Below are 460369 nucleotides of genomic sequence, written 5' to 3' on the forward strand. Positions count from 1 at the left end.
CTCGGTGATTTGAGCCACCGCGTCCCGCTTGAAATCGTCACTGAAATTGCTCGTGCCCATCATGGCCTCCTTGCCTCAAAATTAGGGAAGAAGGCGTCTACAAATCTAGGGGCTATTCAGTTTGCGACTGCGCGAGCCTCATCCACATCATATGAGTCACTGTACTGGTTGTTGTAATTCCGGCTGATTTTAATGTCATCCGACAAAAGAACACCATCGCCAAACACTTCAGCGACAGCTTGTTTATCGGCGGATTCAAGCGAAAAGGTTGCGGTGATTGGCGTAGTATCGTCAAGGCAGCGACCTGCGGCCTTAGCCTCACGGCGGTGCCGCTTTTCTAGCCACGCGGGATAGTGCGTGGAGGAGGAGAACTTGACCCCACCCTGTGCCGGCTTGAGCCGTCGCAACGCCTCAAGGAAAGCGCTCTTGCCGCTCTCATTCTTGCCCACAAGGCAGGTGATGTCGGGCTGGATCTCAACCGGTGTTGAGTCCAACACATGTTTGAAATGTTTAATCTGAACCGTCTTGAGCTTCATGTGCCTGCCCTTAGAATCAAATGTGCGATTTATAGAATATATATTGTGGTTGCATGCCGTAGTGTTCAAGATCAGTGGCGGAATATTGCACTGCGAATACACATCAATCGATCTCGTGACCTACAGCCTGATTTTGTATCTTTTTCTAAATCAGCAACGTCCGCTCATTTGTACTAGGGGAGAGCGTGTTTACCCGCAGAAAACTTCCACCTCCCACCCAATTTCTCGTTTGGCGTCTCGAATCCAATATCTCAATTGTCCGCATTGCCGAACTCAAGGGCTGGCTTCAGGCGTCATCTCACCCTATGGCAGCTTTTGCGAAGCAGAGACACTTTTACGCTTGCGCGACAACAGTCCGCTGTCCGCCCAATCTGGAAATTCGTTCCATCTCAAAAGAATGTCCGCTTTGAAGCTTAGCCTCCAACGCGGCGAACGACCGCAATGGCAGCGCAAAGAAGCCGCCAGAAGATGTCTCCGGGAATGGCGCTGCAGGCGCAGTTCACCTCACGTCGTTCTGTTCACAACCCCAGCATCTTCCGGACCTGCCCCAAATCCGTCTCCCCGCCGGCGAAATCGTCGAAGGCCTTGTCGGTCACCTCGATGATGTGGCTCTCGATGAAGGGGGCGCCTTCCGCGGCGCCCTGTTCCGGCGATTTCAGGCAGCATTCCCACTCGAGAACGGCCCAGCTGTCGTAGTCGTACTGGGCGAGCTTGGAAAAGATGCCGGAGAAATCGACCTGGCCGTCGCCCAGGGACCGGAAGCGGCCGGCGCGGCCTAACCAGCCCTGATAGCCGGAGTAGACGCCCTGGCGGCCGTCCGGGTTGAACTCCGCGTCCTTCACGTGAAAGGCGCAGATGCGCTCGTGGTAGATGTCGATGAAGGCGAGATAATCGAGCTGCTGCAGCAGGAAATGCGACGGGTCGTAGTTGATCCGGCAGCGCGGGTGGCTGCCGAGCGCCTCAAGGAACATTTCGAAAGTGGCGCCGTCGAAAACGTCCTCGCCCGGATGGATCTCGTAGCCGACATCGACGCCGTTCTCGTCATAGACGTCCAGAATCGGTTTCCAGCGGCGGGCGAGCTCGGTGAAGGCCTCCTCGATCAGGCCGGCCGGGCGCTGCGGCCAGGGGTAGAGATAGGGGAAGGCCAGCGAGCCGGTGAAACTGACGGAGGCCTTGAGGCCGAACCGCCGGCTGGCGCGCGCCGCCTTCTTCATCTGGTCGACCGCCCACTCCTGGCGTGCCTTCGGGTTGTTGTGAACCGAGGCCGGCGCGAACCCGTCGAAGGCGAGGTCATAGGCCGGGTGGACGGCGACAAGCTGGCCCTGCAGATGGGTGGAAAGCTCGGTGATCTCGACGCCGGCGTCGGCACAGACGCCCTTGATCTCGTCGCAATAGGTCTGGCTCTCCGCCGCCGCGTCCAGGTCGAACAGGCGGGCGTCGAAGGTCGGAATCTGGATGCCCTTGTACCCGAGGTCCGCTGCCCATTCGGCGATGGAGGGCAGCGTGTTGAAGGGCGCATCGTCGCCGCCGAATTGCGCCAGGAAGAGCGCGGGTCCCTTGATCAGTCCGGCCATGATGGTTTCTCCAAATCGGTATTCTTCCTGAATTTGGTCACTTGCGTGCCGGGCCTTCGCGCTCGGCGGAAGCCGCCCAGAGATTGACGTTCGCCTCGCGCGTCGTGGCCTCGATTTCCGCGAGCTCCGCGTCGCTGAAGTCGAGGTTCTCGATTGTCTTGACGCAATCGCGAACCTGTTCGGCCCGGCTGGCGCCGATCAGCGCGGTCGTGACCCGGCCTTTCCGCAACACCCAGGCGATCGCCATCTGGGCAAGGCTCTGGCCGCGCCGTTCGGCGATCGCGTTGAGGGCGCGGATCGTTTCCAGGTTGTCGTCGCTGAGGAACTGCTCCTGGAGCGACTTGCCCTGGGTCGCGCGGCTGCCTTCCGGAACGCCTTTCAAGTACTTGCTCGTCAGCATGCCCTGGGCAAGTGGCGAGAAGGCGATGGAGCCGATGCCGAGGTCTTCCAGCGTGTCCAGCAGGCCGTCTTCCTCCACCCAGCGGTTGATCATCGAATAGCTCGGCTGGTGGATCAGGCAGGGCGTGCCCAGGTCCTTCAGGATCGCCGCGGCTTCGCGCGTGCGTCTGGAATTGTAGGAGGAAATGCCGACGTAAAGCGCCCGGCCCGAGCGCACGATCTGGTCGAGCGCCATCATGGTTTCTTCCAGCGGCGTGTCCGGGTCGTAGCGGTGGGAATAGAAGATGTCGACATAGTCGAGCCCCATCCGCTTGAGGGATTGATCGCAGGAGGCAATCAGGTACTTGCGGCTGCCCCACTCACCGTAGGGACCTGGCCACATGAGATACCCCGCCTTGGAGGAAATGATCATCTCGTCCCGGTAAGGCGCGAAATCGGTGCGCAGCAGCTCGCCGAAAGCCTCTTCCGCCGCGCCCGGTTTCGGTCCGTAATTGTTGGCAAGGTCGAAATGGGTGATGCCGAGATCGAACGCGGTCCGGGCAATCTCCTGCTTGCGCTCATGCGGCGTGTCGTCGCCGAAATTGTGCCAGAGGCCGAGCGAAATCGCCGGCAGTCTCAGGCCGGACCTCCCGCAGCGCCGGTAGTCCATCGTGTCGTAGCGCGTGTCCGCTGCCGTCCAGGTCATGTTCTGTCCCGTCAAATCAAAAGGGTTTGCGCTGCCTGCGGACCGAGCGCCTCGGGCCGGTCGCAGCCGGTCTTGATGTCGATGAACTCTCCGCGCTCGCCGGAAGCGAGGATCGCCGTCATCACGTCGACCACATGGAGCGCGAACTCGAGCGAGCAGCGATGCGGCCGGTTTTCCAGGATGCCGAGCGCCATGTCCGCGAGCCCCGCCGTCCGGTAATTGGCACGGCCCCGGTCGTTGGTTTTTGAAAAGGGATGGTTCCATGCCTCGGCGATGGTTACGAAGCTGCCCTTTTCCGTCATGCGCAACTCGCCGCCGAAGAAGTTCGGGTCCGGAACATGCAGGGTTCCGTCGCGCCCGTAAAGCTCCATGTTGGCGTGTCCGTGCTGCCAGACGTCCCAGCTTGCGCAATAGGTGATCTGCGCGCCGGAATGAAATTCCAGGACCGCGTGGATCGTCGTCGGCGTTTCCACCGTGATTTTCTCGCCATGGCGCGGCTCGGAGGTGATGGTGCGTTCCGCAGAACCGGACGAACTCATGGCGGTGACCCGTTTCACGGGGCCCAGAAGCTGAACCAGGTTGGAGACGTAATAGGGCCCGAGATCGAGGATCGGACCGCCACCGGGCTTGAAGAAGAAGTCCGGGTTCGGGTGCCACATCTCCATGCCGGGGCTCTGCACGAAACAGGTGCCGGAGGTGACCTTGCCGATGGCGCCCGTGTCGATCAGGTGGCGCGCCAGCTGATGCGCGCCGCCGAGAAACGTGTCCGGCGCCGAGCCGACGCGCAGGCCCTTTTCCGCCGCAAGAGCCGCAAGATCCTGGCCTTCCCCGACCGAGAGAACGAAGGGCTTTTCGGAATAGACATGCTTGCCCGCCTCAAGCGCCTTTTGCGACACCTCGAAATGGGCCGCCGGCACGGTCAGGTTGACGACGATGTCGATGTCGTCGGCGGAAAGCAGTTCGTCGACGGTTTCGGCCCTGAGGCCGAATTCCTCCGCCCGCGCCTGTGCGGCGGCCGCGTTGAGGTCGGCGCAGGCGCGGACCTCTATGCCCCGAAAGAGCGGCGCGAGTTTCATGTAGGCGCCCGAGATATTGCCGCATCCGAGGATGCCGATGCCGAGTTTGGTGCTCATGGTCAGTCCTTAAAACGTGCGGAAGGCGTCGATGGAGCGCGTCGCGAAACGGGTAAAGTCGGAGGGCTTGTCGTGCTCCATGACGAAGAGGTCGACGCCCGCGCCCCGAAGCGCGGCCATGATCGCCTTCCAGTCCATGGTGCCGTGGCCGACATCCGCCCAGCCGTCCTCGTCCGCGCAGTCGCCTTGCCGGGCGATATCCTTGACATGGGCGGTGGTGATGCGGCTCGCGTATCTGTCGATCCACGCCAGCGGGTCCTGCCCGCCGCGCACGATCCAGGCGATGTCCGCCTCCCACTCGATGGAGGGAGCCGTTTCCAGCAGGATATCCATCGGCAGGCGGCCGTCTGCGCAGGGCCTGAATTCGAAATCGTGATTGTGCCAGCCGAACCTGAGGCCCGCGCCGCGGATCTTTTCGCCGATGGCCTCAAGCCTTCCGGCAACAGATTGCCAGTGGCCGGCGTCCGGCGCGCGTTGGTCCGGCGGCAGGGCGGGCACGAACAGCCGCTTCATGCCAAGCGTTCTGGCGGTGAAGATCACCTTGTCGAGGTCCTCCTCGAACTGTTCCATCGGAAAGAAATGGCCGGACGGCATGGCAAGATCATAGGCGTCGAGCAGGGTCCTGAAGGTTTCCGGGTCGCCGTAGGTGCCGCCGAAGCCCTCCACCCTGGTGTAGCCGAGCCCGGCAAGCGTCTTGAGAACATGGTCCCACGGGGTGAAGTCGCGGGCGGAGTAAAGCTGAAACGAAACGTCCATGGATATATCCTTGAGCTCTTGAAAGGACCGGATCAGAGCCGGTCTTCGGTTGTCTTGTCGAAAAGATTGGCGCGGGCCGGATCGAAGCCGACCTGAATGTCGTCGCCCGGGAAAACGCTCGCCTGCCCGTCGAGGCGGACCCACAGGAGATGGCCGTCCACCTTGACCCGGGCGAGCGTGTCGGAGCCGAGCGGTTCGACAAGCTCGACACGGCCCTGAAGACGGACAGGCGCCGTGTCCGCGGGGTCGCCCGCGACCATGTGCTCCGGCCGGATGCCGAACCAGGCGGGAGCGGGCTGGAAAGTGCTGTCGAGAAACGCGTAGTCCTCCAGCGGGAAGGCATGCCCTCCGGAGACGAAGCGCAGGCCGTCGCCGCTGATAATCTCGCCTTCAAAGAAATTCATGGTCGGCGAGCCGATGAACTCCGCGACATATTTGCTGGCCGGGCGGTTGTAGATCTCCTTCGGCGAGGCAAGCTGAAGAATGCGGCCGCCGCGCATGATGGCGATCCGGTCGGCCAGCGTCATGGCCTCGATCTGGTCGTGGGTCACATAGATCATCGTGTTGCTGAGCTTCTGGTGGAGCTGCTTGATTTCGACCCTCAGGTCCGCGCGCAGTTTGGCATCGAGATTTGACAAGGGTTCGTCAAACAGAAAGACATCCGCGTCGCGCACCAGGGCACGGCCGATGGCGGCGCGTTGGCGCTGGCCGCCGGAAAGGGCGGCCGGCTTGCGTTTCAGAAGCGGTTCGATCTGCAGGATCTTCGCCGCCCGGGCGACGCGCTCCTCGATCTCCGGCTTCGGTACGCGGGCGTTCTTCAGGCCGAAGCTCAGGTTGCCGGCGACCGTCATTTGCGGGTAGAGCGCATAGCTTTGAAACACCATGCCGATGCCTCGCTTCGACGGCTCCTCCCAGGTGACATTGCGTCCGCCGATGAAGATCTGGCCGCCGCTGACGTCGAGCAGCCCCGCGATGCAGTTGAGAAGCGTGGACTTGCCGCAGCCGGACGAGCCAAGCAGCACGAGGAACTCGCCCCGGCCGACATCGAGATTGAGGTCCTTCAAAACGTCCAGCGCGCCGAAGCTCAGGGACAGGTTCTTGATGGAGATGCTTGCTTCCATGGGGTCCGCTTCAGCCTTTCACGGCGCCGGCGGCGATGCCGCGCACGAAGAGTTTTCCGGAGATGAAATAGACGGTGAGGGGAACCAGGCCGGTCAGGATCGTGGCCGCCATGTTGACGTTGTATTCCTTCACCCCTTGCGTGGAGTTGACGATGTTGTTGAGCTGCACCGTCATCGGATAGAGGTCCGGCTTGGTGTAGACGACGCCGAACAGGAAGTCGTTCCAGATGCCGGTCACCTGCAGGATCATCGCGACGACGAAGATCGGCAGGCTCATCGGCACCATGATGCGGAAGTAGATCCTCCAGAAGCCGGCTCCGTCGACCCTGGCCGCCTTGAACAGTTCCTGCGGCACGGAGGCGAAATAGTTGCGGAAAAGCAGGGTCAGGATCGGCATGCCGAAAATCGTGTGCACGATCACGAGACCGGTCAGGCTGCCGTAGAGCCCGATCTCGCGCAGCATGATGACCAGCGGATAGAGCATCACCTGATAGGGGATGAAGGCGCCGACGATCAGGATGGTGAAGAAGGTATCCGCGCCCTTGAAGCGCCAGTTGGCGAGCGCGTAGCCGTTCACCGAGGCGATGACGATCGACAGTATGACCGACGGGATCAGGATGCGCACGGAATTGAAGAAGCCGCGCGAGAGCCCGTCGCAATTGAGCCCGGTGCAGGCCTCCGCCCAGGCCTTGACCCAGGGCTGGAAGGTGACCTCGAGAGGCGGTGAAAAGATGTTGCCGATGCGGATTTCCGGCATGCCCTTCAGCGAGGTGACGATCATCACGTAAAGCGGCAGCAGGTAGTAGAGGCAGACGACAATCAGCGTGCCGTAGACGATGATGTTTCGCCGGGAAAGGACCTTGCGCGGCTTGCGTCCGGCCGGACCGTTTTCCACGCGAGCAGCTTCTGACGGAACTTCCGCAAGCCGGAGGGAGACATCGCCGCCGGCCGCTCCGGCCTCAGCGCGGTATTTCAGGGAGTTCTTCAGAAGGTGCGGTGTCTTGGTCATCGCCGCTTGCCCCCGAATTCGAGATAGGCCCAGGGCACGACGATGATGACCACCGTCAGCAGCATCATTGTGGAGGCGGCGAAACCCTGTCCGAGGTTCTGCGACAGGAACATGGCGTCGTAGACGTATTTCGCAGGCACCTCGGAGGAAATGCCCGGTCCGCCGCCGGTCTGGGCGACGATCAGGTCGTAGACCTTGATGATGCCCGACGCGATCAGCACGATGGCGGTGATGAAAATGCCGCGCATCATCGGAATGACGATGAAAAGATAGGTCTTCCACATCGGAATGCCGTCGATCTTCGCCGCCTTCCAGATGTCCTCGTCGATACCGCGCAGGCCCGCCAGCATCAGGCACATGATCAGCCCGGTTTCGTGCCAGAGCCCGGCGATCAGCACACCGTAGATGACGATGTCCGGATTGTAGAGCGGATCGAAGGTGAAGCTTTCCCAGCCCAGGCCGCGCACCACGTGCTGGACCCCGAAATCCGGATTGAGGATCCATTGCCACGCGAGCCCGGTGACGATGAAGCTCAAGGCGAAGGGATAAAGCAGGATGGTCCGGAACGTGTCCTCGAAGCGGATCTTCTGGTCGAGAAGGGCCGCCAGCAGAAAACCGATCACCAGCGCGAAGACGAGGGAAAAGGCGCCGTAGATGGCCAGGTTTTCAATGGAGATCAGCCACTTGTTGCTGCTCCACAGGCGCTCGTATTGCGCCAGTCCGACGAATTTTTCCTTCGGCAGCAGCTTGGAACTGGTGAAGGAATAAAGAACCGTCCAGGCGGTTCCTCCGACGAACACCGCGAGCGCGGTGACGATCATCGGGACCGCTGCAACCTTGGCGCTGAGGTTCCGGTGCCAACCCAAAGGGCGCTTGGCTGCGTCCATGCCGTAAAAGTCCTCGAAGATTGACCTGACTGAAAGTCCGCTCCGGCCTTCCCTGCGCGCATTGCTGCGCGCAGGGCTGGAGGCCGCCGCCCCTGGAATGGCCCCCGTTCGATGCTGCGGGACGGCGGAAGAGAGCCGGAGTTAGTCGGCGCTGGCGACGATCGAGGCGAACTGCTTCTGAACGTCTTCCGCCGACATCGACGGATCGTTGAAGAACTCGACGAAGAGATCGTTCACCTGGGTCAGGCTGTCGGCGGACATGAGCTGGTCCGGAGCCTGAATGATCGCGCCTTCCGACAGGATATCGAGGCCCTTGCGCATGCAGTCGTTGGCGGCCTCAAGGTTCACGTCGCCGCGCACGGGAAGCGATCCCTTCTTTAGGTTGAAGGCGACCTGGGTGTCCGGAGACAGCATCACCTTGGCGAGCTCGCCTTGCGCCGCCGTGATCTCGGGATCGTCCACTTTCGGGAAATAGAAGGCGTCCCCGCCGGTCTGGATCACCTTGTTGACGCCAAGGCCCGGCAGGCAGGAATAGTCCTTGCCTGCAACCTTGTTGGCGACCGCGAACTCACCCTGTGCCCAGTCGCCCATGATCTGGCCGGCAGCCTTGCCGGTGATCACCATGGTGGTGGCGTCGTTCCAGTTCTGGACGTTGGAGTCCTTGGCCATGTCGCGGGCCGTTGCCGCGGCCTGAAAGACCTTGGCCATGTCCGCGCCGCCCGCGAGCTCCGCGTCCTTGTCGCCGAAGATCTTCGTGTAGGCGTCAGGACCGGCCAGCGCTACGAGCAGGACCTGGAAGGCCAGCGTCGTCTGCCAGGGCTGCTGGCCCATGGCAAGCGGGATGACGCCCGCTTCTTCAAGCTTCGGTGCGGCGGCGACGAAGTCGTCCCAGGTGGCGGGCACATCAAGACCGTTGTCCTCGAAGACCGCGTTGTTCAGCCACAGCCACTGCTGGGAATGAATGTTGACCGGAACGCAATAGATCCTGCCGTCGAGGGTGCAGCTTTCCAGGAGGCTTGCCGGACGGACGATCTCCTGCCAGGCCTCTTCCTTGGCGATGTCGGTCAGGTCGCGCATCAGTCCGGCCTCGACCAGTTCTTCCGCCTGGCGGCCGTGGTTGAACTGCGTCGCGCCCATGGGGTCGCCACCGGTTATGCGGCTGATCATGATCGGGCGGGCCGTGCCGCCGGAGCCGGCGATGGCGCCGTCCACCCATTTGTTCCCGGTGGCGTCGAAGGCTTTCGCAAACTCGGCGACCGCGGCCGCTTCGCCGCCCGAGGTCCACCAATGGGTGACTTCAAGATCGGTCGCCTGCGCGGCGCCGGCGGCGCAAACCGCGGTGGTTGCTGCAAAAAATGCGCGTAATGATTTCATCTGTTCCTCCCGGCGGACCGAATCCAGGTCCGGCTGTCGTCGCCATGCGGTTCACACCGCATTTTTTTAATCGATTCAAATTCAGATTATTGTGTTATGTAATCGATTACATTTATCATTCGCCCGAAACGGGCTTGTGTCAAGCCGGAAAGTCGGCCCGCTATGTGGCCATGGAAAAAAGCAAGGCGGCAGAGGCGGTTGTGGCTTTAAAAAATGCAAGGATCGTGGACGTCGCCAGGGCTGCCGGAGTTTCCACGGCAACGGTCAGCCGCGCGCTGTCGAGCCCGGACCTCCTGACCGAAGAAACCCGAAAAGCCGTCTTCGCCGCCATCAAGGCCACCGGTTACCGGGTGAACAAGACCGCCAGAAAACTGAGAACGCGCCAGGCCGGCGCCGTGCTCGTGCTTGTGCCAAATCTCGGCAACCCGTTCTTTTCGCAAATCCTGGCCGGCATCAGCGAGACGCTTGGCGAGCGTGACACGTCGGTTCTGATCGCCGACACCGAGGATCGGGCGACGTCCGGACAACACCTGGTCGATTACTTTTTGGACGCGCAGATCGACGGCATGATCTGTCTCGACGGGGCGCTGTCGCAGCGCGAACTCGCGCAGTTCGAGGAGAACGGCGTCTCCGGGAAGATCGTGTTCGCCTGCGAATGGGTGCAGGGCTCAGATTTTCCGTCCGTGAGAAGCGACAACATCCAGGGCGCCCGCCTGGCCGTCGGTCACCTGTACGATCTCGGCCACAGGAAAATCGCCCATGTCACAGGCCCGCAGGACAACGTCCTGACCCATGCGAGACGCGAGGGCATGTTGGCGGAACGTGCGAGGCTGGGACTTCCCGCACGCGAGGAGTGGATCATCCGCGGCGACTTCTCCCTTGAGTCCGGCAAGGCGGCCGCGCACAAGATCGTCCACATGACGGACCGGCCGACCGCTGTCTTCTGCGCGTCCGACCAGGTCGCTTTCGGCCTGATCTCGACCCTGTCGGCCCACGGGCTCCGTGTGCCCGGTGACATCTCCGTCATCGGCTTCGACGACATCGAATTGTCCGAATACTACGTGCCGGCGCTGACCACGATCCGGCAGGACAGACGCGCGCTGGGGACAAAGGCGGCGCAATTGTTTCATCAGCGGGTTGGCACGGGTGCCGTCGCGGGGTTGGGTACGGACGAAGAGGCGCCGGCACCGGTCATCATCGGGGTCGATCTGGTTGTCCGGCAAAGTGCCGCACCCGTGCGGGTCGAACTTTAGTTTAATGCTGCGTTGCAATATGGGCTTGGCCGGTCCGGAGCAGCGCCGGATGCGACCGTGAGCAAGGCATCCAGATGCCCCGATTTCCTGAAGAAAACCTTATCTTCAGCAACGGAATTTCAGTTTGAAAGGCACAGCGAATATCTCGGCATCCCGGCCGGAAGCGCGTTGGCCGACCAATGATCCAGGTCATACACCTGTAACTATTTCTCTCCTACGCTCCGAATCATGGCAGGCATTCGGTTGAATGTTTCAAGGACTGTTGTCATTGGTAGAAATCCGGGCCTAAGATAACGAGCGCTCGTGGTGCAACAGGTGCCTTGTCGTGAGCCAGGGTGCACTGCGGCGATATTGAACGAGCTTTTGCCAAGGGGGCAACGATGCTGGTCTCCCATACCCGAATTGTCGATATTGTTGGCGATATCATTCGAATTCAGGTGTCTTCCTCGAAATCGGACTCCGAAGGACGGCCCTGCCTTGGCGACCTTGCCGTGGTCGATTCGGGAGACGGAACCACGTCGCTCGCACAGGTCATCAATATCGACCACGATATGGTGTCCTTGCAGGTGAACTCCGGCACCAAGGGACTTGCGAACAATTCCTCCGTCCGCTTCCTCGGCGAGGCGGCCAAGGTCACCTATTCGGACAATATTCTCGGCCGCGTTTTCGACGGCGCCGGCAATCCGATCGATCAGGGACCGGATCTGGCCAGCGACCCGACCGTGCCCATCGGCGGTCCTTCGGCCAATCCGATGAAGCGGGTGCTGGCCTCGCGTATGATCCGCACGGACGTGCCGATGATCGACATCTTCAACTGCCTTGTCGAAAGCCAGAAAATCCCGATCTTCTCCGTGTCGGGCGAGCCCTACAACCCATTCTTGGCGCGTATCGGCATCCAGGCCGATGCCGACATCGTCGTCTTCGGCGGGCTCGGCCTGATCTTCGACGACTACGCGTTCTTCCGCAAACAGTTCGAGGACGCCGGCGTGTTTCCGCGCACGGTGATGTTCATCAACCAGGCGTCCGACCCGGTAGTGGAGCGGCTGCAGGTGCCGGACATGGTACTGGCGGTGGCCGAAAAATTCGCGGTCGAGGAAGGCAAGCGGGTGCTGGTGCTCCTCACCGACATGACCGCTTTCGCCGATGCGCTGAAGGAAGTTTCAATCGCCATGGAACGGGTGCCGGCCAACCGTGGCTATCCGGGCGATCTTTATTCCCAGCTGGCGCGTCGTTACGAAAAGGCGTGCGACTTCAAGGGCTCCGGTTCGGTCACCATCCTGACCGTCACCACCATGCCCGGCAACGATGTCACCCATCCGGTTCCGGACAACACCGGTTACATCACCGAAGGCCAGTTCTATCTGCACAGCGGTGTAATCGATCCCTTCGGATCGCTCTCCCGCCTGAAGCAGCATGTCATCGGCAAGGTGACCCGCGAGGACCACAACCAGATCATGAACACCATGGTCCGGTTCTATTCGGGCGCGCGGGACGCCGAACAGAAACAGTCGATGGCTTTCGAATTGTCCGACTATGACCGGCAGCTCCTGAAATTCGGCGGGCTGTTCCGTGAGCGCTTCATGGATATCGATGTCTCCATTCCGCTGGAGGAGGCGCTCGATCTGTGCTGGCAGACGCTTGCGGAATGTTTCGAGCCGGAGCAGCTTCTGATGAAACAGGGGCTGATCGACAAATACTTTCCGAAAAAGACAAAGCCCGGCAGCGGCTCCGATGAGGAGGCCGCGTAATGGCAAAGCTGGCGCTCAACAAGTCGTCACTGGCCAAGCAGAGCGCTCAACTTAGCGAATACAAGCGGTTTTTGCCGTCCTTGGAACTCAAGCGGCTCCAGATCATGGCGGAGCGCGCCAAGGCCAGGGAGGAGGCGGCCCGGCTGGATGGCGAGTTTCAGCGGTGTTTCGACGACCTTGTGGCGGCCCTGCCCATGCTGTCGAACACCCAGGTGCCGCTGGAGGGTCTTGTGGTGCTGAAAGAGGCCGTCAGGGGCACGCAAAACCTGTCCGGCACCGAACTGCCCGTTCTGGAAAGCGTGGAAATCGAAACCAAACGCTATTCCCTGCTGGCCCGGCCGCACTGGGTCGATCCTTATGTGAAGGGCATGCAGGAGTTGCTGCGGCTCAGCCTTGAACGGGATGTCGCACGGGAACGGATCGTGCGTCTCCAGGAGGCGGAAGCGGTGATTTCCCGGCGGGTGAACCTGTTCGAGAAGGTTCTCATTCCGCAGGCGGCGCGCAACATCAAGAAAATCCGCATGGCGCTGGCGGATGCGGAGCGCGACGCCGTCGTGCGGGCGAAGATCTCCAAACGCAAGACCGCCGCGCGCGCGGCGGAGGAAAGGATGGCCGAGCTGTGACCATCGTTCCGCTCGTGAAGGTGAATGTCGTCGGTATCCTCGACGACAAGGAAAAGGTTCTGGAAACCGCTCAGGCTTTCGGAATGCTGCATCTGATCCCTCTCACCTCCGCTCAGAAAGATCTGGAAGCGGTCCCCCAGGGCCTCGGACGGGACGCGGCCTCCGCATTGCGCTGGCTTATGGACTGTCCGGCGCAGCGCCGTCCGGTAACCGACCATGACCGGTTCGATCTGGACGCGGTCGTCGCCCAGACGCTCGAGAACCGCAAGGCCCTGAAGAGTTGCGAGGATCTGATCGCCTGGCTGGGCCAGCGGATCAGGGATGTCGAGCCCTGGGGGGAATTCAGCTTCTCCGACCTTGCCGAAATCGGCGACAATCGGCTGTGGTTCTATGTGGTGCCGACCGCCAAGCTGAAACACGTCGATCCGGCGGACAAGATCCTGGAAATCGTGCACAAGGACAGATACCGGTCCTATATCGTTTTGCTGGCCCCGGAAGAGCCTCCCGTTAGCGCCATGCCGGTTCCACGTGTGCATGTCGGCGCAGAATCCCTGTCCACCCTGAAACGCCGTCACGACGACGCTCTGATCGAACTCGAGGAGCTGGAACTGGAGCGCCAGATGCTGACCAAGTGGCGCTACGTTCTGGCGCAGAACCTTGCGGCGGCGCGGGACCGCTCGGCCCGCCAGCGGGCGGGTCTGGAAACCGCGGACGTGGAACGGCTGTTCGTGATGCAGGCCTGGGCGCGCCGCGACCAGACGGAGGAGATCCAGGACTTCGCCGCCGAGCACGATATCGCGGTGCTCTTCGAAGAGGTTTCGCAGGAAGATGCCCCGCCGACATTGCTGGAGAACGCAGCCGCGGTAGAGGCCGGCGAGGATCTGGTCGAATTCTACCAGACGCCGGGGTACCGTGACTGGGATCCGTCGGCGATTGTCTATGTCTCCTTCGTGATCTTCTTCGGCATGATCATGACGGACGGAGGCTACGGCCTTCTCCTGCTTCTGCTGCTCTATCTGTTCCGCAAACGCTTCGCGGGGTCCGATCTCGGCAGGCGGATGTACCGCATGTCGGTCTGGCTGATGATCTCGACAACGGCCTTCGGGGTCGCAACGGGCAGTTATTTCGGCGTTGCGCCGCCGCCGGACAGTTTCCTGGGCCATCTCAAGTTCATGGACCTCAAGGACGTCGACGCGATGATGAAGATCACGCTGGCGATCGGCGTGCTGCATATCGTGCTTGCCAACCTGGTGCGCGCCTATCACGCGGAGACGCCGAGCGGCCGGTACCAGCCGGTGGGCTGGTGCCTGGTGGCCCTAGGCGGACTGGCGACCTTTCTTGGGGCGGGGACGTTCCTGGCGGAGGCGGGACCCGCCGCGGTGGTGCTGGGCCTGTTGACGGTCGGTTTCTACGGCAGCGACCGCAAGGTCGACTCGGTCAGGTCCGGAGGCCTTCGGGTGTTCGACGGGCTGGCGGCGCTGGCCCGTATCGTGAACATTTTCTCCGACGTCCTGAGCTACATGCGGCTGTTCGCGCTCGGACTGGCGGCGGCGTCGCTTGCCGAGACGATCAACAACCTGTCGGGGCAGTTGAACGCAGCCGTGCCGGGGATCGGAATTCTGATCGCGATCGCCGTTCTGACCCTCGGTCACGGCATCAACATCGGCCTGGGTCTGATCGCGGGCTGTGTCCACGGTCTGCGCCTGAATGTCATTGAATTTTTCAATTGGGGTCTGAAAGACGAGGGCAAGCCCTTCCGTCCGTTCAAGAAAGAGGAGACACGCCTGTGAACGAATTCGTTGTGGCTCTCGGTTGGTTTGGGCTTTTCGCTCCGGTCGCCCTCGGTGCGATCGGCAGTGCCTGGGGATGCGCGCTGGGCGGCAGCGCCGCGATTGGCGCCATGCTGGACAGCGAGGGAGGGTACGGCCGGTTCATCGGTGTTTCCCTCATGCCTTCCTCGCAGGTGATTTACGGCATCGTGATCATGTTCTCGCTGCAGCAGACCACGGTCGACGCGGCCAACGGCGCGGCGCTCTTCGGCATCGGTGTGCTCTCCGGCTTCACGATGCTGTTCACCGGCATCCGCCAGGGCGAGGTTCTGGCGTCCGCCATTCACGCGTCCAAGGCGAAACCGGAGATTTTCGGCATATCGCTGGCTCCTGCCGCGGTGCTGGAAGGCTTTTCCGTCTTCGCGCTGGTCTTCGCGCTGGTTCTGGCCGGTTCGATCCCGAGTTAGGAGGCCCGCATGTCCAAGCAAAAGGCAACGCAAGATCTGGAAAACGCCGCCGGGGTGGGCGTTCAGGCTCTGATCGACCGTTTGAAGGCGGAAGGAGTCGATGCCGGGAAATCCGAAGGCGACGAACTCCTCGCCAAGGCAAAGGAGAAGGCCGACGAGATCGTCTCCGAGGCCCAGAAAAAGGCCGACAGCCTGCTGGCGGCGGCCCGCGCGGAAGCGGCCAAGGAAAAGTCTGCGACGGAAGACGGGCTGAAGGTCGCGGCCCGGGATCTTGTCCTGAGCCTGCGCAACGAACTCGGCGACCGTATCCAGCAGGAGGCAGCCCGTCTGGTCGGAACCACACTCGCGGATCAGGAGTTTCTCCAGAAGCTGATACTGACCATGGCGGGCAACGCCAGGGAAAACGCATCGGTCGGCGATACGGAGCCGATGGAGATCGTGCTTCCGGAAAAAATCGTGACCTTCGAAGAGTTGCGGCAGTCGCCGGAAGCGGTGGAACCCGGCACGCTGACCCATTTCGTCATCGCGCTGTCCGGAGAGGCCCTGCGCAACGGCGTGACCTTTTCCACGGCCCCGGGCCAGAACGGCATCAAGGTAAAGCTCACCGACCGGGACGTCTCGATCGACCTCACCGAGGACTCCATCGCCGGGCTCCTGAAAATGCACCTGCAGCCGCGGTTGCGGGCGGTGATGGAAGGGGTACTCAGGTAAACGATGTCCCGGCCGCACCAATATATTTCGCTGGTCACCAGCCTGCCGCATCTCGGAAAACTGTTTTCCGTCAAGGATGTGCCGATATCGGGTTTCCGGCTCAGGCAGAGGATTGCCGGTATGCTGGAGCCCGAGCATGCGCGATTGTTGCGCGAGGTGGTGGAGGTGACCGCCTGGGCCGGTGTGGCCAAATACGACGAGGACATCGAGATCATCCGGCGTGCCAATCAGGTGATCGGCGAACTCAAGGACTATCCGGACCTCCAGCATCTGGTCGGCGCGCGGATGGAAACGAGGACCCTGATCGCCGCCCTGCGCCGCCGTCGCGACGGACAGGAGACGGCCGGGGACATAAGCACCTGGGGCTTCGGCCGGTGGTGCGGCCAGATCAAGGCCAACTGGAGCGATCCCGCCTTCGGTCTTGGCCATTACATGCCCTGGATCGGCGAGGCGCACCGGCTGATGCAGGCGGGCGACCATATCGGCGTAGAGCGCCTGTTCCTGACGCAGGTCTTCCGCCAGCTTGATCATTATCTCACGCTGCATGAGTTCGACTTCGAAGCCGTCGGCATCTATGTGCTGCGCTGGGTGATCGTCGAAAGGTGGTCCCGCTACAACGAAGACGATGCGAGGGACCGGCTCAAGTCGCTTCTGGACGCCGCGCTTCAAGGGCCTGAAGGCCCTCATGAACACGTCGCCAAGGGTCTTTTTTCAGCAGACAGTTTAGCCTCGTAAGGGAGCCTCATCATGACCAGCCATGTCCAGCTTCCGGAGCCGACCGCGGAAATCGTCGCCGTCCAGGACGACCTTGTGACGCTGACACCGCTCGGGGACGCTCCCCTGATCAAGAACGAAGTGGTCTACATCATCCCGCACGGGCCGGAACGCGAAGGTAAGCCGAGAGAATATCTCAAGGCCGAGGTTCTCCGGGTCCGCGGCAAGACTGCCGAAGCGCAGGTCTTCGAGAGCACGTCGGGTGTTCGCGTCGGGGACAAGGTGATCCAGAGCGGCGACATGCTCTCCGTCGCCCTCGGTCCGGGGCTTCTCAGCACCGTGTTCGACGGCCTGCAGAACCCGCTCGCGGACATTGCGGCGGAGCACGGCTTTTTCCTGCCGCGCGGCGTCCTGACCAATGTGCTGGACGAGAAACGCAAATGGGCGTTCGAGCCGAAGGTGAAATCCGGCGATCCCGTCAAGGCGGGTGAAACGCTCGGCACGGTTCCCGAAGGCCGTTTCGAACACAGGATCATGACGCCCTTCGGGCTGACCGGAAACTGGTCCGTCGAACGGGTGCGCGAGGGCTCCTTCACCATCAACGACGTGGTGGTGACACTCAAGAACGACCGGGGCGAGACCCGTGACCTCACCATGGTTCAGCACTGGCCCGTGCGCCGCGCCATTCCCGAACGCCTGTTCGCGTCCGGTCAGAGCGAGCGTCTTTACCCGAGCGAGCCTCTGGTTACCACCCTGCGCCTGATCGACACGTTCTTCCCGATCGCGCGTGGCGGCATGGGCTGTATCCCCGGGCCCTTCGGCGCCGGCAAGACAGTGCTTCAGTCCCTGATCTCCAGGTTCTCCGCGGTCAACATCGTGATCGTGGTCGCCTGCGGCGAGCGGGCCGGGGAGGTCGTTGAAACCATCACCGAATTTCCCCACCAGCCGGACCCGTCCGGCGATGGCACGCTGATGGACCGCACCGTCATCATCTGCAACACGTCCTCCATGCCGGTCGCGGCGCGCGAGGCTTCGATCTACACCGGCATCACGCTCGGCGAGTATTACCGCCAGATGGGCTATGACGTGCTCCTGATCGCCGACAGTACCTCGCGCTGGGCGCAGGCCATGCGCGAGACTTCCGGACGTCTGGAGGAAATTCCGGGGGAAGAGGCGTTTCCGGCCTATCTCGACAGCGCGATCAAGGGCGTCTACGAGCGTGCCGGTGTGGTGCGTACGGCATCCGGTGAAACCGGCAGCCTGACCATGATCGGTACGGTGTCACCGGCGGGCGGCAATTTCGAGGAACCGGTCACCCAGTCGACGCTCGGAACCGTGAAGACCTTTCTGGGACTGTCTTCGGAACGCGCCTACAAGCGCTTCTACCCGGCCGTCGACCCGCTCCTGTCCTGGTCGCGCTATCACAAGCAGCTCGGCGAATGGTATCAGGAGAACATCGGCCCGGACTGGGTCCCGCGCGTCGAGGAGATGATCGAGCTCCTCAAGAAGGGCGACGAAATCACCCGCATGATGCAGGTTACCGGCGAAGAGGGCGTGTCGACCGAAGACTTCGTTCTCCAGCAAAAGGCGCTGTTCCTGGATATGGTCTATCTGCAGCAGGACGCCTTCGACGACGTGGATGTCTCCGCGCCGCTCGCCCGTCAGCAGCAGACCTTCGACCTCGCCTACAGGATCGCCAAGACGGATTTCAATTTCGAGGACAAGGACGCGGTGCGCAAGTTCTTCACCGAGCAGACGTCCCTGTTCAAGAACCTGAACTATTCGGCGGACGGCAGCAACGAACGCAAGAGCCTTCTGGACAAGATCACCCAAAACATCGGCAACGCACCCAGGCGTGTGACCGGCAAAGGCAACTAGATCGTCGCGGTTCAAGTGGGACCGGGAAACCAGCCAGCCTGCTCACTGGGAGGGGCTCATCCCGTTGGCAGTTGAAACAGGCCAAGACGGCTCTACAGCGCCCCGGTCGTTGAAGAGCCGAAGAAGGTGTCATGGGCGAAGAACTTGTAAAAGTGATTCCGTTCGCGAAGGGCATGCAGGCGGATACGTTTGCGGCCTTGAAGAAAGACATCACGCGAACCGTGGTCTCGCCCGGTGAGGACATCCTGCGTCCCGGAGACACGGTGGGTGGTGTGTTCCTGGTCAAGTCAGGGGCCATTCGCGTCTATTACATCGACGCGGAAGGCCGCGAAGGAACGCTTTACTGGATCGGGCCCGGCGAGAGCTGCATTCTGGCGCTCAACAGCCTGTTTTCAGACATGCCCTATCCGGCCTTTGCGGCCGCGGACACCGAAGGTGTGGAATTCCTGACCCTGTCCGGAAAGACCTTCAGGCAGCTGTTTGCTCGGGATCCGGCGGTTCAGGCATTTCTGTTCGAGCAACTGTCCGGACGTGTCTATGCTCTGCTCAGCACGCTGGAACAAACGATGCGCCTTCCTCAGGAGGAACGCCTGGTTTTGCTGTTGCTGGCACGGGCTGACGAAAGCGGCGTGATTTGTCTGTCGCAGGAGCGGCTCGCGCGTGACCTGGGTACGCACCGCGAGGTCGTTTCGCGTCTTTTGCGCAATCTGGCCGGCCAGAACCTGATTTCACTCGCGCACAAGCGGATCACCATCATGGATCGAAGCCGTCTTGAGGCCATGCTACCCGCTGACGGTCCGGACGGTTGACGGTCCTGGACCGTCGGGCATGCACGGAAAGTGACGGGCAGGGGGAACGCCGGGGGGCCGTCCGAATTCATCCCCGGCGCACACGCTGTTTAACGGGCGAGGGCCTGCGTGACGTCTTCGGTGGTCAACACACCGTTGGCGATCATGCTGTAATTCACCAAAGCCGCGTTATAGGCATCGGAGCCGGGGCCCCCGACAGCGTCCTTGACGACAAAGACCTTGAAACCGTTTTCCATCAGGGCGCGCATATGCGAATCCACACAAAGGTTGGCAACCAGCCCGCCGAGGATGACCGTGTCTATCCCCCGGGAGCGCAGCTGATAGATCAGGTCGTTGCTTTCCGGGCCGTACATCTTGTGGGGCGCGACCACGATGGTTTCGCCGTCATGGATGTAGGGTTTGTACGGCGCGTAGAAATCGGCCCCGGATCCTTCGAACCCCTCCGGGTTTGCCAGGGAGTCGCGATAGAGCGCCCTCATGTCCAGCAGTTGCCGCTGGAGTGCTCCCGCTCCAGACCAGTCGATGTCGACCCTGGTGTAGACCAGAGGGTCGACGGCGAGCGCGACGCCCTCTGACTTCGCCGTCTTCATCAGGGTTTCGATATTCGCGACCGTACCGAGTTCGGCAAGGTTTTCCGCGACAAGTCCGTAAAGCTTGCCGTCGGGAGCGAGGAAGTCATTCTGAGGATCTGTGATCACGATTGCGGTGTGCTTCTTGTCGAAACTGGGCAGGGGATTTTCCGCAGCCGGCGCCACGGCGCTGGCGAGCATCAGGGGAAGCCCGGCCGCGATTGTCAGCAATAGAGTCTTCATGTCCACAACCTTCTGTTGGTCTATCCAATTCGCCAGGCGACACAGATGTCGCTTCCGGCGGCTCCGGTTGTAGGAAGCTGACGCACATGGCTCTGGAACAATTGTTCCACTCTTAAACTCGATTTTTCGAGGAAGGGGGTGAACCGAAGCCCAGGGTCCGTACCCTGACGTCTTTTGCAACGATAATGCCGGCATTTCGGCCTTGATCAAAAAATAACCTTGACCAGAGACACGGCAACTTTCTAGATTTTCTTGACCAAATGGTCAGCGGACAACGCGCAGAAGGCAGAATGCCCGGTGCTCTGGCCGCGGCCGACTTGCCGGTGGTGGAAGGAATGGTCGGGAACCGCTATGGCCCCGCTCCGGCAAGGGTTTAAAATTCCAGAGAAGGGCCCGGCCGCATGGACCGAAGCCCGCAACCGCTAGGGGAATGGCAATGAAGGCATTGAAAAGTCTGGCACTCGTGTCGGCAATGGGCGCGGGTCTGCTCTCGGGAGCGGCACAGGCCGCCGACGAGCTGACGCTGCAGCTGAAGTGGGTCACGCAAGGCCAGTTCGCAGGCTATTACGTGGCCAAGGACAAGGGCTTCTACGAAGAAGAAGGCCTGGATGTGACGATCAAGCCGGGCGGCCCGGACATCGCTCCGCCGCAGGTCATCGCCGGCGGCGGCGCCGACGTGATCATCGACTGGATGCCGTCCGCGCTGGCGTCGCGCGAAAAGGGCGTGCCGCTCGTCAACATTGCGCAGCCGTTCAAGAAGTCCGGCATGATGCTGACCTGCCGCAAGGAAACCGGCATCACCGGTCCCGACGATTTCAAGGGCAAGACCCTCGGCGTCTGGTTCTTCGGCAACGAGTATCCGTTCCTGTCGTGGATGAGCCAGCTGGGCATTCCGACCGAGGGCGGCGACGACGGCGTGACTGTTCTGAAGCAGGGCTTCAACGTCGATCCGCTGCTGCAGAAGCAGGCCGACTGCATCTCCACCATGACCTATAACGAGTACTGGCAGGTGATCGACGCGGGCATTCCCGCCGAAGATCTTGTCGTCTTCAAGTACGAGGACCAGGGCGTTGCCACGCTGGAAGACGGTCTTTACGTTCTGGAATCCAGCCTCGAAGACGAGGCCATGGTCGACAAGCTGGCCCGTTTCGTGAAAGCGTCCATGAAGGGCTGGGCCTACGCTGCCGAGCACCCGGAAGAGGCAGCCGAAATCGTTCTGGAAAACGACGCCACCGGCGCGCAGACCGAAAAGCACCAGATCCGCATGGTCGGGGAAATCAACAAGCTGGTCGACGGCTCCGACGGCAAGCTGGACATGGACGCCTACGAGCGCACCGTGAAGTCGCTTCTGGCCGGCGGGTCCGATCCGGTGATCACCAAGGAACCGGAAGGCGCGACCAGCACGGTCGTCACCGACAAGATGTAAGACCTGCCCAGGTCCTGCTTGATTGCGAAAGGCCGTCCGGAAGGGCGGCCTTTTTGCGTTTTACTCCGCAAACCGCGCGGCCTAAAACAAACCGGAGTTTTTAAGCAAAGCGTTGCACATGAAAAAAGCGGTTGTTCTCGGAGCTTACGGTTTCATCGGCGGGGCCTGTGTCAGGGCTCTGCAGGAAGAAGGGTTCGCGGTCCTGGGCATTGGCCGATCGGTAACGGCGGCGCAGCGGGCGTTTCCGGATCTGGTCTGGATCATCCGCGACATCGCCTCGGTCTCCGCCGAGGAATGGAAAGAGCTTCTCGCCGATGCCGATGTGGTCGTGAATGCCTCGGGCGCTCTGCAGGATGGGTCGCGGGACAATCTGACCGCCATTCACGAAACAGCCGTTTCCCGCGTCGTGGAGGCTCTGACCGGATCGAAAACGAGGTTCATTCAGATCTCCGCCGCCGGGGTCAGCGAAGACGCGCCGACCGGGTTTTTCCGCACCAAGGCACGAGGCGACAGGACGGTCGTGGCGTCGGCCATCGACTGGATCGTTCTGCGTCCCGTTCTCGTCCTGGGGCGCGAAGCCTATGGCGGTACCGCATTGTTACGAGCCAGCGCTGCCCTGCCTTTGATCGGCGGAAAGGCGTTTCCGCAGGCGAAAGTCCAGACCGTGCATGTCACGGATCTCGCCAGGGCGGTCGCACAGGCCGCGACCGGAAGCCTCGGCAGCCGTTTCGTGGCCGATCTTGCCGAAGACCAAAGCCGGACGTTCTGGGAACTGACGGTCGGGATCCGGTCCTGGCTCGGGTATGCGCCCTGGCGCGCGGCGATCGCCGTGCCGGCCTGGACGGTCAGGCTGATCGGAAAAGGCGCGGATGCGCTCGGCTGGCTCGGCTGGCGCTCGCCGCTGAGGACAAACGCCCTGAAATCGCTGGAAAGCGGTATTACGGGCGACCCGCAAGAGTGGCGGCGGCGCGGAGGGACCAGCCTGAAATCTCTTGAGGAGACCCTGCGTGCGATGCCAGCGACCGCCCAGGAGCGCGCCTTTTCGAGAGTTTATCTGATCCTGCCGCTCGCCATCGGCTGCCTGTCCCTGTTCTGGCTTTTGTCCGGTCTGATGGGACTTTGGTCGTTCCGGGCGGCCCAATCCGTCCTGACGGAGACAGACGTGGCGCACGGCATCGCCGGTGCCGCCGTCATCGGCGGATCGGTCATCGACATTCTGCTCGGGCTTGGCGTTTTGTGGCGGCGCTGGACCCGTCCGGCCTGCCTGGGCATGGCGGCCGTCTCTCTGGGCTATCTCTTCTTCGGAACGCTGCTGACGCCGGAGCTTTGGGCCGACCCGCTGGGACCGTTCGTGAAGATCTTTCCGGCCCTGGTGCTTGCGCTTGCGGTCGCCTTCCTTCTGGACGAACGCTGATGACCTACGATCTGCTGAAGTTCGCTCATGTCATCGGTGCCTGCGTGCTCCTGGGAACGGGCGCGGGCATCGCCTTCTTCATGCTGGTTTCGCATCTGTCGAAAAATCCGGTCCTGATTGCCCATGTCGCCGGCATCGTCGTTCTGGCGGACACGGTCTTCACCGCCACCGCGGCGCTCCTCCAGCCCGTCACGGGTTATTTCCTCGCGCTGGAGGTCGGCTGGCCGCTCCTGAAAGGCTGGGTGTTCGTCTCGCTCTGTCTTTATGTGTTTGTTGGCGCCCTCTGGCTGCCGGTGGTCTGGATCCAGATCCGCATGCGCCGTCTCGCGGCGGAGGCGGCCGAAGCCGGGACGGCGCTTCCGGTGGCCTATTTCAGGCTGTTCCACATCTGGTTCGCCTGCGGCGTGCCGGCCTTCGCGGCGGTGCTGGCCATCGTCTGGCTGATGCTGACCAAGCCTGACTTTTCAGGCTGAGGGACCTATCCCCGGTCGTCGGGTTCCTTGCGCATGAGCAGCCAGATCATCGCGCCGATAAACGCGAAGGTCATGAGGTTCAGGATCGTATCGAGCGGGTCACCGATCAGCATGGGCTGGCTCCTTTGCGCCGTCAAGCATCAGCGCCCGGACCAGGCAGGTCAGGAGCAACACCGTTATGAAAACGAAAGGCAGCGCGCCGAGAGCGATCAGCTGCTTCATCGCCTGTACGGAGCCGGATAGGATCATGGCGGCGCCCAGAATGCCGAGAAGACCGCCCCAGACGAGCTTGACCTTCACGCTCGGATCCGGATTGCCACCGGTCGAAAACATGCCGAGGACAAAGGCCGCGCTGACGACGCTCGTGACAATGAACAGGAAGGCGGCCGCGATCGTCGCGAGCGTGGTCAGCCCGGATAACGGCAGCCGGTCGAGAAGCGCGAAGGTCATGCGCTCGACGTTGGTCTGCGTCATCGCAAGCAACTGCCCCTGGCCGTCGATGGCTTCGTAGAGCCCGACCCCGCCGAAGGCGCCGAACCAGACCGTCGAAAAAACGGTCGGCGCGACCAGAACGCCCAATACGAATTCCCGGATCGTGCGCCCCCTGGAGATCCGGGCGACAAAGACACCGACAAAAGGTCCCCATGCGATCCACCAGACCATGTAAGTGAGCGTCCAGTCGCGGAACCACTTGCTGGTTTCGCTCCCGTAGAAGGTGAAGGTCTGTAGTCCGCGCGGGATCACCTCCGCGATATACTTGCCAATTCCTCCGACGATCGAATTGAGCAGATATTCCGACGGGCCGAGAATGACGGTGTAGGCGACCAGCGCAATGGCAATCGCCATCGCGATGTTGGAAAGCTTCGCCATGCCGCTGCCGAGATCCACCAGGAGAGGCGGAATATAGGCGGCGACGATCAGGAAGAAAACGACACCGACCAGCAACGGGGTCGCACTCGTCCCTCCGGTCAGAACGGTGATCCCGTCGGCAACCTGGAAAACGCCCATGGCGATGGAGCCCGCGACGCCGATGGCGATGGCGACGATGGCCATGAAGTCGGAGATCCAGCCGACGGCATTTGCCCAGGCTTCGTCCGGAAACAGGTTCTTTACCGGCGCGCTGACCAGCATCGGTGTGCCGCGGCGAAAACTGAAATAGGCGATTGTCAGAGCGGTGGTGCCGTAGATCGCCCAGGCATGGATGCCCCAATTGAAGTTTGCGGCAAGAAGGGCCTGTTCCGCTGCGATCGGAACCGGAAGGGCCTCCTGGGCGAAATGGTAGTGTGTGAGCGGTTCGGCAACGGCCCAGAACAGCAGGCCGACCCCCATGCCGGCGGCGAAAAGCATGGCGATCCAGGTCGGTGTGGAATAGTCCGGCCGGTCCGTATCCGCGCCCAGGCGGATGTCGCCGAACCTGGTGAAGGTCAGTCCGAGACAGAAGAGCAGCATGATCGTGACGGAGAGCATCACGAACCAGCCGCGGCTTGTGAAATATTGATCGACGATACGTTGCGCGACGGTCAGCAGGCTTGCCGGGTCGGCCACGCCCCATATGCCGATTACGGCGCATAGTCCGACTGAAGCCGCCAGCAGCACTCTGCTATTATGCATGCACCCCCCGGGAGATATGACGTCGACACGTTAGCGGAGCCACAGGGGAAACGCAAAAAGTGAGCTTCGCAGCCTTTTCAGCGAATCGTGATTTTTGTGGGGCTGAACCCCGTGGGACGCCCGTCAGTGCGGCCGGTGCGAAAGGCGGAAGGAGGATTGCTTTTCAGCACTTTTGAAGCGCCGGATCTGCGGAAGCATGAGAACATAGAGGCTCATTCCTGCCAGTGTCACCGGCCAGAAAACGGAGGTTGCGAAGGCGCCGGCCAGTCGAACCGGGCTGCTCATGTTGTTTTCAAGCAGTTCCATCGACGACAGGATCAGAAAAACAGATGCGACGCCGGTGTAAAGAAGGAATGCAGGAACCAATAGAAACAAAATCATGACAATTTACCTTCCACGTCCGTTTCCGCGCCCCCGCGAACAGGCAGTGAATGTCCAGCCTTTATCAGCATAACACGTAAAAGGGTGTAATTATGACAAGGCTATCGAAAATTGTAATATTCGTCTCAACTATTCATGATTGAGGGGCGGTCGATGGCGAATTTCCGGCGAAACTCTAGAGCCCTTCCCGGTCATATTGAATCATTTGACTGAGACAAAATTGGTCTCTGGCGAGGCGGATTGCGCGCAGCGGTGTTGTCCACCTCAAGCGCTGTCCAACGAAGCCAGAGACCAATTTTGTCCAGCCCTAAGAAATTGTTTTTTTCACTCGATTTTTTCTGAACCGGGTGGCTTTTGACGGCCCATCGGCAGCGTTGCGCCGCTTGCGCGATGCACCGCATCGCACTTCGCGACACGCCTTGCCGAGCGAGCCCACAAAAGCCATCAAATGGTTCAAGATGATCGGGAAGGGCTCTAGAAAGGACCGCGCAAGGCAGGGGGGCTGGCTGTTCAAGCAGGCTCAGGCCGTTCGGAAGACCGGACCGTGCCATTGGAAGCCTCTAAACCCGGTCAGCGAGGTTCCGGGGAATTGTAGTTGGCACTACTCCGGATACCAGAGTTTCACCTTTTCCGCCCCTCGTTCGATGATGACGTGGCCATTCGCGAAGACCCGGTAGGCATGGCTCCAGTCGCCGTCCGGCCATCTGACCCGGACATTGGCGCGCTCGGCGACACCGAGGCCGAAATGAATGAAGCCCATCTGGCCCGATGCGTGACCGGCGCCGACCTGAACGTCCTTGACGACGGTGCGGTTTCCGGTCTTGACACTGATCTTGGCGCCGACCGCCTTGATGTTGCCCTGGCGCGGCTGACGAATTTCCACCGCAAGCCAGTTGCCGAGCGGCTTGGGAGCATCGGCGGAACCCCGGCCGAGATTCCGGAACAGGCTGACAGGCGCGGACCGGTTGACCACGATCAGATCCAGAAGCCCGTCCGCATTGAAATCCGCCATCCCGGCGCCGCGGCCCCGACGGTCCAGGGCGATGCCCGCTCCCTCTCCGGCTTCCACGAATTTTCCGGTCCATTGGCCGAGCAGGAGATTGTCCGGATCGTAGGCGGCGAAATCCGGCATGGCTTCGACATTGCCCTTGGCGATGAACAGATCCCACAAGCCGTCGTTGTTGACGTCCTGGAACTCCGAATGCCAGCCGGTCGAGGGTTTCAGGTCGTCCCCCCTGTAGGGCCTGTGGGCGGTCACGCCGAGATCGAAGGCGATATCCCGGTAAATGGGAACTGTCTCGTCCGCCTCGTCGTCCAGTTTCTGCAGCTTGGTGTCACCCATGCTGGTAAGGGCGAATTCGGGAAAGCCGTCGACATCGAGATCTATGGAGGCGATCCCCATGCCCCAGATCTTCAAATGCTGCCAGCCGTCGCTCTTGCGGTAGGGACGGGGCGGACGGCCCGGCGGCACCGCCCAGAGCTGTTCCTGGCCGCCCCGGTAGTAATGGCGGTCGTTGGAAATGCGCAGGGACGCTTCACCGGACCTGTTCCAGTCGGTGAACAGCATCGACAAGGCGCAGTAGCCGGGAGAAAGCCGTTGAGCTTCGGGATAGGAAACCGCGCCCGTGCCGGTTGTCACCGGCCGGACCAGGGCATTGTCGTGGCAAGTGCCCCAGGGCGATCCCGGTGCCGAGCGGTCGACGTAGTTGCCGAAGGCAAGGGTAGGGTAGGCCAGGCCTGCCTCGAAGGTCGCAGAGAACGCCGTCGTCCACGCGCGCCCGCCGTCGAAGCCGAGCGTCCGGTTGGCGACCTCGAACCGGCAGTCGCCCCTGCCGCGCAGCAGCAGGTTCTCGCCAAGTCTGAGCAGAACCAGATCGAGTATGTCGTCATTGTCGAAATCCAGAGGATAAGCGCCAAGCACGTTCCTGGACTGCTTGTCGCTCAAACCGCTGCCGCTTCGATCGAATTTCAGCGGACCTGATGTCGTGCTCGCATTCACGTAAAGCTGTGCCGGGCTCTTGCCCCCGGCCAGGAACACATCCGGAAACCGGTCGCCGTTGCAGTCGAAGACCGCGACGCCGCCACCGACAAAGAACTCCCAGGCGCCGTCGTAGCTGTGCTGGATGCCCGCGGTTGCCGCTTCCTCCTGAAATCTCGGAATGGGGGCGAGCGATGCCGGTGCGCCGTTTTCCGCCGCCGGAACCGGAGTGGACAGCAGCGCAGCGGTCAACGCGGCAGCCAGCGGCAGGCCTTGCCGTTTCATGGCGCGATCTCCAGGCTGCGCAAAAAGGCGACGACCGATTGCCGGTCTTTTTCCAGAAGCGCCGCGTAGGCTTCGCGGCTCTGGGCGGCCTCTCCCCCGTGGGCGAGAATTGCCTCGCTGAGCGTTGTCAGGTCGCCCCGATGGCCATACGGCGCGGTACTGGCAATGCCCCAGAGTTCCGCGGTGATGAAGACGTCGCGGGCCACGAACCTCTGGGCGAGCAATTCGTTGCCGAAGGTGTCGTTGACGGGGTCGGCGATCGTATGGCGCTTCAGGTCGCCGTAAAGCGGAACCAGCACCCGGCCCTGAGCGTCTCGCTGCAGAGCCCGGACCCAGTCAAGCGTGCCCAGATCGAGCGCCAGCGGGGCCGCGACGTCGCTCTGGCGCAGGGTGCCGGCGGTGTCGAACGGACCCGGATCGTGAAAAACGAGATTGTCCAGAGGCAGGGCGGGAACATGGCAGGCCGCGCAGCCGATTTCGCCGAACAGGGCTTCGCCCTCACGGGCGGCGTCCTGCCAGATCCCGGGCAGATCCGGTTTGCGGCCGGGGGCCGGCAGCGTCGCCTGCCAGGCGACCAGCGCGGAAATCTGGCCGGGAGACATTTCGTCCGGGTATCCGTCGCCGTCGTAATCGTCCGAGCCGGTCCAGACGGCCCCGAAACGCTCGCCCGCCTGAATGCCGTGGTGATCGTTCATGGCATTGACGGTGAACTGGCGAAGCGATGCAAAGACTCCCTTCTGGCTGAAGGGGCGCAACGTCAGGTCGTGGTCGATCCCATCCAGTGCCCCGACATCCAGTGTTCCGTCCGGATAGGCGGTCAGAAAACCGAAGGAAACGCCCTTGGTGTTCAAGGCGGCCTTTTCCGGCTGCCCGCTTGCCCGCGCCATCTCGAGCAGGTCTTTGCGCTGCTTTCGGAGGTCCGAGGTCATTTCCCGCGCGAGCAGTTCGATCAGTCCGGCGCCCTGAAGGGCGTTGGTGTTGCGTTCGTTGGAAAACTGCGGGTCGATCGTGTCGAAATCGGCGCTTTCGAACTGTTCGGAAACGAACACATTCGCCGTGAACGATCCGGCGCCGCCGTCGACCGGCTCGTTGTGGCAGGAGGCGCAGGCATTGGCATCCGGTCCCGCGAGCCGCTGAAACGACTGCGGGAGGGGACGGCGCACCTTGGTCGGCACAATGGCGCCGGTGGCATCCGGCCGTCCGGCGCCGTCCAGTGTGGTGAATTTGGCGCTGAACAGGTGCTCGCCGAGGGCGCGAAGCACCGGTATCGGATCGTCCTTCGAAGCGGCCAGGGCATCGATGTCGATGTCGTCCCTGAGGGCTTTCTCGCTCCAGGGCGGCAGCTCGGGGCTGGCGGCGGCTGAGAACGTGGCGGTGCACAGGAGGCTGCCCAGGATCAGGAGACGGACCGGGACCTTTGACCGCTGCGTCATGCGGGTGCCTCCTTGCGGTCCGGCCGGGCGGCCGCGTTTCCGTAAAACGTGCTGTCGAGGCGCTCCATGGATTGCGCAATCAGGCCGCCGCGAATGTAGTCCTCGTTCCAGGGCATGACATCGAGAGCGAAATTTTTACGCAGGTCCGCGACCAAAGCCTCTTCCAGCCCCTCCCACATGGCTTTTTCCATGAAAGAGAACGCACGCACCGCCGCGCCGGTCAGAACCAGGCGGCTGGGGTCGATGATGGCGACAACCCGGGCAATGCCGTACCCCAGAACCCGTCCGGCCTCGGAAAAGGTCCTGCGGGCGTCGGCATCGCCGCACGAGGCCAGTTCGATCAGACGTGCGAGCCCTTTCTCGCCGGCTTCGATGGTCATCGGATCGGTGTCGTCGGGCAGACCCGCCGCGGCCCTGACAAGCGCGTAATCGGAAAGATAGGCTTCGATGCAGCCCCTCTTTCCGCATCTGCAAAGCGCGCCGCCGGGAATGTGGTTGGCATGACCGAATTCCGCCGCCGTGCCGCTGGCGCCGGAAAACAGGTGGTTGTCCAGGTAAAGACCCATGCCGACACCGTAATCGAGCATGACCACGGCAAAGGTGCCGCTATAGCGCTTGGGATCGCTCCAATGCAGCGCCTCGGTAATCATGTTGGTGTCGTTTGAGATATAGCAGTCGGCGCCGAACGCTGCCTGCAAGGGGGCGACGATCGGGATTCTTCGTCCGGAAAAGGCGGGACTCCAGGCCACAAGGCCGGTCTCCGTTTCGACGACGCCCTGCGCCGCCACGCCGATTTCCCGGACCCGTGACGGACTCGTGCCGGCCTCTTGCAGAAACGACGCGATCGCTTCGACCAGGGTTTCCGGAAAGGTCCGGGCATCCGCCGTCGCGCTGTCGAAATGGATCCGGCGGTCGCGGATGACTTCACCGGCGTAATTGACCAGAGCCAGATCGATATTGTTGACCGACAGGCGGATACAGACGGTGTAAACCGCCTCCGGATTGAGCTTGAGAAGCGTGCGCGGCCGCCCGCGCGCCTGCTGCGTTTTGGGCTCCTCGCTTTCCAGGCTGAGGATCAGGTCCTGGTCCAGAAGGTCGGAGGTGATTGCCGTGACGGTTGCAGGACTGAGCCGCGTTTTATGACCGAGATCGATCCGTGCCGTCGGTCCGTTCCGGCGCAGCGCCTGCAGAACAATACTTCGGTTTTGACGCCGGATCTGATCCCGGTCCGCCTTGCGTGTCATGCGCGCCAAGCTCTTCCCTCGGTGTTTCCTCTGTCCCGGGTTTTTCCCGGTTTTCTGCTCTCTTTCGGGACGTTCAAATCCCGCGGAGCAGAGTTTTGTAAAACCATGTTGACAGGAGCGGCGCTTTACTGCAACTTTTTTTCGGGAGCCAAAAAAAATATCAATATGGCTGTCCTATTTCAGGCGTCTCGAAGGCGCTTGCGGAATAGACGCATATTTTCGGTGCAACTCGTTCGATTTGGGTTGTGCCAACTGGAGGAAACATCGCAATGCGTAAAATCACCACTTTGTTGGCGGGTGCTGTCATGACCGCCGCAGCGTTCACCGCCGCCCACGCCCAGGATTTGACCGTCGGCGTCAGCTGGTCCAACTTCCAGGAAGAGCGCTGGAAGACGGACGAGGCGGCCATGAAGGCGGCGCTGGAAGCAAATGGCGCGTCCTACATCTCGACCGATGCGCAATCGTCGGCGGCCAAGCAGCTTTCCGACGTTGAGAGCCTCATGGCGCAGGGCGTCGACGCGCTCATCGTCCTGGCCCAGGATTCCGAAGCGATCATCCCGGCCGTTCAGGCCGCGGCTGACGAAGGCGTGCCGGTCATCGCTTACGACCGCCTGATCGAAGACCCCCGTGCCTTCTACCTGACCTTCGACAACGTCGAGGTCGGCCGCATGCAGGCGCGCGAGGTCCTCAAGGCGCAGCCGAAAGGCAACTACGTCATGATCAAGGGGTCTTCCGCCGATCCGAACGCCGACTTCCTGCGTGGCGGTCAGCAGGAAGTCCTGCAGTCCGCGATTGACGCCGGCGACATCACGATTGTCGGCGAGGCCTACACCGATGGCTGGCTCCCGGCCAACGCGCAGCGCAACATGGAACAGATCCTGACCGCCAACGACAACAAGGTCGACGCGGTTGTGGCTTCCAACGACGGGACCGCCGGCGGCGCCGTCGCGGCGCTCACCGCTCAGGGCATGGAAGGCATTCCGGTCTCCGGGCAGGATGGCGACCACGCCGCGCTGAACCGCGTGGCGCTCGGCACCCAGACCGTCAGCGTCTGGAAGGACGCGCGCGAGCTCGGTAAATCCGCGGGCGAGATCGCCGTTGCCCTCGCCAAGGGCACCGCGATGGGCGATGTCGAGAATGCCATCACGTTCAAGACACCTGGCGGAAACGACATGAACGCCGTCCTGCTGGCGCCGCTGCCGGTCACCAAGGACAATCTGGCCGTTGTTGTCGACTCGGGTTGGATTCCGAAGGACGTGCTCTGCCAGGGCGTCTCCGGAGGTCCCGCTCCCTGCAATTGATCCGGTCCGTTTGACCTGACAGCGCGCCTTCGCCCTCTGGGCGAAGGCGTCCGGCTGGCCGTGTGCGCGAAAGACGAGAATGACTGACGAAACAAATAACACAGGTCCGACGATCGTTAAGCCGAAGGGCTTGTTCGCCGCACTTGAGATCGACACCCGGCTCATGGGCATGATCGGCGCATTCATCGTGATCGCGCTTGTGTTCCAGATCTGGACGGGCATCAACGCGCAGGGGTTGACCGGCGATATCGCCTGGAACCCGTTCTCCTGGCTCATTGACGGCCGGTTCCTGACACCGCGCAACATTTTCAATCTGACCATCCAGACGGTCAGCGTCGCGATCATGGCGACCGGCATGGTCTTCGTGATTGTCACCCGGCACATCGATTTGTCGGTCGGCTCGCTCCTGGCGACCTGTTCGGCGATGATGGCGGTGGTTCAGACGGTGGTTGCGCCGAATTGGCTTGGCCTCGGGCTCGAGAACCCGATGATCGCGCCCCTGGCCATTGTCGTCGGTCTGATCACCGGCGCGGCAATCGGCGCCTTCCACGGCTACCTGATCGGCTATCTGACGATCCCGGCCTTTATCGTGACCCTGGGCGGTCTTTTCGTCTGGCGCAACGTTGCCTGGCACCTGACCGGCGGCCAGACGATCGGCCCGCTCGACGCCAATTTCCAGCTGTTTGGCGGCATCAACGGAACCCTGGGGGTCACCTGGAGCTGGATCTTCGGTCTCCTGGCCGTCGCCGTCGCCGTTTACGGCCTGTTCTCGGCCCGCCGGCAACGGCTCAGTCACGAATTTTCCGTCAAGCCCGTGTGGGCGGAGGCGACCATTGCCGCTGTCATTTCCGTTGTGATCCTCGGGTTCGTGGCGGTTCTCAATTCCTACGAAGTGCCGACGCGCCGCCTTGCGCGCCTGTTCGAGGACCGGGGCGAGATCATGCCCGAGGGCTTCACGACCGGCTACGGATTGCCGATCAGTGTGCTCCTGTTGATCGTCGTCGTTGTCGGCATGACGGTCCTGGCGACCCGGACACGGTTGGGCCGCTACATCTACGCCACCGGCGGCAACCCGGAAGCGGCTCAGCTCGCCGGCATCCGCACCCGTCTCCTGACAGTGAAGATCTTTCTGATTGTCGGTCTGCTGTGCGCCATCTCGGCGGTCGTGGCCAGCGCGCGCCAGACGTTTCACTCCAACGATATCGGCACGCTGGACGAACTGCGCGTGATCGCCGCCGCGGTGATTGGCGGGACTGCACTCGCCGGAGGCGTCGGCACGATCTACGGTGCCGTGCTCGGAGCGCTGATCATGCAGTCCTTGCAGTCCGGTATGGCGATGGTGGGAGTGGATGCACCCTATCAGAATATCGTCGTCGGGGTCGTTCTGGTCCTCGCGGTCTGGATCGATATCGTCTACCGCAAGCGCACGGGGAGCTAAGTCCATGTCCGACAAGATCGAGCGCACCGGAAAACCGCTCATTGAAATGTGCAACATGCAAAAGGCCTTCGGCGGCATTCGCGCCGTCGACGGGGTCTCCATAGATCTTTACCCGGGTGAGGTGGTCGGTGTTCTCGGCCACAACGGCGCGGGAAAATCGGTGCTGATGAAAATGCTCTCCGGCGCGATTCAGCGCGACGCGGGGGAGATCTACGTCAACGGTGAGCTTGCGGAGATCAACAATCCGCGCGACGCGCGCTCCTATCAGATCGAGACAATCTACCAGTATCTGGCGCTCGCGGACAATCTCGACGCGTCCTCCAACCTGTTTCTGGGGCGCGAGCTGACCACGCCGCTGGGGTTCGTCAACGATGCGTTGATGGAGGCCGAGACCCGCAAGATCATGGGCCGCCTGACACCGAACTTCCGCCGCTTTCATACGCCCGTCGCCGGATTGTCCGGGGGGCAGCGCCAGTCCGTTGCGATCAGCCGCGCGGTCTATTTCAACGCGAAGATCCTGATCATGGACGAACCGACGGCGGCGCTTGGCGTGCAGGAAACCAAAATGGTTGTCGATCTGGTCGACGAGCTGAAGAAGCAGGGTATCGGCATTCTGCTGATCGACCACGATATCCACCAGGTGAAGACCCTGTGCGACCGCGCCAATGTCATGAAAAACGGCAAGCTTGTCGGTACGGTGGTCGTCGATGAGGTCACCGAGGACGATATGCTCGGCATGATCATTGCCGGAAAATGTCCCCCCGGAGGAATCCCGGGGCCGGGCGCGATCAATTCGGACAACGCAGCCGCCTGATTTTCGGACGGTCCGGGTCGCGGATGCAGCCCGGGCCGGACCGCACGACCCCGCGCCGGCAATGATGCCGGCGCGCTCTTTCAGACCTGAAATGAGGAACGCCCCTCATGTTTATCGGCCTCGATATCGGAACCAGTTCCGTCAAAGCCATACTGCTCGGCGCGGACCAGTTGCTGATCGCCTCCGCAACGGCGGATCTGACCGTGGAACGCCCGCACCCGGGCTGGTCTGAGCAGGATCCGGAAAGCTGGTGGACGGCTTGCGAAACGGTTCTGGACACCTTGAAGCGCAAGGCGCCGGCGGAGCTGGCAGCGGTCAGGGGCATCGGCCTCTCCGGCCACATGCACGGCGCGACCCTGCTGGATGGAAACGGCCGGCCGCTGCGTCCCTGCATCCTGTGGAACGACGGCCGCTCGGGCAAACAATGTGCGGACCTGCAGGCCACCGAACCGCAATTCCTGACCAGGGGCGGCAATCTGGTGATGCCCGGCTTCACCGCGCCGAAGCTGCAATGGGTGCGCGAAAACGAGCCGGATATTTTCAGCAAGACCGAAATGGTGCTCCTGCCCAAGGATTATGTGCGCTTCAAGCTCACCGGAGACTATGTCGGCGACATGTCCGACAGCGCGGGCACGCTCTGGATGGATGTCGCGAAAAGGGATTGGTGCGACGATCTTCTTGCTGCCACCGGCCTGACGCGAAAGCAGATGCCGCGCCTGGTCGAGGGATCGGAGAGTTCGGGCACCGTCAGATCCGATCTGTGCGGCCGCTGGGGCTTCGATGCGCCTCCGGTCGTCGCCGGCGGCGGCGGCGACAACGCGGCGGCGGCCTGCGGCGTCGGTGCGGTCACGCCCGGCTCGGCCTTCGTCTCGCTGGGAACCTCCGGCGTGCTCTTCGTCACCAACGACAGGTTCTCACCCAACGTGGAGGGCGCCGTCCACGCCTTTTGCCACGCCTTGCCGGACACCTGGCACCAGATGGGCGTTATCCTGTCGGCGACCGACAGCCTGAACTGGCTGGCGAGGATCCTGAAGAAAACGCCGGGTGACCTGACCGCGGAGCTCGGCAGGGTGTCCGGCCCGTCCGGCGTGTCGTTCCTGCCCTATCTGGGGGGCGAGCGCACGCCGCACAACGATGTCGAGATCCGGGCCGGCTTTGCGGGAATCTCCCATGAAACCGACGACAGGGAGCTGACCCACGCGGTTCTCGACGGGGTCGCCTTCGCCCTCAAGGACTGTCTGGAGGCTTTGAGCGTCGCCGGTACCAAGATCGACAGGCTGCTGGCCGTCGGCGGCGGGTCCCGGTCGCACACCTGGCTGGAAATCATAGCGAGCCTGCTGGGCGTTCCGGTCGATGTGCCGGTCGACGGCGATTTCGGCGGCTCGCTCGGCGCGGCGCGGCTCGGTCAGGCCGCGGCGACCGGAACGACGGAAGGCATATTCGCCAGACCGGCCCTCAAGGCGACCATCGATCCCCTCCCGGCTCTCTCGGAACCCTATGCCGAGGCCTATGGCCGTTGGCGCAAACTTTACCCGGCACTGAAACAGGCTGGCTTTTAAGGAGCAATCATCATGAGCACTGGATTTTTCGGCGATCTTCAGCCGATCCGTTTCGCCGGTCCCGACAGCACCGATCCGCTGACTTACCGGCACTACAACAAGGACGAGATCGTGCTCGGCAAGCGGATGGAGGACCATTTGCGTCTTGCCGTCTGCTACTGGCACAGCTTCTGTTGGCCGGGCCTTGATCCCTTTGGCGGCGAAACCTTCATGCGCCCCTGGATGGCCGCCGGAGGCGATCCGATGGAACAGGCGAAGGTCAAGGCCGATGTCGCCTTCGAGATGTTCCAGATCCTTGGGATGCCGTTTTTTACCTTCCACGATCGCGACATCGCCCCGGAAGGCGCAACGCTTGCCGAAAGCAACGCCAATGTGAATGCCATTGCCGACATCTTCGAAAGGAAAATGGCAGACACCGGCATAGGCCTTCTCTGGGGCACGGCCAACATGTTCTCCAACCGCCGCTACATGGGCGGAGCGGCAACCAATCCAGACCCGGACGTCTTCGCCTATGCGGCGGCCCAGGTGAAGAACGCCATGGACGTCACCTCCCGGCTGAACGGCCAGAACTATGTTCTGTGGGGAGGCCGCGAAGGTTACGAGACCCTGCTCAACACGAACATCAAGCAGGAACTGGACCAGCTCGGCCGCTTCCTAAACATGGTGGTGGAGTACAAGCACAAGATCGGCTTCAAGGGCACGATCCTGATCGAACCGAAGCCGCAGGAGCCGTCGAAGCATCAGTATGACTATGATGTCGGCACGGTCTTCGGCTTCCTGAAGGATTACGGCCTGGAAAACGAGGTCAAGATGAACATCGAACAGGGTCACGCGATCCTGGCCGGCCATTCCTTCGAGCACGAACTGCACATGGCGCGCGCGCACGGCATTCTCGGCTCCGTCGACATGAACCGCAACGACTATCAGTGCGGCTGGGACACGGATCATTTCGGCATGAATGTGCCGGAACTGGCGCTGGCCTACTACGAGATCCTGATGGGCGGCGGCTTTACCACCGGCGGAACCAATTTCGACGCCAAGCTGCGCCGCCAGTCCATCGAGCCGGTCGACCTGATCCAGGGCCACGTCGGCTCCGCAGACGCCATCGCACGGGGCCTCAAGGCCGCCGCGGCGATGATCGAGGACGGCCGCCTCAAGGGCTTCGTGGAAGACCGCTATGCCGGCTGGAAGAAACCGGAAAACGCGGAGATCCTCAAGGGCGGCTCCTCGCTCGAGGCGCTGGCCGACCGCGTGCATGCCGCCGACCTGGAACCGCAGCCGAAGTCCGGCAAGCAGGAATACCTGGAAAGCCTGGTGAATCTTTTTGTCTGACTTTTCAGGGCGTCTTTAACGCCTGCACCAAGGTCGTGAAGACCACGATCTTCGCCACATGCACCCGTCTCCCCCCTTGCGGGGGAGATGTCAGCCTTCGCAGACAGAGGGGGGCACCCTCCCGATTTCTTTCAGCTTTTCGGGATGCCGCGCCCCCGAAACACCCCCCTCTGTCCGTTTCACGGACATCTCCCCCGCAAGGGGGGAGAGGGGCGGAAGCGGAAATGCCCTAACGACCAATCGTCCACAAACCGACCGTTCAAACCGCCTGTTGAAGTTTAAACCTCACAGCCCGGCGAAATACCGCGCTCCATCCGGATCGCTCAGATCGTGCAGCCTGTTGGCCGCGTGCCTTGCGAAACGGTGGGTGACGGATTTCCGGGTCGCGGCGGCAAGCTTGTGTTCCGGAGCCTCGCGCAGGATTTCCGCGCCGAAGCCGTCGGAGACGATCAGGCCGGCATCTTCCGGGAAGATGTCGAGTGGCACGTCCGGATGGGTGGCGAAATAGAGCCGGTCGCAATGCCAGCGGTAGTCCGGCCATTTGCTGTCGGCCCGCAAGTCGGCGACCGAGGATTTGACCTCGACGATCCAGAGCTGGTGTTTCGGGCCGAGTGCCAGAAGGTCCGCCCGGCGCGCGGAGGCGAGCGTCACTTCCGGGAGGCAGGCGAAATCGAGTTGGCGCAGCAGCCGGGCCGTTCCGCGCCAGACCTTGAGCGCGGTCTCCGACTGGCGGCCGTCCTTCAACGGATCGTCAAGCTGAATGCGGCCTGAGCCTGGTTCCGGATCGTTGTGCATCTGGAATTTGTTCCATATTTGTTCTAGAAAGGCAAGATGGATCGCGACATGGCTTGCGCGGCATGCGGAACTGGCGTGTTATAGACGCGCATGTCCGGGTCAGGTCCGATAGACATTGTCCGGACGGGGCAGATCAAGGTTACGGGTGAGGAAATGGTTTCGAAAGCGACTTGGGTGGTTCTCTTCAGCGCCGTACTGGCGGCCGGCGGTCCCGCATTGGCCGGCAAGGGCGATCTCAAATTCGACGTTCCCAAATCCGCGCCGCTTCTCCAGGGCCGCGCCCTCGACCTGAGGTTCGCAGACTTCGCCCAAGGCATCTGGGTCCGGGACCCGGAGGATTGTCCCGGTCCCTCCATCGACCGGAGCAAACCCGGCTCGGCGCTCGCCATATACCGGGGCCTTTGGGAAGCCCCGGATCGGATCTGTCAGGTTTACGGCGCCGAACTTGGGCGCCGCGAAACGCAGCGCGCGGCGATCAGCTGCACCCTGACCGACGGCGGCGAGGCGATCGAACTTGTCACGGTCCGGCCCAGGGGCACGCAGGGCCTGCTCGTCCAGGAAGGCGAGCGCGCCCCGGTGCAGTACCGCTTCTGCGCGCGGATCGTACCGATCCTGCAATCGGCCAGCAGTGTCGACTGACCGGTGCCGACTGACCGGGCCTTTGAGGCCGCGGTTCTAGATTTCGGGACCCGCCCACACGTTTGACTGGGCGGTCTTTTTCGGGGTCCTGGCTTCGGCGATATGCGCGGTAACCGGGTCCAGGGTGCAAAGCGCCTCATACTGGCTGAGAAAGACCTTGCCGGTCAGGTGAGACAGAAAATCCGCTTTCCGCAATCTGTCCATCACCGGACCCTTGACCTCCGACAAATGGAAGCTGACCTTGGAATCCGCCAGCCGGTGGTTGATTTCTTCCAGGCTTTCCAGAGCGCTCGCGTCGATCTCGTTGACGGCGGGACACATCAGGACGACATGTTCAATGTCCGGTTTTTCGGCAACGAGCGCGTAGACCCTGTCTTCCAGGAACCGGGAGTTGGCGAAGAACAGGCTCTCGTCGACCCTGAGCGACAGGACCTTGTCTCCGGTCACGACCATGTGCCGGTCGATGTTCCGGAAATGCTCGGTGCCGGGGACGATACCGACGATCGCCATATGCGGCCGGCTGCTGCGATAAAGGTAAAGCGCGATGGACAGCGCGACGCCGGTGACGACACCGGGTTCGACACCGAAGAACAGCGTCAGCAGGATCGTCGCGGCCATGGCCGCGAAATCGCTTTTCGAATAGGTGAAAGTCCGTTTGATGGCGCCGAGATCGACCAGCGAAAGCACGGCCACGATGATGGTGGCGGCAAGGGTGGCCTGCGGCAGATTGGTGAGAAGCGGCGTCAGGAACAGGGTGGCGAGAGCGATCCCGATGGCGGTGAAGCCTCCGGCGGCGGGGGTGGCCGCACCGGCGTCGAAATTCACGACGGAGCGCGAAAACCCGCCGGTGACCGCGTAACCGCCGGAGACGGCGGAGGCCAGATTGGCGGTTCCCAGGCCGATGAGCTCCTGGTCCGGATCGATCCGCTGCCGTTTCTTGGCCGCGAGCGTCTGGGCGACGGATACGGATTCGACGAAGCCGATGACGGAAATCAGAAAGGCCGGTCCAGCGAGCGCCAGCCACAGGTCGGGGTCGAATGTCGGCAATTGCGGTGCGGGCAAGCCGGACGGAATGTCGCCGACGGTGCGTACGCCGCGCCCGGCAAGGTCGAAGGCGGCGGACAGAAGCGTCGTCACCGCGACCGCCGCGACGGGACCGGCCTTGGCCAGAAGGTCGGCCAGAAACGGTTTCAAGCCCAGCCCGAGCAGAAGCTTTTTAAGGCCTTTGCGCACCCAGAACAAAAAGGCGGTTGCCGACACACCGATCGCAAAGGTGATCCAGTTCATTTCTCCCAGCCGGCTGCCGATCGACAAGAGGATGTCGTAGAGCGTGTGGCCGCTCGCCTTGACGCCGAGAATATGCTTGAGCTGACTGGCGGCGATCAGCAGTCCGGAAGCGGTGATGAAGCCGGAGATCACCGGGTGGCTCAGGAGGTTGGCCAGGAACCCCAGCCGGAACAGGCCCATGGCGACCAGCATGAGGCCGGAGAGCAGCGCGATCACTATAGCCGCTTCAAGATAGGCCGGCGTCCCCTGCCGTGTGAATTCGCCGACCGCCGAAGCGGTCATCAGCGAGACAACGGCGACGGGACCGACCGCCAAAGCACGGCTGGTGCCGAAAAACGTATAGGCGACCAGCGGCAGAATGGAGGCGTAAAGCCCGACTTCGGGCGGCAGGCCCGCAAGGAGTGCGTAGGCGAGGGACTGCGGGATCAGCATGATCGTCACGATCACCGCGGCGACCACGTCGCTGGTGGCTGTTTCCTTGTTGTAATCCTTGCCCCAGTCGAGGATCGGCAGATAGCGCTGCAGCAGCTTCATTCGTTGGCCTTTGACATGCAGAAGAGAACCGAGCCGGTTGCCCGGCTCGAGTCGGTTTGAGGAGTCCTATCCGAGATGTGAGCCCGCCGTGACCTTCTCGGGTTTCGCGAGCCATTCCTTGCCGCGCAGCATGGCCTTCCAGTAGACCGGCGGCAGTATCTTTTCCTTGAGCAGCCATGCCGTTCGCGACGGCTTGGTCCCGTCCACCAGCCAGCCCGGAAAGCTTGGCAGGAGCGTGCCGCCGTAACCGAATTCGGCCAGCACGATCTTGCCCCGTTCCACGGTGAGCGGGCAGGATCCATAACCGTCGTATTGCGCTGTCGCGCTGCGGCCCTGCATGTCGGCGACGACGTTTTCCGCGACCACGGGTGCCTGCTTTCGGGCCGCCGCCGCCGTCTTGGCGTTGGGTGCGTTCATCACGTCGCCGAGCGACCAGATGTTTTCATAGGTCTTGTGGCGCAATGTGGCCTGATCGACGTCGACCCACCCGGCGGCGTCGGCGAGGGGGGACACGCGGATGAAATCGGGCGCCGTCTGAGGCGGTGTGACATGGATCATGTCAAACTCGACCTCGACCCGGCGCGGCTCCTGATCCGGTTCCTTGATCTCGAAAACCGCCTTCTTGGCGGGACCGTCGATGGCGACCAGATTGTGGAAGAAATTGAGCTGCGCGCCGTAGCGGTTCACGTAGTCCATCAGCGCGGGCACATAATCCTTGACGCCGAAGAGCACGCCGCCGGCGTTCATGAACTCGATGTCGATGTTTCCGATCAACCCTGTTTTGGTCCAGTGATCGGCCGACAGATACATGGCCTTTTGCGGCGCGCCGGCGCATTTGATCGGCATGGGCGGCTGCGTGAACAGGGCGCGCCCCGACTGCATGTTCTGAACCAGTTTCCAGGTATAAGGCGCCAGGTCGTAGCGATAGTTGGAGGTCACGCCGTTCTTGCCGAGCGTATCGACAAGCCCCTCGACGCCGTGCCAGTTGAGTTTCAGCCCGGGACAGACGATCAGACGGTCGTATTTGACCACCCGGCAACCGTCGAGAATGACGGCATTGTCCTTCGGCTCGAAGGCGGCGACCGCCGACTTGATCCAGTGCACGCCTTTTGGAATGAGCGAACCCATGGTTTTCGCCGTGGTGGCGGCATCGAAAACCCCTCCGCCGACCATGGTCCAGCCCGGCTGATAATAGTGCACGTCCGCGGGATCTATGATCGCGACATTGAGGTCCGGCTTGCGGCTCAAAAGGCTCGACGCCACGGAAATGCCCGCGGCGCCGGCACCGACGACAACAACCTCGAAACGGGCGTCTTCCGCCGTTTCTGTCGGTGTGCGGCCGCCGTTCGCGATCCGGCGCACGACGCCGGACATGTCGTAACCGGCCGACTTGGTCTGCGCCAGGATGTCGGCGACGGGCTGGCTGTCGGCCTGGGAGAGGGACCACAGGGTCGCCGACCGTGTCCCGGTCCGGCAATAGGCCAGAACGGGTTTCGGCAGGGCATTCAGGAGATCCTCGAAGGCGTCGGCGTCTTCGTCCCGCACCTTCCCGGCGACGATGGGAAGATACCGGCTTTCAAGGCCGAGCTTTTTGGCAGCGGTTTCGATCTCCTCGAAGGTCGGCTGGTCGGCGCCCTCGCCGTCCGGGCGGTTGCAGATCACCGAACGGAAACCCTGCTGCGCGATCTCGGCGAGGTCTTCGGGCAGGATCTGGGGGGAGACCGATATCTGCGTGTTGATGGCCTTGGTGCTCATGAATGCTTTCCTCCCTGTTGTTATTTAAAACGAAGCTGCCTGCGATCGGTCGATCGCAGACAGGATGCTTGGCTTTGTTGAAACGATCTCGCCCGTGTAACCGGCCGGAGATCTCAGAGAGTGTTGACAGGCACCTTCAGGAAGGTCTTGCCCTGTTCGTCGGCGGGCGGCAGCTGGCCGGCGCGCATGTTCACCTGAAGCGACGGAATGATCAGCTTCGGCATGTCCAGTTGCGCGTCGCGCTCGGTCCGGAACTTGACGAACTCGTCCTTGGTCTTGCCGCCGCCGACATGAATATTGTGCTCTTTCTCGGCTCCGACGGTGGTTTCCCACTCGATGTCGCGGCCGTTCGGGCCGTAGTCGTGGCACATGAACAGGCGCATGTCTTCAGGCAGGGCCAGAACCTTCTGGATGCTGTCGTAAAGCGTACCGGCATCGCCGCCGGGGAAATCCGCGCGCGCCGATCCCCCGTCCGGCATGAACAGAGTGTCGCCGACAAAGGTGGCGTCGCCCATCACGTGGGCCATGCAGGCGGGCGTGTGACCTGGCGTATACATCGCGAAAGCCGTCAGCTCACCGATCTGGTAGGAATCCCCGTCCCTGAAAAGCCGGTCGAACTGGCTGCCGTCGCGCTGGAACTCCGTGCCTTCGTTGAAGACCTTGCCGAAGGTCTCCTGAACGACGGTGATCTGGTCGCCGATCCCCAGCTTGCCGCCCAGTTTCTGCTGGATATAGGGTGCTGCGGACAGGTGGTCGGCATGAACATGGGTTTCGATCAGCCACTCCAGTTTCAGACCTTTTTCCTGAACATAGGCGATGATTTCGTCTGCATGATCGTAGGTGATGCGGCCCGCGGCGTAGTCGATGTCCATCACGCTGTCGACGACGGCGCAGGAATTCGAGGCCGGGTCCTTGACCACATAGCTGATTGTGTTTGTGGCCGGATCGAAAAAAGGCGTTACATCGGGCTTTACGGTCATGTCGACCGGGTAGTTCGAAGTGCTCATTTCAGTCTCCCGTTTTATGTTGCCGAACGGCTTACGCCTCGGCTGTTAGTTTACGATTGCTCATCGAAATCATCCAGCGCGCCGTCAGGATCCCCGCGACGATGGTGGCTGCCGTCAGCAGGGCGCCCGGCAGGCCTAGGCCGAGAACCGGAACGAGCCCGCCCGGACAGAAACCGCTCAATCCCCAACCGATCCCGAAGACGGCGGAGCCGCCGATCAGCTTGACGTCCAGATCCTGCTTTGTCGGCAGGTTGAATTGACCGCCGAGCAACGGCTGGCCCATGCGGAAGGCCAGGCGGTAGCCGATCGCCGTCACGATGAGCGCGCCGCCCATGACGAAGGCGAGACTGGGGTCCCAGGTGCCTGCAAGGTCGAAGAAATTCAGAACCTTGGCGGGATCTCCCATGCCGGAGATCAGGATACCGCAGCCGAACAGGAGGCCGATGGCGAAAGCAGAAACAAGTTTCATCCGATCATCCTCCAAAGACATGACGGGTGACGAAGACGGTGACGATTGCCGTCAGCATGAAGGTCACGGTGGCCACGATGGACCGGGCGGACAGTCGCGAGATGCCGCAAACGCCGTGCCCGCTGGTGCAGCCGGAGCCGTAGGTCGTTCCGATGCCGGTCAGAAAGCCGCCTACCGCGAGAACCGCCGGCGACGACGGGATGTCGATCCGCGGAAGCTCCCCCGTGATGCCCAGCATGATCAGCGGGCTTGCGATCAAACCGCCGAGAAACGCGGCGCGCCAGGCCCAGTCGGAACTGAGCTGCGTCGCCAGCAGTCCGCTCACGATGCCGTTGATCCCGGCAATCCTGCCATGAACCGCCATCAGGGCCACTGTGGCGAGACCTATCAGAATGCCGCCGGCAAAACTGAGAAAAGGAGTGAATTCTGTCATGCGAGACCCTTCGTTACAATATGTTCGAATATATGAATATAATAGGCGGGTATCAAGTGGTCGATTTTGACACTCTTTCTGGAAAAGCGGGCGCGGCGAGGATTTGAGACCGGAGAGCGTCGAAAGCTTCTCTCACCTGGAACGGTGGAGGCCGGGTATCACGGGTCCTGCGGGCCGGTCACGGGATCGCTGCCGTTTTTCGGCAAAGCGCCGGCCTCGCGCCCGAGCGCAAGAACGACTTCGGTCCCATCCCCGCGAACGCGCGTGACCGCGCCGGGCAGGAGCAATGCCGGGTTCTGGGCGGATGGCGGTGTCTCAAGATCGGTGCGCGGGCCTGAGAATTCGCCCATCGGCCTCAGGATATCCTCGTGCACGACACTCCCGACATAAAGCGCGTGCAAGTGTCCGTCCTTGACGATCTCGAAGCGGCTCGGCCAGAGACGAAGCACCCAGCGGCCGCCTTCAGCCTCGTTCGCATCCTTGCGGATCAGCACCATTTCGGGCTGGCGGCCGTTCTGGCTGCGGGGCAGGATCGGAAGCGAGTCCGATGGTGTCTGGCCTTCCACGAAACCGCTCGCCGTCGTGAGCGACCATTTCGGTGGCCGTTGCCATCCTGCCTCACGGGCGGTTTCGGCGAAGCTGTTCAGCGGGCCGGAATACTGAATGACCAGCGGTTCTTCCCGGTCTCCGTTGAGCTCGATCCGTCTTGCGGGGACCGCCCGCCAATCGCCGTCCAGCCAGCCGGATACCGTCAGGACCTCCGTGTTTGACCGGGGTTCGTAGGTGAGCAGTGCCCGGTCGTAGGTCCTGGACAGGTGCCAGCCGCCGAAGCCGGCAAGGGTTGCCACAACCAGCACGGCCATTGTCGCACGGCCGATCTTTTCGTTGTGGATCGGCCCGAACACGAAGGCGAAAGCGGACACCATGGCGGTGCCGAACAGAAGCCCCGCCAGCACGTCGGACATCCAGTGGGCTCCCAGATAGATCCTGGAAAAGCCGATGGTGATCACATAGCTGGCGGCGACCGTGAAGATGCCCGCCTTTGCCCAGCGGTTGAGGTCGTGAGCGATCAGGACGGCGCAGATCCCGAAAAGGACCGCGTTCAGGGTCGCGTGACCGCTCGGAAAACTGTAGGCATCGGCCCCCGCATAGAGCTCGAGCGGCCGGGCCCGATGCAGCATCAGCTTGAACAGGGGGACGAACATCGCGGTGCCGGCCATGGCGATGACAAATCCGATACCCCGCCGCCAGGCTCTTCTAAAAAAGAGATAGGCGGCAACGGCAACGGTAATCGCGGTCAGGACGATGCCGTCTCCAAGGGTGGTCGCGAAGACCATGATCTTGTCGCCGACGGGCGTGCGCAGGCTGTCGAACAGATTGAGAATGGCAAGGTCCGCGCGCACCATGGGTTCCCCGGGGGCGACCTCGCCGACCAGCCAGAAAAAGGTCGGCATCGTCACCAGCAGGAGCAGGGCCGAGACAAGCATGCCGGTGGAGCGGGGATGGGCCGGATCGAAGGTCCGGGCGATCCATTGCGATGTCTTGTCCTGACGATTTGCGAACCAGGTGACGATGGCCGCGTGGGCGTTGGGAAACAGCGGCAGGATGGTCAGGATCAGCCAGCGTCCCAGCATGACGAACAGGAAGACGACCACAAGAAGCGCGCCGAGGACAAGGGCGAGGCGCCCGCTGATTTCGCCGATGGCGCTGAGCGCGGACCCTGCCAGAACGCCCGGTGCAAGATGCGCAATCGTCCAGGCGAAGGCCGAGGTGACGTTGACAATCGAAAACCGGGTGAAATTCATGCCGGCCATGCCGGCAATTCCAGGAACGACCGATTTCACGCCGGGTACGAATCGGCCGAAAAAAATACTCTTGCCGCCGTGGCGCGCGAAGAACTTCTCGCCGCTTTCCATCATGTGGGCGTATTTGTTGAGCGGCCACATGCTCTTGATCTTGTCCTTGAAGGCGTAGCCTATCCAGTAGGAGATCGCATCGCCCGCGGTCGCTCCGAGCGTCGTCCAGACAAACACCGGAACCGGGTCCAGTTTTCCGAGGCCGATCAGCGTTCCGGCACCGACAAGGACAACGGTGGTGGGCACGAACAGGCCGATGATGAACAGCGCCTCGCCCATGGCCGCCAGGAAACAGATTAGGCCTGCCAGCGATGGATTGTCCGCTATGAAAGCCAGAACGAGATCAAGATATTCGGTCACGGACGCAAAGTCTTGTAAGAACTATCGAGGTTGCCGCTCGGGCCGGAAACTCCACTGGTCCGGCGGCTGTGTTAAGGCTTCATATAAGGGCATGCGCCATCCTCCAACAGTGAAAAACGACTCCTGCCTTTTTGAAACAGCGAATTCAGGCATGGTCATTTGAAGTCCGCTGCATCAAGATGCACTCAGGACGCCTGAACTTGGAGGCATTGATGTTCGAATCCGCGCGACTCCCTCAGAAAATCAACAAGAAAACCTTCAAGAAGATGGAGCCGGAGTTGCGGGAGGCATTGCTCGCCGCCCAGTTGCCTGTCGTAGAGAAACAGCAGTTTTCGACGCTGATCCTCGTGGACGGACTGGATGGGGCGGGCAAGGGCGAGGCTGTTGCCCGGCTCTACGGCTGGATGGACGCCCGGCATCTGGTTTGCAACGCCTATGCCGAGCCGACGAACGACGAACAGCAGCGGCCGCCGCTCTGGCGTTACTGGCGCGATCTGCCGCCGAAAGGTGAAACGGCGATTGTTTTCGGAAGCTGGTACCAGACCGTGCTCCGGAATTGGATCTACAAGAAGATCGACGAAGACGCCTTCGAAAAGGAGCTCACGCGGATCACGCGCTTTGAGGAAATGCTGGCGAACGAGGACGTGCTCATCCTCAAGTTCTGGTTCTTCCTGCCAAGGGATGTTCAGGAAGAACGCTTGAAGAAGATCCGGAAAAAACATGCCGCGCGTCACGTGCTCGCGGATTGGGCCGCGCTGAAACATCACAAGAAGGCCAGCGAAGCCGGCGAAAAGATCATCCTTGAAACCAGCAAGGGCTATGCGCCCTGGTTCGTCATCCCGTCGCAGGACCCCGAATACCGCGATGCCGCGCTCGCCCAGACCGTGGCCAGGTCGATGGCGGTCAAACTGGAAGACGGTGAGCCGCATTCGGTCGCCGCTCCTCCCGTCATTGGCGGACTGAAACGGGAGACGGCGGTCGACACCATCGATCTGACGGTGAAACTGGACAAGGCGGACTACGAGCAGAAGAGGGAAAAATTCCAGGACCGTCTTTCCGAACTTTCCGACCGCAAGACGTTGTCGAAAACCGGCGTGGTGCTAGTCTTTCAGGGCAATGACGCAGCGGGCAAGGGGGGAGCCATCCGCCGGGTGATCCGGCCGCTCGATCCGCGCATTTACAAGGTACATCCGATCTCGGCGCCGACGGACGAGGAAAAGGCGCGGCCCTATCTGTGGCGCTTCTGGAGACGGCTTCCCAAGAAGGGCCACTTCGCGATCTTCGACCGGTCCTGGTACGAGCGCGTGCTTGTCGAGCGTGTCGAAGGCTTTGCCGGTCACGACGACTGGCTGCGAGCTTATAACGAGATCAACGAGTTCGAGCACGAGTTGACGAATTTCGGCTATATCGTATGCAAATTCTGGCTGGCGATTTCCGAGGAGGAGCAGCTCAGGCGGTTCAAGGCGCGCGAGGAAACGGCCTACAAACAGCACAAGATCACCGACGAGGACTGGCGCAACCGCCTGAAGTGGGATCAGTATGCGATCGCGGCGGGCGACATGATCGACCGCACCTCGACGCACTATGCGCCCTGGACGCTGGTGTCCTCGGAGAACAAGCGCCATGCGCGGGTCAAGGTGCTCCAGACCATCTGCGAGCGGCTTGAGGAAAAGGTTTAGGGAACGCTTCCCCTACGCATTCGCTCCCAGGCCGTGTCAGAGCGCCTCGGCCAGATAGTCGATCGCGGCTTGAACGCCGCCTTTGCCGTGCCGGATACCGAGCTTGTCGAAACCGAGTTCGATGGCCGCAAGCGTGCCGAACAGCATGACCGCGTTGACGTGGCCCATGTGGGCGATACGAATGCCCTTGCCGGAAAGCTCGCCGATCGTGCCGCCGACCGTGACCCCGCAGACTTCCTTGGTAAAGGTTCTCAGGTCCCCGGCCTCTGCGTCCTCGAATCGGACCACGGAAACGGAGTTGGAGCGCGCATGCGGGTCCTCGATGTTGAAGCGCACCGAGCCGCCTTGCGACCATGTGGCAATGGCGCGCCGGGTTGCCTCGCCAAGCAGCGCGTGCCGGTGCCAGACCTTTTCAATGCCTTCCTCGAAGATGAGCTCCAGGGCCTTGTGAAACGCGAACAGCAGATGTTCCGGCGGCGTGCCGCAATATTTCTGGTAGTGCTCGGGGCCCTGGCGGAAGGTCCAGTCGGTGTAGTTGGTGCGAAGGTCGGCTTTCTCGTGGGCCTTGTCGGCCCTCGGTCCGGCTGCGACAAAGGAAAGACCGGGAGGGCACATCAGGCCCTTCTGGGATCCGGTCAGCGCGACGTCCACACCCCAGGCATCCATCTCGAACGGCATGCAGCCCAGCGAGGCGATGGTGTCGACCATGAAGAGCGCCGGGTGCCGGGCCGCATCGATGGCCTTGCGCAGGGCGGCGATGTCGTTCCAGACACCCGAGGCGGTGTCGACCTGAACGACCAGGATCGCCGCGATCTCATGCGCCGTGTCCAGCTTCAAACGCTCTTCCAGTTTCGCCGGATCGACGCCTCTTTCCCAGGAGCCGGACAGGACTTCGACATCCAGCCCGGCGACACGGGCGGCTTCGCCCCATCCGACCGCGAACCGGCCGGATTCCAGCACCAGGATCTTGTCGTCACGGCTCAAGGTGTTGCAAAGGGCCGCATCCCAGGCGCCATGACCGTTCGCCGCATAGATATAGGTCTTGCCTTCGGTTCTGAAGAGGCGCTTCAGCCCCTTCAGGCAGAACTCCGTGGTTTCCAGGAGCGGCCCTTCGTAGATGTCCACGGCGGGTTTGTGCATGGCCCTCAGAACTTCCTCGGGCACATTGGTGGGGCCCGGAATCATCAAGAATTCTTTGCCATTGCGAAGCGACATGGGTGATCCCTGCATAAGGAGTGGAAGCGAAACCGGAGGATGAAAGGTCGTCGAAAAGGACCCATGGCATATCGTCATCGGTCAATCGAAGGGCGGTCGTCCTCCGACAGGAGTCCGGCCGCGCCGAAAATTGCTCTAAAGCAGCCGCCCGTCAAGTCGGGAACGGAGGCGGAACCGCCAAGCCGCCGTCAAATGGCGCGCTTCTGCGCGGGAGCGTGGGAATTGCGTGAGGAGAGTCAGGGAGCATGCGCCATTTCAGAGTTTATGGTAAATTTTAACGAGATGGCGATAACTCGTTGTGAACCAAGAATAATTTCATGAAATCCGCGTTGTTGGCCGGGCTGATCTTCGTTAACAAAAATAAAATGTCTTGTTTCCGTAAGGTAGTTTCTTCAAATTGATGAACAGTTGGTATCCTCGGTTAGGCGTAGCATCATGATTTTGGTCGAGGAAGGACAAAGTCCGCTCATTCTCTGTCTGCCGGATAGCGGCACGGAGATGCCGGATGCGGTTGCCAAAAGACTGACGGCCACCGGCAAGCTCCAGGCCGATCTTTCCTGGAGGCTTGAGGGGATTTTTGATTTTCACAAAGAGCTTGACGCAACGGTCATCCGTTCGTCGGTATCGCGCTACGTGATCGATGTCGACAAGGACCCGGCTACGCCCGTCTCAGCCGCTTTCGATCCCACCCTGGCGCTTTGTCCGGCCACCACGCTTGACGGCAAGGGCATTTACCGGGACGGCGAGGAGCCGGGCCCAACGGAGATCGAGCAACGCGAACTCCTGTTTCATGCGCCCTTCCACGCGAAGCTGCAAAAACAGATCAACCGGTTGAGAGCGCGGCACAGGCATGTCATCGTGCTTGTGTGCCAGTCCATTCGGTCTCAAATCCGGGGTGTGACGGAAAAAGGTCTGCCGCTTGTCAATATCGGCAGCGGCGGGGGGGAATCCTGTGATCCCGACCTCCGGAACCTGATCGTCGGATCCTTCAACGCGCAGCAGGGGTTTACAGTCGGGGTCGACGGTCAGGCCAAGGGCGGTTACATCACGCGCTTTTACGGGCGGCCTGAAGATGGCGTTCATGCGATGACGGTGCTGCTCGCTCAGCGGAGTTATCTGCGCCATGAATCGCCCCCCTTCGAGCCGGACAAGTCCCGAGTGGCGCGTCTGCAAACCGTCTTGTCCGACAGTTTTTCGAGGATCGTCGACTGGGCGGGAATGACGGGAGGAGATGAGAGCTGCAATCCGCAGCGTGAGCCGGAAAATCCGAAGCGGGAAAAGAACGGCGTCGCGCCGTCGCGCAAAACGACGCCTTTAGCAAAGGCGGGCGTGGGCCGGGAAGAAGGCGCTTCGGCCAGGGCGCGCGCTTCGGAGGAAGAGATCCAGACCCTTCCGGTCGATCCTCTGACGCTGCCGGATTTGACGCGGGCCAAACCCGCTCGAGGCCGCCCCGGCGACTATCCCGTCTTGCCGCTTCAGGTCGCCGAATAAGGCCTTTCACCGGAGATCCGTCACACGACGTTTCGCTCGACAATGGGGGTATTCGCCTTCAACCGCTCTATCGACAGCGCAGACAGATCCAGCGTCTGATAGCTGCCGGTTGCGATCAATTCGGCAAGTCCTCGCCCGACCGCGGGCGATTGCTGCAATCCATGACCGGAAAACCCGAGCGCCAGATAGAAACCTTCCAGGTCCGGAACGGTTCCGACAAACGCATTGTGGTCGAAAAGATTCATGTCGTAGGTCCCGGCCCAGGCCGCTCCGGGCTTGATCGCTTCAAAGGCCGGCACTCGTTCCGCAAGCGTCGGCCAGATATGCTCGTCGAAGAGCGTATGGTCGACCGTAAAGTCGTTGCAGTCCGGATCCTGGTCCTCCGGCGGAGCCGAGCCGCACAGAAAGCCCGTGCCTTCCGGCCGGACATAAGTGCCGGTCGGATCGATCAGCATCGGAAAATTCGCCAGCTTCTCCCGGCACTCGAAAGTGAAGACGAACCGCTTCCTGGGGACGACCGGCACGTCCAGACCGGCTTGCCGGCAGATGTCGGAGCCACCGGACGCGCCCGCGCAATTGACGACGACGGGCGCCGTCAGCGTGTCGCCCGAGGAGAGACGGACCGTCCAGTCTCCGCCGGTCCGTGCAGCGATCTCCGCCCTGGCGGCGATATAGTCGACATCGAGCGAGCGGGCCTTTTTCCGGAACGCCTGCATAAGGCCGTAGCCGTCGAACCAGCCTTCTCCCGTCCGGCCGTGGCATCCGGCGTCGATGTCTGCCACGTTCAGCCAGGGATAGGCGCGTTTCAGGCCTTCGCTGTCGAAGAAGGAGATATCGGCGCCAAGGCCTTGCTGCAGCCTGTGGTTTTCTTCCAGGATCGCCGTCTTGTCCGGGGTCGCCAGGAAGAGATATCCGCCCTCGTGAAGGTCGACGGCGGGCCGTTCACCGTTGACCTCGAGCGCTGTCCCGATTTCCCGCAGGAAGGAGATGCCGTAGAGCGAGATTTCGATGTTGATACCGGTGGAGAATTGCTGGCGGATGGAAGCCGCCGAACGGGCGGACGCACAGATTTCATAGGCGGGATCCGCCTCGATCACGACAATACGTCCGGAAAAGTCGTTGCGTTGAGCCAGATGGCAGGCAACCGACGACCCCATCGCCGCGCCGCCAATGACAATCACATCCGCAGTCCGCTCCGTCATGAAGCCTCCTCAAAAGGACTGGCGGGCTCGAAAGCCCGCCAGATCGAGGGAAACAGAAGAAGTTTAGAAAAACGCCTGCAGACCGGTCTGGGCCCGGCCCAGGATCAGGGCGTGAACGTCGTGGGTGCCCTCGTAGGTGTTCACCGTTTCCAGGTTCTGGGCGTGGCGCATGACGTGATATTCTTCCTGAATGCCGTTGCCGCCATGCATGTCGCGCGCCTGCCTTGCGATATCGAGTGCCTTGCCGCAGTTGTTGCGCTTGATCAGGGAGATCATCTCAGGAGCAACTTCGCCTGCATCGAAAAGCTGGCCGACGCGCAGGGCTGCCTGCAGCCCCAGTGTGATTTCGGTCTGCATGTCCGCGAGCTTTTTCTGGTAAAGCTGGGTCTGGGCCAGCGGCCGCCCGAACTGCTCCCGGTCGAGGCCGTATTGACGGGCCCGGGTCCAGCAGTCTTCCGCCGCGCCCATGGCGCCCCAGGCAATGCCGTAGCGGGCTCGGTTGAGGCAGCCGAACGGCCCCTTCAGGCCGGACACGTTCGGCAGGAGCGCGTCCTCGCCGACTTCCACGCCATCCATGACGATCTCGCCGGTAATGGAGGCGCGCAACGACAGCTTGCCGCCGATCTTGGGTGCGGAAAGACCCTTGAGGCCTTTGTCCAGAACAAAGCCGCGGATGGCGCCGTCATGGGCTTCCGACTTCGCCCAGACGACGAAAACGTCGGCAATCGGGGAGTTGGAGATCCACATCTTCGAGCCCGTGAGCCGGTACCCGCCGTCGGTCTTTTCGGCGCGGGTGCGCATGCCGGCCGGGTCGGACCCGGCGTCGGGTTCGGTCAGGCCGAAACAGCCGACAAATTCTCCGCTGGCCAGTTTCGGCAGGTATTTCTGCCGTTGCTCTTCCGATCCGTAGGCATAGATCGGGTACATGACGAGAGAAGACTGGACGCTCATCATGGAGCGGTAACCGGAATCGACGCGCTCGACTTCCCGGGCAACGAGGCCATAGGCGACGTAGGACGCGCCCGCGCAGCCATAGGCTTCGGGCAAGGTGACGCCAAGCAGGCCGAGTTCACCCATTTCGTTGAAGATTGACCGGTCGGTCTTCTCTTCCCGGTAGGCATCGATCACGCGTGGCAGAAGCTTTTCCTGGGCATAGGCACGCGCCGTATCCTGGATCAGCTGCTCGTCTTCCTTGAGTTGCGCACGCAGGTGAAACGGGTCCTGCCAGTCGAAGGTGCCGCCACCAGCGGGTGAGGATTTGGTTTGTGCCGCTACATTCATACTGTCTCTCCCAGGCCCTGGCAGGCCATCTTTCGGTGGCCGCATGAGGCCGGGTTCATTCTGTTTCTTCAACTCTTACCGGAGATTCAGTTGATTTAAAACGAAACCTTCTCCATCATTCATGCCGAATTGGAATGAACTGGAAGCTGTCCCGATGCGTCGCGCCTTTGTCCCGCCGGCCGATACCCTGATCGCCTTCGAATGCGCTGCGCGGCATTTGAGCTTTACGCGCGCCGCCGAGGAACTCCACCTGACGCAGGGCGCGGTCTCCAAACAGGTCCGTCATCTTGAAGACCGGCTTGGGGTCGAACTGTTCCGCCGGGTGCGGCAGCGCATTGTCCTCACCGACGCCGGCCGGATCTATTTGCACGACATCCGCAGTGCGTTGGAGCAGATGACGGCGGCGACGCGCCAGGTCATGTCCTATGCGGGCAGCGCGGACGTGCTTAACCTGGCGGTGCTCCCCACCTTCGGCACCCGCTGGCTGGCGCCGCGCCTGGCCGCGTTCTCCAGGCGCTATCCCGACGCAGGCCTCAATCTGAGCGTTCGGCTCCAACCGTTCGACTTCGATGAGGAACCTTTCGACGGCGCGATCCACCATGGCGATCCTGTCTGGGCCGGCGCTATTGCCGAAAGGTTGTTTGACGAGGAGGTGATCGCGGTGTCTTCCCGCGCCTTTCGCGACAGGCACGGCATTCGGAACCCCTCCGATCTGGCGCGGGTTCCGCGCCTGCAGCTTGCGACCCGGCCGCTTGCGTGGCGGCAGTGGTTCGATCTGGCGGGCGTGGAAACGGACAGCGCCTTTCAAGGCGCCCGCTTCGAACAATTCGTCATGATTTCGGAAGCCGCCATACACCATGCCGGCGCCGCGCTTATTCCGCGCTTCTTCGTGGAAGCCGAACTCGCCTCCGGCCGCCTGGTTCGCCTCTTCGATCTGTCGCTCGATCAGGCGACCGCCTACTATTTCGTCTACCCCGAGGGGCGCACCATTCGCCCTGTTGTGGCGGCGTTCCGCAAATGGCTGATGGAAGAGGCAAGAACGGCAAGGACAAATCGCGAAGCGATGCTGCCGGGCTAGGGTCCGTACACTTGGGCGCGAACCCTAATACTTAAAGCTTGCCGGGTTCCGCTTGCGCTTTCGCAGCGGAAGTTCAAACTTGTCGTCGATCGTTCACTCTTTGCAGCTCATGCCCTTGGCGCATGAAAAATCAGGAACGGGTCGGACAATGGTAAGTTTCCAGTTGCTCAACGCGGTTCGATATATTCCGGTGCACATCGGTCTGCACAAACGGAAACACCTGTTCATCCATATTCCCAAGAACGGCGGCATGTCGATCCGCCGGGCGCCTCAGCTCGAAGGACGTCTGCTGACAGCAACCAGAAAGCGTCTGATCAGCACGCAATATGCGAAGGAAGTCTCCGCGATCATTAAAAAGGGCGGAACGCATCACGCACGCCTGATCGACATCGACAGGTCCGTAAGGCGCGCCTCCATTCCCTTCGCGGTTGTCAGAAACCCATGGTCGCGTGTTTTCTCGCGCTTTACCTTCGGCTTGCAGGGGGATCAGGGCGGCTCCGAAGTCAGGGACATATCGGCGGCGGATTTCGAACGGTTTGTCGACGAACGTCATGAGTACGGCGACAAGCCCTATTTCTGGCACAAGGCGATCAGAGGCTGGTATCCGCAGGCGGATTACGTCCTCGACGAAAAGGGCGACGTCGGTGCCGACGTGTTGCGCTTCGAAAAGCTGCAAGAAGACTTTCAGACATATTTCAAGGCCGAAGAGCCGCTCAGGCCCCGCAACCGGACCAAACGAAAAAAGGTCTGCTACAAGAATTTTTATTCTGACAAGCTTATCCAGGATGTCGCGGACTGGTACAGCCGCGATATCGAACTGTTCGGTTTCGACTTTGAAGGCGGCGCGCGGAAGAATACATTTGCCGCAAGAATGACTGGCGGCGGGAACCAATAGCACTCGCCGGGCTTTATATGCATAAGACCCCACGTCAGCGACGACGTCTCAACGGACCGGCATTTGAGCGGGCCTGAAAACCGAATGTTCCGGGCCCGTAGCCTGAAGCGGTCCCGGGAGCGAACCCCGAAACGACGGTGCCCAAAGAATGACGAAAAACGGCAGTCAGCATCTGCGCTTGATCCTGAACGGCAAGGCCGCCGGAAGGCCCGAGGTTCGCGACGCCGTGGCGGTGGTCCGAAACATGGGGCACGATGTTTCCGTCAGGGTGACCTTTGAATCCGGAGATGTCGCTCGTCTCGTCGGGGAAGCGCTGCGCGACCATGCGGAAGAGCCGATCGACACGCTGGTGAGCGGCGGCGGTGACGGAACGCTGCACGAGGTGGTGGACGCCGTGTTGCGCCAGCTGCCCGATGGCCGCAAGCCGCCCTTCGCCTTTGCCCTGCTGCCGCTCGGCACGGCCAACGATTTTGCCCAGGGGATCGGCCTGGAGCCGGCCGACATCGGGGCATGTCTGAAATTCGCCGCCCGCGCCAAAGCTAGGCCGACCGATGTCGGCGAGGTGAACGGTCATGTGTTTGTCAACATGGCGACCGGCGGTTTCGGCACGCAGGTGACCGCACAAGCCGACCCGAACCTCAAACGGATCCTTGGCGGCGCGGCCTATCTCTTCACCGGCTTGCAGCGTTTTTCGGAGCTTGCCGCCTGTGAAGGCCGCATCGAAGCCGAGGGTTTTTCCTGGGAGGGCGCCTTTCTGGCGCTGGCCATCGGCAACGGTCGGCGCGCGGGCGGCGGCATTCAGCTATGCCCGCACGCGGAACTCGACGACGGCTTCCTGGATTTGACGGTCTTGCCCTTTCCCAGGTCGGGCAAGGTGATCGATCTTCTCTCCATGCTTCTGGAAAACGGAGCGGAGGGGCTGAACAACGTCCTCATCCAGAAGAAGCTCCGCAACATTGTCATCGAAACGGCGGAGCCGGTGCAGTTCAATCTGGACGGCGAGGGGATAACCGGACAGTCCTGGGAAATCGGTCTCAGGCATCACGGGATCGAGCTGCGGCGGTGACCGCCGCCTCGTGCGCAATCAGCCCCTAACCGATCCGTTTCAGCCAGCCGTCGGGAGCGGCGGAGATCAGAAGTTTCTGGTTGATTTCCTGATCGATCGCGAACTCCGGATGGGACTTCAGGAACTCATGCACGGCGGTCTTGGCATTGTTGCCCGGCGCCCAGGGCCGGTCGGGGAACGTGTCCGCCGGCAGATCTTCGATCACCGTATCGAAAACGAGGCAATAGCTGTCTTTGGTTGCGAGGTCCGCATAGGCGTTCAACTCGGCGAGGACGTGATCATGGGTGTGATTGCTGTCCAGGCAGACGAGCACGCGCTCATAGTCCTTCGCGTAGTCGTGCACGCGCTCGATCATCGGCTGCTCGATCGAGGATCCTTCGAACATATCGATTTTGGATGACAGCGGATGCGCCTCGATTGCCGCCTTGTTGTGCGCCCGGATGTCGATGTCGATCCCGAGCACGCGCCGCTTCGCGGTTTTCGGATCGACCACGCCGCCGGTTGCCACCGCGTCGCAATAGTCGAGCATGGCAAGCAATGAGGCGCTCAGGATCAGGGAGCCGCCATGGGCAATGCCGGTTTCGATGATCAGGTCAGGCTTGGCCGCCCAGACGACCTCCTGAAAGGCAACCATGTCGGAAGGCAGCTGGATGATCGGCCGGCCACCCCAGGCGAAATTGTACATGTATTTCTCGGCGAAGGCCGATTGCATCCAGTCTGTCGAGAGGCCTTTCCAGGCGTCGAGTTTCCCGTACCCGGCGATCCGGTTCTCCCGCTCGGTCTCGAACTCTCTGATCGGGTCGTTATTGTTATCCATGTTCAGCTCCTGATTGGCTCGAGTTTTTGCGCGCGGCATGCAGCAGCGAAGGCAGGTCTTCTAGCAGGTTTCGCGGTGAGAAACCGAATTCGGACCGTATGCGCGATATGTCAATTTCCGGAAAGGCCCTGCGAACGCCGCCCGGAGCGAAGGCGCAGGAAAACCCCTCGTTGCTCAGAACGCCGGCAATCTCGTCATGGCTGGTCGGCCGGCCGCTGGCGAGGTTGTAAATCCGGCTGCGTCCCTCCCGGGCAATCCTTTCGGAAAGAACCGCAACGTCATCAACGGAAATATAGTCTTTCGAGGAGCTCGCGGCTTCCTGAATTTCGGCGCGACGTTGCGACGCGATGTCCGTGAGCAGAGACCCGAGAAACGTGTTTTGGCTCTGGCCCGGACCGTAGACATTCGACAGGCGCGCCACCCGTGCGGTGGGAGACGGCAAGGCCAGGCAGAGCGCCTCGCCGAGCATCTTGGAAAGATCGTAGGTCGTATCGGCGGAAGGGCGCACCTTCAGGAAGGCGTCTTCGCCGGTCTCTCCAACGCCTGTGGCCTGTGCATAGATCCGGGTGCTTGAGAAATAGAGAAACGAGTCGAAGACAGCCGTTTCGAGCAGCTTCGCCAGCAGGCCCGCGTGAGCATCCACCGTGGCAAGCGGCATCTTCCGGAAGTTGCCGGTCAATCCGATGCAATAGAACACATGGCCCAGGTTGCCGGAGAGCGTTGCCAGGTCCTGCCGTCCCGGTGTGGCGACCTCGTAACCGCTGGTGCGCAGATGGCGGGTGACGGCGCGGCCGATGAAACCGCTTGAGCCAAGAACCGTCGCCTTCATGGTCTGGTTCCGATCGTCCGCATCGGGTTCCCGGCGACAATCGTGTAGGCGGGTATGGTTCCCTTGACGACGGTACCGGCGCCGATGACGCAACCGGTGTTGACCACGGCACCGTCGAGAAAGACGCAATTGGCCCCGATCCAGACGTCGTTGCCGATAGTGATGCCGCCCCGGCTCGGCTGAAAGCCCTGTTCGACGATCGGCCGGGTGCGGTCCGCGAAGGCATGATTGACCGGAGCGAAGGTGCAGTTGGCGGCGATCGCGACGTTGTTGCCGATCTTAAGACCATGTCCGGTGTAGATCACGCAACCGGAATTGAGGGTAACGTTTTCACCGATCTCGACATCGCCCGAGCCGCCCGCCGGCTTGATCTTGACGAAGCTGTCGATCACGGAGCGGGCGCCGATGCGGATCACGGTGCCGCGTACGCTGTCTTCGATATCGGCCAGGTTTGAAATGCGCGCCGTTGGATCGATCTCGAGGGTCATGGACGTTCGTGCCAGCCAGTTTTTCAAACGTTGGTACCGCGGCCGGATGCCGGAGGCAGATCCCTTTTAGAAGCAAGCCTCCCGGAAAACCAGCCCGTCAGGCAGACCCTTCCAGAATCCGGGTTTCGGGAACGAATGTCACGAACTTCGTGCCCCGCGCAGCCAGGTCGTTGTTCTGCTTTCGGACCTCGTCAGCGATGTTCCAGGGCAGAATGATCAGGTAGTCCGGCCTACGGTCCTGAAGAGCCGATGGCGGCAGAATGGGAATGTGGCTGCCGGGCATGAATTTACCCTGTTTCGCCGCAGCGGCGTCACAGACGAAGGGCAGGAGGTCCGGCTTGACGCCGGCGAAGTTCAAAAGCGTGTTGCCCTTGGCGGCGGCGCCGTAGCCGGCAACCGACTTCCCGTCCCTTTTGGCTTCCAGCAGGAAAGCAAGGAAGTTGTTTTTTACCCGTTCGGCACGCGGCTGAAACGCTTCGTAGAACTCAGGCGTTTCCATGCCGCGCCGGTTTTCCTCCGCGAGCAGATCGCCGACGGAACCTGTTTCCTTGTGGTCACTCTCCTTCAGGCAGCCGAACACGCGCAGGCTGCCGCCATGCGTGGGGAGTTCCTGGACGTCGAAGACCCGGAGGCCGGCGGCCGCGAAGATGCGGGCGACCGTGCCGAGCGACAGATAGGAGTAATGCTCGTGGTAGACGGTGTCGAACTGGCAGAATTCGACAAGGCGCATCAAATGGGGAAACTCGAGCGTGACCACGCCTTCCGGCTTCAGCATGCGGGCGAGCCCGCGCGTGAAGTCGTTGATGTCCGGGACATGGGCATAGACGTTGTTGCCGATGATCAGGTCGGCGGCGCTTCCGGACGTGGCGAGCTCCTCCGCCAGGGCTTCGCCGAAAAACTTGCGCAGCACCGGTACGTCGAGCGCTTCCGCGGCCGCGGCCGTCGAGGCGGTCGGCTCGATACCGAGGCAGGGGATGCCGGCGGCAACGAAGTTCCTGAGCAGGTAACCGTCGTTGGCGGCGACTTCCACCACGAAGCTGTCCTTGTTCAGGCCAAGCCTGTCGGTCATGTCATCGCAATAGCGGGCCGCATGCGCCAGCCAGCTTTTCGAGGTCGAGGAGAAATAGGCATAATCCGCGTCGAACAGGTTCCCGGCGTCGGCGTAATCCTGCGTCTGCACCAGAAGGCAACTGTCGCAGACCATCAGCCTCAAGGGATAGGTGAGCTCCGGCGCGAAGAGGGCGTCCGCTGTCAGATAGGCGTTCGACGGCGGCGCGTAGCCCAGGTCGAGAAACTGCCGGGTGAGGGTGCTTCCGCAATGGCGGCAGGTCTGGTTCATGAAATCGGGTCCACCTTCGTGAGGGGCGGCAGGTTCTTGTCGCGTTCGGAAATGGTGCCGATGTCCAGTGGCCAGGCGATGGCGACATCAGCATCCTTGTGATGCAACCCGCCTTCGTGCTCCGGGCTGTAGCTCTCGGAATGGAAATACAACAGCTCCGCGTCCGGAGTAAGCGTCTGGAAGCCGTGGGCGAAGCCGGTGGGAATGTAGATCATCTCGCCGCCCTCGGCGGTGAGTGTCACAGACGACCATTGTCCGAAGGTCGTCGACCCCATGCGCAGGTCGACGATCACGTCGAAGACCGCGCCGTGCATGCATTTCACCAGCTTGGCGTCCGCTTTCGGAGGCTTTTGAAAATGCATGCCGCGCAGCGTTCCCTGGTCCGCGCTGTAGGACACGTTGCACTGGGACCAGATCTCGTTCAGGCCGTGCTGCCGGAACTCCTCCCGGCAGAACAGGCGCGCGAAAAACCCACGGCTGTCGCCCCGGCGCTCCAGGTCGATGCGGTAGGCGCCCGCAAGAGGAAGCGGCGTGAACCTCATCCGGCTGCCTCGAAGGCGGCGATCTGGGCGCGGGTGATTTCAAGCGGGTCGGCGCCGTCCGCGACCGAGCGGTACCAGTCGACGGTCTGCCGGATCGCGTCGTCGAACCTCCAGACGGGGGCCCAGTCCAGTTCGCAGCGTGCCTTGTCGATCGACAGCGACAGGCGCCCGGCCTCGTGGACCGCCTGCGGGTCCGAGGCGTCGATCCATTCGCCCGGCCAGTGGTTCAGGATGGTTTCGGCGAGCTTGCGGACGGAAAAGATATCGGCCGGTTCCGGACCGAAATTGTATCCGGACTGGAAACTTCCGTCTTCCGCGCCATGCAGCCGTTCGGCCAGTGTCAGGTAGCCGTTCAGGGGATCGAGCACGTGCTGCCAGGGTCGGATGGAGGCCGGATTGCGGATCTTGATCGGTTTGCCGTCCCTCAGCGCCCGGATGATATCCGGCACCAGCCGGTCTTCCGCCCAGTCGCCGCCACCAATGACATTGCCCGCGCGCGCCGTGGCTATTTTCAGGCCGTTTTCGCCGAAGGACCGCCGCCAGCTTGCGGAGACGAGTTCCGTGGCGGCCTTCGAGGCGGAGTAGGGATCGTAGCCGCCGAGGGGATCGGTTTCCCGGTAGGCATAGGCCCATTCGTTGTTCTCGTAGACCTTGTCGGTGGTCACGACGATGGCCGTGACCGGCCGCTCCAGCCGGTGAAGCGCATCGAGAAGGTGAACGGTTCCCATGACGTTGGTCGCCCAGTTTCCGACAGGATCCTTGTAGGAGCGGCGAACCAGCGCCTGGGCGGCGAGATGAAGGACGATGTCCGGCTTGAACGTGGCAACTTCCCGCAGCACTCCGGCCGCGTCGCGGATGTCATGAAAGGTTCCGGACATCCGGGTATCCAGCTTCAACTGGCCGTAAAGGCTGGCGTCGTCTTCCGGTGGCAACGCGATGCCGTGGACGTCTGCTCCACGTCCGAGCAGCAATTCACTGAGCCAGGCTCCCTTGAAGCCTGTATGACCGGTCACGAGGACCTTTTTGCCCTGCCAGAAACCCATTGAACCCTACCAGATCTTCCAGGGCGCGTTGCCGGTTTGCCAAAGCTTCTCGAGCTGGTTCTTGTCCCGGAGCGTGTCCATCGCGGCCCAGAAGCCCGCGTGGCGGTAGACGCCTAGTTGCCCGTCCCGGGCGAGACTTTCCAGCGGATCGGCTTCCCAGGGCATCTCGTCGCCGTCGATGCGCGACAGGACGGACGGCTCGCAGACGAAATAACCGCCGTTGATCCACTGGCCGTCGCCTTGCGGTTTTTCGAGGAAACTGGTCACGCGGCCTTCGGAAATGTCGAGTGCGCCGTAGCGGCCGGGCGGTTGAATGGCGGTGACGGTCGCCTCAAGCCCGCTGGCCTTGTGCTGGGCGACCAGTTTTTCGACTTGAACGTCCGCGACGCCGTCGCCGTAAGTCAGGCAGAACGTCCCGTCGATATAGTCCGCGACCCGCTTGATGCGCCCGCCGGTCATGGTCGTTTCGCCGGTGTCGACCAGCGTGACTTTCCACGGCTCCGCCTGCTGGCGGTGCACTTCCATGCGGTTTTCGTCCATGTGGAAGGTGACGTCCGACATGTGCAGGAAGTAGTTGGCGAAATATTCCTTGATCACATAACCCTTGTAGCCGCAGCAGACGACGAATTCGGTAATGCCGTTCGCCGCATAGATCTTCATGATGTGCCAGAGGATCGGCCGGCCGCCGATCTCGATCATCGGCTTGGGCTTCAGGTGGGATTCTTCGCTTATACGAGTCCCCAAACCGCCAGCAAGGATTACTGCTTTCATTTCACACCATGAACTAACCGGTCGACGCGAACCTTCCGCAGAGGCCGGGAATGATCGGGCTGCTGTGCTGCCGGAGTCGCCAGGGACCCTTTTCGTCACACCTTGTTGTTTCGGCGTCTATCTAGCAAAGGCTGCACGGGCTGCAAACAGGTTTCGGCCTATTTTCGCAGGCGGAGGCTCCGCAGCAGGTGGTCTTCAAGATCGTAGCGGGTCTTGACCCGGCTGTCGCGCCACAGGCGGCGGAACAATCTGACACGGGTGCCGAAGGAGACCTGCGGCAGCTTGTTCACCACCTTGTAGCAGCCATAGGTGTAATTGAGCCGTTGCCGGAACTTGCCCAGAAAGGTCTTGGCGCCATATTTCTCGAACGAGCCGGACCCTTCCGTGAAGATGAACTCCGCGTCCTCGACCCAGACCGCCAGATCCCGCATGACAAACTCTGCAACCACATAGGATGCGACACACCAGGCATGCGGATATTCGCTCCAGCGGCGGATCATGATCTCGGCGCCGCCTTTCGACCGGTAGAGCCCGTAGCACCAGTCCGACGGGTAGGCGAGGCTGCGCGGAACGACGCCATCCGCAAGTGACTTCCCGTAGCCGAAGATGATGGGGTCCGGGCGCATCACGCGCTCTTCGTCGCCCTTGACCCGCCTGACGGTCGGTGCCGCCAGCAGCTTTTCCGGATTGTCGTTGAGTGCCTTGACCAGGCCGGACAGGAAATTCAGGCTGGAAAAGTCGTCACAGGCGCGCAGGCAGAAATAGTCCGCGTGATCCCGGCCGTACTTCATGCAGAAAACGAAATTCTCCACCGCCGAGAGATGCTTTTCCTGGGTCAGCACCTCGAAGCGCGGGTCTTTTTCGCAATAGGCGCGCGCGATTTCGGCGGTTCCGTCGATCGACTTGTTGTCGACGATGATCGCTCTGAAGTCGGTGAAATCCTGATTGGCGATGCAATCGAGGCTTTCCCGCATCGTTCGCTCGCCGTTGTAGATCGGAAATAAAACCAAGACTTTGGGAGTGCTCACCTGATTTACCTGTTCGATTTCCGGTCTTCGCGCATTTTCAGGTCTGGAAGCCGATGAAACAAAAGCCGCCAACCGATGCCGGTCGCGTACCGCTTCAACATACCCGCCAGCCCCGTTGGACAGCTTCGCCGACATGGGCTAATGCATCGGCCCATGAACATCCCGAGGCTTGAGGTCTGTCGTCCCAGCCCTCTGGATCGCCAAAAACTCCTGTTATCAGAAAACGCGCATGGATTTTTTTCAGCTGAGGAATTTTTTCAAGTTCGCCCCCTCTATGGCAGGACTCGTACCCAAAAAATACCTTTTTATCCATATTCCCAAGAATGCCGGGATGGCGATCCGCTCGATCGAAGAGCTTCAGCCGCGCATGATCATCGTGTCCAGGCGGCGCCTCGTGAGCAGCGACTACGCCGAAAACCTGAAGGCTTCCATGGAACGGCTCGGCCACAAACCGGCCTACGCGCATGCAAGACTGATCGACGTGGACAAGAGCGCACGCAAGGGCACGATACCGTTTGCCGTGGTGCGAAACCCCTGGGCGCGGGTGGTGTCGCGGTTCAAGTTCGCGGTCCAGACAAGAAGCGCCGTGCATGGGGAACAGCTTTCTGGAAAGGCCGGTTTCGAGGCATTTCTGGACGAAAGGCACAAGTGGGGGCATCAGGATTATCTCTGGCACCGCCCCATCATGGGATGGTATCCGCAGGCCGAGTACGTGACCGACGAAACGGGTAAGGTCGCCTGCACCATTCTCCGCCAGGAATACCTCGCCGAGGAGGCCAGGACTTACTTCGATATCAGGACCGAAGTCCCGCGGAAGAACGTCTCCGCGAAAATCGGTTCCGGGTACCAGGATCTCTATGACGCGAAATCCATACAAATCGTGGGGGATTGGTATAAGAAAGACATTGAGACGTTCGGGTTCGATTTCGATAAACCTGCGCAGAAGAACACTCTGTATTCCGAACGTTGACGGTCCGCCGGGAATTCAAGCAATAACGATAAGAGACGCAGATGATATCAGGTGAGACCAAAAACCGGCTGGGCTATCTGGCGGTCAAATTCAGGCTCAGGCCCAAGCGCTACCTCTTCATTCACATTCCCAAGAATGCCGGGACGGCGATCAAGGGCGCGGAACAGCTTCGCGGCAAGATAATCACCCCGATAGAGCGAAGGCTGGTCAGCAAGGCCTATGTCGAGGACTTCAGGAAGTCGCTGGAGACCTATCGCGGACTGCCGAATTTCGAACATGCCAGGCTGATCGACGTCAACAAATACGTGCGGCTGAGCAGCACAGCCTTCGCTGTCGTGAGAAACCCCTGGTCGCGGGTCGTCTCGCGCTACCTGTTCGCCATTCAGACGCGAGGTCTCACGACCGCCGACGCGCACAAGACGGAGAATTTCGAGGAATTCCTCGAGGAGCGGTTCGTCTGGGCCGACAAGCCGTTCTTCTGGCACCGGGCGGTTCGGGGCTGGTATCCGCAGATCGATTATCTGGTGGACGAAAACCGGCAACTCGCCGTCGACGTTCTGCGCCAGGAGCACCTGAGTGAAGAGGTCAAAAGGTATTTTGACTTGTCCGAGAACCTGGTCCCGAGAAACGTGACCAAGGGGCCCAGGTTCGATTACCGTGAGATCTACGATCCGAAGACCACCCAGATCGTCGCCGACTGGTACGCCAGGGACATCGAGACCTTTGGATTTGATTTCGATACCAGTGCCACGCGAAACGCGGTTTTTTCTTGAACGACCGACCGGATGAAGATCGAGTTGCCGGACAAAGACCTTAAAGACGCGCTGTTTGACGCTTTCGGTACGCCAGCCGCCGACGGCCTGACTGTTCCAGGCGACGGCGTCGTCGCGGTCGTGCTGGCTTACAACGAAGCGCTCCGGTTTCCCTATTTTCTTGAGCACTACCGGGTGCTGGGCATCCGCCATTTCATCGTTGTCGACAACGCCTCCAACGATGGCACGGGCGCGCTTCTGGCCGGTCAACCGGATATCTCGGTCATCCGGACGGAAAAGCCTTACCGGGATTACAAGTCGGTCTGGCGGCAACTGATCTGCGACCGGTATCTGGAAGGCCGCTGGGTGATCTTTCCCGATGTGGACGAGCTTCTCGTCTATCCGGGGTGGCCGGAGCTTTCGATCGACGGGCTTGCTGAGTATCTGGACCGGGACGGCTTTCAGGCCTTGTTCACTCCCATGGTGGACATGTACCCGGAAGGCCCTCTGAAGGATCTCGCCTATGAGTCTGGCCAGAGCTTTGCGGAGGTCTGTCCGTTTTTTGACGGTGACGGCTACCGCTACAATCCTCTGAAGGGGTCGCATGGCAAACGCTACAGGACACCGCCCCGGCATGTCTTCGGCGGTACCCGAGAACGCCTGTTCCATCAGAATGCGAAACGCCCGAAAAACGCGCTCGACCGGCTGCTGCTTTCCACGATCTTCAATCTCCGCGCAAACGCCCGCCGGTCGGACTTGGGCCGCAAGCTGGATCATCTGCTGTTCAAACTGGTCAAGAGCGCGCTGCCGAGCCCGGCGGCCGTTCAGAGCAAGATCCCGCTCCTGAAATGGGACGCCGGCCTGAAGTTCTCCGGCGGCGTGCACGGCATCGACAGGGACATCGCCGTCGCCCCCGATTGGGGCGCGCTGCTGCATTTCAAATATCTCGACGATTTCAGGAGCAAGGTCGCGGAAGCCATTTCGCGCAAGCAGCATACCGACAATGCCGGGCATTACGTCGATTACGATTCGCAGATGGACAGGTTGATGCAGGAGGGGCTGCGCTATCCGGGCAGCGTCCGCTTTACCGGGCCCCGGTCGCTGATTGACTGCGGGCTGATGCGAGAAACCGAAGCGCTCAGGCGCTGGCGCGAGGCGTCTCCGGCGTCCTGACGAGACCGGATCCGAAGCGTCAGCGCTGTGACGCGCCTGTTGTGAGCAGCTTGTCGTAGGCCCTTACGACCCCGTCTTCCGAGTAATGCTCCGCAAGATACGCGCCGCCGCCGTGAACCAGCGCCTGCCTGAGGTCCTGGGACGAAAGCAGGCTCTCTATCGAAGCCGACAGCTTCTCTTCTTCTCCGCAGGGCGACAGCAGGCCGGTCTTGCCGTGGTCAACCAGCCAGCTCGGCCCTTGCGACGCCGTCGCCACGACAGGAAGACCGGCGTTCCAGCCTTCCAGGACGACATTGCCGAGCGGTTCGTCGTCCGAAGGGCAGACGAGGATGTCGGCGGCTTTCAGAAACGGCGTGGGATCGCGCTGCCAGCCGAGGAAGTGGGCGCGGGACGCGACGCCGAGGTTGTCTGCCAGGGTCTTCATATCGTCCAGCAGCTCGCCGTCGCCGATCAGCCAGGCGTGCACGGTCCCAGGCAGTTTCGCCAGGGCCTTCACGATCAGGTCGAAGCGCTTGCGGTCGACGAAACGGCCGAGCGCGATCAGAACCGTTGCATCCTCCGGCGTATCGTAATCGGCCCGGCTGACAGGAGCGAGGTCTTCCGGAAGCGGATCGACGAAATTGCTGATCATGTGGGCGCGCTCTTCCGGCCAGCCCATTTCGATGGCCTGACGGATGATCTCCGGCGTGTTGCCGATCAGGTCTTCCACGTTGCCATAGGTGTGGAACCCGTCGGGAAAGTCGCCGAGGCGCAGGAAGGTCCGCATCTCGCGCCCCGGTTTCGGCAGCCACTTGCTGGCCGGGCTCATCCAGCCCAGCGTCGATGTCGCACCGAAGGCGCGGATTTCGCGGGAGATGCCCCAGCGGATGAAATGACGCTTGAAGTGGGAGCGGCTGAATTTCAGTTCACGCACGTCGCAATGAGCGGCCAGTTCGTCGCGCCAGGACCTGTCCGGGCGGATGAAGGCGATCTGTTCGACCCCGCGCTTGGCGAGCGCCCGCGAAAGCCGCACGAAGAAGCGCTCCGCGCCGCCATCGACGCCGAGATGGATATGCGCGAGCTTCTGAAGCTGTACCGAGCGGTCAGTTGCCATCGATCACATCGTAGTAGCTGTGTGTGCGTCCGAGCAGGCCGCGCAGGTTTCCGGAGCCCTTCATCAGCCGGATCAGACCGTAATAATAGAGCTTCTCGCCACGCGCTCTGGCGAAGGGTTTCAGGAGAAAGCCGACAATCGTCGCCACCGCGCCGAAAAACATCCGCCTTGTGCATTTGGGAATGAAGTGGAGGGCGGCCCTGCCGCGCCCCTCGCGCAGTACGATGTTGTAGGCGCCCGACGTCGCAGCCATGTGCATGCGGCTCATGAGCCTGCGCGGCTCGACCCTGGACGCCGGAATATCCTCCTCGACGAAGGCTTCGTCGACCCAGATCATCTTCGCGCCGGCGGCATGGGTGCGTCGGAAGAAGTCGATGTCCTCGCTGCCGAAGGTCAGACGCTCGTCGAAACGCAGGCCGAGCCCGTCCTTGCGCAGGATCCGGGCCCCGATCAGCACATTGTTGGTCGGCGCCTCGGTGATGATCGTGCCGGTCGGCCGCGGCTTCAAAAGCTGCGATTTCCACCAGTGCGGCGCCGGTTTTTCGTAGATCCGCCGCACCGGACCGTTTGCGACCTCCGCATCGTGTTCAACACAGGCGGCAAGGAGCTTCTCGATCCAGTCCGGTTCGGCGCGCTCGTCGTCATCGATCAGGGCGACCCAGTCCGGGTCCTGTTCCAGGGCCGCTTCCAGCGCCGTATTGCGGGCGAAGGGAATACCCTTGCGCGGTTCGTGATGGAAGAAGACCGGCAGGGAAAGCTCTGCCTTCAGACGATCCGCCTCTTCCGCGGTGAAAAAGGGTTTCGGATCGTTTTCGACGACGACAACCGCCAGCTCGGTCCCTTGCGGACGGATCAGCTTGTCGAGGCTTCGCAGGCAGGCCTTCAGCATGTTCGGCCGTTGCGCCGTGCAAACGGCAATGACCAGTTTTTGGGTCATACGGAACTCTCGGTTTGGGTCTTTGCCCGATCGCAGCAGGGTTTGGCGCAAGAGCGGTGCGCTGTCAAAGGGTTTTGCCGAGTTTGGCCTTTCCCGGTGGGTGCTGCCGCGCTACGGTCTCCGTTCACCCCTTTGAAAGGACCGCGAAAATTGCGGCCGTGTTTTGGGAGGAACACATGAAGGGCATGATGATGCACCGTCCGCTCAAAATTGCGGATCTGATCGCATTTGGAGCGGAAACCTATCCTGCAAGCGAAATCGTGTCCGTGCGGACGGAAGGCGATGTCCATCGGACGACCTATCGGGATACCTACAGGAGAATCGCGCAGCTTGCGCACGGCCTCAAGGGTCTTGGCGTCGGCGAGGGTGACCGGATCGCGACGCTTGCCTGGAACGGCTACCGCCATTTCGAACTCTACTACGCCATCTCCGGCAGCGGCGCCGTCTGCCATACCATCAATCCGCGGCTGTCGGCGGAGCAGATGACCTATATCGTCAACCATGCCAGGGACCGGCTTCTGTTCGTCGACACGACCTTCGTTCCGATTGTCGAAAAACTGCGAGGCCAATGGCCGGAAGACCTCAGGATCGTCGTCATGACCGACCGGGCGCATATGCCGGATGCGGAGCTTGAGGACGTCCTGTGCTACGAGGACATCCTGGCGGGTCAGCCGGAGGACTTCGACTGGCCGGATTTTCCGGAGGATCAGGCCGCCGGGCTTTGTTACACCTCCGGCACGACCGGCAACCCCAAGGGCACGCTCTATTCGCACCGCTCCACCGTGCTGCATGCCCTCAGTTCCTGCGTTACCCTGCCGGGGAGCCTGCGCGAGGGAAACCGCATTCTCCCCGTGGTGCCCCTGTTTCACGTCAACGCCTGGGGCCTGCCTTACAGTGCGCCTTTGTCGGGCGCGAGCCTGATTTTTCCCGGTGGCGCGCTCGACGGCAAGAGCCTGTTCGACCTGATGGACCGGGAAAAGGTCTTCTCGGCCTGGGGTGTCCCCACCGTCTGGCTCGGCCTCATGAACGAGATAAGGCAGCGCGGCCGCCTGCCGCAAGGTTTCGGCGATCTCGTCGTCGGCGGGTCGGCAGCGACCCGGTCCCTGATCGAGGCCTTTGAGGAAAGGGGCGTCAACGTCTGTCATGCCTGGGGCATGACGGAGATGAGCCCGCTCGGGACCCAGTGCAATCTGCCGCAAGCCATGACGGACCTGCCCTTCAACGAGCGGGTCGACCGCAAACAGTCCCAGGGGCGCAGGGTTTTCGGGGTCGAGATGAAAATCGTCGACGACATGGGCATGCCGCAGCCCCATGACGGCAAGACGCCGGGTCATCTTTATGTGCGCGGCAACACCGTTACCACGGCCTATTACGAGGACCCCGAAGCCTCGTGCAACGTCTTCGACGCCGAGGGCTGGTTCCGCACCGGCGACGTGGCCATGATCGACCGGGACGGCTTTCTGTTCATCACCGACCGTTCCAAGGATCTGATCAAGTCCGGCGGCGAATGGATCTCCTCGCTCGATCTGGAAAACATCGTCATGTCCCATCCGGGCGTCGCCAATTGCGCCGTCATCGCCGTGCCCGATCCCAAATGGGACGAGCGGCCGCTTCTGATCGTCGAAGCACGGGAGGATGCGCAACCGCAGAAGGAAGAGCTGCTGGGGCTCTTGGCCGAACGGGTCGCCAAATGGCAATTGCCGGACGACGTCGTTTTTGTCGACGCACTGCCGCTGACGGCAACGGGCAAGGTGTCCAAATTAACGCTCAGGCAACGGTTTCCGGCGGGAAACGTATGATCCCGGAGAGGTTTTCGGACTTGCGGTACAGTCGGTTCCAGCCGAGTGTGTCAGGAACGAAGGACCTGATTCAGGAGACGCATGCGTGACCGCGGATGTCGACTATTCCTCTCTCTCGATCGAGGGGCTGAAGAAGCTTGTCGGCCTGGAAGTCGGCGTGTCGTCCTGGCATACGCTCGATCAGTCCGCGATCGATGCCTTTGCGGATGTCACGGGAGACCATCAGTTCATTCATGTCGATCCTGTGCTGGCGGGGGACACCGCGTTCGGCGGAACGATAGCGCACGGGTTCCTGACGCTTTCGATGCTCTCGGTCATGGGGCAGGAGGCGCAGCCGAGGATTGAAGGTTCAACGTTCGCCATCAATTACGGGTTCGACCGCGTCAGGTTTCTGTCGCCGGTCCGGGCGGGTGCCAGGGTTCGCGGACGGTTTGTATTGTCGGTGCTGAACCTGCCGAAGGCCACCGAGGTGGATGTCACATGGCGCGCGACGGTCGAGGTCGAAGGGGCCAGGCGTCCGGCACTCGTGGCGGACTGGCTGAACCGGTTTTATCTTGCGGAGGATCTGGGGTCTGTGGAGAATTAGGGCTTGCCCGTGGTGAGCGACTTTCCACAAATCTCTTCGACACGCGCGACCGCCGAAACCGAATTCTCCACAGACCCCAGAGGCGCGGGAAACATGCTGAAGGCAAGAACACTCCCCCATGTATTGCAGAACCTGAGGTTGCCCGCCGTGGCGGCGCCGCTCTTCATCGTGTCCTGCCCGGAACTTGTGATCGCCCAGTGCAAGGCAGGCATTATCGGCAGCTTTCCGGCGCTGAATGCCCGGGACGAGCCGGGTGAACCGGTTCTCCTGGAGGTCTGGCTGAAGACGATTACCGAAGCGCTCGACCGGCACAATCAGGAAAACCCGGACCGTCCGGCCGCCCCTTTTGCGGTCAACCAGATCGTTCATCGCTCCAACGATCGTCTGGAGCGGGATGTGGAGATCTGCGCCCGCTGGAAGGTGCCGGTCTGGATCACCTCCATGGGTGCGCGGGTCGACGTCAACGAGGCGGCCCACTCCTGCGGCGGCATTGCCCTGCACGACGTCATCAACAACACCTATGCCCGAAAGGCGGTGGAAAAGGGGGCGGACGGTCTGATTGCGGTCGCCGCCGGGGCGGGCGGCCATGGCGGACCCCAGTCGCCTTTCGCGCTGGTGAGGGAAATCCGGGAGTGGTTCGACGGGCCGCTTCTGCTGGCGGGCGCGATTTCAACCGGTGAGGCCCTGCTGGCCGCCAGGGTTCTGGGAGCCGACTTCGGGTACATCGGCTCGCCCTTTGTGGCGACGGATGAGGCCAACGCCGATCCGGTCTACAAGGACATGATGGTGGCGGGAAGCGCAGAGGATGTCATGACCTCCGCGCTTTTCACGGGACACCCGGCCAACTATCTGAAGAATTCCATTCGAAAGGCGGGTCTCGATCCGGACAATCTGCCCGGAACCTGGGGAGCGTCCGTGTTGCCGGACGAAAGCGGTCTGCCGAAGGCCTGGCGTGATATCTGGGGTGCCGGTCAGGGCATCGGAGCGGTCAGATCCGTCGGTCCGGCGGCGGAGGTTGTCGGACGGCTGGAGGCCGAATACCAGGCGGCATTGCAGCGAATACGCGACGAGATTTGCTGAAGGGCGGCGGCGGGAAACTGTCCGTGGGCGCCTATTTGGGCGGCGCCTTGGGCGTGAACTCGCAGCGGTCCGGCTTCAGGTCGACGAGCGGTGTGCCGTCCAGGCAATCGAGGCCGCGCACAATCAGGTTCGGTCCGATGGCGGAAACAAGTTTTACCCTGGAGGTTCCGATCGGATTGGGCCGTACCGGCGAGCGCAGCGCGAAGGTGCCATAAGGCTTGTCCGTATGGTTTGGATTCTGGACAACCAGATCGCGCCGCGCCTTGTCGAGCCAGTAAAGCACCTCGACAAAATCGTAGTCATCGATGCCTTTCAGGGCCGGAACCCAGGGTTCGAAAATCTCGATCCGGCAGTCCGGCCCGTCATGGCTGCCCTGACGCGGACAGTCCTTTCGCTCGGTGAAGGGGGTGTGGATCCGGCCGATGAAGAAAAGCCGGGCATCGTCCGGCTCTGCCAGCGGGATCATGACTTCGTGCGGGCGGATGTCGTTCATCGAGGTTTCCTGTGTCTGGGAAGGTCTGGGCGCTTATTGTGAAAGCCAGCGGACGGCGCCCGTGTCGTTGAGCGCGTAACCGCCGAGCGCGGCTGCCTTGTCGTGAAAGTCCTTCGACCGGGTGAAATTCAGAAGCCGTTGAACCGGTTCGGTGAAATAGGACGTCCGGTCGATCAGAAGATCGAAGTTTTCCTCTGTGAGCGGCAAGAAGGCGAGCTTGAACTGGCCGGCGAGCGCCTCCAGCCCGAGAGCGGCGTCCGCTTCTCCCGTCATGACCGCGGCGGCCGCATCGTGTTCCGTGTGAGCGTGATCCCCGGCCGGGGCCAGATCGCCTTCGCTCAAGCCCGTTTTGGCGAGAAGCCCGGAAAACAGGACCGACGTTCCGGAGCCCGGTTGGCGCAGAGCGACGCGCTTGCCCTTCAGGTCCTCGATCGAGCGGATACCGCCCACGGCGTCCTTTGAGATGAGCAGGCCTCTTTTGCGCACCGCCCAGGCAATCAGAACCGAATCGTCGAGCTTCAGGTCACGAACCGCCGACAGGTTCCAGCCTGTCTCGTCGGGCAGGTGGATTCCCGCCAGGGCGGCGTCGCGGGACAGGAATTTCTCCAGCCCGTCCCGGCTGCCGTTGCAAAGGGTTGCCAGACCGCATCCCGATGCCCGTATGGCCCAGTCCAGAAGCGGATCGTGGGAACCGGCCAGGACGCTTGGGCGTGCCTTCCGGGGCTGAGCCTGGGGGCCCTCGATCCAGGCGTGAATTTCGTCAGTCGGAAACAGAAGCTTTCCGGTGATCCGGCGGTGCGGAATTTCATCGGCGGCCGCAAGATCGTAAACCTTGCGCTCCTTGACCCGCAGCAGCTCGGCCACTTCCTTCGTGGTCAGGAAACGGGGGCGGTTGTCGTTGTCCGGCAAAGCGTTTCTCGTTGTTGTTGGCGCAGACCTTATATCAGCCGGGAAAGACTGTGGCACCATCGAAAGCGGTAAAAGCGCCGGACTTCGCAAGGCCGGAGCCGGCGATTTGGTCCGACAGCCGTAAAACGGCTGACGGGCAGCTTTGGATCCGATCTGAAACCCGTCTGATGGCACCCCATCTCGAACCTTCCGTCGACCTGGGTCAGACCCTTAAGGTGATCGCGCTTCACGATAACGCCGAGGGGAGCACCGGCGACATAGCCAGTCTTTTCCGGGCCGTATGGAAGCCTCTGGGTTTGAAAAGAAACCGGAAAGCGGTCACGGGCTCATTCCGGACCGAACGGCCAGGCCTCCGGTTTCGTGATCCGCTCGAGCCCCACAACCTCCAGCGGCCGTTCGGTGGGAAGGGCGAGCACGTTGATCGTCCCGGCCTGGCCGAAAATGTTCTCGCTCACGCCGAAAGGGTTATCAGGCGAAAAGAGCGGTGAGGGGTGCCAGAAGCAGGAGTAGTCCTGTTCAAGGACAAACCCGAGGAGCGAAGCGGAGTGGTCCCTGCTGCTGTTTTCGAAGTGAATCGCCGGACGGCACGTTGAAACGAGCGCGGCAGCCCCGCGCAACACCTCCAGTTCCATGCCTTCCACATCGATCTTCATCAGATCGCACCGATCGAGGCCCAGGCTGTCCAGAGGCCTTTTCACGACGTCATGCCCGGGAAAATCTCGCAGCCGGTCGCTCGCCCCGAGCGAGAGACCGCCGAAATTCTGGAGCCGCTCCTTCTGTGGCTCGGGCACGAAAACCGTACCGTTGCTGTCCGAAAGACATTCCTGATAGGCGGTCACGTTTTCGACGCCGTTCAGCACGAGGTTGACCGAAAGCAGCTGGAACAAGAAACTCTGTGGTTCCCAGGCGATCACCTTTCCGTCCGGTCCCGTAAACCGGGAGAAAGCCAGGGTGAACGGGCCGACATGGGCGCCGACATCCAGAACCACGTCGCCCGGCCGTATAAGCTGGCGAAACAGATCGAGCTCCGCCGGGCAATAGGCGCCATAGGTGTCGAGCGACCGGCCGACATAGACGTCGGTGGTCGGAAAGCTCATCATGCCGAAGGGGCACTGCCGGCATCTGACCGATGCGGTCTCGTAGACGATTTCACCGGCTGGAATATTTCTTTTCAGGTTCAAGTGTTCTTCCAGGGAGTGCAGGCCCTGTGGGCCGGGTCTTGAGAAGTTTCGGGTCGTCCCGACCGAATGGCAAGTGCGAAGCGCGCTTTACCATCTGACCGGGAGAACCGGGCTGACGGTGCGTGGGGCTTCATTTCGAACGACAAAAAAGCCCGCCTCGAGAGGCGGGCTGAGGAGCATTCAAAATCGTCTCTGCCGATTAACCGGCGGTCCGCTTGCGTCGTGCGCTCACCATGCCGAAAAGGCCGAGGCTTCCTGCCAGCAAGGGAAGGGCTGCCGGAAGGGGAACGGCCGAGACAGGCGTGGTGTCTGAAATCTCGACCAGTCCGGTGAGCGTTTCACCAGGGTCGCCGCTTACTTCGCCCGCAAACAGGAAGAGCGATGATCCGACAGTAATTTCGGGGCTGAAAATCGCGGTCAGGATCCCGCCGTCTCCGAACGTCAGACTTCCTGTGCTGAAGTAGAGACCATCGATGTCATTCAGCGTTGCCCAGGACTCATCGACCGTTGTCGCATCGGAAGACCCGTTGGTCGGTCCACCCGAAGGAGACGGCCCGGCGTATGAGCCCGAACGCGTCGTCCCCGCGGTAAACAGAAAACTGTTCGCGTAGTAGCGATCCGTGTCAGTCGAAAGCAATCCATCGACATCGAGAAACACGGCGTCAAGATCGAAACCGGAGTAGATACCGCTTGAACCACCGACACCGGAGTTGGAATCCTTGAGCGTCACGGAACCGATTTTGGAAAGCCCCAAACCGGTCAGATCGGCGCGATACATGCGCGTCGAAGTAGCTGTGCCAGTTGTATCGATTCCCTCATCGGTAAAAACCGGCGAGACCGTTGCTGCATGAGACGCGATAGTGGTTAGCAGCGTAGCGGCAAATGTAATTCCCGCAAGAAGGTTAGTCTTCATGTAAAAATTCCTTGTATTTTCTGTTTGTAAATTTGATTTATAGATGTCTAAGCATAAAAATTGCTTGAGTTTGTTTATTGTAACTTCAAGCGGTGGAAAATTAACACAAAGTTAATGGTCTGGCAATCTCTGAATTCCGCTAAGTGATTGTGATATAAGTCGTCCTCCCTCCCTCGTGACCCGCCGGAGCTCAACGCCATCGAGGTGCCGCCGGGCACGGCTTTCGTGGTCTCCAACGGCTTGAGAGGGCCTTGGCTCGAAGCTCCGCCCGTCCGGACGGCCATCTCGTTGAAAAGAATGCCCCGGAAGGGAAGTCACGATGACGTTCGAGGCCTCTCTCGAACCGGGTGCTGACCGAGTTTCAGGGGCGCGGGCGGTTGACTCACGATTTAGTTAACATCGAAAAGATGCTGGTTAGATCAATCACTTATGGAAGGTGCCGTGTCGTAAGATGTTGGTTAGCAATAAATTAACATGATTGACTCATTTGCTGGATAGCTGATAAGTGCGCTTCAGATACGCAATGGTTGCGACCTAAAAATTTGGATTGAGCTTAGCAATGATGAAACATGCACGTATTTCGATAGTCGCCGCCATGCTGGCGATGGTTCCTTTCGGCGCAAATGCGCTTACGGTCAGCGGTACTTCGGCGTTCGATGGCGGCTATGCCACGACGATCACCTACGATGACGGCATCGTCCGCAGCTCCGCGAACGGTCGCGACAATCCCTACAATGCTCTTGGGGCCGCCGACGGCAATTTCTTCGAAATCGGCCGCAACAGCTCCGTCGATCTCACGTTCGGCACCTTGTTCGACACAAGCGTTACGGTGTTCGAGATCACTTTCGGCAATGTCGCCAGCTATGCCGAGTCGGTCCTTCTGTCCGTCGGTTACCAAGGCACCTTCACGGATATCGGCAGCATCACCAACCTGTTCGCCCAGGGTGGCGGGACAGTCGCTCTGAGCTCGGCGCTGGGTCTCTTCGATACGGTCCGGCTGACCGACACGTCGACCCAGGGCGGCGGTTTTGACATCGACGCGGTCCTCGTCTCTCCGGTTACGCCGGTTCCGCTTCCCGCCGGCCTCGTCCTTCTCGGCGGTGGCCTCGCCGCGCTTGGCGTCTTCGGTCGTCGCAAGCGCGCAGAAGCCTGATCGTCAGACATACAAACGAATTCAGACCCGTCCGCTGTTTGATCAGCGGGCGGGTTTTTTGCTTTCAGGTTCGGATTCTGCGCCGGAAGACGGCCAAGCCGAGAGATCGCCACGGTGCTGCGTGTCCGTAAGGATGCCAGGCCTTGATCCGCTCTCATGCGGGGAATGCCGGAAAGCCTTGGGGCGAGCGGAGGCCTGGGACGAACGACTGAGGTTTTGTTGCCCGGGTGCTTGAAAGTGTGAAGAGAACCTCTTGCGCCCCGATCCCGCAAGCCGTCAGGGCAGCCAGCGCAACAGCAAACGGTTGCTGCGGTCATCGGCAAGACGTCGGCGACGCTTGACTTCCGGTCAATTCCGGAACGTGGGCTTGCGGCGCATCGTAAACATGACTGAAAAACTCCAAAATACCCGTTCGAGGTGAGACTTGACCCGATAGGAGCAGAGCCCTGCCTCAAAGCCGTCTAATTGAAGAGTTGCAGACACCGTGAAGAGCTGAACGGCCGGACCGGTGCGGGTGCAATACTCCAAATGCGATGGGTAAGATGACAGCAGGGGCGAAACAGGTGCTCGAAAGAGGCGCCGAAACAGGTTCGAATTCGCTTGGTCGAGGGTGCAACGGACCTGGAATGATATCCGCGTGTTCCGTTTTCTTGTCGGCGACATTGCTTTCCTCACCTGCCTTGCCGCAATCGGCCGCTCCCGGGACAACGATCCTGCTCGATACGATCGAGGTTCTTGACGACAGTTCCGGACAAGATGTCGAAACGGCGCGTCAGCGGCTGAACGAGATGACCGGGGCCACCGCCATCGTCGACAGGAGCCGGTACGAAGGGCAAGCGGATGTTTCGCTGAAGTCCGCGATCGGAGCGGTTCCCGGCGTCGTGGTTCAGAACTTTTTCGGCGGCAACGATCAGCCCCGCCTGCAGATCCGCGGCTCGGGGCTGCAGCAAAGTCCTGTCGAAAGAGGCGTTCTCGTGCTCAAGGACGGACTGCCTCTCAATCGCGCCGACGGCTCCTATGTGATCGGATTGATCGACCCGGCGCAGGCGAACTATATCGAAGTTTATCGGGGCCATACGGCAAACCGTCTGGGGACCAGCGTTCTCGGTGGAGCCTTGAACTTTGTCTCGCCGACCGGACAGGACGAACGCGCCGAGGCAACGGTTACCGGCGGCAGCTTCGGCGAAGCGGGCGGATTGTTCCGGTACGGCAAACAGATCGGTCGGACAGACTTTCAGGGACAGCTCAGCTACGATCGGCGGGACGGTTTCAGGGATCACAACGAGTCCGAACGCCTGGACATTAACGCCAATGCGGGCCATGCGGTGAATGACATCGTCAGCACCCGGTTCTTCGCCGGCTTTACCGATCTTCGTTTCGATATCCCGGGGCCGCTGACCGAGGATGCGTTGAACAGCGATCCAACCCAGATCTATGGCGGCCCGACCGTGACGGTCGGACCCGGCGGCCCGACTGTCAGCAATCCCGGACCGAACGTGCAGCGCGACAAACCTTACCGCGATACGCAACAGTTCAGGCTTGGCAACCGGACCACCGCCCGTCTGGGTGCTCATCTTTATGAGGCGGGACTGGGGTTTGCGTATACTGACGACGCCTTCATGGCGCCGATCGCCGCCGGCCTGAAGGAGACCGAAGGTGGCGACATAACGGGAGTATTGAAATACGCCTACGCCCCGGACGCCTCACAAGTCCTGCCGCTGTTCGAAAGCACGGCCTATGTGACCTATGGAGGTGCAGAGAGGAAGTTCTATCAGAACGTCGAGGGTGAAAAGGGCGAGCTTATCGGGGACAACGACCTGACCTCGCTGACGACGTCGCTTCACGGTGCGTTCAATCTGAAGCTCTCCGAGCGCTTCAAGGTGGTTCCCTCGGTGGCCTTCACCTACGCGAACAGAATGAGCGACGACAACTACGGATCCGGCACACGTCCCGTCACAGGGTTCAATCCGGTGACCGGCGCGCGGCAGTCTTTTCAGGCCTTGTCTCAAGACACCAGCTACTCCCGCCACTATGCGGGTATCAGTCCCGCTCTCGGGCTCTCCTATGATCTTGGCAGCGAGAAGTTTGTTTTCGCGTCGGTCAGTCGCAGCTTCGAACCGCCGACCCATGACGACCTGCTGTCGACGGCCAATGGAACTCCGTTCTACGGTCCCGGCGCGCCTTCCGGCGGGGCTCAACAATATGCTTTCTCCTCGCCGGATCTCGAAGCGCAGACCGCCACGACTATCGAAGCCGGAACGCGCGGACGTTTCGAGCGGTTGGGATGGGACGCGACGGTCTACTACACCTGGATCAACGACGAACTGCTCAGCTTGCGAGACGCCTCCGGAACCCAGCTGGCGGCCAGGAATGCGGATGAGACACGGCATTTCGGCGTTGAAATGGGGCTTTCCGCCGACCTGACCGAGGCTCTGTCCGCCCGGCTGTCCTACACCTATCAGGACTTCCGCTTCCACAATGACGCGACTCACGGAAACAATCGTCTGGCCGGAGCGCCGGATCATATCCTCAACGCCGCCCTGCGTTACACATTCATGCCGGGTCTGTTTCTCGAAACCGAGGTCAACTGGCTCCCGGGTTCGACACCCGTGGACAATGCAAACACGGCCTTTGCGGGAGCCTGGGTAACCGTGGACGCAAGAGGCGGTTACCGGATCAACGAACATTTCAGCCTGCAGGGCGAAATTACCAACATCTTCGACGAGACCTATGCATCTTCCGTTCTCGTGACCGACACCGCCAATGCCGGACAGGCGTCCTACCTGCCGAGTGACGGGCGGGCATTCCGCCTCTCGCTCACCGCACGCTTTTGAGGGATCGTGACATGAAACGTGCCGATGCGGCCACAGCCGGTCATTTGCCCGGCGCGAAACTGAAAACGGACAGGATGCCCGGGCACTGGTTGCTGGCGCGGCTTGGCAAACGCGTGCTTCGTCCCGGAGGTCTCGCGATGACAAGACAGCTCCTGACGGACCTTTCGGTCGGGCCGGACGATGTTGTGGTTGAACTGGCGCCGGGCCTCGGACTGACCGCCGGGATGATTCTTGACCGCGCGCCGCTGGCCTATGTCGGCGTCGAGCGCGACCGGGACGCGGCAGAATGGGTGAAGCGCCGGCTTCCCAGTCGCGCCAATGTGTCGGTCCGCGTGGGGTCGGCCGATACGACCGGTCTGAAAGCGGAAAGCGCAACCGCGGTTCTCGGTGAGGCCATGCTGTCGATGCATAGCCTGCAACAGAAGCGGAAGATCATGGAGGAGGCTTGCCGGATTCTCGAAACGGGAGGCCGCTATGCGATCCATGAGCTTCTGATTGTTCCGGACGACGTTCCTGACGAGGTGAAACAGGAAATAGAACAAACGCTGTCCGAGGCCATTCACGTCGCCGCCCGCCCCCTGACAGAGGCTGAGTGGCGGTCCTGCATGGAGCAGGCGGGTTTCGATGTTGTCTCGGTCAGGCAAGCCCCGATGAGCCTGCTTCAGCCCGCAAGGATTGTCGCCGACGAAGGCGTGTTCCGGGCCATGCGATTTGTCTTTAACGTCCTTCGGGACCCTGACGCCCGGCGGCGGGTTCTTTTGATGAGAAAGACGTTCACGAAGTACAGGGACTATCTGCGGGGGTGCGCGATCGTCGGTGTAAAAAACGGGTCCGGGCCGGTTTCTTCGAAACTCACCAGCTGATTGACCTTCGATCGTATGGGGATGTGAATGGCTTCAAATAACGACGCGTCCGGGCACTCGGTTCCATCGGACGACACGGGACCGCAGGGGCTCGTCTCCTACAGAAAAACGCAAGTTTACTGCGAGACCACTCTTCCGGAAGGTTTCCGAAACAGACACTCCACAAAATCAGGGGTTTGGGGGGTGATCCATGTGCTGGAAGGCAGGCTCATCTATCGCTGTTGGGACAGCGGAGCGGAAACCGTGATCGTTCCAGGCCAACCGAAGCTGGTGCTGCCGCAAGCACCGCATTCCGTTTCACCGGATGGACAGGTCAGGTTTTTTGTCGAGTTCAAGAAAAGGAGCGCGTGATCTCATGCTTTTCTCTGACCGCCGGCGGCTGACAGGGAAACAGTATTTTATTGGCTTCCACCTGGATACCAAATATACCTGAAGAAGATACTCATATTATAAGCGCCGAAACGAAAAAGATGGCCTATGAGCACTGCAGTGACGTCTGGTAGTCTGGAGCATCGGCTGTTCGCGTTGCGCGACAACGCCCGCCTTCTTCTGATCCATCCCGAGGCAAGTCCTGTCAAAAGATATGAGCTGGCCGATCCGGGCGTTTACATCTGCTGCAGTCTTGCCGGAAACGTTGGCCTGGAAATGGAGGCCCGAGGGACGCACCTGAGCGCGAAGCAGGTTCACTTGCTGCGCGGGCAAGCTGAAAACCGGAGGCGCACATTGACCTTCGGACAATCCGTGCTGGGTCTCGTGGCGCATATTTCCCATGACTGGTGCCAGGCCTGCCCACAGGGACCGACGTGTCCGATCGGGCTTTTTTTGTTGCACGGTCCGGACGCGCCCGTTGCGAGCCAGGAACCGAGCCATCAATCGCTCGAGTTCGATGCGTCTGCCGCCTGCATTTGCCAAAGCATCCTGCAGAGCTGTTCGACAAGCGCCGCCGACATCCTTCACCTGGAAATGGGTGTGCTGGAATTGCTCTCCTGGACCTACTCCCGAGGAAACCGGTTGCCGGGGACAAAAGAAAACAGAACCGGCCTTCCTCTTCGCAAGACGATCAAGATCCGCCAGGCGGCGGAACTGCTGCGGAGCAATCTGGACCGTTCGATAACGATTACCGAATTGAGCAGGAAAGTCGGATTGAGCGAAAGCGATCTCAAACGCGGTTTCCGGCTCGTCTACGATACGACACCGGCGCGCTATTCTCGGAGCGTTCGGCTGGAAGCGGCGCGGGATCTGCTCAGGCACAGCTCCATGCCGATCGCCAGCATCTCCATCGATGTCGGGTTCTCCAACCCCAGTCAGTTTTCCAGGGCGTTTCGCCTGCAGTTCGGATGCAATCCCTCCGACATCCGGGCGTAGGGCGATGGTGTGCAGGTCTCACCCGCGGTCTGGCAGCCGGAAACGGGAAAGGCGCGGCTCCACCGGACCGCGCCTTTCCCGTCCTTGTCCTTCCGGCATCGGGGTTACTGAAATGTCTTCAGATAGGCGATGATGTTGGCAACGTCTTCGTCCTTGCGCAGGCCGGCAAATGACATTTTTGTTTTGGGAACGACGCTCTTCGGCTTGGTCAGATAGGCTGCCAGCGATTCTTCGTCCCAGACCAGACCGCCTTCAGCAGTCTCGATCATGCTTTTTGAGTATTTGAAACCTTCGATCTGACCGGCCGGTGCGCCGACGATGCCGTTGAGCGACGGACCTACCTTGTTCTTCGCACCCTCGCCCACCGCATGGCAGGCCTTGCATTTCTTGAAGACCTTTTCTCCCGCGGCGGCATCGCCGTCGGCAAATGCCGGCGTGCTCAATGCCAGAGGGATGACGGCCGAAAGGCAAACAAGTAATTTTTTCATGACTGTTCCTCTTCACCAGAATTACCGCACTCCCGCGTTCGGACCGGAATGCATGCCTCGGCGCGAGTCCGGAGGAAATCGGGACCGGACGGGCCAGCCCATCCGCTGCTGGCCCGTCCGCTGGTTTCGGCCGCTTTCCGTGGCCTCGTTCAAGACCCGGCCGAAAAATTCGATCAAACCCCTTGCCTGGGGTCCGGCCCGGCAAAAATTCAGTGCTCAAGCGCCGATCCGGCAAAGGAGAGCGAGGAAAAGCCCGCGAGACCGCGTCGAGCATGGTCCAAGGGCTTTGACGCGGCTCTCCACCGGTCGATCGACCTGAAACTGGGTTTTATGGGCCCGTACCCCTAGAAAGCCGGTGATTGCCTGCCGTCTCCTTGACATCCGTCAAGCAATCGAAACCCCTGTTGCTTTTGGTTGCGAGCGGAAGACCGGCAGTTCGCGCCTGCGAACTGAACCATGATCGCCGGGGCGGGTCCATCGTGCCGAAATGAATATCTTCCATCGCCGGATTGAGCTAGGACCGACACGAAAATCTGCACGGGTGACCGGACGCGCCTATCGTGTAAAATGACAATGCACCTCTCGCTCGAACCGGGGAGAGGACTGGGGGATGAGAGGGTATGCCGAACGAGCGCCAGAAGAAGATTGCCCAGAACTCGCTGCTGCTGAAGAGCTTTCCGGAAGAGATCCGGGACATGGTGCTCAGCATGTCGAGCTGGCGGGACTACGACAGGGGAGAAACACTCTTCCTGCAGGGCGAGACAGCGCAAGCAATTCACATTGTCATGGATGGCTGGGTCAAGCTTTACAGGATTTCTCCGAATGGCGGCGAAGCCATCGTGAACGTGTTCGCCAAGGGCGAAAGCTTCGGCGAAGCGGTCGCGTTCCGGAGTCTCGCCTATCCGGTTTCCGCCGAGGCCGTGACCTCTTGCGAGGTCATGCGGATCCCGAGCAGCGCCCTTCTGGAAGCCATGCGCAAGGATCCGGAGATCGCCGTTTCCATGATCGCATCCACATTTGCGCATCTCCATTCGCTCGTTTCTCAGCTGGAACAGCTCAAGGCGCATACCGGGCCGCAGCGGGTTGCGGAATTCCTTCTGGAATTGTGTGAGCGTGAGACCGGTTCCTGTGTCGTGACACTGCCTTACGACAAGTTCCTGATAGCCGGTCGTTTGGGCATGAAGCCTGAAAGCCTGTCGCGCTCCTTCGCGCGGCTCAAGGTCGCCGGCGTGCGCATCAACCGCAATCACGCGGAAATCGAGGATGTCGAACGGCTGCGTGCCTATTCGGAGGAAGATCCCGTGGAGGCCTGGCACAAGTGACGACCGACAGACTTGCCACCGTGCTTGCGGCGATCGATGCCGCGAATGCCGCAGATCCCAATCGGGAGGACGGTCAGCCGGCAGCCCTGCTTTACGGCCAGCGAATGAGCGCCGAGCTCGATCGCTTGTTTCCGGACGCGCCGGATTCCCTCAAGGCTGCGGCCAGAGGCCAGCATATCGAACGCTGGACCAGATCGAGGCAATCTTATCCGGCCGGCAAGACCGGATACCATTCCTGGCGCCGCGACCTTGCGCAACATCACGCGTCGCGTGTCGGCACCCTGATGACGAATGCGGGTTATCCCGAGGAAGATGTTCAGGCGGCGGCCAGAATGCTGCGCAAGGAGGGTATCAAGCGTCACGCGGACGTTCAGGCCCTTGAAGACGTGATCTGCTTTGTCTTTCTGAAATGGTATTTCGCTCCCTTCGCCGTCAAACACCCGGCTGAAAAGGTGCGCGACATTGTTTCCAAGACAGCGCGAAAAATGTCGCCGGAGGCACGACAGCGGGTTTTGCGCGAGTTCGATCTCCCGCCGGAGCTCGCGGCCGCCTTTACCGGGTGAGTTCGGGAACGAGAAAAAGCCCGAGCAGCAGCAGGCAATAGAACCCGAGAACCCAGTTGAACCCGGCCAGCCAGCCGGGAGCCTGCCAAAGGCCTAGATACCGGGCAAGAACGATCCGCGCCTTGACCCAGGCAAAAAGCAGGATGACAGCACCGGAAAGGCTACCGCCGACGCCTGTCCCGGTGGTGGAGGCCACCATCACGGAGGCTGCGCTCAGGATCGAGAGCGCCACCCAGGCGCGTGTCGTGGCATCGTGGATCATCAGAGCTTACCCCAGCAGGTAAATGACCGGAAAAAGAAGCAGCCAGACAAGATCGACCATGTGCCAGAAGGCCGTTCCCGTCTCCATGTTGCGCGGATCGTCCTTCCAGGCAACCAGGCCGAGAATGACCATGCCGGCAATGACATGGGCGGCGTGAAATCCGGTCAGAAGGTAGTAGAAGGTGAAGAAGGGGTGGGTCTCGGTGGTAATGCCCTCTCCGGCCTTTTCGACATATTCGACGAGCTTGAGCGCCATGAAAACCGCACCGAGCCCTGCCGCTCCGGCCAGATGCCAGCGCGCGGCGGATCTGCGGCTCCGGAGCCGCAGGTTCAGCGCGCGCGCCGCCAGGAAGCCGCTCGTGATCAGGATGAAGGTGTTGATGCCGGCAAAGGCCGGCGAAAGGCTTGCCCGTGCGGCAGCGAACCCTGACGGGTCGGTGATCCTGACCGCAAGGAAAGCGGCGAGCCCTGCGCCGAATACCAGCAGCTCGCTGACGATCAGGACCCACATCATGAGATCGCCGGGCAAGCTGTCCAGGGGGGAGGACTGTTCGACGGCGGGTCTTTCGTCCAACCTAACCTCCAACGAGCTGACGGTAGATTTGCGGCAGGGCCTGGGTCAGACGGTCGGGATGGGGAATGACCGCAAAACCGCCCTGCCCGAACAGGCGCGGAAACCAGGACTTGGCCTGTTTGTCGATCGTCACGCCAAAGACCGACTGGCCCGCGCGCCGCGCTTCCCGGATCGCCATCCGCGTATCCTCGATCCCGTGACGTCCCTCGTAATGGTCGAGATCGTTCGGTTTGCCGTCGGTGATCACCAGGAGCAGCTTGCGCTTGCGCGATTGTTCGGCGAGCGAACCGCTGGCATGCCGGAGTGCGGCTCCCAGGCGCGTGTAAAATCCGGGTTTCAGACTGCTGATCCTGTGCTCGATCCGCTCGCTCATCGGTTCGTCGAACCGCTTGCAGCTTTGCAGATAGACCCGCTGACGCTTCAACGAGGAAAAAGCGGAAATGGCGAAGTCGTCCCCGCAGTCGGTCAATCCCCATGCAAGCGCGGTCAGCGCTTCACGTTCGATCTCGATCACCGCGCGTCCGCCGACATCGCTTTCCGTCGAACGCGAGACGTCGAGCAGGATCGATACCGCCAGATCGCGCGCCTCGGGCCGGCTCTGCAGCCAGATCCTGTCCTGTCCCGACCCGCTCGCCATGCGTTCCACCTCGGAGCGGACGACCGTTTCCAGATCGAGCCGGTCTCCCTCCAGGTGGCCGCGCGTCGTTACCCGGCCGGGCCTGAGCGCCTCGAACTGCTTGCGCACGGCGCGGATCCGGCGCGCCGCTTGCCGGTCGCGGACGCTCGTTCCCACTTGCGGGTCGGGTTCGGCGACGCTCGTCAGGACACAGACGTGATCGGGCAGATACTGTCCGCTGCGCACATCCCACTCCGGATAAAGCACCTTGCCCGAAAGCCGCTCCCTGTCGACGTCCTCGGGCGACAGGTCCAGATGCAGTTTCAGCCGCGTCGCGGGGGCCTTCGAGATCTGGCCGAGCCCGATCTCTTCCTGGTCCTCGGCCGCCTTCCTGGCATTGTCGTTGTCGTCGTCCTCGACCCGGCGATTGAGGTTGAGGAATTCCGCCCAACTGAGAATGGCCTCGAACTTGTGCAGGATCAGGCTGTCCTTGCGCTCCGCCTGGTCGGCCTTGCGCCGGCGCGCGCGGACGGTCTTGCCGCCGGCTTCTTCCGACGTGCCGGCCGTCTCGCGGGTCTCGACTTCGTCTGCGCTGGAAAAGACCACCTCGCGAAGGTCCGGCCAGAGGGGAACGGGTCGGAAGGGGCGGTAGCCACGCGGAGCGCGGATAGTCCCCAGATCGCCGGTTTCGACCTGTGAATTCATGTCCAGGACATCGCGGGGAAGGGGAGACGGGTCTCCCAGCATGTGGCGCACGAGCTTTTCGACCGCACCCTCGACCGGAGGAAGCGTCGCCGGCGGTCTTTGCGCGAGCGCCTGTTGCCGGAGTTCGGCATAAAGGCCGCGCAGGCCGGGCGCATTCTCCAGAGTGTGCCGGACCATGCGCGAGATCTGGAAAAGGGCAGCCAGGTCGGCACGAAGCGGGTCGTCCTCCCGTGTATGGCGTGGGGCGCCGGCGGCGAGGGCCGTCAGCCAGATATAGAGCGCCGCATTGGCCTCCCGCGTGGAAAACACGGCCAGAGTGGCGGGCAGGCGAAGGATCTCTCCGTCGAAGCTGGCCCGCGCCACGGTCTCGTTCTCGGTTCCGAGCCGCCTCAGGAAACCGAGGCGGTGATGCGAGACCTCCATGGAGACCGGACGGAGCTCCACGCTGTGAGCCCCTCCCAGTCCCCGGAAGAAAACAGCAAGCCGCCCGCCGACCTCATCGAGGCCGACCGCGGCTCCGTGATGCACCTCCGGCGCATCCAGGCGGCTTGCAAAAGTGTGCCACAGTTTCCCGACTGTTTCCTCGGGTTCCCATGGCTCAAAGTCGATCCTGCCCATCGGTCTGGCCTCACCCAAACACGGCCGTGACAAGATCCAGGAGCCCGCGTTTCACATCCTCGTCATCCGTCAGCGGTTCTATCATCGCGGCCAGAACCGCCCTTTCAACCGGCATGCCCTGCGCGATCAATGTGGCGGCATAGACAACGAGACGGGTGGAAACACCCTCCTCGAGGTCCTGCCCCTTCAATGCGCGCAGCTTTCCTGCAAGCCGGACGAGGGAACTGACCCGGTCGCGCTCGAGACCGCTTTCCTGTGCCACAACTTCGGTTTCGAGGTCAGGCGGTGGAAAATCGAACTCGAGCGAGATGAACCGCTGGCGGGTCGAGGGTTTGAGTGTCTTGAGGATATTCTGGTATCCGGGATTATAGGAGGCGACCAGCATGAAACCCGGAGCGGCGGCAAGTTCCTCGCCGGTCCGGTCGATCGGCAGTGTCCTGCGGTCGTCGGTCAATGGGTGCAGCACGACGGTCACGTCCTTGCGCGCCTCGACGACTTCGTCGAGATAGCAGATCGCGCCTTCCCGCGCCGCCCGCGTCAAGGGCCCATCGACCCAGATTGTTTCCCCGCCCTTCAGAAGGTACCGGCCGATCAGGTCGGCCGCGGCGAGGTCGTCATGACAGGCAACCGTATAAAGTTTTCGGCCGAGCCTTTGGGCCATATGGGCGACGAAGCGGGTCTTGCCGCACCCTGTCGGTCCCTTGAGCAGGACCGGCAGGCCGTTCCGGTGAGCGGCCTCGAAGACGTCGCACTCATCGCCCTGGTTCAGGTAGAAAGGGGCGTCAGCCGCCCCTCTCGCCAGGGATACACTACCTTCCATTTCGCTCACTCCGCTGGTGTTCCGACGGCATCGCCCGATTGAATGACTTCACGCCGGGGCACCGCGATCGCATAGATGAACAGGAAAGCTCCAAGCACGAAGGCCGCGCCCGCGCCGAAGCGCATCCAGTAGAACACGAGCAGCTGATCCTGAACGTCCATGTAGTATTCCCCCATGACCCGCTGCAGGTGCGTTTGCACGGTTCCGGCGAATGTCAGGACGAAGGTCATGAACGCCATGCCGCCCGACATCAGCCAGAAGGAGGCCATGTTGAGAACCTGGTTGTACGGATCGCGACCGCGCAGGATCGGCATGGCGTAGGTGATGATCGCCAGGTTCAGCGACACATAGGCGCCGAAGAAGGCCAGGTGACCGTGGGCCGCGGTAATCTGGGTGCCGTGGGTGTAATAGTTCACACCGTGCAGGGTGTGCAGGAACCCCCAGACGCCGGCACCGAAGAAGGCAAGCGTCGCGCAGCCGAGCGACCACAGCAGTGCCGCGTTGTTCGGATGGTTGCGCCGGCCTTTCCAGACCATGACGAAGGCAAAGGCCATCATCGCGAAGAACGGTACGACTTCCAGCGAGGAGAAGATCGATCCGATCCACTGCCAGTAACCGGGAGTCCCGATCCAGTAGTAGTGGTGTCCGGTGCCGAGGATACCCGAGAAGAGAGCCGCCGCGACGATGACATATAGCCATTTTTCGACGACCTCCCGGTCCACCCCCGTGAGCTTCAGCATCAGATACGCCAGAACGGACGCCATGATCAGTTCCCAGACACCCTCGACCCACAGGTGGACGATGTTCCACCAATACTGCTTGTCCAGGGCCAGGTTCGAGGGATTGTAGAAACTGAACAGGAACAGAAGCGCCAGCCCCCACAATCCCAGCAGCAGAATGTTGGTGATCGCGGTCTTCTTGCCTTTCAGAACCGTCATGGTGACGTTGTAAAGGAAGATGAGGGCCGCCACGACGATACCGGCCTTGACCCATTTGGGTTGTTCGATGAACTCGCGTCCCTCACGACCGAGCAGCCAATTGCCTTCGAACAGGTTGAAGACATAGGTCAGGACCACGCCAAGCGTGCCGACGACCAGAATGATGAGTTGCAGGTAGGCAAGTTTCGTGGAGTGGATTTCCCGTTCGGCTTCCTCCGGGATCAGAAAATAGGCCGATCCCATGAAACCGAGCAGCAGCCAGACGATCAGGCTGTTGGTGTGGAGCATTCGGACAATGTTGAACGGCAGGATTTCGGAGAGGAAGTTGGGCGAGACGTAGATCCACCCCGCCAGCAGTCCTCCGAGCACCTGGACGGCGAACAGCCCCAGCGCGACTGCGAAATACGCCAGGGCGACCTTCTGCGATTGATATTTCATAGCGGTATCCTTCAACGTTCAAATCAGCCGGCGTCGTTCGGCGGCCAATCCTGGGCATCGATCTTGTCGGTCCAGATCAGGAAGTTGGAGAGGTCACGGATTTCCTCATCCGTGAGATGGAATTGCGGCATCTGCCTGCGGCCTTCGATGCCTGTCGGCTGGGATTCCATCCAGCCCTTGAGGGTCTCGAAAGCCTGGTCGGGGTCATCCAGAACCCCCCAGCGGGTCATCACGTTTCCGACTTCCGGCGCGAAGTAGGCGCCTTCTCCCAGGATCGTGTGACAGTTGATACAGGCCTTTTCTTCCCAGACCCGCTTTCCGGCAGCCACGCTTTCCGTGAGCGTGGACGCATCCGTCGACGTGCTGGTGATGTAGAGATGGCTGTGGACCGACAGTCCGACAAAGATGATGATGAAGAACAGCGACCCGCCATAAAATATGTTCCGGGCCATGCTTTTGGTCATGACTTCGCGCATCGCGGGTTCCTTTCCCCCGAGTTGATCCTCCGCAGAAGGTTGACAGCGCGAAGTCGGATTTCCTTAACCAAAGTCAAGCGGGCAAAAAGGCGTGTAGATTCGCAAGAGATACGCGATAGAGACGCTCTGGATGCTTGTCTAAAGGATTGGGCCGAAAGTGCTTCGGCTTAAAATACTCGAAGCCTGCGACAATTTGGTGCAGAATTATTTTCCGGGAAACGAAATCAGGTAGAAAAATCAGGCTGCTAACGGAGCGGATTCTGCGGCTGGTGAGCGCCGATCCCTGCAACTTAGACGACTGCAAAATCTGCCAAGTTAACGAAAGTCAAGGACCGCTGTCCGAACCAGGCGCACCGTCCGGCTGCCTCACCAGTCGAACGGAGACAAATCATGATCCCGACACGAGCCATTCGCAGAAAGGCACTGCTGATGAGTGTGGCTTTCACGCTCGGCTTAACAGCATTCGGCGCTTCTGCTCAGGAAAAGCCAGAGGACCACGGGAGCGGACCCACCGCTGCCTACGAACCAAGCATGACGACCCTCGGCCAGCTGAAGGTTGAAATTCCCGGACGCAAGGAAGGCGATCCGGTGATGACGCAGGACGAGTATCAACAAGCCAACCAGATCTACTTCGAACGCTGTGCGGGCTGCCACGGGGTGCTTCGCAAGGGCGCGACCGGCAAGCCTCTGACCACCGACATCACGCGTGAAAACGGCTTCGAGTATCTGCGCGATTTCATCACCTACGGCTCTCCGGCAGGCATGCCGAACTGGGGAACCTCCGGTGAGTTGACCGAAGAACAGGTCGACATGATGGCCCGTTACATTCTGCTCGAGCCGGCATCCCCGCCGGAATTCGGCATGCCGGAGATGCGCGCAAGCTGGAAGCTTATCGTCAAGCCGGAAGACCGGCCGACGAAAAAGATGAACGACATCGACATCGACAATCTGTTCTCGGTCACCTTGCGTGACAGCGGTCAGATCGCCCTGATAGATGGTGAGACATACGAGATCCACGCGGTGATCGACACCGGATACGCGGTCCACATTTCGCGGATTTCCGCGTCCGGCCGCTATCTCTTCGTGATCGGCCGCGACGCCCTTGTGAACATGATCGATCTCTGGATGGAGACACCGGCGACGGTCGCACAGATCAAGGTCGGTTCCGAGGCCCGGTCCATTGAAACGTCCAAGATGAAGGGTTGGGAAGACAAGTATGCGATCGCCGGGTCCTACTGGCCGCCGCAATATGTGATCATGGACGGCGACACTCTCGAGCCGCTCAAGATCAAGTCCACCCGCGGCATGGTCTACGACGATCAGACCTACCACCCGGAACCTCGCGTGGCGGCTATCGTGGCGTCCCACTACAATCCGGAATTCATCGTCAATGTGAAGGAGACCGGCAAGATTCTTCTGGTCGACTACTCGGATATCAAGAACCTGAGAGTGACCGAGATCGAAGCCGAACGCTTCCTGCATGACGGAGGGTTCGACAGCACCAAACGGTACTTCCTGACTGCTGCGAATGCCCGCGGCAAGGTGGCGGTGATCGACACCAAGGAAGGCTCGCTCACGGCGATCCTGGAAACCGAAGGAGAGACACCGCATCCGGGCCGCGGCGCCAACCTGAACCACCCGACGTTCGGCCCTGTCTGGGCAACGTCCCACCTCGGTGACGAGACGATCGCGCTGATCGGAACCGATCCGGAAGGACACCCCGAGCATGCCTGGAAGATGGTTCAGCAGCTCTATGGCCTCGGCGGCGGCTCCCTCTTCGTGAAGTCGCATCCCAACTCGAACCATCTTTACGTCGACGCACCGCTCAATCCGGATGCGGAGACCTCCGGTTCGATCGCGGTCTTCAAGGTCGACGAACTGACGAAGGAAGAACCGGAGTACACGGTTCTGCCGATCGTCGAATGGGCGGATGTCGCCGACGGTCAGCCGCGTGTTGTCCAGGGCGAATTCGACCAGGCTGGTGAGGAGATCTGGTTCTCCGTCTGGAACGCCAAGGACAAGGAAAGCGCCATCGTCATTGTCGACGACAAGACGCTGGCCCTGAAACACGTGATCAAGGACGAGCGCCTGATCACGCCGACAGGCAAGTTCAACGTCTTCAACACTCGCTCCGATATCTACTGATGTCGGCTCCGGGGGGCGGGTTCCGCCCCCCGGCCTCAGGTCATAACCCAACCGGCAGGAACCCAAGATGAAACAACCCGGTAAGGTCTATCTGATCGGCGCGGGGCCCGGCGACCCCGAACTCCTGACGTTGCGTGCTCTGCGCATGCTGAAAGAAGCGGACGCGGTTGTTTATGACCGCCTGGTATCGCCTGAAGTCCTGGCGCTCGCGCCCTCCCGTGCGGAGAAGATACCGGTCGGAAAATCGCCGAACCATCATCCGGTACCTCAACAGGTCATCAACGAGATATTGTGCGATCTGGCGTTGGAAGGCCTTACGGTCGCCCGCCTCAAGGGGGGCGATCCGCTTGTCTTCGGGCGTGGATCGGAAGAAGCCCTCCACCTGAGTTCCTTCGGAATTCCCGTCGAATACGCTGCCGGCATCACCGCCGCGCAGGGTGTGGCTTCGGCAACGGGAGTTCCGTTGACACATCGCGGTCTCGCCTCAGGCGTTCGCTTCGTGACAGGTCACCGGCAGGCGAACGGCACGCTGGATCTCGATTGGAAAGGGCTGGCCTGCGAAGACACGACGCTCGTCGTCTACATGGGCGTTTCGAGCATCGGCTTGATCGCGATGCGGCTCGTCGCCGAAGGCTTAAGCAACGGCACCCCTGTTCTAGCGATCGCCAACGCCACCACCCCTGGCGAAAAACGCGTCTTGTCGAATCTGGGCCGTGTCGTGCTCGACGTTCGGGACGCGGGGCTGAAGTCACCGGTGCTGTTCGTCATCGGCAAGGTGGTCACACTGAGCGCGGAGTGGCCTTCGAACGCCGTGAACCGATTGTTGACCAAGGCTGGCGGCGAGGCAGCCGGAAGGCTTGTCCATGCTTAAGACGGTTCTGATCGTGCTGTTCTGCCTCTCCGCGATAACCAGCCTGGCGCTTGCGGCGGAAGACAGCTCGCCCGACGCGTTGATCAGTCTGGTTCATCAGGATTGCGGGTCCTGCCACGGCATGACGCTGAAAGGCGGACTCGGTCCGGATATTCGTCCCGGTGCGCTGGCTCACTACGACATCGAAACGCTTTCCACGGTTGTTCTGGACGGTATCCCGGAAACGGCCATGCCGCCCTGGCGTCCGCTCCTGAGTGAAGCAGACGCCAAAAGGATTGCCGAGTATCTTCTGAGAGGAGATATGAAATGAAATGGGTTCTCGCAGTTCTCCTGACGGCCTGCCTTTCGGCCAATGTCTCTGCGCAATCTGTCGTTTCGACGGGTGACCTCGGTCTGGTGGTCGAAAGGGCGAACGGTTCCCTGCTTCTCGTGGACCAGTCCGAGCACACCGCGATTGCCCGGATCGAAGGTCTGGGCGATCTTTCCCATGCAAGTCTCGTCTATTCGCCCGATCAGCGTTTCGCCTATGTGTTCGGACGCGACGGCGGTCTCACCAAGGTTGACATCGTCGAAAAGAGGATTGCCGGCCGCGTCGTGCAATCGGGCAATGCCATCGGCGGCGCCATCTCCGACGACGGTACCCTCGTCGCCGTCTCCAACTATGAGCCCGGAGGCGTGCGCATATTCGATGCCGGCACGCTGGAAATGGTTGCCGACATCCCGACGGGGTCCAAGACCATCGGTCTTGTCGATGCGCCCGGCCGCCGCTTCGTCTTCACGCTCTGGGATGCGGGAGAGACCTGGATCGCCGACCTTTCGGAGGGAGCGCCAAATATCACCAGGATCGCCGACATCGGCCGCAATCCCTACGATGCCCTCATCACCGGCGATGGCCGGCTGTATATCGCGGGCCTCTTCGGCGAGGACGGCCTGACAGCGCTCGATCTCTGGGAAGAGACACCGAAGCCGATCCGGGTTTTGCCGGAATACGGCCGGGGCGAAGCTGAAATGCCCGTCTACAAGATGCCGCACCTGGAAGGCTGGGCGAAAGCCGGCAACGAGTTCGTGCTGCCTGCCGTCGGCCATTACGAGGTTCTCTGGATCGACGGAAAAACCCTGGAAGAAACCGGCCGCACCGGAACATACGGCCAACCCGTCTTCGCCATGGCGCGCCCCGACGGCCGTCAGGTCTGGGTGAACTTCGCCCATCCGCTCAACGACACGATCCAGGTCATCGATACGCTGACCAAGACGGTCGTTCATGAATTCAAGCCGGGTCCGGCCGTTCTGCACATGGAGTTCACGCCGCGCGGTCACCAGGTCTGGGTATCGGTGCGCGATGCCGGCAAGGTTGCGATCTACGACACGAGAACCTTCGAGAAGCTTGGAGAGATCGAGGCGGACCACCCGTCCGGGATATTCTTCACGGCCAGGGCGCACAGGACGGGGCTTTGAGCGATGGAACGGATCGGCGACCCCATTGACCTGAGACTGCTGGACGATTGGCAGCGCAACCTGCCGATCGTGCCGCGTCCCTTTTTCTCCATTGGCCAGGACCTCGGGTGCGGTGAAAAGGAGGTTGTTAGGCGGCTAAATATCCTCATGGCTTCCGGCAAGATCACACGCGTCGGAGCGACCTGCGCGCCCAATACGGTATCGGCAAGCACCCTGGCCGCCCTGGCGGCTCCGGAGGAAAAACTTGAAGCCGTCGCGGAAGTCGTCGGTCGCCAGCCCGGCGTCAACCATTCCTATCAGCGGGAAGATCGGTGGAACCTCTGGTTCGTCGCCACCGGACCCGACAAGTCTCATGTGACCGGGGTTCTGCGCGATATCGAGCTGCAAACCGGTTTGCGTGTTCTCGACCTGCCATTGGTCAGACCGTTCAATGTCGATCTCGGCTTCAGCCTGAATGGCGGAATGAGCCGGCCACCAGTGCCCCGGCCGGTTCAGAAAGAGCGGTTGCGGGAGGGAGACAACGACCTCCTGCAGCTGCTCACCACAGGCATGCCCCTGACCGAAAGGCCGTTTTTGCGGATCGCCGAAACCTTGAACAGGCGCGAAGAGGACGTCCTGGAACGGGTCTCCATTCTGCAGGAGGCAGGTATCATCGCCCGCCTTGGCGTGATTGTCCGGCACCGGGCCCTCGGCTGGCGGGCAAATGCGATGGTGGTCTGGGATATCGAGCCCGAGCGGATCGATCTGGCAGGCCCGCAGTTGGCCGCGCAATCCGGCGTTACACTGTGTTACGAGCGCCACCCGGTTCAGGGCGTCTGGCCTTTCCGGCTCTACTGCATGATCCATGCGCAGAGCCGGAAAAACGCGCTTGAAACGCTGGCAAGGGTCTCGCGCCTGCCCGAGCTTGAAGGCGTGCCCCACCGGGTGTTGTTCTCGAGCCGCTGTTTCAAGCAGACAGGCGCGATGATCGCGCACCGGGGAGCCGCGGCATGACCGAACAGCTCTCCGACCTCGACCGGCAATTGATCAACCGCCTGCAGGATGACCTGCCGCTCGTCTCGCATCCCTTCACGGCGCTCGGCGAAAGTCTGGGTCTTTCGGAACAGGAGGTCGTCGACAGGATACGCCGGCTCCGGGACGACGGCCTGCTGACGAGGTTCGGCCCGTTTTTCGATGCCGAAGCGCTCGGCGGCGCTTTTTGCCTGTGCGCCATGACGGTTCCCGAAGACCGCTTCGAAGCCGTCTTAACCAAAGTCAATGCCCACGCCGAAGTCGCGCATAACTATCAAAGGGACCACAGCCTGAACATGTGGTTTGTGCTGGCGACCGAAAATCGCGGGGACATCATGAGAGTAGCAAAGGACATCGAACACGACACGGGTCTTGAGGTTCTCCTTTTTCCCAAGAAACGCGAGTTCTTCGTCGGTTTCCGGGTGAACGCATGAAACTGGATCCAAAAGACAGGGCGATTGTCGAAGCCACGCAGGCCGGTTTGCCGCTTGTTCCGCAACCGTTCGCGGTTGTCGCCGAGAGCCTGGGCATGCCGGAGGAAGAACTGCTGGAGCGGCTTGCCAGTCTCAAGGCGAGAGGCATCGTCCGCAGGATCGGCGCCGCCCCCAATCACTATCGCCTGGGCATGACCGCAAACGGCATGTCGGTCTGGGATGTCGACGACGCCGTGGTCGATACTCTGGGTGAACAGATCGGCGCTTTGCCGTTCGTCACCCATTGTTATCGCCGTCCGCGCGCGCTTCCGGTCTGGCCCTACAACCTCTTCGCCATGGTGCATGGCGCCGACCGCGCCGAGGTCCTGAGCAAGCGGGACAGGATCAAGGACCTTCTCTCGGACGCGTGCCGCGCGAACGACATCCTGTTCTCGACACGAATCCTCAAGAAAACAGGCATGCGGCTGCGCAAGAAGAAAGGCTGAAGGATGTTTCGTCTGTCGGAATACATGCAGCAGATCGTCGATCCGGCGCCGCTGCGCACACGAACCCGCAAGGGACCCGTGAAGCCTGTGGTCATCTGGAACCTGACCCGGCGGTGCAACCTGAAATGCCGGCATTGCTACACGGTCTCCGCAGATGTCGATTTTCCCGGCGAACTCTCCCATGAGCAGGCAATGGACACGCTGGAGGACCTCGGACGCTTCGGCATCCCCGCGCTGATCCTCTCGGGAGGCGAACCGCTGGACCGCAAGGACCTGTTCGAGATCGCGCAGCGTGCCCGGCCTCTGGTGCGCATGCTCGCGTTGTCCACCAATGGCACGAAATTGCATGGAGAGGCCGCCGACCGTGTCGCCGAGATAGGCTTCGACTATGTCGGCATATCCATTGACGGTATCGGCAAGACCAACGACTGGTTCCGCGGTGTCGAGGGCGCCTACCGGTCGGCCCTGCGCGGCGTGCGCGAATGCAAGGCGCGCGGGATCAAGGTCGGGCTGCGCTTCACACTGACGGAAGGCAATCACGAAAGCCTCCCGGATCTCTTGCGACTTTGCGACGACGAGGGCGTCGACAAGTTCTATCTTTCCCATCTCGTCTATGCCGGGCGCGGCGACAAGCACCGCGGCGAGGATGCCGAGCACAAGCGGTCGCGCTGGGCGATGGACCTTCTGCTCGACCGTGCCTGGCAGGGCGCCAGCGGCGGTCGGAAACTCGACATCGTGACCGGCAACAACGACGCCGACGCGGTCTATTTCCTGAACTGGGTCGGCGAGACCTTCGGCGGGACGACGGCCGCGCGTATCCGGGAGCACCTGGTCGCCTGGGGCGGCAACTCCTCGGGCCTCGGCGTCGCCAACATCGATACGCTGGGCAATGTCCACCCGGACACCTACTGGTCAGCCTATACAATCGGCAGCGTCAAGAGCACGCCCTTTTCAGAGCTCTGGACAGGGAGCGACGCGATGCTCGCCCGGCTCAGAACGCGGCCGAGACCGCTCAAGGGCCGTTGCGGGTCCTGCGCGTTTCAGAGTGTGTGCGGCGGCAACACCCGCATCCGCGCTCTGCAGTTGACCGGTGACCCCTGGGCCGAAGATCCCGCCTGCTACCTGAGCGACGCGGAGATCGGCCTTGACGGTGCCGCCGTTGAACGTCTGACCGTGACCCCATTCAGAGGAAAGCGCCATGATCCGGCTCATCGCTTCGCTTAGCGTCCTCCTGCTGCTGTCCGGGGCGCTGCTTGCCGACCCGGCTGAAGACTATGCGGACAATTGTGCGGAATGCCACGGCGCAGCCCGCCTCGGAGGCATCGGCCCCGCCCTGATCCCCCAGACCCTCGGCCGCATGCGCGGCCCCAACCTCGTGTCCGTCATCCGCGACGGCCGCAAGGCAACACAGATGCCTGCTTTTGGCGACCTGCTGTCCGGAGAGCAGGTTGAGGATCTTGCCGCCTTCCTCAAGGAGCCTCTGGCGGAGGTGCCGGACTGGGAGCCTGCGGATATTGAGGCAAGTCTTGTCCTCAACGAAGACTACGCTCCTCCGGTCGAACCGCGCTGGTCTTCCGACCCGATGAACATCACGCTGGTCGTCGAAACGGGCGATCATCATGTCAGCGTGCTCGACGGCGACACTTTTGAAACGCTGGACCGGTTCGAGACGCCGTTTGCCGTTCATGGCGGGCCGAAGTTCACACCGGAAGGCCGGTATGTCTTCATCATGTCGCGAGACGGCTGGGTTCAGAAATACGACCTTTACGCCCTTCAGGAAGTAGGCCGGATCCGAGCCGGTCTGAACAGCCGCAACATCGCCATAAGCCACGACGGCAAGTGGCTGGCGGTTGCCAATTACCTGCCGATGACCATGACACTTCTGTCCACGGAAGACCTGTCGGTGGCAAGGGTCATGAATGTGGCCGGAAAGGACGGCAAGGCGAGCCGCGTTTCGGCGGTCTACCAGGCGCCCAACCGCAAGAGCTTCATCCTCGCCCTCAAGGATGCGGCGGAAATCTGGGAAGTGGCCACAGACCCGAACGCGGAACCAGTCTATGAAGGCTTCGTCCACAGCCGCGAGAAAGGCATGGTCGAGGCCCTGCCGTCGTCGCAAGGCCTGTTCGCGCGCCGGCGTATCAAGATCGCCGAACCGTTGGACGACTTTTTCTTTGACGACGATTACCGGCATCTGATCGGCGCGTCGCGCGACGGTGCGCGAGGCGTTGTCGTCAATCTAAATGTCGGCCGTGAAATCGCCGAACTGCCGCTGGAAGGGATGCCGCATCTCGGGTCCGGCATCAGTTGGCGGCGCGACGGCCACAGGGTCATGGCGACCCCGCACCTGAAGGACGGCAAGCTGTCGGTCGTCGACACGGAAACCTGGGAACGGATCGCGACGATCAGGACCGACGGGCCGGGTTTTTTTCTCAGAAGCCATGAAAACACACCCTACTTCTGGGCCGACGTTTTCTTCGGTCCGAACAAGGATGTGATGCATGTGATCGACAAGGAGAGCCTTGAGATCGTCAAGACGCTCCGGCCGGTCGAAGGCGCAACCGTTGCCCATGTCGAATTCACCCGCGACGGACGCCATGCCCTCGTTTCCGTCTGGGAGGACGACGGGATGGTGATCGTCTACGACGCCGCCACGCTGGAAGAGGTCAAACGACTGCCGATGCGCAAACCTTCGGGGAAATACAATGTCTGGAACAAGATCACCTTCTCGGAAGGAACGAGCCATTGAAGCCTTCATCGTTGCTCATGGACAGCCGTCGGAGCCGGAAGCAGGTGAGGAACATCTGCGCGCACTTGCACAAAAGGTCCGGGTGTCCCTTCCGGACTGGACCGTCCGCTCGGCGACACTTGCTCTTCCCGGCGCGTTGGAACGCGCTCTTGAGAATTGCGGTCCCAAGCCGCTGGTTTTCCCGGTTTTCATGGCGGATGGCTGGTTTACGCAAAAAGCCCTGGCCGGCCGTCTGCGGGGCACGAGCGCACGACAGCTCTCCGCGCTAGGAACGCACCCGGAATTGCCGAGGCTCGCGGCGCGCCTGTTGCGCAGGGCGGCCGAACGGGCGGGCTGGGCTCATCGCGGCTTCGAGGTTCTCCTCGCCGCCCATGGATCGGCAACGGGATCGGCCGCCGCGGCCTGCACGATGCGCTTCGCCGACCAGCTGTCTTGCCGCCTGTCGGAGACACAGATCCGGGTCGGTTTCCTGGAACAGGAGCCGCGGCTTGCGGAGGCCGCTTCGCATTGTGGCCTGCGAACCCTCGCTCTGCCGCTGTTTGCCGGAGCCGGAGGTCATCCCACACGAGACGTTCCCGAAGCGCTCGACCGTGCCGGTTTCCAGGGACTTCGGCTGAAACCGCTTGGCGAAGCCTACTTCATTCCTGATCTGATTGCCCATGCGCTCAAATGTGCCGCTCAAATCGGGAACCTGGCGGCATGACACGGACTGAAAACGGCTGGCCGGTGCGCACCCTGTGTCTGGTGCTCTATCCCTTCACCGCGGCGGCCGTGGCGATCAATCTTTTCATGCTGAGCCTGATGGGCCAGGCCATCGGCCTGCCTGCACTCGCTCCCATCACGACGATCTGGATCAGCATTCCTCTCGGCGTGCCGGCAACATGGTTCGCGGCGAAATGGGTTCGCCGGTTGATGGACGAAGCCGATGGAGATGATCCTCCGGTCTCCTGAGCAAACCCTCGATCCGGGCGCCGACATCGGGAAGATCTATCGGATGCCGGATTTTCTGGCCTGAACCGGGCGCAATTCAAGCAGAGGGCATTGAATGACCGGACTGCCGCCATTTAAAAATGCGCTACGAATAGCAGGTGGCTTTGCGTTGCTCTTCGGTGCGCTGACCGTTGTTTCTGGCGGTTTCGTCCTGTTTGGCGGGCAGACTGCTATGCAACTCGCCGGAGATGCCGTCCGGTTTGTCGTCTGGTTCAATTTTCTGGCAGGTGCGGCCTATATGGCAGCAGGCATCGGGATGCTCCGGCGAAAGCGGTGGGCTTGTTGGCTCGCCCTGGCGATCCTTGCGAGTACGGTGGCCGTCATTTGCGCGTTTGCCGTTCATGTCATCCTGGGGCACGCCTACGAGACAAGAACCTGGCTCGCGTTGACGTTCAGAGCCGCTCTTTGGGCCGTCAATTCATGGATCGCCTGGAAGGCTTTGAGGAAGGCGCGCCCGGCCTGTTGACTGAGCTCGCCGGTAAATCGCGCCTGTCGTCAGAAGCTTTAGACGACCCACCCCTGAGTGCCGTCATCGCGGACCACAAAGGCCCTTGTTCCGTCGAAGGCAGCCAGCGACCGTTTGAGATCGCTCTCGCGGCAGACCAGCGCTGCTGTCGATAGACCGTCGGCGATGGCCGCCGTGCGCGCCACGACGCTTGCCCCGGCGAGCCCGTTTTTGACCGTCAGCCCGGTTCTCGGGTCGAGAATGTGCGACTGGCGTCCCTCCGGGTCGAATGTCGTGCCGCGCCGCGCCGAACTTGCGACCGCCGCATCTGCCAGCTGGATTCCAACCCTGGAGCCGTCGCGTTCAGGGGCCGGGCGCAGGGTGACGGACCAGCCGGCTTCGTGGCCGGCGTCGACTGGATCGGGACCATGTCCCTGGGCAGATATTTCGCCAAGATCCACCACGACGTTCCGGCACCCGTTGGCTGAAAGCAATGCCGCCACCCTGTCGGTAACCGCCCCCTGGGCAATTCCGTTGAGCGTCAGCGCCATGCCGGGTTTCAGAAGACTGATTTCATCCTGCAGGACGCGGACATTCCCGAAGCCTGTCCGGCTCCTGGCTTCGGCAAAGCTGCCGGCGTGTTTTTCCCCAACGGCCTTCTGCGCGTAATACTGCCACAAGGGTTGGACTGTAGGATCGAAGGCTCCGGCAGTGACCGCGTGTATTCGGCTGCAAAGGCCGAGGAGCTCCAGCATCTCAAAAGACGGCGCCTGGAGCCGTCCGGTCCGGTTCAGCCGAGACAGCTCGCTCTCGGGTCTGTAAAGACTGAAGATGTTTTCCAGGCGCCGGATTTCCGCCTCGACCATGGAGAACAAGCGGCGGGCCTCTTCCGCATCGTGGTGGATGAGGTTGACTTCCGCCCGGGCGCCAAGCGCTATTCCTGTCCAGCGGTGCAGCGATGCGGTCCCGGCCGCCGCGGCTGCCGGTAGCGCGAGGCCGGCCGCGGCGGTCGCACAGATTTTGAGGAACCGCCTGCGGTCCATCCGGTTCGAATTCGGTCTGCCCGGCGTCATTTCGGAACCTCGTTCCGGCTTTCGGCCGGCAAAGGGGAAGCCGAAGAAAGTTCGACAGACCCCAGGACGTAGCTTTCCGGGATCTCTCCCAGCCGGACGACGCTGCCACCGTTGCCTTCCGCGAACCGTGCTGCGCCGGTTTCGCTGCCGAAGGGGATGGCTTCCGGCGCGCCCATGCCGCCGTTCCTTGTGCTTCCAATGACGAACCAGGCTTGCTCGGCGTCGATCCAGTTGTCTTTTCCCGGATGCGCCCAGGTCTCCGCCCTGTCCATGTCGTTCACGTAGATGGCGGCGATGTTTTTCGGTTCTTCGGGAGACAGCCTGAAGGCGACGGCATCCCGAACCTGGGTGAACCAGATCGGGTTCGGGTTTCCCGTCAGGTGGATCTGCGCCTTGGGACCGTCATGTTCCAGAACCGTCATCTGGCAATAGTGGCCGGCGGCTTCCGGTGTCAGGGCGACCGCCGCGGGCCTGGCGATCTGCGCCTCCTCCTGGCACGCGGTCAACAGAAGGAAGGCAAAGAGAACGGATAGACCGGTTTTCATGGTGCAATTCTCCGTACGAGCAGGACCGAAGCCGCAAATGTCAGGGCGGCAAAGGCGGCAAGGGAGGCGAGCGCGAGGGCCGGGTCGAACGGAAGAGCTTCCGTGACGCCGGCCATCCCGCCGACCAGGTCGCTTGCGCCGAGCGCTGCAAGATTGAACAGGCGGAACGCGTCCGCGGGGTTGATCAGAACCGCATAGGGAAAGAACTCGGATGCGAATGCGCCGCTCGGGTTGGCGACCAGCGCGCCGAGGAGTGCAAGGTCGTAGAGCACGACCAGCACCAGCCAGGCGGCGATCGAGGCGGCCGCGGCGGTTCTGGATTGCCGGGTGAGCGAACTCAGCAGATACCCGACGGCCAGAAAGCAGATGCCGAGCAGGATCGATGTCGCGATCAGGCGGAGGAAATCCGTCAGCCCGGCGACGGACCCCGATCCGAGCAGAACCAGGAGACCCGCCGTCAACCCATAGCCGGCCACGAGTGCAAAAGACAGAACCAGCGTGTGACCGGCAGCCTTGCCGAGGAGGAATTCGAAGCGCGAGATCGGGCAGGAGAGGGTCATGAGCAAAGTGCCCCGCTCGACCTCGCCGCAAATGGCGTCGAATGCCAGAAGCAAGGCGATCAGCGGAACCAGATAGACGGAAAGACTCGCCAGCGAGGCAACCGTGATCGTCAGGCGGTCGACACCCAGCGTTCCGGCCGGCGCAGATCCGAGCAAGGCGAGCGCCAGCGAAAAGACCGCAAGAATGACCGCGGCAAGCAGGATCCACCTGTTGCGGATACCGATCCGGATTTCCTGTCCGGCTACGGTGAGTATTCGGGAGAGCATTGGTCAGGTCTCCTTTTGAGCCGCGTTGGAAAAATGCCGGTAGACGTCGTCCAGGCTCGGGGCGTGAACGTCAACGTCCTCGACCAGATCTCCCAGGGCGCCGATCGCCGAGAGCGTGCGGATCTTGTCATCGGCGCGGCAGTCGAACTCGACCGAACGGCCGTTCACGCGTCCGCCGCCCAGGCTTTCCGACACCTGGGCAAGGTCTTCCGGTCGGGTCCAGACCTTCAGGCGGATCGGCAGTCCGGCCTGGGTACGCAACCGGCTGAGATCGTCATCGGCGACGAGCCGTCCCTTGGAGAGAATAAGAACCCTGTCGGTTCTTGCCTCGAGTTCGGTCAGCGCGTGGGACGAGAGCAGCACCGTCGTACCCCGGTTGGCGATTTCACCGATCAGTTCGTAGACATTCTGTCTGGAAACGGGATCGAGGCCGGAAGTGGGCTCATCCAGAAGCACAAGACGCGGATGACCGATGAGCGCCTGTGCAAGTCCGAGACGCTGACGCATGCCCTTGGAATAAGTGCCGACCCGGCGTTTCGCGGCATCCGCAAGGCCGACCCTCTCCAGCAGATCCATCGCCCCGGAGGGCTTTTCCCCCTTCAGACGGGCGTAGAAGACCAGGACTTCCTTGCCGGTCAGTGACGCCGGAAACGCGACCGACTCGGGCAGATAGGCAGTGTTGCGGCGGGCCTCATGACTGCCTGGAGCCGCGCCAAGGACCGAGATGCCGCCGCCGTCGCTTTTCAGGAAGCCGAGAACGAGCTTGAAGAGTGTCGTCTTGCCGGCGCCGTTGTGACCGAGCAAGGCGATGCGTTCGCCGGGGCTCAGGCTGAAGGAAACCCGGTCCACGGCCTTGTAACCGGAAAAGGATTTGCAAACGTCCTGCACCTTGAGCGTTGGTTGAGTCATCCTTGGACTCCCGAATTCGGCACGGACCGTGCCGGTGGATGCATCAGCGGAGCGTTGTCGACGATCCCGCCGGGAAGAAGGGCCGGAAACTGGGACTGGGTCCAGCGCAGAAGCTGGACCGCCGGACTGCCGATCAGGAGTTTGGCCGACGGCTGGGTCCACAGGACCTGGTCGACCATGTCGTTCGGACGGTAGGCGGTATCGGCAAGGCCGTCGCCGTTCATGTCGAAGGCCGGATGGTCGCTCCAGAAATTTCCGCGTCCGTCGGTGCTCCAGTCGAGCTGGCGGCTGCCGACATACTTCACCTGCGTCCTGTTGCCGACGAAGGCGTTTTCCCTGAACGCGTTATTCGCCGACCCGGCGGTGAAGTGAATGCCGATGGGACACCCCTGGAAAAGGTTGCCGGTGACCTCGTTCTTGTTGGCGTTGTACATGAACAGGCATTTCTCGCCGCCGCCCTCAACCTGGTTGTCCCGGATTTTGGAATGATTGGCGTAGTTCAGCATCAAACCGTGGTTCCGGTCACCGATCGAAAGGTTGCCGCGGACAGTGAGCCGGTCTGAAAACATCAGCGCATAGCCAATGTCGTTGCCTTCGGAGACGTTGTTTTCGATCACGCCCCGGTTGCCATGCATGTAGTGAACCGCAAAGCGAAGCGTTTCGAACCGGTTGTTTCGAAATGTGTCCTTGTGGCTGGTATTGACGAATATCCCGTCCCGGCCGAAACGGATCGTGTTGAATTCGGCCAGAAGATCAGGTGCATTCCAGACGTAGATCCCGTTGCCGCGCTCGTTCATGCGCAGGTCCTGCCGGCCTTCGATCAGATTGTTGGCGACAACGGCGTTGCGGGCGCCATGGACATCGACACCTGTCAGGTTGTTCAGGATCCTGTTGTCCCGGACGATCGCTCGATGGGCGGTCTTGGTGAGCTTCACACCGGCGTCGAGGGTTTCCTGCGAAAGCCCCGACCCCGTCAGGGTCAGACCAATGATAGCCGCATCCGGCGCGGTGACCGTAATGACGCTGCCCGTTCCGTCGCCGACGACACGGGCAGTACCCGCGCCGGTCAGGGTAACCGCTTTGTCGAGAACGATCGGACCGTCATGATCGCCGGGCGCAAGCCGGAGAACGTCTCCGGCCTGTGCTTTTTTCAGTACGTCTTGCAAGGCACCCTGTTCGGCGGCAACGGACCAGTCCTTCGCCGCGGCGGCTCCGCAGGCCGCGATAAACGCGGCAAGAACGGTTACTTGTCCCGCAAATTTGAACAGGGCGCGTTGCATGGTCAGACGTTCCTTGGCTCGACAAACATCCGGCCGCGCATCTCCATGTGAAGAGCGTGGCAGAACCACTGGCAGTAGTACCAGTGCACGCCGGGACGCTCGGCGACGAAGGTCACCGATGCCGTGGCCTGAGGTGCGACTTCCATGGCGACACCGTAGTTCGACAGGCAGAAGCCGTGGGTCAGGTCGTCGATATCGTCGATATTCGTGACATAGACCGTGACCTCGTCTCCTTGCTTCACGGTGAATTTCTCGAGGCTGAAGGTCGGTGCAACCGAGTGCATGTAGACCCGCACCTTGTTGCCGTCGCGAATGATGTCCTCGGCACTTTCAAGGTCCACGCCGTCTGCTTCGGCCTGCTTGATCGCATCCGCGAACATCGGGTCGTCCCGGTTCCAGACGATTGCCGGGTTCACCTTGGACCTGTGTACGATGATGCTGTCATGCGGTTCGGCGAAAGTCGGTCCGTCATGAACCACTTTCATTTCGTCGCCGGAAATGTCGATGAGCTGCTCGTTTTCAGGTTTCAGCGGACCGACATTCAGGAAGCGGTCCTTTGAAAACTTGTTCATCGAGATCAGCCACTTGCCGTCCGCTTCCGCGGTCTCGCCCATGGACGTGGAATTGTGGCCGGGCTGATAATGGACGTCGACCTTTGAGATGATGGGATCGACGTCTTCCCCGGCATAGGCACGGATCGCCTTGTCCAGGTTCCATTTCACCACCTGGCTGTCCAGGAACAGGGTGGTGAAGGCGTTGCCCTTGCCGTCGAACGCCGTGTGCAGCGGACCGAGGCCGAGCTGCGGCTCGCCGACCACCGCCGAGCGTGGGTCGGCATTGTCGCTGAACAGCGCGTCCACCTTGGTCACGTCGATGATCGAGACGGTCGGCGACAGTTTGCCGTTGATGACGATGTGCTTCTTGTCCGGAGCCGCGTTACAGCCGTGGGGGCTGTTCGGGATCGGGATGTAGCGGGTGAACTGGGAATTGGCCGGCTTGCGTCCGTCGAGAACCGGCACGCCGTTGTGCTCCTCGTAGTTCCCGGCCTTCACCGCGTCCTCGATCGCCTTGATGTTGAAGACAACGCAGTGATCCAGCTCGTTTTCGGTCATTTCGGCAAGGTTCATGCCCATTTCCGAGTTGTAGCTGGTCGAAAAGGCGTATTTGCCCTGATAGTCGGCATCGCAGTTGTCGAGGTTGCCGGAAACCAGCACCTGCCACGCGACCTTCATTTCATCGCCGTCGATCGCCGTGAAGATACAGCTGTACTTGGACGGATCGTCGAGGATCTTGCCGTCGTTGACCAGCGGAGCCTCGTGCTCGCCATTGGCGAAGATATATCCGGTGCGCGGATACTTCTGAGGCCGCATGCCGTGAATGTCGTGCGCGTTGGGGATCTCGAGGATCTTGTCGCATTTCATTGTCGTGCAGTTGATGCGGGCAACGCGGGTGTTCGCCTTGTCGTTGGCGAAGATATAGCGTCCGTCATAGGTGCCGTCGGTGAACGACATGTGCGGGTGGTGCAGGTCGCCATTGTCATAGGTGACCTTGCCCTGAGCGGCGAGATAGGCCTTGGTTTCGGGGAGCAGACCCTCAGTCAGGATCTTGAGCGACTCGTTGGTCTGGCCCCAGCCGGTCGCCGAGCAACGGTTGAAGACGGGAATGCGCATCAGTTCGCGCATCGACGGGACGCCGAGAATGCGCAGCTCTCCGGTCTGGCCTGACGACCAGAAACCGTAATATTCGTCCAGTTCTCCGGGAGAGAGTTCGAATTTCTGGTGACCGTCCTGCGCGAAAACCGGGGTGGCACCGGAAACGGCGACGGCACCCATTCCTGCGACGACGGCGGTCTTGGCAGTACCGCCCAGAAGATCCCGGCGGGATACGCCTCGTTTTTCTTCAGATTCCTTCATGGCTATACTCCTTCGTTTGCCTCGTGAAGGTTATTCGGCGGGAACCGGATGGGCGTCAGCCGCCTCCGTTTCCGGTTTCGCCAGACCTGTCTGCTTCTCGAAACGGCGTCTCTTCGCCAGTTTCTTGATGCAGACGGGACATTTCTGGTCGTGCTGATAGAGCACCTGGCAATGCAGGCAGTTCAGGCACTCGTTCGGGTTGATGTGGCCCTCCGGATGGATCGCCTGGACCATGCATTCGTTGGCGCAGCGGTGGCACGGATTGCCGCATTCGCGGTAGCGCTTCAGCCAGTCGAACATCCTCAGCCTTGCCGGTATCGCCAGAGCCGCGCCAAGCGGACACAGGTACCGGCAGTAGAAGCGCTCGATGAACAGGCCGGCGGTCAGAAGCACGACAACGAAGAGAACGAACGGCCAGGCGCGCTGGAACTTCAGGATGATGGCGGTCTTGAATGGTTCGACCTCGGCGTAATGCTCGGCGACATCCAGCGAATAAAGCGACAGTCCGAACAGCACGAGAAAGATCATGTACTTGATCGGCCAAAGGCGCTCGTGCAAACCCCAGGGAACTTCGAACTGGGGGATGCGGCAGAACTTCGCCAGCCTGTTGGTCAGTTCCTGCAGGGCGCCGAAGGGGCAAAGCCAGCCACAATAGGCGCCGCGCCCCCAGAAGAGCAGGGCAGCCGCCACCGAAAACCACAGCAGAAAGACCAGCGGGTCCATCAGGAAGGCATCCCAGCTGAAATCGGTGGTCAGCGCCGAGAAGAAGGCGAGAACATTGACGACGGAGAGCTGAGCGTTTTCCATCCAGCCCAGCCAGACGAGCGTGAAGGTCAGAAAGGCGATGCGGAACCAGAAGGTGAAGCGCTCGTTGCGCGTGACCTGCATCTGGAAAAAGAACACCAGCGTCAGCACGCCGACCGCGGTTGCCAGAACCACAACATCGGTTTTCCGGTCGTCCCAGATGCGCGCCCAGAGTGCACGCGGAGCGCCGTCGTCTGCGGCCGCTGCTCCATCGGCCGGATCGCGTGGCGCGGCTCCTTCCGGTGGGGCGACCGTTTTCAGGTAGGTTTCCGGGAGTCTGTAGCCGAGGTCGAAGGTCAGAAAGACCTTGTCGATCGGCCCGACGGCCCGCTGAACGAGAAGCTGCAGCCGGAAATCCCCGGCGGGATCGAACTCGGAATCCGCCGGAATGATGAACAGGTCCATTTCGGTGAAGGCTGGCGCACCGTCGGTGGCAATCTCGCCGACGCGGGTCTGCTGACGGTCGTGGAACCGTACGGAAATGTCGTCCTGGATCAACTGGATGCGGTCGAAAATGCCTCCGCGCACGTAGCCCGATCCCTTAAAGGAATAGCGACCCCGCCCCATGACGAGAAGCGCGTGCTCTCCCTCCTTCAGTCGCTTTTGAAGGTTCGCGTATTCCGCGTCTCCCAGCAGGGACAGTCCGATGGAGGGCACATCGGCGAGTGCGAGATAAAGATCGATGAAGGTATCGGTCTCCGGACCGCTTTCCGGACGGCCAATGGCCCGTGCATCGCCTTGCTCGGCAAATGCCTGGTTGATCTGAGCGACGTCGAGCGACAGACGGCGAACCGACCCGTCGCCGGTCAGGGTCATCCAGTCCTGAACATCCTGTTTCGAAGCATCGATTTCCTTCGCGGGACCGGATGGTCCGGCCTCGACGGCAAGTCCGCCCAGACCGAGCGCGCGCGCGACCTTCAATCCGGCCCGGACGATTGAATCGTCGATGACCATGATGGTAACGGTCGCCCCGGAGATGATGTCCAGATCGTGCGCGGAGCCGCCGCTTTCGGCCTCGGCCTTGAGGTCGAGGCCGGCGTATTTCTCGGTAACGGCCTTGATCTTGCTGTCCGGGATCCCGATCAGAACGATCGGCTCGGAGTGTTTCACCAGGCGAACCCCGGTAAGTACGGCATTCGGATCGACGCCAACGAGCGTGTGGATCGGCTTGCCGGAGTATCCCGTTGTCGAAACGAAGTCCGAGGTCAGGAAAACCCAACCGATCGTCTCGCCGCCCTTCAGGGCCGGGACGACCGGAGCGTCCTCCCGGATCGCGCCATAGGTCTCTGCACCAGGCACCAGTTCGGAGACGGAAGTCGTCTCCAGGAAGCGTCCGACATCCGATGCGAAGGACTGTTCCGTGACCGTCAGAGTTGCCGCGAGGGCGAAGCAGAGGAAAACAGCGAATTTTTGCAGGCAGCGTGGCACTTAAGAGCCTCCGAACCGCTCGACGTTATATTTGTTCGACAGTTCAGTCGCACAGTCAGACCGGTTTGGAATTGACGCTGGTCAAGTAAATGTAAAAAAACATAAAGTTAAATTTCACTATATTATAATATATGAAAGTATAGTTGGAAAATGAAATCCCGAAAAAGCGGAATTATAAATATATATCGGATTTCATATCTTTCTAATACTGAATTCGACTCCTGTTGCACGCAACCCGAAACGTCGCTGCGTCCGAGCAACCTTCGGGCGCGTGCCGGTCTATTTTCTCATCCTGGGCGTTGTCAGAATCGGGAAATAGACGCCGACATAAAGACTGAAGGCGACAACCCAGAGAAAGCCCGACAACAATACGGTTTCGAAGTAGCCCAGGACGGGCAGCGCGAAGGTACGCACCAGCGCGGCTGCGATCAGAAGTCCGTAAGCAAGAACGACCGGCCCGGATACCGTCAGCGGACGGCCGGAATGACCGAGGGACGCCCGCGTCATCATGGCCAGCGTCATGCCGCCGATCCCGCCGATCGCCAGAAGATGAAGCGCGGCGGTTTCGCTGAGCATGTTCGTCAGCAGGCTCAAACCGTAGATGAGGTATCCACCTGCCGTCAGCAGATATGCGATATGCAGGATCCAGAGGATCGGGTTCTTCAGGGTCGTCCACCCTTTCCAGCCGGCAAGGCGCAGCAAGTTGACCGCACCGGTGGCAATGCAAAGTCCGGCGAGGATCTGAAATGGGACGAAAGGCAGGCTTGCGAGCGTCGTCAGCATCGCAAACAGGATGCCCGCCTTGTCCGCTATCGCATGCGATTGGGGAAGGGCCCCTCCATGTCCCTGTCTGTTCAAGGCGTTTCTTGTGAAGGCGGGCACCACCCTGCCTCCGACAATGACGATCATCGCAGCACTTGCGAAAATCGCGAGACGGACACCGGCTTCCGCATCTCCCGGAGTCCATTCGATCCAGTCCAGATGCATCATCAGATTGCCGGTAAAAAGAGCGGCCAGCAGAAACAGGAACACAAGGTTTCGCATCTGAGACTTCTGTGCGAGACGGCCGAGAATGGCTGTAGACAGAATGGGAATGAAGGCAAGATCGATCAGTGCGACCACTACCGGATCGAATACGGCAGAAAACCAGACGGCAAGGCGGCCTAGGAACCAGACCGCCCCGCTGAAGGCGATGAACTTGGCTTTCGGTTCGTCGGTCCCCGTCCAGTTCGGCACCGCCGTTACGAAAAATCCGGCCATGACGGCAGCTGTGTAGCCGAACATCATTTCATGGGCATGCCAGAGATGGGGTGCCATGCGCATGGGAACGGCGACGAATGCGCCTCCGGCGGCATGAACCCCGAGCCAGATGAACCAGGCAAGCATCGCAAAAACGGAAAAAAGTCCGGCACCCAGAAAATAAAACCGGAACCCGGCAGCAAACACGGTCGGGATACGGGGTGACTTGTTGGTTTGCCGCGAATGAAGCGCTGCCGACATGAACCTGCCTCACGAGTGGAGAGCCATAACTCAGTGCCATGTCCCGGCATCTTTTTCGCCGGGACTGCCTGCCGGCATATTCACAGACTTGAAAAGCCTGGGTCTTGACCATCGTCAAGAGGCCGAAAAATTATGAGTTTAAAAATCAGAAAATGGAGCGGGCCTGAACCTCCGCTCTATCGGCTGACACGAGTACGGTGCCCCATGACGGAAGACGGCTGGACGAATTTCATTGCGGCCTTTGCCGTTTTCTTCGCGTCTCATGTGCTTCTTGTCCGCCCGCCGGTCCGGCCCGTGCTGGTGGGCTTTCTGAAGCCCGGCGGTTTTTCCGCCGCCTATTCGCTTTTGTCCCTGGGGATTCTCTGGTGGCTCATGGAGGCTGCGCAAGCCGCGCCTTACGTGGAGCTCTGGCCCTGGGCTCCCTGGCAAAACTTCGTTCCGGTCATCACCATGCTTCCCGTTTGCCTGATCCTGGCCTTCTCCATCGGCTGCCCCAATCCGTTTTCCTTCGGGGGGTTCAAAAACGAACGTTTCGATCCGCAGCACCCGGGAATTGTCAAATGGATGCGCCATCCGATCCTGGTTGCTCTGTTGCTGTGGTCGGGGGCTCATATTGTCCCGAACGGGAATCTCGCCCATGTGATCCTGTTCGGAGCATTCGCCGTTTTCTCCCTGGCAGGCATGAAAATCATCGACAAGAGAAAACGGCGCGAGCAGGGAGAAGGCTGGCAAGCGTTGCGTCTGCAGATGCAATCCGGCGCCGTCTTGCCTGGTCACTCGAAAGCCGTCCTGAAACGCTTTGCGGCGGCTGCCGCCGTCTACATCCTCTTGTTGCTCCTTCACCCGGTGTTCGCGGGCGTGGATCCGCTCGCATCGATCTGGTGAAGCCGGCATGCGCGCTGGCGCAGGGGTCATGTCTTCGGAGAGAGCCTGGCCAGTTCCGTGAGGTGTCTGGCGCAGCGGTCGGCGCGATCGGCGAGGAATTTCAGGCTTTCGGCATGGTCGCGCATTTCCTGCGCGCTCAAAGGCTGCTCCTCCAGTCGGGCAAGGTCCGACATGAACGCAATGCCTGAATCGAGCTGCGCATAATCCGTGACGATAGTCCGGATCAGCTCCTTGCGAAGTCTGAGTTTCCGCCAGGCTTCTATCGCGACGATTGTCCGGTCCAGCTGGTCCCTGCAGGTACACGGCATGTCGAGCCGCGCCAATTCGCGATGGATCTGCTCCATCACATCGCAGCAGCTCTCATCGGAGGCGGCCCCGTTTTCAACTAGGCCGGAAGGGCGATCTTCTTCCATCCCGGATCTCCGGTTAGATAGGCGTTGCACAAGGGACCGGGCAGATCCATTTCGGTCAGGCGCGCTTCCAGGCCGCCAGCGTCGATGGCGCCATCCAGGAAGGCCCGGAATGCTTTCAGGACACCGGTCATGTCGAGCGAGTGCGGCGACAGGCGGAGCCGTTTTATACCGGCCGCCCTGAGCTGCCCGCTGGCAAGTCCCGCGAAGTGACAGGCATCTGAAAGGGTCTGGATGCCGTTTGCTGCCAGAAATCGCGCTCCGTCAAGCGTTGCGACGTCCATCCCGTCCGGGTCCTTGTCGCAGACGAATTGGCACGAGTCCTTGCGCAATCCGTGTGCCCTTGCGTGGTAGCAGCGGGACGAAAGCGCCAGCGGCAGTCTGCCGAAAGCGAAGAGTTCCACATCCACTTCCGGGACAAGCGCGGCGATCTTCTGGATCGAGGCGAGCGGGAGTTCAGCAGGCGGACACCAGCTCACCGCGCCTCGGGCGGAGAGAAATCCGAGACTGGCTTCATTGTAGATATTGAGAAACGGTCCGGCTGTGAAAGTACGGCCGCTGCAGGCGGGGACCATGGACATGTCGTTGATTTCGATCGCCATGTCATAAGCCGCCTGCTGAACGAGTATGTTCCGCTCGCGCTTGTTGACCGGTTGCGCGAGGGTCGACAGCACGACCTCCTTTCCCGCGCGTGTCAGGACATCGATCGCCTCGGGCCACACGGGATCGTTGAACGGCATGCGTTTTCCGCAGACGACTTCGCCAAGGTAAACCCGGTCGACTGGTGCGTCCTCGGCGATCCGTCTGTAGAAGTCCAGGAGCCTTTCGGCTGGCCAGTTGAACAGGCACGGGCCCAGAGCCAGTTCGATGGGAGAGGTGTCCGTCATGAGTCATCGCCACGTTTTTCTGTAGGAACCGGTCGTCTGCTGTCCACCCTCGGACAGGGCTTTCAGGGCAGCGATCGAAGCACTCGCGTCAGCTCCGCCCGACAGTCCGTCGACGGCCTTGCGGAACGCGCTCACGACGCTGGCGATATAGGCCTTGCCACGTTGCCGCCCCTCGATCTTCAAAGCCGTCACACCGGCCTTTGCAAGCTCTTCCAGCAGTTCGAAGGCGTTCAGGCTGACCGGATCTTCAAACAGGTACCCGGTATGTCCGAGTGCGGAAAAGCGTCCCTTGCAGAGAGTTGGGTACCCGGCGGGCTCACCTCGTTCGAAACAATCGATCGTAAAACCGCCAAGACGCGCTTTCATCCGTCCTGCCCGGTCTTCCGCGTAATCGACGTGATCGGGTGGCGAACAGACGCCGGTCAGGTTGGGCGACTTGCCGGTCGCGTAAGACGACAGTGAGCAGCGTCCTTCGGTCATGACGCACAGGCCGCCGAAGACAAAGACCTCCGTTTCCACATCGATTTCGCGGTTGAGAGCCGCAATTTCCGGAACGCTGAAGACTCGTGGCAGCACCACCCGCCTGACACCAAATGTTTCTGTATAAAACCCGATCGCCTCGGGGGTGTTGGCCGCGGCCTGAACGGAGAGATGCAGGCGCACGTCCGGGTGTTTGTCCGCCGCATGGTCCAGGACGGCGATGTCGGCGGCAATGATCGCATCCGCGCCGCAGGCGGCGGCATTGTCGACGGCTTGTTTCCAGAGGCCGGTGTTTCCGGCCTGCGCGAATGTATTGATAGCAACCAGAACCTTGGCGCCTCGCTCGTGTGCGTAGGCGACGCTCACGGACAGTTCCTCGGGAGAGAAATTCAGACCTGGAAAATTCCGGGCATTGGTCTCGTCGGCGAAACCGCAATAGATCGCGTCAGCGCCGGCATCGGCGGCCGCCCGCAAGGTGGCGGGCGTTCCCGCAGGACAGACCAGCTCCATCCGTCTTTCACTTGCCGCGGTCATGAGTGCCGCCCTGAAAGCTTGTCGCGCCGCTCAGCTCCCGCAGACGCAAGGCATCGAGCCTGCGCAAGCACCCGGCTGCCGATATCGTTGATCCATCCGGCCGCGGGGGCGCCGAGGCCGAGAAATTCGCCAGGCGTCAGGTCGGCCTCTTCCAGCGTGTTGCGCAAGGCAAGCACATATTCGGTCTTGCCCTCGATTCTGAGATCCCGGGAGAAGAACATGGCGTCGCCGTCATATGTTCCGTCCAGAAGACCAAGCAGCACCAGGAGCGGGGCTCTTATCACTGCCTGCGCATCGCCGATTTCGTCTTTACCGCAGAGGGTAACCCTTGAATCGATCGCATCGAGCGAGAGCAGGAAGGCGTGAGGCAGGTCTTCCGGGACGATCGCGATCGGTACATGGACGACTGTGCCCAGGCGGCGCAAGAGATCCGGCCGTCGCGCCACCAGACGGCGGGTCAGCAGCGTGAGAAACGTCTCCATCGGCAATCTCGGAAGTGGCGCGATCAGTGTGGAGACGAAAGGCGGGAGGCTGAGGACGGAAACTGGATCTTGCATGCGGGCTCTCATTTTTCGCGACAGACCCTATTCCCTCCTCCGGTGGGGGAGACTTGATTTTGATCAAGGTTGTTCCCGGACGGTTCCCCGATACCGGCAAGTCAGACAGGCGCTTTCCCGCCACCATCCCTCCCACCCGATCGGTCCCTTCATGTCCGGCCGTGATCTGCCGCCTTTTCGGAACTTGACGGAATTTTGCGCGTTTCTGGGCGATGCAGGCGATATTCTGCGCGTCGGGAATCCTGTCGACGTCAGACTTGAAGCGACTGCATTGCATCGGAAAGCGCTTCAACGCGCCGGCCCTGCGTTGCTCCTGGAGACGCCTGTCGGAGGCGGTGTGAAGCGATTTGCCGCACCCCTTCTGGTCAACCTGTTCGGGACCCGCAAAAGGGTTGCCAACGGGTTGGGACTTCATCCGGAGAACTTGCGGGAGCTGGGGGAGTTCCTTGCTTCACTCCGCGCCCCCACGCCACCGGCTTCGCTGCGAGAACTCCACAAACTCTTTCCGGTGGCCAGGGCCGGTTTGAACACACGCCCTAAACGGGTGTCCTTCGACAGGAAACTCAAGACGGTCGAGCCGGACCTGACGCAATTGCCCGTGCAGACCTGCTGGCCGGACGATGCGGGACCCCTGATTACCTGGGGTATCGTGATGACGCGACCGCCCGGGGAAGACGACCCGCGTGGCTACAATCTCGGGGTCTACAGGATGCAGGTCCTCGGGCCGGACACCGCCATCGTGCGATGGCTGCCGTTTCGCGGCGGCGCCGGGCATTACCGGCAATGGCGGGACGAGGGCAAGGTCATGCCAGTCGCCGTCGTGATCGGTTGCGACCCGGCAACGCTGCTGGCCGCGGTCCTGCCCGCGCCGGGCAATATCAGCGAACTCGCGCTTGCCGGCATCTTCAACGGTGCCTCTTCCCGGCTGTCGCCCTGCAGCACGATCGACATGCATGTTCCCGAAGGGGCCGAAATCGTTCTGGAAGGCGAAGTCCACCCCGGGGAGATGGCGATGGAAGGGCCTTTCGGCGATCACACGGGTTATTACAACGACCCGGCATCCTATCCGCTGTTTCGTCTGCGAGCCCTGCGCATGCGCGACGATGCGGTCTATCTTTCCACGTTCACCGGACGCGCCCCGGACGAACCTTCCGTCATCGGCGAGGCCATGACCGATCTCTTCCGTCCGATCCTGCGGCAGGCGCTGCCGGAGGTCGTGGATGTGTTCCTGCCACCCGCCACCTGTTCCTATCGTGTCGCCATTCTGGCCATCGACAAATCCTATCCGGGCCAGGCGAAGCGGGCGATGATGGGATTCTGGTCGCTTTTGCCTCAATTCTCCATGACCAAATTCGTCATCGCGGTCGATCCTGACGTAGACATCCGCGACTGGGACGAGGTGATGTGGGCGGTGGCCACACGGTCCGATCCGGAGCGGGACATGATCGTTCTGGAAGGGACCCCGGTCGACCAGCTCGATTTCGCCAGTCCGCGCGAAGGCCTCGGCGGCAAGCTCGGGATCGATGCGACAGTCAAGATCGGCGTGGAAACCAGCCGGCCTTTCTCAGCCAAACTTGTGATGCCTGACGATGTGGAGGCACGCGCTGAAGCGCTGCTCGAAAGGCTGATGGGGTCAAAACACGCAAGGGAATCGGGTCGGTGAAAAGGGAAAGACGCGTCGTGGTTGGAATATCGGGTGCCTCCGGTGCCGTTCTTGCCCTGGAAGCTCTCAGGATGCTGGAGGAAATGAGGATCGAGCGCTACGTGACAGTCACCCCCGGCGCTGAGTTGACGATCGGCCACGAACTGGGCGCGGCCGCGCGGGAGGAGATCCGTTCGCTGGCAACCCGGGATCTGGCGCCGTCCGACCTGCTGGCGCCGATCGCAAGCGGGTCCTTCGAAATCGACGCCATGATTGTCGTGCCGTGTTCCATGCGCAGCCTCGCCGCCATTGCCTATGGAACAGGTGAGGGGCTGCTTGCGCGCGCGGCGGACGTTACCTTGAAGGAGCGTCGTCCGCTGGTTCTTGTCACGCGCGAGGCTCCGCTGCACGAAGGCCATCTGGAAGCCATGCTGAAAGTCACCCGCATGGGAGCCAGAGTGACACCGCCGGTTCCACCGTATTATGCTGGACTTGAGGACCTGGACGACATGAACCGGCAGATTGCCGCGCGTGCGTTGGCGACAGCGGGGCTCGACTCAGGAACGCATTTGCGCCGCTGGACCGGTTCAAACGTGATCTCCCGGCGGTGAAAAGCCCTCGTTTGACCAAAGTCAAGTGCGGCAGTCACGCCGGCTGATAAATTATGACTATAAAACTCCGGTTAAGGCAGCTCACCTTTGAGACCCTTCCTGACAGGAGCCACCACCTTCATCCTCAGCCGACCGTATCCGGCCGTCTGAATTCACAGCCAGCTTCGAGCGAGCCATTCCCGCCGCCCTAGGGTACGGACTTATGAAATTCAGTTTTCAGGTCGACGGGAAATGGCTGTTTCCAAGACGCAAAATCGCAGGAAACCCGGGAGGTTTTCAAGATTTTGGAACGCAGGAGACAGCCATTTCCCGATCGATCCCAAGGACGTCAATTCGGCTTTGGAGAGCAGCGTCAAAACCCTTGATCCATGCACCCGCATGGTTCTGCAGGCTTTTTCTCGCTCTCCTGTGCCGGATTGACGCCTGAAAGCTGAATTTTACGGGTCCGTACTCTAGAGGCGACTGCTCTCACCGGTCAGGATTTGAACCGGGAAACTTGGAGCAATTGACATGACCTTCGGAACTCGATTGACCCGGCGCGGCGCGCTTTCGTTTCTGGCCGCCGGTGTTGCGGCGCCCCTGCTGCCCGCGTCCGCGCAAGCTGCCCGGTTGGAAACGCTTGCGCTGTTCGGCCCGCCCGCCGGACCTTCCGTCACACTCGCCCATGCCGTCGCAAGCGGTGGGTTCTCGGGTGTTGCCGGCGAAGCGATCTTTACGGCCTGGCGGAACCCGGACGAATTGCGGGCCGGTCTGACGTCGGGAAAAATCGGGCTGTCCGTCGTTCCGGTACAGGCGGCGGCGAACCTCTATAACCGCGGCTTCCCGATTCGCCTCGCCAACGTCATGACCAACGGGCTCCTGTACGTCATCAGCGAAGACAAGAGCGTGAGTGCGGTCGCGGATCTGAAGGGGCATAGCATTGCCGTGCCGTTCCGGGGCGACACCCCGGAGATCATTTTCGCGCAGCTTCTTGCGCACAATGGTCTGGAGCCCGGAAAAGACCTGGAAATCACTTATGCCGGAACACCCATCGAGGCGATGCAGTTGCTGCTCTCCGGCAGGGTCGAAACGGCGCTCACCGCCGAACCCTCGACCACGGCCGGAATACTGCGCGGCCGCAAGGCCGGAAAGCCGGTGTCCCGGGTCATCGATCTGCAAAAGGCCTGGGGTGAAATGACCGGTGCGGCTGCCGTCGTCCCTCAGGCGGGGCTGGCGGTAACGCAAGGTTTCATGGACGCAAGTGGAGACCTGCTCCCGGACATCCTTTCGGTGCTGCAAACCGCGACCTCTGAGGTTCTTCAGAACCCGGCTGAAGCGGCGAAGGAAGCGACCGAGGCGCTTGGGTTGCCCGCTCCTCTTCTCGCGGCATCGATTCCACACTGCAACCTCGTCGCCCGGCCTGCAAACGAGGCCCGCAACGATATCGAGCGCATGCTCAACGCCATGGCGGGAGAGGGCATGAAACGGATTGGCGGAAAATTGCCCGACGACGGTTTCTACCTCTGAGCATCCTCCGATCCTGCCTTCCGGTTCACCTATCAAGACCATTCGCGAATGCCCAAAATACTGCAACAGAGCCTCTTTGAACGACTGGCGGACAGGACCGGCAGGGTTCTGGAGTTTCTTTGGTCCGGCTGGGCGGGACTTGCCGCGCTATGCCTCCTGGCGGCCGTCTGGCAGGCGGGTCACGAGGCCTATGGCCCGTTCATCCTGACGTCTCCGGTTGAGACGCTGCGGGCGGCCGGCGCCCTGGCGGCTGATCCGGATGCCTGGACGGTCGGCCTGAAAACGCTCCAGCGCGCCGTCACGGGTTTCGCCCTGGTTGCGGTCGTGGGTGGCGCGCTGGGCATTGTTGCCGGGTACTCGCCGGCCACAATGCGGCTGGCCTCGCCTCTGGTAACCGTGATCCTGGGCGTCCCGCCGATCGCCTGGATCGTGCTGGCCATGATCTGGTTCGGCGGATCGGACGCAACCGTGCGCACCGTCATTCTGGTTGCCGCATTGCCGGTCGTGTTCCTGGGAGCGGCTCGCGGGATCGTGACACGCGACCGGGGGCTCGACCGGATGGCCCGGGCATTCGGAGCGGGCCCGGTAAGACGTTTCGTCTCTGTAGGGCTGCGACAGACGACAACCACGCTGTTCCCGGCGCTCGCTCTGGCACTCGGAACCTCCTTCAAGGTTGCTGTCATGGCCGAACTCCTGGCGAATGCCGGCGGCATCGGCGGCGCACTGGCCGACGCACGGATAAACCTCGACATCGCGAACGCGCTTGCCTGGGTGGTGATATCCGTCGGACTGCTGATCGTCGTCGAATACACGCTCATCTACCCGGTCAAGGGGGAGTTGGACCGATGGCGTCGGGCCGCACAGCCATGGGGGATAAAACGGTGATTGCCCTGAACCTCAAGGGCGTCGGGCATGCCTATCTCGGGCGGACCGTGCTTGACGGTATCGATCTCGCAATCGCGGAAGGAGAGATCGTTGCCCTGGTCGGACCGTCCGGATGCGGAAAGTCCACCTTGGCGCATATCGCGGCGGATCTGATCGAGGCGCGCGCGGGCCGGATCGACCGCGGCTACCGCCGTCACGCAATGATCTTCCAGGAGCCGTCCCTGCTGCCTTGGGCAACCGCGGAAGGCAACGTCGCGTTTTCACTCAAGCTGGCCGGAGTTCCGCGCCGCGAGAGAGCTGGCCGGATAGTCGAAACCGCGGAGCGCGTTTCGCTTCTGCCGGAGGATCTGAAGAAATTTCCCGTCGAACTCTCCGGTGGCATGAAACAAAGGGTGGCGATCGCCCGGGCCCTGGCGGTGCGTCCGGATTTCGTTTATTTCGACGAGCCGTTCACCGCGCTCGATGTCGCTCTGCGCCGCCGGATGCAGGATCTCGTCAAGGAGACCTGCGCGGGCGGACAGCTTTCCGGATTGTTCATCACCCACGATCTTCAGGAGGCCGCGCGGCTGGCGGACAGGATCGCGGTCCTCGACAGTCACGGAAAAGGCGTGCTTGGCGTCCGGATCGTTCCTTCCGCAAGGCCTGGCTGGGATGACACGGCGGTCTTCGATTGGGTTCAATCGGCGCTGAAGCACGACCCGTTGTTTCGTCATATCCACGATGTCGATGAAAGGCAGATCGCATGAGCTGCGGACCGGTTTGCGAAACGACCCCGCATCCGGCACCTGCGGGTCTCTGGAACATCCTCGGCGACGAAGGGTTCCGGCTGTTTTTCCCGCTTGGGGCTGCCTACGCGGCGCTCTGGCCGTTTCTCTGGGTGCTCGCCTTCGGCTTCGATCTTCCGCTCGCGCGCGAGGTGCCGCCGTCGCTCTGGCATGCCAATGAGATGCTTGTCGGCGCGTTCGGAGCCGCCCTGGCCGGATTTCTGACAACCGCCGCCCCGGAATGGACCGATACCGCACCGATCAAAGGCCGGAACCTGTGGCTGTTGGCCGCTCTCTGGGGCACCGGCCGTGCGGTCGGACTGTTCGGCTGGGACGGTCTCGGGGCGCTCGGCGCTCTGGCGGATCTTGCCTGGATGACAGCACTTCTCCTTTATCTGCTGCAACTTTCCTGGCAGCAGCGGACCGACAGGCTGCTTGCTTTCGCAGCCTGGCTCGCGATCCTGCTCGGTTGCGTCCTGGCGGCGCGCGCAGGATTCTGGGAAGGAAACACCGGCCTTGCCTCGCGGGCGCTAAATCTGGCCGGCCTGGCCTTTCTCGGCCTGTTGGGCCTAGCGCTGAGCCGGATCACGGTTCCCGTTACAAATCTGGTCCTTGATCCGAGTGAAAAGACCTCGCCGTTCCGGCCGCATCCCGGTCGTCTCAATCTCGCTCCGGGGCTGGTTCTAGTTGCCATGGTGGGCGAGATTGCCGGGCTCAGTCCCGCCGTGTCCGGCTTCCTGATGATCGCGGCGGGCGCCGCCTTCGTGGACCGGGTCGCCGAAGCGTTCATCGGCCGCGCGGCGTTCCGGTCGGAGATCCTGATGCTGGCCGGTTCGTCGGCTCTCGCCGGAGCCGGCCTGATGCTCGCCGGCGCGGCCAGACTCGGCGCGCCCTGGCCGGAAATCACCGGCCTTCACCTTGCGTTTCTCGGCGGACTTGGTCTTGGGGTCTACGCGGTGTTTTGCATCGCCGGAAAGCTGCACACGGGCCAGCCTCTCGGTCAGGCTTTTTCGGTGCGGATCGGCGCGCTGTGTGTGGGCCTGTCGGCATTCCTGCGCATCGCGCCGGATTTCGGGTTCGATCTCCCGGGACCTCATCTAGGCATGGCCGTTGTCTTTTGGTCTGCGGCGTTCCTGCTCTGGCTTCGAAACTTCTGGCCGATGTTAAGCCGCATCGACCGTGCCGGCGGCGACTGAGGTCTTTTGCATCCTGTCCGTGGCCGCTCGTTACCGCCCAGGCCAATGGGCTTTGAGAACAGCCGGGTCCGTGTCGATATGTCCTGCACCGATCAGCTCAAGGCAATAGGGAACGGCGGCAAAGACGGCGTTCAGGCAGACGCCGATGCTGCCGGGCGATCCCGGCAGGTTGAGGATGAAGGTCGTGCCGCGCACACCGGCGGTCTGGCGCGACAGGATCGCGGTGGCGACGTGTTCCAGGCTGGCGCGGCGCATCAGTTCGCCGAAGCCGGGGAGCTCTTTCGTCAGGACAGCCTGGGTCGCCTCGGGTGTCAGGTCGCGCGGCGCGGGGCCGGTGCCGCCGGTCGTCAGAACCATGTCGCAGGACTTTGAATCGCATAGCTCGACGAGCGTGTCGCGCGTCGTTTCGAAGCCGTCGGCGATGATGATACGGTCGATCTGCATCGGTGTCGCAACGGTCCGCCGCAGCCACTCTTCCACCGCCGGCCCGCCCCGGTCCTCGTACTCGCCCCGGGAAGCCCGGTCGGAGATCGTCAATATGGCGATACGCATTCCGGTTATCCTCCGAGGGTCGACATGGCCCGCGACAGTCCGCTTACGGTATCCTCACCGATGTGGAAGGCATGCCCCCGGGGCTTGGCGTAAACCGCTTCGCGGATCAGCTGGGCGACCCTTTCATTGCCGTCGGACTGCCGCAAAGCCTCTCGCAGCGGCCGGCCACCTTCATGGCCCAGACACGTGTAGAGTTCTCCGGTGCAGCTGAGGCGGATCCGATTGCAGTCTGAACAGAAATCGCACGACATCGGCGTGATGAAACCGAGCCTTCCGCCGGTTTCATGCAACCGGAAATACTTGGCGGGACCACCGGTCGTGTGCCGCACAGGTGTCAGGGTCCAGCGATCTTCCAGCCGCTGGCGAAGGTCTGAGAGCGGAAGGAAACTGCGGCTGCGGCAGGACGGCGTACCTCCGAGCGGCATTTCCTCGATCAGTGTCAGGTCCATGCCACGCTGGTGGGCAAAGCGGATTAGGTCGTCCAGTTCTTCCTCGAACGCCCCTTTCTGGGCGACCGCATTGAGCTTGACGCCGAGACCGGCGTTCTGCGCCGCGTCCAGGCCGGCTAGGACGCGGTCGATGTTTCCCCAGCGCGTGATTGCCCGGTATCTGTCGGCATCGAGCGTATCCAGCGAGACATTCACACGCCGCACCCCGCAGTCGGCGAGTTTCGCGGCATGGCTGGAAAGAAGCGATCCGTTCGTCGTCAGCGTCACTTCGTCCAGGTCGCCGTTATCGAGGTGCCGCGAGAGGTTCTCGAACAGGCTCATGACGTTCTTGCGAACCAGAGGCTCACCACCGGTGAGCCGGATCTTGCGGACACCGTGATCCATGAAAATGGTCGAGAGCCGGTAAAGTTCTTCCAGCGACAGGAGATCCTTGCGCGGCAGGAACGTCATGTTCTCCGACATGCAATAGCTGCAGCGCAGGTCGCACCGGTCCGTCACCGAGAGGCGGAGATAGGTCGCGGTCCGTCCGAACCGGTCTCCAAGCGTGCAATCGGGAAGTGTCGGATCATGCATTGGCGGCAATCCGCTGCGCAGGGCTGGTGACCTTGAGGCACCAGTCCAGGACCGGATCGAGCATGGGCGGCAATTCCTCGGAGAGATCTCCGGTGAAGAGGCGCCAGGCGTCCAGATATGGCGGGCGCACGGCCGTAAGGACCGGGATGGACAGCTCGACCGCCCGTCCGATGAGCTGACGGAACCCTTCTCCTTCCTGCTCGCCTTTGCCGAACCGGTTGAGGAAAAGAAGGTCTGGGCCGTCTTCCAGCTCCGACAGGAGGCACGCCGTGATTTCGGCGAGACCGCGAGGATCCAGCCGACACCCCTGCGAACCGCTGCCCAGAGGCTGTGAGATTTCGATCGTCTCTCCGGTCGAAATCAGCTCCAGCCCCATGTCCGCACAGCAGGTATCGCCATGGGCGGCACGGCGCTGCAGAACGCCCGCGACGCGCACGCCCTGTTGTTTCAGCCGGGCGGCGGCTGTCTCCAGCAGACAGTCGACCGCTTCGCCCTGGTCCGCCCTGATGGCGCCGCAAAGCGCGATGTGTTCGGTCATTCTATTGGTCCGGTCAGATGATTGGACGGAAGAACAGTGCGTCATGCACTGCGTGGCTCCTGGCCATTTCCCTTTCATTTTTTGCGCAACCGCCATGACTTTGGTCAAGAAGGCCGCTTTCAGCGAGTGCTACTTCGCTTGTCAGGAGAAGGGGGCGGAGAATGCCGGCGCTGAGCAAAAGGGCCTTTTTACGAGGCCGTTTCAAAGAGGAAAATATCATCCGGCCTCCGGGTACGGACGAGCACGTCGCCGACCTGTGCAATCGGTGCGGCGACTGCGCGAAGGCATGTCCCCGGCACATCATTTCGTTCGACCGGGAGGGGCTGCCGACAGTCGACCTGAGCGCGGAGGCATGCCTTTTTTGCAGTGCCTGCGCCGACGCCTGCGAGCCGGCAGCGATCCGGCCCGCGACCGCCTGGAACGTGCGCGCGCAAATGTTGCCGAACTGCCTTTCCTATAACGGCATCGCCTGCCGCGCGTGTGAAGATCATTGCGAAGAACGGGCCATCCGGTTTCGGCTCATGACCGGAAGCCGGTCGGTCCCCGTCGTCGATACGGAAACGTGTACCGGGTGTGGCGAATGCGCCGGCGCCTGTCCGACTGCTTCCATCAGCTTCTACGAATACAAAGCCCATGGGGACACTCAATGCTGAATATCTGCGGCTGCCTCGTCCATGTGAAACCGGGAATGAGCCAGGACGTCATTCCGGCGATTGCCGGCATGGCCGGATGCGAAGTGCATGCTCACGAGAACGGACGGCTCGTCGTCACCGTTGAGGACACGGATGGCAAACGGGCGTCGGACCAGATCATGGACATGCATCAGATCCCCGGGGTCCTGACGATCACGCTGACTTACCATCATTTCGAACCGCATGGCCCGTCCGCGGCCGAAGCGCCTGCGCTCTGAGGAGGCAAAGATGACACTTGATACTTCCCGTCGTTCCTTTCTGAAGGCGTCTGCCGCCGCGGCGACAGCTTCCGCCGCCGGCATCGCACTGCCGGAAACGGCAGCGGCGCAGGCCGGTACGCCCGATATCCGCTGGGACAAGGCGGCTTGCCGTTTTTGCGGTACCGGCTGTTCTGTGCTTGTCGGCACCAAGGACGGCCGCGTCGTCGCCACGCAAGGCGATCCCATGGCGCCGGTCAACCGGGGCCTCAACTGCATCAAGGGGTATTTCCTCTCCAAGATCATGTACGGCGAGGACCGCCTCAGGACACCGCTTCTGCGCAAAACCAACGGCGTCTACGACAAGAACGGCGAATTCACGCCCGTTTCCTGGGACGAAGCCTTCGACATCATGGCCGAGAAGTGGAAGAAGGCGCTGAAGGAAAAAGGTCCTGAAGGCATCGGCATGTTCGGCTCCGGCCAGTGGACGGTCTGGGAAGGTTATGCCGCTTCCAAGCTGATGAAGGGTGGCTTCCGCTCCAACAACATCGACCCGAATGCGCGCCACTGCATGGCGTCCGCCGTTGCCGGGTTCATCCGGAGCTTCGGCATTGATGAGCCGATGGGCTGCTACGACGATCTGGAGCATGCCGACACGTTCGTCCTGTGGGGCTCCAACATGGCGGAGATGCACCCGATCCTCTGGTCCCGTCTGACCGACACGCGTCTGACGAAGCCGGGTGCGGAGGTGCATGTCCTGTCCACGTTCGAGCATCGTTCCTTCGAACTTGCCGACAACGGCATGATTTTCGTGCCGCAGACCGATCTGGCGATTCTCAACTATATCGCCAACTACATCATTCAAAACGATGCGGTGAACTGGGACTTCGTGAACAACCATGTGAATTTCACGAAAACCAACACGGATATCGGTTACGGCCTGCGTCCTCAGCACCCGCTGGAGCAGGCAGCATCCAACCCTGCGCATGACGGCAAGCACGGCAAGATGGAAGGCATCTCCTTTGACGAGTACAAGGAGTATGTTTCCGAATATACGCTGGAGAAAGTGTCCGAACTGTCCGGTGTGCCGGCCGCCCAGCTTGAGCGTCTGGCGGCCCAGTATGCCGATCCCAACCGCAAGGTGATGTCGCTGTGGACCATGGGCTTCAATCAGCACACCCGCGGCTCCTGGGTCAACTCGCTGATGTACAATGTGCATTTGCTGGTCGGCAAGATTTCGGAACCCGGCAACTCGCCGTTCTCGCTTACGGGACAGCCTTCGGCTTGCGGCACCGCTCGCGAGGTCGGCACCTTCGCCCACCGCCTGCCGGCGGATCTGGTTGTGGCCAATGAAGCGCACCGGACCTACTCGGAAGAAAAGTGGAAACTGCCGAAGGGGCTGTTGAACGGCAAGGTCGGCGCCCATGCCGTGCTGCAGCACCGCAAGCTCAAGGATGGCGACATCAACGCCTATTGGGTCCAGTGCACCAACAACATGCAGGCCGCGCCGAACATGAACGAGGAAGGCTATCCGGGATACCGCAATCCGGACAACTTCATCGTTGTTTCCGATCCCTACCCGACGGTGACAGCCGTGGCGGCCGATCTGATCCTGCCGACGGCGATGTGGGTGGAAAAGGAAGGTGCCTATGGCAACGCCGAGCGCCGCACCCAGTTCTGGCGCCAACAGGTCAAGGCGCCGGGCGAAGCGCGGTCCGACGTCTGGCAGGTGATGGAGTTCTCCAAGCGCTTCACCACCGACGAAGTCTGGCCGGCGGAAATTCTGGAGGCCAACCCGGACTACAAGGGCAAGACCCTTTACGAGGTTCTGTACGCCAACGGCCAGGTCGACAAATACCCGCTGTCGGAGACCGCGGAAGGCTTCGACAACGACGAAAGCGAGTATTTCGGTTTCTATGTCCAGAAGGGCCTGTTTGAGGAATACGCGTCCTTCGGCCGGGGCAAGGCGCACGACCTTGCCGATTTCGACACCTATCACAAGGCTCGCGGGCTTCGTTGGCCGGTGGTCGACGGCAAGGAGACCCTGTACCGCTTCCGCGAGGGCTACGATCCCTATGTGAAGGAAGGGGAAGGCGTCAGGTTCTACGGCAAGAAGGACGGCAGGGCCAGTATCATCTTCGCGCCTTACGAACCGGCGGCGGAAACGCCGGATGATGAATATGACCTGTGGCTGGTCACCGGACGCGTTCTGGAACACTGGCACTCGGGCTCCATGACGCGCCGTGTGCCGGAACTGCACCGGTCCTTCCCGTCCGCGGTTGTCTTCATGCATCCCGACGATGCGAAGGATCGCGGATTGCGCCGGGGGCAGGAAATCAGCATTTCGACCCGCCGCGGGGATGTGTTGAGCCGTGTCGAAACACGTGGCCGCAACAAGGTGCCGAAAGGCGTCGTGTTCTTCCCGTGGTTCGACGAGAGCCAGCTGGTCAACAAGCTGACGCTCGACGCCACCTGTCCGATTTCCAAGGAAACCGACTTCAAGAAGTGCGCCTGCAAGGTCGCGCGCGCCTGATTGCCAAGGCAGAAATCCATGCCCGCCAAGAACACCAACAAACCCGCCAACCCGGACCGCCGCCGTTTCATGACAGATACGGCGCGCGGTGCCGCGGGCTGCGCCCTTGCCGGCATGGGTCTGGCCTGGCTTGCGCGGGATGCGCGTGCGCTTCCCGCGACCGCGATCAGACCGCCTGGAGCGCTGGCGGAAGAGGACTTTCTCTCCGCCTGCATCCGTTGCGGACTCTGTGTCCGGGACTGCCCGTACGACACGCTCAAGCTGGCCGAACTGGGTGAGGATGGCATGGCAACGGGCACGCCTTTTTTCACTGCCCGGGATGTGCCTTGCGAAATGTGCGACGACATTCCCTGCGTCGGGGCCTGCCCGACCGGTGCGCTCGACAAGGACCTCGACCGGATCGATGACGCCGACATGGGCGTGGCTGTTCTGATCGATCTGGAGAACTGCCTGAATGCGCTGGGGCTGCGCTGCGATGTCTGCTACCGGGTCTGCCCGCTCATAGATGAAGCCATCACGCTGGAACAGTCGCACAACCCGCGGTCGGGCCATCACGCGATTTTCATGCCGACGGTGCATGCGGACAAATGCACGGGCTGCGGCAAATGCGAGAAATCCTGTGTGCTCCCGAACGAAGCCGCGATCAAGGTTCTGCCGGCGCGGATTGCACGCGCCGACGCCGCCGAGCACTACAGGTTGGGGTGGGAGGAAAAGCAGCCTCTCGTCGATGAGCTGATCGATCTGCCCGACCGGCTTCCGGGGCCCGGAACGGATAATCTCGAGGCGCCGGGAGGCTTCGTCGATGGCTTCAAGCCGTCGTTCACGCTGCCAGGCGGGAGCGCGGGGCAATGAGTGCAAAGACACATTCTCCCGTCGGCTATGAGGCCGCTCGCGTGAAAGGCTGGCTTGGCGCGCACAGGTTTCTCCTGCTGCGCCGCGTCTCGCAGGTCTTCTTCCTCGGTCTGTTCCTCCTCGGCCCCTGGTTCGGCATCTGGTGGGTGAAAGGAAATCTTGCCGGCTCGCTCACCTTCGACACGCTGCCACTGACGGATCCGTTTGTTCTGCTGCAGTCCCTGGCTGCCGGCCACCTGCCGGAACTCACCGCGATTTTCGGCGCCCTCATTGTCGCGATGGTCTACGCGCTGATCGGTGGGCGGGTCTATTGCAGCTGGGTGTGCCCGATCAATCCGGTAACGGATGCCGCGAGCTGGCTGCACCGCCGTCTGGACCTGCCGAAAGGCTGGCAACCGAAACGCCAGACGCGGTTTTTCATGCTTGGCATGGTCGTTGCGGTCTCAGCAGTGACCGGCACCATCGCCTGGGAATTCGTCAACCCGGTGTCCATGGTTCATCGCGGTCTGATCTTCGGAATGGGATTCGCGTGGTCCTTTGTGATCGGTGTCTTTCTGTTCGACCTGATCCTGGCCCGTCGGGGCTGGTGCGGGCACCTGTGTCCGGTCGGTGCCTTCTACGGACTTCTCGGCGAGCGTTCGCTACTACGCGTTTCCGCCCATAACCGGCAGGCTTGCGACAACTGCATGGATTGCTTCGCCGTCTGCCCGGAAAGCCAGGTCATTTCGCCTGCCTTGAAGGGAAAGACCGGCGAGACACCGCTGATCCTCTCCCCGGACTGCACGAATTGCGGACGATGCATCGACGTCTGTGCGGTCGACGTTTTCGCCTTCACCCATCGTTTTGACGATCGCGTCAAGAACACTGTCTCACAGGCGGTGGACGCACCAACCGAACATTCCGTTTGAACGGAGCAACGGAGAATAGAGATGAAACTGCCACTCCTTGGGGGACTTTCAGCCCTCGCGATCTCTACGGTTCTGATAGGCTTTGCCTTGGCCCAGTCTGCAGGAACAGTCCAAAGTCTGCGGGGAGGCGAGTTGCAGGAGACGCTGCCGGCCGACCAGGTTCACAAGCAGATCGAAGGCCGCATGCCGCGAAACTACCGGCAGCAGCCGCCGCTCATCCCGCACTCCGTCACTCAGTATCAGATCGATATGCGCACCAATCAGTGCCTCGGCTGCCACGACTGGACGGTCGCGGGGGAACGCGGGGCGCCAACCTTGTCCATGACCCACTATCTGGACAGGGAGGGCAACCAGCTCGACAGCGTCGCCGGTACACGCTGGTTCTGCAACCAGTGTCACGTTCCCCAGGCGAATGCTCCGGAACTCGTCGGCAACGATTTCGAACCATCCAGCAAAGTGCGCTAACGCGGGAACAGGAGACACACAAGCATGTCCGATCCGCAAGATACACCGAAACAAGGTCTGATCCGCAGGCTTTGGAACGGTTTCTGGAGCCCGGTTTCGGCCTTCAGCGTAGGGTTTATCGTTATAGGGGGCTTCCTTTTGGGGATTGTCTTCTGGGGTGGTTTTCACTGGACACTGGAACTGACCAACACCGAGGAATTTTGTGTCTCCTGCCATACTATGGAGACCAACCTCGGCGAATACCGCGAAACCATCCACTACAACAATCACTCCGGTGTCCGGGCCATCTGCTCAGACTGCCACGTTCCGCACGAGTGGCAGCACAAGGTCAAGGCGAAGATCATGGCGGTCAAGGATGTCTACCATGAGCTCGTGGGAACGATCAGCACGCCGGAAAAATATGAGGCACACCGTCTGAAGATGGCGTCTGCCGTGTGGCGCAAAATGAAGGCCTCCGACAGCCGTGAATGCCGCAACTGCCATTCCTTCGACTACATGGATTTCACGATTCAGGAGAACCGGGCGGCGGCCGAGCATCAAAAGGCCATTGACGAGAATATGACCTGTATCGATTGCCACCAGGGCATCGCCCATGAACTGGCGCCCGGCTCGCTGCAGGAATATCGCCGTGTGGTCGATCAGCTGGCCGGGAACGCTCCGAAAACCGGAGAATCCAGAAACGTCGCTCAAATGCGCTCCTTTGTCGGAAACATCTCCGACTGACGCTCCTCAAGGAGCGCCGCCGATGCAAGGCGGCGCTCGCCCACCTCATGATTTTCAGGAAAAGGCCTCAGCATGCTCGATCTACTTGGAACCATCGGGGGAAATGTCCTCAGCTTTCCCGGTATCTTTGGTCTTGGTCTGGGGATGATGACCAGAAACTGGATCCTCGCATCGATCATGGGGGGCATCGTCGGTGTGATGGAAACACTGGTTTTCACAGGGTTCCACGTGTCCGAAATCAGGCTTGTGGACCTGGCTGTCGCCGTCATCGTCGGTGTTCTGGCTGGAAGTCTCGGATGTGCGATAAGACACAGGGGCGCGACCGTTTAAGGCGCGACCGGGGCGGGGCTCTTGAAACGGGTCCCGTTCCCGGTGCGGTCAGATACGAAACCTGTCGGTCGCCGGACCGAGACCCTTACCGGTACGGACCGCACCGGCCCTGGCGTTGGCTGTAACTCGGTTGGAATGAACTCGATGCGATCGGAAAGGATTTCGGTCGGCCGTTCGCTGGAGATTGCGCACACGCACGCCAAACGGGTAGCGAGGGGCCGGTTTCGGAACCGGCCGAGCTGCGGTTTGGCCTGAAAGCAGAACTTTATGGGTCCGTACGCTAAAGTCCCATATCCGCGCGGAACGGGTAGAACCGCAGCGGGCTTCCCGGCGCCACCTCGGCGCATTTGGGACCGACGACGCCCAGGCCATCTGCCTCGATCAACGGCATCAGCCGTGCGGACCCTGCCCGGCCTGTTTTTTCCAGCAGCGGCAAACCCTCTTCCGTGGAGCCGACGATGTTGCAGGGGAAAAACTCCTGACGACCCGGCCTGCGTTTCCAGCTGAAGGCGGCCCTGGCATGCTGAACGAGAGGATCGCGGCGCATCGCGCCACACAATTCCTCCAGGATCGGCCGGCCCAGGAGCAGAAAATCGACAAAACAGGCAAGAGGGTTTCCGGGCAGCCCCAGATAGACGGCCTTGCCGATCCTGCCGAGAGCGACCGGCTTGCCGGGTTTGATCGCCATGCGCCAGTTTTCAATCGCGCCGCCGGCCTGAACCACCGCCGATTTCAGATGATCCTCTTCTCCGACCGAGACACCCCCGGACGTGACGATCATGTCGTGATCCCGCGCAGCCTCTTTCAGGGTTTGCGCGATGAGATCCCGGTCGTCCCTGATAATTCCCAGGTCTGTCGTCTCGACCGCGTTGGAAGCAAGCAGGGTCTTCAGCATCGGGCGATTGGTGTCGAAGATATGTCCCGGCCCCATGCCGACGCCCGTATCGCGCAGTTCGTTCCCGGTTGAAAGCACGGCGACCCGCACTTTTCTGACGACACAGACCCGCTGGTAGCCGCTCGCGGTCAGAAGGGCGGTATGGCGGGCGTCGAACCGCGTGCCGCCCCGCACCAGAATGTCGTTGGCTTTGACGTCCTCGCCGGCGCGGCGGATATTGTCGCCTTCCGGCACATCGAAGGTCGGCGTGACGGCGCCGTCCGACACGGTCGCATGCTCCTGCATCACGACCGCTTTCGTGCCGCTGGGGGTCGGCGCGCCCGTCATGATGCGAACGGCCTCGTTCTCCCCGATCCGGCCGCCTTTCACGCTGTCGCCGGCAATCAGCCTGCCGACGATCCTGAAGGGTCTCCGGCCGCTGCCTCCCAGCGCAAATCCATCGACTGCCGAATGCTCATGGATCGGCAGCGAGAAGAGCGAAATGGTATCGCCGAAACTCACCCGTCCTGCGGCTTCGGGCAGTGCCACGTCCTCGGTTTCGGATATCGTGCTGCAAAGACCGACGGCGCTGGCCACGGCTTCCTCGACGGTCGAGAGCTTCTTGTCCCGAACGCTGTCGCAACACTCCGCGTAAGTGGTCTCTTTCATGGCTGTCGTTCCCGAAATCCGTCGATGCTCTGGTCTGAAATCTGACAGAAGCTTAGAGAGTTCCGCAGCAAATCCCCTTGATCACGGTCAAGCGCTGCCGGGTGTCACTTGTTTCTTTATTTCGTAAAAAGCCTTGTGCGTCGAGCAATCAAGATTTCAATTTCTCGAACAGCAACCGCAAGAAGTTCAAGGGACCGCCATCCGCTTTGCGGTAGCCAACTTATTGCGTCTTTTTCCGACAAACGATCATTTGAGAAAACTCTTTCAACGCAGCAGCGCATGTTCTTGGAAGGCCAGTTCCCACTACAGAGAGCAATGTCTGAGCCGGGCCACAGCCTCCGGAAAGAAATCGAAGCAAAGTCTTTTCGGCTGAAGGTCGCTTTTTTCGACCTCGTCCAAGTAGACGAACCGTACGAGGTTTGCGGTTCAGCGAGACACTGTGAGCGCCTTCATCATCATGTTCATGATCGTAGCTCTTGGGCTCCGAGCGCTGCACCTTGAGGAACGCCTCGCCAACCGCTTTCCCTTTCGCATCGTTTGGACGGTTTGAAATCCATCTGGTGCTCGGACAACGAATGCATCTCAGTTTAGGTGCCGAAGGAATATTATGGTGTCTGTCACGATGGCACTTTGTCCTTCCGGTCCAGTCGTCATGCGGGAGATGGGGCATACGCAACAACGCTGCCAAGTGCTCTCTACAAGTTCCAGAGATGCAAGCGTGTCCTCGGCAGTGGGATACACCGTGTCTTCCGGTGCCCAGGACCATGGAGCTCTCGATCCGTGGTCCACGATCAAAAGATGTCCACCCGTGTCAACAGCATCTGCGGCCTGTCGCAAGACTTTCGCGCGCGGCCAATCTTGAGGTGCGTGCAAAAAGCTCGCGGTAACCAGATCGAAGGAGCCCTGCGGGAAGGACACGGCAAGATCGTGTTCTTCGAACCGCAGATTTTCGGAAACGCCCGCCTGTCGCGCATTCTTCGCGGCAAGGTCAAGCGCGACTGAGGAGACATCGACCGCCGTTACTTGCCATCCCCGCCGCGCCAGCCAGATCGCATCGTCACCTTTCGCGCAGCCAAGCTCCAAAACGGTGCCTGGCGTGAGCGGCGCAGTGAATTGAGCCAGGGCCGTGCCCGGTCGGCCGGACGAGGTTGAGGATCCTTTGCGGTAATGGTCGTTCCAGAATTTTTTTCGCGTTGCCGTCTGCATGGGAAGCTCCTTCAGGCGCCAAGTGTTAAGTCGGGATCGAATATCAGGGAACGATGCGCAGCTCCCCCAGCTATGACGCCTGCCGCTGCGGCGAGTGTTGCGTTCGGCATCGGGCTGGCCACATCACCGGCGGCAAAAACGCCGGGGATCGAAGTCGCCTGCGTCTCATCCACGTCTAGATACAAACCGGTTGGTCCGGGTTTGGTCGCACAATTCAACTGTTCTGCAAGGTCACACGACGGGGAAGTCTGCGGTGCCAGAAACAGAGCGTTCAGCGGGATCCTGCGGCCGTCGACGAGTTGAACGGCCTCCAGAGATGGGCCAGGACCAAGTAGTTTTGCAACTGGTACGTTTTCGATTTTCACACCACGCGCCGCTAGGTTTTCGGCCTGCTTCGGGTCAGGGTTGAACGAGCGCTGCGTGAAAAGGGTCGTCGGCCCCCAATCCGGCAGTAGCATCGCTTGATGCTGGGCGATGCCATCCCGGGCCAGAACCCCGATCGGCTGATTGTTCAATTCGTAACCGTGGCAATAGGGGCAATGGAGCACCGAGACGCCCCAGCGTTCGGATAGCCCCGGAAGGTCTGGCAAGCTGTCCCGTACCCCATAGGCGAGGATGATGCGGCGTCCCGTCTTTTCTGTGCTACCTGCCAAGGAAATGCGAAAACGCGCTCCTTCTCGGACAGCAGCCTCCGACTGCTCCTCTCGAAAGTCGACAGTGGGATAAGCCGCGAGTTCGCTGCGCAGCGTGGCCAGGATAGCTGCTGGCTGTCTCCCGTCCTGCCCCGGAAACCCATGCGATGACGCGGAAAACCGATTGCGTGGCGTGCCTGTATCAACGATCAGGACGCGCCGGCGGGCACGGGCGAGCTGCATGGCGGCGGACAGGCCCGCGAAGCTGCCGCCAATTATGATGACATCGTAGTCCAAGATTATGCCTCCATGTATCATTAAGTGTTACGAGAGTTTTTGCCTGAAGGCAAGACATGAAACTTTGATTGTTGCGTGACAGGTGATAGGGAAGGAAAAGCTAGAAAAGGACCGTCATAGATGCCCCGCGATTTACGCATGTCTCGCATGCTGCACGTCTTGATCCACCTGGACCGGCACGTAGAACGCGCGACGTCGGATCAGATCGCGAAAATGATCACGACCAATGCCGTGGTGGTTCGCCGCATGATGGCTGGGTTACGGGAGAGAGGAATTGTAACTTCGGAAAAAGGTCACGGCGGAGGCTGGCAGCTCGCGCGCCCCTTGACCGAGATATCCTTGTGCGATGTTTACGAGGCCGTCGGTCGTCCGCCCCTGTTTAATTTCGGCTCGGAAGCAGAGCCGGCAAATTGCCTGGTTGAGCAAGCCGTTGATGCCAGACTTGAGGCAACACTGTTGGAAGCCGAGGAGCGCCTGTTGGAACAGTTCTCGCAGATAGCGGTTGAAGAATTGGCCCAGGATTTCGAGCGTCGTTTCGAAGGAATTCGATCAGCTGAGAGACAGTCTTGTTCCACAATTTCGGAAAAATCTTAGGCATATCGGGATATGCCTGCGATACCCAATTGAATGGACCTATCGAAAAATCGGAACAGCTAAATTCTGAAAATATTATACCTCGACCGTGGATCGTATGCTCCGGCATTCACTGTTTGATTTGAAGTCCGCAGCTAAAAAAGAGGTCCCCTTCACGTGATCGATGAGGGCGCGAAGTTTCGGAGCCATGTTGCGCCGCGCGGGGAAATAGAGATGAAAGCCCGGAAACGGCGGCAGAAACGCCGATAAGAGGGGGATCAGCGCACCGCTTTCAAGGTGGGGCCTGAGGCTGCTTTCCGTCAGAAAGGTGATGCCGCCCCCGGCCAGAGCCATGCGCACCATGAGCCGCAGGTCATTGGTTGTCACCTGGGGCGCGACGGCGACATCGAAGTCCTCGCCGTCTTCTGAGAACTCCCAGCGATAGGGGGCAATGCCGGGCGCGGGACGCCAGCCGATGCACCGGTGATGCACCAGATCGCGCGGGTGGACCGGGGCGCCACGCCGGTCCAGATAGCTGGGCGCGGCGACCACCACCTCCCGTTCCTGCCCGCCAATGGCAACGGCGATCATGTCCTGTTTGATCACCTCTCCCAGGCGCACACCGGCGTCATAACCTTGGGCGACAATATCGAATTCTTCGTCCGTTACGGTAATGTCCAGGGTGATGCCCGGATAATCGGCGGCAAATTGCGCCAGCAGCGGACCGGATAGAAAAGGCTCGGCAATTGAGGTGGCGGCGATCCGCAGCACTCCGGACGGCGCGCTGTCACCGGCAACCGCTTCAAGCGCGGTCTCCACGTTTTGCAGTGGGGTCTGAATGCCGGCCAGCAGCCGTTCACCGGCTTCGGTCAGGCTGACACTGCGGGTTGTCCGGTTGCACAGGGCGACGCCGCATTGATCTTCCAGCTTTCGAATGCCCTGGCTTACCGCCGATCGGGTGACTCCCAATCGCTCGGAGGCGGCGCGAAAGTTTTCCTCCTCTGCCACGGCGAGGAAAATCTTGAGCAGGTTGAGATCCATCAATTGTAAAGCTCAGCTAACCAATTTGATCATGAATGAGGGAATACCGGCAACAGTTCTGTCTGTCTAGCTTGGCCCTGTCCTGACCGGTTCAGGTCAGTGATGCCAAGGGACGCGGGGCGCTCATGCGCTCACATCCCATGGGGAAACCAGGCATGAAACATGCGGAAGTGACCGATGACACGATTGAAAAACCTGACTGTGGGCCTGCTCGCCCTCTTCGTCTCAAGTCCCGCCCTGGCGGATACGCTCACCTGTGCCAGCTCCGGCGCGGATGCGCCTCTGGCCCTGCATAAACACTGGATCATGGAAGGCTGGGAGAAGCGTGCCGGCGACGCGGAGTTCGTCTTTGCCGACAAGATGGCCCGCTATTACGACATGGAAGACCCGGCGGGTGTTTTTTACGACAATTTTGCTCCCGGCGAGAGCCAGCTTTTCGACAATGGCGCGATCTATGGGGCAAATTGGGAAGGCTTGCAGGCCGGTGCCAGATCCGTTCTGCATGCTTTGACCGAAGGCCACAGCGAGCTTCTGGGGCAGCGCATTTCGTCAACGACATTGGGTTTTGTCGGCACGATTGATCGTCTTGACGGCAGCGTCATCCCCTTCAAGGGACGGTCGCAACTGGGCTGGGAGTGTGACGAGGGGGCCTGGAAGATCCGCCAGGAATTGAACTACGCCTGGATTGTCGAGGCAGACACCATCCAGCCCTATTACGACGCGCTTAAAAAAAACGATGAGTGACGCTGCGCCTCACCCCTATGTCGGCCTGTGGGTGACAGAGGATGGCCAAATCCGCCACGAGCTGCTGCCCAATGGCCGTTATGTCGAGGCCCGGGGCTTGCGGGAGCGCGCCTATGAAGGCCGCTACGAAGTGACCGGTTCACATATAGAGTATTGGGACGATACGGGCTTCACCGCCGATGGCGATTTCATCGACGGCGTGCTCCATCACGCAGGGATGGTGCTCTATCGCCAATAGGCTGGTGTCAGCAGTGTCTCCGCAACATGACAGCCTGGGAATGCTTGAAAGTCGCGGAGACATTTCTTCTTAATGCACCAGACTTGTTCATTCGAGGAAAAATCGTGAAGTTGCCTTAGCCGGGTTTCGGCGCGCTTGCCTTGATGGAGAGATCGTTCGGTATCACAGTTCAGTTCTTCTCTTGACCGCTTTCGTGGTGCTTCCGCGCACAAAAACGGAGGCACTGAAATCGGATCAGGAACTGTTACTCAATTGCATTCAGGATAGAAAAATGGCGCACCCGACAGGATTCGAACCTGTGACCTCTGCCTTCGGAGGGCAGCGCTCTATCCAGCTGAGCTACGGGTGCTCGTCGCGCGCGGGAAACCGCGCGGCGGATAGAGGGGTCTGATACTTCATCTGCCCGGCTTGGGCAACGGCTTTCTGAGATTTTGGACAAGATATCCAGCTGGGCCATCGGCGTCCGAACGGAAAAATGCACGCCGGGGTGATAGGGCGGCGCGCCTGCTGCGTATCTGTCCTGAACGACACCCAAGCCAGGGCCACGAGATGAAAGAAAAGAACGGCTGCCGCAACCTTGTTCTGGTCCTCGGGGATCAGTTGACGACCGGCATATCGAGCCTGAGAAGGGCCGATCCGGCGCGGGACCGGGTGCTGATGGTGGAGGTAACGGAGGAGGCGACCTATGTGCGTCATCACAAGAAGAAGATCGCCTTCCTGTTTTCCGCCATGCGCCATTTTGCCGAGGAGCTTCGGGACAAGGGATGGGCGGTCGACTATGTGAAGCTCGATGCCGCAGACAATACCGGCAGCTTCCAGGGAGAGGTCGCCCGGGCCTGCGCGCGGCTGGCCCCGAAAAGGCTCCTCGTCACCGAGCCGGGGGAGTGGCGCGTCCTGGAAGACATGCGCGGATGGCAACAGGCCCTGGGGCTTTCCGTGGAACTCCTGACCGACACCCGCTTTTTCTGTTCGCTGCCGGAGTTCCGCGCCTGGGCAGGCGTGCGGAAACAGCTGCGGATGGAGCATTTCTACCGGGAGATGCGCAAGAAGACCGGCCTGCTCATGGACGGCGGCAAGCCGGCCGGCGGCAAATGGAATTACGACGCGGACAATCGCAAGCCCGCCCGGCCGGATCTCTTCATGCCGGAGCCGAGGCGATTTGCGCCGGACAGGATCACGAAAGAGGTCCTGAAACTGGTCGAAGACCGGTTTCCGGATCATCCGGGTGCTCTGGGGCCCTTCTGGTTCGCGGTGACGCGCGCGGACGCGGAAGCCGCCCTCGGCCATTTTCTGGAAACCGCCCTGGCCGACTTCGGCACCTATCAGGACGCCATGCTGAGGGGGGAAAAATTTCTCTTCCACTCCGTTCTGTCGGTCTATCTGAATGCCGGCTTGCTCGATCCGATGGACCTTTGCCGCAAGGTGGAGACGGCGTACCGGGAGGGCCAGGTGCCGATCAACGCCGCGGAGGGCTACATCCGCCAGATCCTTGGTTGGCGGGAATACGTGCGCGGCGTCTACTGGCTGAAGATGCCGTCCTACGGCGACGGGAACGTCTTCCGGGCAAGCGCACCGCTGCCGGGCTTCTACTGGACCGGCAGGACGGGCATGCGCTGTCTTTCGGAGACGGTCGGACAGACCCTGGAGGAAGCCTACGCCCATCACATCCAGCGGCTGATGATCACGGGCAATTTCGCACTGCTTGCCGGCGTCGATCCCCGTGAGGTGCACGAATGGTATCTGGCGGTCTACGCGGATGCCTACGAGTGGGTCGAACTGCCCAACACGCTGGGCATGAGCCAGTTCGCCGACGGCGGGCTGCTGGCGTCGAAACCTTACATGTCCAGCGGCAACTATATCGACAGGATGTCGGATTACTGCGCGACCTGTGCTTATGACGTCCGGACGAAAACCGGAGAGGGAGCCTGTCCGTTCAACGCGCTCTACTGGCATTTTCTGGACCGCAACACGGATGTTCTGCAAGGCAATCCGCGCCTGGCGCAACCCTATGCGTCGTGGCGCAGAATGGAGGCTGGCCGGAAACAATCTTATCTTGAAACCGCGTCCGAATTTCTGAAGCGATTAAGATCGGGCGCCGAGGTTTAATAATGTTTCCGGAAAGGTCCCGGCTTCAAGCCGCGCAAGGCGCATTTTCGGCGGAAACAGGCAGGATAAACGCCGGATAAAAAAAACGCGCAGCTATAAAAAGCTGCGCGAAAAAAGTTACTGTGCACGTGGCCCCATCGACCACGGCCGCAACTCTACCGGCATCTTCGGCGATTGTCATTACCGTAAAATATTTTATTTTTTGATTCACCCTAATGCGACTGATCGTTATTCACACTCAATCGGACGTGAATGTACAAGACCTCGAAATGAAACCTGTTTGGCGGACCGGCGACGGAAAATCAGCCCTCAGGCAATCCCGCGGTAGAGGACGCCGGGGACAGTTCCGCGGATCCCTATGCCGCAGGATGCGGGGGAGTTTCCGGGGCATCCGGCGGGGGTATGCGCCTGCCGGAGACTGATGGGCTAGCGGCAGTTTTTCCCGAGCTTCGCCGTTTCTTTCGCGGATTGGCCGGACACCCGCACGCGCGTGATGCCCTTGTTGACGAAGCCGAGTTCGCTTGCCGCCTGGAGGGTCAGGTCGATGACGCGGCCGCCGGAGTACGGCCCCCTGTCGTTGATCCGTACCGTCACCGTTTTGCCGTTGGAGAGGTTTGTCACGTCGACAAGAGTGCCGAAGGGCAGTGTACGGTGCGCGGCGGTCAGCCCGGCCGGATCGGCCCGCTCGCCGCTCGCGGTGGTGCCCCTCAATTTGTACCAGGACGCCTTGCCGCACTGGTGAAAACTGCCGGCGGACGCGCCTTGCGGGATGATCAGCGCAAGCGCGGCTGCAGCGATTACGGCGGCGCTTCGCAAGCCGCAAGGTTTGATCGGTGAAAACATGACGGTTCCCTGCCGTGGGTTCGGCCCTCCTCACGGGAAAGGCGATAATCGAAACGCGGCCCAATATCACCCGGGAAGGGCGCGAATGCGTCAGCAGGATGATAAAATTGTGGCGGTCTGCCTCTGGGGAATTGTAAGGTCACGCCAGGCTTGGCAACAGGTAAGACGGAAAGTAGATCTAATTTTATATTTATTTTTATCCAGAAGATAAACAATTTGTTTACGATAAAAATCCTAAGACCTGTGGGTATAGTTTAACGAACCCAAATTCGACCTAAATTATGTTAGAGATTCATTCATAGAAAAGGCGCTTCAACGTTTTCAAAAAGGCGCCACGCAGACCCATTTCGAAAGGACATTCTGGTGCAAGTCAGCGCTCGGTTAACGGGTGACCGGCGGAGGAAATCCGGCCCCGGAGACGCAAATTCGCTTACCGGGTTTCACACCTCCCTTTTAGAGGTGCTGCCCCATGCGGCTGCCTATGTCGTGCGGGACGGCCGCATTCTGTTTAAAAACAAACGTTTGAACGCCGTGTGCGCCGAAGCGGGCGTCGAAACGGTGCCTCACAACCTCAAGAGTCTTTTGTCGTCAACAAGCTGGAACCGCTTCGAACCGGTGCTGTCCGCTGCCTTCGGCGGCGTTCCGGCGCAACTCAGTGCGCCGATTTCGCTGCGTTCGGGCGCCGTATTGTGTGAAAATCTGATTTGCACCTCCTTCGTTTCGCTGACCGGAGAGCATCAGGCGGTCCTCGTTCAGTTCGACGGCCCGGAAGCCGTGGAAAACGCCGCGTCGGCGAACAACCGAACTGCCGCCAACGAACTGCCGAATGACGCAACGGAAAGCGCCGGCCGTCTGCTTGAACATTTTCCGGACGACGTTCTGGTGTTCGAGCGCGGGCAAACGCTTGAGGACAGGGCAAGGACGCTGCGCGACGCTATTGGCGGGAACTGCCAAATCGGCATGCTGATCGAGACGCTTGACGCGATCGGAGAAGAGCTGCCGCAAACGCTCTACATTGCCGAGAACCACGGCTTTGAAGCGGCCGATCATCTGGGCGGGCGTCAAATGTGCGAAATCCGGCTGGTGTCCGTTCCGGGTGCTGACAGCGGTCAGAACGATGCTGCGGCCACCATGGCTATCTTGCGGCGGAATGTCGATTGCCCGCGCGAAGTCGCCGAAAACAAGCGGCTGGCCTACCAGGATCCCTTGACCGGACTGGAAAACCGGCGTGCGTTCACGAGATCGCTCAAGCGTGAAATGGATCGTCTCGCGACCGAGAAGGAAACCGGTCTGGCCGTTTTTTACATCGATCTGGACGAATTCAAGAAGGTCAACGATCTCGGCGGGCACGACGCGGGCGACGACATGCTGCTGCGTGTGGCCACCTGCCTGCGCCTGTGTGTCGGGGCGTTCGGAACCGCTGCCCGGATCGGGGGCGACGAATTCGCCGGCATGGTGCCGGTGGCCAGCGAAGGCATGGCGCTGGATGTCGCGGAACAGATCCTCGATGCGCTCGGCCGTATCCGGCTCGAGGTGGCCGACCGCGTTTTCACCATCAGCGCCTCTATCGGGATCGCCTATATAGACACCTGTCTGCCGCTTTCGGACTTCGATGCCTCCGCGATACTGGTGCTTGCCGACCGTGCGTGCCTTCGCGGAAAGCGGGTGGGGGGCCGGTCGGTTCATCTCCACACCGTTCAGTCCAAGGATTGCAGCCCTTCGTGCGGGGTTCCGGCGGAAGTGCAGGACCCGGGACATTTCAGGGGCAACGAACTTTCATTGCACGTCGCACCGATCGTCGATCTGAAGAAAGGCAGTGTCTGCGGTTCCGATGTGCTGCTGCGCCTGCAGGCGGACCGGCCGGAGGGCCAGACTTCGCACGGCTGGATTTCCGCGGCGCGGCGGAGCGGGCTGATCGCGCAGGTCGACAGTTGGACCCTGGAGAGGGTCCTGGACACTGCGGAAGACTGCGGGGCTCGCACCTTCCTGAGCGTGAGCGTTTCGGCGGAATCGGCCCGCGCGCCCGAGATCCGGGACGGGCTGTTCAATCGTTTGTCCGCCAACCCCTTGCTGGCCTCCCGGTTGTGCCTGGAGATCGGCGAAAGGGACTATCTGCGCGAACCGGCGACGGTTGAATCCTTTTTCCGGTTCGTCAGCGATCTCGGTTGCCAGACGGCGATCGACGACTTTGCCGGTCACTGGCCGGTTCTGTGCCGGCTCACCGGCATGCGGGTCGAATGGCTCAAGCTGGAGGCCGGCCTGACCCAGCAGGTGGTGGAAGAACCGGCGAAGGCGGCCATCCTGGGCGGACTTGTCCGGGCCGCGAACGAACTCGGCATCAAGGTCATCGCCAAACATGTGGAGACGGCCGAAGAGGCGGCAACCCTGCGGGATCTGAATGTGGAAGCTGCTCTCGGCTGCTATTTCGGAGCCCCGGAACCCTGGCTGTGGGAACGGTAGCGTATCCGCGTTCCCACTATTGTCCCAGAAAGCGGGCTGCAAGGCTGCGGGCATGCGAGAACGCGGCCTCCGCGCCGGCGGTGGCGCGTTCCCGGGCACTCCCGTCGAGCTCGGCCGTATCGAGACAGGCGGTGAAGCGCCGCCACTGCGCGGCCCGACCGTCGGGAGACGCCGCGAGGTGGCGTGCGCCATGGCTGTCCGAAAGACCGAGCTTCAGGGCCGCCTTGTAGAGAAAGGCGGCGCCGAGGTTGGAGCCTTCCAGGACGTAGAGCCATCCGAGCCCTTCGGCCATATCCGGCGGGACGGACGCGGTTTCCGCAGCCGGAACGCCGGGCATGAGGACACCCAGATCGGCCATGTCCGCCATGATCGCCGGCAGGCGCGCCAGTGTGGCGAGCGGTGGAATGAGCGCCTGCAGCGCGGCGTCCTCGTACAGGCCACAGGCATCCCGGTGGAGCACATATTGCATGCACAAGAAGCGGCGGTATCTCTGAAGGCTGGCGAATGGCCGCGCCGCCATGATCTCATTGTCCAGTAGGTCGTGCGTGTGGCTTGTGGCCGCCTTCAGAAGTTTGCTGAGGGGGGCATCCGAGATCCGTGGGGGCTCTGTGTGCGTCATGCCTGATCCTGTGGCTGGAGAGAACGGGAGGGTTTGTTATTCCTCGCGGAAAGCGCGCTGAACCTGGTCGGTGAGCGGCTTGAAAAGATAGGACAGCGCGGTGCGCTTGCGGGTCTGGATAAAGGTTTCGGCCGGCATGCCCGGCACGAGAACCAGACCGTTCAGGCGTTTGCGTTCCGCCTCGGGAAGGAAAACCCGGACCAGATAGAAGGCGGTGCCGGTTTGGGGATCCTCGCTCAGGTCCGCCGCGATCCGTTCGACCCGGCCGTTGAGCTCCGGCGTGGTGCGCTGGCTGAATGCGCTGAGACGAACCAGTGCGCTCTGGCCGACAAAGAGCTGGTCGACATCCTCCGGCATGACCCTCACATCCAGTGACAGGCTGTCGTTTTCCGGAACGACAAGCATGATCCTGTCCGCGGGAGACACAACGCCGCCTACCGTATGAACGGCGAGCTGATGCACGGTGCCGGATTGCGGCGCGCGAATGTCGATGCGCCGCAGTTCCTCTTCCGCCGCATGTTTCCGCTCGACCAGTTCGCCGATCTCCATCTGGACCTCGCTGAGGCTCCGGCCGACTTCGGTCTTGAAATCCTGCTCGATCTGCAGGATCTGGAGTTCAGCCTCGGCGATGCGGCCCGCGGCCTGAGCTGCGGCTGCCGTGGCTTCGCCGCGGTCGCCCTCGAAGGAGGCGGCTTCCCGCTCAAGGGCGCTCAGCCTCTGAACGGATACGAGCTTCTGGGTATAAAGGGGTTTGAGCGAGGCGATCTCGTCTTCGAGTACGTCAAGCGCGCGCGTGTATGCGCTGCGCTGAGTCGAATATCCGTCGATCTCGTGCCGGTATTGTGCGATCCGCTCTCGGAGCTGCGCTTTCTTGCTGTCTCTGAGATTCCGGCGGAAGGCAAACAGAAAATTCTCGCTCCGCACGGCCTCTCTGACATCCGCGTCTCTTTCAGAGAGCGCAAGCAGCCTTTTTGAAAAAGCGATCCGCTTCATGTCGTCCCGCTCGGCCCGCAGTCTTTCAAGGCGCGACGTCAATTCGTTATGGCGCTTGGTGACAATGGCAAGATTGGTGCGGGCTTCCGTGTCGTCCAGCGTCAGAAGGATCTCCCCGGCTTCGACCTTCTGCCCTTCCTTGACAAAAAGACTGCCGACAACGCCCCCGGTCGGGTGCTGGACCGCCTTGACGTAAGTTTCCACGACGAACGTGCCTGGGGCGACCACCGCACCGGCCAGCGTGGTCGCGGCTGCCCAGCCGACAACGCTTATTCCAAGCGCGAGGCTCATGATGCCGCACAGGAGAATGTGCCTGGAAAGCGAGCGTTTCAACGCGGTCTTTCTACTCATTTTCTTTTCCCTGTTCGGTCATCGGGGCGGTTTGGATGTCCCCCTGAACGGAACCGTTTGCCACGACACGCAGGGGATTGATCATCTGCGCTCCGGGAGACGTCGCGGCGGGAACGGGTTTTTTCAACACTTGCGCAAGCACCTGTTCCTTGGGCCCGTAGGACTTGGCGCGACCGTTCTCAAGCAGGAGGATCTGATCCACGGCAGCCATTGCACTGGGCCGGTGTGCGATCACCACCGCGATGCCGTTCCGGTCTTTCTGATGCTGGATCGCTTCAAGCAGTCCTGCCTCGCCGCCGGCGTCCAGGTTCGCGTTGGGTTCGTCCAGCACCAGCAGAAACGGATCGCCGTACAGCGCACGCGCCAGACCGATCCTCTGCTTCTGGCCGCCGGAAAGCCCGGCGCCGTCTATCCCGATTACGGTTTGATATCCTTGGGGAAGCGCAGTGATGAAGTCATGCGCGCGCGCCGCCTTCGCGGCGTCGACAATGGACGCATCGGACGCATCATGCTGAAAACGTGCGATATTTTGGGCAATCGTTCCTTCAAAAAGTTCGGCGCTCTGTGGCAGATAGCCGACATGCCTGCCGAGATAGGCCGGATCCCACTGGTCCAGAGTAGCGCCATCAATGCGGATCTCACCTCGCACCGTTTGCCATATACCGGCAATCGCTCGTGCAAGTGTGGTTTTGCCGCAGCCGGACGGACCGATGACGCCGAGTGCAGACCCCGCCTCCAGGAGAAATGAAATGTTTGCAAGGCCGGGGGCCTGGCCTCCGGGGGGCACGACGACGATGTCGCTCACCTGAAGGGACCGGGCGGGCGGCGGCAGTTTCAACACGCGTTCCTGTGTGCCGAAGTCCCGGACGATGGTCTTCAGGCGTTGCCATCCCTGCCGGGCGGTGACGAAATGCTTCCATTGGCTTATGGCTGTATCGACCGGCGCCATGGCGCGACCCATCATGATGGACGCTGCAATCATGACACCGGCCGAGGCCTCCTGCTGGATCACGAGCCAGGCACCGACAGCCAGAATCGCCGACTGCAGGGCCTGTCGAAGCGAGCGGGAAGCACCGTTCATGGCGGAGCCGAAATCGGCGCTCTTGCGATTTGCGTTCAGATAGGCGTCGTTGCTGTCCTGCCATCTAACGTGAATGGAGTGTTCCATGCCCATGGCCCGGATGCTTTCCGCGTTCCGCCGGGCGGATTCCGACAGAGCTGCGCGCTCGACGCCTTTCTGCGTCGCGGTTCTTGCGGGTCCCCGCACGGCAATATCCGAAGCAAGGGTGATCGCGAACATCAAAACGGCGCCGGCAAGGGCGGTCACTCCGAGCCAGAAGTGAAGCAGAAAGCAGACGGCCAGGTAGAAGGGGACCCAGGGCAGATCGAAAAAGGCGCCGGGCCCGGGCCCGGCGAGAAACGCCCGGACGCAATCCAAGTCGCGCATCGGCTGCTGCCCGTCGCCGGGAAGACGGGTGCGCAAGGGTGCTCGTGCAATCGCGGACAGAACCTCGCTGGAAAACCGGGCATCGAACCCTTCGCCAAGCCGCAGGAGCAGGCGCGCGCGCAGTGCGTCCATAATGGCCTGAAAGGAGTAAAGCACGCCGGCCAGAACGCAGAGCGCCACAAGTGTCTGAATGCTACCGCTGGCCAGAACACGATCATAGACCTGCAACATGAACAGAGGACCGTTCAAAGCGAGCAGGTTCAACAAGGAACTGGCAAAAATCAGCGCGAGGATCGCCCGCTTGACCGGTATGGACAGGAGTACTGTCCCGGCATCGCGCCGGGACAGCAATTCCTTATGGCCTTTAGCCACCGTCAGTTCATCCTCTTGTCAGGCAAACAGGAAGTCTGACGCGTCGAGATCGGTGTAGTCCGTGCCGACAAGGACGATGCTATCCGAACCAAAGGCGACCTGAGCGGCGTAACCGAGGTCGGTGATCCCGAGGCTGGCGAAGCTCGTCACGCCCCAGGCCGACACATCGAGCAGGTCGGTGCCGTCCAGATAGCCGGATGTAGATCCGTCGGGACTTGCGACAACGGTATCGTTTCCGCCGGAGAACACGAAGGTGTCAGCACCCCCGAAGCCGGTCAGGACATCGGAAGCTGCTGTGTCATTGATAACGGTACCGACTTCCGCGAGATAGTCGAAAAGGTAGCTCGTTGAACCGAGCACGGTCAGGCCGTAGATGGCATAGTCGAGTGCATCCAGCGCTCCGGAAGTGTCGAAGGACGCATCGTTGGTGATCACCAGTTCCGAGGAGACCGAAATCCCACCGCTGGTCGACTCGCTGTAGCCCGTGCCCAGCGTGATCGTATCGACGTCGCCCGTGAGATTGCCCTGGCTCGCGTATTGCATCTCACCGTCCATGACGATGCCGTTGCTGCCGCTGGTTCCGGCACCCCACTGATCGTATGTGGCGGTATCGTCCGGCACAGTTACGATTCCGTCGGTTGCGTTCCAGAACGAGCCATAGTTATTTGTGAATCCGTTCTGCCAGCTGTACAGGTAGGAAACTAAATTCGATGAAGAGCTGGTCAGGTCAATCGTGGCAGCCATGGTGTACTCCCTTGAGTTTTGCTGCGGTTACCCGGTTCGCCGGGCAATGACACCCCGGCCGGACTGCACTCCGGCCGGGGTGTTTCGGGACAGGTTCGCCCCGAAACGGTGATTTGGCTCGATGAGATGAATTGCCTGACGCCCGAAGCTGTCCTGCGCACGGTCGCCTCAAAGGGGCGGTTGCCAGATGTGTGAGGAGGGTATTTGGGGTGATGTAAAATCCAGGGTTGTGTTGCTGGTGTGCCATGACCTGTCCTGGACTTGCGCAGTGCCGCATTGAGATATCCGCCTCTCTTGTCTGGTTAAAACCTGATTTTCAAAGAAGCCTGCATCGTGCGTCCCGGCGCCACATAGGCGCTGTTGATCGGCAGATAGTTGATATCGGTTACGTTGTTGACGGACATGCGCAGGACAGCGTTGTCGGTCACCTTGAAGGAGCCGTACAGGTCGAGCGTCGTGTAGGGGTCGCCGTTTTCGACGACATTTCCTTCGGTATCGAGCTGGGGGTCGCTCGATGGCGTTGCATGGTTCATGCGCGCTCCGAGGGAGAGCCGCTGATCGAACAGGCGCACGCCCGCGTCCAGCACCAGCTTCTGCTTCGGCGGGACTGTTGAGTTCCAGAATATGGATTCGCCGGTGGTCGAAAGCGTTCCGTTGCTGAAGGTCTGGGTTTTCTGGGGCCAGTCGATTTCGAGAAGGCTGAAGGAACCGCCGAACCAGAAGTAGCCGGCATCGTAGTTGCCCTCCAGTTCGACCCCCTTCATGTTGGCGGTGCCGTCGAGATTGACGAAACTGTAGAAATCCATGCGTGAGGGAACGTGGGTGACAAGGTCGCCGACCACGATGTAGTCGTCGACTTCGCGGTAGAAGCCGCTCACCTTGAGCCGAAGGCGGTCGTTATCGGTAAAGATCTGGTCGGCGACCAGGTTTGCACCGATCTCGTAGGTCCTGGCCTTTTCCGGACGCAGGTCCGTATTCGGCGCCAGGTTTGTGCCGATAATGTCTCCCGGTGAAACCGACCCGGAGGCAAAGGCCTCTGACAAGGTCGGCGGCCGGAAACTCTGGGAATAGCTGGCATAGGGCTTGAACCAGTCGACAGGGGCAAACTCGATCGTCGCGGAAGGCAGCCATGCCGCGTCAGTGCGATCGATTTCCTCCGTTTCGGAAAGGTAGTCATTGGGGGCGTAGGTGACGCTGGTGCCTGCGATGTACCATGCGTTGTTGAAGACCTCGCCCAAAGCGGTGCTGCCGATCAGTCCGGCGATGAACGGATCGAACCCCAGGTAGTTGATGAAATAGTCGACCTGGGAAATAACGGCGCCGGCTGTCGTCGTGGTCGTGCCCAACTGGTAGAAGTAGGTTGGATTTCCCTTGAGGCGGGACCAGTCGTAGCGCAATCCTCCCGACAGGGTCACCCAGTCGGCCGGTTCCAGGGTCCCGTTCATGAAACCGCTCGCGATGTCGCGGCGACCGGGAGGCGTCCACGAGCCGTAGCTGTTCGCGAAGAGCGGATTGTCGTCGATGGCGGAGCTGGAGGCACTCTTGTCCGCGACATCGCGAAACGCTTCGATACCGTAGTTCAGGCTCAGGTCGCCCAGAGCGGTGGAAAGCTCGGATGTGTTTTCCAGAATGACACCGAAACTGGTGAATGCCTTGCCGATGTCGGTTTCGGCGGCGACGAGGGTGGTTCCGGCGTATCGCGCGTCCCGCGTCTCGTCAATCTGCGAAAGCTGGGCCCAGAACTTTGCTGAAAGATCGATCATGGGCGTGTCCGGTATCCAGTCCACATCGGCGATGATCGTGTCGCTACCGGCGTCGAAGGAGCTGCCGTCTGCGCCTTCGCCGACGGCATAAGCAAAGTCGTTGTGCTGGTGCAGCCACGCGAGCGAGGCGGTAACCGTTTCGAACTCCGCTTCTATCTTGGCAAGCGCGCTCCAGTTGCGCCGGTAGGTCAGGTCGAAACGTCCTTCCGCATCCCCGAACTCACCGGGTTCGTATTCGCTGAGTTCTTTGCTGCTGGCGCCCAGAGTCACAGAAATGGCGTCGCCGAGCCGCACGGCACCGACAAACGCGCTGCTGTAGTCGTAGCCGTTCGTGCCCGCCGCGCCGGTTGCACTCACGCCCCACCTCTCGCCGGGTGCTATGACGTCGTCCGCGCGGACGAGGCGAAAATCGACGGTGCCGCCCAACGAACCGGCGTTGTTGGCAGAGGCATTTGTTTTCTTGGTAATATCGACGGCGCGAACAAAGGCGGTGTCGACAAACGCCATGCTCATGCCGCCGATATCGGCCCCGCCGTAGCGTCCGCCGTCCTGGGAGTTCAGGCGGGCGCCGTCGATCGAGACGATGACGCGCCCCTCGTCCTGAAGGCCACGGATATTGGGCGAGACGGTCGGGAAACTGCCGACCGTGGATCCCGCATACACACCGGACGCCGAATTGAAGAGTTCGTTGGTGTCGCGAACCGCCAGGTTCTCTATCGCTTCGCCCGAAATGACACTCACGCTGTCGGGCACTTCATAAACCCAGTCCGGCGTGCCCTGATAACCGCTTCCCTCTTCGTCTGTGACGACAACGACGTCGAGCACATCTCCTTCGGCACCGGTTGCCGGCGCCGCCGACGATCGAGCCGAGGCGATGATCACCGCGCCGCTTTCCGACAGCCACCAGTAGAGGCCGGTACCGGAAAGCATCTGCGTGAGCGCCGAATAGGGATCCATTGTTCCGGCGACCGGGTTGGTCCGCACACCGGCGGCGCTCGACGCGGCCAACGAAACCTGCAGACCCGATTGCCTGCCAAAGGCCGCAACGGCCCCGGCAAGGGGCTGACCCGGAATGTTGAAACTGCGCACCTCGCCCTGTGCCTGCTGGGCGAATGCCGTGCCGGTCAGGACCGTCGAGGCCGCGGCGCCAAGAACAATCGACGCAATCGACGTTGCGCATAGGAAGCCGTTGCATACCCGTCCGGCTTTTTTTCTCTTCCGGCTGCTGCCGGCTTTTCCGTTACTCGCCATACCCTTACTCGTCTTTACTGTCGGCGATCCGGCCGGAGGCATCGGATCTCAGACTGTTAGACGTGTGGCGAAGGCAAATTTTTCAGGGTGGATCAGAAAAATATGAAATAAATGTTCATATTTTAAAATCAGCGGGTCAGAACGTGGACATAGCCGGTTATTTCATGGGATTGCCCACCGAAAGGCGCGACGAGCGTGCGCAAGGCGCGTTCCGGATCCGACAGGTCGTAGACCCCCGTGACCCTCATGGAGGCAAGTTCCCTGTCTGGAATGGTGACCCAGCCGCTCTGGTAGCGGCCGAGCTGTTCGGCGACCGAGGCAACGCTCTGGTTTGAAACGACAAGCCGGTGTTCCCGCCATGCCGCGATCCCGGCGGGATCGACATCGAGGGTTTGAGCCGTGCCATCGGCGTTTTGAAGGTTCAGCGCCTGTCCCGGTTTGAGGGTAAACCGTTGCGACAGGTCGTTGGACGCATGCGCCTGGACCGAGCCGTTCAACAAGGCGACACTCGTGGTTTCCCGGCCCCGCCTGACGTTGAACTCCGTCCCCAGTACGACAACGTTCAGATCGGCGGCGGTTACGATAAACGGCCTGTCCGGCATGTGCGCGACGTCGAAAAAGGCCTCGCCCGACAAGAGCACGACACGGCGAGGGTTCCCCTCCATCTCCGTCCTGATGGCGCTGGCTCCGGCAAGGGTGACCGTGCTGCCGTCCTCGAGCCGAACCGTTCGGATCTCCCCCGCTCCGGTGTAATGATCTGCCTGAAGCCGAAGCAGCCAGACGGGCGCAAGGAGCAGGAGGAGACAGGCTGCCACCGCGAGACAGGCCGCGGCAGTCTTGCGGGCGGGAAGGATCCGGCGCACGGCGGGCTGCGCACCTGCAGGCCGGCTCTGTCCGTGGGAGGAAATGCGGGTATCGGTCTTTCCGGCAGCAAGCGGATCCAGGCCCTTCCAGGCCTTGAGTGTCCGGTTCCACGCCCTTTCATGGGCAGGATCCAGTCCAAGCCACGTCTGAAAGCTTTCGGCAAGCTCGCGGTCGTCAGGATTTTCTTTCAACCTGAACAACCAATCCGCGGCCTCTTCCGGTACCGTGCCCGGAGCTTCCGGCTCTGACTGTCGATCCAAACTCTTCACCCGCGCCTCTCCCAGCGATCCGTGATCTGTGCGGTCTCGTCTGTTCCTGCTCGTATTGGGACGAATAGCAGCACGGTTTTTTTCAGCGCAACCGCAAATTAATTGTCGTCGTCCATGAGGCCGGCAAGCGCGGCCATCGTCTTGCGAAGAAGCCTGTGTACGCTGGACACGGAAATTCCGAGTTGTTCGGCGATCTGCTCCATCGTGAACCCACCGAAGCGATACATCTCCAGTGCGGTCCGGGTTTCTTGCGAACAGGTGTCAAGATAGTCCGACAGCCGCTTGAGTTCGTCTTCGAGAAGGAGATTTTTTTCCGGCGTGGTGACGTCTTGCGGGCGCGTCCAATGCGGCAGGTCGTCGGAATGCAGTCTTGTTTCCAGTTTCTTGCGCCGGGTCCAGTCGACCGCGAGATTGTAGGCGATCTTGAACAAATAGGCACGGGAAGATCCTTTTATGGGGGTCTTGCTCGGCTGGAAGCGTAAAAATGCCTCCTGAACGATGTCTTCCGCGTCTTCCCGCGAACCGATGATCGGAGTGACGTAATTGACCAGCGCCAGCCGGTAGCTCAGATAGCTCGCCAAGCGGCTCTCACCGTCCTTTGATCCCATTGCTCCTCACCTGTGTCCGGCACGAAGAGGCCGGTGATTGTGCTTGTGCACGGAAGCTGGGGGAGCACGTCTATTCATCGGGAGGCAAGCTTACCGGTCTCGAGCGGTTAGATGTCCGGAACGATTGAACAGCCGTGCGGGCCTAGGCTATCTTTTGGTTGAAAACCTTCGTAATAATACCTAACAAAAAAACTCATATTTTTGCAAGAGACTTCTTCACGCCGGCATTTCCATGGAGCCGCAAACAAAAAAGGCGGCGTTTCCGCCGCTTCAGACCGCAGACAAACTTCACCGCGTCATTCCGGACAGTGTGCCGCGAAGCGGCATCACGTGAGCCGGAATCCAGAAATCAGTGCGAGTGTCAGCGAGCGCCAATTCTAATAGCTACTTGAATTAACTTAGCTATTGAGCACCTTTGGTGCGAAATACGTCTGGATTCCGGATCAGCGTTCGGCTGACGCCTCACTTGTCCGGAATGACGACACGATGGTTTGTCAGCAAACTGAAGCAGCGTTTCCGCCGCTTTTCGTCCCGGCATCACGAACCGCGATCAGATATCCAGATTGGCCACGGCGAGCGCGTTGTCCTGAATGAACTCGCGGCGCGGATCGACCTCGTCGCCCATCAGCTTGGTGAAGATGTCGTCGGCGTCGTCGGCCTCCCTGACCTTCACCTGCAACAGCGAACGGACGTTCGGGTCGAGCGTGGTTTCCCAGAGCTGTTCCGGGTTCATCTCGCCAAGGCCTTTGTAGCGCTGCAGCGAGATGCCTTTCTGGCCGAACGAGAAGACCTGCTGGAGCAGCGCGCGCGGGCCGCGGATTTCCGTCGACGTGTCTTTCCGGCGCAACACCGCGGCCTTGCCGTAGACCTCTTTCAGATGGTCCGCATGGGCCGCCAGCCGGCGCGCGTCCGCGGAACCGAGCAGGGCCACGTCGATCGTGGCCGCTTCCTTGACGCCGCGCACGGTGCGCTCGAAGACGAGGTTGCCGTCTTCCCTTGCCTCGCCGGTCCAGCCGCGCTCGAATTCGTCGGCCAGAATGTCCATGCGCCGGGCGATATAGGCCGCGGCCTCTTCGGCCTTGGACCGGTCGTGAAGGACTTCCTCGTTGAGCGCGCCGGCGATGGCCGCCTGCTCGACCACGTCCCGGTTATAGCGGGAATGAAGGCCGTCGAAGATCTCCGAAATCTTGCGCGCCGTCTCGACGGCGGCCAGAAGGTCCTGGCCCGTGCGAACCTCGCCGCCGGCAAGGGTGAGCGACGCGTCGTCCAGCCCCTGCGCGATCAGGTAGTCCTCAAGCGCGCGCTGGTCCTTCAGATACTGCTCGGACTGGCCGCGCTTGACCTTATAAAGCGGTGGCTGGGCGATATAGATGTAGCCGTTCTCGATCAGCTCGGGCATCTGCCGGAAGAAGAAGGTCAGAAGCAGCGTGCGGATGTGGGCGCCGTCCACGTCCGCGTCGGTCATGATGATGATCTTGTGGTAGCGCAGCTTCTCGACGTTGAATTCCTCCTTGCCGATCCCAGTGCCGAGCGCGGTGATCAGCGTGCCGATTTCGTTGGAGGACAGCATCTTGTCGAAGCGCGCACGCTCCACGTTGAGGATCTTGCCGCGCAACGGCAGAACGGCCTGGTTTTCGCGGTGCCGGCCCTGCTTGGCCGAGCCGCCTGCGGAATCGCCCTCCACCAGGAAGAGTTCGGCCTTGGAGGCATCGCGCTCCTGACAATCGGCCAGCTTGCCGGGTAGGGAGGCGACGTCGAGGGCGCCCTTGCGCCGTGTCAGTTCGCGCGCCTTGCGGGCGGCCTCGCGGGCGGAGGCGGCTTCCACGACCTTGGAGACGATCGATTTCGCCGGCGCCGGGTTCTCCTCCAGCCAGTCGTTCAGCGTCTGCGAGATCAGGTTCTCGACGACAGGCCGGACCTCCGAGGACACCAGCTTGTCCTTGGTCTGGGAGGAGAATTTGGGATCGGGCACCTTGACGGAGAGAACGCAGGTCAGGCCTTCGCGGCAATCGTCACCGGACAGCGAGACCTTTTCCTTCTTCATCAGGCCCGTGGATTCGGCGTAGCCCGTGATCTGCCGCGTCAGCGCCGCGCGGAAACCGGCCAGGTGCGTGCCGCCGTCGCGCTGGGGGATGTTGTTGGTGAAGCACAGCACGTTCTCATGGTAGCTGTCGTTCCACCACATGGCGGCTTCCACCGTGATGCCGTCCTTCTCGGCGCTCATGGTGACCGGGTTCTCGATGAGCGGATGCTTGGCGCGGTCCAGGTAACGCACGAAGGCTTCCAGGCCACCCTCGTAAAACAGCTCCTCGACAACGTCCTCAACACCGCGCTTGTCGGTCAGGATGATGCGAACCCCGGAATTGAGAAACGCCAGCTCGCGTAGGCGGTGTTCCAGGGTGGAAAGGTCGAATTCGGTCTTGGTGAAGGTCTCGGGCGAGGGGAGGAAGGTGACTTCGGTTCCCTTCTTGCCGTCCGCGGGGCCGACTTCCTTGAGAGGTCCCTGGGCTTCACCATGGGCGAAGGTCATGAAATGCTCTTGACCGTTGCGCCAGATGCGCAGATCGAGCCTGGTGGAAAGCGCGTTGACGACGGAGACGCCGACGCCGTGCAGACCGCCGGAGACCTTGTAGGAGTTCTGATCGAATTTTCCGCCGGCATGCAGCTGGGTCATGATGACTTCGGCCGCGGAGACGCCTTCCTCCGGATGGAGGTCCGTCGGAATGCCCCGGCCGTTGTCCGACACCGTAACGGAGCCGTCGGCGTTCAGGGTAACCGTGACATGGTCCGCGTGACCCGCAAGCGCCTCGTCGATGGCGTTGTCGACCACCTCGTAGACCATGTGGTGAAGTCCGGAGCCGTCGTCGGTATCGCCGATATACATGCCGGGCCGTTTGCGCACCGCATCGAGGCCCTTCAGCACCTTGATGGAGTCTGCGCCGTAGTCGGCGCCGTTATCGGTTTCCGGAGCCGGTACGGGCCCGGACGAGGACGTGTCGCTCATGCGAATCAATCACCAATCGTTTTGACTTCTTTCCCCCGTTATAAGGGGTTCCCCGAGGGGTTCAACCACACACGCGCCGCTGCAAAGCCAGCGAAGCGATAATGGTGGAAAACCATAAGATTCCGGCGGATTTAAGGGGCGTCCGGGCCCCTGACGAGCCGGCCGGTGCGATCGCTGATCTCAAATAGCTCCGCCGTCGGCGGCAAGGCCTCGAAAAGGGCGGTGTCGGTGCCGGTCATGAACACCTGTCCGCCCAGGGACACCAGCTTCGAAAACAGCGCCGCGCGCCGGTTCGGATCGAGGTGCGCGGCGATCTCGTCGAGCAGCAGCACAGGCGTCATACCGGAAACTTTCGCGGTCAGTTCCGCATGCGCCAGGACAAGACCGATCAGGAGTGCCTTCTGTTCGCCGGTCGACGACTGCGCGGCAGGCATGGCCTTGGCTGCGTGCAGAACCTTCAGGTCGCTCAGGTGGGGCCCGTTCAAGGTCCGTCCGGCGGCGCGGTCCCGGGCGCGGCCATCGGCCAGCATCCGGATGTAGCGGTCCTCGCGTTCCGATGCGCTCATGCCGGCCATCTCGCTCTCGAAAGCGCCTTCCAGGGCGACCGCGGCATGGGGAAAAGGCTGATCTTCGGCGGCCTGGCCCTCGATCAGCCGACCGAGCAGGTCGACCGTCTCCGTCCTGGCGAGGGACACCGCCGTACCGAGTTCGGCGACCTGCTGTTCCAGAGCGCTCAGATAGGCATCGGAGCCACCCTGGTCGAGCAGCCGGTTGCGCTGGCGCAGCGCGGTTTCGAAATCGCCGACCCGGCGCCCGTGAGCCGGGTCGATCGCCAGCGTCAGCCGGTCGAGAAAGCGCCGCCGGTCGGAGCCGGGACCGGTAAAAAGGCCGTCCATGGCCGGCACCAGCCAGAGCATTCGGACATAGTCGAGCAGGCTCTCGGAGCCGCGCACGTCCTCCCCGTCGATCCGCACCTTGCGGCCGGAGGTGCCTGTGGCCAGTCCGGTGCCGATTTTCGTTTCCAGGCCGTCCAGAAGAAGCGTCGCGGCGACGCTCCAGCCGCCGTCGCCGTCCTTCCGGGCGATGTCGGCCAGCGCCGCCCGGCGCAGTCCGCGTCCGGCGGTCAGAAAGGAAACGGCTTCGAGGATGTTGGTCTTGCCCGCGCCGTTCGGACCGACAAAGGCGGTCATCGTGGACGACAGCGGCAAAGTCAAGGTGGCGTAATTGCGGAAGTCGGTCAGGGACAGGCGGGTCAGCTGCGCCGTCCGGAACTCTGTCATGACCTAACTTCCGTCTTTCAGAATGACCGGCAGGCGTGTCAGACCCGCATCGGCATCAGGACAAACAGGCAATCATCGACCGTGTTGTCCTGGATCAGGGTCGGAGAGCCCGAATCCGCCAGACGGAACAGGGCCGTGTCGCTGCCGAGCTGATTGGCGATGTCGAGCAGGTAACGGGAATTGAAGCCGATCTCCAGCGGTTCCGCGTCATACTCGACGGCCAGTTCTTCGGTGGCGCTGCCCGAATCCGGGTTGTTCACCGTCAGCACCATACGGCCTTCGGTCAGCGAGAGCTTGACCGCCCGGCCACGCTCGGAAGAAATGGTCGAAACGCGGTCGACGGCTTCCTTGAACTCATCCCGGTCGACCCGCATCTCCTTGTCGTTGCCCTGCGGAATCACCCGGCCGTAGTCCGGGAAGGTGCCGTCGATGAGCTTGGAGGTCAGGACGATGCTGCCGGTGGTCACCCGGATCTTGGTGTCGGACAGTTCGATCTGAACGTTGGCTTCGGGGTCTTCCAGAAGCTTCTGGATTTCGCCGACGGTCTTTCGCGGCACGATGATACCGGGCATGCCGGTCGCGCCGGAAGGCGCCGGAACCTCGGCCTGCGCGAGCCGGTGGCCGTCGGTGGCCACGGCGCGGAACTGCTGGCCGTTGGGAGCATCCACCGTGTGCAGGTAGATGCCGTTGAGGTAATAGCGGGTTTCCTCGGTCGAAATCGCGAATTGCGTCGTGTCGATCAGTTTCCGGATGTCGGACGCCATCAGAGCGAAACCGTGGCTGAAATCGCTGGCGGTCAGGTCGGGGAAGTCCGTTTCCGGAAGCATCTGCAACGTGAACCGCGAGCGTCCCGCCCGGATTTCCAGGGTGGCGTTGTCGCCGGTTGTCTCCAGGACCACCTGCGAGCCTTCCGGCAGTTTGCGCACGATGTCATAGAACATGTGGGCGGGAACCGTCGTGGCGCCCGGCAGCTCGATCATGGCCGGCACGGTCTCGACGATCTCGAGATCCAGGTCGGTGGCCTTAAGGTTCAAGGATCCGCCGTCGGAGCGCAAGAGAACGTTGGACAGGATGGGAATGGTATTCCGGCGCTCGACCACCCGGTGAACATGGGTCAAGGACTTGAGGAGGTCGGTCCGCTCGAGGGTCGCTTTCATACACTCGTTCCGTACTCATGAAGGGCCGGGCGGACTTGCCCGGCGAACTGAATGATCCCGCTCTTGGGCGCGGGGGGAAGACACTGCCCTTAACCGGCCCTAAAAGCAAGGGGGCGTCCGCTGGGAACGCCCCCGAAATTGGTTGAATATCGTGGATTTCAGCCCATAGGCTGTTCGCCCGGCGGTCTCGTGCCCGCCTCAGGCGTCCAGCATGCGTTTGAGCAGTTCCAGCTCCTGCGCAAGCGCGTAGTCGGAGCGGGCCATTTCCTCGATTTTGCGCACTGCGTGCAGCACGGTTGTGTGATCGCGGTTGCCGAACCTGCGGCCGATTTCCGGCAGCGAGCGCGGTGTCATCACCTTGGCCAGATACATGGCAATCTGGCGCGGGCGGACGATCGTCCGGGTGCGCCGTGCGGACAGAAGATCCGCCTTGGTGACATTGTAGTGCTTGGACACCACGCGCTGAATGTCCTCGATCTTCACTCGGCGCGGCTCACTGGAGCGCACCAGGTCGCGCAGCGTCATTTCCGCCATTTCCTGGGTGATCGGCTGGTTGGTCAGCTGATTGTGCGCGACCAGACGGTTCAGGGCGCCTTCCAGATCGCGGCCGGACGAGGCGACATGCCGGGCGACATAGTCCAGAACGGCTTCGGGAACCTCGAATTGAGGATAGGTCTTTTGAGCGGCTTCGACGCGCGCGACCAGAATGTTCCGGCGCAGGGCGAAGTCCGGCTCCTGGATGCCGACGACCAGCCCGCCGGAAAGCCGGGAGCGTACCCGGTCGTCCAGGGTGTCGAGTTCGGACGGAGCCCGGTCCGCGGCCACGATCACCTGACGCGCGCCGTCGATGAGAGCGTTGAGCGTGTGACAGAATTCCTGCTGGACCTGTTTTCCATGAAGGAACTGCATGTCGTCGATCAGCAGCAGGTCGATGGTCCTGAGGGTTTCCTTGAAGGCCAGCGCGGACTGGGATTTCAGGGCGGTGACGAATTTGTACATGAAGTGCTCGGCGGTCAGATAGAGCACCTTGCGCCCGCTGGCCCGTACCTTGGAGGCAACGGCCTGCATCAGGTGGGTTTTGCCCAGACCGACAGAGGCGTGCAGGTAAAGCGGATTGAAGGTCACCGCGCCGCCTGCGGCAACCTGCCGGGCCGCGGCCAGCGCCAGATTGTTGGATTCGCCTTCGACGAAGGTTTCAAACGTGTACTTCGGGTCGAGTGCGGCCCCCTGGAGGACATCGCGCGAGCTGTCCGATACGGTTTCTCCGCGTCCGAGGGCGGCCGTTGCCGCCTGGGCGCGGGTGACCTGGGCGGCTTCGGCGAGCGGGTCTGCGCGCCCTTCGGCCATGACAGGCTTCGCTCCGGAGGGAGCGGCGAGGCTTTGCTTGACGGCCGGGGACTGTCGCGGGCGAATGGCGCCGCGGACGGTCAGCTCGATGCGGTGCACATTATCGCATTCACGCTGCCAGAGGCCCATGAGCTGGTCGTTATAATTATTTTGGATCCATTGCTTCAGAAAACGGGTCGGAACGGAAAGACGGACCGTGCCGTCCAGGTGTTCCTCCAGATCGACACGAGCGAACCAGCTCGTGAAAACATCGTCGCCCAATTCCGCGCGAAGCTGTTTCTTGACCCGTTTCCAATGTTCGGAGCCGCCTGCCTCCTGAACCTGCATGTTATGCCTCCTATCAATGTGAAGAACAGTCCGCCACAGCCGTTCTTCGCCGCCATGCTGCTTTTGCAGCTTATAATGTCCCTTTTGGGACGGTTATCTTGTTGGCCGCAGAAAATCTGCGGCCAGTTCCCGTTGAAACCGGGGTATCTAACTTTGTGACCAGGGCAGACCGGCGGCTTTCCAGCCGGACTGGGTTCCACGGTGCCCGTCGCCGTCGAGCGGGCCTTCGAAACCATCGGAGATGTTGATGCACTGAGTGTGCCCGGCTTGCGTCAGGGCTATTGCCGCGGATTGGCTCCGGGCGCCGGAGCGGCACAAGAAATAGATTGGAGCGGTTTGGTCAAGTCCTTTTTTGGCCAAATGGCTCGACACCGCTTTGACGAAATCCGGATTGGGGCCTGACGAGGGGAAGCTCTGCCATTCGGCCAGGACAGGCTCCTTGCCGATTTGACGAAGATCCGGCAAACCGACAAAGGTCCATTCGGCCTGGGTGCGCACGTCTATCAGGACCGAGTCCTCCCGCGTGGAGAGGGCGCTGTAGGCGTCCCGTGCGCTGACATCCCCGGCGTAACCAATAGCTTTACTCATAAAAGCCCCCATCAATAGCTTGCGGCTATTGATTAAAAGTAATTTCTAATTTTCTGGAAAATTTGCGAGATTAGGTCGCGGCTAAGCGCCGTCATATTCGAACACACTAATGTATTCGTTGAGTGATCGTGTTAGCACGTGCTCAGTTATATATCGCCTAAACTTATTCATTGCTGTTCCAAGCGCCTATTTTTAGGTTGTCCGCTGGTCTTTTCCCCGCCAGCCACTTGTTAATATACAGACCGCTTCTGTCTCGGCAACAGGGTCTTTGGCATGCCTCCGGAAGTCTGTCGTTCCTGAACGCTTATTGAGGATATCTGGTACCCTGTGGGTGAGGGAGCAAAAGCTTTTTGCCGCAATGACTTTTGGCCCTGAGCGGCAGTGTCACATTTTAAAAACTGCGGATTCAAAAAAATTTTTACAACACATATCTTGACTCGTATCGAATCCGGTTCGATCACGTTTGGTCCCGTCTACATATGCATAACATGCTGAAATTTAAGGGAAAGTCTTGTCACTGCGTCAATCGGTGAAAATGCGTGAAATACGCGCTTTGGTTGTCTATTTTCGTCATCCACAAAATTGCACGGCTAAAAAAAACCCGGCTCGATGGCCGGGTCTTTGTAACGGTCGTATGACGGAAGAATTAAGCGCTGAGTGCCTTGATCCGGGCATTGAGGCGGGAAACCTTCCGGGAGGCCGTGTTGGCATGCAAGACACCCTTGGATGCCGCGCGCATGATTTCCGGCTGGGCAACCTTGAGCGCTTCGTTGGCGGCACTCTGGTCGCCGGAGGCGATCGCCTCTTCAACCTTGCGCAGGAAGGTGCGCATGCGGCTCCGGCGGGCTTGGTTCGTGGCCGTCCGGCGGGCAATCTTGCGGGCCGCCTTCTTGGCCGATGGTGTGTTGGCCATGGGCTCAATCCTGATCGGTAATGGGGACGAAAGTCCGGTGACGATCGGGACCAGGGCGCAAGGCCGGATCAGACCCGATCAAACAATAACGGCGGCGGAAAACCGCCACCGATTGGGCGCTGCTTATAGCCGCGCGAAGAACGGCAGTCAACGGCTTTATCGTTGATACCGGTAAGTTTATTTGTTCCGGAATTGCGGCGAGCGCTTCTCCACGAAGGCGCTCATTCCCTCGGTCTGATCTTCCAGGCCGAACATGGAATGGAACGCGCGCCGCTCGAACCGGACGCCTTCGGCAAGGGTGGTCTCGTAGGCCCGGTCGACGCACTCCTTGGCCATCAGGACAACAGGCAGCGAGAAATCTGCGATCTTGTCCGCGGCCTTCAGCGCTTCCTCGAGCAGGTCGTCGGCCGGAACGATGCGGCTGACGAGCCCGCAGCGTTCCGCTTCCTCGGCATCCATCATGCGGCCGGTCAGGACCATGTCCATGGCTTTAGCCTTGCCGACGAAGCGCGTCAGCCGTTGTGTGCCGCCAGCGCCCGGAATGACGCCGAGCGTGATTTCGGGCTGGCCAAACTTCGCCGTGTCGGCCGCAATGATGAAGTCGCACAGCATGGCCAGTTCACAGCCGCCGCCCAGCGCGTATCCGGCAACAGCGGCAATGATCGGCTTGCGGTTTTCAGACACCCGGTCGAAAGGCGTGATCAGGTCGGTCAGATAGGCGGAGGCGAAGGAATGCGGCTGCATTTCCTTGATGTCGGCTCCCGCAGCGAAGGCTTTTTCCGATCCGGTAATAACGACGCAGCCGATCCGCTCATCTTCCTCGAACTTGTCCAGCGCCTTGCCGAGTTCGGCGATAAGCTCCGAATTCAGCGCATTCAAAGCTTTCGGCCGATCGAGAGTGATCAAGCCAACCTTCCCGCGTTTTTCGACACGGATATTCTCGTACCCCATTTCGCCTGCTCCCAGTGCCAGGACATGAAAATCACGGTTCATGCCTAACCGACCAGGGGCCGGTCCGCAAGGTTGGCTAAAAGCGTGACATCGGGGGAACGGGCAGGGCGCTATTTCTGACAGAGCGGACAGTAAAAGGTCGATCGGTTAGACTGGACCATCCTGGCAATCGTACCCTTGCAGCCGGGCGTCCGGCAGGCGCTGCCTTCCCGGTCGTAGACCGCGAAGGAATGCTGGAAATAGCCGAGCGTTCCGTCCGCCTGGGTATGGTCCCTGAGCGACGAGCCGCCTGCGGCAATCGCGTCCTGAAGCGTCGCGCGGATATTACCGGCAAGCTCGACAGCCTTTTTGGTGGGTCTGCCGGCGGGCGTGACCAGCGTCCCGGCCAACCGTTGCGGACTCAGTCCGCTCCGCCACAGCGCCTCGCAGACATAAATATTGCCGAGACCCGCGATCAGTTTCTGGTTCAACAGGGCTGCCTTGAGCGGCGTCTTGCGGCCCTGGAAGAGGCGCGCCAGGGTTTCACCGCTCAATTCATTGCCGAGCGGTTCCAGACCGAGTTCCTTGAAATAGGGGTGGCCGGCAAGCTCCGTGCGAGGGACGAGGTCCATGAAACCGAAACGGCGGGGGTCGTTATAGATGATGCGGGCGTGACCGCCCGTTCGCGTTTCCAGATGGAAGACGACATGATCGTGGCGCGGATCCTTTCCCTTCGCATGGGCAAAGGCGCCGGGCCGGGTCGCGTCGAAGTCGTTTTCGATCCGGAACGACCCCGACATTCCAAGATGCATGATCAGGACGTCGCCGCTGTCGATGTCGGCGAGCAGATATTTCGACCGCCGCGACAGCGCGGTGACCTGCCGTCCCTCCAGACGCGCGGCGAACCGATCGGGAAACGGAAAGCGCAGGTCGGCCCGGTTCTGGTCGAGCGAAACGATCGTCGCGCCCTCGAAGGTCGGCGCCAGGCCGCGTTTGACGGTTTCGACTTCCGGCAATTCAGGCATCTGAGGACTGGTCTCCGCTTGATGTGCGCGTTATTAGGGTCCGTATTCTCGAGCTTCACTTCCGTTTGCGGTCTGCGGCAAATGGCCATCGAAGATAGCGCCCGTGAGCCGCTTGTACTATGGTCCGCCGAACTTTGCAGACGAAGAGACAAAATGTTCCGCCAGGAGGCGCTTTCATGACGCAGCAGGCTAAAGGCCACAAGAGCGCAACCGGCCGCGCGCCGGAAGAGATGCCGACCAGTTTCGGCTTCACCCGGGTCGCCGAAGGCAGCAAGCAGGCGCTGGTGGACGATGTCTTTCACAAGGTCGCCGACCGCTACGATCTGATGAACGATCTGATGTCGGGTGGTTTCCACAGGGTGTGGAAAGACGCCATGGTCTCCTTCCTGGCGCCGCCCAAACAGGGGGCGAACTGGAAGCTCCTGGATGTGGCCGGCGGAACCGGTGACATCGCCACCAGGGTGGTGCGCCGGTCCGGCGATACGGCCGGGGCCGTGGTCTGCGATATCAACGAATCCATGCTGAGCGTCGGCCGGGACCGTGCCGAAAAGGCCGGTCTTGGCGATCTCATCACCTTCACGCAGGGAAACGCGGAAGACCTTCCCTTTCCCGACAAGAGCTTCGATGCCTATACCATCGCCTTCGGCATCCGAAACGTGCCGGATATTCCCAAGGCCCTTCGGGAAGCCTATCGGGTGCTGAAGCGCGGCGGCCGCTTTCTGTGCCTTGAGTTCTCCGAGGTCGACGTGCCGGTTCTGGACAAGGTCTATGACACGTTTTCCTTCAACGCGATCCCGCAGATGGGCAAGCTGGTTACCGGTGACGGCGACCCCTACCGGTACCTGGTGGAATCGATCCGCAATTTCCCGAGCCAGGAGCGTTTCGCCGAGATGATCCGCGACGCCGGATTCGAGCGCGTGAGCTACCGCAATTATTCCGGCGGCATCGCCGCTCTGCACTCCGGCTGGAAGATCTGACTAGATGCTTCCGGGAATGCCTCTCTTCCGCCTCGTGCGGGCTGGATATGTCATGGCGCGCGAGGGCGTGTTCGGGCTGGTATCGCTGCCGGACCTGCCGGCGGGTCCGAGGCTTGGTCTCGCGGTTGCGCGCCTGTTCGAGCGCCGGGCCGTCAGGGACAAGAGCGCGGACCTGCGCCTCTCCGACGCGCTCAACAAGCTCGGCCCCTCCTATGTCAAGCTCGGCCAGTTCCTGGCGACGCGCGCCGACGTGGTCGGCAAGGACGCCGCCCGTGAGCTGTCCGCGCTGCAGGACCGTCTGCCCGCCTTCTCTCACGACGCGGCCAGAGCAGCCGTGGCCGAACAGCTCGACCGGCCGGTGGACGAGATCTTTGTCGAATTCAGCGAACCGGTCGCCGCCGCCTCCATTGCCCAGGTTCACCCGGCCATCGTCCGCGACAAGGACGGCGCGGAGCGAAAGGTCGCGGTAAAGGTGCTCCGGCCGGGGGTTTCAAGACGGTTCCAGCGCGATCTGCAGAGCTATTATCTGGTGGCGCAGCTCGCGGAGCGGTTCCACGCCCCGTCGCGGCGCCTGCGTCCGGTGGCGGTTGTCGATACGCTGGCCCAGTCGGTCGCCATGGAAATGGATTTCCGGCTCGAGGCGGCTGCCCTTTCGGAGATGGCGGAAAACACCGCCGGGGACCCGGGCTTCCGGGTGCCGTCGGTCGACTGGATGCGCACCTCCAAGGGTGTCTTGACCATGGAGTGGATCGACGGCCTGAAACTCTCCGACCTGGACGGCCTGAAAGAGGCCGGCCACGATCTGGAGGCGCTCGGAGCGACGGTCATTCAGAGTTTCCTGCGTCACACGCTCCGGGACGGCTTCTTCCATGCCGACATGCATCAGGGCAACCTGTTCGTTCAGGATGACGGTACGCTGGTGGCCGTCGATTTCGGCATCATCGGCCGCTTGAACAAGCACGAGCGCCGGGTTCTGGCGGAAATCCTGTTCGGCTTCATCACCCGCAACTACAAGCGCGTGGCCGAGGTTCACTTCGAGGCGGGTTACGTGCCGGCGGATCAGGACGTCGACATGTTCGCCCAGGCCATCCGCGCCATCGGCGAGCCGATCCACGGCCACGATGCCAGCGAGATTTCCATGGCGCGCCTGCTCACCCAGCTTTTCGAGGTGACCGAACTCTTCGAGATGCGCACCCAGACCCAGCTGATCATGCTGCAAAAGACCATGGTCGTGGTCGAGGGCGTCGCGCGCTCGCTCAACCCCAATCTCGATATGTGGAAGACCGCCGAGCCGGTGGTGGGCGCCTGGATCAAGGACAACCTCGGCCCGGTCGGCAAATTGCGCGACGCGGGCGATGCGATTTCCGCCCTGTCCCGGGTCGCCAACGACATGCCGCTCTTCGCCGACCGCATCGGCCGCATGTCGGAGGAACTGGAAAAGATGACCGCCACCGGCCTCCGGTTCGATTCCGAAACGGCGGAGGCCATCGGCAAGGCGGAAGCCCGGCACACACGTTCGGGTCGGGTCGCTCTCTGGGTGATCGCGGTGTCGCTGGCGGTAATTGCGGCGAAGATGATGTTTTGAAAGCTCACATCTAGTCCTTTGAAAAGCGTTGCGTCCACGCAACTTCTAAAGGAAGCGCTGTAGTCAGGCCGGGGTCACCCGCCGCAGCGTCAGATTAATCCTTCCGCCACTCTTCAGAAGCGTAGACGTGTCTTTCAGGATCCGGTCGACGCCGTGAAAGATCAGCCTCGCCTCGCCGCCGAGCACGACCACGTCGCCGGACTGGAGACGGAAGGACCTGGTCGGGTCCTTGCGGTTGAGGCCGCCGACCCGGAAGGTGGCTGTGTCGCCGAGCGAGACGGAAACGACCGGCGCGTCGAAGGTTTTTTCATCCCGGTCCTGATGAAGACCGAGCTTCGCGCCCGGCTCGTAGAAATTGATCAGGCAGGCCTCGGGCGGCGGTGCGTCCGGTGCGACCGCGCGCCAGAGATCCTTTAAACGCTCGGGAATTTCCGGCCAGGGTTTGCCCGTCACCGGATGAAGCGGCTGGTAACGGTAGCCGGCCTTGTCGGCGACCCAGCCGAGCAGCCCGCAGTTGGTCATCCGAACGGAAAACGGTTTGCCGGTTCCAGGCATGACAGGCCGGAACAGCGGTGCTTCGGCGACAATGGTGCGGATGTCTTCGACCAGCGCCTCCTGGGCGGCGCGGTCGAAGTGACCCGGACCGTACCGGAGGCCGTTCAGGGTATTGATGGGGATCTCCTGCATGATCCCAATATAGGAGAAACCGTCAGTCGCCGCAGCCCCCGCAGCCCGAGCCGCATCCGCTTCCGCCACTGCTGCAACCGCTGCCACCGCCACCGCAGCCGGATGATTTTCCGCCGGAGGACTTTTCCAGGATCTTGAACAGCACGAAAATGCAAAAGGAAACGCCGACCAGAAACCACAGTGTGTGCTCGAACGCCCAGTGCCACACCATCGAGCGCAGTTGTTCAAACAGCGTGTCGCCTTTCGGCTGGCCGTGGGCGAAGGCGAGTCCCGTGCCGAACATCAGCGCCAGACCGGCGAGGCAAAGGCCATAAGCGGAGGCAGGAACGGACCGGATCCGGTGAAGGCCCTGCAACACGAAACGGGGCCATTTCGGTCTCGGAAGCAGCAAGTAGTCCCGGCTGTTCACCCGTTTGAAATGCGGCGCCCGCCCGAAGCGGATGGCTTCTTCCGGCCACAGGTCGGCCGGAGGGTCGCCGAATTCGCGCCTGTAGAGAGCCAGCGTCTTCGCGTAGGCCTGCCGGAACAGCGCCGCCTGGTCCGGGCCGCCTTTGGTCGGCATGTGGTGCAGAGCGCCGCCGAGAGCGTCCCGGAAAGGCCCCCAGTAGTGTCTGGTATATGTCAGATGCAGATGCCAGGCCTGGTCGACCTCGTCGCTGGGCGTGACCATGCCTTCTCCTAGCCGGGTCAGATAGGCGAACCGCTGGTATTCGAGGATGGCCCGTTGCGCGTAGGCGGGCGTCCAGCCGTTGTCTCGGGCAAGCCTGCCGGAAAAGGCAAAGTCGGCTTCGACATCGTCCGGATGGCAGGACCGGATACGGGACCAGAGATCGGGATCTTTCATGCGGGCGCTTCGCCTCCGTGGCCGTTACCGCTCGCCGCAGTGTCTCAGCCAAGACTGAACGAAATGCAAAAACGGGCGTTATTGCCGCGATCGCGGCAATAATCGTTCAGCTCGCCGCCCGCGGTAACCCTCTGGGAAGAAATATCGCTCATCTATGGCGCTCAGGACAAATGTCGGTAGACAGATGTCTTGCAGGCAAAGTTTCATCCACCTATATAGCGGTCAAGCTTCGCGCCAATCCACGAGTTCCCACTCCGGCGCGTTGTCCGGGACTTTCCCGGAACCCACATGTGAGGAACCGGAGCGATGCCTAAACGGGTCTATCCGGTTTGCTAGAAAGAGAGGCAAAAATGGCAAAGGTCATTGGTATCGACCTCGGCACGACCAACTCGTGCGTCGCCGTCATGGACGGCAAGGATCCCAAAGTTATCGAAAACGCGGAAGGTGCACGCACCACGCCGTCTATGGTGGCGTTCAGCGACGACGGCGAACGTCTCGTTGGCCAGCCGGCGAAACGCCAGGCGGTCACCAACCCGACCAACACCCTCTTCGCGGTCAAGCGCCTGATCGGCCGGCGTTACGACGACCCGACCGTCGCGAAGGACAAGGGCCTGGTTCCCTACGAAATCGTCAAGGCGGATAATGGCGATGCGTGGGTGGAAGCCAGCGGCGACAAGTATTCCCCGTCCCAGGTGTCCGCCTTCATTCTTCAGAAGATGAAGGAAACCGCAGAGAGCTATCTCGGCGAAACCGTGACCCAGGCGGTGATCACCGTTCCGGCCTACTTCAACGACGCCCAGCGTCAGGCCACCAAGGACGCCGGCAAGATCGCCGGTCTCGAAGTCCTGCGCATCATCAACGAGCCGACCGCGGCAGCGCTTGCCTACGGCCTTGAAAAGAACGACGGCAAGACCATCGCGGTCTACGACCTCGGCGGCGGCACCTTCGACGTGTCCGTTTTGGAAATCGGCGACGGCGTCTTCGAAGTGAAATCCACCAACGGCGACACGTTCCTCGGCGGTGAAGACTTCGACATGGTCCTCGTCGACTACCTGGCGGCCGAGTTCAAGAAGGAACAGGGTATCGACCTGAAGCAGGACAAGTTGGCTCTGCAGCGTCTGAAGGAAGCCGCTGAAAAAGCCAAGATTGAACTGTCCTCGTCGTCCCAGACCGAAGTCAACCTGCCGTTCATCACGGCGGACGCCTCCGGTCCGAAGCACCTGACCCTGAAGCTGACCCGCGCGAAGTTCGAATCGCTGGTCGATGAACTGGTCAAACGCACCATCGAGCCGATGAAAGCCGCCCTGAAGGATGCCGGCCTCGCGGCCGGTGAAATCGACGAAGTGGTTCTGGTCGGCGGCATGACCCGCATGCCGAAGATCCAGGAAACCGTGAAGACCTTCTTCGGCAAGGAGCCGCACAAGGGTGTGAACCCGGACGAAGTCGTCGCCATGGGCGCCGCGATCCAGGCCGGTGTTCTGCAGGGCGACGTCAAGGACGTTCTGCTGCTCGACGTGACCCCGCTGTCGCTCGGCATCGAAACGCTGGGTGGCGTCTTCACCCGCCTGATCGACCGGAACACGACGATCCCGACCAAGAAGAGCCAGGTGTTCTCCACCGCCGAAGACAATCAGACGGCTGTGACCATCCGGGTCTTCCAGGGTGAGCGCGAAATGGCCGCGGACAACAAGATCCTCGGTCAGTTCGACCTGGTCGGCCTGCCGCCGGCGCCGCGCGGCGTACCGCAGATCGAAGTCGCCTTCGACATCGACGCCAACGGTATCGTCAACGTGTCCGCGAAGGACAAGGGCACCGGCAAGGAGCAGCAGATCCGCATCCAGGCCTCCGGCGGTCTCAGCGACAGCGACATCGAGCAGATGATCAAGGACGCGGAGTCCCATGCGGACGAAGACAAGAAGCGCAAGGAGCTGGTGGAAGCCAAGAACCAGGGCGAGTCTCTGGTCCACTCCACCGAGAAGTCGCTGAACGACTACGGCGACAAGGTCTCCGCCGAGGACAAGACGGCGATCGAAGAGGCCATGGCTGCTCTGAAGACCTCGCTCGAGGGTGAGGATCTGGAAGACATCAAGGCCAAGACGCAGACCCTTGCGGAAGTGTCGATGAAGCTCGGCGAAGCCATGTATCAGGCCGCACAGGCCGAGGCTGAAGCCGGAGAGGGTGCTGAAGAGGCAGCCTCTGCGAAAGAAGACGACGTCGTCGACGCGGATTTCGAAGAAGTCAAAGACGAAGACGACAAAAAATCCGCTTAAGTGAAAAGGGGCGGCCGGCTTGGCCGGCTGCCCGTTCGCGACCATTCTCCGGCGCCGGTTGCCTGATTGCCTGATGACAAGGGCACATGTGCCCGGCGCTTTCGCCGTAATTGGCGCCGGATTTATCCAGGCGGCCGGCGGTGCAACAACAAGACCGAGAGATCTTGATGTCCAAACGTGATTTCTATGAGGTGCTGGGCGTAGCGCGCGATGCGGACGAAAAGGTGCTGAAAAGCGCTTACCGCAAAATGGCCATGAAATTCCATCCGGACCGCAATCCGGACGATGCGGAAGCCGAAGCCAGGTTCAAGGAAGTCAACGAGGCCTACGACACGCTGAAGGACGGCCAGAAGCGGGCCGCCTACGACCGCTTCGGTCACGCGGCCTTCGAAAATGGCGGGTTCGGCGGTGGCGGCGGCGCCGGGGCTCATGATTTTTCCTCCACCATGTCGGACATCTTCGAGGAGTTCTTCGGCATGGGCGGTGGCGGCCGCCGCTCCGGCGGACGCGAGCGCGGCGCCGATCTGCGCTACAATCTGGATATCTCGCTGGAAGATGCCTTTGTCGGCAAGACCGTAGAGATCGAGGTGCCGACCAGCGCGACCTGCGATGTCTGCGAGGGATCCGGGGCAAAGCCGGGCACAAGTCCGACCACCTGCCGCACCTGCGGTGGAGCGGGCCGGGTTCGGGCCGCTCAGGGCTTCTTCACTCTGGAGCGCACCTGCCCGACCTGTCAGGGCCGCGGACAGGTGATCACCGACCCTTGCGAAAGCTGTGGCGGTACCGGCCGCAAGACCCAGGAGCGGACGCTTTCGGTCAATATTCCCGCCGGTATCGAGGACGGCACCCGGATCCGTCTGGCGGGTGAAGGCGAAGCGGGCGTGCGTGGAGGTCCCGCAGGCGATCTTTATATTTTCCTGTCGATCCGTCCGCACGATCTGTTCCAGCGCGATGGCGCGGATCTGTTCTGCCGCGTTCCGATTTCCCTGACGACCGCAACCCTTGGCGGCCAGTTCGATGTGCCGACCGTCGACGGCTCCACGAGCCGGGTTAAGGTGCCCGAAGGCACCCAGACAGGGAAGCAGTTCCGCCTGCGCGGCAAGGGCATGCCGGTCATGCGTTCAAGCCAGCACGGCGACATGTATATCCAGGTCACGGTCGAGACGCCGACAAACCTGACGAAGCGCCAGCGCGAACTGCTGGCCGAATTCGAAAAGGAAGCTTCCGGTGAAAACCATCCGGAATCAGCCGGTTTCTTTTCCAAAGTAAAGGACTTCATCGATAATCTCGGGGCATAACGCGCAATTTGTGCGTCCGGTTATAGTATCTCCCGGCAAACTCTCTTATATCAGCTGTATCAGTCCGAGAGAGGTAAGATGCTGAAACGTCGGGGAGAGTCCCTCAGGGGGAAGATAAACAAGGCGGCAGCAGTCCGTGCCAGGGTCCTGGAAGAGGTCAAATTCATACGATCCTGGGCCCAGCATCCGCTTCGCACCGGCGCGATTACTCCCTCGGGTCCGGAACTGGCCGCCAAAATGGCCTCCTTCGTGACGCCGCAACCTCATTCCCGGGTGGTTGAACTGGGCCCGGGCACCGGAGTGGTCACAAAGGCGCTTCTGGATCGCGGCTTTTCTCACCCTCAGCTCAATCTGATCGAATACAGCGCCGAGTTCTGCGACCTGTTGAGCCTGCGTTATCCCGGTTTGCCGGTTCTTCAGGGTGATGCCTATGCCTTGCGCGCCAGTCTCGCTCAACCGGGCGGTTTTTTCGGTGGCGACGTTGAGCCTCGTCATTCGCTGGATGGAATAGTGTCCTCCTTGCCGCTTCTGACCCGGCCCGAGCCGGTCAGAAAAGCGTTGCTCGACGATGCGCTGGACCTTCTCAAGCCGGGCGCGCCCTTCATTCAGTTTTCCTATGGGCTGACGGCGCCGGTCAAACCGAACAGCCGCGCGGTGTCTGTCTTCAGCTCCGACTGGGTCTGGAAGAACCTCCCCCCCGCGCGGGTATGGGTTTACCGGAAAGGCCATTAGCAGGCCGTTTGACCAGGTGTTTGTCCCGCCGGATAGCACCGGTCTCCTTGTTTTTACAGTATATATTACGGTTTCCCGGGGCACCGGCAGTTTCCCTGGCGCCCGTCTTTACAGATACGTATCTTTCCCTTGCGTGACATGAATCACAGATGGCAAGGCATCGGACGCCTAATTTCGGCGGCACTCATTTCCGGGCAATCGTATCGTAACAGGATATTTTCACATGATTAATTCATCCGTTGGAATTTCCGGCTCCGTGGGCCGGTTCGGCAACAACGACAAATTCGATGTCGAGACCGTCCAGATCAGATTGAACGACCTCATGGGAGGTTCCAGAACGAAACTGGTCGTCGATGGCAAAGTCGGGTCGAAGACCATTGGAACCATCAAGGATTTTCAGATCAACGTGGTCCGCCTGCGTCATGCCGACGGGCGCGTGGACCCCGACAAACAGACCATCCGGGCGATGAATGACCCCAACTCGGCTTCAACCTGGCAGCGCATGAGCATTCCACCGGAGGCGAACCCTTCCACGAATGTCGATGAGGCGAAGCGGGACGACCGCATGATGCCCCAGGAAAAGCTGCTCGCCAAAGAAGCCGCGAAGATGGGGGAAAGCGATGCTTTCAACGAGTTCAGGCGGGAACTGATCGACAAGAGCATCCCGGAGATGAAGAAATTTCTCGGGTCGATCGCTCGGGCCGAGGATGCGCGAAAACTGATCGCCGCCTGGTCGCAACTGCGCAAATGGGGCTTTTCGGTTTCCGAGGCGCGCGATGTCATGAAGACCATTTCCGGCATGCGCGGCCGGCAGTGGGGCGCTCTGGACGTCATCGGGTCCTCGACGTCGAAATTCGGCCGCTTCCTCGGAACGCTTTCGGGCAAGGCAGGCGCGGCCGGTCACGTCATCACCATGATCGAGGTCGCCGACAAGTTCCAGCAGGGCGACTATCTTTACGGCGCCACGGAGCTTTACAAGCACTTCATGGGCAAGGCGATCCCCTGGGCGGGCATGGTGGAAGGCCTGCAGAGCCTGGTCGAGGCCATTGCGCCGGGTTCGGTCAAGAACAGCAAGATCTTCCAGGTGATCCGGGCGTGCGACCCGATCGGGCTTGGCGCGTCCGGCGTCGACAGCATGACCACACTTGTGCTCGGGACCATCCATCTCATTCAGACGGGCGAGATCGACACCGCGCGTCTCAACCGTCTCGTCGCCCGGATGAAACAGGGCCCAACCAAGGTTTTCGCGGAAATGGGCGAAGAACTCGGCGATTCGCTATACGAGATGTCCAGATGGCGACGCGACGACTGGAGCTATGCTGTTAAAAGCATCCCGGGCTTTATCGCCAGCTGGTTCTGATCTTCCGCCAAGCGCTTTTGTTTGCCATAGTGACGGTCCCGGCTCAGGCAACCGGGACCGCAGTGCCCGGCAATCGGAGGCGTTTGTTCATGCGCAGTCCCAGGATAATCGTTTGTTCGGGCTCCGCCCGGAGCGGGTCCTTTAACGGAAAACTTGTCTCGCTCGCGGCGAAGAGGCTTGCGATCCTGGACGCGGACGTCACCCACCTGTCGTTGCGCGACCATCCCTTGCCGCTTTATGACGGTGACCTGGAAGACACCAAAGGGGTTCCCGACAACGCGAAGAAACTGCAGCGGCTGTTCGCCGCCCAGGACGGGGTGTTTCTCGCCTGCCCGGAATACAACGCGGGCATCACGCCGCTCTTGAAAAACACCCTCGACTGGATCAGCCGGGTCAGGGAGCCGGGCGACGCCTTCAAGAACAAGGTTTTTGCCTTGGGTGCTGCATCGCCGGGCGGCTTTGGCGGCATGCGCGGTCTGATCGGCATGCGCACGATTCTGGAAGTCGGCCTGGGAACGATGGTCCTGCCGCAGATGATCTCCGTTTCCAGGGCCGCCACCGCGTTTGATGGCAGGGACGAGCTGACGGACGAGCGCGTCAGCGGCCAGCTCGACAAGCTGCTGGAGGCGCTCTTGCGCGCAGCCCGTCTGGAAATGTCCCGCTGACCGTTTCCTTCGCCTGCGGTTCCGATGCCGTTGCGCGCTTGGAAAAAACGCAAATGCCGCCTACATAGGGCGTCCGCGATTTGAAAAGGCAAGAGGACTGAATGAGCGATACGCGCGAACCGGCCACGTGGCACGGGACGACGATCATGATGGTACGCAAGGGCGGCAAGGTCGTCATTGCCGGCGACGGTCAGGTCTCCCTCGGACAGACGGTTATCAAGAGCACCGCCCGCAAGGTGCGCCCGCTCGCCAAGGGCGAGGTGATCGCGGGTTTTGCCGGCGCCACCGCCGATGCCTTCACCCTGTTTGAGCGTCTGGAGGCGAAGCTGGAGCAGTATCCCGGACAGCTCATGCGTGCCTGTGTCGAAATGGCCAAGGACTGGCGGACGGACCGGTATCTGCGCCGCCTGGAAGCAATGATGCTGGTGGCCGACAAGAATGTGTCTCTGGTGCTGACCGGAACGGGCGACGTTCTGGAACCGGAAGGCGGCATCATGGGGATCGGCTCCGGCGGAAACTATGCGCTCGCCGCGGGGCGTGCCCTGGCGGAGACGGATTTCGACGCCGAAACCATCGCGCGAAAGGCGATGGCGGTCGCCGCGGACATCTGCGTCTACACCAATTCCAGCGTGACCGTCGAAACGCTGGACACGGCCGAGTGAATGGCCAGGGTCGCGTTCCGTCCGCTCGTCGGCGAGGATCTGCCGATGCTCGCGGACTGGATGGGGCGGCCGCACTGGCGCGAATGGTGGGGCGAGCCGGAAGAAGAGCTCGCCAAGTTCCGCAAAAAGATAGAAGGGCGTGACACGACGAGGCCCTTCATTTTTCAGGTTGACGGTCGCGACGCGGGATACATACAGGTCTGGTATGTCAAGGATCAGCAAGGGCCTGATACCGTCGCCACCTATCCCTGGATGGTTCTTCTGCCGATGGAGGCGGTCGGTGTCGATCTGTCCATTGCCGATGCTTCGCAGCTGTCCAAAGGGCATGGAACCAGGGTTTTGCAGGCATTTGTCGGCAAGCTGCGCGGGGAGGGCCACAAACGGATCCTGATCGATCCGGACCCGGTCAACCTGCGCGCCGTGAAAGCCTATCGCAAGGCCGGCTTCCGGGAGATGGAAGATCTCCTCGGCCGCACCGGCGACAGCCTGCTGATGGAACATTGGGAGGGGGCTCAAGGCTCCGGCCCACAATTACGGAAGGCATGACTTAAGAAATGTCCGATTTTTCTCCGCGTGAGATTGTCTCAGAACTCGACCGCTTCATCGTCGGCCAGAAGGACGCCAAGCGCGCCGTCGCGATTGCGCTGCGCAACCGCTGGCGCCGCCAGCAGCTTCAAGGCACGATGCGCGAGGAGGTTCTGCCGAAGAACATCTTGATGATCGGCCCGACCGGGGTCGGCAAGACCGAGATTTCCCGGCGTCTGGCCAAGCTGGCAAATGCGCCTTTTTCGAAGGTCGAAGCGACGAAATTCACCGAGGTCGGCTACGTCGGGCGGGATGTCGAACAGATCGTCCGCGACCTCGTTGAGGCCGGCATCACTCAGGTGCGCACGCAAAAGCGCGAGGAAGTGAAGGCCAAGGCTCATGTCCTTGCCGAGGAACGGGTGCTGGACGCCCTTGTCGGCAAGAATGCCAGCCCCGCGACCCGGGACAGTTTCCGGACCAAGCTGCGCGACGGCGAAATGGACGACAAGGAAATCGAGATCGAAGTCCGTGCCCAGGCGCAGATGCCGAGCTTCGACCTGCCGGGCATGCCGGGGGCCAGCGTTGGCGTGATGAATGTGTCGGACCTTCTCGGCAAGGCCTTTGGTGGCCAGACCAAGACCAAACGCACGACAGTGCGCGAATCCTACGATCATCTGATCAACGAGGAATCGGACAAGCTCCTCGATGAGGACAAGGTCGTCGACGAGGCGATTTCGCTGGTGGAAAATGCGGGCATCGTGTTTCTGGACGAGATCGACAAGATCTGCGCCCGCGAGGGCCGCGCCGGCGCCGACGTGTCCCGCGAAGGCGTTCAGCGCGACCTGCTGCCGCTGATCGAGGGAACCGTGGTGTCGACCAAACACGGACCGGTGAAGACCGACCATATCCTGTTCATCGCTTCCGGTGCCTTTCATGTCGCCAAGCCTTCGGACCTGCTTCCTGAATTGCAGGGGCGCCTGCCGATCCGCGTGGAACTGCGCGCACTGACCAAGGAAGACTTCCGGGCGATCCTGACGGAACCGGAGGCGAGCCTCATCAAGCAATATGTGGCGCTGATGGAAACGGAGAACGTCACGCTCTCCTTCAGCGAGGACGCCATCGAGGAGATCGCGTCCGTGGCGGTCGACCTGAACGCTTCGGTTGAGAATATCGGGGCGCGCCGTCTGCAGACGGTCATGGAACGGATTCTCGACGAGATTTCCTTCACCGCGCCGGACCGGGCGGGCGAGGCCATCGAGATCACCGCCGATTTCGTCCGTGAGAACATCGGAGATCTCGCCAAGAATGTCGATCTGTCGAAGTTCATTCTTTAACAAACGGCCCGTCGCGCGCGGCCATTTGGTCGCTTGCGATGTGCGCGTACCGGTGGCAGCATGCGACGATGGTAGCAATTCGTAAAAGCAATGAGGAAGGCCATCGCCGGAAGTTCCTGGTGGTGGTCGACGATACGCCCGAATGCGATCGGGCGATCGTCTATGCCGCCAAACGGGCGGCCCGGACAGGCGGTGTTGTGACGCTGGTCTCGATCATCGCCCCAGGCGATTTTCAGCATTGGCTCGGGGTGGAAGACATCATGCGGGCGGAAGCCCACGAGGCGGCGGAGGCCTCCCTCGCCAAGGCGGCGGAGCGGGTCCGCTCCGTGGCGCGCACCGAACCGGAAACGGTGGTTCGGGAAGGTGCGAATGCCGAGGAAATCCTGGAACTGATCGAAGCCGATGCGGATATCGCCATCCTGATCCTGGCGGCGAGTACCGGATCGGAGGGCCCGGGACCGCTTGTGTCTTCGATCGCCGGAAAGTCCGCCGGGACGTTTCCGATTCCGGTGACCATCGTGCCGGGCAATCTGGACGACGACTCCATCGCCGCCCTTGCGTGACGGCGGAGCGCATCCGGAGGCAAAAGCTTGAACCTGAAAACGGGATGACTATCTAGTTTTAAATGGTTCCAAACTGATGCCGGTTGCGTTAGAAAGATCCATCGGCGTTTTGCGATAATGGAGAGGCGCAATCGTCCGGCAAACTGGGCGCCCCCTATTCGGACACTGAAATCGCGCAACGATATCGCGCAAGGACCACGAATATGTTCATTCAAACAGAAGCAACACCAAACCCGGCCACGTTGAAGTTCCTTCCGGGCCGGATCGTCCTGCCGGAAGGCACCTACGATTTCCGCAACCAGGCCGACGCCGCGGTCTCGCCGCTGGCCCAGAAGCTGTTCGATGTCCCGGGTGTCGTCGCGGTTTTCTTCGGTCATGACTTCGTCACGGTGACCAAGGACGACACGGACTGGCAGCACATGAAGCCGGCCATTCTCGGCGTCATCATGGAGCAGTTCATGTCCGGTCAGCCGGTGATGGCCACAAGTGAAGCCGAAGACATCGAGGAAGGTGAATTCTTCGACGACGGCGATGTGGAAACCGTGAACACGATCAAGGAACTGCTTGAAACCCGGGTCCGTCCGGCGGTCGCCCAGGACGGTGGCGACATCACCTTCAAGGGATTCAAGGAAGGCATCGTCTACCTGTCCATGCGCGGCGCCTGCGCGGGCTGCCCGTCCTCGACGGCAACGCTCCAGCACGGCATCCAGAACCTCCTGCGCCACTTTGTGCCTGAGGTTGAGGAAGTCCGCCCGATCTGACGAGAGCTGAACTCTTCGATCTGAAGGTCCGTCCCCCGGGGCGGACCTTAAATATTTCCGCCTCCCTTTCTTTTCGAAACACAAGCCCGCCTTTGGACTTAGGTCCAAAGCGCGGCTCGACTCAAGCGCTGTGTCGGAGTACTGCCTTTTATGGTCCAAAACAAAAACAGCCGGTCTGAAATGCGGCTCCTAGCCATAGACACGTCCCTTGCCAATTGCGCGGCCGCGGTTCTCGACAACGGCCGGGACAGCGCCTGTTTCAAGGCGTGCGGCGAGGAAATCGGCAGGGGGCATGCGGAACGGCTGATGGACATGATCGGAGAGGTCATGGCGGAATCGTCGACGGCGTTCTCCGATCTCGACCGGGTGGCGGTTACGGTCGGGCCGGGAAGCTTCACCGGCTTGCGGGTCGGTCTGTCGGTCGCCCGGGGATTCGGACTTGTGCTTTCCAAGCCCGTGGTCGGCATTACGACGCTTTCCGCAATTGCCCGTGCTTGCGCCCCCCGGGACGGCGGGCCACCGCTTCTGGTCGCCCTGACGGGCAAGGGCGACGAAGTCTACTGCCAGGAATTCAACGCGTCCGGTGAACCGTCTTCGGAGCCCGGTGTCCGGACGCTTGCCGATCTTGCGGTCTCCCTGCCTGTGGGCATAAGATTGGCGGGCTCCGCGGCGGAAAATGTCGCGGCGGTGTTGGGGGCGCCACAGGAACGGATACTATCCCGCAGCGGCTTTCCAGGAATCCGCGATGTCGCGGAGCTGGGTGTTACCGCGGACCCGGCGGTGTCGTCGCCTTCTCCGCTTTATTTGCGGCCGCCGGACGCGAGCCCGCAGACGAAGGGAAGGATAGAACGGCAATGAGTTTCTGGTGGTTCTGGACACAGCCTCCGGTGGTTGAGGAGGCGCTGGACGAAGATCTGCCGAAAATTGCCGACATCCACGCAGCCTCTTTTGCCCATGCCTGGAATGTGGGGGAACTGGCCCGCATGAAGGCGCAGCAGGGAACGCTGTTTCTGGTCGCGCGCCGATCGAGTCCCTACGGCTCCAGGACGCCGCTCGGTTTTCTCATCCTTAGAATTGCCGCGGACGAGGCCGAGGTCATTACCATCGCTGTCGCGCCGCGTCAGCGGGGGCGGGGGATTGGCAAGAAACTCATGGAAGCCGGACTGTTCCGCCTCTATGGCGAGCGCTGCAGCCACTTGTTTCTGGAAGTGGACGCCACCAATGAAACAGCTCTTCTGCTCTACCGCGATCTCGGGTTCCGGGAAGTCGGTCAGCGCAAGGGCTACTACGGCAAGCCAGACGGTGGAGGAGACGGCACGGCGCTTGTCATGCGCATCGATCTTCGCTAAGCGCATAGGCAAATCTTACGGAACGAAGCAACCGGACGGTATCGCAATGGCGGAAGAGCGGCACTCAGCGCTGGCGGAAATGTGTATCGCAAAGGGCATGCGCATGACCGAGCAGCGGCGCGTGATCGCCACGGTCATCGAACAGGCCTCCGAGGAACATCCGGACGTCGAGGAACTTTACCGCCGGTCCGTGGCCATCGATCCGGGCATTTCCATTTCGACGGTCTACCGAACGGTCAAGCTGTTCGAAGACGCGGGCATGATCGAGCGGCACGATTTCCGGGACGGGCGCTCCCGGTACGAAACGGTGCCCGACGAGCATCACGATCACCTGATCGATCTGCGCAGCGGCCAGGTCATTGAATTTCGCAACGAGGAGATCGAGGCATTGCAGGAGTTCATTGCCAAGAAACTCGGCTACAAGCTCGTCGACCACAGGCTGGAACTCTACGGAGTGCCTCTGGAGGCGTCCAAGGAAAACAAGGGCGATGGCTGAATTAAAAGCGGGACTTGTCATTTTCGTCCTGACGCTCGTCTCGCTGGTCCTCATCCCCCTGCAGTGGATTGCGATCAAGCTCCGGCTACCGATTTCGGCGCAGGAGAAGCTGCCGCATCTCTGGCACCGGATCGCGACGCGTCTGGTCGGCATCAAGATCAGCCAGATCGGTGAGCCGGCGGCCGACCGGCCGCTTCTGATTGCGGCCAACCATGCCTCCTGGGTCGACATAACCGTCATCGGGTCTCTGATGCCGCTGTCCTTCATCGCCAAGTCGGAAGTCTCCGGCTGGCCGGTCTTCGGCCTGTTTGCGAAACTTCAGCGAACGGTTTTTGTGAACCGCACCAAGCGGACCGAGACGGGCCAGGTGGCCGATACCATCGCCGGGAGGATGGCCGATGGCGACGCCATGGTGCTGTTCGCCGAAGGCACATCCAACGACGGCAATTGCGTCTTGCCATTCCGGAGCGCCCTGCTGGGGGCGGCGACGCGCGCTGTCGGCACCAACGGGGCGTCAAGGGTCTGGGTGCAGCCCCTTTCCGTTGCCTATCGGGGCTTTTACGGCTTGCCGATGGGCCGGGCGCACAGGCCCCACGTTGCCTGGTATGGCGATATGGAGCTTCCCGGTCATCTCTGGGGTATCTTCACTCGCGGCGCGCTCGACGTTGTCGTGCGCTGGGGGGAGCCTGTTCCCGTCGGCCCGGAGACGGACCGCAAGGCCCTCAGCCGTCGTCTGGAGAACGAAGTTCGCGCGATGACCGTCGCGTCCTTGCTGCAAAGACCGGTTGAAGACCCCGAATCCGCGGAAAACGGCGCACCGGAGGCGGGCGAGCCAATCGAGTTCTTCTCAAATGCGGAAAAAACCGTTAAAGCAGGCGCGTGAACGAGGAGTGCCGCCCGGACCGGAGCAGCCTGTGAGCGCGGATGGCTCGATCTTGCGCCCCTCGCACCGACCATCGACATATGCAGGCCTTCCGTGGAAGGCCATGAGGAGCGAATGACAAGCCGCCCGGAAGCAGACCAGGAAACGCCCCTATCCGCCGTTTCCGCTACGAGAGCGAACAAACCTGAAACCGGCCGCAATACCCGCAAGGTATTCGTGCGCACCTACGGCTGCCAGATGAATGTCTATGACAGCGAGCGCATGACCGAAGTGCTGGCGCCGGAAGGCTTCCAGGCGACCGAGGATCTGGAAGATGCGGACCTGGTCATTCTCAATACCTGCCATATCCGCGAAAAGGCGGCCGAGAAGGTCTATTCGGAGCTTGGCCGTATCCGGAAAGTCAAGGAAGAACGCGCCCGGGCTGGCAAGGACACCATGGTCGGCGTGGCCGGTTGCGTGGCGCAGGCGGAAGGCGAGGAGATCTCCAGACGGGCGCCCATCGTCGATCTTGTCGTCGGCCCGCAAAGCTATCACCAGCTTCCCGGTCTGCTGGAGAAGGCGCGCGGTGGTACAAGGGTCGTCGAAACCGAATTCGATATCGACGCGAAATTCGGCCACCTGTCCGCCCGCGCGGAAAAGCCGGCGCCAAAACGCCCGCCCGCGGCTTTTCTCACCGTCCAGGAAGGCTGTGACAAGTTCTGCACCTTCTGCGTGGTGCCTTATACGCGGGGCGCCGAAGTTTCCCGCTCCGTCGAACAGATCGTGCGTGAAGCCGAAAGCATGGCTGCCTCGGGTGTGCGGGAAGTCACGCTGCTCGGCCAGAACGTCAATGCCTATCACGGAGCGGCGGCGGACGGGACGGCCTGGGGTCTCGGGCGGCTGCTGCGCCGCCTGTCGGAGATCGAGGGCCTCGACCGGCTGCGATACACCACCAGCCACCCGCGCGACATGGACGACGACCTTATCGCCGCGCACAGGGATCTGAAAACCCTGATGCCGTACCTCCATCTTCCCGTTCAGTCCGGCTCCGACAAGATCCTGAAATCCATGAACCGGCGCCACACGCGGGATGACTATTTCCGGCTGATCGACCGGATCCGCGAAGCGGACCCCGATATCGCGCTCTCCGGCGATTTCATTGTCGGATTTCCGGGCGAGACCGATGCGGATTTCGAAGATACGATGGATCTGATCCGGCGCGTGGACTACGGCTCCGCCTTTTCGTTCAAATACAGCCAGCGGCCGGGCACGCCGGGAGCGACGATGGACGGGCAGGTGCCGGAAGACGTGAAATCGGTACGCCTTGCACAGCTGCAGGCATTGGTGAGCGAGCAGCAGAAGGCGTTCAACGCATCGCGTCTCGGCATGACCTGTGATGTTCTTCTTGAGAAGAAGGGCCGCAACGCGGGCCAGTTGACCGGTAAATCGCCTTGGCTGCAGCCTGTGCAGGTGGATGCGCCCGAACATCTGATCGGCAGCATACAAGCGGTGGAAATCGTTGACATCGGATCTAATTCGCTGTTCGGGCGGCGGATTGCCGGGCAAGATGAAGATGCTGTTTCCGGGGCTGCCCCGGCTTCGGCCGTCTAGGGTTCAATAAGGTCGATCAACTTGGGAGGCCCGGGTGGGCTCCGTTGATCCAGAGGAGACGTCATTTGACGCGCGACAGCCAATCTTCTTCCCGCAAGCCGCCTGCTCAACCGGCTTCGGGGGCTCCGGCATCCGACATGACCCACATTGTTCTTGCGTTCGAAGACAACCGGTTGATTGGCGATCTCTTCGGGCAGTTCGACCAGAACCTGGCGCTGATAGAGCAGCGGCTCGGGGTCGATGCCATTGCGCGCGGCAACCAGGTGACCCTCAAAGGCCACAGCGGCAGCTGCGCTCAGGCGCGCACGGCCCTGGAGGCTCTTTACCAGCGTCTGCTTCAGGGGCAGGAGATCCATCCCGGCGACGTCGATGGCGCTTTGCGCATGGCGGCGGCGGCGGAGGCGCAATTGCCGCTGCCGACCCTGGAACCGAAATCCCGGCTGGCCTTCGCCCAGATCGCGACACGCCGCAAGACCATCGTCGCGCGGACGCCGACCCAGGATGTTTATATTCGCGCCATGGACCGGGCCGACCTGATTTTCGGCACGGGACCGGCCGGGACCGGCAAGACCTTTCTGGCAGTGGCTTACGCGGCCGCTCTCCTGGAACGCGGCGACGTGGCCCGGCTTATCCTGTCGCGGCCTGCGGTCGAGGCGGGCGAACGCCTCGGCTTTCTGCCCGGTGAGATGAAAGACAAGGTCGATCCGTATCTCCGGCCGATTTACGACGCGCTTTACGAGATGATGCCTGCGGAAAAGGTCGATCGCGGCCTTCAGTCCGGCATGATCGAGGTCGCGCCGCTCGCCTTCATGCGCGGCCGCACGCTCTCCAACGCCGTCGTGCTGCTGGACGAGGCGCAGAACACCACGTCGATGCAGATGAAGATGTTCCTGACCCGCCTCGGGGAAGGGTCCAAGATGATCGTCACCGGCGACCCCAGCCAGATCGACCTGCCTTCGGGTCAGAAGTCGGGGCTGCGCGAGGCCCTGGGGCTGTTGACGGATATTCAGGATGTCGCTCATGTGCGTTTCAACGAGACGGATGTTGTCCGTCACGAACTGGTCGGACGCATCGTGACGGCTTATGACAATGCCGCGCGCGAAGAGTCGGAGGCCCGGGAAAGACGCTATTCCGAGCGTCAGCGCAATCCGGAGCCGGAGACCCGGTCGCCGCGCTCCCGCGAAGCGGCTGCCTCCTGAAAGCGGTAAACCTGATGTCCGACACACTGCCAGACGGGATAATGATCGATGTGTCGGTCGAAGCGGGAGACTGGCCGGAGCAGGATCGACTGGAGGCTTTGACCCGCCGGGCGGTGGCGGCGGCCTTCTCCAAAGGCGGGCTGGAAGCGGTTGCGGGATCGGAAGTCTCGCTCCTGTTTACCGACGACGCAGCGATCCGCGTGCTGAACAGGCAATGGCGGGACAAGGACAAGCCGACAAATGTCCTGTCGTTTCCCGGAAGCGATCCCGACGGCGAGGCTTACGGACCGCTTCTCGGCGACATTGTGTTCGCCTATCAGACAGTCGCGAGGGAAGCGGATGACTTTGGAATTGAATTCTCAGATCACCTTTCCCATTTAATTATTCACGGTTTGCTTCATCTTTTCGACTACGATCACCAGGAAAACGATGAAGCGGAGCTGATGGAAAGCCTGGAAAAAGCAATCCTGGCCTCTATCGGCATAGATGACCCTTATGCCGACAAGCCTCTTGTGGCGGACGGCGATTAGGTGGCATCATGGGGCATATGGTTCTTGTATTGATAGATGATGAGCGCAGTTGAACCGCAAAGTCCGGCAGGCGAGCCGAAGGCCGCCGGGGCCGGACAATCCAAGGACGGGGAAGACCCGCAAGAGACGAAGCCGCAGCGATCTGCGGCCTTTCTGGAAAATCTCAAACGCATCCTGCGCTTGGGCCGGCAGTCTTCGTCGCTGCGTGAAAATCTCGAGGACGAACTGGCGCGCGAAGGCAGCGGGGATGCGGCTTTTTCGCCCGAAGAACGTCTGCTCCTCGGCAATATTCTGCGTCTGCGAGAACTTCGCGTCGACGATGTGATGATCCCGCGTGCGGATATCGACGCGGTCGATCAGGATACCAGCCTGAGCCGGGTGATGGAGCTCTTTCAAAAGAGCGGCCATTCCCGTATGCCGGTCTATGAAGACACGCTGGACGATCCGCGCGGTCTCATCCACATCAAGGATCTGATGACCTATATTGCCGGACGCGGAGCCGAACCGTGTCACGAGACTGCCGAGGGCGGCCTGCCCTGCGCCAATGGGGAAGACGCTGGCGGGGCGGAGGGGTCCGGCGCGTCTCAAGGGCACAACACACAGGTTCTGGACCTGTCGTGCGTCGATTTGTCCGTGACCCTCAAACAGACCGATTTGATGCGCCAGCTGCTGTTTGTCCCACCGTCCATGCCGGCCACGGACCTGATGGCGAAGATGCAGGCGAGCCGCACTCAGATGGCGCTGGTGATCGATGAATATGGCGGCACGGATGGGCTGGTGTCGCTTGAAGATCTTGTCGAGGAAGTTGTCGGCGACATCGAGGACGAGCACGACGAGGACGAGGAGGCCATGCTGGCCGCTGCCGGCGACGGCCTTTGGATCGCCGATCCGCGCCTGCCTCTGGAAGACCTTGACGACGCGCTGGGAACAAGCCTGACGGACGGTGAAATTTCCGAGGACGTCGATACCCTGGGCGGCCTGCTTTACGTCTCGGTTGGACGCGTTCCCGTACGCGGCGAACTGTTGTTCGTTCCCGAGGAAGTGCCTGGTTTTGAGTTCGAGGTGATGGACGCCGATCCGAGACGGATCAAGCGCCTGAAGATCCGCCGCCGCCGCGCCGATATGCGGCCTCAGGAGCTGCGCCGGCGGCCCAAGCGCACGGATGCGGCCTCGAATGACGGTGCACAAGCTCTCGAAGGCGAGACAAGCCCGGCGGCCGCCGCAGCGGCGAAACCCTGAGAGCGTCGGTCCGTTTCGAGGTTCGGCCGATCCAAAAAAGTTAGAGCGGCCTGCCCGGGTTCGCTAGGATGCAGGGCATTCTAGCTGGAGATTCGGTCTTTCATGCATTGGTTGTCTCAGCGGCTGGCTGTCCTGCCGAACATATGCCTGCTCGCCTGGGGCTGGCAGCGCCGCTTCTTGTGTGTCCTCGCCGGCGCGGTCTCGGCATTTGCCCTGCCGCCCTATGATTTCAGCCTGGTCCTTCTTGTGACCTTTCCCTGCTTTGTCTGGTTGCTCGACGGTGCTCTGGAGCCGGGACCGGGTAAAGTGGCCGGGCGGGCGCGCACCGGTTTCGCGCTCGGCTGGATGTTCGGCTTCGGCTATTTCCTCTCCGGATTGTGGTGGATCGGGTCAGCGTTTCTGGTCGAGGCGGAACGGTTCGCCTGGCTGATGCCCTTCGCCGTTCTTGCGATGCCGGTGGGACTTGCCCTGTTCACCGGACTTGGGGCCGCGCTCGCCGCGGCATTGTGGACCGGCCGTTTTCGGCGGGTGCTGCTCCTTGCGGCCTGTCTGACGTTGGCGGACTGGGTACGGGGGCACGTTCTGACCGGGTTCCCCTGGAACGCCTTCGGATACGGTGTCTCCGGCAGCCTGACGTTGTCCCAATCAGCGAGCCTTGTCGGCCTTTACGGGCTGACCTTTCTCGTCGTGGCGATCGCTGCCGCGCCGGCCGTGCTCGCCGACGCCCGGCCGTTGGGCAGGCGCCTTGCGGCCGTGAGCCTGGCCGGGATCGCGCTGGTCGCCATCGCCGGATTTGGCACGCTTCGGCTCTGGATGACCGACACCGGAGAAGAGGAACTTGATATCCGGATCGTTCAACCGGCCATCGACCAGAAGGACAAATGGCGCCCCGAGCTCCGTGGCGAGATTTTCGGAACGTATCTGAGCATGACGGAAGCCGCGCTTGGCGGACGCGCGCGCGTCGGTCAGCAGCGATTGGTGATCTGGCCTGAATCGTCGATCCCCTTCCTGCTCACCCAGGAGCCGGGAGCGCTTTTCAGGATCGGCAAGGCGCTCGGCAGCAAAACCGAACTTGTCACCGGCGCGGTCCGGGCGGAACCGGCGCCGGACGGCCCGGACTATTTCAACAGCGTCTACCTGATCGGCAACGATGGAACGGTCCGGGGAATTTACGACAAGGTCCGGCTTGTTCCCTTTGGAGAATTCGTCCCCTTTCAGTCCCTTCTGGAGTGGGTCGGGATCACCAATCTGGCAGGACCGATCGAGGGGTTCGAAGCGGGGTATCAGCAGCGGGTGCTATCGACGGCGGGCGGTTTCGGTTTCCTGCCGATGATTTGCTACGAGGCCATTTATCCGGGTGTGTCTTCCGCAAGTTCTCAGCCTGCGACATTTCTACTCAATGTGACGAACGATGCATGGTTCGGCCGCACGCCGGGGCCTTATCAGCACTTTGCCCAGGCCCGACTGCGTTCGATCGAAACAGGACTGCCGTTGATTCGGGCCGCCAATACCGGAATTTCGGCGATTGTCGACGGCAGAGGCGAAATCATCGAACAGCTGACGATCTTCGAAAAGGGGGTGATCGACGGCAGACTACCAAAAAGAATTGACGCAACTATCTATGCGGAATTTGGCGATATTCCAGCGGTCTTATGCTCGATTGCACTCGTAATTTTTATAATCATCTCGCAATACAACCCGGGTTCGCGTCTAGATTGATAAAATTTGTTTGAGTTGAATGAAAAAAGTGTGATACAACCGTGAAACAGTCGATTGAAGGCTGACATATGTACAAGTGAAGGGTTGCGGGCACGCTTCATCCTCTCGGCGCTATTGTGGGATGGCATCTGGGGAGCTTGTGCAGGTGAAAACGCGCGCAACAAGCGCATCAAGAAAAAGAAAGTTTGACGCAGATGCCCAGTAAGAAATCACCTAATCCTATCGATATTCATGTCGGAAGCCGGGTCCGTCTCCGGCGCATGATGCTTGGAATGAGCCAGGAAAAGCTGGGGGAGAGCCTCGGGATCACCTTTCAGCAGATCCAGAAATATGAAAAGGGCACCAACCGGATCGGTGCCAGCCGTCTGCAGCACATTGCGACAATTCTGAAGGTGCCGGTTTCTTTCTTTTTCGAAGATGCCCCGGGTACTCCCGAGGAAGCAGAGGGTTTCGGAGAAACCCAGCCGACCTCCTATGTCGTCGATTTCCTTTCGTCTTCGGAAGGTCTTTCCCTGAACAAGGCCTTTGTCCGGATCGAGGACCCGAAAGTCCGCCGCCGGATCGTCGATCTGGTCCGGTCACTGGCCGGAGACGACTAATCGTCCGGATGTCCGGCCGGACCGGGTGTGCATCCGGAAGCCATAGAATTCAAATGTGTTAGGGCGTCCGCTTCGCGTTCCGCAGAATGCGGGGTGGCCCAACAAAATTTCCTCTCATGCTTGACGTGGCGAAAAACTTCTAAGATTGATGCTCGCGAAGCGGCGAACCTGTTTGCCGCTTCTATCTTATTCATTCCCAGAAGGACGATCGCCAATGGCACGTCAGAATTACCTGTTTACTTCCGAGTCCGTGTCTGAAGGACATCCGGACAAAGTCTGCGACCGCATTTCCGATGCTGTCGTGGATGCCTATCTGAAAGAAATGCCGGAAGCCCGGGTGGCTTGCGAAACGCTTGCGACCACCAACCGCATCGTCATCGCCGGCGAAACCCGCGGTCCCGCGACCATCACCAATGACTATATCGCCCATCTTGCACGCATGGCCGTGCGGGACATCGGCTACGAGCAGGACGGCTTTCATTGGGAAAACTGTGATGTTTCCGTCCACCTGCACGCCCAGTCCGCGCATATCGCGCAGGGCGTCGATGCCGCGGGCAACAAGGATGAAGGCGCCGGAGACCAGGGCATCATGTTCGGTTACGCGTGCCGTGAAACCGAGGAGCTGATGCCAGCTCCGATCCTCTACTCCCACAAGATTCTCCACCTTCTGGCCCAGGCCCGTAAATCCGGCAAGGAGCCGGTGCTTGGCCCGGACGCCAAGAGCCAGGTGACGGTCCGCTACGAGAACGGCAAGCCGGTCGGGGCAACCTCCATCGTCCTGTCGACCCAGCATCTCGACCCGGCTCTGACGTCGGAAGGAATTCGCGAGATCGTCGAACCCTACATTCGGTCGGCTCTCCCGGAAGGCTGGATCACCGGAGAAACCGTCTGGCACGTCAATCCGACCGGCGCCTTTGTGATCGGCGGACCGGACGGCGATGCCGGCCTGACGGGCCGCAAGATCATCGTCGATACCTACGGTGGCGCGGCCCCCCATGGCGGCGGTGCGTTTTCCGGAAAGGATCCCACCAAGGTGGACCGCTCCGCAGCTTATGCCGCGCGCTATCTGGCGAAGAACGTCGTGGCCGCGGATCTTGCAGACCGCTGCACGATTCAGCTCTCTTACGCGATCGGCGTTTCCGACCCCCTGTCCGTCTATGTCAACCTGCATGAGACCGGACGTTGCGACGAAGCGAAACTGGAGACGGCGCTTCGGGAAGTCATGGGGCTCAGCCCGCGCGGCATTCGCGAGCATCTGAAGCTCAACAATCCGATCTACGAACGCACCGCTGCTTACGGCCATTTCGGCCGCCAGCCGGACGAGGACGGTGGCTTTTCCTGGGAAAAGACCGACCTGATCGACGAACTGCGTTCGCTCGCAGGCTAAGCGTCAGGGTTCATAAAGAGACAAGGATCGCCGGCTCAAAGCCGGCGATCTGTTTTTAATACCGAGCGGTACAAATCATGACCGACCGTTACGAAGGCTCCTTCTTCGGCCGCCGCAAGGGCAAACCGCTCAGTCCGCGCCGCGAAGCGCTGATGGAAAGCGAACTGCCGCGTCTGGCGCTTGACTTGAGCGTGCCGGCGCCTGCGGACCTCCGGGACCTGTTTGAAGGGGATGTGAATGAGGTCTGCCTGGAAGTCGGTTTCGGCGGCGGCGAGCATCTTCTTCACCGTGCGCGCACCGAGCCTCAGACCGGTTTCATCGGCGTGGAGCCCTTTGTCGGGAGCATGGCCAAAGCCGTGACCGCCATTACCGGCGAGGGACTGAAAAACGTCCGTCTTTACGACGACGACGCGGTCAACGTCCTGGATTGGCTGCCGGAGGCCTCGCTCGATCTGGCCTACCAGCTTTACCCCGATCCCTGGCCGAAAAAACGTCACTGGAAGCGCCGCTTCATCAACGCGCAGAATCTTTCCCGCTATGCCCGGGCGCTCAAGCCGGGCTCCGAATTCCGCTTTGCCAGCGATATCGACACCTATATCGACTGGACCCTGCGCCACTGCCGCGATCACCCGGCGTTCGAATGGACTGCGGAAACCGCGGGGGACTGGAAAAATCCCTGGCAAGGCTGGCCCGGCACACGTTACGAGGCGAAGGCGGTCCGCGAGGGACGCACCGGCCGCTACCTCACATTCCGACGGGCTTAGAACCAACGCCCGCGGTCTGTTGCAACTTCTTTGAGGGATTCGGACACCGCCCCTTGCAATTCGGGCGGCTTTGGCGTTATACAGCCCATGTTTCACCTCAAACGGCTTATCTGAGCATTTGAGAGTGGGCCCGCCGGGGACCCGCTCTTTTTCGTTTAGCTAAAGGCCGGAAACGAATGAAGACGAGCAAGGGCTGCCCTATGTAAACCGACAATCAGGCGTGTCTGATGCTCAAGATCAATGGATCTCCGGCGGCCCTTGCGGGCTTGCGGAGATGGATCGCTTTGGAGATTGAAGAGACCTGGCATTCGTTTGAACGCCGGTGTCTCTCGGGCCGCAAGGCCTGAAACAGGAGCCAGGTGTGAGCGCACACGAACCTAGAATTGTCACGGAACAGGGACTGGACGCCCGCGTTGCTGCAATTGTGGAGCCGGTGATCGAAGATCTCGGCTATCGTCTGGTGCGTACCAGGATCAGCGCGGCCAACGGCTGCACGCTGCAGATCATGGCCGAGCGACCCGACGGAACGATGACGGTGGAGGACTGCGAAACCGTCAGCCGCGCCGTCTCGCCTGCTCTCGACGTCGAGGACCCGATCAACCGGGCCTACCATCTGGAAATTTCTTCGCCGGGTATCGACCGTCCGCTGGTGCGGGCCGGCGACTTCGAGCGTTGGGCCGGGCACGAGCTCAAGGTGGACATGGCGGTCATGCAAAACGGCCGCAAACGCTTTCGCGGAACGCTGCTCGGCACGGAACAGGGTGTGGCGAATATCCGTTTGCCCGACGTAAAGGAAGGCGAGCCCGATACGGTTGCGCTTCCTTTGGAGGACATCGGCGAAGCCAAGCTGGTGCTGACCGACGACTTGATTACCGCAGCTCTTCAGGCCGAAAAGGCGGCACTCGCCGCGCGCGGTCGCGACGGGGAGCTGACACAGGATAACACGCCCAACTAGGCCCGGGGCCTGGAGGCAAGGACGAAACGCGCCCGACAGGGCATCCGGCTCGGATAAAGGGCGCAAGAGGAGTGGAATATGGCAATCAGCGCGAACCGGCTGGAGCTGCTGCAAATCGCCGACGCGGTCGCACGGGAAAAATCGATCGACCGGATGATCGTCATCAACGCGATGGAAGATGCGATTCAGAAGGCGGCGCGCTCCCGCTATGGAACCGAGACGGAAGTCCGCGCGGAGATCAATCCGAAAACCGGAGAGATCCGTCTGCAGCGCCTGCTTCAGGTCGTTGAAGCGGTCGAGAATGTCTCCACCGAGATTTCGCTGGCCGACGCCCAGGCCCGCAACCCGGAAGCCAGCCTCGGCGACTTCATTGCCGAGCCGCTGCCGCCGCTCGACTTCGGCCGGATCGCGGCCCAGTCCGCCAAGCAGGTCATTGTGCAGAAGGTGCGCGAAGCCGAGCGCGACCGCCAGTATGAGGAATTCAAGGATCGTGTCGGCGAAGTCATCAACGGCGTCGTCAAGCGGGCCGAATACGGCAACGTCATCGTCGATCTCGGCCGGGGCGAGGGCATTGTCCGCCGCGACGAGCTGATCCCGCGCGAAATCTTCCGCACCGGTGACCGTATTCGCGCCATCATCTATGATGTCCGCCGCGAACAGCGCGGTCCGCAGATCTTCCTGTCGCGCACCCATCCGCAGTTCATGGCGAAGCTCTTCGCCCAGGAAGTGCCGGAAATCTACGATGGCGTGATCGAGATCAAATCCGTTGCCCGCGATCCCGGGTCGCGCGCGAAGATCGCCGTGATTTCCAAGGACAGCTCCATCGATCCGGTCGGTGCCTGCGTCGGCATGCGCGGCAGCCGCGTTCAGGCGGTTGTCGGCGAGCTGCAGGGCGAGAAGATCGACATCATTCCGTGGAACGAGGAGCCGGCGACCTTCATCGTCAACGCGCTCCAGCCCGCCGAAGTGGCCAAGGTGGTTCTCGACGAGGATGCCGAACGTATTGAAGTCGTCGTTCCGGATGACCAATTGTCTCTGGCCATCGGCCGCCGCGGCCAGAATGTCCGCCTCGCGTCTCAATTGACGGGCTGGGCGATCGACATCATGACCGAGCAGGAAGAATCCGACCGCCGCCAGAAGGAATTCCTGGAGCGCTCGCAGCTCTTCATGGAAGCGCTCAACGTGGATGAGATGGTCGGCCAGCTTCTGGCGACCGAAGGCTTCACGTCCGTGGAAGAAGTCGCTTACGTGGAGCTTGACGAAATCTCCATGATCGAGGGCTTCGATGACGACACCGCCGTTGAGATCCAGGCTCGCGCCCGCGATTATCTCGGCGAACTGGAAGCCAAGCTCGACGAGGAACGGATTGAGCTCGGCGTGTCCGACGAGTTGCGCTCGATTGACGGACTGACTACGGCTATGCTTGTCGCCCTCGGCAAGGACGACATCAAGACCATGGAAGATCTGGCCGGCTGCGCCGCAGACGATCTCGTGGGCTGGACCGAACGCAAGGATGGCGAGACGAAGCGTTTTGAGGGCGCTTTGAGCGGCTACGATGTCTCCCGCGCGGACGCGGAAAACATCGTGATGGCGGCGCGCCTCGCTGCGGGTTGGGTCACCGAGGAGGAACTGGCGGCTATGGCGGCCGGTGAGGAAGCCGACGAAGACGAGGAAGAAGCCGCCGAAGCCCTGGGGCAGGTGGAAGAAAGCGCGCCGGGCGGCGCTATCCTGAACGGATAGTGATGTTCCGGGCCGGCCGCTGTGACGCGGGCCGCAGGGCCTAATTTGAGATCGATCGGCAAGGCTGCCGCCGTTGAGTTCAACGCGGGCGTGCCGGTCAAGATGGAGTGGCCGAGTGCCCAGGAAGAATGAACCAACCGAACGGCAATGTGCCGTCACGCGGGAGGTTCTGCCGACAAGCTTGCTGATCCGGTTCGTCCTCGATCCCGAAGGGCTGGTGGTTCCGGATCTGAAGCGGGTCCTTCCCGGGCGCGGCGTTTGGGTAACCGCCTCGAAAGACATCGTCGCGGTTGCCGAAAAGGACCGGAAGAAAGTTTTCGGCAGGGGGTTTAAGACAGAAGCCCGTGTCGAGCCGGGACTGGCGGACCGTGTTGATGCACTCATGGAACGCTCGGCACTTCAGGCGATGTCGATGGCGCGCAAGGCGGGTGAGTTGGTCACCGGTTTTGCGAAGGTGGAAGCGGCCTTGCGGCGGGACACCGTCACCGGACTGATCCACGCCTCGGATGCGGGGCAAGACGGGATAAGGAAGCTGGCGGCGGTTGCCGCCGGCCGAGAAGAACAGGCAAACGGATGTCAAATTGTCCGTTTGTTCGATTCGGACCAATTGGATTTGGCATTGGGCCGGTCAAATGTGATACATGCTGCACTGCTTGAAGGGCAGGCGAGCGAAAACTTTCTGTCGCGGGTGCGCGATCTGGACCGTTTTCGCGGCTTGTCCGGAGCAGACGGCGACAAGAGCGACGCATAGCAGGGCGTTTGCGCAGGACTGAAGGCAATATGAGCGATACGAAAAATCCAGGCGACAAGACAATCAGCGTTGAGCGGGGCAAAACGCTTGGCCTCAAGCGCGGCGGCGATCAGGGAACTGTTCGGCAGTCCTTTTCGCATGGCCGGTCCAAAGCCGTCGTCGTGGAGAAAAAGAAGCGCCGTGTCGTGATCCCGGGCCAGGAGCCGAAACCGGAAGCGCCGGCACCGACGACCCAGCGTCTTGACAGACCTTCCGAGGCGCCGCGTACGCCGCCGCAGCCTGATCCCCAGGCGACCAAGCAGGCGCGCCGGGCGGCCTCCGGCCAGCGCCAGAAGGGCAATGGCAATGTGCTGCGCACCTTGACCAAGGAAGAGGCGGCGGCCCGTGCCGCCGCGCTCCAGATGGCCAAGGAACGCGAGGTCGAAGACCGCAAGCGCCGCGAAGAGGAAGAAAAGCGCCGCGTTGCCGAAGCCGCCAAACGCAAGGCTGAGGAAGAGGCACGCGCGAAGGTCGAAGCCGAAGAGCAGGCCAAGCGGGAAGCCGAAGAGGCGCGTCAGGCCGCCGAGCAGGCGAAGGAAGACAAGCCCGCGGCCGAAGCTGCGCCGAAGACATCCGCGCAACAGGCAGCCAAGCCGGAGCCCGCCCAGAAGGCGGCCATCCGCAGGCCGGGTCATGCCGACGGCGGCAAGCCGCCGAGCCTGGACGACATGGGCAAGCGCAAGCCTGCGCCGGCCGCCGCCCGTCCGAAGCCCGAGGCGGAAGGAAGCGAGGAAGACCGTGCCAACAAGGGACTGCGTGCAGTCAAGCGGCCGAAGCAGGCACCTGCTCCGGCGGCGCGTCCGCGTGGCGGCGAAGACCGCCGCCGCTCCAAGCTGACCATCTCCGCCGCAACCGGCGGCGACGACGGCCAGCGTGCTCGCTCGCTCGCCTCCATGCGCCGGCGCCAGGAAAAGGCGAAGCGCGGTCAGCAGCAGGTGGTGCGCGAAAAGATTTCCCGCGAAGTTGTCCTGCCGGAAGCCATCACCATTCAGGAACTGGCGAACCGCATGGCCGAACGGGCCGTGGATGTGATTAAGCTTCTGATGAAGCAGGGCCAGATGCTCAAGATCAACGACGTGATCGACGCCGATACGGCCGAGCTGATCGCCGAGGAAATGGGCCACACGGTCAAGCGAGTCTCCGAAGCAGACGTCGAGGAAGGTCTCTTCACCACAGAAGACGATGCCTCCACCCTGCAGTCGCGTCCTCCGGTCGTGACCATCATGGGTCACGTCGACCACGGCAAGACCTCGTTGCTTGATGCGATCCGCAAGTCCAAGGTGGTCACCGGCGAAGCCGGCGGCATCACCCAGCATATCGGCGCCTACCAGATCGATCAGGACGGCAACAAGATCACCTTCATCGACACCCCGGGTCACGCGGCCTTCTCGCAGATGCGAGCCCGTGGCGCCAAGTCGACGGACATCGTGATCCTGGTCGTGGCGGCCGACGACGGCGTCATGCCGCAGACCAAGGAAGCCATCGCTCACGCGAAGGCGGCCGAGGTTCCGATCATCATCGCCATCAACAAGATGGACAAGCCGGACGCTGATCCCAACCGGGTGCGCACCGAACTCCTGAGCGAGGAAATCGTCACCGAATCCATGGGTGGCGATGTCATTGACGTGGAAGTTTCCGCCAAGTCCGGACAGAACCTCGACAAGCTGCTGGAAATGATCCTGCTGCAGGCCGAGGTGCTTGAACTCCAGGCCAACCCGGATCGTACCGCGGAAGGCATCGTCATCGAAGCGCAGCTCGACAAGGGCCGCGGTCCGGTCGCGACTGTGCTGGTGCAGAAGGGAACGCTGAAGCCGGGCGACATTCTGGTCGCGGGTTCCGAATGGGGCCGTGTCCGGGCCATGCTCGACGAGAACGGAGAGCAGGTGAAGGAAGCCGGCCCGGCCAAACCGGTCGAGGTCCTGGGCTTCCAGGGAACGCCGGAAGCCGGTGACATGGTTGCGGTTGTCGAAAACGAAGCCCGCGCCCGCGAGATCACCGACTACCGTCAGCGCCAGATCCGCGAGAAGGCCTCCGTGGTGGCTTCCGGCTCGCGCGGCTCGCTCGAGCAGATGATGAACCGCCTGCAGGAAACCGGCAAGAAGGAGTTCCCGCTGGTTCTGAAAGCCGACGTGCAGGGCTCCGCCGAGGCGATTGCCCATGCGCTGCAGGAACTCGGCAACGACGAAGTCGGTGCACGGATCCTTCTGTCGGGTGTCGGCGGCATCACCGAAAGCGATGTCACCCTTGCGCTGGCGTCCAAGGCGCCGATCATCGGCTTCAATGTCCGCGCCAACAAGCAGGCCCGTGAGGCAGCCTCGCGAGAAGGTATCGAGATCCGCTACTACAACGTGATCTACGACCTCGTCGACGACATCAAGGCGGCCCTGTCCGGCATGCTGTCGCCGGAACGTCGCGAAACCTTCCTCGGCAATGCGGAGATCAAGGAAATCTTCCATATCTCCAAGGTCGGCAAGGTCGCGGGTTGCCTGGTTACCGAAGGTGTCGTCGAGCGCGGTGCGAACGTCCGCCTCATTCGCGACGACGTGGTCATCCACGAAGGCGAACTCGGCACGCTCAAGCGCTTCAAGGACGAGGTCAAGACAGTCGAGTCCGGTCAGGAGTGCGGCATGAACTTCGTCAAGTACCAGGACATGCGTCCGGGCGATGTCATCGAGTGCTTCCGCGTCGAGCAGATCGCGCGGACGCTCTGATCGTCACGTCGTTTTCCGTCAATCCGGACACCGCTGTCCGGTCCGGAGACCAGATAGGAGGGCGCGCGAAAGCGCGCTCTTTTTCTAATTGGCCGCGCCTTCGCGCGGCAGATGCGCTGCACTCCGGATCTGCGCGCAGCCTGCACTGCACTATTCCGGAATGACAGACGTTTGAGGAAAAACAGAAATGGCAAGACATCACGGACAGGACAGCCGTGGCCCGTCGCAACGCCAGCTTCGCGTTGGCGAAACGGTGCGCAAGGAGCTGTCCGACATATTCACACGCGGCGAATTCTCCGATCCGGACCTGGACGGTGTCATCGTCACCATTCCGGAAGTCCGCATGACGCCGGACCTGCGCCTGGCGACCTGCCTCGTCATGCCGCTCGGCGGCAAGAACGCGGACAAGGTCGAAAAGGCGCTCAACCGCAGCGCCAAATACCTGCGCGGCCAGGTCTCCCGGCGCCTGACCATGAAATACATGCCCGACCTGCGTTTCGTTCTCGACACCCGTTTTGACGACGACGACCGCATCGGCACCCTGCTGCATTCCCCGGATGTCGCCAAGGATCTTGGCGGCGACGAGGAAGAATGATTGCCGCGTTGAAACCATAATTCACGGTTCAATTAGAAATTGCGTGAGTTCGAGATTGTTGTCCGGGGCGAATTCTGCACGTTTTGCTAACTGCAAAACTCGCCTTTAGAGCGCAACAACCGGAATTTGTGCATCGTCTGGGAACCTGTTGGTGCGAGGGATGGTGGCGGTGTTCAGAGCAATGGCAGCGCTCGCGCTTGGCGCGGCGACTTCTGCATGTGTCGTGTTTCCCGTTCCGCACATCGTTGCGCCGGAGGTCACGGGAGTGCTGCTTGGCAACGGCATGCCAGTTGAAAATGCCGAGATCGTGTTAGTGGCTTCATTAGCACTCAGGGGAGCTGCATCAGAAATTCCGGACGGTTCAAGACGCGCGGTTACCAGAACAGATGCAAATGGCAAATTCAAAGTAGGACCGCTGATAGGGACCAAAGTGGTTCATACGTTCGGGGATGAACTACTAGGATACTATCTTCTTATCAGGGTAAGGGGAGACGAGTTGATCGGGTTCAATCGGAGTGAAATAGGAAGTGTTCGTCCAAAAATAACCGGATCTTGTGACCTGGCCAAGCCGAATAAAGACGGAAGCGATGTCACTTACTGCGACCATTACAGGTTACAAAGACTTTCGAGTGAACGCTGATGAAGTCTGTTGACTACTGTTTTGATCTTTGTCTGGTGACCATGGATGATGGTTCTGGCAGTCAGATTTTTCGTATATCGAAGTGACGCAATTGTAATCCTAGTGAAAAGTCCCCATGACACGGCAAAAACAGGTCAAAAGAAAAAAGAACACCATCAACGGCTGGCTTGTGCTCGACAAGCCGTTCGGGCTGACGTCGAACGAGGCGCTCGGGAGGATCAAGCGGATCTTCTCGCCCGAGAAGGTCGGCCATGCCGGAACGCTCGACCCGCGCGCGTCGGGCCTTTTGCCCGTTGCCTTCGGTGAAGCCACCAAGACCGTGCCGTTTGTCATGGATGGCCGCAAGGTCTACCGTTTCGAGGTGACCTGGGGCGCGGAAACGAACACCGACGACACCGAAGGCGAGGTCATCGCCACCTCCGATATCCGTCCGGGCCCAGATGCGATTGCCGCCGTTCTCGGCGAGTTCACCGGTACGATAATGCAGGTGCCGCCGAAGTTTTCCGCCATCAAGGTGGCCGGCGAACGCGCCTATGATCTCGCCCGCGACGGCGAGGCGGTCGAGCTTGATGCCCGGCCCATTGACGTCCACCGGCTGGATCTGGTGGCATGTCCGGATGAAAACCGGGCGGTCTTCGAGGCCGAATGCGGCAAGGGCACCTATGTGCGCGCACTCGCTCGCGATCTCGGACGCCGTCTCGGCACGCGCGGCCACGTCACGGAACTCCGCCGCCTGCTGGTCGGTCCCTTCGGCGAAAGCGACCTGATCGGACTGGACGAGATCCTGGAAGCCGCCGAAGAACTTGAAGAAGGCGAGGGCGTCGAGGCGCTGGTCGAGGACTTCGTCCTGCCCGTTCGCGATGCCATGGACGACCTTGTCGAGGTCGCAGTCTCCCTCGATGACGCCGCGAAGATCCGCAAGGGCATGGCAGTATTTCTTAGAGGCCGCGAAGCTCCGCTCAACACGGAGGTCGCTTTCGCCAGCCACGCCAATGTGCCGGTCGCCATCGGCTCGATTGACAAGGGTCGCTTCCAGCCGACGCGGGTATTTCACCTTTAGGGAAGCCTTTGGCCGGGAGACGCGAGATTCTCCTAGCTTTTCCTTGCGTTTTCTGCCATATACCGCCGCCATTGGGCACTGATGCCCAGTTCGTCCGAAGGACTCCTTTGCTGACCGACATCTCGGCTCATGGAGAAATCCGGATCAGGCCTCATGGCATGTCAACGCGTCCGGTCAACCGGACCGCCACTCTTCGAAAGGAAAGAGCGATGTCGATTACCGCAGAGCGCAAAGCCGAGCTCATCAAAGAATACGCGACCAAAGAAGGCGACACCGGTTCTCCGGAAGTCCAGGTAGCGATCCTGACCGAGCGCATCAACAACCTGACCGAACACTTCAAGGGCCATGGCAAGGACAATCATTCCCGCCGCGGTCTCCTGAAAATGGTTGCGCAGCGCCGGTCCCTTCTGGACTACACGCGCGGCAAGAGCGAAGAGCGTTACAAGTCGCTTATCGAACGTCTTGGCATTCGCCGCTAAGATCGCGATCAAGACCTTGAAGACGCGGCGGGCGAGCAACCCGCCGCGTTTTTCTTAAACGGCGTTTCCATTTTCAGGGCAAACGCTCTATAGAAGCCTCGTGACACGTCATGGGGCAGGATTGCCGGCCACTTTCGATATCTCCCGGAAAGTCGCCCGTTGTCTTGCCCGTGACCTGTCCCCCGGTAACCGGCCCATCCGGGGCCGACCGGGAATGTACGTGTCCGTTCTGGCGGTAACGAAACCGGCCGGGACGGGTAAATTTGATAGGACAGATGATGTTTGATATTCATCGTGTGGAAGTCGAGTGGGGCGGACGCCCGCTCGTCCTCGAAACGGGCAAGGTTGCCCGTCAGGCCGACGGCGCCGTCATGGCGACTTACGGCGAAACCAAGGTTCTGGCGACGGTCGTGTCCGCCAAGGAACCCAAGCCGGGCCAGGATTTCTTTCCGCTCACCGTGAACTACCAGGAAAAGGCCTTTGCCGCCGGCAAGATCCCGGGTGGCTACTTCAAGCGTGAAGGCCGTCCGTCCGAGCACGAGACCCTGACCTCCCGCCTGATCGACCGTCCGATCCGGCCGCTGTTCGCGGACGGCTACAAGAACGACACCCAGGTGATCATCACCGTTTTGTCCCACGACCTGGAAAACGCGCCGGACATCCTGGCGATGGTTGCCTCGTCGGCCGCGCTGACGCTCTCCGGCGTTCCGTTCATGGGCCCGATCGGCGGCGCGCGCGTCGGACTGATCAACGGTGAATACGTTCTGAACCCGCTTGTCGACGACATGCCGGAATCCACTCTCGACCTGGTTGTCGCCGGCACGGCCGACGCGGTTCTGATGGTTGAATCGGAAGCCAAGGAACTGGACGAAGACACCATGCTCGGCGCGGTGATGTTCGGCCACAAGGGCTTCCAGCCCGTGATCGACGCGATCATCAAGCTGGCGGAAACCGCGGCCAAGGAACCGCGCGATCTCGTGCTGCCGGATCACTCCGACCTCTTTGCCAAGATCAAGTCCATGGCCGCCGACGATCTGACGGCTGCCTACAAGATCACCTCCAAGACCGAACGCAAGAGCGCGGTCGATGCCGCCAAGGCGAAAGTCGTCGAGGCTCTGATCACCAACGCTGCCGAGGGTGAAGCCGTCGAAGGCACCGTTCTTGGCGAACAGTTCAAGAAGCTCGAAGCGGAAATCGTTCGTGGCGGCATTCTGGACACCGGCACCCGCATCGACGGTCGCGATCTGTCCACCGTCCGCGCGATCAACTCCGAGGTCGGCATCCTGTCGCGCGCCCACGGCTCTTCGCTGTTCACCCGCGGCGAGACCCAGGGCCTCGTGGTCGCGACCCTGGGCACGGGCGAGGACGAGCAGTTCATCGACCTGCTGGAAGGCACCGTGAAGTCCCACTTCATGCTGCACTACAACTTCCCGCCCTATTCCGTCGGAGAAACCGGCCGCATGGGCTCTCCGGGACGGCGCGAGATCGGCCACGGCAAGCTTGCCTGGCGCGCGATCCATCCGATGATGCCGCAACATCACGACTTCCCCTACACCGTCCGGGTTGTCTCCGAGATCACCGAATCCAACGGATCTTCCTCCATGGCCACCGTCTGCGGCACCTCGCTGGCGCTGATGGACGCCGGCGTTCCGCTCAAGGCACCGGTCGCCGGTATCGCCATGGGTCTGATCAAGGAAGGCGACCGTTTCGCTGTTCTCTCCGATATCCTGGGCGACGAGGATCACCTCGGCGACATGGACTTCAAGGTGGCCGGCACGGAAAGCGGCATCACCTCGCTGCAGATGGACATCAAGATCGACGGCATCACCGAAGAGATCATGAAGGTCGCTCTCGGGCAGGCCAAGGACGGCCGCATCCACATCCTGGGTGAGATGTCCAACGCGATCACCGAGGCGCGCTCCGAGCTTGGCGAACATGCGCCGCGCATCGAAGTGATGAAGATCCCGGTCGACAAGATCCGTGAAGTCATCGGCTCCGGCGGCAAGGTCATCCGCGAAATCGTCGAGAAGACCGGCGCCAAGGTCAATATCGAGGACGACGGCACGGTCAAGATCGCCTCCTCCGACGGCAAGGCCATCAAGGCTGCGGTCAACTGGATCAACTCCATTGCCGCCGAACCGGAAGTCGGCGTGATCTACGAAGGCACGGTCGTCAAATGCGTCGACTTCGGTGCGTTCGTGAACTTCTTCGGCGCCAAGGACGGTCTGGTCCACATTTCCCAGCTGGCTCCGAAGAAAGTCGCCAAGGTCACCGACGTGATCAAGGAAGGTGACAAGGTCTGGGTCAAGCTCATGGGCTTCGACGAGCGCGGCAAGGTCCGCCTGTCCATGAAGGTCGTCGACCAGGAGACCGGCAAGGAAATCCCGAGAGAAGAGAAGAAGGAAGAAGCGGAATAAGCTTCGCTTTCCATCTGATCCTGACGGGGGCCTCATTAGCCCCCGTTTTGTTTTCAGGCAGTTGCCTCCGCCCGTGAAGCTGCTATACCGCCAGCGGAAAAGGCAGAAAGGGACAGCTATGGGTCAGATGCGCTTGGTTGTCGTCGGTGCGGGTGGCCGGATGGGCCGGGCGCTGACACGCGCGGTCGTCGAAACGCCGGGAGCCGACGTCGTTGCGGGCATCGAACGCGAAGGGTCCGAACTGCTTGGCAAGGATGTCGGCGAGCTGGCGGCAACCGGCACGCTCGGTATTCCTGTGACCGACGATCCGCTGTCCGCTTTCGCCAAGGCGGATGGGGTTCTCGATTTTACCGCGCCGGCCGCAAGCCTCTGGTACGCGGAACTCGCCGCCCAGGCGCGCATCGTGCATGTGATCGGGACGACCGGCTGGGCAGAGGGCGAGGACGAGCCTCTCAAGGCGGCCGCACGCCACGCACGCATCGTCAAGTCCGGCAACATGAGCCTCGGCGTCAATCTGCTGGCGAGCCTCGTCCGCCGCGCCGCCGCGGCCCTCGATACCGATTTCGATATCGAGGTTCTGGAGATGCATCACAAGCACAAGGTCGACGCGCCGTCCGGCACGGCGCTGCTCCTCGGGGAGGCTGCGGCGGAAGGCCGCGGGCTGGACCTCGGCGCCCACTCGGTGCGCACGCGCGACGGCATCATGGAGCCCCGCAGGACCGGGGACATCGGCTTTGCCACATTGCGCGGCGGCTCCGTCATCGGCGAGCATTCGGTGATCTTCGCCGGCGAAGGCGAACGCATCGAGCTGACCCACCGGGCCGGGGATCGCCAGCTTTTTGCCAGGGGAGCGGTCAAGGCGGCCCTGTGGGGTTTCGATCAGAAGCCTGGATTTTATTCGATGGCCGATGTGCTCGGCCTGAACGACTGAACCTGAACGATTGCGTATACAGTCAGACTGAGGAGAACGGCATGGATCGCCTTCTTGTGCTTGTCCGTCACGGGCAGAGCGAATGGAACTTGAAGAACCTGTTCACGGGCTGGAAGGACCCGGGCCTGACGGAACAGGGCGTCACCGAGGCGCACAGGGCCGGACAGCAGTTGAAAGACCTGAAACTCACCTTCGACCTGGCCTTCACCTCTGTCTTGTCCCGCGCGCAGAGAACGCTCGATATCATTTTGGAGGAACTGGGGCAGACCGGCCTCGAGACCCTCAGGGATCAGGCTCTCAACGAACGGGACTACGGTGATCTCACCGGCATGAACAAGGACGAGGCCCGTCAGAAGTTCGGTGAAGACCAGGTCCATGTCTGGCGCCGGTCCTACGACGTGCCGCCGCCCGGCGGCGAGAGCCTGAAGATGACCGCCGAACGGGTGCTGCCCTATTACAAGACGGAAATCCTGCCCAAGGTTCTGGGGGGCAAGCGCACCATCGTGGCGGCGCACGGCAACTCCCTGCGCTCGCTGGTCATGGAGCTTGAGCAGCTCAGCCCGGAGGAAATTCTCAAGAGAGAAATCGGAACCGGCACACCGATCATTTACCGTCTGGATGAAAACGGCGGCGTGCTGAGCATTCAGGACCTTGCCGACTAGAACCCTTCCCGGAAACCGGGCGGTCCGCAAACCGCCCGGATTTGTTTGTGCCGGATCAGACCTCGAAGCCGCTTTGGGCGGCGAGGTTCTTGAGCGGCCGGTCCGGACGGGCGCCGACGTGGCTGATGACGCTTGCCGCGCACAGGCAGCCGAGTTCGGCCGCGTCAGAGTATTTGTAGTCCCGGGCCAGGCCGAACAGGAAGCCGGAAGCAAAAAGATCGCCGGCTCCGGTGAGGTCGACGACGTTGTCCACCTTTTGCGCCGCGACTTTGACCGTTTCCTCGCCATCGATGATCATCGCGCCGTCTGCGCCGAGCGTGAGCGCCGTCAGCGCGCCCGTTTCCCTGGCGGCTGCAATCGCGGTGTCGAGGTCGGCTGTCTCGAAAAGCGCCCTCAGTTCGTGTTCGTTGGCGAACAGGAGGTCCACGACCTTGTCGGAAAGAAGTGACAGGAACTCGCTGCGGTAACGGTCGACGCAAAACGAGTCGGAGAGGGTCAATCCGACCTTGCGCCCGTTCAGGTGAGCGACCTCCGCCGCCTTCAGGAACGCCTTCTTGGCCTCTTCCGGATCCCAGAGGTAACCTTCCATGTAGGTTACCGCTGAAGCGGCGACCACGTCTTCATCGACGTCGGAAGGCCCGAATTCGGTGCAGGCGCCCAGGTAGGTGTTCATGGTGCGCTCGCCGTCCGGAGTGATCAGGATCATCGACCGCGCCGTCGGCTTCCATTCCCGCAACCGCGGAGTGTTGAAATAGACACCCGTGCCGTTCATGTCGTGATGGTAGCTGTCGCCGAGTTCGTCCTCGGCGACTTTGCCGAAGTAGGCGGGCCGTCCACCCAGGGATGCGATGCCTGCTGCCGTGTTGCCGGCGCTTCCGCCTGAAACGCGAACCGTCTGTCCCATCTTGCCGAAGAGCCGGACCGCCTCGTCGGTATCGATCAGGCGCATCGACCCTTTGATCAGGTTTTCCTCAACCAGGAAATCCTCCTCGATATGGGAAAAAACATCGCAAATGGCATTCCCGATGCAAAGGGCATCAAATCTTGTTTCGCTCATATGGTCCTCTGGTTCGCTCCGTTGACTGGGCGCTGCGAAGTCACGAATAGGGGTTGGGTCTCAGGGCGCGATTGGCTTCCGGTTCCTTGATCTTGTCCCTGAAAGGGCTCGCGCGATAGACACCCAGAACGTTGAGTTCCGCGCAGAAAAAGGCAAGTTCCTCCAAAGCGAGGGCCACGGACGGGTCATCCGGATGCCCCTCCACGTCCGCATAGAACATCGACGCGAAAAACTGGCCCTCAAGCTGATAGGACTCCAATTTGGTCATGTTCACCCCGTTGGTGGCAAACCCGCCAAGCGCCTTGTAAAGCGCTGCCGGAACGTTGCGCACCCGGAAGACGAACGTGGTGATGACCGGCTGTCCGTTATGCGCCGCCTCCATCTTCTCACGGGACAGGATAACAAACCGTGTCGTATTGTGGGCGGCGTCCTCGACGTCCCGGCGCAGGATGTCGAGGTCGTAGATTTCCGCCGCCATTTCCGGCGCAAGAGCCCCGACGCTCGGATCGTTCAGCTCGGCGATCTGGCGGGCGGATCCGGCTGTGTCACCGCCGACCACCGCGGTCAGCCCGAGTTCCCGGATGACATTGCGGCACTGGCCGAGCGCGTGAATATGGCTCTGGACCTTCTTCAACTCCGAAATCTTCGCGCCCCTGGGCGCCATCAGCTGAAAGCGGATCGGCATGAAGTATTCGCCGATGATGTGCAGGCCCGATTTCGGCAGGAGGTGATGAATGTCGGCGACCCGGCCGGCGACGGAGTTTTCGATCGGAATCATCGCGAGATCCGAGCTGCCGTCGGACATCGCCGAGAAGCAATCCTCGAAGGTCGCGCAAGGGATTGCCTCGTAATCCGGATAGACGCTCCGGCAGGCCATATGGGAATTGGCGCCGGTTTCTCCCTGAAATACGATTTTTTTTCTGTCTGTCATTGGTCTTTCCGCCAGCAGCGAGTTGGTCATTGGTGTTCGTAGGCCGCGCGCGCGCGCTCGAGGTCTTCCGGAGTGTTCACGTCCATGGGCGCGCTGTCGACAATTGAAACATCGATCCGCATACCGGCCTCCAGCGCGCGCAACTGCTCGAGCTTCTCGCGCTGCTCAAGGGGGGATGGAGGAAGCTGAACGAACCGGGCGAGCGCCGCGCGGCGGTAGGCATAGATGCCGATGTGATGAAAGTGAGGCCCGTCCCCCCAGGGCGCGGTCGTCCTGGTGAAATAAAGGGCGCGGTGATGGCCCAGCCCGTTGGGGGTCGTGACGGCCTTGACGCTGTTCGGGTTGTCGCGGACTTCGGGGTCCGTGAATTGCGTCATGATGGTGCCGATGGAGACTTCGGCAACCGTCAAAGGCGTGAAGGCCGCTCGAATTGCCTCGGGTGCGATAAGCGGAACGTCCCCCTGGACGTTGAGCACGGTGTCATGCCTGCCGTCCGGGTCAAGACGTTCCGCGGCCTCGAAAATGCGGTCGGACCCCGAGGCGTGGTCGGACCGGGTCAAGACGGCCGTGCCGCCGTGGTCCTGAACGGCGTCCGCAATGTCCTGGTTGTCGCAGGCAACCGCAACAGGACCGATATCCGCGTTGAGAGCCTGTTCCAGAACCCGCACGATCATCGGTTTCCCGCAAATGTCGGCAAGCGGCTTTCGCGGCAGGCGGGTGGCGGACAAGCGGGCGGGAATGAGAACGAGAGCAGAAGTCAAAAAGGGTCTCCGAGTGGCCGGACAGAGCTGCGAAGGGCATAAAAACGCACACCGCGTCCGTTTGTCGTAACAGTTGTCCTTTTAAAGCTATGGACAGCAAGGTCAAAAAATTTGTAGGTTCCGGCAAATTTGGTAAAGCTGATAGGGTTCGCCGTCAGATGCGGCGGACCAGGACGCGTATGAGCTTGGAGCCGGAGAGAATGGATTCGTTCACGTTGAACAAGGCCGCGGGTGCGGTCCTGATGGTTCTTATTCTGACGATGGGAGTGGGGATCGTTTCCGACATTATCTTTAAGCCGACAATTCCGGGCAAACCGGGATATGAAATCGTGCTTGCATCCGCCGAGGATTCGACCTCGGAAGTCGAGGCGGTTCCGGAAGTCGCTCCGATCTCCGAGCGTCTGATCGAGGCATCGGCGGAAAAAGGCGAAAAGGTCGCAAAGAAATGCGCGGCCTGTCACGATTTCACGCAGGACGGCAAGAACAAGGTCGGCCCGTTGCTTTGGGGTGTCATCGGTCGCGCTCCCGGCGGTCACGATGGGTTCGGCTACTCCTCGGCGATGCAGGCCTTCGGTGCGGAAAACCCGGAGTGGACCTATGAGGAGCTCGATCACTTCCTTGAGTCGCCGAAGAAGTTCATAGACGGAACTTCCATGAGCTTTAACGGTCTGCGCAAGCCCGAGGATCGTGCGGATCTCATTGCCTATCTGCGCCAGCAGGACGATTCCCCGGCACCGCTGCCGACGGAATAAGCTGCATTCAAGTCAGACCTTTCGCTTTGGCGAACGGAAAGCCGGGTTTTCGAGCCCGGCTTTTTTTGGGACAAAGGTGGGAAAAATTAACAAAGTTGACGTAACGTAGTATTGTAGCGGAGTGGGGCTCTGGTCGGGCAGGAACCGGATGGGTTTAAGCGTTTCTCGAGATGCATTCTTCAGGTTGAATGGCGTGCTTGTCGCATTCGCTGTCGCGGCTGCCTGCTTTCTGACCGGCATCGCGGTGACGGCTCACATCGGTGCGCTGGTGCAGAGGGAACACGTCCTGCAGCACAAGCGCCAGGCGACGGCCAGCCTGTCGGAGGCGAGGGCGCGCCTCGAAGGCGAATTCAACCGGACCGTCGCGCACGGCGTCGGAATAAAAGCCTACGTTGCCCAGTTCGACAAGCAGGCGTTCGAAGCAGCCGAATTCAGGGAGATCGCAATCGATCTGCTTGAGGAAAATCCGGCGATCCGGTCCATCGGTCTGGCTCCGGACAACGTCGTCCGCGCCGTTTTTCCCTCCGAGCCCAACAAGGCGGCGCTCGGTCTCGATTACCGCACGAACGCTTTGCAGTGGCCGGCGGTCAACGAAGCGATGCAATCGCGGCAGGTTGTCATCGCCGGACCGACGGCACTGGTTCAGGGCGGCCGGGCTCTGATGATCCGGATCCCCGTTTTTCCGGCAGCCTATCCCGGGCAATCGGTCGACGAACGCTCCTACTGGGGAACCGCGACACTCATCCTCGACATCGAGGCGGTGATGGCATCCGCCGGCATCGAAAACAGTGTCAACGGAACCCTGATTTCCATCATCGACAAGACCGCGCACGAGAGCGGCAACACAGTGGTCTTCGGCAATCAGAACTTTCAGGGCAAGGATTATGTCTCCGTGCCGTTGAACCTGCCGGGCGGGTTGAATTGGGAAGTGCTCGGATATCCGCAGGCCGGATGGGAGAACTCGAGCGACAATGTCCTGATCACCCGGGTCGTCGGTTTCGCGATATCCCTGATCTTCGGCGCGCTGACCTTTTTGCTGATCAGCGAGGTCTACAAGGTTCGCTCCATGGCGCTCCACGATCCGCTCACGGGGCTGGCGAACCGGAGGCTTCTCGAGGAACGCATGCAGCAGATGGCGGTGCAGTGTAACCGCTCCGGGGCCGGCTTCGAGATCTTTTACGTCGATCTGGATGCCTTCAAACCGGTCAACGACAATTTCGGCCACGGCGTGGGCGACAAGCTTCTGATCGAAGTCGGCCAGAGACTGCTGAACGAGGTCAGGCAGTCGGACACGGTCGCCCGGGTCGGTGGAGACGAGTTCATCGTCCTGACGCCCGGCAACATGCGGCGCCAGGAGAAGGAAGGGTTCCAAAAACGCCTCTCCGACAAGGTTTCAAAAGCCTTTGAATGCGCCGGAGCCCGGATCAACGTGAAGGCCAGTTTCGGCAGCGCCAGCTATCCCGGAGATGCGTCGACCGTGGACGATCTGCTGCGCATCGCGGACGGGCGCATGTATGCCCACAAGGCGAGATCCAAGAAAAACCCGCGCGACATTCCGGAAAAAGGTCTTCCCCAGGCGGGTTAAATTTCTGTCATTTAGGCAACCAGCAGGTGACGTCCGGCCGGCGCATCCCTAAACTAGGTTGGTAATTTCCAGTGGATCTGGAATTCGAAACCGGAAAGGGACAGAGAAGCCGATGGCGTTCAGGTGGTGTGCGTGGAAGAAAACGGCCGCGGGTCTGGCGTTTGCCGGAGCAATGTCCATCAGCGGACTGACTGCGGTTCCAGCCGCAAATGCCGAAGAACCGGAATGGCATCATGCCACGGCACTCACGGGCACGCCGAAATACGGCCCTGAGGTCACCCATTTCGATTATGTCGATCCGGACGCCCCAAAGGGGGGCACGGTCAGGCTGGCAAGCAGCGGCGGCTTCGACACGTTCAACATCCTCGCTCAAAAGGGACATGCCGCACCCGGTATCCTCACCGTTTACGAAAGCCTGATGGAGCCTTCCCTCGACGAGGAGGACATCAGCGCGCAATACGGTGTTCTCGCCGAGGCGGTTCGCTTTCCGGACGACTTTTCATGGGTCGAGTACAGAATGAATCCGGACGCCCGATGGCATGACGGGGAGCCGGTGACGGCAGAGGATGTGGTCTGGTCGTTCGAAAAGGCCATAGAACTCGATCCCCGGCGGAAGTTCTATTATCAGAATGTATCCTCGGTTGAGATCGTCGGCGACAGGACAATCCGGTTCACCTTCGACACGTCGGGCAACCGCGAACTGCCCAAGATCATGGGGCAACTGACCGTCCTGCCGAAACACTGGTGGAACGGAACCGACGACAAGGGCAGAGCCCGCGACATTTCAAGGGCGAGCCTGGAACCGCCGCTCGGGTCGGGTCCCTACAAGATCAAGGAATTCTCGCCGAACCGGCAAGTGATTTACACCCGCGTCGAGGACTACTGGGGCAAGAACCTTCCGATCCGCGCCGGCACCCACAATTTCGACGAGATCCGCTATATCTCCTTCCTCGACGATGCCGTGCGGTTCGAGGCCTTCAAGGGCGATCAGTACGATTATCATGTCGAACGCAGCTCCAGCCAGTGGGCCAAGCGTTACGACTTTCCCGCGACCCGCGACGGCCGTGTCGTCAAGGAGATTTTTCCCGACAATTCCTCCGGTGTGATGCAGGGCTTCTTTCTGAACCTGCGCCGGGAAAAATTCCAGAACCCGGATATCCGGCAGGCGCTCAACTACGCCTATGATTTCGAAACCACAAATGAGATCGTGTCCGCCAATCTCCTGAAACGGGTCAACTCCTATTTCGCCGGTACCGAGCTTGCCTCATCCGGACTGCCGGAAGGCAAGGAACTGGAGATCCTGGAAGAGGTCCGGGACATGGTGCCTCCGGAGGTCTTCACCGAGGAATACCAGAACCCGGTTGGCGGCAATCCGCAGAATGTCCGCGCGAACCTGCGCGAGGCGGTGAAGCTTTTCCGCAAGGCGGGCTATGAGCTCAAAGACCGCAAGATGATCGACCCCAAGACGGGTGAACAGTTCACCATCGAGTTTCTCTATACCGACAAGGGCAGGGAGCGGACCCTGCTGCCGTACGCCAAGAACCTGGAAAGCATCGGCATCAAGCCGGTCCTGCGCCTGATCGATGTCTCCCAGTATGTCAACCGTGTCCGGAGCCGGGATTTCGACACGGTGGTCCTGGCAGTCGGACAGTCCCTGTCGCCGGGCAATGAACAGCGGGAGTACTGGGGAAGCGAGTCGGCCGACAATCCGAGTTCGGCCAATTACGCCGGGATCAAGAATCCGGCGATTGACAAGCTCATCGACAAGGTGATCTTCGCCGAGGACCGGGAAACGCTCGTGGCCGCCACCCATGCGCTTGACCGGGTCCTTTTGTGGAACCACTACGTCGTGCCGCAATTTTATTCCGACGAAACCCGCACCGCCCGCTGGAACCGGTTTGCCCATCCGGAGAAGATGCCGGAATATGGAACCGGCTTCCCGGACATCTGGTGGTACGATGAGGAACTCGCCGCAAAGACCGGAGCCGCCAAATGAGCCGGCCCTTCACTCCCTCCCGCCGGCAAGTCCTGAAACTGACCGGTGCGGCGGCCCTGACCTCGTCCCTTCCCTGGGCTGCTTCGGCGGCCGCGCAGACTGCCGGAGGCGTTGCGCCGGGAACACCCCGGCACGGCCTGTCCGTTTTCGGGGATCTGAAATACGGGCCGGATTTCGCTTACTTCGACTATGTCGATCCGCAGGCTCCGAAAGGCGGAACCTTTTCGTTTCAGGCGCCTTACTGGTACTACAATCAGAATCCGCAGACCTACAACACCTTCAATTCCTTTATCTTGAAGGGCGACGCCCCGCCGCGCATGGAGCTGTGCTTCGACACGCTCATGGTGCGCGCCTGGGACGAGCCGGATGCGGTTTACGGGCTCGTCGCCGAAACGGTTGAGATCTCCGAGGACGGCAACAGCTTCACGTTCAATCTGCGCCCGGAAGCCAAGTTCCATGACGGCTCTAGACTGACCGCAAATGACGTTGCCTTTTCCCTGATGCTCCTGAAAGCGGACGGGCATCCGCTGTTGAGCCAGCCGCTGGCCGTGCTGAAAGACGCGGAAGTTCTGGACGAGCACCGGGTCGCCCTGCATTTCGACGGCAGCCAGGCCCGCAGTCTTCCGCTTCAGATCGCGTCGTCCTACCCCATCCTGTCGAAACGCTACTACACGGCCTATGAGTTCAAGCAGTCGACCCTGACGCCGCCGCTCTCCTCTGGACCGTTCAAGGTCGGCAGTCACGCGGTCGGGCGCTATGTCGAGTATCATCAGGTGGAGCACTACTGGGGCAAAGATCTGCCCGTCATGGCCGGCCGGTTCAATTTCACGACGATCCGGGTGGAATTTTACCGCGAGCGTCAGGTGGGTTTCGAGGCCTTCAAGAAGGGCGAACTGTTGTACCGCGAGGAGTTCTCCTCCAAGAACTGGGCGACGGAGTATAATTTTCCGGCATTCGAGGACGGTCGGGTCGTGCGCCGGGAGTTTCCCGACGGACGCCCCTCGGGCGCGCAGGGCTGGTTCATCAACACCCGCCGGGAGAAATTCAAGGATCCGAGGGTCCGGCAGGCGCTGGGCTACGCCTTCGATTTCGAGTGGTCCAATCAGTCGCTCTTTTACGGTTTGTACAAGAGAACGGAATCCTTTTTCGAAAACTCCGACATGAAGGCGCAAGGCGTGCCTTCTCCGGACGAACTGGCGCTGCTGGAGCCATATCGCGAAGAGCTGCCCGCATCCGTTTTCGGTGAAGTGCTCGTGCCGCCGGTCAGCGACGGGTCCGGCTTCGACCGCAAATTGCTGGCCGAGGCGGCAAAACTCCTCAAGGAGGCGGGTTACGTGCGCAAGGGCACGGAGCTGATCGGGCCCGACGGCAAGCCGCTCACGATCGAGTTCATCAACAATACCGCTCTTTTCGAGCGGATTACCAACCCGTTCCTGAAGAATCTCGAACGGCTGGGGATCAAGGCCAGCCTGCGCATTGTCGATCCGGCCCAGTACCAGGCGCGGTTGAACGACTTCGACTTCGATATCGCCAGCCGCAGGTATTCGCTCGAACCGACGCTTTCCGATTCCATTCGTCAGATGTGGGGATCAAGGGCCGCGGAGACGCCGGGGACCTACAACACCGCGGGCATCGCGAGCCCCGTGGTGGATGCGTTGCTCGACAAGATCATCGCCGCGCAATCGCGCGCGGAGATGAACACGGCCGCCAAGGCATTGGACCGGGTGCTGAGGGCCGGTTACTACTGGATACCGCAGTGGACCAAGGCGTCCCACAATGTCGCCATGTGGGACGTTTACGGCTATCCGGAAAAGACACCGCGTTATTTCTTTCCCGTCGAAGAACTCTGGTGGATAGACGCGGAAAAGGCGAAAAAACTCGGCAAAGGCGGGTAATCTCCGCAAACGTGAATCCTCAGGTCCGTCTTAGAAGGCCATAGAAAAAAGGGAATATACCGACCCGATGGGCGCCTATATCCTCCGCCGCTTGCTCCTGATGATCCCGACGCTGGTCGGGATCATGGCCATCAACTTCGTCGTCATCCAGTTCGCGCCGGGCGGTCCTGTCGAGCGGGTCATCGCCCAGCTTCAGGGGACGGACGTTTCTGCGACGTCGCGCATCAGCGGCGGTGGCGGCGACATGCTCGGCTCGGGCAACGACGCCTCCGGCGGCAGCGGCGCGGCTTCCGCCGACAGCGTGACCTCGAAATACCGGGGGGCACAGGGGCTCGATCCGGAATTCATCGAGGAACTGGAGGCCCAGTTCGGTTTCGACAAGCCGCCGCTCGAGCGTTTCCTGAGCATGCTTTGGAACTATGCAAGGTTCGATTTCGGCGAGAGCTATTTCCGCGATATTCGCATTCTGGACCTGATCGCGGAAAAACTGCCCGTTTCCATATCGCTCGGCATCTGGATGACGCTGATCTCCTATCTGGTGTCGATCCCGCTGGGCATCCGCAAGGCGGTCGCGGACGGCTCCCGCTTCGACGTCTGGACTTCCGGGATCATCGTCGTGGCCTATGCCATTCCGGGCTTCCTGTTCGCCGTCCTTCTCATCGTGCTGTTCGCCGGCGGGTCCTTCTGGGATCTTTTCCCCTTGCGGGGCCTTGTCTCCGACAACTGGGAGGAGCTTTCCTGGCCGGCCCGCATTGCCGACTACTTCTGGCATCTGGCACTGCCCCTGACCGCGATGGTCCTGTCGGCCTTCGCCACCACAACGCTTCTGACCAAGAATTCGTTTCTGGACGAGATCCGCAAGCAGTATGTGATCACGGCGAGAGCCAAGGGCCTTACCGAGCAACAGGTGCTTTACGGCCACGTCTTTCGCAATGCCATGCTGATCGTCGTCGCGGGTTTTCCCGGGGCCTTCATTTCGTCCTTCTTCGCCGGTTCCCTGCTGATTGAAACGATCTTCTCGCTCGATGGTCTCGGGCTGCTCGGCTTTGAGTCCGTGATCAACCGGGATTACGCGGTGGTCTTCGCAACCCTGTACATATTCTCGCTCATGGGCCTTCTGGTGAACCTGGTCTCCGACCTGACCTACACCTGGATCGATCCCCGGATCGATTTCGAGAGCCGGGAGGTCTGAGCCATGGATTCACGCCTCTCCAAGGATATGGAAAACGCCGGCTACGATGTGCTCAATCCGATGCCGGAGGAGACCTCGCCGCCGCCGGCAAAGATGCGGCTGTCGCCGATCAACCAGCGCCGGCTGGCGAATTTCAAGGCCAACAGGCGCGGCTACTGGTCCTTGTGGATTTTCCTTGTCCTGTTCGTCATGGGCATGGGGGCGGAGTTTCTGACCAACGACCGGCCGATCCTCGTTTCCTACAAGGGCGAGTTGCTCGCGCCGGTCTTCGTCGACTATCCGGAGGAAAAATTCGGCGGCTTTCTGGCGGTGACCGACTACCGCGATCCGTTCATCCAGGAGGAGATCGCGGCCAACGGCTGGATGCTGTGGCCACCGGTGCGCTATTCCTACCGGACCGTCAATCACGACATCCCGGTGCCCGCGCCGGCCCCACCCTCCTGGACGATGGACAAGGAAGAGCGCTGTTCGCGCTATCCGCAGGGCGCGGACGATCCCAATTGCGTGATCGGCAACTGGAACTGGCTCGGCACGGACGATCAGGGCAGGGACGTTCTGGCGCGTCTTGTCTACGGCTTCCGCATCTCGGTGCTGTTCGGCCTGGCGCTGACGCTCGCGTCCTCCGTCATCGGCATCGCGGCGGGGGCCGTGCAGGGCTATTACGGCGGCTGGGTCGATCTCATCTTCCAGCGCTTCATCGAAATCTGGACGGCGATCCCGACGCTCTACCTGATCCTGATCGTGTCTTCGTTCCTCGTGCCGGGCTTCTGGACGCTGTTCACGATCCTGCTCGCGTTTTCCTGGGTGGCGCTGGTCGGCGTGGTCCGGGCGGAATTCCTGCGCGGCCGGAACTTCGAATATATCTCGGCGGCCCGCGCGCTGGGCGTTTCCAATCCGGTGATCATGTGGCGGCACCTGTTGCCGAATGCCATGGTCGCGACCCTGACCTTCATGCCGTTCATCCTGAACGGTTCGATCTCGACCCTGACCGCGCTGGACTTTCTCGGCTTCGGCCTGCCGCCCGGATCGGCCTCGCTCGGCGAACTCCTGGCCCAGGGCAAGAACAATCTTCAGGCGCCGTGGCTCGGCATTACCGGCTTCATCGTGATCTCGCTGATGCTCAGCCTGCTGATATTCATCGGCGAGGCCGTGCGCGATGCCTTCGATCCGCGCAAGAGCCTCGGATAAGGAAATCCCAAGTGACACAAGAAACACTCCTGTCCGTTGAAGATCTCTCCGTCGCCTTTACCCAGGGCGGCAGGGAGACCCTTGCCGTCGACCGGATCTCCTTCGACATCAAGAAGGGTGAAACCGTCGCTCTGGTGGGTGAAAGCGGCTCCGGCAAGTCGGTGTCGGCGCTCTCGATCCTGAAACTGCTGCCCTATCCCGCCGCCTCTCATCCCTCGGGCCGGATCGTGATGAACGGGAAGGACCTGCTTCAGGCCGGTGACAGCGAAATGCGCAAGGTGCGCGGCAACGCGGTGTCGATGATCTTTCAGGAGCCGATGACCTCGCTCAACCCGCTGCATCAGGTGGAAAAGCAGATCGCGGAAATTCTGAAGATCCACCGCGGCATGGGCGACGCGCAGGCCCGCGAACGGGTTCTGGAACTCCTCAACCAGGTCGGGATCCGGGATCCGGAGACACGGCTGAAGTCCTATCCGCACCAGTTGTCCGGCGGCCAGCGCCAGCGCGTGATGATCGCCATGGCGCTCGCCAACGAGCCGGACCTGCTGATTGCGGACGAACCGACCACGGCATTGGATGTGACCGTCCAGGCGCAGATCCTGGAGCTTCTGAAGGACCTGCAGCGCCAGGCCGGCATGGCCATGCTGTTCATCACCCATGACCTCGGCATCGTGCGCAAGTTCGCCGACCGGGTCTGTGTCATGACCAAGGGCGAAATCGTCGAGCAGGGGCCGGTCGCTGAAATCTTCGACACCCCGCAACATGCCTACACCAGGCATCTCCTGGCCGCCGAACCCAAGGGCGAACCGCCGGCGACCGACAAGGACAAGCCGATAGTTGTCCAGGCCGACGACCTCAAGGTCTGGTTCCCGGTCAAGCGCGGCCTGTTGCGCAGGACGGTGGATCACATCAAGGCGGTGGACGGCATCGATATCGAGGTGCGCGAGGGACAGACGCTCGGCATCGTCGGCGAGAGCGGCTCCGGCAAGACGACCCTGGGCCTCGCGATCCTGCGCATGATTTCCTCAACCGGCCGCATCGCCTTCAACGGCAAGGACATCCAGACCAATTCCTGGGAGGAAATGCGCCCGCTGCGGCGGGACATGCAGATCGTGTTCCAGGACCCCTACGGCGCGCTCAGCCCGCGCATGTCGGTCGCCGATATCGTCGGCGAGGGGCTGCAGGTGCATTTTTCCGGGATTTCGGCCGCCGAGCGCGACCGCAAGGTGGCCAAGGCCCTGGAGGAAGTCGGCCTCGATGCCTCTACCCGGCACCGCTATCCGCACGAGTTTTCCGGTGGACAGCGCCAGCGGATCTCCATTGCCCGGGCGATGGTTCTGGAGCCGAAATTCGTCATGCTGGACGAACCGACCTCGGCGCTCGACATGAGCGTGCAGGCCCAGGTGGTCGATCTCCTGCGCGATCTGCAGAAGGCCCACGGGCTTGCCTATCTGTTCATTTCCCACGACCTGAAGGTGGTTCGGGCGCTCGCCAATGAAGTCATCGTCATGCGCCAGGGCAAGGTGGTCGAATCCGGCCCGGCCGAACAGATCTTCGACAGCCCGCGGACCGATTACACCAAGGCGCTCATGGCGGCGGCCTTCCGGCTGGAAACGGCGCCGGAGGGTGTGGTCAGCGTTTAAAGGATCAGCCGTTCGCCAGGTAGATGTTCTTGCCCATGCGTTTCAGCACCTTGAGACCGTAATCCCGTTCGGCCGCCGCGTCGAACTCCCGGTTGCCGAGGGTTTCGACGAGTATCCGCACCCGGTTCGCCTGCAGGATTTCCGTGAGGCCTTTCAAGACTTCGATCTCGTGGCCTTCGACGTCGATCTTGATGAACACCGATTTCCCCGAAACCGGTAGAAACCGGTCCACACGCCGGATCAGGCAATCCTGCCTGTCGCTGTAGACCCATTTTTCCGGCATGCGCTCCGGCGACAGGCTGGACACATCCGTCGCGCGTGGATCGATCGCCAGATAGCCGCTCTCGTCCTCGGCACCGGCGGCGATGTTCCAGGCCCTGATCCGGTCCTGAAAATTGTTGAGAAGGATATTGGCCGCAAGACTGCCGAAGACCTTCCGGTTCGGCTCGAAAGCCTCGATCCGGGGGCAGCCCGCCCGGGCCGCGCAGAGCGAAAACCCGCCCCAGTTCGCGCCGATATCGTAAAAGACGTCCGCGGGCTCCGTCTTCAGGGCGTCTTCGACGAGCGCATAATGCTTCGTTTCATACATGTAGCCGGCCCAGAGCTCCCGGGAAGTCGGTTCGCTCATGTCCAGCAACATGCGGCCGTGATGGGAATGCGTATAGAGCCGGAACCTACGGGACCGCTTGGCCACCGATTTCCAGAACCGCAGATATCTCGCTTTGAAGGATTTCATTCCCGAAGTTTCGCTAGAAATAAAGTCTAGCCATTCACCTACGTGGACCGGCGGAAAATGAAAAGCGGAAAACTTCAGAAATAATGCGGCATGATTTCCGGAAGGCCGGTCACAGGTGCACGGAGAACCCGTTGGGCAAGGCTCAACGCTTCGGCACCGACCAGTCGTCGGGCGGCTTCCTGCGCTCCCTGAGACGCAGAGCCAGACCGACGGTCACGCCGACGCCTATGGCGACGGTCAGGTCGATCAGCACGGTCAGAACCAGCGTGGTCAAGAGCAGAAGCCGGTCGGTCATTGGAGCTTCGAGGTAGCTCCGCCACTTGTGCGGTTCGCTCATGTTCCAGGCCGTCAGCATCAAAAGCGCCGCCATGGCGGGCAGCGCGAGGTAGCCGGCCAGAGGCGCGGCCACCAGCATCACCACGAGGATGGTGAGCGCATGAACCAGCCCGGCCACCGGCGTCTTGCCACCCGCCCGGACGTTGGTTGCGGTCCGGGCGATGGCTCCGGTCGCCGGAAGCCCTCCGAATAGAGCGGAGGCGATATTCGCGCCGCCCTGGGCGATCACCTCCGCGTTCGGCCGGTGCTGGCCCTCGATCATGCGGTCGGCCACCATCGCCGAAAGAAGCGACTCGACCCCGGCCAGAAACGCGATCACGAGGGCCGAGGGGAAGAGTTCGACGATCCGGTCCATGGAGACGGACGGCAGCGACGGGACCGGCAGCGTGTTCGGCAGCGCGCCGAAGCGGGAGGCGATTGTCTCGACGGGCAGGGCAAACAGGAAGGCTGCGAGCGAGCCGGCGGTGACCGCCACGATCAGACCGGGAAATTTCGGCGCCAGCCGCCGGAGAAGGACGATCAGCACGAGTGTCACGACGGCGATCACGAAGGCCGCCGACGTGGCGGTGTCGCGCGCCTCCCAGAGAACCGGGACTTTTTCCAGAAAATCCGCCGGAACCTCTCCGGTTGTCAGGCCGAAAAAGTCCTTGATCTGGCTGGACGCGATCACGATGGCGATGCCGATGGTAAATCCGTTGACCACCGCTTCAGGCACGTAGCGGATCAGATTGCCGATCCGGAAATAACCGGCGACGAGCAGCATCAGCCCGGCCATTAGCGTCGCCAGCACCAGCCCGTCATAGCCGTGGTCCGCGATAACCCCGTAGACGACGACGATGAAGGCTCCCGTGGGCCCGCCGATCTGCACCCGGCTGCCGCCGAGGAGCGAGATGAAAAACCCTCCGACAATCGCGGTGACAAGCCCCTTCGCGGGCTCCGCGCCCGAAGCGATGGCAATCGCCAGACTGAGCGGAAGGGCAACCATGGCCACGGTGATCCCGGCGAAGAGATCCGCCCGGAAGAGCTGCAGGGAATAGGCCTGCATCGTGGTGACGATCTTGGGAAGCCGCATGAAGGGGCCGGAAATAGAGGTCAGGTAGGAGTGTTTTTATTCTTCCCCACCGAACTTCAAATTGCAATGCCCGGCACCCGAGACCGCTGCGCCGGGGGCTGTCACCCCACCCAGCAGGTGGCGAAGAAGCCGTTCTTTTCCTGATCCTTGCCGATGGAGCGGCGGGTCTTGAAACCGATCAGGCCGTCCGCGCCGCCGACATCGTGGCCGAGGCTCTCCAACCGCTGCTGCAGATTGCGCACCGCGCCCCTTGTGGTCTCCTTCATCGGCTTCCATTCACCGGAAAAGCCCCGGTTGTTGCCGTAGCGGTCCGCCAGGTGACCGACGAAAAGCGCGTAGGTGTCGCTCTCGTTGTAGTCCTTCAGCACATAGAAGTTTTCCGTCGCGATGAAGGCCGGCCCGTAGCGGCCCGCCGGAAGAAGAATATTGCCCGGCTGGTTCATCTCGTGGTCCGGAAAGGGTTTGCCGCTCACCCGTTTGACGCCTTCCGACACGAAACGGGAGATCTTCTGCCGGTTGTCCGGGCCTTCCCGGGTGCATGACACCGTATCGGGCAGGATCACCTCGTAGCCCCAGTCCCGGCCCTTCACCCAGCCATGGGCGGAGAGATAATGGGCGATGGAGGCCATTGTATCCACCTGCGAGGTCCAGATATTGCGCTTGCCGTCGCCGTCGAAATCGACAGCGTATTTCAGGAAGGAGGACGGCAGGAATTGCGGTTGGCCCATCGCGCCGCCCCAGGAGCTTTTCATGGCCCGGCGCGAGACATCGCCGTTCTGCAGGATCTTCAGACCGGCGATCAACTCTCCTTTGAAGAAATCCGGCCGCTGTCCCATGAACGCCTGGGTCGCGAGCACCCGGATCGCATCATAGGGGATCTTGGCGCCGCCATAGCCGGATTCCCGCGCCCAGATCGCCAGGACAATCCTTTTCGGCACGCCGTATTTCGCTTCGATCCTGGAAAGGGTCGCGGCATGCTGTTTCATCAGGCTGCGTCCGCGCGGCACCAGGGCGTTGAACTGGCTGTCGCGGAAATAGCGGGCGGGAGCCTTGAACTCGGCCTGGAAGTTGACCTTCGGAGGCTTGCCCTTGCCGCCCGGTCCGACCAGGCCGGGAAGCGAAGTGTCCGGGGTCAGCCCTTTCAGTTCCCGGTCCAGCACCGCCTGGGAAACGCCGGCCTGCCGCGCCGTGGGGACGACTTCGCTGTTCAGGTATTGCCGGAACTGGGCGTCGTACTGACCAGCCTGGGCGCTAAGCGTAAGCGTGAGCAGGAGGGACAGCGCTGCAAGGAAAACGGGCGGCAGGTTGCGGATCACGGCAGGCTCCGGGACTGTGAAATATTGTCGGAGCCTACCACGAAGCTTCCCGGCTTCCGACCGTCCTCAGAGCTCTGTCCAGTTTAAATCGCGCCCCGCCTGGGAGGTCAGCCAGTCCCTTTCAAACCGGTACCAGCAGCCGCCGCGTTTCTGATCGTGGGATCTGGAGATCGGCACGTTCATCAGATGGCACATGAGCAGCGTGCCGACGGCGCCGTGCCCGGTAAAAAGCACGGGGGCGTCGTGACCGAGATCCGAAAGGGCTTCCCGAACTCCGGAAACGATCCGCGTTTGAGCGTCGATGGCCCGTTCCCAGCCCCGGATGGAGGCGTGCGGTTCCGCAAAGAAGCGGTCCGCCGTTTCCTCGAATTCAGCCGGTGGCAGGAAGCCGGTGGCGGAGCGGTCATTCTCGTGCAAATCCTGGCGAATATGGATCCGGACCGGGCAGCCTTCGGCGAAGACCCGGGCAGTTTCCTTCGCCTTCACCTCGCCGCTCGAAACAATGTCGCGGATATGCTCGGCAAAGGGAAAGTCGCAAGCCAGCCGGGCGCGTGCCCGGCCGATGTCCGAAAGACCCCATTCCGGCACCGGAATTTCCGGATCGATCCTGACTTCCGGATGGGTGAGATAAATGCACCAGGTCATCGGGACCGGTTTTCGAGCCAGTCGAGGATCAGGTGGTAGGCAATCGAGATCGACGGTGGAATCTTGTGGCCTTCCGGATGTGTGCCGTCCACCATCTGGCGCACCTCGTCCCGGTCGCACCATTTGCAGGCTTCCAGCTCGTCGTCCCCGATCTCGATGTCATGGGACAGCGCGGTTCCCGTGCAGCCGATCATCAGGTTGGCGGGAAAGGGCCACGGCTGGTTGGAAACGAGTTGAACGTCACCGACGAGAATGCCGGATTCTTCCAGCGTTTCGCGGCGCACCGCCTGTTCCACGGTTTCGCCGGGCTCCATGAAACCCGCCAGTGTCGTGAAAAGCCCTTCCGGCAGGCGGGAGGGCCGACCGAGCAGCGCCTTCTCTCCATCGGTGATCAGCATGATGACGCAAGGGTCGGTGCGCGGAAAATGAGGAGAGCCGCAGGCCGGGCAGTCCCGGCGGTAGCCGGCTTCCGCCAACTGGGTTTTTTCACCGCATTTGGAACAGTGACGATGGGTCCGGTGCCAGTGGATCAGGGCACGGGCCTGGGCAAGGGCGCCGAGGTCTTCTTCCGAGCGTGTGTTCTGCAGAGCAAGCGTACGGAGGTCCAGCAGCTGGAGATCCTGACGCTCCGCCATGTCGTCGTCACTCTGCGGCAGCGTTGTGGCGAATAGTGCCTGGCCCGTGCCGGGTCTCAGGCCCAGGAAGACCATTTCCTCCGGAAACGCCCCAAGCTTCCTCGCATGCTCCAGATTGTGCCCGATCGGTGCGCCGTCGCCGGCCTTGAACACAAGGCTCTTGTCGGTCGACAGCACAATTTCGGTATCCGGCTTGGTCAAAAGCGCTTGAAGCCAGGCCTTGTCGCCGCGCTGCGTCGACCGCCGGTCGAGCGTGTTGCCGATAAAACTCATCTCCATTGGATGGAGACCGGCGGCCGTGGCGCGCATGCTGTGTTCCTTGAAAAGCTTTGTGGCAGGGCGAATTGCTAGCGAACCTAGGGTACGGCCTGGCACCTGTCCAGACAGGCGCCCGATGAACGGGAAGGGCTAGTCGGGGTCGGCGCTCAACTCATCCTGCAAACGCTCGATCAGGGTTTCCGCCGCTTCAGGATCGTAAGGCTCCGCCGGCACGACACCCCAGACCGGGCCCGGCCAGGCCGAGTCGCTGCGAAAGCGGCCGATCACATGCACGTGCAGTTGAGAGACCTGATTGCCGAGCGCGCCGACATTCAGCTTCTCGCAATCGGTAACGCTTCTGAGCGCTTTGCTGGCGAGGACGATCTCGCGCATGAGTTGCTGCTGGTCCTCTTCTTCAAGGTCGATGATTTCCACCAGATCGGGCCTGCAGGGAACGAGCAACAGCCAGGGGTAATTGGCGTCTTTCATCAGCCGGACGCTGCAAAGCGACAGATTGGTGACGAAATAACTGTCGCCTTCGAGACGGGCATTGATGGTAAAGCAGGACATGGAACTCAAACCGATGCTATCAATTGGGGTGCGAGACAGGCTGAAAGCGGCTCGCTTGCATGTGCCTACAATATGGGGAAAGGCGTGAAGAAGGAAAACGCTTTTCCAAAGGAGGCTGTGGCTTTCCTTCAAACGCAAATGGATAGACCGGATGTCACTTGAAACAATCCTGAGTTTCGCGTTCGTCGCCGTACTGCTGGTGGTGTCGCCGGGGCCGAACGGGGTCCTGATCGCAAAGACGGTACCGACGTCCGGAAGGGTCGCCGGCTACGTCAACATCGCCGGATTCGTCGCCGCCTTCTTTCTGCATGGGACGCTATCCGTCTTCGGTATCTCGATGATCCTGGTACATTCCGCCGAGGCCTTTTTCATCGTGAAGATGATCGGCGCCGCGTATCTCTTCTGGATCGGCCTGAAGGCGCTGCGAGACGCGCTCTTTCATTGGGAACGGCCTGCTCCGGTTTCGGCGGCCAAACGGAAACGAACTTTGGCGCGGGCCTTCAGCGAGGGGTTTTTGACCAACGCGCTGAACCCCAAGGTCTCGCTGTTTTACCTCGCCGCCTTTCCTCAGTTCATCCCCGTGGGAGACGGGGCGGTGACCTCGGCCATGTCGCTGGTCGGTCTTCATGCGGCGATCAATGCGGCCTGGTTCGGCTCCCTGGTGGTCGTCTTCTCAAAGATGGGGGCTGCCGTCCGCAAACCCTCCGTGCAGCGGTGGGTGAAAGGAGTTACCGGAACTGTCTTCATGGGGTTCGGTTTGAAAGTCGCGATGCTCAGGCCGTGAACGAAAGCCCCTCTTTTTCCGGCAAATAAAAACCTTGCCCGCCCTCTTGCCAAACCCCAGGGGGCATCTGATATAAGGCGCTCGGGAGGTTGGTGGTGGACGAGCCACTCGCCAACCGGGTCAGGTCCGGAAGGAAGCAGCCCTAACGAGCCTCGGCACGGGTCGCCGTGCCAGCCTCCCACCCTTCAAGACAGATCAATCCGTCTGACAAGCACCGCCGGGTTTCCGCGGTGCTTTTTGCGTTTTGGTCCGCGCGATATCGATGTATTGACATAATGGTACATTGGTACCAAAATAACAACATGTCAAAATCGATCGAACGCGTTCAGACCGGCATGCGTCTGGAAAAACGTCTTCTCAAGGTCCTGAAAGGGCTTGCGGAGCATCTCGACATCTCGCTTGGCGACCTGATCGAGGGAATGGCGCTGCACGCATTCGAGAACAAGCCGCCGTTTTCCGACGTGACGCTCGAAAAGATCCGTCAGCTTAAAGCGGTTTACGATCTGGATCTGGACGCATCGGACAGCCACAAACTGAAGGACGGGACCGAAAATGACGCTTGAAGGTTACACCGGCATGGCGGAAAGGTTCGAGGCGCGGACGCTGGACGCGCGCGAGTTCAGTCATGTCGATCACATCGGCGTCGCCTGCCACATGCTCCGGAAATATCCGTTTCTGGATGCCGCGCAAAAATACGGCGCGGCGCTGCAGGCTATCGCCACCGAAGCCGGCGTGCCGGAAAAATTCAACACGACGCTCACGCTGGCCTTTCTCGGTGTGCTCGCCGAGCGCATGGCCGATACACCGCACGAGAGTTTTGACGATTTCCTGGAAAAGAACCCGGACCTCCGGTCGCGCGCGCTCATGAAAACCTGGTATTCGGACGATAGAATCGCTTCGGAGCAGGCCCGCGGGAGTTTTCTGATGCCGGACCGGTTTCGCGACTAAGTTTTTGTCTTCTTCCGGCTCAGGCGCCGCGAGTTGGAGCGCACCCGCTTGGCATAGGGGCCCACGGTTTCGGCGCCGAGGGAAATTCCCTTGCGCGTGGAGGCACGCGGTTTCTGACCAAGCGACATTTGCCGGACGGCGGACAGTCCCTGTCGCGCAAGCGCGGTGTTGACAGCCGTGGCGGTTTCCAACGCCGCCGCCGCTTTTTCCAGAACCATCCGGTTTATCTCGGTGACATCCTGCGGCTGCCCCTTCAGGGATGCCGCCGCCATGGCCTGACAGCGGAGCGCGATGACCATCGGGGCCTGGAACCACAGACTGACAAGATCCCTGGCGAGTTTGGAATTTGCGGACATGGTGGCCCTCCAGGCGAGTTGTCCCGAACACATATGGATATTCGTGAAACCCGTAAAAGGCCTTCGGGTTCCGGGCCCGATGGCCAATTTCGACAACACAGGAAAACTTTCAAAACCCCGTCCAACTTTTTTCAAAATACCGCTATGGTGCGGCTCATGGATGAGACAGGTTTTCAAGACGAGGGCGCGGAGCAGGCGCCGGGGTTGATTCCCGAAAGCGGCACCGCCAAATCCGGAGCCGGCGACGGCGCCTACCGTGTTCTGGCGCGCAAGTACCGTCCGAAAACCTTCGAGGACCTGGTCGGCCAGGAACCGATGGTCCAGACGCTGGAAAACGCGTTCGAGACCGGGCGTATCGCCCAGGCCTGGATGCTGACCGGCGTGCGTGGTGTCGGCAAGACGACGACGGCGCGCATTCTGGCCCGCGGCCTGAACTACGAAGTGCCGGGCGCCGCAGGCAAGCCGACCGTCAAGCTTGAGCAGGAAGGAACCCACTGCAAGGCGATCATGGAAGGCCGTCATGTCGATGTCATCGAGATGGACGCCGCCTCCCACACCGGCATCAACGACATTCGCGAGATTATCGACGCGGCCCGCTATCGTCCGGCGACGGCGCGCTACAAGGTTTACATCATCGACGAAGTGCACATGCTTTCCAACGCGGCTTTCAACGGCCTGCTGAAGACGCTGGAAGAACCGCCGGAGCATGTGAAATTCATTTTTGCCACGACCGAAATCCGCAAGGTGCCGATTACGGTTCTGTCGCGCTGCCAGCGCTTCGACCTGCGCCGCATCGAGCAGGCGAAACTGATCGGCTTGCTGCGACGGATCTCGGACGCGGAAGGCATCGAAATCTCCGACGAGGCTCTGATGCTGATCGCCCGGGCGGGTGAGGGCTCGGCACGCGATTCGCTGTCGCTTCTGGATCAGGCCATGGCCCATGGCGCCGGAGCGATCCAGGCGGACGATCTGCGCCAGATGCTTGGTCTGGCGGACCGGGTCCGGGTGATCGACCTGTTCGAACATGTCATGGCCGGCCGGATCGAGGAAGCCCTCGACGAACTCCAGGCCCAGTACGAGGTCGGCGCCGATCCGGCGATCGTTCTGACCGATCTGGCGGATTTCACCCATCTGGTGACCCGCATCAAGGTCGCGCCGAAGTCCGCCGACGAGGCCTCGGTCACCGAAGCCGAGCGTGCCAGGGGACGTGAATGCGCGGAGAAACTGTCCGTGCGGCTGTTGTCGCGGGCCTGGCAGATCCTGCTGAAGGGCGTTCAGGAGGTTCAGGCGGCGTCCAAACCGTTGGCGGCGGCCGACATGGTGCTGGTCCGGCTCGCCTATGCGGCGGATCTGCCCGATCCGGGCGAACTGATGGAAAAGGTCAGGAGCGGCCAGATGCCGCTTGGCGGTTCGGCGCCGGCGAACCCCGGCTCCGCTCCGGGTGGAGGCGGCGCGCAGGCGATGGCTGTGGGCGGGACCGCCATGCCTGGCGCCGGCGGAAACGGCGGCCCGGCGATGCAGGCCTCCGCGCGTCCTCAGCTGGCGGCGATCCAGGGTGGAATGCCACAGGCAGAACCTGTTCGACAGACCGCGCCGGAAACCGCACCGGCACCGGAAACACAACCAGCGCCGGCTTACGCGCTGAAAAACCTGCGCGATTGCGCGGCCCTGGCATCGGAAAAACGCGATATTCCGATGAAGGTGGCGATCCAGCGGCAGATGCGGCTGGTGAAATTCGAATCGGGCAAGATCGAGATACAGCCGACGGAAGATGCGCCGGCCGACATTGCCGGCGAACTCGGCCGCAAACTCACGGAATGGACCGGACAGCGCTGGTGGGTGGTTGTTTCGCGCAGTCAGGGCCGTCCGACCATTCACGAGGAAGAGGAAGCCAACCAGCAGCAGCTTCTCTCCGACGCGAAGTCCCACCCGACGGTCGCCGCTCTTCTGGCCCAGTTTCCGGGCGCCAAGGTTGTCGACGTGAAGGTGCAGATTTCGGAAGAGGACGAGGCGGCCATGGCGGACCCCCTGGTGAACGACCCGCTGCTCAACGAGGCGCTCGGCAATGACGAAGAGGATTGATCGGAGCGTATTGTTCTTCTAAAGGCAAACCCCAGATGAATGGTTGACGCGCCGGTGTCGCGCGCAGAGGTGTTGGAAGGAGTAGTTCCATGGACTTCCTCAAAATGATGAAGCAGGCCAAGCAGATGCAGGAGCAGATGGGGTCCCTGCAGGAACAGATCGTCGAGATCGAGGCGGAAGGAACCTCCGGCGGTGGCCTGGTCAGCCTGCGTCTCAACGGCAAGGGCGAGCTGAAAAGCCTGAAGATCGATCCGTCGCTTCTGAAGGAAGAAGAAGGCGAGATCCTCGAGGACCTGATCATTGCCGCGCATACCGACGGACGCGTCAAGATCGATCAGGCGATCCAGGACAAGACCCAGGAACTCATGGGCGGCCTCGGTCTGCCGGCGGGCATGAAACTTCCGTTTTGAGTTTGGGGGCGAGGAGCACCTGCCGGGAGCTTGATCTTCACCGGGTCATGCCATGACTTGATCGTGGCATCCATGCCGATTGATTTCCTGATTTTGGTTGGCTTGAGAGCGGCAACGGCATGGATTGCAGGGTCAAGCCCGGCAATGACCGTGGAAAGATGAGGCTTCTGTCGTGAAAAGGGCATTTTCGTAGGATGGCGCAAAAGAGTGTCGCGGGACCGGAAATCGAGCGGCTGATCCAGCTTCTGGCGAAGCTGCCGGGTCTGGGGCCGCGCTCCGCCCGCCGCGCCGCCCTGCATCTCATCAAGAAAAAGGATCAGCTGCTGGTGCCGCTCGCGGACGCGATGGGCGTCGCGGTCCGGGAAATCGGCATCTGCTCGGTCTGCGGTACGGTCGACACCTGCGACCCCTGCACCATTTGCTCCGATCCGCAGCGCGACCGGAGTGTTCTGGTGGTCGTGGAGGATGTCGCCGATCTCTGGGCCCTGGAGCGGGCGGGTGCGGTCAATGCCCGCTACCACGTGCTTGGCGGCACGCTGTCTCCTCTTGACGGTGTCGGTCCGGAAGACCTCAATCTCGCTTCTCTTGTGGAGCGCTGTGCGGCGGGAGACCTGGCCGAAGTGATCCTGGCGATCAATGCCACCGTGGAGGGGCAGACCACGGCCCATTACATCATGGACCAGCTTTCCCATCTCGATGTGACAGTCACCCGGCTGGCCCACGGCGTCCCGGTCGGTGGGGAACTCGATTATCTGGACGAAGGCACGCTTGCCCAGGCGCTGAAGGCGCGGACACGGGTTTGAAAAAAGGCAAGTCTCAGATCGACCACCGCACGCTGTTCGGTCGATAAATCCCGCGCGCGGAGGCCCTGGCGATGTGATAGGCGATCACGGCCTTTTCCGCCGCCGTAAGATTGTCTTTCCACTTGTGCAGACTGCTGGCGTTGATGGTGTTTTTGCCCGTACGGTTCGTGCTGGGGCTCGAGGCGTGGCCGAAGACGGACGGTTCGAGGCAGCATGCGTGAAAGTCGATACCGAGGAACCCGCAGACCCGTTTCATGATGTCTTCCGGACGGGTCGCGAGATCCTCGTATTTGACCTTCAGAATCTTGTCGGTCCGGGGCAGGGTTCGCGACAGGACATGATCCTGGGCATAGGAGCGCACCACTTTCAAAAATCCGGCCCTGTCGGTGGACCAGCGAACCGTGGACCTGCCCATGTCCGCTTCATGGCGCATATGGCTCCAGATGCGCGCGTAAGGGTTCCGGGTCATGAAGACCATTTTTCCCTCTGGCCAACTTTCGAAAAACCAGTCCAGGGCACCGTGGCGAAGCTGGCCGACCGGTTGCTTGAAGACCATGTGAGGTCCGAATGACAGTTCCGGAACCGTCGCCGCCACCGCGGCTTGCAAGGCCTTGAACGCGGCGTCCACGTTGAATTTGCGGTCCCCCCCCGCGTTGGTCTGCATTTCTGCAAGAAGTTCGGCGTAATAGATCCGGAAGAATGTCGCGTGATCGAAGCGATCGCTCTTGATCTTCGCGATCTTCTTGTCTTTGGCGACGTCCTGCAGAAAAGCGGAAATCCGCTCGACGTCGAAGGTTCCTTGCTCTTCAAGCTCGGCCCGGAACGCGATGGATTCCCGCGTGGGGTGCAGGCGGTTCCGCAGTCTGAAAAGGAAGTTCCGGTTGACCGCAACGGGAGATGCCGTCGAATCCCGGCTGAAAGAGGCGTAGAAATAAGGTTCGACCGGATAAACCAGGCACTCGGGGTGGCCATCGAGCAGTGACTGTAAGAGTGTCGTTCCGGAATGGGTATGCCCTGACAGCCAAAACATCGCGCTTCTTATTTCAACTCCGCCAAACTGGGCTCCTGTGGCGCGAAACCCCGAGCCCCCCTTTGCGCCCTTCCTAAGGGAGGCGCCTGCTTTGCGCAACGCGAATTGTCAGCCCCTCGCGGGGCGTTGCAGGTCGGCGGTCTGCTTCCGCCCTTGCGCTCGTTCTTCCCTGCACCTATGTCGAAGCGGTCGTATTCAGATCCTTGCAGGTCCCATGTTCCAAGCTGCCTTCCGTGCCATGTCCCAGGTGTTCGAGCCGCCGTTTCGCTCGATTTTCTGGAAAATGCTGGGCTACACGCTGGGGATCCTCATCGTCATCTGGATCGCGTTGCAAAGTGTCGTCGGGTATCTGCTTGGGCTTGCGGCGACCGAGTATGGGGATGGCAGCAGCTGGATTTCCTGGGCGGAATGGTCGGTGTCGATCCTGACGGGGATTGGCGCCGTTTTCGTGCTCGGTTTTCTGATCGCGCCGATTTCAGCGCTTTTGGCCGGACTGTTTCAGGATGAAATCGCCGATATTCTCGAAACCCGCGATTATCCGGCGGACCGGCCGGGCACGGCTCTTCCGCTGTCGCAATCGATTGTGCAGACGATCAAGTTCACCGGTGTCGTGATCCTCGGCAACCTGCTTGCCCTGGTGCTTCTTCTCGTTCCGGGCGTCAACCTGATCGCATTCTTCCTGGTCAACGGGTATCTGCTCGGCCGGGAATTCTTCGAGTTCGCCGCCATGCGCTTCCTGCCGCCGGCGGAGGCCAAGGCCTTCCGCCGCGCCCGCGGCGGGACCGTATTCCTGGGTGGCCTTGTCATCGCCTGCCTGCTGGCCGTGCCGGTTCTGAACCTGGTGACGCCCATCTTTGCCACCATCTTCATGATCCATGTCTACAAGAAACTTGCATCCGCCGCCGCGATCTGACGAACTGCCCCTCTGAGAAAGAAGGGGACATGCAGGATCTTCTTACCGAAATCGCCGAGGTGGCCGCGTCTGATCCCGACAGGGGAAGCGTCGCCACCTATATTCCAGAACTCGCGGGCATCGATCCCGGCCAGTTCGGGATCGCGGTCGCGACCGCGGGCGGCGAAGTCTTTGCCGCCGGCGACGCCGACACGCCGTTTTCCATCCAGTCGGTGTCCAAGGTCTTTGCGCTCGCCCTTGCGCTCGGTCACGCGGGCGATCAGCTCTGGCACCGGGTTGGCCGCGAACCTTCCGGCCTGTCCTTCGATTCTGTTTTGTTGCTGGAACGGGAAAACGGCATTCCGCGCAATCCGTTCATCAACGCGGGCGCCCTTGTTGCGACGGACACCTATCTTGCCGGCTCGTCGCCGCGCGAAGCCTTGGGCGCGTTGCTGCGCTTCATCCGTGCGGCCGCCGATAACGACAGCATTCACATCAACGAAAAGGTGGCGCAGTCGGAAATCGCGACCGGTCACCGGAACTTCTCGCTTGCCCATTATCTCGCCTCCTTCGGCAACCTGCGCAATTCGGTCGACAAGGTGCTCGGCACCTATTGTCACCAGTGCGCCGTGGAGATGACCTGCCGGCAATTGGCGATGGCGGGCCGGTTCCTGGTGGATTCTCCAAGGATGCCGGCGCTCGTCTCCATTGAACGCCGCCGCCGGATAAACGCCCTGATGATGACCTGCGGCCATTACGACGGTTCGGGCGATTTCGCCTTCCGGGTCGGGATGCCCGGCAAGAGCGGTGTCGGAGGCGGAATTCTGGTGGTTTCGCCCGGCCGGGCGTCGGTCGCCGTCTGGTCGCCCGGATTGAACCGTTATGGGAATTCGAAACTCGGCACGGAGGCGATGGAGCGTTTCGCGCACCGCACCGGCTGGTCCGTTTTCGGTGTGCCTCACTCCGGCAAAGACCTTACGTGAAGGTGAGTTGGTGAATAATCACAGCGGGCAGCTTGAAACGGAACCGGGTAGTAGAGCTTCAGTTTACCTTTTAAACGATTCAAAAGTGGTTTCTCTGCAAATAGACCTATAGGATATTTTGACCTTTTGAAGTGTTGGCGCTAGAACCCCCTCTAGACAACGCTTTGAATTGCTTACGTTTGCGTAAACGTAAGGTAGCGTCGTACAGGAGAGGAATTCCATGTCGAACGCCGATTTGCGGGGCAACCGTCCGCTGTCGCCCCATCTTCAGATCTACAAGCCCATATTGACGATGGTCATGTCCATCCTGCACCGCATCACGGGAGCGGCGCTCTACTTCGGCACCGTGCTTCTGGCCTGGTGGCTGATCGCGGCTGCGGCAGGACCCGAGTATTTTGATTTCGTCAACGGTATCTACGGTTCGTTCCTGGGGCGCCTGATCCTGTTCGGCTTCACCTGGGCGCTCGTGCATCACATGCTCGGCGGCCTGCGCCACTTCATCTGGGACATGGGCGCAGGTTTCGGCAGGGAAGCCCGCGAATGGCTCGCCAAGGCGACGATTGTCGGCTCCGTCATCCTGACCCTGATCCTCTGGGTCATCGGTTATCTGGTCGCTTAAGGAGAGTGTCATGAGCGATATGCGCACCCCGCTCAACAAGGTCAGGGGCCTCGGCTCCGCCAAGGACGGCACCGATCATTTCTGGAAACAGCGTGTGACGGCCGTCGCCAACGTTTTTCTGATCAGCTTCTTTGTCATTCTGGTCATTGCCTTGCAGGGCTCCACCCATGAGGAAATGATCGAGACGCTCCGGAACCCGCTGATCGCGATCATCCTGCTTCTGGTCATTCTGTCCGGTGTCTTTCACATGAAACTCGGCATGCAGGTGATCATCGAGGATTACGTGCATGGCGAAGGTCTCAAGTTCCTCACCCTGATGGCGAACACCTTCTTCTGTGCCTTCATCGGATTCGGCTGCATCTTCGCAGTGCTCAAGTTTGGCTTTGGAGGTTAACCCGGATGGCCAAGACGTATGAATTTGTCGAACACACCTACGATGTGGTGGTCGTAGGGGCCGGCGGCGCCGGCTTGCGCGCAACGCTCGGCATGGCCGAACAGGGACTGCGCACGGCCTGTATCACCAAGGTTTTCCCGACCCGCTCCCACACGGTCGCCGCCCAGGGCGGTATCGCCGCGTCGCTGAAAAACATGACGCCGGACTGCTGGGAATGGCACATGTACGACACGGTCAAGGGCTCCGACTGGCTCGGCGACACCGACGCCATGGAGTATCTTGCGCGTGAAGCGCCCAAGGCGGTTTACGAACTGGAGCACTACGGCGTGCCGTTCTCGCGCACCGAGGAAGGCAAGATCTACCAGCGCCCCTTCGGCGGCCACATGCAGAATTACGGCGAAGGCCCCCCCGTGCAGCGCACTTGCGCGGCTGCCGACCGGACCGGCCACGCCATCCTGCACACGCTTTACGGCCAGTCGCTGCGCAACAACGCGGAATTCTACATCGAGTATTTCGCGCTCGATCTGATCATGTCCGAGGACGGCGTGTGTCAGGGCGTGATCGCGTGGAACCTCGATGACGGCACCATGCACCGGTTCTCCGCCAAGATGGTGGTGCTTGCCACCGGCGGTTACGGGCGAGCCTACTTCTCCGCGACCTCGGCGCATACCTGCACCGGCGACGGCGGCGGCATGGTCGCACGCGCGGGCCTGCCGCTCCAGGACATGGAGTTCGTGCAGTTTCACCCGACCGGCATCTACGGCTCCGGCTGTCTGATCACCGAGGGCGCGCGCGGCGAGGGCGGCTACCTGGTCAACTCCGAAGGCGAGCGCTTCATGGAGCGTTACGCGCCGTCGGCGAAGGACCTTGCGTCGCGCGACGTTGTCTCCCGCTGCATGACCATGGAGATCCGCGAAGGCAGGGGCGTCGGCAAGAACAAGGACCATATCTTCCTCCATCTTGATCACCTCGATCCCGCGCTTTTGGCGGAGCGTCTGCCGGGCATTTCGGAAAGCGCGCGCATCTTCGCCGGTGTGGACGTTACCAAGGATCCGATCCCGGTCCTGCCGACGGTTCACTACAACATGGGCGGTATCCCGACCAACTATTGGGGCGAGGTCCTCGACGCCAGCGGAGAACATCCAAACCGCATTCAGCCGGGCCTGATGGCGGTTGGCGAGGCGGGCTGCGCGTCCGTGCACGGCGCCAACCGTCTCGGCTCCAACTCGCTGATCGACCTGGTTGTCTTTGGCCGGGCCGCGGCGATCAAGGCCGGTGAAGTGGTCGATCCGAAAGAAGCCGTGCCGACACCGAGCGAAGCTTCCTGTGAAAAGATCATGGACCGTTTCGACAAGCTCCGCCATGCGGACGGTGCGACGCCGACGGCCGATCTGCGTGACAAGATGCAGCGCGCCATGCAGGACGACGCGGCCGTGTTCCGGACCCAGGAGAGCCTGGAGCAGGGTTGCAAGCGTCTGAGCGCCATCTGGGGCGAGTTGAAGGACCTGAAGGTGACCGACCGTTCGCTGATCTGGAACTCCGATCTGGTGGAAACGCTGGAGCTGGAAAACCTGATGGCCAACGCGATAACCACGGTCTATGGCGCGGAAGCCCGTCAGGAAAGCCGCGGGGCTCATGCGCGTGAAGACTACAAGGAAGGCAAATTTGCCGGCCGGAACGACGAGGAGTGGCGCAAGCACACGCTCTCCTGGGTCGACGAGGCAGGCAATGTCAAACTCGACTACCGTCCGGTGGTGCTCGATCCGCTGACCCCGTTCCAGAACGGTGGCATCGACCCCAAAAAGATCGCGCCCAAGGCGCGCGTCTACTAAGGGGACGTCCGGTGAGCCAGGCGGCAACCCTCTTGGACACGAGAAGTCCGTTCGGTACCTATCCGGCCGAACGGATGGTCCGGGCTGCCTGGCGCTTCGCCGACCGGCACGATCTTTCGAAGGGGCTGCGCAAGCGGGTCCGCGCAATGGTCTCGAAGGTATTCAGGGGACCGTACGATCTCGAGGCCGACGGCCTGAAATTCCGGATCTATCCGGGCGAGAACTATGACGACCGGAAGATCCTTGCCAAGGGCCGCCTGCCGGAACGCGCGGAACACCAGCTGATCGAACCTTTTCTCGAGGCAGGCACGGTCTTTGTCGATGTCGGAGCGAACATCGGCTCCTACTCGATTTTCGCCGCTGGTCGCGGCGCGGTGGTCCTGGCGGTCGAGGCCAACCCTCACACGGCGGACAAGCTGGCATTCAATGTCGGCGCGAACGATCTGACTTCGGTCACCATCGTCAATTCGGCCGTCGGTCCGCGGGACGACGTGCTGCAGTTCTGGCAAGAGCCCAGCAATTGCGGTTTCGCGACCTTCGTGGAGGATCTGACGACCGGCGAATGGGCGGGCGACTGGAAACCGGTCTCCATGAAGGTCCGGCCGTTGACCGCCATCTTGCACGACGCCGGTCTCAGCCGGATCGATATTTTGAAAGTGGACGTGGAGGGGTTTGAGGACCGGGTGGTTCTTCCCTTCCTGAGGCACGCGGAACAGGCTTTGTGGCCCCGCGTGATCCTTCTTGAAACCAATTGCCGGCCCTATTGGACCGAGGATTGCCTGAGAGAACTGGCGAACCGCGGCTATGAGGTGACCGGCCAGACGAATGACAACATGGTTTTCGAACTCGCCCTTTGAGTTCGATGACACTTAGGCCCAGGACGCGAACAGGGCCCAACGCGGAGCAGTAACGAAATGGTTCAGCTGACGCTTCCCCGGAACTCTCAGGTGACGGAAGGCAAGGTGTGGGACAAGCCGGAAGGCGCAACCAACCTGCGCGAATACCGCATCTACCGCTGGAACCCGGACGACGGGAACAATCCGCGGGTCGATACCTATTTCGTCGACATGGACGACTGCGGGCCGATGGTCCTCGACGGTCTCATCTACATCAAGAACAAGGTCGACCCGACCCTGACCTTCCGCCGCTCCTGCCGGGAAGGCATCTGCGGCTCCTGCGCCATGAACATCGACGGCACCAACACGCTTGCCTGCACCAAGGGTGTCGACGAGGTTGCCGGTGAGGTGGTCAAGATCTACCCGCTGCCGCATATGCCGGTGGTCAAGGATCTGGTGCCGGATCTCACCCGCTTCTACGCCCAGCACCGGTCCATCGAGCCTTGGCTGCAGACCGTGTCCCCGGCTCCGGAGAAGGAATGGCGCCAGTCCCACGAGGACCGCGAGAAGCTTGACGGCCTCTACGAATGTATCCTGTGCGCCTGCTGTTCCACCTCCTGCCCGTCCTATTGGTGGAACGGCGACCGGTATCTCGGCCCGGCCATTCTGCTGCAGGCCTACCGCTGGCTGATCGACAGCCGGGACGAGGCGACCGGCGAGCGTCTGGACAACCTGGAAGACCCCTTCCGCCTCTATCGCTGCCACACCATCATGAACTGCTCGCAAGCCTGCCCGAAAGGCCTGAATCCGGCCAAGGCGATTGCCGAGATCAAGAAGATGCTGGTGGAACGCCGGGTCTGACCCAAACCCGCCGGCAAGGACAGGATTTGGAAAAGCCGCCCATCCGGGCGGCTTTTGATTTCCAGCAAACCCTCAGACGGTCAGTCCGGACAAGTGCAGCGGAGCTGCGCGCAGATCCGGAACCCGGAAATCTTCTGCGCCAAAGGCGCTCAACACTCAAATTATATCAGATAGATATGAGAGAAGGTGCTCGCTGCCGCTCGCACGTGTCAGCCGGATTCCGGCTCATGCGACACCGCTTCGCGGCGCGCTGGCCGGAATGACGCCGTAAGGTCAGTCTGGAAGCTGACCTCACGGCAAAGTCGCTTTTTCTTTTCAGGCGCCTCACATCCCCTGCACAATTTCTGCTGAATTTCCCCGTGCTTCTTCAGGAATTCCGCCCAAAGGTCTCCCGAAGCCTGCACGACCCTTGTGCCGTTGATCCGGTGCCGCAGCGAAGCGCACCTTTTGCCGAAGGGTTTTGTGCATGACAAACAATTCAGATGAAGCATTTTCCGATACGACCGTTCCGGGGAGGGTGGGGGCGCCGCCGCGTCTCCTGACGTTCAGGAATTCACCGGCGGTCAAATTCATCCTGATCGGCCTCCTGACCATTCTGCTTCTGGCGCCGGCCACCTTCGTCTGGGTGCTCGTGGAAGAACGGGCCGACCGGGCAAGGGACGTCGCACGCGACATTGCAAGATCTTGGGGCGGAACCCAGAAAATCAATGGACCGTATCTTGTCGTTCCATATGACGAGACCGCTCTTTACCAGACCAAGGACGGACAGACCGAGCGCCGGAAACTGAAGCGAACCGCGGTCTTTTTTCCGAAGAAACTCGATGTCTCGGGCGATATCGATGTCGAGGAGCGGCAAAAATCGATCTACTCGCTGCCTGTCTATCACAGCCGGCTTAGGCTGAGCGGCCGTTTCGCGGCGCCGGAGCTGGACATGCTGAAAGCGGAAAGCGAGGCCGGCACGGTCAGTGTCAACATGGAAGAAGCTTATGTCGTTGTCGGCATAGGCGACATCTCGGCGCTCAAAAGCGAGGTTCTCATGACCCTGGATGGCGCGCAAAGCGTTCCGTTCGAGCCGGGCCTGGGCGCAATGAAGCCGGCCAGGGGCTACACGTCGCGGGGCGCGGGAAACATGTCCGGGGGCATAAACGCTTCCGTCCCGTCCCAGAAGTGGCGCCAGGGTTTCACCTTCGACATCGATCTTCAATTGAACGGCTCTTCGGGGCTTTTTGTTGCGCCTTCCGGGCAAACGACCAAGGTATCACTCGCCTCGAATTGGCCTCATCCGGGATTTACCGGCGCGTTTCTTCCCGAAGAAAGGACAATTTCCGAAGAGGGCTTTGAAGCCACCTGGACCATTCCCTATCTCGCCCGCGGCATTCCCAAGCTGCTGCAGACAAGTGAGATACCGCTTGAGAACAAACTCCTTGGCGTCAAATTCGTCGAACCTGTGAATTTCTACCAGACGATTTCCCGGTCGCTGAAATACGCGGTTGGTTTCATCAGCCTGACGTTCCTGGCGGTGTTCGTGCTGGAAATGCGCTCCGGCTGGAGCTTCCACTGGATCCAGTATGGCCTTGTTGGCTTTGCCCTGATTATCTTCTACGTCATGCTGCTCGCCTTTGCCGAACACGTCGGCTACGGACCTGCCTATCTGATCGCGGCGGGCGCGGCGACGCTGCTCAACGCGGTCTATGTCGGCACATCGCTTCGAAACCGTTTTGCCGGTGTCGTCATGCTGCTCGTTCTGGGCGCGATCTTCGGCGTGCTGTTCGCCCTGATGCGGGAGCAGGACTATGCTCTGTTGATCGGCTCAGTGATCGCGTTTGTCGCGCTCGCGGTGACCATGTTTGTCACACAGCGGATCGACTGGTCTGGTTCGGGTGAAGCGGTGCCACGGGATGATAGCAATCCCGCCTGACCCTTCAGGCAGTGAGAAAGGTGAGGCGGAGCTTGTGGTTCGCCTCATTTTGTTCTAGCTTTGTTCTAAGCTCGAAGCAGCGGAGGTGAGTATGCACAAGAGCCGTCTCGGATTTCTGGTGATTGATTGCGAAGGTGGGGACATAGACGCCCATGCAGCGTTCTGGGCTGAAGCTCTTGGGCGAACCGTGGAGGAAAAGCCCAGGGACCCTCGCTATCGGCGCCTGGAAAGCGAAAAACCAGGCATCGGCATTCTCGTTCAGTCCGTCGACCATGCGCCTCGCGTTCATCTGGACATCGAAACGGATGATGTCGGGCGGGAAGTTGCTCGTCTTGAAAAACTCGGCGCGGGCATTGTGAGGGAGATGGAGAACTGGACGGTGATGGAAGCCGCGAGCGGCCACAGGTTCTGCGTGGTCAAGAAACAATTGCCCGGTTTCGATGAAACGGCGACGAGGTGGCCGGACTGAGCGGTCGTTGCTAACCGGCCGTTTGGCGCTGTCTGACTCGACTTCACGTCCTTGTGCGGATGCGCGAGCGGAGTTGAATTTGCGTCTTTGCCGTGTCGCGCTAGGTGTTGAGGCAACACGAGGAGATCTGACATGAAACGCCTGTTGCCACTTACCCTCTTTGCCTCGGTCGCCGCTGCCGTTCCGCTTCTTCCCGCGAAGGCGGAGACCGCCATTCTGGCCGGGGGATGTTTCTGGTGCGTGGAGTCGGATCTGGAACACCTGCCGGGCGTGCGTGAGGTCGTTTCCGGTTATGCCGGTGGCAAGACGCAAAACCCGACTTACAAGACGTACGAACGCGGCGGTCACCGCGAAGTGGTCAAGGTCGACTTCGACGAAACCAAACTGAGCTACGGCGATCTGGTCGCCATCTTCCTGCGCACCGTTGACGTGACCGATTCCGGCGGCCAGTTCTGCGACCGCGGATTTGCCTATTCCACCGCGCTCTACCCACTGAACGAAACACAGGCGGCCCAGGCAAAGAAAAAGCTCGACGAAGCGAACAAGGTTCTTGGCGGCAAGGTGGTGACGCCGGTCGAGCCGGCGGCGGTGTTCTGGCCGGCGGAGGATTATCACCAGGATTACTACAAGAGCGAAGTCCGCACCCTGACCCGGTTTGGCTACGTCTCGCGCGCGCAGGCCTACAAGGGCTATCGCAAGGGCTGCGGACGGGACGCGCGGGTCAAGGCTGTCTGGGGCAAGGAAGCCTACAAGGGTCTGCCGAAGGCGGGAAGCTGACAGGCGAAAGGATGACCGGCCGGGATCGGCCGGTCGTCGGGAACCCGGTCCGCTCAGGCGCGTTCGGCAAACGGCCTAGAAGCGATAGCCGATGCCCAGGTCGATGATGTCGGCGCTGGCGCCTGCGAAGAACGGCTGTCCGTCGTCGAACTGGTATTGTTTGTCGTAGAGATGAAAGTGCTTGTAGTCGGCACGCACGAAGACATGATCTGTGATCCGGCCTTCCAGTCCGCCGCCCGCGACCCAGCCGTAAAGAGTGTTGGTGTCCGTCACGATCCTCGAAGGTGCCGGGGCAAGGTAACGGTCCTCCGCCAGCAGGTCGACAACCTCCCGCTGAATTTGCTGCAGGGTGTATTTCCCGGTTCCGATACCGGCGGAGACATAAGGCATGAAGCGCCCCGCGTCGTAACCGAGACGCGCGGTCAAGGCGCCCAGCCGTTCGGCCCGTTGCCTGACGTTGTGGGTGTAGGTGCGCTCCTCGAAATTCGAGGCAAGTCCCTCCGCGTGCGCGCCGACGACGAATTTTCCGATCTGCTGGTCATAGCCCAGCGAAATGCCGCCGACCGTCGACTTCAAGGTGGTGTTCCAGCCGACAGTGTCGTTGCCGTTGACGATACCGCCTCCGACGAACAGAACGCCGCTGAACCCGGTCCAGTCCTGCCGCGTCAGCCGCAATTCCTCAATCGGTTCGAGAGCCGGTTCGCCGAGGTCCGCGGCCAAAGCCGGAAAGAGTGTTCCTGAAAAAAACGCAAAAAATGTCAGCCAGATCCGCATAAGCCCACCACCCATTAGCCCGATAGGCGCTATGCTGCGGCTGAAACCTCAATATTTTGTTAAGGTTAACGGATCTCAAACGCCCGCTTCGAAAGCCTCGACAAGATCGAGGAAAGCATCGCCATAGCGTTCAAGCTTGGTCTCGCCCACGCCGGACACCGTCAGCAGCGCATCCCTGGTGACCGGACGCGCGGCGGCGATGCCGGCCAGGGTGGCGTCCGGGAACACCACATAGGAGGGGACGTTCTGGTCCCGAGCGATCTGGCTCCGGAGCCGGCGCAGCCGTTCGAACAGAAGCTTGTCGTCGTGGCCGAGTTCGTCGGCGATCGAGGCGGTGCGCGAGGTCCGGGTCTTTTTCAGACCGGCGGCATTCCTGTCCTTGCGCAGGGCGATCTTTTCCTCGCCGCGCAGAACGGCGCGCGATGTCTCCGTCAGCACCAGCGCGCCGAATTGGGCGTGGTCCACGTCGACGAACCCGGCAGCCACCAACTGCCGGGCGATCGATTGCCAGGTTTTCTGGGCGATGTCCTGGCCGATACCGAACACCGACAGGTTTTCATGGCCGAATCGGGCGGTCTTCTCGTTGGTCTTGCCCATGAGAACGTCGATGACATGGCCCGTCCCGAAACGCTGGCCGGTGCGGTAGATGGCCGACATCAGCTTCTGGGCGGCCTCCGTGCCATCCCAGGTTTCCACCGGTGACAGACAGGAATCGCAATTGCCGCAGGGCTCGGGATAGGTCTCTCCGAAATGGGCGAGCAGCGCCTGGCGGCGGCAGCCGGAGGTCTCGCAGATGCCGAGCAGCGCGTTCAGCTTGGCGTTTTCCGCCCGCTTGATCTCGTCCGGGGCATCGCCCTCCGCGATCATGCGCCGGCGCTGCACCAGGTCGGCCATGCCATAGGCCATGAAGGCTTCCGCGGGGGCTCCGTCGCGCCCGGCCCGCCCGGTCTCCTGGTAGTAGGCCTCCACGGAGGAGGGAAGGTCGAGATGGGCGACATAGCGTACGTCCGGCTTGTCGATACCCATGCCGAAGGCGACGGTTGCGACCAGACAGAGCCCCTCCTCAAGCAGGAAGGCGTCCTGATGCGCGGCGCGCTTTTCCGGGGGAAGGCCCGCGTGATAGGGCAGGGCCTTGATGCCTTTTTCGCTCAGCCAGCCGGCGATGTCCTCCACCTTGGCCCGCGACAGGCAATAGACAATGCCGCTTTCGCCATCGTGTTTTTTCAGGAAGTCGAGAAGCTGCTGGCGCTGGTTGGTCCGTTCGACGATTTCGTAACGGATGTTGGGCCGGTCGAAGCTGGTGGAAAAGACGGTGGCGTCTTCCAGCTTCAGCCGCGCCAGAATGTCCTTTTGCGTATGCGGATCGGCGGTGGCTGTCAGCGCAACCCTCGGAACGCCCGGATAGCGTTCCGCCAGGCAGGACAGGGACATATACTCGGGTCGGAAATCGTGGCCCCACTGGCTGACGCAATGGGCCTCGTCGATGGCGAACAGCGCGATATCGAGCGTGTCCAGGAACCGGCGGAAGCTTTCGTTGCCGAGCCTTTCAGGGGTCACGTAGAGCAGGTCGATGTCGCCGCGCCGGACCTCGTCCCTCAAAACAGCCTGGTCTTCCTGCGAGAGCGTCGAATTCAGCGCGGCGGCACGCACGCCGGCAGCCGTGAGCGCGCCCACCTGATCCTTCATCAGGGCAATCAGCGGGGAAACGACAATGCCGAGCCCTTTGCGGCACAGGGCAGGGATCTGGTAGCAGAGCGACTTTCCAGCGCCTGTCGGAAAAAGGACAACGGCATCGTTGCCGTCGATCAGGGTCTCGATGACCGCCTGCTGCTTGCCGCGGAAGCTCTTGTAGCCGAAGACCTGCTCGAGCACCGCAAGCGGCTTGGGTTCCGGGCGAACGGATGGAGCGGTGGCTTGCAGCAGGGGAGGGGTTTCCTCCTCGGCGAACGCGGATGACAGGGACATGAGACCGGCGAGTTCCTAAGGGTTCCCGCGCACAATGTCTTATTCGCAAGGTCAGGGCAAACCGATTGGCTTTCCGCCTGTGGATGACCGTTGGCGCGGAGGCTTAAAATTCCGCGTCCGGATTCTGTGCCAGCGTCTCCGAGCAATGAACCCGCATTTGCTCCGTCAGCTCGGTCAGGTCGCCCGCCAGCCGCTCCGGCCGGATCGGCTGTCCGAAATGAACCCTGAATTCGGCATTTTTCTTGTTGAGCAGTTCGTTGAAGACGGTCATGTCGCGCAGTTCGGTCGAAACGCGCGCCAGGAAATAGAACAGGCCGGAATTCCTGCCGCCCATGTGCATGGGAATGATCGGCGCCTTGTTCTTGCGCGCCAGGGCGAGGGCGGAACTCATCCAGGGACGTTCCGTCAATTTACCCTGGTGCCAATGTGCAAGGCGTCCGGAGGGAAACAGCACGACAACCCGCTCGCGCGAAAAGGCCGCGGACGCAATCTTCAGCGTTTCCTTGGATTTCTGGCGGCTCTTGAAATCGGCCCGCCACTCGACCGGGACGATCATGTCCGAAAGGCGCGGGTTGATGCGGATCGCGTCCCGGTTGGCGAAGATCGACAGGTCCTTGCGCCGGGATTTGATGGCGTCGAACAGCACGATCCCGTCGGCGATGCCGGTCGGGTGGTTGGACACCAGGACAACCGGCCCTTCGGTCGGAACCCGTTCAATGCCGAGAGTGGTGACATTCAGATCAAGAAGGCCGCTGAGGTGTTCGAAAACCTCCTGGGCCTCCATCTGGCCGATCGTGTCCGCCATCTCGACCGCGGAACGGTAGCGTAGAATCCTGTAGGCAAACGGACGGATGAGCGGCCACCACGGACTTGCCATGACCAGTTTACCCCGTTCGGCGATCAGGTCGTCGACAATGTGAGTGTCGGTCAGATGCGTGTCGGATAGCCGGCGTTGCAACCCTGCCTCACGGCGCTTTGGCAAGGTGTCTGTCGTCTGGTCTGTCGTCCGCACAATTCACCTCTGCCCAAGGGAAACCTCAATACTCTCCCGCATCGTTAACGAAATCAGGCGCTTGGTGCAAATGCTCATTGAACGATTTTGCCGTCGGAAAACCGGCTGTCCGGATATCAGCTCCAGAGCGGGGAAGTGAAAATTGCCAGTATTGTCAAGAACGAAGCGGCCCAGGACAAAGAGCGCGGCGTTGCCCGGTCCGTCCAGTAGCAGAAGACAAAAATTAGTCTGAGTGCCACGAAAAGAACGGCAAGGCGGTCGACCCAGTCTCCGGTGCCGCCCTGACTTAACGCAACAAAAACCGCCGCGGCGAAAAACGGGAAAGCTTCGTAGCCGTTGCTCTCGGCCGCCCGCGCGCGGGCGCGGAAGCCTTCCCGCCAATAGGCCGGATCCCGCGGATTGGCGTTGTCGAATTCCCTGCTGAACTTGGCGGGCAAGATTGCGGCGTAAGGCAAAATCGCCGCGGCGAGAATGCACCAGATTGCTACGGGCATGAGAGGCTCCTTCGAGAGAGGCCGCCGGTCCGGGACAAGGTTCGGGGACTGGCCGGCGGAGACGATTTCAGTTTCGGTTTCTTCCGGGTGACGCGGAGCATTTTGTTCGCAACAGCATCGGCAACGGCTGGAACTGCGTGTTCGATGCGTTGAAACGGACAATGCCGGCACCCCGGAACGCCGGCCGGACACGGTCAAGTTATCCTCATGTGGTTGTGTCTGGCCATTGTTTTGTCATGAAGCTTTTCCGACATGACGTTAGATCAACAGGCGTTCGAGGAGAATCGATCGGACGGAAAAAGTTGATCGATTTTAGGGTGTTATTGCAAGCGCTGAACGGGATGGCCGGTTTCCGGCTGTCAGTTGAGCGGATTGCCAGGAAGGAATGTCCAGTGCCGAAAACCACGGTCCTGTTTCTGTGTCCGGACAACGCGCTGCTGGGGCCGCTGGCCGAAGCTTATCTGAATGACAGGGCGGGCGGGCTGATGCGCGCATTTTCCGCGGGGGTCGAACCGGCAAGCCGTCTGAGCCGCCATGTGAACCGGTTGCTTTCGGCAAGTGAAGTCGACGGGCAAGGATTGACGCCGAAACCGGTCGAGGTCTTTTTGATGCCTCACGCGGTGATACCGGACCGGGTGATCTATCTTGCGGAGATGGCTCCGGTTCCCTTGCCGCTCCACTGGAAACCGGCAACGTCGAGTCATTGGTGGACCGTTGCCGAGACACCGCCATTGCCCGGTTCTTTCGCCCAGAGCGCGGCGTATTTCGGCCGGATCAGGCATTCGATCGACAAGCTGTTGAACCCGCCTCAGCGGTCCGGCGGACCGGCCGTCTTGAATGTGGCCTGATCCGGGTCGGCTAAAATTCCCGGGTTTTTGCATTTTTGACAAATTGTAGGTTAAGACATGCCACCATAATGCGACGAAGCTGAGGGATTGATTCGTTATGAAGGGTGCCGGAAAACTCGTTTTGGTCGTCGGGCTGGCGGTTCTGGCCGCCGGTTGCCAGAGGCTGTCCGGAGGGCCGAATTACGCCGCGCCGCTTCCCGCGACGCCGACCACGCCGGTCGGTGCGGGCAGTCTGGATCCGCTCAATCCCAACGCGGCCGGCGGGCTCGGCCCGGACGGCCAGCCCGTTGCTCCGGCCGATCTTGCAAGCAACCCGGTTGCAGCCCCGGCGGACGCTCAGGAAGTCGGCCGCACAGACCTTCTCGGCGGCTGGAAACTGTCGTCCGGCGGCGATAATTGCCAGGCATTCATGACCCTGACGACCTGGTCCGGCGGATATCGGGCAAATACCAGAGGTTGTAGCTCGCCTGTACTGTCCGGCATCGCCGCATGGGACCTGAGCGGCAATCAGGTCGTTCTGAAGGATGGCTCCGGAGTCATCGTTGCGCAGCTATATTCAAGCACTTCCGGGCAGTTCAACGGTCAGACCGCGACCGGTTCACCTATTTCCCTCTATCGGTAATACCGCTCGGTATTTTTACTAGACAGCACGCGCTATGGGTGTATATTTGCACTGCTACCGGAAAGGCTGTGCAAATGTCGAAGTATGAACCGTTAAGGGAGCACCTGGCGCGTCTGGAGGATGTCGTCTGGGCGGCCAAGCTGAACGAAGTCGAGGAGATCATCGGCTCCAATCTCCCCAAGAGCGCGCGTGAACACCGGACCTGGTGGGCCAATTCCGGAGGCAGTCTGGTGCACCAGAACGCCTGGCTGGACGCGGGATGGCGGGTGGAGCGCACCGACCTGATGCGCGACGTGATCGTGTTCCGCCGCTTGCGCATTGGCGGCACGGCGATCGCCGGCGGTTCGAGCCAGAGGCAGCGCCCGGCTCACAACCTGCAAAAAGTGGCGGAGAAGCGTCTGGCAAAGGAAATGGCGGCGCTACGCCAGCCGGCCACAGTGACCCTGCGCTCCGAATGGACGGTGCTCGGCGACGTTCAGCAGACACCCTGTTCCGCCGCATCCATACCCCGGGAAGGCGGCGTCGTGCGCTTCGCCGCATACGACGGCGGTGAAATCCATACCGCGATCGTGGCGACCCTGTCCGTGCAGGAGTCCTATCGCGGCCTGCGTGAGGAAGTGAAGGGCGTCGTCAAGGATGGCGGCAGCCGCTTCGGCGCGGCATTCGTCCAAAAAACCGGCTTCGATCTGACGGCTCCCATCGAGTGCGACGTGGTCAAGTCCGGAAACGCATGGCTGCTGACCGACGGACGGGGCCGGAAGGCCAATTTGGACGATCAGTCGGAATGCCATCTGGTCGCACAGCTCCTCTACCTGCAGGAACTGCAGACGGGCCGCAAGTCGGCACTTATCCTGCTTTGAGCAGGCTTGGTCCTGCTCTCCCGATCCGCTGACACCATGTGGGCGGCAGTCGGCGGTCAGGAAACAACTGGGTCTCGGTTCTTGAGCCGGGGAGCGAGGCTCAAAAGTGTAACTTTAGCCTACCCACTTGCGATCACGCTTTCGAAAAAGCTGGTCTTTCCTCCATTGTAGTGGTTCCAGTCGGGAGGGTCTCCGGCCTCTTCCGCCAGGCGGGCTTTCAAGGTTCCGTAAGTCCGGGCAAGGTCGTTGCTCTGCAGGAGCATGTCCCGGAAGGCGCGGCGTTGCGCCATGGTGTGGAAACCCGTCGGCGCCAGGCAGATTCGGTGCGCCATAAGCCTAGTTTCGCCGCTCTCTTGCTGGAATCTGAAGCGCTCGCCCGCGGGTCTGGTCATTTGCACTTCGCCGGAGTGGTGCAAAAAGCCGAGGTCGGCGTACCCCGTGCCGCACAGCTCGGCCCGAAGGTCTTGAAGAACTGCGGCATCGGCGAGCTCGATGTCGATATGAAGTTTCGGTTTTGCCGAAAGCCCGGGAACCGCCGTGGATCCGACATGTTCGGCGCGTTCGATATTTTCCGCGAGCATCGACTTCAGGTCTTCGATCAGCAGGTTCGCTTGCTGTATCCAATTGGGGTTGTGTGGCTGCAAAGCTATTCCCACTGCCTGGAACCCTCGGGTTTTCAATCGGTTGAATGACGCCGTCTCAAATTTGCCTAACAGTTTCGAAACATATCATGACTTGCATCGGCGGCGATTTGATCTTATTTCGCCGTGCAATTGGTCCTGTCCACGACCCCATGAGTTCTCATGGAGGGAGTATCGCCGTTGAAGATGGAACTGCCGGTCAACCGCGCGATGAGCGCCCGCTACGATGCGCTGGTCGCATCGGGGGAAATCAGGGAAGACCCCGTTCAACGTGAAGCGGTGCGCCAGTTGGATCTCCTCAACACCCGCCTGGCGGAAACCCGGCTCGCATCCAAGAAGAGCTCGCTTGGCTGGTTGTTCGCCAGCAAAAAGAACCAGCTCTGGGCGTCGGTGCAGGGGCTTTACATGTGGGGAGGCGTCGGCCGGGGCAAAACCATGTTGATGGACCTCTTTTACGAGGTCACGGTGATCCGCCGCAAACGTCGCGTTCATTTCCACGAATTCATGGCCGACGTCCACGAGCGCATCCATGCGCACCGGCAGGCGCACAAGCAGGGCAAGGTCAAGGGCGACGATCCGATTCCGCCGGTGGCGGGCCAGATCGCCGAAGAAACGCGGCTGCTTTTGTTCGACGAGTTCACAGTCACCGATATCGCCGATGCCATGATCCTCGGGCGCCTGTTCACCCAGCTCTTCGAGCTTGGCGTGATTGTCGTGGCGACATCGAATGTGGTGCCGTCGCAACTCTACAAGGACGGGCTCAACCGTCAGCTCTTCGTGCCCTTTATCAATCTTCTGAAATCCAAGGTCGAGATCCTTCACCTGGACTCGCCCACCGACTATCGGCTGGAGACCCTGTCGGGCGCCCCGGTTTACATCACCCCTCTCGGCAACAGCGCCGACGACCAGATGGACGAAATCTGGTCCAGGCTGACCCACGGGATGGAGTCGCATGGCGAAGAGCTGGAAAACAAGGGGCGGAAGATCGCGGTCCCCAGGGTCGCCTCCGGCGCGGCGCGGTTCACCTTCAACGACTTGTGCATGCAGCCGCTCGGCGCGAGCGACTATCTGCGCATTGCCCATGCCTATGGCACCGTGTTTCTCGATCGGGTGCCGATGATGTCGAAGTCGCGGCGCAACGAGGCCAAGCGATTCATTACCCTGATCGACACGCTCTACGACAACGGTATCAAGCTCGTCGTTTCGGCGGAGGCCGAGCCTCAGGATCTTTACGATACCTCCGAAGGCGGAACGGAAGCCTTCGAATTCGACCGGACGGCATCCCGTTTGATCGAGATGCGCTCGGAGGCCTATCTCGCGGGAGAAACGAGAAACGCACCCGTATAAAGTGTCCTTCCCTATACGAGAGCTATGGGGGCGGGAAGATATGAGAAATTTTGCATCGCCCTGCGCAATATTCTTTTGGCGAGGTTGCGCAGGGGACGCAAAGGGAGTAGTGCCATCGTCAGTCATCGGCGGATGGCATAGAGTTCCATCTTACGTAAAGGGAAACTTTCGATATGGCGAGGAACAAAATTGCCTTGATCGGCTCAGGTCAGATCGGCGGCACGCTTGCGCATCTGGCAGGTTTGAAGGAACTGGGAGACATCGTTCTCTTCGATATCGCGGAAGGTGTTCCGCAGGGCAAGGCGCTTGACCTCGCTGAATCGTCCCCGGTTGACGGCTTCGACGCTAAACTGGCAGGCGCCAACAGCTACGAGGCGATCGCAGGCGCCGACGTCGTCATCGTCACGGCCGGCGTACCGCGCAAGCCGGGCATGAGCCGCGACGACCTTCTGGAAATCAACCTGAAGGTCATGGAGCAGGTCGGCGCGGGCATCGCCAAAAACGCACCGAATGCTTTCGTCATCTGCATCACCAACCCGCTCGACGCGATGGTCTGGGCCCTGCAGAAGTTCTCCGGCCTGCCGAAGAACAAGGTTGTCGGCATGGCAGGCGTTCTCGACAGCGCCCGCTTCCGCTACTTCCTGGCGGAAGAGTTCAACGTGTCCGTTGAAGATGTCACCGCATTCGTTCTCGGCGGTCACGGCGACACCATGGTGCCGCTGACCCGTTATTCCACCATCGCCGGCATCCCGCTCACCGATCTGGTGAAAATGGGCTGGTGCACCGCGGATCGTCTCGAGGAAATCGTCCAGCGCACCCGTGACGGCGGCGCCGAAATCGTCGGCCTGCTGAAGACCGGTTCCGCGTTCTACGCACCGGCCTCTTCCGCAATCGCGATGGCCGAGAGCTACCTGAAGGACAAGAAGCGCGTTCTTCCCTGCGCGGCTGCCCTCGACGGCCAGTACGGCCTGAAGGACACCTATGTCGGTGTTCCGGTGGTCATCGGCGCCGAAGGCGTCGAGCGCATTATCGAGATCGACCTTCAGGGCGAAGAGAAAGCCAATTTCGACAAGTCGGTCTCATCCGTCGACGGTCTGGTCGAGGCCTGCAAGAAAATCCAGCCGGCGCTGGCTTAAGCGCCTGCATGTGGAAATAGCGGCCGTTCTTCGTTTCCCTCGAAGAACGGTCCTCCGAAAAACGGGGGAAAGACATGAACATTCATGAATACCAGGCCAAGGCCGTGCTGAAGGAATTCGGCGCACCGGTGGCCGAGGGCGTCGCCATCTTCACCGCCGACGAGGCGGAAGCGGCAGCGAAAAGCCTTCCGGGCCCGCTTTGGGTCGTCAAGTCCCAGATCCACGCCGGCGGCCGCGGCAAGGGCAAGTTCAAGGAACTTAGCCCCGACGCCAAGGGCGGTGTTCGCCTGGCCTTCTCTCTGGACGAGGTCACCGCGCACGCCAAGGAAATGCTCGGCAACACGCTGGTCACCAAGCAGACCGGCGACGACGGCAAGGTCGTCAACCGTCTTTACATTGAAGACGGCGCCGACATCGAGCGCGAACTCTATCTCTCCATCCTGGTCGACCGGACCGTCGGCCGTCCGGCCTTCGTCGTCTCCACCGAGGGCGGCATGGACATCGAGGCGGTCGCCGAGGAAACCCCGGAAAAGATCATCACACTGCCGATCGATCCGGACACAGGCGTCACCGAAGCCGACAGCGCGAAACTCTGCGAAGCTCTCGAGCTGACCGGCGCGGCGGCCGAGGACGGCAAGAAGCTGTTCCCGATCCTGCACAAGGCCTTCGTCGACAAGGACATGAGCCTTCTGGAAGTGAACCCGCTGATCGTCATGAAGGACGGCCACCTGCGCGTTCTCGACGCCAAGGTCTCCTTCGACGGCAACGCCCTGTTCCGTCATCCGGACATCATGGAGCTGCGTGACGAGACGGAAGAGGACGACAAGGAAATCGAGGCGTCCAAATACGATCTCGCCTACGTCGCGCTCGACGGTGACATCGGCTGCATGGTGAACGGCGCCGGCCTTGCCATGGCGACCATGGACATCATCAAGCTCTACGGTGCGGAACCGGCCAACTTCCTCGACGTTGGCGGTGGCGCTTCCAAGGAGAAGGTGACGGCCGCGTTCAAGATCATCACATCCGATCCGAACGTGAAGGGCATCCTGGTCAACATCTTCGGCGGTATCATGCGCTGCGACGTGATCGCGGAAGGCGTGATTGCGGCCGTTCAGGAAGTCGGCTTGCAGGTCCCCCTCGTTGTCCGCCTGGAAGGCACCAACGTGGAGCTCGGCAAGAAGATCATCAACGAAAGCGGTCTGAATGTGATCGCCGCCGACGATCTCGACGATGCCGCCCAGAAAATCGTGAAAGCGGTCAAAGGCTGATGCTTTCCCTTGGGCGCCTGCCTGCCGTTGCGATTGCCGGCACCATCGTTTCAGCTTGCAGTGGAGGCGTTGTATCGCCGACCGAAAGCGAGATCGATGCGTGTGTTAAGGCGATTCTCAAACACGGCGGTGTGGGCGTCAAGGGAGATCAGTATGGCTACAGCGTTCGCTCCGGAACCGGTGGAAGGTTTGTACAGTTGAACTACCCGATTACGGAGAAAAGGCCTGGTTTTTCATGCACGCTGCTGGACGGTGAACTGAGCGAGATTGTTCGAATTGAACAGATCTTCCCATCGTCCGGCAAAGAACTCTGATGCCAACGCTTTCGAATTGAGGAAACCGAAAAAATGTCCATCCTCGTCAATAAAGACACGAAAATCATCGTTCAGGGCCTGACCGGCAAGACCGGCACCTTCCACACGGAACAGGCGCTTGAGTACTACGGCACCAAGATGGTCGCCGGCGTTCATCCGAAGAAAGGCGGCGAGACCTGGTCTTCCGGCCTGGAAAGCTCCGCCGAGCTGCCGATCTTCGCCAGCGTCGGCGAAGCCAAGGAAGCCACCGGCGCCGATGCGTCGGTGATCTACGTTCCGCCGGCAGGCGCGGGCGCGGCCATCATCGAGGCAATCGACGCGGAAATCCCGTTCATCGTCTGCATCACCGAAGGCATCCCGGTGGCTGACATGGTCAAGGTCAAGGCAAAGCTGGAGAAATCCAAGTCGCGTCTGCTCGGCCCGAACTGCCCGGGCATCCTGACCCCGGAAGAATGCAAGATCGGCATCATGCCGGGCTCCATCTTCAAGAAGGGCTCCGTCGGCGTCGTCTCGCGGTCCGGCACGCTGACCTATGAAGCCGTGTTCCAGACCTCCAACGCTGGCCTCGGCCAGACGACGGCGGTCGGCATCGGCGGCGACCCGGTCAAGGGTACCGAGTTCATCGACGTCCTGGAAATGTTCCTCGCCGACGACGAGACCAAGTCGATCATCATGATCGGCGAGATCGGCGGCTCCGCGGAAGAAGAAGCCGCGCAGTTCCTGAAGGACGAGGCCAAGAAGGGCCGTTCCAAGCCGATGGCCGGCTTCATCGCGGGCCGCACCGCGCCTCCGGGCCGCACGATGGGCCATGCCGGCGCCGTGATTTCTGGCGGCAAGGGCGGCGCCGAGGACAAGATCGCGGCGATGGAAGAAGCCGGCATCAAGGTCTCTCCGTCCCCGGCGAAGCTCGGTGAGACGCTTCTTGAGGTTCTCAAAGGCTAAAAAAGCCGAGAATCTTTGTGGTTTGTAACGGAAACTGTTTACGTTTCATGCCGCATGGTGAAAGGATGGGTTGCGGCGCGGTTTACGTGCCGTAACCATATTTCGAGGGACCGGAGTTTCGAGGGCCTTGTTCTTCGCTCCGGTCTTTGTAGGGAACCGGCCGCGGGTCAATTTTCGGCCCGCCATAACAAAAAGGGCGGAGGAACCCTCCGCTAGATGCACATGGCACGGCAGGAAGCGAACAACGTATTCGCACTGACGTCGTTGCTTTACGGCGCCAACGCAGCCTATATCGAAGACCTCTACGCTCAGTACAAGACGGACCCGAACTCGGTCGAGCCCGAGTGGCGGGACTTCTTCGCCGCCTTCCAGGACGAGAAGGACGCTGTCTTGAAGGAAGCGCGAGGGGCGACCTGGAAGCGCAAGGACTGGCCGATCGAGGCCAATGGCGACCTCGTCAACGCATTTGACGGCAACTGGGCGCCGATCGAACAGAAAATCGGCGACAAGCTGAAGCAGAAGGCGGTCGCCAAGGGTGCGCCGATGTCGGACGCCGAGGTCCATCAGGCGACACGCGACTCCGTCCGCGCCCTGATGATGATCCGCGCCTATCGCATGCGGGGCCACCTCCACGCCGACCTCGACCCGCTCGGCCTTGCGGGCAAGGGCGATCACGAGGAACTACATCCGTCGTCCTATGGCTTCACCGAAGCCGACTGGGACCGCAGGATCTTCATCGACCACGTGCTCGGTCTCGAATACGCCACCATCCGCGAGATGCTGGACATCCTGAAGCGGACCTATTGCTCGACGCTGGGTGTCGAGTTCATGCATATTTCCGACCCCGCTGCGAAATCCTGGCTTCAGGAGCGCATCGAGGGGCCGGACAAGCAGGTGGCCTTCACAAATGAAGGCAAGAAGGCGATCCTGAACAAGCTTGTCGAAGCGGAAGGCTTCGAGAAGTTCCTGGATGTCAAATACACCGGCACCAAGCGTTTCGGTCTCGACGGCGGCGAGGCTCTGATCCCGGCGCTGGAGCAGATCATCAAGCGCGGCGGGTCGATGGGCCTGAAGGAGATCGTTTTCGGCATGGCGCACCGTGGCCGCCTGAACGTGCTCTCCCAGGTGATGGCGAAACCTCACCGCGCCATTTTCCACGAGTTCAAGGGCGGTTCCTACGCCCCGGACGAGGTGGAGGGCTCCGGCGACGTGAAATATCATCTGGGCGCGTCCTCCGACCGGACGTTCGACGGCAACGACGTTCACCTGTCGCTGACCGCGAACCCGTCTCACCTTGAGATCGTCAATCCGGTCGTTCTCGGCAAGGCACGTGCGAAACAGGACCAGCTTGCGTCCTTGGACAACGGCAATTTCATCGAGACGACGGAAGTCGATCGCACAACGGTTCTGCCACTGCTGCTTCACGGCGACGCCGCTTTCGCCGGCCAGGGCGTGGTGGCGGAGTGTTTCGGCCTGTCCGCTCTGCGCGGTCACCGTACCGGCGGCTCGGTCCATGTGATCATCAACAACCAGATCGGCTTCACCACCAACCCGCGTTTCTCCCGGTCCTCGCCCTATCCGTCGGACATGGCGAAGGTGATCGAAGCGCCGATCTTCCACGTCAACGCGGACGATCCGGAAGCGGTTGTCTTCGCCGCCAAGATCGCCATCGAATACCGTCAGACCTTCCAGCGTCCTGTCGTCATCGACATGATCTGCTACCGCCGCTTCGGCCACAACGAAGGCGACGAGCCGGCGTTCACCCAGCCGATCATGTACCGCAAGATCCGCAAGCACGCGACGACCCTGCAGCTCTATTCCGAGCGCCTGATCGCCGAAGGCCTCGTCTCGCAGGAGGACGTCGACAAGATGAAGGCCGACTGGCGCAAGCATCTGGACGACGAGTTCGATGCGGGCCAGGCCTTCAAGCCGAACAAGGCCGACTGGCTCGACGGCAAGTGGGCCGGCATGAAACGGGCCGACGACGAAGACGATCCGCGCCGCGGTCAGACCGGATTGCCGCTGCCCGAACTGAAGGACATCGGCCGGGCACTGACCCATGTGCCGGACGGGTTCAACATCCACCGCACGATCGCGCGTTTCATGAACCATCGCGAGCGCATGATCGAAACCGGTGAAGGCATCGACTGGGCGACGGCGGAAGCGCTTGCATTCGCGTCCCTTCTGAAGGAAGGCCATCCGGTGCGCCTGTCCGGCCAGGACTGCGAGCGCGGCACATTCTCCCAGCGCCATTCGGTGCTCTACGACCAGGAAGACGAAAGCCGCTACATTCCGCTAAACCACATCGCGCCGGACCAGCAGCGCTACGAGGTCATCAACTCGATGCTCTCCGAAGAGGCGGTGCTCGGCTTCGAATACGGCTATTCGCTGGCAGAGCCCCGGGCGCTGACCATGTGGGAAGCCCAGTTCGGCGATTTCGCCAACGGCGCCCAGGTGCTGTTCGACCAGTTCATCTCCTCCGGTGAGCGCAAATGGCTGCGCATGTCCGGTCTCGTCTGCCTTCTGCCGCACGGCTATGAAGGGCAGGGGCCGGAACACTCCTCCGCCCGCCTGGAGCGTTATCTCCAGCTCTGCGCGGAAGACAACATGCAGGTGGCGAACTGCTCGACCCCGGCGAACTACTTCCACATCCTGCGTCGCCAGGTCTGCCGCGACATCCGCAAGCCCCTGATCCTGATGACGCCGAAGTCGCTTCTGCGTCACAAGAAGGCGGTGTCGACCCTCGGCGAGCTTGGACCCGATTCGACCTTCCACCGTCTGTTGTGGGACGATTGGGGCCCCAACCTGACCTCGGACGGCAAGCTGGTCTCCGACGACAAGATCCGCCGCGTCGTCATGTGTTCGGGCAAGGTCTACTACGACCTGTTCGAGGAGCGCGAAAAGCGCGGCATCGACGACGTCTACCTGCTTCGCGTGGAACAGCTCTATCCGTTCCCGAAGAAGGCGCTGATGCTTGAGCTCGCCCGGTTCCCCCAGGCCGAAATGGTCTGGTGCCAGGAAGAGCCGAAAAACATGGGCGGCTGGTTCTTCGTCGAACCCTATATCGAATGGGTTCTGGAGCAGATCGATGCCAAGCACAGGCGTCCGCGTTACGCCGGACGGGCTGCGATGGCGTCAACGGCGACAGGCCTGATGTCCGCGCATCTGGCGCAGCTTCAGGCATTCCTCGAAGAGGCTCTCGGACACTAATCTCAAGAGGGCCTTCGGGCCCTCTTCTCAAGACTGGCCAGGTAATTTTAAGAGAAGGCGACCATGGCAACCGAAATTCGCGTGCCCACCCTGGGCGAATCCGTTTCTGAAGCAACGATTGCGCAATGGTTCAAGAAACCGGGCGATGCCGTCAATCAGGACGAGCCGCTTGTGGAACTGGAAACCGACAAGGTGACGGTCGAGGTTCCGGCCCCGGCGGCAGGCACCCTGGAAAGCATCGTGGTCAAGGAAGGCGACACCGTCGAGGTCGGCGCCCTGCTCGGCCAGATCGCCGAAGGCGCGGCTGCCGCCGCCCCGGCTCCCGCCGCCACTCCGGCGAAGGAAGAGGCAAAGGCCGAAACCAAGGCTGAACTGGTGGACGTCGTTACCCCGAGCGCCGGGGAATCCGTCACCGAAGCGGAAGTCGGCGAATGGAGCGTCAAGGTCGGCGACGTCGTCAAGGTCGATGACACGCTGGTCGAGCTTGAAACCGACAAGGCGGCGCAGGAAGTGCCCGCACCCGTCGGCGGCACCGTCGTCAAGATCGCCGCCGAAACCGGCGCGACCGTCGAGCCGGGCGTGCTGCTCTGCCAGATCGATCCGTCGGGCGCAGCCGCCACCACCGCTCCGGCCGCCGCGGCCGCCCCGGCTCCGGCACCGTCCGCTCCCGCCGCAGCATCCGGGTCTTCCATGCCGCCGGCTCCGTCGGCCGCCAAGATGATGGCGGAAAACAATCTTTCGGGCGACCAGGTCGCGGGCTCCGGCAAACGCGGCCAGGTGCTCAAGGGTGACGTGATCAACGCCATCGCATCGGGCGCCACTTCGGCAGCCAGCGCTCCGGCTCCGGCCCAGGTCGCGCGCGGCCCGGTTGCCGCCGAGGACGAGGTCCGCGAAGAGCGCGTCCGCATGACCAAGCTGCGCCAGACCATCGCGCGCCGTTTGAAGGATGCCCAGAACACCGCCGCCATGCTGACCACCTACAACGAGGTGGACATGGGCCCGGTGATGGAGCTGCGCAAGCAGTACAAGGACCTGTTCGAGAAGAAGCACGGCGTCAAGCTCGGCTTCATGGGCTTCTTCACCAAGGCGGTGACCCATGCGCTGAAGGAAATCCCGGCGGTCAACGCCGAGATCGACGGCACCGACATCATCTACAAGAACTTCTGCCACATCGGCGTCGCCGTCGGCACCGACAAGGGCCTCGTGGTCCCGGTCGTGCGCGATGCGGACCAGATGTCGATCGCCGAAATCGAGCAGGAAATCGGCAATCTCGGCAAGAAGGCCCGTGACGGCAAGCTCGGCATGGCCGACATGACCGGCGGCACCTTCACCATCTCCAACGGTGGTGTCTACGGGTCGCTGATGTCCTCGCCGATCCTGAACGCGCCGCAGTCCGGCATTCTCGGCATGCACAAGATCCAGGAACGCCCGATGGCCGTGAACGGTCAGGTGGTCATCCGCCCGATGATGTATCTGGCGCTTTCCTACGATCACCGGATCGTCGACGGCAAGGAAGCCGTGACCTTCCTGGTGCGCGTCAAGGAAAGCCTGGAAGATCCGCAGCGTCTGGTTCTGGATCTCTGATCGGTTTGAAAGTACCGGAGCCCCGGACGGTTCAGTGACCGTTCGGAGCACCGGGACAGACTTAAGGGTCTGAGGAGCCGCGACATGAGCCTGGAGTTTCTGATCACCGCGCTGATCGTGGTGCTGGTTCCCGGAACCGGTGTCGTATACACGGTCGCGGTCGGGCTTGGCACCGGACGGCAGGCATCCGTCGCAGCCGCATTCGGCTGCACGCTCGGCATCGTTCCGGCCATCCTGGCCTCCGTCCTCGGCCTCGCGGCGCTGATGCACACCAGCGCGCTGGTGTTTCAGGCGGTGAAATACGCCGGTGTCGCCTATCTTCTTTATCTTGCCTGGCAAACCCTGAAGGACAGCGGTCCCCTGGATCTGGGTGCGCGCAAGGAGGTTGGCAAAAGCCTGGTTTCGATCGCGTGCACCGGCTTCCTGATCAACATCCTCAATCCGAAACTCACGGTGTTCTTCCTGGCCTTCCTGCCGCAGTTCGTCGGGCATCAGTCTGCGAACGCGGCGCTCGAGATGCTGGCTCTCGGAGCCGTGTTCATGGCAATGACGTTTGCCGTCTTCGTGGTTTACGGCCTGTTTGCTTCGCTGGTGGGGGAGAAGCTGCTGCGCAGCGACCGGGCGATGGCGTGGATGCGCCGCACCGTCGCGGCGGCATTCGCCGGCTTTTCCCTGCGGCTGGCGCTGGCAGAGAGATAGAAGACGGGAGGAGAAGATGGTGGACCGGATCGGTGGGTATCGACTGAAGGCAGTGGCGAGGCTTCTGGTCCTGGGCCTGTTTGCCGGAACGCTTGCGGTTCCCGCCGCGGTGTCGGTTTCCGTGCCTGCGGCTGCTGCGCCGAAACCCAGTTTTCAGCCGGAAATCGCGGGTGTCTATGTTGTCCAGGGTCTCAATCCCGACGGGACACATTATCAGGGCCGCGTCACCATCGAGGTCAAGGGCGGCACGGCGTTCTTCCGCTGGGATATTGCCGGTCAGGTCTATCATGGCCAGGGACCGCTCGCCGGCAAGACGCTGATCATCGACTGGGGTCAGAACGATCCCGTCATCTATGAGATCCATCCGGACGGCACCCTGACCGGCACCTGGGCCGCCGGCCGGGCGTCCGAAACGTTGAACCGGCTCAAATGAGCCGTTTGTCTCTTTAACCGGGGTCGGAATGTCGGACAGTGTTGTCATCGTAACCGGCGGCAGCCGGGGAATTGGCGCCAGCGTTTGCCGCAAGCTCGGTGCGTTGGGGCATACGGTCATTGTGAACTATGCCGGCAACGAGGCTGCGGCCACAGACGTGGTCACCACGATCGAAAGCGCCGGCGGAGCGGCGACGGCCGTTCAGGCCGACGTCGGCAGCGAGCAGGACGTCATCCGGCTGTTCGAGACGGCCGACACCCTCGGGACGCTCAAGGGCCTTGTCAACAACGCCGGGGTGGTCGACCGCGCCATGCGTGTCGAAGACATGTTGCTCGACCGGCTGACGCGCATGGTGAATATCAACTTGATCGGGACGTTCCTCTGCGCACGCGAAGCCGTCAGGCGCATGTCGACGAAGAATGGCGGGCAGGGCGGTACGATCGTCAACCTCGGATCCGCCGCGTCCAAACTGGGCTCCCCCGGCATGTATGTCGACTACGCGGCCACCAAGGGTGCGATTGACACGATGACCGTGGGGCTCGCGGGCGAAGTCGCCCTAGAAGGCATCCGCGTAAATGCGGTTCGCCCGGGAATTATCGATACGGAAATCCATGCCTCCGGCGGCGCGCCCGACCGGGTGGAAAAACTGCAATCCCAACTGCCGATGAAACGCGCGGGAACCGCCGACGAGGTTGCCGAAGCGATTGTCTGGCTCATGTCCGACCAGTCCAGCTATACCACCGGGGCCATCCTCGACGTTTCCGGTGGCCGGGCGATTCTACCGTGATCCGGATGTCTGAGAGACAGACGTCCCGACTGTAACTGAAAGAGGCAAAGGCACCCAAAATGTCCCAATACGATCTCGTCGTCATCGGAACCGGCCCCGGAGGCTATGTTTGCGCGATCAAGGCGGCTCAGCTCGGGCTGAAGACCGCGGTTGTTGAGAAGCGCGCGACGCTGGGCGGCACCTGCCTCAACATCGGCTGCATTCCCTCCAAGGCTCTGCTGCACGCATCGGAGATGTTCGAGGAAGCCGGCCACGGTTTCGAGAAGCTGGGCATCAAGGTCTCCAAGCCGAAACTCGATCTTGGCGGCATGATGAAACACAAGACGGATGTCGTCGACGCCAACGTCGGCGGCGTCGCCTTCCTGATGAAAAAGAACAAGATCGACGTGCACACCGGTACGGGCAAGATCCTTGGCCAGGGCAAGGTCGAGGTGACCGCCGAAGACGGTTCGGCCTCCGTCCTGGAAACCAGGAACATCGTGATTGCCACCGGCTCGGATGTCATGCCCCTGCCGGGCGTCGAGATCGACGAAAAACAGGTGGTGTCCTCCACCGGCGCGCTCGAGCTTGAAAAAGTGCCGGGCAAGCTTGTGGTCGTCGGCGGCGGCGTGATCGGTCTTGAACTGGGCTCGGTCTGGAACCGGCTCGGCGCGAAGGTGACCGTTGTCGAATTCATGGACAAGATCCTCGGGCCGATGGACGGCGACGTTTCCAAGAATTTCCAGCGGATGCTGAAGAAGCAGGGCATGGAGTTCAAGCTCTCTTCCAAGGTCACCGGCGTCGCCAAGAAGGGCAAGGGTCTGGCCGTATCGGTCGAGCCGGCCGCGGGCGGTGATGCGGAGGTGTTGGATGCCGACATCGTGCTGGTTGCCATCGGCCGCCGGCCCTACACGGAGGGCCTCGGTCTCGAGACGGCGGGCGTTGCGCTCGACGAACGCGGCCGCGTCCAGATCGATGCCCACTACAAGACCAATGTCGACGGCATCTACGCCATTGGCGATGTCGTCGCCGGTCCGATGCTTGCCCACAAGGCCGAGGACGAAGGCGTGGCGATCGCCGAGATCCTTGCCGGTCAGGCCGGTCACGTGAACTATGACGTCATTCCGGGCGTCGTCTACACCCAGCCGGAGGTCGCCTCCGTCGGCAAGACCGAGGAAGAACTCAAGGCGGCCGGCATCGACTACAAGACCGGCAAGTTCAACTTCTCCGCCAACGGCCGCGCACGCGCGATGAACCACACCGACGGCTTCGCCAAGGTTCTGGCGGACGCCAAGACCGACCGGGTTCTGGGTGTTCACATCGTCGGCTTCGGCGCGGGCGAGATGATCCACGAAGCGGCGGTGCTGATGGAGTTCGGCGGCTCTTCGGAAGACCTGGGCCGGACCTGCCATGCGCACCCGACCATGTCGGAAGCGGTCAAGGAAGCCGCGCTCGGTGCTTTCGCCAAGCCGATCCATTCCTGATCCGGCCTGAGGGCGCGGCACATGCCGCAAAATGACAGGGGCGCCGCCGGCATTCTTGCCTGCGGCGCCCTTTGCTTGTAAACGCGGTTGCGGTGGCAAGGATCTACCGGATTCCAAAGAAGCTTCGGGGGCGAGTGTGCAAAAGAGCGGTACCGGCGGTCTTGACGCGCTGAGCATTGGCGTCTGGGTTCTTCTGACGGTTTTGGCGGCGCTCGTGTTTTTCTGGCCGGACCGGACGATCGCCCATGTGGACGATCTCTTCTTCATTCCCTGGGCCGCAAGCTATGCGGAGAGTGGTGCGCACATCAATCCGCTGCTCGCCGTCCAGTTTCCGGGTCTTGAAGACTATCATCTCTACACCCGGTTTCACCCGATCCTCTCCGGCCTGTTCCTTCGGCTCTTCGGGATCTCCACGGTCAGCGTCGTGGCCTATGAATTCACCTGTTATTTTCTGACGACGCTCGCGTTTTCGGCGCTCTGCCTCACGCTTCGGTTGCCCAAAGCGGCGCTTTTCGCGCCTGTCCTGTTCGCGCCGATGTATGTGGTCACGGGGTTCCGGCTGGAGATCACGGCCTGCGTTCTCTGGATGGCCGGATTGTTCCTGCTGTTTGCAAGTGCGCGCCTTCAGGAGCGGGAGGGGCACGGGATGCGGGTGTCCAGCCTCCGCAGCCTGGCGAAGCTTGCGCTCGCCTTCGCACCGCTCGCTTCTCCGGCCGTCTTCGCATGGAGTCTCGGCGCGATCCTGATGCATGATGCCTGGCGCCTCTGGTTCCGGCAGGCGGATTTCCGTCGGCTGTTTCTGGAAAACGCCGTTGCCCTGACGGTCGGACTGCTGGCCTTTTCCGTCAGTATCGATTTCGACTACGCGGAATTCTTCCGGCAGTTCATCTACCATTCGCAACGGTCCACCGGCGGTGGCGTCAACGGCGAAGCGCTTGGACGGGCCGTGGTGTTCGCCGGCGCTGCGCTGGTCTCTTTCCGCAGGGCGCGCGAAGTCGCCCTGTTGTGCGCACTTCTGGCTGCGGGCCAGGCCCTCGGAGCGGTGCTCCACGACAAGGTGCTGGTCCGCAACCTAGCGGCTTGTGTGGCGTTCCTCACCGTGGTGGATGTTCTCGCCAGAGAGCGGTTTCGCGGCTTGGCCTTCGCGCTTTACGGAGCGGTCTTTCTGGTGGTCTCTGCGAATTTCCTGCTTTTTTACGTGTTGTCGAGCGAGGTCGGGCAGCGGCAGGCGGTCGTCGAGGACTATCGGGACGATGTTTCGGCGCAGCGCCGGGTCTTCATCGACGAGACCATGGCGCATCATTATCTGGATCATCAGACCGGCGATGCGCTGTCCTGGACTTGGGGGCGCGAGTTTCCCCTGGCACGGGCGGAATTCCTGAGAGAACTTTATCCGGGAGATGTTTGGTACGTCAGTCCCTATACGTTTTTCGGCTATCTGAAGGGGCATCCGCGCATTTCCCGGGCCCTTGCGAAAGTCATTCCTTACGAGCGTACACCGCAGCTTCCCTGTGTGATGGGGCGCCATTCCTGCCGTCTTCCCGCCGAGCGCTGGGCCATGCTGCGTCTTGAACGGGATGGCGACAGCGTGCTGGTCAGGGATTATGCGAACGGGCGTGAGGTCACGGTCCCGGTCAGAAAGTAGACCTTTCCCGGTCAGGAGCAGGGGAAGGCCTCTAATGGCTGCTTTTGCAAAGACTGTGATCCCCGAAAGCCTTCAACACGTTGCAGTCAGTCATCGTGTGATCTCCCGCGCAGCTTGAAGCGATGCGGGCGAGTTCGGCTTCCAGCCTTTTCAGATGCGCGATCCGTTCGCGTACGGACTGAAGTTGCGTGGCGGCGATCCGGTCGGCCTCGCTGCAAGGCTTGTCCGGATGCTGACTGAGTTCGATCAGGTCCCGGATTGCCGGCATCGGCAGGCCGAGATCGCGGCAATGCTTGATGAAACCGAGCCGGTCGAGGTCGGTGTCCCGGTAGCGCCGTTGATTGCCGTCTGTGCGCGGCGGCGGGACCAACAGTCCTTCCTTTTCATAATAGCGGATGGTCGGCACCTTGACGCCGGTCCGTTTGGAAAGCTCGCCGATGGAATAGTCCATAAAAAACCTCTTGAACCTCTAGTCGCTATAGGAAGTACACATCGAAGCAGCCGACAATTCAAGAAGCCGAAAGGCGGGAGACCGGAATGGGAGCGTGCTGCGGACACTCAAACAAACAATTCGACGGCATGTCAAAGGATTACAGGCGAAGGCTCTGGCTGGTGATTGCGCTGAACGCGGTCATGTTTGTCGTCGAAATGACGGCCGCGCAGACGGCCGGCTCGAAAGCGCTGCAGGCGGATGCGCTCGATTTCTTCGGCGATGCCGTGACCTACGGCATTTCGCTGGCGGTCATCGGGGCCTCCCTGAGGACCCGTGCGCTGGCGGCGCTTGCCAAGGGCGGAAGCCTGCTGCTCATGGGGCTTTGGGTCGCGGGATCGACGGCCTATCAGGTTTTCGTGTTCGGCGTGCCCCAGGCGGTCGTCATGGGGTCCATCGGATTTCTGGCGCTTGCCGTCAATCTGGCCAGTGTACTCCTCCTCGTGCGCTACAAGGACGGTGACGCCAACGTGCGCTCCGTCTGGCTCTGCTCCCGCAACGACGCCATCGGCAACGTTGCGGTCATGCTGGCGGCCTTCGGTGTCTGGGGAACCGCCAGCGCCTGGCCCGACCTGATCGTGGCCGGTCTGATGGCGGCCCTCTTCCTGAGTTCCGCGGTTCAGATATTTATCCAGGCCATGCGGGAGGTCCGGCAGGAGCCGTCCTATGCGGCCACCGGCAGATAGGAATCGCGGTGTCGCGCCCCTCAAGCCGAAGTGCCGCCGCCAAGTTCAACCAAGGTGATTTCCGGCGGCACCCCGAAGCGAACGGGAAAGAGGGAACAGCCCAGACCGCCCGAGACAATCAGATGCCTCGGCTCCGATTCGGCGCGGAGATGCCGTTGCAGTCGGGTGCCTTCGGTTTCGACGATATGGCCGTAAACGTATTTCTTTTCGTGTTTGCCGGACAAGGCGGGGCGGTAGCCGAACCAATTGACCTGTCCGCCGTGGGTGTGGCCGCTGAGGGTCAGACTGACGCGTGAGGGGACTTCGGCGAAAATGTCGGGCTCGTGCGCCATCAGAAGAACCGGCGCGTTGTCGGTGACCTGCGCCAGCGTGGCTGAAAGGTCGTCGAGCCCTCGCCAGTGCGGCCGGTTGATCCGCTTGATGGGATAAAGGGCGAGCTGGTCGTCGAGTCCCGCAAGCCAGAAGGCCTTGCCGTCTTTCTGCAGACGGACGGCGCGGTTCTGATAAAGGTTGATGCCCGCGTTGAGGAGGGCCTGCCCGTATCTCGTGGGTCCGGAGCCGGCCAATTGGGCGTCCCCGTCGGCCCACCAGTCGTGATTCCCGAGAACCGCATGGATGCCGAGCGGTGCCGAGAGGCCGCCGAAGAGATCCGCCCAGGCCTGTTCGGGAACGGGATCGTATTGCCATTTGTGGTCGGCAATATAGTCACCGAGCAGCAGGACGATGTCCGGCTTCAGATCGTTGGTGCGCTCGACGAGGAACCGCACCCGCTCCAGTCCCATCCACGGATCGCAGATGTGGGGGTCGGCAAGGATTGCGGCGGTCATCTTGAGATCCTTCGGCCAGCGGGGTGGCGTGACGCGATACCGCCGAACGCGCAAGCTGAACGGTTCGACACCGATCGCATAGGCCGGAGCAGAGATAGCTCCGAAAAAGGTCATGCCAAGGCCTTTGAGAAAAAGCCGTCTGGTAAACATCGCGCTCTGGGATCCGGGTTCGTTTCGCAATCTCGGCAAGGTGCGGCCCGGTTGCGGTCTCAAGAAGGCGTTTTTCTGCAGATTTCGTGCAGCGGAAAGGTGCGTTCGGGGCAGGTTTTGAAATCAAAAAAAACCCGCCGTTAGAACAGCGGGTTGTGAATGGAGCATCGGGGGATTGAAGCTTATTCAGTGGGTTTCTCAGCCGGTACGGGCTGGAAAACAAGGTCATCGCTCAAGTCGTTGGTGGCGACCGATACATCCGTATCGTCTTGCGAACCCGGGACCGTTTCGGCAACGGTCATGTCCGTTTTCACTTCGCTGGTTTTACTCCACGGACAGGCATTCGCAGGAGCTATCGCGAAAGCTGCCAGGCTGACTGCGGCAAGAGTTGTGCTAAGGAAACGCATGCTACCCCTCCATTGGTCAAGCTGCGCCGATACGCAGTATCCCGTAGGGTAAGGCAAAAAGTGGATCTGGCAAGGAAAAACAGAATTTAATTTATTTCAAATTTTTTGAAAGGTTACTTTTTCCTTTGAAGATTATAGACTTTTTCGCGGTTTGGCCGGGATAGGTCATTGGTAATGTTGACCACATGAGTGTCGAGAACGTCGCCAAAAGCCCTCAATGTAATCTTCTTGCTGCTCAGGAAGCCGATGAGGAGCACCTCTATCGCACCGTTGTCGAGCCTCTCCCCCTTGGTCCAGCCCCATTTGCAATCTCTGGGAATGCAGGAGGTGAATGCCCGGACCCGGACGTGAACCTGCTCGTTCTCGCAGCGGCTATCAACTTCCACCCGGCTGATCTCCTTCGGCTCCGCGTCCGGATTGACCCAGTTGCCATCCTCGGCAAGAGGACAGTAGATGCGTTCGGCAAAGCAGGAAGAAACCGACAGGAGAAGAAAGCCGATGGCGAGATAAATCAGGCGCATTCGCAAGCTCCCGGCAGGCAGATGTGACAGAATTCGCTTTGACGGCGAAAACCGATTCGGGAAAACAACCTAACCGATAGCCGTGAACGCTGCCAGATGTGCCGTCCGGAATGCTGAATCGGACGTTTAAGAGAAAACCGCAGTCTCAGGTCTGAAGTCCCAGGTCTGATGCAACAGCCCCGAGGTTTCCACCATGTCGATCGTGAGCACGGAACGTTTCCTTCTCCGGCCTCCGGAAGAGCACGACTTCGATGTCTACGCCCGCTTCTTCGCCGATGGTGCTGCGTCGGAGTTTTATGGCGGCCCGCTTCGGAAAGATCAGGCCTGGCGTGTCCTTTCGGGCCATGTCGGCCACTGGCGCCTGCGCGGTTACGGGCTTTGGATGATCGTTCCCAAGAATGGAAGTTCCGCCGTCGGTGGCTGCGGTTTCGCCTGGCCCGAGGGCTGGCCCCGGCGGGAATTGACCTGGTGGATCCTTCCCGAAGCGCGAGGCACCGGCTGCGCGGTTGAAGTTTCAAGAGCGGTTATCCGCCACGGTTATGAAAGCTATGGCTGGCCTTTGGTGGAAACCCACATGAAGGATGAGAATGCCGCGGCACGCGGGCTGGTCCGCAAGCTTGGCGGCAGGAAGATCGCGCGGGAAGAATTTCCCGATGGCGTGACGCGCTCCGTTTTCGAATTGCCGTATCCCGATTGACCGGGAAGGACCTCTAACGCCTCGGATGGGCCTTGTCGTAGGCCGCCAGCAGATGAGCGCTGTCGACCTCCGTATAGATCTGTGTCGAGGCGAGGCTGGCGTGGCCGAGCAGTTCCTGGATCGTCCTGAGGTCGCCGCCACCGGCGAGGAGATGCGTGGCGAAGGAATGGCGAAGGGCGTGCGGCGTTGCGCTGTCCGGCAGGCCGAGCGCCCCACGCAGTTTTTCCATGGCGAGCTGAATGAGGCGCGGATTGAGCGGGCCACCGCGAGCGCCCAGAAAGAGCGGACCTTCCGGGCTGACCGCGTAAGGGCAAAGCCGCAGGTAGAGTTCCACCGCTTCGCAAACGGCGGGCAGGATCGGAACGATGCGCTCCTTGCGGCCCTTGCCGACGATCCGGAGGGTTTTCGTGCCCCGTTTGGGGGCCATGCTTCCGCTCAGCGACAGGGCTTCCGAAATCCGCAGGCCGCATCCGTAAAGCAGGGTCAGGACCGCGGCGTTGCGCGCTTCCACCCAGGCTTCGGCCTCCATCGCCAGCGCGCCGCTGGTGACGTCGAGCGCATCCCTGGAAGAGACCGGTTTGGGCAGCGAACGTGCCTGACGGGGCGGCCGGACCGCAGCGGAGGCGGCCGCGTTGACCTCGCCGCGCCGTTCCAGAAATTTCAGGAACGACCGGATACCGGCCAACCCGCGCGCCAGTGACCGGCTTTTCACACCCTGCCGGCGCCGGCTGGCCAGAAAGCCGCGAAAATCGGCCGGCCGGAGCGCGGCGATGTCCTTCAGGCCCGGAGCGCCGCCGAGATGCTCTGTCAGAAAGCGCAGGAACTGGCGCAGGTCCCGGTCATAGGCCAGCAGGGTCTTCTCCGACAGACGCCGCTCGTCGGACAGATGATCCAGCCAGAGCCCGATCCTCTGATTGAGGTCGGGCCGTGCGGTCACGAGAAGGGTCTCTGTCTGGCCGGAAGCGGTACTCATGTCCCCAGTCTGGCGTCAAAGCTGCAACGGATCCGTTAACATGGTGGCGAAACGTGTCGTTTGCACCTCCGCGATCCGTACCCTAGTGGGTTTCCGGCCGTTGCCGCTGCCGGTTCCACCGCCAGTCCGGAGCGCCAAGGCATTCCGTGCCGCCGTGCCTGCGCTCGCGCGGCGCGCAGGTCTTCCAGTCCCGCCGGCCGGCCAGAAGTTCGCGACCGGCGGCCGTGATGCTGAAGACTGTCTTGCCCCAGTTCGAAGGCCCGAGTTCGGTCCCGTCATCGGCAAGGGCCGGTGTCGCGGCATCGCGCAGACGCAGCAAGGTCCCGAGAAACATCAGGTCGCCATGATACGGCAGCGGATCGCGCTCCAACATGAACTCCCGGAACACTTCGCTCCAGGGTCGAGGGCCGTCCGCGAGGATCTCCAGGGCACTCTGTTCCGTGAAAGACAGGCCGTTTTCCAGCGACGGCAATTCGGCCAGGTACCGGCGGATCGAGCCACTGAGAAACGGAAGGGCCGGTGTTTTGCCGATGAGGTCGAAGAATGGCACCGGCGTTGGCGCATGCAGAGAGTCCCAGGCCAGGCGAGCCTGGTCAAAGGCAGCCACCGGCACGGGCTGCCTTTGACCGAACATGTGCCGGAGCGCGGCCGGCGACAACTGACCGATGCCGATGAATTTCGAAATGCCTGGAAATCTGTCCAGCGAAATCAGCTCGACCTTCCGCTTGTCCTGCCCGGCATCGCGCAAGCCTGCGAGCAGCTTGATCAGCACCAGCTGATCGTAGGGATCGTGCTCGAACCACAGGACGATCCGGCCGTAGTCGCCGGCTGTTGCGAGTTTTTCTTCAGCTTCGCGCAGCCCTTTCAGGTTCTTCTCGTAGTTCTCGCCGGGGTATTCTCCGGCGATGAAGCCGGCGCGCTCTTCCAGCGCATGAGGACCGGCGGAGATCGGGCCCTGGCAAATCGGATCGGCGGTCATCAGGAAATCGCCTGCAAATCCTGCACGGTCCAGCGACGCCTCGATATCGTTGCCGCAGCGGATGTGCAGTGTTGGCAGGTCGCTGTCCGGCGCGGTGTCGCGTTTTTCGATTGCCTGCCGGGCGGCGTCGATCTGTTCGACATGCCGCTTCAGTGCCGACCAGCTGGAGAGACCGGCCTCACGGGCGACGGTCAGCTGCGCATCGCTCAGCTTCAGCGCGGCAAGGTCTAGGGCATCGAACCTTGGATGGTGCCGGCGCAGCCTGGAGACCGCATCCTTGCGTTTGGCGCGGGCTGCATTTCGAAGCTCCTTGGCCATTCGTTTCTGGCGGTCCAGATCGAGCGAAAGATCGGAAGAGCTCAACAAGGGAAGGGCACGCAGGGCAGCGCGCGTTTGATCGGTCATGGTGACTCCCTGGCTCGGTGTCTCCAGCGTCCGCATCTCCGGATCGAGCGGGTGTCAGATGAAGGGAGCGCTCGATGCGCTCAGGACAAGTAGGCGTGGAAACCTTTCCGCGGACCGGGCGCCCCGCCCAGGGCACGGTCGCATGATATTCGTTGCAGCCAGCGGTCGCAAGCAGCTCTTTGCAAACGCTGCTGATAAGCCTGACGGTCGCGAAGCGCGTTCCCATGACATGTTTTTGGACGCGCATGCCGGCAACCGGGCAGCGGGACCATGCGGATCGGGTGCCGCGGCGAGGAAAGCGGTAATCTGTTCCCTACGCCCGGTCCGCCGCGTTCAAGCGCAAGACGGACAAATTCAGCAGGAAGGCAGTGCTGACCCACATCAGGTAAGGCACGAAAAGCAGGGAGGAGAGCGTGGACAGGGGCCAGGCTGCCAGGATGAAGCCGGCGATCGCGAGCCACAGCAGGCCGACATCGACAAGCGCCAGGTCCATGCGCCGGAGCCCGAAAAACAGCCAGGACCAGGCGCCGTTGAGTACCAGTTGGGCCGCCCATATGGCTAAGGCAAGCGACCAGCCGGCCTTGGTCCAGACCGCCCATCCGGCGAAGAGGATCATGATGTAAAGCAGGGTCCAGACAACGGGAAACGCCCAGTTCGGGGGTGTCCAGGCCGGTTTCTTGAGCGCTTCATACCAGGTTCCGGGTTTGAAGACGGCACCGCTCATGGCGGTGACAAGCACAAGAACGACAAATACTGCGATGGCCATTTTAGAAACCTGGTGTCAGAACGGCCCGACGGTCTGCTGTGGCCGCCCGGCAGACAATACCGGGCGGTACCTTTTTGAAAAGGCCGAATTTTTACGCGTGCCCGCGCGCTTACAGAATGCTCTGGCCGGTTTTCGCCCAGTCGGCGATGAAGGCGTCCAGGCCCTTGTCTGTGAGCGGATGCTTGATCAGGGTCTTCAGCGTCGCCGGCGGAATGGTCGCGACATCGGCACCGATGATCGCGCAGTCCTTGACGTGATTGGCGGTGCGGATGGAAGCCGCAAGGATCTCGGTGTCGAAGCCGTAGTTGTCGTAGATCACCCGGATTTCGCGGATCAGGTCCAGGCCGTCGATGTTGATGTCGTCAAGCCGGCCGATGAAGGGGGAGATGTAGGTCGCGCCGGCCTTGGCGGCGAGCAGCGCCTGGTTCGCGGAAAAGCACAGGGTGACGTTGGTCTTGGTGCCTTCCTCGGTCAGTTGCTTGCAGGCTTTCAGCCCGTCGAAGGTGAGCGGCAGCTTGATCACCACATTTCCGGCGATCGCGCGCAGCACATGTGCTTCCTTGATCATCCTGTCGAAGTCGGTGGCGGCGACTTCCGCCGAAACGTCGCCGTCGGTGATTTCGCAGATTTCGGCGATCACTTCCTTGAAATCGCGGCCGGACTTGGCGACAAGCGAGGGGTTGGTGGTCACACCGTCGAGAAGACCGGTCGCCTCCAGTTCCTTGATTTCGGCCGTGTCGGCGGTGTCGACGAAGAACTTCATGTGTCACTACTCCGTTGTGGGGTACCCTGTCTGCCGCCGGATGCCGGTCGCCAGGTGCCTGAAACGCGTTCGAAGCAAAACGATTGCATGGTCAGCTGCGCCCTCTTTACCCTAGGATGATGACGAGAAGAACCCCCGATTCTCCGGTGGACGAAAAATCTGCGGTACGTACCTCAACGTCCTGCGGCCTTGTCCCACGCGAGGCACCGGGCCATGTTTCGGCATCGGTTTTCGACACAGTACCGCAATAAGAAAAACCGCCTTTTCGGCAACTGGGACCTGATTATCCGTGCTTTTCGACGACCCTCAGTTCAAGGAAACGATTGCCAGCGTCCTGGTCCCGGTCGCCGTGCCTGTTGCCTATACCTACAAGGTTCCTCCGGGTCGGACCGTCGTTCCGGGAACCATCGTGAAAGTGCCCCTGGGCCCGCGGGAAGTGATCGGCGCCGTCTGGGATGTCGAGCCGGATGCGGCCATCAATCCGAAAAAGCTGAAATACATTTCGCGCATCTACGACGAGACGCCGCCGCTCGATGCGGACCTGCGCCGCTTCGTCGACTGGGTGGCGAACTGGACCCTCGGGGCGCCGGGAATGGTGCTGCGCATGGTCCTGCGCTCGGAGGAAGCGCTGGAGCCCGAAGCACCCGTTCCGGGCGTGCGGAAGGTCGCGGGCGCGGACCCGGAGCGTCTGACGCCGGCACGCAAGCGTGTTCTGGAAACGATGGAAGACGGCCTGGCCTGGACGAAAAGCGGCCTGGCGCATGCGGCGGGCGTCTCCGCCTCGGTTGTCGACGGCCTGCTCAGGCAAAACGTGCTTGAGACGGTCGAAATGCCGGCTGCGCCACCGCCGCCGAGGCCGCAGATCGACTATGCGCAAAAACCGCTGACGCAAGCGCAGCTGACCACTGCCGAGGACCTGATCAGAAGTTTCGACAGACCCGGTGGCGGCGTGACGCTGATCGACGGGGTTACCGGGTCCGGCAAGACGGAGGTTTATTTCGAGGCCATTGCGGAGGCGCTCCGGCGGGAGAAGCAGGCCCTGGTTCTCCTGCCTGAGATTGCGCTCACCGAACAGTTCCTGCGCCGCTTCGAGCAGCGTTTCGGGGTTTATCCCGCCGAATGGCACTCGGAAATCACCCCGAAGAATCGGACCCGCGTCTGGAGAGGGGCGGCTTCCGGAGACATGCGGGTGGTGATCGGGGCGCGTTCGGCACTTTTCCTGCCTTTCAAGGAACTGGGTCTGATCGTCGTCGACGAGGAACACGACGCGGCTTTCAAGCAGGACGACAGGGTGCCTTACAGCGCGAGGGACATGGCGGTGGTGCGCGGCCATATCTCCCGATTCCCGGTGGTATTGGCGTCCGCGACACCGTCGGTCGAAAGCCGGGTCAATGCCGAGCAGGGCCGCTACATGCTGAGCGAACTGCCCGAGCGGGCTTCCGGGGCGGAGCTGCCGGATCTCAAGGCGATCGACATGCGCACGGAAGGGCCGGAACGGGGGCGCTGGCTGGCTCCCGGCCTCGTCGGAGCGATTCTCGAAACCTTCGCGAAAGGCGATCAGTCCCTGCTCTTCCTGAACCGGCGCGGCTACGCGCCGCTGACCCTGTGCCGGGCCTGCGGCCACCGCTTCCAGTGTCCCCACTGCAGCGCCTGGCTCGTGGAGCACCGTTTTCAGAAGACGCTCGTCTGCCACCATTGCGGCCATGTCGACAAAGTGCCGGAAAGCTGTCCGTCCTGTCACAGCACCAACACGCTGGTGGCCTGCGGGCCTGGGGTGGAACGGATCGCGGAGGAAATATCCGATCTGATTCCGCAGGCGAGCACACTGGTGCTTTCCTCTGACATATCCGGTGGGCCGGAACGGCTGAAGCGGGAAATGAAGATCGTCGAGGAGGGGGGCGCCGATATCGTCATCGGCACCCAGCTTGTCGCCAAGGGCCACAATTTTCCGAAAATGAAGCTCGTCGGTGTCGTGGACGCCGATCTTGGACTGGCGCATGGCGATCCGCGCGCGGCCGAAAAGACCTTCCAGCTCCTGGCTCAGGTGACCGGCCGGGCGGGCCGGGTAACCGGCGGCGGCAAGGGGGTGCTGCAAACCTATAATCCCGACCATCCGGTCATCCGGGCGCTCCTGTCCGGCGACAAACACGCGTTTTATCAGGCGGAAATCGAGGCGCGCCGGGCTGCGGGCCTGCCGCCGTTCGGGCGCCTCGCCGCGGTCATCGTGTCCGGGCCGGACAAGATGTTCGCGGAAGGATACGCTCGCGCGCTGGTCCGCGCGGCGCCGCACGATCAGGCGGTAACCCTTCTCGGTCCGGCGGAAGCGGCCCTTGCCATGGTTCGCGGACGTCACCGCTACAGGCTTCTGGCCATGGCGCCCCGGCAGTTCGACCTCCAGTCCTATCTGCGTCAGTGGCTCGCAGCGGGTCCGAAACCGACCAAGGGCCTGCGCGTTCAGGTCGATATCGACCCGCAGCAATTTATCTGAGCCGTCCTCGCCGGTGCCCACTCGAGGTGCCTTTTGGCGTCAGCATGCGGTTCGCCGGCCAGAGCACGAACACCGCCTAAAGGTTTATTCGATCGCTAACTATTGATCCTTAAGGGTTTTTGCTTCCAGCTCGCAAAAAACACCTAGGAATCGGCGAGAACAGTCATTTGGCGAAGTTGCACACTGGGAAACCCTGTGCTAATTGAGGCGCGGCTTTGGGGGGCACGGCTTAACCGTCATACCTTCTTACCTTGAAATCTTTCAATTTTTCAATGCCTTGCAGGCGCTTGTCGGTTGCGGGCTAGAAAAGTCAGAGAGCACGGACCTGGTGACTGACAACGTATCTCTCGTTTCCGGTGTGGCACAGCGTTATGCATCCGCCCTTCTCGATCTTGCGGAAGGCGAGGGTGCGACGGCCGATGTGGAACGGGATCTGACGGCTTTCGAAGGCATGCTTGCCGAAAGCGAAGATCTCGTCCGGCTTGTGAACAGCCCGGTGTTCAGTGTCGAGGAGCAGCTCGCAGCGCTCACGGCACTTCTTGAAAAGGCGGGCATTTCCGGTCTCGCCGCAAATTTTGTGAAGCTTGCGGCCAAGAACCGGCGGCTCTTCGTTCTTCCCGGCATGATCAAGGCGTTCCGCGTCCTGCTCGCTGAAAAGCGGGGCGAGGAAACGGCTGAGGTGACCACTGCGGCGCCCCTGTCCGACGAGCATGTCGCTGCCCTGAAGGAGGCGCTCGCGGCGTCTCTGGGCAAAACCGTTAACATCGCAGCGAAAGTTGATCCTGCTCTGATCGGCGGCCTTGTGGTCAAGGTCGGTTCCCGCATGATCGACACGTCCCTGCGTACCAAGCTCAATTCACTCAAGTTCGCGATGAAAGAGGTCGGCTGATGGATATTCGGGCCGCGGAAATTTCCGCAATCCTCAAGGACCAGATCAAGAGCTTCGGCCAGGAAGCCGAAGTCTCCGAGGTCGGTCAGGTGCTCTCCGTTGGTGACGGTATCGCCCGTGTTTATGGTCTGGACAAGGTCCAGGCCGGTGAGATGGTTGAATTTCCAGGTGGCATCAAGGGCATGGCCCTGAACCTGGAAACCGACAACGTCGGTGTCGTGATCTTCGGCTCCGACCGTGACATCAAGGAAGGCGACACCGTCAAGCGGACCGGCGCCATCGTGGAAGTTCCGGTCGGCAAGGGCCTTCTGGGCCGCGTTGTCGATCCGCTCGGCAACCCGATCGACGGCAAGGGCCCGATCGATGCGGCCGAAAAGCGCCGCGTGGACGTGAAGGCGCCGGGCATTCTGCCGCGTAAATCCGTGCACGAGCCGATGTCGACCGGCCTGAAGGCCATCGATGCCCTGATCCCGGTCGGCCGCGGTCAGCGCGAGCTGGTCATTGGCGACCGCCAGACCGGCAAGACCGCGATCATTCTGGACACCTTCCTGAACCAGAAGTCGCTGCACGCTTCCGACGACGAGAACGTCAAGCTCTACTGCATCTACGTTGCAGTCGGCCAGAAGCGCTCCACCGTTGCGCAGTTCGTGAAGACCCTGGAAGATGCCGGCGCGCTGGAATACTCCATCGTGATCGCCGCGACCGCTTCCGATCCCGCTCCGCTGCAGTACCTGGCGCCGTTCGCCGGCTGCGCGATGGGCGAGTTCTTCCGCGACAACTCCATGCACGCCGTGATCGGGTACGACGATCTGACCAAACAGGCCGTCGCCTACCGTCAGATGTCCCTGCTGCTTCGCCGTCCGCCGGGACGTGAAGCTTTCCCGGGCGACGTTTTCTACCTGCACTCCCGTCTTCTGGAACGCGCGGCGAAGCTGAACGAAGATCACGGCAGCGGCTCGCTGACCGCTCTTCCGGTCATCGAGACCCAGGGCAACGACGTGTCGGCCTTCATTCCGACCAACGTGATCTCGATCACCGACGGTCAGATCTTCCTGGAAACCGACCTGTTCTATCAGGGTATCCGCCCGGCGGTGAACGTCGGTCTGTCGGTCTCCCGCGTTGGATCTTCCGCACAGATCAAGGCGATGAAACAGGTTGCCGGCCCGATTAAGGGCGAGCTGGCGCAGTACCGCGAAATGGCGGCCTTCGCTCAGTTCGGTTCCGACCTCGATGCCACCACCCAGCGCCTTCTGAACCGCGGCGCGCGCCTGACCGAACTTCTGAAGCAGCCGCAGTTCTCGCCGCTGAAGACGGAAGAACAGGTCGCGGTCATCTACGCCGGCGTGAACGGTTACCTGGACTCGATCCCGGTCAACCGGGTGAAGGATTTCGAGGAAGGTCTGCTCTTGAACCTGCGTGGCGAGCACAAGGATCTGCTCGATGCGATCTGGGAGAAGAAGGCGCTCGACGACGAGCTCACGGGCAAGCTGAAATCTGCCATCGACGCGTTCGCGAAGAACTTCGCGTAAAGAACCACGCCGGGATAAGGAGCAGGGGCGGCCATGCCGAGCCTGAAGGACTTACGAAACCGCATCGCTTCCGTGAAGGCGACGCAGAAAATCACCAAGGCCATGCAAATGGTGGCTGCGGCGAAACTGCGTCGTGCTCAGGAAGCCGCGGAAGCCGCGCGCCCCTATGCGGAACGCATGGAGGCAGTGCTGGCCAATCTCGCGGTGGCTTTCGAGGGCCGCGACGACGCTCCGAAGCTCATGTCCGGTACGGGCAACGACCAGGTTCATCTCCTGGTGGTTGCCACGGCCGAGCGCGGGCTTTGCGGGGGGTTCAACACCAATATCGCCAAGCTGGCCCGCGACAAGGCACGCAGCCTCATCGCCCAGGGCAAGACGGTCAAGATCCTGTGTGTCGGCAAGAAGGGCTTCGACGCCATCAAGCGCGAACTCGGCCAGTATGTGATCAAGACCATCGAGCTGCGCGACGTCAAGAATGTCGGTTTCTCGAACGCGGACGAGATCGGCCGGGAAGTACTGTCCATGTACGATGCCGGCGAGTTCGATGTCTGCACGCTGTTCTACTCGACCTTCAAGTCGGTGATCGCGCAGGAGCCGACGGCACAGCAGCTCATTCCGGCTCACTTCGAGACCAGCGAAGGGGACGCCGGTGAAGGCGCCAGTGCGGTTTATGAATATGAACCGGACGAGGCCGAGATCCTGGCGGATCTTCTGCCAAGAAACATCTCCGTCCAGATTTTCCGGGCTCTCCTGGAAAATGCGGCATCCGAGCAGGGTGCGCGTATGTCCGCCATGGACAACGCGACCCGTAACGCCGGCGACATGATCGACAAACTGACGATCGCTTACAACCGCCAGCGTCAGGCTCAGATTACGACGGAACTGATTGAAATTATCTCGGGCGCTGAAGCGCTCTAACGGGATCTAGACGAGGATTAGGGATATGGCTGACAAACAGGTCGGACGGATCACCCAGGTCATCGGCGCCGTTGTCGACGTCAAGTTCGATGACCACCTGCCGTTGATCCTGAACGCTCTTGAAGCTGACAACCAGGGCAACCGCCTTGTGCTTGAGGTTGCACAGCACCTCGGCGAAAACACCGTGCGCACGATCGCGATGGACTCCACCGAGGGTCTGATCCGCGGCCAGGAAGTTGTCGACACCGGCGCGGCCATCATGGTGCCGGTCGGCGACGGCACTCTGGGCCGCATCATGAACGTGATCGGCGAGCCGGTTGACGAAGCCGGCGAGATCAAGCACGAAACCAAGCGCGGCATTCACCAGGAAGCACCGCCCTTCATCGAACAGTCCACCGAAGCCGAGATCCTGGTAACGGGCATCAAGGTCGTCGACCTTCTCGCTCCTTACGCGAAGGGCGGCAAGATCGGCCTGTTCGGCGGCGCCGGCGTCGGCAAGACCGTTCTCATCATGGAACTGATCAACAACATCGCGAAGGCGCACGGCGGTTACTCCGTGTTCGCAGGTGTCGGTGAGCGGACCCGTGAAGGCAACGACCTTTACTGGGAAATGATCGAATCCAACGTGAACAAGGAAGGCGGCGGAGAAGGCTCCAAGGCGGCCCTGGTTTACGGCCAGATGAACGAGCCTCCCGGAGCCCGTGCACGTGTTGCCCTGACCGGTCTGACGGTTGCCGAGCACTTCCGTGACGAAGGCCAGGACGTTCTGTTCTTCGTGGACAACATCTTCCGCTTCACCCAGGCTGGTTCGGAAGTGTCCGCTCTGCTCGGCCGTATCCCGTCCGCTGTGGGATATCAGCCGACGCTTGCCACCGACATGGGCGGCATGCAGGAGCGCATCACCACCACCACCAAGGGCTCGATCACGTCCGTTCAGGCCGTCTACGTTCCGGCCGATGACTTGACCGACCCGGCGCCGGCCTCGACCTTCGCCCACCTGGACGCAACGACCGTTTTGAACCGCTCGATCGCCGAAAAAGGCATCTATCCGGCCGTGGATCCGCTGGACTCCACCTCGCGCATGCTGGATGCCCGCATCATCGGCGAAGAGCACTACAACACGGCCCGTGCCGTCCAGGGGACGCTGCAGCGCTACAAGGCGCTTCAGGACATCATCGCCATCCTGGGCATGGACGAACTGTCGGAAGAAGACAAGCTGACGGTTGCCCGCGCCCGTAAGATCGAGCGCTTCCTGTCGCAGCCGTTCTTCGTGGCCGAGGTCTTCACCGGGTCCCCGGGCAAGCTCGTTGCCCTGGAAGACACGATCAAAGGCTTCAAGGGTCTTGTCGACGGCGAGTACGATCACCTGCCGGAAGCCGCTTTCTACATGGTCGGTTCCATCGAAGAGGCGATCGAGAGAGCCCAGAAACTGGCCGCGGAAGCAGCCTGACGTTTCTAAGTTGATACCGGACGCCCATCGGGGCGTTCGGTTCTGATTTCCCATGCGGTGGGTTCTCCATCTGCATCAGAAACTGACAAGGAAGACGCCAGATGGCTGAACTTTTCCAGTTTGAGTTGGTCTCGCCTGAGCGTGCGCTTCTGTCCGAACAGGTCGCGGAAGTGGTCATCCCGGGCACCGAAGGCGAGTTTGGCGTTCTCAAGAACCACAGCCCCTTCATGTCGACCATCAAGCCGGGCATCCTGAAAGTGCAGAACGACAAGGGCGCGTGGGACGAGTATTTCGTTCGCGGCGGTTTTGCAGATATCGCCCCCGGCGGTCTCACTGTTCTCGCCGAACAGGCCATTCCGGTCAGCGAGATCAGCAAGGATCTGCTCGATCAGGCGATTGAAAACGCAAGGGAAGACGTCGCAGACGCCAAGGACGACGAAGCCCGGCAGAAGGCGGAAATGACGCTTTCGCAGCTGCAGGACGTGGCCGAGGCCCTGAAAGCGGCCTGATACGTCAACATTCAGCAGACGTTTGGAAACACGGCTTCCTGCAAGCCGTGTTTTTTGTTTGCGCATGGCTTCCGGAGAGCCTGGACCGAACCCATCCGATCGAGATCAGGCCGGCGTGGTGGCCTCTCCGGTGGATGCGTCGTAAAACTGAAATCCGTTCCGGCCGTGCTTCTTCACTTCATAAAGCGCGATATCGGCTTGCTTGATAACGACACGGGCTTCGACGGTTGCCGCGGTAATCGTTGCGATACCGACACTTACACCGATCGAAATCGAAAAATCAGAAATCCCAAACGGGGCCTGAATGGCACGCACGACACGGCCGGCTATGTCAGCGGCATTGGTGTCGTCGGATCTGGCCTCCGTCGGAAACAGGATGATCGCGAATTCGTCGCCGCCGATCCTGGCCACAAGATCCGAGGACCGGACGCATTTGCGCAGCCGCGATGACACCTGCTTCAGCAGATCGTCGCCAATATCGTGACCGAAACTGTCATTGACCGGCTTGAACTGGTCGAGGTCGAGAAGCAGCAGATATCCCTGATCGCCGCGCTCCGAAGCGTTGCACAGCGCTTCATTCAGCTTGAGATTGAACAGGGTCCGGTTTGCCAAGCCGGTCAACGTGTCATGATGAGCCGCATGCTGGATCTTCTCGGCGGCGAGTTCGCGGGACGTCACGTCCTCGCTGGTTGCGATCCAGCCGCCCGCGGGCAACGGCGTGCGGTTGACGCTGATGATTTTACCGCTCGGATGCCGGTAGACGGACCGCGTGGGATCGCCGTCGTTAAGGCGGCCCATCACCTCGGAAACATGTTCGGTGATTTCACCGGTGAACGTTCCCTTTTGTTTGTCCACCGCGATCAGTTCGGCCAAGGTCATACCCTGGCGGACCTCGCTGTCGCTCTTGCCGAAGATTTCGAGATATTGCTTGTTCCACAGTGCCAGCCGGCCCTTGCGGTCGAAGACGCTTACACCCTGACGCATGTTGGCGAGAATGATCTCGAACTCCTCGGATCGCGCGCGGGCCTGGCGTTCGTTTTCCGCCAACTGACGTTCCATGTTCTTTCGTTCGGTCACGTCGAAATAGCTGGACACAAGCCCACCGTTCGGCAGCGGAGTATTGCGGATCTCGAAAACTGTGCCCTGCGGACTGAGCCGCTCGTAGACATGGGGTTCCGGATGGTCGAAATAGTCAAACTGTTCCCTGACAAGATCTTCCGGCGAACCCGGCCCGTAGTCTCCCCTTTTGGCGAGAAAATAAGCGACCTCAAGGAGAGTGGCTTTTTTCTCAAAAAGGTGCTGCGGCAGTTGAAGCATCCGCCGGAAGTCTTCGTTAAAGGCCGCGATGCGCCTGTGTTCGTCGAAATAGACTACGCCGCCCGGAGTGTTTTCGACAACAATCTGCAGGATGTCCGCTTGTCGCTTGGACTCGCCAATGTCGGTGAGGGAAACGACGACGCCGTCCAGGCCGAAATCGCTGGTGTTGGTCACGGCTTTTGAATTGATAAGCAACCAGGAGGCTTTACCGCCCGGCCCTCGGCTTACCAAAGCCACAACGTTCTGGACTTCGTCAGGCTTCTCCGCGGCCGACTGAAGCGGATTGCAATCGACGCCACTGCAATTCTGCTCGCATTGAAATACAAGACCGAGTTCGCCGACCTTTTTTCCTCGAAGCTCGGCTCCGTCAAACCCGAGTAGTTTTGCGGCGGCCGGGTTGAACGATTGAATCAGTCCGGTCCGCGACAGAAGCAGAATGCCTTCACTCAACGCTTCAAGCGTGGTCCGGTGGATGGCTTCGGACTGGCGCACCGCATGTTCGGAGACCTTGCGACCGGTGATGTCCTGATAGGCTCCGACCAGGCGGACGACCGACCCGCCTTCGAAGATGGCCCGGCCCGCGGCGCGCACCCAGGTCTTGCGTCCTTTTGCGGTGGTGAAAGGAAGCTCCACATCCCAGCCGGCACCGACTTCCTTCGCCTTGTTCATGGCTTCGGAAAGGACATGCCTGCCCGCCGGGGCGAAACAGGAAAGGCTGAAATTCAAATCCGGCACGAAGTCGGGCCCGACTTCGTGAATTTCACGGGTCTTGCCGCTCCAGGAAAGTGTGTCGGTCACGCAGTCGTATTCCCATCCACCGACGCCCGAAATATTTGCGATCTCCTCGAGAAGTTCGCCTTCGCGGGTTGCCTGAAGATGTTCCCTTTTCGCTTCCAGGCGCGCCTGATGCGATTTGATCAATCCCTCCGCAATGCGGCCGAGACGCCTGAGTTGCTTGAGCTGATCGTCCGAGGGAACCATCGGCTTGCTGTCGATGACGCAGATCGACCCAAGACGGTTTTTGCCGTCGACGGAAAGGGGGCAGCCGGCATAGAAACGGACAGCCGTATCGCCGATCATTGGAAGCATGTCCTTGAAGCGGCCGTCTGCGCGCACATCGGGCAAGACAAGCAGATCGTCGGACGAAAGCGTGTGTTCGCAGATCGAGTTTTCTCGGGGTGTACTGTCGAGATCCAGGCCAACGCGGGCCTTGAACCACTGTTCTTGTGCTCCGAAAAAGCCAAGGAAGGCGATCGGACATCCAAAGACATCCGCAAGTGTCTCGACGAGCGCATCATACTCCGGCAGGCGTTCAGACCTGATTATCTGGAGCCTCTCCAATGCGGCAAGGCGCTCGCTTTCATTTGCCACCTGCTCAGCTTCCATCGTTTTCAGCTGCTTTAAAAGAACGTCCTAGAGATCGGTTGCCTGATGATGTCTTACATAAATGATAATAGGTCTTATTCTTTCAGGAAAAATTGAACTAACACTACAATTGGGAAATACGCTTCTCCCGATAGACTTCGCGGTCGATATCCTCAGGTTCCGATTGAGGGAATTCTGTATCAATAATACCATTTTAGTCTATTGTAAAAAATACCGCCTTCTTAAGTATGAGTTGAGGACTTCGGGAGTAGGCGGAAGGAAAACGGTAGGTGAACTGCTGTTGAGAAACATTTCCGCATGTATTGGAACGGCAGGTCTGCGGAATGAAAGGGATGTCGCTTATTTAAAAAAGAAAAACCCGGCTTTGGGGCCGGGTTTAAAGGGAGGTGGTTAAGACCACTCTTGATCTGCTTTTTGTGACAAGCAGTTTGTTCGTTATGCCGCGCGGCGGAAGGTCAGGCTCATGCCGCTGCCGGAACGGCTGCGGCGGCGCTCTTCCGGCGGGATGTAAACGATGGCGCTGTGCTCGGCGCAATAGGACGTGCCCGGCTCAACGGAATTGGAGCACGGGAAGGTGTAGTTTCCAGCATCGCCCTCTGCCCATTTGCAGCAGCCCGGACGCGGAAGAGACGAGTCAGCCATTTTGTTTTCCTCTTTGTTCTTTTCGCACGCAGAAAAAAGCGCTCGAGCATCCTTCCATGGAAGGATCCGAACTGCTTTTGTCAGAAATCGGATGTTATCGGCGCCCGGGACATCATGCCTGTCCAACCCTTACGAGTGCCCTTCAGCAAGCGCAGGAGTTACATAAGGGCCCTGTCACAGAAATGCAATAGAGTAGCTGACATTTCCGGAATGCACTGAGTGCATACCAGCTTAACGTTTTTTTACCAACTGGTCAGAGGAGGCGGGTTCGTTGCGGGAGGAGGCACTCATTGACCCGGGTTCTGCCGGGGTATGACACCACCGGCAGACCGGAGTGCCTCCGGCGTGTCGAGGTCCAGGCGCGCCGCCTCACCGATTTCGACTTCACACACGAAGCCCGGGTTTTCCGCGATCAGATGCCGCGCGCCGATATCGCCCGTCAGCGATTTAAGCGCATCGAAAAAGCGACGGTCCCAGAGGACCGGATTGCCGCGCTTTCCGTTCGCGGTGGCGGAAACGATCAGGCTGGCCTCGTTCTTCCGGTAGGCGCCGACGAGACTTTCGATGACCTGCGCGTCGATGCGGGGCATGTCACCCAGGAGTATGATGACGGCATCGATATCCTTGTCGAGCGCGTTCATGCCGGTTCCGATCGAGCCGGCCATGCCTTCCGCGTAATCGGGATTGTGGGCCAGCTGCAGATTCAGGTCCGCAACTTTGTCAGCGATTTCCTCCGCCAGATGTCCGGTGACCAGAACGGTCTGGTCAAGGCCTGCGCCAGTCGCGGCTTCCGCAACATGGCGTATCAGCGCCTTGCCCGCCAGTTCCGCGAGAAGCTTGTTAGGCCCGCCCATGCGTGTCGACTTGCCGGCGCCCAGAATAACGGCGGCAATCTTCGGATTGTCTTTCCGGGGTTTTGTTTCGCGCGGCTGTGGGCGCGTCCCGATTTCCATCAGCAAACCTCCGACACCCATTGCAGTTATGTCGTTCGGGGTCACCGGAATTCCGGCAAGCAACCGGTCGAGAACCCAGTCAAAGCCGTTTTCCTTAGGACTTCTGGCACAGCCCGGCGCCCCCAGAACCGGCGTTTCGCCCAGGGCTCCCAGCATGAGCAGATTGCCCGGGTCCACCGGCATGCCGAGGTGTTCCACGGTGCCCCCGGCGCGCTCCAGGGCCGTAGGCAGCACGTCCATCCGGTCCACGACGGCGGAAGCCCCAAACAGGATCAGAAAATCGGCGCCTTCGGCAATGAGCTTGCCAATGGCCTCGGCCACGGCGTCTTCCTCGTGGGCAACGCGCAGTTCCGCAAGAACCGTGCTGCGGCTTGCACGCAGCCTGTCTTCGAGAACCCGGCGCGTCTTGTCCATGGTCGCGGGTTTCAGATGCGGCAGTTGTGTAGCCACGAGGCCGACCTTGCGGGGGCGAAAGGCCGCGACACGGACCGCGCCACGCAGCACGTCCTCCGCCTGTTGCACAGACGTCTTCGAAAGCCCGAAGGAAATGATCTTGGCGGTGGCCACCATCCGGCCCGCCTGGACCTTGCTGTGATTGGCAAGGGTCGCGAAGGTGATGGCCGGATCGATCCGGTTGGCGGCCGTCACCGCCTCCGCGTCGACGGCCAGCACGCCGTTTGCCTCCGCATAAAGGTTCATGCGTCCGGTAAAGGCCGTATCGCACTCAACGCCGGCTCCCCTTGCCGCATGGGCGATTCGTGTAGCGGCGCCGTCCTCGCCGAGATCTTCCGGATCGAGACAGGCCACCATGAGGCTCGAAATGCCCTGAGCGGCGAGATCCGCACAGTCACGCGCACTCAGGATGCGGCCCTTTTTCAGGACCCTGTCGGGCAGTGCGGTACGGTGCGCGAGAATGCAGCCTTCAGCCTCTTCCGGGGGACGGGGCCCGAACTTCATGGGGCGGCGTCCGGCATTTTGCGCAGCGCCTGAATGACGGAGCCGAGCACCGCCACGGCGATTTCCTGGGGTGAGGCGGCACCAATATCGAGACCGATGGGGGCGTCGATCCGGGCAAGGAGAGCGGGATCAAGGCCGGCCTCCGCGAACCGTTCCAGCCGTTTGCCGTGGGTTTTGCGGCTGCCGAGGGCGCCGACATAAAAGCAACCGGTCTTGAGGGCCTCCATCAGCGGGAAATCGTCGATTTTCGGATCGTGGGTCACCGCCGCAACCGCTGTGAACGGGTCGAGCGGCGCGTCTTTCAACACCTCTTCGGGCCAGTCGGCCTTGAGGGTGCTGCCTGGAAAACGCTCTTCCGTCGCAAAGGCTGTGCGGGGGTCGATGACCGCGACGTCGAAGCCGGCGATCTCGGCCATGGGAACCAGTGCCTGGCTGATGTGAACCGCACCGATGATCACGAGGCGCGGCGCGGGAACGGACACGGTCAAAAAGGCTTCGCCGGCGTCCGTTTGTACCAGACCCGATTTGCCGGAGCGGAAACGTCTGGCGAATTCCTCGGCCAGAGGATCGGAATGAAAATCGTCCCCGCCACGGACTAGGCGTTGCGCGCCATTGGCCATGTCGGTCACGAGGATGGCGGCGCGGCGGGCGGCACGTTCGGCATTCAGGGTTTTGAGAAGGGAAAGATCCATTTTATCAGCTTCGGTCAGTTGCCAGTTTCAATCCCAGGCCGACAAGCAGGGAGCCTCCGAGCCAGCGGGCCAGGTCCTGGAACCGGCTCGCCCGGGTCAGCCGTCTTTTGATCTCCGACGCGAACAGCACCGTGACAATGTCCGCGGACGTGAAGGCGCAATTGACGAAAGTGCCGAGGATCAGGAACTGTGCCCATACAGGCAGACCCGCGTCCGGGCTGACGAATTGCGGCAGGAAGGCGATGAAAAAGATCGCGACCTTCGGGTTGAGCACTTCGACCAGGACACTGTCGGCGAAGGCGCGGCGGGAGGTTTTTTGCGGGAGGTGCGGCATCGGACCTGCGGCAATCCGGGTTCTGATCATCTGTAGTCCGAGGTAAATCAGGTAGAAACCGCCTGCGAGCTTCAGGGCGAAATAGAGCGCTGGAACGACTGTGAAAATGGCCGAAAGGCCGAAAGCCGCCGCAAGAACATGCACGTAGCAGCCGAGGTGAATCCCGGCTGCGGCCATGAAGCCGGCCCGCTTGCCACGGGCAATTGTCTGGGCCGCCGTATAAAGCAGAGCGGGCCCCGGCATATAGGCAAAAAGGGCGGTGGCGGCAATGAAGGCGAGGAGCGTTTCAGTCGTCACGATGTGCGGCTCCGGTCAGACCACGGGTTCGACATAGACCCGGATACGTCCGCCGCAGGACAGGCCGACCTCCCAGGCCGTTTCGTCTGCGACACCAAAGTCTAGTGTCGTCGGCGTTCCGGTTTCGATCACGTCCATGGCCTCGGAAACCACGGCGCCTTCGACACAGCCGCCGGACACGGATCCCTCGAAATTGCCGTCCTGGTCAATGACCAGATGGGAGCCGACCGGCCGGGGAGCGGAGCCCCAGGTCTCGACAACGGTGGCCAGCGCAACGGAGCGTCCGCTGTCCCGCCAGCTTGCAGCGGTTTCAAGAACATCGGGGAGTGTATCGGTCGCTGTCATCGGATGTCCCTTCTCGGTCGGCTTCTGAATATAAACCTTTCCGGGCCGGAGAAAAGCGGCCACCAAAAGAAACGGCGCCTGGAGTTCCAGGCGCCGTGATCTTCATCCGGTAACGGTCGGGCGGTTATTCGGCTGCCGTGCGCAGTGCCGGGGCGGCGTTCAGCACGGCGCCGTCCACATGAGCCTCGAAGGTCTCGAAGTTGGAGACGAACATCTGCACCAGTTTCGCGGCCTGGCTGTCGTAAGCCTGCTTGTCGGTCCAGGTTTCCCGGGGCGTCAGGATCTGGCCGTCGACACCGTCGACGGACACAGGCACCTCGAAGCCGAAATTCGCATCGGTGCGGAATTCGGCGTTTTTCAGCTTGCCGGACAGGGCGGCCTGCAGGAGGGTCCGCGTGGCCTTGATCGGCATGCGGTGACCGGTCCCGTAGGCACCACCGGTCCACCCGGTGTTGACGAGCCAGCAATCCACATTGTGCTTGGCGATCAGGTCTTTCAGAAGATTGCCGTACTCGGACGGATGGCGCGGCAGGAAGGGAGCGCCGAAACAGGTCGAGAAGGTCGCCTGAGGCTCCGTGACCCCTTTTTCGGTGCCGGCGACCTTCGCGGTGTAGCCGGACAGGAAGTGGTACATGGCTTGTGCCGGGGTCAGCCGCGCGATCGGGGGCATGACGCCGAAGGCATCGGCCGTGAGCATGATGACGGTCTTCGGCATCGGCGCGCGGCCGGTGTCGCTGGCGTTTGAAATGAAATGGATCGGGTAGGCGGCACGGGTGTTTTCGGTTTTCGACCCGTCGTCGAAATCCGGAGCCCGGTTGTCGTCGAGGACGACGTTTTCAAGCACCGTTCCGAAGCGTTGCGTGGTGGAGTAGATCTCCGGCTCGGCCTCTGCGGACAGTTTGATGGTCTTGGCGTAGCAGCCGCCCTCGAAATTGAAGACGCCGTGTTCGCTCCAGCCGTGCTCGTCGTCGCCGATCAGCGTGCGATCCGGGTCGGCGGAGAGGGTCGTCTTGCCGGTGCCGGACAATCCGAAGAAAATAGCGGTGTCGCCCTCGTCGCCCACATTGGCCGAACAGTGCATCGGCATGACGCCTTTTTCCGGCAGCAGGTGGTTGAGCATGGTGAAGACGGATTTTTTCATTTCGCCGGCATAGGAGGTGCCGCCGATCAGAACGATCTTCCGGGTCAGGTCGCAGGCGATCACCGTCTCGCTGCGGCAGCCGTAGCGTTCCGGATCGGCCTTGAAGCTGGGCAGGTCAATCACGGTCATTTCCGGAACGAATCCGGCAAGTTCGGCGGTTTCCGGCCGCAGCAGCAGGTTGCGGATGAACAGGGAGTGCCAGGCGTTTTCCGTGTAGACGCGCACCGGCAGGCGATGGGTCTCGTCCGCGCCACCGTAAAGGTCCTGGGCGAAAAGCTCCATGTCTTCCGCATGCGCAAGAAAGTCGGCCAGAAGGGTGTCGAATTGCTGCACGGACATCTGAGCGTTGTTGTCCCACCAGACCGTGTCCCTGGTCTCGTCATCGAGAACCACGAATTTGTCCTTCGGGGACCGGCCCGTGTGAATTCCGGTATCGGCAACCAGAGGGCCGCCGGCCGCCAGTTTCGTTTCGCCGCGGGACAGGGAATACTCATAAAGAGCAGGCTCGTTCTGGTTCCAGTACAGCGCCTTCAGGTTTTTCAAGCCGAAGGTTTCGCAGCCATTGGACGGGTTCCTGACACCTACTTCAAACATTTCCCGCAGTCCTCGTGATGTGGGCATTTTCGTTGCCGCCGGACCGGCTTATGGGCCGATCCGGGCCGTAAGGTTTGCGAACGTAGAGGATAGGCCAATAGGCAGCAAGACTGACGAAAGGGCTATGTTCTTGTTTAATCGATTAAAATACCCTGCGGAAACGGGTATATTTAATTTGGATCGCAAATAAAAAAACGAAACTTTCGCTATGTTCGAATCGATCACCTAAACGAAAAAAACCGCGTAAAATTCGCGCTTCGAGAGAAATACTTCGAAAAAAATCCATGCCTGTTAACCATGGAAATCCCGGACAGTCCCTTGAATTGGCCAGTTGAAGTCGCCAATAAAGCTGCCGGCGGCTCGGATGATCGCACCCGCACGCCGCCTCAATACTGAGATCAAAACGACGATCCTCAGTCAGTAAGACAGGGATTGCCTTAATTTATGCGCATTTAGCGGGCCAAAGGCACTATGTTAAGGTAATACCTGTACGTGCCATTGGGTGCGTTGCCGGAAATGGAAATTAAACAACATGCCGACAATTGCTCTGGTCGATGACGACCGCAACATTTTGACCTCGGTTTCGATCGCCCTGGAGGCGGAAGGATATCGGGTTCAGACCTATACGGACGGAACGTCCGCCCTGGAGGGATTGCAGAGCGATCCGCCGGAACTTGCGATTTTCGACATCAAGATGCCGCGTATGGATGGCATGGAGCTGCTGCGCCGGTTGCGCCAGAACTCCGACCTGCCGGTTATTTTCCTGACTTCCAAGGACGATGAAATCGACGAGCTGTTCGGTCTGAAAATGGGCGCCGACGATTTCATCCGCAAGCCGTTCTCCCAGCGTCTCCTGGTCGAGCGTGTGCGCGCGGTGTTGCGCCGGGCCCAGCCGCGCGATGCATCCGCGCCGCGCGAAGACGCGGACAAATTGCTCGAGCGCGGTCAGCTGGTCATGGACCAGGAGCGCCACACCTGCACCTGGAACAACAAGCCGGTCACCCTGACGGTGACCGAGTTTCTCATTCTGTCGGCCCTTGCGCAGCGTCCCGGCGTCGTGAAAAGCCGCAATGCGCTGATGGACGCGGCCTATGACGACCAGGTCTATGTGGACGACCGGACCATCGACAGCCACATCAAGCGCCTGAGGAAAAAGTTCAAGGTTGTTGACGACGACTTTGACATGATCGAAACCCTTTATGGTGTCGGTTACCGGTTCCGGGAGGTTTGAGCCTGACCGAGACACCGGCCTAAAGGGTGAAACTGGATGGCGGTCGAAAGCGAGAGGGCGGAAGAACTATCCCAGACCGAACCGGCCGACGGTTCGGAACGCTCCCGCTTGCGCCGCCTCGGCAACAAGAGGATCCGGCGCCGCCTGCTCAACCAGCTCGGGCGGATATTCGGCACCTATGTGCTGTCGTCCCTGACCCGCCGGATCATTGCGATCAACCTGGTCGGTCTTCTCGCGCTGGTGATCGGCATTCTCTATCTCAATCAGTTTCGCGCCGGACTGATCGACGCCCGAGTGCAGAGCCTTCTCACCCAGGGCGAAATCATCGCGGGTGCGATTGCCGCCTCCGCGACGGTGGATACAGGAACAATCACGGTCGATCCGGAGCGGCTTCTTCAGCTTCAGGCCGGGGAAAGCATCACGCCAACCGGAGACGATCTCGATAATCTCGAATTCCCGATCAACCCCGAACGGGTGGGGCCGGTTCTTCGGCGCCTGATTTCGCCGACCAAGACGCGCGCCCGGATCTACGACCCGGAAGGCATCCTGATCCTCGACTCCAGACATCTCTATTCCAGTGCCCAGATCCTGAGGTTCGATCTTCCGCCGCCGGCGGGCGAAGAAGCCGGGTTCTGGGATACGGCCTGGCAATGGGCGAAGCGCTGGCTGCGCCAGGGCGAATTGCCGCTCTATCAGGAAGTGGGTGGCGGTGACGGCCGCGCCTATCCCGAGGTCGAGGCCGCCCTTGCCGGATCGCCCGCCAGCGTGACGCGCATCTCCCCGCGGGGCGAACTGATCGTCTCCGTCGCGGTGCCGATTCAGCGGTTCCGGGCGGTGCTTGGCGCCTTGCTGCTGTCGACACAGGGTGGCGACATCGACGCCATCGTGCGGGCGGAACGCATCGCGATTATCCGCGTCTTCCTGTTCGCGGCGACGGTCGTCGTCTTGTTGTCGATCCTGCTGGCGGGCACGATCGCCGGCCCGGTCCGCCGCCTGGCGGCCGCTGCCGACCGTGTTCGCCGGGGATCGAATTCCCGAGAGGAAATCCCGGACTTTTCGGACCGCCAGGACGAGATCGGCCATCTGGCCCGCTCGTTCCGGGAAATGACCAATGCGCTCTACAACAAGATCGACGCCATCGAGCAGTTCGCGGCCGACGTGGCGCATGAACTCAAGAATCCGTTGACCTCGCTCCGCAGCGCGGTGGAAACCCTGCCTCTGGCGAAATCCAAAGTCTCCCAGGACCGCCTGATGGAGGTGATCCAGCACGATGTGAGACGCCTCGACCGTCTGATCAGCGATATTTCCGATGCCTCGAGGCTCGACGCGGAACTGGCGCGGATCCAGTCGGAAACCATCGACATCGCGGAATTGCTGCGCAACATGACGGACGAGGCCAATCAGCGCTCGGGGCCGGATATTGCCAGCGTCAAGCTGTCGGTCGCCGATGCGCCCGGCGCGAAACCCTACCGCATGCAGGGGCACGATATCCGGCTCGGTCAGGTGGTGAGCAACCTGCTCGACAACGCGCGCTCCTTTTCGGCCCGGGACGGTACGGTCCGTGTGGATCTCAGCCGTGAGGGGCGGTGGATCAGGATCACCGTTGACGACGACGGTCCCGGCATCCGCGCGGAAAATACCGATCGCATTTTCGAACGCTTCTACACGGATCGTCCGGATGGTGAAGGCTTCGGCAACAACTCCGGCCTCGGCCTGTCGATCTCACGCCAGATTGTCGAGGCGCATGGAGGGACGATCGGTGCGGCCAACCGGCTGAAACCGGGCCCGGATGGCGGGCAACAGGTGTCCGGTGCCCGCTTCACGATCTACCTGCCGGCGGGTGCCGGCAAGTGACGGAACCGGCCGTGCATGCCAGTTGCGTCGTGCTCGGCGCGATCGGGGTGCTGATACGCGGCGTATCGGGCAGCGGCAAGTCTCTCCTTGCCGAGACGCTGATCGAGGAGGCGCGAAGCAAAGGCAATTTCGCCGCCCTTGTGGCCGACGACCGTGTGGTTCTGACGGCGGTCGGCGACAGGCTTCTGGCTGCGGTCCCGCAGGCGATTTCCGGTCAACTCGAGGTGCGGGGGTTCGGCATTGCCGGCATGGCGTATCTGCCGCGCGCCCGCGTTCATCTGATTGTTGACCTGAAGCCGCTTGAGACGATCGAGCGCCTGCCGGAGACCCCTGTCGGGCTGGAAGCCGTCGAGAACATTCCGCTGCCGCATGTGATCTGCCCGAAGAACGAGACCGTTATCGGCAGACGGCTGATCAGGTGGGCAATCCGAACCGGTTATCCGGACGCGCCCGATTACATTTAAGGGCAAACGCCGTGTTTTTTGCTTGCAACTGAGGAAACGGTTGAAGAGAGTGCATCAGACTGATACACGCCCGGCTCCGACATGGATCCATGACGATTTCGGGAAGACCTCGAGTTCATCGCACTCAACGATCAGGCCGTATTACGAATGATTGGACTAGTACTTGTGACTCATGGGCGCCTCGCCGAAGAATTCAAGGCGGCGTTGGAACATGTTGTCGGTCCTCAAGAACAGGTCGAAACCATCTCCATCGGCCCCGATGACGACATGGAGCAGCGGCGCCAGGATATCCTTGCAGCGGTTGAGGCTGCCAATTCAGGCAAGGGCGTGGTTCTCCTGACGGACATGTTCGGAGGCACACCGTCCAATCTCGCCATTTCCGTCATGGACGGCAAGTCGATCGAGGTCGTTGCCGGCGTCAATCTTCCGATGCTGATCAAGCTTGCCAGTGTGCGCGGCGACCGGAGTCTGGCGGAGGCCGTCGACGAGGCGCGCCAGGCCGGCCAGAAATACATATCCGTCGCGAGCCAGGTGCTGTCGGGACAAAACTAAAGCCAAGATGCCAGCACCCACCGTTTTCGAAAAAGACCTGACGATCGTCAACCGGCGCGGGCTGCACGCACGGGCCTCCGCGAAACTGGTCAAGCTTGTCGAGACCTTTCAGGCGGAAGTCGAGGTCTCCAAGGACGGTCAGACCGTTGGCGGCACCTCGATCATGGGATTGATGATGCTCGCGGCGAGCCCGGGATGCTGCATCAGGGTCAGCGTGCATGGCGACGACGCGGAAGCCGCGCTTGCGGCGATTTCAGAGCTTGTGGAAGGCGGCTTCGGCGAGACGGACTGACGTCGCACCGCAGTGGCCTTCCGAAAATCATTTGAGGAATCCCATGGCCAGCCATTCCGAAGACCGACTGACCTCCGCCGCGCGATCGGTTCTCTCCCATCTTCACGACGTTCTCGAAATGCAGTTCGGTTTCGAACTGTGGGACGGTACGCGCATTCCCGCCGACAGCGGAGAGGACGTCCTGCGCATCGCGCTGTCCCGGACGGCGTTGACACGGCTTCTCAGGCGGCCCGGCATCAAGACGGTCATCGATCTTTACTCGACCGGTGACATCGATCCCCGGGGCGGCAGCATATTCGACTTCGCGGACAAAAGGCCAAAGGTGAAGGGCCGGGAGGTTCGCAAGCGTCTGAACAAGACGCTGCTGCTGAAAGCGGCGCTGCCCATTCTTCTGGGAAGCAGCGCAGGCGCGCAGGCGCAGGATCTGGAGGGGCTCGACGCCGGACGCAAAGCGGATCGGGGGTCCGGGAGCCGGAAGGAAGACATCGCGTTCCACTATGATGTCTCGAACGACTTCTACCGGCTCTTTCTCGATCCCGAGATGGTTTATACCTGCGCCTATTTCCGGGATTGGTCGAACGATCTCGCGACGGCGCAAAAAGACAAGCTGGACATGATCTGCCGCAAGCTCAGGCTGAAACCGGGCGAAGAGATGCTGGACATCGGCTGCGGCTGGGGCGCTCTTATCTGCCACGCAGCGGAGAACTACGGGGTCAGGGCCCTGGGCGTTACCCTGGCGGAGGAACAGCTCAAGCTCGCGAGGGAGAATATCGCCAGGCGCGGTCTGGAGGACAAGGTTTCCGTCGAACTGATCGACTACAGGGATCTCAAGAAAGGCCGGTTCGACAAGATTTCCTCCATCGGCATGTTCGAGGCGGTCGGTCTCGACAATTACGACAATTATTTTCAGAGCGTGCACCGTCTTTTGAAACCTCGCGGAATCTACCTCCACCATGCGATCACCCGCCGCGGCAAGAAGGACATGGCGAAATTTCGCCGCAAGAAGCCGGAATATCAGGCTCTGGTGCGCTACATCTTTCCCGGTGGCGAGGTCGACCACATCGGCTGGACGCTGACCAACCTGGAAGAACACGGCTTCGAGGTGCACGACGTCGAGGCCTGGCGGGAACATTACGCGCGCACCACACGCCTTTGGGCGGAAAACCTGATGAAGGTCAAAGAGGCCGCGGTCGCCGATATCGGGGAACAGAAATACCGGCTGTGGCTGGCCTATCTGTGCGGCGTGTCCCTCGGATTCGAACGCGGCTCCATCAATATCTTCCAGACCGTTTCCTCCAGACGCACAAAGGGCCTGTCCGGCCTGCCGCCGACCCGGGAAGATCTGTACCGCCCGCGATCCTGAGGGGCATTTAACCGTATTTTTATGATATAAAGATTTCTTTATATCTTTATTGCGGGGAGCGCCGTCGGGCGTTATAAACCGCGCAACGGTTTTCCGGCCATTGCGGAAAGCCGGCGGGCAGCCGTCGAAACGCCTCACAGGGTGTTGCGTGTCGAATTGCGGCCGCGATCCGGAAACCATGCACTTTGAGCTGGCAGAACAGCAGGACCTTTTCATGACCGACTACATCGTCAAAGACATCGCGCTCGCGGACTGGGGCCGCACCGAAATCGAGATCGCCGAACACGAAATGCCGGGTCTGATGGCCTGCCGCGAGGAGTTCGGCGCCAGCAAGCCGCTCAAGGGCGCCCGGATCGCCGGTTCCCTGCACATGACCATCCAGACGGCGGTTCTGATCGAGACGCTGGTCGCGCTCGGAGCGGAAGTGCGCTGGGCATCCTGCAACATCTTCTCCACCCAGGATCAGGCTGCCGCGGCGATCGCCGCCGCCGGCATCCCGGTCTTCGCCACGAAAGGCGAGACCCTGGAAGAATACTGGGACTACGCTGACAAGATCTTCGACTTCCCCGAGGGAGCGAACATGATCCTCGATGACGGCGGCGACGCCACGCTTTACATCCTGCTCGGCGCGCGCGTCGAAGCGGGTGAAAAGGATCTCATCGAGAATCCGCAGTCCGAGGAAGAAGAGTATCTCTTTGCCCAGATCAAGAAGCGCCTGGCCGCCAACCCGGGCTGGTTCACCAAGCAGCGCGACCTGATCCAGGGCGTTTCGGAAGAAACCACCACGGGCGTTCTGCGTCTTTACGAAATGCAGAAAAAAGGCCAGCTGCCGTTCCCGGCGATCAACGTCAACGACAGCGTCACCAAGTCCAAGTTCGACAACCGCTACGGTTGCCGGGAGTCGCTCGTTGACGGCATCCGCCGCGGCACGGACGTGATGATGTCCGGCAAGGTGGCTGTCGTCTGCGGCTATGGCGATGTCGGCAAAGGCTCCGCCCAGTCGCTGGCCGGCGCCGGCGCACGCGTCATCGTCACCGAGATCGATCCGATCTGCGCCTTGCAGGCGTCCATGGACGGCTATGAGGTCAAGACCATCGAGCAGGCTCTGCCGGAAGGCGACATCTATGTCACGGCTACCGGCAACAAGGACATCATCACCTTCGACCACATGCGCGGCATGAAGGACATGGCCATCGTTTGCAACATCGGCCACTTCGACAACGAGATTCAGGTTGCTGCCCTGAAGAATACCAAGCTTCGTCCGGTCAAGGACCAGGTCGACATGTACGAATTCCCGGACGGCAAGCGCATGATCCTGCTCTCCCAGGGTCGCCTGGTGAACCTTGGCAACGCCACCGGCCATCCGAGCTTCGTCATGTCCGCAAGCTTCACGAACCAGGTTCTGGCCCAGATCGAACTCTACACCAAGGGCGATCAGTACAAGAAGGAGGTCTACGTCCTGCCGAAGCATCTGGATGAAAAGGTAGCGCGCCTCCATCTCGAGAAGCTGGGTGTCACGTTAACCGAATTGAGCGACGACCAGGCGCAATATCTGGGGATTAATAAGGCCGGACCGTTCAAGTCGGAGCACTACAAATACTGATTCCGTCGACTCGGGATACTAGATGTAGTTCAGGCCTTGATTCGGGCCTGTGAACAAAAAAATGCAGGACCCTTAAATTTTAAGGGTCCTGTTAACTTTTCAGTTACGGACTCTTCTTCGTGATTCTCAAAAAGGTTATGGTTTTAGCGAATCAAAGGCCAGGAGGCGGAAGTCTTTGATTTGCTCCCAGAAACCGGGAGCTGCAGCCCGCACCGGCGGGTGAAAAAGGCGGCGTAAGGGGAATACACGATGCCGAAAGGCAACAGGGGCGACGTGCGGATTCGCGCGGCGTGGCGAGAGTGGAGTCTGAAAAAGACAGGGCTATGCGGCGTGGCAGCCGCCGGGCTCGGGCTGTCTTCCGGGCAGGCGGCAGCGGATATGCTGACTGACACGGCGGCGGCGATCAGCCCGGATTCCATGATTTTGTTCGGTGCGTTCGGTGGCTTGTGCGCCTTTGCGATCACGTCAGCCATCGCGCTTGTCCGGCACCGGAAACAGTCCTCGCAGATCACCGAAACGCTCGAAAAGGAAAAAAGCGACCTGAAGTTCCGGGTCGACCGGCTGGAAGCCATGCTCAACACGGACGAGCAGCGCGTGATCGTCTGGACCGGCAATGGCGCCATGCCGCAGATCTGGGGCATCCTGCCTGAAACCTCCGGCGTGCCGCGGCCTCCCGCACAGTTGCTGGCCTTCGGCAGTTGGCTGACGGGAAAATGCGCTGGCGACCTTGAGCGCTATCTGGACATGCTTTTCCGCACCGGCGAAGCGTTTTCCACGACCTTGAAAACCCGAACGGGCAGCTATGTCGAAGCCCATGGGCGCACCACGGGCGGTGCCGTCGTCTTGCGCCTGCGCGACCTGACCGGCGAGCGGCAGATGCAGGCGGAACTGTCCGCGCGCAATGCCAAGATCTCCGGTGAACTTCACATGCTTCATGCGCTCTTGAATGCCATGCCGGCACCGGCATGGCAGCGGGACGCGGAAGGCAATCTGGTCTGGGCCAACGAATCCTACGCCGAAGCCGTCGAAATGCCGGACGCGGTGACGGCAGTGAAGGAGGGCGCGACCTTCCTCGACGCCGCCGCCCGCACGGCCATGGCGGTGCAGCGTACGGAAGACGGCTGTTTCAACGCGCGCATTCCCATTGTTGCCTCCGGCGAACGCCGGGTGTTCGAAGTCACTGATGTCAACGCCAATGTGGGCGGGGCCGGCATTGCCGTTGACATCAGCGAACTGGAACAGGCGCAAAAGGAAATGAGCCGCGCGGAAGAATTCCACGGCCGGACCCTGGACCAGCTCGCGGCTGCCGTTGCGATCTACAGCAGCGACCGCAAACTGCAATTCTACAACGCCGCCTTCCGCCAACTCTGGGAGCTGGATCCCGCCTTCCTGGAAAGCCGGCCGGAAGACGGAGCCGTTCTCGATGCGCTCAGGGCCGCGCGCAAGCTTCCCGAGCAGGCGGACTACCGTGTCTGGCGCAACAAGATGCTGGAGAGCTATCAGTCCCTCGATGCAAGGGAAAGCTGGTGGCACCTGCCCGATGGCCGCACCCTGCGCGTGATCGCCAATCCGCATCCGCAGGGCGGCGTCACCTATATCTATGAAAACGTCACCGAGCAGCTCGACCTGGAAAGCCGGTATAATGCGCTCACCCGGGTCCAGGGCGAAACGCTGGACAATCTGTCCGAAGCTGTCGCCGTGTTCGGCTCCGACGGACGCCTGCGCCTCTGGAATCCGGCCTTCGGGCGGATCTGGAACCTGGAGGAAGACCGGCTCTCCGAATTGCCGCACGTGAACGAGGTCGTTTCCGCCTGCACCTTGAGCGAAACCGAAAAAACCGCCTGGGAGCAACTTGCGGGCAATGTCACCGGCCTCGTCGACAACCGCATGCAGAATGTCAGCCGGCTGGAGCGTCACAATGGCGACGTTCTGGATTACGCGACCGTGCCGCTGCCGGACGGGGGGACCCTGGTCACCTTTGTCGATGTGACCGACAGCGTGAATGTCGAACGCGCGCTTCTGGAGAAGAACGAGGCTCTGGAACAGGCCGACCAGATCAAGAACGCCTTCATCCAGCACGTGTCCTACGAGCTGCGCTCGCCGCTGACCAACATCATCGGCTTCGCCCAGTTGCTCGCCGACCCGAAATTCGGCGAACTGTCGGAAAAGCAGGGCGAATACGCCGAATACATCCAGTCGTCGTCCTCCGCGCTTCTGGCCATCATCAACGACATTCTCGATCTGGCGACCTTGGACGCCGGCATCATGGAGCTGGATGTCGGCGAGGTCGATGTGGCGTCGACGGTTTCGGCGGCCGTCGAGGGGCTGAAGGACAGGATCGCGGAAGCCAAGATCAACCTGCGCACCTACGTGCCGGACAATATCGGTGTGATGGTCGCCGACGAAAAACGTCTGCGGCAGGTTCTGTTCAACCTGATCTCCAATGCCGTGCGCTATTCCGAACCCAACGGCATCGTCGATGTGAGCTGCAACCGCGCGGACGACAAGGTGACGTTCATCGTTCAGGACCACGGGTACGGCATACCGGCGGAAATTCTCACCCAGGTGTTCAACCGCTTCGTCGGTCATGACACCGGAACCCGCCGCCAGGGCGCGGGCCTCGGCCTTGCCATCGTCAAGAGCTTCGTCGAACTGCACGGCGGCACGGTCGATATCGAGTCCCTGGAAGGCCGGGGAACGACGGTGACCTGCGTATTCCCGGCACGGCCTGAGCTGGTGGAACACGCAGCGGCCGAATAGGATGCCGTATGATGGCCGATCACGACCTGCGGCGCCTGCCTGAGACCTTCGCGCAAATCGCGCTGTCCGCAGAAGACGACACCCGCCGCCTCGCCAATGACATCGCCATGGTGATCAGGAAAGGCGATGTCATCTGTCTGTCGGGCGATCTCGGCGCGGGAAAGTCCACCTTCGCGCGCGCATTGCTGCGTGCCTTCGCGAACGACCCCGAGCTTGAGGTGCCAAGTCCGACCTTTACCCTGGTTCAGACCTATGGGTTTGACCGGTTCGATCTCTCCCATTTCGACCTCTACCGGCTTGAAGAGCCGGAGGAGCTTGAGGAACTTGGTCTGGACGATCTGCTGGCGGCAGGCGCGGCCCTGATCGAATGGCCGGAAAAGGCCGAGGCGCTTCTCCCCCAGGGCGCGCTCTGGATACAGATCGTCCAACCGGACGGCGCCGGCGACCTGAGAGAAGTCCGCTTCTTTTCGAAGAACGCGGAGTGGGAGGCCCGCATCGGACAAACCCGGGAGATCCGGGCGTTTCTGGACCGTGCGGACTTCGGCGGAGCGAAGCGCCGGTTTCTCGCTGGCGATGCCTCCCTGAGGACTTTCGAGACGGTAGCCGTGGAGGGCCGCCTCGCGGTGTTGATGCGCTGGCCGTTCAATGCGGATGCGGTTCCGGAAGCGGTCCGGGCCTATATGGACAGGGTTCATCTGGCGCGCGACTGCCGGTCGGTCATAGCGATCGGCACGGAATTGCGCCGCCGCGGGTTCCGGGCTCCCCGGATCCAAGCCGCGGACACCGGCAGGGGCTTGGTGCTGTCTGACGATCTCGGCAGAACGACCCTCGTCGAGGCGGGTGTACCCGTTCCGGAGCGCTACTTTGCGGCCGTGGAGGTTCTGGCTGCCATGCACGGAGAGATCTGGCCGAAGTCCGTCGCTCTGGACAACGGCACGGACTATGTGGTGCCGGACTATTCGACCGATGCCCTGATTGCGGAAGCAAGCCTTTTTCTCGACTGGTACGTGCCGGAAGTCTCCGGAAAAGCCGTGGACCCGGAAACCCGGGCCAGCTTCGAAACGGTCTGGAAAAACACTCTCGAAAGAATTTCAGAGGCCCAGACGGGCTGGGTGCTGCGGGATTTCCATTCGCCCAATCTCCTGTGGCAGGAAGGGGCGTCCGGAATGGACCGTATCGGGCTGATCGATTTCCAGGACACGGTGAGAGGACCGGTCGCTTACGATGTCGCCTCGCTGCTTCTGGACGCACGCGCCGACATCGGTCCGGATCTGGAAAGAAGCCTCTTCGAAGCTTATGTATCGGCAAGGAAAAACAAGTCCGGAGACTTTGACAGGACAGGTCTTGAACACGCCTACGCGGTCATGGCCGCGCAGCGGATTTCGAAGATCCTCGGGATTTTCGTGCGGCTGGCCAGGCGGGATGATAAGCCGGCTTACTTGAGCCATTTGCCGCGTATGCTAGGCTATCTTGACCGTGTGCTTGACAGGCCGTTCCTATCGGACTTGAAAGGGTTTTACGCGAGTATACGGTCCTGAGCGTCGCTTTGCGAAGTCGGGGCCCACGGCAATCGATCGAGATAAAAAATGACAGAAACGCGGTTCCGCCCCTCCCATGCGATGATCCTGGCAGCAGGCTACGGCAAACGCATGCGCCCGCTGACGGCGACCACCCCCAAGCCTCTGATAGAGGTTAATGGCCAGGCCCTGATCGACCACGGCATGGACCGCCTGGCTACGGCCGGGGTGAGCACTTGTGTCGTCAACGTGCATTATCTCGCCGATCTCGTCGAAGTGCATGTCCGCCGCCGGGAAGATATGGAAATCGTCATTTCCGACGAACGCGACCGGCTTCTGGAGACAGGCGGCGGCATCCGGAAGGCGCTGCCGCTTCTGGGAGACGGTCCGTTCTTTCAGCTCAACGCCGACACCTGCTACTGGATCGAAGGCGTAAAGCCGAATTTGGAACACATGATCGATGCCTGGGACGGCTCGAAGATGGACGCGCTTCTGCTGGTCGCCGAGACCGTCAAGGCGGTGGGCTATGCGGGACGCGGCGATTTCGACATGGCCAAGGACGGGGCCCTGACCCGTCGGCCGGAACGCGGTGTCACGGCGTTTGCCTATGCCGGAGCGGCGCTCCTGCACCCGCGCCTGTTCGAGGACACGCCGGAGGGACCGTTTTCCATGAACCTTCTGTTCGACCGGGCGATTGAGAACGGCCGGCTCTTCGGGGTTCAGATGGAAGGCCTGTGGCTTCATATCGGCACGCCCGAAGCGATCCGGGCGGCGGAATACGCGGTCCGCGAAAGCGCCGCCTGAGGATGGCCGAGCGCGCGCGCCTCTACTCCGTTCCGCCTGCCGTTCCCTTCCTGAAAACACTCGTCGATACGCTTGTCGACGGATCGCTCATTCCCGGCTTCAGGCCGCTGGATGACCCGTTGCTGCTGTCGACGGTCACCCTTTTTCTGCCGACCCGTCGCGCCGCGCGGCTCCTGCCTGAGCTTTTCCAGGAAAGCTTCGGCGGCCGGCCGGTGCTGTTGCCGGCCATCCGCCCTGTTGGAGACGCGGACGAGGATGCCCAGACCCTGACGCGCGAGCAGGATCTCGAAGCGTTGCCGCCGGCCATGCCGATTCTGGAGCGCCATCTCGCCATGACCCGTCTGGTCAAGGCCTGGAAGGGAATTCTGCGGCGCGAAGCCCTCAGCCTCAGGTCGGACGAACCGCTCGGACTTCCGGCCTCCACAGCCGACGCCGCCTGGCTGGCGGCGGATCTGCTCGCCCTGATGGACGAGGTCGAAACCGAGGAAGCCGACTGGTCGGAGCTCGCCGGCCTGGTTCCGGAAGACCACGCGCGCTACTGGCAGATCACCCTCGACTTTTTGAAGATCGTCCAGGAAGCCTGGCCGGCGCATCTGGCAGAACTCGGGCAGATGGACCCGAAGGCGCGGCGCTCCGCGCTGATCAGGCGGGAAGCAAAACGCCTCGCCGGCGCCGCTCCGAAGGGGCCTGTCATCGTCGCGGGTGTGACCGGCTCCGTCCCGGCGACGGCGGAACTTCTGAAGGTCGTTGCCGGTCTTGATAGAGGGGTCATCGTGCTGCCGGGTCTCGACCGTTCGCTCGACGACCGGTCCTGGTCGGCTCTCGGTGCGCGTGGCGCGAAGTCTCCGGCCGGACGACCGGTCCAGGTCACGCTGCCTTCGCATCCGCAATACTCCCTGAAACAGCTTCTCGACCGCCTGGGCGCGTCGCGGAGCGAGGTCGAAACACTCGGTGCGGTGTTGCCTGAGGAACTGGCGCTGCGCGAGGAGCTTGTGTCCGAAGCGCTCCGGCCGGCCGACACGTCCGATGCCTGGACGGGGTATCTGCAGGAGCGGTCGGAGGAGCAAAGGGCGAACGCCCTTCGGAACGTTGCCGTCCTGACCGCGCGCAACGAGGCGGACGAAGCCTTGAGCGTCGCGATTGCCCTGCGCGAGACCATCGAACGGGGAGAGACCGCCGCGCTGATCTCGCCGGACCGGATGTTGACCCGCCGGGTGGCGGCGGAACTGGCCCGCTGGGCCATTCAGGTCGACGACAGCGCCGGCCGGCCGCTCGACCAGACCGCGCCCGCGATTCTTGCCGTACTGGCGGCCAAACTGGCGCTCGGCGGCTGCGAACCGATCGATCTCCTGGCGCTCCTGAAACATCCGCTGGCCCGGTTGGGACTGCCGGTCAAGGACATCCGCGCCGCCGCGAGAGCCCTGGAGCGGGGTGTTGTGCGTGGACCGCGTTCCCGGCCTGGAACGGCGGGTCTCAGGCTTGCCGTCGAGGCCAGTCGTCTGGAGGCCGGCAAGGCCCATACGCCGCGCTGGAAAAAGATCCACGACGAAGACTGGGAGGTGATCGCCGGGCTGGTCGACCGGCTGGCGGAGGCTTTGAAACCGCTCGAAGAGCTGGCCGAGAGCGCGGAGCCGATCTCCGTCACCGAACTCACCCGCCGGCACGTGGATGTGCTCCAGGCGGTCGCGCTGGACGACGAGGGGTCGGTGGACGAACTTTACGCCGGCGAGGCGGGCGAGGCGCTTGCCCTCTTCCTGACGGGACTTCTGGAGGCGGACGAGAACGGTCTTGAACTCCCAGCGGTGGAATGGCCTTCCGTGCTTCCGGCGCTGATGTCCGGGCAGGCCGTGCGCCGCCGCCTGCCGGGGGACCCGCGCGTCCAGATCCTGGGGCCGATGGAAGCCCGGCTGCAGTCTTTCGATTTCGCCGTTCTGGGTGGACTGAACGAGGGGATCTGGCCGCAGCGCACCCGCAACGACCCCTGGCTCAACCGGCCGATGAAGCGCGACATGGGCCTGGAACCGCCCGAACGCCGTCTGGGAGCCGCCGCCCACGATTTCGCCCAGGGCCTGGGCGCGAAACGGGTGCTGCTGTCGCGCGCGGCGCGTGCCGACGGCGCACCGACCGTGGCTTCGCGCTGGCTGCAACGGCTGACCACGCTCGCGGGCCCGGAGATCGCCCGAGCGATGGAGCAACGAGGCGCGGTCTATACCAGTTTCGCGGCGCGCCTCGACCGTCCCGACGGTCCCGTCAGGCCCGCCCGGCGTCCCGATCCCAAGCCGCCGCTGGCCGCGCGGCCCAAATCGCTTTCCATTACCGAGATCGAACGCCTGATCCGCGATCCTTACGCGATCTATGCCCGCCACGTTCTCGAGCTGCAGGCGGTCGACCCGATCGGCGGCGCGCCGGGAGCGGCGGACAAGGGCAATCTCATTCACGACGCGCTGGCGGACTTTCTCGCGACCTGGACCGGTCCCTTCGACGACAGTGCCGTCAGGGCCCTGACGGAAATCGGAGAGGAGCTGTTCGAGCCGCTGGACGCCTTTCCCGCCATCCGGGCCCTCTGGTGGCCCCGGTTCCTGAGGATCGCCTCCGGTTTTGTCGGCTATGAAGCGGTGCGGTCCAGGAGTGTCGCGGAGCGGTTTCTGGAAATCGGCGGCGGTGTGGAGCTCAAGTTGCCTGGCCTGACCTTCCGTTTGCGCGGGCGGGCCGACCGGATCGATCTCCTGACCGGCGGCGGTCTTTCCGTGATCGATTACAAGACCGGCCAGGTGCCGTCGCAAAAGCAGGTCGAGGCGCTGCTATCGCCGCAGTTGCCTCTGGAAGCGGCCATGATCCGGCGCTGCGGCTTCAAGGACGTGCCGGCGGATGCCCCGGTCGGCGAGCTTCTCTATCTGCAGCTTAAAGGAGGTGCGGAGCCGGTGATCGAGGCTTTGCGCAATCCGAAGGAAACCCCGCTGGAGGATCTGGTCGAGGACGCCTGGACGCGTCTGGAGCAGTTGATCGCCCACTACGCGCGCGAGGACACGGGCTACCTGTCTCGCGCCCGGATCATGCGCGAGCGCCAGATGGACGGCGACTACGATCATCTCGCCCGCACACAGGAATGGGCGCTCGGCTCCGGCGGTGAGACGTCATGAGCGGTTTCGAGATTCCGCGGCTGACGAAGGAACGGCAGGATCTTGCCTCCCGCCCGCGCGCCTCCGCCTGGGTGAGCGCGAATGCCGGATCCGGCAAGACCTTCGTATTGTCCCGCCGGGTGGTTCGTCTGCTCCTCGACGGCACGGATCCCGGACGGATCCTGGCGCTGACGTTCACCAAGGCGGCAGCCGCCGAAATGGCGACGCGGGTGTTCAAGATCCTGGGTACCTGGGTGACCATGGCCGATGAGGCGCTGGCGAAGGAATTGACCGAGATCGAGGGCCGCAAGCCGGATGCGGCCAGGCTGGCCATGGCCAGGCGTCTCTTCGCCCGTGCCCTGGAAACGCCGGGCGGGCTCAAGATCCAGACCATTCACGGCTTCTGCGAGGCTCTGCTCCATCAGTTTCCGCTGGAAGCCAATGTCGCGGGCCACTTCGCCGTTCTCGACGACAGGGTCGCGACCGAACTCATGGCCGAGGCCCTGGGCAGCGTCCTCCACAAGGCCGAACTCGAGCCGGAAAGTCCCGTCGGACAGGCGCTTGCGTCCGTGATCGACCTGATGAGCGATGGCGGCGCCCAGAAGGCGCTTGAGGAACTGATCCAGAACCGCGACGCCTTCCGCCGATGGACGGTTGACGCGGGCGGCCTGGAAGACGCGCTTGCGGAACTGGCCGCGCTACTTGAGGTCGATCCGTCGATCCGCCTGACGGAATTCGATGCGCGGTTCCGGGCCGAATGCCCGTTCGACCGCAATATCTGCCTCAGCTACGCGGAGGCGCTGAACACCGGTACGAAGACGGACCAGGCCCGCGCGGACGAACTCGTTGCGGCAATCGGCCTGTCGGACTCCGGCGCCTTCCGGGAAGCCTGGCTGCCGGTGTTCCTGACCGCGAAGCTGGAAGCGCGCAAATCGCTGGCGACAAAAAAGGTCACGGCCAATTTTCCCGACATGGTCGAGGCGATGATCGCGGAACAGGTGCGCCTTCTGGCCTTGCTGGACGCGCGGCGCAAGGTGACGACCTTCGAAGGCACCCGATCCCTGCTGCGCCTGGCCGACGCGGTGATCCGCCACTATGAAAAGGCCAAGACCGCCAAGGGCTATCTCGACTTCGAGGATCTGGTGGTCAAGACCGCGACACTCCTGCAGAAATCCGACGCGGCTCTGTGGGTGCAATACAAGCTCGATCAGGGGCTCGATCATATTCTGGTCGACGAAGCGCAGGACACCAGCCCGCGCCAGTGGGACGTGGTGCGGTCTCTCGCCTCCGAGTTTTTCGCCGGCAGCGGCGCGCATGAGCGGGTACGGACGCTTTTCGCGGTCGGCGACGAGAAGCAGTCGATCTATTCCTTCCAGGGGGCTGTCCCGGCCTATTTCGATGCCATGCGGCGGGAGTTTTCAAATCAGGCCGCCGCGGCGGAACTGGAGTTTCATTCCGTCAACCTGCAGCTTTCCTTCCGCTCCACGCCGGATGTGCTGGGCGCGGTCGACAGGGTGTTCCAGGACGAAAGCGCCCATCGCGGGCTCTCCCAGGAAGTGCGGGCGCCGGTTCACGAGGCCATTCGGCGCGATCCGGGCATTGTCGACCTGTGGCCGCTCGAGGCGGAAGAAGAGATCGCGGAGCCGGAAGACTGGCGCCAGCCGATCGACCACGTCGGCTCCGGCAGTCCGATGCTGAAACTCGCGCAGCGCATCGCCTCCGAGATCGCCGTATGGATGCGTGACGGCACGGCGGACCCCGGCGACGTGATGATCCTGGTGCGCAAGCGCGGGCCGTTCGTGGATGCTCTCAACCGGGAACTCAAGCTGCGCGATATTCCCGCCGCCGGCAGCGACAGGCTGATCCTGACAGATCACATCGCCGTTCAGGATCTTGCGGCCCTGGGGCGTTTTTTGCTGTTGCCGGAAGACGATCTGTCGCTGGCGTCCGTCCTGAAAAGCCCGCTGTTCGATCTTTCCGACGACGATCTCATCGACATCGCCCGGGAAACGCCGGAGAAGGTGCGCCCTGGCACGCTCTGGCAGATGCTGGTCAAGAGATCGGACACCTCGGAGACCTGGCGGGTGGTCCGCGCGAAACTGGAAGACTGGCGCGCGCGGGCAGATTTCGTGCCGCCTTATGAATTCTACGCCAGGCTTCTCGGCGCCGATGGCGGCCGCAGGGCCTTCCGGGCGCGGCTCGGTGTCGAGGTCGACGACGTTCTGGACGAGTTCCTGGCTCTGACGATCGCCTATGAGCAGGCGGGAACGCCCGGTCTTGAAGGCTTTCTTGCCTGGATGGCGGCGGCGCCAACGGAAATCAAGCGCGAGCTGACGGGTACCAAGGGCATGGTGCGCATCATGACCGTGCACGGCTCGAAAGGCCTGGAAGCGAGGATCGTTGTGCTTGTCGATCCGGGCGCGCCACCGGTCAGCGCGATCCACGATCCGGCCTTTCTGCCGAAAAAGCGCCTGGACAACGACCTTTTGCCGCCGGCGCTCGTCTGGCTGCCCACCAGGGACGACCGGACCTCCTGGCACGACGAGGCGGTCGACAGCCTGCGCGCGGCCCAGGCGGAAGAATACCGGCGGCTTCTTTACGTCGCGCTGACGCGTGCCGAAGACCGGTTGATCGTCTGCGGCTGGGAACCGAAGCGCGGCGCCCATGAGGACTGCTGGTATTCAATGGTCGAACGGGCGCTGAAACCGGATGCCCGGGAGATCGCCGAAGCAAACGGAAATGTGATCGCATGGCGCTGGCAACAGGGAACCGGCGAGCCGGAAACGAAAACCGGGCACGGGGAACCGGATGCGGACGATCACGGCGGAGACGTCGAGCGGCTTCCGGAGTGGCTGTCCGAGCCGGTCCGTCCGCTGCCGAAAAAACGGCGCCTGCAGCCGTCGCGCGCCTTCGAGGCGATGGAGGAAAAGAGCGGAGTCGAACCAGTCCCGGCTCTCGTCCGGCTCGAGGCGGGCCGGCAGCCGGCATCCTGGCCGCTGGAGCGCGGTCGTCTCGTCCACCGGCTTCTGGAGCTTCTCCCGGACCTTCCGGAAGAAGACCGCAAGGATGCCGCTGCCAACTATCTGAAGAGCACGTTGAAGCCGGAATTCGAGCGCTACCGGGAGCCGTTGCTTGCGGAAGTCGGTGCGATCCTGCAGGCGGAGGCCTTTGAGCCGATTTTTTCCGCAGCGGCCCGCGCCGAGGTGCCGCTGGTCGGAACGATTCGCGCAGCCGATGGAACGGAAGTCGAAATCTCCGGGCAGATCGACCGTTTAATCGTGACCGAAGACCGGGTCGCGATCGTGGACTACAAGACCAACTTCAACCCGCCTTCGAAACCGGAGGAGGTGCCGCTGGAGTATCTCGCACAGCTTTGCGTCTACAGGGAAATGCTCAAACGGATCTACCCGGAGAGACGGATTGAAGCCTGTCTCCTGTGGACGTCGGCGCCATCCGTCATGGAAATCCCGGCAGAGCTCCTGGAGGAGACTTTCGCCCGGCTGCGTCCCGACGGCACGGCAACTTGACTGTCGGCGCTTCGCTTCCTACGTTCTGGCCAACTGCCGCGCTTGCATAGGGCAGGCGCGAAGACGACAAACGCGAGATCCTGTTATGGCAACCACACAAGTTACCGACGCTTCCTTCAGCGAAGAAGTCCTGAACTCCGACAGCCCGGTCGTGGTCGATTTCTGGGCCGAGTGGTGCGGTCCCTGTAAGATGATCGCTCCGGCTCTTGAGGAAATTTCCGAGGAGATGGACGGCCAGGTGAAAATCACCAAGCTCAACATCGACGAGAACCAGGACATGGCCATGAAATACGGCGTCCGGTCCATTCCGATGCTGATCCTGTTCAAGGGCGGCGAGCCCATGGCCACCCAGGTCGGCGCGGCTCCGAAAGGCAAACTGGCCGACTGGATCAAGAGCGCCCTCTGACGGCGTTCGCCGCCGGTTCGCATGCCCAGGGCATGCGAATTGCCTTAAGCTTGGCGGGTCATGGGAGTGTATCCGGCGGATAAGCGCGCGCTTGTCCGCCGATGCTCTTTGAAAAAGCCCGTAACACGACTTATAAGCATCGGCGAACAGTCTGAGCCATCTGAGCCAAACGGAACATTCATGAGCGACGAAAACAATACCCCGGAAGAACAGCCGGTGGATGCGACCTCCGGAGCCGAGGCATCGGCACAGCAGGATGCCGGCGCGGAGACCGCGTTGGATCCGATCGAGGTTCTGAAAGCTGAAAACGAAGAGTTGAGGGACCGTGCCCTGCGGACCATGGCGGAGATGGAAAATCTGCGCCGCCGTACGGAAAAGGAAATCAAGGACGCCCGCCAGTATGCGGTGTCCGGTTTCGCGCGGGACATGCTCACCGTCTCCGACAACCTGCGCCGGGCCCTGGAGGCCCTGCCGGAAGACGACCGCAGGAACGCGGATGCCGGCATCGCATCGCTGATCGAGGGCGTCGAGATGATCGAGCGCGATCTGCTCAATCAGCTTGAAAAGAACGGCGTCAGGAAACTGACCCCGGAAGGCCAGAAATTCGATCCGAATTTCCATCAGGCCATGTTCGAGGTTCCGAACACCGAAGTGCCGAACAACACGGTCGTTCAGGTCATGCAGGCCGGTTATGTCATCGGCGAGCGGGTCTTGCGCCCGGCCATGGTCGGCGTCTCCAAGGGCGGTCCGAAGGAAGCTCCGCAGCCGCAAACCGAAAGTGCCGCCGAGGCGGGGCAGACGGTCGACAAGAACGCCTGACATCGCCAGACGAGTTGGTAAGTCTCAAGAAGCCGGCCTGATTTCATTCGGGCCGGCTTTTTGGTGCGGCATCTGTAAATTTGCTTGTCGGCGCGGCCAGACCAAATATGAACAAGGAACAAGCGGCGCGACAACGCACCGGAGTGCAAGGGCAGGCGAATGTTTCTGCAGGTATTGGATTATCTCGGAGTGGCGATTTTCGCCGTGACCGGTGGGATCGTCGCCTCCCGCAAACAGCTCGACTTTGTCGCCTTTCTGTTTTTCGCAACGCTTACAGGCATTGGCGGCGGTACTCTCCGGGATCTGCTGCTGGGCGTTCCGGTTTTCTGGGTCGAAAACGAGACTTACCTTTTGGTCTGCCTGGTCGTCAGCATCGTCGTATGGTTTTTCGCCGACAGGATCGAACAACTTTCCAAACCTTTGCGATGGGCGGACGCCATCGGAATATCGGCCTATTGCGTTATGGGAGCGGCCAAGGCGCTCGCCGTGGGTGATACGGTGCTCGTGGCAATCCTGATGGGTGTCTCAACAGCGACATTCGGCGGTGTCTTGCGCGATACCCTTGCCCGGGAACCGTCCTCGATCGTCAAAGCGGAAATCTATGTCAGCGCGGCCTTTGCAGGGGCCGGCTGTTACGTCGTGCTGGTGCGGTTGGGCGTGCCTGACCTTGCCGCTGCTGTGGTTTCCGCGACGCTCGCGCTGGTGTTGCGGGGCGGAGCCATTCAACAAGGCTGGACTTTGCCCGGCTACACCAGGAAAAACTGAGTTCTCTCGGCCCGTTAACTTCGTACGAACGACTCTGAAACTCGATTTGCTCTATACACAAAAAGCCGGTTCGATAAGAACCGGCTTTTTGTGTTCGGAAGAGTCTCTCCGAATTTCCTGAGCCTTGGCTTAATACACAAGCCCGGACGTCGCGGACACGTAATAAATCAGTCCGAGCGCGATCGCCGGCAGGCTTGCCGAATAGGCAAGCGTCGTGAGCATGTCTCACTCCTTTTCCATTAAATTACTGGGAAAGTGGTCGCAGGATCAGCTTGCAAGCTGACCGGCAGTCTTTTTAAGCCTTACGCTTCCGAAGCCTCACCCCAGCTAAGCGTTAATATGGGATTTTCCGCGGCGGATTCCAGAAGTCACGTTCTCAAAAAAACGTGTGCGGCCAGCGCGTGGTCGGCAAGGCCGGACCGGCGACCCGGAAGATAGAGAGTTCGTTGCCCGTAATATCTCCGCCCGGCCTTGTTTCCCTGGGTGAGATCCTTCAGGTCCGCGGCCCATTCCAGATCGGGGTCGGGCGGGTCCGAAAGATCGGAGGAAAACAGCCGGGCTTCCTGCAGAAGCTCCCCTGGAAGATTTGCGTTGCGGTCGAGAACGTCGATGTGACAGCCCGCGGGCGGGTCGAGACGGTCGAGCGCGTGGACCTGGCCCGGATTGCTCTCCGGACCGGCGATGCAGATCATGTCGGCTCCGTCCTGGGCTTCCTGGATATTTTCGGTGACGCCGATGTGAACCCCGGACAGGGCGGGGAGCCCGGACAGTTTTTTCAAGGTGTCCCGGCCGGCACCGGCAAGCAGGATCGAGTTGATCCTGCGAACCGTCAGATAAGCCGACAAAAGCCTTGGCAATTGCGGAGTTTCGCCGATGACAAGAAGTCGTGACGTATCTTCGCGCGACAGATAGGCGGCTGCAAGCGCATGCAGTCCCGCCCGGCGCCAGATGGTCAGCCGCATGCCGTCGATCATGGCGATCGGTTGACCGCCGGAGCCGGAGAAAAGGATGTACAGGCTTGAGGAGCGGCCGGGCGCTTCCGGCAGGTCGAGCACCAGACTGCAACCGACATAGCCCCGGCCGACGTCCCGTTGCCCGGCAAAATCGGACCACGCCGGTTGGAACGAGAAGTTTCCGGAGAGCCCGTTGAGTCTCTCAATTCTGCAATCGGGAACCGCAGGCGCGATCAAACTGGAGCGGAAGGCCTTTCGCAGCGTTTCGAGAACGGCCCTGTCTTCGAGACAGGCATCAACCTCATCGCTCGAAATGATCCTCATGCCCTACATGACTACGCGGCCGATCGTTTGTCGGGGTGCGGCAGTCCCTTTGCTGCTCCGGCGGCCGGCAGGCTCGCCGATTGGATCTCACGAAGCTGGTCGGCTTCCTTGTGCCATTTGTCGGCTTCGCGGCGTTTGCTGCGCGCTTCCTTGCGCCAGCGCCCCTGCACCATCCAGGTTGCGAGACCGCCGACGATTATGCCGGCGCCCAGACTGGCGAAAAATATCCAGAACAGCGGTATTGCGGAAATGGTCAGGCGCGGGTCCTGAGGATCGAACGGATTGAGTGCCAGAGACACCGTGTGCCGGTTGGCGACCGACAAGGAAACGAGCACCACCGCGATCGCGAACAATATGATATTCTTGATGAAGCGGGTCACGTGGATCTCCCGGAACAGTCAGTCGAAACTCGGTTGGTGCGGAAATGCGAGGCGGACGGTCAGTCGTCGCCGTGGTCCACACCGTCGTTCAAACGTATACGCATTTCCTTACCGGTTTTGAAGAAGGGCACGAATTTCTCGTCCACTTCCACTTTCTGGCCGGTGCGGGGATTGCGGCCGACGCGGGCCGGGCGGTTCTTGACCGAAAAGGCGCCGAAACCGCGCAACTCGACACGATCGCCGCGCATGAGGGCTTCCGTGATTTCGTCCAGAATGGCGTTGACAATGTTCTCAACGTCCCGCTGATAAAGATGCGGGTTTTGCTCAGCAATGTGCTGGACAAGCTCGGATTTGATCATGAAATGCCCCCTCGTTTAACGATTTTTGTCTGCCGCATCCGAAGCCTGCCAAACGGATACGAGCCCGTCAAGCATAAGACCTCGAGGAATCAGCCCCTTAGCATCATTAATAGGATCTAGAAGCACCGATCCGATCCCCTTGCCGAACTCCCGGGAGACGCGCGAGGAGAAGGGAAGTTCATCGACGTTTTCATTCGTTTTCCAGGTGACCACGGGAAGATCCTCGGCCACGCCCTTTTCTTTTTCGAGCCAGGCGATGGCCTTGTCCTCCCCGCCGATCTCGTCAATCAGCTTCTCGGAAAGCGCTCTGTGGCCGGTGAGGATACGGCCGTCTGAAAGCTCCTTGGCCTTGGCGGGATCGAGCGCACGCCGCTCTGCGACCAGGCTGACGAACCAGTCGTAGGAGTCGTTGACCAAAGTGCCGAGCATGGCCCGGGCTTCCGGCGTGGTCGCCGAGTAGAAGTCCGGTTCGGCTTTCAAGGGCGCGCTTTTCACGGCCTCCATTTCGACGCCGACGGTCTCCAGGAGCTTGTGAATGTTGCCGAACTGGAACAGGACGCCGATCGACCCGGTGATCGTGTTGTATCTCGCGACCACGTGATCGGAGGCGAGCGCCACCATATAGCCGGCCGAAGTGCCGATGGTGCGGATTTCCGCGACGAGCGGCTTCTTGTCCGACAATTCGCGCAGGGCGTGATAGATCGCTTCGCCGCCGGTCGTGCTGCCACCCGGTGAGTTGATCGAGATGACGACGCCCTTGACCGCGTCCGCCTTGGCGATCTTCTGGATCATTTTGAGCGTTTCGCGGTTGTCCAGGATGACCCCTTCGATGGGGATGCGTGCGATATGGGGCGACCGCTTGGAGAGTTCGGAGACGCCGGACACGTAGAGAAGCGCGCTGACAAGCGCCACTGCGATAACGACGAAGGTCGCGATCCGCCAGAAGGTCACTTTTCGGCGCAGGCGCCGCCTGTCCACGAGCGTGTCGACGTCAACAGCCATGATGAGCGTGTCTCCGGATATGTTGGATTTTAAACCAGGAACCTACATAGGGTGACTGTCTGAACAAATGCAATTGCTTATTGCAGCTGTGGCACAGGATTGCGGCAGTTTCGCGCATGCCCGGGAAAATCTTGAAAAGCCCGGCCCTTTTCGGAGACCGGCCGGGCTGTTCAAGCGCCAGAGACTGCAGAAGGCCTCGAATCTCGGGCGGTTCAGTTGATCCCGGTGATCTGAATCTCGAAGGTCAGAACCTTGCCCGCCAGCGGGTGGTTGGCGTCCAGAACGATCTCGTCGTCGCTGAACCCGACGACCGTCACGCGCATGGTTTCACCGTTTTCGGTCTGTGCCTGCAACTGAAGGCCGACTTCGAGCGGCAGGTCTTCCGGCACGTTCGAGCGGGGGATCGACTGCTGAGCGTCCGGGTTGTGCGGCCCATAGGCGTCTTGCGGCTCAATCCGCACCGTCTTCTCATCGCCGACCTTCATGCCGGGGATAGCCTGGTCGAGACCGGGAATGATCTGACCGGAGCCGACCGTGAACTCCAGGGGCTCCCCGCCTTCCGAACTGTCGAAAACAGAGCCGTCGTCCAGCGTGCCCTTATAATGAAGGCGAACCGTGTCGCCGCTTTTGGCTTCGGTCATGGGCGTATCGCAATTCTGTCTGGGAGTGAGTTTTGAGGCCGCAAAAAATCTCGCGGGTGCTCGTCGTAACGCGGCAGACTAAAGCAGATAAGCCAAATGTAAAGGGGAGCGCGGCTGGGCCGGGCTGAGGGGCACGCGTGAACCGCGGCCTGGAAGCCGCGGTTCACGTTCCGGCGGAAAGCAGGGTGGGCTACTTTTTGCCGAAATTCGCGCCCAGGCGCATCTGGATGTAGTCATGGGCCGTCATCGGCTCGTACTTGCCTTCAGGGCCGGCCAGCACCGTGTCCATGTTGGCCTGGGCGAAATAGGCGATGGAGTATCGTGGCCCGAGATATTCGCCCGGCTTGGGCATGCGCACCCGGTGCAGGTTGGACAGAAGCTTGTCGTCCGACCAGCGCATCAGCATGTCGCCGATATTGCAGGTAATCACGCCTTCCAGCGGCGGTACGTCGGTCCAGGCGATCGCCCGGCCTTCGCTGTCCTTGCCGGGGCAAAGCTGAAGACCGCCCTGACCCGCCTTCTGGTGAAGCAGCGTCAGGCAGTCGAAATCAGTGTGGGCGCCGGCCCGCCAGAACTTGAAATCCTCGGGCTTGGCGTCCTCCATGCCGAGATAGTGGATCAGCCGCAGGGTGGACTGGTATTCCGGTCTCAACGGATCGTGGCCGTCGGTGAAGAAGTCCGGCGGAAAGCTCAGCTTGTCCGCGAAGCAGGATAGCACCTTCATGGCCAGAGCCCAATTGTGCCGCTCGAAGGCCAGCGTGGTCGCCTTGAAACCGGAAATCTCCTCGCCGGTCGGCCAGAGTTCCTTCATGCGCGGCAGGGTGATTTGATAGCTTTCCTTCTGGTCCGCCGTACCGGTGGACGGGCGCACCTGCGCCTTGAATTCCCAGCCCGCGTTCGTGCCGGGTTTCAGCGGATATTTTTCCTTCGTTTCGAAAGGCAGGTCGAAGAAAGCCGCGGAGAGGCGGAAGGCCTCGTCGATCAGGTCCTGAGGAATGCCGTGATTGGTGAGCTGAAAGAAGCCGATTTCGGTTGCTGCGGTCCAAAGCTCTTCGGTGATGTCAGCCTTGCGGGAAAAGAAGTCCGACATGTCGATCTGCGGGATGTCGCGGTCGACCGTTTCGCCAACGCCGCCGATGCCTTTTTCCTTTTCCAGTTCGGCAAGGCCGTAAGATGTGGAAGTGTTCATAAGTCCCTTCTCCTTGAATGACACCAGGCGCCATAAAAGACGACACCCGGGAACGGGGTCCGGGAGCAATGACCCGTGCCGCCAGGGCACTGCCAGCTTCTACTCCAAATTCCGGCCGGTTTTGCGGTACCCAGACGCGAAACCGGCTCTCCAGTCCGGGCGGTGCGGGCCCGGACAAACGCGGTCAACTCCACTCTCTGCCAAGGTCGCGGCAACGCCAGAAGGCTTGCCGTCAAACAGGGCATTGGCGCATCGCCGTATTTCTTTTCCGGCTGTTTTCCTCTGGAAGTCCTGTGAGCTGCGGGAGCGAAATCCAGGACGGTCATCAGCGTCATCTCCTGATCCGCACGGTTGGACCCAAGTCCGGGCCGACGATGCCTGAAAGATCGTATAAGATGAGCAATTGTCCGAGCCGTTTGGCTCTACCGCTTCTACTCGCCAGCTAGGGGAAGTCACGGACAGGCGTTTGTCAAGAAAAGGCAGGCAGGAAACGGATGGAACAGCTCGCGCACGCGCAACATTTCCGCATCTGCTCTTTATTTGACCAAGGCTTTGAACGGTTTCCGTTCAAACTGACGGAGCCTTTCCAGCGACCTCCCTCTAAGTTTCCAAAAATTGCAGGAGAGGAATAAGACCGTGACACAGGCCACTCGGAAAGACCGTGATATCGCGCTTTTGCGCAGGGCCTTCGACATCGCGCGACAGTCGAAGGAGGCCGGCGACCATCCCTTTGGAAGTCTGCTTGCCGGACCGAACGGCGAGATCCTGATGGAGCAGGGAAACGGCTATACGGCGGAGGGGCAGGACATGACCGCCCACGCGGAAAGGCTTCTGGCGACGCGGGCCAGCAAGCGCTGGCGGCCGGACTTTCTGGCCGGCTGCACTCTTTACACGTCCGCGGAACCCTGTGCCATGTGTTCCGGCGCCATCTACTGGAGCGGGATCGGCCGGGTGGTGTTCGGCCAGACGGAAAAAGCGTTGAAGGATCAAACCGGCGATCACGCGGAAAACCCGACGCTTGATCTCCCCTGCCGCATCGTGTTTTCCGCCGGCCAGAGGCCGGTGGATGTGGTTGGACCGCTTCTGGAAGACGAAGCGGCGGCGCTGCAGGACGGTTTCTGGTCCGAAAGCTGAAGCGGATGGTATTGGCCGGAACGCGTCGGTCGCGCTAGCTCCGGGTCTTGAGCGGCGCACGGCTGTGATCGTTGAGCGCCGCGGTCGCCTTGTGCAACAGGCGCAGGAGTTCCGCAGCTTCTTCCTCCTCCAGTCCGCTGAGCATCACCTTCTGGGCGTTCAGGACGGCGGGCGTCAGCTTTGCGAGCGCCACGTCCCCGGCTTCCGTGATGCGCAGCAGTCTGGCGCGGCGATCCTTCTCGCTGACCTCGCGCGAGAGCAATCCTTTTTGGACAAGCCGGTCCACCACCCCGGCAATCGTCGTTCTGTCGTAGGCGATCAGGCCGGCCAGGGTAACCTGATCAATGCCGGCATTGGTTTTAACGGTCGACAGAGCGGCATATTGCACGGGTGTGATGTCGAACCCGGTCGGCTCGATCTCCGAGTGGAAAACCGCAACGGCAATTTGCTGCAGTCTCCGCACCAGGTGTCCCGGCATCTCCTTGATGTCTTTCATCGCGTTCTCCGGCCACAATGCCAAATTGACAGCATGCTGATTATCAGTATGCTGATTAAATATCCTGTTCGACGATGACCTTTTAGCATCGTGCGGATGAAGTTCGAAATCGAAAGGCGGTTGCCGGAGGAGAACCACCGACCTTCTAGCCGGGGCGGTGGATCGCGCCGAAGCGCGGAAGACGGTCGGCACGTGAAAGACGACCAGCGGAGGAGACGGTCCATGCAATTTCATCTAGACGGTTTCAGGGTGGGCGACCCTGACATGCACAGCCCGAGCGAACGCGGCGGCGCCCTGGCCAATACCGGTAATCTGCCTGAAGAGGTAGATGTCCTGATCGTCGGGTGCGGTCCGGCCGGTCTGACCCTTGCCGCCCAGTTGGCGGCTTTTCCTGAAATCCGCACCCGCATCGTCGACCGGAAACCCGGCCCTTTGAAACTGGGACAGGCGGACGGCATCGCCTGCCGGACCATGGAAATGTTCCAGGCCTTCGGTTTTGCCGGGCGGGTGGCGCGAGAGGCTTACTGGGTGAACGAAACGACATTCTGGAAACCGGACCCGAAGACGGCCGGGAATATTGCGCGCAGCGGCTGGGTTCAGGATGTGGAAGACGGTTTGTCGGAGTTCCCGCATGTGATCCTGAACCAGGCCCGTGTGCACGATTTCTATCTCGAAATCATGAAGAACGCGCGGAACCGTCTGGAGCCGAACTACTCCAGGAGGGTCATGGACCTGAAGGTCGATACCGGCTGCGGCAACCTGTCCCATCCCGTCACCGTGTGGCTCGAGCGCGACGACCCGGGTCACGAGGGTGAGGTCGAGACGGTCAGGGCTAAATATGTGGTCGGCTGCGACGGCGCGCGCAGCACCGTCCGCAAGTCCCTCGGCCGGGACCTCAAGGGCGACTCGGCCAACCAGGCCTGGGGGGTCATGGATGTTCTCGCCGTTACCGACTTTCCGGACATCCGCTTCAAGTCGCTTGTTCAGTCGGCGGAAGAAGGCAGCATTCTGATCATCCCGCGCGAGGGTGGCTATCTTGTTCGCATCTACGTCGAACTCGACAAGCTCAATGAAAACGAGCGGGTCGGAAACCGCAACATTACGATCGAGCAGTTGGTCGCTGCCGCGCAGCGTATTCTCCACCCTTATGCGCTGGACGTGAAGGAGGTCGCCTGGTGGTCGGTCTACGAAATCGGGCAGCGGATCTGCAACGGCTTCGACGACAGAACGGACGGCGACGCGGACGGGCGTCTTCCCCATGTCTTCATTGCCGGAGACGCCTGCCACACGCACAGCCCCAAAGCCGGCCAGGGCATGAATGTCTCCATGCAGGACACATTCAATCTGGGCTGGAAGCTCGCCCATGTGCTTCAGGGCAAAAGCGAGCCGGAAATCCTGAAAACCTATTCCGAAGAGCGGCAGAACATCGCGCAGACTTTGATCGATTTCGACCGCGAATGGGCCGCGATGCTCAGCGCGCCGCTGAAGTCTGACGAAAATCCGGACGGCGTGGAACCGGCGGAAGTCCAGAAATACTTCGTGCAGCACGGCCGCTATACCGCAGGCACCGCCGCCAGATACCGGCCGTCCGTCCTGACCGGCGAAGGAAAGCATCAGGATCTCGCCAGGGGATACCCAATCGGGATGCGGTTTCATTCGGCGCCCGTGATCCGGATGGCCGATGGCAAACCCGTTCATCTCGGACACACCTTCAAGGCGGATGGCCGTTGGCGGATCTTCGCCTTTGCGGGCCGCGGCGATCCGGCAGCCCCGGACTCCGGCATTCACGCCCTGTGTGATTTTCTTCAGAACTCCGCGAAGTCGCCGGTCGTCCGCCATACCGCGGCCGGTGAGGATATCGACGCGGTCATTGATGTGCGGGCCGTATTCCAACAGCCTCACCGTGAGCTTGTCCTGGAAGCGATGCACCCATTCCTGCTTCCAGCCAAAGGCCGGTACGCATTACGGGACTACGAAAAAATGTTCTGCCCTGACCTGAAGGGCGGTTGCGACATTTTCGAGGCCCGGGGCATTGATCGCAACCGGGGCTGCATGGTTGTGGTCCGGCCGGACCAATATGTCGCCGACGTCCTGCCGCTTGGCGGCCATGAGGCGCTCTCTACCTTCTTTGCACCGCTTCTGCGGAAAAGAGACTGAACGCGGAAGTTCCATCGAACGCGTTCGGAAAAGAGAAACCAACAAAAGAAAGCCCGGCGTTTCCGCCGGGCTTTCGCGTTTCGTTTGCTTGAAGGACCGAAGTCTTATTCGTCGCCGGCCTGCTTCAGGGCCGCACCCAGGATGTCGCCAAGGGAGGCGCCGCTGTCGGAGGAGCCGTACTGAGCGACAGCTTCCTTCTCTTCGGCGATTTCCAGGGCCTTGATGGACGCGGAAACCTTGCGGGTCTTCTTGTCGAACTGGGTGATGCGGGCATCGAACTTGTCGCCGACGGAGAATTTCTCCGGACGCTGTTCGTCGCGATCGCGGGAGAGGTCCGCACGGCGGACGAAGGCGGTCAGGTCGCTGTCTGCGATCTTGACTTCCAGGCCGCCGTCCTTGATCTCGATGACTTCACAGGTCACGACAGAGTTCTTGCGGATCTCGCCAGCGGCACCCGATTCCATCGGGTCACCGGTGAGCTGCTTGATGCCGAGCGAGATACGCTCCTTGTCGACATCCACATCGAGAACGACGGCCTTGACCATGTCGCCCTTCTTGTACTCCTCGATGACCTGCTCGCCCGGACGGTTCCAGTCGAGGTCGGAGAGGTGGACCATGCCGTCCACATCGCCGTCGAGGCCGATGAACAGGCCGAATTCGGTCTTGTTCTTGACTTCGCCTTCGACTTCCGTGCCGATCGGGAACTGTTCGGCGAACGCATCCCACGGGTTCTGCAGGGTCTGCTTGAGGCCGAGCGAGATGCGGCGCTTGACCGGATCTACTTCCAGGATCATCACTTCCACTTCCTGAGAGGTGGAAACGATCTTGCCCGGATGGACGTTCTTCTTGGTCCAGGACATTTCGGAAACGTGGATCAGGCCTTCGATGCCCGGCTCCAGTTCCACGAACGCACCGTAGTCGGTGATGTTGGTCACGCGGCCGGTGAACTTCGCTTCCAGCGGGTATTTCGCCTCGATGCCGTCCCACGGATCGGTTTCGAGCTGCTTCATGCCCAGGCTGATGCGATGCGTTTCCTGGTTGACGCGGATGATCTGCACCTTGACGGTCTGGCCGATGGTGAGAACTTCCGACGGATGGTTGATGCGGCGCCACGCGATGTCGGTGACGTGCAGCAGACCGTCGATGCCGCCGAGGTCGACGAACGCACCGTAGTCGGTGATGTTCTTGACGACGCCTTCCACGGTGTGACCTTCTTCCAGGCTCTGGACGAGCTCGGAGCGCTGTTCGGCGCGGGTCTCTTCCAGGACCACGCGGCGGGACACGACGATGTTGCCGCGGCGCTTGTCCATCTTCAGGATCTGGAACGGCTGCGGGGTGTGCATCAGCGGGGTCACGTCGCGGACCGGACGAATATCGACCTGGGACCGCGGCAGGAAGGCCACGGCGCCGTCCAGATCGACGGTGAAGCCGCCCTTGACCTGGTTGAAGATCTGGCCGTTGACCTTTTCATTCGCTTCAAAAGCGACCTCAAGGCGGACCCAGCTTTCTTCGCGGCGGGCTTTTTCGCGCGACAGAACGGCTTCGCCGAGAGCGTTTTCGACGCGCTCCAGGTAAACTTCAACTTCGTCGCCGACACCCATTTCGCCGTCGCGGCCCTTGGCGCCGAATTCCTTCAGCGGCACACGGCCTTCAACTTTCAGGCCGACGTCGATGACGGCCAGGTCTTTTTCGATGGCGACGACGGTGCCTTTGACAACGGCACCTTCGTAAAGGTCGTTCTGGACGAAGGACTCTTCGAGAAGAGCCGCGAAATCCTCGGTGGAGGGATTGAAATCAGACATTAATTCTCCTGGCGCCTTCAGGCGCGCCGCCGGCGGGTTGGTGTTGCACTCCGGACTGACCTTCTCCCGGGATCGCGCTTTGCGCTGATCCTGCCGCTTCGAAAAGCGGGCCGGCGGGGCGGGAGACGGAAAATCCGGTCTCGTCACAGGACGCGATAACAACGTCCTGCCGAATTTTTCGCACTCTTTAAAAAGAACACGCGGCCAAAAGGCCCGATCCGTTCAAAATACGCAAACAGGGGCACACCAAGGGTGAGCCCCAGAACCGTTACGTATCTTTGGCGCGGGAAATGATATCCACAGCCGCCTGGAACGCGGTCTCTATATCCATTTCTGTCGTATCAAGCAAGACCGCATCGTCGGCTTGTTTCATCGGCGCCACGGTTCTTTTGCTGTCGCGCTCGTCCCGGCGCTTCAAGTCTTCCAGAACGGAGGCGTAATTCGCCTCCTGTCCCTTGGAAAGCATCTCGTCGGTGCGGCGTCTCGCGCGCGCCTCCGGCGAGGCGGTGACGAACAGTTTGACCGTCGCGTCCGGGCAGACCACGGTGCCGATATCGCGCCCGTCCAGAACCGCGCCCGGCGGCAGGTCTCCGAAGCTCCGTTGCAGGCGGACCAGTTCCTCGCGCAAACCACCCAGCACCGCGATCCGTGAGGCCGCCTCGCCGATCTCGTGCGCGGAAAGCACGGATTTGTCCATCTGCGCCAGGTCGAGGTTCCGGGCGATCTCGATGGCGACCGCCTCGTCGCCCAGAGGCAGCCCCTGGGCAAGCAGGGCCGCGGCGACGGCCCGATAGGTCAGGCCGGTATCCAGATGGCGCAGGCCGAAATGGTCGGCCAGGCGGCGTGCGAGCGTTCCCTTGCCGGAAGCGGCCGGTCCATCGATGGCGACGATCATGCCGCCTCGCTGGTATTTGCGGAAATCTTCGCGCCAAGGTCTTCGAACAGGGCCGTAAAGGTCGGGAAACTCGTCGCGATTACAGCGCCGTCGTCGACAGTCACCGGCTTGTGCGCAGCCATGCCGAGCACCAGGAAGGACATGGCGATGCGATGATCCAGATGGGTGACCACCGTGCCACCGCCGATCGAGTTGCCGCCGCCGGTCACCGTCAGGCTGTCTTCGGTTTCCACGCAGGCGATGCCGTTGGCCTCAAGGCCTCTGGCCACGGCCGCCAGCCGGTCGGACTCTTTCACCCGCAACTCGTCCAGGCCGGGCATGAAGGTGTCGCCCTCCGCGAAGGCGGCCGCGACGGCCAGCACCGGATATTCGTCGATCATCGACGGCGCGCGTTCGGCCGGCACGGTGATGCCCTTCAGACGGCTCGCCTTGACGCGCAGGTCGCCGACTTCCTCGCCGCCGGTTTCGCGACGGTTGACGATCTCGATGTTCCCGCCCATCTCGATCAGCGTTGTTATCAGCCCGGTACGGTGTTCGTTCAGGAGCACGTTTTCAATTGTGACGTCGGAGCCGGGCACGATCAGCGCGGCGACAAGCGGAAAGGCGGCGGAGGACGGATCGCCGGGGACGTCTATATCCTGCGGTTTCAACTCGGGCTGTCCCTGCAGCCTGATGACACGTTCGCCGGCCTCGTTGAGGCTGACGGAAATCTCCGCGCCGAAGCCTTTGAGCATTTTTTCCGTGTGGTCCCTTGTGGCGATCGGCTCGATCACCGTTGTCTCGCCCGGTGCGTTCAGGCCAGCGAGCAACACCGCGGACTTCACCTGGGCGGAAGGCATCGGTACGCGGTACGTGAGCGGCAGCGCCTGTTCGGGTCCCTTGATCGAGGCCGGCAGGCGGTCTCCGTCGCGGGCAATCACGTTGGTGCCCATGTCGCGCAACGGGTTGAGAACCCGGCCCATCGGCCGTTTGGAGAGCGAGGCGTCGCCGACGAAGGTCGCCGCGATGTTATGACTGCCGAAAATGCCCATGGTCAGGCGCACGCCGGTACCGGCGTTTCCGAAGTCGATCACATGCTCGGGCTCTAGAAGGCTGCCGAGGCCGATGCCGTCGATGGTGTAGGATCCGTCCTTCTGCCTGACGATGGTGGCGCCGACCGCCCTCATGGCATCCCCGGTCGCCAGCACGTCCTCCGATTCAAGCAGTCCCTTGACGGTTGTCCGCCCGATGGCGAGCGTTCCGAACATCAAGGATCTGTGGGAAATGGACTTGTCGCCCGGCACGCGGATCGTGCCGGAAAGCGGGCCGTCCGCCGCCGAGGTCAGGGGAGAAGGCGCAGAATTGTTTGACATTTTGAATGTCCGAACCTTGGAACGGTTGAAAAAAGGTGTCACGTCCTATCATGTGGATGTGGCTTCGTCATCTGTTCCGGCGCTTGAAATTTCGCGCGCAACATGCAGAACAATGAACGAGACGGGACTTTTCGCTGATTTGCCTTTGACAGGGCCACCGCTTGACGTTATGGGGCGGCCCACAAATTCTAAAGTCAGCCAGATAACTATTGAAGGGTGAGCACGGTGGCAAAACCTGAACTTGGCACAAAGCGGCTGTGCCCGAGCTGCGGCGCCAAATATTACGATCTGAACCGCAGCCCGATCACTTGCCCGAAATGCGGCGCGATCTTCGAAGCGGTCATGACCTCTCGGACCGCCAAGGCGGCCAAGGTGGAAGAGACGCCTGAAGACGACGAAGAGGAAGAGGACGCCGCCGCGCCGGAAATCGTGACCCTGGAAGAGGCCGACGCCGAAGCGGAAGGCGGCGACGACGTCCCGGATCTGGACGACGAGGAAGTCGAACTCGACGACGACGAGTCCGAAGACGACGTGTTCCTGGACGACGAGGACGAGGATGAGGAATCCGTTCCGGGCATCCGCGTCGAGATCGAAGACGATAGCGAGCAGTAAATATCTGAGCGGGCAGATATTTTTCGATCTGTCCGCTTGCCTGTACGACGCAGAAATTTTCTTCGATTTTCTGCTTGATCTTGGATGGCGGTGTGACTATGTTCCGCCTCCATCAGCGCCGGAGACCCATCCCGGCCACATACGGAATTAGGGGCCATAGCTCAGTTGGGAGAGCGCTACAATGGCATTGTAGAGGTCAGGGGTTCGATTCCCCTTGGCTCCACCATTCCGCTTTTTCCGTCCGCGGCGCTGAGCGCTTTTTACCGAACATCGTTTCCGCACCGAATTTTCCCGGGTTTTTCTGGATCGTGCAGATGTCCTGGCGGGAACGCTATGTTCCCCGAGGTGAATTCCACTTGCAAGTCAGGCCGGGGCATTGACGCTCGGTGGCGAAACGGAAAGGCACCGGTATGGCCGTACCAGCATCCCAAGCCGACCTTCTCGACGCGATTTCATTTTCATTCGAAAAACTGATGACGGATCTCCGCCTGGTACCTGAAGAGCGTGCGCGAGAAGCCTCGCTCAAGGGACATGCCACCGGAACGGCGATGAGCCCTGCCGATCTGGTCGCTTATCTCCTCGGCTGGAACGAACTCGTTCTGAAATGGCTTGAGAAAGACGACCGGGGCGAGGCGGTGGATTTTCCCGAAACCGGTTTCAAATGGAACCAGCTCGGCCTGCTGGCTCAAAAGTTTTGTGGTGACTACGCATCGCTCGACTGGCCTGAGTTGCTCGCGCGCCTGACCGCAGCAAGGGATCGGCTGATCGCCACCGTTTCCGCGCTCTCCGATGACGAGCTTTACAGCCAGCCTTGGTATGGCAAATGGACCAAGGGCAGGATGATCCAGTTCAACACCTCCTCCCCGTATGGGAACGCGAGACGCCGCATCCGCAATTGGCTTAAAGAGCGTTGTTAGGGACCTGGGCGAAAAGTCCTTGCGCGCCATTCCGGTTCGCGAAGAAATCGAGTCACACTTTCCTGCGCCGCCGCCTCCTTGTTAATATGCGCCTGGATTGGCCGGGCGCGTGATGCAAGGACACGCAAGATGAAAACCCATGACGTTCAATCGGTCTCTATCGGCAAGCCCGCGCGGACCGTGTTCGACTTCGTTTCGAATCCGGCCAACCTGCCGGTCTGGACGAATGCGTTCAAGAGCGCCGATGCTGGGACAGCCGAACTTGTCACGCCGAACGGCGCTGTTCCGATCCGGCTGGAAACAAGCGCGTACGGCGAGCAGGGGACTGTCGACTGGAAAATGACCTTTCCCGACGGGTCGGTTGGCACCGCATTCTCACGGATCACGCCTGACGGTGAGGACAAGTCCATCTATTCGTTTGTACTGATGGCGCCGCCGGTACCGCTGGAAGCGCTCGAAGGAGCGCTCAAGGAGCAGATGACCATTCTTGCCGGCGAACTCGCCGAGCTGAAACGGCGGCTCGAAGCATGATCCGGCTCGATCCGGTGCACGTGGAGGCGGCGCGGCAGGGGGACCGCGCCGCCCTTGACGCACTCGTACGCGCCGCCGAGCGGCCGGTCTACAATCTGGCGATCCGCATGCTGGCGCATCCTGCGGACGCCGAGGATGCGACCCAGGAAATCCTTATCAAGATCATCGCCAATCTCGGTTCCTTGCGGGATATCGAAGCGGCGGGTGGCTGGGCGATGCGGATTGCCTGCCGGCATCTGGTCGGCGCCCGCAAGTCCGGCCGTGTCGAGTCTATGCGGATGAGTTTTACAGGATTTGCCGCCGATCTCGAGCAGGGGCTGTCCGAGCCGGGCGCCTCGGAGCCCTACGATGCGGAGACCCGGCTTGCGATCGAGGAGGTCAAGGTCGGCTGCACGCTGGCCATGCTTACCTGCCTCAGCCGCGACCTGAGGATCGCCTATCTGCTCGGTGACGTCTTCGAGCTGAGTGACCGGGAGGCGGCATCGGTACTGGAAATAGCGCCGGCTGCCTACCGCCAGAGGCTGCGGCGCAGCCGCGCGGCGGTGACCGCATTTGTGAAAGACACTTGCGGCAATGTCTCTGCGAAGGCCGCCTGCCGATGCGAGAAACGCATCGCGGCAGCGGAAGAGGCCGGCCGGATCAGCCGGAGCCGGTCGCGGTTTGGACTGTCTCCGAGCGGTCCCACGACCGTGCCGGGGCTGCGCGCGCAGGTGCGCCGTCTGGAGGAGGGCCGCCGGGCCGCGGCGCTGCTGCGATCCAATCCCGATTTTTCCTGCGACGTCGCCGAACTTGTCCTGCAGACGATTGAGACAAATCCAATCCGGCCCGATGGGAAACTATAGCATTGCATAAGAGGGCGACGCAGGACCGCCGGTCGATAAACACGGTTGTCATATCGAAGTCGTGAGGCTGGGATAAGGGTCTTGGCCCGTTCACCGATCCGGCGCCGCGCAATGTATCCCTTTAAACCAGACAGAAACTGGCCGGCGACTCACAGTTGCCCGCCGCTGATCATCGCCCATCGCGGCGCAAGCGCCTACGCGCCGGACAACACGATCGCGGCCTTCAGGAAGGCAGATGAGCTCGGCGCGGACATCTGGGAGGTCGATGTCAGGCTGACATCCGACGGCGTGCCGGTCGCCTTTCACGATGCGGATCTGTTCAACCTGTGCGGCGATGCGCGCCCGGTCGGCGATGTCACGGCGGAGGAACTTGCCGTGCTCACCGGGGCGCGCGGGCGGCCCGCACCGGCTTTCGCGGATGTGGCGCGTCTGGCGGCGAAATGCGGCAGGGGGATCTATCTCGATGCCAAGGAGGAAGAGGCCGCCACGCGCGCGTTCGATATCCTTCTGGATGCAGGGATTGATCGGGCGATCATCGGGGCGAACACGCCGGACTATTGCGCGCAGCTCCGGTCAGCCGGCGCCCCCTATCCGGTATCGCTTCTCGTCGGTCTCGGGCAGGACCCTTTCGCGCTGACGGACAGTTGCGGCGCGGAGATCGTTCATCCCTGCTGGGAGAAGGCGGGAGAGCGTCCCGACCGCCTGTTGACCGGGGCGTTTTTCGAGGCGGCGGCCAGCCGTGGCCTGCCGGTCGTGACCTGGCACGAGGAGCGCGACGACATCCTCGCCGCTCTTGTCAGGCTGCCGGTCCTGGGCATCTGCTCGGACACGCCGGAACGGGTCGCGCATGCAAAGGCGCGCTTCATCTCTGCCCGAGGTGCTGAGGAAGCCGGTGTCTCTCTGCAAGCCGAGGATGTCGAAAACCACTGAAATTTGAGGGAGCCGTACTCCGGGGAGCTGAGTTCCGGTCAGGATTTGTTGGATAGGGTGTCCCTTTCGGCCGCAAATCAGGTTCATGATCGATTTTGAGATCGGTCATCTATGAGATGCGCTGCGCAGATGAGTGGACGGATGTTCAATGGGGTCGTGCTGCACCGTTGATGCTTGACGGGTGCCGAAGACAAAATCGCTCAACGAACGGAAAGCGGCCGTTTGTAAACTCAGTCCTGCAGCTCACACACTCGCAAGCCAAGGCGGCCTATCGATTGAACGCTAATCGCTGAACAAATTATTGGACGACAAGCCTGAGCCCTTGGGTCGAGGCTTGCGGTGGGCTTAATTGAGAGCCTGGTTTTTTGAGTTGAACTCTAGCCTGTTTGGTTCTTATTTTTTCGAAGTCATTACGAAAGCTCGTTGACCGGTTCGTCAATGCTCAGATTTATTCCACCGACCAATGGCGGGATTTTGCTCCCACGAGAATATTCAAAATATTTGTATGGTCTGAAATTAGATTGTCAAATTTGAAAACCGCTTAGACAAAATTAAAACTATAAAATAGGCAGTTTATATTTTTTTATACATAGATAATCATCTTTAATATATCGCATTACGTATATATTTCGTTTTTTATTGATTGATATGCGGGTGCTGAGATATTGTACTTTGAGAAAGTTCCGGCATTGTCAAATTTCACAGTTTGAGCCAGAAAATTAACTTTATGACCTCGCGGAACTTGCGGATGCGTTAATTTAGCGTTAATATGAAAATAGTCAGTCTCATGATTGTTGATGAGGAGAAGTTAATTATGAAATTTGGGAAAAGTCTTTGTCTAGCAGCAGTGGCCGTATTGGCGTCCGTCGGAACGGCGTCGGCTCTGCCGGCGGTTACGATTCTTGATTCGTCGACCGATGCATCGCCTGGCAATACCGCCGATATCTACGCTCCGACTTACGGCGCATTCACACCGTCGTCCTACACTTGGACAACAGGTGTAAACGTTGTTACGCCGCCTCCTGGAACTGTCGGCGGCAGCTACAAGTCTCCGTGGCATGGAACAGGTCTGGTTAATACGAATTCCTACTTTGCCGTCGGTCCGAATGAAAATTCCCCGAACCCGGCAACGCTGGATTTTAACGGAGCGATCGAATCGTTCACCTTCCTGTGGGGCTCGATCGACGCCTACAACACCTTGACGTTTGCTCTGTCCGGCGGCGGCACGTTTGAACTCACCGGTTCGGCGATTGCAGCCATCATTGGCAGCCCGTGTGGTTCGGCTGACAACTTTGCTTGTAACGCACTCATCCGCATCACCGGTTTGGGAGCCGATGCTCTTACCTCTGCAACGTTCCTGAGCGATCCGAAGCAAGCTTTCGAGTTTGCACTGCAGCCTGTGCCGCTTCCGGCTGGTGCTTTGCTGCTTCTGACCGGATTGGGTGGCTTGGCGCTCGTGCGTCGTAAGAAGAGTTCGTAATCAAAAGACTTCGCTGGCCCCGGTTTGATCGGGACCAGCTTGAAGAGAAACAAGAAAAGGCTCCGGGATAACCTCCCGGAGCCTTTACTGTTTGCGGACGCCAGCGCTTCCACTCCACCGCGTCATACCGGCGAAGCTGCGCATCCTCCAAGACCGGCAGCGTAACGACCACCAAAAGAAACATGGCAATATTATTGAATTGTCACGAGCGCCAGTCGTTTTCAAAGTACGGCGAAAGCGATTAGACAACAGCTGTCGAAGCACACTCTCAGTTTATCGCCGGCAAGGAAAAAGCGGCGCCAAAGTGATTGAAGTGCATCAGGTGGTGGTACGACGAGAGTGACGGAACGCGCCCACAATGTGTCAACTTGGATTGGTGCCCGCGTTTGCGAAAAGGCTTCCAACTGTCAATTCAGCTATTCTGACAACCTCCGCAAATTTAACTGTAGTTGCGTCAAAAAATTCCTTGGAGAAGTTTCAATTGTATCGGACGGATTGCGTTAACGGGAAGTGGCTAACGTAGCTGAGTGTCTTGAAAAATTCTGTAGCTATGGTTACCGGCCCGGATTTGCCTTTAAAATCAATGCGAAGGATTTCTTTACAACGATCATGTTTTTCATTTTTCCTCCAATAACACGTTGAAAGTGCACAAGGTCTGAAAGATTTGTTGCGACCCAACGGAAGCGTGATAAAAGTACTAAAGTTTTGTTAAATATGACGGAAATTAGAAGCAAAGGATTGAAAACATGAAGTTTTTGAAGGTAGCGGGAATGGCGGCCGCCGTGATGCTTGCCGCGTCTGCAGCGGCGAACGCAATGAGTGTAACGGCTACTCAGTTGAGCATGGCCGATCTTGATGGAATCGATCCGGTCGCCAATATCTCTGCGACCGGCGGGGTGAATTTCTTCCAGACTCTCACCGGGAACCAGTTCACCGGTGGATCGCTCACTGCAAGAACACCCTGGGAAGGGTCGAAGCACGAGGACAACGGCGTATACAGCTCCGTTCAAGCTGGAGGAAGCGCTGTCTTCGAATTTGCCGAACTCCAGACCGGGCTATCGATGATTTGGGGTTCGCCAGACACCTACAATGATCTCGTCCTGACTTTCATAGTCGGCGGCGCCGAGACCTCGATCCTTGCCTCCACTCTTGGTGTCACGCTTGGCTCCGGCGCGGCGTTGCTCGAAATCGCGGGCGTGAGTTTCGATAGTCTGGTTCTTTCGTCAAGCCAGAACGCATTCGAGTTCGCGAACCTCAACACCACCACGGCTGTGCCGCTGCCGGCCGGTGGCTTGCTGCTGGTGACCGCGATGGGTGGCCTCGCGTTGGTGAGGCGCAGGAAGTCCGCATAGCTTTGGGACTCGAAGGCTTCGGAGTGTCCGGAACCGACCTGAGAACAGACTTAAAAAGGGCTTCGGGAGAACCTCCCGAAGCCCTTTTAGTTTGCAGACAATGGTATTGTCTTCCTCCGCTCCATGCTCGCCAATCACCATGGAGGCCGGCATGAGAGCGCCGATCTTTCCGGTATCCTTCTTCATCCGGGAGTCTCGCCGTGCCTCCCGCTCCACATCTGCTTCGAGGTAGGAGGCCGTGGCCGGAAATTGCTCTGCGTTGACGGGGGAGGGGTGCAGTCGTTCAGCTCTCCGCGCTCAACCCGTCGAAGGCAGCCAGCGCCTCGGAGCCGTAGATCATCGACGGCCCGCCGCCCATGTAGACCGCCACACCGATGACCTCGAGGATTTCCTGGCGGTTGGCGCCAAGCCTTGCGGCCGCGCGGGCGTGATAGGCAAGACAGCCGTCACAGCGCGCGGTGATGCCGATGGCCAGAGCGATCAGTTCCTTGGTCTTGGCGTCGATCGCCCCGTCCTTCATCGCGGCGCCCGCCAGGGCGCCGAAACCTTTCGCGGCGTTCGGGATGCCTTTTCGGACCTCGGCCATGCGGCCGTCGGTTTGGGTGACGAAGTTGTTCCAGTCGGAAATGGCCATGAAAGCCTCCTGCGCGGTTTGAGTTAATCCTATAGTTCTGAAATTTTGAAAGAAAGCTAGGGCGGACTTGCAAATTACGGGTCGCAAATCAAACCAGGGGACGCAACGCCGGCTGTGGAGAGCCGCGCACAAGCCTTTGCGTCATGCGCCTGGGGACGCAGACCGTCCCTGCTCTCTTGTGCCGGGTTGATCCCTGAAACTGACTGTTCTGGAGCCGTTTCCTGGCGCTTGCTATCGCAACGCGTCGTCGATGCGCTCTACTTCAACCTGCGGCATGTTGCGGCTTGTTGAACTTGATTTTTTAAGTCAGGTTATGCTCCAAACGCCGTGAAACGGCACTCACACACATACGTCAGGAGCAGGACAATGTTTATCGCCATGAACCGGTTTGCCATCGTCAAAGGTCAGGAAGAGGCCTTTGAGACCGTTTGGAAAGAGCGGGACTCCAAACTGGCCAAGGTACCGGGCTTTCAGAAATTCCACCTGCTCAAGGGCCCGTTCGACGAGGAGGCCGGCACGACGCTGTATGCCACGCACACCACCTGGAACAGCCAGGAGGACTTCGTGAACTGGACGAAATCCGACCATTTCAGGGAAGCGCACAAGAATGCGGGCAGCAATCGCGACCTTTATGCCGGTCCGCCGCGTTTCGAGGGGTTCGAAACCGTCCTGAGCGAGTAGGTCCACACCCATTGAGATGAGGGGGCCCCGAGAGATGATCCTCAACGCCTTCGTCCCGAGACGGACCTGACGGTCGGTCTCGGGATGAAGCGAGCGAGAAGAAGAGCGTGCCAGAACCGCGGGACCGTGTCCGGAGCGATTACCCCAGCACCACGACCTTGGTGCCGACGCTGACACGGTCGTAGAGATCGATAATGTCCTGGTGCCACATGCGGATACAGCCGGAGGAGGCGTTGGTGCCGATGCTGCTGGGCTGGTTGGTGCTGTGGATACGGTAGAGCGTGTCCTTGTTGCCTTGCCAGAGATATAGGCCACGCGCGCCGATCGGGTTCCGGGGACCGCCTTCCTGCCCGTCCTTGTATTTGGCGAGCTTCGGGTCGCGGGCGATCATTTCCTCCGGCGGAAACCATTTCGGCCATTCCCGTTTGTAACGGATCACCGCTTCGCCGTTCCAGGCAAAGCCTGCCCGGCCGACGCCGATGCCGTAGCGGATCGCCCGCCCGCCGGGCTGAATCAGATAGAGAAACTTCTTCTTTGGGTCGACGACGATGGTTCCCGCGGGATATCTGGACGGATAAAACACCGTCTGGCGCAGATATTGCGGATCGAAGTTCTGATACTTGATCCCGGGCAGAGAGAAGCCGCCATCCCTGGTCGGGGCGTAGGCGGTGGCATAGTCCGGCGTGCCGTCGGCGAGCGGTGTCAGTCCGGCCTGAATGACCCCGCTCTGCTGGCTTTGGCAGGCCGCCAGCGCCAGGGGAAGTCCGGCAACAAAGAAACGGCGGCTCAGTTTCAACGCCATATTCATGTCCTTTCAAGCGCTCCCCAGCGGCAGCGCATCTGTTTGCCGGAGGAAACGCGTTAAATCAGTTTGGCGAACGCCTGGCGTCCTTGGGAAACGCGTGGTCATTCCGAAATGAAACCATCGGTTTCGAAACGCTTGCCCGGCAGCAGCCCCTTGCCGGCACAGAACGTCCGAGATCCTGACGGGATCGGCTAATTGGTGAAACTAGAAACGCTAACGCTCCGGAAAATCAACACAATTATGGTAAACCAACAATTAATGCCGCTGCGGAATCTCGAAGTCGAGGGGGGCACAAAAGCGTCAGCCGGTCTGGTGTCGGACAGAAGCCGGGGCGTGCGGGCAAATCGTGTTGCCGGTCACAAGGCCGGGACAGACGACCGGTTAACGTACCCGCGACGGGCCGACCGCGATCTGCCGCAGGATCTTTGATTTTACCGGTTCGCCGACAGGATGATACTTTACCGCCATTAGAAGGCGCTCGGTTAAGCACAGTTCATTTACCGGATTTGACGACATGCGTTTGATTGGATTGGTGACGACCACGTTTCTTCTGTCCTGCCTTTTGGGAACATCCGCAGTCGCATTGTCCGTCCCGTTGCCCGGCAAATCGGGGATGTCCCTCCCAAGCCTTGCCAGCGAGCCGTTGCTCGTCGCCGCAAAGGACAAAAAATCCCGGCGCCAGGACAACGTGAAACTGGGACAACAGTGGCTGAAGGCACTCGGCTATTACACCGGGAAGATCGACGGGCTCGCCGGCCTTGGAACGCAGACCGCCATACGCCGTTTCATGGAGGACGCCGGCCTGAGCGGGCGGTTCGATGCGAAAGCGGCGACAGCCCTCATGTTCGCGGTGGATATCAAGGAAGCGCAGGACATTTCGGCAGAGGAGGCACTGACCCTGCTCCCCGGCGCCCTTCGGGCCAAGAAGCAGGGGGAAAGGGCGGAAAAGGCCCGGGAAACCGGCGAGACGGCAGAGGCGGAAAAGCTGTTCCGGTCCGCGCTGGCCGGTTTCGAGGCGAGCACCGGATTGAACAACCGGTTTGCGGACAAGGCACTTGAAGGACTTGCCTCGATGCTCGACGACGCGGATCGGACGAGCGACGCCGGGGAGGTTTACGAAAGGCTCGCGGGCGTTCGCGAAACGATGTTCGGCGAGGAACATGCGAAGACGCTTGAAGCGCTCAATCTGCTCGGCTTGAACTTGACTGCGCAAAAGCGTTATGCGGAGGCGGAGGATCTCCTCAAACGGGTTCTTGCCATCCGCGAACGTGTGCTTGGACCAAACAGCCCCGGCACGCTCACCTCGACCGGCAACCTCGGCCTGACGCTCAAGAAGCTGGGACAATTCGAGGAAGCGGAAAGTCTTTTGCGGCGGGCCCTGGAAGGCAGGGTCAAGGTTCTGGGCGAAACCGCAACCGCGACGCAGAACATGCTTTACGAGATGGCGGTCTTCCTCGATGACCGGGGCCGCTACCGCGAGGCCGAACCCTTTTACCGCAGGTATTCCGCAGCCAGGGAAAAAACACTGGGACCGGAGGCGCCCAAAACGCTCAGTGCGCTCAATCGACTCGGGCTGAACCTCGTGGATCAGGGGCGCTACAAGGAGGCGGAAACTCTTTACAAGCGGATCCTGGAAGCACGCGAACGCACGCTCGGGCCCGATCATCCCGACACGCTTGTGTCCGTCGGCAACTTCGGCAATCTTTACAAGAAAATGGGACGGCGCAAGGAGGCAGAGGCCTATGATCGGCGTGCCTATCTATCGAAGCAAACGGCTCTTGGTCCGGAGCATCGATCGACGCTGATTTCTCTCAATAACCTGGCTTATAACTACCTGGTCCAGGATCGTTACGATGAGGCGGAAAAGCTCTTTCTGAGTCTGTATGAGATCGTAAAGCGGAAGTATGAAGCGGACGATCCCGACCTCTTGCTTGTGGAACACAACCTCGGCTTTCTCTATGAACGGAGAGGGCTCCATGACAAGGCTGAAGGTTACTACAAGCGTGTTCTCGCGGCACATGAGCGCGTCCTCGGGCCTGAACATCCCGAAACGCTTTCCGCAGTGGCCGATCTTGCGTCAAATTATCAGTGGCAGGGACGGTACGGCGATGCCGAGCGTCTGATGATGCGCGCGCTCGAGGGCAGAACGCGAGCGCTCGGGGAAAAGCATCCGCGCACGCTGACCTCCATGAACGATCTTGCCCTTTTGTATGAGGACCAGGGCCGGCTGGACGAAGCGGAGCGGCTCTTTCGAAAAACTCTGGATCTGAGAACCGAGGTACTTGGGGAGGGCCATCCGGCGACCCTGACTTCGGTGAACAACATGGGGTTCATTTATGAAAGCCTGCGCCGCTACGAAGAAGCTGAACCGTACTTCTCACGCTGTATGACCGCCCGTGAGCAGCTTTTCGGGCCCGACAATCCGGACACGCTGATTTGTGTCAACAATCTCGGGTTTCTTTATTATCGGTTGAAGCGATACGACGAAGCTGAGCCATTGTATGAGCGAGCGCTCGAAAGCAGGGAAAAGGCTCTGGGACCGGAACACCCACGCACGCTGCTGTCGGTCAACAACCTCGCCCGGCTATACGAGAAGCAAAAGCGTTACCCGGAGGCGGAACGGCTTTACCTCAGAGCGCTCGAAGCCAAGGAACGCGCGCTCGGTGAGGACCATCCGAGCACCCTGCTCTCCCTGAACGACCTGGCGGATCTCTACCACAACCGGAAAACCCACGACAAGGCGATCAGGGTCTGGCAGGCGGGACTGGCGGCGCTTCCGGCCTGGGTGGAAAGAACCGGCTTCGAACCCGGCGGGTCCTTCGAGCTTCCTCTGGCTCTCGACAAATATCTTCAGTCCGCCGCCGAATCCGGCCTGTCGATGCCGGAAGCCGGCCGGCAGACCTTAAAGGCGCAGGGCTGGTTTACCTATGACACGCTCGACAAGGCGCTGGCCGATCTCGGCGCACGGCTGGGCGCGGACAATCCGGCCACAGCGGACCTACTGAGGCGAAAACAGGATGTAAGGGACAAAATTGCCGGCCTGCGCCGCCAATTTGCCCAAACCTTCTCCGAGACCGGGGATAAGGAAGACCGCAGGCAGGAATTGCAGCGCCAGATCACGGCCCTGGAGCGGCAGATCCAGGATCTGGACCAAAAGATCGCGGCCGAGGCGCCGGACCTGTTCGAACTTTCGAGCGCCCGGCCGCTCGACGTGGAGGAGGCGCAGGCACTTCTGGACCAAGATGAGGCCATAGTGGCTTTCGCATGGGCCAAAGAGGCGGTTTATGTCTGGTTCATCCGCTCCGACAGTATCGATTTCAGGGCGGTGCCGCGTCCGGAGCGCCTGGCCGGTCTCGTATCGGACCTCAGATCGTCCGTGGACCTGAGCGTGCCGGCCCAGACGGCACAGGCGTTGAAGGGACAGCCGGAAAGATGTCTTTTAAGGTCGGAAGTACGCGGACTTGAAACCCGGGTCTTCAACCTGTGTTCCGCGCACGAGCTCTACCGGGCACTGCTGGAGCCATTCGCGGACGAGCTCGGCGGGGTGAGCAACCTGATCGTCGTCCCCGACGGGCCGTTGGAGGAACTGCCCTTTTCCCTTCTCGTCAGGAAAGCGCCGGATGGGGGCGATCCGGCCTGGCTGGTCAGGGACATGGCCGTCTCACTGCTGCCGACCACCTCCAGCCTGCGCGTGTTGAGAACGGCGCGCCCCGGCGGGCCGGACGGCCGAGATCCCTATCTCGGCATCGCCCCTGGCGACTTCAAGTCCGGCGACGGCCCGGCGGGCCAGCGTGGCGGTCTGGCGCCGCTTCCCGGGACGCTCAAGGAAGTGCGCAGCCTGTCGGAGATCCTGGGCGCAAGCGGCGAGGGCACCGTCACGGGCGAACGGGCCAGCGAGGAATTCGTCAAGACGGCGCAGCTTCAGAACTACCGTGTCCTGAGTTTCGCGACGCACGGGCTATTGGCGGGAGAGGTCGCGAAGTTGACGGACGGAGCGATCAAGGAGCCGGCGCTCGCCTTCTCGCCCTCCAACGGAGGGGAAGACGGATTTTTAACGGCGACGGAAGCCGCGACCCTGAAACTGAATGCCGACTGGCTGCTCCTGTCGGCCTGTAACACGGCGGCGGCGAATGACGAGGTCTCCAGCGGCTATTCCGGTCTGACCCGAGCGTTTTTCTTCGCCGGTGCGAAATCGCTGCTCGTGTCCCATTGGTCGGTGGACGACGCATCCGCGCTGACCCTGATGCTGGAAACCGTGCGTCGCGAAGCGAACGGCTCGGCCGAAGACAAGGCCTTCGCCCTGCGCCAGGCGATGCTCAAGCTGATGAAGGAACCGGCCTACGGCCACCCCTTCTTCTGGGCACCGTTCTCGCTGATCGGCGACAACCGCTCCCGACCTTAAGTCTCTGGCAGGTTTGCCAGAGCGCGTTCGATTTCCGTCGTCACCGCGGGTGAAAGCGGTGGTGTCGGGGTCGGAAACCAGGCGATCAGCGCCCCGTCCGGGCCGAGCAGATACTTGTGGAAGTTCCAGTGGGGCCGGGCGGCGCGTCCGAGCTCGGATGTCGCCCACCGGTAAAACGGATGCGCCGATTTGCCCTTCACATGGGTCTTGGCCGTCATCGGAAACCTGGCGCCGTAGGTCGCCTCGCAGAAGCTCGCGATGTCGCCGTCCGTCCGCGGCTCCTGGCCGCCGAAATCGTTGGACGGCACGCCGAGAACCACCAGCCCCCGGTCCCGGTAAGTCTCGTAAAGCGTCTGCAGCCCGCCGATCTGGCCGCTGAAGCCGCATTCGGTCGCCGTGTTGACGACGAGCACGAGCTTGCCGGAAAACGCCTTGAGGGAAAGCGGCTCGCCCTCGGGCGTGGCGAAGGCGAAGCCGTGCGCGCTGGCCCCCATGTGTTTGGGTATGGCGGTTTCCGCTGTCGCGGGAAAGGCGGCGGCCAGTGCGCTCATGAGAAGTGCAAGGGACTGGATAAGGCGGGTCATCGTCGGTCCTCCGGTTTGACCCGTTTACGGGACAGGCGGGTGAAAGGTTCACCCGAAGCGGATGGAATGCATGTCAGGTTACCCTGCCATGGCCGCCTTGTCCCACCCTTGCCGTCACTTGTTTCCGCTTGCGACCGTCTTCGGCTTTGCCATGCCGTCGTCAGGCTCCTGGCCGAAAAACGTGCCGCCGAGCTGACCGCCCGTGCTGGTCTTGTCCGCGGTCTTGCGGATCCTTCGGGCCTCTTCCTCGGCTGCTTTGCGATCGTTGGGGTTGAGCTGCTTCAACGGTTGGGTCATCTGTCGCTCCTTTCCTTTTGGGTTCCGGAATAAAACGGATGGCGGCGCCATTGGTTCCCTCGACAGGCGGCGCCGGGGTCTCAATTGTGACAGCCCCGGGAAGCTGCGCTATCATTCAGGCCATTGAAACGGGGTGCGGAGAGGCCTCTGCCAGACCGCGCATGGGAGGGACGAATGGAGCTGCTGATCCTCTGCGCGGGGGCGGGCGAAAAGGCGTGGCACGGCATGAAATCCGACCGGCCTTTGCGTACCGCGGGCAAACGCCAGGCCCAGAAGATCGGCGCCCATCTGGGACGCGGGAAGCTGCGCCCCGACATCATCCTGACCGACGGCAGCCACCGATCTGTTGTCAGCGCGGAAAAGGCGCTCAAGGCCGCCGGCTGGACCGCGCGCAAGATCGCCTCCGACAGCGGGCTTGCCGTCGGCGCCCTGCCGGAGCTGTCGGGCAGCAAACGGGCGCTTCTGGTCGCGCTGCCCGCCGCGGTGCGCGTTCTCTCCGGTCATCTGGCGCTGGATCCTCCGCCGGACATCAGGCCCGGGGTCCTGTTCCGCTTGGCGCTGAACGGGGGGCGTCCGCGTCTCACGACGTGCACCGATGCGCGGGACCTGCCCGATCTTTTTCCCTATCCCGCCCCGGACGGCCCGGAAAGCCGCGAGCGGCCCGCCTATTACTACCGCCAGTCCGCCGTCATCCCCTTTCGGCGCACGGCGGCGGGCACGCAGGTTCTGGTCGTCGGGTCATCCGGCGGCCGTCACTGGACCGTTCCAAAGGGCATTGTCGAACCGGGCCTTTCCGCCGCCGCCTCGGCGAAGGTCGAGGCCTGGGAGGAGGCGGGCGTTGAAGGCCGGGTCGTCAGGGAACCGCTCGGCAGCTTCAATTATGAAAAATGGGGTGCCACCTGCGCCGTCACCGTCTTCGCCATGGAAGTCACCCGGGTGCTGGATGAGACCCTCTGGGAGGAACGCCACCGCACCCGCAAATGGGCCTCCCGCGAGGAAGCCGCCAGCCTCTTGAAGCAGCCCGCCTTCGGGGCGATGGTCGCCGCGGTTTGAGGGGAACGGTAGGCGGGACGAGTTGTGCCCCTCCACCGTCATTCCGGACAAGTGCAGCAAAGCTGCGCGCCGATCCGGAACCCAGAGGTATTTTGCGCCCCTGGCGCTCACTTTTTCAACGATGGTACGCGTGGATTTGGTGCTCGCCTGGGCTCGCGCTGATTTCTGGTTTCCGGATCGGCGTGCAGCTGCGCCGCACTTGTCCGGAATGACGGTGGAGGAGTCTCACCCCGTATCGTCCGCGTAGACCCGGATATAGCGCCCGCCGACTTCTATGCCGATGAAGCGCTGGTGGAAGGTGAGACAGAGGCGCTGGGCGAGCGCGACGACCCTGTCCGCGTCGCCGGCGCGGAAGCGGGCGATCAGCACGGGGTGCATCGTTCCGTCGTAATAGCCGATCCCCTCCTGGATCACGACGGAGGGAAAGCTCTCGCCGATGGCGGTGGCGAATCGTTCCGCGTGACCGGGCGGGAAGGGCTCGTTCTCGGTGTTGGCCAGGTAGACCAGATGGACCTGCTCGCCGATGGCGTTGTTAAGATGCCGTTCGGCAAGCCCGCTCGGCTCCGCCGGCGCGGCCCCGGTCAGCACGGCCTCGACCGTATCGGCCGTCTCGTCGAAGATCTCTTCCAACCGGTCATGGGTGCCGCGCGCGGCCGCCCCCAGCGCCCGGCAGTCCGACAGATAGGCGAGCTTTCTCTCCTTCGTCCATCCGGCCGGCGGCGAGCTTGCCACCGCGCGCATGTTGGAGATCACGTCGGCGAGCTTGACCATCCGGCTGTCGGCGGGTTTTTTGGCCATGACCGCGATCCGCCGCGCCCGGCGCTCGGCCTTCGGCAGCGACATGTCGTCGGAGTTCTCGGCGACCATCCGCGCGATTCGCACCCCGAACTCTGCGCGCAGCTGCGCTTCGGAAAGGCCGCAATCCTCCAGCGTGTCGTGAAGAAGCGCCGCCGCCAGCAGCCCGGCATCCTCCGCCCCGGTCGCCTCGGCGAGCACCTCCATCACCTCGATCAGATGATTGACATATGGCTCCTGCGCCGGCCCCTTGCGCCGCTGATCGCAATGCGCCTTCGCCGCAAAGGCGAGGGCCCGGGTAAGAAGAAGAATGTCGTCGCTCATGGGCGACGAGGGTAGGGGCAGACAGTGTCGAGGGTGTGACGAGGCAACCGGCGGCATTTTAGACTTTCGTCATCTTCCTTCCCCTTCGTGCCAGGCCAGACAGCTTGTCGATTGTCATTCCTGCGCAAGCGGGAATCCAGGAAACGCCAACGTTTAAATCCTGCTTCGGCCTTCATACCAGCTCCGGGGTTACTGGATCCCGGTCTCGCCGCTTCGCATCAAACCGGGACGACAATTAGGGCGAGCGGCAATCATGTCCGGGCACGACCGGGGAGTATAGGTCCCACATCCCTTTGAGTTTTTCCGGATGACACAACCTGTGCGCTAGAATAGCGTGCTTCATATGAGTTCAAGCGATTGGTCAGACACGGAAAACGACGCCGTCGTGGCGGCGTGGTTTTCCATGCTTGGCGACGAGTTATCAGGAAGATCCTACATCAAGGCTGAACGGAACAGGCTGTTGCAGGACCAGACCGGTCGCAGTCGGGGCTCTATCGAATTCAAGCTCTGCAACGTTTCGGCTGCCGCCAAGGGTTTTGCTCTGCCTATCGTCAAAGGGTATCAGCCCAAGTTCAATTTTCAGATGTCTCTCGCGGAAGCGGTTGCCCGCTGGCTGGCATTGAACCCCTTGTGGGAACCAGCCCTCAATGAGGCAATCTCTACCGGAGTGGGCGAGGCACCGTCCCTTTTCCTGGAGGTCGCCCCAACGCTTCGAAATGCCCCGCCTCCGGAAGAAACAGAGAAGTTGACAGCTGTCGCCCGGCGCTTTGATGTTGCCGGTCGCGATGAACGGAACAGGGCACTGGGACTTGCGGGTGAAGAGTTCGTATTCCGGCATGAACAAGGCTTGCTTCATCGGCAGGGGCGCAGCGACCTCGCAAGACGCGTGCATTGGATTTCACGTGAGGAAGGCGATGGGGCTGGGTACGACATTGCCAGTTTCACACCTGAAGGCCGAGACCGTCTTATCGAGGTCAAGACAACCAATGGCTGGGAACGTACGCCCTTTCACATCTCAAGAAACGAACTTGAGGTGGCCGACACGAGACGCGACGATTGGTACCTTTTCCGCCTTTTCGAATTCGTCCGAGGACCCAGGGCTTTTGAACTCAGGCCTCCGTTGGAGGCGCATGTGGCGCTGACGGCAACGAGTTTTCAGGCGAGTTTTGGATAGGCAGAAGTTGGGGAGCTACCGAGCTCCAGCGTGAACGATTGTCCCCTTCCTCTTGCCCGCCCTTTCTGCAATATGCTCCCGTGGCGTAAATTTGCCTGCGCCGCGCCGACGACCGAAGCCCGCGAGAAACTCATTCTGGCCGCCGGCAACATTCTGGGGATCGGCAAGGTCGAGGAGGAAATAACCGTCAGCGCCAGCGAGCCGGAAGCCACCTTCCACACGGTGGAAAAGGGCGACACGCTCTGGAAGGGCGCCGAAAAGGCCTTTGGCAACGGCTCCAAGTACCCGGTGATCTTCGAGGCCAACAAGTCGATGCTGTCCGATCCGGACAAGATCTACCCGGGCCAAGTCCTGCGCATTCCCGCGCTCTGAGAGTTCCGGAATCTCGGAACCCTGCCATGGCCCTCGCAGGGGCCATGGTTTTTTATGCCGGAATTTGCCGCATCAGCAGGTCTCGCAAGGGCTTCTCCCTGTTCTGGTAACAGGGCTGCTCTTCGGCAGAGACCTGATCGGGCGCCTCAGTCCCGTGCCTTTCGCCCCAGATAGACGGCCTGGGTGAACGGGCGCCCGTCCTGCAGGGGGTTTTCAAAGACGACCGGTTCGGCCCAGGCTTCGTCGAATGCGGTGCCGAGCAGCGCCGTGATTTCCTCGTCCGGAGCCTCGTCGGACCAAAGGCCCACGACGCCGCCCGGTTTCAGAAAGCTGCTAAGGGCGCTGAGGCCGTCCGGCGTGTAGAACCCCTTCGATCCGCCGTGCAGCAGCCGGTCCGGCGTGTGGTCGATGTCGATCAGGATGGCGTCGTAGCACCGGCCCGGCCGGTCGGCATCGAAGCCTTCCTTTGAGGCCGCCATGGTAAAGAAATCGCCCTGCACGAGCCGGCAGCGCGGGTCGTCGGCGAGTTCCGTCTTCATCGGCACCAGGCCTTCCCGGTGCCAGCGGATCACCGGTTCCAGAAGGTCGATCACCGTCAGATCCGCCACACTCTCGTGGGCGAGAACAGCCTGGGCGGTGTAGCCGAGGCCCAGCCCTCCCACCAGAACATCAAGGGCCTCACCGCTCAGCGCGGCCAGCCCCTTGTCGGCCAGCGCGATTTCCGAAGCGGTAAAGAGGCTCGACATCAGGTGCTCTTCCCCGAGCAGGATCTCAAAGACGTCGGTCTTCAGCGCCAGGATATGCCTCCGGCGCAGGGAAATCGCGCCGATGGGCGTGGGGGCGTAGTCCAGTTCTTCAAACAGTGCACTCATCGGCCCACCGTGACGGCTGCCAGGAACTTTGGAAAGGGGCGATCCGCGCAATACCGGAAAAACATGGTCGCGGGGCAACAAGGGAGCGTTCGCCTGACCGGATTGCCGACCTTGCTTGCTTGAGGCGCCGCGGATCGGCAACCGCTTCGCTCAGTCCACGGTTTCCGTCGCGAGCCTGGTATCGAGAAGTTCATCTTCAGCCAGGATGTAGATTTCCTTCGGGGGCGTATTGAGGGAATGGACCATCAGGCCCGGATCGATACCCATCTCTATGAGGTATTCCATGGTTTCCCCCTGACCGTTCTGAATCCCTTCCACTGCCAGGAAAACGGGCATGTAGCCAGGGGTTTCATAATAATGCTGATGCATGCCGACGGCGGACGCCCTGGAGGCTGTACGCTTCACGCCGGACGCAAAAATGTAGGGGCACGACGAAAGGCACACCAGACCGGGCAGCATTGCGGTGTCCAGTTCGGCTGCACGCAGGCTCCGGCCGATCGCCAGGGCTTCGCTCACATTTCCCCCGGGGCTGTGGAGCGTGACCAGTTTGGGGGCGTCTTCCAGGCTGGCAAGGAAGCTCGTGAAGCGTTCAGCGTCACCGGACGAGATCTGGCCATTCATGAAGATCGCTTTCCCCGGCTCGCCCCCGGGTTCGCTCCTGTCGATCACCTCGAACTGGAGCCTTTGAGGCATGTCGCCCGGAATTTCGACAGCCGGCGAGGCCGGTGTCCGTGTGAAGTCGGGAATGGTGCGGGTCGGATCGTAACGTCTTACCTGATCGCCGGGAGTTGTGGGGCCGGCAGGCAGTGCATCGTTGCCGCCGAACCCCGGTGTCCATTGTGCCTTCAAACCAGAGAGGACCAGCAGGGTCGCCAGGATCGCCTGGGCGACCAGGACCCACTTCAGGCTGCGCTGGATCGTTATTCGCGAGGTATCAAAGCGCTCGGAAAACACCTCCTGCTACTCCGCGGCATTGAGGTTTGCAGGCCCCGAGGTCTCTGCAGGTTCTGACGTTTCCGCATTTGCGACACGGCGCAGGACTTCCTTGTCCGCCGCACCCATCGAAGCCTCGACATCCTTCATTGCGTTGATCGCTGCCTTCAGGTCTGCGAGCGTCAGGGTTTCCTCGATGCTCAGGCCATCCCGGCCGCTGCGGATCGAGGCCTGGGTGATCGCGAGGACAAAGACCAGAACGGCGGGCAGGAGGTCGATCGCAATTGCGCCGGCCCAGGAGGGCACAAAATTCCCTGCGTATCTGATCACCGCGTCGGCGCTCGAGATCGGATTATAGGCCGTCTCCAGAGGCGGCTCCAGCGCCAGCACTTCATCGGCTGCCCGCTTCAGGGTCTGGCTGCGCTGGTCGAGTGCGTTAAGCACGGATGCGATGGTGCTCGATTGCGCGTCCCGCACACTGCTGTTCCGGCCATCGAGTTCGGGAAGAACGACGGATGCAGGCAGGTCCTCGGCAGCGCGCGCGACGAGCGGTGCAACGGAGTACTGGTTGAGGTTTGCAATGACGCCTGCAAGGCGCACGCTTTCCTCCGAAAACGCGACCGACCTTTGTTCAACCGGGCCGGGGGCAACGGTCAGGGCCCGCATGCGCCCGAGGATTTCGTTGCCCTGGGCAAAGGCAGCGTCGATCAGCGGCTGTTGTTCCGATATCTGCGCTTCAAGGTTCTGGAGTTCTTCCGTCTTTTGCGTCAGAACCCGGAAGACCGCGCCTTCACCTGCCGTGCCCGAGAGTTCGCCGGAGCGTTCCTGTTGGGCAAGCGCCTCGAAGGCTTCCTTGGCACGTTGGACCTCGCGTCCGAGAGCCTGGCCCGAGAGAGCGATCTCATGTGCCTGCTCCAGGGCCGCCTGGTAGTCGCGGACCGTCGTGTCCAGATGCTGTTCGACAGCAGCCGATCCCGCAAGCGCGGCTGCGTTGAGCCAGCTCGACATGGCGATGATTGCAGCCGATCCCACAAGCATCGAGACCGAAAGCCCTATGAAACCGGCCGCACTGCGCATCGCGGGCATAAGCCGGAGCATGTAGCTCCAGAAGACGAAGATGCCGACCGACACGGCGACCGAATAGGCCACGGCCGCGAAGAAACTCATCGGACCCGTATCCTCCAGCAGGGAGGACACGCCGAGATAGGTGTAGATACCCGAAGCGATTGCCAGAACGCCGAGCGCCGCAGGCGTGAAGGTTTCAAGCCATGCAAGATGGGCTTCAAGCTCCTTTGCGGTGCGAAGGCCTTTTGCTTCCGCGGCGGTCAGTTTCGTCTGGCGTTCGTCCATGGCACTTCCTCACAAGCTCGCATGTAGCTTAGCTAGGGTGTCGACCCATAAAACCAAGCATTGCGGCGTTGTTTCGGCAAAGGTGCGCGAGGAAAAGCGTTGAGAGCCGTGCCGGTGCACGGTGCGGGGCTTTGGGGCGTCAACATTTCGGATGTTCCAGGCACTGAGGCCGTATCCCAATAGTCTACGTTCATTCTACGTGCGGCGAATTCCCGCAATGGGCGGGGAGCTGCCATTCGCTGCGATGCAACTGACCGGCTCATTTCGATACAAAGCTGACAATCGGGTTCAAGCATTTAACTTGCTATGTTAGGAATTATTCTTAAAGTTGCATCGCGCGAACTCGCTCGCATGCGTGCAGTTTGATTAGACCAGAGGAATTTCATCAAGTGAGTACAGCCATCAAACGCGGGTTTATCTCCGACTCCATACAAAACGCAGCGATCGAGTTGAACCTTACCGAAGATGACGCGTTCGTGCACTGGTTTTACTCCATCTTGTTCGAGGCTGATCTCGATGAAGTTCCTGATGATGAACTGGTCGATGGGCCCGGTGAACGGCAAATCGATATCTTTAAGATTGAAGTAGATGATAGCAGCCAGTCAGTTCACATTCGTCTAATTCAAGTCAAAAACACACAAGGTTTTTCCGCAAATACTGTATCGCTTATGAAGACTGGCATAGAATTTATTTTTCTGGCCAGAAAGGCCGAATATCAAGCCAATCCAAATTTAAAATTGGTGGAAAAGATAGAGAACGCAAGAGAGCTGATCAGGCAATATGGCAACAACAGCGTTAGTGTATCTTGTTACTTCGTAACACTTGGGGACGAGGCGGACATTGCAGAAGAAGCGATGGCCAACAAAGGCAATATTCTACGAGAATTTTCGGACAGTGGAGTTTTCGCCAGCTTTGATTTTTACTTCATCGGGGTCAATGAACTCGATCGAATAAATAATTTGAGGCGAAACAGTGTACGCCAAATCGATGCAAACATTCCGATTGTGTATGATGCAAACCGACCTTCGATTGTCGAATTTGACACTGGCGGCGTCAGAAGCGTGCTTTGCACAGTTAAGGGAAGTGACCTTGCCGAGCTAGCACAAACTGAGCCACGAGATGCAATCTTCGACGCGAATGTCAGAGGTAATCTGGGCCTTGGTGGGCAGGTAAACAAATCGATCTATGAGACCGCGACTAACGACGAAGAATCACACAGTTTTTGGTACATGAACAACGGTGTAACAATGGTCTGCGATAGATTATCGGTGGTTAGAGACCCAGATACGCCCTCAGTTCGTGTCGAGAAAGTACAGATTATCAATGGCTGTCAAACAACATCATCTTTACGCTCCGCTTTTGAAGATGAAATGCTAAAAGACGACGTAAAGGTTCAAGTCAAAATCTACGAGTCGAACGACTTTGATTTTGTAAACAACGTAGTCATAGCAACGAACAATCAAAACTCGATTGGTTCTCGTGATCTGCATGCAAATGACGAGATACAGCAACTTATCCAAAGGAAGATCAGCGAAGATTTTGGCCTTTTTTACGAAAGAAAACGAGGAGAAGCTAAGAGCGCAGGTGTACCTAAATCCGAGGTGATTGGTTTGGAAAAGGCAGGCCAAGCTTATTTAGCGATATTCAAGAACCAGCCCACTATTAGCCGCGCTCAAAAGTACAAAGTGTATTCCCCGGAGTTTTACAATGACATCTACGGCAAAGCACAGCCTTGGCAGCTTGCGGCTTCCCACGAAATCTACAGGTTTGCGGAAACGCGAGGGAGAAGAGCCTACCGGGAGCTCCCTCCAGAAGATCCATCACGAAACATCTTGAATTATGGTGTCTTCCACATTTGTCGCATATTGTGGTGGGTTTTAGTAAATGAGCATGGCTTGGATCCTCGAAATGAGGCCGCAGCAATGGCTGCCGCTCGAGAGGAAAACGACTTGCTTGAGACTGCTTATGCTAGAGCACACACCATTCTCTCCGAGGTCGTAGACCAGAACAATGAGAGCCTCATCAATCTGAACAATTACTTTAAAAAGGCGCAATCCCAACAGAATATCAACCAATACCTTCAGAGCCAGCTCGACTAACTTTCTGAGGATTGACTTGTTAGAGTCTGTGTACAAACAGTTAACGACAGCTTTGTGGAGTTTGATTGCAGCACCTGACTCAAGCGTGGAAGGTCCGTTTGAGACGTGTTCGTGAAATCTGACAATGGTTGATTTGTCCCGCGTAGCAGGTCAGAGGTGCCTGATGCTTTGCACACGCAGCGAACATCGGCTTCGACGGGACGCAGCGCAGCAAGATGATAGTCAAGCGAACGGCGGGGCCGGGCCGTTGCCAAAGAGACCGCTAATTCGCTTACATTTGGATATGATCAAGTACCTTTCAAACGCGCTAGGTCGCTTCGTTGAAGTTGTCGGCGTTGTCACGGCCTTAGTATTTGTGTTTGAGCTGACTACAGCCAACAGAGGTTTGCCGTCGATTGATTTGGATGCTACTGAGAAAATAAGTGCCTTTAAGTTTTTTGAAGCCAACAATAGAGTAGTTGTCTACATATCATTTAGCTTAGATCGCGATATGTTTAAGGATGCTTCCACGGGATTGTATTCCGATCCAATAAGGGTAGATGCGCTCGGAAATTTGGGTGGAGCCGTACTCTTGGTGAATTGGCAGTCGCTTTCTAATAGCTATCTTGCAGAAATAGACGATCACCGAGCTGAAGATTTAAGTTTTGCGTTTAGAGGTCCTGCTTACGCTCGATTGTTTGAAGCTGAAGGTTTGCCCTATGTTGAACTCATCGCTTCACCTTTCACGGATAGCGTCTTGGAGCGAGCGAAATGCGCCGAACATCTCTTTGGTCAAAGCACTTTTCAAAAGGTCTATAGATATGTAGCAGGTTGCATGCTCAATGCGGTCGCAACGCCAAAAACCTATCTTGGCAATGGCTGACGTGACAGCAATGAATGGCAGCTTCGAAGGGCCGCGGCGCAGCATTCGACTAATACATCGAATGACCGCTATGGGCCGGAAGCGCCAACTTGAACACTATTGGCGAATGTCGGCTTCACCCGATTGAAGTCGGTAAGCTGCCAGTCCCCTTCCAGCCTGAATTCGGTCAATCCCCCGCCCCCTCAATGAAAATCCCGGCTCGGAAACAGCTTCTTCGCCTGGTCCCGCGGGTGCATCGCCCTTGGTCTTGGGGCGGAGGATTTCAGGTGAACAGGCACGTCGTCGGTCTTGGCCGTGGTCTCGCCCAGCACGCTGTCGTTGGGGTGGCCGAGGAGCGCGAGTTTGACCGAGCAGTCCTCGATCCGGTCGGCGATCAGGTGGACGACCGGGCCTTCGCGTTCCAGCCGGCCGGTGACCTTCAGCAGGCGTCCGCCGAGGACGGCGGGGCGGAATTTCTCGTACATCTTGGGCCAGACGACCACGTTGGAAACGCCGGTCTCGTCTTCCAGCGTCAGGAAGATGACGCCCGAGGCCGTGCCGGGGCGCTGGCGGGTGATGACGAGGCCTGAGACGGAAACGCGCCGCGCCTCGCGGGGGGAAAGCGTGGCGAGGCGTTCGTGCGGGGTGAGGCCCGCGATATGCGGGCGGAGCAGTTCCATCGGATGGGCGCGCAAGGTCAGGCGGGTCGAGAGGTAATCCTCCACCACCTCCTGGCCGAGATGCATCGGCGGCAGGGTGACTTGCGGCTCGAAGATCGCCTCGCCGTCGATCGGGTCGTTGAAGAGCGGCAGGGGTTTGGCTGAGCGGATGGTCTTCACCTGCCAGAGCGCGGCGCGGCGGCTGAGGCCCATGCCGGCGAAGGCGTCGGCCTCCGCCAGCCGTTCCAGGGTCGCGGGCGGCACGCCGGTGCGAAGCCACAGGGTCTCCGGATCCGGATAGCCGTTGCCGCGCGCGGCGACGATCCAGGCGGCGTCGTCCTCCTTGAGACCCTTGATCTGGCGGAAGCCGAGCCGGAGCGCCAGCGCGCCGTCGCCGCGCCGTTCCAAAATGTTGTCCCAGGAACTGGCGTTGACGCAGACCGGCCGGACCTCCACCTGGTGCTCGCGCGCGTCGCGCACGATCTGGGCCGGGGCGTAGAACCCCATCGGCTGGGCGTTCAGAAGCGCGCAGGCGAATTCGGCCGGGAAGTGGCGTTTCAGGTAAGCGGAGACATAGGCGAGCATGGCGAAGGCCGCCGCGTGGCTTTCCGGAAAGCCGTATTCGCCGAAGCCCTCGATCTGGCCGAAGCAGTTTTCGGCGAAGGCGCGCTCGTAGCCGCGTTCGATCATGCCGGAAATGAACTGGTCCCGGAGCTGGTGGATCGTGCCCATGCGCCGGAAGGTCGCCATGGAGCGGCGCAGCTTGTCGGCCTCCGAGGGGGTGAAGCCGGCGGCGACCACGGCGATCTGCATGGCCTGTTCCTGAAAGAGCGGCACGCCCAGGGTCTTGCCGAGCACCTCCTCCAGTTCTCTTGAGGGAAAGGTGACCTTTTCCCGGCCCTGGCGGCGGTTGATGTAAGGGTGCACCATGCCGCCCTGGATCGGGCCGGGGCGCACGATCGCCACCTCGATGACCAGGTCGTAGAACTGGCGCGGGCGCATGCGCGGCAGGAAGTTCATCTGCGCCCGGCTTTCCACCTGGAAGACGCCGATGGCGTCGGCCTTGCAGAGCATGTCATAGGTTGGCGTATCGTGCTGGGGCACGGAACCGAGGGTTAATTGGTGCCCATGGTGGGTCTCGATCAGGTCGAAGCATTTGCGGATGCAGGTCAGCATGCCGAGGCTGAGGAGATCGACCTTCAGGATGCCGAGGGCGTCGATATCGTCCTTGTCCCATTCGATCACCGTGCGGTTTTCCATGGCCGCGTTCTCGATCGGGCAGAGTTCGTCGAGCCGGTTGCGGGTGATGACGAAGCCGCCGACGTGCTGGCTCAGGTGCCTCGGAAAGCCGATGATCTCCTGGATCAGCTCGACGGTCTGGCGGACCCGGCGGTTCTCCAGGTCGAGGCCGACTTCCTTCACCCGCGCGTCTTCCGGGCCCTTGCTCGAGCTGCCCCAGATCTGGCCGGCAAGTGCCGCGGTGACGTCGGCGGTGAGGCCCATCACCTTGCCGACCTCGCGGATCGCGGCGCGGGAGCGGAAATGGATCACCGTGGCGCAGAGCCCGGCCCGGTGGCGGCCGTATTTCTCATAGACATACTGGATCACCTCCTCGCGCCGCTCGTGCTCGAAATCGACATCGATATCCGGCGGCTCGCCCCGGTGTTCGGAAATGAAGCGCTCGGAGACCATGGTGATGGTCTCCGGACCGACATCGGTGATGGCGAGCGCGTAGCAGATGATGGAATTGGCCGCCGAGCCGCGCCCCTGGCAGAGGATTTCACGGCTGCGGGCAAAGCCGACGATGTCGTGGACGGTCAGGAAATAGGCGGCGAACCTGAGCTTGGCGATCAGCCTCAGTTCCTTGTCCGCCAGTTCCCGGGCGCTGTCGGGAACGCCCGCGGGATAGCGGCGGGCCAGGCCCTCGCGGGTCAGGCGCTCGAGCTTTGCCTGGGGTTCCTCGCCGTCGGTGATCTCGTCCGGATATTCGTAAGAGAGTTCGGCGAGGTCGAAGCCGCAGCGGGTGGCGATTTCCAGCGTGCGGCGCAGGGCCGCCGGATGATGACGGTAGAGCCGGGCCATGTCTTCGGCTCCCTTCAGTCGCCGCTCACCGTTGGGCAGCGCCCGCGTGCCGATCGCGTCGATGGTGCAACCTTCGCGCAGGCAGGTCAGCACATCGGCGAGCCGCCGCCGCCCGGCCTGGTGCATCAGCACGTCGCCGACGGCGACCATCGGCGTGGCCAGCGCATGGGCGGCTTTGGCGCAGGCGCTGAACCAGGCCTGGTCGGTGCCGTCATAGCGCGGGGCGGCGCCCAGAAAGACATGGCCCGGCGCCTCCTGGCGCAGGCGGCGGATCTGCTCGCGGGCGCTTTCGCAGAGGGTGCCGCCCTGGGGAAGCGCGATCAGGATGAGACCGGTGACGGCCTTGAGGAGATCGTCGAGATAAAGCTGGCAGTTGCCCTTGTCCGCCCGCCGCTTGCCGAGGGTAAGCAACCGGCTGAGCCGTTCGTAGGCGGGGCGGTCGGTGGGCAGGGCGACGAAATGCACGGGGCTGTCCTCGAGCACCAGCCGCGTTCCGACGATCAGGCGTGGAAGCTTCAGGACGGGGGCGAGCGTCAGCGGCGCGCTGTCGTTGGTTTCCTGGCGCGAGGAGCCGTCGACCTGGGAATGGGAGCGGATTTTGATGCCGTCTTCCAGCGAGCGTTTCAGTTCCTTCAGCGCCGAAAACGCCCGAACCACCCCGGCAAGCGAATTGCGGTCGGTGATCGCGATGGCCTCCAGCCCGAGGGAGGCCGCCCGCGTCACCAGCTCCTCCGGGTGCGAGGCGCCGCGCAGGAAGGAGAAATTCGAGGTCACGCACAGTTCCGCGTAGCCCGGCGGCTCGGGAAAGAAGGCGTCAGGGGAGACCGGCGCGGTCATGTCACGCCCTGTCCCTTGTCTCTTGCGTCTCCCTCATCTTTCCAGACAGCGTTCCACGCTTCCTTGGGGGGGCTTTGAAGAACGCCGGCTGACAGGCATTGGCCGTGACCTTGTCGTTCAGGGTAGGCCAAGGCCTCTTCACGATGAGAGCGGGAGGGGCTTTCGTCCTGAGACCGTCCCGCTTGCACCCCTCTCCCCCCTTGAGGGGGAGAGGGGGGGAGTTTGCCGCAAGGTTTGGGGCCATGATGGCCGAAACGCCCGGAAGCCCCCATCAGCCGAACTCCCCCTGCACGAACCAGGCGGGGTGTTGCGGCGTGTGGAAGAGCCAGAGACGCTGGCCCTGGACGGTCGCGACGCGCCAGTAGTCGCGCAGGCCGTGCGCCCAGCTTTCGTTGTCCTCCCACCAGGCGGGTGCGATCCGTTCCGGGCCCTCGGTTTCGAATGTGGTGAGCGCGCGGCCGCGCCAGCGGAAGCGCGACGGCGGTTCGGAGCCCCGGGCGAGGATCGGCTCGGGCGGGAAGAGCCGCAACGGGCGCGGACGGGCGTACGGCCAGGCCGTGGCGGGGGTGCTGTAGGCGGCGGGCACCAGCTTGAAGCTGCGCTCCGGAATATGGCTTTCGACGGGCTCGAAGCGCAGGATGTTTTCAAGGCCGACCCGGTTGCCGAGTTGGGTGATGAGATCGGCGAGACTGTCCTTCTCCCGGCCCTCCGCCCGGTCAAGCTGGCGCAGGCCGAGCGCCTCGAGCTCCAGCGCCTCCAGGCGGATCATGTCGATGCCGTAGCCCGCGTCGACCTTTTCCACCCCGCGTTCGAAGAGGGCGAGGATCCGCTCCGCGTCGCGCATCGGCCGGGCGAGTTTCAGTTCGACCGCGTGGTCTTCCCGGTCTACCCGGCGGAAGGTGAGCCGGAGCAGGCGCGCGCCCTTCTGGGCCGCCTCCAGCCGGTCGCACAGATGCTCGGCCAGCCGCCGGCTTGCGGCCATCACGTCGTCGATCAGGCCGATCGGATCGGGCAGGGTGATGCGCACGGCGAAGCTTTGTTCTTCCTTCAGCGGCGAGATCTGCTCCGGGCTGTCTCCAAGCGCCTGGTCGAGGCGGAACAGGACATCCCGGTCGAACCGCCGGGCGACCGTGGCCCGGGGCAGGTTGTGAAGCTGCGAGACGGTGGCGATGCCGAGCCGTTCCAGGGCGGTGCAGGCCGGATCGGGCAGGCGCAGCGCGGTCAGCGGCAGCGGGCCGATCCGGGAAAGCAGCTCGCCTGGCGGGGCGATGCCTTCGGCGAAGCGGGCGAGCGCCCAGGCGGCGCCGGGCGTATCGGCCAGGCCGAGGCGGGCGGTGAGGCCCGCGCGGGCAAGCCGGGTCCTGATGTCGTCGAGAAGCGGCGCCTCGCCGCCCATCAGATGGTCGGAGCCGGTGATGTCCAGAAAGAGCCCGTCGCGCCCGTCGAGGCCGACCCAGGGGCAATAGCGTGTCGCCCAGCGGGCGATGAGTCCCAAAAACCGCTGGTCGGCGACCGGATCGGCCGGGCGGGTCAGGAGATCCGGGCAGAAGCTTCTGGCGTGCACCAGCGTCATGCCCCGCTGCAGGCCGGCGTTTTCCGCGCTTGGACTGAGGTCGTGGATGCGTTCGGAGTTGCGGTCGAAGACGCTCAGCGCGAAGGGCGCGTCCACCGGGCGGGCGCGTAAGGACCGCTCAGCCGCGAGCCTCGGAAACCACAATGACACGATGCGACGCTGCATCCCAACGGACGACCCATTCTGACAATGTTCCTATTTTGTTCTTTATAAGCGACCACCGCCAATGAGTCGAGTCGTGTTGGTTTTGACGAGGCGAGCCCGGGCCCGGGACGCCGCCGCAGCGCCAGCGGGTTTCCGCGGCATTGCTGCCGGCACCTTCCGGAATGACGAGCAGGGCGGTGGTGCGTCCGGCTTCGGCGGCAAGCTGCAGCCGCCGTCCCTCGGTCAGTCCGATGGGACCGCCGATTTCAGCCACCACAAGGCCCGCGGCACCGGAGCGCAGCGCGGTCTCCGCGCTGGCCAGAACGCCAAGCTGGTCGCCGGTCCGCGTGACCAGCAGACGTCCCGGATCGCAATAGGGGACGAGCCCTTCCGGGTTGACGGTCGGCTGCCGGTTGTCCGAGATCCAGACGACCGGGCCTTTGACTTCTCCGGCGGCGATGGCGGCAAAGGCCAGCGCGCCGTCGCCGCAGACCTCGTGGGCGCGGGACTGTTTCAGCGGATAGACGGAGGAAAAGGGCAGCGACATCGGTTTTCGGGTGGTGCGGATTACGTTCACGGGACGGCGAAGCTAGCGCCGGAGGAAGCGGAAAAGCCTGGGATCCGTACCCTATCCGAAGCCTCCCTGCCTGACCAGAACCTGGTTTCGGACAGGCGAAAGTCAAACCTTTTTCATCGGGGTCACGCGCATTCAGATGAGCCGGAGAAGCAAATTCAAGCATGAATTCGGCAGCTTATGGAGGTGGGGTCGATTGTTCGTATGTGTGGATCCGGTTTTCAAATGAGCCGGCTAAATTTCAACTCCGCCAGCCATGGCACAATTTTGCCGGGACGCGGCTGGTTCGCGCGGATTTGCCGTAATGGCAGGAAATTCATTGATGTTTCAGGGGCGCGGCACCTGCGGCCGGCGGAACCGGCCTGGCCGCATACCGTCATGTTTTCTGCAAGGGCGAGGGCGTCTCATAATGTTCATATGAGCGTCACATAACGTTCATGTGAAAACAATACCAAGCGCAGGCGTTATCACGTCCGATGCTTGGGGCATGCCGGCATCGTGAAACCAATCGCTGACCGGGGCACAGGCCGTGCCCTGCAAGATGGGAGCACATGAAAATGGCTTATCGTAAGATTGTCGCCGGCGCTGTCGCCGCGGCTGCCCTCCTGGGCGCGTCCACCGCTACTTTTGCGGCAACCGAAATCTCCTGGTGGCACGGCATGGGTGGCCGGAACCAGGAAGTGATCAACCAGATCGCTGAAAAGTTCAATGCGTCCCAGGATGCCTGCCACCTGACGCCGCTCAGCAAGGGCACCTACGAGGAAGCCCTGAACTCCGGCATCGCCGCTTTCCGCGCCAGCGAACAGCCGAACATCCTGCAGGTTTTCGATGCCGGCGCCGCAACCATCATCAACGCCAAGGGCGCCGTCATTCCGGCTGAAGACCTGATCAAGAACGCAGGCCACGACTTCAACCGCGAAGACTTCATCGAAGGCGTGCGCTACTTCTACGCCGACAGCGACGGCAAGTTCATCGGCATGCCGTTCAACTCCTCCGCGCCGATCATGTACATCAACGACGAAGCCATCAAGAAGGCCGGCGTCGACGCTCCTAAGACCTGGGAAGAGTTCGAGGCAATCGCTCCGAAACTCAAGGAAGCCGGTTACATCCCGCTCGTCCAGTCGCAGCTGACCTGGGAGTTCACCGAGAACTTCTTCTCCCGTCATAACCTGCAGTTCGCGACCAACAACAACGGTTACGACAGCGTCAAGGGCACCGAGATCCTGGTGAATTCCCCTGAGCACAAGATGATGTATTCCAAGCTGAAGTCCTGGTACGACGACGGCTACTTCGGCTACTTCGGCGCCGGCTGGTCCGACAACCAGAAGCCGTTCGAGGAAAACAAGGTTGCCTTCTGGATCGGCTCTTCCGGTTCCTTCGGCGGTCTGCAGAAATCCGCTCAGATGCCGTTCTCCGCAACCTTCCTGCCTTACTGGGACAGCGTCGAGGGTGCCGGCACCAACACCTTCATCGGTGGCGCCGCCCTGTTTGCCTTCAACGGCAAGCCGAAGGAAGAAAACGACTGCACCGCATCCTTCTTCGAATTCCTGACCTCGGCGGAAGTCCAGTTCTTCTGGCACAAGTCCACCGGTTACGTGCCGATCACCAAGGCTGCCTACAAGCTGGCCGAGGAATCCGGTTACTACCAGGAAGTTCCGCAGGCTGAAGTCGGCATCAAGCAGCTCATGCTGCCGGGCGGCGAATGGTCCAAGGGCTATCGCATGGGCTTCTACCCGCAGATCCGTGAAGTCATGGAACGCGAGTACAACAAGATCATCGCCGGCGAGACCTCCGTCGACGACGCCATGAAGACCATTGAGGACGAAGGCAACAAGCTTCTCGAGCGCTTCGCCAAGACGGCCGGCTGATCAACCGTCTCTCCAATCCCGGACCGGGGAGTTCCGCTCCCCGGTCCATTCCTTTCCGCTCACCGTTGAAATTCGCCGACGGCAAGACATTCAGCCAAGAGATGTAAGACCCATGAAACGCGTTCAGTTCTCCAGCGCCAGTCTGCCATATCTCTATCTGCTGCCTCAGCTCGCGATCATCGTCGTCTTCTTCTACTGGCCCTCCGTTCAGGCGATCCAGTCCTCCTTCTACCTTGAGGACCCGTTCGGCTTCGGCTCCACCTTCGTCGGACTGGACAATTACACGGACGTTCTGGAATCGAGTTCCTACGGCGAGATCGCCCGTTTCACCGTCGTGTTCACGCTGTTGGTGACGTTTCTGTCGCTATCCCTTGCGCTGCTGTTCGCCGTGAAGGCCGACGCCGTCCTGAAGGGCTCATCGACCTACAAAACACTGCTGATGTGGGTCTATGCGATCGCGCCGCCTGTCGCCGGCCTCATGGGCGTGATGTTCTTCGACATGCATATCGGCCCGTTCCTGGAGGTTGCCCGGCTCGTCGGCTGGGACTTCCGCATCGGCCTGAACTATTTCGACACCGCCTTCGCCATGGTGGTCATCTCGGTCTGGAAACAGATCCCGTACAATTTCATTTTCTTCCTGTCCGGCCTGCAGGCGATCCCGAAGTCCCTGCGCGAGGCAGGCGCCATCGACTGCCGCTCCGGCTTCCGCCGCTTCTGGACGATCACCTTGCCGCTGCTGGCGCCGACCGCGTTTTTCCTGCTGATCATCAACATGACCTACGCGCTCTTCGACACCTTCGGCATCATCGATGTCGTGGTGAAGGACAAGGCCGCCAACAACCCGATCACCCTCGTCTACAAGGTCTACATGGACGGCTTCCGAGGTGGCGATCTGGGCGGCTCGTCGGCGCAGTCGGTGATCCTGATGTTCGTCGTCTTCGTCCTGACCATCTTCCAGTTCCGCTTCATCGAGCGGCGCGTACACTACAATTGAGGAGAACGCCATGTATCGCACCAGGCTCTCCGACCACCTGATCCTGATCCTCGGCTCGTTCATGATGATCGGTCCGGTCGCCGTCATCTTCCTGACCTCGACCCACGACGCGGTCGAGGTGCACCGCCATGGCCTGATGGCCACCTGGGGCGGGCATTTCACGGACACCTATCGAAAGGTCCTTTTTGAGTCCGGCGGCTTCACCGGGCAGGCGACCGGCCTCAGGATGCTGATGAATTCCATGATCCTCGGCATCGGCTTCGCCGTCGGCAAGATCGTGCTTTCCATGATGGCGGCCTATGCCATCGTCTATTTCCGTTTCCGGATGGGCACCTTCTTCTTCTGGGTGATCTTCACCACCCTGCTCCTGCCGCTCGAGGTGCGTATCGTGCCTTCCTACGAAGTGGTGCAGAAGCTCGGTATGCTCAACACCTATTCCGGCATGATCGTGCCGCTGCTGGCGTCGGCGACGGGAACCTTCTACTTCCGTCAGTTCTTCAAGTCGGTGCCGGACGAGCTTCTGGAAGCGGCCCGGATCGACGGCGCCGGTCCCTGGAAATTCTTCATCGACATCCTGGTGCCGATCTCCAAGACGATGATCGCCGCCATCTTCATCATCATGTTCGTCTACGGTTGGAACCAGTATCTCTGGCCGATGATGATGACCAGCGACGAGGTCTATTTCACCCTCGTGCGCGGCATAAAGCAGATCTTGCTGGTCTGGGTCGGCTCCCAGATCCCCGATTACAACGAGGCTTTCGCCCTCGCCGTGCTGGCAATGCTGCCGCCGGTGATCGTGGTCGTGGTGTTCCAGAGCTGGTTCATCAAGGGCCTGACCGAAAGCGATAAGTGATACCAAGGGGAACAGATTATGACACATCTGACCGGTTTCTCAGGCCTTTCGGCTAGGAGCGTGTCGCGGGGCGATACGGGGTATCGTCCAAGACGGGCGACGCGGTTCGAAAGGCCTGAAAAACCAGCCTTCGGTGGGCCAAAGACGGCCGCCGGACGTCGTTGCGCCGTTTGTCCGGCCAACCAGGCCGGCCTGCACGGCGCGTCTCGCCGGAGACCGACTTTGGCCCATCAGATGGGTCGTAATCTATTTCTCTTGGTATGAGGCTTTGAATGGCAACGATTTCTTTGGAGACGATCCGCAAGGTCTATGCGGGGGATGTGGAAGCGGTCAAAGGCGTGTCCATCGACATCGCCGACGGCGAGTTCATCGTTCTTGTCGGCCCGTCCGGCTGCGGCAAGTCTACGCTTTTGCGCATGATCGCGGGTCTTGAGGACATCACCTCCGGAGAGGCCAGGATTGGTGAGAAGGTCGTCAACAAGGTCGATCCGGCAGACCGGGACATCGCCATGGTGTTCCAGAACTACGCGCTTTATCCGCATATGACGGTCTATAACAACCTCGCCTACGGTCTGAAAAACCGGGGCACGCCGAAGGCGGAGATCGAGCGGCGGGTGAAAGAGGCCGCCCGCATTCTCGAAATCGGCGATTATCTCGACCGCAAGCCGCGCGCGCTCTCCGGCGGCCAGCGCCAGCGCGTCGCCATGGGCCGCGCCATCGTGCGCGAACCGGCTGCCTTCCTGTTCGACGAGCCGCTCTCCAACCTCGATGCCAAGCTGCGCGTCCAGATGCGGGTCGAAATCAAGCGCCTGCAGCGTGAACTCGGCACCACCAGCGTCTATGTCACCCACGACCAGCTCGAGGCGATGACCTTGGCGGACCGGCTGGTTGTGCTGAACGGCGGCAATATCGAGCAGATCGGCGCGCCGATCGAGGTCTATCAGAACCCGGCCTCCACCTTCGTGGCGAGCTTCATCGGCTCTCCGGCCATGAACCTCCTGAAGGTGACGGCCGGCGAGGTGGGCCTTGCCCTGGAAAGCGGTTCCGGTCTTTCGGGGCCCAACAGCAAAGGCAAGGACCGTTACACGCTCGGCATCCGCCCGGAGCATCTGGAAGTCAGCGACGGCCCGACCGACGGCGATGGTCTTTCTTTGGAAGTGACCGTCAATGTCCTGGAACTCGTGGGAGCCGAAAGCTTCGTCTACGCAAGCTTCGCTGACGGCGGACCGGAAATCGTCCTCCGTGTTCCGAGCCACGCCCGCTACACGCCCGGCGAAACGCTCCACCTCAAGGCGCTTGCCGAAGATGTGCGCTTCTTCGATGCGGACACGGGCAAGCTGATCGGCTGACCTTTTCAAGAGCCGAGGTCGCTTGGTATTGGCCACTCCGGGAAACCGGAGTGGTTTTTTGTTCCTGACAAACCCTGTCAGGAGAGCGCATCCGGCGGACTGGGTTCCTTCCGCCGCATCTGACACAGTCCCCCGGAAATATGCCGAATGAAGCGGAGGCATCGGGATGGAACCTTTCAAAAACAACCTGTCGCCGGACCTGGTAAAGTGCCTTGCGAGCCATCTTTCCAGGCATCTGGACCGGTTCGACCGGGTTTCCTTTGAAGCGGACATCCTGTCGGAACTCGAGAGCCTGGAACTCAAGCGGCGCGCCGCTCTCGTCGCCGAGGTGACGGACCGGTATCTCCCGGGGGATCTCGGTGAGCGCTTCGCGGTTCTGGAAGCCGTTCTTCATCCCGAAACCGAAATCGCCTTCGACCGGGCGAGCGACGACAGAGGCATGTGCGGCTGGGGCATCCTGCCTCTGACCATGGTCGTTTCGAGATGCGGCCTGGCGGATTTTGACAGCTCCCTCGCCCTTTTGAAGGAAATGACCAAGCGCATGACGGCGGAATTCGACGTCAGGCCTTTTCTCGCGAAGGATCAGGAGCGCGCGCTGGGTATCATGTCGTCCTGGGTCGCGGACGAAAACACGCACGTTCGCCGTCTTGTCTCGGAAGGCACCCGCCCGCGCCTACCCTGGGGCATGCGGTTGAAACGTCTTGTCGAGGATCCGTCCCCGGTCCTGCCACTGCTGGAAGCGCTCAGGGACGATCCGGAGGAATATGTCCGCCGCTCCGTCGCCAACCATCTCAACGACATCGCCAAGGATCATCCGGACCTGGTGGCCGGGCTCGCGGCAAGCTGGCTGAAGGGGGCGGACAGGAACCGGCAGAAACTGGTGCGTCACGCCTGCCGGTCCCTGATCAAGCAGGGCCATCCGGCGACGCTTGAGGCATTCGGCCTGAACCCGCCCGAGATCCGGCTGGAGGGTCCGGTGATCGGGACGGAAAAGGTGCGCTATGGCGAACAGTTCGACTTTCGGGTCGCGCTGACGTCAACGGGCAAGGCGGTGCAGGAGCTTGTGCTCGACTATCTTGTCCATTTCAAAAAAGCCAACGGAACGCTGGCGCCCAAGGTGTTCAAGTGGACCAAGCTGAGCCTTGTGCCGGGAGAAACGGTATCCCTCACGCGAAATCATGCAATCCGCCCGATAACCACGCGGACCTACTACGGCGGCACGCAGGCGGTCAGCCTGCGCATAAACGGCAAGGATTTCGGGTATTCGGAGTTTGAATTGGTGATGCCGGAGAACTGAAAGGCGAGCGGTGCTCTTCTCCGAAGTTGGTTGGGCGGACGCTTGGCCGGGAAACTCTTAACTGGCGCCTCGGTCCGAGATCCGCTTCAGCCGCAACATCCCCAATATCCCGAGGGTCGGGCCTATGGCCATGACACCGAAGACGCCCGGCCAGCCGATGAGTTCGACCCCGAGCGGGGTCAGTTGTACAGTGAAGAACGTCAGCGCGAAGCCGAGCGCGGTCTGGAAGGTCATCAGACTGCCCGCCTGGTCCGGCGGTGCGAAATCGGCGACAAGCGCCGAGAACTGTGCGGAGTCCGGCAGGATCGCTGCGCCCCAGATCAGTACGCACAGCACCGTCAGCCAGACCGGTCCGCCGAAGGTTAGCGCAGAGGCGAGCGCGGCGGTGCCGCTGACGACCATGGCCAGGATCGCGATATTGGCCTTGCCGATCCGGTCGGCGAGGAGCCCCGCCACGATACAGGCGGCCCCGCCCGCGGCGATCGCCAGAAAGGCGATCAGCCGCGACAGCGGCAGGGCGTCCTCCGGCGGCATCCGCGCGGAAAAGGATGCGGCCAGCGCGACGCCGATCCACGCCCACATGGCGTAAAGCTCCCACATGTGGCCGAGATAACCGGCATAGGCATAGCGGATCTTGCGGTCGGTCCAGGCGGTGAGGATCGCCTTCATCTTCATGCGCGGCGCCTTGGCGTGGAAGGGGCCGAGCGCGGTCAGAAGGCACAGCATGCCACCGGCGGCGGAGGCGAGCGAGGCGACCGTGAGGCTCCAGCGCCAGTCCGTTCCGCCGGCGAGCGCCAGAAGATGAGGGGCGGCGGAGCCGAAGGTCAGTGCCCCGACCAGCGTGCCGACGAGAAAGCCGCGATCCTTCTGCCCCCAGCCGACGGCGATCTTCATGCCGACCGGATAGACGCCGGCAAGCAGCGCCCCGGTGGCGAAACGGGCGAGGATCGACAGGACGCCGCCCGGTTCGACCACCAGAAGGCTGGCGTTGAAGGCTGCCGCCAGGATCGCGCAGAAGGCAAAGAAGCGGCGCGGGTCGATCCGGTCGGCCAGCCCGAGAAGCGCGGACACCACCGCGCCGGTCACAAAGCCGATCTGCACGGCGCTGGAAAGGGCGGCCTGATGAAACGGCGGGATGTTAAATTCGCGCACGAGATCCGGCAGGATGGCGGCGGACATGAACCACAGGCTCATGGCGGCGATCTCCGCGAGCATCAGGAGACCGAGCGACCGCCATTTCAGGGAGCGCTCAGTCGGCAAGGCCAAGCTCTTTTTGCAGTTTCTTGGTCAGTTTTCCGGCGATGATCTTGTGCGCCGTTTCGATATAGGCCTTCACATCGCCGTCGGAAAGCACGTCCGGCCTTTCAAGCTGAACCCATTTGGCCCGGGCGAGATAGGGTGCCGGCACGATGCCGTCCTGCTGAGTCAGAAGCGCGTAGGACAGGTCGGAGCACTTGAAGCCGACCCGCTGTTCGCCTTCGCTGGCCCAGGCCGAACAGATCGCGAAGATCTTTCCGCCGACTTTCCAGACAGACGCATTGCCCCATTGCACCACATGGGTGGTCGCCGGCAACTGCGCGCAGAAGCTATCGAATTCGTCACGGGTCACTTGGTCGGTCTTGTGCTTGTGTCGGGGCGCGCAACAGTGGCGTTTCAAGGCCCAATTCGCAAGCGCGGGTTAGGCAAACCCGATCACAAAAGGGTGCGGTCGTCATGTACGGCACAGTCATGGCAGATGCCGGCGGGTCTCTCCGTCGCGGCCGCTACCGCTCCGATCCCCGAGGTTCGCCGTTTCAGCAGTTTTTTCCGGAAAATGCCCCCGGAGAGGATCTTTTTCAAAAGAAGCCTCCTGCGGCGGCGCGCAAATGTCCGTACCTTTCTTTCGAACAGGACATGTTCCGGAATTTCGGTGGGCCAGAATTGCGCATGCGCGGGATAAAGCGAGCGGCGGGGATCGTTCCAGGGGATCCTGCCCGGTTCGGTGTCCCGCCGGTGAAAGGCGGGGCAGAAAGGGAAAAGCATTCCGCAATTTCTTTCCGTATTTGATTGAAAGTGAGAGGTGCTTGGAAATACTCTCATTGGATCGAAGTATTTTCTTGTTTTTAAAGCGTAACTGGAATTTCAAAAATGAAACGAAACCTCGATTGGGAGGATCTGCGCCTGTTTCTGGCGGTTGCCAAGGCCGGCGGGCTGGCGGGAGCCGCAACGGCGACGGGTATCAGCGCGGCCACCCTCGGACGGCGGGTCAGCGCCCTGGAAGAGAGCCTGAATGTCCGGCTGGTGGAACGCGAGGCGCGCGGCTACCGGCTGACAGCCGCCGGACAGGAACTGCTGCTGCAGGCCGAAGACATGGACCGCTCGGCGCAGTCGATCCTGACCTGGCGGGAAGGCGGCAGCGTGCGCCGTCGGATACGGATCTCGGCCGGTGAATGGACGATGCGGCTCCTGATCGACAATCTGTCCGCCTTCTGGAGACCGGACCGTGACTGGGTCCCGGAATTTCTGGCGGACCTGCGCAACAGGGACATCGCGAGGCGTCAGATCGATATCGGCATCCGCAACAGCCGTCCGAAGCAGGAGTGGCTGGCCGGTCGGAAGGTCGGGAGCGTGCAATTCGCCGCCTATCAGGCGAGAACCGTTCCCGCCGGACACGACCTCGGCTGGATCGGGCTCGTTGAAGACGACGCCCATTCGCCGACCGGTATCTGGCTCAAGGAAACACACGGGACGGAGGCGGTGATCACCGTGAACAAGGCGGCTTTGGCGCTGTCTCTCGTGCGGCAGGGGCAGGTGCGCATGCTGCTGCCGGTGTTCGTCGGAGACGCTTATGAAGATCTTGTCCGCATTACGGACCCGATAGAAAGCCTGACAACGGAGCGCTGGCTGGTCGTGCATCACGACGAACGCCATCGGTCCCAGGTGCGTGAAGCCTGCACCGCGCTGGCAAGACTGTTGAAACAAAATCCCTGTCTAGCGCCCGACTTTTTCCCCGCTCCGCTGTGAATTCTTAGAGAGTTTCACCGCCGAAACCGACAGAATTACCGCCGACCTTGAATCAATTTTAACAAGTCTCCATATTTAATCTCGAATGGAACCGAAATGTTCCGGTCCGGATGCCTTTCAAAAGGGTCCGGTCGCAAGGTCGCTTCGACAAGGACTTTGAGGATGTCACGCATGTCAGCGTTTTCCAGCCCGTTTATGCTCGGGTTCGACGATATCGAGCGTGTGCTCGATCGCGTTTCCAAGGCTGCCAATGACGGCTATCCGCCCTATAACATTGAGAGACTGCCGAAAACGGATAGTCAGGGCGATATAATCCGCATCACGCTCGCAGTCGCCGGCTTCACCCGGGACCAGCTGGATGTCTCCGTGGAGGAAAGTCAGCTGGTGATCCGCGGCAGACAGGTTGACGACAAATCCCGCCAGTACCTGCATCGCGGCATCGCGGCCCGGCAGTTTCAAAGGGCGTTCGTTCTGGCCGAGGGGATTGAAATCCTCGGAGCCGACCTCAAGGATGGGCTTCTGTCCATCGATCTGGCGCGTCCCGAACCGGAACGCGTCATCAGAAAAATAGAAATCTCCAGCGGTGAATAGACCCTCATCCGCCAGAAAAATGGAGAATAGACTGATGCACGACCCGAAAAATCCGGCCTGGACCGATATCGCCGACCTGTCAGAGTTCATGTCCGTCGACGAACTGACCGAACTCGGTACGGGCAATGTGGCCTATGTCAAACCGATCAAGGCGCAGGACCTGAAGGAAATGTTCCCCGAGGTTCCTCCGCTGCACGACAACATGACGCTCTACGCGCTGCTCAACGCCGACGGCACGCCGATCCTGCTTGCCGACAGCCGCGAGGCCGCCGTCGCCAACGCCTTCGAGGCCGATCTGGAAATGGCCTCCGTGCATTAAGCGCGGCAGTACTGGATGAAGCGAAACACCGGCCGCTTGGCCGGTGTTTTTATTTGGGGACGTAGGGGACTTCGTTTCGTCGCCATGCCGGCCGATCAGGCCTCGAGTGACAATCCTCAAATTGTCGTCCCTGCGCAGGCAGCGACCCGGTAAACGCTGGCGCGTCAAACCGGGACGACAAAGGAGACTGTCTTCGCCAATTTCCGGTTCCGGTGGAAGGCATGTTGCTCCTGCAATTCCTCAAACCAACTCCGGTTCCCTGACCTTCGCCTTGGCCGGTGCGCCGGCTTTCGGACCCTCCTGACCGGAGGACGCAGGCGTCGGAGGGGCGTTCCCGGGGGAGACTGCCGGCGGCTTGCGCCACGGCTGGCTCTTGTACCAGGAAACGACATAGGCCACGGCGATCAGCGCCAGGAAACCGCCGAGATTGGACAGGATCTGCGGAATCCACTCGCCGCGCCCCCACACCATGTCGCGCAGCAGTCCGGCCGCTTGCGCGATCACCAGGCTGGCCATGAACACGGCGAGTGACTGCTGGCCGACCTTCTGTACAATCTGGACGAACCGGCCCCAGAGCGCGCCGTGTCCGAGAAGGCGGTGGCCGTGTTCGCCGGCGGCGACCCAGGCGATATAGGCAAGCGCGAGGAAGTGAATGAACCGGAACAGACCGAACTCGGTCTTGATCCAGAGAGGCTTGATTGCCTCACGGATATCGCGGGCCCAGGCAACGTCCCAGTAGGACTCGCTGAAGACGCGGAAATAGGCGAAGGGGACGGTGGCGACCAGCACAATGGCGCAGGCGATCACAAGGCGCCTGTCGACGGGCGGCGCCGGAATCCAGCCGCGCATGAAGGCAAAGCCTGTGAAGAACAGCATCTGCCAGGCGAACGGGTTGAAGAACCATTCCCGGTTCGACCAGGGCTCGGCGGGAAGGCTGAGCAGGTCGAACTGTGCCACGAACCAGAGGCTGATTGACAGGGCGAAGGCCGCGGCCACGGAGACCCGAGAGGCAAGCATGATCAACGGGAGCAGGGCCAGGATCACGATGTACATCGGCAGGATATCGAAATAGTTCGGAACCCATGTGAGCGTCAGGAGACCGGGAAGAGCCTGTTCTGTCTTGGTATAGAGATGCCAGAGATTGAGGGAGGTGACATAGTCCTGGGTCAGGTCGCAGCATGCGCTCAGGTAGCCGCTGTTCTGGATCATCACGAGCCCGACGGCAATCACCAGGAACTGGCCGATATGGGCCCAGTAGACCTGCCACATGCGTTGCAGGATGCGCGCGGCGCCCATGCCCCAGCCGTGAAGATCGAAGATCTTGCCGAAGGCGAGTGCGGACGCCATCCCCGAACAGAACACGAAAATCTCCGTCGCATCCGAAAAGCCGAACCGGGCCGGGATCCAGAGTGTCCACCAGTTGGACGGCAAGTGGGCAATGTAGATAATGAACATGCCGATCCCGCGGAAAAAATCCAGCCGCGGGTCACGGGGGCGTTTCGTTTGAGAATGTGCGTTCACGATAGGTCCAGTAAGAGGTTGTCCGGTTCCGTTCTCAGACGGAATCGGCCGCCCGCAGGTTTTCGTCTTCCATGACCTGCTGGGCGCGGCGCATCTTGTCGCACACGTCAAGCCGCTGTTCGGCGAAGCGGTCGAGCGCACCGCGTTTTTCGGTCCGGCTGTCGATAAGCTTTTCCGCTTCGTTTGAAAAGCCCGCCCGGATGGCGGCGTCAATGGTGATCCGTTCAAAAACGTCCCGCTGCGCGTGCGATCCGCCGACCAGATGGAGGTTGTCCCGCGCCGAGGTCAGCAGGGTGAAGGCGGAAGCGTAATTGCCTTTGCGGTACTGTTCCAGACCGAGCCCCGTCGGCAGCCCGGCTTCGGCGCAGATCGGCCCCATGTCGGTTTCGCTCCTGGCGCGCTCTTTCAGTCCGTTCAGCAGCCGTTCCGTTCCCATGCGCCGCCCGCCGTTCAACAGCGCCAGCAGATAATGCAGGTCGGCGAAGACGTTACAGCCATCCTCGGCGCGCTTGTCGGACAGAAGCGCCAGTTCCTCCCAGCGGGCGCCGATATCGATACCCTCCAGCTCCAGGCGGACCAGCAGGGAGGCCGCGTTCGAGATGTCCCGGTAATCGTCTGTCTTGTCCTTGCGGATATCGCTGTCGTAAAGCGCCAGCGCCTTGTCGGCATTGCCCTGGTCCAGGTACATCAGTGCCAGATGCCACCACACGTGATAGCCGAAATTGTTGCAGTGGGCCCAGCCGTTCGGATGATTTTCCAGCCACCCGGCTCCCTCCTCCGACCGCCCGGTCATGTCGTGCACATGGGCAACCGCGTGAAGGCCCCAGGCGTCGTCGGCGGCAAATTGCAGTCCCTTGCGGCCCGAGGCCTCGGCCAGCCGGTACTCGCCGGTCTCCTCCAGCGAAAACGCCCGGCACCCGAGGACGTAGCCATAGGCGGGATGGGTTTCGTCATAGGCCGAAAACACCCGTTCAACCGACTGGCGCATGCCGGCCGCGTCCCCGAGAACGAAGCGGATGGCATGGACAAGTTTCATCAGCAAGGTATCCTCAGGCGCCTTGATCAGGGCGGCGTCTAGAATATCGGCGGACCGAGTGGGAAAGCCCTGAAGCCAGGCCGCCAGCGCGTCGATCACCGCTGTTTCCCGGGCGGTCAGCGGCGTCTGCGCAGCCGAGGATTTCGCGGCGTCAAGGCATTCACGGGCGGTTGCATAAAGCTCCCGGCGGCCGAGCAGCAGGCAGAACAGCCCGCGCGTGGCATGTCCGAGCGCGAAATCGGGGGCGCGGCCCAAACAGGTTTCGAGATGCTGTGGCGTCGTCTTGCCATGGGCAAGAAAGGCCAGGATCGCTGCGTTCCAGGACGCTGCCGCTTCCTTGTCGGAAAGTGTGAGGTCGTAACCGAATTGATCGCTGAGACGCATCGCGTAACCTTTTGCTACAGCAGCCCGGACCCGGGAAAGGCCTTACTGGACAGGGAGTTCTTCGTTGTTTTCCCTTGCTAATGTCCGCAGGCCTGTCATGAACTGCAAAACACAAAAAGGTGTTGGTTTTGTGTAGTGCGCCAAAGGTCGCTATCGGTTCGAAAATAAGGCGAAAACCGGCGGGAAGCTGCGGAACCGCACAAATCACACCAGGGAAACGAACGGACACATGGCCTCGACTATTCAACAGAGACCCCAGGTAGGTGTTGCCGTCATCGCGGCGGCCGTTCTGGCGGTCGTCGCATTCGGTGCCTATGGCGCCGCCGGTCCGCGCCAGGCTGTGGCGGTCCTGATCGGCGGATTTGCGGGCGTGTCGCTCTATAATGCCAGTTTCGGCTTTACCGCGGCCTGGCGGCGGATCGTGACGGAGAAACGGGGCGGCGGTCTGCGCGCCCAGTTCGTTCTTATCCTGCTGACGAGCGCGGTTTCCTTTCCCCTGATCGCCTGGGGGCGGGAGCTTGGATGGCCGGCCGGAGGCTTCGTTTTTCCCTTCGGCGTCGCCGCGGCGATGGGCGCGTTCATGTTCGGCGTCGGCATGCAGCTCGGCGGAGGCTGCGGCTCGGGGACGCTTTTTACCGCCGGAGGCGGGTCGACCAGAATGATGATAACCCTGGCAGCCTTCATCCTCGGGTCCGTTGCGGCGACCGCGCATCTGCATCTCTGGAGCCGTTTGCCGAGCTTGCCCGCTGTTTCCCTGATCCGCAGTTTCGGTCCGCAGGGTGCATTTGTGCTGACGGCCGCGGTCCTGGGGCTGGCGGCATTGGCGACAGTCCGGATCGAACGCCGGGCCCATGGCGAAATCGCGCCGGCGCGCCCGACGGTGTCCCTGATCAAGGGACCGTGGTCGCCGATGCTGGGGGCGGTCATGCTGGCCCTGGTCGGCATCGCCACTTTCGTGGTCGTCGGCAGGCCCTGGGGGATAACCTCCGGCTTCGCGCTTTGGGGCGGCAAGATCTTCTACGCCCTGGGAATTCCCGTCGACACCTGGCCGTACTGGACGTGGCAGCGCGCGGCGCTGGAAAACTCGGTCTTCCGCGACACGACATCCGTCATGGATTTCGGCATCATTTTCGGCGCGATGATCGCGGCCGCGCTTGCCGGCCGTTTCGCGCCTGTCTGGCGCCTGACCCGGCGTGATGTTCTGACGGCTCTCGCGGGTGGCTTGCTGATGGGTTACGGCGCACGCCTTGCCTATGGATGCAACATCGGCGCCTATCTGGGCGGTCTCGTCTCCGGATCGCTGCACGGCTGGCTGTGGCTTCTGTTCGGATTTCTTGGCAGCCTCCTGGGCACACGCCTGCGGCTGCGGCTCGGGATGGGGTAGAGGTGAGTTTTCCCACACTGCTCCTCAGGATGAGGGCTTATCTAAGGTTCGGGTAATCCGCCAATCAATGAACAATCGATTGAACATTTACGTCTTGGGCCACCTCCACACCGCATTGTGAATCGCCCGTGATCGCTCGGGCGTTAGGTTCTCAACCGTCAGAGGTTTGACGAGGGAGTTCATCTCATGCGCGTTTTTTTGAGCCTTATCCTGTTTGGATTTCTAACCGCCGGTCCGGTTCTGGCCGATAGTGTCGCTCCCAGGGAGGGCTGGCAGGTTGTCTCTACGGCCAAAAGCTATGACACTCTTGTCGAGGATCTGACCGCGGCCATCAAGGACGAGAAGATGTTTCTTGTGACCCAGGCCAGCGCCTCCGCCGGTGCGAAGGGCCGGGGCGTGATCATCCCGGGCAATCGGGTCATTGGCGTTTACCGTAACGACTACGCCGTGCGGATGCTGGACGCCTCCGTGACCGCCGGTATCGAAGCGCCGATCCGTTTCTACGTCACCGAAAACAGCGACGGCACCGCGACGCTGTCCTGGAAAACCCCGAGTTTTGTCTTCTCGCCTTACCTGGATGAAGGCGGCGACGCCCTGGCGGACCTCGCGGTGGAACTGGACGGCGTGTTTCAGACAATCGCGGACAAGGCTGTGGCCTCGCAGTAACAGGCTGTTAAATTAAGCGCTTGAAAACTGGGCATGACTTCTTTTTAGGCTTGTCTAACGCCCGGACCGGCACCACACTCTTCGTGTCTTCAACTGTTGAAAGGAGGTGCCCATGTCTAGTGAGTATCGGATCGTGACCCGGGAGTCTGGGCGAAATGGAACGATATTGGAGCAGCCTCTGTTATCGAGCGGTTTCGTCGGGATCTGATCCGGACCTTGTGTCACATCGATCTCATGGGAGGGCCGCTCAGCGGCCCTCTTTTGTTTTTGGGAGACAACTTCCCGGTTTTTCTCTCAAATCACGCCAACCGCCTTGCGTACGCCCTCGTCGCGCAGCGAGCAGTCGGTGCCGCGATAATCGTCGCCCGCCTCGGTGCACAGCCAGCAAATCGTTTCCCCGACCCACTCCGGCGGAATGTGAACCGACGGGTCGAGCTGACTGACCGGGTTGATGCCGGAAGCCTTGATATCCACCTGCATCTGGGTCGCGACGGTTCCGGGGCTGAGGCCGACAACGCGGATGCCCTTTTCGCGGAATTCCTTGTCGGCGCAGCGGGTCAGCGACAGCGCCGCCGCCTTGGACGCGCAATAATGGCTCCAGCCTTCCAGCGCGCCGGTGGCCGCACCCGAACTGATGTTGACAATTGTGCCGGCGCCTTTTTCAAGCATATGCGGCACGGCGGCCCGGATGCCGTGATAGACGCCCTTCACGTTGATATCGATCACCTTGTCCCAGCCGTCCGGATCGGACACCTCGATCCGGCTGATCGGTTCGATGACCCCGGCATTGTTCACCAGGATATCGATGGCGCCGAAAGTTTCGACCGTGTGGCGGATGGCGCTCGCCACCTCTTCATAGTCGGCCACATCGCAGGTGACCGACGAGGCCTTGCTACCGCTTGCGGTAATCTCTCCAGCGATGCGCTCGATGTCGCCGGCCGAACGGGCGGCCAGAACCACCCGGGCGCCGTATTTCGCAAGGCTCCGGGCCGCGGCTTCGCCGATCCCCCGGCTTGCGCCGGTTACCAGTGCGACTTGTCCAGTCAGATCGAACATGGGCTGTCCTCTTGTTTGAAGGCTTGAAGGTGCCTGAACTTAGTTTGGCGCGGCGGATTATCAAACTGTTATCGTACAGGACGGCCGTGCAGGAGTCGCATGAATCCAAAGCCACTCGGAGTCGGTGCCTTGACGGTCCATTGACTTTTCTCTGTGCCTCCTGTCCGTTGATCTCAAGCGCGGAACGCGGACGGGAAGGGGCATTGCCGATGGCGGCGGATAAGATGGCGGCGCAGACCTTTTTGCGTCAGCTCTACTACGGGCATACCGTCAAGGCGCGCATTTTCCGCTATGCCTTGCTGTTCTTCGATCTGGTCACGATCGGTTATTTTATCGTGTCTTCGATGATAGACCCGAACCGGACGCATCACGAGCTGGACTACGTCATCGCCGCTGTTCTGACGCTCGACTTCGTTGCCCGCTTGATTGCGGCCGCCAGACCGGGCAGGTACCTGTTCTCCTTCACCTCATTCGCGGATCTGGTGGTCATCTTCTCGCTGGTGGCGCCGGCCTTTCTGGAGAACTTCGCATTCCTGCGGGTCGTCCGCATGCTCAGGCTGATGCGTTCCTATCACCTGTTGAAGGAATTGCGCGAGGCGTCCAGCTGGTTCCGGCGCAACGAGGAGATTCTCCAGTCGGGAATCAACCTGATGGTGTTCATCTTCGTCGTCACGGCGGTCGTCTTCGTGGTCGAACACGACCTCAACGAAAACATCAACAACTATCTCGACGCGCTCTATTTCACGGTCACCACCCTGACCACGACCGGCTATGGCGACATCACCATGAGCGACAGTGTCGGCCGGCTGATGACCGTTCTGATCATGATTTTCGGCGTCGCTCTGTTCTTGCGTCTGGTCCAGACGATTTTCCGCCCGGCCAAGGCTCACTATCCTTGCCCCGATTGCGGTCTCAGCCGTCACGACCCGGATGCGGTCCACTGCAAGCACTGCGGCCGGGTGCTCAACATCCCGACCGAAGGGACCTGGGAATGACCGGGCGCGGAACCGGTCTGCCTCTCTCCAACTCGTGAACGCCGAAAGCTGGACAAATTCCGGGGGTGAACCATTCTCTTGTGGCGGGTCGCTGAAGATCCATTACCCAAGAGGAGCCGGCATTGTCGTTCAAGAGTTCTCTTTTCCTGGCGGTTGCATCCGTTCTCGTTTCCCCTCCGGGTGTGGCGGCCGCAACGGCCTCCTGCGGCGAAGACATTCCCTGCGAAGTGAAGGACGGCGAGTACTATATCCATCTTCCGGAAACGCGCCGGGAGGGGCAGCCGCTTGGCGCGATCTTCTATCTCCACGGTCATCGCGGCAAGGCGGTGAACGCGATCCGCAACAAGAGTTTCCAGCGCATGGCCGACGATCTCGGCGTGGCCTTCGTGGCCGTTCAGGGGATCAACGGCACCTGGTCGTTCCCGACCGCGCCCCGAACTCTGCGCGACGAGGCAACATTCTTCGACGGTGTTCTGGAGGATCTCTCCGACCGCTTCGGTGTGGACCGGGACCGGACGCTTCTGTCCGGCTTTTCTGCCGGTGGCTTCATGACCTGGTATCTGGCCTGCGAGAAATCCGACCGCTTTTCCGGCTACGCGCCGATCGCGGGCGCCTTCTGGGAGCCGCTTCCCCAAAACTGCAAGACGGACAATCCCTTCCTCTTCCACGTTCATGGCACCACTGACACCGTTGTGCCGCTGGCGGGCCGCTGGCTCGGCGGCGGCAGGTGGAAACAGGGCGATGTCTTCGAGAGTTTCGACGTTTGGCGCCGGCAGAACGGATTGGCGCAGCAGGAGCCGGAAAAAACGACGGAAGGAGATCTGGCCTGTGAACGCTGGGTGCCCAAGACCGGTTTTCTCGAACTGTGCCTTCACGGCGGAGGCCATAGCGTCAAGGCCGATTGGATCAGGCGGGCCTGGACCAAGCTGGGTGAGATGAAGGGCTGGATCCGGTCCTGATCGCGGACGTCTGACGGGAAAGTGAGCAGAGGTGTTTCTCCCGGCCTGCGGGGGGAGTTGACGGGACAGGGGGCTTGTGGCCTTGTCCCGGATTATCTCTTGCCGCACGGTGAATTGTGTCCGATCCATCTGTTTCCTCCGGTGCTCTCACCGGTCTCGTTGTCCTCGATTTATCGCGCATTCTGGCGGGACCGACTTGCACCCAGATCCTGGGGGATCTCGGCGCCGAGGTGATCAAGATCGAGCGCCCGGGTCGGGGCGACGACACCCGCGGCTGGGGACCGCCCTTCCTGAAGGATCGTGAGGGGAGAGAGACCGCCGAAAGCGCCTATTATCTCTCCTCCAATCGCAACAAGGCGTCCGTCGCCGTCGACCTGGCGAGCCCGGAAGGCCAGGACCTCATTTCGGGTCTTGCCGCCAGGGCGGATATTCTCGTCGAGAATTTCAAGGTCGGCGACCTGAAGCGCCGGGGCCTCGACTACGAGACGTTGAAAGCGGACAATCCGCGGCTGATCTACTGTTCGATTTCCGGCTTCGGTCAGACGGGCCCTTATGCCCATCGGGCGGGCTACGACTTTCTGATCCAGGGCATGGGCGGCATCATGTCCCTCACCGGGTTTCCGGACGAGGAGGGCGGCACGGAAACGAAATGCGGCGTCGGCATCGCCGACGTCATGTGCGGCATGTATGCCACCGTGTCGATCCTGGCGGCGCTCAATCACCGGAACGAAACCGGCGACGGCCAGCGGATCGATATCTCGCTTCTCGACGCCCAGGTTTCCTGGCTGATCAACCAGGGGGTGGGCTACCTGGTCTCCGGCGACGTTCCCGGGCGGCTCGGCAACGGCCACCCGACCATCGTGCCTTACGAGACCTTCCCGGCGGCCGACCGCTCCTTCATACTTGCGGTCGGCAACGACAGCCAGTTCCGGAAATTCTGCGATGTCGCCGGAGCGCCCGAACTCGCAAGGGATCCGCGTTACGCGAAGAACGCCGACCGCGTCAGAAACCGCAAGGAACTGGTCCCGCTGATCCGCAAACTGACCATCGACAAGACGGCGGCGGAATGGATCGCAGTGCTGGAGGGAGCCGGTGTCCCATGCGGGCCGGTCAACGATCTGGGCCAGGTCTTCGCCGACCCGCAAATCGTCGAACGCGGCATGCGGATCACCCTGCCGCATCCTTCAAGCGGGACGGTCGATCTCATCGGCTCGCCGATCAACCTGGAAAAGACACCGGTCGCCTACGCCAAGGCGCCACCGCTGCTCGGCGCCGACACGGCGGACGTTTTGAGCCGCCATCTCGGCCTGAGCGAGGCCGCTCTGTCCGAACTGGCGGATAAGGGCGTTCTGGATCTCGGCGCGGCCGGCGGAACAAAGGAAACATGAAACCATGACCACCGGTGCGGATATCATTGCCGGAAAACTGCACGCGGCCGGCTGCCGCCACGCCTTCGGCATGCCGGGCGGCGAAGTGCTTGCGCTGTTGCAGGCGCTGGACGAGGCGGGTCTCAAATTCACGCTGGTCAAACATGAGAACGCCGGCGGCTTCATGGCCGAGGGCGGCTGGCATGCCGATGGCGCGCCCGGCGTCCTGCTGGCGACACTTGGGCCGGGAGCGGCGAACGCTGTCAACGTGATCGCCAACGCCTGGCAGGACCGGGTCCCTCTCGTCTTCCTGACCGGCTGTGTCGATCAGGCGGAAGCCGAGAGCTACACCCATCAGGTCTTCGATCACCAGCAGCTGCTGCGCCCGATCGTCAAGGCGAGCTTTTCGGCAAGGCTGGGTGCTCTGGACGTCATGATGGAAAAGGCGCTGGCCATCGCGCTCGACGGGCAGCCCGGGCCCGTTCATATCGACGTGCCGATCAGGGTCGCCGAAGCAGAGACCGCCGAAGGCTGGACGAAGCGATTCCGGTCCGCTCCGGTCTCATCCGGCCCGAAGGCCGGTAGCGACCTCGAGGCGGCGCTCGATCTCTTCAGGAAAGCGGAACGTCCGATTGCGATCGCGGGAGTCGACGCGGTCAATGAAAACGCCTCCGCGGCGATCACGAGGTTCTGCCGGACCTACCGGATCCCGCTCGTGACCAGCTACAAGGGCAAGGGGCTTCTGGATGAAAACGACCCGCTTTCGCTTGGCGGCGCGGGCCTTTCCCCCAAGGCCGATGGTCATCTTCTGCCGCTGATCAACGAAAGCGATTGTATTCTGCTTCTCGGCTACGATCCGATCGAAATGCGTGTCAACTGGCGCAATCCCTGGGCCGAGGACGCTCCGGTGATCGATGTGACGCCGGTGCTGCGCACCCACGGCATGCATGCCGCCGCCGCGACACTCCGGAGCGCGGTGGAGCCGGTTCTGGACCGCTTGAGCGAGGTGCGCGACCCGGAGGCCCCGAGCTGGCTTAACAGCGCGCCGGAGACGGTCCGGCGGACTTTGACGGAAGCCTTTGCCCCGGAACCCTCCGGCTGGGGGCCGGGCACCGTCTTTCACTCGCTGCGCTCGGCGCTGCCTGCAGACACCGTCGCCACAGCCGACAGCGGTGCGCATCGTATTCTGGTCAGCCAGATCTGGCGGTGTGCGAAACCCCGGCAGATGCTGCAATCCTCCGCGCTCTGCACCATGGGCTGCGCCCTGCCGCTCGCCATGGGCCACCGGATCGTCGAGGGGCAATCGCCGGTCATCGCCTTTGTCGGCGACGCGGGCCTTGAAATGTGCCTCGGCGAACTCTCCACCCTGCGGGATCTGAATATCCCGGTGATCGTCTGCGTGCTGGTCGACACCAGCCTCTCGCTGATCGAACTCAAGCAGAGGAACAGCCAGCGTCCCAATGTTGGCGTGGATTTCGGCGAGACCGACTTTCCGGCGGTGGCGAAAGCCTATGGCGGTCATGGGGTCTGGATCGAGAACGCTGAAGACCTGAAGCGGGAAGCCGGCGATGCGCTCAACCGCGACGGCTTCACCCTGCTTGCCTGCCGGATACCGCGCAGGGCTTATGACGGGGCATTTTGAGTTTAAACGTCATTCCGGACAAGTGAGGCGCCGCCGAGCGCCGATCCGGAATCCAGAAATCATTCGCGCTGAAAGCGCGACCGCAAACAAAAAAGAGACCGCACTCGCTTCGCTCGTCCTGATATCTGGATTCCGGATCAGCGTGCAGCCGTGCTGCACTTGTCCGGAATGACGGTCATTGATTCCATTGGCGTGTCACTTCAAAGCGCCCCCAACCTTCATCTGGACCTTCCCCTTTCTAGCCCTTATGTTGCGCCTGCGAAAAGAAGGTGGCCTGAGCCAAGTAGAAAAAGGCCGGGGAGGAAAAGATGAAGATCTGCCGGACAAAGGCGGACATCAGGGATACCGTTCGGCTGTGGAGGCTGAACGGCGAGAGAGTGGGTGTCGTGCCCACTATGGGCTTCCTGCATGAGGGCCATCTCGGGCTTGTCCGGCTGGCGCGTCAAAAGGGCGACCGGGTCGTGACCACCATCTTCGTGAACCCGACCCAGTTCGGACCCAACGAGGACCTGGCGACCTATCCGCGCGACGAGGCGCGCGATCTGGCGCTTCTGGAAGCCGAAGGCGTCGACGCGGTTTTCATCCCGAGTGTTGAGGAAATGTACGGCGCGGGCGGTGACACCTATGTCGAGGTTCCCGGTCTTTCCGACGTTCTGCAGGGCGCGCTCAGACCCGGTCATTTCCGCGGCGTCACGACGGTCGTCACCAAGCTCTTCAACATCACCACGCCGGATTTCGCGGTCTTCGGCGAGAAGGACTACCAGCAGATCACAGTCATCCGCCGGATGGTCCGTGACCTCGACATGCCGCTGGAAATTGTCGGCCACCCGACGGTGCGCGAGGCCGACGGATTGGCCATGTCGTCCCGCAATGTTCGTCTGACGCCGGAGCATCGCGCGCAGGCTGTCGCCTTGAGCAGGTCGCTGGCGAGCGCCGAGGCGCTGGCGAAATCGGCACCGTCGATCAAGGACCTCGATGCGGTCATCCGCGAGGAACTCGGCAAGGCGCCGGCTGCGGAGGTCAACAGCGTCGACATCCGCGATGCCGAAACGCTGGAAGACCTGTCCGGCGAGCTGGACCGTGCCGCCGTCATTCTCCTGGCCGTGCGCTTCGGAACCGTTCTCCTGATCGATCAGCGGGTCATCGTACCGGAAAGCTGATAACACTCCCTCACAAGCTTCCTTGAAAGGACGCCGCATGAGCACTCAAAAACCCATCCGCCGTATCACCGCTCCGCAAATCACCAAGCGCAAGGGCGGCGATCCGATCGTCTCGCTGACCTCCTATCACGCCCACACGGCGGCGATCGTCGACAAATTCGCCGACTTCATCCTGGTCGGCGACAGCCTCGGCATGGTGATGCACGGCATGGAATCCACCGTCGGCGTGTCTCTGGAACTGATGATCATGCACGGCAAGGCCGTGGTGCGCGGTACCAAACGGGCGCTCGTCGTGGTCGACATGCCCTTCGGCACCTATGAGGAAAGCCCCTCCGTTGCCTTCCGCAATGCCGCCCGGGTGATGAAGGAAACCCAGTGCGGCGCGGTCAAGCTGGAAGGCGGCGCGCGCATGGCGGAAACCATCCGCTTCCTGACCGAGCGCGGCATTCCGGTGATGGCCCATATCGGCCTCACGCCCCAGTCGGTCAACGTCATGGGCGGCTTCAGGACGCAAGGCCGCGACGAGGACACCTGGGCCGTGCACGAGGAAGACGCCCGGGCGATCTCCGAGGCGGGCGCTTTCGCCGTTGTCGTGGAAGGCATGGTGGAACCGCTGGCGGCGAAAATCTCCAGGCAGATCCCGATCCCGACCATCGGCATCGGTGCGTCCGCGGAGTGCGACGGCCAGATCCTGGTGCTCGAAGACCTCCTCGGTCTCAACCCGACCCCGCCGAAATTCGTCAAGGTCTACGGCAATCTCGGCGGCCAGATCGAGGCGGCGGTGAAGGCCTACGCCGACGAGGTCAAGGACCGGAGCTTCCCGGGCGAGGAGCAGGTATACCGGTAGGATTTGTTTCTGGCGGTTCCTGTTTTTCAGGTCATCGCGGTGTCACCGCTTGCGCCTGTCTCCCCCTTGAGGGGGAGATGTCCGTGAAACGGACAGAGGGGAGCGGCTGTGCGGCAATATGAAAAGCTGATTGGAGTTGAGAGGCTGGTTCCCCCCTCTGTCAGCTAAAGCTGACATCTCCCCCTCAAGGGGGGAGACGGGAGCAAGGGGCAATGCTCGGGGCTGTTGTGAGGATTTCGCTAACCGGACAGCAGCGCATCAAGTCACGGAATGACGCCGGGAAACGGAACTCAAAAAAGACAAAATAAACGCCCGATTTCCGGCTGCACGATTTATCCTTCCGGCCTACCCTCAGGCCATGCTGATGATCCGACCGAGTTTCGACACCCTCTATGAAGCCCTGCTGGCGCGCGATGCGGCTTACGACGGGCGCATGTTCGTCTGTGTGGCGTCCACCGGCATCTTCTGTCGACTGACCTGTCCGGCGCGCAAGCCGAAACCGGAAAACTGCACGTTTCACGAGACCGTGGCCGAATGCATCGAGGCGGGCTTCCGGCCGTGCAAGCGCTGCCGGCCGACGACGCCGGAGGCAAGTGCCGATCCGGTGGTAAGGCCCTTGATCGAGGCGCTGGAAAAACGGCCCGGATACCGCTGGGGCGAGCCGGATCTGGTACGCATGGGCTTCGACCCGTCGACTGTGCGCCGCGCCTTCAAGCGGCACTTCGGCATGACCTTTCTGGAAATGGCCCGGCAGCGGCGTCTGCAGGAAGGGTTTTCGTCCCTTTCGGGCGGCGGCAAGGTGATCGACGCGCAAATCACGGCAGGCTTCGAGTCTCCAAGCGCCTTCCGCGAGGCCTTCGCCCGGATACTGGGAACGGCACCGGGAAATTTTTCGAAAAATCCCCTGCTGTCGGCCGATTGGGTGCCGACGCCGCTCGGACCAATGATCGCGGTGACCGATAAAACCCGGCTTCATCTTCTGGAGTTTCTAGACCGCAAGGCCCTGCCGGCGGAATTCAAGAAGCTGCAGGGGTTCGCCAAGGGCGAAATCGGTTTCGGCCGCACGGAAGTCACAGACCGGATCCAGGAGGAGCTGGACCGGTTTTTCAAAGGCGAAAGCGCGTCGTTCCAGACGCAGCTTGCGCTTCACGGTACGCCCTTCACGCGCGACGTCTGGCGCGCGCTCCTCGATATCCCGGCCGGCGAGACCCGCAGCTACTCCGACGTGGCCAGGGCGCTGGGCCGCCCGGAGGCGGTGCGCGCCGTGGCGAGAGCGAACGGAGCCAACCAGATCGGGCTTGTGATCCCCTGCCACAGGGTTGTCGGCACGGACGGATCGCTGACCGGCTACGGCGGCGGTCTCTGGCGCAAACAGCGCCTGATCGAACTGGAGCAGGGCTACCGCGCAAAGGTCTCCGAAAAGGCCAATCAACCGGACCCGTAGCGCGGTCACTCGGCATTGGGCGAAGAAGCTTGAGAACAGCTCCCTCCGGGATTGTGCCTATGCCTGCATCAACTGCATATCCGGTGTGCGAAAATAGCGCAGAATTTGTTGAATCGCGGAATTGAATTCTTAACTTCTGTCCTGTAGGGGTCGGATCAAGTGCAACACATCATCCCAGAGGTTTCTGGGCGTTTAGGAGGTCGGAATGACCCGTGATGAATGGATCAGAGAATACAAAGCAAACGGTGGTTCCTGGCCGACACTGGTTGGCGTTTACGCCGTCATTGTCGCGGCGATGGTGCTGTCCGGCTACTTGATGGTCGGCTGACCGAGGTCTCCCGACTTTTTAAAATTGCAAACACCCCCGGCATGGAAATCCGGGGGTGTTTGCGTTTGCCTGTGAGCCCGTTCAGACGTCGGCGGCCTCGCCGATCTGGTCCGTTCCCCGCTCTTCGAGAAGGGTTGTCAGCCAGTTCGGGTCCATCTCCGGCACGGAGGACAGGAGCAGGTCCGTATAGGGGTGATGGGGCGGCTTGAACATGACGTCCTTGGGACCCTGTTCGACCACCTTTCCCTTCTGCATCACCACGACTTCGTCCGCGATGGAGCGAACCGTCGCCAGATCGTGGGTGATGAACATGTAAGCCAGGTTGAACTCCTGCTGCAGCCGGTCGAGCAGCTTCAATATGCCCTCGGCGACGAGCTGGTCGAGCGCGCTCGTGACCTCGTCGCAAATGATGAAGGCGGGATTGGCGGCAAGCGCCCTGGCAATGCCGACACGCTGTTTCTGTCCGCCCGAAAGCTCTGTCGGAAGCCGGTTGTAGAATTGGGACGGCTCCAGTTCGATCAGGTCGAGCAGTTCGTCCACTCGGCTCTTCAGAGCGGTGCCCTGCAAGCCGCCATAAAACTGCGCCGGCCGGCCGATGATGTCGCAGATGCGGATTTTCGGGTTCAGCGCGGTGTCCGCCATCTGGTAGATCATCTGCACCTGACGGAGCTGTTCCTTTGTCCGGTCCTGATAGCGCGGCGGCAACGGCTCTCCGTTGAACAGGATCTGGCCCTTGTCCGGCGGCAACAGGCCCGTGATGCAGCGCGCGGTGGTCGACTTGCCGGAGCCCGATTCCCCGACGACGGCAACCGTCATGCCCGGATAGATGTCGAAGGAGACATCCTCAAGCACCCTGGTCTTGCCGTAGGAGGCGTCAATTCCCTGAACGGAGACGATCGGCAGGGTATCCGGATCGCTCGGCCGCTGTTTTTGCGGCCGCTTGAAGCTGCGCACGGCCCAAAGGCTCTTTGTGTAGTCCTCCTTGGGCGTGTCGAGCATTTCTTCGGTCGGGGCTTCCTCGACCTCTTCGCCTTTGAGAAGCACCTTGATGGTATCCGCCATCTGCGCGACCACCGCCAGATCGTGGGTGATGTAGATCGCGGCGGTGTTGAACTGATCGACGATGTCGCGGATCGCGGCCAGGACCTCGATCTGGGTGGTTACGTCGAGGGCCGTGGTCGGTTCGTCGAAGATGATCAGGTCCGGGCGGCAGGCCATCGCCATTGCGGTCATGGCGCGCTGAAGCTGTCCGCCGGACACCTGGTGCGGGTAGCGGAAGCCGATTTCGCCAGGATTTGGGAGACGCAGCCGCTCGTAGAGCTGCATGGCGTCTTCCTGTGCCTCCACCCGTTTCTGGATCCGGTACTGGATCGGGGCTTCCGTGTGCTGGTCGATGATCCGGTGCGCCGGGTTGAACGAGGAGGCCGCGGACTGGGCCACATAGGCGATGCGCGAGCCGCGAAGCGCCCGAAGGTCGCTTTGCGGGGTCGTCGTCAGCTCCATGCCGTCGAACTCGATCGAGCCGCCGGAGATGCGGCAGCCGTCGCGGGCAAAACCCATGGCGGCGAGGCCGATGGTGGATTTGCCGGCCCCGGACTCTCCGATGAGGCCAAGGACTTCGCCCTTGTGCAGGGTGAGGCTGACCCCGTGAACGATCTCGTTCCATTGCTCGTCGGAATAGCCTTCGATGCGCAGATCCGTGATCCGAAGCAGAACGTCCTTTCTCGGAACCATGATCAAACCTCCTTCAGGCCGGACGAGCGGAACAGCATCCAGTCGACCACAAAATTCACGGCGACCGTGAGCAGCGCGATTGCCGCCGCCGGGATCAGCGGGGTCATTTCGCCGAACGAAATCAAGGTCGCGTTCTCGCGCACCATCGAGCCCCAGTCGGCCGTCGGTGGCTGAATGCCGAGGCCGAGGAAGGAGAGGCCCGCGATCAGCAGAAACACGAAGCAGAACTCAAGGCCGAATTCGGCGATCAGCGGCGCGGTGCTGTTGGGCAGGATTTCCCTGCGGATCAGGTACCAGGTTCCTTCGCCCCGGAGCCTCGCCGCCTCGATATAGTCCATCACCACAACGTTGCCCGCGACCGCTCGTGTGAGCCGGAAGACGCGCGGCGAGTAGATGACCGCGATCACGATGACGATCACGGCCAGGTTGGTGCCGAAGATACTCAGCATCAAAAGAGCGAAGATGAGAGACGGCACGGACATGATGACGTCGGCGAAACGGCCCATAAGCTGGTCGAACCAGCCGCCCTTGGTCGCCGCCAGAAGGCCTGCCAGGGCGCCCATGAAAAACGCCAGTCCCGTCGCGAGCAGGGCGAGGCCGACCGAGTTGCGGGCGCCGAATATGATGCGGCTGAACATGTCCCGGCCGAGCTGATCGGCGCCGAGCAGCATGTTTTCGTCAGGCGGCGCGAACGCGGAAGACACCACCTCCGCCTCGCCGAAAGGCGCGATCATCGGTGCGAAGATTCCGGCAATGGCGTAGGTGAAGATCACGAACATGCCGAAGGCGGCGGTCAGCGGCGCCGTTCTGAGTTCCCTGGCGACGCCTTCAGGCGTGATGATGATCAGGAATTCCCGGAAGGCGTAGGACGTACCGGCGGCCAGGGCAAGCAGCCCCGCCGCTGTGGTGATGAACCGGAGCGCCGAGACACCGCCGATAATTCCCATGACGAAGGAAACCAGCGTCAGCGAGAAGATCAGCAGGAAGACTTCCCGTTTCTTGAAATAGGCTGCCAGACAGGAGGCTCCAATCAGCAGCGCGTAGTATCCGATGACAAATGTGCTCATGTCGCCGCCCTTATTTCGGATGCCGCAGACGCGGATTGGTCAAAATCGCTCCGACATCGGCTGCCAGATTGAGCAGGATGAAAGTTGCAGCGAAGATGAGGCAGCAGGCCTGGACGATGGGGAAATCGCGTTTCGCCACCGCGTCCACCAGAAGCTGGCCGATACCCGGATAGACGAAGACGACTTCGACCAGAACGACACCGGTGATCAGATAGGCAAGGTTGAGCGCGACCACGTTGATGATCGGGGCCCAGGCGTTGGGCAGGGCATGTTTGACGATCACCTTCCAGGGCGGAACACCTTTCAGCCGGGCCATTTCGATATAGGGGGACGCCAGGAGGTTGATGATCGCGGCGCGTGTCATGCGCATCATGTGGGCGGTGACCACCAGAACCAGCGTCAGGGCCGGCAGGAAGGTCCGGTGAAGAAGCTCGGCGAAGGTCATGTCGGAACTCAGGCTCGCGATCGCCGGAAAGTAGTTCGTCTTGACCGCCAGATAAAGGATCAGGATGTAGCCGAGAAAGAACTCCGGTGAGGAGATCGAGGTCAGGGTGACCACATTGGCGACCCGGTCGAACAGGGTGTTGCGCAGCAAGGCCACGATGACGCCCAGCACGATGGAGATCGGCACCGCGATCACGGCCGCGTAGGTCGCCAGAAACAGTGTGCTGACGAAACGCCCGCCGATGGCGGCGCTGACACGCTCTCCGGACACCAGGGACACGCCGAAATCTCCGGTCAAGGCACCACCCAGCCACTGCAGGTAGCGGAAGATCGCGGGCTGATCGAGACCGAGCTTTTCACGCAGGGCCGCGACCGTTTCCTGAGTGGCCGCCTGGCCGAGAACGGCTTGGGCGATGTCGCCCGGGAGCAGTTCGACTGCAAAAAAGATCAGGATTGAAACCACGAAAAGTGTGATCAGGCCCAAGCCGAGTCTCTTCGCGACCAGCTTCAGGATGTCCCCCATATACCCCTCCGGAATAAGGAAATCCGGCACTGAGAAGGACTGCCGGACATGGAATGCGGACGTTTCCGTTTCAGCCTTATGACTTGGCCTTCTTCGTCGGACGCCCGTTGTGGTGATGATTGTCAGATTGGACGGAACAAACTCTCAGACAAAACGCCTCTTGTCATCCCGTTCGTACGCATCTTTTTCAGGCTGGGTGAGTCGTCCGGTGGTTCTTGGTTTCGTCATCCTGTCTCCCCTGTTCGGCCTCATGGCGCATTCGTGGAAGTGTCCCCAGCGAAGCATTTCAGGCTTTTTTGTATCTGTGATGCTCATTTACGACATCTGCCCAGCAAAACACGAACTGCCTTGCTTCGACCGTCTTGTTGAGAAATTAACCTGTAAATTCTGGCGATGTTAAACTGTCGCCTCGATATTGTGCAAGGCCGCATTATTTTGCATCGATTTTTCGGGTCGCCTGTCTCCGGAAAAAGCAAAGCGCATATATTTTCATCTATTTCCGCACTTCTGAGAAACGTCAGCTTGTCCGAGGTCGAATATTGCACCACCCGCTGGGGGCAAATGGAACGGATACGGCAGCGCCTTCGAGAAAACGCATGGGAAGAGGGCTCTATTGTTCGGAACGCGTCCGCATGGCCGCCCGTTCAAGCATGTATTTTTCCGCTTCGATCATATGACCGCGCATGATCATGCGCGACAGCTCCGCGTCACCCGCCTTGATCGCTCTGAGCAAGCGAACCTGATAGTGCAGCCCGGTCTCCCTTAGGGACGGGTTCGGTTCCTTGTAGATCGACCGGCACACCGTCATGTCGCGCAGGAGGCTGAGCAGAAACGAGCAGGTAAAGGCCAGGATCGGGTTGGCGCAGTGGCGGGTGAGTTCCTCGTGAAAATCGAGTTCGGCCAGCCGCTGGGCATATTCTTCTTCGGCCGTTTTCGGCTCGTCCTCGTAAAGCCGGATGCAGCCCTGCAATGCCTGAAACGCGCCATCCGTCAGATTGCCCGCGACGGCGGCGGCCAGCTCCGGTTCGAGCTGTTTGCGCAACGTGTAGATGTCCGCGATCGACGGCGGATCGAACAGGAAGAGATTGTCCAGAAGACGTATGGCTTCGCCCGGTTCCACCGAGGCCACGAACACGCCGCCGCCCGGACCGCTTTTCGTGCTGATCAGCCCCTGGAACTCCAGAACCTTGAGCGCTTCGCGCAAGGTTCCGCGGGAAACGCCTACGGTTTCAGGCAGGAGCCAGTCGGCGGGGATCTTCTCTCCCGGTCTCAATCCCACCGCGACGATCTGCTCCCGGATCTGCTGGGCGACCATATCGGGTCGCCGCAGCCGTTTTCCGGTTCTCGCGCAGACGGGGCCTTCCATAATGTTCATCCCAATGTCTCTGCCCTGACCAGGGGACGATGGCAAGCCGCGATGTGGCTTGGGGATCCGCCTTGGGCCTCATCCGGCGACGGCTTTTGCTTCAGGCACAAATCGCTCTGCCTGGCGCAGCGGGCAGCGAAAGCGCAGCCGATCGGCGGATTGTAAGGATCGGGCAACTCGGCCGAGGCGTCCTCGGCCAGGAGATCGCGGCGTCCCGGAGCGGGTGCGGAACGCATCAGCAGGTCGGTATAGGGGTGGAGCGGCGTTCTGAAGATGTCCCGTGCCGGACCGAGTTCGGCCATGCGGCCGAAATACATGACCGCCACCCGGTCGCTGACGCTTTCCACCACGGAAAGATCGTGACTGATGAAGATGTAAGTCAGGCCGAAGTCCGCCTTGAGCTTGTCGAGCAGGTTCAGAACCTGGGCCTGCACCGACACATCGAGGGCGGACACCGGTTCGTCCAGAACGATCAGCTCGGGCCCGGCCGCGAGCGCGCGGGCAATCCCGATCCGCTGTGCCTGGCCGCCGGAAAACTCGTGCGGATACCGCTCCAGGAATTCCGGTGCCAGGTTGACCGCCTGGAGAAGCTCCGCCAGCCGCGCTTCGCGATCGTCAGCGTTCAGTTCCGTCAGGTGTTTCAGCGGGGCTTCCAGGATCGTGCGGATGGTCTTGCGCGGATTGAGCGAAGCGACCGGGTCCTGAAAGACGTACTGGATCTTGCGCGCGAGCGCCTTCCGGTCCCGCTTGGCGAGCGCCGAAAGATCCTCGCCGTTGAAGGTGATGGTCCCGCCGGTCGGCAGGTCGAGCCCGACCACCAGGCGGGCGAGGGTGGACTTGCCGCAGCCCGATTCCCCGACAACGCCGAGGGTCTCGCCTTTCCTGACGTCGAGACTGAGCCCCTGTACCGCGTGAACCGCCGGCTCGCGTCCGCCGAAGAGCTTGCGCGCCCCGCCGAAGACCCGTTCGACCTCGGAGATTGTCAGCAGCGCGGGGTTGTCCGCCATCCAGACTTCCGGTCCGTTCATGCCGCGGCTCCTTCGCTCAGGGGATGGAGGCAGCGCACGCCCCGCTCGCCATCGGATGTGACGAGTTCGATTTCGCCCGTCCGGCAATCCGGCTTCACGCGCGGGCAGCGGTCGGCGAAGGCGCAGCCGTCCGGCAGGTTGTTGACCACCGGCGGCCGACCGGCGATGGCGTCGAGCCGACGGTCCGGCTGACCCAGCACCGGCACGCACTCGATCAGCTTCGCCGTATAGGGGTGTTGCGGATTGTTGAGGACGTCCTCCGTCGTTCCGGTTTCCACGATCCGTCCCGCATACATGACCGCCACCCGGTCGCAGAGCGCGGAGACGACGCCGAAATCGTGCGTGATGAACAGGATCGCCGCGTTCCGCTCCCGGCGAAGACCGTTCATCAGGGTCAGGATCTGGGACTGCACCGTGACGTCGAGCGCCGTCGTCGGTTCGTCGGCGATCAGGACCCTTGCGTCGTTGGCGAGCGCCATGGCGATACAGACCCGCTGGCGCATGCCGCCGGAGAGTTCGTGCGGATAAGCGGACAGGCGTTCCTTCGCGTTCGGAATGCGCACCAGCGAGAGCAGTTCGATGGCCCGTGCGGTTGCCTCCTTGCCGGAGAGCGGCTGGTGGGTGGTGATCGCCTCCTTGAGCTGGTCGCCGACGGTAAAGAGCGGGTGCAGGGTCGACAGCGGGTCCTGGAACACATAGGCGACCGATCCGCCGCGCAGTTTGCGGATGCGCTTGTCGCTCGCGGCGAACAGGTCTTCGCCCTCAAGATAGGCCGCGCCTCCGGCGATGCGCCCCGGCGGCGTCGGCACCAGGCCCATGATCGACATGGCGGTCACGGATTTGCCCGATCCGGATTCGCCGACAAGCCCCAGGCATTCGCCGTCCTTCAGACCGAGGCTGACCCCGCCGACGGCCTTGTAGACGGACGTGCCGATCTGGAATTCCGTGCGCATCTCGCGCACGTCCAGAAGGGCTGCCTGACCGGAGGGCGGCGGCACTTCGGAGTTGCCGCGTTCCACGGCGGTGCGCGCGACCGGCCGGGTGAGGGATCCGGCGCGCAGGCGCGGATCGAGAATATCGCGGACACCGTCGCCGAAGAGGTTGATGCTCATGACCAGCACGAAGATCATCAGGCCCGGAACGATCGACACATGGGGTGCGGTGAACAGGATCTTGCGGCCTTCGCCGAGCATGGAGCCTAGATCGGCCTGTGGTGGCTGGGCGCCGAGCCCCAGGAAGGAGAGGCCGGCGGTTTCCAGGATCATCCAGCCCACCGTGGTCGACATGGTGATGACGATGACGGGCAGGACGTTCGGCAGGATTTCGATAAACAGGATCTGCGCGGGCGACTTTCCGGACAGGCGCGCCGCGTCGACGAATTCCCGCCGGGAGAGCCCCAGCGTGATGCCGCGAATGTTGCGGGCGAAGAACGGAATGTTCACCAGCGCGATGGCGTAGAGTGCGTTGAGAAGGCCGGGCCCGAGAACGGCCACGATGGCAAGCGCGAGCAGGATGTAAGGGAAGGCCATGACCATGTCGATGCCGCGCATGATCAGCGTATCGGTGCGTCCACCGGCGTAGCCTGCGACGAGGCCGAGCAGGGATCCGAAGAATGCCGCGATGATCGTTGCGGACAAACCGACGGCGAGCGAGACCTGTGTCCCCCAGATCAGCCGGGACAGGAGATCCCGCCCCAGGTGGTCCGTTCCAAGAAGGTGTCCTTCGCTGAAGACAGGCAACAGCCGGTTGGCCGGCGCGGTGACGTCCGGATCGGGCAGCGGAAGAATGGGGGCTGCCAGCGCGATCAGGCAGATCGCCACCAGGAGGACCAGCCCGGTTGTCGCCAGCGTGTTGTTGAGGAGCAGCGCCAGCGTGCCGGGACGTGAGGATTTTTGCTTCGGCTTTGCCTGGGCGGTCAGTGCGGTGTCCGTCATCAGCGCAACCTCGGGTCCAGCAGGGTCTGCACGACGTCGGCGAGCAGATTGAAGAGAACATAGGCGGCGGCGACCACGAGGACGCCGCCCTGGACCAGAAGAAGGTCGCGGGTGGAAATCGCCTTCACCAGCATGGAGCCGACGCCGGGCCACTGGAAAACGGTCTCGATATAGACCGCGCCGCCGATCACGAAACCGGCCTGGATACCGATCACCGGCACGACGCTGACCAGCGCGGACTTGAACGCGTGCTTGTAGATGACCTTGCGTTCCGAAAGACCCTTGGCGCGGGCGGTGCGGATATAGTCCTGGCGCAGGACCTCCAGCATGGCGGTCCGGGTGAGCCGGGCGATGACGCCCGTCGCGACCACCGAGAGCGTCAGGGCGGGCAGGGTCAGGTGGTAGAGCAGATCCGGCAGATCGCCGCCGCCGTAGATCGCATACATGCCGGAGGCCGGAAACAGCTTCAGATTGACCGCAAAGATCAGGATCAGGAGCAGGCCGAGCCAGAAGGACGGGGTCGAAATGCCGATCAGAACGAGCAGGGTGATGATCTTGTCGGCCCAGCCGTATTGGCGGACGGCGGAAACGATGCCCGCGAGAAGGCCGAGGATGGAGCACAACACGAGCGAGGTACCGGCCAGAATGAGCGTCGCTGAAAACCGTTCGAGTACCTCGTCGAGAACCGGCCGGTTGAGCGTGTAGGAGCGGCCGAGATCACCTTGAAACAGGTTGCCGAGCCAGATGAAATATTGCTCCAAAAGTGACTTGTCGAGGCCTAGGTCCTTGTTGAGCTTGGCGACATTTTCCGGTGTGGCGTAGGAGCCGAGGATGGCGGTTGCCGGATCGCCGGGGATCATGGCCATGATCAGGAAGACGATGATCGTCAGCCCGAACAGCACCGGTATGGCGGCCAGCAGGCGCTTGGCGATATAGGCGGCCATTGTCTCTCCCTTTTCGCAGAGCCCGGAACATGAGACTGCGGCTTTGCCTCTTGCTCCAGGTCCCTCTCCCGATGGGAGAGGGAGTAGTCACTGCCAATTGCGGACGCCCTGCCTTTTCAACGAAAAAACGAGGGCGTGGATACGAAAATCCCGGCAGGCCGAATGACCCGCCGGGATTGAAAGAGATTTACTGAGGCTTCTTGACCTTCTGCAGCATCAGGAAGAAGGACGGTTGCAGCTTGAAGTCTTCCACGGCCGCCTTGATGACGGCGTTCTGCTTCCAGTTGGCGACGAAGACCCAGGGAGCGTCTTCCTGCACGATTTCCTGCATTTCCTTGTAGAGCTTGGCGCGCTCGTCCTGGTCGGTGACCTCGCGGGCCTTCTCCAGAAGTTCGTCCACCTTGGCGTTGGAGTAATAGCCGGAGTTGAAGCCGCCCTTGTCGGGCATCGCCTCGGTGCGCAGCGCCAGGAAGGGCAGTGTGTCCGGATCGTTGGTCATCCAGGCCATTTCCGCCATGCCGGCCTTGCCTTCAAGGCCCGGGTTCACCTTGCCGAGGAAGGTGTTCCACTCGTAGGTTTCGATCTTGACGTTCATGCCGACCGCCTGGAGATCCGCCTGAATGGCCGTGCCCATGGCGATGGGGTCGAGCATGCCGGAGCCGCCCTCGGTCACATAGAAGGTCACTTCCTCGCCGTTGTAGCCGGCTTCCTTCAGAAGTTCCTTGGCCTTTTCCGGATCGTACGGGTAGGGCTCCAGGCCTTCGTTATAGGCCCACGCGAAGGCCGGAGGGGTCGGTCCGGCTGCGACTTCGGCCGTGCCCTGGAGGATATTCTCGACCAGCGCCTGCTTGTTGATCGCGTAGTTGGCGGCCTGACGGGCGAGCTTGTTGTCGAACGGCGCTTCCTTGGCGTTCAGGATCAGGAACCAGACGTGGGGGCCGGCCTGTTCCAGGACCTTGAAGGTAGAGTCTGACTTGAACTGCTGAAGGCTGTCCGGCGGGACTTCGACCATGACGTCCAGGCCGCCGGAGAGCATTTCGGCGATCCTCGTGTTGGCGTCGGTGATCGGGCGGTAGATGATTGCTTCAAGTTCAGGCGCACCGTCCCAATAGGCGTCGTTCTTGACGACAACGGTTTTGGCGTTGGCATCCCATTCCGCGAACTTGTAGGCGCCGGTTCCCGAGGGGTTCCTGCCGAAATCCTTGCCGAATTTTTCCACTGCGGCCGGAGAAACGATCAATCCGGTCGGATAGGCGAGGTTGGAGAGGAACGGCGCATAGGGGGCGCTCAGCTTGAAGGTGACCGTCAGGTCGTCATCGGCGGTCACGTCCTCGACCGTGGAGAAGAAGAAGGACAGCGGGAAGGGGCCGGTGTCGTGATAGGGGTGTTTCTCGTCGAGCATGCGGTCGAAGTTGAACTTCACCGCTTCCGCGTTGAACGGCGAACCGTCGTGGAAGGTGACGCCTTCCTTGAGCTTGAAGGTATAGGTCTTGCCATCGTCGGAGATGGTCCAGCTTTCGGCGAGCGACGGCTCGACTTCCAGAGTACCGTCCTTGTAGCGGACAAGCCCGTCATACATGTTCACCAGAATGCGGAAATCGTTGACCGCCGTAACCGCGTGCGGGTCGAGCGACTTGGGTTCCGCGATCTGACCGACCACCAGAACATTGGGAGGCGTTTGCGCGTACGACTGCGGCGCAAAGGCCAGAAAGGCCGAGGCGAGCGCCGCGGCTAGAAACTTTCTCATGACCATTCCCCTTGTTGTTTCTGGCTATTAATTAATCATGATTAATTGCACGGCTTCAAGAATTATTTCATACTAATTGTGCCTGAGGGTCCTGACTCCAGAGCCGGAAAAGCGCTTAAGCGCGGATAAATAGGGGGAAATTCCGATGCGGCGGCCCGCTGTCAAAATCGATCTTCAACGGCTGAAAACGCTTTTGGACGGGGTGAACAGCTTCGGTTTCGACGACGACACCGGAGGCTACAACCGGCCGGGTTTTTCGAAAGCGGACATCGACTGCCGGGAATGGTTCGCAGCCCAGATGGAGGCGGACGGGCTGAGCGTTTCGACGGACTGCGTTATGAACCTGTTCGCTCGCTACGGTCCGGCGGAAGGGCCTTGCATCATGGTGGGCTCGCATACGGACACCGTGGTCAATGGCGGGGCGTTCGATGGCTCGCTCGGGGCATGCGTGGCGCTTGAATGCGTCCGCTGCATGAAGGAGGCGGGGATCGTGCCGCAAACCGCCGTCGAGGTCGTCGTCACTTCGGAAGAGGAAGGCCGTTTCGGCGGTATGCTCGGCTCCCAGACCATCACCGGACAGGTGACGCCGGACTGGGTCGCGCAGGCCAGCGACGCGGAGGGGACACTTCTGAGCGACGCGATGCGCCGGCGGGGTCTGGATCCCCTGGAAATTCCGCAAGCCGCTCGCCCGCCCGGCTCGGTCAAGGCGTTTCTGGAGCTTCATATCGAACAGGGACCCGTTCTGGAAAGAAGCGGGACGCCCATCGGTATTGCCGACCGGGTCTCCGGCGTCTGCTACCTGGAGGTCGAATTCCAGGGTATCGCCAATCATTCGGGCACGACGCCGATGGACCTGCGCTCCGATGCCTTCGCCGGGCTGGCGGAGCTGGCGGTCGCCATTCCGGACATCATCCGGGACAAAGGCACGGGTCAGAGCCGGATCACCATCGGGCACGTGACGCTTACCCCCAATCATCCGCACACGGTCCCGGGTCAGGCTGTCTTCTCGATCATCCTGCGGGATACGTCGGAGGAGATCATGCGCCTGCTGCGCGCCGACCTGGAAGCCCGGGCCACCGGGGTCGCGGCCCGGCATGGTCTGGGCATCAAGATCACGGAAAAGAGCTGGCTGGCGCCGGTGATGCTCGATCCGGATATCGCGGCGAGGCTGGAAGTGCTGGCACAGGCCCATGGGCTGAAGGCGGTGCGAATGCCCTCCGGCGCCGGTCACGATGCCCAGACCATGCAGGCGTTTTGCCCGGCGGGACTGATCTTCGTACCGAGCCGCAACGGGATCAGTCATGCCCCGGAGGAACACAGCGACTGGGAAGACATCGAACAGGGGGCGAACCTGTTCCTTCAGGCGCTGATCGAAATGAGTGCCTGACACATCAGCCTGTCTCCACCGTTCCGATCACGGCCACACAGTCTCCGGTTTTCACGAGGCCGGGGAAATGCCGGGCGGCGACGATGCCGGCTCTTTGCGCGGGGCAATCGCGCGGCGGAACTCCGGTGCGCTCGGTGGACCAGATCCGGGCGATCAGATCGCCCTTTTCGACCATCTCGCCCAGGTCCCTGACCGGTTCGTGCAGACCTTCGGCCTCGGCGAAGTGAAAACAGTCGCTTTTCGGAATGTCGAGCATGAGGCTCGGGCCGAGTTCCGGTTCCCCGCTCAGAATTCCCGCGTGACGCAGGACGTTCCGGACGCCCTTTTTGGCGATCGCGATGGATTTCGCGGTCGCCGTTCCGCCCCCGCCGAGTTCCGTCGTCACGAAGGTCTTGCCTTGCGCCTCGACGGCGGAATCGTACATGCCGACACTGTCGATCTCCAGAAGCATCGCCGAATAAGGCGCGTTGAAGGCCCGCATCGCGGCGACGCAGGCCTCCTGATGGGCCTTGTCCTCCAGTACGTGGGCGGCGGCGAAAGGCAGGAAGTCGAGCGTCTTTCCGCCGGAATGGAAATCGAGAACGATATCCGCCTCCGGGATCAGGACGGTGTTGAAATAATCGGCGATCTTCTCCGTCACGGTCCCGTCGGGACGGCCCGGAAAGGAGCGGTTCAGGTTGCCCTTGTCGATCGGCGAGGTCCGGGAACCGGCCCGGAAGGCGGGATAGTTGAAGGCGGGCACGATAATGACACGGCCCTGAATGTCGTCGGGAGAGAGCGTGAGGGCAAGCTCCTGAAGAGCGACCGGCCCTTCGTATTCGTCGCCGTGATTGGCCCCGGTCAGAAGGGCGGTTGGGCCGTCACCGTTGCGGATGACGGTGGTCGGGATCATCACCGAGCCCCAGGCGCTGTCGTCCCGGCTGTAGGGCAGCTTCAGAAAGCCGTGATGAATACCGTCCTCATTCAGGGGAATGGTGGCGGCAATCGGATTTTGGGCCATTGCTCAGTCCTTCACGAAAAGCTTGCGCGGGACGTTGGCGAGACACTCCGGTCCGTTGACGCCGATGACGATGCTCTCGGTGATTTCGAAGCCCCAGTCTTCCATCCAGAGCCCGGTCATGAAGTGAAAGGTCATGTTCTCTTCCAGCACCGTCTTGTCGCCGGGACGCAGAGACATGGTGCGCTCGCCCCAGTCCGGCGGATAGGAAAGGCCGATGGAGTAGCCGGTCCGGTTGTCCTTGACGATGCCGTATTTTTTCAGGATCGCGAAAAACGCATTGGCGACGTCTTCGCAGAGATTTCCCGCTTTCGCCGCTTCGAGACCGGCCTCCATGCCTTCAAGCACCGCCTTCTCCGCGTCCAGGAAGGCTTGCGTCGGCTTGCCGAGGAAAAGCGTTCTGGAGAGCGGGCAGTGGTAGCGGTTGTGAACCCCGGCCACTTCGAAGAAGGTGCCTTCGCCGCGCTTCATCGGGGCGAAGTCCCAGGTCAGGTGCGGCGCGGCCGCGTCGCTGCCGGAAGGCGTCAGCGGCACGATGGCCGGGTAATCGCCGCCGATGCCGAGTTCCGCGTCGTAGCGCAGGCCCGCGTCGTAGATCTCCGAGACAAGATCGCATTTGCGCAGACCCGGTTCCGCCTTTTCCAGGATGCGGGAATGGATGCGCTCGACGAATTTGCCCGCCTTGCGCATGTAATCCAGTTCCTGCGGCGACTTCACCGCCCGCTGCCAGTTCACCAGCCCGGTCGTGTCCTGAAACCTGGCGTTAGGAAGATGGTTTTGCAGGGAGGCGTAGGCGGCGGCTGAAAACCAGTAATTGTCCATCTCCACGCCGATCCGCTTCGATGACCAGCCGCGCTCCTCGATCCGGGCCGACAGGTAATCCATCGGGTGGCGCTCGGTCGACTGAACATAGTGGTCCGGATAGCCGATGATGTTGTCCGGATGCATGAAGCAGGTCCGGTAGGCTCCCTGTGCATCCTGTCCGCGTCCGTACCAAATCGGCTCGCCCTCTAGGCCAAGCAGAACGGCCTGGTACACGTAGAAGGACCAGCCGTCATAGCCGGTGAGCCAGGCCATGTTCGACGGGTCGGAGACAACGATCACATCGACGCCGGCGCGCTGCATTGCTGCCCGGGTCGAGGCGATCCTGTCGTGATATTCCTGTTTGCTAAAGCGCAGTGTGGGTTCGATCATGGGAGGGGTCCGAGTAAGAGCTAGGTGTTGATCTGTGTGCCTGCGCCGGCTGCGTCCGCCAGGCGGCGGGCGTAGGTGGCAATCGCCGTGTCCTGGACACCGGTGCCGGTCAGGTCCGCGATGGTGATGTCTTCCGCCGTCTTGCGTCCGGGAGATTTACAGGCGGCGATGTCGCCGAGTTCGGCGAATTTTGTGCCGCTCGACACGACCCCGCCGGCAAGCGCATGATGCAGCTCGCCGAGCAATTCGGTCTGGGACTTGCGGTCGGGCACATAGAGATCGGCGCGCGCGAGACAGGCGGGGTCGAGTTCGTTCTTGTGCTCCTGATCGGAGCCCATCGCGGTGATATGCTGGCCGGGCCGCAGCCAGTCCGCCTTGATGAGCGGTTCGGCGCTCGGCGTTGTTGTGACGATGACATCCGCCCGGCCGACCGCCTCGGCGAGGTCTGCGGCTGGTGACACTGCGATACCGAGAAGCTGCCCCATTTCCTCCGCCATGGTCCTGGCCTTGTCGAAGTCCCGCGCCCAGACGGTTGCCTCGGTAATCGGGCGGACGAGGCAAAGCGCCTGCAATTGCAATTTCGCCTGGGTTCCCGCGCCAACGATACAGGCTTTAGAAGCCGTCCCGGCGGCAAGATGCTTCGCGGCGACCGCACCGGCGGCGGCGGTCCGGATATCGGTCAGGTAACCGTTGTCCAGAAACAGGGCTTCGACCATCCCGGTCCTGGCCGAAAACAGCACCATGAGACCCGAGGTGCTTGGAAGGCCGAGTTTCGGATTGTCGAAGAAACCGGGCGACACCTTGATCGCGAAACTTTCCACGCCGGGCACATAGGCGGTCTTGACATCGACCTCGCCATTGACGTCCTCGATTGCCATGGACAGGATCGGCGGCATGACGACGCCACCGTCGGCAAGCGCCTTGAAAGCGTTTTCGACACAGTCGACGGTGTCCATATTGAGCCGCACGAACTGCCGGAGCTGGGTCTCGGACAGGATCTTGATGGCTGGCACGTCAGCCCTCCGCTTGCTGGTCGGAAGCCACATCCACGTCCTCGCCGGAAATGACGCGGTGATGCAGTCTCATGTCGATATTGCAGCCGGAAAGAAGCGCGACCGTCGGCCCCTCTGGCTTCACCTTGCCGGTGGCGAGCGCCGCCATGCAGACGGCGCCAGCTCCTTCCACGATCTGGCGCTCCTGCCAGTAGCCGTGGCGGATACCGGCTGCGATTTCCGCCTCGCTCAACAGGACGACCTTGTCGACCAGGTCGCGCACTGTCTTGAAGGTGTAGCGGTTTGCCAGGCCGATGCCGCCGCCGAGCGAATCCGCAAGCGTCGGCAATTCCGGCACCTGGATCGGGAGCCCGGTGTCCAGGGAGGCGGCCATGGCGGCGCCCCGTTCCATGGACATGCCGATGATCTGAACCTCCGGCCGTCGCGCCTTGATCGCCGATGCGACACCTGAGATGAGCCCGCCACCGGAAAGCTGCACCAGGACGGTGTGGACGTCCGGGACGTCTTCCAGGATTTCCAGCCCGAGCGTGCCTTGTCCGGCGATGATGTCCGGGTGGTCGAAGGGCGGCACGAGGGTCATGCCGTCCTCCGCGACCAGACGGTCGACCTCGATCTGGGCTTCGTCCTGGGACGACCCGACGATCCGAACCTCCGCGCCGAGCGCCTCGATAGCCTCGACCTTGTTCTGTGGCACGAGACGCGACATGCAGATGATGCATCTGACACCGGCCTGCCTGGCGGCATGAGCCAGTCCCCGGCCATGATTGCCGGTCGACACACCAACAACACCCTTGGCCTTGGCGGCTTCGGAAAGCGACAGCACCGCGTTGGCGGCACCGCGCAGCTTGAAACTGCCGGTTTCCTGAAGGTGCTCGAGCTTCAGATAGACCGGAACGCCGCAGAGCTTGCTCAGGCTCTCGGACACGACTGTCGGCGTGCGCCGGATCGTGCCCCCGATGGTGGCCCGCGCACTGGTGAAATCGGCGAGTTCGAAATCCGGACCTGATGTTGCTTCAGCGCTCAACGAGAGCCTCCTGACGGACCATTTCGGTCAGATTGAAATCCGGACAATTTTTCGTCAATCGGAATATTAAATCATGACAATTGTTTTTATCGTGGGCAGGGTCAGAAAATGTGCAGCGCCGGCTCGGGCCGGCTGTGGTAGATGCGGCCAATCAGGTCGAGGCCGTCGGCGCATTGCTCCTCCCCAAGATTGCCGAGGCAGATCCTGATGCCTGGCCTCGGAGTCGCGTCCGGGAGCGCGAAGGCGGAGCCCGGAGCGAGCACGACGCCTTTCTGCCGGGCCTGTTCGACAAAGGCGGTTTCCGGCCACTGGTCGGGCAGGGGCAGCCAGATGTGCAGGCCATTCGGACTGGCGTTGAAGGGGATGTCTTGCAGGATGTCCGCGGCAAGACGATTCCGCCGCGCCAGCGCCGCTCTTTGCCAGGCCAGAAGCTCGTCCGCCGTGCCATCCTCGATCCATTTGGTAGCGATGGCCGCGATAAGCGGTGTGGCGATCCAGTCAGTCGCCAGATGCCGGTTCTCCGCAGCCGGTTCCAGAGTTTCAGGCACGGCCAGGTATCCGATCCGAAGACCCGAGAGAAGGCATTTGGTAAAGCTGGTGAAGTAGAGGGTCCGTTCCGGAGCGAGTGACGCTATGGGAGGCAGGCGCTCCGGCTGCAGCGGCCCCCAGGCATCGTTCTCGACGATCAGGAAATCATGTTTACGGGCAATTTCCGCAAGCGCCTCGCGCCGTTCGAGACTCATCATCAGAGCCATTGGATTGAGGCCGTTGGGCAGAACGAAAAGCGCATCGATCCGGTTGGTGCGGCAATGGCGGTCCAGCATTTCGGGAATGATCCCTTCCGCGTCCTGGGCTATGCCGTGCAGTCTCAGGTCGAGATATCTGGAAAGCCGGATGAGCGGGTGATGGCACATTTCGCCGGATACGACGGTTCCTCCCGGGCCCGCGGCGGTCAGAAGGGCGGTGGTCATGGCCGGGCTGCTGCCGTTGGTGATCAGGACCCGGTCGGGCGGACAGCGAAGACCGCAGCGCGAAAGCCAATCGGCCGCCGCCGCGCGATAGGGGCGCAGGGCGTTCGCCGGCCGGGTGGAAAAGATCGAGGAAGGGGGCAGCGTTTCGGACAGGTCGCGAAGTGCGGCGCTCATCCGGTCCAGATGCATCCGGGAGGAGACCGGTTTCAGATTGGAGAAATCCAGAAGCCGTTCTTCCTGCAGGCTCTGCAGGTAAGGTGCCTGGGTGTCCACAGGCTTGGCGTTCACGAAGGTACCGCGGCCGACATGTCCCTTGATCAGGCCGCGCCGGATCAGTTCGTCGTAAGCGCGGCTGACGGTCTGAACGCTGAGGTCGAGCCTGTGCGCCAGATCGCGGTGCGTCGGCAAACGGTCGCCGGTCTTCAGCTTGCCCGAGTCTATGGCCTTTGCGATCTGGTCCGCAAGGGAGCGATAGGCGGGTCGCCGGAGATTCTGGCCGAATGTGTTCCAAATTGTCATGATTTAATTTTTGCATTTTTCATGACAATTGACAAGCTGCCCCGACTTCCTCATGGTCGCAGCCAACGGCAAACGCGAAAGGGCTGGCCGCACCGTCACGGCTGCCACGGATACCCAGACTTCGAGAGGACAGGATATGCTGCGTAACGACCAGCTCGATCAGTGGGATCGGGAAAACTTCTTTCACCCCTCAACCCATCTTGCCCAGCATGCGCGCGGCGATACGCCGAACCGCATCGTCGAGACCGCGTCCGGCGTCTATATCGAGGATCGGGACGGCAACAAGCTGCTCGATGCCTTTGCCGGCCTCTACTGCGTCAACGTCGGCTACGGGCGCCAGGAGATCGCCGAGGCGATTGCCGAACAGGCGAAGAAGCTCGCCTATTATCACGCCTATGTCGGTCACGGTACCGAAGCCTCGATCACGCTTTCGAAGATGATCCTCGATCGCGCTCCGAAAAACATGTCGAAGGTCTATTTCGGCCTCGGCGGGTCGGATGCCAACGAGACCAATGTCAAGCTGGTCTGGTACTACAACAACATCCTCGGCCGCCCGGAAAAGAAGAAGATCATCTCCCGCTGGCGCGGCTATCACGGATCCGGCCTGATGACCGGCTCGCTGACGGGTCTCGAGCTCTTTCACAAGAAGTTCGACCTGCCTTTCGCCCAGGTGCTGCACACCGTTTCTCCCTATTATTTCCGCCGGGAAGACCTGTCGATGAGCGAGGCGGATTTTGTTGCCCATTGCGCTTCGGAACTCGAGGCGCTGATCGAGCGTGAGGGCGCCGACACGATTGCCGCCTTCATCGGCGAGCCGGCCATGGGAACGGGCGGGCTCGTGCCGCCGCCGGCAGGCTATTGGGAGGCGATCCAGCCGATCCTGAAAAAACACGACATTCTGCTCATCGCCGATGAAGTCGTCACCGGCTTTGGCCGTCTGGGTTCGATGTTCGGCTCCGATCACTATGGCATGGAAGCCGACATCATCACCATCGCCAAGGGATTGACCTCCGCCTACGCGCCGCTTTCCGGCTCCATAGTCGGCAACAGGGTCTGGGATGTGTTGATGAAGGGAACGGACGAGAACGGCCCGATCGGTCACGGCTGGACCTATTCCGCGCACCCGATCGGCGCGGCCGCCGGGGTTGCGAACCTTGAACTCGTTGACAGCCTCGGTCTGGTGGAAAACGCCGGGACGATGGGGGCCTATCTCAAGAAAGCACTAACCGAAGCGCTCGGCGACCATCCGAATGTTGGCGAGATCCGAGGCGAAGGGCTGCTGATCGCCATGGAATTCGTCGAGGACCGGGACACCCGAACCTTCTTCGATCCGTCCCGAAAGGTCGGTCCGTCGGTGGCGACGGAGCTTCTCGGGAACGGCGTCATCGCGCGGGCCATGCCCCAGGGCGACATTCTCGGCTTTGCTCCGCCGCTTTGCCTTACCAAGGATGAGGCGGACGGGATCGTGGCCGCAACGAAGAAAAGCGTCGAAGCAGTGCTTTGCAGCAGGTGACGACGACCGTGATCCATCTGAGGGTTCAAAGGCCGTCAGATGGGTCCCGGAGGTCTTGATGGGCATACGGACCGGTGCGTCAATCACCGCCCGGGCCCGGCCGCTCGAACGGCGGCCGTTCGCAGAGAGGCTCTTTGCCCGCGCAAAGCCGGGCCGGTCACCGCTTCTTTTCTGAACGAGGAACCGGATGTCAATCGAGGGGAGGCACTCGGTTGTGCGTAGGGGTAGATGCACAATGGTGAATATTAAGGAGAGAGAGTAAAAAGCAAAGCAGAAGAAATTAAGTAAAAACAAGAAATAAAAAAACCGAGAAAATTTATCATTGTCGCAGATTTGGAAAACTTAAGGAGAAGATTGAAGTAAAAAATTACTTAAAATTGAATATATCTTTTTCAGAAGGTGAAAGAACGAGAAGCAACTTCAGAATTATGCATAAAAATTCAATATACAAGAATATAGATTAAGTAAAATAAAAATATACATATAATTTAGAATAATTTTTAATTAACAAAATCAGGTGGAGGATTGAGAAAGCGCGGGATATGTTTGTAGTTTTCAAATTCAACTTACGTTGAATTTGAATAACAAAAGTTGTTAGACATTTCATGCGCCTCGTGAGGAGAGCGGAGCTGAGGAGCATGTCGTCATGTTGAAAAATATCAAAATTGTCACCAAAGTCTTTGGAGGTTTTGGGGTTATACTAATCTTGCTTCTCGTGATTGGGGCAACCGGCGTTTTCAACTTAAATAGCGGTAATGACAACTTTAAAAGATATCGTTCCATCGCCCTGCAAACCAACCAGGCAGGACGCGTTCAGGCCAATCTTCTGGAGGCAAGGCTTGCGGTCAAGGACTTCATTATCAATGCGTCCGGGGAGGCCGTGGCATCTGTCAAGGAACGGGCTTCGAGAACGCTGGAGCTGAACGAAGAACTCCTGGGAATGACCAGCAGCGCGGAAAAACAGGCAGTCGCCGAGGAAGCTGCCGGGAGCTTGAAGCGCTATATCGAAGCCTTTGACCAAGTGACGGAACTTCAGTCCAAGCGGAACGAGCTGGTCCTGAACACCCTGGACACCACCGGCCCTGAGATTGAGCGTAAGCTCACGGAAATCATGAGAAGCGCTTACGAGGATAACGACGCCGATGCCGCGTTTCGGGCAGGGACCGTACAGCGCAATCTGCTTCTGATGCGTCTTTACGCCACCAAGTTCCTCGTGACGAATGAAGCGGCGGCCTATGATCGTGTGCTCAAGGAAGCGGCCGAAATGAGCGAGAACCATCAGGCCATGCTCGACGGGTTGCAGAACCGGAACCGCCGGCAGCTTGCGCAGGAAGTCGCAACTCTCCAGAAAACCTACGTGGACGCCTTCAGGGAGGTGAACGGCACGATCAATGCACGCAACGCCATCATCTCCGGAACGCTCGACGCCATCGGGCCGAAGGTCGCGTCCGAAATGGAAAACCTCAAACTCGCCATCAAGCAGGAACAGGACATCCTGGGGCCCAAAACCAGTGCGTCCATGGATTTCGCCGTGAAAGCCGGCCTGGTCGTGTCCTTCGTCAGTCTTGTGATCGGGCTCCTGGCCGCGTGGTTCATCGGCATGGGCATTTCCCGCCCGATCAAGGCCATTACCACTGCGATGAAAGACCTTGCCAATGGCGACAAGACGATTGAAATCCCGGGACAGGACCACAAGGACGAAATCGGCGACATGGCCGAGGCGGTCCATGTTTTCAAGGAAAACATGATAAAGGCGGAAGAACTGTCCGCCAATGAGGCGCAGGCCGCGAAGCTCCGCGAGGAGCGTGCGCGGCGGATCGAAGAGATCACGCAAACCTTCGACGCCAGCGTTTCCGAGCTTCTGGGGACCGTTGCCGGAGCGGCAACGGAAATGGAAAGCACGGCAAGCTCCATGTCCGAAATCGCCAACGACACGAACGAACGCGCGACGACGGTGGCCAGCGCCGCCGAACAGGCTTCCGCGAACGTTCAAACGGTTGCGTCGGCCACGGAAGAACTGACCAGCTCCATTCAGGAGATCGCGCGCCAGGTCGATCAGTCGTCGAAGATTGCCGGCAACGCCGTCGGTCAGGCCGAACGGACCGACAAGCAGGTTCAGGGCCTCGCGATGGCGGCTCAGAAAATCGGCGACGTCGTCAGCCTGATTTCCGCGATCGCCGAACAGACCAACCTTCTTGCGCTGAATGCCACCATCGAGGCCGCACGGGCGGGAGAGGCCGGAAAAGGTTTTGCGGTCGTTGCCTCGGAAGTGAAGGAGCTTGCGAGCCAGACCGCGAAAGCCACCGAGGAGATCGGTCTGCAGATCGAGAATATCCAGACGGAAACCGACGAAGCTGTCGGGGCGATCCAGGAGATCACCAAGACGATCGAGGAGATCAATGAAATTGCCGCCGGCATTGCGTCGGCGGTGGAAGAGCAGACCTCCGCGACCGGCGAAATCGCGCGCAATGTCGAGCAGGCTGCCGTCGGCACCCAGGAAGTCAGCGGCAATATTCTGCAGGTCACCCGGGCGGCAAGCGAGACCGGTACCGCGGCGACGCAAGTGACGTCGGTTGCCGGTGAACTCAGCACCAGATCGGAACAGCTCAAGGCTCAGGTCGAGCAGTTTCTTTCCGAGGTCCGCGCAGCCTAGGTGCGTCTTCCTTCCGCTTGAAAGGAAGGGACGGGTTCCCCTGGCTTCGGCAGTCGGCCGCCGTGGTGCGCGCAAAGGCCAGCTGCCTCCCCTTGTCCGGATCAGCCTGCTTTCATGTGGCATCGCATGAGAGCAGGTTGTTTCTTTTCAAAGGGGGCTCCGGTAGGCACGCAAGCGCCGCGGGCATGCGGGTCATGGTCGTATTTTCCAGGTCCAGCCATCAGCCGGACAGCAGACCCGCAATCTCGTCTTCCGCCAGAAGTGCCTCGCCGTTGGCGCGGATATAGTCCAGAACCCGGCTGAGCGCAGGGTTGGGCGTGATGTCGGAGCGGTGCAGGACGAACCAGTGGCGGATGATCGGCAGGCTGTCGGCCCTGAGGAGAGACAGCCGCTTCGATTTCAACTCTTCAATCACCGTATGCGCGGAAATGAGCGCGATTCCGAGCCCGGCGATGACCGCCTGCTTGATCGACTCGTTCGATTCCATTTCCGTGTAGGTGAACGGCTGTCCATCCCCGATCCGGTCCAGAAAGCGCATGGCGAGAATACGGGTCCCCGAACCGGGCTCGCGCATGATGAAATGCTGCGAAAGAATGTCCTGGACTTCGGCCTGCTGTCCCCGGGCGAGAGGGTGACCGGGCTCCGCGATCAGGACATGCGGATGGTCGCCGATGCTGTAGGCGGTCACCTCCGGCTGACGGGGCGGACGCCCCATGATCGCCAGATCGATCCGGCCTGTGTCCAGGTCCGAGATGATCCGGTCCCGGTTGCCGACCTGGAGCACAACGTTGATGTCCGGATAGTTGCGCCGGAGCCGGGCGACGATCGATGGCGCGAAATACTTGCCGGTGCTGACCACGCCGAGGACGACGCGCCCTGCCATACCTTTTTTCATGGCTTCGATAAGGTCGACCGCCTTGCCCAGGGCCGACCGGGATGTCTCGAAGGCGTCCAGAAGGGCCGCGCCGGCGACGGTTGCCTCGAAATTGCCGTTGCGGGCGCGGTTAACCAGCGGACAGCCGAAATTCTCCTCCAGTACCTTGAGCTGCGTATGCACGGCGGGCGGCGTCAGCCCCAGCAGATCCGCGGAACTGCTGATGCTGCCAGTTTTTACGACAGCGCTGAGCGCGCGCAACTGTTTGAATGTGATGGTATTTATCAGGCTCATTCAATTTTTTTTAATGACGGTTACAAAGTTTTAAATTCAGTTTACAGGCTAAAACCTGAATATCAAGGTCAGCCCACAAGGACGGGAGGCCTTGATGACCGCGACACAACTGGCGATTCAGCCTGACAAAATTCCGGAAGACTTTTTTGCGGTGCTGGATGCCCTGTGCCGGGTCGCCGGTGAGCTTTCCAGGACGATTGCCATGGGGCCGCTGGCGGGCGGCCTGGGGGCCGAGGTCGGTCAGAACACGGACGGCGACACCCAAAAGGCGCTGGACGTCCAGGCGGACGATGCCTTCCGCCTCGCGCTCAAGGGCGCCGGTGTCCGCTGGTATGCCTCCGAGGAACAGGACGAGATCCTGGAAATCGATCCCGCCGGAGGCTTCGCGCTTGCGATCGATCCTCTGGACGGGTCTTCGAATATCGATGTCAACGTCTCGATCGGCACCATCGTTTCGGTGTTTGACGCGAAGGCGACCGCCGAGGCCTCCTTCCTCCGGCCTGCCAAGGAACAGCTCGCGGCCGCCTATTTCATCTACGGACCGCAGACCGCACTCATTCTGACCTTCGGCTCCGGCGTGCTCTACTTCGTGCTCGACCCGGTGGAGCGTGTCTTCAGGCTGGCCAACGCCCATCTCGCGATCCCCGAGACCGCCAGCGAGTTCGCGATCAACGCATCGAACTACCGCCACTGGTCGAAGCCGGTCCGCGCCTACATCGACGACTGCCTCGCCGGTATCGAGGGGCCGCGCGCCAAGAATTTCAACATGCGCTGGGTGGCGTCGCTGGTCGCCGAGACCCACCGGATCCTGACCCGCGGCGGCATCTTTCTTTATCCCGGCGACAGCCGGCCCGGCTACGAGAACGGCCGCCTGAGGATGGTCTACGAGTGCGCCCCGATTGCCTTCCTCGTGGAACAGGCCGGCGGCAAGGCGACCACGGGCACGGAGCGGCTTCTCGACCAGACCGCCCGGGAACTGCATCAGCGTACGCCATTCGTCTTCGGCTCGGCCGACAAGGTCGACCGGGTCGCGGTCTATCACGACCTGCCCGACCAGGAAGTCTCCGCGCTGTTCGGCTCGCGCGGCCTGTTCCGGGCCTGAGGTCGTTCTCCGCAAGTGCGGAAAACAGGAAATTTGAGGAAACGCAATGTCCAAGAAACATCCGATCATCTCGGTGACCGGCTCTTCGGGAGCGGGCACGACGACGGTCAAGAGCACGTTCGACCAGATCTTCCGCAGGGAAGGGATCAAGACCGTTTCGATCGAAGGCGACGCGTTCCACCGCTATGACCGCGCCGCGATGAAACAGGAACTCGAGGCGCGCAAGGCGGCCGGAGATGAGACCTTCAGCCATTTCAGCTACGACGCAAACGAACTGCAAAAGCTGGAGCAGGTCTTCCGCATCTACGGCGAGACGGGCACCGGCGAGACCCGCCATTATGTCCACGACGAGGAGGAAGCGGAGCGCTATGGCGCGGGGCTTGGAACCTTCACTTCATGGGCTCCGTTCGAGAGCGGTTCGGACCTTCTCTTCTACGAAGGCCTGCACGGCGCAGTCGTCAACGAGACGGTAAACCTGTCCGCCCTTGCCGACCTGAAGATCGGCGTCGTACCGGTCATCAACCTGGAATGGATCCAGAAGATCCATCGGGACAAGGCGCGCCGCGGTTATACGACGGAGGCGGTCACCGACACGATTCTCAGGCGCATGCATGCCTATGTGCATTGCATCTGCCCGCAATTCACCGAGACGGACATCAACTTCCAGCGCGTGCCGGTGGTCGACACCTCCAACCCCTTCATCGCCCGCTGGATCCCGACCCCTGACGAGAGCCTTGTGGTCATCCGGTTCAAGAACCCGCGCGGCATCGACTTCGCCTATCTCCAGGCCATGATCCACGACAGCTGGATGACCAGGGCCAATTCCCTCGTCATTCCGGGCGGCAAGATGGATCTGGCGATGCAGCTCATTTTCACGCCGATGATCCTCCGCCTCGTCGGCGAATCCAAGCGCGCCTGAAGGACACAGCCATGAACGTTCATTCCGTCACGCAGTCGACCGAAACCCAAATGGCGAACGCCGTCAGGGCCCTGGCCATGGATGCGGTTCAGGCCGCCAACTCCGGTCACCCGGGCGCGCCGATGGGGCTCGCCGATGTCGCGACCGTGCTCTTCAACCGCTTCATCACCATCGACCCGGCCGCGCATACCTGGCCGGACCGCGACCGCTTCGTTCTGAGCGCCGGTCATGCCTCGATGCTGATCTACGCGCTCAATCACCTGCTCGGCTATGACGACATGGACGCCGGGCAGCTCAAGAACTTCCGCCAGCTCGGTGCGCGCACGGCCGGCCATCCGGAATACGGGCATGCCAAGGGGATCGAAACGACCACCGGGCCGCTGGGCCAGGGCATCGCCACCGCCGTCGGCATGGCGCTGGCGGAGCGGATGCACAACGCGCGCTTCGGCGACAAGCTTGTCGACCATTTCACCTATGTGCTCGCCGGTGACGGTTGCCTCATGGAGGGCATCAGCCACGAGGCGATCGATCTGGCCGGTCATCTCGGTCTGGGCCGCCTGATCGTTTTCTGGGACGACAACAAGATCACCATCGACGGGCCCACGGATCTCTCCACATCGATGGATCAGATGAAGCGGTTCGAGGCCGCCGGCTGGCAGGTTCTGGAGGTGGACGGCCACGACCCGGAGGCCATCGCCAAGGTGATCGGCAAGGCACGCGCCGAGAACGGCATGCCCTCGCTGATCGCGTGCCGCACGGTGATCGGGAAGGGCGCTCCCAACAAGGCGGGCAGCCACAAGGTTCACGGCAGTCCCCTCGGCGACGAGGAGATAGCCGAGGCGCGCAAGGCCATGGACTGGCCCTATGAGCCCTTCGAGATCCCGGGGCCGGTCAAGGCTGCCTGGGAGGAAGTCGCGGAACGTGGCCGGCATGCCCGTGTGGCCTGGCAGGATCGTCTGGCGGCCCACCCGGATAAAGCCGCCTTCGAGGCTTCCCTGTCGGGTCCTGATGCCGGTGCGCTTTCCCGCGCAATCAACGCTCACAAGAAAAACCTGAGCGCGGAAGCCGCGAAGCTCGCGACCCGCGCGGCCTCCGAAAAGGCTCTGGAGGTCCTCAACGCAACCTTGCCGAACACCATCGGCGGTTCCGCCGATCTGACCGGATCGAACAACACGAGGACGAGCGGCATGCGTCCCGTCCAGCGTGGCGATTACGGTGGCGATTACATTCACTACGGCATCCGCGAACACGGCATGGCCGCGGCCATGAACGGCATCGCGCTCCATGGCGGCTTCTTCGCCTATGGTGGCACCTTCCTGGTCTTCGCGGATTACTGCCGCCCCGCCATAAGGCTCTCCGCCCTCATGGGGGTGCCGGTTGCCTATGTCATGACCCACGATTCCATCGGTCTCGGCGAGGATGGCCCGACGCACCAGCCGGTCGAAACGCTGGCATCCCTGAGAGCCATGCCGAACCTCACCGTCATTCGCCCGGCGGATGCGATCGAGACCGCCGAGGCCTGGGAAATAGCGGCGACCTCGAAGGACTGTCCGACTGTGCTTTGCCTCTCCCGGCAGGGATTGCCGTCGGTCCGCCCCGACCATACGGACGAAAACAGGACCGGTCGTGGCGCCTATGTCCTGCGGGAGACGGAGGGTGACCGCCACGTCACACTGATCGCGTCCGGTTCGGAAGTCGAGATTGCTCTGAACGCTGCCGACCTTCTGGCATTGAACGGCATCAAGGCCGCCGTCGTTTCGGCGCCCTCCTTCGAACTCTTCGAAAAGCAGAACGCCGCCTATCGGGCCGCGGTGCTCGGATCGGCCCCGCGCGTCGGCGTGGAAGCCGCCGTCCGCCAGGGCTGGGACGCCCTGATCGGGTCGGACGGGGCGTTTGTCGGCATGACAAGCTTCGGCGCTTCGGCGCCGGCTCCGGATCTTTACCGTCATTTCGGCATCACACCGGTCGCCGTCGCCAATGCGGCGAAAGAGCTTCTCTAACCAGCCGCCAGAGACAACCGCCAGTCACACACGTTGAGGAGAAACATCATGGCGCTCATCACACTCCGTCAGTTGCTGGATCACGCCGCCGAGAGCGGCTACGGCGTGCCAGCCTTCAATATCAACAATATGGAACAGGGACTTGCGATCCTGAAGGCGGCTGCCGGCTGCGACGCTCCCGTCATTCTGCAGGCCAGCCGGGGCGCGCGTTCCTACGCAGGTGACATCATGCTGCGCAACATGGTGTCCGCCCTTGCCGAAATGCATCCCGACATTCCCATCGTGATGCATCAGGACCACGGCAACAACGAAGCCACCTGCCTGTCCGCGATCCGTCACGGCTTCACCTCGGTGATGATGGACGGCTCGCTCGAAGAGGACATGAAGACCCCGGCAAGCTACGACTATAATGTCGACATCACCCGCCGTGTGACGGAGGCCGCCCATGCGGTCGGCGCTTCGGTCGAAGGCGAACTGGGTGTGCTCGGCTCGCTTGAAACCGGCGAGGCAGGGGAGGAAGACGGCTCGGGTGCCGAGGGCAAGCTCAGCCACGACCAGCTTCTGACCGCCCCGGACCAGGCCGTCGATTTCGTGCTCGCCACCAAATGCGACGCGCTGGCGATTGCCTGCGGCACCAGCCACGGGGCCTACAAGTTCAGCCGCAAACCCGATGGCGACATCCTGTCGATGGCGACCATCGAGGCGATCCACCGGAACCTGCCGTCGACCCATCTGGTCATGCACGGGTCGAGTTCCGTTCCCCAGTATCTGCAGGATCTCATCAACGGGAACGGCGGCGACATGCCCCAGACCTACGGGGTGCCGGTCGAGGAGATCGAGCGGGGCATCAAGATGGGTGTGCGCAAGGTCAACATCGATACGGACTGCCGCATGGCGATGACCGGACAGTTCCGCAAGCTGGCGAAGGACAAGCCGGCCGAATTCGATCCGCGCAAATTCATGATCCCGGCCATGAAGGAACTGGAAGACCTCTGCCGGGATCGCTTCGAGCGTTTCGGCACCGCCGGCCAGGCCGGCAAGATCAAGCCGGTTTCTCTCGACGACATGGCCAAGCGCTACGCATCCGGCGCTCTCGACCCGGACGTCGCGACTTCCCGCGCCGCCTGATCCGAAAAACAAGGAGACAGACCCATGAACAAGGTGAGCACGCCCAAGGAAATCAAAGGCAAGGAACGCTACAAGGCCGGTGTCCTGAAATACGCCCAGATGGGCTATTGGGACGGCGACTACGAGCCGAAGGACACTGATGTCCTGGCGCTTTTCCGCATCACGCCGCAGGAAGGGGTCGATCCGATCGAGGCCGCCGCCGCCGTTGCCGGTGAAAGTTCCACGGCGACCTGGACGGTCGTCTGGACGGACAGGCTGACGGCCTGCGACAGCTACCGCGCCAAGGCCTACCGGGTCGAACCGGTGCCGAACCAGGAAGGCCAGTATTTCGCCTATGTCGCCTATGACCTGATCCTGTTCGAGGAAGGCTCCATCGCCAATCTGACCGCGTCGATCATCGGCAACGTGTTCTCGTTCAAGCCGCTGAAGGCCGCCCGGCTGGAAGACATGCGCTTTCCCGTGGCCTACGTGAAGACGTACGCCGGTCCGCCAACCGGTCTGATTGTGGAACGCGAGCGTCTCGACAAGTTCGGCAAGCCGCTCCTGGGCGCGACCACCAAGCCCAAGCTCGGTCTCTCCGGCAAGAACTACGGCCGCGTGGTTTACGAGGGCCTGAAGGGCGGTCTCGACTTCATGAAGGACGACGAGAACATCAACTCCCAGCCCTTCATGCATTGGCGCGACCGGTTCCTCTACTGCATGGAAGCGGTCAACAAGGCGAGTGCTGAGACCGGCGAGGTCAAGGGGCACTACCTCAACATCACCGCCGGCACCATGGAAGAGATGTATGCCCGCGCCGAATTCGCCAAGGAACTCGGATCGGTGATCGTCATGGTCGACCTGATCATCGGCTGGACGGCAATCCAGTCGATCAGCAAATGGTGCCGGGACAACAATATGATCCTGCACATGCACCGGGCCGGCCACGGCACCTACACGCGCCAGAAGAACCACGGCATCTCGTTCCGCGTGATTGCGAAATGGCTGCGCCTGGCCGGCGTCGACCATCTTCACTGCGGCACCGCCGTCGGCAAGCTGGAAGGCGATCCGCTGACCGTGCAGGGCTATTACAATGTCTGCCGCGAGACCTACAATCAGGTCGACCTGCCGCGCGGGATTTTCTTCGAGCAGGACTGGGCCGACCTGAAGAAGGTCATGCCGGTGGCCTCCGGCGGCATTCATGCGGGGCAGATGCACCAGCTCATCGATCTCTTCGGAGACGATGTCGTCCTGCAGTTCGGCGGCGGCACCATCGGCCACCCGATGGGCATCCAGGCCGGCGCGACCGCCAACCGTGTCGCGCTGGAGGCCATGGTCCTTGCGCGCAACGAAGGCCGGGACATCAAGAACGAAGGTCCGGAAATCCTGCGCGAGGCCGCCAAGTGGTGCAAGCCGCTCGAAGCCGCGCTCGATACCTGGGGCAACATCACCTTCAACTACACCTCGACCGACACATCGGACTTCGTGCCGACCGAAACCGTCGCAATCTAAGGAGACGAGACCATGCGGATCACACAAGGATGCTTTTCGTTCCTGCCGGATCTGGACGACGTGCAGATCACCGCGCAGATCGAATATTGCCTCGACAAGGAGTGGGCGATCGGCGTCGAGTTCACCTACGACCCCCACCCGAGGAACACCTATTGGGAAATGTGGGGCAACCCCATGTTCGACCTGAGGGATGCCAAGGGCGTGATGATGGAACTCGACGAGTGCCGCAAGGCGCATCCGGACGCCTACATCCGGATCAACGCCTTCGACGACGAGCGCGGCATTGAATCGGTGAAGATGAGTTTCATCGTCAACCGGCCCGCCGAAGAGCCGAAGATCCACATGCAGCGGACCGACTTTGTCGACCGCGCGCAGAAATACGCCTGGGACGTGCGCTACTGAGCGACCCGGCAAAGGCCATGCGCCCCCAAGTCTTCCCGGGGGACGCATGGCCTCATTTTCAGGAGACAGGACCGATGACACAAGAGAGCGAAACCGGCCATCCGGCGACCGTCGACCTTGCCGCCGAATACGAGGCTTCGGGCGTCGGCGAGGTGATGCGGGAGCTCGACGAGGCGCTCATCGGGCTTGCTCCGGTCAAGCAGCGCATCCGCGAGACGGCGGCCCTGCTGCTGGTCGACAAGGCCCGCCGCGACATGGGCCTCGCGCAGGATACGCCGACGCTTCACATGAGCTTCACCGGCAATCCCGGCACGGGCAAGACAACGGTCGCCAGGATGATGTCCGGTCTGCTTCACCGCCTTGGCTATGTGCGCAAGGGTCACCTGGTGACCGTCACGCGCGACGATCTCGTCGGCCAGTACATCGGCCACACGGCGCCCAAGACCAAGGAAGTCCTGAAGAAGGCGATGGGCGGGGTGCTCTTCATCGACGAGGCCTATTACCTCTACAAGCCCGACAACGAGCGCGACTACGGCCAGGAAGCCATCGAGATCCTGTTGCAGGTGATGGAAAACAACCGCGACGATCTCGTGGTCATCATGGCCGGCTACGCGGACAAGATGGACAAGTTCTTTTCCGCCAATCCCGGCTTCCGCTCCCGCATCGCGCACCACATCGACTTCCCCGACTACACGGACGAGGAACTCCTGAAGATCGCGAAGTCCATGCTGGATCACCAGAATTACGGCCTCGACGAGGCTGCTGCGAAGGCACTTGCCGAATACATCACCTTGCGGCGTCGGCAACCCCATTTCGCCAATGCGCGCTCGATCCGCAACGCGCTCGACCGCGCCCGTCTGCGCCAGGCCAACCGTCTGTTCAGCGAAGCGAAAGGCCCGCTCGATGCGGCCGCGCTCTCGACCATTTGCGAACCGGACATCCGGGCAAGCCGGGTCTTTAAAGGCGGGCTCGATGTCGACCGGGCCGCGCGGCCGCAAGCGGCCGAATGAAGCCCGCCGAATGATACCGGTACCGAGAAGAGGAAACTCCATGACCTTTGACAGATCCATCAAGATCGCCCCCTCGATCCTCTCCGCCGACTTCGCCAATTTCGGCCGGGAAATCGAGGCCATCGAGGACCAGGGTTGCGACTGGGTGCATGTGGACGTGATGGACGGCCATTTCGTGCCCAATCTCACCTTCGGCCCGCAACTCTGCAAGGCTATCCGTCCCCATATCAGGACGGTGATGGACGTTCACCTGATGATCGCACCGGTCGATCCCTACATCGAGGCCTTCGCCGACGCCGGCGCCGATATCATCACTGCCCACCTTGAGGCCGGCCGGCATATCCACCGGACGCTGCAGGCGATCCGGGCGACGGGGAAAAAGGCCGGGCTCGCGCTCAATCCAGGCACGCCGGTCGACGCGGTCGCTCCCTTGCTCGACCTGTGCGACCTGATCTGCGTGATGACGGTCAATCCGGGCTTCGGCGGGCAGAAATTCATTCGCTCCCAGGTCGACCAGATCGGGCGGCTGAGAGCTCTGATCGGCGACAGGCCGATCCATATCGAGGTGGACGGCGGCGTCGACCCGTCGACCGCTCCGCTGGTGGCGCAAGCGGGCGCCGATGTTCTGGTGGCCGGCTCCGCCGTGTTCAGGGGCGGGTCCGTGAACAGCCCTCAGGAGTACGGCGCCAATATCGCGAACATCCGGGGAGCGGCGGAAGCCGCGTTGAAACAGGCTGCCTGAGCGCCGCAACAAAACTGTCGGAGGAAACACATGCAGATCCCGAACCGCCTTCTCATGGGACCCGGGCCCTCGAACGTCACACCGGACGTTCTCGACGCGCTGTCGCAGCCGACCATCGGCCACCTCGATCCGGTTTTCCAGTCCCTGATGGAGGAGGTGAAGGACCTCCTGCGCTACGCGTTTCAGACCAGCAACGCCATGACATTTCCGATCTCCGCACCCGCCTCGCTCGCCATGGAAGCGGCCCTTGTGAACCTGATTGAGCCGGGCGATACGGCGCTTATCGTCCAAAACGGAGTCTTCGGCGGTCGCATGGCCGATATCGCCGCGCGCGCCGGGGCGAACGTGGTGCTTCTCGCCTTCGACTGGGGCACCCCGATCTGTCTGGAAACCGTCGAACGGGCCATTCGGCAATATCCGCAGGCGAGGCTCCTGTCCTTCGTCCACGCGGAAACCTCCACCGGTGTTCGCTCCGACGCGGCAAGCCTCTGCAAGCTCGCCCACGATGCCGGCATCCTGAGCGTGGTGGATACCGTCACCGGTCTCGGTGGCGTCCCGGTCGCCGTCGATGACTGGCAGGCGGATGTGGTCTATTCCGGCACCCAGAAATGCCTTTCGGTTCCCCCTGGCCTTGCCCCGATCACCTTTTCCGAAAAGGCGGTTCAGGGCATCCGCTCGCGCAAGACCAAGGTGCAGTCCTGGTTCATGGATTTGAACCTGGTTCTCGGCTACTGGTCCGGCGAAGGCGGACGGTCCTATCACCATACCGCGCCGGTGAACGCGATCTACGGACTGGCCAGAGGCCTTGCCGACCTGAAGGCGGAAGGCCTGGAGGCAAGCTGGGAGCGTCATCGCCGCATGCACCTTCGGCTGGCGGAAGGCTTGCGCAATCTCGGACTGGACTTTCTGGTCGAGGAAGAGCACCGTCTGCCGCAGCTCAACACGGTCGTGGTGCCTGCCGACATCAACGAGGCCTTCGTCCGCAGCAAGCTGCTCATGGATCAGGGCATCGAGATCGGAGCCGGTCTCGGCACGCTCGCGGGCAAGGTCTGGCGCATCGGCCTGATGGGGCATACCGCCCGCGCCGAGAATGTCGACCGCCTGATCGGCGCCCTGGAAGAAGCTCTCGCGGAAGCGCGCCGCCGCGCCGTCGCCTGAGCCCTCTTGAAGGAGACACCGAGATGGCCGCCACGCCCCCTGTCTGCGACTTCGGCTGGAAAGCGCCTGCCTTCACGCTTCCGGCCACGGACGGCGAATCCTACAGCCTTTCGGACCTCGCCGGTCCGAAAGGCACGCTCATCATGTTCATCTGCAATCATTGTCCCTATGTGATCGCGGTGCGCGAACGGCTTCTGCGCGACGCGCGCGATCTGTTGGACATCGGCATCGGCGTTGCCGCGATCAGCGCGAACGATGCCGGGGCCTATCCGCAGGACGGCTTCGAGAAGATGACCGAACTGGCCGAGCGGGAGAGATTTCCGTTTCCCTATCTTTATGACGAGGACCAGTCGGCCGCCCGTGCCTATGGCGCCGTCTGCACGCCGGATTTCTTCGGCTTCAACGCGGATCTGGAACTGCAGTACCGCGGCCGTCTGGATGCCTCGCGCAAGGAAACCGGACCCGGCGACCTGCGCCGGGATCTTTACGAGGCAATGCGCCAGGTGGCGGAAACAGGCCGAGGGCCCGAGGACCAGATCCCGTCCATGGGCTGTTCGATCAAGTGGAAGGCGGCATGAAACCCATACTTATCTTCGACCTCGACGGCACGCTGATCGACAGCGCGCCGGACCTCCATGCGGCGGCCTCGAGGCTGCTTGAGCGCGAAGGCCATCCGCCGCTTTCGCTCACCACGATCCGCTCCTTCATCGGCAACGGTATCCCGGTTCTGGTGGAGCGGATCGTCGCCACGGCGGGGCTCGATCCGCTGGACCACCCGCGTCTGGTTGCAGCCTTTCTCGAGGATTATCTGGCGCATTCGACGGATCTGACGGGCCCCTATCCGGGTGTTGTGGAGGTTCTGGCCGAGCTGAAGCAGTCCGGCTTCGTGCTCGGCGTGTGCACCAACAAGCCCCACCGGCCGGCGGAGAAGATCCTCGAGGATCTCGGTCTGGCAGCTTTCTTCGATGGCCTGATCGGTGGCGACACGCTCAAGACGCGCAAACCCGAGCCGGACGGTCTGCTGCTCCTGAAAGACAGTCTCGGCGGCGGACCGATTGTCTATGTCGGCGACAGCGAGGTCGATGCCGAAACCTCCCGCCGCGCCGGCATTCCCTTCGCTCTGTTCGAGGCGGGGTACCGGAAGACGGCCGTCTCCGAAATCCCGCACGATGCCAGCTTCTCGACCTTCCGCGAACTGCCGGCCGTTGCCCGCGTCCTGCTGCCGGTTCCCGCGTGAGGTCCGGGGTGGAAGGACTGAAGGCCTTGATTTTCGATGTCGACGGAACGCTTGCGGAAACCGAAGAACTTCATCGCCAGGCCTTCAACCGGACCTTTCAGGACTTTGGGCTTGACTGGCACTGGAGTGTCGACACGTACCGGGATCTGCTCAAGACCGCTGGCGGCAAGGAACGCCTCCGGGTCTGGCGGGACAGGGTGGGAGCACGGGTGTCCGATGCCACCATCACGGAGCTGCACAAGGAAAAGACCGGGCATTATGGCCGGTTGATGAGCGAAGCGGGCGTCCGGCTGCGGCCGGGCATCGCGGACCTGATGGACTTTGCGAGGAAAAACGGCCTGAAGCGCGCGATCGCGACAACGACCAACCGGCCGAATGTCGACGCGTTGTGCCTTGCCGCCTTCGGCAGACCGGCGCAGGACCTGTTCGATACCATCGCCGCGGGCGACGAGGTGCCGGCAAAGAAACCGGCGCCGGACGTTTACTTGCTCGCCCTCGAACGGCTCGAAGTTGCCGCGGGCGAGGCCATTGCCTTCGAGGACAGCCGGATCGGCGTTCTGTCCGCCAAGGCTGCCGGCCTGCGCGTCATCGCCGCACCGTCCCTTTACACCACCTCGGACCGTCTGGACGAAGCGGATCTGACCGCTCCGGCCCTGTCACTGGAATTGGTCCGGGAGGCTTCCGCTTTTTTCAGCGGGGCTTTTTCCGGGTGATAAGAAGGATATTGGTTTCACCTGCATCTGACAGGGTCCTGAGCACGTCCTCAAGCTTGTCCGCCTGAAGTTGTCCATCGGCGGCGACCTTTAACGCGTCGCCGGAAAGGTCTCCGTTCTTGTGGGCGTTCAGCCAGTCCTCCACGCTCACTTCGGTTTTGCGGATGTAGGTTTTGCCGTCTGAGCCGATGATCAGCGCGCCGGTTGAGCGAAGGTTTTCATCGTCGGTGATATCCTGCGGGGGCTCGATGGCACTCGCATCGTCGCGCGCCAAAGTGCCCGCCACCATGTAAAACACAAGCAGCAGGAAAATGATGTCAATCATCGACGACAGCGGAATGGGTCGGCGTTTTGTATTGGATCTCAATCGCACGCTACATCTCTCCACGACCAATGACGGGATGGATGCCGCATTTGCCGGAAACCAGATTGGATCCCGGAAACCGGACAACCGGCTGTGCCTGGCCGTGACGCTGGAGCGCTGCTGAGTAAGCCTTCAAGCAATTCGATGCTTCAGGAACTCAGACTACCAGCCGCAGGGTGTGATTCAAGCCTGCGTTGAAGGCGTCACGCCTTCGCGCGCAGGCGTTTGACCGGGAGATCGTCTCGCAGGATGTCGTCCTTCATCGCCGAGAGTTCGCCGGTTGTCCATTTCGCACATGACTGACTGGTACCGGTTACGGCCTGCGGCCGTCAAAACGAAATTACCCCGCAAGCTGAGTCCCGGGCAGCTTGCGGGGTCTGAAAATTTCTGTTGGCAACGGGAGGAGGAAACACCGTTCCGTTGGGATAGTAAACCGGATCTTAATTTTAACGTTAAGACTGTGCGGTTCGTTGCGAACGATCACCGGTAGCAGACTTCAATTATGGGTTTCGGCAGGAGCCGAACACGGGTTTGAAGAGTGTTTCATTGCGGTCATGGCCGCCCGGCGGGCAGGGATTTCCGGCGGGGCTTGATAGGGCTTTGCCTGATGTAAACAGCGGTCCCTTTCCGTCTGGCGGCTTGCTCTGGTTCTTGCGTCAAACAAGCCTGAGCGAAACGACGGCCTGACGTCCTGGCCGTCAGGGGAAACGCCCCGATTGTCTGGCAGCGTTCGGTCGGGAATATCCCTCACCCAGCTGCGTCCAGAATACCTTTTTTTATGAGTTCCAATGCTTTCCCGATTTGATGTCGGGTATAGTAGCCCTCGATCGAGGTTGGGCTTGTCTGTTCCATATAGCGGGTAAGAATCTCCAGTCCGTCGGCAATCTCGGCTGATTCAGGCAGGATCGTTTCAGCCTTCATTGCACGAAATTGCGCAATCAGTGCATGTAGGTTGGCCTTGAGACGCTCGTCTTCGCGATTGAGCGCGGTCTTTTCGCTTGGAAAAGGAATGACTTCGCTTGGCGCCCGGTCTGTCATGGCTTCCGGTCCTTTCAGTTTGGTCAACTTCGTGCGGAGTGTTCTTTTTGAGAACGCTCCGCACCGCCGGTCGGCCTTTAAATCAGGCAGCTTCGCTGTTGCGTTCAAGTTCGGCCAGAAAGGTTCTGACGGTGGACTCCACATAGGAGGTCCGGTCCGCAACAGACTTCGCAGAGGACAATACCTGCGTGATCGCCGCGCTATTTTCGGACGCAGCCTCTTTCAGGCTGTTGAGCGCACGGGATACTTCGTTCACGCCGGAGGCTGCTTCCTGGACGTTACGGGCAATGTCCGATGTCGTAGCGGCCTGCTCGTCGGAAGCTGCCGCGACGTCCTGCGAGATCTGTGTCAGCGAGCCGATGACCTCGGCGATTTTTTCCACGACCGGAACGGTGGTCTGCACGTCCTCCTGCATCTGACCGATCTGAGCCGTGATTTCCTCGGCGGCCTTCGAGGTCTGGCTCGCCAGGTCCTTCACCTCGGCGGCGACGACGGCGAACCCCTTGCCGGCTTCGCCTGCGCGTGCGGCCTCGATCGTGGCATTCAGGGCGAGAAGGTTCGTCTGCTCGGCGATGTTCTTGATCAAGTCGATGACTTCACCGATATGGCTTGCGCCTGTCGAAAGGGAGCGAACCCTTTCGGTCGCATTCGTGGCCTCGCTGCTTGCGGAGGTTGCCAGTGCGGCGGTTTTCGCAACCTGGGAGGCGACTTCCGTGATTGAGGAACTCATCTCTTCCGTCGCGCCGGCGACCATCTCCACGTTGGAGGAGGCCTGCGTGGAAGCGGACGCAACGGAATTGCTTTCGTTGGCTGTTTCTTCAGCGGCAGACGCCATTGATTGCGACGATGTTTCCAGTTCGTGCGCCGAGGAGGACAGTACCGACACGGCCTGGTCGATGTCCGCCTGGAACTTCGCGGCGAGTTTCGTGACCATTTCGGCCCGCGCTGCGCGTTCCTCGGCCAGCTGTTCCCTTTCGGCCAGTTCTTTGGCCCGGGTTGCGGCATTTTCCTTGAGCGTCGCCATCGCTCGCGCGATTTCGCCTATATCGTCTCTATCTTCGACAAAGGGGATCTCCAGTTCGAAGTTTTCATTCGAAAACTCTGTGAGACCTTCGACGATCTTCGTCAGTCTCGACGAAATGGACCTGCGGGATACCCAGATGGCCAATGCCAGACCGCCAAGCGTACCGATCAGGGCGATCGCGACCAGAAGTATCTCGGCATTAACCGCGATATTGTCGGCTGCCTCAGCGTAGTCTTTGCCGTGCTGTTCGGAAGCGGCCACGTACTCGTTCAGAGCAAGGGTCAGCTCATCGATTTGCTTTCGGCTTTCGTTGATACCCGCCTTCTGCCGCAGGTCCTCCTCGGTCAACTCCGCGACATTTGCCGTTTTCAGAAGCTCAAGCTCCTCCCGGATATGCCGCGCGAGTTTCGAAAAGCTGTCTTTGATCGCATTCAAAGAGTCGAGGTCGTTCTTGTTGGTCGTTGACTCCAGCGCGTGCATGAGACGCTTCTCGAAGGCCGATTTGGCGTTCGTTATCTCGGCGGTCACCGTGCTCCTTTTGTCCGGATCTGACAGCAACAGATACTCTGCGCGGTTGATCTGAAGGAGGTCCTGAATCATTTCCTCACCGAGGCGGATGTCCTCCGCAGAGGCATTGATCTCCTGGGCTGCCTCCCGCAAGCTTGCCAGCGAAAAGAAACCGACGAGGGTTACGATTGCGGTGACCGTTGATATTCCCGCAGCCAGTGCCGCGACCTTTGATGAAACCGAAACATTCGCTAAGCGCATTTTTCCTCTCCGTACCAAGATGTCCGCGCCGGGCCGCCCGAAGGAACGCTCGAGGCGGTAAAGCACTTCGTCTGTAGCTTCTGAGCTATCGCTCAACGGATAGAGAGGCGGCGGGACCGTCGCAGTCCCCAAATGGGAAAGACTGGGCGGTGAGTGGTCGGGACGGTTAACAAAGTCTCGCAGGCGATGCAAAAACGTCACCGCGGGCAAGGGGGCCGAGACTTCGGGAAACGTTCTTCCGGACAGCGGCGCATCGAGAAAAGCGTCATCCGTTTCTGAGTGCCATGCACCGGAACACAGGATACAGTCGCTCTTTCAGACAAAGGAAAACATCAAGGCTTTTGTGAACGCGCAAGTGACGGACTGACCTCGTCGAAGAACTCGGCGATGCGCTTCAGAAGCCTGTCGGGGTGTGTGAAGAAAAGAAGCTGCCCGGCGTCTTCATAGGTTTCCAGGCGAATTTTCGGGAAATCGGCAACAAGTTCCTCAATCTGGTCCAATGTTGACACCGGATCCTGGGTGCCGTGGATCATCAGGATCGGCTTGTTCAGGCCGGTGTAGAAACCGGACCAGTCCGAGGCCGTGTGACGGACATCCATCATATAGGCTTTGGTGCCATGTCGCAGCGTGTTCTTCCAGCCGGATGAAAGCAGTTTCTGGACCTCGCTCCGCGCGGCGGCCCTATTGTCGGACGCCGGTTTCGAGTACCACTTGTCGAAAAAGTCGCGAGCGTTTTCCTTGCGCACGGCCTGGAGAAACGTCCAGAGCAGGGGAGGCAGCGCTTGCGGAAAATACTTGGCGGAATAGGCGAAGATCCGCGCCTCCGGCTTGATGGCGTCAAGCTGCCGGCGGGTCCTTGTCGGCGGCGTGCCGGACACCACGATCAGGCCCTTGAGGATACCCTTGTGCGCGTTCACCGCGGCGGAGGCATAGAGCGCTCCGCTGAAGCGGCCAAGCGCGACCGCCCGTTCGATGCCATAGTGTTTCAGCACCGCTCCCGCGTCCTGAACGATCTTGTCGGGGTAGTCTTCGAATGTCCAGTCGGCAGGCGTTGACCGGCAATAGCCCGGACGGAACGGCGTAATGAGTTTCAGACCGAAAGCATAGAGTTTCTGCTCGACCTCAAGGGGAAAACGGCCGCCGGTGATGAAACCGTGAAACAGCAGAACCGGACGTCCGTCGTCCGGTCCGACGATGTCGACCTGGATGTTGCGTCCTGGCTCGACCTCGATGATTTCAGTCCGGCAATTCGACGTGTAGAGCCGGCCGGGAATGTCCTGGTCCTGAGAGAATTTCGATACGGCGATATACATGCGAACGATATCGATCTGGGATCTGAGACCCGTCTTGTCGAACAGGGTGCGGACCTGGGTGCGAACGGTCTGGGGCGACCGGCCCCGGTCGCTGGCGATTTCCGCGATGGGGCGGCCCTGAACGATTTCCCTGAAGACCTCCAACTCGGCCCTGGTCAGCTGAAAGACCCGGGCAACGGTTTGGCCGACGTCGTCGCGCCAACCGATTTCCAGACCGCGAAACAGGAAGGAGCGGGGTTCGCCGGGACCGCTCCGTGGCGCCAGGGTAACGGAGAAAATCACAGGAAAACCGCGCAATCCGTACATCGGAAGAATGGCGATCTGCTTTTCTGCGGCAGCACCCTGGGAAAACTGGGTAAGTCGTGATCGAAGCGCCCGCAGGGAGTCGGCGTCCGCCGGCATTGCTTCGATGGCTTCCCCGACCTTGATGTTGAATCCGGACTGGGCGGCCTGGTTGGCCTCTGTGATCCTTCCGGACGCGTCGACCCTCAGATGCGGTATGTGTTCTTCCTCTTCCCGCCGGTGGTCGTCCGCGAACATGAAATCAAGGCTGGAACTGTGAAATATGGAGTTGAAACGCTCGAAATGCGGGCGCAGGCGGCCCATGCGGCTTTGGACCGTTTTGCTGATTTCCTGAAAGTCTTCCGATCCGCTCTGCGTCAAAAGGGTCTCGTACTTTTCGGCGAACGACACCACGAGATCCTGCCAGGAGTCCGGATCGGACAGAACATTGTATATTCTGTCGATTATTTCATCGCTGTCGTGATCGTATTCCAATGTATCGCCGTCGACTTTCATTGTTCAGTTCTGTTCTGACATGCTGGGATATTAATTTACGAATATGATAACCAAAATAAATCCATGAATTTAAATCAGAAAATATTGGAAACATTCATTCCATTTCGCCAATCATCTAGTGCATTCCTTCGTCGCTCAAACGGGAGCGGTGCAATGAAAAAACGTGTCTGTCCTACCATGGGACCAGACCGCGTTTCCGGGCCTCAAAACCCTTAAGCAATTAACTTGCCATCTCTATACCTCAATCGAGGTATGCAGACCCGCCAAGCCTTTTCCTAAACAAGTCGTAAATTTTTCGATTGCTGGCACGACCTGCCGGAGAAGCGGTCTGCGTGCCTTTTTTTAGGACTGAGTGATGAATTTCGATACCATGCCGTTTGACACGACTTCAGAAACCGATCTCTATTCAAGCAACGACAGCAGCCCGCAGCCTTCCGGCACCTCTGCAGATGCAGCCGATCCGGAACGGATCGTATCGGCACAAGCGGTAACCGCAACCACGCCCGCGCTGACAACGCGTCTGATCGCAGCTAACGACCGGGTTGTGATCGATCACCCCGCGAGTATCGACGTCGACACCTTGGACGCCAACACCGGCTTCACCTTCAGCGGACGGTCTCTTACCGACCTGGCCGGCTACTCCGTTTCCTGGGCCGGTGACGTCAACGGCGACGGCATCGATGACTTCCTCATCGGAGCTCCGCTTGCGATAAACAGTTCATATATCGAAGGACTTGCGGAAGGACAGACCCCTTCGGCCGTTTGGCAGACCGGCGAAGCCTACGTGATCTTCGGAAGTGCGGATGGGCTTCCGGAAAACCTGAGCGTGGAAGATCTGGACGGTACGAACGGCATTATTCTGTCAGGCGCTGCCTACGGCGACCAATTCGGGTACGCGGTTGCCTATGCCGGCGACATCAACGGAGACGGAATCGGGGATGTGGTGATCGGAGCGCCAAAGGATAACAACGGCGTATATTCCGATACTGGCTCCATCAAGATCGTCTACGGAACGGAGAACGGCTTTGTCGACGCGACCTATACCGCGATCGATGGCGCGGAAAGCCTGACCTATTATGGCAGCAGCAGCGGCAGCGAAATCGGCAACGAGCTGCGCTATATCGGCGAAGACTATTACAGTCAGCATCTTCAATTCGTCATCGGAGTTGGCACATCCAGCTTCATGTTCTATGGGGAAGAGGAGCTGGTCGCAGAAGACGGGTTGACGCTTTCCGAACTCTATCAGGCCGGCGGAGGCACTGGCGCCCTCACCAACATGTATCTCTGGCGGACGAGCTATCCCAAGACAGGCGATTTCAACGGCGACGGCATCGACGATGAGATTGCGACCGCCGCCGGCACGGTATACGTCCGCTATGGGACCATCGACGGGTCCACCGTTTCCTATTCGGAAATCGACGGCACGAACGGGGTCGTGATTTCCGGCTACGACAGGAACAATTACCAAATCGGATCGACCACCAGTTACAACCCCAACAGCTTCGCGACATTCATTGGCGATGTAAACGGTGACGGCCTCGATGACATCCTGATGGGAGATCCGGAAGCGGGCGAGGCCTATGTCGTCTACGGCCGCTTGGATCATGCGCGCCCGGATGCGGTGACAACCATCGATGCAGCCTCGCTTCTTGCCAATGACACGCTGCCTGAGGGAGCGGCGGCCCGTATCTACGCGGTCTCCGCCACCAGCGTTAACGGTGCGGCCTTGACGCTCAATCCCGACGGCACGATCAGCTACGACCCGAGTGATGCGGCCGCGTTCGAAGCTCTGGGCAAGGGAGAAACGCTCAGCGACAGCTTCACCTATTATGTCACCGACGGTCTCGGCGGACAGGACAGCGCGACGGTTACGATTCTGGTTTCGGGTCTCAACGATGCTCCGGAAGCCCAGGCGGTAAGCGAGACCGTGTCGGAGGACGGACCGCAGATCACCATCGCGCCGACCTATTCCGATCCGGATGCATCCGATGAACTCACGGTCTCGATCGATACCTCGGCGACGCTTGGAACCGTTTCCGACAAGGGGGACGGAACGTTCCTCTACGATCCGAACGGGCAGTTCGAACACCTTCAGGAAGGTGAAACGGCAACGGATACCTTTACCTATACGGTGACGGACCCATGGGGCGAATCCACGACGGAGACGGTCACGATCACCATCGAAGGCCGGCATGACAACAGCGCGCCGGTGGCAGCCGACGTTGTCCTCGGCTCAGCGACAGCCGGCATTTCGGAAGATGAAGTTGCCAAGATTGATCAGACCCTGCTGACCGCGAACGACACCGACGCCGATGGGGATGCGCTGACCCTGACGCGTGTCTCGCCGACCAGCACCCTCGGTGCGACCGTGACACTGAACAGCGACGGCACGATCTTCTACGATCCAACCAAGGCGCAGGCCCTGCAGGCGCTGGCCGTCGGCGAAACGGTATCGGACACCTTCACCTATACCATCGCCGACGGAAACGGGGGGACGGACACAGCGACCGTCAAGCTCACCGTGTCGGGACGCAACGATGCGCCCGAAGCGCAGTCGGGAACGGTCGTTCTGGGCGAGGACGATGCCGCGGTTGTGGTTACGGCGAACTTCACCGACGCGGATGCTTCCGACAGCCATAGTTTTTCGCTTATGGACAAGGATGTGGCAGGGGCCCTGTCGAACAACGGCGACGGCACCTTCACCTACGACCTGAAAGGACAGTTCGAAAGCCTGGGTCAGGGAGAGACCGCCCAGGAGAAATTTGCCTACACGGTTACGGACAAAAGCGGCGCGAGCTCGACCGCATCGATCACCGTGACGGTTGTCGGGAAGAACGACGCGCCGGTGGCCGAGGCCATCTCCGGGTCCGTCGACGAAGGGGGCGTTTCGATCGTTCTGAGTGCCGCCTACAGCGATGTGGATACCTCCGACACCCATAGCTTTACGATCGATACGACCGGCACGATCGGGTCTGTGACGAAGAATGGCGACGGGACGTTCAGCTACGATCCGAACGGGCGGTTTGAACACCTCGCGGCAGGTGAGACGGCGACGGACAGTTTTAACTACACCGTAACGGACAGTTACGGCATGAAAACCACCGAGACCGCTACCATTACAGTGGTCGGCCAAAACGATGTTCCGGAAGCCGAAGCCGTGTCGGTCACGGTCGAAGAGGATGGACCAGGCGTCCTGATTGTACCGACATACTCGGATGCCGATGCCACCGACACGCTCACGGTCTCCATCGATACCACGGGGACCGCGGGTCTGGTCACTCAAAATGGCGATGGAACCTTCACCTACGATCCGAACGGGGCATTTGAAAGTCTGTTGGACGGGGAAACCGCGACCGATAGCTTCACCTATACGGTGACGGACAGCGCGGGGGCTTCGGCAACCGAAACGGTGACGGTGACCATAAACGGAGCGGGAACGCAAACGCCACCCGAAGCCGTTGCGGATGTGATCGATCTGGCCGGGATTGCCGCCTCGCTTCAGGTTACCGAGATCTATGGCGAGAGCTCCGAGCCGGAAGTCGCCGGATTGCCGAACGGCGGTTTTGTGGTCGTCTGGAACAGCTACGACTTCGATGACAGCGCAGCCGGCGGCGACTTGCAGGCGAGGATCCACGCGGCCGACGGCACGCCCCTTGGAGAGGCGTTCTCCGTCGCGTCAAATACGTCCGGCGATCAATTGGCCGCCAGTGTCACGACGCTCGTGGATGGCCGGTTCGTCGTTGTCTGGCAGACCACGGATGGGAGCGACGATCCGTCTGACACGGGAGTAAAAGCCCGAATTTTCGAAGCGGACGGCACGCCGGTCGGTCCCGAATTTCTCGTGAACACAGATACCGACAACCAGCAACAGAACGGCAAAGTCACCGCACTTGCCAATGGCGGGTTTGTGGTCACCTGGGAGTCCTATTATGACAGCGAAGGTTCGGCCGAGTGGGACATCAAGGGTCAGATCTATGACGCGGCCGGAACGGCTGTCGGGTCCGAGTTTCCGGTCAATGCCGAAACAGACGACATCCAGATGTTTTCGGATGTCGCGGCTTTGCCGGACGGCGGGTTTGTCGCCGTCTGGCAAAGTGCCGAAGGTACGGCCTTCGCCGAAGACACGGCAATCAAGGCGCAGGTCTTCAATGCGGATGGAACGGCAACCGGGTCGGAGATCCTCGTCAACTCCACGTCCGATCACTACTCGCAGAGCCCTGCAATCACGGTTCTCGCCAACGGGAATTTCGTGGTCACCTGGGCGATGTCCGAGCCTGTGGGGGACATCAGCTACTACGGTGTCGTCGCCCGAATGTTTTCACCGGAAGGCACCGCGCTGACGGATGAGTTCCTGGTCAATGAGAACACCGTCTATTCCCAGGAGAATTCCAAAATCACGGCTCTCGCCGATGGTGGTTTTGTCGTGACCTGGACAAGCTATGACGAGGTGGACGGGTCTTTGTCGGGCATACGGGCAATGGTCTACGATGCCGAAGGGAACCCGGCCGGCGAAGAGCTGCTGGTCAATGCGGAGTCCTATTCCTGGCATGAGGTTTCCTCCATCGCCAGCCTCGAAGACGGCGGTTTCGTTATCACATGGGCCACTTTCGACTGGCGGGGGGAATCCGGAGAAAGCGGTATCCGCGCCCGGGTTTTCAATGCCGACGGGAGCCCGCGTAACACGTTCGATCCCGATACGGTTCTGTCATTCAGTACCGAGAGCCTTCTCGCCAACGACTTTGACGCCGATGGGGACGTATTGTCCGTTGTCGCGGTGTCTGCGACCAGCAGTCTTGGAGCGCAAGTCACCCTGGAAGCCGACGGGACGATTTCCTACGACCCGTCAGTGTCCGAAATCCTCCAGGCAATGGGGGACGGCGGAGCCTTTGAAGACACTTTCGAGTACACGGTTTCGGACGGCAATGGCGGTTTCGACCAGGCAACGGTCACCGTCATCTTGAACCCGGTCAACGACGCTCCGGATGCCGCCGATGATTTCTACAGCGTGGACGAGGACGGCACGCTCAGCGTCGCCGCCGAAGGCGTGCTCGACAATGACGCGGATGTGGACGGGGATGAGCTGACCGTCAGCCTTGTGACGGATGTCGCCAATGGGACGCTGACACTGAATCCGGACGGGTCCTTCAGCTACACGCCTGATGCCGATTTCAACGGCGCCGACAGTTTCATCTACGAGGTTACGGACGGCAATGGCGGTGTCGACCGTGCGACGGTGGCAATCACCGTGGACCCGGTCAACGATACTCCCGTTTTCACCACGTTCGGCCCGTTCGACGTGGTCGAGAACAGCACTGCTGCCGGAAGCGTAAGCGCCACCGACGTGGACAGTGAGAACCTGGTTTACGCGATTGCCGGGGGAGCCGATGCCGACCTTTTCGAAATTGCGGCCGATGGCTCGTTGAGTTTCAAGGCCGCTCCGGACTATGAGGCGCCGGGCGATTCCGACGGCGACAACGTTTACGAGATTGAGGTTAGCGTGAGCGACGGCGAACTGACCGACAGCCGTCAGGTCCTCGTCAGCGTCACCGACATGGATGAGGGCCCGTCGTTCAACGAGATCACGGGAACGAGCGCCAGCGACTACCTCATCGGAACGGATGAGGCCGATGCCATTCGAAGTTCCGCCGGCAGCTATGACCGGATGCGCGGCGGCGCCGGAGCCGATCAGTTCATATTCGGTGACGAGACGCTCAATGGGACGCGCGAACGCGACGTCATTCTGGACTACGAGGTCGGCATCGACGAGATCGTACTCGAGGCCGGCGCTGCTTCCATCAGTTCGATTCAGAGTTCCAGCGGAGGAGCCGTCATTCTTTTGGACGGCGACTACGACGCGATCTACGTGAGGGGAGACGGCGTCACGGCGGACAACCTCACGATCGTGAACGACGATGGAATGAACATCATTTAATTGGCTTAGGCTTAGAGGTGCTTAGACATGAAAAATCTGATTATCGGTGCTTTGATACTGATCGGCTTGAGTCTCGGGGGGCAGTCAGCTCAAGCTGCACCCTTGGGTCTGACGACCGAAGATCCGACGATTGAAGCGAGCTTTGCAGTCATCGACTTTTTTGAATTTTCGCCCGGTGAGGGGGATTTGTCGACTTTCTCGGCCGCAATAGATTTCACGAGCGGAACCAGTCTCGCCAGTCCGGCCACCATCGACTTCCTGGGCAGCTTCTCGTTATCGGACCCGGCCGCGTCGCCGTTTGGTTTTCTGGATATCTTCGATGTTCCAAACGATCCCTTTGCGTTCCCCGAAGTTCTGCTTTCCGGAGTTCTGATCGACGTCGGGTTCGCGAGCGATAAAATAGAGCTTCTTTTCGGGTCCCTGACCGGTTCTGTGGCCGGTGAGTTCGGGTCCCAGGTGCTGATGTCTGTCTTTTTCGACGACCAGTTGGGAGAAAACCCCTTCGAAGCCCTGGAAGATGGAGAGAGCTACACGGCGTCAATCAGTATTTCGAAAGTCGCTTCAATCGGGGTCGTTCCCCTCCCGGCCGCGTTGCCACTCTTGGTGACGGCCTTTGTTGGCCTTGGACTGATACGTCGGAAACCGTAAAGAGGAGAGGGCAAGCACAAACGTGCCTGTCGCAGGTCAGTGGAGAGGTGGCTGCTCTCCTTGCTGAAGCGCAAATCGATGATGCTGAACGTCGTGCCGAGACGCTGAAACGCCGGTCTCGGCACCGTCGTTGCGGTTTGTGCGACACCAGGATCCAGGCCAGGGGCGCTATCTGCACCACGCTATCGACAAGGCATCGAGAGTGACCAACTTCCGCCCGCCTTTTGCAAGACCATGCCGAAGATCGGTTGATTTCAATCCATCAGAACCGGGCGACGAAGCCGAGGTTGAAGCGGTCCTCTGGCGTTTCTCCGGAGGCGGCTCCCCGGGCATATTCCAGCTTCAGGTTTGCGCCGAGCGGGCTTGCCTTGCGTGAAAGGGCCACCCGAACCCCTCCACCGAAGGAGACTGCCCTGGTGATTGCCTCTTCCAGCGCCGTCGGGTTTTCCAGGCTGGACACACCCGCTGCGGCGAACGCATAGGGCGCGGCGACGGCGCCGAAGTCGGATGTCAGACCCGGCAGACGCAGCACCTTGGGCAGGCTCAACTCGCCGCGAACAGCGGCGCCCGCATCCCCTTCGAAACCGCCGCTCTCATAGGCCGACAGCCAGTCCGCACCGCCAAGGCCGAACTGCTCGGAGGCAAACAGTGTCTCGCCGAAGGAGGTCTGGGCCTTGGCGGAAACGGACAGCTGCAGGCGGTTGCCCGCAAGTCCCTGCGCATAACCGAAGTTCGCTTCCAGCTTCTGGAACGAAGGCTCCGCGCCGAAGCGGGTCCCCGGCAGCGCGGCCGTCGGCGTCCTTGCGCCCAGTCCGTCCAGGCCGAAAGAAGCCGCCAGCCGCCCCGAAACCGATGCGCCCCAGGGCGTAACCCCGTCGGCGGTCTGGCTGACGCGCAGAACACGCAGCCTGTCGCTGGCAAAATCGTAGTCCGCCGCGCCGAAGACCAGCGTCTGATCCTCGTTGGCGATGTCGAACCCGGCAATGCTGGAGCTGTTGAATGAACGCGAGCGGATCCAGGCATAGCCGAACTTCGCGCTGAGGCGCTGGTAGACGTCCTTCAGGACGAAATCGAGGTCCGAAGTCGGATGTGTCCGGCTGTCCACCCCTTCCAGGTTGATCCATGCACCGGACGTCCCGAGCGGCACGGTGACCCCGGCCACCGCCTGCCGGTTGCGCGGATCGTCCGACAGAAGATCGCCGTTGAAGCCGGGATAGCCTCCGAGATGCAGGTATCCGGTCTCGCCGAAACCGAGCACGCTGTTGAAATTGACACCAAGGCCCATCGAGACGGTGCCGAGTTCCTCGCTCATCGAATTGTCGATGCTGACATTGGCGGTCACCGGGTCCTGACGACCCGAGAGCACCAGAACCGTGGCACCCGGCGCGTCGCCCGCCGCGAGTGTCGAGCGCAGCATCAGGCCTGGTGTGTCGCCCGCCAGCAGGAGCTGCCGCTCCAGTTCGCCGCGCGTCAGGTGGCGTTTGCCGACAAGCGGCGCGACGAAAGCCTTGACTTGCCGCTGGACCCGGGATGGCAGCGCTGCGGCATCGACGCCGGAAAGATAGCCGTCCGTCACCACCAGTCTCAGGGGCGCGCCGTTCTCGATGGTCTGCGGCGGCAGGCTGACCCGAACCAGCAGGTAACCGGCCCGCGCGTAGGCTGCTTCCAGACGGTCTGCGGCCTTGAAGAGACCAGCAGCGGTCACCTGCCGGCCGGCGATCTCTGCCTCGATGTCCCTGGTTTCTCCCTCAAGCTCCGCGAAACCCCCGCTCACCTCCAGGCCCGAAGGGGTCACATGCAGTTCGGCGGCTCCGGCCGGAATGTCCGGTCCGCCGGCTTGCGGCAGAATGAGCCCGCCGCCTGCCGTTCCGCGAACAGGCGGGGCGTAGCTTTCGCGGGTGATCTGGCTGGCCGTCTGGGCCGAAGCCGGGCCCCCGGCCGCGGCGAGCAGCCCGGCAGCCAGCGGCAGCAGGACAGGAATATGCGTCATTGCGCGTGCAAGACCGGCGAAACGCGGAGCAGTCCGCGCGGCTCCCTGGCGCGCGGAACGGTCTTGGTCGAGAGGCTTCATGATCTGTTTCCGTTGTCCTGTGCGCTACCGCAGGGGACGCTTGTCGTGCCGAGCGTACAGACGGGCGTTGTGAGAAGGGGATCGCTCAGGACGAGGCCGGTGTCCTCGCCGCCGGGACCCTTGCCATCTCCTGCCGGAAGGGCAGTGCCCGGTGCCTGTCCGGGCCCCGCATCGGCGTCGGCCCCGTCCGCCAGTTGACCGGGGTTGGGCTGGCCGGGCGGGACTTGCACCCCTCCAGGGTCGAAGGGCGTTGGCGCGGAAAGGTCGACGATATCCGCAACGCCACTGCTTTGGTTGTCACCGATAGCACTGAACTGGCCGGTCGAGACACTGTCGAAGGAGGACTTGGTGATCTGACTGATGCGGCCATTAAAGTCTCTATTCTCTCCAAGCAGGCCGCCCACCTCCGTTGTGCCGCTAACCCTGCCGGTCGCTTTGGAGGTCTCGATACTGCTTGCGACCAGCTGTCCGACGAGCCCGCCGACAGCCGATTCCGCGCTCACATCGCCAGTCGCACGGACATTAATCAACATACTCTCGGAACTACTGCCAACGAGCCCGCCGACATAATAGTCGCCGCGCACGTTGCCGGTCGCATAGGCTTTGCTGATCGTTCCGTCCTGCATCCAGCCGATTAACCCGCCCACCCTTCTGACGGTACCGGTCACGTCACCCGTAGCATGAACGTCACTTATCGTGTCTTCGTACGAATTACCGATCAGCCCGCCAACAATAAGCTCACCGGCAACAGTACCGGCCGCATGGGCACTACCGATTGTGCTGTCGACACTCTTTCCTATCAGGCCGCCGACCGAACTATGGCCACTCACGCTGCCGGTTGCATAGACATTGCTGATGGTGCTGTTGGAACTATAGCCGACAAGCCCGCCTGCCTCATTGGTGAAACTCGTCACATCGCCGGTCGCGTAGCTGTTGAGAACCTGGGTACCGTTTTCCACCTGCCCGGCCAGCATGCCGACGTAGTGATGCCCCGTGACGCTGCCGCCCTCCAGGCCGACATCACGCAAGGTGGCACCGTCCGTATGGCCGAACAGGCCGACCCGCCCGTTGGTTGAGCCTGTGCCGACATCAATGGTCAGGTTCCGGATCACATGACCAAGCCCCGCGAAGGTACCGGTGAACGGATTGACATTGGATGAGTTGACCCTCGTGCCGATGACCGCGTCGGTGTAGGTCGTTCCGGTGAGGTCGAGATCCTGGGCGAGCGCGTAGTTGCCGGAAAGACCGAGGGAGTTGATCGCCTCCAGGTCCGCCTGGCTGTGGATCAGCGTGTAGCTGACGCCTGCGATGTCGAGGCTCGCGTTGGTGCCCGAGAGGGTCACGGTTGTGTTGTTGCCGATGGAATAGTCGCCGCCCGGCGTCAGGACGAGGCCGGCGTTCTGGCCGGTCGCCGTCAGATCGGCGTTGAGGAAAATGTCGTTCGCTGCCGTCAGGGTCAGCACCGCATCCGAAGACCAGTTCACCGCATCGGCCACCGTGATGTCGCCGGCCTGTCCGCCGGGACTGCCCGAGCCGCCCGTTGCAATCTCCACATTCGCCCCGGCGAGCGCCGCCTCCAGTGTTGCCACCGTGATCACGCTGTCCTCGCCCGTCGGCACTGTGCCGCTGGAGTTGTTGGTGCCGGTTGCGGAGATCGTGATGTTATAGGGATCGAGCAGCAGCGTGCCGAAGCTGCCTTTGTCGGAGCCGAGATCGGCAAAGCCCTCATAGGCGAGAGCCGCCTTGCCGGAAACTTCCGCGTCCCCGCCTTCTCCGTTGCCCATGCCCCGCGCCGAGATCAGCCCGGAGAACCGCGTCAGGCTGTCCGACCACAAGACGATGTCGCCGCCGTCGCCTTCCTCTGTTGCATCCGCCCGGATCACCGTTGCAGCGTCCACTGTCGTCGTGTCCGCATGAAGGAGATCGCCCGTGCCCTGAAAGCCGCCGCCGACCACAATGTTGCCGCCGCCGCCCGCGCCCGATGCGTCGAGCTCCGCCCCGGTCAGCACGATCTCCCGGCCGGTGATCTCGATCGATCCGCCCGTCGGCTTGAGTGTCGGAACCGCATCGGCGGAGGCGAGGTCCAGGCCGGAGACCGACGCCGTGCTCACCCGGCCGGAAACGGAGACGCGGCCGCCTGAGCCGCCACCGATCACGATGCGCCCGTTGCGGCCCGACACGCTGCGCGCCTCGACCACGCCGCTGAGGTTCACCGCCCTGCGGGCGGCCTCGCGCGCCGTCGCCGCGCTCATGACCACCGTACCGCCTTCGGCGCTGATCCTGCCGGAATTCTCGATCAGCGCGCCGGCGCCCTCTGCCCCGGCAGCCGTCGGCACCGCCACCTGCAGGAAGCCGTCGCCGGAAAGATCCAGCGTCACCTGTTCGCCCGACGCCAGACCAGCCTTGCCGAGCGGCACGGCGACGAGACCGCTGTTGGTGACCGTGCCGCCGATCAGCGCCGCATAGCCGCCCCGGCCGATGGAAATGACACCGTCGTTGCGCACCGGCGCCGAAGCGCCATTGCCGCGGAAACTCAGATTGCCGTCCAGAAAATCTTCGTCATCGATGTCGAGAGACGAGGCAACGAAACCGCCGCCGACCTTCACCGTACCGGACGAGGTAATCGCGATACCGTTCGGATTGATCAGATAGACACGGCCGTTGGCACTGAGGCTGCCGGCGATGGACGACGGCGTGTCCCCCGTCACCCGGTTCAGGATCGCGGAGGTCGAACCGGGCTGAATGAAGGTCACGCTGTTGCCGGCGCCGATGGAAAAGCCCGTCCAGTTGACGATGGCCTTGTTCGACCCCTGCGTGACGGTCATCGCCCCGCCCGACTGGCCGATGGAGACATCGCCGGCCGCAACGCTCCCGCCCGTAGGAAGGTCTCCCGCCAGCGCGAGGCTGCCGGGGACGAGCAGTCCTGTACAGATCGTTGTCGATGCCAGGAGCTTCCGGTACGAACAGAAGTTGGAAGAAGATTCGAAACGCCCGAGGGCACTCTTAGTCGCGGTCAACGCTTACATTCCAGGCTTGCCGCAGCAACGCACATGCCCCTTGGCTCTGCTGCGAAAAGATCACAAACGCGCCGCTCACCCTGCAGCGCCATTCATGTTTCTTTTTGCACCTGAAAAAAATATGGGCCACGTAATTTCCGACACGGGTGGAAATTTCCCGAAATAGTCGCAAAAAAGGTAAAAGAGTTTGACGGTCGCAGCGTATCTCGTTGAGAGGTCAACGCTTTTCGCGGATCAAGACGTCAAGAAGAGTTTCCGGGGGCTGGCCTTGCGCGGTTTGTTTAAGGGTCTGCGACGGAAGTTCTCCGAAGGTGCGCCTGTATTCGCCGGCAAAGCGGCCTGGATCGAAAAAGCCGAGATTGAACGCGATTTCGGTGACACTGCCCCGCTGCCTGTCGATGGCTAGAAGATGCCGCCGTGCCTCGTGCAGCCGGAACCTGCGCAGGAGTGCCTGAACCGTGCAGTCGAACCTTGCGCGCACGGCTCGTTCCAGGGTCCGCTCGCTCACTTCCATGGTGCGGCAAAGCTCTTTGACCGAGGGCACGCGGTAGTTCTCCCCCGCAAGAATTTCGAACATGGCCGAAAGTGTGCCGGCCTCCTTTCCGCCAAGCAGCGCCCGTCCTGGCGAGACGTCCAGCGTCCGTTTCAGAACGTCGATAAACTCGTCACGCAGCAGACAAATGGCCTTGCCGTCGCCTGCAACCGCCGGGTCTTGCGCGAGGCGCATCAGGCGTCTGCAGAAGCGCAGGAGCCGTTCCCGCCTTTCGGTCATCACGGAGAGACGCGCCGGAGCGCCGTCGAACAGGTTCAGGAGTTCGGCGAATTCTGGTTCCCCGCAGCCTCCCGCGTCCAGCAGTATGATGAATTGGTCGTGTTTCTCCGAGGTGACGCTGTCGATTTCGCGATGGAACGTCGAATAGATCGACTGATCGTCGAGCGGCTCATTCCAGAATGCGGACTCGTCCGTCAGGCCCCTGACAGGGAGAGATAGCGTCAGCGTTCCCCGAGGGGTCATTCCCTGCAAACGCATGCCGTGCCCGTATGTGTCCCGGTAAAGCGTAATACCCGCCAACCTCAAATACTGGACCCGACAGGAGAATTTCGTGGAATGCCTCAGGTCGACCGTCAGGTTCCAGGGCTTGATGGCAGCCTCGAAGAGAACGGGTTCCTCGCTTTCGAAGGTGCCGGTCTCAAGAATCGGGGCGCAGTAGTGGTCCGCTATTTCGGGCATTTTTCCTTGGAAGTTGCAGGCCGGGAGGGATCAGCGAGGACGTTCAGGCTGGCGTCGTTGAAAGAATGACGCGCCGAATTGTAAAAAGTTGCAATGAAAAGAACCAGAAATGATTTTTTCGAGCACTCAGCCTGGACGCCGCACCGAATTTCCCTGCTCGTTCCCTACCGGTTCCGTTCGCCGCCATGGTCGCGGACCATTTCGAGGCATCCGGCTTCGCCATCGACAGGCGCGTTCCCCTCGATCTCGATGGTGATCCCGATATCAACCGATTGAGCGCCGAACCACTGTTTCAAGAAGGAAAGCGGGTAATCCACAAAGACAGCGACGCGCTCTTCAACTCCTCCGCCGGGTTGAGAATCGTGCAGGTCGTGGAACGGCTCGGACAGGAAATCGGAAAGCCGGTGGTGACCGGCAACCAGGCCCGGGCCTGGGAATGTCCCCGGCTGCTGAACCTGCTCGACCTTAACCTACTCCTCACGCCGGGTTGTTATCGGAAACAGACGCTCGGGGTCGGCTACACCCGCCGCCAACCAGTGGCGACGGGTCAAACCATGCGCTTCGTCAGGGGAGTTCGAAAATCGCGATGCGGTCACTGCGGAAGCTGTTCACCCAAAGTTCGTCATCGACTTCGATCGCGCCGGTCGCGGCGCCGAATTGGCCGTAGTCATTGCCTTTGACAAGGGTTTTAAACTCTCCCGTCTCAGGGTTCAGCCTGTCCACCCGGACGCCGAGCGCCGGGCAGTTCACATCCTGAGATACAAAACAGGCCAGCACGTCGGGCACGGTTGTGATCACCCCGCCGATCAGGATGGAGCTGCCATCGGCACTCCAGACCAGATTGTCCGGGGCGAAATCGACATTCTGGGCTGTGATTTCGCCCGTGGTCCGGTCCACGGTGAACAATTGTTTCCCCGACCAGGCCGCGACATAGGCCGTCGAACCGTCCGGGGTCACAACGACGCCGTTGGGGCCGGACATCGCCTCGGCCCCCTTAACGGGAGACCAGCCCTTGTCGGGATGCCATTCGAACAGCCCGCCAACCGGTTTGCCGGTGTTCAGCTTTTCCACGCGGGTGTCGTCCCTCGTGTCCCAAAGGCTCGTGGCGATAACACCGCCGTCAGGCAGGATCGCCACATCGTCGGGCCACGCGCCTGGCGGTGCTATCAGGCAGCCGGTCCAGGAAAATTTCGGGTCCTTCCCGGCGAGGTCGATTTTGAACATCTCGATCGCCTCGCGGCCGCCGTGATTTACGGCCAGAAGCGTCGCTGTGTCGCCCGAAGCCACAAGGTCCAGGCCGTGCGGCCCGAACACCGACCAGTCGGGCGCGCCGGGACAACCGGCGAAGTCTGGATCCGGAGCGATGGCGATGTCCTCGGGCTGGACCTTTAGGACGCTGCGATCGGTTCCGAACAGCCAGAAATGGCCCTGTTGCCCGTATTGAGCCAGATCGCTGCCAAGGATACGCCCGTCGGGTAAGCGGACAAAATCCTCCACGTTGTCGACGCCGCAAATGAATTCAGCGCCATTGACGGGAGCACAATCCTCGGCAAAAGCGGTGGATCCAAACAGGGTCAGTGCGTAAAAACCAGCGGTCAGTAAACCGGCGCGCATTGGCCGGCAGTGCAAATCAGGCATGGTTTTCCTCCTCTTCATGCCGTGATGAATGATGCGCCCGGGCTCCTCCCTTAATCGACACTCTGTCGGACGCGGCCGTCCGCGCCTTCGATTTCCTCCTTTTGGAGCCCGTCGGCGGAAAGCTAGGAGCCGGGGTCCTTTTTCGCGGCCAATTCGGCTGTGAAGTCTGCTCCAATATCCTTGCTGGTATGCGGATCCGCATTCCTGGAGATGCGCTGGCGTACCGTCCGTTTGAAGCGTAAGTTACTGTATTTGTTGCGAAATTTTATAAGAGTCTGGGCAGAAACAGGGAGAGTGCCGGAATGAAGGCGATGAGCGTGAGGCGGATCACGTCGAAAATCCAGAAGGGGACAACGCCCCGGAACACGGTCGCCAGTTCGACGTCGCGGACAGTGCCCTGAATGACAAAGACATTGAGCCCCAGAGGTGGGGTCAGCATGCCGATTTCCACCGCGACGACCACGAAAATACCGAACCAGACGGCCGCCTCGGCCGGCGTCATGCCGAGATCGAAAGCCAGCGCCTTGATGAGCGGAAACAGGACCGGCACGGTAAGCGTGATGATCCCGAGGCTTTCCATGAAACAGCCGAGGATCAGATAGCAGACAATGATCGCGACCAGGATCCAGTAGGGCGAAACGTCCAGAGACGCGACCGCACCGGCGAAGACCCTCGGAAGACCGGAGAAAGACATGAAGAACGACAAGATGCCCGCCCCGATGATGATGATGAAGATCATCGCGGTCGTCGAAATGGTGTCGAGCATCACGTGGCGGAGAATGTCGCGGTCGAACCCCACCTGGGAGATGAGATAGACCAGAGCGCCGAGTGCTCCGATTGCCGCAGCTTCCGTGGGGGTGAATATACCACCGTAGATGCCGCCCAGCACCACCAGAAAGAGGGCGATCACGGGCAAGGCATGCCGTGTCGCCAGGGCAAGAGCGCGCCAGCCTTGCCATGGCGTGGCAGGTCCCTGTTCGGGTTTGAACCAGACGATCAGGGCAATGACCGAGATATATCCCGCCACCGCGATCAATCCGGGGATCAAGGCTGCCGCGAACAGGTCGAACAAGGGTGTTTCGGTGATCAGTGAATAGACGATCAGGATCACGCTCGGCGGGATCAGGATCCCGAGTGACCCGCCGGCGGCGATCGCGCCCGTCCCCAACCTGTCATCATAGCCGTATTTGCGCATCTCCGGCATGGCCACCCTTGCCATGGTCGCGGCCGTCGCCAGCGATGAGCCGCACACGGCGCTGAACATCGCCGAGGACCCGATGGTGGCCATGGCCAGGCCACCGGTGCGATGGCCGACAGCCGAGTTCGCAAGCCTGTAAAGACCCTGACTCATTCCCGAATGGGACGCCGCCACACCCATGAGAACGAAAAGCGGCACGACGGAAAGATTGTAGCTGACGAACTGACCGGATCCGACGATGCCGACCGTGTTCAAAGCGCTGTCCATTCCGGCGAGCACGACGAGACCGGCAAATCCCGCGATCCCCATTGCTATGCCGATCGGAACGTTCAGTCCGATGAGAACCATCATCAGGCCGAAGCCGGCCGCGCCAATCCAAGCGTTGTGGGTCATACGGCTTCCCCCTCGTTTCTGGCGAGCTGTTGTTCCTCCTGATCTGAAACCGGCAAGGCGAGAACTGTGGTTTGCGTGATGGCCGTCACGCAGAGGAGGCCCGTGACGGCGATCCAGATCGGCCATGTCTCGACCGGAAGCATCCACATCTGGTCACCGCTTTCCAGGCGCTTGAGAGCGATCCGGCCGATTTGCCATGTCAGGACAATAAAAAACAGCGTGGATGCCAGGGGGGCGAATTTGCGCAGCAGCCAGCCGAACTTTCCGGGCACCTTTCGGACGAAAACAGAAACGGAAACATGCCCGAGGTTCAGAGTGCAATAAGGCAGCCCGAGCGCGATGACGAGGCCAAGGCCGTAACCGACCACATCGACCGAACCGGGCAGACCTGTGCCGGCGATCTTCCGGGCAAGTGCGTCGGCGCTTGTATACGCGGCAACGGCAACGAGAATAACCGCCGCCATCAGAGCCAGTCCGTCGATGGTCCGTCGGGCCAGTATTAGCATCGTCGAGTTCCTCCTCCAGAACCGAGAATTCGTCAAATCATTCTGAATGCAGAATAGAAGAGGCTGGAAAAATACGTCCTATCCGCCGCAGCGCGCGAAAAATACGCAAAAATCAGGATGTATTTTCGTTTCATTCCGCATTTCGTTGACAACAGTGTTCTGAATAGCGAATGTCATTCTGTAGTTCAAGCATGGAGGATAGCTTAATGTTCATCAATCGAGTCGTGACCGCTTGCGCGGCCCTTGCTCTGGGAGGGGTAATGGCGATGTCCTGCGCAGCGGCGGAGCAAACCACGCTGCGTTTCGCGATGCCGGTTCCGTCAGGTCAATGGATTCTGCAAAACGATTTGTTGCCCTGGGCGGAAAAGATCGAGAAGGAAAGCGGTGGCCGGATCGTCGTCGATATTCAGCCTGTCGGTGTGTTCGGAACGCCGGACACCTATCTCGAACTTGTCGAAAGCGGCGTTATCGACGGCGCCTGGTTCGTTCCGGGCTATGCGCCCGGCCGGTTCCGGCTGACGTCGTCCGTCGAATTGCCCGGTATTTTCAAAACCGCCGAACAGGCTTCGTCAACTTACTGGAAGCTCTTTGAAGAGGGGTTGCTCGGGGGCGAGTACTACGGTGTCAAACCTCTGGCCCTGTTCATGAATGTGCCTTACATCATGATGACCAAGGACCACAGGATCGAAACCATGTCCGACCTGAAAGGCCTGAAGCTGAGGGCATCCGGCCGGATGATCGGCTCGGTGCTGGAAGCCATTGGAGCCTCTGGCGTGGGAATGCCGGCCAGTGAAATGGCCGAGGCTATCCGCCTGGGCGTCCTGAACGGCACCGTATTCGCCTATGAAGCCCTCGAGCCCTTCGGCATCGCTGATCTGATCACCGATATCAACGAAACGCCGCTCGGTTCGATTACTCACATCGTGATCATGAATCCGGACAGTTACGACAAGCTTCCGGACGACCTGAAGAAGGTGATCGACGATAATTCCGGATTGGCTTTTTCGGAGCAACTCGGCGCGTCCTACGACGAAGCCGACAAGCGTATTCGCGCGAAATACGACGAAAAAGGCACTTATACTGTAACGGTTCCCTCGGAAGCGTTCCTGGCTGAATACAAGAGTGCCATCACGCCGGTCTTTGAGGCCTGGAAGGAAGAGGCAAGGGCTGCGGACGGGAACCCCGACGCGATCCTGGCACGCATTGAAGAGCTGACCGCTCAATAACTTGCTGCGCCCGGCGTTTCCCTGCCGGGCGCTGAACTTCTGCAGGATCTCGTCGACCGGACCTCACGCTTGCGCGGTTCCGCCGATACATGGTTCCTGCCGCAGGGTCGGCGACACCTTGCAACACGCGCTTGCAAAGGCAAAGAAAAACTGTAAGGCAATGAAGAATGGCGGATCAATCTTCAACAACCGTTCAAAAAGCGCCCCAAAAACCGGTTCGGGCGGTGCTGCAGACCCTGAAGATTTTGCGAGAGCTCGGACAGACCGGAGAGCCGATGGGAGCCACCGCTCTGGCGCGAAAGGCCGGGCTGAACACTTCTACGACCTTCAACATTCTCCGGACCCTGAACGACGAAGGAATGGTCAGCTTCGATGAGGCGACCAAGACCTATACGCCAGCGCTTGGGCTCCTCGGACTGGTGCGATCCCTGGTCAGCCTGCAGGAAAGCGAGCTCCTGCGTCGCGAACTGGTCCAGATCGCGACGCAGGAGCAGTGCCTGATGGCGCTCTGGCAGGTCGTCGATGACCGGGTCGTGCTGATTGACCGCGCTCTCGCCGACACGCCGGTTCGGCTCGACATGCAGGTTACCCAGAGAATGCCGAAGTATCTGGGAGCCATCGGCCGGGTGATTGCGGCGAAGTCCGATGTGGGAACCGAGGAGCTCCGCCGCTGGTTCTCCAGCATGCGCTGGAACAGCCCGATCAGCTTCGCGCAATACCTGGACGAGGTGGACCAGGCGCGCGTGCGCGGCTACGCGATCGACGACGAAACCCTTTATGCCGGGATTTCGGTCGTCGCCTCTGTCATCACCGATGCGCAGAACTGGCCGACCTTCGGGATCTCGGCCATCATGCTGGCCAACGCCCCGGAGAAAAACCGTCTTCACGAAATTGGCACCCGGCTGGCGGAGATCGCCAAGGTCGTCTCGGACGGCTGAGGTTCAACAGCAGCACTGTCAGGCAGGTTCTTCGATCTCCATCCAGATGGCTTTGGTCTTCAGATACTTGCCGTAGCCCTGTCGGCCCATATCCTTGCCGATTCCGGAGCGCTTCAGCCCCCCGAACGGGCTGGTCATGTCCATGGCGCGGCCCCAGTGATTGATCCACACGGTCCCGCTCTCGATCCGGCGGCTTGCGGCCATGGCAACGTCGATGTCGCGCGTCCAGACCGAGGCCGTCAGTCCGTAGTCTGGATGGTTGGCCTTCCCGATTGCCTGGTCGAAGGTCTCGAAGGTGTCGACGGAAAGCACGGGGCCGAAAATCTCTTCCCTGAAGGCGATGTTGTCCGGGCCTATTCCGTCCAGGATCGTCGGCTCGAAAAACTGTCCGCGCTCCTCCATCGCGTGACCGCCACACAGAAGGACACCGCCCTCGTTGACCGATTGCGAAACGATCCCGGCCATCCGATTCAGCTGGGACTGGTTGATCACGGGCGGCAAGGTGATGCCGTCGGCCCAGGTGGGGCCAGGCCGGACACGTGCCATGCGCGCCGCGATCCGCTCGATCAGTGCCTGTTTCACCCCGGACTGGACAATCAGCCGGGATCCGGAAAAGCAGGCTTGGCCGCTGTTGTAGGTCACGCCCCGCGCCACAAGGTCGGCGATATGGTCGAGATCCTTCGCATCGTCGAAAACGACTTGCGGTCCCTTGCCGCCCAGTTCGAGGCTCACGGGCTTGAGGCCGTGGGTGGCCGCGTCGGCCATAATGGCGGCTCCGGTTCGGCTGGATCCGGTGAAGGTGACGTAGTCGACGCCCGGATGGCGCACGAGGGTCTGGCCGACGCTGCCGTCGCCCAGGACGACATTGAAAATACCATCCGGGAGTCCGGCCTCGCGGGCGAGTTGCGCGATCCTCAGGATCCCGAAGGGCGTGAACTCGGAAGGTTTCAGAACCACGCCGTTGCCTGCCGCCAGCGCCGGCGCGAATTTCCAGGCAGCCAGGATGACGGGAAAGTTCCATGGGGAGATCGCACCGATCACGCCGTAGGGCTCGTCGCGGGTGAAGGAAAGCTGTCGGGCAGGCGTCGCGGTGACCGAACTTTCGTGAGTGTCCGCATAGGCGGAGAACATGCGCAGGGCGAGGCTGACGACCTTCACATCCCGGGACATCACTTCCGTATAGGGGCGCGAGGATACCAGAGCCTCAAGCGCGGCGATGTCGGCCGCGTGACGGTCGACAAGATCGGCCCAGCGGTTCAGGATCTCGGCGCGCGGCCGCGGCCCCATCGTTGCCCATCCGCTGTCTCGAACGGCCTTGCGGCAACTTTCAACCGCGCGGTCCATGTCTTCCGGCGTGGCCATCCGGACCGGCAGCTTTAAGTCCGTGTCGGAGGGGCATGAGATGACGAATTCCTCTCCGGCCGCTTCCACGAGCGTGCCATCGAGATACATGCCGTTCGGCCGGTCGAGTGCTTTGGGGTCGAAATGCACTATCGTCTCCTGTTTGAATGAAAGGCTTAAGTCTCAGGCTGGCGGGCGGCGACGCCTCCGCTTTTCAGGCATGCATCGTGGAGTGTGGCGCCGAGTTCAGCCAGACGAGAGGGCTCCAGGGAGCCGGACAGCGCGATGGCGGATAGCCCGATGCTCGGTTCGCCGGAGGCGTCGCAGGCCACGCTGGCAACGACATGGACACCCTTGTAGAGGTTGCCCGCGTCGATGGCGTATCCGAGCTCCTTCGCCTCCTGGACTTCGGTCCAATAGCGTTCGAAGGTCAGAGGCACTTCCCATCGCAGATCGGGAAATTGGTCCTCAAGGGTGTCCCGCGCTATGTTGCGCCGCGCCGCCACGATGCGCCCGATTGCCCCCAGATAGACCGGCATGCGCTGTGTCACCTGAAGATCGAGCCGGAGCGGGCGGTCGGCCAGAGCGCGCTCGCGCAGGATCACGCGGGAGCGCGTGATGTGCCACAGCGCGGTCAGGCAATCGTATTTCGTGGCGATTTCCTTCATGCGCATGCGAAGCGCGGCTTCCGGATCCGGATTGGGAACCTTTTGCGCAAGCTGAAGAAGGCCGACGCCAAGCTGATAGGTCTTGCTGGCTGCATGGTTCTCCACCATTCCACCCGATTCCAGCGTGCGCAGGATCTTCAGGGCGGTGGCGATCGGAACGCCTGCGCTTTGCGAGATTTCCGTGAGCTTTATGGGAGCTTCGGCCTTTGACAGCGCCTGCAAGATCCGCATGGCGTTGACAACGGCGGGAACGGGCTGAAAGCCCGCCTTGTCCTTGGTCGTCTCGGGTGAAGCGCCGTTTTCAGCTGTCATTCTGCTCTCATCTCAGGTTCGTAACGGAGCTGCATCCTCACTTCCGGAAGTTGATCGCGGAAGGGGGCAGTCTGCTCCAACCTAACACTCAGAGCGGTGATTTCCGGCAGGGATTCATTTTCCAGAACCTGCGGCAGAAAGCCGTTCAGGAAATCGAAGGCCACGGCTGTCGTGATTTCGCCAAGGCTCGGGATCTCCTTATCGGCGCTGTTTAGAGGGGCTAGGCTCTTCTCCAGTTCCCGCATCGCTGTGCGGGCCTGATTGACGCGATCCAGAAAGTAGGGGGCGTGGCGTTTGGGTTCGGGTCTCAGCAGCAATTCATGTCCGGCGACGACGCCCTTGTCCAAAGCCGTCTGGCAAAGCGCGCCGAGCTGCAGATCGTGCCGCCGCCCGGCGCCGCTCGCGGGCAGCAGGCTGTGATCCGTGTCATGGGTGAGGAGTAAATGGTCGAGGATCGCACCGCTTTCAATCAGTGTCTCGCCGTCAGGCAGGCATAACACCGGAACGCGCCCGAGAGGATTGATTTCCCGAATTGCCTCAAGGTCGGAGAAGGGCGAAAGCGCGATCTGTTCGAAGGGAACGCCAAGAACCCGCATGGCGATCGCGACACGCCGGGTGTAGGGAGAGGCGTTGCGTCCGTAGAGCCTGTGCCGATCCGTGCTCATGCGACCGCGCCAAACTGATGTTCAAAAAGGCGGGTGTAATCGTCTTCCCCGGCGGGCCGGGAATTGGTGCGATCCGTGAAATCGGCCTTGGCGGTCCGGGCGAGATCCGGGACAAGCTCCCTGCTTACCCCCATCGCCGCGATGCTAGCCGGAAGGCCCAGTCTTTCGTTTCTCGCCTCGATTGCGTCGATGAACGCGCTTACGCTCGTGCAGTTGGTGGCTTCGGCAAGGGGAGCCAGGTCGACATCCGGAGCCTCCGCGTTGAACCTCAGAACGTCGGGCAGGAAAATCGCGTTCAAGGTGCCATGATGCAGCTTGAGTTCATGAAGTCCGCCCGCCGCGTGGGACATGGCGTGAACCGAGCCGAGACCGTTGGTCATCGCCATGCCGCCTTCGGCGCTGCCGAGCAGGAGATGCCACCGGGCCTCCCGGTCCTGGCCGTCTTCGACCGCGCGCTCGAGATGGGTCCAGATCCGTTTCAACCCGTCCAGCGCCACCGCCGCTGCCGGGGGATTGAGGCGCGGGCTCAGGAAACCTTCGATGCAATGGGACATCGCATCCATTCCGGACCCGGCGGTCATTGCCGCCGGAAGCGTCAGGGTCAGTTCCGGATCGGAGATCGCCACGCGCGGTTTCATGTCGGGATGCCGCAGGATGTACTTCCGGGCACCCGGCACAGAGATGACCGCGCTTTGCCCGACCTCGCTCCCGGTTCCCGCCGTGGTGGGGATGGCGAAAAGAGGAGGGAGGCGTGTGCCGTCGATCCTGGCGGTTCCACCGAGGGAGGCGTCGTAGGTCTCCACGGCGCCTTCATGGGTTGCCAGGACGAGAACCGCTTTCGCCAGATCGATCGGTGATCCGCCCCCGACCGCGACGACCCCGTCGGCTCCGCTTTCCGTAAAGAGGCGGGCGGCTTCGACGCAGGCGTCCTTGGTGGGATTGGCGGGGGTGTCGTGAAAGGTTGCCGCCGGCTCCACGCCCAGTGCAGCCACGACTCTGTCAATCAGACCGGCTTGGAGGATACCTCGATCCGTCACGACCAGGGGACGCTTCGAGCCGTGGTTTTTCAGTTCGGAGGCGAGTTCCGCCAGCGCGCCGTAGCCCAGCACCGTGTCCGTCAGAAAGAACATTCTGCAAAGCTTATCCATCTTCCCCGGTCTCACTTCCCCGCTGCCTCACCGTCTTCGTGGGTGAGACGGCGGTATCGTCAAATGCTGTCGAGAGGGTAGGGATTTCGAGAAATTGGTCAAGAAAAATTTCTTGACAGAAAAAAGAATTTCTATGCAGAAAAAATACGCTAATGTTGGCGGAGTCGTTTCAAGCGTGTGAAAACGCCGGTGACGGCCAAATCGGAATGAAGGTTGGGGGTGAGCGAAGTGCGGGCATACGGGGTTAGACCGGGACTGGAGAAAGTGTTCAAGCCGCACGCGATAGCGATCGTAGGGGCGTCGGCAGACCCCACGCGTATCGGCGGACGCCCCGTGCACTATCTGAAAGCCAATGGCTTCGCAGGGCGGATCTTCCCCGTCAATCCTTCCCGGGAAACGGTGCAGGACCTCCCTGCCTATCCGTCTCTCGATGCGCTTCCCGGAGACATCGACCTCGCGATCCTCGCCATTCCGGCCGAGCATGTTCCGGAGGCTATTGAAGCGGCGGCAAGAAAGAATGCGGCGGGCGTCGTCATCTTCAGCTCGGGCTTTGCCGAAATCGGCCCGGAAGGCGAAGCGCTTCAGGCGCGCATCACGGACCGTGCCGCCGAACTGGGTATCCATGTAATGGGCCCGAACACGTTGGGTTTCTATGCGGCGCCATCGCGGACGGTGGCAACCTTCAGCAGTCTTTTCGAGCGAGGACCTGTTCCGGAGGGGCCGGTCGCCCTGGTCTCGCAGTCGGGCGCGTTCGGCGCGCATCTCGGGATCAAGGCGATCAAGCGCGGCATCGGCCTTCGCTACTGGGTGACGACAGGCAACGAGGCGGGTGTATCGGCCACCGATGTGATCGAAGCCCTGAGCAGGGATCCCGAGTTGCGGGTCATTGGCGTCTATCTGGAGGGGGTCAAGGACGGCCGTGCTCTGATGACGGCTATTTCGTCGGCGCGGGCCTCGGGCAAGCGCGTGGTTGTCATCAAGGTGGGACGGACCCCGGTGGGCAGCCGAGCGGCGCAGTCGCACACGGCTTCGCTTGCCGGGGACGATGCCGTGTTCGACAGTGCCATTGCCCGGGCCGGTGCCTTGCGGGTCAAGCGAACCGACGAAATGCTCGACGCTCTTTATGCGCTCAGCCACGGCGAGGATCTCGCCGGAGACCGTTTGGGTCTGCTGACCGTTTCCGGCGGTGCGGGCGTGCTGATGGCGGACGCGGCCTTTGACGCGGGGTTTTCAGTCCCGTCCTTGCCTGCGGATACGCAGGCGCGCTTGCGTGAGATCTGCCCGTTCGGCTCTCCGGTCAATCCTGTCGATGTGACCGCCCAGTCCATGAACCAGCCCGAGCTGATCACCGATCACATGCGGGCGATGTTCCAGGATGGCGGTTGCGACGCGATCGTCGGCTTTTTCATGAACTGGATGGAATCGCCGATGCTGGCCGAAAGCGTTCGACGCGCGGTGATCGCAGGCGCGGACGGTTTTTCCGATCGAACCTTTGCTCTTGTGGCCAACACCGACACCGCGACGCGCGAGCTGTTCGAAGAGCAGGACATGATGGTGTTCGACGATCCCACCGGGGCCATCGAGGCGCTCCGGCAACTGGGTCATCAGACAGGCGTTCCGGCCGCGCGGGACTGGAGCGATCTCGGCCCGAAAAGCGGGGACCTCATAGCGGAGTCACTCACGGAATATGACGCTCTGAAAGCCGTCGCAGCCTACGGGGTTTCGGTGCCCGGTGTGGTTTGTGCGGCAACCGCGGACGAAGCGGGTGCCGCCGCCGAAACCCTGGGGGGGCGCGTTGTCCTGAAGATCCTGTCGCCGGATATCGCGCACAAGACAGAGGTCGGTGGCGTGAAGCTCAACCTGTCGGGGGCGGATGAGGTCAGGGGGGCTGCGGCGAAAATGATGGCGGAGGTCAGTAAGCGTGTGCCGTCGGCGCGCATCGATGGCGTTCTCGTCAGCCCGATGGTTTCCGGCGTTGCGGAGTGCATTGTCGGGGCACGTATCGACGATGTTTTCGGCCCGGTCGTCATGGTCGGGGCCGGTGGCATTCACGCCGAGGTTTATCGGGATGTCGCCCTGTCTGTTGCTCCGGTCAGTCGGGAGGACGCCGAGGCCATGTTGAGATCCCTGCGGTCCTGGCCTCTGCTGGACGGCGCGCGCGGCGTGGCCAAGGCCGATGTCCCGGCGCTGGTCGAGACCATCCTCGCGCTTTCGGACTTTGTCCTCGCCCACCGGAACCAAATCGCCGCTGTGGAACTTAATCCCGTCAGCGTCGCGGCCCTCGGCGGGGGTGCCCGCGCGCTCGATGCCTATATCGAACGGAAGGCCGGTGCCTGATGGTCTGGACCTTCGACAATTTCCGGCCGGGGGCTGAGATCGGCTGCGCGGAGATGCAGGTGCCGGACGATGCCCTGCTCAACGTCGCCGCCGCTTTCCCGGACCTTCAACCGGGGGAGAATGGCCCTGAGCTGACCATCGCGACGCTGATGCGCGCCTACACCTTTCTCATTTACCCGCGTCCGCCGGGCAATATCCACGCGGAGCAGACCATGAAGATCTTCCGGCAGGTTCGGCCGGGTCAGACCTTCGTCGCCCGGGCGACGTGTCTGGACAAGGAAATCAAGAAGGGCCGCAACTGGGTTGTGTTCGGGATCGAGCTTGCCGACGGCGGGAAGCCACTTGTCGAGGCGGAAATGAGGTTCGTATGGGCGATGTGAACCCAGGACGGAACATGTCCGAATGGGAGCTGATCGACGAGGACAGAACCCGCGCATACGCGGATCTGACCGACGATCATAACCCCTTGCATCTGGACAACGAGTTTGCCCGGGAAACGCCGCTTGGCCGTACCATCGCTCACGGCACGGTTACGCTGGCCCAGGTGATGCGGTTGCTCGAGCGCTCCCTGGGCGCGGAGGCCGTCGCGCGGGGCGAACTCAGGGTGCGCTTTCAGGCTCCGGTCTATGTCGGTACCCGGGTGCGTGCCGTGCTGCAAGCGGCGGAAATGCCGGACATGCCCCTGTCTGTTGCGGTCGAGTGCGAGGACGGCAGGACAACCTTGTCCGGAACCTTTATCCCGGAGGCCCGGTCTTGACGGCAAGTGCCTATATCTCGGGCGCCGCGATGACGGCTTTCGGCAAGTTGCCGGGCTTTTCGTCTCTCGACCTTCAGGCGCGCGCCGCCGAAGAGGCGTTACAGGAGAGTGGCCTCGCGCGCGGCGATATCGACGGGCTTCTGGTCGGCTATGCCACCACCGCTCCTCACCTGATGCCCGCGACACGCTTCGCGGAGGCCTTCGGGCTGCGCCCGAGTTGCGCCTACGGCATTTCGGTCGGCGGGGCGACGGGCCTCGCGATGGTCGCACTCGCCCGCCATCTTGTCGCGGCGGGGGCTGCAAGGAACGTTCTGGTGGTGGCGGGAGAGAACCGGCGCAGCGGACAAAGCGGGGCCTCGGTCACCCGAACCCTTTCGGAAGTGGGTGACCCGCTGCACGAAGTGCCCAACGGGGCCTCGGTACCTGCCTATTACGCCCTCGCGGCTTCCGAGTACATGCACCGGACCGGGGTGAGCGAAGAGGATCTCGCCGAACTCGCGGTCTTGATGCGGCGTCATGCGGTTGCGACCGAAGGGGCCCAATTCCGGGACCCGATCACCGTTGATGATGTCATGGCAAGCCGGCCCATCGCCACGCCCCTGAAACTGCTCGATTGCTGCTCCGTGTCGGACGGCGGAGCTTCGGTCGTGGTCTCCGGCGCGCCTTCCGGAAGCCGAACCGCGCTTCGGATCGCAGGCACGGGAGAAAGCCATCGCCACCAGCATATGAGCTCCGCGCCTCAAGACATTGCGGAAGGTGCCCGGATAGCCGCCGCCGCCGCGTTGCGCATGTCGGGCCACTCCATCGATCAGATGGGCCGGGCGGCGATTTACGACAGTTTCACGATCACTTTGATGATGCTTCTGGAGGCTTGCGGTCTCTCCGAGCCGGGCGGCACCGCGGCAGACGCGCGCGCGGGCCGTTTCGACCGCGACGGCGGGACCTTGCCGCTGAACACTCATGGCGGGCTTCTGTCCTACGGCCATAGCGGGGTTTCGGGAGGTCTGGCGCATCTTGTCGAAATGGTCCGAAGGATGCGCGAGGACGAGGCATCGGCATCGTCCCGGACACCGCTTTCCTTTCTTCACGCGGATGGCGGAGTGTTTTCATCCCATGTCTCGCTCGTGCTGGAGGGCGGGGCATGAACCCGATCGCTGTCGAAATCTGCGACACCTGCGGGCGGGCACAGCTGACCGGCGGTTACGCCTGCCGGTCCTGTGGCGGAACCGCTTTGTGCTCCAAGCCGGTCGCAGGAGACTGCGTCGTCACGGCTGTGACGAAAGTGGATCGTTCGCCGATCGAAAGTCCCGTGGGGACGGTTCCGTTCTACCTCGCGATGGTGACGCTTGACGCGACCCCGGAGGTCAGGGTGATGGCGGTGTGTGCCGAAGCGGTGGAAATCGGCCAACCGATGACGGTTACCTCAAGCGATGGCCTTGCCCCCTATCGGCTTGAGGCGCTTTCGTGCAAAAGGGATACGTAGTTTCGGGAGGAAAAGACATGACTTTAAAAGGGCAGCGGGCACTTGTGACCGGCGCCTCGAGCGGGCTCGGTGCGCATTTTGTCCGCGTTCTGGCGGACAGCGGCGCGTCGGTGGTCGCGGGAGCGCGCAATGAGGCCAGGCTCGAGGAGGTCTGTGCCGGGGTCTCCGGCGGGCGGCCGTGCCGGCTTGATGTGACGGATCGGGACAGCGTCGAGGCGGCTTTCGCGGATGAGCCCTTCGACATCGTCGTCAACAACGCAGGTATTTCGGTCGCGGGCGCAGCGCTCGATTATGCGGAGGACGACTGGCAGGCAACGCTCGACACCAACCTGACCGGTTGCTTCCGGGTCGCCCAATGCGCCGCGCGTGCGGGCATCGCTGCCGCTCGGGGCGTGTCCATCGTCAATGTGGCCTCGATCCTCGGCCTGCGGGTGGCCGGTCATGTCGCGGCCTATGCGGCGGCCAAGGCCGGGCTGGTTCAGTTCACCAAGGCGGCGGCGCTGGAGTGGGCGCGCCACGGCATCCGTGTCAACGCGCTCTGCCCGGGCTATGTCGAGACACCTTTGAACCGGGACTTTTTCGCCACCGAAGCGGGGCAGGCCATGATCCGGCGCATCCCCCAGCGGCGGCTGGGCCAGATGGAGGACCTCGACGGTCCGCTGCTGCTGCTCGCCTCCGATGCAAGCCGCTACATGACCGGATCGGTCATCGCCGTCGACGGCGGCCATCTCGTTTCTTCTCTTTAAAGGGTTTTTCAAATGGATTTTACGATCTCCCCCGAGCTTGAGGCACTGCGCGCTCGTATCGCCGATTTCGTCGAAACCCGGCTTTTGCCGCTTGAGGAAAACCCGTCCTGCTACGATGAGCACGAGAACATTGCCTACGAAACCCTGGAGGACCTGCGGGCGCAGGCCCGGGCGGAAGGCCTGTGGTGTCTGCAACTGGCGAGGGAAACCGGCGGCGGCGGCTTGTCCAAGGTCGGCATGGCGGTCTGCTACGAGGAAATGAACCGGTCGATCTTCGGGCCGGTCGTGTTCAACTCCGCCGCCCCCGACGACGGCAACATGATGGTGCTTGAAAAGGCTGCGACCCCTGAACAGAAGGACCAATGGCTGAAGCCCATCGTGGACGGCAAGGTGCGTTCGTCCTTCGTGATGACGGAACCGCATCCGGGCGGCGGCTCGGACCCGGGCATGATGCTCACCACCGCGACGAAGGCGGGCGACAAATATGTCATCCGGGGCCGCAAATGGTTCATCACCGGGGCCGGGGATGCCAGCCATTTCATTCTGGTCGCCCGCACCTCCGACGATCTCAGGCGTGGTCTGACCGCGTTCCTGCACCATCGGGACGAGCCCGGCTGGCGGATCGACCGGCGTATTCCGATCATGGGGCCGGAAGAACATGGCGGCCATTGCGAAGTCGTCTACGAGGGCATGGAGCTTCCCGCCGACCGGATCATTCTGGGGGAGGGGCTGGGTTTGAAGATCACCCAGATGCGGCTGGGCCCGGCGCGGTTGACCCATTGCATGCGCTGGCTTGGACTTGCCAAGCGCTGCACGGAGATCGCCCGGGAATATGCCGTCAACCGGCATGGCTTCGGCGTCCGCCTGTCCGACCGGGAAAGCGTTCAGATCAAGCTGGGCGACCTTGCCATGGGCATCGAGACCGGCCGGCTTCTGGTGATGAAGGCGGCCTGGGCGCTGGACCAGGGCAGTTTCGCCCGCAAGGAAGTGTCGATGGCGAAGATCCATGTCGCCAATCTTCTGCACAAGGCGGCCGATGTCGGCATCCAGATCAACGGTGCGCGAGGCTATTCCAAGGATACGGTCCTGGAGTGGATCTACCGCTATGCCCGCCAGGCGCGGCTGGTGGACGGCGCAGACGAGGTCCATCAGATGGTTCTGAACCGGGAGCTGAATGCCGAGGGCCGGGACTTCTGGCGCTGGAACGTTCAGGAAGGATGACCGGATGTTCGAAGCACCCTTTCTTGCTCCACGCGGAGCGAACCACGCGCCGCTCTCACCGTTGGCATTGTTCGAGCGAACGGTCGCCGAACATCCCGCCGCCACTGCACTGATCGCGGGAGACAAGACCTACGATTACGTGGACCTGGACGCAGCGGTACAACGCATGGCGGAAGGACTGGCCGGGCGCGGGGTGAAGCGGGGCGATGTCGTTTCGGTTCTGTCGGCGAACGGACCGGAGATGCTGGTGGCCCATTTCGCGGTTCCACTCGTGGGGGCCGTTCTCAATACCATCAACACCCGGCTCGATCCGGCGGCTGTCCGTTACATTCTCGATCATTGCGGAGCCTGCCTGGTCCTGGCGGATGCGCGAAGCGCTTCTCTGGCGGTCGAAGCCGCCGGAAGCAGGCCTTGCCTCGTTTTTGGCTCACAGTCGGTTTCAGGGCTTGTTCCCTTCGAGGTGATGACGGGTCCTGTCCCCGGCCACAGGCGGGACTGGCGTCAGGTCGTCACCGACGAATGGCAGCCGATCGCGCTCAATTACACCTCGGGTACGACGGGCAGCCCAAAGGGCGTGGTCCTGCATCATCGCGGCGCCTACATGAACGCGGTCGGAAACGCGGCGACGCTGCGCTTCAATCCCGGCACGGTCTATCTCTGGACGCTGCCGCTGTTTCATTGCAACGGCTGGTGCCATGGCTGGGCGGTTACCGCGGCCGGAGGCACGCAAGTGTGCCTGGACGGGATCGATCCGGAGGAGATCTTCGCCGCAATCGAGCGTTTTGGCGTCACGGATCTGTGCTGTGCTCCGGTGGTGCTCTACATGCTCCTGGATCACCCGGCGCACTTGAGCCGCAACGGCGCATCGCGTCGCGTCATGGTCGGCACCGGTGGAGCTGCGCCGACCACCTCCCTGATCGAACGGCTGGATCACATCGCCTTCGACCTGACGCATCTTTACGGACTGACGGAATGTTTCGGGCCCTGCACGGTCAACCGGCTGCCGGAAGCGATGGCCGACGCGCCCGCCTCGGAAAAGGCACTCTGGCTGGCATCTCAGGGACGTCCGCATTTCACCGCGCCCGAGTTGCGGGTGGTCGCGTCCGACGGCAGGGACGTCCCGGCCGACGGCGAGAGCCAGGGAGAGGTTGTTCTGTCCGGGGTAACTGTTATGGCAGGCTATCTCAAGGACGAGGAGAACACGGCCGAGGCGTTCAAGGACGGATGGTTCCATACAGGGGACCTGGCGGTGATGTTGCCGGATGGCCGGATACAGATCCGCGACCGCGCCAAGGACATCATCATCACCGGTGGCGAGAATGTCTCGACGCTGGAAATAGAGGATGTGCTGCACCGGCACACAGGGGTCCGCCTTGCCGCGGTGGTTGCCGCACCGCATCCGAAATGGGGGGAGACCCCGTTCGCCTTTGTCGACGCGGATGTCGACCTCACCGCAGAAGAGCTTGACCGGTTCTGCAGGACACATCTTGCGGGCTTCAAGCGTCCGCGCCAATTTGTGTTTGAACCGATTCCGAAAACCGCGACGGGCAAGGTGCAGAAGTTCGTCCTGCGCCAGCGTGCCGCCGAAATCGCATCGGAGACCGATGATGACCGGGATTGATTTTCTGCCCGAGCGCCTGGAAACGTTTCTGTCGGAGCGTTTCGGCAAAAACGGGACGTTTGAGCTGGAGCGGATCTCGGGGGGACAGTCGAACCCGACCTATTTCGTGACCTGGGGTGGCGAACGCCTGGTGCTGCGCAAGCAGCCGAACGGCGAGATCCTGAAAGGCGCTCATGCGATCGACCGGGAATACCGGGTGATGAAGGCGCTTCATCCAACCGGCGTTCCGGTTCCACGCCCGGTTCTCATCCATGAGGACCCGGACGTCTTGGGCACGCCTTTCTATCTCATGGAGCGGGTTGAAGGCCGGGTCTTCTCCGACTGCGCCCTGGCGGAGGTGCCCGAGCAAGAACGCAAGCCTCTCTGGATGGGGCTCGCGGATGCGATGGCAAAGATGCATCGAGTCCGGCCGGAAGAGGTTGGTCTTGGCGATTTCGGGCGGCCGGGCAATTACTTCGAACGGCAGATCAAGCGCTGGAGCGGCCAGTGGCAGTCGTCGCCGACCGGGGACATTCCTGAACTCGACGCTCTGGTGGAGTGGCTGCCGGCGAACCTGCCGGAGGACAACGGCGCGGTGAGCCTCGCCCATGGCGACTTCCGGCTCGGCAATGTTTTGTTCCACCCGAGCGAGCCGCGCGTGGTGGCGATCCTGGACTGGGAACTCTCCACGCTTGGCCATCCGCTGGCCGATCTTGGTTTCTGTGTCATGCCCTGGCACACGTCCCCCGATGAATATGGCGGCATAAAGGGGCTCGACATTGACGGGCTCGGGCTGCCATCAGAGGAGGAGTTCGTGGCGCGTTATCAGGCAGCCAACCCCCAAGCCGGTGCATTGCTGCCCTTCCACAAGGCCTTTGCGTTGTTCCGCTTCGCGGTGATCTTCGTCGGCATCACCGATCGCGCCCGTTCGGGCAACGCGGCCGGCCAGGATGCCGCCGCCCTGGCCCCGCTCGCGCGCCGCTTCGCCGTGCGCGGACTTGAAATCGCTCTCGGGACCACCTGAGGAGCCTAGTTTTGGATCTGGAGGATCGAAATGAATAAATCGGTGATGATCGTCAGCGGTGCGCGCACCGCGATTGGAACCTTCGGCGGAAGCCTGTCGGGCATCGCCCCCTGCGAGTTGGGCACCCGTGTCGCGGCGGAGGCGATCAGCCGTGCTGGCGTCGAGCCGGGCGAGATCGGCCAGACGGTCATGGGCAACGTGCTCCATACCGAGCCGAGGGACATGTATCTGTCGCGGGTCGCCGCGATTGGCGCCGGGGTCCCCGAGACGAGTCCGGCCCTGACGCTCAACCGGTTGTGTGGATCCGGCCTGCAGGCGGTGGTCAACGCCTATGAGCAGATCGTGCTCGGCAACGCAAAGGTGACGCTCGCCGGTGGCGCGGAAAGCATGAGCCGGGCGGGTCATCTGGTTTCGTCGGCGCGTTTCGGCGCGAAGATGGGCGACGTCTCGGCGACCGACATGATGATCGGCGCGCTGACCGACCCCTTCGGCAACGGTCACATGGGGATCACGGCGGAGAACATCGCCGGGTCGAAGGGGATCGACCGGGTCACCCAGGATGCCTTTGCGCTTGAGTCCCACCGCCGGGCGGCGCGGGCACAGGCGGAAGGGCGCTTCGACAGCCAGATCCTGCCCATCGAGGTCAAGCAGCGCCGCGAGGTCGTGAGCTTCGCGAAGGACGAGATGGTGCGCGAGAGCGTGACCCTTGAGGATCTGGGCAAGCTGCGCCCTGCGTTCAAGAAGGACGGCTCGGTGACGGCGGGCAATGCCAGCGGCATCAACGACGGCGCGGCGGCCCTTGTGCTGGCGCAAGAAGACGTCGTTTCCGCCAAGGGGCTCTCGCCGATGGCCCGGATCGTGGCGACCGGGCTCGGCGGCGTGGCGCCGGAGGTCATGGGTCTTGGTCCGATCCCGGCGACGCAGCAGGCGTTGCAACGCGCGGGCCTGAGCGTTGCTGAACTCGACGCGATCGAGAGCAACGAGGCCTTCGCGGCCCAGGCTTGCGCGGTGTCGCAGGGCCTCGACATGGATCCCGAAAAGGTCAATCCGAATGGCGGTGCGATTGCGATGGGGCACCCGGTGGGCGCGTCCGGCGCGATCATTCTCGTCAAGCTGCTTTACGAACTGGAACGCACCGGCGGCCGCTACGGTCTCGCCACCATGTGCATCGGCGGCGGCCAGGGGATCGCCCTGGTGGTGGAAAACCTGCGCCGGTAAGCCGGAGAGGGCTGCCGTGGATACCGGCTTCGCGTCCACTGGACTTGCATGACCTTCCGCTGCCTCCCCGGACGGAGCGCGGCGGAGGTGCGAACCCCGGAAGCCGCGCAACGCCTCACGCGGGCTAGGACACCTTGTGGCGGTTCAGGCCCGTCCGGGTCACAGGCGCGAGGGCGCCTCTGTGGCAGCGGCACACAAAGCGTGGGGGCAGGGTACCGGCACTCTTTCAGGGCTGAGCCTGGACTCAGGTTTGTCGTCACCGAAGGGTGGGCCTTGAATGCCTGTGGACCTCACAGGCCTGCGGAGTCCATCAACTCGAGTCCGCAGGCCGCGCCGCGAACCATCAGTGCGCGAAGCTGATAAAGCGGCATACTGGGTACGCTCGCCCGGGCAATCAGGGACAGGTCGTGCGGCTGGTCTGTCATCCGCCGCGCAATCTGGTCGCCGACAAAACCGGACATTGCGACGCCCGCGCCGTTGAAGCCGCCTGCATAACCAATCCGGTCGGTCACCAGCCCGGCAATCGGCAGTCCGTCGAACGACAAGGCGACCTGCCCTGACCAGCGGTACTCGACTTTCATTCCGTCCAGGCTCGGAAAAATCGCTCTCATCGCTTTTTCGAGCCTGTCGAATGCGGCGGGTGCCTCAACATGTCCGAGAGCGCCTCGACCGCCAAACAGGATTCGACCGTCAGACTTGCGAAACCACCGCATCATGCGGCGGGTTTCGGTGTAGCTGCGCTCATGTTTCAACAGCTTCCGGTACAGGTCCGGCGGCAGTTTTTCCGTTGCGATGATGGCACTGCGAAAAGGAACCAGGCCCCGCGCGATCCGCTGCCCCGCTTTGCCGGAGACCTGGAAGGCATTCGTTGCCAGCAAGGCCTTTCGGGCGTGCACCTCTCCCGCTTGCGTCCGTATCCGGACACCCGTTCCGGTATCGCGGATGTCGGTCACGGGTGTCTCGGCAAAGACCGGAACCCCGAGAACCGACAGGGCTCTCCACAGCCCCATGAGGTAGGACAATGGCTGGATGGTGCCCGCGTTTTCTTGCAGAACGCCGCCGACGAACCCCTTCGTTCCAGTCTCCTCCGCAACGGCGTCGCGGCCGAGTGTCTTCAGGTTCGTTTCTCCGAGGATGTCGCGAAGCCAGGCGGCTTCCTCACTGGCATGGTGGTAAGCTCTTGACGAGTGCGCGCATTTCAACGCGCCCACTTGCCGGAAACCGGCATCTTTCAGATCGAACCGCTCCAGAGTCGCGAGAAGATGATCGACGCTGCCGTTCGCAATCGCATGCATGCGCCGGGCAACATCGAGCCCATGCGACTTTGCCAGGTCGCCGAAACTTCGGCGGAATTTGGCGGACACGACACCGCCGTTGCGTCCGCTGGCGCCCTGTCCGGGCGAGCCGGCCTCAAGCAATACGACGTTCAGTCCGAGATCGGCGAACGCCAGCGCGGCATGAAGTCCGGTGTAGCCGCCTCCGACAACCGCAATATCGCAAGTTTCATCCCCGGTCAGCGCCGGAGGATGCAGCTCTGGAGATGAGGCTGTATCCCGCCATAGCGATGCTGGCAAAGACGGCAGTTGCATCACGTGTCTCCGAAGACCCTGTCGGCCAGAGCCGCCAGACTTGGCAGGCGCAGATCCGGTTCGGTGAAGCTCATGGGATCCGGTGTTCCGCCGTAGCCGGGCTGGTCGTGGCGGCGCTCGATCCAGCAAACGGAATAGCCAAGTTCCCTGGCGATGCCGATATCATGGTACTGGCTTTGCGCCACGTGCAGGATTTCATCCTGACCGTATCCAAAAGCGGACTGGCGACCACGATTGAACTCGAAAAACTTCGGGTCGGGCTTGGCGCATCGGGCTTCGTCGCAGGTGACCGCATCGTGAAACGGCAAACCGAGACGCTCGGCATAGGCCGTGTAGGCGGTGCGGTCGGCATTCGTCATGGCGACCAGACGGAAACGGGCGCGCAGCCTGGCAAGCGCTTCGGCGGAATCCTGGAACGCGGGCCATTCGAGGACGGAAAGCTGGAAGTCCCGCGCCGCGGCTTCCGATTTCACCAGTCCGAGCTCGCCGGCCAAATGAAGATAAACATCGCCGAAAACCTCGCTGGAGCGGCCGTAGTGCTGCGCGCGTCCCGCCATGTAGGGCCGGAAGATCTCGTCGTCGGACAGACCGGCAGCCGCCTCCCCGCCAATCCGCCGGACGGCATCGAGCACGCCCTTTTCAAAATCGATGCAGGTGCCGACGATGTCGAATGTCAGAACCTTGAAACGGGAGAAATCCATCTATGCCTCGTCTGCTGCCCCGATGCCGGGAAGGTGATCTCAGCAAACCTGTCGCAAGTCCGCAAGCGAACGCAATTGCCAAATTCTTTGCCAAATCATAATCTGAGGTAATGAATGGTCTCCGTCGCAAGCTGCCGTCCACCGGCGCGCTCTTTGTCTTCGAGGCAGCTGCAAGGCTCGAAAATTTCACTCGGGCCGCAGATGAACTCAATGTCACGCAGCCCGCCGTCAGTCGAACGCTGGCGGCGCTGGAAGGGTATCTGGAGACGCAATTGTTCGTTCGTGAAAAGCCCGGTGCCCGGTTGACGGCGGATGGAAAACTCCTGAAAGCCGCGGTTTCATCGGCTTTTCTGGAGATCGAGCAGGCCCTCGACGCAATTGAGGAACGCAAGACCGGCAAGGTGCAAATAACGCTGTCGGTTTCGACGGCCTTCACGACGCATTGGCTCATGCCGCGCATTGCCCGGTTTCAAGCGGCATTTCCTGAGGTCGATCTCCGCTTTCAGCTTATTCCGGGTCCGGTGTCCGGGCCGGCCGAAACAGTCGATCTCGCGATGCGCTATTTCCCCAAGGGCGAAGGAACCGGCAGGTTCGTCATGCATGAAGCTTATGTACCGGTTTGTTCCGACGGATATCTCCAAACACCGCACGCGAAAGGGGAAACGCTGATTTGGCTGGAAGGAGACGACAGCGACCGGATGGCCGGTCTGGAGGGGAGGACCGGGCCCGTTCCGGAGACGCAGCTCGCCTTTTCCGATTATTCGGTGGTGGTCCAGGCGGCGCTGATGGGTCAGGGAATCGCCGCCGGCTGGCTGAATGTGGTCGCGCACTGGATGCGCGAAGGCCGTCTCGTGCCTGCCGCGGACAGGATTTCAGTCCCCGGACGCGAATGCCGGCTGCTGATGCGTCCCAGGGCCGTTCGCGAGGATCTGGTCGCCGGCGTAGCCGACTGGCTTGTCGCTGAACTTCGGCAGGATCTCGCTGCCATCGATGCCGCCCATCCATTGCTCGGAATTGCCGCTCTGCTTGAAACCGGATCCGCTTCATGAGGCTCAATCCCGCGATCTACGAGGCCTTCCAGGTGGTGATGCGCACCGGCACGATCTCGGGCGCGGCGGAAATCCTCGGCCGCAGCCAGCCCGCCGTCAGCCGAATGATCGACAAGCTGGAAGACAGCGTCGGCGTCAAACTGTTCGAGCGGCGCAAGGGCCGGGTCTTTCCGACCCATGCCGCGCATCTGCTGCTGGAGGAGGTGGAACGGCTTTTCGTCTCGCTTTCGTCCCTCGACGATTTCAGCCGGCGGCTGGAGGAGGGGCGGGAGGCCAGCGTCGGCGTCGCATCGCTGCCGGCGCTCGGTCTCGACTTCATGCCGGAGGTCATCGCGCGGTTTGCCAAGGAAAGACCACAGGCCCGGGTCATCCTGAACGTCCGGATGTCGGTCAGCGTGGAGAAATGGGTCTCCACCCAGCAGGTCGATTTCGGTTTTGCCGAAACCCCGTTTCAACTGACCGGTTTCAATACGCGGATCTTCGCAGACACGTCCTATGTCGTCGCCCTGCCCACGGGGCATCCCTTGTCCGAAAAGGAGGAGATCCGGCCGGCGGACCTGCGCGGCGAGCGGATGGTCGGCTGGACGACCTTCGTCTCCGCCCGGCGCAGTTTCGACGATATCATGCAAGGTGCCGGAATCGTGGCCAGGCAACTGGTGGAAAGCACAATGTCCGCCCCCATGTGCAACATGGTCAAACGCGGCCTCGGTCTTGCTGTCGTCGATCCGTTCACGGCCTGGGCGCATAAGGATCCGAAGATCGTCTTCCGGCCCTTCGCGCCGCGCATAGCCTGCCGCTTCGCCCTGCTTCAACCGGACACACGCGTTCCGAGTACCCTCGCAAGCGAGGTGATCGGTCATGCCGAGGCGCTTCGCGACGAAGTGCTCGTGCAAGTTCCCTGACACTGTCCCTTTATGCAGAAAACGCATACTGAAAGACGTATTTTGCATTTTGCTTGTAATTGGCGTTGAGCTCTACTTCGCTTATGCACCCCTTATCGGAACGTGACATTGCGGAGCAGATCTTTGACGTCGTCGTCGTCGGCGGTGGCGTCAACGGCACAGCTTCGCTGCGTGAGCTTGCGCGTGCCGGATACAGAACCCTACTTGTCGAGGCGGACGACCTCGCTTCCGGCGCAAGCGGGCGCTCGTCCCGAATGCTGCATTGCGGGCTGCGTTACCTGGAGACGGAAAACCCGATTCTGGACGCGCTTCGCCATCCTGGCCGCTTCTTCAAGGCGCTCGGAATGGCGGGGGATGCGATGAGGGCGCGGGCGGAGCTCGCCGATGACGACACCGTCGCAACACGCGCGATCGAACTCGGCTTTCCGGTCTGGGAGAGCGGTCCGTTTCCCCTCTGGCAACTGAGTGCCGGGCTCAAATTGCTGGAGTTCGTGGGTCCCGGGAATCCTCCCCTGGACCGCGCACGGCTGAATGCGGATGAGACCCGGCAGCACCCCATCGGCCGCCACCTGCGCGATCCCGGCAAGCTCAAGGGGATGGTTACCTTCCGGGAATATCTGTTTGAGTCCCCCGAGCGCCTGTGCGTCGACAACGCGATGGACGCGGAAGCGCACGGCGCTGAGCTGGTCCTGAAGACGCGCGCGGAAATCCGTGAACGGGACAACGAGGGCCTATGGCGGATCGCGCTGGACGGCCCGCGGGGAACAAGGGAGGTCCGCGCCCGGGTGGTCCTAAACATGGCCGGCAGCTGGGCGGATGGTCTCGGACACTTCAAAAAGCGGCTGATCCAGGGCACCAAGGGCGCGCACATCATCGTGCGGCTGCCGGAGGGTTTCGCCGACCGCGGCATTGCCACTTTGCACCGCGGCGGCCATCCCTTCTACGGTCTTCCCATGGGAGAAAACCGGTTCTATTTCGGTCCGACCGAGACGCTGTTCGAAGGCGACGCACGGAGGGTGCGGGCCGACGCCGACGACGTCGAATTCCTGTTGGCGGAAGCCAATCACCTTCTTCCCGGACTTGGGCTTAAACGCAGCGATATCGAACAGACCTGGGCAGGCGTCCGGCCATTGACCCACGACCCCGAGCGGCCCATGGGCGCGCGCGAGCGCACCGTGCACGATCTCGCGCCTCAGGGCTTCGGCAACGTGCTTGCGATGACCGGAGGTCCGGTCATGAGTTCGAGGGGGGCGGGACGCCTCATGCTGACCGAGGTCGGAAAGCGTCTCGGAGCCCCGCCGCCGGTGTCCCGGGACATCCGCGCCAGCTCCGCCAACTCCGGCCGGGATCCCGCGGTGCTCGCGGTCACCCACGAACATGCTCCGGACCTTTACGGGGTTCTGGCCCAAAGAACCGGGGCCGTCTGGAGCGGCCGGCTGGAACGGGCGGAGGCCGAGCGGGCCGCCCGCAAGGTGGCCTCTCATTTCGGTTGGGACGACACGCGGACCGAGCAGGAAATCGACGCCTTTCTGGTGCGCCAGGACACCAGCTTTCAGGTCCCCTCGGCAATCGAGGACAACCCGGATCAACCGGGAGAAAACCAAAACAACCTTTCAGATTGGAGAACGAAATGAGATTTCTAAAAGTCTTCGCCAGCGCCACCGCGCTGGCCGCGGCGATCGCAACGGGATCTTCCGCTCAGGAAGCGCAGAACGACCGCTTCAAGGAGGTGCTCGACAGGGGTGTCCTGCGCGTCGGCGTTCAGGGTGCGTTCAAGCCCTGGGCGTTCCGCTCGCCCGACGGAAAATTGCAGGGCATTGAGGTCGACCTCGCCAAAACGGTCGCCGACCGCATGGGCGTGGAACTCGAGCCGGTCGTGATCTCCTCCGCGAACCGTATGGAGTTCCTTCAGCAAGGCAAGATCGATCTCCTGATCGGTGCGATGTCGGACCGTCCGGACCGCCGCAAGGTCGTGGGAATTGTCGAGCCTTCCTACTGGACTTCCGGCCCGACCCTGATGGCGAAGGAAGGTGTGATTTCGTCCTGGGACGACATCAAGGGCAAGCCCGTCTGCGGCAAGCAGGGTGTCTTCTACAACAAGATCGCCGAAGTGGAGTTCGGCGCCCGGGTCATTGCGTTCGGCGGCAATACGGAGGCCAAGGAAGCCTTGCGGTCCGGCAAGTGCGTTGCGTGGGTCTATGACGACACGTCGATCTCCGCGGACCTGGCGAGCGGCGAGTGGGACGGCTTCGAGATGCCTGTCGACACCGTTTTCTCAAACCCTTGGGGTGCCGCGGTTCCACTGGAAGAACAGGACGGGATCTGGGGCACCTTCATGAGCGGAATGGCGTATAACTGGCACAAGGAAGGCACGCTGATCGAGCTGGAGAAGAAATGGGGTGTGAAGCCATCTCCCTGGATCGCCCAAATGCACGAAAAGCTGCAGTACGACAACGCCTATCTGGAAAACTGATCGTTCGGGCGATTGCGACAAGAACATTCCTCCCGCGCAATCTTGATCTAGTCTGGTCAGGGGGGCGGCAGACAAACCCCGATTGCCGCTCCCCAAAAGCGTAACTACAGGACCCTTTCGCCGTGCTGGATATCATTGCGCCGTTCTTCGAGCGGCTCTACGAGACGACCGGACTGAATTTTTCTCCTTTCTACGATCCTTACGACTGGAACCGTCTGCTGAGGGGCATGTGGGTCTCCGTCGAGTTGATCATTGCGATCATCGCGCTTTCCCTGGTGATTGGCGTGATCGGTGCGGGAGCGCAGACCTCCAGGATCCGCGCCGTTCGCTGGCTCGTCGCTGCCTACATCGAAATCTTCCGGAACACGCCGCCGATCGTTCAGCTGCTGTTTTTCTATTTCGGCCTCGGTGCAATAACGCCTCAAGTCGACATGGGCGGCTGGTATGAACCGATGATCGGCTCTTTTGGCTGGGCGGTCATCGCTATCGGCATCTTCGGGGGAAGCTATAACGTCGAGATCTTTCGGTCCGGCGTCGAGGCGGTCCCCGGGACCACGGTCGAAGCCGCGGAAGCGCTCGGCTTCACGAACTTCCAGATTTTCGTCTACGTGACGTTGCCGCTCGCATTCCGCTTCTGCCTTCCGGCCCTCACCAACAACATCATCAGCCTTGCGAAGACCTCCTCGCTCGCATACGTGATCGCGGTTCCCGAAATCACCTATTCCCTAAGCGGCATCTGGTCGGACAGCGTCAACGTTCCGGAAATGATGGTGCTTCTGTTCGTCTATTACATCGTTCTGGTCGCCATTATCGCGCGCCTGATGAGCAGCCTGGAGCGCAGGCTCGCGTTACCGGGGTACGGCCAATGACAGATTTCACACTCAACCGGCTGACATGGCGCGCACCGCTTCTGACCGCGGCTATCTGTGTTGCCTCGACCGTTGCGGCTCTGGCGCAACAGACGACGGAGGATCCCGTGTCCGCGCTCGGCACGCTGGTAATCTGGATCCCCTTCATCCTGAAGGGCTTCTGGCTCAACTTCGTCATGAGCGTGCTGGCGATGGCGTTCGCGACGGTAACGGGCGTGCTCCTGGGGTTCATGCAGATCAGCCCGAACGCCGTCATCCGGATGCCGGCCAAACTCGTCACCCACCTGTTCCGGAACTCGCCCTGGCTGGTGATCCTTTTCGCGATCATGTTCCTCGTGCCGTTCCAGATCACGCTTCCGGGCGGCGACAAGATACTGATCCCCGACTGGGTCAAGGCAACCGTCGGCTTCGCGCTGCCGGTCATGGCGAACATATCCGAAATCCTGCGTGGCGCGGTGATGTCCATTCCGTCCGGTCAGTGGGAAAGCGCCGAAAGCCTGGCTTTCAGCCGCCGTCAGACGCTGATCTACATTATCCTGCCGCAATGCGTGCGCCGGATGATTCCACCCTGGATGAACTGGTATGCCCTTCTGACGCTGATGACGCCGATGGCGGCCATTCTCGGGGTCAACGAAGCCCTCGGAAACACACAGGCGGCGATGGAAGCCGCGGGGGCTCGCCCCGAGTTCCTCATCCCGTTCTACCTTTTCCTGATGACGCTGTTCTTCATCTTCATCTACCCGCTTTCCATCTACACCCGCCGGCTCGAGCGCCGCTTCGCCGCGGGATCGTGACAGGAGACACGCTCACATGATAACCGCCGACAACTGGACCCCGGACCAGCCGATCGTGGCGCTTCACGACGTTCACAAAAGCTTCGGCGAAAACGAAGTGCTCAAGGGTATCGATCTGGAGGTGATGAAGGGGGAGGTCATCTGCATCATCGGCCCGTCGGGGTCGGGCAAGTCGACCCTCATCCGCACGATCAACGGACTGACGCCCGTGACCAGAGGCTCGGTGAAGGTCGAGGGACAGGAAGTCCATGATCCCGATCTGGACAAGCTGGCCCTGCGCCGCAAGGTCGGCATCGTTTTTCAGCAGTACAACCTGTTTCCCCACAAGACCGTCCTGCAGAACGTGATGATGGCGCCGGTCCTTGTCCTGCGCGAGAACAAGGACGAGGTCAGGGAGCGGGCAAGGTCGCTTCTTGCGAAGGTACAGCTGAACGGCAAGGAAGAGGCCTATCCCGCGGAACTGTCCGGCGGTCAGCAGCAGCGCGTTGCGATCGCCCGCAGCCTTTGCATGCGGCCCGACGTGATGCTGTTCGACGAGGTGACAGCCGCACTGGACCCGGAAACGGTGAAGGAAGTCCTCGTCGCCATCAAGCAACTGGCCGGCGAAGGCATGACGTGCGTGCTTGTCACGCACGAAATGGGTTTTGCGCGCGAAATATCCGACAGGGTTTATTTCACCGATGCCGGGCGCATCGTCGAAAGCGGGCCGCCGGCGCAGATTTTTGAAACGCCGAAGGATCCGCGCACGCAGGAATTCCTGTCCAAGGTGCTCTGACGCGCCATTTCACCGCTGACTTTTTATACCGGACCCGTCGGTCATCGCGGGTCCCAAGGGACGAGTATTGCCATGACACACGCGAATTCGACACGCACGAAGGACCCCTTGCTCCAGCCCCTGTCCATCAAGAAGCTGAAATTGCGCAATCGGATCATGAGCACCTCCCACGCCTGCGGGCTGCACAAGGACGGATTTCCCCAGGAGGCCTATCAGGCCTACCACGAGGAAAAGGCGAAGGGGGGCGTCGGCCTGTCCATGTTCGGCGGTTCGTCCAATGTCGACATCGACAGTCCCAGCATCTTCCAGCAACTCAATGTCGGGACCGATGCCATTATTCCCCATTTCCAAAGATTTTCGGAGCGCATGCATGCACAGGGCGCCGCGCTCATGTGCCAGATCACCCACCTTGGCCGTCGTGGAGACCCCTACGCCCAGGACTGGCTTCCCCCGATCGGTCCCTCGCCAATCCGCGAGACGCTCCATCGCGGCATCCCGCGCGAGATGGACGAATACGATATTGAGCGGGTCGTGAAGGCCTACGGTCAGGCAGCCCGGCGCTGCGAGGAGGGCGGCCTTGACGGCATCGAGACGCTTGCGTCCGGCCATATGATCGGCCAATTCCTGTCGCCGAAGACGAACAAGCGAACCGACCGGTTCGGCGGTTCACTGGCAAACCGCTTGCGCTTCGCGCTGATGGTTCACGAGGAAATCCGCCGTAATGTCAGCGACGATTTCGTTGTTGGAATGCGGTATGTGGTCGATGAAGGGATAGACGGGGAGCTGACGCCGGAAGACTGCGTGGCAGCCGCTCGAATGCTGGAGCGCGCAGGTGCCGTGGACTTCTTCAACGCGCTCTACGGCTCGATGGACACATCGCGTTCGCTTTCGGAGGAAGTCTTTCCAGGCATGGGTACGCCTGCGGCACCTTGGGTCGCAGCGGTCGGGCGGTTCAAGCGCGAGGTCGGTCTGCCGGTCTTCCATGCGGCGAAACTCTCGGACATGGCCTCGGCCCGGTATGCGGTTTCCGAGGGTCATGTCGACCTCGCCGGCCTCACGCGGCCGCAGATCGCAGATCCGCATATGGTTGCGAAACTCATGCGCGGAGAAGAACACCGCATCCGTCCCTGCGTCGGGGCGGGCCACTGCCAGTCTCCCCACCGTCCGAAATGCCTTCACAATGCGGCGACAGGGCGGGAGTTGACGATGGGACATGAAATCAGGAAAGCCGAAAAGCCGCGCCGCGCGGTTGTCGTCGGCGCAGGGCCGGCCGGTCTGGAGGCGGCGCGCGTGCTCTGCGAACGGGGACACCAGGTTCAGATCTTCGAGGCGGCGCCCCAACCGGGCGGACAGATGCTGCTCGCCGCCAGCAGCTGGCGCCGGGACCTGATCAGCACCATCGAGTGGCGCCTGGCCGAACTCGAGATCCTGGGCGTTCGGGTTGCCTGCAACAGGTACATGGACGCACACGATATCATGGCGCTCGACCCGGATCTCGTGATCCTGGCAACCGGTGGAATTCCGCAGACCGGCTTCGGTCACGGCGACGATCTTGTTCTGAGCACCTGGGATATCGTCGGACGGCAGGTGAAACCCGCCGGCGACGTTCTCGTTTGGGACAACACCGGCCGGCATCCGGCTTTGCTCGCTGCCGGCGCGGCCCTGGCGGAAGGAGCAAGAGTGCAGCTTGCGACAATCGACACGACTGTCGCGCAGGATCTGGTCTATCCGGAATCCACTCGCTGGCACAAGGAGTTCGCCAAGGTGGACCTGCGTTCTCAGGGACATATGCGCCTGACGTCCGTCACGCGCCAGGGCAACCGGCTCGAGGCAACACTGCTCAACGAACTCACCCACGAAAGCGAACGGCGCCTGGTCGACCAGGTTGTCGTGGAAATGGGCACTCTTCCGATGGACGACCTGTTTGAAGAGCTCAGAGGCCGGGCAGGAAACAAAGGCGTGACGGACATTCACGCCCTGCGGGACCTGAAGCCACAACCGCGCGCCGCCGAAGGGTTCGAACTGCACAGGATCGGGGATGCTCTCGCCTCCAGAAACGTCCACGCCGCCGTCTATGACGCCTTGCGGCTTTGTTCGGTGAGCTGACACTAGGTGACGGATGATGTTCACTGAGGACTCACCCATGAAGCGCTGGCCATGAAGACCCCTGCTGAAGTCTACAGGCCGACATCGAAACAGTATCAGGGTCTGCCGGACCTGGACTGTCCCTTCCATGATCGAGAACTACTTCAGCAAAATCAGAGAGTTCAGAGGCATCAACACACGAAACGACAAAACCGATGCCAGCCATGAAGCCTCATGGACTCTCGCCGCAACGATCATCGTATTGCGCTGTATTTTCACAAACCCTGGATCGTCAAAACAAATTTTGACCGGATCATTTTGACGTGCCTTTTTTTGAGAACACCCATTCCCGCTCACTGGTCAGGAAGACAGTTTAGCGGACGTTTTCGCCCGGTTTTCCCGAAGCCAGCTGAGAAAGCTATCGCTCTGGCGCGACACCGGCCTGGGACAGTGCAGCGTGTAGGCACCCAGCACAATGTCTTTTGTCGCGGGCAGTGCGAGTAGCCTGCCCGATGTCAGGTCGTCCTCGATGATAAAGTATGGTGCCAGAACCATGCCCAGCCCTGATATGGCGCCACGAAGGGCCGCGTCGTCCAGATCGAACTGGCCAGCGTAGTTGAGCCGTGTCGAGGCCTTGCCGTTCGATTCCAACCAGAGCCTCCAGTCCCAGTTTCCTCGAGCGCTTTGCAATGCGGGTATCTGCGCCAGATCCGTGGGATCGGCGATTTTAGAAAGGAGGTCGGGAGAGAGGTAGGGACGGCAACGATCCTCAAACAATATTTCAGCGTCGGACGGACCGGTTCCGGCGGGATGGTAAGCAATCGCAATGTCCGTCCCGGTATCGCCTGGGGTTCCAGATTGCGCGGTCGTCTCGATGCGAATGTGGAGATCGGGATGTTTGTTATGGAAGTGTTCGAGCCGTGGGATGAGCCATCGCGTCGCGAGCGTAATCGGCACCAAGACTGAAACATCATCGACACCTGACACCGCTGCCTGAATCGCGTGTTCGATGCCCTGCAGCCCTGGTCGCAGGCGCGACGCGAACTCAGCGCCGATATCCGTGAGGCAAACGCTGTTGTTGCTGCGATTCAGCAGTTGCACGCCCATCGCCGTTTCCAGGCTACGGATCTGGTGACTGACGGCGCCCGGCGTGACGCCGAGCATCGCCGCCGCCAGCTTGACACTGCCGCCGTCGGCAACCTCGAGGAAGACACGGATCGAGTTCAGCGAAATCCGGTTAGGCTTTAGCATGAGGAATTTTCACTCAAGGATAAAAACTCTCGTTTGATACTAATGAAATTATGGTCAGAATTGGAAGTGAAATCCTCTTAGAGTGAGAAATTTTGCAGCATACTAATTATCTTCCTGCGGTCCTTTGGGTTCTGCTCAGTACTTGGCTTTGGACGTTGATCTTTGCCGCCGCAAAGTTTGCGGACGGGTCAGTCGGTGCATTTCAGATCACCTTTCTGCGTTACGTCGGCGCTCTGGCGACCGTCCTTCTTCTGGCGCACTGGCGAGGCGGACTGCTCGCACATCGCAGTTGCCAACCGGCCGCCCACTTTCTTCGGGCGCTCTGCGGGTCATCCGCCGCGGTGGCGATCACCTGGGCATCTGCACATATGCCAATCGCGGATGCGACCGCATTCGGCATGCTCTATGGTGTCATCGCTGTCCTTTTGGGCGTCGTCTTCCTGAAGGAACGGCTGAACCACAGGCTCCGATGGGCTATCGCTTTGTCTCTGGCAGGCACCGTGATCGTCATCGTCGGAAAAGGGGCTTTCCGCGAAGCGCTTCCGGCCGCCCCGGCATTCGCCGCCGCTGCAAGCGCATGTCTTCTTGCTGTCGAAGGGCTTCTGATCCGCATTCTCGGGCAAAGCGAAAAGGCCCTGAGTGTGATGCTCTACGTTTGCTTCTTTGGTCTCTTCCTTATGGCCGCACCCGCCTACGCCAACTGGCAATCCCTCAATGTAGAAGCGGTATTTACCTGCATTCTGTTGGGACCGGTCTCAATCGGAGCGCAATACGCCACGATCCGTGGGTACAGATCGGCGCCGCTGTCAGTCGTCGGGCCGGTCGACTACACATGGATCGTATTCGCCGCGCTCTTGGGCTTCGTGGCCTTTGGTGAGAGGTCGGAAACCACCACACTCGTCGGAGGAGCACTGATCGTGCTAGGTGGCGTTTTGCTGGTGCGAACAAGCAGCCCGCCGCAGTAGAGACACCGTTTCATGCGTCCTCCCGGGGCCGTGCCGACGCGCATCAAAAACGTGTAGGCTTTTCACAGGCGGAAACAATCGTCTCCCAAAGCCACTACTCACCTAATGGCAACTGAGTGCGCATCGCTGCCTTCGAACACTGTGTGCCTTGAAACAACTCGGCCCAGGGACCGTCCGCACATGGATGGCTAAGGGCATGGATACCGGGCTTGAAAATTCGTTCGCGTTGGCCTGACTTCATAAGAAGGCTCCGGAAGCGCAACGTATTTATGAAAAATGGCGGAGAGAGGGGGATTCCACTCCGCTATACCCAGAGAGCGCAGGACTCCGCCAATTCTTCAAGGCGGCCAACGGGTTACGATACCCGAAGCGATACCGCGGCCGATACCAAGCGTCAACATACCTTGTCCGTCGTCAGGGTATTCGGAACAGAAGGCTGTGTGATCTACCTGAGCGTTTGGTTCGTCTTCAACGATTAGAGGTGAAGGCGACAACAGAAAGCCGAAGCAGCTGGTCGCTGAGCGGGCGCTTAACCAATGTGATGTTTTCGCTCGGACTGGCGGTCAATGGATGAGGGGATGGGTAATGGGCGGTGTTGAAGAAAAGGACACTGCCGCCTAGAGTAGAATTTGAACAGTTGGTTACTTTAGGAAATAAAATTGCTGGTTGGTTAAATGACATCCGCAGAAACGCGCGAGAATGCGGTTGATGGCGAAGCGGCTGATGCGCAACAGGCCGACGAAGCCGCCCGTGGCAGCCTAATTGAAGATTCAAGTAACGATCTGCCGAAGCCGCGGATTAATAGGTGGTTCAGTTACTTTGATCTCCCAAAATTTATTGTGTTGGGCGCAGCGGTCCTTGCGACTTGGTTTTTCCTGGGCAGTGAAATTCTAAGTTTTGCAGAGGGTGCTTTCCCTTCGGGTAAGGAAGCTATTGTCCTAGGCTTTCTTTCTTTTCTCTATTTGGTTGGCATTGCCTACCTTTGCATAAATCCCAGAAAGGATAAGCAAGCCGACAAACCCAATGTTGTCCGACCGGATGATCTGGAAGTGCTTGCGTATCAGCTGGCCAGAGATCTGCGCAAGCGTGCGAAATGGCTACGCCGGGGCGGCTATGCTTTTATCGGTGCGGTAATCCTGACTGTTGTGGGCGCCTGTGCGATTTATTTTTGGCTGCCAGAGTACACAAGGACACAGCGTCAGGAAGATATCCAGTTTGACATCAATGTGGCCAATCAACTGAATGAAAATCTGCGGAGCCAAACCCGGGCGCAGCAGATCAAGATCGACGATCTCCGCAGCGATGCGATTGCCGTGCGCGACACTTTTGAGGCCAAGGTGAGGGCCGCAAATGACCTGCCGGAGCCTCGGATCGATGTGCCGAGTTTCTACTCGGTGGCCTTTTCGGCTGATGGCCAGCGGGGCCTGGCCGTGGGGCGGATTGGCACGATCCTGTTGTCGCAGGATGGCGGTGAGAGCTGGTCGGCGCAGGCCAGCGGCACGTCCGAGGCTCTCTTCTCGGTTGCCTTTTCGGCTGATGGCCAGCGGGGTCTGGCCGTGGGGGACAGAGGCACGATCCTGTTGTCGCAGGATGGCGGTGAGAGCTGGTCGGTGCAGGCCAGCGGCACGTTCGAAAACCTCCGCTCGGTGGCCTTTTCGGCTGATGACCAGCGGATCCTGGCCGTGGGGTGGAGTGGCACGATCCTGTTGTCTCAGGATAGTGGTGAGAGCTGGTCGGCGCAGGCCAGCGGCACGTCCGAAAATCTCATATCGGTTGCCTTTTCGGCTGATGGCCAGTGGGGTCTGGCCGTGGGAAACAATGGCACGATCCTGTTGTCTCAGGATGGCGATGAGAGCTGGTCGGCGCAGGCCAGCGGCACGTCCGAGGATCTCTTATCGGTGGCCTTTTCGGCTGATGGCCAGCGGATCCTGGCCGTGGGGTGGAGTGGCACGATCCTGTTGTCTCAGGATGGCGGTGAGAGCTGGTCGGTGCAGGCCAGCGGCACGTCCGAAACTCTCTACTCGGTCGCCTTTTCGGCTGATGGCCAGCGGATCCTGGCCGTGGGGGATCGTGGCACGATCCTGTTGTCTCAGGATGGCGGTGAGAGCTGGTCGGCGCAGGCCAGCGGCACGTCCGGAACTCTCTACTCGGTGGCCTTTTCGGCTGATGGCCAGCGGGGTCTGGCCGTGGGGGATCGTGGCACGATCCTGTTGTCTCAGGATGGCGGTGAAAGCTGGTCGGTGCAGGCCAGCGGCGCGCCCGGAACTCTCTACTCGGTGGCCTTTTCGGCTGATGGCCAGCGGATCCTGGCCGTGGGGTGGAGTGGCACGATCCTGTTGTCTCAGGATGGCGGTGAGAGCTGGTCGGCGCAGGCCAGCGGCACGTCCGAGGATCTCTACTCGGTGGCCTTTTCGGCTGATGGCCAGCGGGGTCTGGCCGTGGGGGATCGTGGCACGATCCTGTTGTCGCTTGATGGCGGTGAGAGCTGGTCGGCGCAGGCCAGCGGCACGACCGGACTTCTCCGCTCGGTGGCCTTTTCGGCTGATGGCCAGCGAGGCCTTGCTGTTGGGGAAAGAGGCACGATCTTGTTGTCGCAGGATGGCGGTGAGAGCTGGTCGGCGCAGGCCAGCGGCACGACTGGATTTCTCCTCTCGGTGGCTTTTTCGGCTGATGGCCAGCGGATCCTGGCCGTTGGGGAAAGTGGCACGATCCTGTTGTCGCTTGATGGCGGTGAGAGCTGGTCGGCGCAGGCCAGCGGCACGACCGAGGATCTCATCTCGGTGGCTTTTTCGGCTGATGGCCAGCGGGGCCTGGCTGTTGGGGAAAGTGGCACGATCCTGTTGTCGCTTGATGGCGGTGAGAGCTGGTCGGCGCAGGTTAGCGGCACGTCCGAGAATCTCCTCTCGGTGGCCTTTTCGGCTGATGGCCAGCGGGGTCTGGCCGTGGGAAACAATGGCACGATCCTGTTGTCTCAGGATGGCGATGAGAGCTGGTCGGTGCAGGCCAGCGGCACGTCCGAAACTCTCTACTCGGTGGTCTTTCCAGGCGAAAGCGGGAGAGCACTGGTGGTTGGTGCAACTGGGTACATCGGTTGGGTGCGGCTGCCTGTCGGCCAAGACATTCTCTCTGTGACCGAGGTCACGGATATCCGAAATCTGATTGATGCCTATCCTGAGATTGCCAGCGTTGACAAAGGACCCTTTCTAACCCAGCTCGACGATATTGAAAAAGATCTGGCGTTGGAACGGGGCATCCAGACGACATTGAATAATCGGCTGGTCACATCGGAAAACACGGGATTGGTACCCGAGCAACCCATGCTGTTCGGGCAGCGTTTCGATCTAACGGAGACGATCACGCGGGTTGGACTGGTGGCGCTGATGTTGTTCCTGGTCAGCGTGTTTTCAGCTCTTTACCGCTACAATCTGCGGCTTTCCGCATTCTACGATGGCAGGGCGGATGCACTGATGATGCTTTGGTCTGATGACCACGCACACACTTTGGCCGAACTTGCAGAACTATTCAGCGTCAACGGTATCGAATTTGGGAAGGCGAAATTGCCGACCGACAGCGTGATCAACCTTGCTCGGGACGCTATCAAGTCGCTTCCAAAGGCGGGGAAAGCGGGTGGAACGGGCTGAGGAAAATTTTCATGCGGGAAAGTTTGAGCGGACGGGTCTTCAATTTCTGACCCATTCAATTGAAGAAGTTCGATCACGAGCGACTGCGTCGGTGAGGATAGTCAAATCAATGTTCATCATGATCTCCGGTATTTGGCCTGCTTGAAACCGATTTCTGGCGACCGGCGGCAATCTCAAAATGCCGAAGGCGGTTTTTTGGACGGGCAGTGATGGATACCGTTTGAACTCACGCCGTTACCGTCGTCAGGACCGTTATCCGGATCTTCCGGATCCGGGGCGGGAAAGTCCCGGTGAATAGCCCCTAGATTTGTAGACGCCTTCAGAGTTCATTTTCTGCTGCCGTTCGAATTCGACGGGTGACAGCATTCCGTTTCTGACGTGTTTGCGCTTTGGGTTGTAGAACATCTCGATGTAGTCGAACACATCCTGCTTGGCCTCGACGCGCGTTTTGTAGGTTCGCCGCCGTACCCTTTCCCGCTTGAGCAGGTTGAAGAAGCTTTCGGCGACAGCGTTGTCGTGACAGTTCCCGCGCCGGCTCATTGAATGTTCGAGGTTGTGAGCTTTGAGGAACGAAGCCCAGTCCATGCTTGTGAACTGTGAACCCTGGTCCGAGTGGATTAGAACCTTGTGTTTCGGTTTCCGCCGCCATACGGCCATGAGCAGGGCCTGCAACACGACATCCGTGGTCTGGCGGCTTTGCATCGGCCACCCCACGACGCGGCGGGAAAAGAGGTCGATTACGACGGCAAGATAGGCAAAGCCTTCCAAAGTCCTGATGTAGGTGATGTCTGTTACCCAGACCCTGTCGGGCACCTCCACATTGAACTGCTGGTTGAGGCTATTGTCGACGACCACGGCAGGTCTTCCGCCATAGTTGCCCGGTCTCCGCCTGTATCCGATCTGAGCCTTGAT

General features: G+C 61.4%; 409 protein-coding genes, 2 tRNA genes, 1 other RNA gene and 2 pseudogenes. 241 read left to right on the forward strand and 173 right to left on the reverse strand.

All coding sequences use genetic code 11. From position 1 onward, the window contains the following. Positions 1-116: 116 nt before the first annotated feature. The 9 genes from JF539_RS19830 to JF539_RS19870 form a co-directional block, all read right to left on the reverse strand. Positions 117-536: an AAA family ATPase gene (locus JF539_RS19830; protein WP_207142473.1), complete on the reverse strand. Its 420-nt coding sequence runs from the start codon at positions 534-536 to the stop codon at positions 117-119. Between the two features lie 518 nt (positions 537-1054). After that, positions 1055-2110 (reverse strand): sugar phosphate isomerase/epimerase family protein, encoded by a 1056-nt coding sequence (locus tag JF539_RS19835; protein WP_207142474.1) that lies wholly within the window; start codon positions 2108-2110, stop codon positions 1055-1057. Between the two features lie 37 nt (positions 2111-2147). Then, positions 2148-3194 (reverse strand): L-glyceraldehyde 3-phosphate reductase, encoded by a 1047-nt coding sequence (gene mgrA, locus JF539_RS19840; protein WP_207142475.1) that lies wholly within the window; start codon positions 3192-3194, stop codon positions 2148-2150. Positions 3195-3205: 11 nt separating this feature from the next. Next, positions 3206-4327 (reverse strand): Gfo/Idh/MocA family protein, encoded by a 1122-nt coding sequence (locus tag JF539_RS19845; RefSeq protein ID WP_207142476.1) that lies wholly within the window; start codon positions 4325-4327, stop codon positions 3206-3208. Between the two features lie 9 nt (positions 4328-4336). After that, positions 4337-5083, reverse strand: a complete 747-nt coding sequence (locus JF539_RS19850) for a sugar phosphate isomerase/epimerase family protein (RefSeq protein WP_207142477.1) — start codon at positions 5081-5083, stop codon at positions 4337-4339. 32 nt (positions 5084-5115) lie between these two features. Then, positions 5116-6204 (reverse strand): ABC transporter ATP-binding protein, encoded by a 1089-nt coding sequence (locus tag JF539_RS19855; RefSeq protein WP_207142478.1) that lies wholly within the window; start codon positions 6202-6204, stop codon positions 5116-5118. Positions 6205-6214: 10 nt separating this feature from the next. Beyond that, positions 6215-7213: a carbohydrate ABC transporter permease gene (locus JF539_RS19860; protein WP_207142479.1), complete on the reverse strand. Its 999-nt coding sequence runs from the start codon at positions 7211-7213 to the stop codon at positions 6215-6217. Then, positions 7210-8100: a carbohydrate ABC transporter permease gene (locus tag JF539_RS19865; RefSeq protein ID WP_207142480.1), complete on the reverse strand. Its 891-nt coding sequence runs from the start codon at positions 8098-8100 to the stop codon at positions 7210-7212. The genes JF539_RS19860 and JF539_RS19865 overlap by 4 nt, the downstream gene beginning before the upstream one ends. Positions 8101-8241: 141 nt before the next feature. Beyond that, positions 8242-9474, reverse strand: a complete 1233-nt coding sequence (locus JF539_RS19870) for an ABC transporter substrate-binding protein (RefSeq protein ID WP_207142481.1) — start codon at positions 9472-9474, stop codon at positions 8242-8244. A 200-nt stretch (positions 9475-9674) separates the two neighbouring features. Here JF539_RS19870 and JF539_RS19875 point away from each other — a divergent pair, with 200 nt between their 5' ends. From JF539_RS19875 to JF539_RS19915, 9 genes are all read left to right on the forward strand, one after another. Then, the gene (locus JF539_RS19875) at positions 9675-10727 is read left to right on the forward strand and encodes a LacI family DNA-binding transcriptional regulator (RefSeq protein ID WP_207142482.1); all 1053 of its coding nucleotides are present in this window, start codon (positions 9675-9677) and stop codon (positions 10725-10727) included. A gap of 380 nt (positions 10728-11107) precedes the next feature. Further along, the gene (locus JF539_RS19880; RefSeq protein WP_207142483.1) at positions 11108-12475 is read left to right on the forward strand and encodes a V-type ATP synthase subunit B; all 1368 of its coding nucleotides are present in this window, start codon (positions 11108-11110) and stop codon (positions 12473-12475) included. Next, on the forward strand, positions 12475-13098 hold the full coding sequence (locus JF539_RS19885; protein ID WP_207142484.1) for a V-type ATP synthase subunit D: 624 nt from the start codon (positions 12475-12477) through the stop codon (positions 13096-13098). The genes JF539_RS19880 and JF539_RS19885 overlap by 1 nt, the downstream gene beginning before the upstream one ends. After that, entirely contained in the window at positions 13095-14888 is a 1794-nt protein-coding gene (locus JF539_RS19890) for a V-type ATP synthase subunit I (RefSeq protein WP_207142485.1), read from the forward strand. Before JF539_RS19885 ends, JF539_RS19890 begins: the two co-directional genes overlap by 4 nt. After that, a complete protein-coding gene (locus tag JF539_RS19895; RefSeq protein WP_207142486.1) occupies positions 14885-15334 on the forward strand; it encodes an ATP synthase subunit C in 450 nt (149 codons plus the stop codon). The genes JF539_RS19890 and JF539_RS19895 overlap by 4 nt, the downstream gene beginning before the upstream one ends. A gap of 9 nt (positions 15335-15343) precedes the next feature. After that, a complete protein-coding gene (locus tag JF539_RS19900) occupies positions 15344-16045 on the forward strand; it encodes a hypothetical protein (protein ID WP_207142487.1) in 702 nt (233 codons plus the stop codon). Positions 16046-16048: 3 nt separating this feature from the next. Beyond that, on the forward strand, positions 16049-16780 hold the full coding sequence (locus tag JF539_RS19905; RefSeq protein WP_207142488.1) for a hypothetical protein: 732 nt from the start codon (positions 16049-16051) through the stop codon (positions 16778-16780). Positions 16781-16792: 12 nt separating this feature from the next. Beyond that, complete coding sequence (locus JF539_RS19910; RefSeq protein ID WP_207142489.1) at positions 16793-18637, forward strand: V-type ATP synthase subunit A; 1845 nt, start codon at positions 16793-16795, stop codon at positions 18635-18637. A gap of 131 nt (positions 18638-18768) precedes the next feature. Next, complete coding sequence (locus tag JF539_RS19915) at positions 18769-19446, forward strand: Crp/Fnr family transcriptional regulator (RefSeq protein ID WP_207142490.1); 678 nt, start codon at positions 18769-18771, stop codon at positions 19444-19446. 89 nt (positions 19447-19535) lie between these two features. Here the strand turns inward: JF539_RS19915 and JF539_RS19920 are convergent, their stop codons facing one another. Then, the gene (locus JF539_RS19920) at positions 19536-20258 is read right to left on the reverse strand and encodes an isochorismatase family cysteine hydrolase (protein WP_207142491.1); all 723 of its coding nucleotides are present in this window, start codon (positions 20256-20258) and stop codon (positions 19536-19538) included. A 472-nt stretch (positions 20259-20730) separates the two neighbouring features. Between JF539_RS19920 and JF539_RS19925 the strand changes: the two genes are divergently transcribed. From JF539_RS19925 to JF539_RS19935, 3 genes are all read left to right on the forward strand, one after another. Then, entirely contained in the window at positions 20731-21684 is a 954-nt protein-coding gene (locus JF539_RS19925) for an ABC transporter substrate-binding protein (RefSeq protein WP_419247696.1), read from the forward strand. A gap of 118 nt (positions 21685-21802) precedes the next feature. After that, positions 21803-23098 carry an SDR family oxidoreductase gene (locus tag JF539_RS19930; protein ID WP_207142493.1) on the forward strand — a complete coding sequence of 432 codons (1296 nt, stop codon included), beginning with the start codon at positions 21803-21805 and terminating at the stop codon, positions 23096-23098. Beyond that, positions 23098-23571: a DUF2269 family protein gene (locus tag JF539_RS19935; RefSeq protein ID WP_207142494.1), complete on the forward strand. Its 474-nt coding sequence runs from the start codon at positions 23098-23100 to the stop codon at positions 23569-23571. Before JF539_RS19930 ends, JF539_RS19935 begins: the two co-directional genes overlap by 1 nt. A gap of 99 nt (positions 23572-23670) precedes the next feature. Here the strand turns inward: JF539_RS19935 and JF539_RS19940 are convergent, their stop codons facing one another. The 5 genes from JF539_RS19940 to JF539_RS19960 form a co-directional block, all read right to left on the reverse strand. Further along, positions 23671-25182, reverse strand: a complete 1512-nt coding sequence (locus JF539_RS19940; RefSeq protein WP_207142495.1) for a BCCT family transporter — start codon at positions 25180-25182, stop codon at positions 23671-23673. 123 nt (positions 25183-25305) lie between these two features. Next, complete coding sequence (locus tag JF539_RS19945; RefSeq protein WP_207142496.1) at positions 25306-25563, reverse strand: hypothetical protein; 258 nt, start codon at positions 25561-25563, stop codon at positions 25306-25308. A gap of 601 nt (positions 25564-26164) precedes the next feature. Continuing rightward, entirely contained in the window at positions 26165-27826 is a 1662-nt protein-coding gene (locus tag JF539_RS19950) for a CRTAC1 family protein (protein ID WP_207142497.1), read from the reverse strand. Further along, on the reverse strand, positions 27823-29259 hold the full coding sequence (locus JF539_RS19955; protein WP_207142498.1) for a di-heme oxidoredictase family protein: 1437 nt from the start codon (positions 29257-29259) through the stop codon (positions 27823-27825). The genes JF539_RS19950 and JF539_RS19955 overlap by 4 nt, the downstream gene beginning before the upstream one ends. Further along, on the reverse strand, positions 29256-30503 hold the full coding sequence (locus tag JF539_RS19960; protein ID WP_207142499.1) for an ROK family protein: 1248 nt from the start codon (positions 30501-30503) through the stop codon (positions 29256-29258). The genes JF539_RS19955 and JF539_RS19960 overlap by 4 nt, the downstream gene beginning before the upstream one ends. Before the next feature lie 269 nt (positions 30504-30772). On the opposite strand from JF539_RS19960, the gene xylF reads away from it, so the two are divergent. The 5 genes from xylF to xylA all read left to right on the forward strand — a co-directional run bounded on the left by xylF (position 30773) and on the right by xylA (position 36947). Continuing rightward, positions 30773-31804, forward strand: coding sequence for a D-xylose ABC transporter substrate-binding protein (gene xylF, locus JF539_RS19965; RefSeq protein WP_207142500.1), 1032 nt, complete (start codon positions 30773-30775; stop codon positions 31802-31804). A gap of 79 nt (positions 31805-31883) precedes the next feature. After that, positions 31884-33242 (forward strand): sugar ABC transporter permease, encoded by a 1359-nt coding sequence (locus JF539_RS19970; RefSeq protein ID WP_207142501.1) that lies wholly within the window; start codon positions 31884-31886, stop codon positions 33240-33242. Positions 33243-33246: 4 nt separating this feature from the next. Then, positions 33247-34056: an ATP-binding cassette domain-containing protein gene (locus JF539_RS19975; RefSeq protein WP_209017460.1), complete on the forward strand. Its 810-nt coding sequence runs from the start codon at positions 33247-33249 to the stop codon at positions 34054-34056. Positions 34057-34163: 107 nt separating this feature from the next. Beyond that, positions 34164-35615 (forward strand): xylulokinase, encoded by a 1452-nt coding sequence (xylB, locus tag JF539_RS19980; protein ID WP_207142502.1) that lies wholly within the window; start codon positions 34164-34166, stop codon positions 35613-35615. 12 nt (positions 35616-35627) lie between these two features. Next, on the forward strand, positions 35628-36947 hold the full coding sequence (gene xylA, locus JF539_RS19985; protein WP_207142503.1) for a xylose isomerase: 1320 nt from the start codon (positions 35628-35630) through the stop codon (positions 36945-36947). Positions 36948-37232: 285 nt separating this feature from the next. On the opposite strand, the gene JF539_RS19990 is transcribed toward xylA, so the two are convergent. Beyond that, positions 37233-37742, reverse strand: coding sequence for an MmcB family DNA repair protein (locus JF539_RS19990; RefSeq protein ID WP_207142504.1), 510 nt, complete (start codon positions 37740-37742; stop codon positions 37233-37235). Between the two features lie 90 nt (positions 37743-37832). Here JF539_RS19990 and JF539_RS19995 point away from each other — a divergent pair, with 90 nt between their 5' ends. Next, positions 37833-38381 (forward strand): hypothetical protein, encoded by a 549-nt coding sequence (locus JF539_RS19995; RefSeq protein ID WP_209017461.1) that lies wholly within the window; start codon positions 37833-37835, stop codon positions 38379-38381. A 36-nt stretch (positions 38382-38417) separates the two neighbouring features. Here the strand turns inward: JF539_RS19995 and JF539_RS20000 are convergent, their stop codons facing one another. The 6 genes from JF539_RS20000 to JF539_RS20025 all read right to left on the reverse strand — a co-directional run bounded on the left by JF539_RS20000 (position 38418) and on the right by JF539_RS20025 (position 46082). Beyond that, positions 38418-40202 (reverse strand): SulP family inorganic anion transporter, encoded by a 1785-nt coding sequence (locus tag JF539_RS20000; RefSeq protein WP_207142505.1) that lies wholly within the window; start codon positions 40200-40202, stop codon positions 38418-38420. A 66-nt stretch (positions 40203-40268) separates the two neighbouring features. Next, positions 40269-41957 carry a bifunctional protein tyrosine phosphatase family protein/NAD(P)/FAD-dependent oxidoreductase gene (locus JF539_RS20005; RefSeq protein ID WP_207142506.1) on the reverse strand — a complete coding sequence of 563 codons (1689 nt, stop codon included), beginning with the start codon at positions 41955-41957 and terminating at the stop codon, positions 40269-40271. Between the two features lie 113 nt (positions 41958-42070). Further along, a complete protein-coding gene (locus JF539_RS20010; protein ID WP_207142507.1) occupies positions 42071-42964 on the reverse strand; it encodes an MBL fold metallo-hydrolase in 894 nt (297 codons plus the stop codon). A 31-nt stretch (positions 42965-42995) separates the two neighbouring features. Continuing rightward, entirely contained in the window at positions 42996-43433 is a 438-nt protein-coding gene (locus JF539_RS20015; protein ID WP_207142509.1) for a DUF6691 family protein, read from the reverse strand. A 4-nt stretch (positions 43434-43437) separates the two neighbouring features. Further along, positions 43438-43866 (reverse strand): YeeE/YedE family protein, encoded by a 429-nt coding sequence (locus tag JF539_RS20020; RefSeq protein ID WP_207142510.1) that lies wholly within the window; start codon positions 43864-43866, stop codon positions 43438-43440. Between the two features lie 158 nt (positions 43867-44024). Further along, positions 44025-46082 carry a bifunctional DedA family/phosphatase PAP2 family protein gene (locus tag JF539_RS20025; protein ID WP_207142511.1) on the reverse strand — a complete coding sequence of 686 codons (2058 nt, stop codon included), beginning with the start codon at positions 46080-46082 and terminating at the stop codon, positions 44025-44027. 212 nt (positions 46083-46294) lie between these two features. On the opposite strand from JF539_RS20025, the gene pap reads away from it, so the two are divergent. Next, positions 46295-47761 (forward strand): polyphosphate:AMP phosphotransferase, encoded by a 1467-nt coding sequence (gene pap / locus JF539_RS20030; protein ID WP_207142512.1) that lies wholly within the window; start codon positions 46295-46297, stop codon positions 47759-47761. A 36-nt stretch (positions 47762-47797) separates the two neighbouring features. On the opposite strand, the gene JF539_RS20035 is transcribed toward pap, so the two are convergent. Further along, on the reverse strand, positions 47798-48976 hold the full coding sequence (locus JF539_RS20035) for a pyridoxal-phosphate-dependent aminotransferase family protein (protein WP_207142513.1): 1179 nt from the start codon (positions 48974-48976) through the stop codon (positions 47798-47800). 435 nt (positions 48977-49411) lie between these two features. Between JF539_RS20035 and JF539_RS20040 the strand changes: the two genes are divergently transcribed. Then, positions 49412-50467, forward strand: a complete 1056-nt coding sequence (locus JF539_RS20040) for an N-formylglutamate amidohydrolase (RefSeq protein WP_207142514.1) — start codon at positions 49412-49414, stop codon at positions 50465-50467. A 20-nt stretch (positions 50468-50487) separates the two neighbouring features. Here JF539_RS20040 and JF539_RS20045 read toward each other — a convergent pair whose 3' ends face one another. After that, the gene (locus JF539_RS20045) at positions 50488-51669 is read right to left on the reverse strand and encodes an NAD(P)/FAD-dependent oxidoreductase (RefSeq protein ID WP_207142516.1); all 1182 of its coding nucleotides are present in this window, start codon (positions 51667-51669) and stop codon (positions 50488-50490) included. Positions 51670-51732: 63 nt separating this feature from the next. Continuing rightward, positions 51733-52950 (reverse strand): acyl-CoA dehydrogenase, encoded by a 1218-nt coding sequence (locus JF539_RS20050; protein ID WP_207142517.1) that lies wholly within the window; start codon positions 52948-52950, stop codon positions 51733-51735. 154 nt (positions 52951-53104) lie between these two features. Between JF539_RS20050 and JF539_RS20055 the strand changes: the two genes are divergently transcribed. The 3 genes from JF539_RS20055 to yegS all read left to right on the forward strand — a co-directional run bounded on the left by JF539_RS20055 (position 53105) and on the right by yegS (position 55989). Continuing rightward, complete coding sequence (locus JF539_RS20055) at positions 53105-54028, forward strand: LysR substrate-binding domain-containing protein (RefSeq protein ID WP_207142518.1); 924 nt, start codon at positions 53105-53107, stop codon at positions 54026-54028. A 148-nt stretch (positions 54029-54176) separates the two neighbouring features. After that, a complete protein-coding gene (locus tag JF539_RS20060; RefSeq protein ID WP_207142519.1) occupies positions 54177-54923 on the forward strand; it encodes a sulfotransferase family 2 domain-containing protein in 747 nt (248 codons plus the stop codon). 148 nt (positions 54924-55071) lie between these two features. Next, positions 55072-55989 carry a lipid kinase YegS gene (gene yegS, locus JF539_RS20065; protein WP_207142520.1) on the forward strand — a complete coding sequence of 306 codons (918 nt, stop codon included), beginning with the start codon at positions 55072-55074 and terminating at the stop codon, positions 55987-55989. 25 nt (positions 55990-56014) lie between these two features. Here the strand turns inward: yegS and JF539_RS20070 are convergent, their stop codons facing one another. The 8 genes from JF539_RS20070 to JF539_RS20105 form a co-directional block, all read right to left on the reverse strand. Continuing rightward, positions 56015-56806: a cephalosporin hydroxylase family protein gene (locus JF539_RS20070; RefSeq protein ID WP_207142521.1), complete on the reverse strand. Its 792-nt coding sequence runs from the start codon at positions 56804-56806 to the stop codon at positions 56015-56017. Then, the gene (locus JF539_RS20075) at positions 56799-57635 is read right to left on the reverse strand and encodes an NAD-dependent epimerase/dehydratase family protein (RefSeq protein ID WP_207142522.1); all 837 of its coding nucleotides are present in this window, start codon (positions 57633-57635) and stop codon (positions 56799-56801) included. The genes JF539_RS20070 and JF539_RS20075 overlap by 8 nt, the downstream gene beginning before the upstream one ends. After that, positions 57632-58123 carry an acyltransferase gene (locus tag JF539_RS20080; protein ID WP_207142524.1) on the reverse strand — a complete coding sequence of 164 codons (492 nt, stop codon included), beginning with the start codon at positions 58121-58123 and terminating at the stop codon, positions 57632-57634. The genes JF539_RS20075 and JF539_RS20080 overlap by 4 nt, the downstream gene beginning before the upstream one ends. Before the next feature lie 97 nt (positions 58124-58220). Next, complete coding sequence (locus JF539_RS20085; protein WP_207142525.1) at positions 58221-59462, reverse strand: class I SAM-dependent methyltransferase; 1242 nt, start codon at positions 59460-59462, stop codon at positions 58221-58223. Then, a complete protein-coding gene (gene rfbC, locus JF539_RS20090; protein ID WP_207142527.1) occupies positions 59459-60004 on the reverse strand; it encodes a dTDP-4-dehydrorhamnose 3,5-epimerase in 546 nt (181 codons plus the stop codon). Before rfbC ends, JF539_RS20085 begins: the two co-directional genes overlap by 4 nt. After that, complete coding sequence (rfbG, locus tag JF539_RS20095; protein ID WP_207142528.1) at positions 60001-61047, reverse strand: CDP-glucose 4,6-dehydratase; 1047 nt, start codon at positions 61045-61047, stop codon at positions 60001-60003. The genes rfbC and rfbG overlap by 4 nt, the downstream gene beginning before the upstream one ends. A 6-nt stretch (positions 61048-61053) precedes the next feature. Beyond that, complete coding sequence (gene rfbF / locus JF539_RS20100; RefSeq protein ID WP_207142529.1) at positions 61054-61818, reverse strand: glucose-1-phosphate cytidylyltransferase; 765 nt, start codon at positions 61816-61818, stop codon at positions 61054-61056. 158 nt (positions 61819-61976) lie between these two features. Then, positions 61977-62846 carry a glycosyltransferase family 2 protein gene (locus JF539_RS20105; RefSeq protein WP_207142530.1) on the reverse strand — a complete coding sequence of 290 codons (870 nt, stop codon included), beginning with the start codon at positions 62844-62846 and terminating at the stop codon, positions 61977-61979. A gap of 331 nt (positions 62847-63177) precedes the next feature. Between JF539_RS20105 and JF539_RS20110 the strand changes: the two genes are divergently transcribed. The 3 genes from JF539_RS20110 to JF539_RS20120 are packed head-to-tail and all read left to right on the forward strand — an operon-like array spanning position 63178 to position 65741. Further along, positions 63178-63816, forward strand: a complete 639-nt coding sequence (locus tag JF539_RS20110) for a sulfotransferase family 2 domain-containing protein (protein WP_207142531.1) — start codon at positions 63178-63180, stop codon at positions 63814-63816. A 41-nt stretch (positions 63817-63857) separates the two neighbouring features. Next, complete coding sequence (locus JF539_RS20115; protein WP_207142532.1) at positions 63858-64589, forward strand: sulfotransferase family 2 domain-containing protein; 732 nt, start codon at positions 63858-63860, stop codon at positions 64587-64589. A 12-nt stretch (positions 64590-64601) separates the two neighbouring features. Then, a complete protein-coding gene (locus JF539_RS20120; protein ID WP_207142533.1) occupies positions 64602-65741 on the forward strand; it encodes a glycosyltransferase family 2 protein in 1140 nt (379 codons plus the stop codon). Positions 65742-65760: 19 nt separating this feature from the next. Here the strand turns inward: JF539_RS20120 and JF539_RS20125 are convergent, their stop codons facing one another. Further along, positions 65761-66834, reverse strand: coding sequence for a glycosyltransferase (locus JF539_RS20125; RefSeq protein WP_207142534.1), 1074 nt, complete (start codon positions 66832-66834; stop codon positions 65761-65763). Further along, positions 66824-67771, reverse strand: coding sequence for a glycosyltransferase family 2 protein (locus JF539_RS20130; protein WP_207142535.1), 948 nt, complete (start codon positions 67769-67771; stop codon positions 66824-66826). The genes JF539_RS20125 and JF539_RS20130 overlap by 11 nt, the downstream gene beginning before the upstream one ends. A gap of 176 nt (positions 67772-67947) precedes the next feature. On the opposite strand from JF539_RS20130, the gene JF539_RS20135 reads away from it, so the two are divergent. From JF539_RS20135 to JF539_RS20145, 3 genes are all read left to right on the forward strand, one after another. Beyond that, complete coding sequence (locus JF539_RS20135) at positions 67948-69570, forward strand: long-chain fatty acid--CoA ligase (protein WP_207142537.1); 1623 nt, start codon at positions 67948-67950, stop codon at positions 69568-69570. An 85-nt stretch (positions 69571-69655) separates the two neighbouring features. Continuing rightward, positions 69656-70156: a MaoC family dehydratase gene (locus JF539_RS20140; protein WP_207142538.1), complete on the forward strand. Its 501-nt coding sequence runs from the start codon at positions 69656-69658 to the stop codon at positions 70154-70156. A gap of 93 nt (positions 70157-70249) precedes the next feature. Continuing rightward, a complete protein-coding gene (locus JF539_RS20145) occupies positions 70250-71236 on the forward strand; it encodes an NAD(P)H-dependent flavin oxidoreductase (RefSeq protein WP_207142539.1) in 987 nt (328 codons plus the stop codon). Between the two features lie 31 nt (positions 71237-71267). Here JF539_RS20145 and tsaA read toward each other — a convergent pair whose 3' ends face one another. The 4 genes from tsaA to JF539_RS20165 form a co-directional block, all read right to left on the reverse strand. Continuing rightward, the gene (gene tsaA, locus JF539_RS20150) at positions 71268-71729 is read right to left on the reverse strand and encodes a tRNA (N6-threonylcarbamoyladenosine(37)-N6)-methyltransferase TrmO (RefSeq protein WP_207142540.1); all 462 of its coding nucleotides are present in this window, start codon (positions 71727-71729) and stop codon (positions 71268-71270) included. A gap of 33 nt (positions 71730-71762) precedes the next feature. Next, the gene (locus tag JF539_RS20155; protein WP_236042583.1) at positions 71763-72638 is read right to left on the reverse strand and encodes a helix-turn-helix transcriptional regulator; all 876 of its coding nucleotides are present in this window, start codon (positions 72636-72638) and stop codon (positions 71763-71765) included. A 326-nt stretch (positions 72639-72964) separates the two neighbouring features. After that, positions 72965-73819: an FkbM family methyltransferase gene (locus tag JF539_RS20160; protein WP_207142542.1), complete on the reverse strand. Its 855-nt coding sequence runs from the start codon at positions 73817-73819 to the stop codon at positions 72965-72967. 199 nt (positions 73820-74018) lie between these two features. Beyond that, positions 74019-74732 (reverse strand): hypothetical protein, encoded by a 714-nt coding sequence (locus tag JF539_RS20165; protein WP_207142543.1) that lies wholly within the window; start codon positions 74730-74732, stop codon positions 74019-74021. Between the two features lie 559 nt (positions 74733-75291). Here JF539_RS20165 and JF539_RS20170 point away from each other — a divergent pair. From JF539_RS20170 to JF539_RS28050, 5 genes are all read left to right on the forward strand, one after another. Further along, positions 75292-75885, forward strand: a complete 594-nt coding sequence (locus tag JF539_RS20170) for a VPLPA-CTERM sorting domain-containing protein (protein WP_207142544.1) — start codon at positions 75292-75294, stop codon at positions 75883-75885. Positions 75886-76511: 626 nt separating this feature from the next. After that, positions 76512-78719: a TonB-dependent receptor family protein gene (locus tag JF539_RS20175; protein ID WP_207142545.1), complete on the forward strand. Its 2208-nt coding sequence runs from the start codon at positions 76512-76514 to the stop codon at positions 78717-78719. An 11-nt stretch (positions 78720-78730) separates the two neighbouring features. Next, positions 78731-79582: a class I SAM-dependent methyltransferase gene (locus JF539_RS20180; protein ID WP_207142546.1), complete on the forward strand. Its 852-nt coding sequence runs from the start codon at positions 78731-78733 to the stop codon at positions 79580-79582. A 27-nt stretch (positions 79583-79609) separates the two neighbouring features. Continuing rightward, complete coding sequence (locus tag JF539_RS20185; protein ID WP_207142547.1) at positions 79610-79933, forward strand: DUF1971 domain-containing protein; 324 nt, start codon at positions 79610-79612, stop codon at positions 79931-79933. 138 nt (positions 79934-80071) lie between these two features. Next, entirely contained in the window at positions 80072-80947 is an 876-nt protein-coding gene (locus tag JF539_RS28050) for an AraC family transcriptional regulator (RefSeq protein WP_207142548.1), read from the forward strand. A gap of 104 nt (positions 80948-81051) precedes the next feature. Here JF539_RS28050 and JF539_RS20195 read toward each other — a convergent pair whose 3' ends face one another. Beyond that, positions 81052-81435 carry a c-type cytochrome gene (locus JF539_RS20195; protein WP_207142549.1) on the reverse strand — a complete coding sequence of 128 codons (384 nt, stop codon included), beginning with the start codon at positions 81433-81435 and terminating at the stop codon, positions 81052-81054. A gap of 620 nt (positions 81436-82055) precedes the next feature. On the opposite strand from JF539_RS20195, the gene JF539_RS20200 reads away from it, so the two are divergent. After that, entirely contained in the window at positions 82056-82757 is a 702-nt protein-coding gene (locus JF539_RS20200; protein ID WP_207142550.1) for a Crp/Fnr family transcriptional regulator, read from the forward strand. After that, entirely contained in the window at positions 82754-83320 is a 567-nt protein-coding gene (locus tag JF539_RS20205; protein WP_207142551.1) for a DUF4202 domain-containing protein, read from the forward strand. Before JF539_RS20200 ends, JF539_RS20205 begins: the two co-directional genes overlap by 4 nt. Here the strand turns inward: JF539_RS20205 and JF539_RS20210 are convergent. Genes JF539_RS20210 through JF539_RS20235 form a run of 6 tightly spaced genes read right to left on the reverse strand, consistent with a single transcriptional unit; the run spans position 83310 to position 88766 of the window. Next, on the reverse strand, positions 83310-83582 hold the full coding sequence (locus JF539_RS20210; RefSeq protein ID WP_207142552.1) for a cytochrome C oxidase subunit IV family protein: 273 nt from the start codon (positions 83580-83582) through the stop codon (positions 83310-83312). The genes JF539_RS20205 and JF539_RS20210 overlap by 11 nt on opposite strands. Before the next feature lie 6 nt (positions 83583-83588). Beyond that, positions 83589-84155 (reverse strand): cytochrome c oxidase subunit 3, encoded by a 567-nt coding sequence (locus JF539_RS20215; RefSeq protein ID WP_419247694.1) that lies wholly within the window; start codon positions 84153-84155, stop codon positions 83589-83591. Position 84156: 1 nt separating this feature from the next. Then, the gene (locus JF539_RS20220) at positions 84157-86094 is read right to left on the reverse strand and encodes a nitric oxide reductase activation protein NorD (protein WP_207142553.1); all 1938 of its coding nucleotides are present in this window, start codon (positions 86092-86094) and stop codon (positions 84157-84159) included. Positions 86095-86104: 10 nt separating this feature from the next. Then, positions 86105-86914 (reverse strand): CbbQ/NirQ/NorQ/GpvN family protein, encoded by an 810-nt coding sequence (locus JF539_RS20225; RefSeq protein ID WP_207142554.1) that lies wholly within the window; start codon positions 86912-86914, stop codon positions 86105-86107. 5 nt (positions 86915-86919) lie between these two features. Next, a complete protein-coding gene (locus JF539_RS20230; protein ID WP_207142555.1) occupies positions 86920-88290 on the reverse strand; it encodes a cbb3-type cytochrome c oxidase subunit I in 1371 nt (456 codons plus the stop codon). A 23-nt stretch (positions 88291-88313) separates the two neighbouring features. Continuing rightward, a complete protein-coding gene (locus JF539_RS20235; protein WP_207142556.1) occupies positions 88314-88766 on the reverse strand; it encodes a c-type cytochrome in 453 nt (150 codons plus the stop codon). 390 nt (positions 88767-89156) lie between these two features. Between JF539_RS20235 and JF539_RS20240 the strand changes: the two genes are divergently transcribed. From JF539_RS20240 to JF539_RS20295, 12 genes are all read left to right on the forward strand, one after another. Beyond that, positions 89157-90911, forward strand: a complete 1755-nt coding sequence (locus tag JF539_RS20240) for a cytochrome D1 domain-containing protein (RefSeq protein WP_328809277.1) — start codon at positions 89157-89159, stop codon at positions 90909-90911. 67 nt (positions 90912-90978) lie between these two features. Next, positions 90979-91782, forward strand: a complete 804-nt coding sequence (gene cobA / locus JF539_RS20245) for a uroporphyrinogen-III C-methyltransferase (RefSeq protein ID WP_207142557.1) — start codon at positions 90979-90981, stop codon at positions 91780-91782. Continuing rightward, the gene (locus JF539_RS20250) at positions 91775-92092 is read left to right on the forward strand and encodes a c-type cytochrome (RefSeq protein ID WP_207142558.1); all 318 of its coding nucleotides are present in this window, start codon (positions 91775-91777) and stop codon (positions 92090-92092) included. The genes cobA and JF539_RS20250 overlap by 8 nt, the downstream gene beginning before the upstream one ends. Next, a complete protein-coding gene (locus JF539_RS20255) occupies positions 92089-93237 on the forward strand; it encodes a cytochrome D1 domain-containing protein (protein ID WP_207142559.1) in 1149 nt (382 codons plus the stop codon). The genes JF539_RS20250 and JF539_RS20255 overlap by 4 nt, the downstream gene beginning before the upstream one ends. Positions 93238-93240: 3 nt before the next feature. After that, positions 93241-94230, forward strand: coding sequence for an Lrp/AsnC family transcriptional regulator (locus JF539_RS20260; RefSeq protein ID WP_207142560.1), 990 nt, complete (start codon positions 93241-93243; stop codon positions 94228-94230). Then, complete coding sequence (locus JF539_RS20265) at positions 94227-94682, forward strand: Lrp/AsnC family transcriptional regulator (protein WP_207142561.1); 456 nt, start codon at positions 94227-94229, stop codon at positions 94680-94682. Before JF539_RS20260 ends, JF539_RS20265 begins: the two co-directional genes overlap by 4 nt. Further along, positions 94679-95167 (forward strand): Lrp/AsnC family transcriptional regulator, encoded by a 489-nt coding sequence (locus JF539_RS20270; protein WP_207142562.1) that lies wholly within the window; start codon positions 94679-94681, stop codon positions 95165-95167. The genes JF539_RS20265 and JF539_RS20270 overlap by 4 nt, the downstream gene beginning before the upstream one ends. A gap of 3 nt (positions 95168-95170) precedes the next feature. After that, positions 95171-96391 carry a heme d1 biosynthesis radical SAM protein NirJ gene (gene nirJ, locus JF539_RS20275; RefSeq protein WP_207142563.1) on the forward strand — a complete coding sequence of 407 codons (1221 nt, stop codon included), beginning with the start codon at positions 95171-95173 and terminating at the stop codon, positions 96389-96391. Beyond that, the gene (locus JF539_RS20280; RefSeq protein ID WP_207142564.1) at positions 96366-97913 is read left to right on the forward strand and encodes a nitrite reductase; all 1548 of its coding nucleotides are present in this window, start codon (positions 96366-96368) and stop codon (positions 97911-97913) included. Before nirJ ends, JF539_RS20280 begins: the two co-directional genes overlap by 26 nt. Next, complete coding sequence (locus JF539_RS20285; protein WP_207142565.1) at positions 97870-98616, forward strand: CbiX/SirB N-terminal domain-containing protein; 747 nt, start codon at positions 97870-97872, stop codon at positions 98614-98616. The genes JF539_RS20280 and JF539_RS20285 overlap by 44 nt, the downstream gene beginning before the upstream one ends. After that, positions 98613-98864, forward strand: coding sequence for a hypothetical protein (locus tag JF539_RS20290; RefSeq protein ID WP_207142566.1), 252 nt, complete (start codon positions 98613-98615; stop codon positions 98862-98864). The genes JF539_RS20285 and JF539_RS20290 overlap by 4 nt, the downstream gene beginning before the upstream one ends. A gap of 94 nt (positions 98865-98958) precedes the next feature. Next, a complete protein-coding gene (locus tag JF539_RS20295; RefSeq protein WP_207142567.1) occupies positions 98959-99369 on the forward strand; it encodes a hypothetical protein in 411 nt (136 codons plus the stop codon). A gap of 38 nt (positions 99370-99407) precedes the next feature. Here the strand turns inward: JF539_RS20295 and JF539_RS20300 are convergent, their stop codons facing one another. From JF539_RS20300 to JF539_RS20335, 8 genes are all read right to left on the reverse strand, one after another. Continuing rightward, complete coding sequence (locus tag JF539_RS20300; RefSeq protein ID WP_209017463.1) at positions 99408-100421, reverse strand: FAD:protein FMN transferase; 1014 nt, start codon at positions 100419-100421, stop codon at positions 99408-99410. Then, positions 100418-100966 (reverse strand): nitrous oxide reductase accessory protein NosL, encoded by a 549-nt coding sequence (locus JF539_RS20305; protein WP_207142568.1) that lies wholly within the window; start codon positions 100964-100966, stop codon positions 100418-100420. The genes JF539_RS20300 and JF539_RS20305 overlap by 4 nt, the downstream gene beginning before the upstream one ends. Further along, on the reverse strand, positions 100963-101793 hold the full coding sequence (locus tag JF539_RS20310; protein ID WP_207142569.1) for an ABC transporter permease: 831 nt from the start codon (positions 101791-101793) through the stop codon (positions 100963-100965). Before JF539_RS20310 ends, JF539_RS20305 begins: the two co-directional genes overlap by 4 nt. 3 nt (positions 101794-101796) lie before the next feature. Further along, on the reverse strand, positions 101797-102702 hold the full coding sequence (locus JF539_RS20315) for an ABC transporter ATP-binding protein (RefSeq protein WP_207142570.1): 906 nt from the start codon (positions 102700-102702) through the stop codon (positions 101797-101799). Next, positions 102699-103982, reverse strand: coding sequence for a nitrous oxide reductase family maturation protein NosD (locus JF539_RS20320; RefSeq protein ID WP_207142571.1), 1284 nt, complete (start codon positions 103980-103982; stop codon positions 102699-102701). Before JF539_RS20320 ends, JF539_RS20315 begins: the two co-directional genes overlap by 4 nt. A gap of 2 nt (positions 103983-103984) precedes the next feature. Beyond that, a complete protein-coding gene (nosZ, locus tag JF539_RS20325; protein ID WP_207142572.1) occupies positions 103985-105895 on the reverse strand; it encodes a TAT-dependent nitrous-oxide reductase in 1911 nt (636 codons plus the stop codon). Between the two features lie 30 nt (positions 105896-105925). Beyond that, the gene (locus JF539_RS20330) at positions 105926-108127 is read right to left on the reverse strand and encodes a 4Fe-4S binding protein (protein WP_207142573.1); all 2202 of its coding nucleotides are present in this window, start codon (positions 108125-108127) and stop codon (positions 105926-105928) included. 279 nt (positions 108128-108406) lie between these two features. Beyond that, positions 108407-109627, reverse strand: a complete 1221-nt coding sequence (locus tag JF539_RS20335) for an NnrS family protein (RefSeq protein WP_207142574.1) — start codon at positions 109625-109627, stop codon at positions 108407-108409. Positions 109628-109831: 204 nt separating this feature from the next. Between JF539_RS20335 and JF539_RS20340 the strand changes: the two genes are divergently transcribed. Then, positions 109832-110512: an NnrU family protein gene (locus JF539_RS20340; protein ID WP_207142575.1), complete on the forward strand. Its 681-nt coding sequence runs from the start codon at positions 109832-109834 to the stop codon at positions 110510-110512. A 26-nt stretch (positions 110513-110538) separates the two neighbouring features. Here the strand turns inward: JF539_RS20340 and JF539_RS20345 are convergent, their stop codons facing one another. Genes JF539_RS20345 through ubiT form a run of 4 tightly spaced genes read right to left on the reverse strand, consistent with a single transcriptional unit; the run spans position 110539 to position 113380 of the window. Next, complete coding sequence (locus JF539_RS20345) at positions 110539-110925, reverse strand: hypothetical protein (RefSeq protein ID WP_207142576.1); 387 nt, start codon at positions 110923-110925, stop codon at positions 110539-110541. After that, the gene (gene ubiV / locus JF539_RS20350; protein ID WP_207142577.1) at positions 110898-111809 is read right to left on the reverse strand and encodes a ubiquinone anaerobic biosynthesis protein UbiV; all 912 of its coding nucleotides are present in this window, start codon (positions 111807-111809) and stop codon (positions 110898-110900) included. Before ubiV ends, JF539_RS20345 begins: the two co-directional genes overlap by 28 nt. Positions 111810-111812: 3 nt before the next feature. Next, positions 111813-112799 (reverse strand): ubiquinone anaerobic biosynthesis protein UbiU, encoded by a 987-nt coding sequence (gene ubiU / locus JF539_RS20355; protein WP_207142862.1) that lies wholly within the window; start codon positions 112797-112799, stop codon positions 111813-111815. A 20-nt stretch (positions 112800-112819) separates the two neighbouring features. Further along, entirely contained in the window at positions 112820-113380 is a 561-nt protein-coding gene (ubiT, locus tag JF539_RS20360) for a ubiquinone anaerobic biosynthesis accessory factor UbiT (protein WP_207142578.1), read from the reverse strand. A gap of 151 nt (positions 113381-113531) precedes the next feature. Here ubiT and JF539_RS20365 point away from each other — a divergent pair, with 151 nt between their 5' ends. The 6 genes from JF539_RS20365 to JF539_RS20390 all read left to right on the forward strand — a co-directional run bounded on the left by JF539_RS20365 (position 113532) and on the right by JF539_RS20390 (position 119984). Further along, on the forward strand, positions 113532-115043 hold the full coding sequence (locus tag JF539_RS20365; protein ID WP_207142579.1) for a UbiD family decarboxylase: 1512 nt from the start codon (positions 113532-113534) through the stop codon (positions 115041-115043). 17 nt (positions 115044-115060) lie between these two features. After that, a complete protein-coding gene (locus JF539_RS20370; protein ID WP_328809278.1) occupies positions 115061-115633 on the forward strand; it encodes a UbiX family flavin prenyltransferase in 573 nt (190 codons plus the stop codon). 510 nt (positions 115634-116143) lie between these two features. Beyond that, positions 116144-117139 (forward strand): ABC transporter substrate-binding protein, encoded by a 996-nt coding sequence (locus tag JF539_RS20375; protein ID WP_207142581.1) that lies wholly within the window; start codon positions 116144-116146, stop codon positions 117137-117139. Between the two features lie 48 nt (positions 117140-117187). Next, the gene (locus JF539_RS20380; protein WP_207142582.1) at positions 117188-118024 is read left to right on the forward strand and encodes an ABC transporter permease; all 837 of its coding nucleotides are present in this window, start codon (positions 117188-117190) and stop codon (positions 118022-118024) included. Beyond that, a complete protein-coding gene (locus tag JF539_RS20385; protein WP_236042584.1) occupies positions 117985-118770 on the forward strand; it encodes an ABC transporter ATP-binding protein in 786 nt (261 codons plus the stop codon). Before JF539_RS20380 ends, JF539_RS20385 begins: the two co-directional genes overlap by 40 nt. Beyond that, positions 118767-119984, forward strand: a complete 1218-nt coding sequence (locus tag JF539_RS20390; protein ID WP_207142583.1) for an NnrS family protein — start codon at positions 118767-118769, stop codon at positions 119982-119984. Before JF539_RS20385 ends, JF539_RS20390 begins: the two co-directional genes overlap by 4 nt. A 30-nt stretch (positions 119985-120014) precedes the next feature. Here JF539_RS20390 and mog read toward each other — a convergent pair whose 3' ends face one another. The 3 genes from mog to JF539_RS20405 are packed head-to-tail and all read right to left on the reverse strand — an operon-like array spanning position 120015 to position 122096. Beyond that, the gene (mog, locus tag JF539_RS20395; RefSeq protein ID WP_207142584.1) at positions 120015-120536 is read right to left on the reverse strand and encodes a molybdopterin adenylyltransferase; all 522 of its coding nucleotides are present in this window, start codon (positions 120534-120536) and stop codon (positions 120015-120017) included. A 5-nt stretch (positions 120537-120541) separates the two neighbouring features. Beyond that, positions 120542-121558 (reverse strand): GTP 3',8-cyclase MoaA, encoded by a 1017-nt coding sequence (moaA, locus tag JF539_RS20400; RefSeq protein WP_207142585.1) that lies wholly within the window; start codon positions 121556-121558, stop codon positions 120542-120544. After that, complete coding sequence (locus tag JF539_RS20405) at positions 121551-122096, reverse strand: DUF2478 domain-containing protein (protein ID WP_207142586.1); 546 nt, start codon at positions 122094-122096, stop codon at positions 121551-121553. Before JF539_RS20405 ends, moaA begins: the two co-directional genes overlap by 8 nt. 161 nt (positions 122097-122257) lie before the next feature. Between JF539_RS20405 and JF539_RS20410 the strand changes: the two genes are divergently transcribed. The 8 genes from JF539_RS20410 to JF539_RS20445 all read left to right on the forward strand — a co-directional run bounded on the left by JF539_RS20410 (position 122258) and on the right by JF539_RS20445 (position 128796). Next, on the forward strand, positions 122258-122749 hold the full coding sequence (locus tag JF539_RS20410) for a ferredoxin-type protein NapF (RefSeq protein ID WP_207142587.1): 492 nt from the start codon (positions 122258-122260) through the stop codon (positions 122747-122749). Beyond that, a complete protein-coding gene (locus tag JF539_RS20415; RefSeq protein WP_207142588.1) occupies positions 122743-123006 on the forward strand; it encodes a chaperone NapD in 264 nt (87 codons plus the stop codon). The genes JF539_RS20410 and JF539_RS20415 overlap by 7 nt, the downstream gene beginning before the upstream one ends. Positions 123007-123016: 10 nt before the next feature. After that, the gene (gene napA / locus JF539_RS20420; protein ID WP_207142589.1) at positions 123017-125518 is read left to right on the forward strand and encodes a nitrate reductase catalytic subunit NapA; all 2502 of its coding nucleotides are present in this window, start codon (positions 123017-123019) and stop codon (positions 125516-125518) included. A gap of 18 nt (positions 125519-125536) precedes the next feature. After that, complete coding sequence (napG, locus tag JF539_RS20425) at positions 125537-126370, forward strand: ferredoxin-type protein NapG (RefSeq protein WP_207142590.1); 834 nt, start codon at positions 125537-125539, stop codon at positions 126368-126370. Next, a complete protein-coding gene (gene napH / locus JF539_RS20430) occupies positions 126367-127278 on the forward strand; it encodes a quinol dehydrogenase ferredoxin subunit NapH (RefSeq protein ID WP_207142591.1) in 912 nt (303 codons plus the stop codon). The genes napG and napH overlap by 4 nt, the downstream gene beginning before the upstream one ends. A gap of 21 nt (positions 127279-127299) precedes the next feature. Further along, positions 127300-127743, forward strand: coding sequence for a nitrate reductase cytochrome c-type subunit (locus JF539_RS20435; RefSeq protein WP_207142592.1), 444 nt, complete (start codon positions 127300-127302; stop codon positions 127741-127743). 24 nt (positions 127744-127767) lie between these two features. Beyond that, positions 127768-128466 (forward strand): NapC/NirT family cytochrome c, encoded by a 699-nt coding sequence (locus tag JF539_RS20440; protein WP_207142593.1) that lies wholly within the window; start codon positions 127768-127770, stop codon positions 128464-128466. 72 nt (positions 128467-128538) lie between these two features. Beyond that, positions 128539-128796, forward strand: a complete 258-nt coding sequence (locus tag JF539_RS20445; protein WP_207142594.1) for a hypothetical protein — start codon at positions 128539-128541, stop codon at positions 128794-128796. 280 nt (positions 128797-129076) lie between these two features. Here the strand turns inward: JF539_RS20445 and JF539_RS20450 are convergent, their stop codons facing one another. The 3 genes from JF539_RS20450 to JF539_RS20460 all read right to left on the reverse strand — a co-directional run bounded on the left by JF539_RS20450 (position 129077) and on the right by JF539_RS20460 (position 132474). Continuing rightward, positions 129077-130339: a molybdopterin molybdotransferase MoeA gene (locus tag JF539_RS20450; RefSeq protein ID WP_207142595.1), complete on the reverse strand. Its 1263-nt coding sequence runs from the start codon at positions 130337-130339 to the stop codon at positions 129077-129079. Between the two features lie 582 nt (positions 130340-130921). After that, positions 130922-131545, reverse strand: coding sequence for a class I SAM-dependent methyltransferase (locus tag JF539_RS20455; protein ID WP_207142596.1), 624 nt, complete (start codon positions 131543-131545; stop codon positions 130922-130924). Positions 131546-131556: 11 nt separating this feature from the next. Further along, positions 131557-132474, reverse strand: a complete 918-nt coding sequence (locus JF539_RS20460; protein ID WP_207142597.1) for an NAD(P)/FAD-dependent oxidoreductase — start codon at positions 132472-132474, stop codon at positions 131557-131559. Positions 132475-132594: 120 nt separating this feature from the next. Here JF539_RS20460 and JF539_RS20465 point away from each other — a divergent pair, with 120 nt between their 5' ends. Next, positions 132595-133068: an Rrf2 family transcriptional regulator gene (locus JF539_RS20465; RefSeq protein WP_207142598.1), complete on the forward strand. Its 474-nt coding sequence runs from the start codon at positions 132595-132597 to the stop codon at positions 133066-133068. Positions 133069-133143: 75 nt separating this feature from the next. Here JF539_RS20465 and JF539_RS20470 read toward each other — a convergent pair whose 3' ends face one another. Continuing rightward, the gene (locus JF539_RS20470; RefSeq protein WP_207142864.1) at positions 133144-134088 is read right to left on the reverse strand and encodes a LysR family transcriptional regulator; all 945 of its coding nucleotides are present in this window, start codon (positions 134086-134088) and stop codon (positions 133144-133146) included. Between the two features lie 177 nt (positions 134089-134265). Between JF539_RS20470 and JF539_RS20475 the strand changes: the two genes are divergently transcribed. Next, entirely contained in the window at positions 134266-134832 is a 567-nt protein-coding gene (locus tag JF539_RS20475) for a hypothetical protein (RefSeq protein ID WP_207142599.1), read from the forward strand. A 4-nt stretch (positions 134833-134836) separates the two neighbouring features. Next, a pseudogene (locus tag JF539_RS20480) lies at positions 134837-135070 on the forward strand (Atu4866 domain-containing protein); the annotation flags it as partial. Between the two features lie 272 nt (positions 135071-135342). Here JF539_RS20480 and JF539_RS20485 read toward each other — a convergent pair. Beyond that, positions 135343-135419 (reverse strand) — tRNA-Arg (locus tag JF539_RS20485). A gap of 200 nt (positions 135420-135619) precedes the next feature. Between JF539_RS20485 and JF539_RS20490 the strand changes: the two genes are divergently transcribed. Continuing rightward, on the forward strand, positions 135620-137176 hold the full coding sequence (locus JF539_RS20490) for a cryptochrome/photolyase family protein (RefSeq protein ID WP_207142601.1): 1557 nt from the start codon (positions 135620-135622) through the stop codon (positions 137174-137176). 426 nt (positions 137177-137602) lie between these two features. Here the strand turns inward: JF539_RS20490 and JF539_RS20495 are convergent, their stop codons facing one another. Next, entirely contained in the window at positions 137603-138019 is a 417-nt protein-coding gene (locus JF539_RS20495) for a septal ring lytic transglycosylase RlpA family protein (protein ID WP_207142602.1), read from the reverse strand. A gap of 531 nt (positions 138020-138550) precedes the next feature. On the opposite strand from JF539_RS20495, the gene JF539_RS20500 reads away from it, so the two are divergent. Next, on the forward strand, positions 138551-140479 hold the full coding sequence (locus JF539_RS20500; protein WP_328809286.1) for an EAL domain-containing protein: 1929 nt from the start codon (positions 138551-138553) through the stop codon (positions 140477-140479). A gap of 16 nt (positions 140480-140495) precedes the next feature. Here JF539_RS20500 and JF539_RS20505 read toward each other — a convergent pair whose 3' ends face one another. The 15 genes from JF539_RS20505 to mutM form a co-directional block, all read right to left on the reverse strand. Next, a complete protein-coding gene (locus tag JF539_RS20505) occupies positions 140496-141098 on the reverse strand; it encodes a biliverdin-producing heme oxygenase (RefSeq protein ID WP_207142604.1) in 603 nt (200 codons plus the stop codon). 36 nt (positions 141099-141134) lie between these two features. Beyond that, positions 141135-142442, reverse strand: a complete 1308-nt coding sequence (locus JF539_RS20510) for an HlyD family type I secretion periplasmic adaptor subunit (protein WP_207142605.1) — start codon at positions 142440-142442, stop codon at positions 141135-141137. Continuing rightward, positions 142435-144261 (reverse strand): type I secretion system permease/ATPase, encoded by a 1827-nt coding sequence (locus tag JF539_RS20515; RefSeq protein WP_328809279.1) that lies wholly within the window; start codon positions 144259-144261, stop codon positions 142435-142437. The genes JF539_RS20510 and JF539_RS20515 overlap by 8 nt, the downstream gene beginning before the upstream one ends. An 18-nt stretch (positions 144262-144279) precedes the next feature. Then, the gene (locus tag JF539_RS20520) at positions 144280-145005 is read right to left on the reverse strand and encodes a hypothetical protein (RefSeq protein ID WP_207142606.1); all 726 of its coding nucleotides are present in this window, start codon (positions 145003-145005) and stop codon (positions 144280-144282) included. Positions 145006-145307: 302 nt separating this feature from the next. Continuing rightward, positions 145308-148019, reverse strand: a complete 2712-nt coding sequence (locus JF539_RS20525) for a TonB-dependent receptor (protein WP_207142607.1) — start codon at positions 148017-148019, stop codon at positions 145308-145310. Positions 148020-148147: 128 nt separating this feature from the next. Next, complete coding sequence (locus JF539_RS20530; RefSeq protein WP_207142608.1) at positions 148148-149152, reverse strand: FecR family protein; 1005 nt, start codon at positions 149150-149152, stop codon at positions 148148-148150. Between the two features lie 98 nt (positions 149153-149250). Then, positions 149251-149760: an RNA polymerase sigma factor gene (locus JF539_RS20535; protein WP_207142609.1), complete on the reverse strand. Its 510-nt coding sequence runs from the start codon at positions 149758-149760 to the stop codon at positions 149251-149253. A gap of 550 nt (positions 149761-150310) precedes the next feature. After that, on the reverse strand, positions 150311-152764 hold the full coding sequence (gene gyrB, locus JF539_RS20540) for a DNA topoisomerase (ATP-hydrolyzing) subunit B (RefSeq protein ID WP_207142610.1): 2454 nt from the start codon (positions 152762-152764) through the stop codon (positions 150311-150313). 131 nt (positions 152765-152895) lie between these two features. Further along, positions 152896-154044: a DNA replication/repair protein RecF gene (gene recF / locus JF539_RS20545; protein ID WP_207142611.1), complete on the reverse strand. Its 1149-nt coding sequence runs from the start codon at positions 154042-154044 to the stop codon at positions 152896-152898. Between the two features lie 38 nt (positions 154045-154082). Next, complete coding sequence (gene dnaN, locus JF539_RS20550) at positions 154083-155201, reverse strand: DNA polymerase III subunit beta (protein WP_207142612.1); 1119 nt, start codon at positions 155199-155201, stop codon at positions 154083-154085. 198 nt (positions 155202-155399) lie between these two features. Then, positions 155400-156875, reverse strand: coding sequence for a chromosomal replication initiator protein DnaA (dnaA, locus tag JF539_RS20555; RefSeq protein WP_207142613.1), 1476 nt, complete (start codon positions 156873-156875; stop codon positions 155400-155402). 147 nt (positions 156876-157022) lie between these two features. Then, positions 157023-157463 carry a rhodanese-like domain-containing protein gene (locus JF539_RS20560; RefSeq protein ID WP_207142614.1) on the reverse strand — a complete coding sequence of 147 codons (441 nt, stop codon included), beginning with the start codon at positions 157461-157463 and terminating at the stop codon, positions 157023-157025. Between the two features lie 646 nt (positions 157464-158109). Continuing rightward, positions 158110-158376 carry a 30S ribosomal protein S20 gene (gene rpsT, locus JF539_RS20565; protein ID WP_207142615.1) on the reverse strand — a complete coding sequence of 89 codons (267 nt, stop codon included), beginning with the start codon at positions 158374-158376 and terminating at the stop codon, positions 158110-158112. A 177-nt stretch (positions 158377-158553) separates the two neighbouring features. Beyond that, entirely contained in the window at positions 158554-159327 is a 774-nt protein-coding gene (locus JF539_RS20570) for an enoyl-CoA hydratase (RefSeq protein ID WP_207142866.1), read from the reverse strand. A 110-nt stretch (positions 159328-159437) separates the two neighbouring features. Continuing rightward, positions 159438-160331 (reverse strand): bifunctional DNA-formamidopyrimidine glycosylase/DNA-(apurinic or apyrimidinic site) lyase, encoded by an 894-nt coding sequence (gene mutM / locus JF539_RS20575; RefSeq protein WP_207142616.1) that lies wholly within the window; start codon positions 160329-160331, stop codon positions 159438-159440. Positions 160332-160561: 230 nt separating this feature from the next. Here mutM and ubiE point away from each other — a divergent pair, with 230 nt between their 5' ends. Continuing rightward, positions 160562-161308 carry a bifunctional demethylmenaquinone methyltransferase/2-methoxy-6-polyprenyl-1,4-benzoquinol methylase UbiE gene (gene ubiE, locus JF539_RS20580; RefSeq protein ID WP_236042603.1) on the forward strand — a complete coding sequence of 249 codons (747 nt, stop codon included), beginning with the start codon at positions 160562-160564 and terminating at the stop codon, positions 161306-161308. Positions 161309-161324: 16 nt separating this feature from the next. Further along, complete coding sequence (gene ubiB, locus JF539_RS20585) at positions 161325-162893, forward strand: 2-polyprenylphenol 6-hydroxylase (protein ID WP_236042585.1); 1569 nt, start codon at positions 161325-161327, stop codon at positions 162891-162893. 63 nt (positions 162894-162956) lie between these two features. On the opposite strand, the gene JF539_RS20590 is transcribed toward ubiB, so the two are convergent. Continuing rightward, complete coding sequence (locus JF539_RS20590) at positions 162957-163580, reverse strand: alpha-ketoglutarate-dependent dioxygenase AlkB family protein (protein ID WP_207142619.1); 624 nt, start codon at positions 163578-163580, stop codon at positions 162957-162959. Positions 163581-163602: 22 nt separating this feature from the next. Continuing rightward, positions 163603-164424, reverse strand: a complete 822-nt coding sequence (locus JF539_RS20595) for a glycine-rich domain-containing protein (RefSeq protein WP_207142620.1) — start codon at positions 164422-164424, stop codon at positions 163603-163605. Positions 164425-164774: 350 nt separating this feature from the next. On the opposite strand from JF539_RS20595, the gene dnaK reads away from it, so the two are divergent. The 33 genes from dnaK (at position 164775) to JF539_RS20760 (ending at position 199329) form a co-directional block, all read left to right on the forward strand. Continuing rightward, complete coding sequence (gene dnaK / locus JF539_RS20600; RefSeq protein ID WP_207142621.1) at positions 164775-166694, forward strand: molecular chaperone DnaK; 1920 nt, start codon at positions 164775-164777, stop codon at positions 166692-166694. Between the two features lie 167 nt (positions 166695-166861). Then, positions 166862-167992 (forward strand): molecular chaperone DnaJ, encoded by a 1131-nt coding sequence (dnaJ, locus tag JF539_RS20605; RefSeq protein ID WP_207142622.1) that lies wholly within the window; start codon positions 166862-166864, stop codon positions 167990-167992. Positions 167993-168070: 78 nt separating this feature from the next. Beyond that, positions 168071-168724, forward strand: coding sequence for a class I SAM-dependent methyltransferase (locus JF539_RS20610; RefSeq protein WP_207142623.1), 654 nt, complete (start codon positions 168071-168073; stop codon positions 168722-168724). Positions 168725-168947: 223 nt separating this feature from the next. After that, the gene (locus JF539_RS20615) at positions 168948-170084 is read left to right on the forward strand and encodes a peptidoglycan-binding domain-containing protein (protein ID WP_207142624.1); all 1137 of its coding nucleotides are present in this window, start codon (positions 168948-168950) and stop codon (positions 170082-170084) included. Between the two features lie 89 nt (positions 170085-170173). Further along, complete coding sequence (locus JF539_RS20620; protein WP_207142625.1) at positions 170174-170749, forward strand: NADPH-dependent FMN reductase; 576 nt, start codon at positions 170174-170176, stop codon at positions 170747-170749. A gap of 101 nt (positions 170750-170850) precedes the next feature. Beyond that, positions 170851-171411, forward strand: a complete 561-nt coding sequence (hslV, locus tag JF539_RS20625) for an ATP-dependent protease subunit HslV (protein WP_207142626.1) — start codon at positions 170851-170853, stop codon at positions 171409-171411. Then, a complete protein-coding gene (locus tag JF539_RS20630) occupies positions 171412-171957 on the forward strand; it encodes a GNAT family N-acetyltransferase (RefSeq protein WP_207142627.1) in 546 nt (181 codons plus the stop codon). A gap of 8 nt (positions 171958-171965) precedes the next feature. Continuing rightward, positions 171966-173270 (forward strand): ATP-dependent protease ATPase subunit HslU, encoded by a 1305-nt coding sequence (gene hslU, locus JF539_RS20635; protein ID WP_207142628.1) that lies wholly within the window; start codon positions 171966-171968, stop codon positions 173268-173270. Between the two features lie 68 nt (positions 173271-173338). Continuing rightward, on the forward strand, positions 173339-173833 hold the full coding sequence (locus JF539_RS20640; protein ID WP_207142629.1) for a universal stress protein: 495 nt from the start codon (positions 173339-173341) through the stop codon (positions 173831-173833). 203 nt (positions 173834-174036) lie between these two features. Then, positions 174037-174594: a NifU family protein gene (locus tag JF539_RS20645; RefSeq protein WP_207142630.1), complete on the forward strand. Its 558-nt coding sequence runs from the start codon at positions 174037-174039 to the stop codon at positions 174592-174594. Between the two features lie 150 nt (positions 174595-174744). Continuing rightward, positions 174745-175452 carry a tRNA (adenosine(37)-N6)-threonylcarbamoyltransferase complex dimerization subunit type 1 TsaB gene (gene tsaB, locus JF539_RS20650; RefSeq protein WP_236042586.1) on the forward strand — a complete coding sequence of 236 codons (708 nt, stop codon included), beginning with the start codon at positions 174745-174747 and terminating at the stop codon, positions 175450-175452. Then, a complete protein-coding gene (gene rimI / locus JF539_RS20655) occupies positions 175449-175943 on the forward strand; it encodes a ribosomal protein S18-alanine N-acetyltransferase (RefSeq protein WP_207142631.1) in 495 nt (164 codons plus the stop codon). The genes tsaB and rimI overlap by 4 nt, the downstream gene beginning before the upstream one ends. Positions 175944-175989: 46 nt before the next feature. After that, entirely contained in the window at positions 175990-176439 is a 450-nt protein-coding gene (locus JF539_RS20660; RefSeq protein ID WP_207142632.1) for a Fur family transcriptional regulator, read from the forward strand. Next, positions 176432-177322, forward strand: coding sequence for a lysophospholipid acyltransferase family protein (locus JF539_RS20665; protein WP_207142633.1), 891 nt, complete (start codon positions 176432-176434; stop codon positions 177320-177322). Before JF539_RS20660 ends, JF539_RS20665 begins: the two co-directional genes overlap by 8 nt. A gap of 114 nt (positions 177323-177436) precedes the next feature. Further along, the gene (gene miaB, locus JF539_RS20670; protein ID WP_207142634.1) at positions 177437-178912 is read left to right on the forward strand and encodes a tRNA (N6-isopentenyl adenosine(37)-C2)-methylthiotransferase MiaB; all 1476 of its coding nucleotides are present in this window, start codon (positions 177437-177439) and stop codon (positions 178910-178912) included. 137 nt (positions 178913-179049) lie between these two features. After that, positions 179050-180111: a PhoH family protein gene (locus tag JF539_RS20675; RefSeq protein ID WP_207142635.1), complete on the forward strand. Its 1062-nt coding sequence runs from the start codon at positions 179050-179052 to the stop codon at positions 180109-180111. 14 nt (positions 180112-180125) lie between these two features. Continuing rightward, a complete protein-coding gene (gene ybeY, locus JF539_RS20680) occupies positions 180126-180641 on the forward strand; it encodes an rRNA maturation RNase YbeY (protein ID WP_207142636.1) in 516 nt (171 codons plus the stop codon). A 36-nt stretch (positions 180642-180677) separates the two neighbouring features. Continuing rightward, the gene (locus tag JF539_RS20685) at positions 180678-181880 is read left to right on the forward strand and encodes a CBS domain-containing protein (protein WP_207142637.1); all 1203 of its coding nucleotides are present in this window, start codon (positions 180678-180680) and stop codon (positions 181878-181880) included. A 102-nt stretch (positions 181881-181982) separates the two neighbouring features. Continuing rightward, entirely contained in the window at positions 181983-183599 is a 1617-nt protein-coding gene (lnt, locus tag JF539_RS20690) for an apolipoprotein N-acyltransferase (RefSeq protein WP_209017466.1), read from the forward strand. A 194-nt stretch (positions 183600-183793) separates the two neighbouring features. Then, positions 183794-184198: a helix-turn-helix domain-containing protein gene (locus tag JF539_RS20695; protein WP_155192299.1), complete on the forward strand. Its 405-nt coding sequence runs from the start codon at positions 183794-183796 to the stop codon at positions 184196-184198. Between the two features lie 214 nt (positions 184199-184412). Next, complete coding sequence (gene metK, locus JF539_RS20700; RefSeq protein ID WP_207142638.1) at positions 184413-185585, forward strand: methionine adenosyltransferase; 1173 nt, start codon at positions 184413-184415, stop codon at positions 185583-185585. Positions 185586-185662: 77 nt separating this feature from the next. Further along, the gene (trmB, locus tag JF539_RS20705; RefSeq protein ID WP_207142639.1) at positions 185663-186349 is read left to right on the forward strand and encodes a tRNA (guanine(46)-N(7))-methyltransferase TrmB; all 687 of its coding nucleotides are present in this window, start codon (positions 185663-185665) and stop codon (positions 186347-186349) included. 361 nt (positions 186350-186710) lie between these two features. Next, on the forward strand, positions 186711-187304 hold the full coding sequence (gene rimP, locus JF539_RS20710; protein WP_207142640.1) for a ribosome maturation factor RimP: 594 nt from the start codon (positions 186711-186713) through the stop codon (positions 187302-187304). A gap of 78 nt (positions 187305-187382) precedes the next feature. After that, the gene (nusA, locus tag JF539_RS20715) at positions 187383-189044 is read left to right on the forward strand and encodes a transcription termination factor NusA (RefSeq protein WP_207142641.1); all 1662 of its coding nucleotides are present in this window, start codon (positions 187383-187385) and stop codon (positions 189042-189044) included. Between the two features lie 115 nt (positions 189045-189159). Beyond that, positions 189160-189795: an RNA-binding protein gene (locus JF539_RS20720; protein ID WP_207142642.1), complete on the forward strand. Its 636-nt coding sequence runs from the start codon at positions 189160-189162 to the stop codon at positions 189793-189795. A 29-nt stretch (positions 189796-189824) separates the two neighbouring features. Further along, the gene (infB, locus tag JF539_RS20725; protein WP_207142643.1) at positions 189825-192545 is read left to right on the forward strand and encodes a translation initiation factor IF-2; all 2721 of its coding nucleotides are present in this window, start codon (positions 189825-189827) and stop codon (positions 192543-192545) included. A gap of 187 nt (positions 192546-192732) precedes the next feature. Further along, positions 192733-193140: a 30S ribosome-binding factor RbfA gene (gene rbfA / locus JF539_RS20730; RefSeq protein WP_207142644.1), complete on the forward strand. Its 408-nt coding sequence runs from the start codon at positions 192733-192735 to the stop codon at positions 193138-193140. 181 nt (positions 193141-193321) lie between these two features. Beyond that, the gene (locus JF539_RS20735; RefSeq protein WP_207142645.1) at positions 193322-193780 is read left to right on the forward strand and encodes a hypothetical protein; all 459 of its coding nucleotides are present in this window, start codon (positions 193322-193324) and stop codon (positions 193778-193780) included. A 115-nt stretch (positions 193781-193895) separates the two neighbouring features. Then, positions 193896-194840, forward strand: a complete 945-nt coding sequence (truB, locus tag JF539_RS20740; protein ID WP_207142646.1) for a tRNA pseudouridine(55) synthase TruB — start codon at positions 193896-193898, stop codon at positions 194838-194840. Between the two features lie 209 nt (positions 194841-195049). Further along, positions 195050-195319, forward strand: a complete 270-nt coding sequence (gene rpsO, locus JF539_RS20745; protein ID WP_207142647.1) for a 30S ribosomal protein S15 — start codon at positions 195050-195052, stop codon at positions 195317-195319. A 278-nt stretch (positions 195320-195597) separates the two neighbouring features. Continuing rightward, on the forward strand, positions 195598-197736 hold the full coding sequence (gene pnp, locus JF539_RS20750) for a polyribonucleotide nucleotidyltransferase (protein ID WP_207142648.1): 2139 nt from the start codon (positions 195598-195600) through the stop codon (positions 197734-197736). A gap of 118 nt (positions 197737-197854) precedes the next feature. After that, the gene (gene dapB / locus JF539_RS20755) at positions 197855-198667 is read left to right on the forward strand and encodes a 4-hydroxy-tetrahydrodipicolinate reductase (protein WP_207142649.1); all 813 of its coding nucleotides are present in this window, start codon (positions 197855-197857) and stop codon (positions 198665-198667) included. Between the two features lie 41 nt (positions 198668-198708). After that, on the forward strand, positions 198709-199329 hold the full coding sequence (locus JF539_RS20760; RefSeq protein ID WP_207142650.1) for a 2,3-bisphosphoglycerate-dependent phosphoglycerate mutase: 621 nt from the start codon (positions 198709-198711) through the stop codon (positions 199327-199329). Between the two features lie 55 nt (positions 199330-199384). Here JF539_RS20760 and JF539_RS20765 read toward each other — a convergent pair whose 3' ends face one another. Genes JF539_RS20765 through JF539_RS20775 form a run of 3 tightly spaced genes read right to left on the reverse strand, consistent with a single transcriptional unit; the run spans position 199385 to position 202078 of the window. After that, entirely contained in the window at positions 199385-200386 is a 1002-nt protein-coding gene (locus JF539_RS20765; RefSeq protein ID WP_207142651.1) for an adenosine kinase, read from the reverse strand. Between the two features lie 40 nt (positions 200387-200426). Beyond that, a complete protein-coding gene (locus tag JF539_RS20770; RefSeq protein WP_207142652.1) occupies positions 200427-201317 on the reverse strand; it encodes a prephenate dehydratase in 891 nt (296 codons plus the stop codon). Positions 201318-201343: 26 nt separating this feature from the next. Beyond that, entirely contained in the window at positions 201344-202078 is a 735-nt protein-coding gene (locus JF539_RS20775) for a 3-deoxy-manno-octulosonate cytidylyltransferase (protein ID WP_207142653.1), read from the reverse strand. Between the two features lie 200 nt (positions 202079-202278). Between JF539_RS20775 and JF539_RS20780 the strand changes: the two genes are divergently transcribed. The 7 genes from JF539_RS20780 (at position 202279) to JF539_RS20810 (ending at position 212329) form a co-directional block, all read left to right on the forward strand. Continuing rightward, positions 202279-202830 carry a c-type cytochrome gene (locus JF539_RS20780; protein WP_207142654.1) on the forward strand — a complete coding sequence of 184 codons (552 nt, stop codon included), beginning with the start codon at positions 202279-202281 and terminating at the stop codon, positions 202828-202830. Between the two features lie 193 nt (positions 202831-203023). Continuing rightward, on the forward strand, positions 203024-204415 hold the full coding sequence (locus JF539_RS20785) for a diguanylate cyclase (protein ID WP_209017468.1): 1392 nt from the start codon (positions 203024-203026) through the stop codon (positions 204413-204415). A gap of 112 nt (positions 204416-204527) precedes the next feature. Then, positions 204528-206411 carry an extracellular solute-binding protein gene (locus tag JF539_RS20790; RefSeq protein WP_207142656.1) on the forward strand — a complete coding sequence of 628 codons (1884 nt, stop codon included), beginning with the start codon at positions 204528-204530 and terminating at the stop codon, positions 206409-206411. Then, positions 206408-208306 (forward strand): extracellular solute-binding protein, encoded by a 1899-nt coding sequence (locus JF539_RS20795; protein WP_207142657.1) that lies wholly within the window; start codon positions 206408-206410, stop codon positions 208304-208306. Before JF539_RS20790 ends, JF539_RS20795 begins: the two co-directional genes overlap by 4 nt. Before the next feature lie 67 nt (positions 208307-208373). Continuing rightward, on the forward strand, positions 208374-209498 hold the full coding sequence (locus JF539_RS20800; RefSeq protein ID WP_207142658.1) for a microcin C ABC transporter permease YejB: 1125 nt from the start codon (positions 208374-208376) through the stop codon (positions 209496-209498). 60 nt (positions 209499-209558) lie between these two features. Next, positions 209559-210686 (forward strand): ABC transporter permease, encoded by a 1128-nt coding sequence (locus JF539_RS27755; protein WP_419247697.1) that lies wholly within the window; start codon positions 209559-209561, stop codon positions 210684-210686. Between the two features lie 11 nt (positions 210687-210697). After that, complete coding sequence (locus JF539_RS20810) at positions 210698-212329, forward strand: ABC transporter ATP-binding protein (RefSeq protein WP_207142659.1); 1632 nt, start codon at positions 210698-210700, stop codon at positions 212327-212329. Positions 212330-212333: 4 nt separating this feature from the next. On the opposite strand, the gene JF539_RS20815 is transcribed toward JF539_RS20810, so the two are convergent. From JF539_RS20815 to JF539_RS20840, 6 genes are all read right to left on the reverse strand, one after another. After that, positions 212334-213065 carry an FkbM family methyltransferase gene (locus JF539_RS20815; RefSeq protein WP_207142660.1) on the reverse strand — a complete coding sequence of 244 codons (732 nt, stop codon included), beginning with the start codon at positions 213063-213065 and terminating at the stop codon, positions 212334-212336. Between the two features lie 142 nt (positions 213066-213207). Beyond that, a complete protein-coding gene (locus JF539_RS20820; RefSeq protein ID WP_207142661.1) occupies positions 213208-214473 on the reverse strand; it encodes a SulP family inorganic anion transporter in 1266 nt (421 codons plus the stop codon). 101 nt (positions 214474-214574) lie between these two features. Then, the gene (locus tag JF539_RS20825) at positions 214575-215789 is read right to left on the reverse strand and encodes a lytic murein transglycosylase (protein ID WP_207142662.1); all 1215 of its coding nucleotides are present in this window, start codon (positions 215787-215789) and stop codon (positions 214575-214577) included. Positions 215790-215855: 66 nt separating this feature from the next. Then, complete coding sequence (locus JF539_RS20830; protein WP_207142663.1) at positions 215856-216434, reverse strand: histidine phosphatase family protein; 579 nt, start codon at positions 216432-216434, stop codon at positions 215856-215858. Beyond that, positions 216431-217378, reverse strand: coding sequence for an NAD(+) diphosphatase (nudC, locus tag JF539_RS20835; RefSeq protein WP_207142664.1), 948 nt, complete (start codon positions 217376-217378; stop codon positions 216431-216433). The genes JF539_RS20830 and nudC overlap by 4 nt, the downstream gene beginning before the upstream one ends. Before the next feature lie 99 nt (positions 217379-217477). After that, positions 217478-217897 carry an HIT domain-containing protein gene (locus tag JF539_RS20840; protein WP_207142665.1) on the reverse strand — a complete coding sequence of 140 codons (420 nt, stop codon included), beginning with the start codon at positions 217895-217897 and terminating at the stop codon, positions 217478-217480. A 151-nt stretch (positions 217898-218048) separates the two neighbouring features. Here JF539_RS20840 and JF539_RS20845 point away from each other — a divergent pair, with 151 nt between their 5' ends. The 4 genes from JF539_RS20845 (at position 218049) to JF539_RS20860 (ending at position 219629) form a co-directional block, all read left to right on the forward strand. Next, a complete protein-coding gene (locus JF539_RS20845; protein ID WP_207142666.1) occupies positions 218049-218681 on the forward strand; it encodes a LysE family translocator in 633 nt (210 codons plus the stop codon). Between the two features lie 84 nt (positions 218682-218765). Further along, an RNA gene (gene ffs / locus JF539_RS20850) (signal recognition particle sRNA small type) lies at positions 218766-218863 on the forward strand. Between the two features lie 120 nt (positions 218864-218983). Continuing rightward, entirely contained in the window at positions 218984-219244 is a 261-nt protein-coding gene (locus JF539_RS20855; RefSeq protein WP_207142667.1) for a hypothetical protein, read from the forward strand. Further along, positions 219234-219629, forward strand: a complete 396-nt coding sequence (locus JF539_RS20860; RefSeq protein WP_207142668.1) for a hypothetical protein — start codon at positions 219234-219236, stop codon at positions 219627-219629. Before JF539_RS20855 ends, JF539_RS20860 begins: the two co-directional genes overlap by 11 nt. Here the strand turns inward: JF539_RS20860 and JF539_RS20865 are convergent. Beyond that, entirely contained in the window at positions 219626-219985 is a 360-nt protein-coding gene (locus JF539_RS20865; RefSeq protein WP_207142669.1) for a hypothetical protein, read from the reverse strand. The two genes, JF539_RS20860 and JF539_RS20865, sit on opposite strands and share 4 nt — an antisense overlap. Positions 219986-220141: 156 nt before the next feature. On the opposite strand from JF539_RS20865, the gene JF539_RS20870 reads away from it, so the two are divergent. The 3 genes from JF539_RS20870 to recR all read left to right on the forward strand — a co-directional run bounded on the left by JF539_RS20870 (position 220142) and on the right by recR (position 223280). Next, positions 220142-222067, forward strand: a complete 1926-nt coding sequence (locus JF539_RS20870) for a DNA polymerase III subunit gamma/tau (RefSeq protein ID WP_236042588.1) — start codon at positions 220142-220144, stop codon at positions 222065-222067. Positions 222068-222156: 89 nt separating this feature from the next. Beyond that, positions 222157-222477 (forward strand): YbaB/EbfC family nucleoid-associated protein, encoded by a 321-nt coding sequence (locus JF539_RS20875; RefSeq protein WP_207142671.1) that lies wholly within the window; start codon positions 222157-222159, stop codon positions 222475-222477. Positions 222478-222671: 194 nt separating this feature from the next. Continuing rightward, the gene (gene recR, locus JF539_RS20880) at positions 222672-223280 is read left to right on the forward strand and encodes a recombination mediator RecR (protein ID WP_207142672.1); all 609 of its coding nucleotides are present in this window, start codon (positions 222672-222674) and stop codon (positions 223278-223280) included. 13 nt (positions 223281-223293) lie between these two features. On the opposite strand, the gene JF539_RS20885 is transcribed toward recR, so the two are convergent. Next, positions 223294-224310, reverse strand: a complete 1017-nt coding sequence (locus JF539_RS20885; RefSeq protein ID WP_207142673.1) for a sulfotransferase family protein — start codon at positions 224308-224310, stop codon at positions 223294-223296. A 214-nt stretch (positions 224311-224524) separates the two neighbouring features. On the opposite strand from JF539_RS20885, the gene JF539_RS20890 reads away from it, so the two are divergent. From JF539_RS20890 to msrA, 10 genes are all read left to right on the forward strand, one after another. Next, a complete protein-coding gene (locus JF539_RS20890) occupies positions 224525-225223 on the forward strand; it encodes a sulfate transporter family protein (RefSeq protein ID WP_207142674.1) in 699 nt (232 codons plus the stop codon). Positions 225224-225252: 29 nt separating this feature from the next. Beyond that, complete coding sequence (locus JF539_RS20895) at positions 225253-226185, forward strand: glutaminase (protein ID WP_207142675.1); 933 nt, start codon at positions 225253-225255, stop codon at positions 226183-226185. A 220-nt stretch (positions 226186-226405) separates the two neighbouring features. Beyond that, entirely contained in the window at positions 226406-226804 is a 399-nt protein-coding gene (sdhC, locus tag JF539_RS20900; RefSeq protein WP_207142676.1) for a succinate dehydrogenase, cytochrome b556 subunit, read from the forward strand. 10 nt (positions 226805-226814) lie between these two features. After that, complete coding sequence (gene sdhD / locus JF539_RS20905) at positions 226815-227198, forward strand: succinate dehydrogenase, hydrophobic membrane anchor protein (RefSeq protein WP_207142677.1); 384 nt, start codon at positions 226815-226817, stop codon at positions 227196-227198. 5 nt (positions 227199-227203) lie between these two features. Continuing rightward, positions 227204-229030 (forward strand): succinate dehydrogenase flavoprotein subunit, encoded by a 1827-nt coding sequence (gene sdhA, locus JF539_RS20910; protein ID WP_207142678.1) that lies wholly within the window; start codon positions 227204-227206, stop codon positions 229028-229030. Between the two features lie 11 nt (positions 229031-229041). Continuing rightward, the gene (locus tag JF539_RS20915) at positions 229042-229887 is read left to right on the forward strand and encodes an FkbM family methyltransferase (protein ID WP_209017469.1); all 846 of its coding nucleotides are present in this window, start codon (positions 229042-229044) and stop codon (positions 229885-229887) included. Between the two features lie 57 nt (positions 229888-229944). Next, positions 229945-230727, forward strand: a complete 783-nt coding sequence (locus tag JF539_RS20920) for a succinate dehydrogenase iron-sulfur subunit (protein ID WP_207142679.1) — start codon at positions 229945-229947, stop codon at positions 230725-230727. A 466-nt stretch (positions 230728-231193) separates the two neighbouring features. Further along, entirely contained in the window at positions 231194-232645 is a 1452-nt protein-coding gene (creD, locus tag JF539_RS20925) for a cell envelope integrity protein CreD (protein WP_207142680.1), read from the forward strand. A gap of 91 nt (positions 232646-232736) precedes the next feature. Further along, positions 232737-233114, forward strand: coding sequence for a VOC family protein (locus JF539_RS20930; RefSeq protein ID WP_207142681.1), 378 nt, complete (start codon positions 232737-232739; stop codon positions 233112-233114). Positions 233115-233246: 132 nt separating this feature from the next. Then, positions 233247-233891 (forward strand): peptide-methionine (S)-S-oxide reductase MsrA, encoded by a 645-nt coding sequence (gene msrA / locus JF539_RS20935; protein ID WP_207142682.1) that lies wholly within the window; start codon positions 233247-233249, stop codon positions 233889-233891. A gap of 75 nt (positions 233892-233966) precedes the next feature. Here the strand turns inward: msrA and JF539_RS20940 are convergent, their stop codons facing one another. The 4 genes from JF539_RS20940 to JF539_RS20955 all read right to left on the reverse strand — a co-directional run bounded on the left by JF539_RS20940 (position 233967) and on the right by JF539_RS20955 (position 238136). After that, entirely contained in the window at positions 233967-234665 is a 699-nt protein-coding gene (locus tag JF539_RS20940) for an outer membrane protein (protein ID WP_207142683.1), read from the reverse strand. Positions 234666-234740: 75 nt separating this feature from the next. After that, positions 234741-236630, reverse strand: a complete 1890-nt coding sequence (recQ, locus tag JF539_RS20945) for a DNA helicase RecQ (RefSeq protein WP_207142684.1) — start codon at positions 236628-236630, stop codon at positions 234741-234743. 103 nt (positions 236631-236733) lie between these two features. After that, complete coding sequence (locus JF539_RS20950) at positions 236734-237642, reverse strand: GNAT family N-acetyltransferase (protein WP_207142685.1); 909 nt, start codon at positions 237640-237642, stop codon at positions 236734-236736. A 116-nt stretch (positions 237643-237758) separates the two neighbouring features. Beyond that, positions 237759-238136 (reverse strand): MAPEG family protein, encoded by a 378-nt coding sequence (locus JF539_RS20955; RefSeq protein WP_207142686.1) that lies wholly within the window; start codon positions 238134-238136, stop codon positions 237759-237761. A 392-nt stretch (positions 238137-238528) separates the two neighbouring features. On the opposite strand from JF539_RS20955, the gene JF539_RS20960 reads away from it, so the two are divergent. The 3 genes from JF539_RS20960 (at position 238529) to JF539_RS20970 (ending at position 240466) form a co-directional block, all read left to right on the forward strand. Continuing rightward, positions 238529-238984 (forward strand): low molecular weight phosphatase family protein, encoded by a 456-nt coding sequence (locus JF539_RS20960; protein WP_209017470.1) that lies wholly within the window; start codon positions 238529-238531, stop codon positions 238982-238984. A gap of 97 nt (positions 238985-239081) precedes the next feature. Continuing rightward, a complete protein-coding gene (locus JF539_RS20965) occupies positions 239082-239606 on the forward strand; it encodes a protease inhibitor Inh/omp19 family protein (RefSeq protein WP_207142688.1) in 525 nt (174 codons plus the stop codon). Between the two features lie 74 nt (positions 239607-239680). Further along, positions 239681-240466, forward strand: coding sequence for a DUF7662 domain-containing protein (locus tag JF539_RS20970; RefSeq protein ID WP_207142689.1), 786 nt, complete (start codon positions 239681-239683; stop codon positions 240464-240466). A gap of 119 nt (positions 240467-240585) precedes the next feature. Here the strand turns inward: JF539_RS20970 and JF539_RS20975 are convergent, their stop codons facing one another. Then, complete coding sequence (locus JF539_RS20975; RefSeq protein ID WP_207142690.1) at positions 240586-241110, reverse strand: GrpB family protein; 525 nt, start codon at positions 241108-241110, stop codon at positions 240586-240588. A 159-nt stretch (positions 241111-241269) separates the two neighbouring features. Here JF539_RS20975 and zapE point away from each other — a divergent pair, with 159 nt between their 5' ends. The 12 genes from zapE to JF539_RS21035 all read left to right on the forward strand — a co-directional run bounded on the left by zapE (position 241270) and on the right by JF539_RS21035 (position 255935). Then, a complete protein-coding gene (gene zapE / locus JF539_RS20980) occupies positions 241270-242454 on the forward strand; it encodes a cell division protein ZapE (RefSeq protein ID WP_419247695.1) in 1185 nt (394 codons plus the stop codon). A 173-nt stretch (positions 242455-242627) separates the two neighbouring features. Then, positions 242628-243590 carry a malate dehydrogenase gene (mdh, locus tag JF539_RS20985; RefSeq protein WP_207142691.1) on the forward strand — a complete coding sequence of 321 codons (963 nt, stop codon included), beginning with the start codon at positions 242628-242630 and terminating at the stop codon, positions 243588-243590. Positions 243591-243664: 74 nt separating this feature from the next. Further along, the gene (gene sucC, locus JF539_RS20990; protein WP_207142692.1) at positions 243665-244858 is read left to right on the forward strand and encodes an ADP-forming succinate--CoA ligase subunit beta; all 1194 of its coding nucleotides are present in this window, start codon (positions 243665-243667) and stop codon (positions 244856-244858) included. Further along, positions 244858-245172 carry a hypothetical protein gene (locus JF539_RS20995; RefSeq protein ID WP_207142693.1) on the forward strand — a complete coding sequence of 105 codons (315 nt, stop codon included), beginning with the start codon at positions 244858-244860 and terminating at the stop codon, positions 245170-245172. Before sucC ends, JF539_RS20995 begins: the two co-directional genes overlap by 1 nt. A gap of 33 nt (positions 245173-245205) precedes the next feature. Beyond that, the gene (gene sucD / locus JF539_RS21000) at positions 245206-246114 is read left to right on the forward strand and encodes a succinate--CoA ligase subunit alpha (RefSeq protein WP_207142694.1); all 909 of its coding nucleotides are present in this window, start codon (positions 245206-245208) and stop codon (positions 246112-246114) included. 222 nt (positions 246115-246336) lie between these two features. Beyond that, entirely contained in the window at positions 246337-249324 is a 2988-nt protein-coding gene (locus JF539_RS21005; RefSeq protein ID WP_207142872.1) for a 2-oxoglutarate dehydrogenase E1 component, read from the forward strand. A 63-nt stretch (positions 249325-249387) separates the two neighbouring features. Then, on the forward strand, positions 249388-250908 hold the full coding sequence (odhB, locus tag JF539_RS21010) for a 2-oxoglutarate dehydrogenase complex dihydrolipoyllysine-residue succinyltransferase (RefSeq protein WP_207142695.1): 1521 nt from the start codon (positions 249388-249390) through the stop codon (positions 250906-250908). Positions 250909-250992: 84 nt separating this feature from the next. Next, positions 250993-251607, forward strand: coding sequence for a LysE family translocator (locus tag JF539_RS21015; protein WP_207142696.1), 615 nt, complete (start codon positions 250993-250995; stop codon positions 251605-251607). Between the two features lie 16 nt (positions 251608-251623). Next, entirely contained in the window at positions 251624-252040 is a 417-nt protein-coding gene (locus tag JF539_RS21020; protein ID WP_207142697.1) for a hypothetical protein, read from the forward strand. A gap of 28 nt (positions 252041-252068) precedes the next feature. After that, positions 252069-252827 carry an SDR family oxidoreductase gene (locus JF539_RS21025; protein WP_207142698.1) on the forward strand — a complete coding sequence of 253 codons (759 nt, stop codon included), beginning with the start codon at positions 252069-252071 and terminating at the stop codon, positions 252825-252827. 59 nt (positions 252828-252886) lie between these two features. Beyond that, complete coding sequence (lpdA, locus tag JF539_RS21030; RefSeq protein ID WP_207142699.1) at positions 252887-254290, forward strand: dihydrolipoyl dehydrogenase; 1404 nt, start codon at positions 252887-252889, stop codon at positions 254288-254290. A 136-nt stretch (positions 254291-254426) separates the two neighbouring features. Continuing rightward, positions 254427-255935 (forward strand): hypothetical protein, encoded by a 1509-nt coding sequence (locus tag JF539_RS21035; RefSeq protein ID WP_207142700.1) that lies wholly within the window; start codon positions 254427-254429, stop codon positions 255933-255935. Positions 255936-255966: 31 nt separating this feature from the next. On the opposite strand, the gene JF539_RS21040 is transcribed toward JF539_RS21035, so the two are convergent. Beyond that, on the reverse strand, positions 255967-256386 hold the full coding sequence (locus JF539_RS21040; RefSeq protein ID WP_207142701.1) for a MerR family transcriptional regulator: 420 nt from the start codon (positions 256384-256386) through the stop codon (positions 255967-255969). Positions 256387-256472: 86 nt separating this feature from the next. On the opposite strand from JF539_RS21040, the gene JF539_RS21045 reads away from it, so the two are divergent. Next, positions 256473-257111 carry a cation transporter gene (locus JF539_RS21045; RefSeq protein ID WP_207142702.1) on the forward strand — a complete coding sequence of 213 codons (639 nt, stop codon included), beginning with the start codon at positions 256473-256475 and terminating at the stop codon, positions 257109-257111. A gap of 20 nt (positions 257112-257131) precedes the next feature. On the opposite strand, the gene JF539_RS21050 is transcribed toward JF539_RS21045, so the two are convergent. The 3 genes from JF539_RS21050 to JF539_RS21060 all read right to left on the reverse strand — a co-directional run bounded on the left by JF539_RS21050 (position 257132) and on the right by JF539_RS21060 (position 259016). Then, on the reverse strand, positions 257132-258088 hold the full coding sequence (locus tag JF539_RS21050; RefSeq protein WP_207142703.1) for a metallophosphoesterase: 957 nt from the start codon (positions 258086-258088) through the stop codon (positions 257132-257134). A gap of 182 nt (positions 258089-258270) precedes the next feature. Further along, on the reverse strand, positions 258271-258495 hold the full coding sequence (locus JF539_RS21055; RefSeq protein WP_207142704.1) for a hypothetical protein: 225 nt from the start codon (positions 258493-258495) through the stop codon (positions 258271-258273). Between the two features lie 113 nt (positions 258496-258608). Beyond that, on the reverse strand, positions 258609-259016 hold the full coding sequence (locus tag JF539_RS21060; RefSeq protein ID WP_207142705.1) for a serine/threonine protein kinase: 408 nt from the start codon (positions 259014-259016) through the stop codon (positions 258609-258611). A 193-nt stretch (positions 259017-259209) separates the two neighbouring features. On the opposite strand from JF539_RS21060, the gene JF539_RS21065 reads away from it, so the two are divergent. Further along, positions 259210-259713 carry a GNAT family N-acetyltransferase gene (locus JF539_RS21065; protein WP_207142706.1) on the forward strand — a complete coding sequence of 168 codons (504 nt, stop codon included), beginning with the start codon at positions 259210-259212 and terminating at the stop codon, positions 259711-259713. A gap of 13 nt (positions 259714-259726) precedes the next feature. Here the strand turns inward: JF539_RS21065 and JF539_RS21070 are convergent, their stop codons facing one another. From JF539_RS21070 to fsa, 4 genes are all read right to left on the reverse strand, one after another. Further along, positions 259727-260686, reverse strand: coding sequence for a tyrosine recombinase XerC (locus tag JF539_RS21070; protein WP_207142707.1), 960 nt, complete (start codon positions 260684-260686; stop codon positions 259727-259729). Between the two features lie 82 nt (positions 260687-260768). Further along, entirely contained in the window at positions 260769-262070 is a 1302-nt protein-coding gene (locus JF539_RS21075; protein WP_207142708.1) for a DUF1835 domain-containing protein, read from the reverse strand. A 313-nt stretch (positions 262071-262383) separates the two neighbouring features. Next, complete coding sequence (locus JF539_RS21080) at positions 262384-262836, reverse strand: TspO/MBR family protein (RefSeq protein WP_207142709.1); 453 nt, start codon at positions 262834-262836, stop codon at positions 262384-262386. 109 nt (positions 262837-262945) lie between these two features. Continuing rightward, entirely contained in the window at positions 262946-263599 is a 654-nt protein-coding gene (gene fsa, locus JF539_RS21085; protein ID WP_207142710.1) for a fructose-6-phosphate aldolase, read from the reverse strand. A gap of 289 nt (positions 263600-263888) precedes the next feature. Here fsa and JF539_RS21090 point away from each other — a divergent pair, with 289 nt between their 5' ends. From JF539_RS21090 to JF539_RS21115, 6 genes are all read left to right on the forward strand, one after another. Beyond that, positions 263889-266087 (forward strand): primosomal protein N', encoded by a 2199-nt coding sequence (locus JF539_RS21090; protein ID WP_207142711.1) that lies wholly within the window; start codon positions 263889-263891, stop codon positions 266085-266087. Between the two features lie 328 nt (positions 266088-266415). After that, entirely contained in the window at positions 266416-266976 is a 561-nt protein-coding gene (locus JF539_RS21095; RefSeq protein WP_207142712.1) for a F0F1 ATP synthase subunit delta, read from the forward strand. Continuing rightward, complete coding sequence (gene atpA / locus JF539_RS21100) at positions 266976-268505, forward strand: F0F1 ATP synthase subunit alpha (RefSeq protein ID WP_207142713.1); 1530 nt, start codon at positions 266976-266978, stop codon at positions 268503-268505. The genes JF539_RS21095 and atpA overlap by 1 nt, the downstream gene beginning before the upstream one ends. Before the next feature lie 33 nt (positions 268506-268538). Beyond that, positions 268539-269423 carry a F0F1 ATP synthase subunit gamma gene (locus tag JF539_RS21105; protein ID WP_207142714.1) on the forward strand — a complete coding sequence of 295 codons (885 nt, stop codon included), beginning with the start codon at positions 268539-268541 and terminating at the stop codon, positions 269421-269423. Between the two features lie 25 nt (positions 269424-269448). Continuing rightward, a complete protein-coding gene (gene atpD / locus JF539_RS21110; RefSeq protein WP_207142715.1) occupies positions 269449-270873 on the forward strand; it encodes a F0F1 ATP synthase subunit beta in 1425 nt (474 codons plus the stop codon). A gap of 101 nt (positions 270874-270974) precedes the next feature. Then, complete coding sequence (locus JF539_RS21115) at positions 270975-271382, forward strand: F0F1 ATP synthase subunit epsilon (protein WP_207142716.1); 408 nt, start codon at positions 270975-270977, stop codon at positions 271380-271382. A 105-nt stretch (positions 271383-271487) separates the two neighbouring features. Here the strand turns inward: JF539_RS21115 and JF539_RS21120 are convergent, their stop codons facing one another. The 7 genes from JF539_RS21120 to JF539_RS21150 form a co-directional block, all read right to left on the reverse strand. Next, entirely contained in the window at positions 271488-274070 is a 2583-nt protein-coding gene (locus tag JF539_RS21120) for a PAS-domain containing protein (RefSeq protein WP_207142717.1), read from the reverse strand. A gap of 450 nt (positions 274071-274520) precedes the next feature. After that, positions 274521-274727 carry a hypothetical protein gene (locus JF539_RS21125; protein WP_207142718.1) on the reverse strand — a complete coding sequence of 69 codons (207 nt, stop codon included), beginning with the start codon at positions 274725-274727 and terminating at the stop codon, positions 274521-274523. A 287-nt stretch (positions 274728-275014) separates the two neighbouring features. Then, complete coding sequence (locus JF539_RS21130) at positions 275015-276637, reverse strand: NTP transferase domain-containing protein (protein ID WP_207142719.1); 1623 nt, start codon at positions 276635-276637, stop codon at positions 275015-275017. After that, positions 276634-277329 (reverse strand): XdhC family protein, encoded by a 696-nt coding sequence (locus JF539_RS21135; protein ID WP_207142720.1) that lies wholly within the window; start codon positions 277327-277329, stop codon positions 276634-276636. The genes JF539_RS21130 and JF539_RS21135 overlap by 4 nt, the downstream gene beginning before the upstream one ends. 4 nt (positions 277330-277333) lie before the next feature. After that, positions 277334-277906, reverse strand: coding sequence for a LysE family translocator (locus tag JF539_RS21140; RefSeq protein ID WP_207142873.1), 573 nt, complete (start codon positions 277904-277906; stop codon positions 277334-277336). Between the two features lie 69 nt (positions 277907-277975). Beyond that, a complete protein-coding gene (locus tag JF539_RS21145; protein WP_207142721.1) occupies positions 277976-278305 on the reverse strand; it encodes an XdhC family protein in 330 nt (109 codons plus the stop codon). A gap of 124 nt (positions 278306-278429) precedes the next feature. Beyond that, positions 278430-280040, reverse strand: coding sequence for a phosphoenolpyruvate carboxykinase (locus JF539_RS21150; protein WP_207142722.1), 1611 nt, complete (start codon positions 280038-280040; stop codon positions 278430-278432). A 532-nt stretch (positions 280041-280572) separates the two neighbouring features. Between JF539_RS21150 and JF539_RS21155 the strand changes: the two genes are divergently transcribed. The 15 genes from JF539_RS21155 to JF539_RS21225 all read left to right on the forward strand — a co-directional run bounded on the left by JF539_RS21155 (position 280573) and on the right by JF539_RS21225 (position 301116). After that, the gene (locus tag JF539_RS21155; RefSeq protein WP_207142723.1) at positions 280573-281271 is read left to right on the forward strand and encodes a response regulator transcription factor; all 699 of its coding nucleotides are present in this window, start codon (positions 280573-280575) and stop codon (positions 281269-281271) included. Positions 281272-281307: 36 nt separating this feature from the next. Next, positions 281308-283125 carry a sensor histidine kinase gene (locus JF539_RS21160; protein WP_207142724.1) on the forward strand — a complete coding sequence of 606 codons (1818 nt, stop codon included), beginning with the start codon at positions 281308-281310 and terminating at the stop codon, positions 283123-283125. After that, the gene (locus JF539_RS21165; protein ID WP_207142725.1) at positions 283122-283589 is read left to right on the forward strand and encodes an HPr kinase/phosphorylase; all 468 of its coding nucleotides are present in this window, start codon (positions 283122-283124) and stop codon (positions 283587-283589) included. Before JF539_RS21160 ends, JF539_RS21165 begins: the two co-directional genes overlap by 4 nt. 147 nt (positions 283590-283736) lie before the next feature. Continuing rightward, a complete protein-coding gene (locus tag JF539_RS21170; protein ID WP_207142726.1) occupies positions 283737-284141 on the forward strand; it encodes a PTS sugar transporter subunit IIA in 405 nt (134 codons plus the stop codon). A 7-nt stretch (positions 284142-284148) separates the two neighbouring features. Continuing rightward, entirely contained in the window at positions 284149-284433 is a 285-nt protein-coding gene (locus tag JF539_RS21175; protein ID WP_207142727.1) for an HPr family phosphocarrier protein, read from the forward strand. A gap of 43 nt (positions 284434-284476) precedes the next feature. Beyond that, positions 284477-285796, forward strand: a complete 1320-nt coding sequence (locus JF539_RS21180; RefSeq protein ID WP_207142728.1) for a class I SAM-dependent methyltransferase — start codon at positions 284477-284479, stop codon at positions 285794-285796. Positions 285797-286010: 214 nt separating this feature from the next. After that, positions 286011-287399, forward strand: coding sequence for an adenosylhomocysteinase (gene ahcY / locus JF539_RS21185; protein ID WP_207142729.1), 1389 nt, complete (start codon positions 286011-286013; stop codon positions 287397-287399). Positions 287400-287648: 249 nt separating this feature from the next. Continuing rightward, positions 287649-290159, forward strand: a complete 2511-nt coding sequence (locus tag JF539_RS21190; protein ID WP_207142730.1) for a PAS domain-containing sensor histidine kinase — start codon at positions 287649-287651, stop codon at positions 290157-290159. A gap of 11 nt (positions 290160-290170) precedes the next feature. After that, positions 290171-291697 carry a tRNA (adenosine(37)-N6)-threonylcarbamoyltransferase complex ATPase subunit type 1 TsaE gene (gene tsaE, locus JF539_RS21195; protein ID WP_207142731.1) on the forward strand — a complete coding sequence of 509 codons (1527 nt, stop codon included), beginning with the start codon at positions 290171-290173 and terminating at the stop codon, positions 291695-291697. A 48-nt stretch (positions 291698-291745) separates the two neighbouring features. Further along, positions 291746-292480, forward strand: a complete 735-nt coding sequence (locus JF539_RS21200) for a nucleotidyltransferase family protein (RefSeq protein ID WP_207142732.1) — start codon at positions 291746-291748, stop codon at positions 292478-292480. 2 nt (positions 292481-292482) lie between these two features. Continuing rightward, positions 292483-295620, forward strand: coding sequence for a double-strand break repair protein AddB (gene addB / locus JF539_RS21205; protein ID WP_207142733.1), 3138 nt, complete (start codon positions 292483-292485; stop codon positions 295618-295620). Continuing rightward, a complete protein-coding gene (addA, locus tag JF539_RS21210; RefSeq protein ID WP_207142734.1) occupies positions 295617-299126 on the forward strand; it encodes a double-strand break repair helicase AddA in 3510 nt (1169 codons plus the stop codon). Before addB ends, addA begins: the two co-directional genes overlap by 4 nt. Before the next feature lie 85 nt (positions 299127-299211). After that, positions 299212-299532, forward strand: coding sequence for a thioredoxin (gene trxA, locus JF539_RS21215; protein WP_207142735.1), 321 nt, complete (start codon positions 299212-299214; stop codon positions 299530-299532). A gap of 180 nt (positions 299533-299712) precedes the next feature. Next, on the forward strand, positions 299713-300351 hold the full coding sequence (gene grpE, locus JF539_RS21220; RefSeq protein WP_207142736.1) for a nucleotide exchange factor GrpE: 639 nt from the start codon (positions 299713-299715) through the stop codon (positions 300349-300351). 159 nt (positions 300352-300510) lie between these two features. Further along, a complete protein-coding gene (locus tag JF539_RS21225; RefSeq protein WP_207142737.1) occupies positions 300511-301116 on the forward strand; it encodes a trimeric intracellular cation channel family protein in 606 nt (201 codons plus the stop codon). A gap of 368 nt (positions 301117-301484) precedes the next feature. Here JF539_RS21225 and JF539_RS21230 read toward each other — a convergent pair whose 3' ends face one another. From JF539_RS21230 to JF539_RS21255, 6 genes are all read right to left on the reverse strand, one after another. After that, entirely contained in the window at positions 301485-302393 is a 909-nt protein-coding gene (locus JF539_RS21230) for an ornithine cyclodeaminase (RefSeq protein WP_207142738.1), read from the reverse strand. An 11-nt stretch (positions 302394-302404) separates the two neighbouring features. Then, positions 302405-302773, reverse strand: coding sequence for a LapA family protein (locus tag JF539_RS21235; protein ID WP_207142739.1), 369 nt, complete (start codon positions 302771-302773; stop codon positions 302405-302407). Between the two features lie 59 nt (positions 302774-302832). Further along, positions 302833-303132: an integration host factor subunit beta gene (ihfB, locus tag JF539_RS21240; RefSeq protein WP_155191082.1), complete on the reverse strand. Its 300-nt coding sequence runs from the start codon at positions 303130-303132 to the stop codon at positions 302833-302835. A 15-nt stretch (positions 303133-303147) separates the two neighbouring features. Next, complete coding sequence (gene sppA / locus JF539_RS21245) at positions 303148-304134, reverse strand: signal peptide peptidase SppA (protein WP_207142740.1); 987 nt, start codon at positions 304132-304134, stop codon at positions 303148-303150. Between the two features lie 212 nt (positions 304135-304346). Beyond that, the gene (locus JF539_RS21250) at positions 304347-304775 is read right to left on the reverse strand and encodes an FKBP-type peptidyl-prolyl cis-trans isomerase (RefSeq protein WP_207142741.1); all 429 of its coding nucleotides are present in this window, start codon (positions 304773-304775) and stop codon (positions 304347-304349) included. 190 nt (positions 304776-304965) lie between these two features. After that, entirely contained in the window at positions 304966-305964 is a 999-nt protein-coding gene (locus tag JF539_RS21255; RefSeq protein WP_207142742.1) for an isopenicillin N synthase family dioxygenase, read from the reverse strand. Between the two features lie 636 nt (positions 305965-306600). Between JF539_RS21255 and JF539_RS21260 the strand changes: the two genes are divergently transcribed. Then, positions 306601-307098 (forward strand): nucleoside deaminase, encoded by a 498-nt coding sequence (locus JF539_RS21260; RefSeq protein WP_328809280.1) that lies wholly within the window; start codon positions 306601-306603, stop codon positions 307096-307098. A 34-nt stretch (positions 307099-307132) separates the two neighbouring features. On the opposite strand, the gene JF539_RS21265 is transcribed toward JF539_RS21260, so the two are convergent. Then, entirely contained in the window at positions 307133-307594 is a 462-nt protein-coding gene (locus JF539_RS21265; RefSeq protein WP_207142744.1) for a MarR family winged helix-turn-helix transcriptional regulator, read from the reverse strand. 222 nt (positions 307595-307816) lie between these two features. Between JF539_RS21265 and JF539_RS21270 the strand changes: the two genes are divergently transcribed. Then, on the forward strand, positions 307817-309751 hold the full coding sequence (locus tag JF539_RS21270) for an FAD-binding monooxygenase (RefSeq protein WP_207142745.1): 1935 nt from the start codon (positions 307817-307819) through the stop codon (positions 309749-309751). Between the two features lie 104 nt (positions 309752-309855). Here JF539_RS21270 and rpsA read toward each other — a convergent pair whose 3' ends face one another. The 3 genes from rpsA to aroA all read right to left on the reverse strand — a co-directional run bounded on the left by rpsA (position 309856) and on the right by aroA (position 313800). Next, the gene (rpsA, locus tag JF539_RS21275; protein WP_207142746.1) at positions 309856-311553 is read right to left on the reverse strand and encodes a 30S ribosomal protein S1; all 1698 of its coding nucleotides are present in this window, start codon (positions 311551-311553) and stop codon (positions 309856-309858) included. Between the two features lie 268 nt (positions 311554-311821). After that, positions 311822-312448, reverse strand: coding sequence for a (d)CMP kinase (gene cmk / locus JF539_RS21280; protein ID WP_207142747.1), 627 nt, complete (start codon positions 312446-312448; stop codon positions 311822-311824). Further along, the gene (gene aroA, locus JF539_RS21285; protein WP_207142748.1) at positions 312445-313800 is read right to left on the reverse strand and encodes a 3-phosphoshikimate 1-carboxyvinyltransferase; all 1356 of its coding nucleotides are present in this window, start codon (positions 313798-313800) and stop codon (positions 312445-312447) included. The genes cmk and aroA overlap by 4 nt, the downstream gene beginning before the upstream one ends. A 225-nt stretch (positions 313801-314025) precedes the next feature. On the opposite strand from aroA, the gene JF539_RS21290 reads away from it, so the two are divergent. From JF539_RS21290 to JF539_RS21325, 8 genes are all read left to right on the forward strand, one after another. Further along, a complete protein-coding gene (locus tag JF539_RS21290; RefSeq protein WP_207142749.1) occupies positions 314026-314412 on the forward strand; it encodes a TIGR02300 family protein in 387 nt (128 codons plus the stop codon). Positions 314413-314562: 150 nt separating this feature from the next. Beyond that, positions 314563-314638 (forward strand) — tRNA-Ala (locus JF539_RS21295). Between the two features lie 160 nt (positions 314639-314798). Further along, positions 314799-315329: a ClbS/DfsB family four-helix bundle protein gene (locus JF539_RS21300; protein WP_328809281.1), complete on the forward strand. Its 531-nt coding sequence runs from the start codon at positions 314799-314801 to the stop codon at positions 315327-315329. A 129-nt stretch (positions 315330-315458) separates the two neighbouring features. Next, on the forward strand, positions 315459-315860 hold the full coding sequence (locus tag JF539_RS21305) for an SRPBCC family protein (protein WP_207142750.1): 402 nt from the start codon (positions 315459-315461) through the stop codon (positions 315858-315860). Then, a complete protein-coding gene (locus JF539_RS21310) occupies positions 315857-316702 on the forward strand; it encodes an RNA polymerase sigma factor (RefSeq protein ID WP_207142751.1) in 846 nt (281 codons plus the stop codon). The genes JF539_RS21305 and JF539_RS21310 overlap by 4 nt, the downstream gene beginning before the upstream one ends. 111 nt (positions 316703-316813) lie before the next feature. Continuing rightward, positions 316814-317632 (forward strand): glycerophosphodiester phosphodiesterase, encoded by an 819-nt coding sequence (locus tag JF539_RS21315; protein WP_207142752.1) that lies wholly within the window; start codon positions 316814-316816, stop codon positions 317630-317632. Between the two features lie 769 nt (positions 317633-318401). Then, entirely contained in the window at positions 318402-319112 is a 711-nt protein-coding gene (locus JF539_RS21320; protein ID WP_207142753.1) for a VPLPA-CTERM sorting domain-containing protein, read from the forward strand. 746 nt (positions 319113-319858) lie between these two features. Next, positions 319859-320464 (forward strand): VPLPA-CTERM sorting domain-containing protein, encoded by a 606-nt coding sequence (locus tag JF539_RS21325; protein WP_207142754.1) that lies wholly within the window; start codon positions 319859-319861, stop codon positions 320462-320464. A gap of 283 nt (positions 320465-320747) precedes the next feature. Here JF539_RS21325 and JF539_RS21330 read toward each other — a convergent pair whose 3' ends face one another. Then, positions 320748-321098 carry a carboxymuconolactone decarboxylase family protein gene (locus JF539_RS21330; protein WP_207142755.1) on the reverse strand — a complete coding sequence of 117 codons (351 nt, stop codon included), beginning with the start codon at positions 321096-321098 and terminating at the stop codon, positions 320748-320750. A 366-nt stretch (positions 321099-321464) separates the two neighbouring features. Between JF539_RS21330 and JF539_RS21335 the strand changes: the two genes are divergently transcribed. Continuing rightward, the gene (locus JF539_RS21335; RefSeq protein WP_207142756.1) at positions 321465-321779 is read left to right on the forward strand and encodes an antibiotic biosynthesis monooxygenase family protein; all 315 of its coding nucleotides are present in this window, start codon (positions 321465-321467) and stop codon (positions 321777-321779) included. A gap of 139 nt (positions 321780-321918) precedes the next feature. Here the strand turns inward: JF539_RS21335 and JF539_RS21340 are convergent, their stop codons facing one another. Beyond that, positions 321919-322581 (reverse strand): L,D-transpeptidase, encoded by a 663-nt coding sequence (locus tag JF539_RS21340; RefSeq protein ID WP_207142757.1) that lies wholly within the window; start codon positions 322579-322581, stop codon positions 321919-321921. A gap of 616 nt (positions 322582-323197) precedes the next feature. Between JF539_RS21340 and JF539_RS21345 the strand changes: the two genes are divergently transcribed. Then, entirely contained in the window at positions 323198-326986 is a 3789-nt protein-coding gene (locus tag JF539_RS21345; RefSeq protein ID WP_207142758.1) for a tetratricopeptide repeat protein, read from the forward strand. Here the strand turns inward: JF539_RS21345 and JF539_RS21350 are convergent. Both JF539_RS21350 and JF539_RS21355 read right to left on the reverse strand, forming a co-directional pair. Then, positions 326983-327570 (reverse strand): glutathione peroxidase, encoded by a 588-nt coding sequence (locus JF539_RS21350; protein WP_236042590.1) that lies wholly within the window; start codon positions 327568-327570, stop codon positions 326983-326985. The genes JF539_RS21345 and JF539_RS21350 overlap by 4 nt on opposite strands. A gap of 114 nt (positions 327571-327684) precedes the next feature. Beyond that, positions 327685-327867: a hypothetical protein gene (locus JF539_RS21355; protein ID WP_207142759.1), complete on the reverse strand. Its 183-nt coding sequence runs from the start codon at positions 327865-327867 to the stop codon at positions 327685-327687. A 174-nt stretch (positions 327868-328041) separates the two neighbouring features. Between JF539_RS21355 and JF539_RS21360 the strand changes: the two genes are divergently transcribed. Next, a complete protein-coding gene (locus JF539_RS21360) occupies positions 328042-328920 on the forward strand; it encodes an NUDIX hydrolase (RefSeq protein WP_207142760.1) in 879 nt (292 codons plus the stop codon). Positions 328921-329145: 225 nt separating this feature from the next. Here JF539_RS21360 and JF539_RS21365 read toward each other — a convergent pair whose 3' ends face one another. Continuing rightward, positions 329146-330039 carry an HD domain-containing protein gene (locus JF539_RS21365; RefSeq protein ID WP_207142761.1) on the reverse strand — a complete coding sequence of 298 codons (894 nt, stop codon included), beginning with the start codon at positions 330037-330039 and terminating at the stop codon, positions 329146-329148. Between the two features lie 343 nt (positions 330040-330382). Here JF539_RS21365 and JF539_RS21370 point away from each other — a divergent pair, with 343 nt between their 5' ends. After that, positions 330383-331213 (forward strand): DUF3883 domain-containing protein, encoded by an 831-nt coding sequence (locus JF539_RS21370; RefSeq protein WP_207142762.1) that lies wholly within the window; start codon positions 330383-330385, stop codon positions 331211-331213. A gap of 30 nt (positions 331214-331243) precedes the next feature. Beyond that, the gene (locus tag JF539_RS21375) at positions 331244-331585 is read left to right on the forward strand and encodes a LysM peptidoglycan-binding domain-containing protein (protein WP_328809282.1); all 342 of its coding nucleotides are present in this window, start codon (positions 331244-331246) and stop codon (positions 331583-331585) included. Between the two features lie 146 nt (positions 331586-331731). Here JF539_RS21375 and JF539_RS21380 read toward each other — a convergent pair whose 3' ends face one another. The 3 genes from JF539_RS21380 to JF539_RS21390 all read right to left on the reverse strand — a co-directional run bounded on the left by JF539_RS21380 (position 331732) and on the right by JF539_RS21390 (position 334740). Further along, the gene (locus JF539_RS21380) at positions 331732-332457 is read right to left on the reverse strand and encodes a spermidine synthase (RefSeq protein WP_236042591.1); all 726 of its coding nucleotides are present in this window, start codon (positions 332455-332457) and stop codon (positions 331732-331734) included. A gap of 150 nt (positions 332458-332607) precedes the next feature. Continuing rightward, positions 332608-333411, reverse strand: a complete 804-nt coding sequence (locus JF539_RS21385) for a hypothetical protein (protein WP_207142763.1) — start codon at positions 333409-333411, stop codon at positions 332608-332610. Positions 333412-333417: 6 nt separating this feature from the next. Continuing rightward, complete coding sequence (locus JF539_RS21390; RefSeq protein WP_207142764.1) at positions 333418-334740, reverse strand: hypothetical protein; 1323 nt, start codon at positions 334738-334740, stop codon at positions 333418-333420. A 389-nt stretch (positions 334741-335129) separates the two neighbouring features. Between JF539_RS21390 and JF539_RS21395 the strand changes: the two genes are divergently transcribed. After that, entirely contained in the window at positions 335130-336839 is a 1710-nt protein-coding gene (locus JF539_RS21395; protein WP_207142765.1) for an AIPR family protein, read from the forward strand. 163 nt (positions 336840-337002) lie between these two features. Continuing rightward, positions 337003-337701: a hypothetical protein gene (locus JF539_RS21400; RefSeq protein ID WP_207142766.1), complete on the forward strand. Its 699-nt coding sequence runs from the start codon at positions 337003-337005 to the stop codon at positions 337699-337701. A gap of 182 nt (positions 337702-337883) precedes the next feature. On the opposite strand, the gene JF539_RS21405 is transcribed toward JF539_RS21400, so the two are convergent. From JF539_RS21405 to JF539_RS21415, 3 genes are all read right to left on the reverse strand, one after another. Beyond that, positions 337884-341258 (reverse strand): error-prone DNA polymerase, encoded by a 3375-nt coding sequence (locus JF539_RS21405; RefSeq protein ID WP_207142767.1) that lies wholly within the window; start codon positions 341256-341258, stop codon positions 337884-337886. A 271-nt stretch (positions 341259-341529) separates the two neighbouring features. Further along, positions 341530-342927 carry a DNA polymerase Y family protein gene (locus JF539_RS21410; protein ID WP_328809283.1) on the reverse strand — a complete coding sequence of 466 codons (1398 nt, stop codon included), beginning with the start codon at positions 342925-342927 and terminating at the stop codon, positions 341530-341532. 22 nt (positions 342928-342949) lie between these two features. Beyond that, complete coding sequence (locus JF539_RS21415) at positions 342950-343522, reverse strand: ImuA family protein (protein WP_207142769.1); 573 nt, start codon at positions 343520-343522, stop codon at positions 342950-342952. 584 nt (positions 343523-344106) lie between these two features. On the opposite strand from JF539_RS21415, the gene JF539_RS21420 reads away from it, so the two are divergent. The 5 genes from JF539_RS21420 (at position 344107) to JF539_RS21440 (ending at position 349910) form a co-directional block, all read left to right on the forward strand. Beyond that, complete coding sequence (locus JF539_RS21420; protein WP_207142770.1) at positions 344107-345417, forward strand: extracellular solute-binding protein; 1311 nt, start codon at positions 344107-344109, stop codon at positions 345415-345417. A 112-nt stretch (positions 345418-345529) separates the two neighbouring features. Further along, entirely contained in the window at positions 345530-346411 is an 882-nt protein-coding gene (locus tag JF539_RS21425) for an ABC transporter permease subunit (protein ID WP_207142771.1), read from the forward strand. Positions 346412-346421: 10 nt separating this feature from the next. After that, on the forward strand, positions 346422-347264 hold the full coding sequence (locus JF539_RS21430; protein WP_207142772.1) for an ABC transporter permease subunit: 843 nt from the start codon (positions 346422-346424) through the stop codon (positions 347262-347264). A gap of 272 nt (positions 347265-347536) precedes the next feature. Next, entirely contained in the window at positions 347537-348613 is a 1077-nt protein-coding gene (locus JF539_RS21435; protein ID WP_207142773.1) for a sn-glycerol-3-phosphate import ATP-binding protein UgpC, read from the forward strand. Positions 348614-348779: 166 nt separating this feature from the next. Next, positions 348780-349910 (forward strand): DNA alkylation repair protein, encoded by a 1131-nt coding sequence (locus tag JF539_RS21440; protein ID WP_207142774.1) that lies wholly within the window; start codon positions 348780-348782, stop codon positions 349908-349910. 57 nt (positions 349911-349967) lie between these two features. Here the strand turns inward: JF539_RS21440 and JF539_RS21445 are convergent, their stop codons facing one another. Both JF539_RS21445 and JF539_RS21450 read right to left on the reverse strand, forming a co-directional pair. Continuing rightward, on the reverse strand, positions 349968-351170 hold the full coding sequence (locus tag JF539_RS21445; RefSeq protein WP_209017472.1) for an MFS transporter: 1203 nt from the start codon (positions 351168-351170) through the stop codon (positions 349968-349970). Further along, entirely contained in the window at positions 351160-351519 is a 360-nt protein-coding gene (locus JF539_RS21450) for an MmcQ/YjbR family DNA-binding protein (RefSeq protein ID WP_207142775.1), read from the reverse strand. The genes JF539_RS21445 and JF539_RS21450 overlap by 11 nt, the downstream gene beginning before the upstream one ends. Positions 351520-352037: 518 nt before the next feature. Between JF539_RS21450 and JF539_RS21455 the strand changes: the two genes are divergently transcribed. The 3 genes from JF539_RS21455 to JF539_RS21465 all read left to right on the forward strand — a co-directional run bounded on the left by JF539_RS21455 (position 352038) and on the right by JF539_RS21465 (position 353823). Next, positions 352038-352913 carry a LysR family transcriptional regulator gene (locus JF539_RS21455; RefSeq protein WP_207142776.1) on the forward strand — a complete coding sequence of 292 codons (876 nt, stop codon included), beginning with the start codon at positions 352038-352040 and terminating at the stop codon, positions 352911-352913. A 162-nt stretch (positions 352914-353075) separates the two neighbouring features. Then, positions 353076-353504, forward strand: a complete 429-nt coding sequence (locus tag JF539_RS21460; RefSeq protein WP_207142777.1) for an Hsp20 family protein — start codon at positions 353076-353078, stop codon at positions 353502-353504. 34 nt (positions 353505-353538) lie between these two features. Further along, a complete protein-coding gene (locus JF539_RS21465) occupies positions 353539-353823 on the forward strand; it encodes a DUF1150 family protein (RefSeq protein WP_209017474.1) in 285 nt (94 codons plus the stop codon). A 240-nt stretch (positions 353824-354063) separates the two neighbouring features. Here the strand turns inward: JF539_RS21465 and JF539_RS21470 are convergent, their stop codons facing one another. Continuing rightward, a complete protein-coding gene (locus JF539_RS21470; protein ID WP_268957584.1) occupies positions 354064-355302 on the reverse strand; it encodes an OpgC family protein in 1239 nt (412 codons plus the stop codon). A gap of 76 nt (positions 355303-355378) precedes the next feature. Then, positions 355379-356764 (reverse strand): tetratricopeptide repeat protein, encoded by a 1386-nt coding sequence (locus JF539_RS21475; RefSeq protein WP_207142779.1) that lies wholly within the window; start codon positions 356762-356764, stop codon positions 355379-355381. A 229-nt stretch (positions 356765-356993) separates the two neighbouring features. Between JF539_RS21475 and JF539_RS21480 the strand changes: the two genes are divergently transcribed. Both JF539_RS21480 and JF539_RS21485 read left to right on the forward strand, forming a co-directional pair. After that, positions 356994-358148, forward strand: a complete 1155-nt coding sequence (locus tag JF539_RS21480; protein WP_207142780.1) for a YeeE/YedE family protein — start codon at positions 356994-356996, stop codon at positions 358146-358148. A 186-nt stretch (positions 358149-358334) separates the two neighbouring features. Continuing rightward, entirely contained in the window at positions 358335-358814 is a 480-nt protein-coding gene (locus JF539_RS21485; RefSeq protein ID WP_207142781.1) for a DUF302 domain-containing protein, read from the forward strand. 294 nt (positions 358815-359108) lie between these two features. On the opposite strand, the gene JF539_RS21490 is transcribed toward JF539_RS21485, so the two are convergent. After that, on the reverse strand, positions 359109-359870 hold the full coding sequence (locus tag JF539_RS21490; protein WP_207142782.1) for an SDR family oxidoreductase: 762 nt from the start codon (positions 359868-359870) through the stop codon (positions 359109-359111). A 209-nt stretch (positions 359871-360079) separates the two neighbouring features. Between JF539_RS21490 and JF539_RS21495 the strand changes: the two genes are divergently transcribed. The 8 genes from JF539_RS21495 (at position 360080) to JF539_RS27925 (ending at position 368612) form a co-directional block, all read left to right on the forward strand. Next, complete coding sequence (locus tag JF539_RS21495; RefSeq protein WP_236042592.1) at positions 360080-360865, forward strand: potassium channel family protein; 786 nt, start codon at positions 360080-360082, stop codon at positions 360863-360865. A 122-nt stretch (positions 360866-360987) separates the two neighbouring features. Then, positions 360988-361824 carry an alpha/beta hydrolase family esterase gene (locus tag JF539_RS21500; RefSeq protein ID WP_207142783.1) on the forward strand — a complete coding sequence of 279 codons (837 nt, stop codon included), beginning with the start codon at positions 360988-360990 and terminating at the stop codon, positions 361822-361824. A 113-nt stretch (positions 361825-361937) separates the two neighbouring features. Continuing rightward, entirely contained in the window at positions 361938-363212 is a 1275-nt protein-coding gene (locus JF539_RS21505) for a CaiB/BaiF CoA transferase family protein (RefSeq protein ID WP_207142881.1), read from the forward strand. 4 nt (positions 363213-363216) lie between these two features. After that, entirely contained in the window at positions 363217-364833 is a 1617-nt protein-coding gene (locus JF539_RS21510; RefSeq protein WP_207142784.1) for a thiamine pyrophosphate-binding protein, read from the forward strand. Positions 364834-365141: 308 nt separating this feature from the next. Continuing rightward, entirely contained in the window at positions 365142-365993 is an 852-nt protein-coding gene (gene panC, locus JF539_RS21515) for a pantoate--beta-alanine ligase (RefSeq protein ID WP_207142785.1), read from the forward strand. Between the two features lie 37 nt (positions 365994-366030). Next, positions 366031-366840, forward strand: a complete 810-nt coding sequence (gene panB, locus JF539_RS21520) for a 3-methyl-2-oxobutanoate hydroxymethyltransferase (protein ID WP_207142786.1) — start codon at positions 366031-366033, stop codon at positions 366838-366840. A gap of 358 nt (positions 366841-367198) precedes the next feature. Then, on the forward strand, positions 367199-368284 hold the full coding sequence (locus tag JF539_RS21525; protein WP_207142787.1) for a bifunctional transcriptional activator/DNA repair enzyme AdaA: 1086 nt from the start codon (positions 367199-367201) through the stop codon (positions 368282-368284). A gap of 205 nt (positions 368285-368489) precedes the next feature. Further along, entirely contained in the window at positions 368490-368612 is a 123-nt protein-coding gene (locus JF539_RS27925) for a hypothetical protein (protein WP_268957577.1), read from the forward strand. An 81-nt stretch (positions 368613-368693) separates the two neighbouring features. On the opposite strand, the gene JF539_RS21530 is transcribed toward JF539_RS27925, so the two are convergent. From JF539_RS21530 to JF539_RS21565, 8 genes are all read right to left on the reverse strand, one after another. Further along, the gene (locus JF539_RS21530; RefSeq protein ID WP_207142788.1) at positions 368694-370346 is read right to left on the reverse strand and encodes an ABC transporter ATP-binding protein; all 1653 of its coding nucleotides are present in this window, start codon (positions 370344-370346) and stop codon (positions 368694-368696) included. Between the two features lie 2 nt (positions 370347-370348). Continuing rightward, positions 370349-371413 (reverse strand): ABC transporter permease, encoded by a 1065-nt coding sequence (locus tag JF539_RS21535; protein ID WP_207142789.1) that lies wholly within the window; start codon positions 371411-371413, stop codon positions 370349-370351. Between the two features lie 10 nt (positions 371414-371423). Continuing rightward, on the reverse strand, positions 371424-372380 hold the full coding sequence (locus tag JF539_RS21540) for an ABC transporter permease (RefSeq protein WP_207142790.1): 957 nt from the start codon (positions 372378-372380) through the stop codon (positions 371424-371426). Positions 372381-372990: 610 nt separating this feature from the next. Next, positions 372991-373755: a FadR/GntR family transcriptional regulator gene (locus JF539_RS21545; RefSeq protein WP_207142791.1), complete on the reverse strand. Its 765-nt coding sequence runs from the start codon at positions 373753-373755 to the stop codon at positions 372991-372993. Beyond that, on the reverse strand, positions 373752-374774 hold the full coding sequence (locus tag JF539_RS21550; RefSeq protein WP_236042593.1) for an ABC transporter ATP-binding protein: 1023 nt from the start codon (positions 374772-374774) through the stop codon (positions 373752-373754). The genes JF539_RS21545 and JF539_RS21550 overlap by 4 nt, the downstream gene beginning before the upstream one ends. Beyond that, on the reverse strand, positions 374771-376708 hold the full coding sequence (locus JF539_RS21555) for a dipeptide/oligopeptide/nickel ABC transporter permease/ATP-binding protein (RefSeq protein ID WP_207142792.1): 1938 nt from the start codon (positions 376706-376708) through the stop codon (positions 374771-374773). Before JF539_RS21555 ends, JF539_RS21550 begins: the two co-directional genes overlap by 4 nt. Continuing rightward, a complete protein-coding gene (locus JF539_RS21560) occupies positions 376708-377652 on the reverse strand; it encodes an ABC transporter permease (protein WP_207142793.1) in 945 nt (314 codons plus the stop codon). Before JF539_RS21560 ends, JF539_RS21555 begins: the two co-directional genes overlap by 1 nt. A 187-nt stretch (positions 377653-377839) precedes the next feature. Beyond that, positions 377840-379399 carry an ABC transporter substrate-binding protein gene (locus JF539_RS21565; protein ID WP_209017475.1) on the reverse strand — a complete coding sequence of 520 codons (1560 nt, stop codon included), beginning with the start codon at positions 379397-379399 and terminating at the stop codon, positions 377840-377842. 145 nt (positions 379400-379544) lie between these two features. On the opposite strand from JF539_RS21565, the gene JF539_RS21570 reads away from it, so the two are divergent. Beyond that, a complete protein-coding gene (locus JF539_RS21570; RefSeq protein WP_207142795.1) occupies positions 379545-380786 on the forward strand; it encodes a Zn-dependent hydrolase in 1242 nt (413 codons plus the stop codon). Between the two features lie 4 nt (positions 380787-380790). Here JF539_RS21570 and doeB read toward each other — a convergent pair whose 3' ends face one another. The 5 genes from doeB to JF539_RS21595 all read right to left on the reverse strand — a co-directional run bounded on the left by doeB (position 380791) and on the right by JF539_RS21595 (position 386504). Further along, positions 380791-381786, reverse strand: coding sequence for a N(2)-acetyl-L-2,4-diaminobutanoate deacetylase DoeB (gene doeB, locus JF539_RS21575; protein WP_207142796.1), 996 nt, complete (start codon positions 381784-381786; stop codon positions 380791-380793). 3 nt (positions 381787-381789) lie between these two features. Continuing rightward, on the reverse strand, positions 381790-382974 hold the full coding sequence (gene doeA / locus JF539_RS21580; RefSeq protein WP_328809290.1) for an ectoine hydrolase DoeA: 1185 nt from the start codon (positions 382972-382974) through the stop codon (positions 381790-381792). 23 nt (positions 382975-382997) lie between these two features. Further along, positions 382998-383990: a cyclodeaminase gene (locus JF539_RS21585; protein WP_207142798.1), complete on the reverse strand. Its 993-nt coding sequence runs from the start codon at positions 383988-383990 to the stop codon at positions 382998-383000. Position 383991: 1 nt separating this feature from the next. After that, the gene (eutB, locus tag JF539_RS21590) at positions 383992-385014 is read right to left on the reverse strand and encodes a hydroxyectoine utilization dehydratase EutB (protein ID WP_207142799.1); all 1023 of its coding nucleotides are present in this window, start codon (positions 385012-385014) and stop codon (positions 383992-383994) included. Positions 385015-385115: 101 nt separating this feature from the next. After that, positions 385116-386504 (reverse strand): PLP-dependent aminotransferase family protein, encoded by a 1389-nt coding sequence (locus JF539_RS21595; RefSeq protein WP_207142800.1) that lies wholly within the window; start codon positions 386502-386504, stop codon positions 385116-385118. 136 nt (positions 386505-386640) lie between these two features. Between JF539_RS21595 and JF539_RS21600 the strand changes: the two genes are divergently transcribed. Next, the gene (locus tag JF539_RS21600; protein WP_207142801.1) at positions 386641-388017 is read left to right on the forward strand and encodes an aspartate aminotransferase family protein; all 1377 of its coding nucleotides are present in this window, start codon (positions 386641-386643) and stop codon (positions 388015-388017) included. Between the two features lie 646 nt (positions 388018-388663). After that, on the forward strand, positions 388664-390670 hold the full coding sequence (locus tag JF539_RS21605) for a HAMP domain-containing methyl-accepting chemotaxis protein (protein WP_207142802.1): 2007 nt from the start codon (positions 388664-388666) through the stop codon (positions 390668-390670). A 220-nt stretch (positions 390671-390890) separates the two neighbouring features. On the opposite strand, the gene JF539_RS21610 is transcribed toward JF539_RS21605, so the two are convergent. Next, entirely contained in the window at positions 390891-391838 is a 948-nt protein-coding gene (locus JF539_RS21610) for a LysR family transcriptional regulator (RefSeq protein WP_207142803.1), read from the reverse strand. Between the two features lie 94 nt (positions 391839-391932). Here JF539_RS21610 and JF539_RS21615 point away from each other — a divergent pair, with 94 nt between their 5' ends. The 12 genes from JF539_RS21615 (at position 391933) to JF539_RS21670 (ending at position 403740) form a co-directional block, all read left to right on the forward strand. Further along, entirely contained in the window at positions 391933-392940 is a 1008-nt protein-coding gene (locus tag JF539_RS21615; RefSeq protein ID WP_207142804.1) for a class 1 fructose-bisphosphatase, read from the forward strand. Between the two features lie 46 nt (positions 392941-392986). Continuing rightward, positions 392987-393859: a phosphoribulokinase gene (locus JF539_RS21620; RefSeq protein ID WP_207142805.1), complete on the forward strand. Its 873-nt coding sequence runs from the start codon at positions 392987-392989 to the stop codon at positions 393857-393859. Positions 393860-393870: 11 nt separating this feature from the next. Then, positions 393871-395859 carry a transketolase gene (gene tkt, locus JF539_RS21625; protein WP_207142806.1) on the forward strand — a complete coding sequence of 663 codons (1989 nt, stop codon included), beginning with the start codon at positions 393871-393873 and terminating at the stop codon, positions 395857-395859. Between the two features lie 48 nt (positions 395860-395907). Next, on the forward strand, positions 395908-396987 hold the full coding sequence (fba, locus tag JF539_RS21630; protein ID WP_207142807.1) for a class II fructose-bisphosphate aldolase: 1080 nt from the start codon (positions 395908-395910) through the stop codon (positions 396985-396987). A gap of 24 nt (positions 396988-397011) precedes the next feature. Continuing rightward, complete coding sequence (locus JF539_RS21635) at positions 397012-398478, forward strand: form I ribulose bisphosphate carboxylase large subunit (protein WP_207142808.1); 1467 nt, start codon at positions 397012-397014, stop codon at positions 398476-398478. A gap of 12 nt (positions 398479-398490) precedes the next feature. Further along, the gene (locus JF539_RS21640) at positions 398491-398880 is read left to right on the forward strand and encodes a ribulose bisphosphate carboxylase small subunit (protein ID WP_207142809.1); all 390 of its coding nucleotides are present in this window, start codon (positions 398491-398493) and stop codon (positions 398878-398880) included. 74 nt (positions 398881-398954) lie between these two features. Further along, positions 398955-399890: a CbbX protein gene (gene cbbX, locus JF539_RS21645; RefSeq protein ID WP_207142810.1), complete on the forward strand. Its 936-nt coding sequence runs from the start codon at positions 398955-398957 to the stop codon at positions 399888-399890. Between the two features lie 40 nt (positions 399891-399930). Further along, entirely contained in the window at positions 399931-400632 is a 702-nt protein-coding gene (gene rpe / locus JF539_RS21650; protein ID WP_207142811.1) for a ribulose-phosphate 3-epimerase, read from the forward strand. Between the two features lie 30 nt (positions 400633-400662). After that, a complete protein-coding gene (locus JF539_RS21655) occupies positions 400663-401790 on the forward strand; it encodes a pyridoxal-phosphate-dependent aminotransferase family protein (protein ID WP_207142812.1) in 1128 nt (375 codons plus the stop codon). A 23-nt stretch (positions 401791-401813) separates the two neighbouring features. Next, positions 401814-402368 (forward strand): thioredoxin family protein, encoded by a 555-nt coding sequence (locus JF539_RS21660; RefSeq protein WP_207142813.1) that lies wholly within the window; start codon positions 401814-401816, stop codon positions 402366-402368. Beyond that, a complete protein-coding gene (gene gph / locus JF539_RS21665) occupies positions 402365-403027 on the forward strand; it encodes a phosphoglycolate phosphatase (protein ID WP_207142814.1) in 663 nt (220 codons plus the stop codon). Before JF539_RS21660 ends, gph begins: the two co-directional genes overlap by 4 nt. Positions 403028-403035: 8 nt before the next feature. After that, a complete protein-coding gene (locus JF539_RS21670; protein ID WP_328809284.1) occupies positions 403036-403740 on the forward strand; it encodes an HAD-IA family hydrolase in 705 nt (234 codons plus the stop codon). Here JF539_RS21670 and JF539_RS21675 read toward each other — a convergent pair. Further along, the gene (locus tag JF539_RS21675; protein WP_207142815.1) at positions 403718-404065 is read right to left on the reverse strand and encodes an ExbD/TolR family protein; all 348 of its coding nucleotides are present in this window, start codon (positions 404063-404065) and stop codon (positions 403718-403720) included. The two genes, JF539_RS21670 and JF539_RS21675, sit on opposite strands and share 23 nt — an antisense overlap. On the opposite strand from JF539_RS21675, the gene JF539_RS21680 reads away from it, so the two are divergent. Further along, positions 404055-404228 (forward strand): hypothetical protein, encoded by a 174-nt coding sequence (locus JF539_RS21680; protein ID WP_207142816.1) that lies wholly within the window; start codon positions 404055-404057, stop codon positions 404226-404228. The two genes, JF539_RS21675 and JF539_RS21680, sit on opposite strands and share 11 nt — an antisense overlap. A gap of 623 nt (positions 404229-404851) precedes the next feature. Here JF539_RS21680 and JF539_RS21685 read toward each other — a convergent pair. From JF539_RS21685 to JF539_RS21695, 3 genes are all read right to left on the reverse strand, one after another. Next, entirely contained in the window at positions 404852-405142 is a 291-nt protein-coding gene (locus JF539_RS21685; protein ID WP_207142817.1) for a hypothetical protein, read from the reverse strand. Positions 405143-405224: 82 nt separating this feature from the next. After that, the gene (locus tag JF539_RS21690) at positions 405225-406934 is read right to left on the reverse strand and encodes a methyl-accepting chemotaxis protein (RefSeq protein WP_207142818.1); all 1710 of its coding nucleotides are present in this window, start codon (positions 406932-406934) and stop codon (positions 405225-405227) included. Positions 406935-407266: 332 nt separating this feature from the next. Then, a complete protein-coding gene (locus JF539_RS21695) occupies positions 407267-409045 on the reverse strand; it encodes an alpha/beta fold hydrolase (protein ID WP_207142819.1) in 1779 nt (592 codons plus the stop codon). A 355-nt stretch (positions 409046-409400) separates the two neighbouring features. Between JF539_RS21695 and JF539_RS21700 the strand changes: the two genes are divergently transcribed. Next, the gene (locus tag JF539_RS21700) at positions 409401-414977 is read left to right on the forward strand and encodes an Ig-like domain-containing protein (protein WP_207142820.1); all 5577 of its coding nucleotides are present in this window, start codon (positions 409401-409403) and stop codon (positions 414975-414977) included. Positions 414978-415004: 27 nt separating this feature from the next. Continuing rightward, positions 415005-415625: a VPLPA-CTERM sorting domain-containing protein gene (locus JF539_RS21705; RefSeq protein WP_207142821.1), complete on the forward strand. Its 621-nt coding sequence runs from the start codon at positions 415005-415007 to the stop codon at positions 415623-415625. A gap of 262 nt (positions 415626-415887) precedes the next feature. On the opposite strand, the gene JF539_RS21710 is transcribed toward JF539_RS21705, so the two are convergent. The 3 genes from JF539_RS21710 to JF539_RS28055 all read right to left on the reverse strand — a co-directional run bounded on the left by JF539_RS21710 (position 415888) and on the right by JF539_RS28055 (position 421944). Continuing rightward, the gene (locus tag JF539_RS21710; protein ID WP_209017477.1) at positions 415888-417696 is read right to left on the reverse strand and encodes a ShlB/FhaC/HecB family hemolysin secretion/activation protein; all 1809 of its coding nucleotides are present in this window, start codon (positions 417694-417696) and stop codon (positions 415888-415890) included. Then, the gene (locus JF539_RS21715; protein ID WP_207142822.1) at positions 417693-420713 is read right to left on the reverse strand and encodes a GLUG motif-containing protein; all 3021 of its coding nucleotides are present in this window, start codon (positions 420711-420713) and stop codon (positions 417693-417695) included. The genes JF539_RS21710 and JF539_RS21715 overlap by 4 nt, the downstream gene beginning before the upstream one ends. 217 nt (positions 420714-420930) lie before the next feature. Further along, on the reverse strand, positions 420931-421944 hold the full coding sequence (locus JF539_RS28055; RefSeq protein ID WP_207142823.1) for an AraC family transcriptional regulator: 1014 nt from the start codon (positions 421942-421944) through the stop codon (positions 420931-420933). 185 nt (positions 421945-422129) lie between these two features. Here JF539_RS28055 and JF539_RS28135 point away from each other — a divergent pair, with 185 nt between their 5' ends. Continuing rightward, a complete protein-coding gene (locus JF539_RS28135) occupies positions 422130-422624 on the forward strand; it encodes a hypothetical protein (protein ID WP_207142824.1) in 495 nt (164 codons plus the stop codon). Here the strand turns inward: JF539_RS28135 and JF539_RS21730 are convergent. From JF539_RS21730 to JF539_RS21740, 3 genes are all read right to left on the reverse strand, one after another. Further along, the gene (locus JF539_RS21730; protein ID WP_207142825.1) at positions 422509-423582 is read right to left on the reverse strand and encodes an SMP-30/gluconolactonase/LRE family protein; all 1074 of its coding nucleotides are present in this window, start codon (positions 423580-423582) and stop codon (positions 422509-422511) included. The genes JF539_RS28135 and JF539_RS21730 overlap by 116 nt on opposite strands. A gap of 265 nt (positions 423583-423847) precedes the next feature. Next, the gene (locus JF539_RS21735) at positions 423848-425173 is read right to left on the reverse strand and encodes a TRAP transporter large permease (protein ID WP_207142826.1); all 1326 of its coding nucleotides are present in this window, start codon (positions 425171-425173) and stop codon (positions 423848-423850) included. Continuing rightward, positions 425170-425679 carry a TRAP transporter small permease gene (locus JF539_RS21740; protein WP_207142827.1) on the reverse strand — a complete coding sequence of 170 codons (510 nt, stop codon included), beginning with the start codon at positions 425677-425679 and terminating at the stop codon, positions 425170-425172. The genes JF539_RS21735 and JF539_RS21740 overlap by 4 nt, the downstream gene beginning before the upstream one ends. A gap of 206 nt (positions 425680-425885) precedes the next feature. Here JF539_RS21740 and JF539_RS21745 point away from each other — a divergent pair, with 206 nt between their 5' ends. Together JF539_RS21745 and JF539_RS21750 are read left to right on the forward strand one after the other, a co-directional pair. Next, positions 425886-426905 (forward strand): TRAP transporter substrate-binding protein, encoded by a 1020-nt coding sequence (locus tag JF539_RS21745; protein ID WP_207142828.1) that lies wholly within the window; start codon positions 425886-425888, stop codon positions 426903-426905. A gap of 167 nt (positions 426906-427072) precedes the next feature. Next, positions 427073-427843: an IclR family transcriptional regulator gene (locus JF539_RS21750; protein WP_207142829.1), complete on the forward strand. Its 771-nt coding sequence runs from the start codon at positions 427073-427075 to the stop codon at positions 427841-427843. Positions 427844-427861: 18 nt separating this feature from the next. On the opposite strand, the gene JF539_RS21755 is transcribed toward JF539_RS21750, so the two are convergent. The 4 genes from JF539_RS21755 to JF539_RS21770 are packed head-to-tail and all read right to left on the reverse strand — an operon-like array spanning position 427862 to position 431959. Next, positions 427862-429334 carry an aldehyde dehydrogenase family protein gene (locus tag JF539_RS21755; protein WP_207142830.1) on the reverse strand — a complete coding sequence of 491 codons (1473 nt, stop codon included), beginning with the start codon at positions 429332-429334 and terminating at the stop codon, positions 427862-427864. A 26-nt stretch (positions 429335-429360) separates the two neighbouring features. Beyond that, complete coding sequence (locus JF539_RS21760; RefSeq protein WP_207142831.1) at positions 429361-430164, reverse strand: IclR family transcriptional regulator; 804 nt, start codon at positions 430162-430164, stop codon at positions 429361-429363. Then, positions 430161-430829, reverse strand: a complete 669-nt coding sequence (locus tag JF539_RS21765) for a glutathione S-transferase (RefSeq protein ID WP_207142832.1) — start codon at positions 430827-430829, stop codon at positions 430161-430163. The genes JF539_RS21760 and JF539_RS21765 overlap by 4 nt, the downstream gene beginning before the upstream one ends. Next, on the reverse strand, positions 430826-431959 hold the full coding sequence (locus tag JF539_RS21770) for an iron-containing alcohol dehydrogenase (RefSeq protein WP_207142833.1): 1134 nt from the start codon (positions 431957-431959) through the stop codon (positions 430826-430828). Before JF539_RS21770 ends, JF539_RS21765 begins: the two co-directional genes overlap by 4 nt. Positions 431960-432241: 282 nt before the next feature. On the opposite strand from JF539_RS21770, the gene JF539_RS21775 reads away from it, so the two are divergent. From JF539_RS21775 to bktB, 10 genes are read left to right on the forward strand one after another with little or no spacing between them, the layout of a single operon-like run. Continuing rightward, positions 432242-434314, forward strand: a complete 2073-nt coding sequence (locus JF539_RS21775) for an acetate--CoA ligase family protein (protein ID WP_207142834.1) — start codon at positions 432242-432244, stop codon at positions 434312-434314. After that, positions 434314-434694 carry a hypothetical protein gene (locus JF539_RS21780; RefSeq protein ID WP_207142835.1) on the forward strand — a complete coding sequence of 127 codons (381 nt, stop codon included), beginning with the start codon at positions 434314-434316 and terminating at the stop codon, positions 434692-434694. Before JF539_RS21775 ends, JF539_RS21780 begins: the two co-directional genes overlap by 1 nt. Positions 434695-434708: 14 nt before the next feature. Then, a complete protein-coding gene (locus JF539_RS21785) occupies positions 434709-435071 on the forward strand; it encodes a MaoC family dehydratase (protein ID WP_207142836.1) in 363 nt (120 codons plus the stop codon). After that, positions 435068-436216 (forward strand): thiolase family protein, encoded by a 1149-nt coding sequence (locus JF539_RS21790; RefSeq protein WP_207142837.1) that lies wholly within the window; start codon positions 435068-435070, stop codon positions 436214-436216. Before JF539_RS21785 ends, JF539_RS21790 begins: the two co-directional genes overlap by 4 nt. Next, positions 436213-436554 (forward strand): hypothetical protein, encoded by a 342-nt coding sequence (locus JF539_RS21795; RefSeq protein WP_207142838.1) that lies wholly within the window; start codon positions 436213-436215, stop codon positions 436552-436554. Before JF539_RS21790 ends, JF539_RS21795 begins: the two co-directional genes overlap by 4 nt. Positions 436555-436571: 17 nt before the next feature. Continuing rightward, positions 436572-437300, forward strand: coding sequence for an SDR family NAD(P)-dependent oxidoreductase (locus JF539_RS21800; protein WP_207142839.1), 729 nt, complete (start codon positions 436572-436574; stop codon positions 437298-437300). A 12-nt stretch (positions 437301-437312) separates the two neighbouring features. Beyond that, positions 437313-438521, forward strand: coding sequence for an acyl-CoA dehydrogenase family protein (locus JF539_RS21805; RefSeq protein ID WP_207142840.1), 1209 nt, complete (start codon positions 437313-437315; stop codon positions 438519-438521). A 4-nt stretch (positions 438522-438525) separates the two neighbouring features. Next, the gene (locus JF539_RS21810) at positions 438526-440142 is read left to right on the forward strand and encodes an AMP-binding protein (protein ID WP_207142841.1); all 1617 of its coding nucleotides are present in this window, start codon (positions 438526-438528) and stop codon (positions 440140-440142) included. Then, positions 440129-441145 carry a phosphotransferase family protein gene (locus tag JF539_RS21815; RefSeq protein WP_207142842.1) on the forward strand — a complete coding sequence of 339 codons (1017 nt, stop codon included), beginning with the start codon at positions 440129-440131 and terminating at the stop codon, positions 441143-441145. The genes JF539_RS21810 and JF539_RS21815 overlap by 14 nt, the downstream gene beginning before the upstream one ends. 30 nt (positions 441146-441175) lie before the next feature. Continuing rightward, entirely contained in the window at positions 441176-442363 is a 1188-nt protein-coding gene (gene bktB / locus JF539_RS21820; RefSeq protein ID WP_207142843.1) for a beta-ketothiolase BktB, read from the forward strand. Positions 442364-442653: 290 nt separating this feature from the next. Here the strand turns inward: bktB and JF539_RS21825 are convergent, their stop codons facing one another. Both JF539_RS21825 and JF539_RS21830 read right to left on the reverse strand, forming a co-directional pair. Then, positions 442654-443952 carry an NAD(P)/FAD-dependent oxidoreductase gene (locus JF539_RS21825; protein WP_207142844.1) on the reverse strand — a complete coding sequence of 433 codons (1299 nt, stop codon included), beginning with the start codon at positions 443950-443952 and terminating at the stop codon, positions 442654-442656. Then, a complete protein-coding gene (locus JF539_RS21830) occupies positions 443952-444653 on the reverse strand; it encodes an HAD-IA family hydrolase (RefSeq protein WP_207142845.1) in 702 nt (233 codons plus the stop codon). Before JF539_RS21830 ends, JF539_RS21825 begins: the two co-directional genes overlap by 1 nt. A 110-nt stretch (positions 444654-444763) precedes the next feature. Here JF539_RS21830 and JF539_RS21835 point away from each other — a divergent pair, with 110 nt between their 5' ends. The 8 genes from JF539_RS21835 to JF539_RS21870 all read left to right on the forward strand — a co-directional run bounded on the left by JF539_RS21835 (position 444764) and on the right by JF539_RS21870 (position 453621). Next, complete coding sequence (locus tag JF539_RS21835; RefSeq protein ID WP_207142846.1) at positions 444764-445702, forward strand: LysR substrate-binding domain-containing protein; 939 nt, start codon at positions 444764-444766, stop codon at positions 445700-445702. Beyond that, complete coding sequence (locus tag JF539_RS21840) at positions 445699-446604, forward strand: LysR substrate-binding domain-containing protein (protein WP_207142847.1); 906 nt, start codon at positions 445699-445701, stop codon at positions 446602-446604. The genes JF539_RS21835 and JF539_RS21840 overlap by 4 nt, the downstream gene beginning before the upstream one ends. 83 nt (positions 446605-446687) lie before the next feature. Then, entirely contained in the window at positions 446688-448238 is a 1551-nt protein-coding gene (locus JF539_RS21845; RefSeq protein ID WP_207142848.1) for an FAD-dependent oxidoreductase, read from the forward strand. Continuing rightward, a complete protein-coding gene (locus tag JF539_RS21850) occupies positions 448235-449077 on the forward strand; it encodes a transporter substrate-binding domain-containing protein (RefSeq protein WP_207142849.1) in 843 nt (280 codons plus the stop codon). Before JF539_RS21845 ends, JF539_RS21850 begins: the two co-directional genes overlap by 4 nt. A 122-nt stretch (positions 449078-449199) precedes the next feature. After that, positions 449200-449946, forward strand: coding sequence for an amino acid ABC transporter permease (locus tag JF539_RS21855; protein WP_207142850.1), 747 nt, complete (start codon positions 449200-449202; stop codon positions 449944-449946). Then, a complete protein-coding gene (locus JF539_RS21860; RefSeq protein ID WP_207142851.1) occupies positions 449943-450740 on the forward strand; it encodes an amino acid ABC transporter permease in 798 nt (265 codons plus the stop codon). The genes JF539_RS21855 and JF539_RS21860 overlap by 4 nt, the downstream gene beginning before the upstream one ends. Positions 450741-450756: 16 nt before the next feature. Continuing rightward, positions 450757-451515 carry an amino acid ABC transporter ATP-binding protein gene (locus JF539_RS21865; protein WP_209017479.1) on the forward strand — a complete coding sequence of 253 codons (759 nt, stop codon included), beginning with the start codon at positions 450757-450759 and terminating at the stop codon, positions 451513-451515. 72 nt (positions 451516-451587) lie between these two features. After that, the gene (locus JF539_RS21870) at positions 451588-453621 is read left to right on the forward strand and encodes an NADH:flavin oxidoreductase (protein WP_207142852.1); all 2034 of its coding nucleotides are present in this window, start codon (positions 451588-451590) and stop codon (positions 453619-453621) included. Between the two features lie 339 nt (positions 453622-453960). Here the strand turns inward: JF539_RS21870 and JF539_RS21875 are convergent, their stop codons facing one another. After that, complete coding sequence (locus JF539_RS21875; protein WP_207142853.1) at positions 453961-454851, reverse strand: LysR substrate-binding domain-containing protein; 891 nt, start codon at positions 454849-454851, stop codon at positions 453961-453963. Positions 454852-454943: 92 nt separating this feature from the next. Here JF539_RS21875 and JF539_RS21880 point away from each other — a divergent pair, with 92 nt between their 5' ends. Together JF539_RS21880 and JF539_RS21885 are read left to right on the forward strand one after the other, a co-directional pair. Further along, positions 454944-455816 (forward strand): DMT family transporter, encoded by an 873-nt coding sequence (locus JF539_RS21880; RefSeq protein WP_268957579.1) that lies wholly within the window; start codon positions 454944-454946, stop codon positions 455814-455816. 674 nt (positions 455817-456490) lie between these two features. Beyond that, positions 456491-459457, forward strand: a complete 2967-nt coding sequence (locus JF539_RS21885) for a YCF48-related protein (RefSeq protein ID WP_207142855.1) — start codon at positions 456491-456493, stop codon at positions 459455-459457. Between the two features lie 312 nt (positions 459458-459769). On the opposite strand, the pseudogene JF539_RS21890 reads toward JF539_RS21885, so the two are convergent. Further along, positions 459770-460369, reverse strand: a pseudogene (locus JF539_RS21890) (IS3 family transposase); the annotation flags it as partial.

Origin of the sequence: Roseibium aggregatum (assembly GCF_017309185.1) — a bacterium.
GTDB classification, from domain to species: Bacteria; Pseudomonadota; Alphaproteobacteria; order Rhizobiales; family Stappiaceae; genus Roseibium; species Roseibium aggregatum_B.

What these genes read in the sequence shown, in the direction of transcription:
- JF539_RS21530 (WP_207142788.1), bottom strand. Translation starts at nt 370,346, where the DNA reads ATGGTTCCGAGAAAGGACGTTCTGCTTCGGATCACGGATCTGCGCATC.
- JF539_RS20180 (WP_207142546.1), top strand. Translation starts at nt 78,731, where the DNA reads ATGAAACGTGCCGATGCGGCCACAGCCGGTCATTTGCCCGGCGCGAAA.
- mog (WP_207142584.1), bottom strand. Translation starts at nt 120,536, where the DNA reads ATGCGTATCGCCATATTGACGATCTCCGACCGGGCTTCCCGGGGCGAG.
- JF539_RS20405 (WP_207142586.1), bottom strand. Translation starts at nt 122,096, where the DNA reads ATGACCGAACACATCGCGCTTTGCGGCGCCATCAGGGCGGACCAGGGC.
- JF539_RS21350 (WP_236042590.1), bottom strand. Translation starts at nt 327,570, where the DNA reads ATGACCCGCCTTATCCAGTCCCTTGCACTTCTCATGAGCGCACTGGCC.
- JF539_RS20995 (WP_207142693.1), top strand. Translation starts at nt 244,858, where the DNA reads ATGCTTTCCCTTGGGCGCCTGCCTGCCGTTGCGATTGCCGGCACCATC.
- odhB (WP_207142695.1), top strand. Translation starts at nt 249,388, where the DNA reads ATGGCAACCGAAATTCGCGTGCCCACCCTGGGCGAATCCGTTTCTGAA.
- JF539_RS20265 (WP_207142561.1), top strand. Translation starts at nt 94,227, where the DNA reads ATGACCGAACAGCTCTCCGACCTCGACCGGCAATTGATCAACCGCCTG.
- JF539_RS21405 (WP_207142767.1), bottom strand. Translation starts at nt 341,258, where the DNA reads ATGACCGCGCCGGTCTCCCCTGACGCCTTCTTTCCCGAGCCGCCGGGC.
- JF539_RS19870 (WP_207142481.1), bottom strand. Translation starts at nt 9,474, where the DNA reads ATGAAATCATTACGCGCATTTTTTGCAGCAACCACCGCGGTTTGCGCC.
- panB (WP_207142786.1), top strand. Translation starts at nt 366,031, where the DNA reads ATGAGCACTCAAAAACCCATCCGCCGTATCACCGCTCCGCAAATCACC.
- nusA (WP_207142641.1), top strand. Translation starts at nt 187,383, where the DNA reads ATGGCAATCAGCGCGAACCGGCTGGAGCTGCTGCAAATCGCCGACGCG.
- JF539_RS21025 (WP_207142698.1), top strand. Translation starts at nt 252,069, where the DNA reads ATGTCGGACAGTGTTGTCATCGTAACCGGCGGCAGCCGGGGAATTGGC.
- JF539_RS19920 (WP_207142491.1), bottom strand. Translation starts at nt 20,258, where the DNA reads ATGAAGACTCTATTGCTGACAATCGCGGCCGGGCTTCCCCTGATGCTC.
- ubiE (WP_236042603.1), top strand. Translation starts at nt 160,562, where the DNA reads ATGCCGACCAGTTTCGGCTTCACCCGGGTCGCCGAAGGCAGCAAGCAG.
- JF539_RS20840 (WP_207142665.1), bottom strand. Translation starts at nt 217,897, where the DNA reads ATGTCCTGCTTTACCATCAATGCCCGTCTCGAAGGCGACAGTTATTTC.
- lpdA (WP_207142699.1), top strand. Translation starts at nt 252,887, where the DNA reads ATGTCCCAATACGATCTCGTCGTCATCGGAACCGGCCCCGGAGGCTAT.
- JF539_RS20645 (WP_207142630.1), top strand. Translation starts at nt 174,037, where the DNA reads ATGTTCATTCAAACAGAAGCAACACCAAACCCGGCCACGTTGAAGTTC.
- JF539_RS20520 (WP_207142606.1), bottom strand. Translation starts at nt 145,005, where the DNA reads ATGGCTGCCACGATTGACCTGACCAGCTCTTCATCGAATTTAGTTTCC.
- JF539_RS19925 (WP_419247696.1), top strand. Translation starts at nt 20,731, where the DNA reads ATGGGCGCGGGTCTGCTCTCGGGAGCGGCACAGGCCGCCGACGAGCTG.
- JF539_RS20450 (WP_207142595.1), bottom strand. Translation starts at nt 130,339, where the DNA reads ATGAAAGAGACCACTTACGCGGAGTGTTGCGACAGCGTTCGGGACAAG.
- xylF (WP_207142500.1), top strand. Translation starts at nt 30,773, where the DNA reads ATGCGTAAAATCACCACTTTGTTGGCGGGTGCTGTCATGACCGCCGCA.
- JF539_RS20620 (WP_207142625.1), top strand. Translation starts at nt 170,174, where the DNA reads ATGCGCAGTCCCAGGATAATCGTTTGTTCGGGCTCCGCCCGGAGCGGG.
- JF539_RS21270 (WP_207142745.1), top strand. Translation starts at nt 307,817, where the DNA reads ATGCAATTTCATCTAGACGGTTTCAGGGTGGGCGACCCTGACATGCAC.
- JF539_RS20510 (WP_207142605.1), bottom strand. Translation starts at nt 142,442, where the DNA reads ATGAGTAGAAAGACCGCGTTGAAACGCTCGCTTTCCAGGCACATTCTC.
- JF539_RS21365 (WP_207142761.1), bottom strand. Translation starts at nt 330,039, where the DNA reads ATGAGCGACGACATTCTTCTTCTTACCCGGGCCCTCGCCTTTGCGGCG.
- JF539_RS21685 (WP_207142817.1), bottom strand. Translation starts at nt 405,142, where the DNA reads ATGACAGACCGGGCGCCAAGCGAAGTCATTCCTTTTCCAAGCGAAAAG.
- sdhA (WP_207142678.1), top strand. Translation starts at nt 227,204, where the DNA reads ATGGCCAAGACGTATGAATTTGTCGAACACACCTACGATGTGGTGGTC.
- panC (WP_207142785.1), top strand. Translation starts at nt 365,142, where the DNA reads ATGAAGATCTGCCGGACAAAGGCGGACATCAGGGATACCGTTCGGCTG.
- gyrB (WP_207142610.1), bottom strand. Translation starts at nt 152,764, where the DNA reads ATGAGCGACACGTCCTCGTCCGGGCCCGTACCGGCTCCGGAAACCGAT.
- JF539_RS20475 (WP_207142599.1), top strand. Translation starts at nt 134,266, where the DNA reads ATGACACGATTGAAAAACCTGACTGTGGGCCTGCTCGCCCTCTTCGTC.
- JF539_RS19910 (WP_207142489.1), top strand. Translation starts at nt 16,793, where the DNA reads ATGACCAGCCATGTCCAGCTTCCGGAGCCGACCGCGGAAATCGTCGCC.
- JF539_RS20145 (WP_207142539.1), top strand. Translation starts at nt 70,250, where the DNA reads ATGCTGAAGGCAAGAACACTCCCCCATGTATTGCAGAACCTGAGGTTG.
- JF539_RS21865 (WP_209017479.1), top strand. Translation starts at nt 450,757, where the DNA reads ATGATAACCGCCGACAACTGGACCCCGGACCAGCCGATCGTGGCGCTT.
- JF539_RS20765 (WP_207142651.1), bottom strand. Translation starts at nt 200,386, where the DNA reads ATGAGCGAAACAAGATTTGATGCCCTTTGCATCGGGAATGCCATTTGC.
- JF539_RS21060 (WP_207142705.1), bottom strand. Translation starts at nt 259,016, where the DNA reads ATGCGCCTGATTTATCTCGCCATCGGCTTTCTTCTCCTGTCGGTTTCT.
- dnaK (WP_207142621.1), top strand. Translation starts at nt 164,775, where the DNA reads ATGGCAAAGGTCATTGGTATCGACCTCGGCACGACCAACTCGTGCGTC.
- JF539_RS21875 (WP_207142853.1), bottom strand. Translation starts at nt 454,851, where the DNA reads ATGCTAAAGCCTAACCGGATTTCGCTGAACTCGATCCGTGTCTTCCTC.
- rimI (WP_207142631.1), top strand. Translation starts at nt 175,449, where the DNA reads ATGAGTTTCTGGTGGTTCTGGACACAGCCTCCGGTGGTTGAGGAGGCG.
- JF539_RS20855 (WP_207142667.1), top strand. Translation starts at nt 218,984, where the DNA reads ATGTCAAAATCGATCGAACGCGTTCAGACCGGCATGCGTCTGGAAAAA.
- creD (WP_207142680.1), top strand. Translation starts at nt 231,194, where the DNA reads ATGACAAACAATTCAGATGAAGCATTTTCCGATACGACCGTTCCGGGG.
- JF539_RS20505 (WP_207142604.1), bottom strand. Translation starts at nt 141,098, where the DNA reads ATGACGCACACAGAGCCCCCACGGATCTCGGATGCCCCCCTCAGCAAA.
- JF539_RS21455 (WP_207142776.1), top strand. Translation starts at nt 352,038, where the DNA reads ATGAAACGAAACCTCGATTGGGAGGATCTGCGCCTGTTTCTGGCGGTT.
- JF539_RS20380 (WP_207142582.1), top strand. Translation starts at nt 117,188, where the DNA reads ATGCCCAAAATACTGCAACAGAGCCTCTTTGAACGACTGGCGGACAGG.
- ubiV (WP_207142577.1), bottom strand. Translation starts at nt 111,809, where the DNA reads ATGACGGACACCTCTCCCATCGAACTGGCTCTGGGCCCGTGCCTGTTC.
- mdh (WP_207142691.1), top strand. Translation starts at nt 242,628, where the DNA reads ATGGCGAGGAACAAAATTGCCTTGATCGGCTCAGGTCAGATCGGCGGC.
- JF539_RS21555 (WP_207142792.1), bottom strand. Translation starts at nt 376,708, where the DNA reads ATGACGGACACCGCACTGACCGCCCAGGCAAAGCCGAAGCAAAAATCC.
- JF539_RS21600 (WP_207142801.1), top strand. Translation starts at nt 386,641, where the DNA reads ATGCTGCGTAACGACCAGCTCGATCAGTGGGATCGGGAAAACTTCTTT.
- pnp (WP_207142648.1), top strand. Translation starts at nt 195,598, where the DNA reads ATGTTTGATATTCATCGTGTGGAAGTCGAGTGGGGCGGACGCCCGCTC.
- JF539_RS19960 (WP_207142499.1), bottom strand. Translation starts at nt 30,503, where the DNA reads ATGACACGCAAGGCGGACCGGGATCAGATCCGGCGTCAAAACCGAAGT.
- JF539_RS21540 (WP_207142790.1), bottom strand. Translation starts at nt 372,380, where the DNA reads ATGGGGGACATCCTGAAGCTGGTCGCGAAGAGACTCGGCTTGGGCCTG.
- JF539_RS20830 (WP_207142663.1), bottom strand. Translation starts at nt 216,434, where the DNA reads ATGACCTGGTGCATTTATCTCACCCATCCGGAAGTCAGGATCGATCCG.
- JF539_RS21345 (WP_207142758.1), top strand. Translation starts at nt 323,198, where the DNA reads ATGTCCCTCCCAAGCCTTGCCAGCGAGCCGTTGCTCGTCGCCGCAAAG.
- JF539_RS20955 (WP_207142686.1), bottom strand. Translation starts at nt 238,136, where the DNA reads ATGCCCGTAGCAATCTGGTGCATTCTCGCCGCGGCGATTTTGCCTTAC.
- JF539_RS20170 (WP_207142544.1), top strand. Translation starts at nt 75,292, where the DNA reads ATGATGAAACATGCACGTATTTCGATAGTCGCCGCCATGCTGGCGATG.
- truB (WP_207142646.1), top strand. Translation starts at nt 193,896, where the DNA reads ATGACACGGCAAAAACAGGTCAAAAGAAAAAAGAACACCATCAACGGC.
- JF539_RS21710 (WP_209017477.1), bottom strand. Translation starts at nt 417,696, where the DNA reads ATGAAGCCTCTCGACCAAGACCGTTCCGCGCGCCAGGGAGCCGCGCGG.
- fsa (WP_207142710.1), bottom strand. Translation starts at nt 263,599, where the DNA reads ATGAAGTTCTTCGTCGACACCGCCGACACGGCCGAAATCAAGGAACTG.
- recF (WP_207142611.1), bottom strand. Translation starts at nt 154,044, where the DNA reads ATGACAGAGTTCCGGACGGCGCAGCTGACCCGCCTGTCCCTGACCGAC.
- JF539_RS20250 (WP_207142558.1), top strand. Translation starts at nt 91,775, where the DNA reads ATGCTTAAGACGGTTCTGATCGTGCTGTTCTGCCTCTCCGCGATAACC.
- JF539_RS21370 (WP_207142762.1), top strand. Translation starts at nt 330,383, where the DNA reads ATGAGTTCAAGCGATTGGTCAGACACGGAAAACGACGCCGTCGTGGCG.
- JF539_RS21615 (WP_207142804.1), top strand. Translation starts at nt 391,933, where the DNA reads ATGACCGCGACACAACTGGCGATTCAGCCTGACAAAATTCCGGAAGAC.
- JF539_RS21680 (WP_207142816.1), top strand. Translation starts at nt 404,055, where the DNA reads ATGTCAATCATCGACGACAGCGGAATGGGTCGGCGTTTTGTATTGGAT.
- JF539_RS21435 (WP_207142773.1), top strand. Translation starts at nt 347,537, where the DNA reads ATGGCAACGATTTCTTTGGAGACGATCCGCAAGGTCTATGCGGGGGAT.
- JF539_RS20050 (WP_207142517.1), bottom strand. Translation starts at nt 52,950, where the DNA reads ATGAATGTAGCGGCACAAACCAAATCCTCACCCGCTGGTGGCGGCACC.
- JF539_RS21675 (WP_207142815.1), bottom strand. Translation starts at nt 404,065, where the DNA reads ATGATTGACATCATTTTCCTGCTGCTTGTGTTTTACATGGTGGCGGGC.
- mutM (WP_207142616.1), bottom strand. Translation starts at nt 160,331, where the DNA reads ATGCCTGAATTGCCGGAAGTCGAAACCGTCAAACGCGGCCTGGCGCCG.
- JF539_RS20415 (WP_207142588.1), top strand. Translation starts at nt 122,743, where the DNA reads ATGCTGAATATCTGCGGCTGCCTCGTCCATGTGAAACCGGGAATGAGC.
- dnaJ (WP_207142622.1), top strand. Translation starts at nt 166,862, where the DNA reads ATGTCCAAACGTGATTTCTATGAGGTGCTGGGCGTAGCGCGCGATGCG.
- JF539_RS21605 (WP_207142802.1), top strand. Translation starts at nt 388,664, where the DNA reads ATGTTGAAAAATATCAAAATTGTCACCAAAGTCTTTGGAGGTTTTGGG.
- JF539_RS20365 (WP_207142579.1), top strand. Translation starts at nt 113,532, where the DNA reads ATGTCCGGCCGTGATCTGCCGCCTTTTCGGAACTTGACGGAATTTTGC.
- aroA (WP_207142748.1), bottom strand. Translation starts at nt 313,800, where the DNA reads ATGTCAAACAATTCTGCGCCTTCTCCCCTGACCTCGGCGGCGGACGGC.
- JF539_RS20120 (WP_207142533.1), top strand. Translation starts at nt 64,602, where the DNA reads ATGAAGATCGAGTTGCCGGACAAAGACCTTAAAGACGCGCTGTTTGAC.
- sucD (WP_207142694.1), top strand. Translation starts at nt 245,206, where the DNA reads ATGTCCATCCTCGTCAATAAAGACACGAAAATCATCGTTCAGGGCCTG.
- JF539_RS21695 (WP_207142819.1), bottom strand. Translation starts at nt 409,045, where the DNA reads ATGAAAGTCGACGGCGATACATTGGAATACGATCACGACAGCGATGAA.
- JF539_RS21565 (WP_209017475.1), bottom strand. Translation starts at nt 379,399, where the DNA reads ATGAGAAAGTTTCTAGCCGCGGCGCTCGCCTCGGCCTTTCTGGCCTTT.
- hslU (WP_207142628.1), top strand. Translation starts at nt 171,966, where the DNA reads ATGTCCGATTTTTCTCCGCGTGAGATTGTCTCAGAACTCGACCGCTTC.
- addB (WP_207142733.1), top strand. Translation starts at nt 292,483, where the DNA reads ATGGCCGAGCGCGCGCGCCTCTACTCCGTTCCGCCTGCCGTTCCCTTC.
- JF539_RS21765 (WP_207142832.1), bottom strand. Translation starts at nt 430,829, where the DNA reads ATGAGCACGGATCGGCACAGGCTCTACGGACGCAACGCCTCTCCCTAC.
- JF539_RS20340 (WP_207142575.1), top strand. Translation starts at nt 109,832, where the DNA reads ATGACGGAAGACGGCTGGACGAATTTCATTGCGGCCTTTGCCGTTTTC.
- JF539_RS20055 (WP_207142518.1), top strand. Translation starts at nt 53,105, where the DNA reads ATGCGTCGCGCCTTTGTCCCGCCGGCCGATACCCTGATCGCCTTCGAA.
- JF539_RS21475 (WP_207142779.1), bottom strand. Translation starts at nt 356,764, where the DNA reads ATGCGTCTCAGCGATCAATTCGGTTACGACCTCACACTTTCCGACAAG.
- JF539_RS19955 (WP_207142498.1), bottom strand. Translation starts at nt 29,259, where the DNA reads ATGACGCAGCGGTCAAAGGTCCCGGTCCGTCTCCTGATCCTGGGCAGC.
- JF539_RS20795 (WP_207142657.1), top strand. Translation starts at nt 206,408, where the DNA reads ATGAGCCGGCCCTTCACTCCCTCCCGCCGGCAAGTCCTGAAACTGACC.
- JF539_RS21770 (WP_207142833.1), bottom strand. Translation starts at nt 431,959, where the DNA reads ATGTTCTTTCTGACGGACACGGTGCTGGGCTACGGCGCGCTGGCGGAA.
- JF539_RS21570 (WP_207142795.1), top strand. Translation starts at nt 379,545, where the DNA reads ATGCGGCGGCCCGCTGTCAAAATCGATCTTCAACGGCTGAAAACGCTT.
- JF539_RS21660 (WP_207142813.1), top strand. Translation starts at nt 401,814, where the DNA reads ATGGCCGCCACGCCCCCTGTCTGCGACTTCGGCTGGAAAGCGCCTGCC.
- JF539_RS19905 (WP_207142488.1), top strand. Translation starts at nt 16,049, where the DNA reads ATGTCCCGGCCGCACCAATATATTTCGCTGGTCACCAGCCTGCCGCAT.
- JF539_RS21635 (WP_207142808.1), top strand. Translation starts at nt 397,012, where the DNA reads ATGAACAAGGTGAGCACGCCCAAGGAAATCAAAGGCAAGGAACGCTAC.
- JF539_RS21860 (WP_207142851.1), top strand. Translation starts at nt 449,943, where the DNA reads ATGACAGATTTCACACTCAACCGGCTGACATGGCGCGCACCGCTTCTG.
- JF539_RS21325 (WP_207142754.1), top strand. Translation starts at nt 319,859, where the DNA reads ATGAAGTTTTTGAAGGTAGCGGGAATGGCGGCCGCCGTGATGCTTGCC.
- JF539_RS20865 (WP_207142669.1), bottom strand. Translation starts at nt 219,985, where the DNA reads ATGTCCGCAAATTCCAAACTCGCCAGGGATCTTGTCAGTCTGTGGTTC.
- JF539_RS20895 (WP_207142675.1), top strand. Translation starts at nt 225,253, where the DNA reads ATGCAGGATCTTCTTACCGAAATCGCCGAGGTGGCCGCGTCTGATCCC.
- JF539_RS20200 (WP_207142550.1), top strand. Translation starts at nt 82,056, where the DNA reads ATGCCGAACGAGCGCCAGAAGAAGATTGCCCAGAACTCGCTGCTGCTG.
- JF539_RS20770 (WP_207142652.1), bottom strand. Translation starts at nt 201,317, where the DNA reads ATGACAGACAGAAAAAAAATCGTATTTCAGGGAGAAACCGGCGCCAAT.
- JF539_RS21740 (WP_207142827.1), bottom strand. Translation starts at nt 425,679, where the DNA reads ATGCTAATACTGGCCCGACGGACCATCGACGGACTGGCTCTGATGGCG.
- JF539_RS20560 (WP_207142614.1), bottom strand. Translation starts at nt 157,463, where the DNA reads ATGAGTAAAGCTATTGGTTACGCCGGGGATGTCAGCGCACGGGACGCC.
- JF539_RS21800 (WP_207142839.1), top strand. Translation starts at nt 436,572, where the DNA reads ATGACTTTAAAAGGGCAGCGGGCACTTGTGACCGGCGCCTCGAGCGGG.
- JF539_RS21070 (WP_207142707.1), bottom strand. Translation starts at nt 260,686, where the DNA reads ATGAGTACCGCTTCCGGCCAGACAGAGACCCTTCTCGTGACCGCACGG.
- JF539_RS19970 (WP_207142501.1), top strand. Translation starts at nt 31,884, where the DNA reads ATGACTGACGAAACAAATAACACAGGTCCGACGATCGTTAAGCCGAAG.
- JF539_RS21075 (WP_207142708.1), bottom strand. Translation starts at nt 262,070, where the DNA reads ATGACCGATCAAACGCGCGCTGCCCTGCGTGCCCTTCCCTTGTTGAGC.
- JF539_RS20110 (WP_207142531.1), top strand. Translation starts at nt 63,178, where the DNA reads ATGGCGATCCGCTCGATCGAAGAGCTTCAGCCGCGCATGATCATCGTG.
- JF539_RS20685 (WP_207142637.1), top strand. Translation starts at nt 180,678, where the DNA reads ATGATGAGCGCAGTTGAACCGCAAAGTCCGGCAGGCGAGCCGAAGGCC.
- JF539_RS20610 (WP_207142623.1), top strand. Translation starts at nt 168,071, where the DNA reads ATGCTGAAACGTCGGGGAGAGTCCCTCAGGGGGAAGATAAACAAGGCG.
- dnaN (WP_207142612.1), bottom strand. Translation starts at nt 155,201, where the DNA reads ATGAAAGCGACCCTCGAGCGGACCGACCTCCTCAAGTCCTTGACCCAT.
- JF539_RS28135 (WP_207142824.1), top strand. Translation starts at nt 422,130, where the DNA reads ATGGTCGCGGACCATTTCGAGGCATCCGGCTTCGCCATCGACAGGCGC.
- JF539_RS20255 (WP_207142559.1), top strand. Translation starts at nt 92,089, where the DNA reads ATGAAATGGGTTCTCGCAGTTCTCCTGACGGCCTGCCTTTCGGCCAAT.
- JF539_RS19975 (WP_209017460.1), top strand. Translation starts at nt 33,247, where the DNA reads ATGTCCGACAAGATCGAGCGCACCGGAAAACCGCTCATTGAAATGTGC.
- JF539_RS21340 (WP_207142757.1), bottom strand. Translation starts at nt 322,581, where the DNA reads ATGGCGTTGAAACTGAGCCGCCGTTTCTTTGTTGCCGGACTTCCCCTG.
- xylA (WP_207142503.1), top strand. Translation starts at nt 35,628, where the DNA reads ATGAGCACTGGATTTTTCGGCGATCTTCAGCCGATCCGTTTCGCCGGT.
- JF539_RS21430 (WP_207142772.1), top strand. Translation starts at nt 346,422, where the DNA reads ATGTATCGCACCAGGCTCTCCGACCACCTGATCCTGATCCTCGGCTCG.
- JF539_RS20085 (WP_207142525.1), bottom strand. Translation starts at nt 59,462, where the DNA reads ATGAACCAGACCTGCCGCCATTGCGGAAGCACCCTCACCCGGCAGTTT.
- JF539_RS21135 (WP_207142720.1), bottom strand. Translation starts at nt 277,329, where the DNA reads ATGGATCTTTCCCTTCTCAAAACCCTGAATGCCGAACGTGCCGCCCGC.
- gph (WP_207142814.1), top strand. Translation starts at nt 402,365, where the DNA reads ATGAAACCCATACTTATCTTCGACCTCGACGGCACGCTGATCGACAGC.
- JF539_RS21315 (WP_207142752.1), top strand. Translation starts at nt 316,814, where the DNA reads ATGTATCCCTTTAAACCAGACAGAAACTGGCCGGCGACTCACAGTTGC.
- JF539_RS21425 (WP_207142771.1), top strand. Translation starts at nt 345,530, where the DNA reads ATGAAACGCGTTCAGTTCTCCAGCGCCAGTCTGCCATATCTCTATCTG.
- zapE (WP_419247695.1), top strand. Translation starts at nt 241,270, where the DNA reads ATGGAGGGAGTATCGCCGTTGAAGATGGAACTGCCGGTCAACCGCGCG.
- JF539_RS19900 (WP_207142487.1), top strand. Translation starts at nt 15,344, where the DNA reads ATGTCCAAGCAAAAGGCAACGCAAGATCTGGAAAACGCCGCCGGGGTG.
- JF539_RS21705 (WP_207142821.1), top strand. Translation starts at nt 415,005, where the DNA reads ATGAAAAATCTGATTATCGGTGCTTTGATACTGATCGGCTTGAGTCTC.
- JF539_RS20885 (WP_207142673.1), bottom strand. Translation starts at nt 224,310, where the DNA reads ATGTTTTGGCTGTCAGGGCATACCCATTCCGGAACGACACTCTTACAG.
- rbfA (WP_207142644.1), top strand. Translation starts at nt 192,733, where the DNA reads ATGGCAAGACATCACGGACAGGACAGCCGTGGCCCGTCGCAACGCCAG.
- sdhC (WP_207142676.1), top strand. Translation starts at nt 226,406, where the DNA reads ATGTCGAACGCCGATTTGCGGGGCAACCGTCCGCTGTCGCCCCATCTT.
- JF539_RS20175 (WP_207142545.1), top strand. Translation starts at nt 76,512, where the DNA reads ATGATATCCGCGTGTTCCGTTTTCTTGTCGGCGACATTGCTTTCCTCA.
- JF539_RS20535 (WP_207142609.1), bottom strand. Translation starts at nt 149,760, where the DNA reads ATGGGATCAAAGGACGGTGAGAGCCGCTTGGCGAGCTATCTGAGCTAC.
- JF539_RS21160 (WP_207142724.1), top strand. Translation starts at nt 281,308, where the DNA reads ATGGCGGTCGAAAGCGAGAGGGCGGAAGAACTATCCCAGACCGAACCG.
- grpE (WP_207142736.1), top strand. Translation starts at nt 299,713, where the DNA reads ATGAGCGACGAAAACAATACCCCGGAAGAACAGCCGGTGGATGCGACC.
- JF539_RS20005 (WP_207142506.1), bottom strand. Translation starts at nt 41,957, where the DNA reads ATGAGCACCAAGGCCATCAACACGCAGATATCGGTCTCCCCCCAGATC.
- JF539_RS19865 (WP_207142480.1), bottom strand. Translation starts at nt 8,100, where the DNA reads ATGGACGCAGCCAAGCGCCCTTTGGGTTGGCACCGGAACCTCAGCGCC.
- JF539_RS19860 (WP_207142479.1), bottom strand. Translation starts at nt 7,213, where the DNA reads ATGACCAAGACACCGCACCTTCTGAAGAACTCCCTGAAATACCGCGCT.
- JF539_RS21690 (WP_207142818.1), bottom strand. Translation starts at nt 406,934, where the DNA reads ATGCGCTTAGCGAATGTTTCGGTTTCATCAAAGGTCGCGGCACTGGCT.
- JF539_RS20070 (WP_207142521.1), bottom strand. Translation starts at nt 56,806, where the DNA reads ATGGATAACAATAACGACCCGATCAGAGAGTTCGAGACCGAGCGGGAG.
- JF539_RS20465 (WP_207142598.1), top strand. Translation starts at nt 132,595, where the DNA reads ATGCCCCGCGATTTACGCATGTCTCGCATGCTGCACGTCTTGATCCAC.
- JF539_RS20010 (WP_207142507.1), bottom strand. Translation starts at nt 42,964, where the DNA reads ATGAGCACTTCGAACTACCCGGTCGACATGACCGTAAAGCCCGATGTA.
- JF539_RS20295 (WP_207142567.1), top strand. Translation starts at nt 98,959, where the DNA reads ATGACCGGACTGCCGCCATTTAAAAATGCGCTACGAATAGCAGGTGGC.
- JF539_RS20290 (WP_207142566.1), top strand. Translation starts at nt 98,613, where the DNA reads ATGACACGGACTGAAAACGGCTGGCCGGTGCGCACCCTGTGTCTGGTG.
- JF539_RS19830 (WP_207142473.1), bottom strand. Translation starts at nt 536, where the DNA reads ATGAAGCTCAAGACGGTTCAGATTAAACATTTCAAACATGTGTTGGAC.
- JF539_RS20310 (WP_207142569.1), bottom strand. Translation starts at nt 101,793, where the DNA reads ATGCTCTCCCGAATACTCACCGTAGCCGGACAGGAAATCCGGATCGGT.
- JF539_RS20220 (WP_207142553.1), bottom strand. Translation starts at nt 86,094, where the DNA reads ATGGGCAGGATCGACTTTGAGCCATGGGAACCCGAGGAAACAGTCGGG.
- atpA (WP_207142713.1), top strand. Translation starts at nt 266,976, where the DNA reads ATGGATATTCGGGCCGCGGAAATTTCCGCAATCCTCAAGGACCAGATC.
- napA (WP_207142589.1), top strand. Translation starts at nt 123,017, where the DNA reads ATGACACTTGATACTTCCCGTCGTTCCTTTCTGAAGGCGTCTGCCGCC.
- JF539_RS21320 (WP_207142753.1), top strand. Translation starts at nt 318,402, where the DNA reads ATGAAAATAGTCAGTCTCATGATTGTTGATGAGGAGAAGTTAATTATG.
- JF539_RS19930 (WP_207142493.1), top strand. Translation starts at nt 21,803, where the DNA reads ATGAAAAAAGCGGTTGTTCTCGGAGCTTACGGTTTCATCGGCGGGGCC.
- hslV (WP_207142626.1), top strand. Translation starts at nt 170,851, where the DNA reads ATGAGCGATACGCGCGAACCGGCCACGTGGCACGGGACGACGATCATG.
- recR (WP_207142672.1), top strand. Translation starts at nt 222,672, where the DNA reads ATGGCGCAAAAGAGTGTCGCGGGACCGGAAATCGAGCGGCTGATCCAG.
- JF539_RS21415 (WP_207142769.1), bottom strand. Translation starts at nt 343,522, where the DNA reads ATGTCGCTGCCCTTTTCCTCCGTCTATCCGCTGAAACAGTCCCGCGCC.
- JF539_RS21335 (WP_207142756.1), top strand. Translation starts at nt 321,465, where the DNA reads ATGTTTATCGCCATGAACCGGTTTGCCATCGTCAAAGGTCAGGAAGAG.
- JF539_RS19855 (WP_207142478.1), bottom strand. Translation starts at nt 6,204, where the DNA reads ATGGAAGCAAGCATCTCCATCAAGAACCTGTCCCTGAGCTTCGGCGCG.
- rpsO (WP_207142647.1), top strand. Translation starts at nt 195,050, where the DNA reads ATGTCGATTACCGCAGAGCGCAAAGCCGAGCTCATCAAAGAATACGCG.
- JF539_RS19880 (WP_207142483.1), top strand. Translation starts at nt 11,108, where the DNA reads ATGCTGGTCTCCCATACCCGAATTGTCGATATTGTTGGCGATATCATT.
- JF539_RS21150 (WP_207142722.1), bottom strand. Translation starts at nt 280,040, where the DNA reads ATGTTTGAAGTAGGTGTCAGGAACCCGTCCAATGGCTGCGAAACCTTC.
- JF539_RS21190 (WP_207142730.1), top strand. Translation starts at nt 287,649, where the DNA reads ATGCCGAAAGGCAACAGGGGCGACGTGCGGATTCGCGCGGCGTGGCGA.
- JF539_RS21015 (WP_207142696.1), top strand. Translation starts at nt 250,993, where the DNA reads ATGAGCCTGGAGTTTCTGATCACCGCGCTGATCGTGGTGCTGGTTCCC.
- JF539_RS20040 (WP_207142514.1), top strand. Translation starts at nt 49,412, where the DNA reads ATGATTTTGGTCGAGGAAGGACAAAGTCCGCTCATTCTCTGTCTGCCG.
- JF539_RS21795 (WP_207142838.1), top strand. Translation starts at nt 436,213, where the DNA reads ATGAACCCGATCGCTGTCGAAATCTGCGACACCTGCGGGCGGGCACAG.
- JF539_RS20280 (WP_207142564.1), top strand. Translation starts at nt 96,366, where the DNA reads ATGATCCGGCTCATCGCTTCGCTTAGCGTCCTCCTGCTGCTGTCCGGG.
- JF539_RS21040 (WP_207142701.1), bottom strand. Translation starts at nt 256,386, where the DNA reads ATGGACTATTCCATCGGCGAGCTTTCCAAACGGACCGGCGTCAAGGTG.
- JF539_RS21005 (WP_207142872.1), top strand. Translation starts at nt 246,337, where the DNA reads ATGGCACGGCAGGAAGCGAACAACGTATTCGCACTGACGTCGTTGCTT.
- JF539_RS21620 (WP_207142805.1), top strand. Translation starts at nt 392,987, where the DNA reads ATGTCCAAGAAACATCCGATCATCTCGGTGACCGGCTCTTCGGGAGCG.
- rpsT (WP_207142615.1), bottom strand. Translation starts at nt 158,376, where the DNA reads ATGGCCAACACACCATCGGCCAAGAAGGCGGCCCGCAAGATTGCCCGC.
- recQ (WP_207142684.1), bottom strand. Translation starts at nt 236,630, where the DNA reads ATGTCCCTGTCATCCGCGTTCGCCGAGGAGGAAACCCCTCCCCTGCTG.
- bktB (WP_207142843.1), top strand. Translation starts at nt 441,176, where the DNA reads ATGAATAAATCGGTGATGATCGTCAGCGGTGCGCGCACCGCGATTGGA.
- JF539_RS20300 (WP_209017463.1), bottom strand. Translation starts at nt 100,421, where the DNA reads ATGACGCCGGGCAGACCGAATTCGAACCGGATGGACCGCAGGCGGTTC.
- JF539_RS21560 (WP_207142793.1), bottom strand. Translation starts at nt 377,652, where the DNA reads ATGGCCGCCTATATCGCCAAGCGCCTGCTGGCCGCCATACCGGTGCTG.
- addA (WP_207142734.1), top strand. Translation starts at nt 295,617, where the DNA reads ATGAGCGGTTTCGAGATTCCGCGGCTGACGAAGGAACGGCAGGATCTT.
- JF539_RS21065 (WP_207142706.1), top strand. Translation starts at nt 259,210, where the DNA reads ATGTCGATCGTGAGCACGGAACGTTTCCTTCTCCGGCCTCCGGAAGAG.
- JF539_RS19835 (WP_207142474.1), bottom strand. Translation starts at nt 2,110, where the DNA reads ATGGCCGGACTGATCAAGGGACCCGCGCTCTTCCTGGCGCAATTCGGC.
- JF539_RS20305 (WP_207142568.1), bottom strand. Translation starts at nt 100,966, where the DNA reads ATGAAAACCGGTCTATCCGTTCTCTTTGCCTTCCTTCTGTTGACCGCG.
- JF539_RS20890 (WP_207142674.1), top strand. Translation starts at nt 224,525, where the DNA reads ATGTTCCAAGCTGCCTTCCGTGCCATGTCCCAGGTGTTCGAGCCGCCG.
- JF539_RS21830 (WP_207142845.1), bottom strand. Translation starts at nt 444,653, where the DNA reads ATGGATTTCTCCCGTTTCAAGGTTCTGACATTCGACATCGTCGGCACC.
- JF539_RS21870 (WP_207142852.1), top strand. Translation starts at nt 451,588, where the DNA reads ATGACACACGCGAATTCGACACGCACGAAGGACCCCTTGCTCCAGCCC.
- JF539_RS20590 (WP_207142619.1), bottom strand. Translation starts at nt 163,580, where the DNA reads ATGCAGGAGATCCCCATCAATACCCTGAACGGCCTCCGGTACGGTCCG.
- JF539_RS19950 (WP_207142497.1), bottom strand. Translation starts at nt 27,826, where the DNA reads ATGAAACGGCAAGGCCTGCCGCTGGCTGCCGCGTTGACCGCTGCGCTG.
- JF539_RS20240 (WP_328809277.1), top strand. Translation starts at nt 89,157, where the DNA reads ATGATCCCGACACGAGCCATTCGCAGAAAGGCACTGCTGATGAGTGTG.
- JF539_RS21735 (WP_207142826.1), bottom strand. Translation starts at nt 425,173, where the DNA reads ATGACCCACAACGCTTGGATTGGCGCGGCCGGCTTCGGCCTGATGATG.
- JF539_RS21480 (WP_207142780.1), top strand. Translation starts at nt 356,994, where the DNA reads ATGGCCTCGACTATTCAACAGAGACCCCAGGTAGGTGTTGCCGTCATC.
- trmB (WP_207142639.1), top strand. Translation starts at nt 185,663, where the DNA reads ATGACCGACCGTTACGAAGGCTCCTTCTTCGGCCGCCGCAAGGGCAAA.
- JF539_RS21265 (WP_207142744.1), bottom strand. Translation starts at nt 307,594, where the DNA reads ATGAAAGACATCAAGGAGATGCCGGGACACCTGGTGCGGAGACTGCAG.
- JF539_RS21255 (WP_207142742.1), bottom strand. Translation starts at nt 305,964, where the DNA reads ATGAACACTTCCACATCTTACGGCCTTGCCGAACTGGAAAAGGAAAAA.
- JF539_RS21785 (WP_207142836.1), top strand. Translation starts at nt 434,709, where the DNA reads ATGTCCGAATGGGAGCTGATCGACGAGGACAGAACCCGCGCATACGCG.
- rfbF (WP_207142529.1), bottom strand. Translation starts at nt 61,818, where the DNA reads ATGAAAGCAGTAATCCTTGCTGGCGGTTTGGGGACTCGTATAAGCGAA.
- JF539_RS19885 (WP_207142484.1), top strand. Translation starts at nt 12,475, where the DNA reads ATGGCAAAGCTGGCGCTCAACAAGTCGTCACTGGCCAAGCAGAGCGCT.
- JF539_RS20375 (WP_207142581.1), top strand. Translation starts at nt 116,144, where the DNA reads ATGACCTTCGGAACTCGATTGACCCGGCGCGGCGCGCTTTCGTTTCTG.
- JF539_RS20490 (WP_207142601.1), top strand. Translation starts at nt 135,620, where the DNA reads ATGAAAGAAAAGAACGGCTGCCGCAACCTTGTTCTGGTCCTCGGGGAT.
- JF539_RS20390 (WP_207142583.1), top strand. Translation starts at nt 118,767, where the DNA reads ATGAGCTGCGGACCGGTTTGCGAAACGACCCCGCATCCGGCACCTGCG.
- JF539_RS20080 (WP_207142524.1), bottom strand. Translation starts at nt 58,123, where the DNA reads ATGACCCTCGAGATCGATCCAACGGCGCGCATTTCAAACCTGGCCGAT.
- JF539_RS20815 (WP_207142660.1), bottom strand. Translation starts at nt 213,065, where the DNA reads ATGAAATCCTTCAAAGCGAGATATCTGCGGTTCTGGAAATCGGTGGCC.
- JF539_RS20495 (WP_207142602.1), bottom strand. Translation starts at nt 138,019, where the DNA reads ATGTTTTCACCGATCAAACCTTGCGGCTTGCGAAGCGCCGCCGTAATC.
- yegS (WP_207142520.1), top strand. Translation starts at nt 55,072, where the DNA reads ATGACGAAAAACGGCAGTCAGCATCTGCGCTTGATCCTGAACGGCAAG.
- JF539_RS21175 (WP_207142727.1), top strand. Translation starts at nt 284,149, where the DNA reads ATGCCAGCACCCACCGTTTTCGAAAAAGACCTGACGATCGTCAACCGG.
- sucC (WP_207142692.1), top strand. Translation starts at nt 243,665, where the DNA reads ATGAACATTCATGAATACCAGGCCAAGGCCGTGCTGAAGGAATTCGGC.
- JF539_RS21485 (WP_207142781.1), top strand. Translation starts at nt 358,335, where the DNA reads ATGCGCGTTTTTTTGAGCCTTATCCTGTTTGGATTTCTAACCGCCGGT.
- JF539_RS21155 (WP_207142723.1), top strand. Translation starts at nt 280,573, where the DNA reads ATGCCGACAATTGCTCTGGTCGATGACGACCGCAACATTTTGACCTCG.
- JF539_RS21170 (WP_207142726.1), top strand. Translation starts at nt 283,737, where the DNA reads ATGATTGGACTAGTACTTGTGACTCATGGGCGCCTCGCCGAAGAATTC.
- JF539_RS21835 (WP_207142846.1), top strand. Translation starts at nt 444,764, where the DNA reads ATGAATGGTCTCCGTCGCAAGCTGCCGTCCACCGGCGCGCTCTTTGTC.
- JF539_RS21055 (WP_207142704.1), bottom strand. Translation starts at nt 258,495, where the DNA reads ATGCGTTTCCTTAGCACAACTCTTGCCGCAGTCAGCCTGGCAGCTTTC.
- fba (WP_207142807.1), top strand. Translation starts at nt 395,908, where the DNA reads ATGGCGCTCATCACACTCCGTCAGTTGCTGGATCACGCCGCCGAGAGC.
- JF539_RS21465 (WP_209017474.1), top strand. Translation starts at nt 353,539, where the DNA reads ATGCACGACCCGAAAAATCCGGCCTGGACCGATATCGCCGACCTGTCA.
- JF539_RS20675 (WP_207142635.1), top strand. Translation starts at nt 179,050, where the DNA reads ATGACCCACATTGTTCTTGCGTTCGAAGACAACCGGTTGATTGGCGAT.
- JF539_RS21640 (WP_207142809.1), top strand. Translation starts at nt 398,491, where the DNA reads ATGCGGATCACACAAGGATGCTTTTCGTTCCTGCCGGATCTGGACGAC.
- JF539_RS20965 (WP_207142688.1), top strand. Translation starts at nt 239,082, where the DNA reads ATGAAGGGTGCCGGAAAACTCGTTTTGGTCGTCGGGCTGGCGGTTCTG.
- JF539_RS20860 (WP_207142668.1), top strand. Translation starts at nt 219,234, where the DNA reads ATGACGCTTGAAGGTTACACCGGCATGGCGGAAAGGTTCGAGGCGCGG.
- JF539_RS21885 (WP_207142855.1), top strand. Translation starts at nt 456,491, where the DNA reads ATGACATCCGCAGAAACGCGCGAGAATGCGGTTGATGGCGAAGCGGCT.
- JF539_RS21610 (WP_207142803.1), bottom strand. Translation starts at nt 391,838, where the DNA reads ATGAGCCTGATAAATACCATCACATTCAAACAGTTGCGCGCGCTCAGC.
- JF539_RS21810 (WP_207142841.1), top strand. Translation starts at nt 438,526, where the DNA reads ATGTTCGAAGCACCCTTTCTTGCTCCACGCGGAGCGAACCACGCGCCG.
- JF539_RS21850 (WP_207142849.1), top strand. Translation starts at nt 448,235, where the DNA reads ATGAGATTTCTAAAAGTCTTCGCCAGCGCCACCGCGCTGGCCGCGGCG.
- nosZ (WP_207142572.1), bottom strand. Translation starts at nt 105,895, where the DNA reads ATGAAGGAATCTGAAGAAAAACGAGGCGTATCCCGCCGGGATCTTCTG.
- JF539_RS20970 (WP_207142689.1), top strand. Translation starts at nt 239,681, where the DNA reads ATGTCGAAGTATGAACCGTTAAGGGAGCACCTGGCGCGTCTGGAGGAT.
- JF539_RS20870 (WP_236042588.1), top strand. Translation starts at nt 220,142, where the DNA reads ATGGATGAGACAGGTTTTCAAGACGAGGGCGCGGAGCAGGCGCCGGGG.
- JF539_RS21440 (WP_207142774.1), top strand. Translation starts at nt 348,780, where the DNA reads ATGGAACCTTTCAAAAACAACCTGTCGCCGGACCTGGTAAAGTGCCTT.
- JF539_RS20235 (WP_207142556.1), bottom strand. Translation starts at nt 88,766, where the DNA reads ATGCGCGAAGTCATGACCAAAAGCATGGCCCGGAACATATTTTATGGC.
- JF539_RS27925 (WP_268957577.1), top strand. Translation starts at nt 368,490, where the DNA reads ATGACCCGTGATGAATGGATCAGAGAATACAAAGCAAACGGTGGTTCC.
- JF539_RS19990 (WP_207142504.1), bottom strand. Translation starts at nt 37,742, where the DNA reads ATGCACAACGATCCGGAACCAGGCTCAGGCCGCATTCAGCTTGACGAT.
- JF539_RS21700 (WP_207142820.1), top strand. Translation starts at nt 409,401, where the DNA reads ATGAATTTCGATACCATGCCGTTTGACACGACTTCAGAAACCGATCTC.
- JF539_RS27755 (WP_419247697.1), top strand. Translation starts at nt 209,559, where the DNA reads ATGCCGGAGGAGACCTCGCCGCCGCCGGCAAAGATGCGGCTGTCGCCG.
- rfbC (WP_207142527.1), bottom strand. Translation starts at nt 60,004, where the DNA reads ATGAGGTTCACGCCGCTTCCTCTTGCGGGCGCCTACCGCATCGACCTG.
- lnt (WP_209017466.1), top strand. Translation starts at nt 181,983, where the DNA reads ATGCATTGGTTGTCTCAGCGGCTGGCTGTCCTGCCGAACATATGCCTG.
- miaB (WP_207142634.1), top strand. Translation starts at nt 177,437, where the DNA reads ATGACAAGCCGCCCGGAAGCAGACCAGGAAACGCCCCTATCCGCCGTT.
- JF539_RS21510 (WP_207142784.1), top strand. Translation starts at nt 363,217, where the DNA reads ATGACCACCGGTGCGGATATCATTGCCGGAAAACTGCACGCGGCCGGC.
- JF539_RS21105 (WP_207142714.1), top strand. Translation starts at nt 268,539, where the DNA reads ATGCCGAGCCTGAAGGACTTACGAAACCGCATCGCTTCCGTGAAGGCG.
- JF539_RS19935 (WP_207142494.1), top strand. Translation starts at nt 23,098, where the DNA reads ATGACCTACGATCTGCTGAAGTTCGCTCATGTCATCGGTGCCTGCGTG.
- JF539_RS20230 (WP_207142555.1), bottom strand. Translation starts at nt 88,290, where the DNA reads ATGAAATATCAATCGCAGAAGGTCGCCCTGGCGTATTTCGCAGTCGCG.
- JF539_RS20570 (WP_207142866.1), bottom strand. Translation starts at nt 159,327, where the DNA reads ATGGGGTACGAGAATATCCGTGTCGAAAAACGCGGGAAGGTTGGCTTG.
- JF539_RS21730 (WP_207142825.1), bottom strand. Translation starts at nt 423,582, where the DNA reads ATGCCTGATTTGCACTGCCGGCCAATGCGCGCCGGTTTACTGACCGCT.
- JF539_RS20260 (WP_207142560.1), top strand. Translation starts at nt 93,241, where the DNA reads ATGGAACGGATCGGCGACCCCATTGACCTGAGACTGCTGGACGATTGG.
- tsaA (WP_207142540.1), bottom strand. Translation starts at nt 71,729, where the DNA reads ATGAACGACATCCGCCCGCACGAAGTCATGATCCCGCTGGCAGAGCCG.
- ubiT (WP_207142578.1), bottom strand. Translation starts at nt 113,380, where the DNA reads ATGCAAGATCCAGTTTCCGTCCTCAGCCTCCCGCCTTTCGTCTCCACA.
- pap (WP_207142512.1), top strand. Translation starts at nt 46,295, where the DNA reads ATGTTCGAATCCGCGCGACTCCCTCAGAAAATCAACAAGAAAACCTTC.
- JF539_RS21760 (WP_207142831.1), bottom strand. Translation starts at nt 430,164, where the DNA reads ATGACAGCTGAAAACGGCGCTTCACCCGAGACGACCAAGGACAAGGCG.
- JF539_RS21815 (WP_207142842.1), top strand. Translation starts at nt 440,129, where the DNA reads ATGACCGGGATTGATTTTCTGCCCGAGCGCCTGGAAACGTTTCTGTCG.
- JF539_RS21050 (WP_207142703.1), bottom strand. Translation starts at nt 258,088, where the DNA reads ATGTTTACCAGACGGCTTTTTCTCAAAGGCCTTGGCATGACCTTTTTC.
- metK (WP_207142638.1), top strand. Translation starts at nt 184,413, where the DNA reads ATGGCACGTCAGAATTACCTGTTTACTTCCGAGTCCGTGTCTGAAGGA.
- JF539_RS20125 (WP_207142534.1), bottom strand. Translation starts at nt 66,834, where the DNA reads ATGGCAACTGACCGCTCGGTACAGCTTCAGAAGCTCGCGCATATCCAT.
- doeB (WP_207142796.1), bottom strand. Translation starts at nt 381,786, where the DNA reads ATGGCCCAAAATCCGATTGCCGCCACCATTCCCCTGAATGAGGACGGT.
- JF539_RS19915 (WP_207142490.1), top strand. Translation starts at nt 18,769, where the DNA reads ATGGGCGAAGAACTTGTAAAAGTGATTCCGTTCGCGAAGGGCATGCAG.
- JF539_RS20020 (WP_207142510.1), bottom strand. Translation starts at nt 43,866, where the DNA reads ATGACAGAATTCACTCCTTTTCTCAGTTTTGCCGGCGGCATTCTGATA.
- JF539_RS21420 (WP_207142770.1), top strand. Translation starts at nt 344,107, where the DNA reads ATGGCTTATCGTAAGATTGTCGCCGGCGCTGTCGCCGCGGCTGCCCTC.
- JF539_RS20920 (WP_207142679.1), top strand. Translation starts at nt 229,945, where the DNA reads ATGGTTCAGCTGACGCTTCCCCGGAACTCTCAGGTGACGGAAGGCAAG.
- JF539_RS21380 (WP_236042591.1), bottom strand. Translation starts at nt 332,457, where the DNA reads ATGAGTGCACTGTTTGAAGAACTGGACTACGCCCCCACGCCCATCGGC.
- tsaB (WP_236042586.1), top strand. Translation starts at nt 174,745, where the DNA reads ATGGTCCAAAACAAAAACAGCCGGTCTGAAATGCGGCTCCTAGCCATA.
- JF539_RS21305 (WP_207142750.1), top strand. Translation starts at nt 315,459, where the DNA reads ATGAAAACCCATGACGTTCAATCGGTCTCTATCGGCAAGCCCGCGCGG.
- JF539_RS21535 (WP_207142789.1), bottom strand. Translation starts at nt 371,413, where the DNA reads ATGAGCACATTTGTCATCGGATACTACGCGCTGCTGATTGGAGCCTCC.
- JF539_RS19940 (WP_207142495.1), bottom strand. Translation starts at nt 25,182, where the DNA reads ATGCATAATAGCAGAGTGCTGCTGGCGGCTTCAGTCGGACTATGCGCC.
- JF539_RS20115 (WP_207142532.1), top strand. Translation starts at nt 63,858, where the DNA reads ATGATATCAGGTGAGACCAAAAACCGGCTGGGCTATCTGGCGGTCAAA.
- JF539_RS20640 (WP_207142629.1), top strand. Translation starts at nt 173,339, where the DNA reads ATGGTAGCAATTCGTAAAAGCAATGAGGAAGGCCATCGCCGGAAGTTC.
- infB (WP_207142643.1), top strand. Translation starts at nt 189,825, where the DNA reads ATGAGCGATACGAAAAATCCAGGCGACAAGACAATCAGCGTTGAGCGG.
- JF539_RS20615 (WP_207142624.1), top strand. Translation starts at nt 168,948, where the DNA reads ATGATTAATTCATCCGTTGGAATTTCCGGCTCCGTGGGCCGGTTCGGC.
- JF539_RS20225 (WP_207142554.1), bottom strand. Translation starts at nt 86,914, where the DNA reads ATGGAAGGTAGTGTATCCCTGGCGAGAGGGGCGGCTGACGCCCCTTTC.
- ihfB (WP_155191082.1), bottom strand. Translation starts at nt 303,132, where the DNA reads ATGATCAAATCCGAGCTTGTCCAGCACATTGCTGAGCAAAACCCGCAT.
- JF539_RS20015 (WP_207142509.1), bottom strand. Translation starts at nt 43,433, where the DNA reads ATGAAACTTGTTTCTGCTTTCGCCATCGGCCTCCTGTTCGGCTGCGGT.
- JF539_RS20440 (WP_207142593.1), top strand. Translation starts at nt 127,768, where the DNA reads ATGTCCGATCCGCAAGATACACCGAAACAAGGTCTGATCCGCAGGCTT.
- JF539_RS21390 (WP_207142764.1), bottom strand. Translation starts at nt 334,740, where the DNA reads ATGGACGAACGCCAGACGAAACTGACCGCCGCGGAAGCAAAAGGCCTT.
- rpe (WP_207142811.1), top strand. Translation starts at nt 399,931, where the DNA reads ATGACCTTTGACAGATCCATCAAGATCGCCCCCTCGATCCTCTCCGCC.
- JF539_RS21460 (WP_207142777.1), top strand. Translation starts at nt 353,076, where the DNA reads ATGTCACGCATGTCAGCGTTTTCCAGCCCGTTTATGCTCGGGTTCGAC.
- JF539_RS21845 (WP_207142848.1), top strand. Translation starts at nt 446,688, where the DNA reads ATGCACCCCTTATCGGAACGTGACATTGCGGAGCAGATCTTTGACGTC.
- JF539_RS21145 (WP_207142721.1), bottom strand. Translation starts at nt 278,305, where the DNA reads ATGACAGCGACCGATACACTCCCCGATGTTCTTGAAACCGCTGCAAGC.
- JF539_RS21805 (WP_207142840.1), top strand. Translation starts at nt 437,313, where the DNA reads ATGGATTTTACGATCTCCCCCGAGCTTGAGGCACTGCGCGCTCGTATC.
- tsaE (WP_207142731.1), top strand. Translation starts at nt 290,171, where the DNA reads ATGGCCGATCACGACCTGCGGCGCCTGCCTGAGACCTTCGCGCAAATC.
- JF539_RS21780 (WP_207142835.1), top strand. Translation starts at nt 434,314, where the DNA reads ATGGTCTGGACCTTCGACAATTTCCGGCCGGGGGCTGAGATCGGCTGC.
- trxA (WP_207142735.1), top strand. Translation starts at nt 299,212, where the DNA reads ATGGCAACCACACAAGTTACCGACGCTTCCTTCAGCGAAGAAGTCCTG.
- JF539_RS20595 (WP_207142620.1), bottom strand. Translation starts at nt 164,424, where the DNA reads ATGAAAGATCCCGATCTCTGGTCCCGTATCCGGTCCTGCCATCCGGAC.
- JF539_RS21840 (WP_207142847.1), top strand. Translation starts at nt 445,699, where the DNA reads ATGAGGCTCAATCCCGCGATCTACGAGGCCTTCCAGGTGGTGATGCGC.
- JF539_RS21225 (WP_207142737.1), top strand. Translation starts at nt 300,511, where the DNA reads ATGTTTCTGCAGGTATTGGATTATCTCGGAGTGGCGATTTTCGCCGTG.
- JF539_RS21230 (WP_207142738.1), bottom strand. Translation starts at nt 302,393, where the DNA reads ATGAGGATCATTTCGAGCGATGAGGTTGATGCCTGTCTCGAAGACAGG.
- JF539_RS20130 (WP_207142535.1), bottom strand. Translation starts at nt 67,771, where the DNA reads ATGACCCAAAAACTGGTCATTGCCGTTTGCACGGCGCAACGGCCGAAC.
- JF539_RS21825 (WP_207142844.1), bottom strand. Translation starts at nt 443,952, where the DNA reads ATGCAACTGCCGTCTTTGCCAGCATCGCTATGGCGGGATACAGCCTCA.
- JF539_RS20695 (WP_155192299.1), top strand. Translation starts at nt 183,794, where the DNA reads ATGCCCAGTAAGAAATCACCTAATCCTATCGATATTCATGTCGGAAGC.
- JF539_RS20780 (WP_207142654.1), top strand. Translation starts at nt 202,279, where the DNA reads ATGGATTCGTTCACGTTGAACAAGGCCGCGGGTGCGGTCCTGATGGTT.
- JF539_RS21200 (WP_207142732.1), top strand. Translation starts at nt 291,746, where the DNA reads ATGACAGAAACGCGGTTCCGCCCCTCCCATGCGATGATCCTGGCAGCA.
- JF539_RS20185 (WP_207142547.1), top strand. Translation starts at nt 79,610, where the DNA reads ATGGCTTCAAATAACGACGCGTCCGGGCACTCGGTTCCATCGGACGAC.
- JF539_RS20045 (WP_207142516.1), bottom strand. Translation starts at nt 51,669, where the DNA reads ATGACGGAGCGGACTGCGGATGTGATTGTCATTGGCGGCGCGGCGATG.
- JF539_RS20665 (WP_207142633.1), top strand. Translation starts at nt 176,432, where the DNA reads ATGGCTGAATTAAAAGCGGGACTTGTCATTTTCGTCCTGACGCTCGTC.
- JF539_RS19945 (WP_207142496.1), bottom strand. Translation starts at nt 25,563, where the DNA reads ATGATTTTGTTTCTATTGGTTCCTGCATTCCTTCTTTACACCGGCGTC.
- JF539_RS20285 (WP_207142565.1), top strand. Translation starts at nt 97,870, where the DNA reads ATGTCTGGAACAAGATCACCTTCTCGGAAGGAACGAGCCATTGAAGCC.
- JF539_RS20630 (WP_207142627.1), top strand. Translation starts at nt 171,412, where the DNA reads ATGGCCAGGGTCGCGTTCCGTCCGCTCGTCGGCGAGGATCTGCCGATG.
- JF539_RS21400 (WP_207142766.1), top strand. Translation starts at nt 337,003, where the DNA reads ATGCTTTGCACACGCAGCGAACATCGGCTTCGACGGGACGCAGCGCAG.
- JF539_RS20435 (WP_207142592.1), top strand. Translation starts at nt 127,300, where the DNA reads ATGAAACTGCCACTCCTTGGGGGACTTTCAGCCCTCGCGATCTCTACG.
- JF539_RS21490 (WP_207142782.1), bottom strand. Translation starts at nt 359,870, where the DNA reads ATGTTCGATCTGACTGGACAAGTCGCACTGGTAACCGGCGCAAGCCGG.
- JF539_RS21020 (WP_207142697.1), top strand. Translation starts at nt 251,624, where the DNA reads ATGGTGGACCGGATCGGTGGGTATCGACTGAAGGCAGTGGCGAGGCTT.
- JF539_RS21125 (WP_207142718.1), bottom strand. Translation starts at nt 274,727, where the DNA reads ATGGCTGACTCGTCTCTTCCGCGTCCGGGCTGCTGCAAATGGGCAGAG.
- JF539_RS21550 (WP_236042593.1), bottom strand. Translation starts at nt 374,774, where the DNA reads ATGAACGGACCGGAAGTCTGGATGGCGGACAACCCCGCGCTGCTGACA.
- JF539_RS21655 (WP_207142812.1), top strand. Translation starts at nt 400,663, where the DNA reads ATGCAGATCCCGAACCGCCTTCTCATGGGACCCGGGCCCTCGAACGTC.
- JF539_RS20335 (WP_207142574.1), bottom strand. Translation starts at nt 109,627, where the DNA reads ATGTCGGCAGCGCTTCATTCGCGGCAAACCAACAAGTCACCCCGTATC.
- JF539_RS21180 (WP_207142728.1), top strand. Translation starts at nt 284,477, where the DNA reads ATGGCCAGCCATTCCGAAGACCGACTGACCTCCGCCGCGCGATCGGTT.
- JF539_RS21250 (WP_207142741.1), bottom strand. Translation starts at nt 304,775, where the DNA reads ATGACCGAAGCCAAAAGCGGCGACACGGTTCGCCTTCATTATAAGGGC.
- JF539_RS20930 (WP_207142681.1), top strand. Translation starts at nt 232,737, where the DNA reads ATGCACAAGAGCCGTCTCGGATTTCTGGTGATTGATTGCGAAGGTGGG.
- JF539_RS20385 (WP_236042584.1), top strand. Translation starts at nt 117,985, where the DNA reads ATGGCGTCGGGCCGCACAGCCATGGGGGATAAAACGGTGATTGCCCTG.
- JF539_RS20445 (WP_207142594.1), top strand. Translation starts at nt 128,539, where the DNA reads ATGCTCGATCTACTTGGAACCATCGGGGGAAATGTCCTCAGCTTTCCC.
- nirJ (WP_207142563.1), top strand. Translation starts at nt 95,171, where the DNA reads ATGTTTCGTCTGTCGGAATACATGCAGCAGATCGTCGATCCGGCGCCG.
- moaA (WP_207142585.1), bottom strand. Translation starts at nt 121,558, where the DNA reads ATGCATGATCCGACACTTCCCGATTGCACGCTTGGAGACCGGTTCGGA.
- tkt (WP_207142806.1), top strand. Translation starts at nt 393,871, where the DNA reads ATGAACGTTCATTCCGTCACGCAGTCGACCGAAACCCAAATGGCGAAC.
- JF539_RS20315 (WP_207142570.1), bottom strand. Translation starts at nt 102,702, where the DNA reads ATGACTCAACCAACGCTCAAGGTGCAGGACGTTTGCAAATCCTTTTCC.
- JF539_RS21310 (WP_207142751.1), top strand. Translation starts at nt 315,857, where the DNA reads ATGATCCGGCTCGATCCGGTGCACGTGGAGGCGGCGCGGCAGGGGGAC.
- ubiU (WP_207142862.1), bottom strand. Translation starts at nt 112,799, where the DNA reads ATGGAGCTGGTCTGTCCTGCGGGAACGCCCGCCACCTTGCGGGCGGCC.
- JF539_RS20470 (WP_207142864.1), bottom strand. Translation starts at nt 134,088, where the DNA reads ATGGATCTCAACCTGCTCAAGATTTTCCTCGCCGTGGCAGAGGAGGAA.
- JF539_RS20845 (WP_207142666.1), top strand. Translation starts at nt 218,049, where the DNA reads ATGTCACTTGAAACAATCCTGAGTTTCGCGTTCGTCGCCGTACTGCTG.
- JF539_RS21130 (WP_207142719.1), bottom strand. Translation starts at nt 276,637, where the DNA reads ATGAAGTTCGGGCCCCGTCCCCCGGAAGAGGCTGAAGGCTGCATTCTC.
- JF539_RS19850 (WP_207142477.1), bottom strand. Translation starts at nt 5,083, where the DNA reads ATGGACGTTTCGTTTCAGCTTTACTCCGCCCGCGACTTCACCCCGTGG.
- JF539_RS20075 (WP_207142522.1), bottom strand. Translation starts at nt 57,635, where the DNA reads ATGAAGGCGACGGTTCTTGGCTCAAGCGGTTTCATCGGCCGCGCCGTC.
- JF539_RS20410 (WP_207142587.1), top strand. Translation starts at nt 122,258, where the DNA reads ATGCCGGCGCTGAGCAAAAGGGCCTTTTTACGAGGCCGTTTCAAAGAG.
- ybeY (WP_207142636.1), top strand. Translation starts at nt 180,126, where the DNA reads ATGTCCGACACACTGCCAGACGGGATAATGATCGATGTGTCGGTCGAA.
- JF539_RS20820 (WP_207142661.1), bottom strand. Translation starts at nt 214,473, where the DNA reads ATGCGGCTTCCCAAGATCGTCACCACGATGCAGGCCTATTCCCTGCAG.
- rfbG (WP_207142528.1), bottom strand. Translation starts at nt 61,047, where the DNA reads ATGGGTTTCTGGCAGGGCAAAAAGGTCCTCGTGACCGGTCATACAGGC.
- JF539_RS21115 (WP_207142716.1), top strand. Translation starts at nt 270,975, where the DNA reads ATGGCTGAACTTTTCCAGTTTGAGTTGGTCTCGCCTGAGCGTGCGCTT.
- dnaA (WP_207142613.1), bottom strand. Translation starts at nt 156,875, where the DNA reads ATGCAGGTTCAGGAGGCAGGCGGCTCCGAACATTGGAAACGGGTCAAG.
- JF539_RS21495 (WP_236042592.1), top strand. Translation starts at nt 360,080, where the DNA reads ATGGCGGCGGATAAGATGGCGGCGCAGACCTTTTTGCGTCAGCTCTAC.
- cobA (WP_207142557.1), top strand. Translation starts at nt 90,979, where the DNA reads ATGAAACAACCCGGTAAGGTCTATCTGATCGGCGCGGGGCCCGGCGAC.
- JF539_RS21525 (WP_207142787.1), top strand. Translation starts at nt 367,199, where the DNA reads ATGCTGATGATCCGACCGAGTTTCGACACCCTCTATGAAGCCCTGCTG.
- JF539_RS20060 (WP_207142519.1), top strand. Translation starts at nt 54,177, where the DNA reads ATGGTAAGTTTCCAGTTGCTCAACGCGGTTCGATATATTCCGGTGCAC.
- msrA (WP_207142682.1), top strand. Translation starts at nt 233,247, where the DNA reads ATGAAACGCCTGTTGCCACTTACCCTCTTTGCCTCGGTCGCCGCTGCC.
- xylB (WP_207142502.1), top strand. Translation starts at nt 34,164, where the DNA reads ATGTTTATCGGCCTCGATATCGGAACCAGTTCCGTCAAAGCCATACTG.
- sdhD (WP_207142677.1), top strand. Translation starts at nt 226,815, where the DNA reads ATGAGCGATATGCGCACCCCGCTCAACAAGGTCAGGGGCCTCGGCTCC.
- ahcY (WP_207142729.1), top strand. Translation starts at nt 286,011, where the DNA reads ATGACCGACTACATCGTCAAAGACATCGCGCTCGCGGACTGGGGCCGC.
- JF539_RS20165 (WP_207142543.1), bottom strand. Translation starts at nt 74,732, where the DNA reads ATGAAGACTAACCTTCTTGCGGGAATTACATTTGCCGCTACGCTGCTA.
- cmk (WP_207142747.1), bottom strand. Translation starts at nt 312,448, where the DNA reads ATGATCGTCGCCATCGATGGACCGGCCGCTTCCGGCAAGGGAACGCTC.
- napG (WP_207142590.1), top strand. Translation starts at nt 125,537, where the DNA reads ATGCCCGCCAAGAACACCAACAAACCCGCCAACCCGGACCGCCGCCGT.
- JF539_RS21750 (WP_207142829.1), top strand. Translation starts at nt 427,073, where the DNA reads ATGGCGGATCAATCTTCAACAACCGTTCAAAAAGCGCCCCAAAAACCG.
- JF539_RS20660 (WP_207142632.1), top strand. Translation starts at nt 175,990, where the DNA reads ATGGCGGAAGAGCGGCACTCAGCGCTGGCGGAAATGTGTATCGCAAAG.
- JF539_RS19995 (WP_209017461.1), top strand. Translation starts at nt 37,833, where the DNA reads ATGTCCGGGTCAGGTCCGATAGACATTGTCCGGACGGGGCAGATCAAG.
- JF539_RS20270 (WP_207142562.1), top strand. Translation starts at nt 94,679, where the DNA reads ATGAAACTGGATCCAAAAGACAGGGCGATTGTCGAAGCCACGCAGGCC.
- napH (WP_207142591.1), top strand. Translation starts at nt 126,367, where the DNA reads ATGAGTGCAAAGACACATTCTCCCGTCGGCTATGAGGCCGCTCGCGTG.
- JF539_RS21140 (WP_207142873.1), bottom strand. Translation starts at nt 277,906, where the DNA reads ATGCCGGGGCCCGCTCTGCTTTATACGGCGGCCCAGACAATTGCCCGT.
- nudC (WP_207142664.1), bottom strand. Translation starts at nt 217,378, where the DNA reads ATGCGCGCCACGGCCGCCGGTCTCCATCCAATGGAGATGAGTTTTATC.
- JF539_RS20760 (WP_207142650.1), top strand. Translation starts at nt 198,709, where the DNA reads ATGGATCGCCTTCTTGTGCTTGTCCGTCACGGGCAGAGCGAATGGAAC.
- JF539_RS20875 (WP_207142671.1), top strand. Translation starts at nt 222,157, where the DNA reads ATGGACTTCCTCAAAATGATGAAGCAGGCCAAGCAGATGCAGGAGCAG.
- JF539_RS20790 (WP_207142656.1), top strand. Translation starts at nt 204,528, where the DNA reads ATGGCGTTCAGGTGGTGTGCGTGGAAGAAAACGGCCGCGGGTCTGGCG.
- JF539_RS21045 (WP_207142702.1), top strand. Translation starts at nt 256,473, where the DNA reads ATGGGAGCGTGCTGCGGACACTCAAACAAACAATTCGACGGCATGTCA.
- JF539_RS20940 (WP_207142683.1), bottom strand. Translation starts at nt 234,665, where the DNA reads ATGCGGATCTGGCTGACATTTTTTGCGTTTTTTTCAGGAACACTCTTT.
- JF539_RS21745 (WP_207142828.1), top strand. Translation starts at nt 425,886, where the DNA reads ATGTTCATCAATCGAGTCGTGACCGCTTGCGCGGCCCTTGCTCTGGGA.
- JF539_RS20800 (WP_207142658.1), top strand. Translation starts at nt 208,374, where the DNA reads ATGGGCGCCTATATCCTCCGCCGCTTGCTCCTGATGATCCCGACGCTG.
- JF539_RS20210 (WP_207142552.1), bottom strand. Translation starts at nt 83,582, where the DNA reads ATGATCCACGATGCCACGACACGCGCCTGGGTGGCGCTCTCGATCCTG.
- cbbX (WP_207142810.1), top strand. Translation starts at nt 398,955, where the DNA reads ATGACACAAGAGAGCGAAACCGGCCATCCGGCGACCGTCGACCTTGCC.
- JF539_RS20455 (WP_207142596.1), bottom strand. Translation starts at nt 131,545, where the DNA reads ATGCAGACGGCAACGCGAAAAAAATTCTGGAACGACCATTACCGCAAA.
- JF539_RS20735 (WP_207142645.1), top strand. Translation starts at nt 193,322, where the DNA reads ATGGCAGCGCTCGCGCTTGGCGCGGCGACTTCTGCATGTGTCGTGTTT.
- JF539_RS20035 (WP_207142513.1), bottom strand. Translation starts at nt 48,976, where the DNA reads ATGTCGCTTCGCAATGGCAAAGAATTCTTGATGATTCCGGGCCCCACC.
- JF539_RS20000 (WP_207142505.1), bottom strand. Translation starts at nt 40,202, where the DNA reads ATGAAGCTGCTGCAGCGCTATCTGCCGATCCTCGACTGGGGCAAGGAT.
- JF539_RS21080 (WP_207142709.1), bottom strand. Translation starts at nt 262,836, where the DNA reads ATGGCCATCGCAGTATTTGTCGTTCTTGTGCTTGTCACCGCCATGAGC.
- sppA (WP_207142740.1), bottom strand. Translation starts at nt 304,134, where the DNA reads ATGGCTGTTGACGTCGACACGCTCGTGGACAGGCGGCGCCTGCGCCGA.
- JF539_RS21545 (WP_207142791.1), bottom strand. Translation starts at nt 373,755, where the DNA reads ATGAACATTATGGAAGGCCCCGTCTGCGCGAGAACCGGAAAACGGCTG.
- JF539_RS20195 (WP_207142549.1), bottom strand. Translation starts at nt 81,435, where the DNA reads ATGAAAAAATTACTTGTTTGCCTTTCGGCCGTCATCCCTCTGGCATTG.
- JF539_RS28055 (WP_207142823.1), bottom strand. Translation starts at nt 421,944, where the DNA reads ATGCCCGAAATAGCGGACCACTACTGCGCCCCGATTCTTGAGACCGGC.
- JF539_RS20320 (WP_207142571.1), bottom strand. Translation starts at nt 103,982, where the DNA reads ATGCAACGCGCCCTGTTCAAATTTGCGGGACAAGTAACCGTTCTTGCC.
- JF539_RS19845 (WP_207142476.1), bottom strand. Translation starts at nt 4,327, where the DNA reads ATGAGCACCAAACTCGGCATCGGCATCCTCGGATGCGGCAATATCTCG.
- JF539_RS20135 (WP_207142537.1), top strand. Translation starts at nt 67,948, where the DNA reads ATGAAGGGCATGATGATGCACCGTCCGCTCAAAATTGCGGATCTGATC.
- JF539_RS21355 (WP_207142759.1), bottom strand. Translation starts at nt 327,867, where the DNA reads ATGACCCAACCGTTGAAGCAGCTCAACCCCAACGATCGCAAAGCAGCC.
- rpsA (WP_207142746.1), bottom strand. Translation starts at nt 311,553, where the DNA reads ATGTCTGATTTCAATCCCTCCACCGAGGATTTCGCGGCTCTTCTCGAA.
- JF539_RS21595 (WP_207142800.1), bottom strand. Translation starts at nt 386,504, where the DNA reads ATGACAATTTGGAACACATTCGGCCAGAATCTCCGGCGACCCGCCTAT.
- JF539_RS21330 (WP_207142755.1), bottom strand. Translation starts at nt 321,098, where the DNA reads ATGGCCATTTCCGACTGGAACAACTTCGTCACCCAAACCGACGGCCGC.
- JF539_RS20525 (WP_207142607.1), bottom strand. Translation starts at nt 148,019, where the DNA reads ATGGCGAGTAACGGAAAAGCCGGCAGCAGCCGGAAGAGAAAAAAAGCC.
- ubiB (WP_236042585.1), top strand. Translation starts at nt 161,325, where the DNA reads ATGCCTCTCTTCCGCCTCGTGCGGGCTGGATATGTCATGGCGCGCGAG.
- dapB (WP_207142649.1), top strand. Translation starts at nt 197,855, where the DNA reads ATGGGTCAGATGCGCTTGGTTGTCGTCGGTGCGGGTGGCCGGATGGGC.
- JF539_RS20345 (WP_207142576.1), bottom strand. Translation starts at nt 110,925, where the DNA reads ATGGAAGAAGATCGCCCTTCCGGCCTAGTTGAAAACGGGGCCGCCTCC.
- atpD (WP_207142715.1), top strand. Translation starts at nt 269,449, where the DNA reads ATGGCTGACAAACAGGTCGGACGGATCACCCAGGTCATCGGCGCCGTT.
- JF539_RS21360 (WP_207142760.1), top strand. Translation starts at nt 328,042, where the DNA reads ATGGAGCTGCTGATCCTCTGCGCGGGGGCGGGCGAAAAGGCGTGGCAC.
- mgrA (WP_207142475.1), bottom strand. Translation starts at nt 3,194, where the DNA reads ATGACCTGGACGGCAGCGGACACGCGCTACGACACGATGGACTACCGG.